The sequence below is a fragment of the Flagellimonas algicola genome (genome assembly GCF_005937185.1).
Taxonomy (GTDB): Bacteria; Bacteroidota; Bacteroidia; order Flavobacteriales; family Flavobacteriaceae; genus Flagellimonas; species Flagellimonas algicola.
This window is the reverse complement of sequence record NZ_VCNI01000001.1, coordinates 1,383,746-1,845,118: the sequence shown is the minus strand read 5'-3', so window position 1 is coordinate 1,845,118 and position 461,373 is coordinate 1,383,746. Positions and strand designations below refer to the sequence as shown.

Annotated in this window: 406 protein-coding genes, 3 tRNA genes and 2 other RNA genes (2 of these 411 only partly in view); 198 read left to right on the top strand and 213 right to left on the bottom strand. The window is 40.8% G+C overall.

What is annotated here, in order from left to right:
- The 9 genes from FGG15_RS08040 to FGG15_RS08000 all read right to left on the bottom strand — a co-directional run.
- A protein-coding gene (locus FGG15_RS08040; protein ID WP_138835019.1) for an FAD-binding protein crosses the window boundary here: on the bottom strand, nt 1–1,010 show its 5' portion. Its footprint begins 562 nt before the window's first position; the window shows 1,010 of its 1,572 coding nt (coding positions 1–1,010); its start codon is at nt 1,008–1,010; its stop codon lies off the left edge, out of view.
- Between the two features lie 11 nt (nt 1,011–1,021).
- The gene (locus tag FGG15_RS08035) at nt 1,022–1,378 is read right to left on the bottom strand and encodes a hypothetical protein (RefSeq protein WP_138835017.1); all 357 of its coding nucleotides are present in this window, start codon (nt 1,376–1,378) and stop codon (nt 1,022–1,024) included.
- A 139-nt stretch (nt 1,379–1,517) separates the two neighbouring features.
- Nucleotides 1,518–1,832 (bottom strand): hypothetical protein, encoded by a 315-nt coding sequence (locus tag FGG15_RS08030; protein WP_138835015.1) that lies wholly within the window; start codon nt 1,830–1,832, stop codon nt 1,518–1,520.
- A 156-nt stretch (nt 1,833–1,988) separates the two neighbouring features.
- Nucleotides 1,989–2,273 carry a DUF2188 domain-containing protein gene (locus FGG15_RS08025; RefSeq protein ID WP_138835013.1) on the bottom strand — a complete coding sequence of 95 codons (285 nt, stop codon included), beginning with the start codon at nt 2,271–2,273 and terminating at the stop codon, nt 1,989–1,991.
- An 86-nt stretch (nt 2,274–2,359) separates the two neighbouring features.
- Nucleotides 2,360–2,599: a GIY-YIG nuclease family protein gene (locus FGG15_RS08020; RefSeq protein ID WP_138835011.1), complete on the bottom strand. Its 240-nt coding sequence runs from the start codon at nt 2,597–2,599 to the stop codon at nt 2,360–2,362.
- Nucleotides 2,600–2,864: 265 nt separating this feature from the next.
- Nucleotides 2,865–3,488, bottom strand: coding sequence for a hypothetical protein (locus FGG15_RS08015; protein WP_138835009.1), 624 nt, complete (start codon nt 3,486–3,488; stop codon nt 2,865–2,867).
- The gene (locus FGG15_RS08010; protein ID WP_138835007.1) at nt 3,485–3,736 is read right to left on the bottom strand and encodes a DUF2188 domain-containing protein; all 252 of its coding nucleotides are present in this window, start codon (nt 3,734–3,736) and stop codon (nt 3,485–3,487) included. Before FGG15_RS08010 ends, FGG15_RS08015 begins: the two co-directional genes overlap by 4 nt.
- Before the next feature lie 71 nt (nt 3,737–3,807).
- Nucleotides 3,808–5,679 carry a CHAT domain-containing protein gene (locus FGG15_RS08005; RefSeq protein WP_138835005.1) on the bottom strand — a complete coding sequence of 624 codons (1,872 nt, stop codon included), beginning with the start codon at nt 5,677–5,679 and terminating at the stop codon, nt 3,808–3,810.
- A gap of 5 nt (nt 5,680–5,684) precedes the next feature.
- Nucleotides 5,685–6,440 (bottom strand): hypothetical protein, encoded by a 756-nt coding sequence (locus tag FGG15_RS08000; RefSeq protein WP_138835003.1) that lies wholly within the window; start codon nt 6,438–6,440, stop codon nt 5,685–5,687.
- Between the two features lie 296 nt (nt 6,441–6,736).
- Here FGG15_RS08000 and FGG15_RS07995 point away from each other — a divergent pair, with 296 nt between their 5' ends.
- Genes FGG15_RS07995 through FGG15_RS07970 form a run of 6 tightly spaced genes read left to right on the top strand, consistent with a single transcriptional unit; the run spans nt 6,737 to nt 13,498 of the window.
- Nucleotides 6,737–7,405 (top strand): TIR domain-containing protein, encoded by a 669-nt coding sequence (locus FGG15_RS07995; protein WP_138835001.1) that lies wholly within the window; start codon nt 6,737–6,739, stop codon nt 7,403–7,405.
- Entirely contained in the window at nt 7,402–8,115 is a 714-nt protein-coding gene (locus FGG15_RS07990) for a pYEATS domain-containing protein (protein ID WP_138834999.1), read from the top strand. Before FGG15_RS07995 ends, FGG15_RS07990 begins: the two co-directional genes overlap by 4 nt.
- A 1-nt stretch (nt 8,116) precedes the next feature.
- Nucleotides 8,117–9,460 carry a TRAFs-binding domain-containing protein gene (locus tag FGG15_RS07985; RefSeq protein WP_138834997.1) on the top strand — a complete coding sequence of 448 codons (1,344 nt, stop codon included), beginning with the start codon at nt 8,117–8,119 and terminating at the stop codon, nt 9,458–9,460.
- 2 nt (nt 9,461–9,462) lie between these two features.
- Nucleotides 9,463–10,617, top strand: a complete 1,155-nt coding sequence (locus FGG15_RS07980; protein WP_138834995.1) for a patatin-like phospholipase family protein — start codon at nt 9,463–9,465, stop codon at nt 10,615–10,617.
- 40 nt (nt 10,618–10,657) lie between these two features.
- Nucleotides 10,658–12,514, top strand: a complete 1,857-nt coding sequence (locus FGG15_RS20440; protein ID WP_138834993.1) for a thrombospondin type 3 repeat-containing protein — start codon at nt 10,658–10,660, stop codon at nt 12,512–12,514.
- A 21-nt stretch (nt 12,515–12,535) separates the two neighbouring features.
- Nucleotides 12,536–13,498, top strand: coding sequence for a toll/interleukin-1 receptor domain-containing protein (locus FGG15_RS07970; protein ID WP_138834991.1), 963 nt, complete (start codon nt 12,536–12,538; stop codon nt 13,496–13,498).
- Nucleotides 13,499–13,534: 36 nt separating this feature from the next.
- On the opposite strand, the gene FGG15_RS07965 is transcribed toward FGG15_RS07970, so the two are convergent.
- From FGG15_RS07965 to FGG15_RS07915, 11 genes are all read right to left on the bottom strand, one after another.
- Nucleotides 13,535–13,915 (bottom strand): M15 family metallopeptidase, encoded by a 381-nt coding sequence (locus FGG15_RS07965; RefSeq protein WP_161991936.1) that lies wholly within the window; start codon nt 13,913–13,915, stop codon nt 13,535–13,537.
- A gap of 79 nt (nt 13,916–13,994) precedes the next feature.
- Nucleotides 13,995–14,612, bottom strand: coding sequence for a peptidoglycan-binding domain-containing protein (locus FGG15_RS07960; protein ID WP_138834987.1), 618 nt, complete (start codon nt 14,610–14,612; stop codon nt 13,995–13,997).
- 96 nt (nt 14,613–14,708) lie between these two features.
- Nucleotides 14,709–15,161 (bottom strand): hypothetical protein, encoded by a 453-nt coding sequence (locus FGG15_RS07955; RefSeq protein WP_138834985.1) that lies wholly within the window; start codon nt 15,159–15,161, stop codon nt 14,709–14,711.
- Nucleotides 15,162–15,395: 234 nt separating this feature from the next.
- Nucleotides 15,396–15,998 (bottom strand): hypothetical protein, encoded by a 603-nt coding sequence (locus FGG15_RS07950; RefSeq protein WP_138834983.1) that lies wholly within the window; start codon nt 15,996–15,998, stop codon nt 15,396–15,398.
- A gap of 2 nt (nt 15,999–16,000) precedes the next feature.
- Nucleotides 16,001–17,653: a hypothetical protein gene (locus FGG15_RS07945; RefSeq protein WP_138834981.1), complete on the bottom strand. Its 1,653-nt coding sequence runs from the start codon at nt 17,651–17,653 to the stop codon at nt 16,001–16,003.
- A 57-nt stretch (nt 17,654–17,710) separates the two neighbouring features.
- Entirely contained in the window at nt 17,711–19,291 is a 1,581-nt protein-coding gene (locus tag FGG15_RS07940) for an FAD-binding protein (RefSeq protein WP_138834979.1), read from the bottom strand.
- Nucleotides 19,292–19,303: 12 nt separating this feature from the next.
- Nucleotides 19,304–19,675: a hypothetical protein gene (locus FGG15_RS07935; RefSeq protein WP_138834976.1), complete on the bottom strand. Its 372-nt coding sequence runs from the start codon at nt 19,673–19,675 to the stop codon at nt 19,304–19,306.
- 231 nt (nt 19,676–19,906) lie between these two features.
- Nucleotides 19,907–24,484, bottom strand: a complete 4,578-nt coding sequence (locus tag FGG15_RS07930; RefSeq protein ID WP_138834974.1) for a hypothetical protein — start codon at nt 24,482–24,484, stop codon at nt 19,907–19,909.
- Nucleotides 24,471–25,415, bottom strand: a complete 945-nt coding sequence (locus tag FGG15_RS07925; RefSeq protein ID WP_138834972.1) for an AAA family ATPase — start codon at nt 25,413–25,415, stop codon at nt 24,471–24,473. The genes FGG15_RS07930 and FGG15_RS07925 overlap by 14 nt, the downstream gene beginning before the upstream one ends.
- 4 nt (nt 25,416–25,419) lie before the next feature.
- Nucleotides 25,420–26,685 carry a DUF4062 domain-containing protein gene (locus FGG15_RS07920; protein WP_138834970.1) on the bottom strand — a complete coding sequence of 422 codons (1,266 nt, stop codon included), beginning with the start codon at nt 26,683–26,685 and terminating at the stop codon, nt 25,420–25,422.
- Between the two features lie 152 nt (nt 26,686–26,837).
- Entirely contained in the window at nt 26,838–27,134 is a 297-nt protein-coding gene (locus FGG15_RS07915) for a hypothetical protein (RefSeq protein WP_138834968.1), read from the bottom strand.
- A 424-nt stretch (nt 27,135–27,558) separates the two neighbouring features.
- Here FGG15_RS07915 and FGG15_RS07910 point away from each other — a divergent pair, with 424 nt between their 5' ends.
- Nucleotides 27,559–30,459 carry a TIR domain-containing protein gene (locus FGG15_RS07910; protein WP_138834966.1) on the top strand — a complete coding sequence of 967 codons (2,901 nt, stop codon included), beginning with the start codon at nt 27,559–27,561 and terminating at the stop codon, nt 30,457–30,459.
- A 118-nt stretch (nt 30,460–30,577) separates the two neighbouring features.
- On the opposite strand, the gene FGG15_RS07905 is transcribed toward FGG15_RS07910, so the two are convergent.
- From FGG15_RS07905 to FGG15_RS07885, 5 genes are all read right to left on the bottom strand, one after another.
- Nucleotides 30,578–31,543, bottom strand: coding sequence for a HipA domain-containing protein (locus FGG15_RS07905; RefSeq protein WP_313790984.1), 966 nt, complete (start codon nt 31,541–31,543; stop codon nt 30,578–30,580).
- Nucleotides 31,530–31,865: a HipA N-terminal domain-containing protein gene (locus FGG15_RS07900; protein ID WP_138834964.1), complete on the bottom strand. Its 336-nt coding sequence runs from the start codon at nt 31,863–31,865 to the stop codon at nt 31,530–31,532. The genes FGG15_RS07905 and FGG15_RS07900 overlap by 14 nt, the downstream gene beginning before the upstream one ends.
- Nucleotides 31,862–32,089 (bottom strand): helix-turn-helix domain-containing protein, encoded by a 228-nt coding sequence (locus FGG15_RS07895; protein ID WP_138834962.1) that lies wholly within the window; start codon nt 32,087–32,089, stop codon nt 31,862–31,864. The genes FGG15_RS07900 and FGG15_RS07895 overlap by 4 nt, the downstream gene beginning before the upstream one ends.
- Before the next feature lie 801 nt (nt 32,090–32,890).
- The gene (locus FGG15_RS07890; protein ID WP_138834959.1) at nt 32,891–33,232 is read right to left on the bottom strand and encodes a hypothetical protein; all 342 of its coding nucleotides are present in this window, start codon (nt 33,230–33,232) and stop codon (nt 32,891–32,893) included.
- Nucleotides 33,233–33,251: 19 nt separating this feature from the next.
- The gene (locus FGG15_RS07885; RefSeq protein WP_138834957.1) at nt 33,252–34,457 is read right to left on the bottom strand and encodes a HEPN domain-containing protein; all 1,206 of its coding nucleotides are present in this window, start codon (nt 34,455–34,457) and stop codon (nt 33,252–33,254) included.
- Between the two features lie 144 nt (nt 34,458–34,601).
- Between FGG15_RS07885 and FGG15_RS07880 the strand changes: the two genes are divergently transcribed.
- The 3 genes from FGG15_RS07880 (at nt 34,602) to FGG15_RS07870 (ending at nt 37,825) form a co-directional block, all read left to right on the top strand.
- A complete protein-coding gene (locus FGG15_RS07880) occupies nt 34,602–35,000 on the top strand; it encodes a helix-turn-helix domain-containing protein (RefSeq protein ID WP_138834955.1) in 399 nt (132 codons plus the stop codon).
- 525 nt (nt 35,001–35,525) lie between these two features.
- On the top strand, nt 35,526–35,894 hold the full coding sequence (locus FGG15_RS07875) for a hypothetical protein (protein WP_138834953.1): 369 nt from the start codon (nt 35,526–35,528) through the stop codon (nt 35,892–35,894).
- A gap of 11 nt (nt 35,895–35,905) precedes the next feature.
- A complete protein-coding gene (locus FGG15_RS07870) occupies nt 35,906–37,825 on the top strand; it encodes a T9SS type A sorting domain-containing protein (protein WP_138834951.1) in 1,920 nt (639 codons plus the stop codon).
- A gap of 325 nt (nt 37,826–38,150) precedes the next feature.
- Here FGG15_RS07870 and FGG15_RS07865 read toward each other — a convergent pair whose 3' ends face one another.
- From FGG15_RS07865 to ssrA, 8 genes are all read right to left on the bottom strand, one after another.
- Entirely contained in the window at nt 38,151–39,146 is a 996-nt protein-coding gene (locus FGG15_RS07865) for an IS110 family RNA-guided transposase (RefSeq protein ID WP_138834949.1), read from the bottom strand.
- A gap of 651 nt (nt 39,147–39,797) precedes the next feature.
- The gene (locus FGG15_RS07860; RefSeq protein ID WP_138834947.1) at nt 39,798–41,090 is read right to left on the bottom strand and encodes a hypothetical protein; all 1,293 of its coding nucleotides are present in this window, start codon (nt 41,088–41,090) and stop codon (nt 39,798–39,800) included.
- Entirely contained in the window at nt 41,078–41,512 is a 435-nt protein-coding gene (locus FGG15_RS07855) for a hypothetical protein (protein ID WP_138834944.1), read from the bottom strand. The genes FGG15_RS07860 and FGG15_RS07855 overlap by 13 nt, the downstream gene beginning before the upstream one ends.
- 37 nt (nt 41,513–41,549) lie before the next feature.
- Nucleotides 41,550–43,487, bottom strand: coding sequence for a coiled-coil domain-containing protein (locus tag FGG15_RS07850; protein WP_138834942.1), 1,938 nt, complete (start codon nt 43,485–43,487; stop codon nt 41,550–41,552).
- A gap of 8 nt (nt 43,488–43,495) precedes the next feature.
- Nucleotides 43,496–44,041: a hypothetical protein gene (locus tag FGG15_RS07845; protein ID WP_138834940.1), complete on the bottom strand. Its 546-nt coding sequence runs from the start codon at nt 44,039–44,041 to the stop codon at nt 43,496–43,498.
- A complete protein-coding gene (locus tag FGG15_RS07840; RefSeq protein ID WP_138834938.1) occupies nt 44,034–45,263 on the bottom strand; it encodes a dsDNA nuclease domain-containing protein in 1,230 nt (409 codons plus the stop codon). Before FGG15_RS07840 ends, FGG15_RS07845 begins: the two co-directional genes overlap by 8 nt.
- A gap of 307 nt (nt 45,264–45,570) precedes the next feature.
- On the bottom strand, nt 45,571–46,821 hold the full coding sequence (locus FGG15_RS07835; protein WP_138834936.1) for a site-specific integrase: 1,251 nt from the start codon (nt 46,819–46,821) through the stop codon (nt 45,571–45,573).
- 234 nt (nt 46,822–47,055) lie between these two features.
- Nucleotides 47,056–47,454, bottom strand: a transfer-messenger RNA (tmRNA) gene (gene ssrA / locus FGG15_RS07830).
- Nucleotides 47,455–47,831: 377 nt separating this feature from the next.
- On the opposite strand from ssrA, the gene FGG15_RS07825 reads away from it, so the two are divergent.
- Nucleotides 47,832–49,037: an NAD(P)-dependent oxidoreductase gene (locus tag FGG15_RS07825; protein WP_138834934.1), complete on the top strand. Its 1,206-nt coding sequence runs from the start codon at nt 47,832–47,834 to the stop codon at nt 49,035–49,037.
- Nucleotides 49,038–49,120: 83 nt separating this feature from the next.
- Nucleotides 49,121–49,396, top strand: a complete 276-nt coding sequence (locus FGG15_RS07820; RefSeq protein WP_138834932.1) for a hypothetical protein — start codon at nt 49,121–49,123, stop codon at nt 49,394–49,396.
- Here FGG15_RS07820 and FGG15_RS07815 read toward each other — a convergent pair.
- The 5 genes from FGG15_RS07815 to FGG15_RS07795 all read right to left on the bottom strand — a co-directional run bounded on the left by FGG15_RS07815 (nt 49,393) and on the right by FGG15_RS07795 (nt 53,949).
- Nucleotides 49,393–50,508: an Sb-PDE family phosphodiesterase gene (locus FGG15_RS07815; protein ID WP_138834930.1), complete on the bottom strand. Its 1,116-nt coding sequence runs from the start codon at nt 50,506–50,508 to the stop codon at nt 49,393–49,395. The genes FGG15_RS07820 and FGG15_RS07815 overlap by 4 nt on opposite strands.
- A 142-nt stretch (nt 50,509–50,650) precedes the next feature.
- Nucleotides 50,651–52,000, bottom strand: a complete 1,350-nt coding sequence (gene creD, locus FGG15_RS07810) for a cell envelope integrity protein CreD (RefSeq protein ID WP_138834928.1) — start codon at nt 51,998–52,000, stop codon at nt 50,651–50,653.
- A gap of 49 nt (nt 52,001–52,049) precedes the next feature.
- A complete protein-coding gene (locus FGG15_RS07805) occupies nt 52,050–52,346 on the bottom strand; it encodes a winged helix-turn-helix domain-containing protein (protein ID WP_138834926.1) in 297 nt (98 codons plus the stop codon).
- Between the two features lies 1 nt (nt 52,347).
- On the bottom strand, nt 52,348–52,953 hold the full coding sequence (locus FGG15_RS07800; protein ID WP_138834924.1) for a hypothetical protein: 606 nt from the start codon (nt 52,951–52,953) through the stop codon (nt 52,348–52,350).
- 81 nt (nt 52,954–53,034) lie between these two features.
- Nucleotides 53,035–53,949, bottom strand: coding sequence for a transglutaminase domain-containing protein (locus tag FGG15_RS07795; protein WP_138834921.1), 915 nt, complete (start codon nt 53,947–53,949; stop codon nt 53,035–53,037).
- Between the two features lie 88 nt (nt 53,950–54,037).
- Between FGG15_RS07795 and FGG15_RS07790 the strand changes: the two genes are divergently transcribed.
- Complete coding sequence (locus FGG15_RS07790) at nt 54,038–54,409, top strand: DUF1801 domain-containing protein (protein ID WP_138835440.1); 372 nt, start codon at nt 54,038–54,040, stop codon at nt 54,407–54,409.
- Here FGG15_RS07790 and FGG15_RS07785 read toward each other — a convergent pair.
- Both FGG15_RS07785 and kdsA read right to left on the bottom strand, forming a co-directional pair.
- Nucleotides 54,406–56,379 carry a DUF3857 domain-containing protein gene (locus tag FGG15_RS07785; RefSeq protein WP_138834920.1) on the bottom strand — a complete coding sequence of 658 codons (1,974 nt, stop codon included), beginning with the start codon at nt 56,377–56,379 and terminating at the stop codon, nt 54,406–54,408. The genes FGG15_RS07790 and FGG15_RS07785 overlap by 4 nt on opposite strands.
- 12 nt (nt 56,380–56,391) lie before the next feature.
- A complete protein-coding gene (kdsA, locus tag FGG15_RS07780) occupies nt 56,392–57,210 on the bottom strand; it encodes a 3-deoxy-8-phosphooctulonate synthase (protein WP_138834918.1) in 819 nt (272 codons plus the stop codon).
- Nucleotides 57,211–57,280: 70 nt separating this feature from the next.
- On the opposite strand from kdsA, the gene FGG15_RS07775 reads away from it, so the two are divergent.
- From FGG15_RS07775 to typA, 3 genes are all read left to right on the top strand, one after another.
- Nucleotides 57,281–57,838 carry a hypothetical protein gene (locus tag FGG15_RS07775; RefSeq protein WP_138834916.1) on the top strand — a complete coding sequence of 186 codons (558 nt, stop codon included), beginning with the start codon at nt 57,281–57,283 and terminating at the stop codon, nt 57,836–57,838.
- A 118-nt stretch (nt 57,839–57,956) separates the two neighbouring features.
- On the top strand, nt 57,957–58,499 hold the full coding sequence (locus FGG15_RS07770; RefSeq protein WP_138834914.1) for a hypothetical protein: 543 nt from the start codon (nt 57,957–57,959) through the stop codon (nt 58,497–58,499).
- A gap of 96 nt (nt 58,500–58,595) precedes the next feature.
- A complete protein-coding gene (gene typA / locus FGG15_RS07765; protein ID WP_138834912.1) occupies nt 58,596–60,395 on the top strand; it encodes a translational GTPase TypA in 1,800 nt (599 codons plus the stop codon).
- A 76-nt stretch (nt 60,396–60,471) separates the two neighbouring features.
- On the opposite strand, the gene ppgK is transcribed toward typA, so the two are convergent.
- Together ppgK and FGG15_RS07755 are read right to left on the bottom strand one after the other, a co-directional pair.
- Nucleotides 60,472–61,245, bottom strand: a complete 774-nt coding sequence (gene ppgK, locus FGG15_RS07760; RefSeq protein ID WP_138834910.1) for a polyphosphate--glucose phosphotransferase — start codon at nt 61,243–61,245, stop codon at nt 60,472–60,474.
- Between the two features lie 207 nt (nt 61,246–61,452).
- Complete coding sequence (locus FGG15_RS07755; protein ID WP_138834908.1) at nt 61,453–62,136, bottom strand: cell division ATP-binding protein FtsE; 684 nt, start codon at nt 62,134–62,136, stop codon at nt 61,453–61,455.
- Between the two features lie 209 nt (nt 62,137–62,345).
- Here FGG15_RS07755 and FGG15_RS07750 point away from each other — a divergent pair, with 209 nt between their 5' ends.
- From FGG15_RS07750 to FGG15_RS07740, 3 genes are all read left to right on the top strand, one after another.
- Nucleotides 62,346–65,363, top strand: coding sequence for a tetratricopeptide repeat protein (locus FGG15_RS07750; protein ID WP_138834906.1), 3,018 nt, complete (start codon nt 62,346–62,348; stop codon nt 65,361–65,363).
- An 11-nt stretch (nt 65,364–65,374) separates the two neighbouring features.
- Nucleotides 65,375–67,126, top strand: coding sequence for a TonB-dependent receptor (locus tag FGG15_RS07745; RefSeq protein ID WP_138835438.1), 1,752 nt, complete (start codon nt 65,375–65,377; stop codon nt 67,124–67,126).
- 101 nt (nt 67,127–67,227) lie between these two features.
- Nucleotides 67,228–68,319 (top strand): OmpA family protein, encoded by a 1,092-nt coding sequence (locus tag FGG15_RS07740; RefSeq protein WP_138834904.1) that lies wholly within the window; start codon nt 67,228–67,230, stop codon nt 68,317–68,319.
- Nucleotides 68,320–68,347: 28 nt separating this feature from the next.
- Here FGG15_RS07740 and FGG15_RS07735 read toward each other — a convergent pair whose 3' ends face one another.
- Nucleotides 68,348–68,689 carry a carboxypeptidase-like regulatory domain-containing protein gene (locus tag FGG15_RS07735; RefSeq protein ID WP_161991935.1) on the bottom strand — a complete coding sequence of 114 codons (342 nt, stop codon included), beginning with the start codon at nt 68,687–68,689 and terminating at the stop codon, nt 68,348–68,350.
- Nucleotides 68,690–68,838: 149 nt separating this feature from the next.
- Here FGG15_RS07735 and FGG15_RS07730 point away from each other — a divergent pair, with 149 nt between their 5' ends.
- Together FGG15_RS07730 and FGG15_RS07725 are read left to right on the top strand one after the other, a co-directional pair.
- Nucleotides 68,839–69,927: an OmpA family protein gene (locus tag FGG15_RS07730; protein WP_138834900.1), complete on the top strand. Its 1,089-nt coding sequence runs from the start codon at nt 68,839–68,841 to the stop codon at nt 69,925–69,927.
- Between the two features lie 136 nt (nt 69,928–70,063).
- Nucleotides 70,064–71,686, top strand: a complete 1,623-nt coding sequence (locus FGG15_RS07725) for an amidohydrolase (protein ID WP_138834897.1) — start codon at nt 70,064–70,066, stop codon at nt 71,684–71,686.
- A gap of 49 nt (nt 71,687–71,735) precedes the next feature.
- Here FGG15_RS07725 and FGG15_RS07720 read toward each other — a convergent pair whose 3' ends face one another.
- Nucleotides 71,736–72,278 carry a DUF2911 domain-containing protein gene (locus tag FGG15_RS07720; protein WP_138834895.1) on the bottom strand — a complete coding sequence of 181 codons (543 nt, stop codon included), beginning with the start codon at nt 72,276–72,278 and terminating at the stop codon, nt 71,736–71,738.
- Between the two features lie 245 nt (nt 72,279–72,523).
- Between FGG15_RS07720 and asnB the strand changes: the two genes are divergently transcribed.
- Both asnB and gyrB read left to right on the top strand, forming a co-directional pair.
- The gene (gene asnB / locus FGG15_RS07715) at nt 72,524–74,194 is read left to right on the top strand and encodes an asparagine synthase B (RefSeq protein WP_138834893.1); all 1,671 of its coding nucleotides are present in this window, start codon (nt 72,524–72,526) and stop codon (nt 74,192–74,194) included.
- 238 nt (nt 74,195–74,432) lie between these two features.
- A complete protein-coding gene (gene gyrB / locus FGG15_RS07710; protein ID WP_138834891.1) occupies nt 74,433–76,373 on the top strand; it encodes a DNA topoisomerase (ATP-hydrolyzing) subunit B in 1,941 nt (646 codons plus the stop codon).
- A gap of 75 nt (nt 76,374–76,448) precedes the next feature.
- Here gyrB and FGG15_RS07705 read toward each other — a convergent pair whose 3' ends face one another.
- Nucleotides 76,449–79,025, bottom strand: coding sequence for a carboxylesterase family protein (locus FGG15_RS07705; RefSeq protein ID WP_138834889.1), 2,577 nt, complete (start codon nt 79,023–79,025; stop codon nt 76,449–76,451).
- Nucleotides 79,026–79,293: 268 nt separating this feature from the next.
- Between FGG15_RS07705 and FGG15_RS07700 the strand changes: the two genes are divergently transcribed.
- Nucleotides 79,294–80,304: a DUF6588 family protein gene (locus FGG15_RS07700; RefSeq protein ID WP_138834887.1), complete on the top strand. Its 1,011-nt coding sequence runs from the start codon at nt 79,294–79,296 to the stop codon at nt 80,302–80,304.
- An 83-nt stretch (nt 80,305–80,387) separates the two neighbouring features.
- On the opposite strand, the gene FGG15_RS07695 is transcribed toward FGG15_RS07700, so the two are convergent.
- Nucleotides 80,388–80,759: a hypothetical protein gene (locus tag FGG15_RS07695; RefSeq protein WP_138834885.1), complete on the bottom strand. Its 372-nt coding sequence runs from the start codon at nt 80,757–80,759 to the stop codon at nt 80,388–80,390.
- Nucleotides 80,760–81,006: 247 nt separating this feature from the next.
- Between FGG15_RS07695 and mdh the strand changes: the two genes are divergently transcribed.
- Together mdh and secDF are read left to right on the top strand one after the other, a co-directional pair.
- Nucleotides 81,007–81,933: a malate dehydrogenase gene (gene mdh / locus FGG15_RS07690; RefSeq protein WP_138834883.1), complete on the top strand. Its 927-nt coding sequence runs from the start codon at nt 81,007–81,009 to the stop codon at nt 81,931–81,933.
- A 215-nt stretch (nt 81,934–82,148) separates the two neighbouring features.
- Nucleotides 82,149–85,115 (top strand): protein translocase subunit SecDF, encoded by a 2,967-nt coding sequence (gene secDF / locus FGG15_RS07685; RefSeq protein ID WP_138834881.1) that lies wholly within the window; start codon nt 82,149–82,151, stop codon nt 85,113–85,115.
- A gap of 50 nt (nt 85,116–85,165) precedes the next feature.
- Here the strand turns inward: secDF and FGG15_RS07680 are convergent, their stop codons facing one another.
- From FGG15_RS07680 to folE, 10 genes are all read right to left on the bottom strand, one after another.
- Complete coding sequence (locus FGG15_RS07680) at nt 85,166–85,489, bottom strand: TfoX/Sxy family protein (protein WP_138834879.1); 324 nt, start codon at nt 85,487–85,489, stop codon at nt 85,166–85,168.
- Between the two features lie 10 nt (nt 85,490–85,499).
- Nucleotides 85,500–86,018 (bottom strand): GNAT family N-acetyltransferase, encoded by a 519-nt coding sequence (locus tag FGG15_RS07675; protein WP_138834877.1) that lies wholly within the window; start codon nt 86,016–86,018, stop codon nt 85,500–85,502.
- Nucleotides 86,015–86,554 carry a DinB family protein gene (locus FGG15_RS07670; RefSeq protein ID WP_138834875.1) on the bottom strand — a complete coding sequence of 180 codons (540 nt, stop codon included), beginning with the start codon at nt 86,552–86,554 and terminating at the stop codon, nt 86,015–86,017. Before FGG15_RS07670 ends, FGG15_RS07675 begins: the two co-directional genes overlap by 4 nt.
- A gap of 7 nt (nt 86,555–86,561) precedes the next feature.
- Entirely contained in the window at nt 86,562–87,806 is a 1,245-nt protein-coding gene (locus FGG15_RS07665) for an ATP-binding cassette domain-containing protein (RefSeq protein ID WP_138834873.1), read from the bottom strand.
- 29 nt (nt 87,807–87,835) lie between these two features.
- On the bottom strand, nt 87,836–88,360 hold the full coding sequence (locus tag FGG15_RS07660; RefSeq protein WP_138834871.1) for a GNAT family N-acetyltransferase: 525 nt from the start codon (nt 88,358–88,360) through the stop codon (nt 87,836–87,838).
- On the bottom strand, nt 88,361–88,852 hold the full coding sequence (locus tag FGG15_RS07655; protein WP_138834869.1) for a DUF192 domain-containing protein: 492 nt from the start codon (nt 88,850–88,852) through the stop codon (nt 88,361–88,363).
- Between the two features lie 8 nt (nt 88,853–88,860).
- Nucleotides 88,861–89,796 (bottom strand): prolipoprotein diacylglyceryl transferase, encoded by a 936-nt coding sequence (lgt, locus tag FGG15_RS07650; protein WP_138834867.1) that lies wholly within the window; start codon nt 89,794–89,796, stop codon nt 88,861–88,863.
- Between the two features lie 282 nt (nt 89,797–90,078).
- On the bottom strand, nt 90,079–90,306 hold the full coding sequence (gene yidD, locus FGG15_RS07645) for a membrane protein insertion efficiency factor YidD (protein ID WP_138834865.1): 228 nt from the start codon (nt 90,304–90,306) through the stop codon (nt 90,079–90,081).
- 19 nt (nt 90,307–90,325) lie between these two features.
- Nucleotides 90,326–91,807, bottom strand: a complete 1,482-nt coding sequence (gene cysS, locus FGG15_RS07640) for a cysteine--tRNA ligase (protein ID WP_138834863.1) — start codon at nt 91,805–91,807, stop codon at nt 90,326–90,328.
- Nucleotides 91,808–91,821: 14 nt separating this feature from the next.
- Nucleotides 91,822–92,502: a GTP cyclohydrolase I FolE gene (folE, locus tag FGG15_RS07635; protein WP_138835436.1), complete on the bottom strand. Its 681-nt coding sequence runs from the start codon at nt 92,500–92,502 to the stop codon at nt 91,822–91,824.
- Between the two features lie 132 nt (nt 92,503–92,634).
- Between folE and FGG15_RS07630 the strand changes: the two genes are divergently transcribed.
- Complete coding sequence (locus FGG15_RS07630) at nt 92,635–94,443, top strand: T9SS type B sorting domain-containing protein (RefSeq protein ID WP_138834861.1); 1,809 nt, start codon at nt 92,635–92,637, stop codon at nt 94,441–94,443.
- Between the two features lie 114 nt (nt 94,444–94,557).
- A complete protein-coding gene (locus FGG15_RS07625) occupies nt 94,558–96,009 on the top strand; it encodes a T9SS type B sorting domain-containing protein (protein ID WP_138834859.1) in 1,452 nt (483 codons plus the stop codon).
- Nucleotides 96,010–96,060: 51 nt separating this feature from the next.
- Here the strand turns inward: FGG15_RS07625 and FGG15_RS07620 are convergent, their stop codons facing one another.
- Both FGG15_RS07620 and FGG15_RS07615 read right to left on the bottom strand, forming a co-directional pair.
- Complete coding sequence (locus FGG15_RS07620) at nt 96,061–97,560, bottom strand: OmpP1/FadL family transporter (protein ID WP_138834857.1); 1,500 nt, start codon at nt 97,558–97,560, stop codon at nt 96,061–96,063.
- Nucleotides 97,561–97,598: 38 nt separating this feature from the next.
- Nucleotides 97,599–98,948, bottom strand: coding sequence for a hypothetical protein (locus FGG15_RS07615; RefSeq protein WP_237561772.1), 1,350 nt, complete (start codon nt 98,946–98,948; stop codon nt 97,599–97,601).
- Nucleotides 98,949–99,043: 95 nt separating this feature from the next.
- Here FGG15_RS07615 and proS point away from each other — a divergent pair, with 95 nt between their 5' ends.
- The 4 genes from proS to rpsT all read left to right on the top strand — a co-directional run bounded on the left by proS (nt 99,044) and on the right by rpsT (nt 101,207).
- Entirely contained in the window at nt 99,044–100,519 is a 1,476-nt protein-coding gene (gene proS / locus FGG15_RS07610) for a proline--tRNA ligase (RefSeq protein ID WP_138834855.1), read from the top strand.
- Nucleotides 100,520–100,638: 119 nt separating this feature from the next.
- Nucleotides 100,639–100,710: transfer RNA gene (locus FGG15_RS07605), tRNA-Glu, on the top strand.
- An 87-nt stretch (nt 100,711–100,797) separates the two neighbouring features.
- Nucleotides 100,798–100,869, top strand: a tRNA-Glu gene (locus tag FGG15_RS07600).
- An 86-nt stretch (nt 100,870–100,955) separates the two neighbouring features.
- Nucleotides 100,956–101,207, top strand: a complete 252-nt coding sequence (gene rpsT / locus FGG15_RS07595) for a 30S ribosomal protein S20 (protein WP_138834853.1) — start codon at nt 100,956–100,958, stop codon at nt 101,205–101,207.
- A gap of 56 nt (nt 101,208–101,263) precedes the next feature.
- On the opposite strand, the gene FGG15_RS07590 is transcribed toward rpsT, so the two are convergent.
- From FGG15_RS07590 to rho, 6 genes are all read right to left on the bottom strand, one after another.
- Nucleotides 101,264–103,183: an LruC domain-containing protein gene (locus FGG15_RS07590; protein WP_138834851.1), complete on the bottom strand. Its 1,920-nt coding sequence runs from the start codon at nt 103,181–103,183 to the stop codon at nt 101,264–101,266.
- A gap of 199 nt (nt 103,184–103,382) precedes the next feature.
- Nucleotides 103,383–105,434, bottom strand: a complete 2,052-nt coding sequence (locus tag FGG15_RS07585; RefSeq protein ID WP_138834848.1) for an LruC domain-containing protein — start codon at nt 105,432–105,434, stop codon at nt 103,383–103,385.
- Between the two features lie 235 nt (nt 105,435–105,669).
- On the bottom strand, nt 105,670–106,359 hold the full coding sequence (locus tag FGG15_RS07580; RefSeq protein WP_138834846.1) for a hypothetical protein: 690 nt from the start codon (nt 106,357–106,359) through the stop codon (nt 105,670–105,672).
- A 22-nt stretch (nt 106,360–106,381) separates the two neighbouring features.
- A complete protein-coding gene (locus tag FGG15_RS07575; RefSeq protein ID WP_138834844.1) occupies nt 106,382–107,071 on the bottom strand; it encodes a hypothetical protein in 690 nt (229 codons plus the stop codon).
- Between the two features lie 5 nt (nt 107,072–107,076).
- The gene (locus tag FGG15_RS07570; protein ID WP_138834841.1) at nt 107,077–107,751 is read right to left on the bottom strand and encodes a hypothetical protein; all 675 of its coding nucleotides are present in this window, start codon (nt 107,749–107,751) and stop codon (nt 107,077–107,079) included.
- Between the two features lie 142 nt (nt 107,752–107,893).
- Nucleotides 107,894–109,468, bottom strand: a complete 1,575-nt coding sequence (rho, locus tag FGG15_RS07565; RefSeq protein ID WP_138834839.1) for a transcription termination factor Rho — start codon at nt 109,466–109,468, stop codon at nt 107,894–107,896.
- 193 nt (nt 109,469–109,661) lie between these two features.
- Here rho and FGG15_RS07560 point away from each other — a divergent pair, with 193 nt between their 5' ends.
- Complete coding sequence (locus FGG15_RS07560) at nt 109,662–110,072, top strand: DUF4293 domain-containing protein (RefSeq protein WP_138834837.1); 411 nt, start codon at nt 109,662–109,664, stop codon at nt 110,070–110,072.
- Between the two features lie 82 nt (nt 110,073–110,154).
- Here FGG15_RS07560 and FGG15_RS07555 read toward each other — a convergent pair whose 3' ends face one another.
- From FGG15_RS07555 to FGG15_RS07545, 3 genes are all read right to left on the bottom strand, one after another.
- Entirely contained in the window at nt 110,155–111,012 is an 858-nt protein-coding gene (locus FGG15_RS07555) for a DUF6503 family protein (RefSeq protein WP_138834835.1), read from the bottom strand.
- Nucleotides 111,013–111,081: 69 nt separating this feature from the next.
- Entirely contained in the window at nt 111,082–112,020 is a 939-nt protein-coding gene (locus tag FGG15_RS07550) for an MBL fold metallo-hydrolase (protein ID WP_138834833.1), read from the bottom strand.
- Between the two features lie 2 nt (nt 112,021–112,022).
- Entirely contained in the window at nt 112,023–112,517 is a 495-nt protein-coding gene (locus tag FGG15_RS07545) for a metallophosphoesterase family protein (RefSeq protein WP_138834831.1), read from the bottom strand.
- A gap of 89 nt (nt 112,518–112,606) precedes the next feature.
- On the opposite strand from FGG15_RS07545, the gene truA reads away from it, so the two are divergent.
- Together truA and FGG15_RS07535 are read left to right on the top strand one after the other, a co-directional pair.
- Nucleotides 112,607–113,359, top strand: a complete 753-nt coding sequence (truA, locus tag FGG15_RS07540) for a tRNA pseudouridine(38-40) synthase TruA (RefSeq protein ID WP_138834829.1) — start codon at nt 112,607–112,609, stop codon at nt 113,357–113,359.
- A complete protein-coding gene (locus FGG15_RS07535) occupies nt 113,346–115,121 on the top strand; it encodes an ABC transporter ATP-binding protein (RefSeq protein ID WP_138834827.1) in 1,776 nt (591 codons plus the stop codon). The genes truA and FGG15_RS07535 overlap by 14 nt, the downstream gene beginning before the upstream one ends.
- On the opposite strand, the gene FGG15_RS07530 is transcribed toward FGG15_RS07535, so the two are convergent.
- From FGG15_RS07530 to folP, 3 genes are read right to left on the bottom strand one after another with little or no spacing between them, the layout of a single operon-like run.
- Nucleotides 115,118–115,855, bottom strand: a complete 738-nt coding sequence (locus FGG15_RS07530; protein ID WP_161991934.1) for a DUF3667 domain-containing protein — start codon at nt 115,853–115,855, stop codon at nt 115,118–115,120. The two genes, FGG15_RS07535 and FGG15_RS07530, sit on opposite strands and share 4 nt — an antisense overlap.
- Nucleotides 115,856–115,885: 30 nt before the next feature.
- Nucleotides 115,886–116,671 (bottom strand): diadenylate cyclase CdaA, encoded by a 786-nt coding sequence (cdaA, locus tag FGG15_RS07525; protein WP_138834822.1) that lies wholly within the window; start codon nt 116,669–116,671, stop codon nt 115,886–115,888.
- Between the two features lie 44 nt (nt 116,672–116,715).
- Nucleotides 116,716–117,549, bottom strand: coding sequence for a dihydropteroate synthase (gene folP / locus FGG15_RS07520; RefSeq protein ID WP_138834820.1), 834 nt, complete (start codon nt 117,547–117,549; stop codon nt 116,716–116,718).
- A gap of 94 nt (nt 117,550–117,643) precedes the next feature.
- Between folP and FGG15_RS07515 the strand changes: the two genes are divergently transcribed.
- From FGG15_RS07515 to FGG15_RS07490, 6 genes are all read left to right on the top strand, one after another.
- Nucleotides 117,644–118,189 carry a DUF1599 domain-containing protein gene (locus FGG15_RS07515; RefSeq protein ID WP_138834818.1) on the top strand — a complete coding sequence of 182 codons (546 nt, stop codon included), beginning with the start codon at nt 117,644–117,646 and terminating at the stop codon, nt 118,187–118,189.
- Between the two features lie 64 nt (nt 118,190–118,253).
- Nucleotides 118,254–119,351: a BT_3928 family protein gene (locus FGG15_RS07510; RefSeq protein WP_138834816.1), complete on the top strand. Its 1,098-nt coding sequence runs from the start codon at nt 118,254–118,256 to the stop codon at nt 119,349–119,351.
- 50 nt (nt 119,352–119,401) lie between these two features.
- Nucleotides 119,402–120,151 carry a triose-phosphate isomerase gene (gene tpiA / locus FGG15_RS07505; RefSeq protein ID WP_138834814.1) on the top strand — a complete coding sequence of 250 codons (750 nt, stop codon included), beginning with the start codon at nt 119,402–119,404 and terminating at the stop codon, nt 120,149–120,151.
- A gap of 9 nt (nt 120,152–120,160) precedes the next feature.
- Complete coding sequence (gene prmA / locus FGG15_RS07500) at nt 120,161–120,991, top strand: 50S ribosomal protein L11 methyltransferase (protein ID WP_138834812.1); 831 nt, start codon at nt 120,161–120,163, stop codon at nt 120,989–120,991.
- 20 nt (nt 120,992–121,011) lie between these two features.
- Nucleotides 121,012–121,287, top strand: a complete 276-nt coding sequence (locus FGG15_RS07495) for an ATP-dependent Clp protease adaptor ClpS (RefSeq protein ID WP_138834810.1) — start codon at nt 121,012–121,014, stop codon at nt 121,285–121,287.
- A 154-nt stretch (nt 121,288–121,441) separates the two neighbouring features.
- Nucleotides 121,442–122,047 (top strand): hypothetical protein, encoded by a 606-nt coding sequence (locus FGG15_RS07490; protein WP_138834808.1) that lies wholly within the window; start codon nt 121,442–121,444, stop codon nt 122,045–122,047.
- A 13-nt stretch (nt 122,048–122,060) separates the two neighbouring features.
- Here the strand turns inward: FGG15_RS07490 and FGG15_RS07485 are convergent, their stop codons facing one another.
- The gene (locus tag FGG15_RS07485) at nt 122,061–123,263 is read right to left on the bottom strand and encodes a serine hydrolase domain-containing protein (RefSeq protein ID WP_138834806.1); all 1,203 of its coding nucleotides are present in this window, start codon (nt 123,261–123,263) and stop codon (nt 122,061–122,063) included.
- Between the two features lie 141 nt (nt 123,264–123,404).
- Here FGG15_RS07485 and FGG15_RS07480 point away from each other — a divergent pair, with 141 nt between their 5' ends.
- Both FGG15_RS07480 and FGG15_RS07475 read left to right on the top strand, forming a co-directional pair.
- Entirely contained in the window at nt 123,405–123,950 is a 546-nt protein-coding gene (locus tag FGG15_RS07480) for a PepSY-associated TM helix domain-containing protein (RefSeq protein WP_138834804.1), read from the top strand.
- Nucleotides 123,951–124,084: 134 nt separating this feature from the next.
- Nucleotides 124,085–124,528, top strand: a complete 444-nt coding sequence (locus FGG15_RS07475; RefSeq protein ID WP_138834802.1) for a hypothetical protein — start codon at nt 124,085–124,087, stop codon at nt 124,526–124,528.
- Between the two features lie 115 nt (nt 124,529–124,643).
- Here FGG15_RS07475 and FGG15_RS07470 read toward each other — a convergent pair whose 3' ends face one another.
- On the bottom strand, nt 124,644–125,057 hold the full coding sequence (locus tag FGG15_RS07470) for a hypothetical protein (RefSeq protein WP_138834800.1): 414 nt from the start codon (nt 125,055–125,057) through the stop codon (nt 124,644–124,646).
- A 105-nt stretch (nt 125,058–125,162) separates the two neighbouring features.
- Between FGG15_RS07470 and FGG15_RS07465 the strand changes: the two genes are divergently transcribed.
- Entirely contained in the window at nt 125,163–125,390 is a 228-nt protein-coding gene (locus tag FGG15_RS07465; RefSeq protein WP_138834798.1) for a helix-turn-helix domain-containing protein, read from the top strand.
- 148 nt (nt 125,391–125,538) lie between these two features.
- On the opposite strand, the gene FGG15_RS07460 is transcribed toward FGG15_RS07465, so the two are convergent.
- On the bottom strand, nt 125,539–126,183 hold the full coding sequence (locus FGG15_RS07460) for an HAD-IA family hydrolase (protein WP_138834796.1): 645 nt from the start codon (nt 126,181–126,183) through the stop codon (nt 125,539–125,541).
- 111 nt (nt 126,184–126,294) lie between these two features.
- Between FGG15_RS07460 and FGG15_RS07455 the strand changes: the two genes are divergently transcribed.
- The 14 genes from FGG15_RS07455 (at nt 126,295) to FGG15_RS07390 (ending at nt 145,861) form a co-directional block, all read left to right on the top strand.
- Nucleotides 126,295–127,320 carry a LacI family DNA-binding transcriptional regulator gene (locus tag FGG15_RS07455; RefSeq protein WP_138834794.1) on the top strand — a complete coding sequence of 342 codons (1,026 nt, stop codon included), beginning with the start codon at nt 126,295–126,297 and terminating at the stop codon, nt 127,318–127,320.
- Between the two features lie 143 nt (nt 127,321–127,463).
- Nucleotides 127,464–128,417: a class II fructose-bisphosphate aldolase gene (locus FGG15_RS07450; RefSeq protein WP_138834791.1), complete on the top strand. Its 954-nt coding sequence runs from the start codon at nt 127,464–127,466 to the stop codon at nt 128,415–128,417.
- A complete protein-coding gene (gene iolB / locus FGG15_RS07445; protein WP_138834789.1) occupies nt 128,417–129,292 on the top strand; it encodes a 5-deoxy-glucuronate isomerase in 876 nt (291 codons plus the stop codon). The genes FGG15_RS07450 and iolB overlap by 1 nt, the downstream gene beginning before the upstream one ends.
- Before the next feature lie 4 nt (nt 129,293–129,296).
- Nucleotides 129,297–130,310 carry a 5-dehydro-2-deoxygluconokinase gene (iolC, locus tag FGG15_RS07440; RefSeq protein ID WP_138834787.1) on the top strand — a complete coding sequence of 338 codons (1,014 nt, stop codon included), beginning with the start codon at nt 129,297–129,299 and terminating at the stop codon, nt 130,308–130,310.
- Between the two features lie 10 nt (nt 130,311–130,320).
- On the top strand, nt 130,321–132,180 hold the full coding sequence (iolD, locus tag FGG15_RS07435) for a 3D-(3,5/4)-trihydroxycyclohexane-1,2-dione acylhydrolase (decyclizing) (RefSeq protein ID WP_138834786.1): 1,860 nt from the start codon (nt 130,321–130,323) through the stop codon (nt 132,178–132,180).
- A 21-nt stretch (nt 132,181–132,201) separates the two neighbouring features.
- Complete coding sequence (locus FGG15_RS07430) at nt 132,202–133,797, top strand: solute:sodium symporter family transporter (RefSeq protein ID WP_138834784.1); 1,596 nt, start codon at nt 132,202–132,204, stop codon at nt 133,795–133,797.
- Between the two features lie 44 nt (nt 133,798–133,841).
- On the top strand, nt 133,842–135,320 hold the full coding sequence (locus tag FGG15_RS07425; protein ID WP_138834782.1) for a CoA-acylating methylmalonate-semialdehyde dehydrogenase: 1,479 nt from the start codon (nt 133,842–133,844) through the stop codon (nt 135,318–135,320).
- Nucleotides 135,321–135,331: 11 nt separating this feature from the next.
- Entirely contained in the window at nt 135,332–136,237 is a 906-nt protein-coding gene (locus tag FGG15_RS07420) for a TIM barrel protein (protein ID WP_138834780.1), read from the top strand.
- A complete protein-coding gene (gene iolG / locus FGG15_RS07415; protein ID WP_138834778.1) occupies nt 136,237–137,241 on the top strand; it encodes an inositol 2-dehydrogenase in 1,005 nt (334 codons plus the stop codon). Before FGG15_RS07420 ends, iolG begins: the two co-directional genes overlap by 1 nt.
- A 241-nt stretch (nt 137,242–137,482) precedes the next feature.
- The gene (locus FGG15_RS07410; protein WP_161991933.1) at nt 137,483–138,082 is read left to right on the top strand and encodes an RNA polymerase sigma-70 factor; all 600 of its coding nucleotides are present in this window, start codon (nt 137,483–137,485) and stop codon (nt 138,080–138,082) included.
- Nucleotides 138,083–138,131: 49 nt separating this feature from the next.
- Nucleotides 138,132–139,280, top strand: coding sequence for a FecR family protein (locus FGG15_RS07405; RefSeq protein WP_138834774.1), 1,149 nt, complete (start codon nt 138,132–138,134; stop codon nt 139,278–139,280).
- Nucleotides 139,281–139,437: 157 nt separating this feature from the next.
- Nucleotides 139,438–142,773, top strand: a complete 3,336-nt coding sequence (locus FGG15_RS07400) for a SusC/RagA family TonB-linked outer membrane protein (RefSeq protein ID WP_237561771.1) — start codon at nt 139,438–139,440, stop codon at nt 142,771–142,773.
- Between the two features lie 18 nt (nt 142,774–142,791).
- Complete coding sequence (locus tag FGG15_RS07395; protein ID WP_138834772.1) at nt 142,792–144,546, top strand: RagB/SusD family nutrient uptake outer membrane protein; 1,755 nt, start codon at nt 142,792–142,794, stop codon at nt 144,544–144,546.
- A gap of 208 nt (nt 144,547–144,754) precedes the next feature.
- The gene (locus tag FGG15_RS07390; protein ID WP_138834770.1) at nt 144,755–145,861 is read left to right on the top strand and encodes an alkaline phosphatase; all 1,107 of its coding nucleotides are present in this window, start codon (nt 144,755–144,757) and stop codon (nt 145,859–145,861) included.
- Between the two features lie 174 nt (nt 145,862–146,035).
- Here FGG15_RS07390 and FGG15_RS07385 read toward each other — a convergent pair whose 3' ends face one another.
- The 5 genes from FGG15_RS07385 to FGG15_RS07365 form a co-directional block, all read right to left on the bottom strand.
- Nucleotides 146,036–146,671, bottom strand: a complete 636-nt coding sequence (locus tag FGG15_RS07385) for a CAP domain-containing protein (RefSeq protein WP_138834768.1) — start codon at nt 146,669–146,671, stop codon at nt 146,036–146,038.
- A 386-nt stretch (nt 146,672–147,057) separates the two neighbouring features.
- Nucleotides 147,058–147,390 carry a hypothetical protein gene (locus FGG15_RS07380; RefSeq protein ID WP_138834766.1) on the bottom strand — a complete coding sequence of 111 codons (333 nt, stop codon included), beginning with the start codon at nt 147,388–147,390 and terminating at the stop codon, nt 147,058–147,060.
- Between the two features lie 231 nt (nt 147,391–147,621).
- Complete coding sequence (locus tag FGG15_RS20285) at nt 147,622–148,080, bottom strand: hypothetical protein (protein ID WP_237561770.1); 459 nt, start codon at nt 148,078–148,080, stop codon at nt 147,622–147,624.
- 25 nt (nt 148,081–148,105) lie between these two features.
- Nucleotides 148,106–149,752: a serine hydrolase domain-containing protein gene (locus FGG15_RS07370; protein ID WP_138834761.1), complete on the bottom strand. Its 1,647-nt coding sequence runs from the start codon at nt 149,750–149,752 to the stop codon at nt 148,106–148,108.
- Nucleotides 149,753–149,834: 82 nt separating this feature from the next.
- On the bottom strand, nt 149,835–150,176 hold the full coding sequence (locus FGG15_RS07365; RefSeq protein WP_138834759.1) for a DUF6249 domain-containing protein: 342 nt from the start codon (nt 150,174–150,176) through the stop codon (nt 149,835–149,837).
- 107 nt (nt 150,177–150,283) lie between these two features.
- Between FGG15_RS07365 and FGG15_RS07360 the strand changes: the two genes are divergently transcribed.
- Nucleotides 150,284–150,871 (top strand): RNA polymerase sigma factor, encoded by a 588-nt coding sequence (locus FGG15_RS07360; protein WP_138834757.1) that lies wholly within the window; start codon nt 150,284–150,286, stop codon nt 150,869–150,871.
- Nucleotides 150,868–151,218, top strand: coding sequence for a hypothetical protein (locus FGG15_RS07355; RefSeq protein ID WP_138834755.1), 351 nt, complete (start codon nt 150,868–150,870; stop codon nt 151,216–151,218). Before FGG15_RS07360 ends, FGG15_RS07355 begins: the two co-directional genes overlap by 4 nt.
- 295 nt (nt 151,219–151,513) lie before the next feature.
- Here the strand turns inward: FGG15_RS07355 and FGG15_RS07350 are convergent, their stop codons facing one another.
- The gene (locus tag FGG15_RS07350; RefSeq protein ID WP_138834752.1) at nt 151,514–152,383 is read right to left on the bottom strand and encodes an AraC family transcriptional regulator; all 870 of its coding nucleotides are present in this window, start codon (nt 152,381–152,383) and stop codon (nt 151,514–151,516) included.
- Nucleotides 152,384–152,557: 174 nt separating this feature from the next.
- On the opposite strand from FGG15_RS07350, the gene FGG15_RS07345 reads away from it, so the two are divergent.
- From FGG15_RS07345 to FGG15_RS07240, 22 genes are all read left to right on the top strand, one after another.
- A complete protein-coding gene (locus FGG15_RS07345) occupies nt 152,558–155,803 on the top strand; it encodes a DUF1553 domain-containing protein (RefSeq protein ID WP_138834750.1) in 3,246 nt (1,081 codons plus the stop codon).
- 23 nt (nt 155,804–155,826) lie between these two features.
- Nucleotides 155,827–157,353 (top strand): DUF1501 domain-containing protein, encoded by a 1,527-nt coding sequence (locus FGG15_RS07340; protein ID WP_138834748.1) that lies wholly within the window; start codon nt 155,827–155,829, stop codon nt 157,351–157,353.
- A 31-nt stretch (nt 157,354–157,384) separates the two neighbouring features.
- Nucleotides 157,385–158,488 (top strand): twin-arginine translocation signal domain-containing protein, encoded by a 1,104-nt coding sequence (locus tag FGG15_RS07335; protein ID WP_138834746.1) that lies wholly within the window; start codon nt 157,385–157,387, stop codon nt 158,486–158,488.
- Nucleotides 158,489–158,578: 90 nt separating this feature from the next.
- A complete protein-coding gene (locus FGG15_RS07330) occupies nt 158,579–160,255 on the top strand; it encodes a sulfatase family protein (RefSeq protein ID WP_138834744.1) in 1,677 nt (558 codons plus the stop codon).
- 64 nt (nt 160,256–160,319) lie between these two features.
- Nucleotides 160,320–161,690: a c-type cytochrome domain-containing protein gene (locus tag FGG15_RS07325; RefSeq protein WP_138834741.1), complete on the top strand. Its 1,371-nt coding sequence runs from the start codon at nt 160,320–160,322 to the stop codon at nt 161,688–161,690.
- 3 nt (nt 161,691–161,693) lie between these two features.
- Nucleotides 161,694–162,686, top strand: a complete 993-nt coding sequence (locus FGG15_RS07320) for a TRAP transporter substrate-binding protein (protein WP_138834739.1) — start codon at nt 161,694–161,696, stop codon at nt 162,684–162,686.
- A 4-nt stretch (nt 162,687–162,690) separates the two neighbouring features.
- The gene (locus FGG15_RS07315) at nt 162,691–163,158 is read left to right on the top strand and encodes a TRAP transporter small permease (RefSeq protein WP_138834737.1); all 468 of its coding nucleotides are present in this window, start codon (nt 162,691–162,693) and stop codon (nt 163,156–163,158) included.
- A complete protein-coding gene (locus FGG15_RS07310; protein ID WP_138834735.1) occupies nt 163,155–164,429 on the top strand; it encodes a TRAP transporter large permease in 1,275 nt (424 codons plus the stop codon). Before FGG15_RS07315 ends, FGG15_RS07310 begins: the two co-directional genes overlap by 4 nt.
- 247 nt (nt 164,430–164,676) lie before the next feature.
- The gene (locus tag FGG15_RS07305) at nt 164,677–166,467 is read left to right on the top strand and encodes an FAD-dependent oxidoreductase (protein ID WP_138834732.1); all 1,791 of its coding nucleotides are present in this window, start codon (nt 164,677–164,679) and stop codon (nt 166,465–166,467) included.
- Nucleotides 166,464–167,579, top strand: a complete 1,116-nt coding sequence (locus tag FGG15_RS07300) for a hypothetical protein (RefSeq protein WP_138834730.1) — start codon at nt 166,464–166,466, stop codon at nt 167,577–167,579. Before FGG15_RS07305 ends, FGG15_RS07300 begins: the two co-directional genes overlap by 4 nt.
- 457 nt (nt 167,580–168,036) lie before the next feature.
- Entirely contained in the window at nt 168,037–169,902 is a 1,866-nt protein-coding gene (locus FGG15_RS07295) for a sulfatase-like hydrolase/transferase (RefSeq protein ID WP_237561769.1), read from the top strand.
- A 65-nt stretch (nt 169,903–169,967) separates the two neighbouring features.
- Nucleotides 169,968–171,848 (top strand): FAD-dependent oxidoreductase, encoded by a 1,881-nt coding sequence (locus FGG15_RS07290; protein ID WP_237561768.1) that lies wholly within the window; start codon nt 169,968–169,970, stop codon nt 171,846–171,848.
- Nucleotides 171,845–172,981, top strand: a complete 1,137-nt coding sequence (locus FGG15_RS07285) for a hypothetical protein (protein WP_138834726.1) — start codon at nt 171,845–171,847, stop codon at nt 172,979–172,981. The genes FGG15_RS07290 and FGG15_RS07285 overlap by 4 nt, the downstream gene beginning before the upstream one ends.
- A 113-nt stretch (nt 172,982–173,094) precedes the next feature.
- A complete protein-coding gene (locus FGG15_RS07280; protein ID WP_138834723.1) occupies nt 173,095–174,618 on the top strand; it encodes a Dabb family protein in 1,524 nt (507 codons plus the stop codon).
- A 341-nt stretch (nt 174,619–174,959) separates the two neighbouring features.
- Nucleotides 174,960–176,315, top strand: coding sequence for a Gfo/Idh/MocA family protein (locus FGG15_RS07275; protein WP_138834721.1), 1,356 nt, complete (start codon nt 174,960–174,962; stop codon nt 176,313–176,315).
- Between the two features lie 75 nt (nt 176,316–176,390).
- Nucleotides 176,391–179,222 (top strand): glycoside hydrolase family 2 protein, encoded by a 2,832-nt coding sequence (locus tag FGG15_RS07270; RefSeq protein WP_138834719.1) that lies wholly within the window; start codon nt 176,391–176,393, stop codon nt 179,220–179,222.
- Nucleotides 179,223–179,227: 5 nt separating this feature from the next.
- A complete protein-coding gene (locus FGG15_RS07265) occupies nt 179,228–180,523 on the top strand; it encodes a glycoside hydrolase family 117 protein (protein WP_138834717.1) in 1,296 nt (431 codons plus the stop codon).
- 319 nt (nt 180,524–180,842) lie between these two features.
- A complete protein-coding gene (locus tag FGG15_RS07260) occupies nt 180,843–182,258 on the top strand; it encodes a sulfatase (RefSeq protein WP_138834715.1) in 1,416 nt (471 codons plus the stop codon).
- A gap of 18 nt (nt 182,259–182,276) precedes the next feature.
- Nucleotides 182,277–184,358: a glycoside hydrolase family 127 protein gene (locus FGG15_RS07255; protein WP_313790983.1), complete on the top strand. Its 2,082-nt coding sequence runs from the start codon at nt 182,277–182,279 to the stop codon at nt 184,356–184,358.
- A gap of 51 nt (nt 184,359–184,409) precedes the next feature.
- Nucleotides 184,410–185,978: an MFS transporter gene (locus FGG15_RS07250; protein ID WP_138834713.1), complete on the top strand. Its 1,569-nt coding sequence runs from the start codon at nt 184,410–184,412 to the stop codon at nt 185,976–185,978.
- A gap of 61 nt (nt 185,979–186,039) precedes the next feature.
- Nucleotides 186,040–188,418 carry an alpha-amylase family protein gene (locus FGG15_RS07245; RefSeq protein WP_138834711.1) on the top strand — a complete coding sequence of 793 codons (2,379 nt, stop codon included), beginning with the start codon at nt 186,040–186,042 and terminating at the stop codon, nt 188,416–188,418.
- Nucleotides 188,419–188,645: 227 nt separating this feature from the next.
- Entirely contained in the window at nt 188,646–190,292 is a 1,647-nt protein-coding gene (locus FGG15_RS07240) for a sulfatase (RefSeq protein ID WP_138834709.1), read from the top strand.
- 98 nt (nt 190,293–190,390) lie between these two features.
- Here FGG15_RS07240 and FGG15_RS07235 read toward each other — a convergent pair whose 3' ends face one another.
- Nucleotides 190,391–191,230 (bottom strand): AraC family transcriptional regulator, encoded by an 840-nt coding sequence (locus tag FGG15_RS07235; RefSeq protein WP_138834706.1) that lies wholly within the window; start codon nt 191,228–191,230, stop codon nt 190,391–190,393.
- Between the two features lie 145 nt (nt 191,231–191,375).
- Between FGG15_RS07235 and FGG15_RS07230 the strand changes: the two genes are divergently transcribed.
- The 17 genes from FGG15_RS07230 (at nt 191,376) to FGG15_RS07150 (ending at nt 216,206) form a co-directional block, all read left to right on the top strand.
- A complete protein-coding gene (locus FGG15_RS07230) occupies nt 191,376–192,539 on the top strand; it encodes a cytochrome P450 (protein ID WP_138834704.1) in 1,164 nt (387 codons plus the stop codon).
- A 5-nt stretch (nt 192,540–192,544) separates the two neighbouring features.
- A complete protein-coding gene (locus FGG15_RS07225; RefSeq protein ID WP_138834702.1) occupies nt 192,545–192,853 on the top strand; it encodes a 2Fe-2S iron-sulfur cluster-binding protein in 309 nt (102 codons plus the stop codon).
- A gap of 5 nt (nt 192,854–192,858) precedes the next feature.
- Nucleotides 192,859–194,115, top strand: coding sequence for an NAD(P)/FAD-dependent oxidoreductase (locus FGG15_RS07220; protein WP_138834700.1), 1,257 nt, complete (start codon nt 192,859–192,861; stop codon nt 194,113–194,115).
- Between the two features lie 24 nt (nt 194,116–194,139).
- The gene (locus FGG15_RS07215) at nt 194,140–195,258 is read left to right on the top strand and encodes an alcohol dehydrogenase catalytic domain-containing protein (RefSeq protein ID WP_138834698.1); all 1,119 of its coding nucleotides are present in this window, start codon (nt 194,140–194,142) and stop codon (nt 195,256–195,258) included.
- A complete protein-coding gene (locus FGG15_RS07210) occupies nt 195,258–196,061 on the top strand; it encodes an alpha/beta hydrolase (RefSeq protein ID WP_138834696.1) in 804 nt (267 codons plus the stop codon). The genes FGG15_RS07215 and FGG15_RS07210 overlap by 1 nt, the downstream gene beginning before the upstream one ends.
- A 234-nt stretch (nt 196,062–196,295) precedes the next feature.
- Entirely contained in the window at nt 196,296–196,991 is a 696-nt protein-coding gene (locus FGG15_RS07205) for an AraC family transcriptional regulator (protein WP_237561767.1), read from the top strand.
- Between the two features lie 161 nt (nt 196,992–197,152).
- Entirely contained in the window at nt 197,153–198,292 is a 1,140-nt protein-coding gene (locus FGG15_RS07200) for a mandelate racemase/muconate lactonizing enzyme family protein (RefSeq protein ID WP_138834692.1), read from the top strand.
- Between the two features lie 17 nt (nt 198,293–198,309).
- Nucleotides 198,310–199,746, top strand: coding sequence for an NAD-dependent succinate-semialdehyde dehydrogenase (locus FGG15_RS07195; protein ID WP_138834690.1), 1,437 nt, complete (start codon nt 198,310–198,312; stop codon nt 199,744–199,746).
- 99 nt (nt 199,747–199,845) lie between these two features.
- Nucleotides 199,846–200,529: a bifunctional 4-hydroxy-2-oxoglutarate aldolase/2-dehydro-3-deoxy-phosphogluconate aldolase gene (locus FGG15_RS07190; protein ID WP_202619530.1), complete on the top strand. Its 684-nt coding sequence runs from the start codon at nt 199,846–199,848 to the stop codon at nt 200,527–200,529.
- A gap of 6 nt (nt 200,530–200,535) precedes the next feature.
- On the top strand, nt 200,536–201,624 hold the full coding sequence (locus tag FGG15_RS07185; protein ID WP_138834688.1) for a sugar kinase: 1,089 nt from the start codon (nt 200,536–200,538) through the stop codon (nt 201,622–201,624).
- A gap of 85 nt (nt 201,625–201,709) precedes the next feature.
- On the top strand, nt 201,710–203,302 hold the full coding sequence (locus tag FGG15_RS07180) for a sulfatase (RefSeq protein ID WP_138834686.1): 1,593 nt from the start codon (nt 201,710–201,712) through the stop codon (nt 203,300–203,302).
- Between the two features lie 79 nt (nt 203,303–203,381).
- Nucleotides 203,382–205,958: a family 78 glycoside hydrolase catalytic domain gene (locus FGG15_RS07175; RefSeq protein ID WP_138834684.1), complete on the top strand. Its 2,577-nt coding sequence runs from the start codon at nt 203,382–203,384 to the stop codon at nt 205,956–205,958.
- A gap of 12 nt (nt 205,959–205,970) precedes the next feature.
- A complete protein-coding gene (locus tag FGG15_RS07170) occupies nt 205,971–207,836 on the top strand; it encodes a sulfatase family protein (RefSeq protein WP_138834681.1) in 1,866 nt (621 codons plus the stop codon).
- A gap of 71 nt (nt 207,837–207,907) precedes the next feature.
- Nucleotides 207,908–209,203 (top strand): GntP family permease, encoded by a 1,296-nt coding sequence (locus FGG15_RS07165; protein WP_138834679.1) that lies wholly within the window; start codon nt 207,908–207,910, stop codon nt 209,201–209,203.
- Between the two features lie 583 nt (nt 209,204–209,786).
- Complete coding sequence (locus FGG15_RS07160) at nt 209,787–212,819, top strand: SusC/RagA family TonB-linked outer membrane protein (protein WP_138834677.1); 3,033 nt, start codon at nt 209,787–209,789, stop codon at nt 212,817–212,819.
- A gap of 39 nt (nt 212,820–212,858) precedes the next feature.
- Nucleotides 212,859–214,478 (top strand): RagB/SusD family nutrient uptake outer membrane protein, encoded by a 1,620-nt coding sequence (locus tag FGG15_RS07155; RefSeq protein WP_138834675.1) that lies wholly within the window; start codon nt 212,859–212,861, stop codon nt 214,476–214,478.
- A 252-nt stretch (nt 214,479–214,730) separates the two neighbouring features.
- Complete coding sequence (locus FGG15_RS07150) at nt 214,731–216,206, top strand: FG-GAP repeat domain-containing protein (protein WP_138834673.1); 1,476 nt, start codon at nt 214,731–214,733, stop codon at nt 216,204–216,206.
- A 5-nt stretch (nt 216,207–216,211) separates the two neighbouring features.
- Here the strand turns inward: FGG15_RS07150 and FGG15_RS07145 are convergent, their stop codons facing one another.
- Nucleotides 216,212–216,796 (bottom strand): transglycosylase domain-containing protein, encoded by a 585-nt coding sequence (locus FGG15_RS07145; protein ID WP_138834671.1) that lies wholly within the window; start codon nt 216,794–216,796, stop codon nt 216,212–216,214.
- 242 nt (nt 216,797–217,038) lie between these two features.
- Here FGG15_RS07145 and FGG15_RS07140 point away from each other — a divergent pair, with 242 nt between their 5' ends.
- The 13 genes from FGG15_RS07140 to FGG15_RS07080 all read left to right on the top strand — a co-directional run bounded on the left by FGG15_RS07140 (nt 217,039) and on the right by FGG15_RS07080 (nt 236,824).
- Nucleotides 217,039–220,311: a VCBS repeat-containing protein gene (locus tag FGG15_RS07140; protein WP_237561766.1), complete on the top strand. Its 3,273-nt coding sequence runs from the start codon at nt 217,039–217,041 to the stop codon at nt 220,309–220,311.
- Complete coding sequence (locus FGG15_RS07135; protein WP_138834667.1) at nt 220,308–221,960, top strand: tetratricopeptide repeat protein; 1,653 nt, start codon at nt 220,308–220,310, stop codon at nt 221,958–221,960. The genes FGG15_RS07140 and FGG15_RS07135 overlap by 4 nt, the downstream gene beginning before the upstream one ends.
- A gap of 210 nt (nt 221,961–222,170) precedes the next feature.
- Nucleotides 222,171–224,624 carry a glycoside hydrolase family 2 TIM barrel-domain containing protein gene (locus FGG15_RS07130; RefSeq protein ID WP_237561765.1) on the top strand — a complete coding sequence of 818 codons (2,454 nt, stop codon included), beginning with the start codon at nt 222,171–222,173 and terminating at the stop codon, nt 224,622–224,624.
- A 128-nt stretch (nt 224,625–224,752) separates the two neighbouring features.
- Nucleotides 224,753–225,862: a glycoside hydrolase family 117 protein gene (locus FGG15_RS07125; RefSeq protein ID WP_237561764.1), complete on the top strand. Its 1,110-nt coding sequence runs from the start codon at nt 224,753–224,755 to the stop codon at nt 225,860–225,862.
- 16 nt (nt 225,863–225,878) lie between these two features.
- The gene (locus FGG15_RS07120) at nt 225,879–226,895 is read left to right on the top strand and encodes a zinc-dependent alcohol dehydrogenase (protein WP_138834661.1); all 1,017 of its coding nucleotides are present in this window, start codon (nt 225,879–225,881) and stop codon (nt 226,893–226,895) included.
- A gap of 95 nt (nt 226,896–226,990) precedes the next feature.
- Complete coding sequence (locus tag FGG15_RS07115; RefSeq protein WP_138834659.1) at nt 226,991–227,761, top strand: SDR family NAD(P)-dependent oxidoreductase; 771 nt, start codon at nt 226,991–226,993, stop codon at nt 227,759–227,761.
- Between the two features lie 78 nt (nt 227,762–227,839).
- A complete protein-coding gene (gene aldA / locus FGG15_RS07110) occupies nt 227,840–229,294 on the top strand; it encodes an aldehyde dehydrogenase (RefSeq protein WP_138834657.1) in 1,455 nt (484 codons plus the stop codon).
- Entirely contained in the window at nt 229,295–230,386 is a 1,092-nt protein-coding gene (locus FGG15_RS07105; RefSeq protein WP_138834655.1) for a mandelate racemase/muconate lactonizing enzyme family protein, read from the top strand.
- Between the two features lie 9 nt (nt 230,387–230,395).
- The gene (locus FGG15_RS07100; RefSeq protein ID WP_138834653.1) at nt 230,396–231,439 is read left to right on the top strand and encodes an aldose epimerase family protein; all 1,044 of its coding nucleotides are present in this window, start codon (nt 230,396–230,398) and stop codon (nt 231,437–231,439) included.
- A 75-nt stretch (nt 231,440–231,514) separates the two neighbouring features.
- Nucleotides 231,515–232,537, top strand: a complete 1,023-nt coding sequence (locus FGG15_RS07095) for an L-rhamnose/proton symporter RhaT (protein WP_138834651.1) — start codon at nt 231,515–231,517, stop codon at nt 232,535–232,537.
- A gap of 18 nt (nt 232,538–232,555) precedes the next feature.
- Nucleotides 232,556–233,272, top strand: coding sequence for an SDR family NAD(P)-dependent oxidoreductase (locus FGG15_RS07090; protein ID WP_138834648.1), 717 nt, complete (start codon nt 232,556–232,558; stop codon nt 233,270–233,272).
- A gap of 36 nt (nt 233,273–233,308) precedes the next feature.
- Nucleotides 233,309–235,123 (top strand): DUF5060 domain-containing protein, encoded by a 1,815-nt coding sequence (locus FGG15_RS07085; protein ID WP_138834646.1) that lies wholly within the window; start codon nt 233,309–233,311, stop codon nt 235,121–235,123.
- 51 nt (nt 235,124–235,174) lie between these two features.
- On the top strand, nt 235,175–236,824 hold the full coding sequence (locus FGG15_RS07080) for a solute:sodium symporter family transporter (protein ID WP_138834644.1): 1,650 nt from the start codon (nt 235,175–235,177) through the stop codon (nt 236,822–236,824).
- A gap of 96 nt (nt 236,825–236,920) precedes the next feature.
- On the opposite strand, the gene FGG15_RS07075 is transcribed toward FGG15_RS07080, so the two are convergent.
- From FGG15_RS07075 to FGG15_RS07065, 3 genes are all read right to left on the bottom strand, one after another.
- Nucleotides 236,921–239,842: a glycoside hydrolase family 2 protein gene (locus FGG15_RS07075; RefSeq protein WP_138834642.1), complete on the bottom strand. Its 2,922-nt coding sequence runs from the start codon at nt 239,840–239,842 to the stop codon at nt 236,921–236,923.
- A 33-nt stretch (nt 239,843–239,875) separates the two neighbouring features.
- On the bottom strand, nt 239,876–240,652 hold the full coding sequence (locus FGG15_RS07070; RefSeq protein ID WP_138834640.1) for a carbohydrate-binding family 9-like protein: 777 nt from the start codon (nt 240,650–240,652) through the stop codon (nt 239,876–239,878).
- Nucleotides 240,653–240,799: 147 nt separating this feature from the next.
- Nucleotides 240,800–244,114: a DUF5107 domain-containing protein gene (locus FGG15_RS07065; RefSeq protein ID WP_161991932.1), complete on the bottom strand. Its 3,315-nt coding sequence runs from the start codon at nt 244,112–244,114 to the stop codon at nt 240,800–240,802.
- A 289-nt stretch (nt 244,115–244,403) separates the two neighbouring features.
- Between FGG15_RS07065 and FGG15_RS07060 the strand changes: the two genes are divergently transcribed.
- A complete protein-coding gene (locus FGG15_RS07060; protein WP_138834636.1) occupies nt 244,404–245,591 on the top strand; it encodes a hypothetical protein in 1,188 nt (395 codons plus the stop codon).
- Between the two features lie 18 nt (nt 245,592–245,609).
- On the opposite strand, the gene FGG15_RS07055 is transcribed toward FGG15_RS07060, so the two are convergent.
- From FGG15_RS07055 to FGG15_RS07045, 3 genes are all read right to left on the bottom strand, one after another.
- Nucleotides 245,610–247,379, bottom strand: coding sequence for an arylsulfatase (locus tag FGG15_RS07055; protein WP_138834634.1), 1,770 nt, complete (start codon nt 247,377–247,379; stop codon nt 245,610–245,612).
- Nucleotides 247,380–247,642: 263 nt separating this feature from the next.
- Nucleotides 247,643–249,358: a sulfatase-like hydrolase/transferase gene (locus FGG15_RS07050; RefSeq protein ID WP_237561763.1), complete on the bottom strand. Its 1,716-nt coding sequence runs from the start codon at nt 249,356–249,358 to the stop codon at nt 247,643–247,645.
- 3 nt (nt 249,359–249,361) lie between these two features.
- Nucleotides 249,362–250,759 (bottom strand): sulfatase-like hydrolase/transferase, encoded by a 1,398-nt coding sequence (locus tag FGG15_RS07045; protein WP_138834632.1) that lies wholly within the window; start codon nt 250,757–250,759, stop codon nt 249,362–249,364.
- 450 nt (nt 250,760–251,209) lie between these two features.
- Here FGG15_RS07045 and FGG15_RS07040 point away from each other — a divergent pair, with 450 nt between their 5' ends.
- The 5 genes from FGG15_RS07040 to FGG15_RS07020 all read left to right on the top strand — a co-directional run bounded on the left by FGG15_RS07040 (nt 251,210) and on the right by FGG15_RS07020 (nt 256,645).
- Nucleotides 251,210–252,757, top strand: a complete 1,548-nt coding sequence (locus FGG15_RS07040) for an alpha-L-fucosidase (protein ID WP_138834630.1) — start codon at nt 251,210–251,212, stop codon at nt 252,755–252,757.
- A gap of 92 nt (nt 252,758–252,849) precedes the next feature.
- Nucleotides 252,850–253,866 (top strand): zinc-binding alcohol dehydrogenase family protein, encoded by a 1,017-nt coding sequence (locus FGG15_RS07035; protein ID WP_138834628.1) that lies wholly within the window; start codon nt 252,850–252,852, stop codon nt 253,864–253,866.
- Nucleotides 253,867–254,156: 290 nt separating this feature from the next.
- On the top strand, nt 254,157–254,951 hold the full coding sequence (locus FGG15_RS07030) for an SDR family oxidoreductase (protein WP_138834626.1): 795 nt from the start codon (nt 254,157–254,159) through the stop codon (nt 254,949–254,951).
- A 19-nt stretch (nt 254,952–254,970) separates the two neighbouring features.
- Entirely contained in the window at nt 254,971–256,293 is a 1,323-nt protein-coding gene (gene fucP / locus FGG15_RS07025) for an L-fucose:H+ symporter permease (protein ID WP_138834624.1), read from the top strand.
- Between the two features lie 7 nt (nt 256,294–256,300).
- The gene (locus FGG15_RS07020) at nt 256,301–256,645 is read left to right on the top strand and encodes an L-rhamnose mutarotase (RefSeq protein ID WP_417936019.1); all 345 of its coding nucleotides are present in this window, start codon (nt 256,301–256,303) and stop codon (nt 256,643–256,645) included.
- Nucleotides 256,646–256,989: 344 nt separating this feature from the next.
- On the opposite strand, the gene FGG15_RS07015 is transcribed toward FGG15_RS07020, so the two are convergent.
- From FGG15_RS07015 to FGG15_RS07005, 3 genes are all read right to left on the bottom strand, one after another.
- Complete coding sequence (locus FGG15_RS07015; protein ID WP_138834622.1) at nt 256,990–258,804, bottom strand: arylsulfatase; 1,815 nt, start codon at nt 258,802–258,804, stop codon at nt 256,990–256,992.
- A gap of 11 nt (nt 258,805–258,815) precedes the next feature.
- Complete coding sequence (locus tag FGG15_RS07010; RefSeq protein WP_138834620.1) at nt 258,816–263,048, bottom strand: hybrid sensor histidine kinase/response regulator transcription factor; 4,233 nt, start codon at nt 263,046–263,048, stop codon at nt 258,816–258,818.
- A gap of 867 nt (nt 263,049–263,915) precedes the next feature.
- Nucleotides 263,916–263,989, bottom strand: a tRNA-Arg gene (locus FGG15_RS07005).
- Nucleotides 263,990–264,053: 64 nt separating this feature from the next.
- Between FGG15_RS07005 and FGG15_RS07000 the strand changes: the two genes are divergently transcribed.
- A complete protein-coding gene (locus FGG15_RS07000; RefSeq protein WP_138834618.1) occupies nt 264,054–264,566 on the top strand; it encodes an adenine phosphoribosyltransferase in 513 nt (170 codons plus the stop codon).
- On the opposite strand, the gene FGG15_RS06995 is transcribed toward FGG15_RS07000, so the two are convergent.
- Both FGG15_RS06995 and FGG15_RS06990 read right to left on the bottom strand, forming a co-directional pair.
- Nucleotides 264,563–264,706, bottom strand: coding sequence for an SsrA-binding protein (locus tag FGG15_RS06995; RefSeq protein ID WP_138834616.1), 144 nt, complete (start codon nt 264,704–264,706; stop codon nt 264,563–264,565). The two genes, FGG15_RS07000 and FGG15_RS06995, sit on opposite strands and share 4 nt — an antisense overlap.
- 103 nt (nt 264,707–264,809) lie before the next feature.
- The gene (locus FGG15_RS06990; protein ID WP_138834614.1) at nt 264,810–266,588 is read right to left on the bottom strand and encodes a DUF885 domain-containing protein; all 1,779 of its coding nucleotides are present in this window, start codon (nt 266,586–266,588) and stop codon (nt 264,810–264,812) included.
- Nucleotides 266,589–267,403: 815 nt separating this feature from the next.
- On the opposite strand from FGG15_RS06990, the gene FGG15_RS06985 reads away from it, so the two are divergent.
- On the top strand, nt 267,404–268,342 hold the full coding sequence (locus FGG15_RS06985; RefSeq protein WP_138834613.1) for a calcium/sodium antiporter: 939 nt from the start codon (nt 267,404–267,406) through the stop codon (nt 268,340–268,342).
- A 54-nt stretch (nt 268,343–268,396) separates the two neighbouring features.
- Here FGG15_RS06985 and FGG15_RS06980 read toward each other — a convergent pair whose 3' ends face one another.
- The gene (locus FGG15_RS06980; RefSeq protein ID WP_138834611.1) at nt 268,397–269,407 is read right to left on the bottom strand and encodes a glutamine synthetase beta-grasp domain-containing protein; all 1,011 of its coding nucleotides are present in this window, start codon (nt 269,405–269,407) and stop codon (nt 268,397–268,399) included.
- A gap of 212 nt (nt 269,408–269,619) precedes the next feature.
- Between FGG15_RS06980 and FGG15_RS06975 the strand changes: the two genes are divergently transcribed.
- The 10 genes from FGG15_RS06975 (at nt 269,620) to pyrF (ending at nt 279,555) form a co-directional block, all read left to right on the top strand.
- Nucleotides 269,620–271,806, top strand: a complete 2,187-nt coding sequence (locus tag FGG15_RS06975) for a glutamine synthetase III family protein (protein WP_138834609.1) — start codon at nt 269,620–269,622, stop codon at nt 271,804–271,806.
- Entirely contained in the window at nt 271,807–272,805 is a 999-nt protein-coding gene (locus FGG15_RS06970; protein ID WP_138834607.1) for a serine/threonine dehydratase, read from the top strand.
- 64 nt (nt 272,806–272,869) lie between these two features.
- Nucleotides 272,870–274,048 carry an AIR synthase related protein gene (locus FGG15_RS06965; RefSeq protein WP_138834605.1) on the top strand — a complete coding sequence of 393 codons (1,179 nt, stop codon included), beginning with the start codon at nt 272,870–272,872 and terminating at the stop codon, nt 274,046–274,048.
- 46 nt (nt 274,049–274,094) lie between these two features.
- The gene (locus FGG15_RS06960) at nt 274,095–274,550 is read left to right on the top strand and encodes a QcrA and Rieske domain-containing protein (RefSeq protein WP_138834603.1); all 456 of its coding nucleotides are present in this window, start codon (nt 274,095–274,097) and stop codon (nt 274,548–274,550) included.
- Between the two features lie 21 nt (nt 274,551–274,571).
- The gene (locus FGG15_RS06955) at nt 274,572–275,009 is read left to right on the top strand and encodes a thioredoxin family protein (protein WP_138834601.1); all 438 of its coding nucleotides are present in this window, start codon (nt 274,572–274,574) and stop codon (nt 275,007–275,009) included.
- Nucleotides 275,006–276,001, top strand: coding sequence for an FAD:protein FMN transferase (locus FGG15_RS06950; protein ID WP_138834599.1), 996 nt, complete (start codon nt 275,006–275,008; stop codon nt 275,999–276,001). Before FGG15_RS06955 ends, FGG15_RS06950 begins: the two co-directional genes overlap by 4 nt.
- A gap of 8 nt (nt 276,002–276,009) precedes the next feature.
- Entirely contained in the window at nt 276,010–276,219 is a 210-nt protein-coding gene (locus FGG15_RS06945; RefSeq protein ID WP_138834597.1) for a DUF4266 domain-containing protein, read from the top strand.
- Nucleotides 276,220–276,242: 23 nt separating this feature from the next.
- A complete protein-coding gene (locus FGG15_RS06940) occupies nt 276,243–277,559 on the top strand; it encodes a DUF3570 domain-containing protein (protein WP_138834595.1) in 1,317 nt (438 codons plus the stop codon).
- A gap of 67 nt (nt 277,560–277,626) precedes the next feature.
- Nucleotides 277,627–278,703: a peptide chain release factor 1 gene (gene prfA, locus FGG15_RS06935; protein ID WP_138834593.1), complete on the top strand. Its 1,077-nt coding sequence runs from the start codon at nt 277,627–277,629 to the stop codon at nt 278,701–278,703.
- A gap of 24 nt (nt 278,704–278,727) precedes the next feature.
- Entirely contained in the window at nt 278,728–279,555 is an 828-nt protein-coding gene (pyrF, locus tag FGG15_RS06930; protein ID WP_138834591.1) for an orotidine-5'-phosphate decarboxylase, read from the top strand.
- On the opposite strand, the gene FGG15_RS06925 is transcribed toward pyrF, so the two are convergent.
- Complete coding sequence (locus tag FGG15_RS06925) at nt 279,552–279,746, bottom strand: hypothetical protein (RefSeq protein ID WP_138834589.1); 195 nt, start codon at nt 279,744–279,746, stop codon at nt 279,552–279,554. The genes pyrF and FGG15_RS06925 overlap by 4 nt on opposite strands.
- A 196-nt stretch (nt 279,747–279,942) precedes the next feature.
- Here FGG15_RS06925 and FGG15_RS06920 point away from each other — a divergent pair, with 196 nt between their 5' ends.
- Nucleotides 279,943–280,452 (top strand): hypothetical protein, encoded by a 510-nt coding sequence (locus FGG15_RS06920; protein WP_237561762.1) that lies wholly within the window; start codon nt 279,943–279,945, stop codon nt 280,450–280,452.
- Between the two features lie 165 nt (nt 280,453–280,617).
- Here the strand turns inward: FGG15_RS06920 and FGG15_RS06915 are convergent, their stop codons facing one another.
- From FGG15_RS06915 to purU, 3 genes are all read right to left on the bottom strand, one after another.
- Entirely contained in the window at nt 280,618–282,141 is a 1,524-nt protein-coding gene (locus FGG15_RS06915; RefSeq protein ID WP_138834587.1) for a helix-turn-helix domain-containing protein, read from the bottom strand.
- A 365-nt stretch (nt 282,142–282,506) separates the two neighbouring features.
- Nucleotides 282,507–283,205, bottom strand: coding sequence for a DUF4197 domain-containing protein (locus FGG15_RS06910; RefSeq protein ID WP_138834585.1), 699 nt, complete (start codon nt 283,203–283,205; stop codon nt 282,507–282,509).
- 68 nt (nt 283,206–283,273) lie between these two features.
- Nucleotides 283,274–284,122, bottom strand: coding sequence for a formyltetrahydrofolate deformylase (purU, locus tag FGG15_RS06905; RefSeq protein WP_138834583.1), 849 nt, complete (start codon nt 284,120–284,122; stop codon nt 283,274–283,276).
- 142 nt (nt 284,123–284,264) lie between these two features.
- Here purU and FGG15_RS06900 point away from each other — a divergent pair, with 142 nt between their 5' ends.
- Nucleotides 284,265–287,723 (top strand): methylmalonyl-CoA mutase family protein, encoded by a 3,459-nt coding sequence (locus tag FGG15_RS06900; RefSeq protein WP_138834581.1) that lies wholly within the window; start codon nt 284,265–284,267, stop codon nt 287,721–287,723.
- 12 nt (nt 287,724–287,735) lie between these two features.
- Here the strand turns inward: FGG15_RS06900 and FGG15_RS06895 are convergent, their stop codons facing one another.
- Nucleotides 287,736–288,137 carry a hypothetical protein gene (locus FGG15_RS06895; protein ID WP_138834579.1) on the bottom strand — a complete coding sequence of 134 codons (402 nt, stop codon included), beginning with the start codon at nt 288,135–288,137 and terminating at the stop codon, nt 287,736–287,738.
- A 122-nt stretch (nt 288,138–288,259) separates the two neighbouring features.
- On the opposite strand from FGG15_RS06895, the gene FGG15_RS06890 reads away from it, so the two are divergent.
- Together FGG15_RS06890 and FGG15_RS06885 are read left to right on the top strand one after the other, a co-directional pair.
- A complete protein-coding gene (locus FGG15_RS06890; RefSeq protein ID WP_138834577.1) occupies nt 288,260–288,709 on the top strand; it encodes an Lrp/AsnC family transcriptional regulator in 450 nt (149 codons plus the stop codon).
- 70 nt (nt 288,710–288,779) lie between these two features.
- The gene (locus tag FGG15_RS06885; protein WP_138834575.1) at nt 288,780–290,195 is read left to right on the top strand and encodes an alpha/beta hydrolase; all 1,416 of its coding nucleotides are present in this window, start codon (nt 288,780–288,782) and stop codon (nt 290,193–290,195) included.
- Here FGG15_RS06885 and FGG15_RS06880 read toward each other — a convergent pair.
- The gene (locus FGG15_RS06880) at nt 290,182–290,919 is read right to left on the bottom strand and encodes a DJ-1/PfpI family protein (RefSeq protein WP_138834573.1); all 738 of its coding nucleotides are present in this window, start codon (nt 290,917–290,919) and stop codon (nt 290,182–290,184) included. The two genes, FGG15_RS06885 and FGG15_RS06880, sit on opposite strands and share 14 nt — an antisense overlap.
- An 83-nt stretch (nt 290,920–291,002) precedes the next feature.
- Between FGG15_RS06880 and FGG15_RS06875 the strand changes: the two genes are divergently transcribed.
- A complete protein-coding gene (locus FGG15_RS06875) occupies nt 291,003–291,638 on the top strand; it encodes a DUF1684 domain-containing protein (RefSeq protein ID WP_138834571.1) in 636 nt (211 codons plus the stop codon).
- A gap of 61 nt (nt 291,639–291,699) precedes the next feature.
- Here the strand turns inward: FGG15_RS06875 and FGG15_RS06870 are convergent, their stop codons facing one another.
- From FGG15_RS06870 to crcB, 4 genes are all read right to left on the bottom strand, one after another.
- On the bottom strand, nt 291,700–292,764 hold the full coding sequence (locus FGG15_RS06870) for an outer membrane beta-barrel protein (protein ID WP_138834569.1): 1,065 nt from the start codon (nt 292,762–292,764) through the stop codon (nt 291,700–291,702).
- 120 nt (nt 292,765–292,884) lie between these two features.
- A complete protein-coding gene (locus tag FGG15_RS06865; protein ID WP_138834567.1) occupies nt 292,885–294,141 on the bottom strand; it encodes an ammonium transporter in 1,257 nt (418 codons plus the stop codon).
- Between the two features lie 32 nt (nt 294,142–294,173).
- Nucleotides 294,174–294,512 (bottom strand): P-II family nitrogen regulator, encoded by a 339-nt coding sequence (locus FGG15_RS06860; protein ID WP_138834565.1) that lies wholly within the window; start codon nt 294,510–294,512, stop codon nt 294,174–294,176.
- A gap of 269 nt (nt 294,513–294,781) precedes the next feature.
- A complete protein-coding gene (gene crcB, locus FGG15_RS06855; protein WP_138834563.1) occupies nt 294,782–295,156 on the bottom strand; it encodes a fluoride efflux transporter CrcB in 375 nt (124 codons plus the stop codon).
- A 538-nt stretch (nt 295,157–295,694) separates the two neighbouring features.
- On the opposite strand from crcB, the gene FGG15_RS06840 reads away from it, so the two are divergent.
- The gene (locus FGG15_RS06840; protein ID WP_138834557.1) at nt 295,695–296,081 is read left to right on the top strand and encodes a pyrophosphohydrolase domain-containing protein; all 387 of its coding nucleotides are present in this window, start codon (nt 295,695–295,697) and stop codon (nt 296,079–296,081) included.
- A gap of 28 nt (nt 296,082–296,109) precedes the next feature.
- Here FGG15_RS06840 and FGG15_RS06835 read toward each other — a convergent pair whose 3' ends face one another.
- Nucleotides 296,110–297,168, bottom strand: coding sequence for a branched-chain amino acid aminotransferase (locus tag FGG15_RS06835; protein ID WP_138835420.1), 1,059 nt, complete (start codon nt 297,166–297,168; stop codon nt 296,110–296,112).
- Between the two features lie 202 nt (nt 297,169–297,370).
- Between FGG15_RS06835 and mnmC2 the strand changes: the two genes are divergently transcribed.
- The 9 genes from mnmC2 (at nt 297,371) to FGG15_RS06790 (ending at nt 306,352) form a co-directional block, all read left to right on the top strand.
- Entirely contained in the window at nt 297,371–298,036 is a 666-nt protein-coding gene (gene mnmC2, locus FGG15_RS06830) for a tRNA (5-methylaminomethyl-2-thiouridine)(34)-methyltransferase MnmC2 (protein WP_138834555.1), read from the top strand.
- Between the two features lie 110 nt (nt 298,037–298,146).
- Nucleotides 298,147–299,085: a TIGR01777 family oxidoreductase gene (locus tag FGG15_RS06825; protein ID WP_138834553.1), complete on the top strand. Its 939-nt coding sequence runs from the start codon at nt 298,147–298,149 to the stop codon at nt 299,083–299,085.
- Between the two features lie 150 nt (nt 299,086–299,235).
- Nucleotides 299,236–299,796 (top strand): nucleotide exchange factor GrpE, encoded by a 561-nt coding sequence (locus FGG15_RS06820; RefSeq protein WP_138834551.1) that lies wholly within the window; start codon nt 299,236–299,238, stop codon nt 299,794–299,796.
- Nucleotides 299,797–299,802: 6 nt separating this feature from the next.
- Nucleotides 299,803–300,918, top strand: a complete 1,116-nt coding sequence (gene dnaJ / locus FGG15_RS06815) for a molecular chaperone DnaJ (RefSeq protein ID WP_138834549.1) — start codon at nt 299,803–299,805, stop codon at nt 300,916–300,918.
- Nucleotides 300,919–301,107: 189 nt separating this feature from the next.
- Nucleotides 301,108–302,046 (top strand): ABC transporter ATP-binding protein, encoded by a 939-nt coding sequence (locus tag FGG15_RS06810; protein ID WP_138834547.1) that lies wholly within the window; start codon nt 301,108–301,110, stop codon nt 302,044–302,046.
- A complete protein-coding gene (locus FGG15_RS06805) occupies nt 302,036–303,379 on the top strand; it encodes an ABC transporter permease (RefSeq protein ID WP_138834545.1) in 1,344 nt (447 codons plus the stop codon). Before FGG15_RS06810 ends, FGG15_RS06805 begins: the two co-directional genes overlap by 11 nt.
- 6 nt (nt 303,380–303,385) lie before the next feature.
- Nucleotides 303,386–304,282, top strand: a complete 897-nt coding sequence (locus tag FGG15_RS06800; protein ID WP_138834542.1) for a mechanosensitive ion channel family protein — start codon at nt 303,386–303,388, stop codon at nt 304,280–304,282.
- A gap of 35 nt (nt 304,283–304,317) precedes the next feature.
- Nucleotides 304,318–305,178, top strand: a complete 861-nt coding sequence (locus tag FGG15_RS06795) for a DUF6268 family outer membrane beta-barrel protein (RefSeq protein WP_237561761.1) — start codon at nt 304,318–304,320, stop codon at nt 305,176–305,178.
- Between the two features lie 10 nt (nt 305,179–305,188).
- A complete protein-coding gene (locus FGG15_RS06790) occupies nt 305,189–306,352 on the top strand; it encodes a sigma-54-dependent transcriptional regulator (RefSeq protein WP_138834538.1) in 1,164 nt (387 codons plus the stop codon).
- A 5-nt stretch (nt 306,353–306,357) separates the two neighbouring features.
- Here the strand turns inward: FGG15_RS06790 and FGG15_RS06785 are convergent, their stop codons facing one another.
- A complete protein-coding gene (locus tag FGG15_RS06785) occupies nt 306,358–307,071 on the bottom strand; it encodes a hypothetical protein (protein ID WP_138834536.1) in 714 nt (237 codons plus the stop codon).
- Between the two features lie 178 nt (nt 307,072–307,249).
- Between FGG15_RS06785 and FGG15_RS06780 the strand changes: the two genes are divergently transcribed.
- Nucleotides 307,250–308,134 (top strand): PPK2 family polyphosphate kinase, encoded by an 885-nt coding sequence (locus FGG15_RS06780; protein WP_138834534.1) that lies wholly within the window; start codon nt 307,250–307,252, stop codon nt 308,132–308,134.
- Complete coding sequence (locus tag FGG15_RS06775) at nt 308,131–309,528, top strand: M20/M25/M40 family metallo-hydrolase (protein WP_138834532.1); 1,398 nt, start codon at nt 308,131–308,133, stop codon at nt 309,526–309,528. The genes FGG15_RS06780 and FGG15_RS06775 overlap by 4 nt, the downstream gene beginning before the upstream one ends.
- Before the next feature lie 49 nt (nt 309,529–309,577).
- Here the strand turns inward: FGG15_RS06775 and FGG15_RS06770 are convergent, their stop codons facing one another.
- Complete coding sequence (locus FGG15_RS06770; protein WP_138834530.1) at nt 309,578–310,006, bottom strand: GNAT family N-acetyltransferase; 429 nt, start codon at nt 310,004–310,006, stop codon at nt 309,578–309,580.
- A 137-nt stretch (nt 310,007–310,143) separates the two neighbouring features.
- Between FGG15_RS06770 and FGG15_RS06765 the strand changes: the two genes are divergently transcribed.
- Nucleotides 310,144–311,076, top strand: a complete 933-nt coding sequence (locus FGG15_RS06765; protein ID WP_138834527.1) for a peptidylprolyl isomerase — start codon at nt 310,144–310,146, stop codon at nt 311,074–311,076.
- A 458-nt stretch (nt 311,077–311,534) separates the two neighbouring features.
- Here the strand turns inward: FGG15_RS06765 and FGG15_RS06760 are convergent, their stop codons facing one another.
- Both FGG15_RS06760 and FGG15_RS06755 read right to left on the bottom strand, forming a co-directional pair.
- A complete protein-coding gene (locus FGG15_RS06760; protein ID WP_138834525.1) occupies nt 311,535–311,729 on the bottom strand; it encodes a cold-shock protein in 195 nt (64 codons plus the stop codon).
- A 91-nt stretch (nt 311,730–311,820) separates the two neighbouring features.
- A complete protein-coding gene (locus FGG15_RS06755; protein ID WP_138834523.1) occupies nt 311,821–312,459 on the bottom strand; it encodes a peroxiredoxin in 639 nt (212 codons plus the stop codon).
- A 164-nt stretch (nt 312,460–312,623) separates the two neighbouring features.
- On the opposite strand from FGG15_RS06755, the gene FGG15_RS06750 reads away from it, so the two are divergent.
- Entirely contained in the window at nt 312,624–313,166 is a 543-nt protein-coding gene (locus tag FGG15_RS06750) for a YfiT family bacillithiol transferase (RefSeq protein WP_138834521.1), read from the top strand.
- Here FGG15_RS06750 and FGG15_RS06745 read toward each other — a convergent pair whose 3' ends face one another.
- Genes FGG15_RS06745 through FGG15_RS06735 form a run of 3 tightly spaced genes read right to left on the bottom strand, consistent with a single transcriptional unit; the run spans nt 313,167 to nt 314,592 of the window.
- Nucleotides 313,167–313,688 (bottom strand): GNAT family N-acetyltransferase, encoded by a 522-nt coding sequence (locus FGG15_RS06745; protein WP_138834519.1) that lies wholly within the window; start codon nt 313,686–313,688, stop codon nt 313,167–313,169. It lies immediately after the preceding gene.
- Nucleotides 313,689–313,701: 13 nt separating this feature from the next.
- The gene (locus FGG15_RS06740) at nt 313,702–314,016 is read right to left on the bottom strand and encodes a cupin domain-containing protein (protein WP_138834517.1); all 315 of its coding nucleotides are present in this window, start codon (nt 314,014–314,016) and stop codon (nt 313,702–313,704) included.
- 9 nt (nt 314,017–314,025) lie between these two features.
- Nucleotides 314,026–314,592 carry a thioredoxin family protein gene (locus tag FGG15_RS06735; RefSeq protein ID WP_138834515.1) on the bottom strand — a complete coding sequence of 189 codons (567 nt, stop codon included), beginning with the start codon at nt 314,590–314,592 and terminating at the stop codon, nt 314,026–314,028.
- A gap of 87 nt (nt 314,593–314,679) precedes the next feature.
- On the opposite strand from FGG15_RS06735, the gene FGG15_RS06730 reads away from it, so the two are divergent.
- Together FGG15_RS06730 and FGG15_RS06725 are read left to right on the top strand one after the other, a co-directional pair.
- On the top strand, nt 314,680–315,597 hold the full coding sequence (locus tag FGG15_RS06730) for a bile acid:sodium symporter family protein (protein WP_138834513.1): 918 nt from the start codon (nt 314,680–314,682) through the stop codon (nt 315,595–315,597).
- Nucleotides 315,558–316,619: a lysophospholipid acyltransferase family protein gene (locus tag FGG15_RS06725; RefSeq protein ID WP_138834511.1), complete on the top strand. Its 1,062-nt coding sequence runs from the start codon at nt 315,558–315,560 to the stop codon at nt 316,617–316,619. Before FGG15_RS06730 ends, FGG15_RS06725 begins: the two co-directional genes overlap by 40 nt.
- A gap of 71 nt (nt 316,620–316,690) precedes the next feature.
- Here the strand turns inward: FGG15_RS06725 and FGG15_RS06720 are convergent, their stop codons facing one another.
- The 7 genes from FGG15_RS06720 to FGG15_RS06690 form a co-directional block, all read right to left on the bottom strand.
- The gene (locus FGG15_RS06720; RefSeq protein WP_138834509.1) at nt 316,691–317,668 is read right to left on the bottom strand and encodes a hypothetical protein; all 978 of its coding nucleotides are present in this window, start codon (nt 317,666–317,668) and stop codon (nt 316,691–316,693) included.
- A 179-nt stretch (nt 317,669–317,847) separates the two neighbouring features.
- A complete protein-coding gene (locus tag FGG15_RS06715; RefSeq protein ID WP_138834507.1) occupies nt 317,848–318,393 on the bottom strand; it encodes a dihydrofolate reductase family protein in 546 nt (181 codons plus the stop codon).
- Between the two features lie 96 nt (nt 318,394–318,489).
- Nucleotides 318,490–318,792: a type II toxin-antitoxin system RelE/ParE family toxin gene (locus FGG15_RS06710; protein ID WP_138834505.1), complete on the bottom strand. Its 303-nt coding sequence runs from the start codon at nt 318,790–318,792 to the stop codon at nt 318,490–318,492.
- Nucleotides 318,782–319,030 carry a type II toxin-antitoxin system ParD family antitoxin gene (locus FGG15_RS06705; RefSeq protein ID WP_138834503.1) on the bottom strand — a complete coding sequence of 83 codons (249 nt, stop codon included), beginning with the start codon at nt 319,028–319,030 and terminating at the stop codon, nt 318,782–318,784. The genes FGG15_RS06710 and FGG15_RS06705 overlap by 11 nt, the downstream gene beginning before the upstream one ends.
- A gap of 286 nt (nt 319,031–319,316) precedes the next feature.
- Nucleotides 319,317–321,836 carry a M14 family metallopeptidase gene (locus FGG15_RS06700; RefSeq protein WP_138834501.1) on the bottom strand — a complete coding sequence of 840 codons (2,520 nt, stop codon included), beginning with the start codon at nt 321,834–321,836 and terminating at the stop codon, nt 319,317–319,319.
- Between the two features lie 86 nt (nt 321,837–321,922).
- The gene (locus FGG15_RS06695) at nt 321,923–322,294 is read right to left on the bottom strand and encodes a PUR family DNA/RNA-binding protein (RefSeq protein WP_138834499.1); all 372 of its coding nucleotides are present in this window, start codon (nt 322,292–322,294) and stop codon (nt 321,923–321,925) included.
- 78 nt (nt 322,295–322,372) lie between these two features.
- Nucleotides 322,373–324,124 (bottom strand): ABC transporter ATP-binding protein, encoded by a 1,752-nt coding sequence (locus FGG15_RS06690; RefSeq protein WP_138834497.1) that lies wholly within the window; start codon nt 324,122–324,124, stop codon nt 322,373–322,375.
- A 168-nt stretch (nt 324,125–324,292) separates the two neighbouring features.
- Here FGG15_RS06690 and nusB point away from each other — a divergent pair, with 168 nt between their 5' ends.
- From nusB to FGG15_RS06670, 4 genes are all read left to right on the top strand, one after another.
- Entirely contained in the window at nt 324,293–325,240 is a 948-nt protein-coding gene (gene nusB, locus FGG15_RS06685; protein WP_138834495.1) for a transcription antitermination factor NusB, read from the top strand.
- Between the two features lie 38 nt (nt 325,241–325,278).
- Nucleotides 325,279–325,758, top strand: a complete 480-nt coding sequence (locus FGG15_RS06680; RefSeq protein WP_138834493.1) for a DUF1573 domain-containing protein — start codon at nt 325,279–325,281, stop codon at nt 325,756–325,758.
- A 15-nt stretch (nt 325,759–325,773) separates the two neighbouring features.
- Nucleotides 325,774–326,061 (top strand): preprotein translocase subunit YajC, encoded by a 288-nt coding sequence (gene yajC / locus FGG15_RS06675; protein WP_138834491.1) that lies wholly within the window; start codon nt 325,774–325,776, stop codon nt 326,059–326,061.
- A gap of 80 nt (nt 326,062–326,141) precedes the next feature.
- Nucleotides 326,142–327,488, top strand: a complete 1,347-nt coding sequence (locus FGG15_RS06670) for a Gfo/Idh/MocA family protein (RefSeq protein ID WP_138834489.1) — start codon at nt 326,142–326,144, stop codon at nt 327,486–327,488.
- 10 nt (nt 327,489–327,498) lie between these two features.
- Here the strand turns inward: FGG15_RS06670 and FGG15_RS06665 are convergent, their stop codons facing one another.
- On the bottom strand, nt 327,499–328,092 hold the full coding sequence (locus tag FGG15_RS06665) for a YdeI/OmpD-associated family protein (RefSeq protein ID WP_138834487.1): 594 nt from the start codon (nt 328,090–328,092) through the stop codon (nt 327,499–327,501).
- On the bottom strand, nt 328,070–329,323 hold the full coding sequence (gene pepT, locus FGG15_RS06660) for a peptidase T (RefSeq protein WP_138834485.1): 1,254 nt from the start codon (nt 329,321–329,323) through the stop codon (nt 328,070–328,072). Before pepT ends, FGG15_RS06665 begins: the two co-directional genes overlap by 23 nt.
- 96 nt (nt 329,324–329,419) lie before the next feature.
- Here pepT and FGG15_RS06655 point away from each other — a divergent pair, with 96 nt between their 5' ends.
- From FGG15_RS06655 to FGG15_RS06630, 6 genes are all read left to right on the top strand, one after another.
- Nucleotides 329,420–329,839, top strand: coding sequence for a hypothetical protein (locus FGG15_RS06655; RefSeq protein ID WP_138834483.1), 420 nt, complete (start codon nt 329,420–329,422; stop codon nt 329,837–329,839).
- A 54-nt stretch (nt 329,840–329,893) separates the two neighbouring features.
- The gene (locus FGG15_RS06650; RefSeq protein ID WP_138834481.1) at nt 329,894–330,934 is read left to right on the top strand and encodes a quinone-dependent dihydroorotate dehydrogenase; all 1,041 of its coding nucleotides are present in this window, start codon (nt 329,894–329,896) and stop codon (nt 330,932–330,934) included.
- A 119-nt stretch (nt 330,935–331,053) separates the two neighbouring features.
- On the top strand, nt 331,054–331,917 hold the full coding sequence (locus FGG15_RS06645) for a hydroxymethylglutaryl-CoA lyase (protein WP_138834480.1): 864 nt from the start codon (nt 331,054–331,056) through the stop codon (nt 331,915–331,917).
- 151 nt (nt 331,918–332,068) lie between these two features.
- On the top strand, nt 332,069–333,247 hold the full coding sequence (locus FGG15_RS06640) for a hypothetical protein (protein WP_138834478.1): 1,179 nt from the start codon (nt 332,069–332,071) through the stop codon (nt 333,245–333,247).
- A 72-nt stretch (nt 333,248–333,319) separates the two neighbouring features.
- Nucleotides 333,320–333,850: an FMN-binding protein gene (locus tag FGG15_RS06635; protein WP_202619529.1), complete on the top strand. Its 531-nt coding sequence runs from the start codon at nt 333,320–333,322 to the stop codon at nt 333,848–333,850.
- Nucleotides 333,850–334,344: a hypothetical protein gene (locus tag FGG15_RS06630; RefSeq protein WP_138834476.1), complete on the top strand. Its 495-nt coding sequence runs from the start codon at nt 333,850–333,852 to the stop codon at nt 334,342–334,344. The genes FGG15_RS06635 and FGG15_RS06630 overlap by 1 nt, the downstream gene beginning before the upstream one ends.
- A 36-nt stretch (nt 334,345–334,380) precedes the next feature.
- On the opposite strand, the gene FGG15_RS06625 is transcribed toward FGG15_RS06630, so the two are convergent.
- Entirely contained in the window at nt 334,381–334,731 is a 351-nt protein-coding gene (locus FGG15_RS06625; protein ID WP_138834474.1) for a DUF6686 family protein, read from the bottom strand.
- 141 nt (nt 334,732–334,872) lie between these two features.
- On the opposite strand from FGG15_RS06625, the gene guaB reads away from it, so the two are divergent.
- Nucleotides 334,873–336,345 (top strand): IMP dehydrogenase, encoded by a 1,473-nt coding sequence (guaB, locus tag FGG15_RS06620; RefSeq protein WP_138834472.1) that lies wholly within the window; start codon nt 334,873–334,875, stop codon nt 336,343–336,345.
- A 97-nt stretch (nt 336,346–336,442) separates the two neighbouring features.
- Nucleotides 336,443–338,119 (top strand): receptor L domain-containing protein, encoded by a 1,677-nt coding sequence (locus FGG15_RS06615; RefSeq protein WP_138834470.1) that lies wholly within the window; start codon nt 336,443–336,445, stop codon nt 338,117–338,119.
- A gap of 4 nt (nt 338,120–338,123) precedes the next feature.
- On the opposite strand, the gene FGG15_RS06610 is transcribed toward FGG15_RS06615, so the two are convergent.
- From FGG15_RS06610 to lysA, 3 genes are all read right to left on the bottom strand, one after another.
- Nucleotides 338,124–338,648: a thioredoxin family protein gene (locus tag FGG15_RS06610; RefSeq protein ID WP_138834468.1), complete on the bottom strand. Its 525-nt coding sequence runs from the start codon at nt 338,646–338,648 to the stop codon at nt 338,124–338,126.
- Between the two features lie 70 nt (nt 338,649–338,718).
- Entirely contained in the window at nt 338,719–339,132 is a 414-nt protein-coding gene (locus tag FGG15_RS06605) for a DUF3995 domain-containing protein (protein ID WP_161991929.1), read from the bottom strand.
- Between the two features lies 1 nt (nt 339,133).
- Nucleotides 339,134–340,372: a diaminopimelate decarboxylase gene (lysA, locus tag FGG15_RS06600; RefSeq protein WP_138834464.1), complete on the bottom strand. Its 1,239-nt coding sequence runs from the start codon at nt 340,370–340,372 to the stop codon at nt 339,134–339,136.
- 164 nt (nt 340,373–340,536) lie between these two features.
- Between lysA and FGG15_RS06595 the strand changes: the two genes are divergently transcribed.
- From FGG15_RS06595 to FGG15_RS06580, 4 genes are all read left to right on the top strand, one after another.
- Nucleotides 340,537–341,175: an LON peptidase substrate-binding domain-containing protein gene (locus FGG15_RS06595; protein WP_138834462.1), complete on the top strand. Its 639-nt coding sequence runs from the start codon at nt 340,537–340,539 to the stop codon at nt 341,173–341,175.
- A 345-nt stretch (nt 341,176–341,520) separates the two neighbouring features.
- Nucleotides 341,521–342,714, top strand: a complete 1,194-nt coding sequence (gene sucC, locus FGG15_RS06590; protein WP_138834460.1) for an ADP-forming succinate--CoA ligase subunit beta — start codon at nt 341,521–341,523, stop codon at nt 342,712–342,714.
- A 185-nt stretch (nt 342,715–342,899) separates the two neighbouring features.
- Nucleotides 342,900–343,301: a TerB family tellurite resistance protein gene (locus tag FGG15_RS06585; RefSeq protein ID WP_138834458.1), complete on the top strand. Its 402-nt coding sequence runs from the start codon at nt 342,900–342,902 to the stop codon at nt 343,299–343,301.
- A 116-nt stretch (nt 343,302–343,417) separates the two neighbouring features.
- Nucleotides 343,418–343,843, top strand: coding sequence for an Hsp20/alpha crystallin family protein (locus tag FGG15_RS06580; protein ID WP_138834456.1), 426 nt, complete (start codon nt 343,418–343,420; stop codon nt 343,841–343,843).
- A gap of 129 nt (nt 343,844–343,972) precedes the next feature.
- On the opposite strand, the gene uvrB is transcribed toward FGG15_RS06580, so the two are convergent.
- Genes uvrB through FGG15_RS06555 form a run of 5 tightly spaced genes read right to left on the bottom strand, consistent with a single transcriptional unit; the run spans nt 343,973 to nt 352,273 of the window.
- A complete protein-coding gene (gene uvrB, locus FGG15_RS06575; protein WP_138834454.1) occupies nt 343,973–345,961 on the bottom strand; it encodes an excinuclease ABC subunit UvrB in 1,989 nt (662 codons plus the stop codon).
- A gap of 45 nt (nt 345,962–346,006) precedes the next feature.
- On the bottom strand, nt 346,007–347,743 hold the full coding sequence (locus tag FGG15_RS06570) for a T9SS type B sorting domain-containing protein (RefSeq protein ID WP_138834452.1): 1,737 nt from the start codon (nt 347,741–347,743) through the stop codon (nt 346,007–346,009).
- A gap of 51 nt (nt 347,744–347,794) precedes the next feature.
- Nucleotides 347,795–350,479, bottom strand: coding sequence for a T9SS type B sorting domain-containing protein (locus FGG15_RS06565; RefSeq protein WP_237561760.1), 2,685 nt, complete (start codon nt 350,477–350,479; stop codon nt 347,795–347,797).
- 58 nt (nt 350,480–350,537) lie between these two features.
- Entirely contained in the window at nt 350,538–351,365 is an 828-nt protein-coding gene (locus FGG15_RS06560) for an ABC transporter permease (RefSeq protein ID WP_138834447.1), read from the bottom strand.
- An 11-nt stretch (nt 351,366–351,376) separates the two neighbouring features.
- The gene (locus tag FGG15_RS06555; protein WP_138834446.1) at nt 351,377–352,273 is read right to left on the bottom strand and encodes an ABC transporter ATP-binding protein; all 897 of its coding nucleotides are present in this window, start codon (nt 352,271–352,273) and stop codon (nt 351,377–351,379) included.
- A gap of 74 nt (nt 352,274–352,347) precedes the next feature.
- On the opposite strand from FGG15_RS06555, the gene FGG15_RS06550 reads away from it, so the two are divergent.
- Complete coding sequence (locus FGG15_RS06550; protein ID WP_138834444.1) at nt 352,348–353,418, top strand: hypothetical protein; 1,071 nt, start codon at nt 352,348–352,350, stop codon at nt 353,416–353,418.
- A 168-nt stretch (nt 353,419–353,586) separates the two neighbouring features.
- On the opposite strand, the gene FGG15_RS06545 is transcribed toward FGG15_RS06550, so the two are convergent.
- The 8 genes from FGG15_RS06545 to FGG15_RS06510 all read right to left on the bottom strand — a co-directional run bounded on the left by FGG15_RS06545 (nt 353,587) and on the right by FGG15_RS06510 (nt 361,376).
- Nucleotides 353,587–354,645 (bottom strand): nucleoid-associated protein, encoded by a 1,059-nt coding sequence (locus FGG15_RS06545; RefSeq protein ID WP_138834442.1) that lies wholly within the window; start codon nt 354,643–354,645, stop codon nt 353,587–353,589.
- Nucleotides 354,646–354,734: 89 nt separating this feature from the next.
- Nucleotides 354,735–355,229 carry an IS1096 element passenger TnpR family protein gene (locus tag FGG15_RS06540; protein WP_138834439.1) on the bottom strand — a complete coding sequence of 165 codons (495 nt, stop codon included), beginning with the start codon at nt 355,227–355,229 and terminating at the stop codon, nt 354,735–354,737.
- 43 nt (nt 355,230–355,272) lie between these two features.
- The gene (locus tag FGG15_RS06535) at nt 355,273–356,286 is read right to left on the bottom strand and encodes a COX15/CtaA family protein (protein WP_138834437.1); all 1,014 of its coding nucleotides are present in this window, start codon (nt 356,284–356,286) and stop codon (nt 355,273–355,275) included.
- Nucleotides 356,273–357,712: a CCA tRNA nucleotidyltransferase gene (locus FGG15_RS06530; RefSeq protein ID WP_138834435.1), complete on the bottom strand. Its 1,440-nt coding sequence runs from the start codon at nt 357,710–357,712 to the stop codon at nt 356,273–356,275. The genes FGG15_RS06535 and FGG15_RS06530 overlap by 14 nt, the downstream gene beginning before the upstream one ends.
- Before the next feature lies 1 nt (nt 357,713).
- Nucleotides 357,714–358,286 carry an L-threonylcarbamoyladenylate synthase gene (locus FGG15_RS06525; RefSeq protein ID WP_138834433.1) on the bottom strand — a complete coding sequence of 191 codons (573 nt, stop codon included), beginning with the start codon at nt 358,284–358,286 and terminating at the stop codon, nt 357,714–357,716.
- Entirely contained in the window at nt 358,287–359,156 is an 870-nt protein-coding gene (locus FGG15_RS06520; RefSeq protein ID WP_138834431.1) for an N-acetylneuraminate synthase family protein, read from the bottom strand.
- On the bottom strand, nt 359,146–360,318 hold the full coding sequence (locus tag FGG15_RS06515; protein ID WP_138834429.1) for an acylneuraminate cytidylyltransferase: 1,173 nt from the start codon (nt 360,316–360,318) through the stop codon (nt 359,146–359,148). The genes FGG15_RS06520 and FGG15_RS06515 overlap by 11 nt, the downstream gene beginning before the upstream one ends.
- Nucleotides 360,319–360,329: 11 nt before the next feature.
- Nucleotides 360,330–361,376 (bottom strand): polysialyltransferase family glycosyltransferase, encoded by a 1,047-nt coding sequence (locus FGG15_RS06510; RefSeq protein ID WP_138834427.1) that lies wholly within the window; start codon nt 361,374–361,376, stop codon nt 360,330–360,332.
- 74 nt (nt 361,377–361,450) lie between these two features.
- Here FGG15_RS06510 and FGG15_RS06505 point away from each other — a divergent pair, with 74 nt between their 5' ends.
- Nucleotides 361,451–362,263 (top strand): glycosyltransferase family 2 protein, encoded by an 813-nt coding sequence (locus FGG15_RS06505; protein WP_138834425.1) that lies wholly within the window; start codon nt 361,451–361,453, stop codon nt 362,261–362,263.
- On the opposite strand, the gene FGG15_RS06500 is transcribed toward FGG15_RS06505, so the two are convergent.
- Both FGG15_RS06500 and FGG15_RS06495 read right to left on the bottom strand, forming a co-directional pair.
- Entirely contained in the window at nt 362,245–363,048 is an 804-nt protein-coding gene (locus FGG15_RS06500) for a glycosyltransferase family 2 protein (RefSeq protein ID WP_138834423.1), read from the bottom strand. The two genes, FGG15_RS06505 and FGG15_RS06500, sit on opposite strands and share 19 nt — an antisense overlap.
- 276 nt (nt 363,049–363,324) lie before the next feature.
- Nucleotides 363,325–364,140, bottom strand: coding sequence for a 2,3,4,5-tetrahydropyridine-2,6-dicarboxylate N-succinyltransferase (locus FGG15_RS06495; protein WP_138834421.1), 816 nt, complete (start codon nt 364,138–364,140; stop codon nt 363,325–363,327).
- Nucleotides 364,141–364,239: 99 nt separating this feature from the next.
- Between FGG15_RS06495 and ruvX the strand changes: the two genes are divergently transcribed.
- Genes ruvX through FGG15_RS06480 form a run of 3 tightly spaced genes read left to right on the top strand, consistent with a single transcriptional unit; the run spans nt 364,240 to nt 365,731 of the window.
- Nucleotides 364,240–364,650 carry a Holliday junction resolvase RuvX gene (gene ruvX / locus FGG15_RS06490; protein ID WP_138834419.1) on the top strand — a complete coding sequence of 137 codons (411 nt, stop codon included), beginning with the start codon at nt 364,240–364,242 and terminating at the stop codon, nt 364,648–364,650.
- Between the two features lie 3 nt (nt 364,651–364,653).
- Nucleotides 364,654–365,244 carry a peptide deformylase gene (gene def, locus FGG15_RS06485; RefSeq protein WP_138834417.1) on the top strand — a complete coding sequence of 197 codons (591 nt, stop codon included), beginning with the start codon at nt 364,654–364,656 and terminating at the stop codon, nt 365,242–365,244.
- A 52-nt stretch (nt 365,245–365,296) separates the two neighbouring features.
- Nucleotides 365,297–365,731, top strand: coding sequence for a DUF5606 family protein (locus FGG15_RS06480; protein WP_138834415.1), 435 nt, complete (start codon nt 365,297–365,299; stop codon nt 365,729–365,731).
- Nucleotides 365,732–365,734: 3 nt separating this feature from the next.
- On the opposite strand, the gene FGG15_RS06475 is transcribed toward FGG15_RS06480, so the two are convergent.
- Both FGG15_RS06475 and FGG15_RS06470 read right to left on the bottom strand, forming a co-directional pair.
- Nucleotides 365,735–367,315 (bottom strand): family 20 glycosylhydrolase, encoded by a 1,581-nt coding sequence (locus tag FGG15_RS06475; protein ID WP_138834413.1) that lies wholly within the window; start codon nt 367,313–367,315, stop codon nt 365,735–365,737.
- 2 nt (nt 367,316–367,317) lie between these two features.
- Nucleotides 367,318–367,989 (bottom strand): GDSL-type esterase/lipase family protein, encoded by a 672-nt coding sequence (locus tag FGG15_RS06470; RefSeq protein WP_138834411.1) that lies wholly within the window; start codon nt 367,987–367,989, stop codon nt 367,318–367,320.
- Between the two features lie 103 nt (nt 367,990–368,092).
- On the opposite strand from FGG15_RS06470, the gene mazG reads away from it, so the two are divergent.
- From mazG to FGG15_RS06440, 6 genes are all read left to right on the top strand, one after another.
- Nucleotides 368,093–368,866: a nucleoside triphosphate pyrophosphohydrolase gene (gene mazG, locus FGG15_RS06465; protein WP_138834409.1), complete on the top strand. Its 774-nt coding sequence runs from the start codon at nt 368,093–368,095 to the stop codon at nt 368,864–368,866.
- Between the two features lie 68 nt (nt 368,867–368,934).
- Nucleotides 368,935–370,512 carry a sulfatase family protein gene (locus FGG15_RS06460; protein WP_138834407.1) on the top strand — a complete coding sequence of 526 codons (1,578 nt, stop codon included), beginning with the start codon at nt 368,935–368,937 and terminating at the stop codon, nt 370,510–370,512.
- 69 nt (nt 370,513–370,581) lie between these two features.
- A complete protein-coding gene (locus FGG15_RS06455; RefSeq protein ID WP_138834405.1) occupies nt 370,582–371,952 on the top strand; it encodes an MATE family efflux transporter in 1,371 nt (456 codons plus the stop codon).
- A 31-nt stretch (nt 371,953–371,983) separates the two neighbouring features.
- Entirely contained in the window at nt 371,984–372,211 is a 228-nt protein-coding gene (locus FGG15_RS06450) for a hypothetical protein (RefSeq protein ID WP_138834403.1), read from the top strand.
- 3 nt (nt 372,212–372,214) lie between these two features.
- Nucleotides 372,215–372,784 (top strand): phosphatase PAP2 family protein, encoded by a 570-nt coding sequence (locus tag FGG15_RS06445; RefSeq protein ID WP_138834401.1) that lies wholly within the window; start codon nt 372,215–372,217, stop codon nt 372,782–372,784.
- Nucleotides 372,781–374,439, top strand: coding sequence for an ArnT family glycosyltransferase (locus FGG15_RS06440; protein WP_138834398.1), 1,659 nt, complete (start codon nt 372,781–372,783; stop codon nt 374,437–374,439). Before FGG15_RS06445 ends, FGG15_RS06440 begins: the two co-directional genes overlap by 4 nt.
- On the opposite strand, the gene FGG15_RS06435 is transcribed toward FGG15_RS06440, so the two are convergent.
- The 3 genes from FGG15_RS06435 to meaB are packed head-to-tail and all read right to left on the bottom strand — an operon-like array spanning nt 374,436 to nt 377,377.
- Nucleotides 374,436–375,308 (bottom strand): lysylphosphatidylglycerol synthase transmembrane domain-containing protein, encoded by an 873-nt coding sequence (locus FGG15_RS06435; RefSeq protein ID WP_138834396.1) that lies wholly within the window; start codon nt 375,306–375,308, stop codon nt 374,436–374,438. The two genes, FGG15_RS06440 and FGG15_RS06435, sit on opposite strands and share 4 nt — an antisense overlap.
- Nucleotides 375,289–376,251: a glycosyltransferase family 2 protein gene (locus tag FGG15_RS06430; protein ID WP_138834394.1), complete on the bottom strand. Its 963-nt coding sequence runs from the start codon at nt 376,249–376,251 to the stop codon at nt 375,289–375,291. Before FGG15_RS06430 ends, FGG15_RS06435 begins: the two co-directional genes overlap by 20 nt.
- A gap of 34 nt (nt 376,252–376,285) precedes the next feature.
- Nucleotides 376,286–377,377, bottom strand: coding sequence for a methylmalonyl Co-A mutase-associated GTPase MeaB (gene meaB, locus FGG15_RS06425; protein WP_138834392.1), 1,092 nt, complete (start codon nt 377,375–377,377; stop codon nt 376,286–376,288).
- Nucleotides 377,378–377,503: 126 nt separating this feature from the next.
- On the opposite strand from meaB, the gene FGG15_RS06420 reads away from it, so the two are divergent.
- The 3 genes from FGG15_RS06420 to FGG15_RS06410 are packed head-to-tail and all read left to right on the top strand — an operon-like array spanning nt 377,504 to nt 380,073.
- The gene (locus FGG15_RS06420) at nt 377,504–378,046 is read left to right on the top strand and encodes an RNA polymerase sigma factor (protein WP_138834390.1); all 543 of its coding nucleotides are present in this window, start codon (nt 377,504–377,506) and stop codon (nt 378,044–378,046) included.
- A complete protein-coding gene (locus FGG15_RS06415; RefSeq protein ID WP_138834388.1) occupies nt 378,030–378,632 on the top strand; it encodes a hypothetical protein in 603 nt (200 codons plus the stop codon). The genes FGG15_RS06420 and FGG15_RS06415 overlap by 17 nt, the downstream gene beginning before the upstream one ends.
- A complete protein-coding gene (locus FGG15_RS06410; protein WP_138834386.1) occupies nt 378,604–380,073 on the top strand; it encodes a hypothetical protein in 1,470 nt (489 codons plus the stop codon). Before FGG15_RS06415 ends, FGG15_RS06410 begins: the two co-directional genes overlap by 29 nt.
- 210 nt (nt 380,074–380,283) lie before the next feature.
- Here the strand turns inward: FGG15_RS06410 and msrA are convergent, their stop codons facing one another.
- Together msrA and FGG15_RS06400 are read right to left on the bottom strand one after the other, a co-directional pair.
- Nucleotides 380,284–380,964 carry a peptide-methionine (S)-S-oxide reductase MsrA gene (gene msrA, locus FGG15_RS06405; RefSeq protein ID WP_138834384.1) on the bottom strand — a complete coding sequence of 227 codons (681 nt, stop codon included), beginning with the start codon at nt 380,962–380,964 and terminating at the stop codon, nt 380,284–380,286.
- Between the two features lie 74 nt (nt 380,965–381,038).
- Nucleotides 381,039–381,722, bottom strand: a complete 684-nt coding sequence (locus FGG15_RS06400) for a metal-dependent hydrolase (RefSeq protein WP_138834382.1) — start codon at nt 381,720–381,722, stop codon at nt 381,039–381,041.
- 327 nt (nt 381,723–382,049) lie between these two features.
- Between FGG15_RS06400 and FGG15_RS06395 the strand changes: the two genes are divergently transcribed.
- Nucleotides 382,050–382,286: a hypothetical protein gene (locus FGG15_RS06395; protein WP_138834380.1), complete on the top strand. Its 237-nt coding sequence runs from the start codon at nt 382,050–382,052 to the stop codon at nt 382,284–382,286.
- A 2-nt stretch (nt 382,287–382,288) separates the two neighbouring features.
- The gene (locus tag FGG15_RS20065; RefSeq protein ID WP_161991928.1) at nt 382,289–382,435 is read left to right on the top strand and encodes a hypothetical protein; all 147 of its coding nucleotides are present in this window, start codon (nt 382,289–382,291) and stop codon (nt 382,433–382,435) included.
- Nucleotides 382,436–382,497: 62 nt separating this feature from the next.
- On the opposite strand, the gene FGG15_RS06390 is transcribed toward FGG15_RS20065, so the two are convergent.
- From FGG15_RS06390 to FGG15_RS06350, 10 genes are all read right to left on the bottom strand, one after another.
- Nucleotides 382,498–384,075 (bottom strand): amidohydrolase family protein, encoded by a 1,578-nt coding sequence (locus FGG15_RS06390; RefSeq protein ID WP_138834378.1) that lies wholly within the window; start codon nt 384,073–384,075, stop codon nt 382,498–382,500.
- Nucleotides 384,076–384,081: 6 nt separating this feature from the next.
- Complete coding sequence (locus FGG15_RS06385; protein WP_138834376.1) at nt 384,082–386,595, bottom strand: M14 family zinc carboxypeptidase; 2,514 nt, start codon at nt 386,593–386,595, stop codon at nt 384,082–384,084.
- A 43-nt stretch (nt 386,596–386,638) separates the two neighbouring features.
- Complete coding sequence (locus FGG15_RS06380; RefSeq protein ID WP_237561759.1) at nt 386,639–387,862, bottom strand: sensor histidine kinase; 1,224 nt, start codon at nt 387,860–387,862, stop codon at nt 386,639–386,641.
- A 155-nt stretch (nt 387,863–388,017) separates the two neighbouring features.
- The gene (gene secA / locus FGG15_RS06375) at nt 388,018–391,380 is read right to left on the bottom strand and encodes a preprotein translocase subunit SecA (protein WP_138834374.1); all 3,363 of its coding nucleotides are present in this window, start codon (nt 391,378–391,380) and stop codon (nt 388,018–388,020) included.
- Between the two features lie 295 nt (nt 391,381–391,675).
- Nucleotides 391,676–391,900: a DUF2795 domain-containing protein gene (locus FGG15_RS06370; RefSeq protein WP_013551418.1), complete on the bottom strand. Its 225-nt coding sequence runs from the start codon at nt 391,898–391,900 to the stop codon at nt 391,676–391,678.
- A 120-nt stretch (nt 391,901–392,020) separates the two neighbouring features.
- Nucleotides 392,021–392,581, bottom strand: coding sequence for a cob(I)yrinic acid a,c-diamide adenosyltransferase (locus tag FGG15_RS06365; protein WP_138834372.1), 561 nt, complete (start codon nt 392,579–392,581; stop codon nt 392,021–392,023).
- Between the two features lie 117 nt (nt 392,582–392,698).
- A complete protein-coding gene (locus FGG15_RS20180) occupies nt 392,699–392,854 on the bottom strand; it encodes a hypothetical protein (RefSeq protein WP_202619528.1) in 156 nt (51 codons plus the stop codon).
- Between the two features lie 16 nt (nt 392,855–392,870).
- The gene (locus FGG15_RS06360; RefSeq protein WP_138834370.1) at nt 392,871–393,335 is read right to left on the bottom strand and encodes a hypothetical protein; all 465 of its coding nucleotides are present in this window, start codon (nt 393,333–393,335) and stop codon (nt 392,871–392,873) included.
- Nucleotides 393,336–393,372: 37 nt separating this feature from the next.
- Nucleotides 393,373–395,250: an ABC-F family ATP-binding cassette domain-containing protein gene (locus tag FGG15_RS06355; RefSeq protein ID WP_138834368.1), complete on the bottom strand. Its 1,878-nt coding sequence runs from the start codon at nt 395,248–395,250 to the stop codon at nt 393,373–393,375.
- Nucleotides 395,251–395,271: 21 nt separating this feature from the next.
- Nucleotides 395,272–396,441, bottom strand: coding sequence for a lipoprotein N-acyltransferase Lnb domain-containing protein (locus FGG15_RS06350; RefSeq protein ID WP_138834366.1), 1,170 nt, complete (start codon nt 396,439–396,441; stop codon nt 395,272–395,274).
- Between the two features lie 114 nt (nt 396,442–396,555).
- Here FGG15_RS06350 and FGG15_RS06345 point away from each other — a divergent pair, with 114 nt between their 5' ends.
- Together FGG15_RS06345 and FGG15_RS06340 are read left to right on the top strand one after the other, a co-directional pair.
- A complete protein-coding gene (locus FGG15_RS06345) occupies nt 396,556–397,290 on the top strand; it encodes a CDP-alcohol phosphatidyltransferase family protein (RefSeq protein WP_138834363.1) in 735 nt (244 codons plus the stop codon).
- A gap of 2 nt (nt 397,291–397,292) precedes the next feature.
- The gene (locus tag FGG15_RS06340; protein WP_138834361.1) at nt 397,293–397,721 is read left to right on the top strand and encodes a PH domain-containing protein; all 429 of its coding nucleotides are present in this window, start codon (nt 397,293–397,295) and stop codon (nt 397,719–397,721) included.
- 5 nt (nt 397,722–397,726) lie between these two features.
- Here FGG15_RS06340 and lptB read toward each other — a convergent pair whose 3' ends face one another.
- From lptB to FGG15_RS06320, 4 genes are read right to left on the bottom strand one after another with little or no spacing between them, the layout of a single operon-like run.
- Nucleotides 397,727–398,467: an LPS export ABC transporter ATP-binding protein gene (gene lptB, locus FGG15_RS06335; protein ID WP_138834359.1), complete on the bottom strand. Its 741-nt coding sequence runs from the start codon at nt 398,465–398,467 to the stop codon at nt 397,727–397,729.
- A gap of 57 nt (nt 398,468–398,524) precedes the next feature.
- Nucleotides 398,525–398,875, bottom strand: coding sequence for a carboxymuconolactone decarboxylase family protein (locus FGG15_RS06330; protein ID WP_138834357.1), 351 nt, complete (start codon nt 398,873–398,875; stop codon nt 398,525–398,527).
- Nucleotides 398,865–399,698 carry a twin-arginine translocase subunit TatC gene (gene tatC, locus FGG15_RS06325; RefSeq protein ID WP_138834354.1) on the bottom strand — a complete coding sequence of 278 codons (834 nt, stop codon included), beginning with the start codon at nt 399,696–399,698 and terminating at the stop codon, nt 398,865–398,867. Before tatC ends, FGG15_RS06330 begins: the two co-directional genes overlap by 11 nt.
- Complete coding sequence (locus FGG15_RS06320) at nt 399,698–400,663, bottom strand: KpsF/GutQ family sugar-phosphate isomerase (RefSeq protein WP_138834352.1); 966 nt, start codon at nt 400,661–400,663, stop codon at nt 399,698–399,700. Before FGG15_RS06320 ends, tatC begins: the two co-directional genes overlap by 1 nt.
- 189 nt (nt 400,664–400,852) lie before the next feature.
- Between FGG15_RS06320 and recQ the strand changes: the two genes are divergently transcribed.
- Entirely contained in the window at nt 400,853–403,051 is a 2,199-nt protein-coding gene (gene recQ, locus FGG15_RS06315) for a DNA helicase RecQ (RefSeq protein ID WP_138835414.1), read from the top strand.
- Here recQ and FGG15_RS06310 read toward each other — a convergent pair.
- From FGG15_RS06310 to FGG15_RS06300, 3 genes are read right to left on the bottom strand one after another with little or no spacing between them, the layout of a single operon-like run.
- A complete protein-coding gene (locus tag FGG15_RS06310) occupies nt 403,048–403,356 on the bottom strand; it encodes a CCC motif membrane protein (RefSeq protein ID WP_138834350.1) in 309 nt (102 codons plus the stop codon). The genes recQ and FGG15_RS06310 overlap by 4 nt on opposite strands.
- Nucleotides 403,357–403,368: 12 nt before the next feature.
- A complete protein-coding gene (locus FGG15_RS06305; protein ID WP_138834348.1) occupies nt 403,369–403,692 on the bottom strand; it encodes a CCC motif membrane protein in 324 nt (107 codons plus the stop codon).
- Between the two features lie 10 nt (nt 403,693–403,702).
- Nucleotides 403,703–404,017 (bottom strand): DUF2752 domain-containing protein, encoded by a 315-nt coding sequence (locus tag FGG15_RS06300; protein WP_237561758.1) that lies wholly within the window; start codon nt 404,015–404,017, stop codon nt 403,703–403,705.
- Nucleotides 404,018–404,095: 78 nt separating this feature from the next.
- On the opposite strand from FGG15_RS06300, the gene FGG15_RS06295 reads away from it, so the two are divergent.
- Nucleotides 404,096–404,638: a Smr/MutS family protein gene (locus FGG15_RS06295; protein WP_138834346.1), complete on the top strand. Its 543-nt coding sequence runs from the start codon at nt 404,096–404,098 to the stop codon at nt 404,636–404,638.
- Here the strand turns inward: FGG15_RS06295 and FGG15_RS06290 are convergent.
- A complete protein-coding gene (locus FGG15_RS06290) occupies nt 404,635–405,153 on the bottom strand; it encodes a hypothetical protein (RefSeq protein ID WP_138834344.1) in 519 nt (172 codons plus the stop codon). The genes FGG15_RS06295 and FGG15_RS06290 overlap by 4 nt on opposite strands.
- Nucleotides 405,154–405,264: 111 nt before the next feature.
- On the opposite strand from FGG15_RS06290, the gene FGG15_RS06285 reads away from it, so the two are divergent.
- Entirely contained in the window at nt 405,265–406,413 is a 1,149-nt protein-coding gene (locus FGG15_RS06285; protein ID WP_138834342.1) for a cysteine desulfurase family protein, read from the top strand.
- Here FGG15_RS06285 and FGG15_RS06280 read toward each other — a convergent pair.
- From FGG15_RS06280 to FGG15_RS06270, 3 genes are all read right to left on the bottom strand, one after another.
- Nucleotides 406,410–407,063, bottom strand: coding sequence for a hypothetical protein (locus FGG15_RS06280; protein WP_138834340.1), 654 nt, complete (start codon nt 407,061–407,063; stop codon nt 406,410–406,412). The genes FGG15_RS06285 and FGG15_RS06280 overlap by 4 nt on opposite strands.
- Before the next feature lie 9 nt (nt 407,064–407,072).
- Nucleotides 407,073–409,466: a TonB-dependent receptor gene (locus FGG15_RS06275; RefSeq protein WP_237561757.1), complete on the bottom strand. Its 2,394-nt coding sequence runs from the start codon at nt 409,464–409,466 to the stop codon at nt 407,073–407,075.
- A gap of 77 nt (nt 409,467–409,543) precedes the next feature.
- Nucleotides 409,544–411,235: a M23 family metallopeptidase gene (locus tag FGG15_RS06270; protein ID WP_138834336.1), complete on the bottom strand. Its 1,692-nt coding sequence runs from the start codon at nt 411,233–411,235 to the stop codon at nt 409,544–409,546.
- Between the two features lie 168 nt (nt 411,236–411,403).
- Here FGG15_RS06270 and FGG15_RS06265 point away from each other — a divergent pair, with 168 nt between their 5' ends.
- The 4 genes from FGG15_RS06265 (at nt 411,404) to rny (ending at nt 413,795) form a co-directional block, all read left to right on the top strand.
- Nucleotides 411,404–411,694, top strand: coding sequence for a hypothetical protein (locus tag FGG15_RS06265; protein ID WP_138834334.1), 291 nt, complete (start codon nt 411,404–411,406; stop codon nt 411,692–411,694).
- Between the two features lie 14 nt (nt 411,695–411,708).
- Nucleotides 411,709–412,002 carry a cell division protein ZapA gene (locus FGG15_RS06260; protein WP_138834332.1) on the top strand — a complete coding sequence of 98 codons (294 nt, stop codon included), beginning with the start codon at nt 411,709–411,711 and terminating at the stop codon, nt 412,000–412,002.
- A 60-nt stretch (nt 412,003–412,062) separates the two neighbouring features.
- Nucleotides 412,063–412,172: non-coding RNA, 6S RNA (gene ssrS, locus FGG15_RS06255), on the top strand.
- 51 nt (nt 412,173–412,223) lie between these two features.
- Nucleotides 412,224–413,795, top strand: coding sequence for a ribonuclease Y (rny, locus tag FGG15_RS06250; RefSeq protein ID WP_138834330.1), 1,572 nt, complete (start codon nt 412,224–412,226; stop codon nt 413,793–413,795).
- 14 nt (nt 413,796–413,809) lie between these two features.
- Here rny and FGG15_RS06245 read toward each other — a convergent pair whose 3' ends face one another.
- Nucleotides 413,810–415,285 (bottom strand): arylsulfatase, encoded by a 1,476-nt coding sequence (locus FGG15_RS06245; RefSeq protein ID WP_138834328.1) that lies wholly within the window; start codon nt 415,283–415,285, stop codon nt 413,810–413,812.
- 128 nt (nt 415,286–415,413) lie between these two features.
- Here FGG15_RS06245 and FGG15_RS06240 point away from each other — a divergent pair, with 128 nt between their 5' ends.
- The gene (locus tag FGG15_RS06240) at nt 415,414–415,833 is read left to right on the top strand and encodes a CBS domain-containing protein (RefSeq protein ID WP_138834319.1); all 420 of its coding nucleotides are present in this window, start codon (nt 415,414–415,416) and stop codon (nt 415,831–415,833) included.
- A gap of 15 nt (nt 415,834–415,848) precedes the next feature.
- Here FGG15_RS06240 and FGG15_RS06235 read toward each other — a convergent pair whose 3' ends face one another.
- From FGG15_RS06235 to FGG15_RS06205, 7 genes are all read right to left on the bottom strand, one after another.
- The gene (locus FGG15_RS06235; RefSeq protein ID WP_138834317.1) at nt 415,849–417,909 is read right to left on the bottom strand and encodes a DUF349 domain-containing protein; all 2,061 of its coding nucleotides are present in this window, start codon (nt 417,907–417,909) and stop codon (nt 415,849–415,851) included.
- A gap of 141 nt (nt 417,910–418,050) precedes the next feature.
- Nucleotides 418,051–418,803: a shikimate dehydrogenase family protein gene (locus tag FGG15_RS06230; RefSeq protein ID WP_138834316.1), complete on the bottom strand. Its 753-nt coding sequence runs from the start codon at nt 418,801–418,803 to the stop codon at nt 418,051–418,053.
- A complete protein-coding gene (locus FGG15_RS06225; protein WP_138834313.1) occupies nt 418,757–419,794 on the bottom strand; it encodes a DUF368 domain-containing protein in 1,038 nt (345 codons plus the stop codon). Before FGG15_RS06225 ends, FGG15_RS06230 begins: the two co-directional genes overlap by 47 nt.
- A 17-nt stretch (nt 419,795–419,811) precedes the next feature.
- Nucleotides 419,812–420,729 carry a DUF368 domain-containing protein gene (locus FGG15_RS06220; protein WP_138834311.1) on the bottom strand — a complete coding sequence of 306 codons (918 nt, stop codon included), beginning with the start codon at nt 420,727–420,729 and terminating at the stop codon, nt 419,812–419,814.
- 28 nt (nt 420,730–420,757) lie between these two features.
- Complete coding sequence (locus tag FGG15_RS06215) at nt 420,758–422,158, bottom strand: tetratricopeptide repeat protein (protein ID WP_138834309.1); 1,401 nt, start codon at nt 422,156–422,158, stop codon at nt 420,758–420,760.
- 86 nt (nt 422,159–422,244) lie between these two features.
- Entirely contained in the window at nt 422,245–423,438 is a 1,194-nt protein-coding gene (locus FGG15_RS06210; RefSeq protein WP_138834307.1) for an aspartate aminotransferase family protein, read from the bottom strand.
- Between the two features lie 55 nt (nt 423,439–423,493).
- Nucleotides 423,494–425,194, bottom strand: a complete 1,701-nt coding sequence (locus FGG15_RS06205; protein WP_138834305.1) for an OstA-like protein — start codon at nt 425,192–425,194, stop codon at nt 423,494–423,496.
- A gap of 233 nt (nt 425,195–425,427) precedes the next feature.
- Here FGG15_RS06205 and FGG15_RS06200 point away from each other — a divergent pair, with 233 nt between their 5' ends.
- On the top strand, nt 425,428–427,440 hold the full coding sequence (locus FGG15_RS06200) for a hypothetical protein (RefSeq protein ID WP_237561756.1): 2,013 nt from the start codon (nt 425,428–425,430) through the stop codon (nt 427,438–427,440).
- Here FGG15_RS06200 and FGG15_RS06195 read toward each other — a convergent pair whose 3' ends face one another.
- From FGG15_RS06195 to FGG15_RS06095, 21 genes are all read right to left on the bottom strand, one after another.
- Nucleotides 427,441–427,842 carry an OsmC family protein gene (locus tag FGG15_RS06195; RefSeq protein ID WP_138834301.1) on the bottom strand — a complete coding sequence of 134 codons (402 nt, stop codon included), beginning with the start codon at nt 427,840–427,842 and terminating at the stop codon, nt 427,441–427,443.
- Between the two features lie 24 nt (nt 427,843–427,866).
- The gene (locus FGG15_RS06190) at nt 427,867–428,361 is read right to left on the bottom strand and encodes a GNAT family N-acetyltransferase (protein WP_138834299.1); all 495 of its coding nucleotides are present in this window, start codon (nt 428,359–428,361) and stop codon (nt 427,867–427,869) included.
- Nucleotides 428,362–428,433: 72 nt separating this feature from the next.
- Complete coding sequence (locus FGG15_RS06185) at nt 428,434–429,939, bottom strand: sulfatase family protein (protein WP_202619527.1); 1,506 nt, start codon at nt 429,937–429,939, stop codon at nt 428,434–428,436.
- 64 nt (nt 429,940–430,003) lie between these two features.
- Nucleotides 430,004–431,452 carry a sulfatase gene (locus FGG15_RS06180; protein ID WP_138834296.1) on the bottom strand — a complete coding sequence of 483 codons (1,449 nt, stop codon included), beginning with the start codon at nt 431,450–431,452 and terminating at the stop codon, nt 430,004–430,006.
- A 9-nt stretch (nt 431,453–431,461) separates the two neighbouring features.
- Nucleotides 431,462–432,031: a class I SAM-dependent methyltransferase gene (locus FGG15_RS06175; RefSeq protein ID WP_138834294.1), complete on the bottom strand. Its 570-nt coding sequence runs from the start codon at nt 432,029–432,031 to the stop codon at nt 431,462–431,464.
- A 13-nt stretch (nt 432,032–432,044) separates the two neighbouring features.
- The gene (locus tag FGG15_RS06170; protein ID WP_138834293.1) at nt 432,045–432,911 is read right to left on the bottom strand and encodes a YihY/virulence factor BrkB family protein; all 867 of its coding nucleotides are present in this window, start codon (nt 432,909–432,911) and stop codon (nt 432,045–432,047) included.
- A 98-nt stretch (nt 432,912–433,009) separates the two neighbouring features.
- The gene (locus FGG15_RS06165) at nt 433,010–433,582 is read right to left on the bottom strand and encodes a sugar O-acetyltransferase (protein WP_138834290.1); all 573 of its coding nucleotides are present in this window, start codon (nt 433,580–433,582) and stop codon (nt 433,010–433,012) included.
- A 196-nt stretch (nt 433,583–433,778) separates the two neighbouring features.
- The gene (locus FGG15_RS06160) at nt 433,779–434,276 is read right to left on the bottom strand and encodes a VOC family protein (RefSeq protein ID WP_202619526.1); all 498 of its coding nucleotides are present in this window, start codon (nt 434,274–434,276) and stop codon (nt 433,779–433,781) included.
- Nucleotides 434,277–434,351: 75 nt separating this feature from the next.
- Nucleotides 434,352–435,167, bottom strand: coding sequence for an AraC family transcriptional regulator (locus FGG15_RS06155; RefSeq protein ID WP_138834287.1), 816 nt, complete (start codon nt 435,165–435,167; stop codon nt 434,352–434,354).
- A gap of 16 nt (nt 435,168–435,183) precedes the next feature.
- The gene (locus FGG15_RS06150; protein ID WP_138834285.1) at nt 435,184–435,735 is read right to left on the bottom strand and encodes a GNAT family N-acetyltransferase; all 552 of its coding nucleotides are present in this window, start codon (nt 435,733–435,735) and stop codon (nt 435,184–435,186) included.
- A 227-nt stretch (nt 435,736–435,962) separates the two neighbouring features.
- The gene (locus FGG15_RS06145) at nt 435,963–436,259 is read right to left on the bottom strand and encodes an antibiotic biosynthesis monooxygenase family protein (protein WP_138834283.1); all 297 of its coding nucleotides are present in this window, start codon (nt 436,257–436,259) and stop codon (nt 435,963–435,965) included.
- 367 nt (nt 436,260–436,626) lie between these two features.
- On the bottom strand, nt 436,627–437,070 hold the full coding sequence (locus FGG15_RS06140) for a VOC family protein (RefSeq protein ID WP_138834281.1): 444 nt from the start codon (nt 437,068–437,070) through the stop codon (nt 436,627–436,629).
- A 156-nt stretch (nt 437,071–437,226) separates the two neighbouring features.
- Nucleotides 437,227–437,850 carry an FMN-dependent NADH-azoreductase gene (locus FGG15_RS06135; protein WP_138834279.1) on the bottom strand — a complete coding sequence of 208 codons (624 nt, stop codon included), beginning with the start codon at nt 437,848–437,850 and terminating at the stop codon, nt 437,227–437,229.
- Nucleotides 437,851–437,913: 63 nt separating this feature from the next.
- Nucleotides 437,914–438,495: a Crp/Fnr family transcriptional regulator gene (locus tag FGG15_RS06130; RefSeq protein WP_138834277.1), complete on the bottom strand. Its 582-nt coding sequence runs from the start codon at nt 438,493–438,495 to the stop codon at nt 437,914–437,916.
- 85 nt (nt 438,496–438,580) lie between these two features.
- Nucleotides 438,581–438,931 (bottom strand): nuclear transport factor 2 family protein, encoded by a 351-nt coding sequence (locus tag FGG15_RS06125; RefSeq protein ID WP_138834275.1) that lies wholly within the window; start codon nt 438,929–438,931, stop codon nt 438,581–438,583.
- A gap of 126 nt (nt 438,932–439,057) precedes the next feature.
- Nucleotides 439,058–439,429 carry a nuclear transport factor 2 family protein gene (locus tag FGG15_RS06120; protein ID WP_138834273.1) on the bottom strand — a complete coding sequence of 124 codons (372 nt, stop codon included), beginning with the start codon at nt 439,427–439,429 and terminating at the stop codon, nt 439,058–439,060.
- Between the two features lie 114 nt (nt 439,430–439,543).
- Nucleotides 439,544–440,725, bottom strand: a complete 1,182-nt coding sequence (locus FGG15_RS06115; protein ID WP_138834270.1) for a porin family protein — start codon at nt 440,723–440,725, stop codon at nt 439,544–439,546.
- Between the two features lie 185 nt (nt 440,726–440,910).
- A complete protein-coding gene (locus tag FGG15_RS06110) occupies nt 440,911–441,375 on the bottom strand; it encodes a hypothetical protein (RefSeq protein WP_138834268.1) in 465 nt (154 codons plus the stop codon).
- A gap of 157 nt (nt 441,376–441,532) precedes the next feature.
- Nucleotides 441,533–442,294, bottom strand: a complete 762-nt coding sequence (locus FGG15_RS06105; RefSeq protein ID WP_138834266.1) for a hypothetical protein — start codon at nt 442,292–442,294, stop codon at nt 441,533–441,535.
- Between the two features lie 71 nt (nt 442,295–442,365).
- On the bottom strand, nt 442,366–443,073 hold the full coding sequence (locus tag FGG15_RS06100; protein WP_138834263.1) for a hypothetical protein: 708 nt from the start codon (nt 443,071–443,073) through the stop codon (nt 442,366–442,368).
- Nucleotides 443,074–443,202: 129 nt separating this feature from the next.
- Nucleotides 443,203–443,763 carry a hypothetical protein gene (locus tag FGG15_RS06095; RefSeq protein WP_138834261.1) on the bottom strand — a complete coding sequence of 187 codons (561 nt, stop codon included), beginning with the start codon at nt 443,761–443,763 and terminating at the stop codon, nt 443,203–443,205.
- 202 nt (nt 443,764–443,965) lie between these two features.
- On the opposite strand from FGG15_RS06095, the gene FGG15_RS20175 reads away from it, so the two are divergent.
- Nucleotides 443,966–444,193 (top strand): hypothetical protein, encoded by a 228-nt coding sequence (locus FGG15_RS20175; protein ID WP_138834259.1) that lies wholly within the window; start codon nt 443,966–443,968, stop codon nt 444,191–444,193.
- A gap of 221 nt (nt 444,194–444,414) precedes the next feature.
- Here FGG15_RS20175 and FGG15_RS06085 read toward each other — a convergent pair whose 3' ends face one another.
- The 9 genes from FGG15_RS06085 to FGG15_RS06045 form a co-directional block, all read right to left on the bottom strand.
- Complete coding sequence (locus FGG15_RS06085; protein ID WP_138834258.1) at nt 444,415–445,113, bottom strand: DUF4386 domain-containing protein; 699 nt, start codon at nt 445,111–445,113, stop codon at nt 444,415–444,417.
- A 113-nt stretch (nt 445,114–445,226) separates the two neighbouring features.
- Complete coding sequence (locus FGG15_RS06080; RefSeq protein ID WP_138834256.1) at nt 445,227–445,676, bottom strand: cupin domain-containing protein; 450 nt, start codon at nt 445,674–445,676, stop codon at nt 445,227–445,229.
- 85 nt (nt 445,677–445,761) lie between these two features.
- Nucleotides 445,762–447,063: a type II toxin-antitoxin system HipA family toxin gene (locus tag FGG15_RS06075; RefSeq protein ID WP_138834254.1), complete on the bottom strand. Its 1,302-nt coding sequence runs from the start codon at nt 447,061–447,063 to the stop codon at nt 445,762–445,764.
- Complete coding sequence (locus tag FGG15_RS06070) at nt 447,057–447,410, bottom strand: helix-turn-helix domain-containing protein (protein ID WP_138834252.1); 354 nt, start codon at nt 447,408–447,410, stop codon at nt 447,057–447,059. Before FGG15_RS06070 ends, FGG15_RS06075 begins: the two co-directional genes overlap by 7 nt.
- Nucleotides 447,411–447,598: 188 nt before the next feature.
- Entirely contained in the window at nt 447,599–448,867 is a 1,269-nt protein-coding gene (locus tag FGG15_RS06065; protein WP_138834250.1) for an adenylosuccinate synthase, read from the bottom strand.
- Nucleotides 448,868–448,879: 12 nt separating this feature from the next.
- Complete coding sequence (locus FGG15_RS06060) at nt 448,880–449,335, bottom strand: Fur family transcriptional regulator (protein ID WP_138834248.1); 456 nt, start codon at nt 449,333–449,335, stop codon at nt 448,880–448,882.
- A gap of 41 nt (nt 449,336–449,376) precedes the next feature.
- Nucleotides 449,377–451,581, bottom strand: coding sequence for a RelA/SpoT family protein (locus tag FGG15_RS06055; protein WP_138834245.1), 2,205 nt, complete (start codon nt 451,579–451,581; stop codon nt 449,377–449,379).
- A 44-nt stretch (nt 451,582–451,625) separates the two neighbouring features.
- Complete coding sequence (locus tag FGG15_RS06050) at nt 451,626–452,858, bottom strand: M48 family metallopeptidase (protein WP_138834243.1); 1,233 nt, start codon at nt 452,856–452,858, stop codon at nt 451,626–451,628.
- 3 nt (nt 452,859–452,861) lie between these two features.
- Entirely contained in the window at nt 452,862–453,680 is an 819-nt protein-coding gene (locus FGG15_RS06045) for a TrmH family RNA methyltransferase (RefSeq protein ID WP_138834241.1), read from the bottom strand.
- A gap of 59 nt (nt 453,681–453,739) precedes the next feature.
- Here FGG15_RS06045 and FGG15_RS06040 point away from each other — a divergent pair, with 59 nt between their 5' ends.
- The gene (locus FGG15_RS06040; RefSeq protein WP_138834239.1) at nt 453,740–454,546 is read left to right on the top strand and encodes a DUF6503 family protein; all 807 of its coding nucleotides are present in this window, start codon (nt 453,740–453,742) and stop codon (nt 454,544–454,546) included.
- 27 nt (nt 454,547–454,573) lie between these two features.
- On the opposite strand, the gene FGG15_RS06035 is transcribed toward FGG15_RS06040, so the two are convergent.
- From FGG15_RS06035 to FGG15_RS06020, 4 genes are all read right to left on the bottom strand, one after another.
- Complete coding sequence (locus tag FGG15_RS06035) at nt 454,574–455,641, bottom strand: DUF3810 domain-containing protein (RefSeq protein WP_138834237.1); 1,068 nt, start codon at nt 455,639–455,641, stop codon at nt 454,574–454,576.
- A gap of 145 nt (nt 455,642–455,786) precedes the next feature.
- A complete protein-coding gene (locus FGG15_RS06030; protein WP_138834235.1) occupies nt 455,787–456,896 on the bottom strand; it encodes a peptidylprolyl isomerase in 1,110 nt (369 codons plus the stop codon).
- A gap of 4 nt (nt 456,897–456,900) precedes the next feature.
- The gene (gene gldI, locus FGG15_RS06025; RefSeq protein WP_138834233.1) at nt 456,901–457,458 is read right to left on the bottom strand and encodes a gliding motility-associated peptidyl-prolyl isomerase GldI; all 558 of its coding nucleotides are present in this window, start codon (nt 457,456–457,458) and stop codon (nt 456,901–456,903) included.
- Nucleotides 457,455–458,471, bottom strand: a complete 1,017-nt coding sequence (locus FGG15_RS06020; protein ID WP_138834231.1) for a DHH family phosphoesterase — start codon at nt 458,469–458,471, stop codon at nt 457,455–457,457. Before FGG15_RS06020 ends, gldI begins: the two co-directional genes overlap by 4 nt.
- A 75-nt stretch (nt 458,472–458,546) precedes the next feature.
- On the opposite strand from FGG15_RS06020, the gene FGG15_RS06015 reads away from it, so the two are divergent.
- Together FGG15_RS06015 and FGG15_RS06010 are read left to right on the top strand one after the other, a co-directional pair.
- Nucleotides 458,547–459,590: an alkaline phosphatase D family protein gene (locus FGG15_RS06015; protein WP_237561754.1), complete on the top strand. Its 1,044-nt coding sequence runs from the start codon at nt 458,547–458,549 to the stop codon at nt 459,588–459,590.
- 49 nt (nt 459,591–459,639) lie between these two features.
- Nucleotides 459,640–460,059, top strand: a complete 420-nt coding sequence (locus tag FGG15_RS06010; RefSeq protein WP_138834229.1) for a nucleoside-diphosphate kinase — start codon at nt 459,640–459,642, stop codon at nt 460,057–460,059.
- Nucleotides 460,060–460,107: 48 nt separating this feature from the next.
- On the opposite strand, the gene FGG15_RS06005 is transcribed toward FGG15_RS06010, so the two are convergent.
- The 4 genes in view from FGG15_RS06005 to recF are tightly spaced (at most 21 nt apart) and all read right to left on the bottom strand, a layout consistent with a single transcriptional unit that may run on beyond the window.
- Nucleotides 460,108–460,614 (bottom strand): GNAT family N-acetyltransferase, encoded by a 507-nt coding sequence (locus FGG15_RS06005; RefSeq protein WP_138834227.1) that lies wholly within the window; start codon nt 460,612–460,614, stop codon nt 460,108–460,110.
- A gap of 21 nt (nt 460,615–460,635) precedes the next feature.
- Nucleotides 460,636–460,932 (bottom strand): DciA family protein, encoded by a 297-nt coding sequence (locus FGG15_RS06000; protein ID WP_138834225.1) that lies wholly within the window; start codon nt 460,930–460,932, stop codon nt 460,636–460,638.
- Entirely contained in the window at nt 460,932–461,354 is a 423-nt protein-coding gene (locus FGG15_RS05995; RefSeq protein ID WP_138834223.1) for a hypothetical protein, read from the bottom strand. The genes FGG15_RS06000 and FGG15_RS05995 overlap by 1 nt, the downstream gene beginning before the upstream one ends.
- 1 nt (nt 461,355) lies before the next feature.
- A protein-coding gene (gene recF / locus FGG15_RS05990) for a DNA replication/repair protein RecF (RefSeq protein ID WP_138834221.1) crosses the window boundary here: on the bottom strand, nt 461,356–461,373 show its 3' portion. The gene runs 1,062 nt beyond the window's last position; the window shows 18 of its 1,080 coding nt (coding positions 1,063–1,080); its start codon lies beyond the right edge, outside the window; it ends in the stop codon at nt 461,356–461,358.

Below are 461,373 nucleotides of genomic sequence, written 5' to 3'. Positions count from 1 at the left end.
GGCAGTCTGTCCAAAACAGTAGAGATTAGGCCCAAAAGATCATCCCCATAAGTGAAATTGTTGTCCCGTAACAGGGGAGGGTGTGGTACTACAGGTTTTTTGAACATATATTTTAAAAAGGCTCCTTTTGCAGGATTGTTGGCTTCAAATTTGTGCAGGTTAAAGAGGACTTCAAAATGGTATAAATCGCCGTTTTGTCCAGTTCCGACCAAGTTGAGGTCGGAAAAATCCAGTTGGGTCATGGCCTTCTTCAATTTTGCGTCAAAGGGAACCTGGGCCACCCTATGCTCTGTGAGCAAAAATTGAGGTTCAGTTTCAATCATTATCCCATGGATAAATCCAAAACTCCCAAAAGATACCAAGGCGGCATCAAAAAGTTCATCATCCCGCACCAAAGTGGCATCTAGCCAATCCACAAATTCTTGGGATGCAACTGGATAAGAGGCCCGTTCTAACCATACATGCGAGTTTGGCCCCGTAACCACGTGAAGTCCAACCACAAAATCGGGGATGGCTCCAACGGTAAATGCAGCGCCATGGGTACCCGTGGAAAGGGCGCCGGCAACCGTTTGTCCATTACTGGCGCCTGAAGCCTTGATGGATCTCGGCGGAAGTTTTCGGTCCAATCGGGTGTTGATTTCATTGATAATGGTTCCGCATTGGATGAAATAAAGGTCTTCCGGTTGGTTGGGGTAATTGGCATCCACATATTTGTTGGTCAGTGGAAAAGAAAAATTAAGTGAGGCGGTATCAATGAGTCCGCCTTCCGTTACGCCCACCTTGGTAAAAGACCACCCACTTCCCATGGCCCGAAGTCTTATGTTATTGTTTAAAGCATGTTGTATGAGCCATTGGAAGTTTTGGGTGGTTTTCCGGTAGCGTTCTTTATGGGATTGGCCTGCCGGATTTCTTAATTTGAAGGAAGCATTCTGTATCAAATTATGCGTAAAGTTCTCGTGCTTGTTGGTCCACTGTTGAATGGGTAACTGGGTAATTCCGTCTGGTAGCATGGCAAGTTTTTTTATTGATCTAGATTGCCTTCGCCTCCCTGGGGTCTGGCGCATCCGTAAATGGCGGTTCTATGGTTTACAATTCCGAGAGTTACAAGACTCAGTAAAAAATCTGTAAATGAGGTTTTTACCACGGTCCAGGACATGGCCCTTTCCGCACAAGGGCAAACAGTATTTGCAATATCCGGATTGGCACTTACCATTTTGGTACTTCCGGGGGCTACGCCCCACCAATAGATCCAACTGGATTTGCGCTGGCACTCCAAATTTTCAACACTATCTTGATAGGGACTGGCTTCAATACGCGTGCTTACACAAGAGGATGTGAAAAGCACGGTAATCAATACAAAAAGGATGCTTTTATTCATGATTTCAAGGTTTGGCTAAATGAAAGCGTGTTCTTTAAATTAAGACTAAAAGCCTTGAAATACAGTAAGATATGTGTGAATTGTAGGTTTTAGTGTATAATCTTACAGGAATATTCTTTAACTGTAAAAACTACTGGATTTATTCTGGAATACGCTGCTTCATAACGTCCAAAAACTCCCCTTCTTCAAAAGGAATCAGTTGGGCGGCCATCTCCAAAACCGACTTAATGTGCGTGTCCGGTTCCAAGATATGTTCATGATTGCTCGAGTTGGGATTGTCCAAGGCCAAAATACAGACATTAAGGAGCGACTCCAACTTAAAAAGTAGCTCTATATAGCTCCTAACTTGCAGATTGGGGATGCTAAAACCCTTTTTTTGGGATTGTAGGGTACCAAAGTAGGCTTCAATGGGGAGGTCAAGATTGTCCAGATTGAGTTTTTTCTTGTTTTTCATGGAAAATGATTTGGGATTGAATTCAAAAGAAAAGAAAAAATTGGAGAATTCCGCGGACGATAGTCCGCGTTAAGCTAGTTTTTACGTTTAATTTAAAAATATTGATTCTGATCAAAGACCATGCTTGGGTCAAGATTTATAATAACCTAATCAATATTAGTCGTCATAACTAATTCGCTCTCGAATACCTCCACTTGCTCTATGGATAATAACATCTGCCTTGTATTTTTTGGCCAGACTTTTGGCTTTACGAATCGCCGTACTTTGTTTTCTGTGTTTGCTTGTTACGCGTTTGTTGCCCTCACGACGCACGGCCCAGCCTTTTTCAAAGGGCACCACATGTTGATGCCACGTACGGCCTCTTTTGTTGCTCGCCTTACTGTTGATAAAAACCTCAATGAGGTCGATTAGGATTCGTAACCAAGATTTTCCTTTGGACATGGGAGTAATTGATAATCTCGAAGATAATGGTAATCAGTCACTTTCTAATAAACCCCGCCTTTGCTTCGCTCAAGCTTCGGAGCGAATCAAATTAAACGTTTATTCCGAAAAGCAATGCCGGAACCGGATTTGAGATATTGTTCAAAGGCAATAGCCTTGTATTTATCTGTAAAAACTATGTAGGTGGTCAATTTAAAGGGTAATCGCTGTTTTGTAGATTTTACTTTGCCCGCGTTGTGTTCGGTGAGCCTTCGGCTTAAGTTGTTGGTAAAGCCTGTATAGAACTTTCCATCAATGCATTTAAGAATGTAAACCGTCCATTTCATACCAAAAAAGTTGGGTCAGGTTACGGTGGACGGGTCCACCGAAGCCCGAGTATTCAGAATTAAAAAGGAGGTTGAAAAAGTAAAAAAGAGCCCTCCGAAGCTTTGAGCGCAGCGAAAAGCGAAGGAGGGCGAAGGTGGAGCCGGGGAGACCAGAACCTATCTTTCAAAACCCTAATAAACAAAGGCTTCTCAAACCTTCAAGAGTTTATGCTCACCGAATAGGTGGCTTTTTATAAAATTTATGGACAGAAAAATTAAATATTATTTAATTTTTGGGTCTATCCGTTAACCATTCTTGAATATATTTGATATAGTCCGAATATGGCATTTCTTTAATTTCACCTTGACTATACCCTCTTTTGTTTATTAAGATATCATATGAGTCACCAGTAAACTCTGTATAAACTTGCCAAATTCTATTGGCGCTAGAAATTATCTTTTCATTACGAGATGCCACCCAATTTCTTAGTCTTCTCAAAGCAATTTCAGGATTATTTTCATGTGGCTCTACATCATATCCAGATAGATCTGAAATTGCCTTTTTATATCTATGCCGTTCGGAATCAAGAATCAAGAAATTTTTTTCTTTGAGTTTACCAATTCCAAATATTAGACTACCAAAATCCAAACCTAGTTCAAATGGCATATTAAACCTAGCTAATTTATTAGGCTCCAAAAACTCCATTTTTGAAATATCATGAATGCTATATTTAGAATTCCGCATCAACTTTTCTATTCTGAACATGCGCGGAATATTTCCATTTTCTGTTTCAGCAATCATAGGCTTATATCCGAAAAAAACACTGCCAAAAATTAGAACCCTCAATATAGGCTTATAATCATCAGAAAAAGGACAGTTGATGAAAATATTTGAGTCAAAGTTACTCAAACAGTAATAAAGTTTTCTATGGAGCCATCAGGTTGGTGAATTACCAAGGCCTCAGATTTATGAAGATCAAATAGTGCTTTTGCTTTTGTAATGGCAGCCGCTTTAGAATCATGAATTGATGATGCTCTTGAAGCTCCTTCTTTGAGAAGTACCCACCTGCCACTTCTGTGAAATACATGAAGCTTGTTACCTGTTGGGCCAGCATTCCTAAAATCTTTTTCTATTGCTTTTACAGTAGCTCTTGTCATAATTCTAAAATAACCTTTTTTTCGAAATAGTACAATAATTATTCCAATTTCTTTTTGTTTAGTAATTTCATCTAGTAAACCAAAAAACTAAGTATTTTTTTGATAAAGTCCTGTTCATTGGCTAAAATATTCTCGGGAATTCTAAAATTACTGTTATTCCACCAGTTACTATAACGCTCAATTTGTAAATAAGTTGAATTTACATGCTCTTTTTTGCCCAATTTTTTTGCGTTTTTAGTAAGTTCTAAGGCAAACTCCAGAATTTCATCCCTGTGTGAATCGGTCACTGTATTAGGGTTCAATACATAAAGTTCAATCAAAGTTCCATAGGGCCATGTGGCATTAGGAGTGATTTCATTTTTTGCCGCTCCTCGTGCTGCATACCAAAAATCTAAATCATCTTCATTTAAATGCCCCTCTAAAACGGTCTTTAAGCTTAGATACTGAACAATACTCCAATGATGGGAACGGTTTTTCTCTGCAGCCTTTTTATACCATTCTTTTGCCTCGTTTAAATACTCCAGTTGGTTGTTGCTAGTATCACTATCCAGAATATTTCCCTCTTTCAACTCAACTTCGGTAAGACGTTTGTAAGCACTTCCTAACAAGCCTGCATATTCTAAGAATTCTTTTTCTTTTACCTTTTTTTCTTGTATCTCAGTAACTTCTTTATTTAAAACTTTTATTGATTCCCTTATCTGATATTTTACCCTCTTAAAATCATTATTGTTCTCAAATATGGTTTCTTTATTTGCACTATCCCTAATATTATTTAGAATAGCTAATTGGCATTTGGTTTTATGATTTAAGAGCTCATATTCATATGCCGATGATAAATTCATATAGCTCAATAGGCTGATCCAATCATGACTATCCTTATGGGGTTTTTTATTGTATAAATCTGTTCGTATATCCAGCAAGATTTGCCTAATATCATCACCTCGAAACAATCGCTTGTAAAGAGACTTTGTAACCATAGTGGAGCCCTCCATTGAAAGTGGAAACTGAGAGCCTATCACAATCGGCACACCCAAATTGAAGGTAACTTGTAGCGGGTTTCTGTCTGGGAGAGCCCCGTTTGTAAAATTGGCACCATCGCATATCATATAGTTAACCAGATAGGGTAGGTCTTTTGAACTCAACCCTTCAAAAATGGATTTAATTTCTTCGGCAGAAGTGGATTTATAGTTTTTGGGATCCACTTTTTCCGTGTTGAATGCTACTCCATATTCGAACTCACTAGGATGATCTTTATCCAGTCGTAAAAGCCCATGAGCCAACAAATGGATATGGGTATACTGGTCTTTTTCGGCAGCTGCCTGTAAAATAGTACTCTTAAATTGATCAAAAGTTGGATTTTCCAAAACTTTCAATCTTTCCTCTCCTCCTCGATTTTTTAAAGCGGATTTAATTGCTGTCTTGTGAAACTTATATGGTACCTCCTTGAATAAAACATCAGTTTTATTATAGGGGGGAGTTACATAGGCAAAAAGCACTCTAGGAGTTTCCGGTATGTTCTTATTTAGGTCTTTTGCGTTCCTATCATTCCGAGTCAAAAGTTGTCCACCATTTCTTTTTGAGATAAATCTTGGAGTATCGTTTTCATCAAGCAATAATTCAAAAGGAATTAATGCCAGTTCCGAAGGATTTAAGAAAACTTCCAGGTGATTTATATCTTCTGTAATGTCAACCGAATCAATAAAAAATGATTTTAGTGAATCACTTATTTCCTTGATGACTGAAAGCTTTTGAGATTCTATTACACCTTTCTTGTAAGTCAGGGTGTCCCTAAGCTTTCTTGATAATGCCTTGTGATCTTCTGATGTTCTTACCTCTCTGAGGGCGTTTTTGTCCCCCACTGTAAGGAGGTAAGGCTTATTTTCTATCAGAATTCCGGTTTCTAATTTGTCATAGCGGAAGTATTCTATCTTTTTGGTTATCATTGACTTTAGAAATCGTCTTCTAAATCTTCTTCTGAATCGATACCCAAATTATCTTCAAAAAGTATATTGTTTTCGGTTACCTGATCCGCTGCCAGTACATTGATTTCACCGCTGAGCCAATTCAATTTGAAAAGTTTGATACCTATTACCCCGGATTTACCAATTGCATCAAAGGTGCTGTTGTTAGAGGAGGTATAGCTAAAACCACCTTCCACCTTGCCTCCATCAATTTGCTCTAGAATTTCTGCGCTGGCATTCAGAATAAATTCTGAACCCGCTTCTCTAGCACATATGACCAAACATTGATTGCCAATATAAGTGCCAAAAACAACTTTATACTTTTTTTTCCAGTCCGATTTTGTAGCCAGGGCAAGGGCGACTTCTCTTGCATTCTCAATTTGGGTGAGTGAAATTTCGTCCGCCTTTAAAACAATAGAATTCTTTTTGCTAAACTCAAATTTTAAAGAAGCATCAGCGTCTCCCAAATCGGCAAAAGAAGCAACCAACTCTCCGTCGATATTAAATTTAAGTGATTTGGTTCCTTCAGAAGAAAAATTTAGATTCTTCAACTCCGGACTGGTTTTGATATCTAGCGGTATATCGGGATAATCCTTTTTAATATTTCCTACAGGTTCAAATACTCCCCCTCTAAAAAAACCATAGCTGCCTATTTCGATAATATTCGTTACAGGCCACCATGCTCCATGTGCTCTTAATTCTTTTCTTAAGACCTTTTCATAACTTTTGGCTATACCACTCATTTTTTAAATTTTTAGATTAAAAATTAATGCTTAGTCTTTAAGGAATTAAATCCCAAAAAAACTGGAATCCTAATACGAAAATTGGGGGAAGAAACTTATGTCAGTTAAAATAAGAAAATTACTAATAAAAAAGGTGTTTTTAACTAAAAACATATTGGAATTATACGAAAATTAATGTACTTTGATACTTATTCCAAGGAGGCTTTGGCGTAACTTGGTAGTTATTTGATCTTCCCCCATTTGTAACTAGCATATAGCAAGTGTTGGTTTCGTAATTGCAATTTTTAAGAAGCACTATGGAAAGTATTTTTCTTTCGCACCACTTCGACAATGAGGTTGAACCCGTGGTAGAAAGTTTCACCCGCCTGATAAAGAGTCATGATTTAGAAGTAATCGATGGCAAAAGACTGCAAGGTGAGCTTGTAGAAACGAAAGTCAGGGAACTTATAGCGGACTCAGATGCCGTTGTGGTTTTTTTGTCCAAAAGAGAAGAGGGAAAAACCAATGATTGGGTTAAACATGAACGTTCAGTTGCTCAAACATTAGGCAAGCCTGTGGTTGCGATTATTGAAACTGGAGTTTTGAATCCACCTCAATTTAGCGGTTATGAGACCATGGAATATGACCCAAAGAACTTAGTTAAGACCGTACTTGAATTGTCGGAAAACATATACGGTTGGAAAGAGGGCTTTGGCAGAAGAATTAAGGCTTCATTAGAGCCTAATGAAATTGTCAATACCGTAATGGAAAATTATGGAAGAGAAGAATTGGTACAATATCGGTTTTATCGAAAGGGCTCTTGGAGTGCTTGGAAGGAGGCAACAATATTAAGGATGCCAGCGGGTCCAATTTTAGAAATGAATGGAATGACGGAAGACGCGTTGGTGGAAATCCAGATAAAAACACATAATCAAGTATGGACATCGGAAACTGTAAATTCTAACTTGAGAATAAAGGTATTATGAAGTATTCAGAAGAATTTAAAATTGGTCAAAGCTCAGATAAAAACCCTAAAATTAAAGACTACTATAAGTGGGCTATTTGGATTGAGCCAGGCACTAATGAACTTTCTGAAATTGAATCTGTTGAATATTTGTTGCACCCAACATTTAAGCAACGAATTCATATTATTACAGATCCGGGCACAAATTTTCGATTGGAATCCCATGGTTGGGGCGAATTTTTAATTGAAATTATGATAGTAAAAAAGAATGAGGAAAAAATTGAATTGACCCATTGGTTAACTCTGGGTGAAAACTATACCACAGTTCAGGAAGAGGATGAAAATGCAGATTTGGAAGGGAAGAAGGTGTATATATCCTATTCCAAAATAGATAGCAAAATGGCGAAAGCCTTAGAGTCGTTATTAACCGATTTGGGCATGTTGGTTACTACCGGATCAAATTATCAGGCAGGAGTACCTATTGAAGATTATATAGAAAACGCCATTTCCTTAGCAGATTTGGTCATTAATATAAATTCTGACAGGCCCACAGCTTGGCACCAATCGGAGCTAAAATTTGCACAGGAAAAATCAAAAGAAGTTATTTCAGTTGGAAATATTTTAAATACCGAAGAGATAAAGTCTTCGATTAGTACCAGAAATTTTTCAGAACACACTTATGGTACAAAGCTAAAAACTGTGGGCAAAAATCTTAAAAACTTGAAATTTTAAAATGAAACCACTCTGTTTTGTACTTATGCCCTTTGGTATAAAAGTCGACAAAAAAGGTCGCAGTATTGACTTCAATCAGGTGTATGAGCTATTGATAAAACCTGCCATTGAGGTTTGTAATTTAGAACCCATACGTGCTGATGAAGAACTATTGGGAGGTACCATTCATACTCCAATGTTTGAGCGTTTGATTCTTTGTGATTATGCCATTGCAGATTTAACTTCCTTAAATGCCAATGTTTTTTATGAGTTGGGACTTCGACATGCTATTAAGGCGCACACGACCATTCCCATATTTGCATTTGATACAGACCTTCCATTTGATTTAAAGATGCAACGGACATTACCTTATAATTTGATCGATAATGGTGAATTGTCAGAAACAGAGGATGACAGGAATAAACTCGTCGAACACCTAAAGTATTGTATAGCGAATAAACATACGGATAGTCCCGTTTTTCAATTGATTGATGGGTGGCAGGTTTCACACAACTTATCCCGTGAAAAAACCGATGTGTTTCGAGAACAGGCAGTCTACGACAACGACCTAAAAGAAAAACTTTCTAATGCCAGAATTACTGGAAATGATGCTGTACTCAACATGGTGGAAGAACTCAAGCCCATAAATGAAAAATCTGTGGGGGTGGTCATTGATTTGTTTTTGTCTTTAAGGGGAATATCAGCATGGGATTCGATGATAGAATGCTACGAAGACATGGACAAACCGTTACAAAAAACGAAGTTGGTACAAGAGCAGCTAGGTCTAGCACTAAATAGAAGCGGGGCATCAGAAAAAGCTCAAATAGTATTGGAAAAGGTTTTGGAAGAATATGGGGCCGACCCCGAAACAAATGGCATTTTGGGTCGTGTGTTCAAGGATTTACATAAAAAAGCAAAGAATGAGGGAAATCGCTTAAAGTCAAACGCCTATTTGACCAAAGCCATTAAAAGTTATAAGGAAGGTTTTGATGCTGATTGGCGTGATGCCTACCCCGGAGTTAACCTGGTAACCTTGTTAGAGCAAAAAGGGGATGAAGAGGAATTAAAACACTATTTACCCATAGTACAATTTGCCAATAAACGAAAGATGGAATCAAGCAAGCCCGATTATTGGGACCTTGCTACGGAAAGTGAGCTTTATGTACTGGGGAATCAATATGATGAGGCTTTTGAGGTGATATCTGAGGCGATTGCGTTAATTCCGCCAAATGAAGGATGGATGCTCGAAACAACCCTAAATAATTTTAGAATAATTCTGGACTCAAGAAAAGAACGGGGTAAAGAAGATCAACAATTGGAATCCTTGATTTTGGAAATTGAGAATTCTGACAATCCTAAACCTTAGTTATGAAAAAGACCCTCACAGAGCATTTAGACCCTTCCAATGGTACTAAACGAATTTTGTCCCTTGATGGTGGTGGCATAAGGGGTGCCCTGACCCTAGGCTACCTAAAGAAAATGGAAACTATTCTGCGGAAAAAGTATGATGATGATTCTCTGCGCTTGTGTGATTATTTTGATTTAATAGGGGGAACTTCAACTGGTTCCATTATTGCTTCGGGGTTGGCCATTGGGATGGAAGTGGATGATATTGTTACGCTTTATATGGATCTTGGAGGCAAGATTTTTGGCAAAAAACATAACTGGTGGAAACCATGGGAGACTTTCAAATATCTAAAGGCCGAATACGATTACTCAGAGCTTGCCAAAAGCCTTTTAGCCACTTTCAAGAATGAGGTCACTGGCGCACCAATATTGATGGGCGGACCGGAATTAAAAACCGGTTTATGCATTATCGCCAAACGGGCCGATACCAACAGTACTTGGCATATAATGAACCATCCCAAAGGAAGATTTTACAATTCGGAGATTGGGGTAAACAAGGATATTCCCTTATGGCAAGCAGTAAGGGCTAGTAGTGCAGCACCAACTTATTTTGTCCCCCAAATGATTGAAGTAGGGAATGGCGAAACCGCGGCCTTTGTGGATGGTGGGGTGAGTATGGCCAACAACCCATCTTTGGCCTTGTTGATGGTGGCCACATTGAAAGGATTTCCATTTCAATGGGAAATGGGTGAGGATAAATTAGAGGTGGTCTCCGTAGGCACAGGCTACAGCGTTTTTTCTAAAAAAACGGATGATATTGAAGATAATTGGATTCTTAGTTGGGCAAAAAGTGTACCTGATATGTTGATGCAGGATGCTAGTTGGCAAAACCAAATACTGATGCAGTGGTTGTCCAACTCCCCAACGGCGTATGAAATTGATTTACAAACCGGTAAAATGGAGGGCGACTATGTTGGGGGTAGACCTTTGATCAAATATTTACGCTACAACTTTCCCTTGACAGTTGCCGATTTGCAAGCTTTGGGCATAGAAAAGAACTATACAGAAGAGGATGTGGAAAGCCTTATTGAAATGAGCAATGCAGAGAACCGTTTTGAACTTTTTAATATTGGAGAAAAAGCGGCGAAGGATGTTTTGGAAGAACATTTTCAATAAGTTAAATTCTTATTTTTACTGATAACAAACCAAGCACAAATTGAAAAAACTTACAACTAGGGGTACATTAATTTTTATCATACTTCTTTTTGCCATTTTATTGGTGGCATTTTTTATTTATTTCTTGTCATTATATCAAGATAAGAAGCTGACAACTGCAAGCTTAAAACAAGAGAAGAATCTAGTGATTGAGGATTTAAATAGCTTGAAGTCAGAGTATGACAAGGCAATCTTAGAAAGCAATGCAACGAACGAAGAGTTGGTTGCTGCACGTGATAACTTAGCAAAGTATATCGATTCGGTTCAGACCATGAAAGCCGATATTGCCTCATTATCACGATATAGAAGACAAGTTAGCGTTCTTAAGGCCGAAAGGGAAGAATTGTTACGGAAAGTTGATTCTTTGACTACATCAAATACGCTTCTTAGTATGCAACGGGATAGCACTTTTGTGGAACTTGAGAAGCAAACGGTTTTCAACGACTCTTTGGTTGTTCAAAACACCCAATTGGCCGATGCTATCGAAAGAGGGTCAGCTTTAAACCTTTCGACATTCACTATTGATGCAGTTAGAGAGAGAAACAGCGGAAGATTGGTTTCTACCTCAAGGGCTGGAACTACAGAGAAGCTAAAAGTTTGCTTTACAGTAGCAGATAACGTTATTGCCGAAGCTGGAGACCGGGAATTTTTTATTGAGCTATTAGATCCCCAAGGCAATGTTTTGGGAGAAAGCTATACAAAAACAGATGAAGACGGCGCCTCAATAGCATACAGCAAGGGCACTTTCTTCTACTACGAAAATAGTTCTTTGGATGTCTGCGATTACGTTAATAGACCAGTTGGCGGTTTTCAAGGTGGAAAATACATGGTCAATGTTTACGATGATGGATTACGCCTTTTGGGGTCTTCAAAATTCACACTAAAGGGAACACAAAGTGTTTCCAATAGGCAGGATACAGATGGCGATGGCATATATGATAAAGATGATCCCTGTCCAGAAATAGCTGGGCTTGAAGGTTTAAATGGATGTCCAGATTTTGATGGTGATGGGGTTGTTGATGGTTATGATGCTTGCCCAAATGAAGCTGGCCCTTCTGAGAACAACGGTTGTCCTTGGGCCGATAGTGATGGCGATGGGATTGATGATAGCATTGACTGGTGCCCTAACATAGCTGGTTCATTAGGGAATAATGGATGTCCAGAATCAAACATGAACTCAAATAAGAGCATTCTTAATGCTCCTCTTAGCAGTCTTTCACCTGAAACAAGGAGCTTAAAACAATTTCCATGGCCACCACCGCAATATTCCAAGCGTATTGTTTTACATTCAAGCTATACACCACTAGAAGATGTAAATGAATGTGATAATCTTGGTTGCGTCACTAAAATAGTTACTAATGCTCTTGATAAAAATGATTATGAGCATAGTTTTTATCTGATATCAAAAGATGGTAAATTTAAAGGTTACGCGATTGCTGCCTTATGGGAAGAGTTTGACAAAGAGGATGGTAGTTTAATTAGGGAGGCTGAAACCGGGAAATCTATTTTCACTTTGATAAAGGAAACCAAAGAATGGAAGAACCTGATGTCATTAGTTATGGGAAGAGAAGGATACTTTAGGGTTATAGTTTTTGCCATAACAAATTTGAATGATTATACTCGAGGCAAAACTATGTCTGCTGACAAAGTTGAGGGTCTTCCTGGAGGTGGTAGCCCAGCAATTTCAGCCGAAATAGAGTCAGAACCTTTTTCAAATAGGTATAGGATAATCGCATATGTTTATGCATATAAAATTAAAGAGCCATCTTTTAAACCTGAAGATGAAGAATTGTATAAGAATTTGTCGGCTAGGAAACACTTAAAAGGGGCCCAGTTAGAATTACTATTGCCAGATTAGTGTTTATCACAAACTTATGACATGACTACAAAAAGAAGATGCGGCATTATTTTGATTTTGGGATTTTCTCTTTTATTCCTTTTCCTGACGGGCATTTCTTTTGGTTCCGCAACAAATCATATCTACTGGGCTTGGTTATGGTTCATAATCATCTATATTCCATTATTAACAGTTCTTTTTCGTTCAAAACAAAAGAAGATAAGTAGAAAAGATAAACTCCTAGAAATACTCTCCTCAATACTAGTGTTGTCCACTTTTTTTGTGATTTGGGCAATGCTTCAACTTTATGATGATAATAATCCAAGTACATTTAGAAAACCCTTTATTATTTCTAGCTTTATTTTGTTTCCTTTTTCATGGATTTTGACCTTTCTGATGAAGAAAAATGAAACTGATTCTTCAAGTATAGAAAATGATGTTGAACATAAGAATCAAAGAGTCTTTATTTCCTATAATCATAAGGACAAAACTGATGCCCTAAAAATATATGCTAGATTAAAGCTTGAGGGTATAGAATTGATAATGGACGAATTCGATATGGAAGTTGGAGAAGACATTAACGAGTTTATCAAAGATTCAATAAGTAATTCCGGGATTACCTTATCTGTTATATCAAAAAATAGTTTAAGCTCGTCCTGGGTCGGCAAAGAAACCAAAGACACACTTTTTTTATTGGAGTATACCGGAGACAGGAAGTTGATTGGCTGCTATACCGATAATGAATTCCTAGATCCCGAATTTGTAAAAGATGCTGTTAAGGAGATTGATGAGAAGATAGAAAAGTTGCAAAATTTAGTCGATGCCCAACGAGATTTAAAGGTGGATTCGACAAACCTGAACGTTGAAATCACAAGATTGACCAAATTAAGAAATAACCTTCCTGATATTATCGGATACTTAAAAAGTGTTCTATGTCTTGATATAAGGGGATATAAATTTGAAGAGTCAATGCAGCAAATTGTTAAGTCGGTGAAGGAACAATAATTCTATTAATCACATTGGGTCTGACGAGGCAAAACCTTACTCCCCCAACTGCACAGCCCTTTGCATGGCTTGGTATCGTTCTTCCCATTTATCTCGATCTTTATTTAAATGGTCGTCGATATGCACCACATCCTTAATTCTAAACTTACCGCCCCAACGAAGCTTTGGGTCGGCTATGATTGAATCAATAAACTTTTTAACTGGTGCCGGAACTGCGGGATATTTATTGAGCACCTTTGAATTGGCCCATTGGTCATTACCGTAAATAACGTTCATGTCAATGCCATGACCCGCCATATGGTTGGAACGTTTTGCTGGCGTTACGATGGCCCCATTCACATTGGAACTTGTGCGAAAAGAACTTGTTACATAAACGTAGACATCTGCTTTCTCAGCATAATCATTGACCTTTTCCAAAGAGGGAATAAATTGTACGTCCGCCCGGCAAGGTTTGCCACGAAATCGTGATCCTTCAAAATATACCAGTGGTGAATTTTTATTGGGTAAGTTTTGCAATGCCAAATCCCCCCCACTTTTTACCATAATACGGATTAATTTTTTTAATCAATAGGTTCACCAAAGGGCGGGTCAATAAGTCCCCATCAGAAGTGATTCCATGGTCGTTGGCAAATTTTATCATGGCATTTTTGGTGCTTTGCCCATAAAGACCGTCAGCACCGTATTTTGGAAAATTCAGTTCCTTGCCATAACCCAATTCATTGAGCAATACCTGAATCGCGGTAATACTCATGGGCGTGCCTTTTGAAATGTATTTTCTTGTTCTAAGGTCAGATTTGTAGATGGACCATAAAATATACATATCGGGCAAAAAATCATGCCGTTGCAATAGCAGTTCCGCTAGTTTGTTTGAAACACTTAAACCATCACTTTGGTACTTGTTCTTCTTTGCAAATGCAGCAACTGCATTGACGGTCGCATTGCCATAGTCTCCATCCGCTTGATAATTGTCCCATTTCAATTCCGTTCTAAATCCAAGTTCGAACAGTACCAGTTGTAAATCGGTAATGCTGTTTTTTGATGGGGATCCCTTAAACAAGGATTGAGAAATATCTCCCTTATTTAATTCTGCTTCAATAATATTAGAACACTCCATAATAGTTGGTTTTTCGATGAATGAATCATTAATTTTGAAAGGGAACTAGATTCTTAATTTACGGAATTTCAAGTTCAAAACCTACATGGATTTGGACTAGTTTGGGAGCTCTATTCCTGAAGTCAATTCATTGAAGAAGGACCTCAGGTCTTCTTGCACGGCTTGCGTTTCTTTCTTTTCAAAAATTTCTTGTCGGTTCTTTCCGAAAAGCCTGTTTTTGGTATGGCCAAAGGATAAATAGTGTTTCATGGTGTCTATTTGAAAACCTTCTTTGTAATAGGGCCTGTCATAGTTGTAGGATATCCTTCTGGCAAATACAATCGTATTTGATGTGTCGGTCCAGTAGGTATAGTGTAGTTTCCCCATTTCCCCATATAACCAAAAGTCAAAAACGCAATAGTCTTTTTTGTCTGATGTAAATATAATCAACTCACCACCCTCGGTTGAAAAATCATCCAATGGTAATGTGTCTTTCTTGAAAATTATTTTGTCTGCTTCTAAATCACTGATTAAATCAAATACATCTGATTCCAACTTTTGAATTGACATTTCTTTTTTAAGAGAATTATTTTCTTTATAGATACATGATGATAAGGTAAGAGCGAAAACAAATATGTTTAGGAGATGTATTTTTGTTTTACGTATCATTTCACTTTTGGATAACTTGGTCAAATTCCAAACAAATATTTTCGAAGGACTGACCCGTCATTGAAATATTCAATTTTAAAAAGTTGTCCAAATAAATTAGAATCTTTCATTGTACTAAAGAAGTCTACGCATTTGTTATTTTTTCTGGGATAATTTATGTAGCTCTATTTTTTTGAGTTGATTGGAAAAGTGAAATAATAGATTTTCAGTGTTTTTATAAGATGTGTAATAGTGCCCTATTGAACCTAACCTTTCTTTAAATAACTCGGCGCTTTTAAAATATTTATCTGCAGATTCCAGTTTTGATGATATTTCCCTTGAGTAGACGAAAATTAATGGTTTCCCTTTTTTCTTGAAATTTGAAAAAGCGACTTCGAACTCCTCTAAAGTATATTCTCCAACTTTTGTAGAAAATAACATTACAAAAATATCACACTTACGAATGGCTTTATTGTATTCTTTTTGTAATCCGCCCAGAGCGACCGTGTCCAAGAATTTCTCCCATATTACTAATTCTATATAAATATGCTGTTTAATAAAATCATCATTTAACCTTGCCAAAATGGTTTCAAAGGCCCTTCTGTCTTCCTCAAGTTCCTTTGATGAGGCCAAAAAAACCTTAATTCTATGGTCTATGCTATCTGGATTAACTCCATATAGCTTTTTGACATTTTTGATTGTCATTTTTTTTACTACGTAATTCTTACCTATGGTATTTGCCTTAATATCTACTTTCATAGTCATTTTTTTGAAGAATCAGTCGACTTCTCACTTCTTTTTTTCTCAACAGACTTAATCGTTATTTTTTCGCCAACAATCAATTTTTCTATTTTGTCGGCATTGATGGAATAATTACCCTCCCCATCTTTATAGTCCGAAATATCATATCCCATACCATCAAAGGAATCCAACACGCTACGCGATATTTGGTCATAAAGAGTTTTTGCGGAGGCAATAGCCTCTGGTTGCCCAAAATAATCTGAGGTAAAGGTAAAGGAGTTTTCTTCCCTAAGATTTATTGGATAATAATAGATGCCCGGCCAGTTAACATTTTCTTCGATTATTTTTTTGTATTCCTTTTTGTAAACTGCGTGCTTTCTTACTTTCGAGAAAAGTGGATTTAACTTAGATATTTTCCTGATATTGGGGGACTTGCTGAATATTATTTTGTCTTTTCCAATTAAACCTTGGTGTTTTAACTCAAGGAAAGGAAGGGTATTTGTCAAATCATTGATCGAAAAAGTGAATAGACTCTTTACTGCAACTATAAACCCACCACTTTTCTTAACTCTTTTTTTCTCCGATTTGTATTTTGCAAGTCTTTTTAGCAAATACGCCTCATCAAATATTGGTGGCCCCAGAGTTGCTAATGAAATTTGGCAAGCTACAGCATTTTCAGCCATATAAGGTCTAATAAAAAAAGAAGCGGCGGTCATATGTCCAGGCAAAAGAACTTGAACCACAAAAAAGAGGCGACTTGACCCGTCCTTTTCTAGTTCTTTATTATTAGAGTTCTTTTCCAGTTCAAAATACAGTTTGGGAATTTTTTCTTCATTTAACCATTTACTTTCCATTCTCAATGAATCCCCATGAATTGAAATTACCCTCCCTGTTTTATAGTTCTGTAGGCCATAAACATCAATGTCCTCCTTGATTTTGGAAGCTATTGTTTCAAATAAACTTGAATTACTGGAGATTTCTTTTTTTTCTTTATCCTTTGGTCGGCATACAAACAGATTGTCCATTTGTAGTTTTCCGTACCCAGGAAATGGGTGTTGGTCGTCAAAAATGATTAAAATGGGTACGTTAGTATTCGAAATATCACCAGTTCCAATTTTACTTTTTATAGATTCTAAGGTCTCATTACTCTTTCCATCAATTGGATTTCCACGCCACGTATCATTGAGAAGATTTCTAATCATCTGGGCTCGAAATTCAGCATATTTCTGTCCTTTTCTATTTCGAATTATATTCCTGGATATGAAAAAACAAAATAATGATGACAGAAATGAAAATCCCAGGGGATAGCCGAAGAAAATCTCTATAGCTAAAAAAAGAAATAACACGAGAAAGGATAAAACCCATGGACCTATTATTGTCCAAGTGTTTATTGATTTTTTCATGTATTTTGTGGTGTCATAAATGATTCTTAAAAACCTCTCATAGTCAAACAAGTAATATTGTCCAAAATTGTTATATGGTGTGGGGTGGAATCGAGGAAGGGTATGCAATTCCGGAAAATCTGGATTCGCAATAAAAGCTGCAGCAATCAAATTAGTGGTCTTTTGCGTAATTAACCATTCTGATTCCCCATAGGACCCAACTTCAAACTCCGTTTCTATATCTTCGTTTTCAGAATTGGTTTTCATACCTTCATTTAATGGCCTTATCATGTTTCTTTGTTTGTATTGGAATATAACTTTTGTATGGCAAATATTCTTTCTTATTAGTTATACAATCGCCCCAAGAACTTTATGCAGCCCACAATTCGTAATAAACTTATTGTTGAATACTGCCAGAACGGAAGGTGAAAGTAATTGGTTACGAGCATCAATCCATGATTGTACCGCAGCGGCCCCATACATGTTCTTCACCCTATTTTCGTTAAGGTTAAAATTGATTTTGCCCCAATGCAAAGTGTATGCAATCCCCTCTTGTTCAAATGTATTCCAAACCGCCTCATAAAACTCACGGGCCTTTCCGCCATCAACACCATCCATTTCCAAAACACAGGTTTTTGGGAATTTGGTAAAGCCAAGGGTTGCTTTGGTACCATGAACGTAGCGCAAGGAAAGTCCGCCGGGAAAAGGTTTTTGCTTATTTACTTCAACAATGGTTTCCAGGGCCTTTGGGGAGTCTTCGATGGCAATGCCAATGGCTGCGCTGGCCACCTTGCCCCGAAATTTGGTATAGTTAAAAATTTCTTTCACCGTGCCTTGGATCGGAGGTTTAGGTTCGAATGCCAAACCGAACATGGCGTTGACCATCGCCGGGATTAGCAACCCTGAGCCCGGAAGTTTGTCTAATACAGTTGAAATAATTCCCAAAAGGTCGTCCCCATACGTAAACTCATTACTTCGAGACAATGGGGTATGTGGATTTGATGGGTCAATAGGTTTCTTAAACATATACTTTAAGAAGGCTCCTTTATCTGGGTCATTGGGTTCAAATTTGTGGATATTAAAAAGTACCTCAAAATGGTATAATTCCCCATTTTGACCCGTTCCAGGAAGTTGCAATCCACTAAAGTCCAAGGTGGTCATTGCACTTTTCAAGACATGATCGTAAGGAATATTACCAACACGATGTTCCGTAAGCAAAAATTGCGGTTCGGTTTCCACCATAACGCCATGGATAAAACCAAAACTTCCAAAAGAAACCAAAGCGGCATTGAACAAATCATCATTTTGAACCAAATCGGCATCCAACCAAGCTACAAACTCTGGTGATGTAACGGGATAAGAAGCGCGTTCCAACCAGATATGAGTGTCAGGACCGGTAACAATATGCAGTCCCACGACAAATTCAGGAATGGCACCCACGTTGATGGCCGCCCCATGGGTGCCGGTGGATAGGGCACCTGCAATGGTTTGACCATTACTTGCTCCTGATGCTTTGATGGAACGTGGAGGGTTCTTGGCATTCAGACGATTATTTACCTCATAAACAATGGTGCCACATTGTAGAAAATACAAATCTTCTGGCTGGAGAGCATATTGATCACTTACATATTTTTGAGTCAGGGGGAAGGAAAAGTTTAACGAAGCTGTGTCTATCAGTCCTCCTTCGGTTACCCCAACTTTTGTAAACGACCAACCACTGCCCATGGCGCGCAGTTTGAGATTGTTGTCCAGGGCATGTTGAATGAGCCATTGGAAGTTTTTAGTTGTTTGATGGTATCGTTCCCGTCGCTTTCCTTCTCTGGGATTACGTAGCTTGAATGAAGCATTTTCTACCAAATCATGGGTAAAATTTTCATGCTTATTGGTCCATTTTTTAATGGGCAAACGTGTTATTCCTTTGGGTAGCATGGGTATATTTTTTTAGTTGTCCAAATCTCCTTCGCCACCCTGGGGTCGAGCGCAGCCATAAATGGCGGTTCTATGGTTCACAATACCTAAGGTCACCAGACTTAATGCAAAATCAGTAAAAGAGGTTTTAACCACGGCCCAAGACATCGCATTTTCTTCACATGGGCAAACAGTGCCTTCAATTTCCGGGTTGGCACTGACAACTTTGATACTACCTGGGGCAACCCCCCACCAGTAACTCCAACTGGATTTTCGTTGGCACTCCAAATTTTCGACGGTGTCTTGATAGGGGCTGGCCTCTATACGGGTGCTCACACAAGAAGTGGCCAGTAAATTTGCCAGAACCAAAACCAAACAAGACGTTATGTGTTTTTTAAGTTTCATAGGATGAAAGAGGATAGGTTTTTAGTTGTAAGAAATTACGCAATTATAATTTGAAATAAAATACAATTTGTATAACCTGTAACAAATACATTGTAGATGGCTACATTAGCTCACAAGAGCTGCCATTAAAGGTTTAAGTCATACTAGGAATTACAGTGCAAAAATTTTTACTATTACATTATTGATGCCTCTAACTGTTCCTAATACAATTAATATTTTACCGTAAAGTAATTAGTTTTTAGAGTCTAATTTGGACCTTAAATCATTTAAAAATGATTCTGTTTTCACTTTAAGTAGTTCAATTGAAAATTGAAGATCTCCCGTCCATTTCCTTGTCTTTTGTATGATTTCTTCACGAAGTCTTTTTTTTACCTTTTTTGATTTTTCCAACCTATATCTATCGATTTCCATTCGGACTTGATCAAGTTTCAGAATATTTCTTTCATGGACATCGTAAATTATAGATTCGATAATTTCATTTAAAACTTGGGTTTGTGCTTTATCCCAATTTGTAGAAAAATCGCTTATTATCTTATCCCGGTTATTGTGAATACGTTCAAAAATTTCATTGTAGGCTTCTATTTGATTTGAAAATTCAACCGGATAGGAGGGCGCATCCAGCATAAAGCTGATATCACCATATGATCTCCAAACCTCTTCGACCCTCAGCAGATAGGTGTAGAGCAAATTGGAAATAGATTCCAATTCTTTTTGTTGCGTCTCTTTAATTTCTCTTTCATGTAATTGTAGAATTAATTTCCGTATCGATTCTTCTCTTGTGGTATTATCGGATATCAAGCCACGCCTAATAAAGATACTACTCTTCCTACTAATTTCCCCATTCAATTTTTGAAAGATTACTGTCAAGTTATATTCTCCACTATTGACATTTTCCTTTAATTCACCAAAAACTACGATTTCCGCTTTATTTACTTCAAGATTATCAATCGAACTATTTGTCAAATTCTTTATATCGGATGCTTCTTCTTCTATTTTTTGAACAGATACCAACCTGCTATAATTTCTTCTATCTAGAATCCTGTAGCGGTCTAAATTGATAAGCTCGGTCTCAAAATCGCTAGTTAACTCTGACGCAACATTCTTTAGTTCGGGAATTTCCGTTGAAAAATCCCACACATAAAGTGCTGGTCTCTCTGATCCGGAGTTCGTATGGTTTAGTTCTCCCGGTAGATTTGAAATGGTGGTCTGGGGTATCATTTTTTCTTCAGTATTTGGCAGGTTGTCGTTTATTCCGTCCTTTTCTTTTGATTTTCTTATGACAGCATCTTTTTCAATTGAGCCTTGAATGGGCTCACTTTTGATAGTGTCCCTCTCCACAGGGTTTATCGTTATTCTTGTATTTCGTCCGCCAAAAGCAATTTCAGCCCAAATGGAATTAGGTAGAACATTTTCCAAACGCAATAGTTTTACAATGTCTCCAGTTCGAATCACACCAGTTCTACGAATAATTTTTCTTGTTTTCCCGATTGCTCCATCGCGAATTGTTTGATCTCTTTTTGAAAAATAAAATTGCCCAATGTTGGGGATATCATGATATTTCTCGAACAATTCGTTTCCATTGGTCTCTTGAAATTGTACAAAGCCACGATTAGATAATAGCGAGTCCAGGATATTGACGGCCTCTCTATACGATTCGTGATTCGGATTAGAGTTTTTTAGGTAATCAAGGTAGGCTTTTGTTGTATTCTGGTTTTTAACGGCATTCCAATAAACCTGGTCAAATTCAGGACATCCCTTGTTTGTTCTTGAAAAAACGTCTGGACATTCGTCTTCATTATCCGGGAAATCATCTCCGTCCCTATCCACATCAAAGGAAATATTGTAGGAATTGGAATCAAAACGCACCTCTTCTGAATAAATAATGGAATCGTTTCTTACCAAGGTCATGGGGTACGATTTAAATTCACTGGAAGTGGAGTCAAGTACTACCAAACTTTTAAGGGTAAAGGCGACTTCCCGGTCGTTTTGGGGTTGATAATTAATGGAATTCTTTAGGTCATAGATGGTGGAGTCGTTCAATCGCAATTCTAGTTTACGGGTCGCTGAATCGTTTAAAATACTGTCCTTATAGAAAAGGGAAATATCACGCCTCGTTTGCTGTTCTCGAAGCATGAGCAGATTATTGTCAAAGCGTTTGCTATTGTTTGCAAAAGACAAGAAAAGCAGACCTGCGGTTGCAATGCACACTATGATGCTTGCAGCGCGAACCCAAATGCCATACAACTTAGAGCGCTTTTCTTTTAGTGTGTCTTCCAGATCGAGATAATTACTAAGCGACACGGTTTTTGTGCTTGAGGTGGTACCTTCCAGTATGGGATTCCCATTAATTAGAGTAGGCCAGGCCACTTTGGGGTTTTCCAAATAGGCTTTGGTTAAACCATCGGTAACATGATCATCTTTCAATAGCAATTCAAACAAGGCTCTGGAGTCTTTGTATTGTGAGTAGGATATCGGATCATGGGCATACAGGGTGAATTCATTCATCAATCGCTGGGTTTCCTTCTCTTCATAGGCAAAGTGGGTACTGTTCAATTCAGCTTCAGGAATCTCCTTCAAAACTTTTAAAATGGTCTCCCGAGCTACAATTTCGTTTTCCTTGGTCAAATGTTTGAGAAGCTCAAATCTTGTGAAGTCTGGAAATTCCCCCAATTTTATCCAATCCACACGGGCCAGCAATAGTAGCGAGGTAAAATTCAAGTGATGACCAAGTCCATGATGTTCCAGTACTGCTTTCCCAATACTCAATAGAAGTTCCCAACGAATTTTGGGGTAAACCGCCAGGGCTGCTATCCATTGAAACAGCACATTCCCATATTGGCCTCGATCTTTTGATTTTGCCCAATCTACATTTTCGCAATAGGTATATAATTCATCAAGATCTTCAAAATCTATAGGTGCCACTTTATAAAACTGATCCGTATATTGGGATAATAGTGTATCGATATTTGTGCCCTCCCTAAATAGTTTGGGCATCAGCAACAAGAGCCCAGGAATATCTACTGGGAAAATGGGAAGATGAGGTTTCAATACCGTATGTTCTTTGTTTCCCCAGTCCATAAAAGATGCAGGAGTGATGACTGCCTTGAACCGCCATCTTTCGAAAAGCTGAACGAAGTCCTTTTTTATATTGGGATAATCCGGATAGATCAATTGATAGCCATTACCGAACAGGAGTAGAATATGTTCTGGATATTTTTCACTGAGTGTTTCAAGGTTTATGGGCTGATTTTCCTTTTCACTGTAACACAATGAAGGGTCGATCTTGAAATAAAATTTGTTGATCAAAACGTTTCTTTTTCGCAGTAGATCAATCAAAAAATCGAATAATTTAGCTTGTTGGTCGTTGGTGTAATTACGATCAATGAGCACCAAAAACTCACTTTGTTGTGTTCGAGAGACCAGAACTGGGTTAAAAAAACCAGCATGTTGAATGGCCTTTGTAATGGTTTTTTGAACATGCAAATAAGTGCCTTTATCACTGATTCTAGAACGCATTTGCGTGGCAATACCGTTCATTTCAGCCTCAGGATAGGGCAAATAGTTCTTCTCAATGAATGGAATGTCAACGGCTCCCTTCTTTCCTTTAAAGGATTGGGTCAAACGGCCATATTCCGTTTTGTTTTCCTCCGTTTTTTCGGTTTCCGCTTTCTTGAGTTTCCATCTTTTTTCAAAAAAGTAGACCATGCCAATGGTGGACAAGGCGAGCAGTCCGAACAGCACATTGAACCACTTTTGCCGAACCATATAATTTGGTCTTAATTCAATAGCACCATCACTAGGATAGATATGGGCAGTAAATGGATTGGACCTATCTGTAGTTGGATTGTACGGATTCGGGTCGTAGGCAATAAGGGTAATATCCTCACCGACGTTACAAGATTCCTGATTGTAATTGGCTAAAAATTCAAAATTATGATTTCCTACTTCGGTGATGCGAGACCGCATCGTTACGGTTTGTCTTCTTTGTTGATTTTCGGTATTTGGTTCAATTGATTCATTAGCTATGATTTCAATATCCGAACCTACCCAAGTGGTTTGTTCAGGTTTCTTATTTCCGATCAAGGTAGCGGATAATTCAAAATCACGATTTATGGCAATGGAATCTCCCTCAAAAGAACGGGTGAGAATTAAGCTACTTTGTGCAATGCAAATACGTTGGGCTTTGGTAATGGTATCGTAATAGGCCACACCCTCATCTGAAAATTGAACATAAGCGGTAATGTTGTAAATTCCATCTTCACGATAATCATGTTTTAGAAGATTGTCCTTTGACGTACCATCACCCCAATCCACTGAATGGTCCAATTGAATGTGTTCCGAACCCTGCTCTAAAGAGAATGTTATTTCTACCCTTTCAGCGAGTGGGTCCACACTTGAGGTAATGGTCTCTAAATAGATTTGATGTTCCTTTGGCGGTGGGGGGTCTGGATAAAAATACAACAGTGCCAATGTTGCCAACAGCAGGGGAACTATCAAGAGAAATACCCATGAAGGGGTCGTTCTACTGGGTTCAACAGAGGGCTCTTTTTGGGCATAGTACTCCTCAAAAAGTTCAATAAACTGGTGTTGCTCTTCTTGGCTTTTGGCAAAAATGGGAACTAAATAGTTACAAAGCTCCATTTCGCTTTTAACCTTGTCAGCATATTTTTTAATAACCTGGTTTGCTTCGGTAATTTGCTGAGGGGTCACCAGAAAATTATGCTGTTTAAGAACAAGAAAAAAGTCATAAAGAGGCAAATGGACTTTGCCCATTGTCGCATTGGCGATATGCCCACTATTTTCGGTCAATCTCTTTTTTTAGTGATTCAAAATCCGACTTGTTCTTTGTGATCACCCCGAGCGTATCGATGATTTTTTTGCGATAACTGGAATCTGCATCCTGCCATTTCCTAAGATTGTCATTTAATAGCTCTTTATGCTGTAGACAGCTGACCCAATCAATCAGTTCAGAAGTAGCAGGTGGTTTACTGATGCTTTTATTATTCCGGAGCTCCATAAATAGTGTGATAGCATCGGAGTATACAGGGTTTTTAGACTCAAGTGCTGTTTCAACAATGTTGAACAACATGGTATCATCCGGAAAATTGATGTGATGGAAGACGCAACGTCGTAAAAAGGCATCAGGCAATCCTTTTTCACTATTGCTGGTAATAATGACCACAATAGGTTTTGTGGTGTCCTGTACCACTTGAAATCCATCCAATTCCTTAATCGCGAATTTGAAGGGTGGTTTTTCGAGTTCGGCCAGTAAGTCGTTTGGAAAATCCCTAGGGGCTTTATCAATTTCATCGATCAGCAGCACCGATCCGAAACCTACGTTGGGCAATACATCAGTGGTATAGTTACGAAATACATTCCAGTCCTTGTTGGCTGCTTTTGTGGCCAACAAAGCGGTGCCCATTTCATTAAAATGAATAAAAGACTCCTTCGGTTTGTTTTTCTTATCACCGAAATGGCCCACGGCATCATATTGGTAAAACAGATCGGTAGATTGTGAAACTGACTTGGTATTGAACCGGAGTGCTGTAGCTGCCTTGAATTTTTTGGGAAAACTATGGTGCAATTGTCGAGCAATAAAATCAGCACATTGCGTCTTGCCTGTTCCCGGTTCACCGGAAAGCAACAGTGGTCGTTCCAGAAATAGTGCAGTATTAATGGCTGCCATTAGTTCTGGATTAGGTTTGTAATGGTCTTTGGCAAGTTTCTCTAGCTGTAACATGGTGTCAGTTTTTATTTTGTAGTTCTTCCTCTAAATAATCTTTGATATCCTTTTTGACCTTTTTCATTGTAAAGGGGCCCCACGGATTTTCCAATTCATCCGCACCCAATAATTCATCCATTTCCACATCATCTATCCTTTTGAATTTGACAAACTCTTTCAACCAACTTGCGGTATCGTCACGGGATACTTCTTTGAGCTCATCAATTTCAGTAAGACACGTATTGTCTCCAATTGCTTTGGCTATTTTTGCGATAAAGGTTTCGAACTGCTTCACTTCACTTTCTGTTTTGTCCAAATAGGTGTAGTACATGATGAAAAGGTGGTTTCTGCTTTGTTCCGGTTTTGTTATCAAATAATGTGGTAAAAAAGCAATGAGAAAATGGTACAGGCAGTCCATTTTTTTTTCACATTTAAAATCAAATACATTGACCTCAATGCTCAAGAACAATTTTTCCGAATTGTCAAATTGGTAGCCATTGGTAAATTCGTTCACTCCTTTTGACCAACCATCAATGAATTTATCATTCAACTCTTTTCTGAATTTTTCATGTTCTATGGAGATGGTTGTCAAACTGGTATGGCATTTGTTGAAATCGTCACCCATTTCCATGCGGTGTATTCTTTCTACGAAGTCTTTTGGTGAGTTGGCATTTCTTGATGTAAAATGAAATGAACTTACATTTTCAAGTAGCATCCTCGAGAAATCATTGGTTTGAGGCACTCGATCGATCAGGATCATGGCATTTTCGTAGTCGGAATAATTGGAGAGTTTTTTAAAGTTATGTACAAAGGTCAATAATAACTGTTTGCACAGATTGTCGGGGGTGCTAAACGGATGAATGAATGCTGAATTCTCGTTGAGTGCCTTGTCGTAAAATTTTTGAAGGTTGTCATTTTCGAGATCCTTTAACTCGACAAAATCGTTTTCCTCACTGTCTTCATTGCTGTAAAAAACGAATATCTTATAGTTTGGATTGTTTTCGGCTTTCTTCTTCGCGGCGTCATATTCCATTTCGGTGTAAGAAAGTCCTGTTTCTTTAACCATCGAACCATATCGTTTGGCCAGTATCAATACATAAACATCGGCTGACTCCACATCATCAATACAAACCTGTATAGCCTTTTTGCCCACTTCAGGTAAATAGCCTTCCATCGCAATGAGACTATACTCATCTTGCAAGGCCTTATTTTGGAACATATCGATTATGGATTTTCGATATGAAACTAAATCCTTATAAGTAGATGAAATATAAACCTTTTTGCGCATGTAATGGTATTCAGATTAAATATAAGAATTTTATTACTCCTTGATTGCTGAATACTTCATGAATCATACAATGACATGAGATTTGAAGGCATGAGGGTGTTGAGCATGCTTGAAGCAGATTTGATGATTTGGTCGCCTGCAATCAAATAAGACTATAATGCTCCCAAAATGGTTATGCCACCCGCCGCACGCAATGAATTGGAAACCGTATTGAACGCTTTTTCCGGAAATCTGTCCGCCTTGATTTCCACAGTAATTCTCAACAATTCTGAATCAAACGCTTTAGAATAATAAAGTATTGGGGTTGCTTCATTTAATGATGATGGGGATAGTGTTTCCCGTTTATCCTTTCTTCTATAGATTTGGTGGATGGCTCTGGGTGCCGCATCAAAAGTGACATCATCTTTTATCGCCGAAGTGACCAATATATCTTGGTTGCTATTAAACATCCTTTCTTTAAATCACCCAGATAAACAGAGTCAAATCGTATGACCAAGGGTTTTCCGATACCGATAGGCTTAAAGGGATTGGTATCCGCCTCTAATTCGGCTCCCCTAAATAGTGTTTTTGATGTATTTTTCTGTGGATAGAGAAGTGGAAATGCCCATTTCATCCAATGTCATGATTTTCATATTATTCGAATCTTTAAAACACACCTTAAGTTTTAAAAACATGAAAATTATTGGTAAGTGTAATACTCTTTTTTTGTCAGTTTACTTTGAAATGACCAATGTTTAAAGTATTTTGAAATTTAACTAGTGTCACTTTACCATGCGTCCAGTAAATTCCCCTTTATTTAGCAGTATAAAGATTCGCTCATATTTTATGATATTATTATTGAGTTCATTCAACAATAAGTCAATTTAATAGTCGATGGAAAAAAAAATTTTTGTTTCTCATAGTAGTGTTGATGACAAAATTGTTGATAATCTTCTTTTAAGGTTTAAAAATTATGGTCTGTCAAACGATTTTTTCTTTGTGGACGGAAATGATCTGCGAACTGGTGATAATATTGTAAGAAAAATAGATAAAGCTCTTGAAGAATCGGAAATAACATTGATTGTTTATACTCAGGCTTTCTTGGAATCCCAATGGACAAGATCTGAAAAAGAGATTTCTATCAAACACTTAATTGAGGGTAAGAAGAAAAAGATTTATGTTCTAAAATTTGAGGATTTGCCTATTAAAGACCAATTTTTAGATGTGCAGTTAAGTCGAGATTTATACAATAACTCCCTATATGAAAAAAACATTTCACTTTTGGCCGAAGAACTCGGTCAAGACCTGGAAATTAAGAAATATTCTTTTCCTAAAATTATAAATGATGAATCACTTTTAGATTACCTAAAGTATATCTTTCTTAATAATAGACTTTCTTTGGAAAAAATCGATTCTTCTAGAATTGGACATTACACAAAGTTTTTCAACGGCATAGTTGAAATAGAAGGAAGTTTTAGAAAGAATGCTTCTAATGGAATATTTGAGGATATTTTGGGGTATGTGAAAAATGCCAATTCCGAAATACCGTTGCTAATTTCTGGTCATCCAGGATCTGGGAAATCAACTTTTTTGTCGATTTTATTTTACTACTTCTGGAACAAATATTCAGAGAGTCTGTTTGAGTATACACCGATATTTGTTGATGTAGATATTTACAACTCATATCTAGAGATAGAACAAGCAAGGAAAGCTTTTGTTAGAGATATTGAACCCATTCGAGATTATATTGTTGAAAATAAAAAAAAACCATTAATTATAGTTGATGGTTTGGATAACTATCTTAAGTCAGCAATAGACTTGAATAATACAATATTAGAGTTTTTAAAAGTCGGATTTGAAAGGAAGGTCATCATAGGTTTAAGCACCACAGAGCACTTTGATAATAGAAATGTCTTGCAGAATGTAAATTCTGAATCAGTTGTTAAACTTCAAAAAATTGATAAGAAAACATTGGATGTGAAAGCTTTTATAGAAACTTTTTCTACCATTTATAATCTTTCAAATTTCAATATTGATTCATCCAAAAAGATAAACGTTTTTTTGAATCGTCTTAATCAGGAAAGTCTTGATTTTTTTCTAATAAGACTGTTTTGTGAGAACATTAACCTAAATGAAAAACAGATAAGGTCAATTTCAGATTTAATAAGGACTTATATCAAGAACAAAACTGATGGACAGGAATCAACTTTAAGAAACTGTTCTGAAATTGCTTTCAATTTTTATGTTAATTCCGAAACAAATAATGAGTTCATTAAAAATCATTATAACCTTTGGAGATTGATACATAGTCATAACTTAATACGAGACTATCTTATAGCCTATAAAATTACAGAAAATTTAGTCCAGTTCAAAGGTAAGAAAGGAAATTTCTCAGAACAGGATTTGGAAATTTTAAAAAGGGTGTATCCACATTCCATTAACAATTTTTGTAAGGAAATAATAAATAGCACTTTTAACAGTCAAAAAGAAGTGCTTGATTCAATTCAAGTGCTTTTTGATAAAGTAGAGTTAACAGGTAAATCTCATTTTTGCTACTTATTAGGTAGATTAAGTCACAATTCCTTAAAGTCAAAATCAAAACAGTTTTTAAACGAAAAATTAAAAGTTGCTATTCAAGAAATAAATGGTATTAATGTATTTCAGGACCCAAAAACGATGCTATTTATAAGAACTATCTATATTTCATTAGCCTATCTTGGCGATAGAAAAAGCTCTGAAGAGTATTTGGATAAAATGATTTTTGATACGGAGTATGATAATATTAATAGAGGTTTTCATCTTGAGTACTATGGCGATATTGCTTATGATTTGTCGGACAGCATGTCTTTAACTTCTCATGACGACATTTTTCACCCTATCGCCCGGACCTTTGAAAAATTATATGGAAGGCTTAATGATTCAATTAAAAATGGAAAGATGCACACTTTGTTTTCCATAGAACTGTACACTCTTTGCTCATTGATTCAGCATAGACATTTAAAATTGGATTTGGATAAAACTCAAATCGATTTACTTACCAAGTTAATAAAAAATGTCACTGAAAAACCAAATTTTCTTTTGCCCGAAAATTTGGTTAAGTATCTTACTTTTTTTCTTGAAATAGTAGAAAACCCTAATTTGAGGAGTAGTTTTGATCTGTTTTTACCTGTTTATTCCATTAAAGAAAAAATTAGATCTGGTTGGATTTCATCAGAAAGAGGCCGAAATGTAAATGGTAATATCGAAACCATAGCGTCCCATACATATGCATGCGTTTTATTGGCCAAATTTTATCTTCAAGATAAACTACCCAAAGAAAAAAAAGAGACCTATCCGTTTTATAATAAAAGCAAAATTATTGAAATTCTGTTGTTTCATGATTTGCCAGAATTTAGAAACGGGGATATTCCAGATTTCTCAAAAACTGCTACTGTTATAGAAAAGGAAAGTGAGGCTGCTCAGTATATATCCATGCTCTCGTCTTATAATAATTTTGGAAATCTCAGTGACATCGAAACTAATTGGAAGAGGTATGAAGGGAGAATTGATTCGGCAAATAAACAATATATTAACTATGCAATTGCGAGGGACATTGACAAAATAGAAAATCTAATACAATTATTGGTTTATTACTTTGATAAGAAGCAACAAATTAATGATTTTGAAGAGTGGTTTTTAGATTTGGTTAGAAGAACGACTACTGAATTTGGCATCGAAATAGTTAGGGAAATATGTAAAACATATGACCATCAATTGTGCAATTTTTCCAAGATTGCTTCCTCCATTGATTTTTGAAATGGATTTTGTGTAAAGACTAAAACCTAATCTTCAAATTGACAATACTAAAGGCTTTGTCAGGGTTTAAGTTTTTATGCTCACCGAATAGGTGACTTTTGTATTATAAAAACAATGGTCAGTTGTCTAAAGCTGATGAAGTGTTGTAAATCCTTTCATAACGTTCTAGTAGTAAAGCAGTATATTTTTCTTTCATTTCTACAGATAGAAAAGAAGCATTTATCCCATTCATAGCATCGTCCTTCTTTTTGTAAAAACGATTGAACACTCCTTGAATTTGCTTGTCGGTTAAACCCAACCCGTTCCCCAATGATTCAAAATGATTTCGTTTCAGCTTACTTTTTTTTCCTCCCAAGGTAAGGGCTAGCTCTTCTTCATCTTTGGGATTCACAATAGCCACATTCAATAAATCATAGGCTGGTGCCAATAACCAACCGGAGGTAGACTTAATCATGGAGAAATTTTTTAGATGCATATCATTGTTTCCAGTGAGGAAACTAAATAAGGTCAATTCGAAAAAGAAGATTTTGTCCAAGAGGGTGTTATCTGAATAGGTATGTAAAGCCTTTCCAATTTTCTCCATGGAGCTTTTGTATTTGTCAAAAGCTTCCGTAATCTGGAACATATCGAGCATATGGATTTTTTGACCATCTTCAGTTCTATCAATTCGTTTGGTAATATAGGATAGCTCACCGGATTGCAATCGAATTAAACTTGATGGTACAGTTTGAATCCCAAAAGATTCAGCAATACGCATAGTTGCATGTTCGTTTTGAGGCATTTCGGGATAATCCAATGATGGAGGTTTAAAAATGTAATTACCACCTAGAGCACCAACAACAGTTAGTCTAAAATTACCTGCCCCCTGAACTTCGTTTATAAGCGACATGGATAACTTGGGTTGTACCCCCGGAACAGATACACTTCTTTCCACGATATCTTTTGCCAGTTCTGACATCTGTTCTAACGAATACTCCAATTTTGGGGGTTCCTTGGTTCCAAAAAATTCTAGACTACAGGACTCATGGAAATCCTTCTCTCCCTCCAAATCGTCATAACAGTATAAACATTTATGCTTCATCATTGGCTTTTATGGGTTGCACGCTAACAGCACCTATGCAATTTTGGCAACAGGCCAATAATAGTCCCATGCGGTCATTTGGGTTTAGCTTCCAGTTTTTGGTGGCAATGTTCAATAACCAACCTTCTGGAATAAGACCTTCAAAAAAAGGAAACAACCTATTTTCTGTGTAAGCTTCTTTTCTTACGGGCATGGAGAAGGTTATAAACTGTTTGGGATAGTTCTTTATATAGTCGGTGTTGTATTGGAATATGTAATCACCGTCGTCGGTCTCAATAAGTTCTCCGGCCTTAATGTCATTATATACTATAGTTGCCTTTCTCATTGGACGGTATTATTTCTATTCCTAAACTCCTTAGTGCTGACTGCTGCAAGGGTATGCCCAAACATACTTAATACTAGGTTGACTTTATCCATATTCAAGTTGGTTTTACCTTGCTCTATTTTACGAACAACGGTAAGCGCTACACCTGCACGTTCCGCAAACTCTTTTTGGGTAAGATTAACCTCTTTACGACGAACTTTTACAAATTCGGACAACTCTTTCATTATATGCTTTTAAATATAAAATATGGTAAATATACAAAAATATATGTAAAAGCATATAAAATAGATTATACGCATATAATTATATGTTTTTACATATATAAGTGATTTATTTCAATTAGCTATTCTGCATAAACTAAACTCCACCCATTGCCCTCCATTCCATTTTGGACAAAGCGTATCGTTTAAAAAGTCTTGAACACCATACATTTTAAGAAATAATAAAATGAATGAAGTTCGCCTCACCATTAGGCAAAGATGAATTTTACCAACAAATCCATCATATTTAAGGTTAATTGTTTTAATATGTTATTTCAAAAAAGAAAATATGAACTGAATATAAAAGGTAAATAGGGCTTAATTTTTATTGCTTTGATTTGGTATAGTTTACAGGCGGACAGCGTTTACATTTTTTGTCCTGCCAGCAGGACGAAGAATGTAAAGCAAGAGGGTAGCGCGCAAGCGCGGCGCTACTAATTCATTTTCCTTCGGAAAAGACTATTTTTCAAGGGTTTTTCCAAAATATTCATTGTTGGTGATTCTAAGGTTTTTGTCGCAAAAGTGCTCTCAGCCCAGTAAAATCAATAAGTTTTTGTCACAAAAATGGCTTTTTGGAAAACAAGAGGAGAGTTTCTCTTTGCTAAATTTTTTAGTAGGTTGTGAATTCTGAAAATAATTCATTTTTCACGGAAAAAGGCTTTCAGCCCAATAAAACTGGGGCATTTTTAATGGAAAAATCGGAAAATATTAATCTCTAAAGGTAAATTGATACTCTATGTATCGATAAAATTATCCTCTGATTTCCTATTCATGTCCGTTCTTTTCTTCCCTGTAGAATCTGTTCAAGTGATCCATCAGGGCCTCTTCACCATTTGGCATCAAACGGTTGGCAACAATCAATGCCTGATGGATGAATTCCTCTTCGTTCCTTTCCATAACTTCGTCCGGACCCAACTCGGGGTTTATTGCCCTCATGGAAAGGTATATCAGTGCGCGAACGGTCAACAATAGATCGGCATGGCCGTCAACATAGAAAAATGTGGGCTGGAACTTGTCCTTGAACCATGGATGGGGAACCAAGGTCGGGGTATGGTCGTTGGCGTGGTGTCTCAAATCCTTTATAAGCTTTTCTTCGTTAGGGTTCATGGGAGCATTTTTTATTGGTTCAATTAGTGACCGTTGATGCAGATAGCAGTTTACCGATCTTATCGAGGAATTCCATTTCTTCATGCGGCACCAAGTCCAATATGTACCCCAGTACCTCCCGAACATTGTGTTCGGGCTGTGGAACTGTTCGACTTGGAAAGTTTTCCACCTCCAGTGCCGTGATACAGACCTTGATCAGGTTGGAGATCATGAACGAGGTTTCCAGATAGCCCTCGGTCAACAGTTCTATACCATAAAGTCCCTTTTCTGGACCATAGGGTCTCAATGTGCAAAAGTGTTCTTCTTCCAAACCTTTCAGTTTTTCAAACAGCGTCCCTTCACCTCTGTTCTTTTCATTGTCCTGTTCAGGTGTTGTCTCTTCAGGGGAAACTGGATGCTTCCCTTCGATTCGTTCCCTACAATGGGCGAGGTGCCGCTTGAAAATGGATTCCACTTCTTGGATGAACTCCTTTAGTTCCGATTGGATTTTCTTCACCTGTTCTTTGCCAATCTCAAATTCATTCCCGTAACGTGCCACACTGTAGGCATGCTCCAAAAGGATCAACAGTTCGTTGTTCTCCATTTCTGAGGTCTCCGAAAATGGACATAGTGTGGGAAAGAATGGTCTGCAATAGTTGATATGGCTGATGATGCTATGGGTCACCTTGCTCCTTCCGATGCACATCTGTTCGATGAACCGGAACGCAAGCTCAAAGGCTTGGTGCATGTTGAAAGTGGCTATGGAAAGGTCACCTTCCTTGATCAAGATATCCGCAGTGTGGGCAAAGGCACCCACCTTCTTCATTTCCGATGTATAATAACGAGTGGCCCTATTGATCAGGGTCTTGTGTGCCATTTCAGAGTAGTCCATGATGTTCTCGCCCTCTGGATGGGCAAAGATGGTCTCCCCAAGACAACAATGTTCCAAGAAATAGAGTGCTCCCCTTTCAAGGCCTATCTCGGATTGGTTCTTCGTATAGATCCTCACCCTGAAATCGGGATGCTCCTTACCGATTTTTGAAATCAATGAGCGTATTTCAGTGGGAATCGGGTCGTTGTTGACATCGACAAATAAGGTAAGGATATGGTATTTGGCATTGCCCTCCTTTTGCTGTGCGGATAGAAATGCCGCATCAATGGTTATGGTGTTCAGGATGCTGTCCACCAAATTGGACAGCTCCCCTGCCTTTTCAAAGTTTTCCGGTATGTTTGTGCAGTGTGTCATGGGATTGTGCTTTTATGGGTTCGGGAATCACTGCCCATATTAAGATTACGTTCCCTCGTATCCCACTATAAGAAGTTGTACTTTATCGGGGTCGTTTTGTATTTTACAATCGGAAAATTGTGGGAAACACCCTATATTTGAGCTATGCAGACAAAGACCAAGAACAACCATATAGGTAGAAAGATCGGCAGGATCAGGGAACTCCGTGGAATGAAGCAGGAGACCTTGGCCGAGGAACTGGGCATCAGCCAACAGGCCATTTCCAATATTGAGAACAGTGAAAAGGTGGATGAAGCGAAACTGGAGGAGATTGCCAAGGCTCTGGGGGTCACCAAAGAGGGAATTCAACAGTTCAATGAAGAATCAATCTTCAATTACTTCAATAGCTTTCATGACAGTAGCGCATTCAATACCCATTGCACGTTTAATCCTTTGGATAAACTAATGGAGGCACACGATGAAAATAAGAAACTCTATGAGCGTTTATTGGAGGCCGAAAAGGAGAAGGTCGCTTATTTGGAAAAACTATTTGACAAGAAATAATCCCATAGGGATAACTCTACCTCCTTTATGGAAAAGTTTTAAATAAGGTTGCTTACCTCACATCTTGAAACAATCAAGATTTCCATTTCATATACTAGATGGCCCTTCTCATAAGACATAGCTTTCGAATCAATCAACACTGGATATGCATACCCCTTACGGGATTCCTGTCATTTTGGAATAATTTTGAAATTACCACAATCAACAAATATGATCAGAAGGGGGATAAATGCTCCACGGCTATGGAAATCGGATTTTTTTCATAAAATGATGTAGTAACAAGAGATCAACCGACTTTCTAATCTCGATTGCCTCAGTAACCCGCCCTTGGTTAACCTTGACATACCATTCAAATTTTATTGGACGAACAAATTGGCTGCCCCGGACAAAAGCAACCCAACTGTATTTCTTGCGTCTTAATTGTAGGTACATTATGACATTGTTAAGCTTTTTAAAATTTAATATAATCTTTTTCTTACTTTTCAGAAATTTATCTATCTTCAATTTATGGAACCGCAAAACATCATGAAATTAACCGTTCTGATATTCATCTTCAACCTGACAGCTTTTACTTCGGGATGCTCCAGTGATGACAATGACCCTGAGCCGAGTTGTTTCCAAGATGAGGGCAGAAGAATAGTCGCAACCATTACGGATGCAGAAGGAACCATCAGGGCTCCTGGTATTTTTTGTCCCAATGATTTCACGATTGGGCCGGATGACCAGACGGATGACCGACCACTGGGTTCTTTTTTTCCATGCAATCTGGACGACGGCCTTCAGATTGAGGATGCTAGGGTAATATTCAGCGGTTATGTCTACGAATCCTTTGACACAGAGGATATTTGTGCCGATTTCTTTGAGATTACATCGATACGACTTATTAACCAATAAACTTACGCTACATGAGAAAAATTACTCTCGCACTACTTTTTGTAGTGCTACAGTCCCCTTTTGCCCATTCCCAAATGGAGATAGTCTCGAACAGAACCACTATTTCTTCCTCGCAAAGACAAATGTTGGATACATCCCTAGAGGAATATCAGTTGGTCCAAATGGACATAGCCGGGTTTAAGAGGGGCATTGCAGCTTCAAAGGAAACCGATGTTCTCTGGAGATTGGGGGGTGGACAAATCTTGGAGATGACCTTGTATCCCCATGAGATCCGATCTCCCAACTTTGAGGCATTTATAATCACAGAAAAGGGAAAGACCAAGCGAGAGGAGGTTGAGACCATTACCTATAAGGGGTATTTAAAAAACGGCAGGCCCGTTAGGCTCACCATCGACGATGCCTTCATATATGGGGGCTTTGAGACCGAAAAGGGCGTTATGTATGTTCAGCAACTTAGGGACTTCATAGGGGACAGAACCATATCAGATGATAAGTTGGTCCTGTACATGTCCGACAAGCTAAAATATCTGGAAGGCACATGTGGCACGGAGGACGTACCTGAGGACAAAGCTTTCAGCACTTTACAGAGCAATAGAAGTACTTCGGCCGGATGCAGCATTATAGAACTACAGTTGCACTGTGATCCGCAATATGCGGCCGCTCGCGCCAATTCATTTGCACAGATGTTGGGGGAAATCAATTTGATCCAAGATGTTTGGGATGATGACCTTGATGCGGTATTGACCGTAACCTCGCATATTGAATTTCAAGCAGGGGGATATACCTCGTTCGATCCCGTGACGATCATAAATGAAATCAGGAACCAGTGGAACGTCTCCAGTACCCCAAAGGATTTGATCCATCTCTTCACGGGCAAAGACTTGGGAGGAAATCTGGGAAGGGCTTCGGGCATAGGCGATGCTTGCAATGACACAAGACCTGTCTGTTATTCAGTAGACCGTGCCGATGTCCATGAGACGGTTTCCCATGAGATAGGCCACCTATTCGATGGAAGGCATGGTGATGGGGCAAACTGCGGAATCCCGGGAACCCGGACCATGATGTGTCCGGGATTTGACAAGGATTTGAATTTTTCGGCCGCTTCCATAACCAGAATCACCAATTTTTTGGACAATGAAAATTGCTTCAATGTAAATACTACCTCTATTTCTGGGACTTCCAACATTTGTGTGAACAACACGCATACATACAGTCTTACAAATTTCCGGCAAACGGCTGGCACGACCGTTACATGGAGCCTCAACAATTCAAGGGCGACCATTGTCTCTGGTCAGGGAACATCTTCCGTTTCCGTCAGGGGAGTCTCCAATGGTGGTGTAACGCTGACAGCCGTGATCAACTACCCGGGAAATGACTGCGGATCTGTTACCGAGACCAAGTCAATCACTGTCGGTGCACCAAACTTGACAATTTCGATAATGGGACCGGATTACCATGGATGGATAATCGCACAGGCATCGGGAGGGTCCGGTACACATACTTGGACTTTGAACGGCAGCACAACATGGACATCCACCTCAAATACAACGAGCCGTTATGTGGGCTGTAACGGGGGCTATCTCACAGTTCAGGCGTCCGGTTCCTGTGGTTTGGCAACAGGTGGGACCGGCATTCCATACGGATGTAGTGGAGGGGGGTTTCCTCTGATCGTCTATCCAAATCCCGCCGACAATGAGCTCAATGTTCAATTGGACAACAATTTAAATACGATAAGTAATGAAAGTCTTTTACCGGAAGGGCCCATTGACCTTACCATATTCGATATGGGTGGGCAAGTTGTCAAATCGGTCAAAATGGATGGAGGTACCAAGACCCTGTCCATAGAGGTAAGCGATTTGAAAAAGGGGAACTATTTTATCAGAATCAGAGGGGGAGGAATCGAGCAGACCCATCAAGTGGTCATTGAATAGATGTCGGATACTATACCCCATATAAAATAGGGCAGGGCCAAAACTCTGTCCTGTCCATTGTATATTTATTGGAAAATAGTTCATAAGTATCATTTGATAACAGAATCCTGCAATACTCTTAGCGATGCCAAGTGCCATAGTTTCAAGTGCACTTGAAAGCTTTCAAAACAACTTTCTTTTCAAAAATTGAACTATTCTGCCTCGCTCAATAAATTAGTATTCTATGAGTTTTCCAAATAAAAGCTGAATGTTTTTGTGGATTATTTTCCCCTATCAATATACCCCGTCAATTTGCGGGGGGTGATATTGAAGGAAAAAATAATGGTTATGAGGCTTGTCTGTAAACGTTAATGTATGGGGTTCCCCGATTGACCACCGCGAAAACACGCGCTATCAGTTTGTTTCTAATCACATTCAATGTACTCATTTTGTTTTTCCCTTCTTCTGTCCTTCTCTCATAGTAGCGTTTCATTTCTGGATTGTACTGTATTGCGGAGGCTGCACACATGTTCAGTATGGCCTTAAGTTCCTTGTTGGCAAAATGCGATACCTTGGAACGTCCCTTGATACTTGTTCCCGATTGATGTGGAAATGGGGCCACTCCACAATAGGATGCGAACTTTCTCCAGGTGTGGAACTTTGTGAACCTATTGGTGTAAATGATCACCAACATTGCGGTCATTGGTCCAACACCCTTGACGCTGGTAACCAATTTGAACAGGTCACTGAGCCCTTTGTCCCCTTTGATGATCTCCATCATCATCTGCTCCAGTTTATGAATCTCACCTGTAAGGGTGTCCACCATATTGTTCTGTATTTCGAAGATTATGTTGTAGTCCTTGCCACTAAGGATTCCTTTCTGCTCCTTTAGTGTCGTCTTGTAGCCGGCCCTTTGCTTGATCAGTTTTGACCGCAATGAGAACATGGTCCTTAATTTTCTGATCTGCACATCGGCGACCTTTGAAGGTTGGATTTCCTCTCTCAGGCGATATGCATAGAGAGCAATCCGCCTTGCATCGACTTGGTCGTTCTTCCCTCGGGCAATCCCTAAAGAGCGTTTGATTTCCAACCCTGCAGCTATGTGACAGGGCAGTTTCCTTTCCCCAAAAAAAAGGGAAAGGCCACGGGAATATAACCCGGTATGCTCAAAAATGAACAGGACATTCTCTTTCGGGAACAGACTCCTCTTATACGCCCACGCCACCAATTTCTTAAATCCATTGGTGTTGTTTTCAAATCGATCCCTATCACCTGAGGAATGGATGTGGGCATCCAATGTCAATTTGCTGACATCGATGCCAATGGTTTCTTTGATTTCCATAACTTTATAGTGTTTTGAATGGTTACGTTGACTAAAACCTTTAACAGGAGGTTCCTAAAATTCTATATGGTCCTTGTAACCGTGTTAAGAGAGAATGGGGACTAATACTAATCAAGGCCCTAATGGACTAGTTCGGCAAAAAGTTCACCCCATTCTCTTTTTGATTACTACCAAAGTTATCCACAAAAAAGGAAGTTATGAGTCTCCCCCGGACCCCCTCTTTACAACATCATAAACAATGGTATTTAATAAAAAACTAATCTAAAGGTTTTGGTAAGATTTGGGCTTGCAGCACTCAGCTATGCTTCGTTCGCTTTTCACAATATCTATTTAAAGGAAAATCTAGTTTTGCGAGATAGTTTAGAAGGGAGAAAAACTATTTCATTGAAAGAACCGTTATGATTTCATTCTATAGTTTCGTTAATTCACTTTTTACGGTGCCAATTTTCAACTCTTTGCATTAAGCGAATTTTGTACAGAATTCTGCTCTTACGAAGTATAGTTAACGGAGTTCAACTACCATTCTAAAATATGACTGATGGATGAAATGTAAAGAGTTTGGAAAAAGCATTTGCATTAAAGCTTTTTTACATCACAATTTCGAAACCTTGCCCTAGGTTGAGCAGAAAAAAGAATTTAGTGGTCATTTTTTCAAAATGGAAAATTAATATCATCATATAAGCTTTCGTCTGTATCTTCAAAATAACTACCCCTCGGTGTTCTTTTCGACTTTTCATTCCGAAATTGAATCCCAATAGTTTTGTTTTCTTGCTCTAAAAAGTAATCTTGATTAAAAGAATAAATATCTATGGATTCATCAAGAATGACATGAAGATGATTTTCATAATTCATTGACCTTGGATATGCTCTCCATCTTGTAATTGGCCCGGGAATTGTTATTATTTGATTATCACTTAAAATTACAATGAGAGCATTTTCACACTCAACTATATTACCGAAGTAAGCAGTGCCTCCGTTAGTAACTTTTCCTTTCCAGGCCTGTAAATTGAACGAAGTTAATTTTTGAAACTTTTCTTCTCCTTTTTCCTTGTCCGCATAATTATTGAATTTAATAATTTCGAACCCACCATTTTTCGCTTTATAAATTTTATCAGCAATACCCCAACTGACAAAATGTTGCTTTGATTTTGTTTTGAACAAAGTTTTATCTGTAAGTTTTGCATCATAATTCCTTGCAACATCCAATTGGCCTGTTAATTCAAGTTTAGCATCCCATTTAAAAGTTGCTAAAAAAGATTCTTTGACAAGAGATGTATTGTAGATGTTGAGATAAGAATAATTAGAAAAAGAAGAGTGCTCCTTACTAACTTGATAAATAGGTTTTTTGCTCTCGACTTTTTTTAAATTCTCAGGCTGTGCTATTGAAGTATTTAATTCGTACAATCCTTCATCGCCTCCTGATAAAGCGAGTTGGGGATACTTGTTTGCTTTTATTGATAATAAATTACAATCCCAAATTTTTACAGGTCTTGAACTTACAAGATACTTTTCGGTTTTACTTCGATGCGCCGAGCTTGAGAAAAGTCCTTTTTCGTGAATAAAATACAACTGGTTACTGTAAATTTCTGTGTCTGTAGGTAGAATTCCAGTCGGTGTTTCTTGCTCTCCAAGAAGGAATTTTGCTAACTTTTTTTGTGTTATTTGGAAAGTTTTACTCTCTACACGCTTGAATTTTTTAAGTAAAAGACGTTTGAAATCTTTGTCTTTAAAAAGTTCAATTAAAGAGGCCTTATAAAGATAATTACCATCTAAAAAACTGAATGTTAACGCTATTTTATCTGTTTCATATTTGATTAGACTTTTGACGATAGAAGTCCAATCGTAGACTTTTAGTCCACCATTAAAATCCCATAGGTATAACCTACCTCGATATATTTGGCAGTCATAATAATCCCCTTTAATGCTTATTTTTAAAGGCTGCACGATTGTCCCCTTCTTATTTTGTTCATTTTAGCTTTTGTTAAATATCCAAGTTCTACCCAATTTTTAAGCACGAATGTTGGTGGTCTATCCTGCGACCTTCTCAAATAATCAGCTGGATATCCGTGCCAAATGTCATTTTCATTTCCATCAACAAATTTTGCTAATTTAAGTCTTTCATTCTCAAAGTTGTGTCCGATATATTGTACTATGGAATTAATTATTTTTATTCCCCAACCATAATTGTCCTCAATCCATTCGGAAGTCTTTGATAATTTAAAGCACCCAACTTCATCGTCAAAGTCAACCGTCCAAACTGTTTTATTGGGATTTCCAGTTGCTCTATGCTGTGAAGAAATTATGTAAGTGGTAGTCAATTCCTCTTCTAACTCTATTTCTATTTCTGTGTCAGTGGTATATGGCATTCTCGATGTTTCTTTAAATCGTTGGAAGCATTTTTATTTAAGGGCCTTCATAATAAGTTATCAGTGGTGGATTCTCAGGATCATCCGGTGTCATATATCTCTCGGACATATCAACTTCAAATTCAGGCAGTACAAAATCTTTGTCAATAATAATAAACTGAGTGTCCTTTAATTCGTCGAGAGAAATATCATAAAGAAATTTATAAAAATTGTCAAATATCGCCTGGTTTACATCTTCACCGATATTCTTCATTGGAGTATCTATTATTACAAAATTCGGTAATGGAAGGTCATTATTGCTTGCCACAATATGTAAGGACAGCAAATATGCCACATTAAACAAAGTTTTCTTTCCGCCACTTCCTGCATTTTCATAGCTCCATTTTAGTGCATCTTGTCCCTTTGGTAATACATAGACGTTCCAAGTTGAAGTATTGATACTAACCTTGTCTTTTTCGTTTATACCAGGAAAACCAATTATCTCCAACGTATCTTTAAATTGAGCTTCTAGTTCTCTGACCATTTTCTTGGCGGTTGTCAACTTGCTTCTCTCCAAGGATATTTTTTCTTTGGCTTTTTGCTCTCTCAATTCTATCTTTAAGAATTTCTTCTCAATGGATTCTATTTCATCAGGTATTGCTTTAAGTCTCAAATAACCTTTAATGCGCTCTTCCATTGTGGCTATTTTTCTGTCAATCTCACGAAATAGACTTAGATACCTTGAATCGTAGTTCTTTAGTTCCTGATCAATTCTCGAGTCAATATTACGTCTGAAGTTCTCTTGTTTTTTGATTAACCTTTTCTGACGTGCCAACTCCTTTTTATGAATACTAATGGAATTTTCTAATTCCAGAATTCTCGAATCAAGATCGATTTTTAGATTTTCTACATTAGTCCTATCATTCATGTCACTACTAATGTCGGAACAGCACAAATAACAAGTTTCAGGTTCAATTCTTCTGCCTTCGATATTGGATCCACAAGAAGGACATAAGTCAAACTTAACATTGTCCAAAACATTAGCTACCGACAGGGATCGTGCTAATTTAAACTTTGAACTCAACAGTTCATTTTTCAGAGATACCTGTTCGGATATCCGCTGTTCCAAATCGTACAAGGCATTTTTGCTGTTTTCGAGATTTCGGGAATTTTTTCTGGCTCCTACTCTCAGTTCATCCACTATATGTGTCTCTGACGAATAAGTAGATTCCAGTCTCTCCTTCCTTAACTTTAAATCAGTTAGAGATTCCCTAGCAGCATTAATATCGCTTTCAATTTCATCCGCAGTTTCAAAGTTAAATTTGGTTAGTAGATTTTTTAAGCTTTTTATATTGCTGATAGCATTATTTTTTTCCTCTTTCGCGTTCAGCAGATCCCTCTCCAGCAGTGTAAGAGTATCTGAATGAAAACCCAGTACATATTTCATTACGTCTCTGGATTTATTTCTTTTGAAAGTATCCTCCAATCGAAAGAACGATGAGTCCAAATGATCTTGATCCAAATAGCAATACCACATAAAATCACGAAGACCTACCCTTATCTGGGTAGTATCTTCGTTAATCTTACTTTTTAGGGCCATAGGAGTATTCATACCTAAAAGGTAAAATACAAGATCATTAAAATTAAAAACATTATCGTTCCATATAGCTGCGTCCGCCAGTCTTAAAGGAGCTGAAACTGTCGCCCTTTCTTTGGCTTCGTTTTCCCAAGTAACTTGTATACTACTTGAATCCAATTTTCTTTCTAAGATAACATCGTTATTTCCGATTCTTAGATTCATTGTGCTGGAAACAAGTTCCTGTTGTATGGCTGGGGTAAACTCCAAGTTACCACCAATCATAAAATCGATTAACCTCACAATTGAAGATTTCCCAGAGCCTATTTGACCATGAAAAAATGATATCTGATGAGAAAGATCTATCATTATTCTTTCTTTCCTGGCCTGAAGCACTAATGATTCAAATTTGAAGTACATAATTTTGACTAAATTTTAGTTCCATATTTAAGAGAGCCAATTTCTGGAAAGGTTGCATAAATGAACTTCATGAGGTTTGTACCCGATTTATTGAAGTTGGAATTTATAATTTTAGCTCTTGAAATTATATCGTCATGCCAAGGGTCGTTTTGTAGGGCTTCGAAGATCTTTCTTCCATTGTCTGTAACACCTAAATAGATTGACCTTCCTTCAGGTCTGATGTAGACTAGGCCTCTTCCCACAAGCTCGTTGATGAATCTTCTATATCTAAAATCCCAAGGGCCATATTTAAATCTTACCATCTTGGACTCTACATTCTTTTTTTCATACTCCTTTATCTTTACACGCTCAGGGTTCTGGTGTACTTTCTTCATAGCTCTTTCTAAATAAACAGGATATCTAAGTAAAAAATCAAGTTTTGCCAACTTGGTTAGACCCTTTATTTCCTTCTTACCTTCAATTCCTGCAAAAACATTCAACAAGACAAGTATTCGACCTAGATGACTATCGTCTTCTTTCTCTAATTCCAAAAGATATTCAAAAACACTAATCATTTATTTCGAATTTTTTACTCCACCATACTTTGCACTCCTCCGTAAGGATGCCGACCATTCCCAACAAGTGCTCATATCTTGCATTGAACACGCTCTCTTGATCTTTCTTCGAAATTAGCCTAAGCCTGGAACGGATATTCTTTAGCATCTGTTGGCCAAACACTAGATTCTTATCCTCAAACTCATCAAATGCCTCTTGACATTCCGTATTAACGATCAACTTAATTTGATTATATTTTTTGTCAGCAATTTCGGGGCCTTCCTTGTACATTAGGGAAAGTAGATGGTTTGTCATGGAATATTTATAATCGCGGCTCAGGTCTATGTTCTCCGAACTTATACGGCCCGCATCCATCTTTACAGTCATTAGTTCATCGGAATTAGAGATACCTGATATTTGAGGGCTATCTTTCAAATACAACGTTACAGGATTCTCAATTTCACTTTTAATAACCGTCTCTAAATCCTTTTTCGTAATTCTTTTTGCTTCGAGTACTTCTTTGATTTTTTCCTCTTCAGAAGTACCTTTGCTAATATAGCAATCCAAACCATTGCTAACGCCTTGAAGTGAACTGGCCTTAAAATGAAAAGAGAACAATTTCTCTACAACAGATTCAATCACGCCAGGATTTAAATTTGGAACTACTCCGCTTTTTTTGAGTTTATCTTGAACGAATAGATGTAAGTTCTTTATGTCCGCATATTCTGACTGAAGCTCAACTTTTTTTAAGGTATCTATAACTGCGCTTTTGTCGCATTTTAGTTTGATAGCAACCTTATTTATCAAAGAGTTTGAAGAAGATCGTGGCTTGAGCAGTTCTGTTTGATTATTACCCTTAGCAAACTTTATACAGACATTCAAACTTTTGTTGTTCGGAGCAAAAGCCGTATTAGAGACAAGTATGAATTTTCTAAACTTCGAAGGAAACTTTAAATCTAACTCAACAAACCTTGTTAACGACTTTATTACCGCAGCGTCTGTTGTTTTGAAAGGCCCCAGTTGTAAAGCTCTTGTTTTTACTTGAATGCCTAAAAATCTGCCATCCTTTTCTTTGGCAAGAATATCTTCAAACTGCTCGCAGTAAATCTCTTTTGTAGTTCTTTCGGAATCAAGGATCGACAATGAAACCAAGACAGAATAGTAAATTTGATAAGAAAATCTGCTCAACACATCATCCCCTGGATCATTTGTATCAAGAATTGAATCGGGGTTCGAAATCATATTACGAAATAGTATTGGTAGCTACTTTGACATAATATAAGCCAAAACATGTAAGAGTAGGGCTTTAAAAATAGAAGAATTTTCTTTTTAATCATAATTGTTTCTTTATGAACGAGCCAATTCTTAGGACAGTATTTCAAGTTATACAACTGGTCAATATTTTGAAATACAATCTAAAGTAGGAAAGAGATTTGGCCGGGATATAGGCAGATAACTTCCAAACTCTTAACAGAACGCACCTTTTGTAAAGAGTTTATAGTGCAGAGGGGTTTTTAATGTCTTCCTAAAAGGTTCAAATAAAGAATGTTTATTTTCTCAATTTCTTACTTCGTTCCTTGTCCTCTATTCTCACCAACTTCCCCTTCAAAACCGCCATATCATCCCCCACCTTTTTATTGATGATTTTGGCATAATGTTGTGTAGTCCGTAAATCTTTATGCCCAAGCATTTTACCAACGGTTTCGATGGGCACACCGTTGGAGAGTGTTACTGTGGTGGCAAAGGTATGCCGTGCCAAATGGGTTGTCAGATTCTTTTTAATGCCACAGAGGTCTGCAATCTCTTTCAGATAGGCATTGGACTTCTGATTGCTCAAAACAGGCAGCACACATTCGCCATTGACTACCTTGGGGTGGTCTTCGTACTTTTCTAAGATGGCAAGGGCTGCAGGGAGTAAGGGCATGCTAAATTTTGCATTGGTTTTGGTGCGTTTCGCTTCGATCCATAACTCTCCATCGATATTCCGGACCAAATTATCTCTATTCAACTTCTTTACATCAATATAGGCGAGACCCGTATAGCAGCAGAATACAAACGTATCCCTGACCACAGCAATTCGCGGCCAGTTGATCTCTAGGTCGACCAAGCGTTGCAGTTCTTCAGCAGACAGAAATTCGCGATCGACCCATTTGAATTTTACTTTGTAATTATAAAAAGGATCTCTCTCGATCCAACCATTGGCAACTGCCAGGCGAACGATCTTTTTAAAATTGTTAATGTATTTCAGTGCACTATTATGGTTGCAATCTTTAACCGATTTCATAAAGTATTCAAAACGGGTAATGAACTTTAGGTCTACATCTTGTACCGGAAGGTCTTCCCGTTTGTATTCATGACAAATAAATTCGGCAATATGGTTTTTGGTAGTAAAATACCGCTTCCAGGTGCTTATGGAAAACTCCTTATCCACCAGACTTTTCATTTGGCGGTTGTGCTCATCAAATACCTCCAAAAGCATTTTTACCTCCCTGTCCTTACCCTGATAAATATTCTTTATGTCTAGAGCCGTAAATGGATTTCCTTCCTCGACCAATTGAAACTGTATTTTGTTTACCTTGGCCCGGATCATATCGAGGTATTGATTTAATTGTGTCGCTTCCATACCGGAACCCCGCATTCTTCCCGTCCGAGCATTCCATTTTTCAGGGTCAACTTTACGAGAAATGCTCAATTCACTTCGTTTGCTATTTACTGTCAAACGCAAGTATATTGGGACTTTTACATGTTTTTCGAAGTGTTTTCCTTTTAGATAAAATAGCTGAGCAAAAGATGTATTCATTTTCCGTTCTTATTTGGACGTGAACTAAGATACAAAAAATAAAAATATCTATTTTGTAATTAACATAAAATCAGTAAATTACAAGGAAATCGGTGAGTATTTTATTTTTGATAAGTACTCACCGAATAGGTGTAGTAAAATTTGATATTATTTGAGTATATTTGAATATAATTAAAATTAAAAAATCCTGTAAATCAACGATTTACAGGATTTTAATCAAATTTAGTACTCTAAAAGTGGAGCCGGGGAGAATCGAACTCCCGTCCAAACAAGCAAAGTCAATGCTTTCTACATGCTTAGTCCTTGTTCAGTTTTCGATGCACAACCGACCAAAGACCGCCTATTGTACACTTAGCTTCTTAAAGTTTTAGTGGTACCGCCAAAGCAAACTGTACCCTTATGTTGACTTTTATGGTGCTCCAAAACGAATCGCCGTCAACAAGGGCTATCCAGGAACATCTCGCTTTCCGACCTTGTCGGAACGAGGCAAATCTTACTATAATTCAGATTATGCGGCAAGAGCGTAATTATTATCGCCAATTAAAAGTGTGGAAAATGAGATTAACGAGCTATATCCCAGCGCTCGGCATGCTTACATTGCCAATGGTCTCGCTGTCAAAACCAGTCGGCCCCGTAATGAGTTAGGTAAGCTTCGCTTACCGTAAACGAATTACGTCCCGAACTAGCTTCGGGACAAAATCCTCTCATTTTTTTATCAAAGAACTATCGTCACTTCGAGTGTCCCGAACGTGTTCGGGATGTATCGAGAAGTGGGCGTTTACTCTTTCGCTAAAGCTTCAGAGCACCGGGCTATTGGCTGTACGCGCCTTTGGCGGGTACCTGCCGCTATCCCTAACGCAAAATGGAACAAATTCCGTACGTTTGCTATGCCTTTAAAATAAGGCAGGGCCTGCAAAGGTACCCCAAAAAGCATTCCAAAAAAAGTTTTGAAATCCTACCGCCAAAATGTTATGTTTGCAACATTGGTCAACCAAAAAGTTATATAATTAATGAAATTCGGCCTAATCCAAGAGCGAAAGAATCCACCAGACCGCAGGGTGGTGCTATCCCCAACCGAATGTAAAAGTGTGTTATCCAGTTTTCCACAGGCAGAAATCCAGGTGGAAACTTCACCCATCAGGGTTTTTTCGGATAGCGAATATGAAGAAATGGATCTCCCTGTTGTTAAAGATGTTAGCAATTGCGACGTACTTCTTGGTGTAAAGGAGGTTCCCATTGAATCCTTAATACCCAATAAAAAGTACTTTTTCTTTTCCCATACCATCAAAAAACAGCCTTATAACCGAAAACTGTTGCAGGCTATCTTGGATAAAAATATCGAACTCTACGATCATGAGGTCATCACCAATTCCAAAGGGCAACGTTTGGTGGCTTTTGGGAGATACGCGGGCATTGTGGGGGCCTACAACGGCATTAGGGCCTATGGACTCAAATACAATAGCTTCAATTTGCCCAAGGCCGAAACCTTAAAAGACCAGCAGGCGTTGATTGATGAGCTGAACAAAATAAAACTGCCCAATATCAAAATCTTGCTTACAGGCAGGGGCCGAGTAGGCAATGGGTCTCGCGAAATGCTGGACGCAATGGGACTTAAAAGAGTCAATGTGGCCGAATACCTTAAAGATGAATTTGATGAACCGGTGTATTGCCAGATAGATGCATCGGAATACAACAAACGAAAAGACGGGGTGCGTGGAAACAAGGCCGACTTTTTTGCCAACCCAGAAGAATATAGATCCAACTTTTTCCGATTTGCTGAGGTGACCGACTTCTATATTGCCGGACATTTTTATGGGGACGGGGCGCCCTATCTCTATACTAGAGAAGATGCGAAAAACCCTAGTTTTAAGATTAGGGTAGTGGCGGACATTAGCTGCGATATTGACGGGCCAGTCGCTAGTACAATTAGACCTTCTGAAGTGGCAGACCCCATTTATGGGTATGACCCGGCATCCGAAACCGAGGTGGATTATAAAAACCCGGAAGCAATTGCCGTAATGGCGGTGGACAATCTTCCGTGCGAACTTCCGCGTGATGCCAGCACCGGGTTTGGGGAAGCCTTTTCCAAATATGTGATTCCAGCCTTTTTCAATGGCGATGAGGATGGAGTTTTGGACCGTTCCCGTATGACCCAAAATGGAAAGCTTACCAAACGTTACGCCTACTTACAGGATTACGTGGATGGTCTGGAATAATCGCAGCTTGGTCGAACAGTAGTATTGCAATGGGATCTAGTTGAAACTTTTTACTATCTTGTTCGTTCCTTTAAGATTAAGTAGTGAAATTCAACTGGCTAATATCTGGAACCCCTGATCCAGCAACAAAGAAGGTCTGTATTGATTTGGAATATAGACTAAGACCAAGAATCACCAAGTTTCTTCTGTCCCAGTTTGATGGAGACCACCTGTTGGATTTTTCCAAATTCCATTTTGATGTTGACCTGAAAAATGAGTGGGTTTGGATTTCAGAGGATACCCCATATGACATTATAGAAAAAATCAAAGCTGATTTTGACCGAGATATCAATGGCTCGGCTTTGTTTTCAGTCGCTTAGTTTTCCACATTTATTTCCCATTCAATGGTGGGATGCTGTTTGGGAGCAATATAGGCTCCAACAGCTTCCAAAGAAAGTATGATTTGCTCCTTTTGCTCCAGTGTTTTTATCTGTAAAGTAATGGAACCTTGGGCTGGAAGCGTAAACAGGGGCGGGTTGGAATAGAAATTATAGGGCATTTTGTTTTGCAGCAATAGATCACTGCTAGAGTTATTCTTCAATTCCAATCTAACAATGGAAGTGTTGCTGATATAACTGGCCTTGCCTATTTCAATGCATGACTTTATCAGAGGTTTCAAGTTTTCTTCCTTTCCTACCAATAATTCATTGAATACGGCTACCGTACGTCCAGCAAATAGGGCCTCCTTTAGGGAAGCAGGTGTTTTCTCCTTGGCAAAAACCAAGGTAATAGGGCGGGCATGTCCGTTTTCCTTAAACCGCCAATCCACCAATCCATGGATATCGCTTGTTCCCATAATGGTCAGATTGTTCTCCAAGGCCATGGCCAAGGATTCCTCTGTATAATCCGCGTCATTAATAACCTCCATTCCATGCAGTTCCCCATTTTTGATTCGATTTTTCTGGAAATCACTGAGGTTTGGATTTCCAGTTGGATTTTGTGGATGCCAAGCGGGATGGTTCCAAAACACAAAGGCTCCTTGTTTTTTGGCCGCTGCAAAAGCGTCTTCGGCCTTATCGACAAGCAGCTTATTCGCATCCGAAATGAATATGGCATTGCTATGGCCCATAGGTGCCTTCCTGGTAATTTCAGAGCCCGCAATCACCATCAAATCATGATCTTTAGCTTCCTGCAAGGCTATTTCATAGGCCCTGTTTCTATCTGGATGTGGAATGTCTGCGGAATGGGGCTGATATTCCAAATGTTCGGTCAAAGAAACCGCATCCAAATTATCGCGGAGAGCTTCCATTATCCGAATGGTGGGCCAAACATTTCCATCGGAAAAAACGGTATGTTGGTGAAAATCCGTTTTTAAGGTAACGTACCCAGGAACATCGGGATACGTTAATGCCCCTGAGCTTTTATGGGAGTGTTCTTGGGCAAATAGTGTTGCGGATACCAGAAGGGTGAAAAATAGTGCTTGGGCTTTCATAAGGTTGGTTTTTACCAAAGGTATAAAACCATAGAATCCAATGATTTGAAAAAAGGAGTTTTCTTGGTTAAAAAATGGTTATCTGCACAAAAAAGCATACCGTCCTGAAATTTTCAGGACGGTTTTGCTAAAGCTTTGCAGACTACTGAGCTCCGGACCAATCAATTTTTCTGGAAGTGAACATGATGGTTCCCAAAATAACGAAGAGTCCAATACTGCCTACCAACAAGGCGTAGTCCTCCAGTTGGATAATCACAAAAATGAAGGTGTACAAACTGAACATGGAACCCAAAACCAACAAAGTAAATTTGGAATTTTTGAGAATGGAACGGGAGTAGGTGGTGATCAATGCCACCACGGCTGCTCCTGATATTAAATAGGCGAACAAATAATTTTGGTGCTCTGAAATGGAAATCAACAAGGTGTAGAACATGACCAAGGCCAAACCGATCATGAGGTATTGAAACGGATGGATTGCAATTTTACTACTGATCTGTATCAATAAAAAGACTAGCAGGGTCAAGCCTATGATCATAAGTCCATATTTGCTGGTGCGTTCCGTTTTTTGGTAATCGTCCACAGGCACCATGAATTCCGTTCCGAAGGAAAAGTCGGAAAGGTTGGGTAGATTGTCAAAGAAGTACTGTCCAAACCTTCGGTTGGTTTCCAATACCTTCCACTGGGCCTCAAATCCAGAAGGCCCAATTTTTTTACCTTCGGTTTCCGGTAAAAAGTTACCGTTAAAGCTGGGCGAATGCCAATTCGATTTCATAAATACTCTGGTTTCTTTTCCAATGGGAATAAATTGGAGGGAACTGCTCCCATTAATGTCAATGGTGGATGAAAATGAAAGAGGTCCATTTTGAATGGACTGAATTTCATTAAGAAATCCAGATTCCAATGTGTTCATATAGGTATTATCAAATTTGGGTTTCAAAGCGTATTCTTCCTTCCCAATTTTCACTTTTACTGTGTTCCTTATGCCTTTTAAATTACTGGTTTTGAATACTACTGTTGCTTTGTCCCAAAGAATGTTCTCGTCCGCAATTTCTTTTACTGAAAAGTTAAGTTTCGCGAATTCACCTTTGATTTGGGTCTTGGCATTATAGACCACGGATTCATAAATACCCCGTTCCAGAGGCTGCGTTTTAACGTTGGAATTTATATCGAGCTCCCAAGGAAAAAAATAAGCAGCATGTCTTTGTGGTTTTTGGGAGGTCAAAAAAGTTTTGGTCTTTTCGTCGAACACTTTTTCCTCAACATAGACATGATAGGGGACTTTTAAGATGGGGCCATTGAGCACTACCTGGTTTCCCCATTTGGTGTTTATTTCCTCAATAACCTCAGTTTGTCTAAAGCCTCTTTCCCTAATCAGGTCTTTAACAAATCCCAAAGGGATCAAAAGTATAAGGATGAGAAATCCCACCATCAACATTTTGGCCGAAATAGAGTTTCTGAACCAATTTCCAATTTTCTGTTTTTGTGTTGTCATTTTAAAGGTTTAAAAGTACTTTGAATTACAAAGTAAATAGTTAAAAAAATTATGTTTGCTTTCTAATAAGCTGTTCCAGCGCTCCAATATGTTTTTTGAACGCCATTTTGCCTAAGGACGTGGCAGAATATCTTGTGTTTGGTTTTTTTCCAATAAAGGACTTTTGAATTTTTATATACTCTGCTTTTTCCAAGGTTTTTGTATGGCTGGCCAAGTTACCGTCCGTTACATCCAATAATTCCTTAAGACGGTTGAAGTCCACCTCCTCATTAACCATAAGAATGGACATGATACCCAACCGTATTCGATGGTCAAAGAGTTTGTTTATGTTATCAATTAGCCCCATGTTAAGCTTTTTCTTCCTTGAAGTAGATCAGGCTGCCATAAATGATATGGAGCAGGCCAAAACCAATGACCCAAAACCAAAATCCATAGCCGGGTAGGGCGGCACAAATTAATCCAAGGATGATTTGAAGATAGCCCAAATATCTAACGTTACCAATGGTGTATTTGGCTGCGTTGACAAGGGCAAGGCCATAAAAGATGAGCATTAGGGAGGCCGTTAATCCGTAATGTTGACTGTTCAATTTGATCAAGATATAGATACCACCTGTAGCTAAGGGAACCAGAAAATTGATGAGGAGTCTTTTGGTGGTTTCGTCCCATACCTTTTCATTGTTTTTTTTAGCCTTTTTGGATGTCAGCAGATAAGCGGTTACCGAACTCAACACGGCCACAGCAATCAAAATTCCAGCAATCATTTTAAAGTTCCAGCTGTGTAAAACAACGTAATCGCCCTTGGGCAAAAAGAACATGTAGCCTATAAATGCGCCGGTTATAGCATAGAGACCCGCCAATATTCCGGATAGGCCACTAAGCGAAATAAAGCGGGAGGAGCGATTCATCAAATCCTTGATCTGGGAGATGTCTTCCAAGTATTTTTTTGATTCCATTATAAAGTACTTTGAAATTCAAAGTTAATGGAATTTATCAATCTGAAAAGTTATTTTTCTTTTTTTTATGATAATGGATGTTTACTGATCCACCCGGAAGGCGATAATGGGCCTTTTGCCCAGGTATAAAATAAGTTGTTGACCATTCAGGAGCTCTTTATCCAGTCGTAGTGTAGAGATGAAGAGATTTTCTCCAAGCTTTCTAATGTCCAAGTTTCTGATTTTTCTTCTTTCTTGACTGGAATGAATACTGTATTTCAACCGATTTCTTGTTGGTAATTTCTCGAATGCAAATTCCAACTCTAAATTTTCTGTCTGTTTGATCAGTCCATCGGTCAGCGGGGATAGCTCCACTTCATTTTCAAAATAGGCGGGCAAAAAAATGGGAGCCGAGAAAAAGGAATTGAGCGTAATGGGTTGTTTCAACAATTGCCATCGTTTTTTTTCCGGAAAATGTTCCTTGATAAACGCCTTGGGATCTGTATCAAAATAATGATCGTTAAATCTGCGTACGAAAACCTGTTTTACCTCGTCTACAAAACCGGCTGCCCAGGTGGGATCCATCAATTTCCATTTGTTGTTCAATTTCACGGCATTCCAAGAGTGGTTCTTATAAACTGTTTCTCCATTTAAGTCCTTAATTTCTTCTTTGGCAATTCCTGGAATCAACTTTGATTCAATCCCCAACAGATCATATAATTGTTTTAACATCATGGAATAATCAAAGCATACGCCCCTTCTATTTTTAAAAGCTTGTTTTACTTTCTTTTTCCAAACTTTTTCAAGTAATCTTTCTTTGCCCCGCTCCGAATAGTAAATGATTTTTGTTCTCGGAACAAAGAGCTCATCCATGGTTTTTCCATAGGTAATGTTGTTGGTCACCCACACAAAGGCCGCTCGTATTTTGTCAATATCATAAACAAAATCAGTTTTAATTTGATAGGCCAATTCGTCTATACTGTCAAAATGAGGATATTCCAAAACAATTTTGTCCACTTAATCGTAGTTTTGAGCAAGACAAAACACAGGAATAAACAGAAATATGTAAAGTACTATTTTGCGCATAGGTGTGTATATCAAAGATATGAATCCTTCTGAAAGCTACATTTTAGACCAAAAAGAACCGTTCAAATCCATATTGCTTCAATTGCAAGTTCTTATAGAGACCACGATTCCGGAATTGGAACTGAAATTCAAATACAGGATTCCATTTTACTATTTGGATGGAAAACCCTTTTGTTATCTCAATGTTCCAAAAAAGAAAGCTTATGTCGATGTTGGGTTTTGGAGTTCCGCCCATTTAACCGTCCATCAGGACAAAATGGTTACCGAAGGAAGAAAGGTGATGAAATCCTTAAGATACCCAAGTTTGGATCATTTGGATTCCGAGGTATTGATTGAAGTGCTCCAGAATGCGCTGGAAGTCAATCATAAGGGGTTTTGGAAAAACAATTAGTTTTTGGTCAACTTTATCATAGTGTTTTTTTGAATGTCCACCGCATTTCTGAAAAGCTCCTTAAGTGCATTGTAATGCTCTGATTTGTAATAAGAGTGGTCTATTTTTAGGTTAAACAGTACTGTGACAAAACTTCCGGCATTTGAACATTGGAGTTTTAAATACCCTGAATTCTCTGGTAAAGCAAAAGCTTTGTTTTCAGGTAGGTTTACTAAGCTATAGCCCTCTGGAATTTGGATGGTGACTTGATAGGTAAATATTCTGGGATGGCCAAAATCTATTGGATAGTTGCGCTCTTCCAAAACGAATGGATTTTGCACAAAAAACCTAATGAAAAAGGGATTAATATAAAGAACCTCCCTGTTCAACTCTTGTTCCCATTCCAATTTAAATTTTTCGACCACTTTGCTCTTGCTGTTCACCTTGTTCAAATTGGTATACTCGGATATAATTCCTTCATTTTCAGAACTAAATTTCTTTTCAAGCGCAATCAAATAATCATCTTCGGACAGTGATTGGATTGTTTTTTGTTTGGACACTCCAAAATAACCCGTTTCAGAGGTTTTGAAGTCTCCTGTTATCCGGTTATTTTCCATATCTAACAACACGCGTCCTCTCACTATCCTAGTGTTATCCTTTACTGGATTAATGGTTAACCAATAACTGCCATTCTTGAAATCCATTACCCGCCCATAGTAGTTTAAGCACCTAAATGGTAGCATTCCAAAAGGAATGTATTTATCCGTTGCATCCAATACATAACTTGTCCCACCTATATCAGCTATTGCAATGAGATAGTTGAAATCCGACATGACAGGGTGTGTTCTTTTGGGCAAGCCATTTTTTCTGGTTGACATAAGGACAATATCTGTTTTCAAGCCTGCCAATTGAAGCAGATTGATTAATGTAAGATTGATTTCACCTACACTTCCCATTTGCTTCTCAAATGCGGATTTTACGCGACTGCCCTTATGGATACTATATTTGTTGTTCCACGTAAAGTGATTCTGGACAAAGTCATAGATTCCCATGGCTCTTTTTAGAGAATCAGGTTCTTCAAAAAGCATCTGAGGTACATTTTTTCCAAAAAATGATTGCTTGGTCAACTGCCGCCCTATGTCCTTATCTGTTCTAAACTCACGATCCACATCCTTCCAGCTTTTGGTATAGTTTTCCACATTGCCGTTTACGGATGTATGTTGGGACATTTCAAAATCGATTCTGGAAATATAATTGGAAGCTGCCAGCATGTAATCCTCATCTTCCTTGAAGGCAGGGATGTCTTTTATGGCATAGCGGATTACCTCACAATCTGCGGCGACAGCGTAACCTGGAACTTTAAAGCAGCTCTTTTTTATTGTGGATTCATTTACATCCAAATTTAATGTGCCTACGAAGGATCGGTTGTAAACATAGTTTCCAGGAATTTCGGCATAAAATTCACTCCTAACTTTTGGAATATCACCTTGAAAGGACCAGCCGGTCAAGTTAAAGAGATATGGAGAAACCAATTCGTATTCATATTCCAGGATGCTACCCTCTTTCACATTGGGAAATGTAAATCTCATTTCAGACCAATTTTCGGTAAGGTCTGTAACGTAAATATTATCTTTTTTAAGCCAAAACTTGGTAACGCCATTGTGAGTGATTGCCCTAATATCCCGAACTTTTTCTCTAGCTTGATCAGTATGGTAGTATCGAATGGAAATATCTGCTTGATCAAAACCGTGCTGATCCAGAATTTTGATTTTGACATGGTACTTTTTAACCAGTTGTATGCGCTTATTTATAACTGCAAATCGATCTTCCCCCCTTTCATGCAGAACAATAGCATGGGCTGTTGTATCCTGTGGATATTCGGTGAAGTTTATTTCAAATTTATTTAGCTGACCAAATTCATGCTTGTCTTGTCCAAATAGGGCGATACTATAGCACCATATTAGCCCTAGAGCCAGTTTTTTAAGATTCATAAAAATTAGGAATTATAGGGAATTGACGGCTTTTCTAAGTGTTACCAGATCGGTAAGCAACTTTTCCAGCAAACTAAGATCCAACATGTTGGCGCCATCACTTTTGGCATTGGCGGGGTCAAAATGGGTTTCCATAAAAAGTCCGTCCACACCAGCTGCTATTCCAGCACGGGCCATGGTGCCAATCAAGGCAGGTCTACCACCGGTAACTCCTGAAGATTGATTGGGTTGTTGTAGACTGTGGGTCACATCCAGAACCACGGGAGCATATTGTTTCATGGTGGGTATGCCCCTAAAGTCAACCACCATATCTTGATAACCGAACATGGTGCCCCGATCGGTAATCCAGGCTTTGTCACTGCCAGAATCTGAAACTTTTCTAACCGCATGCTGCATGCTTTCCGGACTCATAAATTGCCCTTTTTTTAGGTTGACCACTTTTCCTGTTTTGGCGGCCGCTACCACTAAATCGGTTTGACGTACCAAAAAGGCAGGGATTTGAAGCACGTCCACATATTCAGCCGCTTTGGAGGCATCAGAAACTTCATGAATATCTGTTACCGTTGGTACTTTAAATGTTTCCGAAACTCTTCTCAGGATTTTAAGTGCTTTTTCATCCCCAATTCCGGTAAAGGAATCAATCCTACTTCGGTTGGCTTTTTTAAAACTCCCTTTAAACACATAGGGTATTTCCAGCTTGTCTGTGATTTCCACTACTCGCTCCGCAATGCGAAGGGCCATATCTTCACCTTCAATGGCACAAGGACCGGCCAAAAGGAAAAAATTATCACTTTTTGTATGTTTTATCTGGGGAATTACGTCTAACTGCATGCACAAAGAGTTTGTGCAAAAATACTATTTTGAACAAGGAATAGTTTTAATAGTGCCAAATTAACCTACAATGTTTAGAATTCAACTGATTGCAGCGCTGTTCTGCTCCATTTTGGGGTATGGTCAGTATGGGAAAAATTGTGAGGTAAGGCAGTTCAAGCTCAACATTGCCAATCCCGGTTTAGAGTACGAAATGGGATTGGGGGTCAACAGTACGTTGGACGTTCGCATTGCCTGGCAGGCGGCCTTGGAACCAGCTAGCTCCGAACCCTTGGAAAACTATGATTTTTTTCCGGCTATAACCGTCCAAAACAGACATTACCACAATTTTAATGGGAGGCAAAGACGAGGACGGGATATCTATGGAAATTCCGGAAATTATTTAGCGCCAACAATTGCTCTGTTTTCTCCAGACGCCCGCGTTGTTGAGGGTAGAGTTGTGGATGGAGTGCATGGCTATGGTGGTCTGGTATATGGGATTCAACGAAGTTTTAATGCCGGCCTTAGCTTTTCCATTGATGCTGGAGCGGGATATTATTTAGGACCCTTTGCTGGCGGTGTTCACCCTGTAGTAAATCTGAGTGTTGGATGGATCATTAGTGAGAAACGTTGGTGTGTTGGAAGATAGGGAATTCCCTCTTGTATTTGTTTCCTTCATTTTTTCCTTACTACAATAGAATCAATACGAATGTGATTTTTGGTTCGGTCTTTGATTAAAAAAACCGCATAACCAAAAATTAAACAAAATGAAGATTTCCAACTTTTTCGCTTTTCTCTTTTTTCTTCCTGTATTGCTTTGCGCCCAAACGAATAAAAATGTTGAAGACCACCAATTTACGGTCAATGTATTGTTACCGGGAGTGGTGTATGAGTACGGAATTTCGCAGAATTCAACCTTAACCGCTGAAGCTACCATGAGTTTCGCCTACAGGAATTCCGATTTTTTCGGCTCTGGTTTTGGGGTTTATCCCATTGGAAAATTGCAATATAGACACTACTACAATTTTCAGCGACGTTTGGATTTGGATAAGAAAATATCCGAAAACACTGCAAATTATATCGCGCCAACTATAGGATTACAAGGTGGGAATGCCATCTTGGGAGATTTGGATTATTCGTCGGATTTCTTTGCGGTTGCAGGCGCAGTGTACGGACTGCAGCGTGTCGGAGAAAAGGGGCTGAGCTTCCGATTTGAGGTGGGGCCAGCCTATTTCTTTGACGAATTCGATGATGATTTTGGATTGTTCGTAGCCATTAAATTGGGTTGGGTAGTTCGCAAAAATAGATAGGCGCAAACTTCCTCATAATCAATAAGATAAAAATAACAATACTTAATGTGCACAAGTAAAAAATAGCAGTATCTTTGCGGGCTTAAAATTCAGCTTATGTCCAAGATCAAGAACATTGCAATCATAGCGCACGTAGACCATGGTAAAACTACCTTGGTGGACAAGATTATGTACCACTGCCGTTTGTTTAGGGATAACGAAAACAAAGGTGACCTGATTCTGGACAACAACGATTTGGAACGCGAACGTGGGATTACGATTGTTTCCAAGAATGTTTCCGTAGTATATAAAGACACTAAAATCAACATTATTGACACTCCTGGTCACGCGGATTTTGGGGGAGAAGTGGAAAGGGTATTGAACATGGCCGATGGGGTTTTGTTGCTGGTAGATGCTTTTGAAGGACCCATGCCCCAAACGCGTTTTGTGTTGCAAAAGGCCATTGATTTAGGCTTAAAACCTTGCGTGGTGATCAACAAGGTAGACAAGGAAAACTGTACTCCGGAGGAAGTACACGAAAAGGTCTTTGATCTCATGTTTGAGCTTGGAGCGGAAGAGTGGCAGCTGGATTTTCCAACCGTGTATGGTTCTGCAAAGCAAAACTGGATGAGTGAGGATTGGCAGAAACCCACAGACAACATAGAACCACTTTTGGATATGGTCATTGACCATGTGCCAGAGTTTAAACCGGAAGAAGGTTCAACCCAAATGCTGATTACCTCCTTGGATTTCTCCTCCTTTACAGGTCGAATTGCCATTGGCCGCTTGCAACGCGGTACCCTAAAAGAGGGACAGCAGATTTCTTTGGTCAAAAGAGATGGAAGTATTGTGAAGACCAAGGTCAAGGAGCTATTCACTTTTGAAGGATTGGGACGCCAAAAGGTTTCAGAAGTTGTTGCTGGTGATATTTGCGCCATTGTAGGTGTTGAAGGTTTTGAGATTGGTGATACAGTAGCGGATTTTGAAAACCCAGAAAAGTTGAAGACCATCGCTATTGATGAACCTACCATGAGTATGCTGTTCACAATTAATGATAGTCCATTTTTTGGTAAGGATGGTAAGTTTGTGACTTCCAGACATATCAAGGAACGTTTGGAGAAAGAATTGGAGAAAAACCTGGCCCTTAGGGTTGAGGAGACCGATAGTGCGGATAAGTTCATGGTTTTTGGAAGAGGTGTCTTGCATCTTTCGGTTTTAATTGAGACCATGCGTAGGGAAGGCTACGAACTTCAAATTGGGCAGCCCCAAGTAATTATCAAGGAAATTGATGGCCAAAAGTGCGAACCTGTTGAGCATTTGACCATAGATCTTCCTGAAGAAGTTTCTGGAAAAGCTGTGGAGATGGTTTCCATCCGAAAAGGGGAGATGACCAGTATGGAGGCCAAAGGGTCCCGTATGCTTTGTGAATTTATTATCCCATCCCGTGGGATTATTGGACTTAGAAACCAGTTGTTAACGGCAACCGCAGGCGAAGCAATCATGACACACAGATTCTTGGAGTACCAACCTTTAAAAGGAGAGATTGCCCAGCGCATTAATGGATCATTGGTTTCCATGGAAAACGGTACCGCCATTCCATATTCTATAGACAAACTTCAAGAACGTGGTAAGTTCTTTATTGATCCGGGAGAGGATATATATGAGGGACAGGTCATTGGGGAAAATTCAAGAGGGGATGATATGACGATTAACGTGACCAAGACCAAAAAACTTTCCAATGTACGCTCGGCCGGTGCCGATGATAAGGCTAAAATAGTTCCTGCTATCAAATTTTCTTTGGAAGAGGCGCTGGAGTACATCCAGAAAGACGAATACGTTGAAGTAACCCCTAATCATCTTCGTCTTAGAAAAATCTATCTAAAGGAAGTGGATAGGAAAAGAAATAAGATTGATTAGGTAGGTTGATGGATTCCTGCTTTGCGCTACCGCTAAAGCTTTTGGCTGCACACGGTCGCAGGAATGACATTCTTGATTACCCGTTCGTACTAAGATTCAAGTGCCCGTGGTGTTGTTCCCGTAAGCAGGCGACGGCAGGACCGATGATTCCGGCATGATTCATTAATTCCGCTTTGACCACCTCGGTTTCAATAGTGATCAAATGACTGAATTCCTTCCATTTTTTAGAGGTGCCACCACCCACAATAATTAAATCTGGTGCGGTGATCAATTCCACATAATGAAGGAATTTGTTGAAGCGCTTACCCCATTTTTCATAGCTTAAGTTTTCCCGTTCCTTGGCCGAAGCGGCTGCCCATTGCTCAATTTTCTTGTACTTTTTATACGGAATTTGGCCCAATTCAAAATTGGGAAGTAGAATACCGTTGTAAAACGCACCACTACCCAAGCCAGTACCGATGGTTATCATAAGAACCAGGCCTTTTTTACCTTTGCCCACCCCGTAGTTCATAGAAGCGTAGCCCGCAGCATCTGCGTCGTTGAGTACGGTAAATTCATGGCCGGTTGCCTGGGTAAAAAGTTCATCAATGTTGACACCTACCCAGCTTGCATCTAGATTTCCTGCAGAGGTACAAACCCCATTTTTGACAATGGTCGGGAATCCGCAGCCCACTGGGCCTTCATAGTCGAAATGGTCCACAATTTGCTTGACAACTTCTGCCATATCATTGGGTTTACGTCCCTCAGGTGTAGGAATTCGAAACCTTTCAGATACCATTTCGCCAGTTTCTGCGTTCACCAGGGCACCCTTAATGCCTGATCCGCCAATATCAATACCAAGAATTTCCATGAATGGAGTGTAGATTTAATTTTGACAAAGAAACAAAAATCTTTTTGCCATCAAAGTGTTGATTTGTTGGATTTTCCAATTGTTATCAACGACGAAAACATGATGGAATGAACGAAGATTTTCCATCCAATTTGGTTTGTTTTTAAACTTAGTTAAGTGGAAGAGGCGACCCGACAATTGCCTAAGTCTTAATCCTTGCGCAAATATTTAAACAGCTTTTTGAATCACCTCAAAAACTTTACTGCCATCGCATTTGAGTGTTTTGTGCGGATATTTCAATATCAAGGCATAGTCATGGGTAGCCATGATAATCGTCCTTCCGGTTTGATTGATATCCTGCAAAACCTTCATGACCTCTACGCTCGTCTGCGGGTCAAGGTTCCCGGTAGGTTCATCTGCCAAAATAATTTCGGGGTCGTTCAAGAGTGCCCTCGCTATGGCAATACGTTGTTGCTCTCCCCCTGAAAGTTCATGGGGATATTTAAAACCTTTGGTTTTCATTCCTACCTTGTCCAAAACTTCCTCAATTTTAGCATCCATTTTGGAATCATCCGTCCATCCGGTTGCTTTGAGTACAAACCTCAGGTTGTTGTTTACATTGCGATCAGGCAGCAACTTAAAATCTTGAAATACAATTCCAAGTTTCCGCCGTAAATAAGGAATTTCCTTCTCCTCTAGATTTTTCAGGTCAAAATCCACAATGGTGCCTGTTCCTTGCTTCAAGGGTAAATCGGCATAAAGTGTTTTCATGAAACTGCTCTTTCCACTTCCGGTTTTACCAATTACGTAAACGAATTCCCCTTTTTTTACTTGGAGGGTAATATGGTTTAGGATAAGATTTTCGCTTTGAAAGACAGCGACATCCTGTAATTTTAAAATCGTTTCGGACATTTAAGGCAAAGGTTTATAAGGTTAAGCATTTGTTTTGCTCCTTGGGAACCAAGATTTTAACTCAAAAAAATGATCAAAACCTATTTCAAAGTTACCATGTTTAAAATTAATTTGAATAGTGTGATTGCTCTTTTCGATGTATTAAAAATATACTTTGGCTTGAATTTTGACGTTATGGTAACAGTCAATCGAGAACAGCGTAGAACACTATGAGTCGAAAAAGCTTCCTTTTAGTTCCCATTTTTCTGGGAACTGTTTCAATTCTTTTTGCCCAAGAGACCCAGGTATTTTCCCATGAAGACAAGGCTTTTCAAGATGCTTTGGCCTTGTACAACAATCAGCAATACCAAGCCGCCCAGACTATTTTTGAAAAGGTAAAGACCACCGCTTCGGATGGAGAGACCGAGGCCAATAGTGCTTACTATGCGGCCAATGCAGCTATTAGGTTGAACCAACGCGGAGCGGATAAAATGATGGAGGATTTTGTGGAGCGCTATCCTACATCCACCAAGCGAAATTCGGCTTTTTTGGATGTCGCCGACTATTATTTTGAGACAGGAAAATATCCCTATTCCCTCAAATGGTATAAAAAGGTGGATCAATCTGCCATGTCCAATGCGGACAAGGAACGCTTCAATTTTAACAACGGCTATGCACTGTACGCTTCTAGAAGACCCAAGGAAGCTGAACGCTATTTGAGCAGGGTGAGCACTTCCCAAAAATATGGCTCCCAAGCCAAATACTATCTTGGATACATTGCCTATGAACAAGACGATTACGATGAGGCCAGCGCCCGTTTTGATCAAATTACAGACCCGGAGTTACTTAACGAGAAGCTCTCTTACTATCAAGCAGACCTCAATTTCAAATTGGGCAATTTTGAGGAGGCTATTGCGATGGCCAAAAAGCAGCTTCCCAAATCCGATCGTAAAGAAATCTCGGAACTGAACAAGATTATTGGCGAGAGCTATTTCAATCTAAAAAAGTACAATGAAGCTCTTCCCTATTTAAAAAAATACAGGGGCAGAAGGGGGAAATTGAGCAATACGGACTACTACTTAATGGGCTATAGCCATTATATGCAAGGTGATTTTGAAGGGGCCATTCAGCAGTTCAACAAGATTATTGGTGGTACCAACAGTGTTTCGCAAAACGCCTATTATCATCTAGCGGAATGTTATCTCAAGCTCGATAAAAAGTCGGAAGCTTTAAATGCTTTCAGAAATGCTTCCCAAATGGATTTTAGTCCGGAAATTGAAAAGGATGCACTGCTGAACTATGCGAGATTGAGCTATGAAATTGGAAATGCTTACGAGCCAGTTCCCCAAGTGATGACTGCCTATTTGGAAAAATATCCGAGGGATGAACACCAACAAGAAATACAAGAACTTTTGGTGGATTCCTACATCACTTCCAAGAATTTTGAAGGAGCCATGGAGCTTTTGGAGAAAAACAAGGGATATGCCAGCAAGGAGACCTATCAGAAAGTGGCATTCTATCGGGGGGTCGAATTGTTTTTGGATGGCGATTATGAAGCTGCCGTTGAGCGTTTTTCCAAGTCCATCAAGAGTGCAGAAAACCCAACATTTGAGGCCAGGGCCCTATACTGGATGGCCGAGAGCAACTACAGGTTAAATCGCTTTGAGGAAGCGTTATCTGATTTTGGAAAGTTTCAAGGTAACCCTGCTGCAAGGAATTTGGAAGAGTATCCGGATTTGGATTACAATCTAGGGTATTGTCATTTTAAATTGAAGGATTACAATAGAGCCATTTCGCATTTCAATAAAGTGACAACATCGAGCGGAACAGATGAAAAAACCAACGATAGTTATGTGCGCCTAGGGGATAGTTACTTTGTGACTAGCAAGTACAATTCAGCCTTGTCTGCGTACAATGAGGCTTCAAAAATGAATGGTCCCGAAAGAGATTATGCGGCTTTTCAAAAGACGCTTTGCCATGGATTTTTGGGTAAGAATTCCACTAAAATTGAAGGTCTCAACCAATTTTTGACCCGCTATCCCAAGTCTTCGTTACGGGATGATGCCATGTTCGAATTGGGAAATTCCTATATCAAATCCGACAATGAAAGTTTGGGATTGCAGAGTTATGATCGATTAATCGCTGAGTTCTCAAAAAGTAAGTTTGCACCCCGTGCCATGTTACGCCAGGGATTGGTGCACTACAATGCCAATAGAAATGGTCAAGCATTGACCAAACTGAAAGCAGTGGTTCAAAAATACCCGAATACCCAAGAGGCCAAACAGGCCGTGGCTACGGCTAAATTGGTGTATGTAGATGAGGGCAGGGTTAGCGAATATGCCGCTTGGGTTAGAAACCTTGATTTTGTTGAGGTAACCGATGCCGAATTGGACAATGCCAGTTTTGAGGCGGCCGATAGAAAATATGCGGAGCGAAAAACCGATGCCGCTATACGCGCTTTTGAAGATTATCTGAAGGAATTTCCAGCCGGAATCCACTCCCTACAGGCCAATTTTAACCTGGCTCAACTGTATTTTGGGAAGGAGATGAAAAACCAAGCATTGGATAAGTATTTGGTAGTGGCCAATAGCGGAAGCGGAGAATACACGGAACAGGCACTAACAAGGGTGTGTGAGATTTATGTGGGAAAACAGGATTACCAAAAGGCCATTCCTTATTTGGAGCAATTGGAAAACACTGCGGAAATAGCCCAAAACAGAACTTTTGCCCAGTCCAATTTGATGAAAGGTTATTACGGGCAAGACAATTATACCAAGACCATTGCGTATGCAGAAAAGGTGTTGAAAGCCCCCAAAATTGACAACCGCATTAAAAGTGATGCCCAGATCATGATTGCGCGATCAGCGATAGCTACTGAGGATGAAGCCTTGGCGGAAACAGCTTATAGCGAAGTCAAAAAAATTGCCACTGGGGAGTTGGCAGCCGAAGCTTGGTACTATGATGCCTTCTTTAAGCACAAAAACCAGGATTTTGAGGGTTCCAATACCGCCGTGCAAAAATTGGCCAAGGATTATTCAGCCTATAAAGAATGGGGCGGTAAAGGGCTGATCATAATGGCCAAGAATTTTTATGCGTTGCAGGATGCCTTCCAAGCCACCTATATTTTGGAAAGCGTGATTTCCAATTTTGCCGAGTATGATGATATTGTGGCGGAAGCCAAAGGTGAATTGGCATTAATCAAATCAAGGGAGGCCCAAAGTAATTCATCCGTAGATCCAGGCAACTAAAACGAGACATGATGCAAAGGAAAAACTATATATTTTCTATACTATTTTTGAGCCTTTGGGGAGCAGTTTTTGCTCAGGAAACCGATGACATAGGTACAGAAACGGTTACGGTTGTAAAACCGTATTCCCCCACCGTTTCGGATGCCTTTAAAATTAAGTCGGCACCCAATCTGAACGATTCCATTGTACTCCAAAAAAAGAATATTGACTATAGTATCTTCTCCGTGCCGGTTGCTTCTACATTCACCCCGGCAAAAGGAAAGGCCTCCAAGGTGAAACGCACTCCTCCACCCACCTTATATAATTCCTATGCCTCTGTAGGTCTTGGGAATTACAATAATGCTCTGGTGGAATTGTATACCAGTCGCGAATTTAATCGTGGGGAGGACCTTTTGGATTTTGGACTAAATCATCATTCCTCTAGAGGAGCTATTGAAACTACTCCTTTGGATGCGGATTTCTACAGTACCAAGTTTGATGCTTCCTATGCCAAAAAGGACAGGGATATGGATTGGGGAGCCAGCGTAGGTCTTCAACATCAATTATATAATTGGTATGGTTTGGAAAATGGGGCATTTGACGAAGTCACGGTGGCTGGAATTGACGAGACGCAGAACTATTTCAATGCCCAAGCCAAAGCACATTTGAATTTGGAGGATTCCTATTTTAAAAGCGGTAAGGTCTTATTGCGCAGGTTCTGGGATACCACAAAGTCAGGGGAGAACAGAGTGGTTTTGGAGCCTTCTATAGAATTGCCCATTACCGAAGAATTGGTGACCATCAATGCCAAATTGGATTTTGTGAATGGGAATTTTAAAAATGCCTCCTTGAACAATACCCTTAACGATGGGGAAATCAACTATAGTCAGTTTCAGGTCGGGGTCAATCCCAGCTTACTGGTATTGCGTGATGATTTGACCCTGAATTTGGGAGCCAATTTTGTTTATGGTCTGGATACGGAAAACAGCGATTCCAACTTCTATATTTACCCGGCAATTACCGCTTCCTACCGATTGGTGGATGAAACTGTAATAGCATACGGAGGAATTGAAGGGCAACTGGAACAAAATTCCTATTACGACTTTGTTCAAGACAATCCTTATGTATCCCCAACTTTGGACATCCAGCCCACTGACAAACAATACGAGGGCCATGTCGGTATAAAAGGGCAGTTGATGTCCAATGTGGGGTACAATATCAAAGGTTCATATACCGCGGAAAACAGAAAACCTTTGTTCTTTTTAAACCCACAGAATTTATTCCGTACCGATGATAAGGGCTACTACTATGGGAATTCCTTTCAAGTGTTTTATGATGATGTAAAGACTCTGGGCATTTTTGGGGAACTGAACATTGATGTAAACAGAAACTTCACCTTAGGCATCAATGCGGAGTTCTTTGATTATGACACCGAAACGGATAATCCGGCATGGAACCTACCCAGTATCAAAGGTTCTGTATTCATGGATTATCAAATCAACAAGCAATGGTACTTGGGTGCCAATTTGTTCTTTGTTGGAGAACGGGAGGATTTGATGGCACAGGCCATTCAGAATGCAACTCCATCAGAATTTCCTGCTGCTATAGTGACCTTGGACAGCTTTTTTGATGCCAATGCCCATGCCGGTTATCGATTTAACGAGCAACTATCCATTTTTGTAAAAGCCTCTAATATTGCCAACAATAACTACCAACACTGGGCCAATTTTAGGGTGCAGGGCTTTCAGGCCTTGGCCGGGGTATCCTATAAGTTTGACTTCTGATTTGTAGGAAAAACACAATATAGTGTTAAGAAAATCGTTATTACATGCACGTCTATTCGTTCAGTACGTTCAGATAGGTGACCCCATATGGATTGGAAATCATGCGATTACGATTCAGCAACATATTGACCAACCTCACTCTAGCCCTGTTTTTTTCAGGTGTTATGGCCCAAAACCTCGTCCACAATGGTGGATTTGAGGATTTTGTGAATTGTCCTGTTAAGATGAGCAATCTCAACGGAGATACCGAGTATTGGAGCGCCCCAACCTTGGGTACCACGGATTATTTTAACAAGTGTAGCAAGACCAAGTTGGGAATTCCCATGAATTTTAAAGGAAAGCAAGAAGCATACGAAGGAAATGCCTATGCTGGTTTGTACCTCTTTGCGCCTAAGGACTACCGGGAGTATATTCAAGTGGAACTAACGGAAACCTTGAAAAAAGGGCATAGGTACCGACTAAGCCTTTCTTTGAGTCTTTCTGAAAAATCAGATGGAGCAGTAATGGATTTAGGTGCCGTTTTTGCCCAGAAACCGCTGTCCATACATACCAAAAGACAACTTTCCAACGCAGTTTTGGCCTCGAGCCAGACCCGAACCACCCATGCCAAGCAATTTTCGGCAACAGGCTTTTACGATGATAAAAAGGAATGGATGCAGGTGAGTTTGGATATTGTTGCCAAAGGATTTGAAAGGCATTTGGTATTGGGCAATTTTAAAAGCAATGGCGGAACGCATTACTTGGATTTTGGTAAAAGAACTGCTGGAGCAGAGGGTTACTCGTATTACTATCTGGACGATATTTCCTTGATATACTTGGGGCCGGATTATCAACCCGATCAAAGCTATGTGCTCAATCATGTCAATTTTGATTTCGACCGATTTGAGTTGGAGCCAAAGGCCAAGCAGAGCTTAAAGGATGTTTATGATTATTTGAAAAAGCACCCTCAACTCAAGGTTTCCATCAGCGGCCATACGGACGATCAAGGTTCCGATGATTATAATGATGTACTCTCCAAACAAAGAGCTGCTACTGTTGCCAGATATTTGATGAGATTGGGACTAAAACCACATCGAATTTCTTCTAAAGGTTATGGCAATAAACTGCCTTTGGATAGCGCTCTTACTGATAAAGCCAGACGTAAAAACCGTCGTGTGGAGTTTGTGATGACGGAGTTTGTGGAGGACGAGTAATCCGCCTATTATTCTTTTTATTATGGGTTTAGTGCTGCGTACTGGAAGTGCCACTGAGGAGTTCCTTCATTTCAGCATCATACTCCAATACAATACTCTCCGTACTTCCCCCATCCAAAACAAAGAATGATTCAGGTTGGTACCCCTTGGATTTGATATTGATTTTCCAATGAAAAGCCTTTTCGCTAGCAAGAACAAAGGAACCATCGTAGTCCGTGTAAGCGACACTATCGGTACCACTTATTTCAACGGAAGCCCGGTATATGGGAAAGCCAAGCTCGTCTACAATTTTGCCCGTTATCTGATTTTGACCAAAACCAAAACAAGGCACAAGGGACATCATTAGCATAAAGGTCACTATGCGCATCATAGTAAGATTTGGACTATAGTAACGTATTTTATTGAAAGTTAGTATCATATGCCGTGCTAAACTGAGGCAACAAAATTGAAAAGTTAGACAATACCGGCCTAAATCCAACGTTTATATAGGCGGTACGAGAACCTAAAAACATAATTACTATGATTTATAAGGTTACTCGTATTTTTTTTATACCATTATTTGGCTTCTTATTGGGACCTGCACTTATTGGGCAAAACCTGATACTGAACCCCAGCTTTGAAAAGCACAATTCCTGTCCCGTTAATATTACGGCGTTTGACTCTTTGCTTGAAGATATTTCAATTCCTTCATCAAGTTCTGGGGACTATTTCCATGAATGTGGCTCCAACGATTTTGGCGTACCGGCCAATTTTAAAGGCAGTCAGAAGGCAACGGATGGTTCTGGCTACGTAGGACTGTATTTCTATGCCCTCAATGATTATCGGGAGTATGTTCAGCTGAATACCCGTAAAACCCTTCGGGAAAAACATCCCTATAAACTGTCGTTGCAAGTAAGTCTTGCCGAAGCTTCAAGTTTGGCGTTAAAAAATATTTCGGTGATGCTGGTCAACAAAAAGATTAAATTGCCCAATAGCTCGGCGCTTACCACTTCCCGTCTGGATTTTCAGGAAGACGTTGTATTCCAAGAAGTAAAGCTAAAGCCCAATAAATCCCTGGCAAATACGGAGGATTGGGTAACCCTTACTGCAGAATTTGAAGCCAAGGGTTTTGAAAATCATATCATCGTAGGAAATTTTACCAGCAATACGAATACAGTGCTTTTGGATAAAACCACTCCGGTTTTATCAAGTGACTTCTCGTATTACTATGTAGACAATTTTGCCCTGGAAGAATTGCCAAGGGTCAATTATGAAAAAGATAAAATCTACGTGTTGGAGCGCAATCCTTTTGAGCCCAAAGGGTATGAGTTGGACGCTGAGGCCATGGCCAATGTCAAGAAAATATTCAAGTTCCTTAAGGAAAATGCAGAAGTGCAGATGAAAATTACTGGACATTCTGACAACGCTGGAAAACCTGGATACGACAAGTTCATTTCTTCCCTAAGGGCTAGGGCGGTTGCACTTTATCTCAAGAAATTAGGTATTGATGACAGCCGTATTGTCTGGGAAGGCGTTGGTAGTACAAGGCCACTGGGCAATGGAAAACTCAAGGATGATCATTTGGCCAATAGACGAGTTGAATTTGTAATGACCGAGGTAAAGGATTAAAAGTACATAGTAACCAACTGCAACTGTTTACTTGAAATCACCTCTTTGGAGGTGATTTTTTTTGCTCCAAGGATAAATAAGTAGATTTCAACTTTACTGCTACATTTTTCTATTTTTGAAGGAAACCTTCAAATTCATGAAAACATATCAAATAGGTCTTCTATTGATGCTTTTCCTAGCTGCATGTGCTCCAAAGGAAGAAGTTGATTTATTAGTTTACAACGCCAACATCTATACGGTTGATGCTGAATTTTCCAAAGGTAGTGTCTTGGTGGTCAAGGACGGACTTATCGTGGCTGTGGGTAGTTCTGAAGAATTACAACAAAAGTATAACGCCAAGGAGAATCTTGACGCCCAGGCAAAGACCATTGTTCCGGGTTTAATTGATGCGCATTGCCATTTTTATAACCTGGGATTGGATCAACAGATAGTGGATCTGGTTGGGACGAAAAGTTTTGATGAAGTCATCGAGAAGGTTATCGCCTTTCAAAAAGAACGTCCTTCCAATTTTATTCAAGGTAGGGGATGGGATCAAAATGACTGGGAGGTCAAGGAATTCCCAACCAAGAAACAACTGGATCGACTGTTTCCAGATATCCCTGTGGTTTTACAACGTGTGGATGGCCATGCCTATTTGGTGAATCAGAAAGCACTGGATTTGGCAGGAATTGACGGGCATACCCAAATGGATGGGGGAGAGGTAATTCTGGAGGGAGGTAAACCAAGCGGGGTATTGGTGGACAATCCCATGGTTTTAATCGATAATATAATTCCAAAGCCTCAAAGGGCTGAACAAATTCAGGCGCTGAAGGATGCTGAAAGCCTGTGCTTCAATTACGGGTTAACTACGGTGAACGATGCGGGACTCCATAAATCTACCATTGAACTTATAGATAGCCTGCACCAAACGGGGGACCTATCTATGAGGGTGTATGCCATGATCAGCAACACTCGAGAAAATTTGGATCACTATTTACAGGCAGGGATTTTGAAGACCGATAAACTCAATGTGCGATCGGTTAAAGTATATGGTGACGGTGCCCTGGGTTCCAGGGGAGCAGCACTTAAAAAATCATATTCGGACCAAGATGGACATTTCGGCGCCATGGTCACTCCTGTAGATCAAATTGAGGCCTTGGCAGGGCGGATAGCGGCTTCGGAATATCAAATGAATACGCATGCCATTGGTGATTCTGCCAACATTGTTGTCCTAAGAGCCTATAAAAAGTCGCTTGAGGGTACCAAGGATAGAAGATGGAAAGTGGAACACGCCCAGGTTATTTCGGAGGAAGACTTTGAATATTTTACGGAAGACATAATACCTTCCATACAGCCTACACATGCCACAAGTGATATGTACTGGGCAGAGGACCGATTGGGGCCGAGGCGGGTAGAAGGTGCTTATGCCTTCAAAAAATTATTGGATAAAGCGGGAATTGTGGCCTTAGGTACTGACTTTCCTGTGGAGAGGGTGAGTCCTTTCCTGACTTTCTATGCAGCGGTAGCCCGTCAAGATTTAGACCAGTATCCCGAAGGAGGGTTTCAAATGAAGGATGCCCTATCCCGTGAAGAAACACTTAGGGGAATGACCATCTGGGCGGCATATTCCAATTTTGAAGAAAACGAAAAAGGAAGTTTGGAACCGGGAAAATTTGCTGATTTTGTCATCCTAAGTAATGATATCATGACCATTACGGTAAATAAGATTCCAAACTTGAAAGCGGAACAGGTGTTTTTGGGAGGAAAACGCGTAAAATAAAAGCCCCGATTTATCGGGGCCTTGTGTGATATTATATCCTTATAATGGTTTAGAGGCTTATGTCCAGTGAAACCCTAGTGTTTCCCCAACCCATGACTAGATCTCCATCGTCTGCAAAAGCAATGGAAAAAATGTCCAAGGACTCGTTGGCCGTGCTTGTTCTGGCGGAAACCCGTATCACGTCGGCGGCACTATCGTAAGAATAAGCGCCCCATTGGTTAAGGTTGCTGTTCAATATGATGGTCCACTCGTCTTCCCCAGGAATAGTAAATAGGGAATAGCTTCCAGCCTTCACTGCTTTTCCGCCAACAGTAGCATCCTTGTAAAAAGTAATTTCGCTGGCTTCGTTGGCACCGGTTCTCCATACCTTGCCTACCGGAGCCAAATCAGCAAGATCCCTATTAACACCATCTTTTTTCAGTTTGGGTCGGCTATAGACCACCTTTATGGCTTTGTCCGATACCCTGTAACTGGAAGGATATGTGGCAATATCCGCAGGGCTTATATCCAGGCCGCTAAACTTTTGGGCGGCTAGCTCAGTAGAAAAAGTAAGTGTTAACATTAAAATGGTAAGTGAGAGAAATTTTTTCATGATGATGATTTTAGTTGTTCCCAAAACTAGGGTGTTAATGAATGATGATTTTATAAAAAGACGTTAAAATTTAACAAGACTTACAAAGTGATAGGGAATCATTAAATAATACCCGATAACCTAACATTATTTTCAATAAAACCTAATCGAATTACAAATATGTAAGCAAAAAGTTCAATAATGTTTTATAATTGACGTTATTCTATAATATTTGTATCAGAAATTGTTACTAATTTATTAGAGATATGTGCGGAATAGTATGCGCGTTTGACGTGAAGGAAAGTACAGAGAGCCTTAGGCCCCAATTGTTGGAAATGTCCAAGAAGGTGAGACATAGAGGCCCAGATTGGAGTGGAATTTATTCAAATGATAAAGCCATTTTGGCCCATGAACGATTGGCAATTGTGGATCCGGTATCGGGGAAACAACCCTTGTTCAGTGAAGATGGGAAATTAGTGTTGGCAGCCAATGGCGAAATATACAACCACAAGGAGCTTAGAGCTCAATTTGAAGGAAAATATCAGTTCAGGACGCAATCGGACTGCGAAGTAATTCTTGCTCTTTACAAAGAAAAGGGGGTAGATTTCGTAGATGAGCTAAATGGGATTTTTGGTTTTGCTATCTACGATAGTGAAAAGGATGAGTATTTCATTGCCAGAGATCATATGGGAATCATTCCACTATACATAGGATGGGATAAACAAGGAACTTTTTATGTGGCCTCTGAGCTTAAAGCCTTAGAGGGTACGTGCTCAAAAATCGAATTGTTCCCTCCAGGTCACTATTTGCATAGTTCGGACGGCGAATTCAAGAGATGGTATAATAGAGATTGGATGGAATATGAAGCGGTAAAAGAAAATGAGACCAGCATTGCCGAGTTAAAAGATGCATTGGAAGCTGCGGTTCACCGTCAACTGATGTCCGATGTACCTTATGGTGTGCTACTTTCTGGTGGATTGGACTCTTCAGTTACATCCGCTGTTGCTAAAAAGTATTCCCAAATGCGGGTAGAGTCTGGCGACACCAAAGAAGCTTGGTGGCCCCAATTGCACTCTTTCTCTGTAGGTCTGGAAGGCTCGCCTGATTTGGCCGCTGCACAAAAGGTGGCAGATCATATCGGGACCATCCATCACGAAATCAAATTTACTATCCAAGAAGGATTGGATGCCATCAAGGATGTGATTTACAACCTTGAAACCTATGATATCACAACAATTAGAGCTTCAACTCCAATGTATCTTATGGCAAGGGTAATCAAATCTATGGGGATAAAAATGGTGTTGTCTGGAGAAGGTGCGGACGAGCTTTTTGGCGGCTACTTATATTTCCACAAGGCGCCAAGTGCCAAGGATTTTCATGAAGAAACCGTAAGAAAATTGGATAAGCTTCACATGTACGACTGTCTTAGAGCCAATAAATCCTTGGCTGCATGGGGAATTGAAGGCCGTGTACCTTTCTTGGATAAAGAATTTATGGATGTCGCCATGCGAATTAACCCCAAGGATAAAATGATCAACGGGGAACGTATGGAAAAATGGGTGATCAGAAAGGCATTTGAATCCTATTTGCCGGAAAGTGTAGCCTGGAGACAAAAAGAACAATTCTCTGACGGAGTTGGATATAGTTGGATAGACACTTTGAAAGCGTTGGTGGAAGAAGAGGTAACGGACCAGCAATTGGCAAATGCCCACTTCAAGTTCCCCATCCAAACGCCAACCACCAAAGAGGAATATTATTATCGTTCCATTTTTGAAGGGCATTTCCCTTCTGATGCAGCTGCATCGAGTGTTCCACAGGAACCATCTGTTGCTTGTAGCACCAAGATTGCCTTGGAGTGGGACGAGGCCTTCAAGAACATGAACGACCCTTCTGGAAGGGCTGTAGCCAATGTTCATGAAGATGCATACGTAAAATAGCCGACCCATTATATTTTATGTAGTAGGAAGATGCTGTTTTGTTTCATTTTCAATTAGTCAGAAAAGCCCCTTTTTTAAGGGGCTTTTTGATTGAAAAATCCCTAGAAAATCCGCTCCGCTTTTTCCACAATTATTTGTTGATAACTTGAGGGGTCAAATTGACCGGAAACACCTATTTACATAGGGTATTCGTTATATTTGTAAGATTTGAAATTTTCAAGGCAAATAAAGCAGATGTATGAGCGAAGAAGCTAAAAAAAATCAATATTCCGCGGATAGTATCCAGGCCCTTGAAGGCATGGAGCATGTACGCATGCGACCCTCCATGTATATTGGAGATGTTGGGACAAGAGGGTTACATCATTTGGTATATGAAGTAGTGGATAATTCCATTGATGAAGCTATGGGTGGTCATTGCGACACCATAGATGTCATCATCAATGAAGACAATTCGATTACTACAAAAGATAATGGTAGGGGTATTCCCGTAGGCTTGCATAAAAAAGAAGGTGTTTCCGCTCTGGAAGTGGTAATGACTAAGATTGGAGCCGGAGGTAAATTCGATAAGGATTCCTATAAGGTTTCCGGAGGCTTGCACGGTGTTGGTGTTTCCTGTGTAAATGCCCTGTCAAGCCATCTTAAGGCGGTGGTACATCGTGAAGGTAAAGTATGGGAGCAAGAATACGAAAGAGGTAAAACCTTGTACCCTGTTAAGAGTACTGGGACCACGAAGGAAACGGGAACCATAGTAACTTTTGTTCCGGATGATACCATTTTTACCCAGACCACGGAATACAGCTATGACACCTTGGCCAATAGAATGCGCGAGTTGGCCTATTTGAACAAAGGGGTGACCATTACCCTTACAGATAAGAGAAACAAGGACGAAAAAGGTGAATTTATTTCAGAGACCTTCTATTCTGAGGAAGGATTGAAGGAATTCATCAAGTTTTTGGACGAAACCCGGGAGCCTTTGATTCAAAGTGTGATTTCCATGGAGGGGGAGAAGAATGGAATTCCTGTGGAAGTGGCCATGATCTACAATAGTGGTTTTTCAGAAAACCTGCATTCCTATGTAAACAATATCAATACCCATGAAGGGGGTACCCATTTATCTGGATTTAGAAGGGGTTTGACCACTACCTTAAAAAAATATGCGGACAACTCCGGATTGCTGGACAAAGTAAAGTTTGAAATTTCCGGGGACGATTTCAGGGAAGGTTTGACTGCCATTGTTTCGGTAAAAGTTGCCGAACCACAATTTGAAGGGCAAACCAAGACCAAATTGGGCAATAGGGAGGTTACTAGTGCTGTGAGCCAGGCAGTTTCAGAAATGCTCACGGACTATCTAGAGGAACATCCAGATGATGCCAAGCAAATCGTGGAAAAGGTAAAATTAGCGGCCCAGGCACGCCACGCAGCTGCTAAGGCACGTGAAATGGTCCAACGTAAAAACCCTATGAGTGTTGGAGGGCTTCCTGGAAAACTTTCAGATTGCTCCGAGCAAGATCCTACCAAGTGTGAAGTATTCTTAGTTGAGGGAGATTCTGCAGGAGGAACCGCCAAACAAGGTAGGGATAGAAATTTCCAGGCCATTTTGCCACTACGGGGTAAAATTTTGAACGTGGAGAAAGCCATGCAGCACAAGGTTTTTGAAAACGAGGAAATTAAAAACATTTATACCGCCCTTGGGGTTACCATCGGTACCGAAGAGGACAGCAAAGCGCTTAACCTTGAAAAACTTCGATACCACAAAGTGGTTATCATGTGTGATGCCGATGTGGACGGTAGCCATATTGAGACTTTGATTCTTACTTTCTTCTTCCGATATATGCGGGAATTGATAGAGAATGGACATGTCTATATTGCCACCCCACCACTGTATTTGGTCAAAAAAGGTTCCAAGAAGCGATATGCCTGGGACGACAAGGAACGGGATGAAATCGTGGAATCCATGAAAGGAGGAGCGGGAATCCAACGCTATAAAGGTCTTGGGGAAATGAATGCGGAACAATTGTGGGATACCACTATGAACCCCGATTTTAGAACATTGCGTCAAGTAACAATAGAAAATGCTACGGAAACAGACCGAATCTTTTCCATGTTGATGGGAGATGAGGTTCCTCCAAGACGAGAATTCATTGAGAAAAATGCGGTTTATGCGAACATAGACGCATAAAATAGTGTGCAATCGATAAAACAAAAAATCCCAGGTTGCCCTGGGATTTTTTTATGGTTGGATATTTGTTGTTGGTTAGTTCCACGTAAACTCACCTCGCTCAAAAGACCAGTCGTTACCAAAAAATCCAGCGCATTTTACGGCATCGGTACCATAATCCATGATTCCATCGCTAAATAAGAGTAAATCGGGGTAAGAGGTTCCGTTCAATAGATAGTGGTTGCTGTAAATAGCCTTCATACCATTTGTTCCGGTTGCACTGATCACCCCAACACTTGCCGTATTACTATCTTGTCTTGGTGCAATAAAATAGAGTCCCCATTGATTTCCCTTTACTTCCTTACCATCAAGCGAAACATGATTGTTTTTGACTTGAACCGGAAAGTGCTTTAAAAGTTTGTTCCATGCAGAATTGTTGTCACTGTTTCCATAGATGATAATGTTTCTATTCGGATACGCTTTAGGGCTAAAATCCACATCCGCTACCAATTCCACAGATCCATTGGCTCTATAGTAAAATGTTTCCGCATCCAGGCGCGCCTTATTGAAATACCATTCATTTTCCTGAGTTGTTCCTTTTGTCGCATAAACAAAGACCATTTCATTTCTAAAGGCATCCTTGAACCCACCATTTCTATGGGGTCCCTTTTCCTTGGATGATGGCTTATTTCCTGTACTCCATGATCCATTGGTGTTATGCAGATAGATTTTACCGGTTGACGAAATTTCCAAGGTGTCGGTATCAATTTGAAGGTCCTTGGAATTCGTTCGCATGGCATCCAAATCCAGCTCTAGGACGGAGATATTCTCCGTATCGATTTTGACCCCGTCTTCTTTGTTGAAATCAATGGAACTTATTTCCAATGGGTTTTGCTGTTGGATTATGGTTGCAAAATGGGAAGTAGCTGAAACTCCTGGTGAAGCTGTATAAAACTCCATTTTTTGGATGGTGGAATCTACTGGAATACTTCGCTGTTTGAACAAATCAAAAATAGGTGGCCAATCCATGCTGTGATCACCATACCAGTGGGTTCCTCCAGGATATTCATAATAGGTAAAATCGGAATGGAATTTACCCAATACTTCCCGCATTTCCCGGGCAATAAAAGTGGGGACTACATTGTCCTTTTCCCCATGCAATACATAAATACCCTGCTGTAGGTAGTTTCGTTTCAACTTTAAGGTCCTGCTTGGGTTTCCTGCACGTAAAATCATGTGGTCCATATCCGTGAGCAGCGGTTTCTTTTGCATTTCCTCCAACATTTTGGGAGTAATGCCCCAGCGTTTCAGCTCTTCCTCGCTGGCACTTAAAGCCCTTTTCACAAAACTGTCCCGATAACCCAATAGATCAGGGTAGCCTGCGCAAGGTGCAATGGCCGCAAATTTGTCCGGATATGTGGCTCCCAGGTACCAGGTACCATGACCTCCCATGGAGTGCCCTGTCAAATATATTTTTTGCGGGTTTGGCTGGTAGATTCTCTTGCCCTCTTTTAAAACCTCCAGGGCATCCAAACGCCCCCAATCTTCCCAGGCAAAACCGAAAGGTCTTCTATTGGTCGGAGCTACCACATGGCCCCAATCCTTTTGTTTATAGGCATTGGCTTGATTTACTGCCTCTACGGATGCACCGTGGACCGAAAGGAACAAAGCTCCATCTTCCAAATCATGGGTAGACGAAGGTGCTACACTAAAATATTGTATACTATTGTCAATTTTGCTAACAAATGTGCGTTTGTGTTTGTCGTTTTTTGATTTGATGTTTATTGCTATCTGCTGTTTGTCCAATGGCCAGTCCTTTGCACCAACAAGTTGAAGTTGCATGGTGGACTTTTGGGGCGTTGCGTCAGCTCCTACAGTTGGTATTTCAAACGCTACCTTTCGTACACTCATTGGTGGTATGGCGGGAATTTCTGACACAGAAACCTGCCCTGAATGTTGTGCTTTAATCGTATAATTCTTGAACCATGTAGGGGAAGCATTGATGACTCTAATGGCTCCCTTATAATTAATGTTCTCGCCAATCAAAAGATCGGGTAAAGTCATGTCCCGTTGCGTCAAAAGTACCGGTGACTTTGGTTTGATCAATCTCGCACGAACCCGGGGAAATCGCCCGGACTTTAACACAAACACATTAATACCTTTTTTCAATTGGACAGGGATTAAGCTATAACCAAAATCATAATAATCCCCCTCATGCGGGAACCCATTGATAATGGCTTGGGTATGTCCGGAAGCCTCAAAAAGGACAATGTCCTCCTTATTGGACTTGTAGCTGAGGTAAACGTAAGACCCCCGAAGCACGCGACTATTGAAGGTGCTGCTGCTATCCACTTTAATTTTGGTCCATCGCTGAGTAGTCCCTGAATGGTCCACCAGCCCAATCTCACCTTCAGAAACCGTTTTATGGGTCATCAAAAAATTCTTGAAGACCTTGTCCGTTGGAAACGAAATGGAATTGAGTGCGTTCCGCTTCGTAGGAAGATAGACTGCCTCCTTGAACACATGGGTTACCATGCCCTCTTTGACTTCGTTTACTTTTTCCTTGCCAAAATATTCAACAATGTTGCCTTGTCTTTTTTGTGCTTGCGACAGTGAACCACAAACAAAACAGACAACAAACAATAGCAATCTAGAATTCCAGAATTTTAACATGAAGTGATTTTTAATGAAAAAGTAAAGATTTGACCCAAGGCCTACAAAAAGAATAGATTACCCATAGAGCAGGGGCGACAGACAACATAAATAAGGCAACCAACTGATTTTTTAGGTGTTCAAGAGCCATCAAAACAAGCGCAATTTCGACGTGGTTTTATCGGATTGCCATCACGGTAATACCTCTAAATATATAGATAAGAGCATTTCACAACAAAAAGTCGGCATCCCAAGCCCAGTTTCATAGTTTTGGGAAAAACCTCACAAGATGAAAAAGATAGTTCTTTTACTTACTTTGTCCAGTGCTACCTTCGGAATGGCGCAATCCAATCTCAATGATATTTTGGCTGCTGGACTTAATGATGCGGAGCGGTTTACCACAGCTTGGATGGCTCCGGTTACCGAAGCGGGTGTTTACAGTATCTCCAATGGGTGGTACAACTCTGCTGACGCCAAACCTCTAGGCGGATTTGAAATTTCCATCATAGGTAATATTACTGGCTTCAAAAACAAAGACGATAAAAAATCCTTTACCTTAAATACTGCAGATTACGAAAATCTAACGTTCGTTGATGGTAGTACTTCCAAGGAAGTGGCTACTGCCTTAGGCGATATTGAAGGTGTGGATGTGGCTATTAATGCATTGGTGCAGGGGCAGCCTGTGAGTGCAACTTTTGAACTGCCTTCGGGTTTGTCCTCAGAAGATTTGAATTTTGTGCCTTCCGGATATATTCAGGCCAGTGTTGGATTGATTAAGGGAACCGAGGTAAAAGCTAGGTTCTTGCCCAAAATCAATACCGATGATGTTAAAATAGGATTATACGGTTTTGGCGTTCAACACGATTTTACCAAACACCTTCCTGCAGACAAATTGTTGCCTGTGGCTATTTCTGCCGTTATCGGATATACAAACCTCAGTGGGGAGTACGATTTTACCAATACGGACGTAATCAACGGTGAAAACCAGCGAATTGATGCGAAATTCAGTTCCTGGAATTTTAGTGCCGTGGTATCAACCCGCTTGCCCGTAATCAACTTTTATGGTGGATTGAACTACATCACTGGAAAAGCGGACACCAACATATTGGGTAGGTATGAAATTGAAACCGTTGCCCAGCCTATTGTTTATAATGATCCTTTTAATATTAGTAATAAAGTAAGTGGCGTGTCTGGAAACATAGGAACCAAATTAAAACTAGGGTTCTTTAGGCTCAATGCCGATTATAACATTGCGGAATTCAGCACCTTTACTTTTGGTATCAATTTCGGATTTAGATAGAAAAATAAACTAATCTAGCTCAAAACATAAAGAAAGCCCCAACATTTGTTGGGGCTTCCTATTTTCATATGGTGTGCCTTCCATTATTCCCTGGTGGCGAAGACAGAACCATTCTCCAAGGCTAATATTTCTGGGTCACTGGTCTCTTCCAGACTAACAATAACATCCGTGACATGCTCATCTGAATAGGTTATGGTGTAAACACCATTTTCCTCGGACCATTTAAAATCGGTATAATACGTTAGGCTTGAGTTGGAGTAGCTTTGGTAACGACCTAGGTACACATCGTTAAAAATCCACTCCTCTCGAGAAGTACTTCCATTTTTGTTTTCGTCTCCATAGGCATCGTTTCTTACCCAAATCCCTAGAATGGGATCATTGTTTTCAGGAATACTGGTACAGTTGCTGATAGCAATAATGGATGCAATGGCCAACAATGAAAAGAGCTTTTTCATAGTTTAAGTAGGTTAAATGTAATTTGGGACTAATACAACGGTGTTTTTGACCCAAGTATTGTTGGAAAATCGATGTATGGTATGGGTCTTTGTCATTTCTTCGGTGAACTACACAATTTGTTAACATTGTACATACTTTACCTACATTTTGTTGGAGGATTCCAATCCAACTTAAATTGGTAAAATGTCAGGTTTTATCTGCCGTAAATGCCTTATTTTTGAACGTTTAAATTAAAATCACAAAAAAATGAAAGTTACCGTAGTTGGAGCAGGTGCAGTTGGGGCTAGTTGTGCCGAATATATTGCAATGAAAAATTTTGCCGCAGAAGTGGTTTTGTTGGATATCAAAGAGGGCTATGCCGAAGGGAAAGCCATGGATTTGATGCAAACAGCCTCTTTAAATGGTTTTGATACCAAAATTACCGGGACCACAGGTGATTATTCCAAAACTGCAGGTAGCGATATTGCGGTAATAACCTCCGGAATTCCACGTAAACCTGGAATGACCCGCGAAGAATTGATTGGAATCAATGCTGGCATTGTAAAATCTGTGGCTTCCAGTTTGCTGGAGCATTCACCCAATACCATCATTATTGTGGTGAGTAACCCTATGGATACCATGACCTATTTGGTGCATAAAACAACTGATCTACCCAAAAACAAAATTATTGGAATGGGTGGGGCTTTGGATAGCGCCCGTTTCAAATATCGCTTAGCGGAAGCGTTGGAAGCGCCCATCTCTGATGTGGACGGAATGGTTATCGGCGGACATAGTGATAAAGGGATGGTGCCACTTATTGGGCATGCTACAAGAAATAGCGTTAAAGTTTCCGAATTTCTTGCGGCCGATAAAATGCAATGGGTGGTTGAAGAAACCAAAGTTGGTGGAGCCACATTGACCAAATTATTGGGTACCAGTGCTTGGTATGCTCCCGGAGCTGCTGTTTCCGGATTGGTACAGGCCATCGCGTGTGATCAAAAGAAAATGTTCCCTTGCTCCGCATTGTTGGAAGGGGAATACGGATTAAATGATTTGAGCATTGGAGTGCCTGTTATTTTGGGCAAAAATGGTATAGAGAAAATTGTGGAAATTGATTTGAGCGATGCAGAAAAAGCCAAGATGCAGGAAAGTGCCGAAGGAGTGAAAAAAACCAACGGATTACTTCAGTTGTAAACTGCATTTCTACACCATAAAAATGTCATTTCGAGCGTGAGTGAGAAATCTGTCTGTTGCAGATGGATTTTGGTCAGTGTCGAAATGACATTTTTGATTTAACAGTATTCCCGCCAGTTGCTTATTGCAATTCCCATAATTTCTATTGGCAAATCTTATGGGAAATGATATATTTGCACGCTGTTTAGCAAAACATCATAAAAATTTAATAATCAATGCAAAATAAAGGACTTATAAAGCTTTTCGCACTCCTTTTTGGTTTGGTGAGCGTTTATCAGCTTTCCTATACTTTCATTACAAGTAAGTTGGAAGGGGATGCTGAAACCTACGCTATTAGCCAGATTTCGGAAGATGAAGAAGGTTATGTGGCAAAGCGTGAAGCTTTAGAGGCATCATATCTGGATTCCATTGGAACCAACCCTATTTTGGGCTTTACCAGTTATGATGATGCCAAAAAGAAGGAACTTAATAAAGGATTGGACCTTAAGGGAGGGATTAACGTAACCCTCCAGATTTCCGTTAGGGATATCTTGCAAGGTTTGGCAAATAATTCCAAAAACCCTGTTTTCAATAAAGCTTTGGATGATGCGGATACCGCATCCAAGAATAGCCCAGATACCTATTTGGAACTGTTTTTTGATGCTTTTGATGCTATCAAGGGGGATACCAAATTGGCGTCTCCTGATATTTTCGCCAATAAGGGGTTAAGCGACGTGGTCAACTTCCAGATGACGGATGATCAAGTGAAGCCCATTATCCGAACCAAAATTGACGAAGCCATTGTTTCTGCATTTGAGGTATTGCGTGAGCGTATCGATGGTTTTGGGGTAACGCAGCCCAACATCCAAAGGGAAGGAAATTCTGGACGTATTTTGGTTGAATTACCAGGAGCTAGGGACATTGCCAGAGCGCAGGAACTACTTTCCAGTACGGCGCAATTGGAATTCTGGGAAACCTATCAGCAAAGCAATCAAAGTTTGGGCGCGTTTTTTGTGAACGCCAACGAACGCTTAAAAGAGATTTTAGAACCGGTTGAGGAGGAGGAAGTAGAGGCCACTCCAGAATCGGAAATTGATTCATTACTATCCGATGTGGCCCAAGATTCCTTGGACTTGACTCCTCAGGTAAACCCATTATTGGGCAAACTGATACCAGGTAATCCAGGCAGTCATGCCATTGCAAGAGCATTGGTTTCTGATACTGCTGAGATTGGTGGATATCTTAGAATGAGAGAAATTAGAAGGTTGTTACCTGCTGATGTCCAGTTTACCAAATTCTTATGGGAACGTCCGGCTAAGGATTCTGAGATTGCCGAGTTATACGCACTTAAATCCAACCGGGACAATGTTCCTAGAATTAGTGGAGACGTAGTATCGGATGCACAGGATACTTTTGACCAATACAACAAACCTGCGGTAAGCATGACCATGAATACCAAAGGAGCCAAGGATTGGGAAAAGTTAACAGGGGATGCCTATAACAACCAAACAGGGATTGCCATTGTATTGGACGGTAAAGTATACACGGCACCGGGAGTTACCAACGGACCCATTTCTGGTGGACGTTCGGAAATCACGGGAACATTCACGGTCAACGAGACCAAGGATATTGCCAACGTATTGAGAGCTGGGAAACTTCCAGCACAAGCAGAAATCATCCAATCCGAAGTAGTTGGGCCATCTTTGGGTCAAGAGGCTATCGATAGCGGGTTCATGTCTTTCTTGATTGCCATGGCCTTTGTGCTGCTATGGATGATTTTCTATTATGGTAAAGCAGGAATCTTTGCTGACATCGCATTGATTTTAAACATAGTCCTAATTTTTGGTGTGTTGACCAGCCTTGGTGCGGTACTTACACTTCCAGGAATTGCAGGTATTGTATTGACCATTGGTATGTCCGTTGATGCGAACGTATTGATATTTGAACGGATTAAGGAAGAATTGGCGCGTGGCAAAGGCAAGGGTCAAGCAGTTGCAGATGGTTTTAGCAATGCATTGTCTTCCATCTTGGATGCCAACATTACAACAGGTTTAACCGCGATTATCCTTTTTATTTTCGGTTCAGGTCCTATTAAAGGATTTGCAACAACTCTTTTGATCGGTATTGTAACTTCTTTGTTCACCGCTATCTTTATCACCAGATTGATGGTAGATACCTATATCGCCAAAAAGGGAAGAAGCTTGGAGTTTTCTACCCCAATGACCAAGGGCTTGTTCACCAATATGAAGATCAACTTCTTGGGCAAACGTAAAATTGCCTATATAGTTTCTGTGATATTGGTTGGTATAGGAGCGTTCTCTTTGTTTACCACCGGCTTGCAGCAAGGTGTGGACTTTGTAGGGGGACGATCATATCAAGTTCGTTTTGAAAAAGCAGTAAATCCATCTGAAATTGCATCTGAATTGAACGATGTATTTGGAAGTGGTACCAATGTAAAAACTTTTGGAGAGGCTAATCAGATAATGATTACCACTCCTTATAAAGTAGATGTTGAGGGGATTGAAGTGGATAATGAGATTCAGGATAAACTATATACCTCACTTCAAAAGTACTTGCCGGATGGCACTTCGTATGATGAGTTTACCCTGAGTGCTGCATCGGACCAAGCACTTGGAATTGTCCAGTCAAAAAAAGTAGGGCCAACCATAGCGGATGATATCAAGAACAATGCGTTCTTGGCCATTATCGGTTCTTTGGCAGTAGTGTTCCTCTACATTCTTTTACGATTTAGAAAATGGCAATTCTCTTTGGGTGCGGTAATCGCCGTATTCCATGATGTGATGATTGTATTGGGGATATTCTCATTGACCGGTAAGATTATGCCGTTCAACATGGAGATTGATCAAGCTTTTATTGCTGCCATCCTAACCGTAATTGGGTACTCCCTGAACGATACGGTGGTAGTATTCGACCGTATCAGGGAAATTGTGAATCTCAAAGGATGGAACAATGGGCAGAATATCAACCAAGCCCTGAACAGTACATTGAGCCGTACCTTGAATACCTCCCTTACCACTTTGATCGTGCTTTTGGCTATCTTTGTTTTTGGTGGAGAGAGTTTGAGAGGATTCATGTTCGCTATGATTGTGGGGGTATTGGTAGGTACCTATTCCTCTGTGTTCATCGCAACACCGATTATGTTCGATGCCTTGAAAAAGAAAATTGGCTCAGCTAGAGAGTAGTTGAGAATTTATATTTGGTCGAAAAAGCCGTCTGTTTTCAGATGGCTTTTTCATTTTGGGGGTAGGGAACAAACATACTCGTAGCCTTTTTGAATGTAAGCTCCGAGTTGGGTCTTGTCTTTCAATAACGATTCAGGGATCAAAACATATTCCCGCATGGTGGCTCCGTGGGACTTGAACGGATGCGCTCCATACGTTTGATCAAAGCTCTGAATATCCACTTTGGAAAGTCTAACACCCAATTCCCCATCTTTGTTCAGTAGCGAAAACATGTATCCGTTGGCGGAGGTATAGGGCATGGTTTTGCCTTTTCGCTCAAAATTGGGATTGGCGGCTACCACTTCGTCATAAATTTTTAGGACCTCTTCTCGCATAGTATCAAATTTAAGATAAATCCTTGGCCATGACTTGAAATTCAAAATCTTCCTGGCCAATGCTGAAATCATGGTCACCAAAGGTGTCAAAGCCATTTTTGGCATAAAATCGAATAGCTCTTTCGTTTGCTTTTAGCACCGAAAGCCAGATTTTTTGAAAACCTTCTTCTTGTGCTTTTTTCAGGAGGATCTCTTGGAGTGCCAACCCAACTTTTTGGGATAAAAAATCCCTCAATACATAGATTTTCTGAAGTTGACAAACCGCATCTGAGTTCAAAAAAGGGGAATGGGAATGCAGTTTTAGCTTGGCATATCCAACAGGGAGCTCATCCACGTAAGCCAGCCAAAACACATTGTTGGGTTTGGACAGGCTGCTTCTCAATTTGGAAACCCCAAAGGTTTGGATTAGATAATGATCCAAATCGGCTGCGTCCCTAAAGTAATGCCCAAAAGTTTCGGTAAAGGTTACCCTGGCCAACAAGGCAATAACTGCAGCATCCTTTGTATGGGCTTCCTTCAATTCAATCATTCTGGGTATTTTTCTAGATTTTCCAGTATTTGACGGTCATGATGGGTCACATGGTAGATGGTAAAGTATAACATTTCCCGAAGCGTTAATTTTCCCATGGCCGGGTGAACAATCCTATGGGAATCCAAAACCGCTTCGTCAAATAGCTGAAGTCCGCGATTTAAAGATGCTATTGCAGCTAGCAGTTCTGAAAGTGTTTGCTTCCGATTTTCAATGGTGATTCTTGTGGGCACAAATCGTTCAGGTAACACAAAGTCCCTTAAGCTTTCCAGAATTTTCAAATAATCATCCACTAATGTATTATAGCTGCGACTTGGGTTTTGCGCCAATCCAAATTTCTCCTCCAGAACCTTGGGAGGGGTATTGAAAATTTTTGCGGTGGGGACTACGGATTTCAGAATGTGGTCCAACTGCTGTCCTGCGGTCCATTTAGGGCCAGGAATTCGGGTAAAATCCTCATTTCCTAGACTTTCCAATTTTTTTGCAAAAGCTAGATGGTTCTGGTTTAATTGTTGAATGATTTCGTCCTTTTTCATTCGTGGCTTATTTGACGGTTCCTTTGGAACCGGATTCACCCATTTCTAAAATGTAATCAAATTGGGGTTCCAATCCAACCTCCTTTCTATGGGACACAAAAACTATGGTGGTGTTGCTCTCATTGGAAATCTTGTTCACCAAGGCTATGAATAGGGCTGCATTGGCGTCGTCCAACCCAGCAGTTGGTTCGTCCAAAATGAGCAACGGAGGATGTTTTACCATGGCGCGGGCCGTCATCACCAATCGTTTTTGGCCTTGGGTCAATTCCAAAAACTGAATGTCTTTTTTATGTTCCAGCTCCAAAAGTTTCAACCATTCCTTGGCCACTCGCTTTTCATGGTCAGACGGTCTAATGTACAATCCCACTGAATCATGAAATCCTGAAACCAGCATATTTTCCACGCTGTGGTATCCATTGAACTTGTCGGTCATGGCTGGGGTGAAATAACCAATCTTGCTTTTAAGGTCCCAAACACTTTCCCCACTTCCCTTTTTTTGCCCAAACAAGGTTAAATCTTTGCCATACCCTTTATGACTGTCTCCGGTGACCATGGACAGCAATGTAGTTTTGCCACTACCGTTGGGGCCAATAAGTTGCCAAAATTCCCCTTGCTTTATGGTCCAACTTATGTTGTTCAATACTTGCCGTCCATCAAAACTAACGGATACGTTTTTGAATACCACCAAGGCATCGGACTCTACATCAATGTCCTGGATGGGAGGGGGAATGGGTAGTTGGAAACCTAAGGTTGTAGTTTGGTTGGCTTTAAAAAATGAGTCTGAATCAGGATAACTTTTTAAACTGCCATTTTCCAGTTTGAAATAGTTGGAGGTAATGGGTAGGATATCCTCCAGTCTGCTTACCACCTGTACCAACACCGTAGTCTTTGATATGGTGAGGAGCTGCTCTTTAAGGTTTGCTTGAGTGGCAACATCCAAATTGTCAAAAGGGTTCACCAGGACCAAAAAATCTGGACTTTGGGAGAGCAAATGGCGGAGCAAAGCTTTCTTTTGCTCCCCGCTGCTCATTGTCTTTAAGGATTGTTGGGTGTCCTGAGTAATGATTTTTACATCATGCCGTTCTTCCTCATTCATAAAGCGGTGGATTTCCGAACGTGAAAAAAGCAAGCCCACTTTATTTTCCAATGCTTCAAACCTTTGGGGTAATGGTCCACTTAATAGGCTGTGGACCAAATTCTTGGTCTTTGAGGTGTTGTTGGTAAGTACGGCGTAGTTTTTAGGTTGGTCCATCCCTCAGATAAAGGATTTTAAGTTAGAAATTATCCTTGATTTACCCTAAAAATGTGTACGGGATTATCTTTGTAGGTAGTGGTCTTGTCCAGAACCATCCCATTTTTTAAGGCTACTTTCTGTGAGGGGACATTGTCCACATGGATAATGGAAATCAAAGTATTGGTCAACTGGTTTTGAAAAGCATATTGCTTGCACTTCTCGGCGGCTTCAAAAGCGAAGCCTTGGAGCCAAAATTCCGGTAAAACTGAGTATCCTATTTCCAACTCTTCAATTCCATCAACAGTCTGAACCAAAAGACCACAAATACCTACCAATTGCTGGGTGGATTTTAGCACGAGTGCATTCATACCTCCTAGCCCGTGTTCGTATCGTTCAAAAATACGGTCAAATTGCTGTTGGCACGCTTGGACAGGATCAGTTGGCAATCCGTCCCAAAATTCTGTGGATTTTGGATTGTCGTAAAATGGTAACCAAGCATCAAAATCTGAGAGCTGAATCTTTCTAAAAAACAGCCGCTCACTACTTTGGTTTTCAAGGAGCCGTTTATCCATCTAGTTTCGGGAATAAGCGACGGTGTCGCCCACTTCAAGACCCCATTGGTCCGACAGGCCTGCATTGATTTCCAATACAAATTTCACGGGTCCTTCCGAAGGAAGTCCACTTTCGTCCAAGGGCTGGGCATTTTTTTGAAAACTGTCAATTTTCAGGTTTTCATCGATAAAGATGATATCCAAAGGAATTTGGGTATTCTTCATATAGAAGGAATGATGCGTCACATCTGGGAAAATAAACAACATTCCTTGTTTTTGCTCCATGGATTCCCGATACATCAACCCGGTCTGGGTCTCATAATCCGTTTCCGCAATTTCGATATCCAAACTAGCGATTATGGAATCCGTTTCGGATTTGGAAATGGTCAATTCCCCTTCCTTGGTAAATGTAATGGTATTGGTTTTGATCTCTTTTTTGGGTTCCGTCTTACATGCACTGAAGAACAGCATGGAACCTACCAACACAAAAAGTACCTTACGCCAATTGTTCATTCTAATGATTATTGTTTAGTTGAATTGGGTCTAAACATGAAATACAATCCTATTAAAATCATAGGGATACTCAACCATTGTCCGGTAGATAAAAGCCCAAGGGTTTCCTCAATTCCACCTTGTTCCCTTTTGAATTTCTCCACAATAAATCGAACCGTCCAAAGGCAAACCATAAACACCCCAAAGAGATATCCAGGCTTGTCTTTTTTATCTGTTTTCCAATACAAAAGATATAAGAGCACAAAAATGAATGCATAACCAATGGCTTCATACAATTGAGCAGGATGTCTAAAGGGGATGGATTCTAGAATGCTGGCAAATTGGGGGTCGTTTTCAATGGCCTTATAGGCGGCATTGGCGGTTTTTTCCCCAGTGACCCGCATAGCCTCACTTTCTGGCATATCTTGACTGTCCCGAATAAATCGGGTGGCCATAATAGAGGAGCCATCTGTTTCCTTGCCGTTGATTTCCGAATTGAAAAAATTCCCCATCCGAACAAAACAGGCCCCTATGGCGGATACGACTGCCATCCTATCCAGCAACCATAACATCTTAATGTCCTTCCATTTGCGGGTATACAACCACATACCTATAATGGCCGCAATAGTGGCTCCATGGCTGGCCAAACCTGCAAAACCGGTAAATCGAAACTCGGGAACTGTGCTAATAGGCAATAAAATGGACAAGGGGTCTTTGGTAAACAAATCGCTCTGGTAAAAAATTACGTGTCCCAGACGCGCACCCAGCATTATGGAGACAATTCCATAAATAAATAGGGAATCCAATTTCTCCATGGATTTGTTTTCATTTTGGAAGATGCGTTTCATTAGAAACCATCCTGCTACAAAGGCCGCTATCCAAAGTAGGTTGTAGTACTTGATCTGAACAAAACCCAGTTGAAACAAAGTGCCATCCGGATTCCAGTTAAAGCCTAAAAAGTACATAAGGTAAAATTTTGGACTAATATACTTAAAGAAGTTAGACTGCTGCGTTTTTAGATGTTAGAATTGAGATAAATCATGGATGGTGTTTTTTGGTGAATAGCAGACAGCTTAATTTGAAATTTGGACGCTACAATTTGAGAACGTTCGAATTGGGTGACTACTTGTTGGGTTTAAGGGTAAAGGGTAAAGGGTAAAGGGTGAAAGGTGAAGGTGTTTACTACTGTCCACTGTTCCCTGAACTTGAAATTTGACCTTGAACTTGGCGTTTGAGCTTGAACTTGTTTACGGAACCGGGTCGTGTCCTTTTCCTCCCCAAGGATGGCAACTGAAAATGCGCTTTACCGAGAGCCACCCACCTTTGAAAAGACCGTGCTTTTTTAATGCTTCCAAAGTGTAGCCCGAACAAGTGGGGGTATACCTGCAAGTAGCCGGGGTCAACGGAGAGATTAGCAATTGGTAAAGTCGTACCAAAAGCACAAAGGGAGCAATAAGTATTTTCTTTAAAGACATTCCCCAAATGGGTATGCAGTTATTTTAGACTAAATGTGGTACCATCCTTGCCATCTTTTAATTGGATGCCCAAGGCAATAAGTTCGTCCCTGATTTTATCCGAAGTGGCAAAATCCTTATTGGACCGGGCTTCGTTCCGCAGACCAATTAACAGTTCTACCACTCCTGACAAGGTTTGAGAATTGTCTTCCGCTGCAGCTTGGTTCTCAATACCCAAAATTTCATGGACAAAGGTGGTCATGGTGTTTTGGAGCAAAGTTTTATCCGCTTCGGTTATGCTTTCCTTTCCTTCCTTGATCAGATTGATGTGTTTTACGGCTTCGAACAATTGTGAGATCAAAATGGGAGTATTGAAATCATCGTTCATGGCATCATAACATTTCTGCAGCCAAGATTTCACGTCAAAATCAGAGGACGCTCCAGTGTTCAATTTTGAAACATTGTCCATGCCATCCATCAAACGGTAATATCCTTTTTCAGAAGCCAATAAGGCCTCATCACTTAAATCCAAAATACTGGTGTAATGGGCTTGCATCATAAAAAATCGGACGACGGAAGCGGAGTAGGCCTTGCTTAAAATATCGTTCTCCCCGGTGATAATCTCAGAAGGATAGATGTTGTTGCCCGTGGATTTGGACATTTTTTTCCCGTTAAGGGTAAGCATGTTGGCATGCAACCAATACTTCACAGGGGATTTTCCACTACTGGCTTCAGACTGTGCTATTTCACATTCATGATGTGGAAACTTCAAATCCATTCCGCCTCCATGAATATCGAAGGTTTCACCTAAGTATTTGGTACTCATAGCAGTACATTCCAAATGCCAGCCAGGAAAGCCATCGCCCCATGGGGAAGGCCATCGCATGATGTGCTGCGGTTCGGCTTTTTTCCAAAGGGCAAAATCCTGGGGATTTCTTTTTTCACTTTGTGCGGTCAGCTCACGGGTATTAGCAATCATATCTTCCAGCTTTCTTCCGCTGAGCTTACCATAATCATTGGTTTCATTGAATTTGATAACATCAAAATAAACAGACCCATTGATTTCATATGCAAATCCGTTGTCTATGATCTCCTTGATGATCTCTATCTGCTCAATAATATGCCCTGTGGCTGTTGGTTCTATGCTCGGGGGCAAAAAATTGAACTGTTGCAAGGTGTTGTGAAAATCCACAGTATACCGTTGCACCACTTCCATGGGCTCAATTTGCTCCAGCTTTGCTTTTTTGGCGATTTTATCCTCTCCCTCATCCGCATCGTTCTCCAAATGCCCAGCATCCGTAATATTTCGGACATAACGAACTTTATAGCCCAAATGCTTGAAATACCGGAAAATCATGTCAAAGGACATGAAGGTGCGGCAGTTCCCTAAATGTACATTGCTATACACCGTTGGCCCACAAACATACATGCCGATATGACCCTCGTTGATAGGTTCAAACGGTTCTTTTTTTCCCGAAAGTGAATTGTGGACTTTGAGTTGCTGGTTTTTGTAAAGCTGCATGAATGAGATAAGAGTTAAAAGTCGGTATCTAGGTTGATGTAGTCCAAAAATTCCCTTCTAACCGCTTCGTCCTTGAATTTTCCCCCGTATTCTGCTGTAACGGTACTGCTTTCGATGTCACGAATACCCCTGGAATTAACGCAAAGGTGTTTGGCGTCGATTACGCAGGCCACATCCTCAGTTCCCAAAACCCTTTGGAGTTCCTTCACAATTTGGATATTCATTCGTTCCTGAACCTGTGGACGTTTGGCGTAGTAATCCACAATACGGTTCATTTTGGAGAGTCCCACCACTGTTCCGTTGGAAACATAGGCAATATGGGCCCTACCAATAATGGGTAACAAATGGTGTTCGCAGGTGGAATACACCACAATATTCTTCTCCACCAACATCTCTCCATATTTATACTTGTTTTTAAAGGTGGAGGATTTTGGCTTTCTTTTGGGATGAAGTCCGCTAAAAATCTCTTTTACGAACATTTTGGCCACCCTTTTTGGGGTGCCGTTCAAGCTGTCATCATCCAAGTCTAAACCTAGTGTCAGCATGATTTCCCGAACGCTCTTTTGAATGCGCTCAATCTTTTCATCATCGCTCAATACAAAAGCATCGTCCCTGATCGGGGTTTCCGTTGATGAGCCAACATGATCGTTGCCTCTTTCTTCATATTGCTCTTCCAAAGCCTGCTCTAGTTTCATTTGCTCTTTCTTCAAGAAAGCAAAGATATACATTAATGCCCTATTTAACATCTGCTAGCCTTGGTTTGACAACATAAATTATTGTTAAGGGAAAAGCCCAATTATTTTTATAGTGCCCAAAATCTATGGCAAATGATATTGAAATCGGCGATGACGCTCATAGCTGTTGCGATTTTCAGTCAAATGACTTACACCCAGGTCATTCCCGACTGCGGGAATGCTGTGCCTATATGTAGCAACACTCCTGTGAATGGGGGTACCAACGGTTATGGAATTGACGATTTTAGTGGGGTTGCTGTCAGCGGATGTTTGGAACAGACCACTTCGGGCAGTATTGAGTCCAATTCCGCATGGTATCGGTTTAGAACCAATGCATCTGGTCAATTGGGATTTAATATAGGGCACGACAGCAGTGAGGATTGGGATTTCGCTTTGTATAGGACTAGTGACTGCAACAATCTAGGAGACCCAATTCGCTGTAATTTCTTTGATAACAGTGAATCCAAAAGTTTTATAGGAGTAGGAGAGGACCCTACCGGAGACCCCAACTCTGTGCATTATGAAGATTGGTTGCAGGTTATGCCTGGGGAAGACTATATGCTGTTCATCAATAATTTTAGCAATTCCAATTCCGGTTTTTCCGTTCAATTTACTGGAGATATATGGACTACCAACCCAACAGATGCCCTGGACTGCTCCATTATCAACAATCTACTAGGGTCTCCAATCGCGGCTTGTGAAGGAGATACCGTTACTTTGGATGCTACCACTGTGGGCGCCCTAAGTTACACTTGGAACTATGATACAGGAAGCGGATATACACCAATAGCCGGAGAGACTAACCCAACCTTGATGGTATCAACATCAGCGATGTATTGGGTGGTTGTTGCCACTTCTTCAGGTTCCATTATTAGTGATGTCCAGGCCTTTTTTAGTGCTATTCCTGTTGCCCAGCCAGTCATGGACGAAGGTTTTTGCCATACCCAAGATATGGTTTTTGATTTGCAAACAAAGGATTTGGAAGTGCTGGGAACGCAAAATCCGAATGAGTATATCGTAAGTTATCATGCTAGTGCAGGGGATGCAGCTTCAGGTGCAAATCCGTTGAGCAAACAGTATGCTAAGGCTCCTGGATTGGAAATTATTTATGTGCGCTTGACGTCCAGTACCAACCCTGACTGTTACGATGATTCACAGCATTTTATCCTTAACGCGGTGGAAACCCCAGAACCCACATTTCCTACAGAAGCTACGCTTTGTGATGGTTCGCCAGGGATTGTTATTGGGGAAACCCTTCCCAACCCCAGTTATAGCTATTTATGGAGCACGGGAGAGACTACACCCAATATTACGGTTTCCCAAGCCGGGGATTATACGGTTACGATTACCCATTCCCAAGGGGGAGTGGACTGTATAACAGACAGAACGGTAAGTACAGCTATTTCCAATACGCCTATCATTTCGGTAGCTATTGATTTTGAAGACATAAAGCCCAGCAACACGGTGACCATCCAGAATGATGCAGAAGGTAGTTTTGAATACAGATTGGATGATGGTCCTTACCAAACCAGTCCTATTTTTGATGAAGTATTACCTGGAGCCCATACGGTAACAGCCAGGGATATTCATGGTTGTTCCGAGGTGACTGAAAACTTTGTGTTGGTTGGCTTTTCACCTAGTTTTTCACCCAATGGCGATGTGCTCAATGAAACTTGGCAAATTGAAGGCCTTTCGATGCTGGATTCACCAGTGGTCACTATTTATGATCGATATGGAAAACTACTTTGGGAAATGACCGAATTTAGCCCTGGATGGGACGGAAGTTTCCAAGGAATGCCCCTGCCTTCAACAGATTATTGGTTTAAATTATCCTATCTGGATACCGACGGCAATCGTATATATGCCAAGCATTTACAAAGCCATTTTTCATTGAGGAGATAATCACGGTTGCATTTTATCGATTAACTGTACAATTTTTCCGTTGAAGCATACTAAAACATGCTTTTTTGGAGTTATAGAGGTTATTATAGAATAACCCTATAGCCCCAAAATTCTATGAGAGCCCTATTTTGCGCTATTTGTTGTTTTCTCTTAGGCTTCAACATAGCAACCTCCCAAAATTCTCCGGATTGTAGAACTGCGATTCCCGTTTGTGCTGATATGCCTATCAATTCAGCTACGGATGGCAGCGGCGATATCGATGATTTTGACCCCATGGTTATCACCCAATCGGGTTGTTTAGAGAAGGGGAGTGTGGCTTCTGCCAACATAGAAAATAACACTTCTTGGTATGTTTTTAGAGCCGGGACCGATGGGCAAATTGGGTTTGATATAGAGGCTTTACCCGCTTCGGGAACAATTGTTACTTCCGAATTGGATTTTGCGCTATACGGTCCTTTTGATCAGACCACCGGCCAGAATTTTTGCTCTTTGGTGGGAAATGGTTCCGCTCAGCCTATCCGCTGCAACTATGAAGTGAACGACACTAATTTTACAGGTATTGGGGTAAATCCCATAGACGGAAGGGTGGGAGCACCCTTTGTTGTAGGTAGTCAGAATACCTATGACGAATATATTGATGTAATTGCTGGAGAGGTTTATTATTTGTTCATCAACAATTACAATACCAACTTTAATGGAGATCCTGAACCTTTTCAGCTCACATTTACCGGAAGTTCGGTAGATGCCGATCAGAATACTGCTTTGGACTGTACCCTAAGGGATGAGTTTTTGGGTTTGGACATTATTGCCTGTGAAGGAGACCCAGACATCGTCTTAAGCGCTTTAAACTCGCCAGCGGGACCAAATATTGCCAATATTACATGGGAATTGGATGCGGATGATGATGGAACCTATGAAACCGTTTTGGCCACAGGTGCCGGACAAACAGAATGGACGGTAACCAGTCCAAATTCTGGACGCTATAGAGTGACCATTGAAACCACTTTTGCCACCGTGATTACGGACGATATTTTAATCACGTTTTATGCGACACCCGTTCCGGGTGATATAGATATTGTGGTATTGGACGATTTGGTCAATAGTGATCAAACCGATCCTTATAATGTCGAGTTTGTCCCAGTAGGCAATGGAAACTACGAATACTCCCTAAATGGAGGGGATTTTCAAACCGACCCAATCTTTCTGGATGTCCCTCCTGGATTGAATTCTGTAGTTATTAATGATGTGAATGGTTGTGGAACTTCCGAACCTATAGATTTTTTAGTTGTGGGTTATCCTAAGTTTTTTACTCCCAATGGTGATTCTTTCCACGACTTTTGGAATGTCCAAGGGGTTGATCAATTGGACAATCCAAGGATTTTTATTTTTGATCGATTTGGAAAACTGTTGAAGGAATTTCCAACGAATACTGCGGGTTGGGATGGTACTTTTAACGGAAGAGATATGCCATCTTCAGATTATTGGTTCCGATTGGATTATGATCGGGATGATAATGGAGTTGTGGTGGCACGTTCGGTAAGAAGACATTTCTCCCTCGTGCGGTAATAAAAAAGGCTGGATTTCTCCAGCCCTATTTGTGTTCTTCTATTCGTATGGTTAGAATTTAACCGTATAACCCAAGGTAACGTTGGTGTTTATTCTATTGACCATGGCAGAATTGTTGATACCGGCGTCGAAGAAGAATTCATTGACATCCTGCTCGGATCGGCTAAAGGCCAAATCCAATCTGCTTCCGCCAAAATTATATCCTATACCTCCAGAATATCCTGTTAAATCCCCGATAGTATCACCATTTTCATAAGGGCTTTGCTCAAATCGGTATCCAGCTCTTAGGCTCACCTGGTCTATACGATATTCCCCACCAACCCTATAAGTGTTGACTACACCCAGTTCACTCGTGATAACATCATTTTGGGAAGCAAAATTAGGGTCTGTTGTAGGTCTAAGCTCTGCTTGGGACATATCCTGATACCCGTAGTCAAAACTCAAGAGACCATCTTTACCAAAAATAACAGCAAGGCTTCCAGTTAGTTTGGAAGGTGTTTTAATGCGATATTCTTCGAAAGCGTTGATAATATTGAAATTGATAAAATCGATATCAGAAACAGCCAAAGAGGAATTGATACGTTGGGAAATGTCATCGGTCAGTTCATACCAAGTAGGAGACTGATAACTGCCACCAACCCTTATGTTCTCGTTCAATTTGGCAATGGCCCCAACGCTAAAGGAAAACCCATATCCCTCTGTATGTAGAAAATTATCGAATGTAGTAAACTGAACAGGCGAATCTTGATCATATCCATTTTCATCCAATAGCGTTAACCTGTCATAAATGACATTGTGAAAATTTAGCGCGGCCCCTAGATACAGATTTTCTTGGTACTGACCTGCAAAATTTAAAGTGAATTTACTGTTGTACCCTGTGGTACTCTGCAGATACTCTTGGTTTACGCTGTTGTATTGGGCGTTGGAAAAGTAAGACGTATTGGCGTCATCATCCTCAGTGGGTTCAATAAGACCCGCCTGAAAGCCCAAAAACGCTTGCTGTGCGCCGTACCCCAAACTGGAACCAATGTCTAAATAGGCATCTTCTATAAATTCGCCTTCCTGCACTCTTAACGGACCCAAGGCTTGTCCTTGCGCAAACTCCAAAAAGTAGTTGTCAATACCTTGTGCAGTATTTCCTGCCGCAAAAAATTCGTTGTCAAAATTCTGAACCATGTCATAGTTGACAGCAAAGGCGATTTTTTTCCAAGGACTATCGGAGGACTTGAAGATAAAGACCCCACCGACCTGGTTCAACTCTACAGAATTAATATCCCTGATTTGAACACTACTGCCAAAAAAGGCATCGTTGTTTCTGTTGTAATTAGATCCACTGACCGAGAATTGGCTGTAGTTGAATACTGCGGAACCAGCTGGGTTCACATTAAGTGCGGATAGATCTCCGCCCAAGGCGCCGAAAGCACCTCCCATAGCTTGAAATCTTGCAGTTCCAAGCGTATTTTCCGTACTATAACGAACTACATCGTCAATAATTTGACCACTGGCAACAAAGCATGCCAATACCATGATGAAAGTTAAGAATCGTTTCATTTCTTTGATTTAGTTATTACAATAAATGCAATGGGATTTTAGTGTCTTCCGCCACTTCTACCTCTTCCTCCGGACGAGCGTGCTGCACCTGAGGATCTACTGCCTCCAGAACTTCTGTAGCTTCCAGAGCTTCTGGAACTACCTGAGCTTCGGTAGCTTCCGCTACTTCTAGAGCTTCTACTCGGCGAACTGCTTCTATAGCTGCCAGAACTTCTTCTGGTGCTGGAAGACCTGCTATAATTGCTAGACCTTGGAGCCGTTCTACCAGATGATTGATAACTTCGGGTGCTTCTACCTTGGGTTCTGTAACCAGATGATCCTCTGTTTACATTTCCACTCCTATAGGTGCCACTTCTATTTGCCCCACTCCGGGTAGCTCCACTTCTGTAGGTCCCACTACTTCTGGTGGAGGGTGATGTACCATAAGAACGGTAGGTTCTGGAACTTCTATAATTTGGTGTAGTACGTGTACTTCGGCTTGTTCTATAGCTTCGGTTCCTTGCAACCGCATCTGTTCCAACCGATCTTCGTGCTGTGGTTCCACTTCTATAGGTTCTGGAGCTTCTTCCGGTTGCCGCACTTCTGCTCACATTGGAACGTCCGGCACTCGATCTATATCTTGATGCATAACCGCTTCGCCTTGCCGAAAGATTGGATCTACCGCGTAAGGTGGTACCGGGAATTGCAGAGTTGACATATCCCCTTCTACTTCTGTTATAGGCGTAACCGTATCCGCGGTTATAACCTCTATTGTAATATGGTCTTCCGTAGCCGTAATAACCACCCCAGCCGTAGCCAGCATATCCCCATCTAGGATATCCCCAGCCCCAGGCGTAGCCGCCCCAGCCCCAACGGTTCCATCTCCAAGGGTTGTTCCAGCCCCAGCCCCAGCCGTAACCTCCCCAGCCCAAGCCATTCCAGAGCCATGGGTCGTTCCAGCCCCAACCCCAACCAAGGCCACCCCAGGCCCAGCTGTTGTCATAAACGTTGATGGATACGCTGGTCGGGTTATCTCCCCAGCCAGGATTTCCATTATAGGTGTTGTTATTGGCAAAATAACTGGTTTGCTCTCCCAAAGGGATGCTGTCATTACTAATTTGACTGCTATAACTGTCTATATCTGTGAAGATTTCATCCTCAAGGATTTCATCGTACTCTTGCACCTTTTGCCCAAAATAATCCCCATAAATATCACTTTCCTGCTTTTCCAACCGGACGGCTTCCGCATTTTTCTTTTCAACCCCTACAACACGGTTGTTGTTGGAATAAATACCATCATCCTCATAATAGGAAGATTGCTGATAAGTTCCACAGGAGATTAAAAAAAGTGCGGCCAACAGGGATGTGGCGAGGATTTGAATTTTGGGTCGGGGTAAAGACTTTTTCATCGTACAATTTTTATTGTTGAACATACTAAAAATAGTTAGTTTTACCGAACTAATTTTGAAGATTAAGTCACAAGTTTTGTGCCAAACTACTGTAGATGGGTAAAAAATTAACGAGTCGGAGCGAGGATTATTCCAAATGGTATAATGAACTTGTTGTAAAAGCGGATTTAGCTGAAAATTCTGGTGTTAGGGGATGTATGGTCATTAAACCCTATGGGTTTGCCATTTGGGAGAAAATGCAGGCCCAACTGGATAAAATGTTTAAGGAAACTGGGCATGAGAATGCCTACTTCCCGCTATTTATTCCAAAATCTTACTTGAGTAAAGAAGCCAGCCATGTTGAGGGCTTTGCCAAGGAATGTGCGGTGGTAACCCATTACCGATTGAAAAATGCCGAAGATGGAAGTGGGATTATCGTGGATGAAGATGCTAAGTTGGAAGAGGAGCTTATTGTAAGGCCCACTTCGGAAACCATTATTTGGGATACCTACAGAAAATGGATACAATCGTATCGTGACCTACCCATCTTGGTAAACCAATGGGCCAACGTAGTACGCTGGGAAATGCGAACACGATTGTTTCTTCGTACCGCAGAATTCTTGTGGCAAGAAGGACATACCGCGCATGCCACCCGACAAGAAGCCCTTGATGAAGCAGAGCAAATGATGCACGTTTATGCGGATTTTGTGGAGAATTATATGGGTGTTCCCGTGATCAAAGGAACCAAATCGGAGAGTGAACGGTTTGCAGGAGCGGAAGAAACATATTGCATAGAGGCACTTATGCAGGATGGCAAAGCTTTGCAAGCTGGAACTTCGCATTTTTTGGGACAAAATTTTGCTAAAGCGTTCGATGTGAAATTTGCGAATAAGGAAGGCAAACAAGAATATGTCTGGGCTACGTCATGGGGTGTTTCCACCCGACTTATGGGAGCATTGGTTATGACCCACAGTGATGACAATGGATTGGTGTTACCTCCAAATTTGGCACCCATTCAAGTGGTTATCGTACCTATATATAAAGGATTGGAACAATTGGATGCCATTTCAGAAAAAGTGGAGCCTTTGGTGAAAGAACTAAGGGCAAAGGGTATTTCCGTTAAGTATGATAAAAGGGACACGCATAAACCAGGTTTCAAGTTCAATGAATATGAATTGAAGGGAGTACCTGTTCGTATAGCTGTTGGACAACGTGATTTGGAAAACGGAACCTTTGAAGTAGCGCGTAGGGATACACTGCAAAAAGAAACTGTACAGGCAGATGCCGTGATCCAAACGATTGTATCCTTGATGACGGAAATCCAAGAGAATATCTTTAAGAAAGCCTTGGATTTTAGGGAAGAACGTATCACAGTTGTGGATTCCTATGAGGATTTTAAGAAAGTAATTGAGGAAAAAGGTGGTTTTGTGTCCGCTCATTGGGATGGAACAACTGCCACGGAGGACAAGATCAAAGAAGAGACGAAAGCTACCATACGATGTATTCCTTTGAACCCAGAGCAGGAAGATGGTAAGTGCATGGTAACCGGCAAGCCATCAACGCAGAGAGTGTTATTTGCCAAGGCCTATTAGAAGCAGTAAAAAATTAAAAAATTACTGTTGCAAGAGTTAAAAATAGTTGTATTTTTGCACCCGCCTGAGTGACATTTGGTTACAAATTTCATCACGGCAAACGATCCTAATAATAGTTTGGCCCGTTCGTCTAGGGGTTAGGACGCCAGGTTTTCATCCTGGTAACAGGGGTTCGATTCCCCTACGGGCTACAAGTTCTATGGAAAATTGAAAATGATGAATTATGAATCTTATAGGATTCAAATAAGAATTTATCATTTTTGGTTGGAAATTAAAATGGCCCGTTCGTCTAGGGGTTAGGACGCCAGGTTTTCATCCTGGTAACAGGGGTTCGATTCCCCTACGGGCTACTAAGGAAAATTGTAAATTATAAATGGAAAATGAAAAACGGGCATGCCAATTTTCAATTTTTCATTATTCATTTTAAATTAAAATAATGGCAAACCATAAGTCAGCATTAAAGAGAATCAGAAGAAACGAAGCAGTTCGCGTGCGTAACAGATACCAACACAAAACGGTTCGTAACGCAATCAAAAAGCTGAGAAATGAAGAGGACAAAAAAGCAGCTGAAACACTTCTTCCAACTGTAGTTGGTATGATTGATAAGTTGGCAAAACGCAACATTATCCATAACAACAAGGCAGCAAACTTGAAGAGTAAATTGATGAGTAGGGTTGCAGCAATGTAAGCTAACTTTTCACTGAGATATAGTAACGCTCCTTTTCAGGGGCGTTTTTTTATGGATTAATTCTGCTTTAACTTGGATTCATTCCTATAGCCAGGAAGGTTTTTGTACCAATCCTTTCTACTTTGTCCGCCAGAAATTCCCCATTCTTCAAAAAATAGATACCCTTCATTAATTGGCTCCTTTTCCTGTAGAAGAGGGAAAGACTCCACCACATTGATGGCCCAAGGAAGGCCATTATCTGTAGCATAGTTGCCATCTGTATCTGCATTGTTCCCTTCTACTGGAGGTTGATTGTCCCCTAGCAAGGTTGGTTCGTGATTGGAAAGATGAATTTCTTTGTCCCGTTCCCCGTTGGCCACTAAAAATGGATTGAATGGTGCAGGATCCAACGTTGATTCCGATACAGGATCAATGAGCGTAATACTAACCTTGTTTTCCTGGTTCACAATAATGGAATGGTCATCAAAAAGCGGGATTACAGCATGGGTCTGTCCCAGTTCTGTTCCATTGTTGTCCAAACTAAACACATCACGGTCTAAAAGTTGGCCGGTAATGGAAGTGATATTAGTGGGGTTGAGACCCTTTATCTCAAATGCCAAACTATTTACAAAACCAGCTCCATCCGAAGTAACACTATAGTCAATGTCTATAGCAACAACTTGATTGCTGGCATTGAATATTCTGGTAATGGAATAATCAATGGAGGTGTCATTAAAATCCCAATCCCCTCTAAACGGCCATAAGTCCTCAAAAACCAAAGAAGCTTTGGAACTTGCAGAGGGATAGGTTACCGTATAGGCTTTGGAGGTATCATTTGGAAATTCATCCACAGAATCCACAACACCATCCCCATCCTGATCATTGCATAATTCTACTTCTGTAAAGGTAAACCAGTTGGAATCGTTTTGGGTATTGGTGCCAGGATCGTCCGTTCTTCGCCAAACAATTTTATCAAAGGAACCAGAGGTCGCGGAGATAAGAATCGTTCCATAGCCATCACGATAGTAGTGTGACCGAGACCCTGGGTTGTTGTCCCTTAAAATTCGCTCAGCTTCGTCATAAACCAGCTCACTTCCTCCAGATAAAAGCGTCTCTGTATGCTGGGTACCAACAAATTCATATCTAGAGGCATCCACACTCCTAACATGCATTAATACATGCTGGATGGGAGTATCAAAGTCCATTTCAAACTCCACATAACCGTCAGGATCGTTATTGGTGTCAATTTTGGAGCTAATCCAAAAGTTGAAACCGTAAAAAGTAAAAATCGGTGTTGAAAATCCACCTCCAGCCAAGGAAAACCTGTTTTTGAACTCCACCCCATCAAAATCCGTTGCCGTGATGATGGCCGTAGCATTGTTTTTTGGAAACTGGATGTTGGATAATGTATGTAATCCAGAACCATTGGTATCTACCGAGTTCCCAAGGTCAACATAGAATTTTTGGCCATAAACATTCGAGCAGTCCGTGTTCATTTTGGATGGGTTGGCCTGGGACTTGGATTTTCTATTTTTTCCTATAATGCCATTAAAAGTGAAAGACGCTGAGTTTTCGATAATCTGGATGGTTATGTCATCTACAGAACTATTGGATTTTCTAACCAAAAACAATTCATCTACATAGGAAGGTACAGTAAGGTTTTCTATAATAGTACCATTAAAAGGTTCCTTTTCCAACAGCTTTTGGGGTAAGGGGCCAGTGATACTATCCAGACTCTCTGTTAATTCGTCACTTAAGGGATAAACTTCATAAACCACATTAGGTGTGTTGTCCGAAATACTTACGGCCACTACCTTTTCTGTCTTAAAATCGAAGTTGTCCGGAAACTTTAGCTCAACCAATACGGGATCTTCTACCAAAGTAGAATCCCCAGCCAGGGATTCCAGGTATTTGTCGTATTTCTGCTTTAGACAGCTTTGGTTAAGCAGAACAATCAACGAGATGGTGATTATATTGAGAAATCTAGGTCTTTTCATCCATCATAACATTCCTTAAATGAACGAAAAAACCTACAAAAACATTGATTTAATCGATGAATGACAGCGTGAAGTTGTAAAACCCGTTAAAGCTGTGGTGTAGCCAATTTCTTGCTCCAAATTTAAAAGTGAGGAATGGAAGATATGGCATTAAAAAACGCCCAAAAAGGACGTTTCTACTTTGTTTTTAATTTGGGAATCAATCCTGTAATTGCGATTCATTTCGGTACCCAGTGGAATCTTTATACCAATCTTGATAGAGTGTTCCGCCGGAACTTGCCCATTGATTGAAGAAATTATAGGCCTGATTCACGGCTACATTTTCCTTTGGAGGTTTAAAGTTGTGCACAATGTTAATGGCCCAAGGCAAACCTGATTCCGTTTTATAGTTCCCGTCCAAATCAAGATTTACACCTTCCACAGTGGTATCATTAATCCCCAAACTGGTTCTAAATCTGTTGGGCAAATGGATTTCCTGGCCTCGGTTCTTATCCACAATTAAGAAGGGATTGAACGGTGCAATGCCCAATTGATTGGTGGTTATGGGAGTTGTAAAATCGATGGTTACCTTGGAGGGGATATTCAGCATAGTTTCATGATTGTCAAAAAGGATAACAACGGCTCTGTCCTGTCCTTGTTCCAAGCCATTTGCAGCTGTATTGATGAAACCTTCGGTCAAAACCGTTCCGGTAACAGATTCAACCAGGCTTGGTGGAATACTTTCAAACTCTATCCCAAAGGCATTGGTCAAACCAGCTCCATCTGAACTCACCTCAAAATGGATGTCCAGCTGTACCACCATATTATCCGAATTCAGAACGGCTACAAATCTGTAGTTTACTGCAGTGTCGTTGAAATCATAATCCCCTAGATAAGGCCACAGGTCTTCAAACGCTACTGTACCCCATCCATACTTACTTGGTGTAAATTGCTCAAAGGCTTTTTCCGCATCCTCCGGAAAATCATCATTGCTATCTGTTATTCCATCACCGTCCGTATCAGGATCTATGGCGACTTCATCAAATATTCTAAAAGTTGTTAGGTCATTGATTGTACGGCCTAAACTGACACCCGAGGTGGAAGCAGGGCCATATCGGTATTCCCATCCTCCCGTTTGGGTATCCATTACAATAAGGTTACTACTGCCACCATTGTCGGCCAGCCATAATTCGTTATTGGAATCAAAAGTCATGGAAGTTGGAGAAAATGGAAGATCTTCTCCGCTAATGCGAATTGCATCGTAATTTCCATTTCCGTTTTCGTCCAGTCTATAAAGTCCAGAAAAAGAGCATAAGAAAATGGTGCCATCTGCAGCAAAAGCAAGATCGCCACCATTTTTCTTGTGAAGGCCCACGATATCCCAATTGGATAGGATATTGGCATTTTGAGGGTCGACAGTGTATAGCTTATCACGAGTGGAAAAATACAATAGGCCATCGTTTTTGTTGTAGTCGAGTCGCGGCCCACCCAAGCCTAAGTCGCCCACCGTTGTCCAAGTATCGGCTGCAATGTCATATTTCATTAATGGATAGGGTTTACTGCGACCAATGGAATATACAAGTTGGTTTTCTTGATCTATGGCAGCGGTCCAACTCCCCATGGGCATATCTGAGATAAATGTATAGGCTCCTGTCAGGGGATCCACTTGAAACATTTCTCCACCTCCATTAACACAGTATAGATAATCCTCAACCATGGCCTTGTTGGCCGATGCTCCTTTACCCGTATCCGGAATATAGTTATGCGTTAAGGAGTTACCCGTAATATTTATAATGGCCGAAGAAAATTTAAAGCCTTCCTTTCGTTTAAGGTAGAGTTTTTCATAATAGGCGGGAATCACAAAAGTCTGCTCCAAGCTTCCTCCGGACGGAATGCCGCTAAAAATCAAATGATTTAAATTATCCACAGACACCTCTACACCCGTTTCTTCCTCTTCTTCTTCATTTAGGAATATAAATTCTTCTCCTAAAACCACTTGATCATTGTACGCATATACATAGTATTTTGCATTTGGAGTGTTGTCGTTTATAGTCAATGTTACTTCTTCTTCCGTATTGAAGTCAAAATTGGCAGGAATCTTAAGTTCTGTAATTTCAAGCTCATCTACGGGAACTTCAACTTCGGGAGTTGGAGGTGTTCCTTCAGGAGTTGGATCGGTAGGATTGTCCAAGCTATCCTTAACACAAGAAGATAAGCTCAAAGCCAATAGAAGAATACATGCAGCAGACAAAATAATTCGGGACACTCTCATCTTATTTTTATTTGGTGGATTTTCAGTCCAATTATCGTAAAACTAATTTTTGATAAACCATCTTGTGGATGGTCTTAGGCTTCCAGCGATTATGTGTCGACCAACGGTGTACTGATATCGATGAATCGCGGAAAGCATTTTTTGAACGAAAAAACTTACAAAATCATATAAAAAAATCGATAAACGGGAACTTGAAGTTGTGAAAACCGTTTAAAACAGTGGGAAATTCTGAATCTTACCTAAAGGCTTTTCGCTCTCCAATCAAGAATCCCACCATAAAAAGGAAGTACATTGTGGCGATTAAGATCAGTAAGAGTTGATGCAGGTGAAATTCAAAGTAAAGCTCAGGCATCTCGTAAGCTGCAATAAATATTAGAGGAAAGAAAATATGGAAAACAACTAGTCCCAAACTTACCCAATACAACAAGCTTCGATACAAAGGATAGGAGCTTTCCTCGCTTCGTTTTTCCTTAAAGTACATCCACACACAGAGAATTAGAACGATGGATGCTATGAGGTCTGCATAATAGAGATTGGAGTGCAGCGGATCTTGAAAAAAAAGACTGATCAAATATCCCAATAAACTAACACAGGCCCCTTTTTTGACTACGCTCCTGTGTTTTGGTTGCTTAAGAACGGTCCAATAGATATAGTAGAAAAATGCAAAAGAGATAACGGAATATATGTTGTAAATAATTACGTTGTGCCATGAATATTCCGGTTCAGAAAAAAATTGATATTCTTCATGGTATTTGATAAAATACCCAAGAAGTTCTGTCAGAAAGGTATACATGATGAAGATGGGAAAAAATCGCATCACCGTATCAAAATATCTACGATACCTATACATGGCCACAATCCAAGTAGCCAGATATATTGGAATGAAATAGCTTTCCGCAAGAAAGTTTTGAATTTCTTCAATCATCTACCTTCTAAGTTAGGAAGATTTATCTGAAAGCTTTTCGCTTAGCTAAAAGCAGCCCTATGTTGAAGCAAGCATACATCAGTATGATACATGTCAGCAGGATGTTTCTGTAGTAGAATTGGGTGTAAATATCGAATTTGGTATGACTTATAATAAGGATTACCGGGAATAGCACATAAAAACCAACTAGTCCCAAACTGACCCAAAACATAAGGTTTCTCCATTTGGGGTATGGATTTTCCACTTCAGCTTTTTGCCTAAAATAAGCCACAATGACCGCGATCAAAATCGAGGATCCAATAACATGGCCGAAAGCCAGTTGATTATGCAATGGGTTTTTAAATATGGAATTGCCAATATAGGCCAATATGCATGCATAACTGCCATACTTGATCCAAGTTCTAATTTGGTTGCTGATAATTACTTTGGAATAGACTTTAAAGAAAAACAGAAAAAAAATGAGTTGATAAACATTATAAATAATCACATTGTGCCATGCGTATCGAGATTCGGAAAAAAACTGAAATTGATAGTTCTCTTTAATGAGAAAACCTAAAAGCTCGGTAAAAAAGGTATATGCTATCAGTATGGGAAGGTACTTCAATGCTGTATCAAAGTACCTTCTATATGCATATACCGATATCAACCATGTTAGCAGATATAATGGAATATAAAAATGTTCCGAAAGAAAATTCAATAAAGCTTGGGGCATGGGACCTAAAAATCGTTGTTGGGCGGTGGGCCAGAACTTCCATGATTCATGTTAAGACTTCCCCCTCTTTGAAAAACGGGTTTTGGAGCACTGGGGACAAAACCGGCATAGGCTTTATCTTCCTTGACTTCATTGGAACCCATGCCCTTGTTACTGCCAACAGCATCCTTGATAAGTTTGGCCTTCCCATCCTCACCGATATAAAATCCATAGTCTTCACCATCAACCTTCATTGTGGGAACTAGAAAAATAGAATTCTGCCTAGGATGGACGACTTTCTTACCATCCGGAAATTTTTCCTCGTTTGGGTAGTTGGCAAAATAAAACCTAATGGAGGCGATGTCCACTTTAGCACCTTTGGCTTCCTGTTCTATATAGGCCATATACTGTTTGATGGTCGCATAGTCAAATGAGGTATACCGGGCGGGGTCGAATTTTTCCTCAGGACTTCTTTGCGCTTCAAATTCTTGAATTAACGCTATCCTATTCTTGGAATAATTGTCATACAGGGATTTTGATTCTTCCAGGGAAATTATTCCTTCCGGAGGTTTTACGGGCTCTGTCTCCTCTTGATGCGTTTCTTCGGGAGTCTCCGATTGTTTGGTTTGTTGCTTGCAGGATGCCATAAATAGGAAAATCGCTGCCAAAAGTACATGGCCTACTTTTCTTGTGTTTTTCATTTGTAAGGATTTTTAGTATTCATAGTATGGGGAAACTGTACTAAAGATATGTCTTTTCTTTAAAATGCATTAACAAAAAAACCTTTGGGAGTGCCCCAAAGGTTTTTTATATGATTTTGAAATATGCTATATGGAACGAACCTTACTCGTTCATGGTCAACAAAAATTCCTCGTTGTTTTTGGTCTGTTTAATACGTTGCTCCATGAATTCCATGGCTTCTACCGGATTCATATCCGCAAGGTACTTACGCATGATCCACATACGCTGAATGGTGGTTTCATCCAACAAAAGATCATCACGACGGGTTGAGGAAGTTACCAAATCAATGGCAGGGAATATTCTACGGTTGGATATTCTTCTATCCAACTGAAGCTCCATGTTACCAGTACCCTTAAACTCCTCAAAGATAACCTCGTCCATTTTAGAACCTGTTTCCGTCAATGCGGTGGCAATGATGGAAAGGGAACCTCCATTTTCAATGTTTCTCGCAGCACCAAAGAACCTTTTGGGTTTGTGCAGGGCGTTGGCGTCAACACCACCACTCAATACCTTACCTGAAGCAGGTTGCACGGTGTTATAGGCTCTAGCCAATCGTGTAATGGAATCCAATAAGATAACCACATCATGGCCGCATTCTACCAAACGCTTTGCTTTTTCAAGTACAATATTGGCAACACGAACGTGTTCGGTGGCCTCTTTGTCAAACGTTGATGCTACCACTTCCCCGCGAACATTACGTTGCATATCCGTAACCTCTTCTGGACGTTCATCAATCAAAAGAATGATTTGGTACACCTCCGGGTGGTTGGCGGCAATGGCATTGGCAATATCCTTCAGCAACATGGTCTTTCCCGTTTTGGGTTGGGAAACAATCATTCCTCTTTGCCCTTTTCCAATAGGAGAGAACAAATCCATGATCCGAGTGGACAAAGTGCTTTGTCTCTCGGCCAACTTAAATTTTTCCTTGGGGAACAAAGGGGTCAAGTGTTCAAAAGAAACGCGATCCCGCACCACTTGCGGATCTAGCCCGTTGATTTTGGTCACTTTGATCAAAGGGAAATATTTTTCACCCTCTTTTGGAGGTCTAACATTTCCAAGGACGGTATCCCCTGTTTTTAACCCAAATAATCTAATCTGGGATTGGGATACATAAATATCGTCAGGGGAAGAAAGGTAGTTGTAATCTGAAGAGCGCAAGAAACCATATCCATCCTGCATAATGTCCAGGACACCTTCGCTTTCAATGATGCTGTCAAATTCAAATTCGGGCTCTTTGTACCTGTTCTTTAAATCCTTATCAAAGTTGCTGCTCTTTTTCTCCTGCCCATTTCTATGGTGCTGGTTATGCTTTTTATTGTGCTGGTTTTTTTGGTGTGGGTGTTGCTTCTGTTGATCCTTTTTCTGAGCGGGGTTTTCTGTTTTTTCCACCGCTTCTTTGGCGTTGTTTTCAACAGTAGTTTCTTTAGTGGCAACCGCTACATCCTTTTGATCTTTTTGAGGTCGTGGTAATCTGGACCTTTTAGGTTTTTGGGGCTTATTTTCTTTGGTTTCAGCAGTGTTTTCTTGAACTGCTTTAGGGTTGGATGCCTGAACATCCAATATCTGGTAGACCAAGTCCAGCTTTTTTAAGGTCTTAAATTTAGGAACACTAAGTCCCTTTGCAATTTCTTGCAATTCAGGAAGCTTTTTAGCCTTTAGATCTGAAATCTCGAACATTAAATAATGAATAAATTAAACTTGTCTAACGTAAATAATCTCGAAGTAAAAGTTATTGGGGTACTACGATAGGAAAGAATCCTGAGGTGAGTGCTTTGCTAATAACGTCACAATAATACAAATTATTTTTCAACATTACAGGGTCATTTAACGAAAAGACACCTATTTTTGCCTTCCAAAATCAATTTTGGCAATGATTCAAAGAATTCAAACAATTTTCTTAGCCTTGGTGGCACTAATTGCGGGAGCTCTACCGTTTATAGTACATCTATGGACCGATGAAACCGGCGCTGAGATTTTTGCCAAGGATTCCATGGGATTTAGCCTGGCCTTTTACGCTTCGGCGCTGTTGGCATTGATTGCAATTTTTATGTTTAAAAACCGGCAAAATCAATTTGTGTTGAACAGATTGAATATGATATTGAACCTTTTTTTACTAGGATTTTTCGTTTACCGGTCGCTAAGTTTATCCGGAGAAACTTCGGTTTCTGAGAAGGGTATTGGGATGCTGATTCCTGTATTTTCTATCGTTTTTCTGGTTCTGGCCAACAGAGCCATCAAAAAGGATGAAGATCTTGTAAAATCTGTTGATCGCTTACGTTAAACCTAACATCTTAGTAGTATTAGTGCGAGAAAACCCCGGCCTTGGCCGGGGTTTTTGTTTTATGCTGGAAAACTGTCAAGCTCTATTGCCTTAGATTTTCCTTCGTAAATCCGTTATTGAACTTCACATTGGTCAATGTCTGAACAACTCCTGGCTCCTCAGCATAGTTGCCATCGGGGCCTGGCATAAAGTATGTACGTTTTGTGGACACCAGTTGACCATCAATATCCTCGTACTCATAATTGGCAACAATTACTGGTTCTTCAACACCAAAAAAGGGTAGAGAAAAATAGAAACGATCCACCAATTTCGTTTCTGGGTTCACCAATACGATGTACACATCGTTTTGCTCTTTTCCGGTCATCTCCGCATTATAGGAAACTTCAATTTTATCGTAGGTGGTTCCATTGTATTCTTCTGTCCCCAAATACTTGGCGGTTACAGCCTTGTCATTGATCTTGTAGGGCATGGCAAACCAATAATAATTGGTTCTTCTTAAAAAATCGGCCATGGCCAAATGCTCCGCATCCTCAACTATGTCACCATTCAGTTCCAGAACGGTTTTGTCCCCGTCAAAATACTGGGTCAACTCCCCTTCCGCATTGGGCATATTGTTGATTTCATGTTTGCTGTATTTTCCATAGGATTCCTCAGAACCAAAAATGTAGCGTTCCAAGGAGAGGTCTGTTTTTCCTGTTGAAGGATAATGGTAGGTATAGGTGTACTCAACATCCCCTTTTTTCCAAAGATCGTTCCAACCGCCATGCGCATTGGCTACCGCAGTCAGAATGGTTTTGGGGTTATTGGTGTCATATACAGGCTCGGAAACCTCCTTAACATAGGTTTCAATTTCTGCTTTTTGCTGTTTTGTTTTTTCTCCACAGGAAAGTAAAAAAGCAAGTCCACCAAGTGCAACAAGCTTCCAAATAGGTATTTTCATTTTCTTTATCGTCTAATGGTTTGCTGCTTTAGACGAAGGTTCATGAGAATACTTACCTAGCCGATTAGATTATAAACCTATTTTTTGGTGAAATCGGGCCACTTTATAACCTGCATCGCGAACAGATTGGCTGGCTTCACTGCTTTCATCCAAAAGAGGGTTGGTGTGATTGAAATGGATAAAATGGATTTTTTCTTTTTCTGAAGCAGGTAGCGAAGCAAAAAGTTCCATGCTCTCAATTACAAAAGGATGAGGGATTTCTGCAATGTCCCTATTATTAATTTCCTTACTGTCAAAAAATGAAGCATCTAAAAACGCCAAATCCACGTTGCGTATTTGTTCCGTGATGCTTTCATCCCATTTCTTCCATTTATCGATGTCCGGAATGAAAAGGACACTTTTGGTTGGGCCAATAATTTTAAAGCCCACTGTTTCGGAAAATTCATCTCGGTGCGGAACCGTGAATGGAATCACCGTCAAATGGGAAGTAAGTTCCACACTTCGCTTGTCTATCATCTCTTCCAAGCCAATGTTTCCCAAAGCTACCAACTGGTTCCAGGGACCGTTGTTTTCTAAAAAAGCTTTCATTTTGGGCATGGCATAGATAGGTACTTGCTTAGCACCCAAGGCTTCCCGGCCTAAATACATAAGTCCTGTATAATGTCCAATATGGGCATGGGTCAAGAAAATCCCAGTGGGTGTTTCCGCGTCCAGACCTGCATATGTTTTTAAAACTTTGAGTTGGGTAGACATGTCTGGTGTTGCTTCGAACAAATAGGTTTTCTGGTTTTCATGATCAACAAGGCCCAAGGAAACCACCTTGCGTTCAGGGTCGGGATTTTGAAACAATTCTGCACAACAATCCCGTTTACAACCAATATGGGGGCTACCACCATCTTGTACAGTGCCAAGCACAATTAACGAAACTGGACTTTGAATCTCATGTTGTTGTGCTTGGGTTTTACAAGACAATAAAAAAAGTGCCACTAGGGCCAACCAATACTTCATGCCTATCTTTTTCCTAGTTCAATTACTTCCAAATCCGATATTTTATCACCATCTATTACAAACCGTAGCATCGTTCGGATTTGATGGAGTCCATATTTTCCACAAGCACCCGGATTCATATGTAACAAATTCAGTTTTTTATCATGCATAACCTTCAGAATATGGGAATGCCCACAGATAAAAAGTTTGGGAGGATTCAATTTGATTTCTTCTTTAATCCGGCGATCATATCTATTGGGATATCCCCCAATATGCGTAATCCACACATCTACCTGTTCGCAAAGAAACCGTTCGTGTTCCAGAAATTCCTTTTGAATCACATGATTGTCAATATTGCCATGTACGGCCCTTAAGGGTTTCAATTTTTGAATGCTATCTGTGACGGATAAACTGCCAATATCACCAGCATGCCAAACTTCATCTGCTTGCGCAACATACTTTAAAATGGAGTCATCTATATGTCCATGGGTGTCCGAGAGCAACAGGATTTTGGTCATAACGCTAAAAATATGCTAAAAAAATAAACGCGGAATTTCTATTGGATGGGATTCAAGTATCTTTAACATTTTAAAAGTAGGGAATCCAATTGAGATATTTTATCCGATTTGCTTATTTCGGAAAGGCCTACCATGGCTGGCAAAACCAACCCAATGCCATTACCGTCCAAGAGGTTTTGGAGAAGGCACTTTCCACCCTTTTGCGCCAATCCATTGAGGTAGTGGGAGCTGGCAGGACAGACTCAGGGGTGCACGCCAAGGAAATGTATGCCCACTTTGATACGGAAACCATCAAGGATACGGAAGCGTTGGTCTATAGGTTGAATGCATTTCTTCCCGAAGCAATTTCCGTTCAAGAAATAATTCCAGTAAAAGCCGAAGCACATGCCCGGTTTGATGCTACGGAACGCAGCTATGAATACTGGTTGGCACAGGTTAAAAACCCATTTTATTCTGATTTTGCACATTGCATTCTTCAGCCTTTGGATATAATGGCAATGAACAAGGCCGCAAACTACCTATTATCTCATACTGATTTTGAGTGCTTTTCCAAATCCAATTCAGATGTCAAGACTTTTAATTGTGATGTCCGCAAAGCGGTTTGGGAAAAGAAAGGGGATAAGTTGGTTTTCTCCATCGTTGCAGATCGTTTTCTTCGGAATATGGTCCGGGCGATAGCTGGAACTTTACTGGACGTGGGACTTGGTAAAATGGAACCCGAAAAAATTAATGATATTATCGAGAGTAGGAACCGGAGTAAAGCTGGGGTTTCCGTACCCGCAAAAGGACTATATTTGACAGCCATCTCCTACCCAAAACATATTTTTGATGAGCAAAACTGAGGAAATAGGAAAAGCATTTGATTTTGGCTTGTTCAAGCGCGTTTTTGGACACACCAAACCCTACAGGGGTATCTTTTGGTTGGTGGCCATAATGGCTGTTTTGTCAGCAGCTTTTGCCGTGCTCGTACCTATTTTGGTAAAGTTGATCATAGATGAGCCATTGACCAATAAAGATAGCGAGCAGTTGCTGTTTGTTGTCTTAATCATGCTGGGAACCTTGATTGCCCAGGTAATCAGTCAACTTTTGTTCAACTATTATGCTAACCTTTTGGGTGAATCCGTGATTAAGGATATCCGCGTAAAGCTTTTCCAAAAAATGGTGGGCTTTAAGATGACCTATTTTGACAACTCCTCTATTGGGGTTTTGGTTACTAGGGCGGTAGCGGATATGCAGCGGATCGGTGAGATTTTTAGTCAAGGCTTTTTTGTGATTGTGGCCGATACCCTGAAAATGCTTTGTGCCGCTTGCGTGATGCTCATAATGAATTGGAGACTGGCATTGATCGTGTTTGCAATCTTGCCCATAATCTTAATTGCCACACGCCTTTTTCAACAGGCAATGAAAGTCGCCTTTATAGATGTTAGGGCCCAAGTGGCCAATTTGAATTCATTTGTGCAAGAGCGGATTGCTGGAATGAAGATTGTACAGCTATTTAATAGGGAACAGATTGAAAAGGAAAAATTCAGAAAAATCAATGAAAAGCATCAAAATGCATGGTTAAGGACCGTGTGGTACAACTCCATCTTTTTCCCGATAGCCGAAATCTCCAATTCTGTTGGGGTTGGTTTGGTCGTTTATTTTGGGATCATCCAAAACATTGATAGTGTTAATTTGGATAACAAAGGTTCTATCATTGCCTTCTTTTTCCTAATGGACTTATTGTTCAGGCCACTTCGACAGATTGCGGACAAGTTCAATACCCTGCAAATGGGAATGGTGGCGGCAAACAGGGTCTTTGGAATTCTGGATACGGACAGCCGTATTGCCGATAATGGTAGTTTGGAGAAAGCGGATGTCAAGGGTAATATCCAATTTTCCAATGTACATTTTGGATATCTGGAAAATGAAGAGGTCTTGCATGGCATTTCCTTTGAGGTTGAAGCCGGGGAGACCGTTGCCATTGTGGGCGCCACTGGGGCTGGAAAATCTACGATCATCAACCTGCTCAATCGTTTTTATGAAATCAATTCAGGGGAAATCTTGGTCGATGGTCACAACATTAGGGACTATACCCTAAAATCCTTACGCTCCCATATTGCCATTGTACTTCAGGATGTATTTCTGTTTGCGGATTCCATAGCCAATAACATTTCCCTGCGGGAAGAATCGGTTACCTTGGAACAGATTGAAAACGCCGCGAAGCAAATTGGGGTGCATGAGTTTATTTCCAGTCTTCCGGAAGGCTATTTGTACAATGTGAAGGAACGCGGAACCATGTTGTCCAGTGGACAACGCCAACTCATAGCGTTTTTAAGGGCTTATGTAAGTAACCCCAGCATTTTGATTTTGGATGAGGCTACATCTTCCGTGGATACCTATTCCGAGCAGTTGATCCAGAGAGCAACAGATAAGATTACCGAAGGTAGAACCTCCATAATCATTGCCCACCGATTGGCCACCATCAAAAAAGCAGATAAGATCATTGTGATGGATGCCGGTCAAATTGTGGAAATTGGGAACCATCAGGAATTGTTGAAAAAAGGCGGTTACTACAGCGATTTATATGAGGCCCAGTTTATGGCCGAAGAGGAGGTAGCTTAAGATTTAGGCGCAAAATCTTCCAAATTTACCATTCCCGTCGATAAACTGATCAGGAAAATGACGACTCCTATTCCCATCATGACTATAATCAATAGGAAAAAATAGATCAAGGCCCTCCAAAATGTACTCCAAAAACCTAAGTGGTGCAATCTTCCCAAGGCATAGAACTGGTAAACTACTATAACAATTAGGAATGCAAAATTGAATATGTCAAATTTGATGGGGAAAAGGCCCAAAAAGAATATATAGGTAAAGACCTGGACATAAGATGTTTGACCAATAATGTAGGCGTTCGCTACCAAATGCTCTGTATAATTGAATTTCTTGGTGGCACTAAAGAGCATCCAAGTCATTAGGGCATAAAGGGGCATGCTCAGATAGGCCAGAAGCGCTTGGAAATCGAACACATAATTCAGTTGTGGTGCTGTTTCATCATTAAAGCTGCTTTGGGTGAGATTTAGGTCGTAGATATCCCGGAGTACAAAAAACATCAGTCCAGAAAGCGTAATTGCGATAGCAAAATAGCTGATGGGGTTCATATATCTTTTGCGTGTTCCGGCAATGTAGGTGGCAACTACCACCTCCGGTTTTGTAAAAAGTTCCCTAAAAGTTCTGAGAAAGGTATTGTCCAGGTTAAAAACTTGCTGGCCAAGATCATGCCATACATTTTTAAGGGTAAGCCTGTTTTGGATCACCTTGGCACCACAATTACGGCAGTAGTGATCCTCTGGCACAAGGGCGTGATTGCAGTTTTTACAAACCATTTATTCCAAATCCTTTTTGATCATGGCAATCAACGCATCCAGACCTTTGAACGGAACAAATTCTCCATTTTTAATATAGGAAATGGAACCGGTTTCTTCACTCACCACCAGACAGACCGCATCTGTTTTTTCCGTGATTCCCACGGCAGCTCTATGTCGCAATCCAAATCGTAGTGGAATGTTCCTGTCATTGGAAACCGGAAGTATAACGCGTGTGGCGGTTATATAGTTATCTTGAATAATAGCAGCACCATCATGGAGCGGGCTGTTTTTGAAAAAGATACTTTCCAAAATGGGTTGGGTGATTTCAATATTCATGGAATCTCCCGAGGACTTAAAAAAGTCGAGTGAATTGGTACGCTCCATCACTAAAATAGCACCGGTTTTGGACATCCCCATTTTTTCACAGGCACCCACAACGGCATCAACATTGGTATCCGTGGGCAGGGCCTCTTGCTTCAAGAACTTGAAATGCCGGGTGAAATTTCTTTTGGAAGCAAAATTGGTAGACCCGATCATCAACAAAAACTTTCGTATTTCTTGTTGAAACACAATGATCAAGGCAATCAGTCCAATGTTCATAAAACCACCTACCATACTACTGATCATTTTCATTTGTAACAGCTCCGTAAGCTTCCAAAGCGCCCAAACAATCACAATCCCGATAAAAATGTTGATGGCCACCGTTCCCTTGACCAATTTGTAAATATAGTAGAGTAGTGCGGCTACTAGCACGATGTCTATGACATCGGTAATCTTAAATTCAATAAAATTTAGAAAATCCAACCGCAGTGTTTTTGTAAAATTAGCAAAAATCGCAGAACATCAAATTAGTGCGAATTGGCTTTGAGTTCCTCAATCAGGGTAACGGATTCCAACGCCTCTTTCACATCGTGGACACGTAGAATATTGGCACCCTTTAGTAAAGCCACCGTATGCAGCACGGTAGTTCCGTTCAAAGCCTCTTTGGAAGAAGATTCTAGAACTTTATAGATCATGGATTTTCGGCTAAGTCCAATCAAAAGAGGTAAACCAAAAGTTTGAAACAGATTCAAATGATTGAGCAAAGTGAAGTTTTGTGATGTTGTCTTGGCAAATCCAAAACCGGGATCAATTATGATGTCGTTGATTTTTAAGCTTGTCGCGGTTTTGATTTTTTGGGCAAAATACAGCTTCAAATCCTTGATCAAATCATCATACGTGGCCAATTTTTGCATGGATTGCGGTGTGCCCTTCAAATGCATCATAACATATGGCACCTGGTATTCGGCTACAGTTTGGAACATCCTATCATCCAAATTTCCTGCAGAAATGTCATTGATTATAGCGGCTCCTGACTCAATGCAGTGTTTGGCAACCTTACTGCTAAAGGTGTCTATGGAAATGAAAGTTTCAGGGTAGTGTTTCAGAATCAGGTCCAAAATGGGGAGCATTCTTTGAAGCTCCTGGTCTTCGGGGACATGTTCAGCTCCTGGTCGCGAACTATAAGCTCCCATGTCGATAAAGGTCGCCCCGTTCGCCAACATTTGTTCTACTTGAAGTAAAATGGTTTTTTCATCCTTGTATTTCCCTCCGTCATAAAATGAGTCGGGGGTAAGGTTCAGAATTCCCATGACCTTGGGTTGGCTTAGATCAATAAGCTCTCCCTTGCAGTTTATCGTCATAAAAAATAGGTGCTTTGTTGGGTTTGATTATCTTTGGCAAGGCTTCATGAGAGCCCAAAGTTTGGACGAAATTTACGCAAATTAGCAAGAATAGATGCAGCAGACTTCCCAACAATTCGATGCGGTAATCACCACCTGTCGTGACCTCTTCTTAAAAAAGACCAAAGATTACGGAACAGCATGGCGCATATTGCGTCTCCCATCGCTTACTGATCAAATATTTATCAAGGCACAGCGTATCCGCAGTTTACAGCAAAATGAGGTGCGAAAAGTGGATGAGGGAGAGCAATCTGAATTTGTGGGAATCATCAACTATGCCATTATGGCCCTAATACAGCTGAAAAAGGGCGTGGCCGAACAGCCGGATTTGGATAAAGATTCGGCCGTCGCTTTATATGATGAAGAGGTGTTGATTACAAAATCCTTAATGGAAAACAAAAATCATGATTATGGGGAGGCCTGGCGCGATATGCGGGTGAGTTCCCTAACAGATTTGATTTTGCAAAAACTGCTTCGAGTCAAGCAAATAGAGAATAATCAAGGAGAGACCTTGGTCAGTGAAGGGATTGATGCCAATTATCAGGATATAATCAACTATGCTGTTTTTGCATTGATACACTTAAATCAAAATTCCAAATAACCAATAGTCATTTGAACTTGAAGTTGAGCTTGAACTTGTATTTGGATTTTTATTTTAAAGAAATATGAAATATTTGGTTTGGATTTCCCGGATTGTTGTTGGGGTCTTATTTATAATAAGCGGACTCATTAAGCTGAACGACCCTGTCGGTTTTTCCTTTAAACTGGAAGAATATTTTAGCCAAGGGGTGTTGGATCTACCTTTTTTAATGCCTTTGGCATTGGCAATTTCAATTTTTGTGGTGATTGTTGAGGTGCTCCTTGGAATTCTCTTGTTGATCGGTTTCAAACCAAAGTTTACCATTTGGAGCCTGCTGTTGATGATTGTGTTTTTTACATTTCTGACCTTCTATTCGGCCTATTTCAACAAAGTGACGGATTGCGGTTGCTTTGGGGATGCCATCAAACTAACCCCGTGGGAATCGTTTACCAAAGACTTAATTTTATTGGTATTTATTCTGATATTGTTCATTGGCAGAAACTTTATTAAACCCTTGTTCAATTCCAAAGTAAATTGGATTTTAGGCGGAGTATCACTGATTGCTTGTGCGCTGTTCGCAAATCACGTGCTGAATCATCTCCCATCGGTTGATTTCAGACCTTATAAAATTGGGGCCAATATTCAGGATGGAATGTCGGTTCCTGAAGATGCTCCCAAACCGCTTTATGAATATGCATGGAGGTTTAAGGTGAACGGTGAGGATAAAATTATAATGACCAATGGGGAGTACCCTTCTGTTGATGGAGAATTTGTGGATGTGGAAACCACGGAAATCCAAAAAGGCTATGAACCTCCCATACACGATTTCACCATTGAACAACAAGGGACAGACTTTGCGGCGGAACTCTTGGAAGAGGACAAATTGGTCATGGTCATTGCCTATGATTTGGCCAAAAGCAACATAGATTATTTTGAAAAGGTTGCGGAGGTCGCTGTCGAAGCAATGTCCAAAGGATATAAAGTAATTGGAATGTCGGCCTCAAGTGATACCCAAACCAAGGCACTTAAATCCAAATTTGAACTTAACTTTGACTTTTATTTTACAGACGAAACGACCTTAAAAACTATAGTACGATCCAATCCGGCCATATTGGTATTAAATCGAGGCACCATAGTCCAAAAAGTACATTACAACGACTTTGATGAGCTGGAATACAATTAAAACAACTACTGACAACCAACAATAAATTAAAACCAACAAACGAAAACACGATGAGAAAGAAAATAGTAGCAGGCAACTGGAAAATGAACAATAATCTGGAGCAAACCGAAGCTTTACTGTCAGAACTCTCCGCTAAATTACCTGACACCCATGCTGAGGTGGTAGTGGCCCCTACCTTTGTTAATTTGACCACGGCACAAAGAAATTTGCAGTCCTCGGCCATAAAAGTTGCAGCTCAGAACATGCACTTTGCTGAAAGTGGAGCATATACAGGCGAAATCTCGGCCGATATGTTAATGAACATCCATGTGGACACGGTCATCTTGGGACATTCTGAAAGACGTGCCTACTTTGGAGAGGATGATGCACTGTTGTCCAAAAAAGTGCAGGCCGCCTTGGAAAAGGACATGACCATAATTTTTTGCTTTGGGGAAGAATTGGAAGAGCGTAAATCAGGTAACCATTTTTCCGTAGTGGAAAGTCAACTGAAAAATGCTTTGTTTGATTTGGATGCCACGGCCTGGAAGAATATTGTTTTGGCATACGAACCGGTTTGGGCCATCGGAACTGGAGAAACTGCTAGCCCAGAACAGGCCCAAGAGATGCACGCGTTTATCCGAAAAACCATTACAGATTCCTATGGTGCTGACATTTCGGATGAGGTATCCATTCTTTATGGAGGAAGTGTAAAACCTGGAAATGCTGGGGATATTTTTGGAAAACCCGACGTGGACGGTGGACTTATCGGCGGTGCCTCCTTAAAGGCGGACGATTTCATCGCCATTATCAAGGCTATTTAATTCCGCAAAGTGTCTTCGATATATATCGAATATCAGTTTAAGATCCAGCCGGCAACCCCTTGGACCGAGATTTTGATCGCGGAATTGGGTGAGGTGGGTTTTGAAAGTTTTGTGGAGGAGGACGAGCTTTTGTTGGCCTATATCCTTAAAAACGATTGGAGGGAAAGTATTTTGGATGCTATTTCCACCCTAAATAATGATGAGGTAAACATTTCCTGTAAATCCAAGGAGATAGCACAACAAAACTGGAATGCTGAATGGGAAAGGAACTTTCATCCCATCAATGTGGGGGACCAATGCATGATTCGGGCACCTTTCCATCCATCCGAAAATGTGGAGTTTGATATTGTTATTGAGCCCAAAATGAGCTTTGGGACAGGGCATCATGAAACTACTCACATGATGCTACAACATATTTTGGAGAACCCGATTAAGGGGAAATCCGTTCTTGATATGGGCTGTGGGACAGGGGTCTTGGCTATTCTGGCTAAAATGAAAGGCGCTACCCAAGTGGATGCTATTGATATTGACGAGTGGTGTTTTTTGAACTCAAAGGAAAATGTGGAACGCAACAACTGTAAAATTGAAGTCTATCAAGGCGATAGTTCCATTTTATCAGGCAAGAAATACGATATAATCCTAGCCAACATCAACAGAAACATACTTTTGTCCGATATTCCCATTTACCATGAATGTTTGAATAAGGATGGAGAACTTTACTTAAGTGGCTTTTATAGGGAGGATTTGGATGTAATATCCTCAAAATGTGATAGCTATGGATTGGAATTCGTTAAAAATTTAGAAAAGAACAACTGGGTTTCAGCAAAATATGTAAATTAGGTTTTGGTAATACTAAACCCATGGGGATCAAGGAAAAAGTTTCGGAGGAACTGCTTCTGGAAGAAGAAGTGGTCAAGCAGAGTGAGATTGTCCTGTTCAATGATGATGTGAACACTTTTGATCATGTCATTGAAACCTTAATTGCCGTGTGTGACCATACTCCGGAACAAGCCGAACAATGTTCCTTGATCGTGCATTACAATGGTAAGTGTACCGTCAAAACTGGAGAATACAACGACCTTAAACCGAGATGTACCCGATTGCTTCAAGCGGGTTTAAGTGCTGAAATCGTTTAGTTTTTCCTTATTAATCTAGCGAGTATCCTACTTTGGTGTTGTAAAGGATAAAATATTACCTATTCTTTACATTATTACTATTGTCCACCATTGGGCTAAGCCTTAAATTTACTCCAAGGATTAATTCACCAAACCTTTAACCCCTGTACCGGAAATGGGCGAATTTTTCAAAGCCGAATTAAAAGACCGTTTTTTGGAGTATGCCCTGAAGCGAAGGGATTACTTTGAGGTTCAGGTGCTTTACGATGAGTTCCTTCGTCCCAACTATAGCCTGGATTTTGTTCAAAAGCTGATCAAGGAAATCCAAGAATACGACAACGGATTATTGGATATCATGGCAGGAAATGGAGTAGCCATGTTTATGCTGGCCTCCACTTCCAAAACCCAGCACTTCCTTGACGAGGGCGGATTTATGGATATGCACGTGGTGGAAGAGGAAAAATGGGACACTTTTTTGACCCAGTTATCCCGAGATGAAAAAAGTTCCAAGGGGGAAAAACTTCTTGGAAAAGAAAAATCGCCGGTTTTGAAAAAGGAGAAAACCCTGTTAATAGTACTTATTTCTGCAGTGGTGGTGAGTTTTTTGTTCACCTTGTTCAGTCTGGTCAACAATGCTTTTTTGAAACCAGACTATGTTCCTGTTGACGAATTTGAGCGTAAAATGGAAGCGCTTCGCTCCCATTACCAAGAAGAAAACCAACAGTTGGAGCAGGCCTTGGAAAAAGCCCAAAAGACAATTGATTCCTTAGCAGGTAAATAAAAGTGCAGTCCAATTAAATGTTGAAATGGGCAAAGACCTCTTCCAATAGCTCATTCACCAACTCATATCTCAACAATGGCCCATCATCAGATCGGCTTTGGTTATTTAGCATAGCTATACTGACTTTGCTAATGGGGTCAAAAAACATGTAGGCTCCATAACCGCGCATTCCACCGGTATGTCCGTAGGTAGATCGGCCATGGAATACCACCTCGCGGGTTCCCAGGCCATAACTTACAAAGATAGCATCAGGAATGGCGTAATGGTCTGTCATCATATTGGTTCTGGAAGCTTCGGAAACAGCATCTCCATTGTACAAATGTTGTGCCCATTGCGATAGGTCGGAAGCGGTGGAGAACACATCGGCAGCGCAATAGAAAATGCTATGAAAAGCAGGACCAAAGTCAGCTTCAATATCTTCCAAAACGCCATCGTCATCACCATCCCGCCACGGAGTGGCCCATGTACCCTCTATGGGTTCGTTTGTTCCAAAATAGATGGCATTTAGGTTGAGGGGAGTCCAAAACTTCTCGCGCATTACCTCTCCAACGGTCTTTCCCGTTGCTGCTTCAATAATCAACCCCAAAATAAGGTAATTGGAATTGGAATAATCGTGACCAACCCCGGGTTCAGCATCTGGAGGGCCAATAAACCCAAAAAGTGTAGCCTGTGGGATGGGGGTTTCCAAATCAGCTTCTGCCATGGCCCAAAGATCATTGTACATATAGCCGGTCAAACCAGAAGAGTGGGTAAGCAGCTGATAAATGGTTATGGAACTATCCACATTATCTGAAGTGAGTGTCAACCAATCTTCAATAGTGTCTTCCAACGTCAGCAAGCCTTCATCCACAAGCTTCATTACGGTGGCCGCTACCACGGTTTTGGTTATACTACCCACACCAAATCGCATATCTTCCGTAACAGGAACCCCTAGTTTGGAAATTCCTCCTGTTAAGCTTAAATGTTCTTGGTCGCTAATTCTGATGGAAACCGAGACTCCTACAAGTTTGTCAGCATCCGTACCCACTTTTTCATCAATAATGGCCTGCAGCTTTTCCTCAATCGTCAATTCCGGAGTTGGATTGGGGTTGGGATTCGGGTCTGGATTGGAATTCGGGTCGGGAGAGGTATCATCCCCTCCAGAGGAACAAGAAATTATCCCCAAAAACAATATAAAAGTAGACCAACGAATTAATCTTTTAACCGTCAATAACATAGGATATGGGTTTTAATGAAAATCGATGCGTTTCAATATACAGAATATTAAACAATTGTGGTATCGGGATTTATTTGGGAAGTTTTCTTTGCTGGTTTATTGTTTACTTTGCGTTCGATTCAAATTAAAAGACAATAGTTCATGTACAAGATTACCAATAGAAATTTACATCGGGATTTTGCCTACTTCTATGTGGGGTTGATTATAGCATTTTCCTTCTCAGGCATCATATTGAATCACAGACAGGATTGGTATCCCATGGATTACACCTACGAAAGTGAAGAAGTAGCCATTGCTTTGGATGCCAGCACAACGGATATATCCCAAGAATATATTGAAGCTTTTTCCAAGGAATGGGATGTGGAATACGACGGGCATCGAGTGCGGGATAATACACTCCGTGTGTACTATAAAGACAATGTGATTTTGGATGTGGACATGAAAACGGGCAATGGGCTTTTGGAGTATAAGCGAAAGGTCCCTTTTATTGGACATACCATGTTCCTCCACAAATCGACCAATTCCTTTTGGATTTGGTATTCAGATATTTTTGGAGCTGCAATGTTGCTGATCGCCATTACCGGAATGTTGATTCCCAATGGCAAAAATGGCTTTAAAAGTAGAGGCTGGAAATTTGCAGTTGCCGGAATTTTATTTCCATTGTTGTTTTTGATTTTATACGCATAGTTTGCTTTGAAAGCTTTTAGGATACTTGGGTTTTTGGACTAGGCTTGATTGTCGATGAAAGGATTACGTCAAGATATAGTCCTACAAAAAGTTAGGTGAATATGTTTACTTTGGATTTTAGTACATAGAAAAAGATGGAAAAAGTGAAAAATTACAAATTGCTTTTATTCTTGATTCTAATATTGGGAAGTTGCAGAACAGATAAAAGAAAAACTGACGTTGTTTACCCCTTCAGGAATTTGGTGCTTGAGAATATAATAATAGAAAAAGGTGTGGGCATCAAAGACACGCTTAAACTGTCCAACAAATTAAGACTTAAAAGTATTGAAAAACGTTTAGGTGAAATTGATTCAAGTGATTTGCTCAAAGGTAAAAGAATACATGGAGCGTCTACATTATGCAATGCTTTTATGTATACCAATGAAAAAAAATACCTGTTGAATATATCGAAACATCCAACAGAAGGGATAATTGCAAATTTTTTAGAGCAAAAACAAGGCAGTGAATTTCAGTCATATCTAGGTGCCTACCTTAATGCTGATGAGATCTATGAATTATTGGTTAAAGAAAGTGAATGATTACTTATTGAAATTAGCATTCAATCTTAAGTTTTCAAATGGTGACAGAAAACAAAAGACATTTTCGAGCCAGCTCTATTTTAGAAATGGTTTTTACTTTGTTCAATCCAAAACTTTAATTTACTGAAAGTAATTGACTATACTCATGCTGCACTCTGAGTCCAGCGTGTGGCTCTGGGCCATCAACAGTAAACTGTATGGTCAGCTTTGTTGCATTTGCTTCCAAGATTCCCTGGCTTAAGGGTTCGGGCATATCCGTTACTTCATTGATGTAATAATCCGCAGTGGTTGGAGGTGCAAACCGAAACCAAAATTGGAACACCAAATCATCCTTTACACTCATTTTGGCCATGGGTTTACTGGGCGTCTTGTAAATGACCAAACGGCTGTTTTGTTTTATTATGGAATGCAAAGTACTGGGATTGTTCAACAAACGAATCTCGGTGTGGGCAAATACGAGTTTTAGGCTTTTCTCGGAGCTATGCTCCAAAAAATGTTTAATGGTTTGCAGGATATCTTGTTTTGGCATAAAGTAGGTATTGGTTCATTGAAAGATTGAATGGGGATATTCAAATTTAATAAAAACAACTGTACAGTTGTTATACAGTTTGAATTTTGACCTCAACTTGTCTAAATGAAATATCCGGAAAAGGAAGAATTACTTAGAAACTTGGCGCTACGCGTTAAGGAATTGCGAAAAATCAAGGACGTTACCCAAGAGGAAGCCCTTCACGACACAGGAATCCAGTTTTCCAGAATCGAGCAAGGTAAGCGAGACGTTCAACTTTCTACTATCTTAAAACTTTGCCACTATTTTGAGATTTCCATGGCGGAGTTTTTTGATGACACTTTTGAAAACTAATGTTGAATTCCTGGTGTAGGCACTCACAATTTAAAATTCAATATTCAGCATTGATATCATCCCCTTTACCCTTAACCTTTAGATTCGAAGAGAAAAGAACCAAGAATCAAGATAAAAATCGATCAATCCATCAATCGAACCATCCAACTTAATTTTCATTCGACCATAAAGGTAGCAGCTGATTCATATGCGTGAAGGGTGTTACTTTGGTATGGTTAGCGAAGTCATCGCTGCTATTATGCGAATACCTAAAAACATCAAATCCTCCGGCCAAGGCAGCTTGCACTCCCACGGAACTGTCCTCTACAACCACACATTCACTCGTTTTAAACCCCATGGTTTTGGCAGCATGTAAAAAGATGTCAGGCTCCGGTTTCCAACTGTTTATCTCATAACAACTGAACATCCGATTGGTGAATTTATCCGCCAACTGGGTAATGGTCAAATTGGTCTTTATCTTGTTTAATGGCCCGCTGGAAGCTACGCAAAATGGAACATCAAGTTGTGCAATTAAGTCCTGCACCCCTTCAATAGGCTGTAATTCCTCTTCAAATTTGGTAAAGGTTCTTGCTCGGTAATCTCTTTCAAAATTTGGGGGCAGAGGAACATCAAGTTGGGTATCCAGATATTCCATAATGTGTTTCAATGACTTTCCCATGAAGTTTTTTACGGTAAAGTCCAAGTTGATATCAAGACCTAATTCCCCAGCCATGGAGACCAGTACTTTACAGGTAATGATTTCACTGTCAACCAGCACCCCATCACAATCAAAAATGACACATTTGTATTTCATGAAACAGAATCGTTGGTCAAAACTAGGGAATTGTAGGAGACCTACATGGGCATTTGGAGATTGTCACAATTCTATGGTATCTTGTATTTTGGTCAGGGATTTTAAACCATCATGAAAAAAAGTAGGGTTACATTAACCGATATTGCAAAAGCGCTCAACATCTCCGCGTCTACGGTATCCAGGGCCTTGAAGGATCATCCGGCCATAAACAAAGAGACCAAACGAGCTGTGGTTAAACTGGCCAAAAAGCTAAAGTACCAACCCAACTTGCTGGCCTTGGGGCTTTTGCAAAAGAAAACGTACACCGTAGGGGTCATTGTTCCAGAGATTACAGGGCATTTTTTTTCCACTGTTATAACAGGAATTCGGGATGTGCTTTCTCCTGCAGGCTACAATATTGCCATATGTCTCTCCAACGAGTCTTTTCAAGAAGAAATAGCGATAACCGAGAAAATGGCAAAGACACAGATAGATGGGGTGTTGGTATCCCCGGCCTCCTCTACCAAAACATACAAGCACTTTAAGGCGCTTCAAAAAAATGGCATTCCCTTGGTGGTTTTTGACCGGGATTGCCCAGGACTGGATGCCGATAAGGTCTTGGTTGATGATTATGATGGTGCCTTTCAGGCGGTGGAGTATCTAATCAATTCTGGTTGTAAAAACATTGCCCATCTGAGCGGGCCAATGAATCTGTCCATTACGGAGCACAGACTTCAAGGATATCTTGATGCTCTTGGGAAGCATAAATTCCCTGTTAAACAGGAAAATGTAATACATGTTTCTGGGTTTACACATGAAGATGGGATAAAACCAGCTCAAAAACTGCTAAAGTTAAAAAATAGGCCAGATGCCATTTTTGCCATGAACGACTGTATTGCCATTTCTGCAATGCATGTTGCCAAAAAAATGGGTTTGCAGATACCTGGGGATGTTTCCATAATCGGTTTTGATGATGAGCCTCATTCCAGTTACTTCACACCTGCACTATCTACAATTTGGCAACCGGTTTATAGCGTGGGTATGTTGTCGGCCCGAATATTACTAAGCAAACTTCAAGAAGGGGAAGAGGAACCTGAACTTAGACGAGAGGTATTTAAACCTGAGTTGATTATCAGAGCTTCTTCCAAAGCGGTTTAGGTAGTTTTTATCCTGTTAAAAAGGTGATTTTTATGCAAACCTTTGCATAGTATTTATCGGCTAAATCCTTCACATTGCCAATAATTTATTGTTGCTTTGAGTAAGACGACCACGGCTTTTCAGCTATCTAAATGCTTGATAACATGCTTGTTTCACCTAAGATATTCTACAAAAACTGTTATGGAAAATATGCCATTGCAGCCGTTAATGTCTTTACCATGGAACAGGTGCACGGCTTGTTCAGGGCAGGGGAAAAAGCAAATGCCCCATTCATTGTGCAAATGACTCCCGTAGCCCGAAATTATGCCCATCCGGAAATGCTATTGGCCATGATTTCGGCCGCAACCAAAATATATCCTAAGGCCACCTTTGCCATCCATCTGGATCACGGGACGGAGGCCCATGCCTTTGATGCTATCGCTTCAAACCAATTCAATTCGGTGATGATTGATGCCTCTCATGATCATTTTGAAACCAACGTACAAAGAACAAAGGCTGTGGTTGAAAAAGCCCATAAATACAATGTGGTTGTGGAGGCCGAGTTGGGAGTGCTCAGTGGAGTGGAGGACGATATTTCCGTGGATGAACAACACGCCAAGTACACCCAACCTGAGGAGGTGGTGGAATTTGTGAATAGAACCCATTGCGATAGCCTGGCGGTTGCTGTAGGCACAAGCCATGGAGCCTATAAGTTTTCCGGAGGACAAGGAATCCAGTTTACTATATTGGAAGAAATCCAGAACAGGATTCCCAATTTTCCCATAGTGCTTCACGGCGGATCAGCCGTTAATGTTACAGAAATAGATAGGATTAACAAGAGTGGGGGACAACTTATGGCGGGTGCGGCCGGTGTTGATCCAAATGAAATAGTGAAATCCATAGAATATGGAGTGTGCAAAATAAACATTGCCACGGATACACGTCTACTGTGGACCCGCGTGCACCGGGAGTTTTTTAAAGATTCGCCAGACCTCTTTGATCCCATCATCCCTGGCCAGACCTATATTGAGGAGCAGGAAAAATTCATACTGGAGAAGTTTGATCTATTTGGCGCTACGGGGAAGGCAAGTCAAATCAAATCATTAAAAATCATATAATGAGTACAACATCACCCTTATTGGTAAAACCGAGAACAGATTCGGAAGTATACCACCATATCACCCCGGAAACGGCTCAATGGGAATACCTGAGTTTTGAAGCTAGACAAATGAAGCTGGGCGACACATGGGAATGGGACACTGCTAATAATGAACTTGTGATTGTATTATTGAGCGGAAATTTTAAGGTGAGCAGCAACAAGGGAACCTGGGAAACCGTCAACGGCCGCAAAGATGTTTTTAGCGGGGTGGCCCATACGCTTTACCTACCGAGAAACACCCAATTTACCTTGGAAGCCACCAGTGACAATCTGGATATCGGTTATGGTTGGTGCGCTGTTGAGGAGGATTTCCCACCCAAATTCGTAACTCCGGAAGATACCCCAGTGGTCATTTTTGGCGGGGACAATGCTACCAGACAGTTCAATGATTTGGTGCCACCAGGGTTTGGATGCAGCAAGATTGTGGTGAGGGAAGTCTATACACCTTCGGGCAACTGGAGTTCTTTTCCGGCACATAAGCACGATGAACGGATTTTGGATGATGAAGGGAATGTGTTGGAGCCCATTCAAGAGGAGACCTATTTCTATAAATTTCAAAAACCAGAAGCCTATGCCATACAACAGGTGTATACGCAAGACAGGTCTTTGGATGAGATTGTAAGACCAAGGCACAATAATGTGGTGATGATTCCCAAAGGATTCCATCCGGTGGTCGCAGAGCATGGTTTTCACTGCTATTATCTGAATTTCTTGGCAGGAACAGACCAATGTTTGGCAAATACCACCGACCCCGATCATGAATGGATCTATGATTCCTGGTCAGGAAAAGATAAAAGATTACCCTTGGTAACCGCAGAAATGAACAAACATTAATCCCATGTCCAATAAAAAACTTGATGTAATCACATTTGGCCGATCATCCATTGATCTGTACTCCCAAAATATTGGTACCCCGTTCAATGATATTCAGGGTTTTGACGCTTTTGTGGGTGGATCTCCCTTGAATATTGCTGTGGCTTGCGCAAGACTAGGGGTCAATGCCAGTTTGCTCACCGCCGTGGGAAATGATAAAGTAGGGGAATTTATTCTGGATTTTTTAAAGCGGGAAAAGGTGAACACTGAGTGCATTCCTGTCAAAAACGGAACCCGAAGTAGTGCAGTAGTTCTGGGGATAGAGCCACCGGATAAATTCCCATTGGTGTATTATCGGGACAATGCGGCGGATAGCCAAGTGGATATTGATGACGTGCAAAAGGCCAATATTCCAGATTACCGAATCCTGTTGATCAATGGTACAGCTTTAAATATTGAGCCCAGTAGAAGTGCAACCTTTTTTGCCACAGAAATTGCGAATAAAAACCATGTGGATGTGGTTTTGGACTTGGATTTTAGGGCAGACCAGTGGCACGATTACCGAGCTTTTGGATTAACGGTAAGGGCCATTCTTCCCAGAGTGAAGATTGCCATTGGAACCGAAGAGGAAATATTGGCCGCAACCATGGATGATGCTTCGCAAGTGACCATTAAAGACCAGCAAATATCAGCCCCGGAGATTAAAGGTGATATCGATGTTTCCATCAATCGTCTGTTGGCTTCCGGAATTGAAACCCTCATTGTTAAAAGAGGGGAAGTGGGTGCCAGTATTTATAGTATGGATGGAAATAGAACCGATGTCCCCGGGTTTCCCGTGGAGGTCTTAAATGTGCTTGGTGCCGGTGATGCTTTTGCCGGAGGGTTCTTGTACGGAATCTTACAGGGATGGGATCTGTACAAGGCTTGTCGAATGGGTAACGCCAGTGGAGCCCAAGTGGTAACCAAAAATGGCTGCGCCAATTTTATGCCCACTTTGGAGGAATCCCTAAAGTTTATTGAGGAAAAAGGAGGGTTTTAATATGGAAAGTATGAAAACTAAAAGGCTTACGGTAGCCCAAGCTACCATCGAATATCTGAAGAACCAATATGTGGAAAGGGATGGAGTGCAAAATAAATTTTTTGCAGGCTGTCTGGGCATCTTTGGCCATGGAAACGTTGCTGGAATGGGACAGGCATTGCACCAAAATCTGGATTTCCCCTTTTATGTGGCTCGAAATGAGCAGGCCATGGTGCATACCGCTGCGGCCTATGCCAAAGTCAAAAATCGGCTTCAAACCTTAGTCTGCACCACCTCAATTGGTCCTGGAGCCACCAATATGTTGACGGCAGCCGCAGGTGCAACCATCAATAGAATTCCCGTTTTACTGATTCCAGGAGATATTTTTGCAACCAGACAAGTAGCTCCGGTGCTACAGCAATTGGAATCCTCGCAAACCCAGGACATTTCGGTAAACGATTGTTTTAAGCCCATTTCCAAATATTGGGACCGCATCAGTAGACCGGAACAATTGATTACTGCCCTTCCGGAGGTTATGCGTGTACTTACTTCACCTGCGGAAACAGGAACAGTGACACTATGTATTCCGCAAGATGTGCAGGCAGAGGCCTTCGATTTTCCAGAGGTTATGTTTGAGAAAAAGGTGTGGCATATTGGTAGACCCATGCCGGATACTTCACTATTAAAGAAGGCCATACAATACATTCGCGAAAGCAAGCGCCCTATGATCATAGCAGGAGGAGGCACTATTTATAGTGGCGCAACTACAGCACTAAAAAGTTTTGTAAACCGAACCGGAATCCCGGTGGCAGAAACCTATGGAGGAAAGGGTTCTTTGACTTATGATGAGCCTCAAAATTTGGGAGCTATGGGAGTTACAGGAACCCCAGGAGCCAATGAAATTGCAAAAGAAGCCGATGTAGTTATCGGAATAGGAACCAGATATAGTGATTTTACCACTATTTCAAAATCGGCATTTCAAAATCCCAATGTTCAGTTTATCAATATCAATATAACCGAGTTTGATTCCTTCAAGCATGGAGCCATTCCGCTGACGGGAGATGCAAAGTCCGTGTTGGAAGCTTTGGATAAGGCGCTTTCTGATTTTAAAGTGGATTCTGCTTATGCCAATAAGGTGGAAAAATTCAATAAAAGTTGGGATGATTTTGTTGCGGAAATTTATACAGAGAAAAATGAATCCCCTGCCTTTCAAGGAGAAGTCATAGGGGCAGTAAATGATGTGGCCACGGATAAAGATATAGTCCTATGTGCGGCCGGAAGCTTACCGGGCGACTTGCATAAGTTATGGAGGACATCACACCCGAAAGGTTTTCATCTGGAATACGGTTATTCCTGCATGGGCTATGAAATTGCTGGAGGTTTGGGTGCTAAAATGGCCAATCCTGATGGAGAAGTCTATATCATGGTAGGGGATGGTAGCTATCTGATGATGGCCCAGGAAATAGTGACCGCTGTCCAGGAAAAGCAAAAACTGACCATTGTAATGCTGAACAACGATGGCTATTCTAGCATAGGAGGCTTGTCCAACTCCGTTGGCAGCGAAGGTTTTGGTACCTATTACCGATATCGAAACGAACAAACCCAACAACTGGATGGCGATGTGTTACCTGTGGACTACCCAGCAAATGCCGCCAGTATGGGAGCCCATGTTATCACAGTCGCAAATGTAAGTGAGTTAAGGGCAGCTCTGGAAGAAGCCAAGACCATAGAACGAACCACCTTCATCTATATTGAAGTGGACCGTAAAAAGGCCGTTCCTGGATTTGCATGGTGGGATGTGCCTATTGCACAGGTGTCGGAAAAGCAGGCGGTCAAAGAGTCTTTAAAGACCTATGGGGAAAATCAAAAGACGCAAAAGTATTACCTCTAATAACCACCAACAACCAACCCTATGGATGCCAATCTAGCCATTACGCTTCTTTCCTTCCTGCTTTTTACAGGAGGAGTTGCCTTTTTTACTTGGTACAATCTTAGAAAGACCAATTTAAACTCCTCAACAGGGTATTTTCTGGGAGGAAGAAGCTTAACTGGCGTGGTCATCGCGGGATCCATGTTGTTGACCAACATTTCATCTGAACATCTAATTGGGATGAACGGGAATTCCTATGTCAATGGTTTCATTGTTATTGCCTGGGAAGTGACGTCCTCCATAGCCTTGGTCATAGCGGCGGTGATTTTTATCCCCAAATATCTAAAAATGGGTTTGACCACAATCCCCCAGTTTTTGGAAAATCGCTTTGATGGTACCACACGAACCTTGGTGGCATTGATCCTGATCCTGTCCATGGTGGTGACCCTGTTGCCCATTGTGTTGTACTCAGGTGCTATCGGGATTGAAAGTCTGTTTGGAATTTCGGATGTTCTTGGAGTTACCAAAACCAAAGGATTATGGATTACGGTAGTTGCGATAGGGGCTATAGGTTCCATTTATGCCATTTTTGGCGGATTGAAAGCAGTAGCGTATTCGGACACCATCAACGGAATTGGATTATTGGTAGGAGGCATGTTGATTCCCATTTTTGCCCTTTGGGCCATAGGGGATAGCAATATTGTGGATGGATTGGTGAAGGTATACGAATTTGCACCAGAAAAGTTCAATGTGATCGGAGAGGCAGATTCCGTAATGCCTTTTGAAGTGCTTTTTACGGGATTGATCATCAACCAGCTGTATTTCTGGGGAATGAACCAGACCATTATCCAACGTGCCTTGGGGGCCAAAAACTTGAAAGAAGCCCAAAAAGGACTGTTATTAACTGGACTTTTTAAAATATTGATTCCGCTGGTGATTATTCTTCCGGGGGTCATTTGCTACTATTATTTCCAGGATTCCTTCTTTGATAATCAAGATGCGGTATACCCAGAATTGGTAAAAAAAGTGCTTCCGGTATGGATGATCGGGTTCTTTGCTGCAGTGATCATGGGAGCAGTATTGAGCACCTTCAATTCGGTGTTGAACTCTATTGCCACCCTGTTCAGTGTTGGAATCTATAAAAGACATATCGATAAAAAAGCCTCGGATACCAACATGGTTCGGGTAGGAAAGATAACATCCGCCGTTTTGGCCATTGCAGCCATTTTTACTGCCCCTATGGTGGCCAATGCCTCGGATGGACTTTACCAATTGTTGCAGCAACTGAATGGGATTTTCTTTATCCCAATCGCTTCCATTTTATTGGCAGGTTTCTTTATGAAAAAGGTATCCGCTTTGGGGGCCAAGGTAGCGCTGATTTTTGGCCTGTTCTTTTACATTTTCATGTCTTGGGGATACACCTCCCATGGCATTCACTTTATACATCTCTGGGGAATTGAATTTGTGTTGAATGTGATTATCATGTATGCCATTTCCTATTACAGTCCCCGAAAGAATATGTACGAAGTAACCGATGTAGGTGCCGTGGATCTGGCTACTTGGAAATACACCAAACCCATGTCCATTGCTTTATGTGCCGTAACCGTGTTGATTTATATCCTACTTGGCAACAGTTGATTCAAAAAAATGACAATTAAAACAAATCGTATTTAAGTTTTACAATGAACACTTTAAAAAATTATATAGACGGCGTTTGGACCGAAAGCGTATCAAAACAGACCATTGATGTGTTGAATCCTGCCAATCAGGAAGTCCTGGCAACCGTACCTTTTGGTAAGGATACTGCCCAAGACATGCAAAATGCCATAGAAAAGGCGCACCAAGCTTATTTGGAATGGAAGGAGGTCCCAACCATGAAGAGGGTACAACCGCTTTTCAAACTAAAGACCCTTTTGGAAGACCATAGTGAGGAAATTGCCAAATTGATTACCAAGGAATGTGGAAAGACCTATGCGGAATCTTTGGGGGAATTGCAACGGGCCATTGAAAATGTGGAGGTTGCTTGTGGAACCTATGTGATGGCACAATCCGAGTTTTCGGAAAACATCGCCAACGGTATTGATGAATTTATGATCAGACAGCCATTGGGAGTTTGTGGTTGTATTACGCCCTTCAACTTTCCGGGGATGATTCCTTTCTGGTTTTTACCCTATGCCATAGCTACTGGAAATGCCTTTGTCATCAAACCTTCCGAAAAGGTGCCGATGACCATGCAATATGTCTTTGAGCTCATCGATGAAAAATTGGATTTGCCCAAGGGATTATTAAGCTTGGTGCATGGCGGTAAAGATGCCGTGGATGCCATGTTACAGCATCCCAAGGTCAAGGCTATAAGCTTTGTGGGGTCTACAAACGTGGCCAAATACATCTATTCCGAAGGAACCAAATACGGCAAGCGGGTGCAAGCTCAAGGCGGGGCTAAAAATCCAGTGGTGATCATGCCAGATGCCGATGTGGATATGACCACGCAAATCATCATTGATTCGGTATATGGATGTGCGGGTCAGCGCTGTTTGGCAGCCTCCGTGATCATTCCAACGGGGGATAACAAAAGACAATTTACCGAAGCTTTGGTAGAGGCGGCCAAATCAAGAAATGTGGGCTATGGATTGGAGTCAGGAGTAGAAATGGGCCCTGTAATTACTCCGGAGAGCAAACAAAGGATTGAAGGTTTGATTCAAAAGGGAAAGGATGAAGGAGGGAACCTTTTGTTGGATGGCAGGAATGCCAAGATATCAGGATATGAAAAAGGGAATTTCGTAGCTCCAACCATCTTGGAAGGGGTGCCTTTGCAAGGAGAGATAATAAATACAGAAATATTTGGTCCCGTAATGAGCTTGGTGAATTTTAATGAGCTGGACCAAACCATTGATTTTATTAACCAAGGTCGGTATGGAAATATGGCCTGTATTTTCACCAGGGATGGACTTGCGGCTCGAAAATTTAGGAGCGAAGTGATGGCTGGGAATGTTGGCGTCAACATTGGCGTTGCCGCCCCGGTAGCACAATTCCCATTTTCTGGGTGGAAGGAATCTTTCTTTGGAGACCTGCACGGACAGGGTAGACATGCCATTGAGTTCTTTACACAGACCAAGGTGGTCATAGAACGCTGGCCGAAGAACTGGAGTCGTAAATTTTAAAACCGTTAAGAATGATCAAGATTGCAAATGCTCCGTGCTCATGGGGCGCCTTGGAATTCGATTTGGAAGAAAAATCCGAAGAGATTGGTTTTGAACAGGTTTTGGATGAAATCAAGGAGACCGGTTATGTAGGAACCGAACTGGGGGATTGGGGCTATATGCCAACCACCCCAAGTTTGTTGCGACAAGAAGTGGACAAGCGTGGATTGCAATTGTTGGGTGCTTTTGTACCCGTGGCTTTGGCGGATCCAACCAGACATGAGCAAGGGATAACAACGGCCTTAAAAACTGCCGAACTCATGTATCAGGCGGGTTATAAAAATGCGTTCATCGTTTTATCGGATGACAATGGAACCGTACCTGAGCGCACTAAAAATGCGGGAAGAATCTCCCCGCAAATGGGGCTTACGGAGGAACAATGGGAACACTATGCCCAAGGAGCCAATAATATTGCCAAAATAGTGAAGGATACTTTTGGGATACGTACCGTTTTCCATCATCATTGTGCAGGCTATATAGAAACTCCGGAAGAAATAGATATACTCATGGCCATGACGGATCCTGAACTGTTGGGTCTATGTCTGGACATGGGACATTACGCTTTTGGCGGTGGAAACCCCATGGAAGCGTTGAAGAAGTACGCCAACCGAATCTGGCATGTACATTTCAAGGATTTTAATCCCGAAATAGCCCAATTATCAAGGGAAAGACAAGGGGATTATTTCGATGCCATAAAAAGGGGAGTTTTCTGTAAGCTTGGCGATGGAGCGGTTGATTTTAAGGAGATAGTAGATCATTTAAATGAAATAGGGTATTCCGATTGGATTGTTGTGGAGCAGGATATCCTTCCCGGAATGGGACATCCAAAAGCCTGTGCGCAGGCCAATAGGGATTATATAAAAACATTGGGTTTATAATGGAGAAATTGAGATTTGCAGTCGCTGGACTGGGTCGTATCGGTAAGATACATTTGGACAACTTGCTGCACATGGATAATGTGAAGGTTGTTGCGGTTACGGATCCGCAACAAAAATCGATGCAATATGCCAAAGATTTAGGCATTCCAACGGTAGCTACTTATGAAGATTTGTTGGGGTACCCAGAAGTGGATGCCATCATCATATGCACCCCCACCGATACCCATGCAGATTATGTGGAGAAGGCCGCTATTGCTGGGAAACATGTTTTTTGTGAAAAACCTTTGGATTTGAACCTGAAGCGTGTTGTGGAGGTCTTGGAAATTGTGGAAAAGACGAAGATTAACCTTATGATTGGATTTAACCGAAGGTTTGATCCAGAATTTACAAAAGTGAAGGACGCTGTCAAGAGCGGTCAGGTGGGAGAACCACATTTGGTTAAAATAACGAGCCGCGATCCCGGGGCTCCCCCGGTATCCTATATAGAGCAATCTGGAGGACTTTTTTTGGATATGACCATTCACGATTTTGATATGGCTCGCTTTGTTGTAGGAAAAGAAGTGAATGAGGTTTACGCTAAGGGAGCTGTACTGGTGGATGAAGCCATTGGAAAAGCAGGAGACATTGACACCGCTATTGTGACGCTTACCTACGTGGATGGTACCATGGCGGTCATTGACAACAGCAGGGAAGCGGCATATGGCTATGACCAACGAGTGGAAGTTTTTGGTTCTGAAGGAATGGTACAGGGCAACAATAATTTACTGAACAACCATAGGTTGTACAACAAGGATGGGATTCACGGCGCATTGCCCCTACATTTTTTCTTGGAGCGCTACGCGCAAGCCTATAAAACGGAAATGCAAAGTTTTGTGGATACCCTTACTGGCGATTGCGATATCCCCGTTGGGGGAGAGGACGGATTATTATCCTTGAAGATTGGTCTGGCAGCTAAAAAGTCGTTGCAAGAAAATAGACCTGTGAAACTGGAAGAAATAAAATAATATAGTTGTTTTTAGGGAGGCAATGTAAAAAGAGATAGTGCAGTAAAAGTTCAATGATATGAAAATGGAACTTTGATAAGATGTAATTGATGGTATAGTAATATTAAGTCCGAACAGATAACTTTTTGGTTACTTAAAGTAGTAATTGGAAAGGTAGTTTTACAGCTCAATCAGGCTAAATCAGAGACTGGTTTAACAACTGATTTGTTGAAACAATATAGAACTGGAACAAACTGGTTTTTTGGAAAGTCGCAGCATAAATATCAATGCAAATTCTTTTATCCTTCTTCTAAGGAAGGGGGACAATAGGGCTTTTGAAACTTTGTTTCGGTTATACTACGACAAGCTCTTTCACATTGCCAAGGGGTACTTGGATAGTCATGAGGATGCTGAGGGAGTGGTCCAAAATACTTTTCTGAAGATTTGGGAGTATAGATTAAAGCTGGAAGTGTCCACCAACTTGAACGGGTATCTTTATGCGATGACCAAAAATGCCTGCTTGGATCATTTGAAACATCAAAAAATCAAGAACAATTATATTGACTTGCGTCAGCATAAAAAAAGAATGATCCAATACCAGTTTTTGAAGGATGAAGCAGCATCCCTACTCTTGAAAAATGAATTGGAGCGAAAAATAATCCAAGGGTTGGATTTACTTCCCGAAAAATGTAAAAAAGTCTTCGTAAAAAGTAGAATGGAAGGCTTAAAACACCACGAGATAGCCAAATTGATGGGCATTTCGAAACGAACCGTGGACAATCACATTGCCAATGCCTTAAGGCATATGAGGCTTCATTTAAGGGAATTTTTGTCCCTTATTTTCATAATTCTTCTCAAATAGACTAGGTATGCTTCACGGTTGAATCGTCTTTAATATATAGGCGATTTTTATGAGCACCGAAGAAATTCTAAAATACATCAAGGGAGATGCTTCAACTGAAGAAGCCAAGCAAGTTGAAGATTGGATAATTTCCTCCGATCTGAATGCAAAAAAGTACAACCTGCTCAAATCCCAATTTATAGCGGCTACTTTTAATCAAACCACTGATACGGTTGAGGTTGGGAGAGAATACGAAGCATTCAGCAAAAAGGCTCAACAGATTAAAAGGATTCAAGGACTGAGATCATTATTGAAATATGCAGCTTCCATCATTTTGGTGTTCGGGACCGGCTATATTTTGTACACCGCCAACTTGGATGACCAAGAACCCGTTCCGATTCCCGAGAATGCAATAACACTCCAAACAGCGGATGACAAAATCATGGTCATTTCCGAAAATGGGACGGCACAAGTCCTGGACAAACAAGGAAATATAGTGGGCGCACAGTCTGGATCCAAGCTAGTATACGACAACGCTCCTGTATTGGAAGAGCTGGTTTACAATACACTTACCGTTCCCTATGGAAAGACCTTTGACTTGCAACTTTCTGACGGAACCAAGGTCACGTTGAATGCAGGGAGCTCCATAAAATACCCAGTCAAATTCCTTAAAGATATTCACAGGGAGGTTTTTTTGATCGGGGAAGCTTTTTTTGATGTAGCCCATGACGTAGAGCATCAATTTGTGGTGAATGCGGACCAGATGGATATTACGGTCCTAGGTACCAAATTCAATGTTTCATCTTATCCAGAAGATGCGATGGTCAATACGGTTTTGGTAGAAGGTTCCGTTCAAATTTCACCTACGGATGAAGACCAAGATATGAAGACCAATACCCGGTTGGAACCAGGTTTCAAGGCTTCGTTGGAAAAAAGCAATGGGCAGGTTACGATTGATGAGGCCGACATTTCGCTGCACACGGCCTGGATCAATGGCAAAATAGTTTTTCGTCATACTCCATTTAAAAACATTGTCAAAAAATTGGAACGCCATTACGATGTGGAAATCATAAATAACAATCAGCTGTTGGACAATGAAGTGTTTACTGCCAGTTTTGACATTGAAACCATAGAAGAAGTACTGGCAACGTTCAGCAAGACATATCCGATACATTATCAATACAACGAAATCAAACAACTAGTAATCAACTCAAACTAAACGCCTATGAATTAAACCACCGGTAGAACGAACAACACAATACCAAACAAGTTAACCCTAATCACACTTATAAAAACAAAAAACCGGGAAATGGGCCAGCATTCCCCGATTGGAAAGGTGATTAAATTAATTAACCACACAATACATTGATAAAAATATGAAAAAACGAATCAAGCTAGGGAACGCGCTTCCCTATAGACTAAAATTCGACCTCAAAATGAAACTCACTACTTTTTTATTGATAGTTGCTTTGTTTCAAATCCACGCCAATGAATCCTATGCGCAAAAGACCAGGATTTCATTAAATGTGGAAAGTATTAGTCTGGAAAAAGCATTGGACAGAATAGAATCCATGACGGAATTTAAATTTCTGTATAACGTCAGAGAGGTGAACTATACCAAATTGGTCAGTGTCAAGGCCAATAAAAGAAAGGTTTCCACAATTTTGGAAAGACTTTTGAAAGATACGGACGTAATTTTTGAAGTATACGGGAAGCAAATCGTATTAAGAAAAAAGGATGTCGAAGAAACTATCCAACCGGAGGAGAAAGTACCGGTTCCTGTTGAAGAAAAGACCATACAATTTGCGGTTAGCGGACAAGTAGTGGACGAAACGGGACAACCTTTACCTGGAGCCAATATTTTGGAGAAGGGAACCACTAATGGAGTACAATCCGATTTTGATGGGAATTTTTCTATTGAAGTTGCGGAAGATGCAGTTCTTCAAATTTCTTATATCGGATATGCCACCAAGGATATTGCTGTTCAAGGGCAATCCACCCTTAGGATACAGTTGGCACCGGACGCCACCCAATTGGATGACATTGTCGTGGTAGGTTACGGGGTTCAACGAAAGTCGGACATTACGGGCGCCATTGCCTCAGTTAAAAGCGAGAACTTCAATAAGGGAGTTGTAGCCAATCCAGGGCAGTTGTTACAAGGAAAAATGGCCGGTGTAAATGTAACTAGCGTTAGTGGGGAGCCAGGAGCAGCACAGAACATAATAATTAGAGGTGTTGGGAGTTTGAGATCCGGTACGACACCTTTGTTTGTTGTTGATGGCTTTATCATTGACAATTCTGGAATTGGGGTGGCCGCGGGTGCCAATCCCCTAAACTTTATCAACCCACAGGATATCGAGTCTATTGATGTCTTGAAAGATGCCTCTGCTGCAGCTATCTACGGAGCAAGGGCTGCCAATGGGGTGATTGTTATTACCACCAAAAAAGGGGAAGGCGGCAAATCAGAAATCAATCTTTCAGTCTCAACTGCCATGTCCACTATCGCAAACCCTATGGACGTTTTCAGTGCCAATCAATTTAGGGAGCAGGTTGTTGCCGTTGGGGGTATCTTGGATGATCAAGGAGCCAATACGGATTGGCAAGATGAGTTGACACGGACAGGGATTTCCAAAAACATCAACCTGTCGATGAGCGGGGGGGTAGCTGACAAGTCTTCCTACTTTGTATCCGCAGGGGTGGATGATCAAGAAGGTACTTTGAACAACAGTTCTTTAACAAGATACTCAGGGAGGGTAAACCTCACCCAAAAATCCCTGGATGGACGTTTTAATGTAGGTTTCAACCTAACCGCCTCAAGGACGGTAAACGACCGCCCAGATGATAGGGCAATTGTTAGGGACATGTTGGAATTGAACCCTACAATTCCGGTTATTACCAATGGAGAACCCACTTTTCTGGATGAACGCTTAAACCCTATTCTACGTAATCGAATTTTTACGGATCGAGCTAACAGTAACCGAATTTTGGCCAATATCGCCCCGTCTTACGAAATTATTAAGGGGTTGACCTACAAACTGAATCTCGGGGTGGATTATTCGTCTACCAATCGGGATGTGCAGCAGACCCCTTTTGTTTTGTTGGAAGGTTCGGAGAATGGTTTTCTTACAACCTCGGCAACCATTAACACCAATACCTTGATAGAGAATACATTGACCTATAACTACAACAATGATAAGCACAATGTTACCGTATTGGCAGCTCACTCCTATCAAGAAACCAAATTGGAACAAAAGAGCTTCGGATTGGAAGGTTTTGCGGATAATGGTATAGAACCAAGGTATCAGGATCAAATCAGCACAGACATTTTTCCAACAACGCTGAATTCGGTAGCCTTTAAGGCCGAGTTGCAGTCCTTCTTTGTTCGATTGAATTATACCTATGCGGATAAGTATTTGTTGACAGCGACTATGCGTGCGGATGGATCTTCAAGATTTGGTGAGAACAATAAGTACGGGTATTTTCCTTCCGTAGCACTGGGGTGGAATATTACCCGTGAGGATTTTATGGAGGGTAATGGTGTTTTCAATAATCTGAAACTCCGGGCCAGTTGGGGGCAAACCGGAAATCAGGATGGGATTCCCAGTAATGTGAGTTTGGCAAGTTTTGTGGACTCCAGGACGGAAAACGACACCTATCCATTGGATGGCGACGAAGTTACCCTGGATGACTATCCTTTTGGAACCGTACCTGTTCGTACGGCATTCCCAGACCTTAAATGGGAAGTCTCTACCCAAACCAACATTGGTTTAGACTTTGGACTTTTCGGAAATAAGGTTACCGGTACCTTGGATTACTTTAACAAGGTAGTAACTGATGTGGTACTTTTTGCAAACCGTACCGATCCCATTCAACCTACCGAAAAGATCTGGACCAATATTCCAGAGATGGAAATAATCAACAATGGTATTGAACTTTCCCTAGATTACAGGGGCAGTTTCACCGAGGATTTCACCTATAATGTTGGAGGTAACATTTCGTATACCAACAACAAAGTGGAAAACTCTCCATTTGAAGTGTTGACCACGGGTGGGGCTGTAGGAGCCGGCCAAACCGGGGCTACCATCAATGGTTATATCAATGGTGAACCTGTAGGAACCTTCTATATGAAGGACTTTATTGGAATTGGAGCTGATGGGCTAAACCAGTTTAGGGACATTAACGGGGATGGCGTATCATTGGATAATGATAGATTGGCTGTTGGAAGTGCATTGCCAGATATTATCTATGCATTTTATCTCAATTTTAATTATAAAAACTTTGATCTAGGGTTCAACTTTAATGGCGTATCGGGTAACAAGATTTACAACCATACTGCCATGACCATCTTTTCTAGCAGCCAGCTAAGTAGAAATTTGAATACAACAGCCTTTGCTGTTGAGTTTCCCAATGAGGATCTTAGCAATTCCAACGAAGTTTCCACTAGATATTTGGAAGATGGAAGTTTCCTAAGATTGAACAACGCCACATTGGGTTACAACTTGGCCCCTGAAAAACTGGGGCTTGATGAACTGGTAAAGGATATACGCTTTACGTTAACGGGCCAAAATCTCTTCGTTATTACGGATTATTCCGGTTTTGATCCAGAACTTAATTCAGGGAATACGTTGGACGGGATTCAAACCTTTGGAATAGATCGGTTTACCTACCCTTCACCCAGAACGTTGCTGTTAGGTTTAAATGTGTCATTTTAATAAAAAATTGTTGAGAAGATGAAAAATAGAATATTATATATAGCTATTACGTTAAGCGCCCTGCTAAATTGGAACTGTACCGATTTGGAAGAAGAAAGACTTGATGAGTCTGAATTTGGAGGTCAAGCGGAAATAGTAAGTGGTGCTATTGCGCCGGCTTACGGATATGTTTCCTGGACTTGGAGGCACACCAATTATTATGGACTTCAATTAATTGCTTCTGATGAGGCCGTTTTACCTTTTCGAGGAGGAACGGATTGGTTTGATGGAGGCAAGTTCATAGCCACCCATACCCATGCCATCACGCCAACCAACGATTTGGTTGGGGATAGTTGGAATGAGCTGACAACCAACATTTCCAGAACACTGGCGGCCATTGAGGTTTTAAGGCCTTTGGCAGAAAATGGCGACTCCGAAGCCCAAGGGGCATTATATGAAATGATTGCCTTGAGAGGTTATCTTAATATGTTGCTACTGGATAGCTGGGGCTTGGTGCTCCGGAAAGAATCTTCCGCGGAATTGTCAGAGGTACTTAGGGGCCAAGAAGCCGTGGATTACATTGAAGGGGAACTTATGTCCGTTGTGGATCTCATTAACACCAATAGAGGTCCGGGTAGAATTACACAATCCGCCGTTTGGGGCTTTTTGGCAAGGTTGCATCTGAACGCTGCAGTGTACCGCGACCCGTATGGTACTCCAAATTTCACTACGGAAGACATGAATGCTGTTATTACCTATACTGACAACATCATTAATTCGGGAGGATTTAGCTTATCTCCAGAGTATTTTGATTTGTTCAATGATGATAACAATAGCAATAATGAGCTGATATTTGCTTTGGACCAAAGAGGGCAGTTAAGAAGAGAGCATAGCCGTTGGGCCTATTGGTCCATTGCCGGATCCATGTTCCCAAGACCCGAGTTCCCAAGTGCCGATGGTACGGACGGACCGGCAATAACAGTGGATTTTTACCAAACTTGGGTGGATGCTTACGGGGCTGTTGATCCCGCTGAAGCCGATGCTAGGTTCTACCAGCGAAACAATATGGTGCCTGATGCCCAACTGCTGGATTTGGAAGGAAGAGAACCCTTATTGGCCACGGAAACGGACAATAGTTACTACTGCATCGATCCCAATGCATTTGAAATGGATCGGGGTATTTTAAGGGGAATCCAGTGGGGACCTAGAAAAGGAGATGACGGTTCTTTCTTGACCTGTGACACCGGTGTAAGGATTGGTCCTATCCAACAAAGAAAAGGAAATGGTCCTGATAGGGATGTGGGCTATGTAGACCATGTCTTGGATGTAAATTTCACCACGGAGGGATCTTTGCACAATACGGGATACCGCGTTTCCAAGTACCAATTTAGCCGTACCTCACCCAATGGAAATAATTTTAGCAGTGTGGATCTTGTCCTCATGCGTTTGGCCGAAATCTATTTAATGCGGGCCGAAGCCAAACTTAGAAATGGCGATTCCGCTGGTGCCCTGGCCGATGTAAATACAGTAAGAACTTCAAGAACCGCCCGTCCAGATCAGACACCCGAGGCATTGGGTTCGTTGGACGCAGATATGCTCCTTAGGGAACGTGGTTTTGAATTGTACTGGGAAGGTTTTAGGAGAGGCGACCAAATTCGTTTTGGAAAATATGAAGATCCATGGACAGATAAAACGGATAACGATGCCAACAAAAGACTATTCCCAATACCACAAAGCGCCATTGATGCTGCTTCAGGAATAGAAGGGTTCTTGGAGCAAAACCAAGGGTATTGATATACACAAGTTGAGTTTGAGTTAGTTTGAGTTAATTGTGGAAAAGGTGGCCTTGGTTTTGGCCACCTTTTGTTACATATCCTTTGTTTTGTGGAATTATTGAATTCCTGATGGTCATAACAGCAACACCAAATCAAATTCAACTACTTTTAAGTGCTTTAAAAACAATAATAAATAGTTAATTACCTTTTTTGAAAAACGAAACACAATGATTGGAAAAAATATCCAAAAAATAATACGGGCTTCTGGTTTTGGGATAGCGCTGGCACTGGTTATGTTACTCACATCTCTGGGATTAAAAGCACAAGAACAACAAGGTCCAAACAAGGTTATTATGGTAATAGGGGACGGCATGGGGCTTACCCAAATTACCTCTTTATATGAGTTGGGCAGGCAAGATCAGTCCAATTTTGAACGTTTTGACCACATAGGTTTACTTAGAAACAATGCCAGCGGTCATCGTATTACCGATTCGGCCGCAGGGGCAACAGCCTATGCATGTGGGGTTAAAACGTATAATGGTTCCATTGGGATGGATAGTGATACCCTTATCGTTAAAAATATAGTTGAAGTATTACCAGATGAAAATTGGAACGCAGGATTGGTGGCGACAAGCTCTATAACACATGCAACCCCAGCTTCCTACTTTTCACACGTTAAATGGCGCAATCAAGAAGACGATATTGCCAGCTGGATGCACCAGTCCAAAATAGATTTTTTTGCTGGGGGCGGAAAACGGTTTTTCGAAGAAAGACCAGATGGACTAAACTATAGTGACAGCTTGCGCACAAGCGGATTTGAGGTTTCCTACAACTTGGATGAATCCAAGCGTTCGGATAAAAAGTTGGCTTATCTTTTGGCAAAGGAAGGAATGCCTAAAATGTCCGAGGGGCGAGGCGATTTTTTACCCAACGCCAGCAAAATGGCCATGGATTACCTTTCAAAAGATGGGAAGAATTTCTTTTTGATGGTTGAAGGGTCACAGATTGATTGGGGAGGGCATGCCAATGATGCAAATTACATTATAACGGAAATGCAGGATTTTGATAAGGCTTTGGGAGTTATTCTTGACTATGCGGAAAAGGATGGAAATACCCTTGTAGTGGTAACGGCAGATCATGAAACTGGAGGATTTGCTTTGTCATCTGATAAAAACAACTACGATCAAGTGGTGGGAACCTTTTCAACTGGGGGGCATACCTCTACAATGATACCCATTTTTGCATATGGCCCAGGAAGTGAGCAATTCAATGGGATTTATTCAAATTTTGAAGTTTTTCATAAAATACTGGGTTTGCTGAAAGTGGACAAGTAAGCTACAAGTTTAATGCTTAGGCCAAGAGCCGACGAAAAACAAGAAACCTTGCAAATCATGGATTTTGCAAGGTTTTTTTTATTTGTTTGAGGTTGCTTATTTACACCCAATTAGAGTTCAGGCTTGGCATATGCAACCCTTTTCTTTGCAAGCTTATCTTTGACTTTGTCAAAATTAATCATAGTAGTTGACCACAACACCATGTCTATCTCTGTCAATAGCAAAGTAGCCAATAGCGACCCGTCTGCTTCTATTTTCCATCATGGCTTTGTAATGTCCTCCCTCAGGACCTTCTTGGTAAAACAATTTTGGAACCCACCAGATTGATTTTTCCACCGTACCTTCAGAATCATCACCTCCTCTGCCGCCACCTGCCGCGCCTTGGGATCTCCAATCACAACCATCACTCCAATGAAAGGTGTCATTTTGTGCTGCCAATCGAGCCTCTCGGGCTGCACATAATTCGTATTCAATACCTCTAACATAGGGCGGTAATCCATGCTTGGCTCTATATTCGTTGATTTGGTTTACCGCATATTCACCAACATCAACATATCCGCAGTATGGGTCATCAGACATCAATTGCATTTCGCCATTGCCACATAGATTTTCCGGATTGCCATCACCATCAGGAGATTCACCAACGAGTGAGGTAGTGAGCCGTGACTCAACCTCGGCATCGTCCATTCCCAAGTCAATTAAAGGGTTATGCGGTTCTTCCTCGGATTTTGAACAGGCCAAGTTGAATAAAAGCAAACAAATTATAAATGGAAGGGTAAGGGTACCAATTTGAGGAAGTAGCTTTTTCATTTTAGTGCAATAAGTAGGTTCTAAATAAAAAAACGTTTCCTTTTATTATTTAGTGTTTTAAAGCTGGACTTTTCTCCTTTGGCCAAGAGGATGACCTTATGTCAATGCTGCACCCGTAAAAATTTGCGTTGATCGCGGCAGGATTGTCTCACTTCCAGACAATGATCCGCATTGAAATATAGTCAGGGTTATAGAAGCTTTAGAAACTCTAGGTTTTGTACATTTTGGAACGACTTTACAAATTCTATTGACTGTTGATTTGATAGCAAATAGTATCATTTGACATCCGTTGCAAAAAAGCACCTCAGATTATAGATTGAGCAATCGATTAGATGGGTAAAATCCATTAAGCATGTTTTTTTGATCATTTAGCTCTGAATTTAAAACTACCTATTAAGCTTACTTGCCTTTTTCTTCGTCTGGGGCAGCAGTTCGAAACCGGTTACAACACCATCGTTTTTAACAAATCTTAGGCCAATAAAGGAACTTTTTTCAAAAGAGAAGACAGTATTCGATTCTGCAAGCATTTTACGTGTTCGCCCATTACCCAGAGATACTTGGAGATGTTCATTTTCCATCGATATGGTCAAGGTATCTCCGTCCATTAGGTACTTTCCACGGTACTCTTCCAGAATGCTCCTTTTTGGTTGAATGTATTTGGGGAGATTATTTTTTCTGTTTTGTCCTAGCATCCATGCGTACCATTCATCGTTGGTCAACGTCTTGCCCCAAATTTCCTCTAGGTTGTGGCCTATTTCAGGATAAATGGAGAATTTCGGATTCCCGCCATTACTTTTTAGGAACTTAATGGCTTCATAACTACAATTTACATCGATAGTTTTGTCTTTTGCCCCATGGATGATCCATATCGGAATATTTCTTATCTGCCATGCATGCTCTAAATCTGTTTTGTCGGCACAACCTGCTATTGGTGATATGGCAGCAAATTTTTATGGATCATTGAACACCCAGTCCCAGGTGCCGTACCCGCCCATGCTGTAACCCGTAAGATATATTCGGTCCTCATCAACTGAAAAGTCATCCAGAATATCATCTAGCATTTTGTTCAATATGTCAATATTCCATCCCCCTCTTTTTTTATTGCAAATGGGATTTGCAATCAACATGGGAAAGTCTTTCCCAGAAGCTATAAGATTGGGGAGAAAGGCACTTCGTAAAGTTTCTATGGTAACATTCGCGTCTGAGCCGTGTAAGTTTATCATCAACGGCCATTTTTTATCAATTTTGCTATCGTAACCTGGAGGTGTATAAATTAAATAATCCGTTTTAACAATTGATTGCTTGGCAATTTGTTGTGCGGTACAGGGCTGCAAGTTTATGAAATACCCTAAAAGTAATATCAGTGATAGGAATTGAATGTTTTTGGAAAGTTTGAAATAGGGAAACATATAGTTCTATTTTTTGTGTGAGGGCTTATTTTATTTTAAGGGCTTTACGTGGTTTACCTTGGACAATGGTCAGCCCTTTTACGGTATCTTCTTCATCAAAATCAAAAAGTAATAGGGCATCGATGTTTTTTGCAAAGAAACGCTCACGGTTTAACGGTATTATTTCTTCCCTGTTTCCGCCCATCTGACCAAATAGTTTTTTGCCTTCCATTACCACTTTGAATATTCTTCCTTTAGAAAGACGATACTCACCTAAATATCTGTCCAGGACATCGAGAGGTAATGAAATACTTTCAAAACTCGTTATCCTGTCATTGGTTTTGAGCCAGTTTGTAGGGCTGTTCAAACTTTTCATAACGAAACCTTGTGCCTTTCCACTTGGTCCTTTTTCAAATTCAAGGCGGATAAGACTTTCGTTAAGTTGAAACTTGTTTTTTTCCAAAGGTTGGAGCTGGGACTTTTGCCCTCCCTTATTAAAATGCAACAACCTTCCGTCCTCATAGCGTATTGTGCGTTCTTCTCCGTTTTCCGAACGGTATATCCCTTGAAAAGCTCTTAATCTCTTTGGTGACATTTTAATTTTCTTAAAATTATATGGACTACCCATTACCGTTGCGGCCATTTTCGAGGCCAAAACATTAAGACTTTGGGTACAATCGCAGTTTGAGAGGACCACAACGAATATTTGCTCATCCGGAAGATATGTGGCGTAGGAGGTAAAACCGTTGACCAACCCACCATGGTTTATAGATGGCTTTCCCTGTACATTGCCCAATCTCCAACCGAGACCATAATCAACTTTATTTCCGCTTTTTAACATATAAGCAGAATGTGCCATATACCTACTCTCCTTGCTCAATAAGAGGTCGTTCATCACTGCTTTGTTCCAGATGAACAGATCTTCCGTTGTGGACAAAAGAGAACCGGCCGCATAGGGTAGTGTCATGCTTAAATAATCCGAATTTTCATAACCCCCCCTCCTGTATTGATATCCCGGTATCCTGTTGTTGACCAATTTGGGAGTGAGGTCATAGGATGTGTTTTGCATGTTTAAAGGTTCGAAAAATTTTTCCCTTAAATATTCAGCATATCCCATTCCCGAGACTTGTTCAATTACATACCCCAATAAAATATATCCGGAATTACTGTATTGATGTTTTTCCCCAGGAACAAAATCCATTGGCTCATCCTTAAAGAAATCGATTAGTTCTTTTGGACTTAAATCTTTTCTACGTGCATTACCGTCAAATTTTGGCAGATTGGTGTAATTCGTTATCCCTGATGTATGGGTAAGTAAGTGTTCTAAGGTAATAGTGTGGCCATGGACCGGATAATCGCTTATGTATTTTGAAATCTCGTCCTGTAGGGACAATCTCCCTTCTTCGGCCAATTTTAATATGGCGAAAGCTGTAAATTGTTTGGAAATGGAACCTATCCGGAACACAAAATCAGTTTCCATATTAATGTCCAACTCTAGGTTGGCTTTGCCAGTGGCTTTTTTATATATGATATTCCCATTTTTAGCAACTAGCACAACTTTTCCTGGGCCTGTAGGGTCTTGTTCGCTAAGGAATATGGTATCAAGAGCTGCTATATGGTCTTGACCTAAGGTCAAAAGGGACATAAGGCCTATAATAGGTATGCATATGCGCATTTTGGATGTAATCTTCATTTGGTTTGATTTTGATTGATGAATATTGATTCGAAGAGGATTCGATATGATTCTTATAGATACCCGAAATCCCCAGGGTTGGTTAATTTTCTTTTTGCATGGTTTTAAGGACCTTATAGGAGATCAATAAACCGATTCCCATACATAGGAAAATAGAAAAAGGAAACATCAGATATCCTATGCCTTTAATTTCCAAAGAACTCAAAAACCCACCTGCCAGAACACCTAGGGCAATCGCAATGCTTACAATGCCCAAAGTCAATAGTAAAGGTAGGTAAGTGGTACTGCCTTTAAAGTAATCTTTTGGCAATCCTTTTTCCAACAAGGCCATACGTTCTCTGTTTCGAGTAGTGAAATAATAATAGCATATTCCAAAGACTACCAGGCCCAGGGAAATGAACAATGCGGCAGAAGTAACTTCCATAATTCTTGATCTAATTTATTTTATCGACTTTCTAGATTAGACTTAAAATAGTCCTTGGTGGTCACAATTTGTGACCATTTATTAAAAAAGATAGTCTAACTTGAGGAATGGCAGCTGGTCAAGAAAACAATAAGGAGGACAAGTATTTGGAGCAGGCCGCTCGTGGAGATAGAGAGGGACTTGAGTATCTGGTAAACGCCTATAAGGATTTGGCCTATGCGATTGCGATTAAGGTTCTACAGAATAAAGAAGACGCGGAAGAAGTTGTTCAAGATTCTTTTATAAGGGCTTTTGCTTCTTTGAAAAAGTTCAAAAAATCCTCGAAGTTTTCCACTTGGCTTTATCGTATCGTCTATAATAACGCTTTGACTAAAATTGAGAAAAGAAAGAGAGAATTGAGTTATACTGAAAACCATTACAAAGACGAAATACATTTTGAAACGTTGAATAAGGGTTGGGAGGAATTGTTACAAGCAGAAAAACTCAGATATTTAGATTTAGCAATGAATAAACTTTCTAGGGAGGACCACTTGATTTTTTTTCTACATTATACGGAGGGAAAGACAATCACTGAAATTAAGGGAATACTTGGCTTAAAAAAATCAGCCATCAAGATGCGTCTTTCTAGGGGGCGAAAACTCCTCAAGGAGCAATTGAAGCTATTATTGGGCAATGAAACAAAGGAACTGTTATGAAGAAAACAAATATTGATGAGACGGAATTGACTGAGCTTTTAAAAGAACTAAAACCGGAAAAAGCTGATAAGGGATTTTCCAAAAGGATGACTGAGGTTATTTTAGATGCGTACTCAAATAATGTTGTGAAAAGCAGTTTGTTTGAAAAATACTTTGGCAAGTTTGTTCTATTCATCCTTGTGTGTTTCAATATGCTCCTCTTTTACGATTTGATTGCCTCTTCAACCAATACTTTATTGCTTGTTTGTGCCATTGCATTTGTAGTGGGCGTATGGATTTTGATTGTTTTTTTGAAAAGATTTGGGAATCCATCTCTTCTGAGTATGGATTTTGGACACGACGTATGATGATGCTTATTAAATTATAGGATGGCCTTGAAAGGGTAGTATATGTCTTTCTAACAAACAGAGCTCCATTTTGAAATTAGCTCAAACTAAAAAACGCTCAAGCAAGCTTGGCGTTTTTTCTTGTCGAACTATTTATTCGCGACCTCGGCAGGATTCTAGCAACTGTTAGAAACCCGAAGTTTTATTTGCTTTGGAACGATTTTACAAAATCTGTTGACCGATTTGTTGACAGTCAATTTGATAGCAAATGGGGTTATTTGACTTTCCTTTCAAAGTTAAGAAGTGCGATTTTTTTTCAAAAATCAAAACGGCCTTTTCTGAAAGTGTTTGGATTTTTACCCGTAATCTTTTTAAAGGCCCGGCTGAAATAGGCCAGGCTTTGATACCCAGTTTTTTCGGCCACCTGCGAAACAGTGTCTGAAGTGGTTAAAAGCAACATTTGCGCACGCTCAATCCTTCTTTCCTGTATGTAACGGTTGGGTCTCACCCCGATCATTTTGGTAAAAGTCCGTGAAAAGTGATCGCTACTCATGTTAAAATTTCTTGCCATTTTAGCAATGGAAATGTGTCTGTCAAGGTTTTCGGCGATGTAGATTTGAATTTTTCGAAGATCATGTAGATCTCGATAGTCTTCCTGCAAAATCCCGGAATCTATAAATCTTGATAATAAAATTGTCAATATGCCATTTGTTTCGAGATATCGGTGAGGGTACATTCGAGCATATTGTTCATTTGCACTAAGGTGCCCGGCTAATTTGGCACTGTAGGCCGAGGGTTCACTATCGTAAATTACCCTATCAGGGTGAAGCTCCAAAAGCCGCTTGAACAAATATCTGTCATTCGGCTCTTCAGCCACTTGGTATTTGAATTTTTTAAGATCATAAATAGATGGCCCAGTTTCGGAACCTACAATAAAGCTCACATAATATTGCTTATGATACGACTCGCATGTATATCGATTGTAGACATAGCTCGGAATTAGATAAATGAACCCCGGTTCTAGTTCATAAGAGTGGTTGGAATGATACAGCATTGCAGCACCTTTCGTCACCAAAAACATACGTGTAAATGGACTTATAACATTGTCATAGTTCCACCGATGGTCCAGCTCGGCGTGGCCCGCGTGAAGCAATTCAAAATGTAAGGATTGTCCAACTCTTTGCATAGAAGTAGTAGTTTTATAACAAGTTAATTGCCAATTAATTTCTAAAACAAATTATTCAATATTGGAGATTATAAATAAACAAGATGTCGGAAAAGTACAAAAACATGTCTTATTTATACAAATAACCTTTGTGCGAAACAAAATATCTTTAGTGAAATAAAATCAAGTCGCTTGATGTATAATTTAAATTCCATTTTTACAGTGCTGGGTTTTACGGTGCTGTTGGTTTCCTGTGGGGGACCTAATTTACCGGAAGACGTTGAACTTGCCTATGAAAAGCTTCCAGAAAAAATAGATTTCAACCAGCATGTTAAGCCCATTTTATCAGATAAATGTTTTATTTGCCATGGGCCAGACAAGGCAAAGGTGAAGGCCAACCTTCAATTGCACCTACCCGAACTTGCCTACGCCGAGTCTGATAACACGCCTGGAGTCTATTCCATAGACCCGGGAAATGCTGGAAACAGTGAACTGGTCAACCGAATTCTTAGTAATGACCCTGAAATTATAATGCCAGAACCCTCTTCACATTTGACGCTATCTACGCATGAAAAGGCCATGTTGATAAAGTGGATTGAAGACGGTGCAGAGTATAAGGATCATTGGGCTTTTTTACCCCCTCAAGAACAGAAACCACCCCAGGTGGCATTACAAGGAAAAGTGGTTAACCCTATCGATAATTTTATACTCGCAAGGCTCGAACAAGAAAACATACAACCAAGCCCACCTGCCGACAAGGAACTTTTATTGAGACGTTTAAGTTTTGATTTGACCGGATTGCCTCCAACTTTGGAAGAAATCGATGCTTTTGTAAATGATGGCTCGCCTGATGCGTATGAAAAACAAGTTGACCGCTTGATGGCTTCCCCTCATTTTGCTGAGCAAATGACCTTGGATTGGATGGATCTATCACGCTATGCCGATACCCATGGTTACACGGTGGACCGTTATCGGGATGTTTCTCCTTATCGAGATTGGGTCATCAAAGCATTTGATGAGAATATGCCGTATGATGAATTCATTCGTTGGCAATTAGCGGGTGATTTGATGCCAAACGCATCCAAAGAGCAGATTTTGGCAACTACTTTTAACCGTTTACATCCCCAGAATCTTGAAGGGGGTATTATAGATGAGGAGTTCCGATCTGAATATGTCGCCGATCGGACCAATGTTGTTGGTGAAGCATTTTTAGGGTTGACCATGGCCTGCGCAAAATGTCATGATCATAAATACGATCCCATTTCACAAAAGAACTACTATGAAATGTACAGTTTCTTTAATAATGTGAATGAATCGGGACAAATTCCTTGGGATTGGTCCATGCCAGTGCCCAACATGCAGCTTCCCACCAAAGAACAGGAGAATTTTTTGGCTTATATCGATAACCTAATCGGAAAGAAGGAACTTGCAGTCGCTAAAGTGGAGCAATCTGAAAGCGAAAAATTTACGGATTGGATAGATTCCGAGGGTTATAAGAAAATTAATCCAAGACGTACTCCAAATAATCTTGTTGCCAGAATAGATTTTAGAAACGGTAGCCTTAGCAATGCTTTAAACCCATCCCAAAAAGGAAAAATGGACCGCCAATTTGCGCCTAAACAATTCGCCAAGATTGTTGAAGGCTTTTCCGGTAAGGGCTTAGAATTCGATGGCGATGCTTGGTTAGATTTGAAACCTATCGGGATTTTTCGCCGCAATGAGCCATTTAGCATTGGAATCCGCATAAAGATTCCCAAGGAATTAGAAACAGGGGTTATATTCCATAAAAATTATGGGACACGACTTCATAGTTATCGGGGGTACCATCTGGCCCTAACAGAGAACAAGCTGGAGATTATGTTGGCCCATGTCTGGCCTGATAATGCCATAGTAGAGGTGACAGAAAAAGAAGTTCCAAAAAACCAATGGATCCAGCTTACAATGACCTATGATGGTTCCAGTAAAGCTTCCGGATTTAAAATTTACATGGATGGAGAAGAGCTGGAAACGACTGTTGATGTTGACAATCTCTATAAAGACATTATTTTCAACTCTTATGAAGATTTCATCTATAAACAGCCTATTGAACCAGGGTTACAGATTGGCGCTCGTTGGCGTGGAAAAGGTATAGGAGGTGCTCTAGTGGATGATATTCTGGTCTTTGACAAAGAATTAAATCCTCTGGAAATCGGTCAAGTATTAGGCTCAACGAAGATACAGTCCCTTGTAGCCAAGAATAGTAAAGAACTGAAGGATGAAGACAAAAGTCTGCTAAAAACGCATTTTTTGACAAATAGGTCCAAATCCTATCAGAACTCATTGTTTGAGCTGGAAAAGGTGCGTAGAATTCAGGTAGATAGCGCAGAAAGAGTGCAAGAAATAATGGTCATGAAAGAAATGGACCGACCAAGGGAAACTTTTGTTTTGGAACGTGGGCTCTATGACCAATATGGCGAGCAGGTATACCCCAATACTCCGGATAAGATATTTGCATTTCCTGATAATTATGAAAAAAATAGATTGGGATTGGCCAAATGGGTTACCAGTAAGGAAAACCCCCTAACTGCGCGCGTTGCAGTAAACCGATACTGGAAGAATATTTTTGGAACAGGTATCGTGCGCACAGTGGAAGATTTTGGAAATCAAGGTGAATTACCTAGTCACCCTGCACTATTAGATTGGTTAGCGATTCAGTTTATGAAGTCTGGATGGGATGTAAAAGCATTACATAAAATCATGGTCATGTCAAACACCTATCGACAGTCCTCTGTAACAACGCAAGAACTACTTGAAAAGGACAAAGCAAACCGGCTTCTGGCCAGAGGACCTTCCAGTAGATTGACCGGTGAAATGCTAAGGAACAATGTTTTGGTCGCTTCCAAACTTCTAAATCGCAAGATTGGAGGCAAGAGTGTAAAACCCTATCAACCGCAAGGGCTTTGGAAAATAAATGGTGCAGCGTATGAAGAAGATAAAGGAGAAAAATTATATCGAAAGAGTATTTATACCATTTGGAAGCGTTCTGTGCCGCACCCTACCATTGCCACTTTTGATACTCCTGAAAGGTCGTTTTGCTCGGTACGCCGTCAAGAAACCAATACACCGCTGCAGGCTTTGGTTTTGATGAACGACCCTACTTATGTCGAAGCGTCACGGGTATTGGGTTATACCATGTTACAATATTCCGACCCCAAGGCGGGTATCTCTGACACCTTTAAAAAATTGACGGGGAGAACCATTAAAAATGAAGAATTACAGCTTTTGGCAGATTTACGGCTTATAGAATATGAAAAGTTCAAGACGAATAAAATGAAAACCGAAGGATGGATTAATACCGGCGAATTCCGTATTTCCAATGACAATGATGAAGCTCTGGTAGCCGCAAATGCGGTAGTAGCCAGTACAATCATCAATTCTGATGCGGTAATAACAAAAAGATAGTCAATAGTTTAAACTGATAATACATGTGTCACAATCATCATAATATTTTAAGATCAACCAATAAAGACCTACAAGAAGTAGAGCGCGCAATGGATCGGCGTAATTTCTTGACAAAAACTTCGATGGGACTGGGGGCAATTGCATTAGGTTCTCTTCTTAGCGCTGATAAGTCTTTTGCTGCGTTAAATAATGGCAGCATGGATGCTAGGGATGCAGAGAATTTATTAAAATCATACAATAGGAATCGTTTAGGTCTTCCTCATCATCTACCTAAGGCCAAACGCATCGTTTATCTATTTCAAAGTGGTGGACCCTCGCAGCTCGAAATGTGGGACTATAAACCGAAGCTTAAAAATATGTTCGGGCAAGATTTACCTGATTCAGTTCGTCAAGGACAGCGTTTAACGGCCATGAGTGCAGAGCAGACAACTTTTCCCATGGCACCTTCGCTTTTTGATTTTAAACAATATGGGGATTCGGGAACTTGGGCAAGTGATTTACTGCCCTACACCTCTGAAGTTGTGGATGACCTTTGTTTTATAAAATCTATGCAAACGGACCAAATTAACCATGACCCTGCAATTACCTTTATGCAGACTGGGAATCAATTGCCGGGCAGACCTTCAATCGGTGCATGGTTGAGTTATGGATTGGGCTCCGACAATGAGAATCTTCCAACTTTTATAACCCTCATCACAAAAAATATGGGGGGACAACCATTATATTCCCGTCTCTGGGGGAATGGTTTTTTACCCACTGAGCATCAGGGAGTTCAATTCCGTTCTGGGAAAGACCCAGTGCTTTATCTGAGCGATCCAGAAAATTATGATGGCAACGATAGAAGACAGATGTTGGACTATCTCGGTAAACTTAACGAAGTGCAGCATGACGCCTATGGAGATCCAGAGATTAATGCCCGTATGGCACAGTATGAAATGGCATTTCGAATGCAAACCTCGGTTCCCGAAGTGACCGACATGTCAGATGAGCCGGACTATATTTTTGATATGTATGGGGAAGACAGTCGAGACCCCGGAACGTATGCCGCAAATTGCCTTATGGCAAGAAAGTTATTGGAGAAAGGTGTAAAGTTTGTTCAATTATATCATCAAGGTTGGGATCAACACAGTTTTTGCCCGGGGGGTGTTAAATCACAATGTAAGAAAACCGACCAAGGTAATGCTGCTTTGATAAAGGATTTAAAACAGCGGGGAATGCTTGAAGACACCTTAGTAGTTTGGGGTGGCGAATTCGGACGAACCGTGTACTCCCAAGGTCAATTAACGCCGGAGAATTATGGTCGAGATCACCATCCCAAAGCATTCACTATGTGGATGGCGGGAGCTGGCGTAAAACCAGGGATGAGTTACGGCAAAACCGACGATTTTAGTTATAATGTGATTGAGAACCCAGTGCATGTGCACGATTTTCATGCCACCTTGCTCCATCTTTTCGGCATTGACCACGAACGACTGACCTTTAAACATCAGGGCAGAAGATTCCGATTGACAGATGTTCATGGACACGTAGTAAAAGACATTTTGAGCTAAGATCAATGCAGTAAATAAAAATTACCAACCAATGAAAAACAGAAGAAACTTTATTAAGAATACTGCTTTGGCAACTGCTGCCATTACAACTGCTCCCAGTTTTGGATTTCATCTGATGAAAAAACCAGTTCTTGAGGAGGAAATCATCGGTCACGGAGATTACCAATACAAAATCAATAGAAACTGGGCACAAATTGGAACATCCCGCCCTCTCTTAAACTGCCATGAGATGGAAATGGACAGTAAAGGTCGCCTGATCATGATTGGAGACCATCCGGAGAATAACATTTTAATATTCGATAAATCAGGATCCTTGTTGGACTATTGGGGTACTTCCTACCCAGGTGGTCACGGCCTTACTATTTCTGATGAAGGGGGGGAAGATTTTTTATACCTCACCGATTCGGGATGGTACATGGATAAAAGCGGAAAATGGATACCGCATAATGGGCGTGTTAGCAAAACAACAACAGACGGAAAGGTTTTGTTTGATATTGGACACCCTCAAACTATAGGTATATACAAACCTGGAGATCCATTCAGACCAACTGAAGTTGCCATTGGTCCAAACGGTGATATTTATGTTGCTGACGGTTATGGAATGGACTTTATTATTCAATACTCTTCCACCGGAGAATATATTAGACATTGGGGAGGTAAGGACAACACGGATACAAATTACAATCTTTCCAATGCACATGGGGTGGCTATAGATTATCGTGACAAGGATAACCCGATGGTGGTGTGTACCTCTAGAAACGAACAATCCTTCAAATTTTTTAGTTTGGATGGTAGATTTATAAAGACACTTCATTTACCAAATATGCAAGTATGTAGACCCGTTTTTGATGATACTAACTTGTATGCTGGGGTTTGTTGGTCACAACCGAAGATCGGCAAGACCGATTGGAGGGACCATACTGGTTTTGTAACCATTTTGGATGGCGATAAGGTGATTTCAAACCCAGGGGGTACTGAACCCTCATACATTAATGGAGTGCTACAAAAATCTTATCAACTGGAGCATAAACCAATCTTGCACGGACATGATGTTTGTGTCGATGAAGATAAAAACCTGTACATCTGTCAATGGAATGCTAACAGAACCCCGCCAATAAAGTTACAGCGGGTGTAGGTATAAGTGAAATCGATTCGAAAACGTATAAAATAATTTTTTATCTAAAAAATCCGGTATTTCCAAGCTTAAGCAACCAAAACAATACTTATGACCACTTATTTGAAAATCATCGCGCCTTTATTTGTTTCTTTTACATTGCTTTCTTGTATTCAGGAAGACAAAGGGGTTGCCCAAAAGCCTAACATCATCTACATTATGTCTGATGATCATACCACCCAAGCTTTCGGAATTTATGGAAGTCGATTGGCAGGTCTTAACCCAACGCCAAACCTTGATAAATTGGCCAATGAGGGGATGATATTTGACAATGCATTTGTGAACAATTCAATATGTGTGCCCAGTCGTGCAGCAATTATTACGGGGCAGCGTGCCCAGACTAACGGGGTGCTTGACCTGGAAGGGGCAATTGCTCCTGAAAAGCAGTTTCTTCCCATAGAAATGCAAAAGCTTGGATACCAAACGGCAATTGTTGGCAAATGGCATTTACATGAGGAACCAGCGGCGTTTGATTACTATACGGTACTTCCGGCACAGGGCAAGTACTTTGACCCCGAATTTAGAGTGAGGGGTGAAAAATCCTGGCCAAACAATATCATAAAGACAGAAGGTCATTCCTCTGATAAAATCATGGACATTACCCTTGATTATCTAAAAAATAAAAGAGACCCTGAAAAACCCTTTTTCTTGATGCATCATTTCAAAGCGCCCCATGATGATTTTGAATATGCTCCGCGTTATGAAGATTATCTGGCAAACACATTTATTCCAGAACCTGAAAGCCTTTATGAAATAGGTCAACATGGCTCAGAGGCGACCAGGGGTAAAAACGATTCTTTGACCAGAACAATTGGTTCTTCGGTTTCCCATAGAAATTTGATTCGTAATCAAGCCATGAATATTTATTGGAATGATAGTACAATCTATAAGAAGTACAGAAATGCAAGGGATATAGATCCAAAGGAATATGTAAAATGGGAAATGGATTCCATCGAAAGGGAATATACCAGCAAAGTATATCAGGATTATCTTAAAAAATACTTGCGGTGCGTCAAAGGTGTCGATGACAATGTCAAAAGGTTAGTTGATTATTTGGAAACCGAGGGATTGCTCGAAAACACAATTATAATGTATACCGGGGATCAGGGTTTTATGTTGGGCGAGCATGATTATATTGATAAAAGATGGATGTACGATGAGTCGATGCGCATGCCTTTTTTTGTTCGCTATCCTGAAAAGATAAAAGCGAAAAGCCGAACGAATGCCATAATCAACAATACGGATTTTGCCCCTACCATGATAGAACTGGCAGGTGGTAAAACCCCTGACTATATGCAGGGAAAAAGTTTTAAGACCATTCTTGAAACAGGAATAGAACCCGATAATTGGCAAAACGCCACCTATTATCGTTATTGGATGCATTTAGCGCACAGACATCAAAATCCTGCACATTTTGGTATCCGTACAAAAGAGCATAAGCTGATATTTTATTACGGAAAGTATTGGGTTGATACTGATGATCCAAATGCAACATGGAACAAGGAAAGTTGGGGCAATGACTTTGCAAATCATACTCCACCAGCATGGGAATTCTATGATTTAACAAAAGACCCAAAGGAAATGAACAACGCTTATAAAGACCCGAAGTATCAGGAAACTATTGCTGATTTAAAAAATCAATTGGTTCAAATGCGAGAAAGTTTAAATGAGACTGATAAGAATTACCCACACATTCAAAAAGTTATTGACGAACACTGGGATGATTGATATTCTTTGTTTCAATTAAGACTTACCTATTTTAATGGAGAACAACCACTAATAACCACCAAAAATGATTGCACTGGAATTTTCAACCTTTGTTGGACGTTTTCATCCGCTTTTCGTACATATGCCCATAGGGTTTCTATTTTTAGCCATTGCATTGGAATGGTACGAAAGCTTTAAAAAGACCAAAAACAAAAGCAAACTAATACCGGTTGCTTGGTTTTTGGGAGCTCTAAGTGCGGTTGGGGCCGCTTTTTCTGGTTGGTGGCTCGGCGCTACCGGTTTATATGATGAGGAGATGCTTTTCTCACATCGGTGGTTGGGCGTTGCCCTGGTAGTGATTGCTTTTATAGGATGGTGGATTAAAAGAAAACCTGAGAATTATTCAAACTTGATTCAAAATGGTTTTAACCTCTTACTGTTGGGTATGTTGTTTGTTGAAGGACACAAAGGAGGAAATTTAACCCATGGTGAATCCTATTTAACCGAATATGCCCCGGAACCCATTCGAAAATTGTTGGGACCTACGACAAAAATGGATTCTATAACCCAGTTTTCAAACCCGGATTCTGTTCTTGTTTACACACATTTGATACAACCAATTTTCCAATCAAAATGCGTAGCATGCCATAATGATGAAATCAAACGCGGGGGATTGAACATGAGTCACTCAGATTCTTTAATGCTGGGAGGGAATAGTGAAGATATTCTGGTTGCAGGAAATGTTGGGGAAAGTGAGCTTTTTAGACGGATTACCCTACCGCAAAAAAATATAAAATTTATGCCTCCTACCAAAGATGTGCTAACTTATGACGAAATCAAAACCATAGAATGGTGGATTGAGCAAGGTGTATCTTTCGATGGTACAGTGACATCCGTGGAGGTTACCGATAACATAAAACCTGTTCTATTAAGAAAGTACGGAATTGATACAGAACCAAAAGCGTGGTATGAGACCGTTCAGCTGAAACCTTTGGATAGTGTGCAGCTATTGCATCTGGAAAAAAATGGCTTTACCGTCAAATCGCTTGGTGTTAAAAACCCGTTGCTGGATGTGACATACTCGGGTACCGACCTAACCCAAGAGCAACTAATGGAATTGGAAAAAGTAAAAAATCATATCACCTGGCTGTCTTTGGCCCAGACCAATGTGCAAGACCAATGGTTGGCCGTTGTCGGAAAATTGCCAAACCTCACAAGACTTGAGTTACAGCAAACGGACATTTCTGACAAGGGAATTCTCCAACTTTCCGGTCTTAAACATCTGGAGGCCTTAAATTTATACGGAACCAAGGTAGGTGATGCCTGCCTACCTGAAATCCAAAAAATGGAAAGTTTAAAACGCCTCTATCTTTGGCAAACCAAGGTGAATTTGAAAACTGTAAAAGCCATGGAGGAACATAACAAATCACTTAAAGTAATTTTCGGAGAAGATTAGCCCATGTTAAATACCAGAAGATTCATTTTACGATATAGTTTCTTGACTATCGTGTTTTTAGTTTTGGTTCAATGCAAAACGGTATCCGAACCAGAGTTTTTATTCCGTGCAGCTTTGCTTCCCAGTGAGGACCACACATGGACAAAAGCCTTTGTGTATTTTGGTGAAATTCTGGAAGAACGTTCCAATGGTAGAATGAAGGTTGAGGTGTATCCTTCAGAACAACTCGCCAAGGAAATGGAAGCAATTCGGCTTATAAAAACCGAAGTTATTGATATGACAACTACCGGTTCTACGCTGAGCAACTGGAGCGAAATCTTGGTTTTTTGCGAATTACCATTTTTGTTCAAGGATAGTACGGAAATGAAACAGGTAGTCAACGGGCCTATCGGAGAAAGAATCACAAAAGAAATGATCCAAAAAGAAGGACTAAGACCATTGGGATATTTTCTTAGGGGCAACAGACATTTAACATCAAACCGCCCCATAAAACACCCTGATGATTTAAATGGTCTGGTTACTCGTGTGCCTAACGTGCCATCTTTTGTGACCGCTTGGAGAATCTTGGGGGCCAAACCAACGCCTATGGCTTTATCGGAAGTTTTCACATCTCTCCAACAGGGAACCATAGAGGCTCAGGAAAATCCCTTAGCCATGATTAAAAACATGGGATTTGCAGAAGTGCAAAAATATTTGAACCTTACAGGCCATGTGGTAAGTTGGGTGTACCCAGTAATCGGAGAAAAGCAATTTCAAAAATTACCTCCTGATCTTAAAGAAGTTTTCTTGGAAGCCTCCACAGACATGATTCATTATGAACATCAGTTGTTTTTAGAGAATGAAAAAAGAGTTCAAGAAGAACTAAAAGCTACGGGAATGGAGTTTATTGAGGTAAACAAAAAGGCCTTTCTTCAAAAATCCGAAAAAGGTATTTACAATAGTCTAACCCCTGAAATGCAAGAGGTCTATCATCAAATCCGAGCCCAATTAAATTAAAAAGATGAAATTGCACATAGCTATTGGAAGGGTTCTGAAAATAGGTACGATATTGGCGACCTTTGGTTTTTTAAGTGCCGTTCTATTACAGATTTTTGCTCGATTTTTTTTAGAGAGTGCTCCTTCATGGACGGAAGAGGCATCACGTCTGTTTTTTGTTTATGCCATTTCTTTTGCTTCCGGTTTGGCTTTAAAAAGCAACTATTTTGTTTCCCTTGATACTTTTTATGATAAGTTCAATTCAAAAATTAAGAACCTTTTGAACCTGTTAATTCCGATATGCACATTTTTAATGTTCATTATAGTTTTGATTTACACGATCCCACTCATATGGCTGGGTGTGGGAGAAAAATCACCTAGTTTGAAATTTCCCATGTCCTTTGCATTTTTAAGCATAGCAATTATGTCAATTTCTCTTTGTTATTATTCCTTTAAACAGTTGCAGTCAGTTCTAAAAAATAGAAGAACATGATCTGGGTATTGGTGGTAATATTCGTTGTTGGTCTGTTTTTGCGATATCCCATAGCCTTTTCACTGGGGCTTTCTTGCCTGGTATATCTAATTATAAAAGGAACACCATTAATTGTAATACCCTCAAAAATGTATTCTGGAATTGATGTTTTCGTTCTGTTGAGCATTCCAGGTTTTATTCTTGCAGGTAATCTGATGAACCAAGGAGGACTTACGGCAAAAATAATTCTATTTTGCAATCACCTTATGGGACATATTCGAGGAGGTCTTTCGTTGGTAAACATAGGGGCTTCAATGCTCTTTGCCGGGATATCGGGAACCGCAATCTCAGATACTGCAAGTATGGGATCTATTATGATTCCTGCAATGAAAAAGGAAGGGTATGATGCCGAATTTTCATGCGCCATTACGGCCGCCTCATCAACAGTTGGGCCAATAATCCCTCCAAGTGTACCTATGATTATTGCAGCCACCTTGAGTGGACTGTCGGTAGGGAAGTTATTTCTGGCCGGGGCCATACCGGGTTTATTGTTAGGGGTAGGGCTTATGTTGGTTGCTTATGTTATAGCTAGGAAAAAAAACTATCCAAAACACGCAAGAAGTAGCCTTTCCCAAGTCGCTCGTGGGTTTGTTGATACTTTTTGGTCACTACTCATGACCTTTATTATTCTTTTTGGGATTATCGCTGGAATATTCACCCCCACTGAGGCATCGGTAATTGCGGTCATTTACGCTCTTGTCATTGGAAGATTTGTATACGGGAAATTGAACTTTAAAAATGTACAGGTGGTTCTGATTGATTCCATCAAGACTTCGTCCTCTTTAATGATTCTGGTGGGTTTCGCAAATCTATTTGGGTGGATATTGATTACGGAACAAATCCCCCAGACCATTTCAAGTGAGATTTTAGGTTTTAGTTCCAATAAATATGTTGTATTGCTCCTTATCAATCTTTTACTCATTGTAGTAGGAACATTTATGGAGACGATTGCAGCGCTACTAATTCTTTTTCCTATACTTTTAAAGGTAGCCTTGGCGGTAGATGTGGATCCAATTCATTTTGCAGTAATCGCCGTTCTAAACTTGATTATAGGTCTGACAACACCACCAGTAGGTGTCTGTCTATTTGTAGCATCCAGCATAGGAAAGGTATCTATTGGCAAGGTCAGCAAGGCCGGATTCCCATTTTTATTGGTGAGTTTGTTGGTCTTGGTTTTGGTTACTCTATTTCCAGAATTGTCGCTTTTTCTACCCAATCTATTCATGGATTAGTTAAACAATCCCTTTTTCGCTCAATCTCTTTCCTCCATATTTCAATTTTGGCACTTGTCCCACAAAACAAGCATCTGATAATGAATCGCTTGTCAATGTAATGTCTAGTCCTAATTAATGGCATAGGGCCACACATTACTTATATTTAAGGTAATTTTAAAATAAAAGGGTTTACAATTTATCTGTTTTCGAAACCTTACGAGTCCAAGAGATTCGATGTAATCTTGAAGAGATTAAAAAAATTGGTATGAAACTTTTTACATCGGTTTTAATAGTATTTATAGGTACTTTTTCTGTGATTTCACAAGAAATTCTTATCGAAGCGGAAAGCTTTGATGACCCAGGTGGGTGGGTAGTAGATCCACAGTTTGAGCAACAAATGGGCTCACCTTATCTATTGGCCCATGGAATGGGCAATCCTGTTAAAAATGCCAGGACCATGGTCCGGTTCAATTCAAATGGAGAATATCACATTTGGGTTCGCACAAAGAATTGGGTGCCGGGAAAATGGGAGGCACCGGGAAGGTTTAAGTTAAAAATCAATGATCGATACCTTGATAAAACTCTTGGCCTCCGTTCGGGTTGGGGTTGGGAGTACGTTGATAAGATCTCAGTAAACAGCAAAAAAGTAAATTTAGAGTTGGTTGATTTAACGGGGTTCGATGGAAGATGCGACGCTATCTACTTTTCAACTACAAAGGAAGAACCCCCATCATCTTCCAAAAACTTGGCCGAATGGCGAAAAAAAGTAAAAGCCGAGCCCAATTCGCCGCCACAAACCAAGTCATATGATTTGGTTGTTGTTGGTGGAGGGCTCGCAGGTTGCGCCGCGTCCATTGCAGCTGCAGAACAAGGTCTAAATGTGGCTTTAATACATGATAGACCAGTTTTAGGTGGAAACGCCAGTGAAGAAATTAGAGTGCATACCTTAGGTATTTACGGAAATTTTGAACGGATTCTTAAAAAAATAGATACAGAACATTATCCGAACGGGAGTGCGGATGCAAAATTAGACCAGATAAAACGTGATGAGAATGTAAAAAGTTATGAGAATATCGATTTGTATCTAAATCATAGGGCGTATGATGCGAAGGCTGAGAACAACCAAATTCAATTTGTTGATGCCAGACATACATCAACAGGCAAACGTATTCGATTTACCGCACCGCGTTTTGTAGATTCCTCCGGAGACGGCTGGATTGGATACTGGGCGGGTGCCGAATTTTCATATGGACGCGAAAGTGTAGATACCTATGGGGAAGATTGGGAGGAACATGGTGAATTGTGGAGTCCCAAAGAAGCCGATAATGCGGTAATGGGCTCATCCGTCCTATGGGGGTCAAAAGAAACCGAATCGGCACAGACTTTTCCGGAGGTTCCGTGGGCAATGCCCGTTGCCAAATCACATTCAGAAATTAATGGGGAATGGCAATGGGAATTCAGTAGCCCTGATTACAATCAAATAGATGATGCCGAAGAAATTCGGGATCATATGTTACGAGCGATTTACGGTTCTTTTGCCAATGCAAAAAAAGACCCTAAAAATGCTAATCGAAAGTTGGAATGGGTTTCTTCCCTGGTTGGAAAGAGAGAATCCAGAAGATTGGTGGGTGATCACATTTTTACTTTTAAAGATGCCAAAGAAGGACGCAAATTTGAAGATGGAGTGGTAATCGAAATAAGGGAGATAGACGTTCACTACCAGATTGTTCTTGAAGATGAGAATAATCCGGATTTTCTGTCCGAGGCCCTATTTTATAAAACCCCCGAATATTATATTCCATATCGCAGTCTGTATTCCAAAAACATTACCAATCTTTTTATGGCGGGGAGAAATTTTAGTTGCTCACATGCTGGCTTGGGAGGACCAAGGGTAATGCGAACTACAGGTCAAATGGGAGCTGCTGTGGGTTTTGCGGCAGCACTTTGTAAAAAATATGATGTGAACCCTAGAGACATCTATAAAGGGTATCTAGATGAGTATTTGGCCTTGATTGAAGAACAGAAATACGAAAAAATTCCGGAGAACAAGAAATGAAATCTATTTTTCAAATCCCATTGATTGTGCTACTCCTTATTGGAAATCAAGAGGATGTAAAACGCATTTCTTCGTTTAAGACTACAAGAGTTGTAATGGACACAGCACCGGAATTCTTTGTCTTGGAATGGAAGGAGGGCATGCGATTAACCGAGAGGGAAACTGAATTCTTTATTCAGGTTGATTCTATGGGCAGACAAGAAGTGGTAGCCTTACTCGATGAAAAAGAAACCCCTTTTTTATATACCTCCGACATTAGTACACCGGTTTGTGCAGATGGGGACTGTAAATTGATGAACATCAAATTGTATTGGACATTGTTGGGTGAGTACGCTGGTTTTGACCGTTATCCTGGACTCCCGCTTACCAAACATGACCATGATGAATTTAAAATCGAGGATTATCAAAAACTGCATGCGTTGTTGACCGACGATAAATCAATCTTGGGAAGAAGGTCTGTAGATCAGTTGGTAGAAAAACCCAAGATGCGTAGCGTAAATGGTGTTGACGCCGTATCTGGAGCTACCATAGCCCGTGTTAAAGAATCTGTTGTATCAGGGGCATTGTATTCGTGCTATACTGCGTGGCATTTGGTCCACGGTGAGATACGCGAACAGTTAAAAGCATTTTCATTAACCGTTTTGAATGAAGCTATGACGATTAACATGCTCTACAGTGTCAATGATGATTACCAACTTTTTGCTCTTGGAAAAATAGGGTCGCCGAAATACAAACAACATTATAAGCAAATTGCCAAGGTTTTTGAGACGAGTACACCCCTTGTTCGAAGCATTATAGCAAAACGATTGGTTTCAAAATATAAGGATGCCCCAGATTTACAAAAACCTTTTTGGGATGCTTTTGACACCGTTGATTCGGGTAGTAGAAGTTTGATGATTAATTGTTTGGGAGATGCACCTGACTATGTACCTTATATTTTATCAAAAAAACTTTCTGCAATGAGTAAAAACCAGCTGAAGCGTTATTTGAAGCATCTAAATAGAAAGGAAGAAATGAACCCAAAAGTTAAAAACAATATTGCGGCGTTTGCAAATTTAGACTACCAAACCTACGCCTATCTGGCAAAGGAATTTTTAGATGGGAAGAAATAAAAAGACAATGATCTTTTTGTATCAATTTGACCTACATCACCTCCCTTACGCATTTGTCTATATTATGTCTAGTGGACATTTAGAAAATGTATGTTCTAAATGAATATCTTTTTTCGATTTTATTGGAGAATATCATATAGGAGCATTGGATTCCGGTCTTTTTCGTCCGGGCATAATTCATGATGCCGATCAAACAGATCACACGCGCATGTGGAACCCAATATATCGGTGATGTAATCTTTTGTAGGAGCTCATTGGTTTCAATATACAGATTCTCCATTTCAGGCCAGGCACACGATTGCGAAAACTATAATGTTGGTTTTGTAACTGGTACTGACATTGCATGTCCACATATGGTATAAGCCTCAAAAGAGCTTCATAAAGATCTAGATGCAAGAAGGCTTGGAGGTTTGAAAAAATAAATTCGTAGTTACACAGAATATAAAAATAAAACATTATGAATAAAATTAGAGCACAAGTTATATGGTGTATTACCAGTTACTTTTTTTGCTTGACTTTATATGCCCAAGAAAAACAACCCAATATTCTTTGGATTATCACCGATGATCAAAGGGCCGATGCCTTGGAATGCTACAATGAGGCTACCACTGGAAAAAGTGATAGTGGGTTGGGTTTCGTAATGTCTCCAAATATAAACAAGTTGGCCGCTGAAGGTACCATGTTCGTGAATGCTTATAATAATTCACCTATGTGTGCAATTTCAAGGGCATCCATGTTAACAGGGAGATATCCGTTCAGGTCGGGCCATTACAAGTTTTATTCACATCAAGAGGCCGATATATCAAAACCGTTGGTATCTCAAATTTTAAGGAACGAAGGCTATGGTACCGCAGCATTCGGTAAGACGCATTGGTCGATTGAAAAGTACCTTGATAAATCCAAGAATAGGCCGGATGACATGTTCGATTTGGTTGTGCATTTCAAAAGTGATCTACAAAATCAGGGCTACGGAGATATCTTTACAGGTAAGGCCAAAGTTGAATTCCCCGATGGAATATTCAAACTAATCAATAGGAAAGAGACGACCATTTATCCTGATGGCACTTTACTGGAATATATAACCAATGATATTGAGAAGGAGATTCCTGAAGCGGACCGTAAGATGCATGCCAAGGTCGATAAGGATTTTGATATTTTAAGATTATACACGCGGCCACATAACACACTGATCATTGGCGGTCAAAATCCAAATCCTGCGGGGGAGACCATAGACGGATTGATTGTAAAGGAAATGAAAAGTTACCTCAAAAATGCTGGGAAGTCATATAAGACCATTTCCGGTAGGGAGGTAGATGGTGCCGACAACGACAAGCCTGTATTTCTACATTTAGGTTTTACATGGCCCCATACCCCCGTAATTCCACCCAAAGAGTACCGAGATATTTTTAAGAACAAAAAATACAAAATTCCCGAGTTCAGCACCGATGAATTATCAAATTTCCCCCCTCAGTTGGTGCTACACTATAACGAATGCAAGGCAGATCGGTTAAAGGAAGAAGAAAAGCTTCAGGCCATACGGGATTACTATGCGTTTTGCGCCTATGGAGACGCCTTGATTGGTGATGCCGTTAAATCATTTAAGAAGTATTGCGAAGAAAAAAATGAAGAATATCTCATAGTGTACACCGTAGGCGATCATGGATGGCATCTAGGAGAACAGGGGGTGATGGCAAAATTTGGCCCATGGAAGCAGTCGGTTCATGATGCAGTCATTGTAGTTTCATCTGATAAGGAAAAGTTTCCGGCGGGCAAGGTGAACACGGACATTGTGGAGTATGTCGATTTCGCACCTACCTTTCTGTCAGCAGGTGGTGTGGATATTTCGAGCAAAGAGTATAATTATCTCGATGGTTACGATCTGCAGGAAGTCACTGCGAACAAAACCCCAAAGCGCGAATATGCCTTAGGGGAAATTAATGTGGTAAATGGTCACCGGGCATATATGCGAAATTTAGATTTTGCTTTTTCCATGAGAAGTAGGGACATGTGGGACGATGTACACAGTCCTAACCAAAACAAAGATGTCAGATGGGCCTTGACTTGTGAACGACCAAAAGCTGATATGGCTTTGTATGATCTGCGTATCGATCCACTTGAAAAAAACAATGTGGCCGATAAAAAGGAATACCGTGCATTGGCGGATTGGTATAGAAATAAATTGGGAAATATTGTTTTGGGAGATGGTCGGGTCGAATGCGATTGGACTTTACCAAACAGTTACAGCATCAGCAATTTTACTGGAGGGGCCGATGATAAAAAATTGGAGATTCCCGAAAATCTAATCCCAAAGATTCGACCATAAAATTTAGAATTATAAAAAGAAGAAATTTCATAAAAAAAGGAACAACGGGGGCTGTTTCAGCAACTATGATACCGTTGTCCATAAGTACGGTAGAATCTAACACTGATGGAGGTGAAAGAAGATCAGATAATTGGTATCAGGTCGGTACCGGTAAAAAAGGAAAGCCAACACGAAAAAAGGAGTTGCACGTAGATGTTCTGGTTGCTGGGGGTGGTGTGGCAGGATGTTGTGCTGCGGTAAGTTCTGCCAGAAATGGGGCCAAAACAATATTGGTGCAAGACCGCTCAGTTCTTGGTGGTAATGCATCAAGTGAGATTCGTGTCCACCTTAATGGTGTTACCCATTTGAGAGATGGCCATCCCGAAAGGGAAACCGGCATTGTTGAGGAAATTCTCCTGCACAACCGCTTTAATAATCCGCAGGGTGCCTATAATGTTTGGGACCATGTCATTTATGATTATGTAACGCAGGAACCTAACCTCAAGGTAATGATGAACACCCAGGCCATTGAGGCCAAAATGAAAGGAAAGAAGATAAAATCGGTGAAATGTTGGCAATTGACAACGGAAACAGAATATACCATCTACGCCAAACATTTTATAGATTGTTCAGGTGATGGATTAATGGCCGCAACTTCCGGAGCACTTTACCGAACAGGTAGGGAAGGGAAGGCGGAGTTTAATGAGAAATATGCTCCGGATGAGCCGGATAATTGGCAAATGGGCGCTTCCCTTATTCTTCATTCAAAAGATATGGGTAGACCGATGCCATACAAACCGCCTTCTTTTGCTATTCCCTATACCGAAGGGCACAAACCAAAAATGCACCGTTCCGTCCTTCCCTTTACCCATGGTTTTTGGTGGGTCGAAGTGGGAAGCGATAAAGATATCATTGGTGAAACCGAAGAAATTAGGCATCGACTAATGGGTCATTTATATGGTGTTTGGGATTATATAAAAAATTCGGGGAACCACCCCGAATCAGAAAATTTTGCTTTGGATTGGGTGGCTTCCATCCCCGGTAAAAGGGAATCTAGAAGATTTATGGGCGATCACATCCTTACCGAAGTTGACCTGATGAACCATCACCATTTTGAAGACGCAGTGGGATATGGTGGTTGGTCATTGGACGAACACAACCCTGGAGGAATTGAAAATCTAAGTGAACCCGCAAGTTATTTTCATTACCGATTTGACAAAGTTTACGAAATTCCATTTGCTTGCCTCTATTCCCAAAACGTTCCCAATCTGCTTTTTGCAGGGCGTAATGTAAGTGTTTCACATATTGCCCTGTCTTCAACAAGATTACAAGGTACCTGCGCCACCATGGGACAGGCTGTTGGAACCGCTGCAGCTTTGTGTGTTAAGAAGTCCATTAACCCCAGGGAACTCCGGGATTCACATATTAATGAGTTGCAGGAGCAACTTTTAAGGGATGATGCCTATATTCCTAACAGACCCTCAAAAGATAAAAACGATTTGGCTCCAAAAGCCACTGAAATTTTTGCATCCTCCACCAGTTCAGGAGATGTCAAACTTTTAACAAATGGTTACTCAAGAGACGTACAGGAAAGAGAGGAAATCAATCATTGGCAATCAGATGGTCTACCCGCCGAAGTAACCTTTGAATGGGAAAAGCCCATAACGCTTTCCAAAGTAGAAATTAAGTGCGATACCAATACACGTAAAAATTTAATGCTGCGAAGTGATTCCCGAGAAGATGACCAATTCACAACCACAATACCACCCGAGCTGCTGAAATCATTAAAATTAGAAATGAGGTCGCAGGGAAAATGGACCAAAATTGGTCAGAAGGAGGAAAACAATAGGCGCTTGATCAAATTTAATTTTGACACCATTAAGACCACCGCCATTCGTATCACTTTGGAGGAAACTTATGGAGCCCAGGTTGGCAGGTTATATGAGGTTAGATGTTATAAAAAATGAAAGTGTTCATCGATTACATATTCATCGCTTTCCTTTTATCGAGTTTCTTCTTTAACATTGGAGATGGTCAAGATGTTAAAAAACACTTGGTCACCATTGACCATCCGGCTTTTGAAGAAGGACAGTCCAACGAATTTTACCTTTGGGAGATAAGAGGAAAAAACGATGAAATTGATGGCTATTATCTTGACGTCGAATCTGTAATCTACGTTGATCATCGTTGTAAAATTGTTCCGATTAGAATGCATTGGGACGCTTTTGGAACCTATCGCAAATATGAACTGACGCATGGAAGAATTCTGGAAAAAAAAGAGGGCAAACCGTTTTTACCCGAAGATTATGAACAGCTGCACCGAATCTTAAAGGACAAAAGCTCTCCTTATGCCGATCTTTCTTACTATGAAATAACACACAAAAAAGTTCATGGCGAAAGTCAGGTGGATGCCGTCACCGGGGAAACGTCCATCGTTTTTGATGAAGAAAAAACCGTGTTGGGCGGAGCATGGACATGCTACACCTTATGGCATTGGGCCAATGGGGAAGCGGTAAGCGAAATTCAAAGAATAACCGGAAAATTGTCCGATAAAGAAGAGCTGCTTACCTACCTGAAGGCCCCTGACCGAATAACGCAAGAATTTGCTCTGCAGGAGTTCACCAAACGCAAACATTATGCTGATGCTGTACTTAAAGCGATAACGGAACAGGCGTCGAAATCGGAAATAGGGCAGCATTTTTTTAAAGAGGCGCTCAATTATCTCGAGGAAGCCCCCACGGCGCTCTATTTTGAGGCCGTTAAAAACTTGTTGGAAACAGAATCCAAAAAGAGAAGAACCATGTTATGGAATTCAATGCTGGGTTATGGAATTTCTCCTCCACCAGCTTATTTAAATGGGTTTTTGGCGAAGCTTACAGCTTCGAGAAATTATCAGGAAATCGATCTGTTTCTTACCATTCTTGAAAAGAAGAACGTCGCATCCGACGAAGCCATAAAAAAAATGATTCCCTTGCTTGAAGAAGATTATTCAATTTTAAACAGAAGAATCTATTGGTTTTTGAACAAACAAAAATTGTCAGAAGACCAAAAGCAGCTATTGCAATCCTATTTCAACAAATACTCGGATTACCTGCAATAAGAAAAATGGTGCTATTTGGGTGTTATGCGTTGTTGGAAGCGAAGAGGTTTAAGCCATAAAACAAGACTGGCATATTCTTGTTAGCGGTAAAACATCAATATAAATAAAAAACTATGAATGGTATAAAAGGTTACTTGCTCATTATTCTATCACTTCTACCGCACATTTGTTTGGCGCAAGCTTCCAACAAATTAATGCTGTATCGAAAAGACTTCAAAAATATATCTGGAAACAACACGGTTTCTGTAACAAGCTATGAAAAAGATGGTAATCATGTAGTTTACGCGGGGGGTGCTGGAAATATAGATGTTTACAGTTTAAACAAAAATGGCAAGCTAAACCCCATAAGCAGTCATGAACTATATAAAAACAAAGGACCGGCCCGAGGTATGGTCGCCGATAATATTAATGGTACGGATTTTCTATTTGTAGCCAACAAATTCGGAAATGTAATTGAGGTATTTACAATTTTGGACAATGGATCTCTTGAACGTGCTTATATGATTGAGGATACAGATGAAATGCACCTTGGAGTCGCAATTACTTTGCAAGTGGTGCATATGAAACAATCATCATACCTTTTTGTTGGTGGCTTGGAAGAGACACCCGGTCTGAGTTGTTTCAAAATACATAATGATGGGAAACTTACCCATGTGCAATCTGTTAAAGACAATGATAAAATCCATACTGATGGAATTATTGGCATGTTTACCCATAAAATCAATGGAAAGACCTTTTTATATACAGGAGGGTTTCAAGATAATGGCATAAGTAGTTTTAGAGTTTATGAAAATGGTAAATTCAAGAATATCAACAATATTTCAGACAATACAACGGACAGATACCTCACCGGAGCTTATCCCGTAACCGGTGTGAAATTGGGAGGAAATTATTATGTTATTGTAGGTCATAGGCATCATAAATATTATACCAGAAGCGGCTTTATTAAAAGACCTGACTTTGTTTACCATGGCGACGGTGTAAGTGTATTTAAAGTAAATAATAAAGGCGCTTTGGCACCTCATTCCATCTTGCTTGATGATGAAAGCACCAAACTATCAGGGCAAACAAGGATTGAAATTGTTCATGTGAAAAACAACGAAGCCGTGTTGGCCGTAGGCACAAGAGACGATACTAGCATTCAACTTTGTAGACTGGATGAAAATGGAATTCTTACTCCAATAAATTATTTAGAAACCGGATTTCCGATCTACTATGGTTTAAGGTCTCATAAAATTGCTGGTGAAGATTTTCTTATTGCCGGTTCTAACAGTTTTGATCTAAAAAAGTTGGTGACTTATAAGATCTCCCCTAAAATCAATAGAAATGGAAAAGTTTTAAGGCATATAGTAAATTTAAAATACAAAGCGGATGCCACGGAACAACAAATCAATGTTGCTATAAAAGCTTTTGAAAATCTCAAGAACGAAATTCCAGAGATTGCAAAAATGGAATGGGGACTGAATGATAGTGAAGAAGGACACAGCAACGGATTTACACATGGCTTTACCCTGACCTTTAGTGATGAGCACGCTAGAGAAGTTTATCTATTTCATAAAGCGCATTTAGATTTGGTAAGTAAAGTAGGGCCAATTATAGAGGATGTCTTTGTTATGGATTATTGGACCGATAATTAATGCGGGCGAGGAAGCAATTATGTGCTAGGAATTAATCGTAAAAAGGATGCTATTAGCTCATTACGATTTACTTTTTAAACGAAATATTTATGAAGACGGTGAGTCTTGTTTTTTTAACCCTAATCAATGTATTCATTGTTAGCAATGGATTCGCTCAACAATCCAATATTTCTAGGTTAACGAGAGAAGATAATAGTGCAGCTATATCGGAATGCTACAGCAATCCATATGCTGAAATACCTAGTGTAGACCATTTGGTAAAAAAGGGATTTCAATACATCATCACCTTTTTAAATACCCCTGATTAAAAAATTAATAAAACGCACTGAAAAACTTAAAATATGAAAACATCTCGTCGTTCTTTCGTCAAAAAAAGCTCTTCAGCTGCTGCTGCTGCATTCTTACTACCCAATTTTTCAATTGGGAAACCTGGCGTATCGGCAAATAGCAAGTTGAATATTGCCCTAATCGGTGCAGGCGGTATAGCTGCCCAAGCATACAAAGGATTCGAAAATGAAAATATTGTAGCCCTCTGCGATATAGATAGTCGCCAATTCCCGGCTCATATGGCAGGAACACCAGCCTTTAATGACTTCAGGGTCATGCTTGATAAAATGGGAAAGGATATTGATGCCGTTTGCGTGAACACTCCGGATCATACGCATTTTGTGGCAACCATGGACGCTATGCAACGGGGAAAGCACGTATTCACCCAAAAACCATTAACACATAATATTTGGCAGGCCCGTACCCTTAAAAAAGCCAAAGATAGATACAAAGTAGTGACCAACATGGGTAATCAAGGTCACACATATGACGGCATACGTGCTATGCGCGAATGGTACGAAGCCGATATGTTCGGACAAGTCAGGGAAGTGCATATGGGCCATCCAGGACCAAAATTTGAGAGTAAATATTTTGCTCGACCATCTCAAATTCCGCCTAAAAAACAGCGAGTTCCTAAAGAGGTGAACTGGAAACTATGGCTTGGACCAAATAAAAAGACAAATTATAACGAAATCTATCATCCACTTTCTTGGCGTGGGTTCTATGAATTTGGTTTGGGACAATTGGGGGATTGGTTTTGCCATATTGGGGATGGTCCGGTATGGATTTTGGACCTCTACGAGCCTACGGTTGTTGAATGTGTGGAACGTGGCCCTTCGATGGAAGGTATGTTACCGGATTACTCTGTTGTTCGATGGGATTTTCCCGTCCGTGGGAATAAAGCCCCTTGTTCGATGTACTGGTATGACGGTATTGCCAATGGAGGTCCAAGTCTTAAGCAACCTGAAGAATGGGATATGGAGGAACGCAAAAGTGGCTCTTTTTGGTATGGAGACAAACAAAATGCCTTTTTGGATGAACGTTCCAACAACCCTAGACTTGCTACCAGGAAATCTGATGAGATTTTCAAAGAAAATGTAATCATAAAAGAGAAATATCCTCGAGTCGAAATGGGACCCCATAAGGAATGGGTCAATGCCATCAAAAATGGTGGGCCCGAACCTGGTTCAAATTTCGATTACGCTGCCCCGATGACAGAAGTGGCACTTATCGGAGTCCTTGCACAGCGTTTTGGAGGTAAAATTGAATGGGATGCAAAGAATATGCGAATAACCAACCGTCCTGAGTTGAACGCCTACATCAAGGAGCCGGTTCGTAGGGGATGGGAATATGGTGAGGACCTGTGGTAGAGGTAAAAGATCCAATCCAAATTACTATGCATTTTGGGACATGGATCGTGAGATTCACAATTTGAAAATACAATTATGGGCAATAAATCGATACTATTTCTGCTTTTCGTGATTTCGTCACTTTACGCCACCATTAATGCACAATCGGTAGAAACTCAAAGACAATACCTTTCCGGTACGGACAAGGATAATATGGTCGAATGGGATTTTTACATTTCAGGAGGAATGAAAAGTGAAAAATGGACTAAAATCGGGGTGCCTTCTTGTTGGGAGTTACAGGGCTTTGGGAATTACAATTATGGTCACGATAAACGTTTTGGAAAAGAGGTATATAGTGAATATGGTCTTTATAAACATCAATTTAGGGCTCCACTAGAATGGAAGAATAAAGAAATAAAACTTGTGTTTGAAGGCGTAATGACCGATGCAGAGGTTAAAATAAATGGTAAACTGGCCGGGGAAATTCACCAAGGCGCTTTTTACGAATTTAAATATGCTATCACCGATCTGCTCAACTATGGTGAGGAAAATTTATTGGAGGTAAAAGTAAACAAGGTTTCTGCCAATGAATCGATCAACCATGCAGAGCGCAATGCTGATTTTTGGATTTTCGGCGGAATATTTAGACCTGTTTACCTACAAGTTCTCCCAAAAGAACATATAGAACGAGTTGCCGTGGATGCGAAAGCGGACGGACAAATCAATGCTGAAATTTTTACAACATCAAAAAAAGCAACCTCGGTGAATCTTTTCCTATCCGATGTAAATGGTACTAAAATCCAAGATTTGAAAATTGATGTTATTTCAAAGGCTAAAGGGAAGTGGAGCGTTTCAACCACCGCGGACAATGTGAAAACTTGGAATCCCGAAAAGCCGAATCTATACACGTTAAGTTTTGAAATTCTTAATAAAAAGAATGAAGTTTTACATAGAACAAATGAAAAAATTGGCTTCAGAACTGTTGAGGTTTTAGAAGGAGATGGAATTTATGTGAATGGTAAGCGGATTAAGTTTAAAGGTGTAAATCGTCATTCATTTTATCCATCATCTGGGCGTACAACATCAAAATCATTGAGCATTGCACATATTAAAATGATGAAGGACATGAATATGAATGCGGTTCGTATGTCACACTACCCGCCGGATGTTCACTTTTTAAACGCCTGCGATTCTTTAGGTTTATTTGTTATAAATGAAGTCTGTACGTGGCATTCTCCACATTTGGAAACCGAAGTTGGTGAAAAAATTGTGAAAGAAACGGTAGTGCGTGATGTAAATCACCCTTCTATTTTACTTTGGGCAAATGGCAATGAAACCGGCTGGAACACCGAATTGGACGATGATTATGCCCTTTGGGATATTCAAAATAGAGAAGTAATCCATCCTTGGAACATATTCAATAAAACCAACACAATGCATTACCCCAGTTACCACATTTTTGCCTATGATACCTATGCAAGGGACAAAATATATTTTCCAACAGAATTCTTGCACGGTTTATATGATGGGGGTCATGGAGCGGGGTTGGATGACTATTGGAAGCAAATGTGGAATATGCCTTTATCAGCAGGGGGGTTCTTATGGGATTTTGCCGATGAGGCCGTCGTGCGCACAGATAAAAACGGAATTCTTGATACCGATGGGAATCACGCAGCAGATGGAATTGTAGGTCCCTATGGTGAAAAAGAAGCTAGTTATTTTACAATTAAGGAAGTTTGGTCTCCCATTTATATTGAAGATCGTGTTATTAAGCCAAGTTTTAATGGAGTTTTCAGAGTAGAAAACAGATATCACTATACCAATTTGAATGAATGCAAACTGACCGCTAAATGGGTTCAATTTGATGGCCCCAAAGGAACCAATGCTGTCAAAATACTTTCAGAACATATAGTTGAATTACCAGCTTTGGAACCAAGTGAAAAAGGCACGTTTAAAATTGATAAACCTTCAAATTGGCAGGCAGCGGATGCGCTATATTTAAATGCGAAAGACCTGGGAGGGAATGAAATATTTACATGGAGTTATCCTGTGAAAACTCCCAAACAGATAAATAGTAGGTCGTTTAGAGATGTAGGAAGCAAGCAGATCATCACCAAAACCAAAGACGGTCTTTTTTTGGTTGAAACAAATGACATGTTATATGCATTTTCTACAACGTCAGGCTTGTTAAAAAAGGTAGCGAAAAAAGGCAAAGAAATTCCATTAAGTAACGGGCCCATAATTTTTGACCACAAGGATAAAATTGAATCGATTGATATTAAAACTTTGGATAATAAGGTGGAGATCATCACTGTATTTGAAATGACAGATAAGTCACCAAATTGGGCATCGCACAAGGAATTTAGTTCGGATATGATAAAATGGACGGTTTACCCTAATGGTTTGCTCGATTTACATGTAGAAATAAAAGGCAAGAAAATAGTTAAAGGCTTTAAGGGAATTACTTTTTCGTTTCCTGAGGAAGAAGTTGAAGGGATGAAATGGTTGGGCGATGGCCCGTATCGCGTATGGAGGAACCGAATGAAAGGAACGCAATTTAAGGTCTGGGAAAATGATTTCAACAATACCGTTACTGGAGAATCGGGGTTTGTATACCCTGAATTCAAGGGCTTTTACTCTAGCTTGTATTGGGTAAAAGTAAAAGGGAAAAGCAACAATGGATTTACGTTGTATTGCAATTCGGGGAATACCTTTTTACGAATGCTCACACCTCAACAGCCTAAAGAAGACCCTAATCACAGAGTTTCGGTAGATTTTCCGGAAGGTGATATTTCATTTGTAAAAAATATACCTCCAATTGGCACTAAGTTTCAGTTAGGGGATAAAATGGGGCCGCAAGGTAATTCCGAAAACTATTTTGGAAATGATGATGATCCTATCACAATCAACTTAACCTTCGAATTCTAAATTTGATGAAACCAATTAAAAAAATAATAATACTTGGTCTTGCGATAACATCAACCTTTGGTTGCGAAACAAAAAAGACCCTTGAAACAACATCACAAGAAGACTTTCCATTCTTGGCACCACAAGAAAAACCAAACCGATCTTTAAGCGCGGCCGTAGAAAGAAATTACGACGCCTATATGTCACTTCGCCCAGAACAAAATGAGCTCTACACACAATTTAAATATACCGAGCTTAGAGGTTTTGAATATAACAACGGGGATGGCACCTTAACACGTCGCGATCCGTCAAAAGTGATTTTTGAAAATGGAAAGTACTACGTGTGGTACACCTACCGCAATACACCTGTGAAAGCTGTGGGAATGCATAGAGCAAAGGAAGCCAACGATACGATTCCATCAGCCGATTGGGATTTAGCTGAAATTTGGTATGCTACCTCTGAAGATGGTTTTACATGGAAGGAACAAGGTGTGGCCGTTCCACGTCCGCCAAAGCCAGAACCGGGTTGGCGTTCAGTGACCACTACCGACATCTTGAAATGGAAAGGCAAATATTACTTATACTATCAAGCTTTTATGGAAGCTAGCGGTTTAAGGGGTGATTTCTGTCCAGTGGCAGTTTCCTATGCCGATTCACCCGATGGTCCATGGACATCGGCCAACAAGGTGGTAATTCCAAACGGCCCTGAGGGTTCTTGGGACCAGTATTCCATTCACGACCCCTATCCTTTGGTTCATGAAGGTAAAATCTACTTGTATTACAAAAGTGATTTTGACGAACGTCCTGAACTGAAACCTTCGAAAATCCGGATGCAGGGTTTGGCCATTGCAGAAAATCCATTGGGCCCTTTTGAGAAACACCCGCTCAATCCGATAATTAATTCGGGGCACGAAACCACGCTTTTCCCATTTAAAGAAGGTGTGGCGGCAATTGTACAGCGTGACGGTCAGGAGCATAACACCATTCAATATGCCAAAGACTGGGTAAATTTTGAGATTGCGTCCATTACCGAATTACTGCCCGTTGCTGGTGGGCCATTCGTTCCTGATGCATTTACCGATACCAAAGATGGCAGGGGCATTACTTGGGGGATTTCCCACTTTACAAATGCCGCTAATGATTGGAATAGAAATCATTCAATATTGACCCGCTTTGATTGCGACTTGAGCTTGGATATACATGATGACAAAATGAAGGAACATGGTTATAAATATAGTCCTGAGTTTCATTATACACATGGTTTAACCAGTGAACAAAAAGAACGGATTCTCAAACAGAACAGGAAATGGGAACAAAACTAATGTTCAAAAGGAAAACCTTCAAAACCAGTTTTAAGGTCGGGAATGGTGACATTCTTTTACAACGCATACGGATATGTGAGAGAAACACAATGGGAGCTCCATCAAGAAGCGCTAATCTTAAAATTGGGAGGAATTGAACGTGTTAGCCAACGTCTTTAGAATTGTGTTGGACTTCAGGGAACCGTTGAACTAACAGTCATATTGCCGAAGAAATAAGATTTTACGTCTTATAGGGTTAAAATAAAGCTAGTATGCGATAAATCGCGCTAATTGCAGCAATCCTTATAAAAGTAATTTTGAAACAGTAAACACATTGAAAATGAAAAAACTTTTGGTCTTAGCATTTGCGATGTACATTCCAATCGGTTGTGTAGCGCAGCAAAAAAAAGTTACCTCAGGTACCAAACAACCTAATATTGTTCTATTGTTTGCCGATGATGCCGGTTACGCAGATTTTGGTTTTCAGGGCAGCAAGGAAATGATTACACCGAATTTAGACAAGTTGGCGGCCCAAGGCGTGCGCTTTACCCAAGCCTATGTGACCCATCCTACGTGTGGCCCTTCCAGGGCAGGACTAATTACCGGTAAATCACAATACCGATTTGGTTATGAGGAGAATAATGTACCCACCTTTATGAGCGCCGTATCTGCCGCCGATGGTGACGAAATGGGGCTTCCGGTTGAAGAAATCACGATGGCTGATTATCTAAAACAACAAGGATATTCCACGGCCATTTTTGGGAAATGGCATTTAGGTGGAGCGGATCGTTTTCACCCAACTAAAAGAGGGTTTGATGAGTTCTATGGATTCCGTGGCGGTGCCCGTAGTTATTTTGAATATACCGAAGAACCTAAAGAACCACAGAATAAGTTGGAGCGTGGTTTTGGTAAATTTAAAGAGCATGATGGCTATTTAACTGATGTCTTGGCAGATGAGGCCATACTATTTATAGAGAAAAATGTAAAAGCTGACAAGCCCTTCTTTGCCTTTATTTCATTCAATGCCGTCCACACACCCATGGACGCTAAACCGGAAGATTTGGCACAGTTCCCCAACCTCACCGGTAACAGAAAAATTGTTGCCGCTATGGGCCTAGCATTGGATAGGGCCGTTGGCAACATTATGGATAAGCTAAAGGAACTTGATGTTGACGACAACACAATAGTTGTTTTTACGAATGATAATGGTGGACCGTCTGATAAGAACGGTTCGAGCAACTACCCGTTGAGCGGTATCAAATCGAACCATTTGGAAGGTGGCATTCGTGTCCCTTTCCTAATGAAGTATCCCGGCAAATTAAAATCTGGGATTATATATGACAAGCCCATAAGCACTTTTGATTTGCTGCCAACCTTTTATAAAGCTGCAGGCGGAAATCTTGAAGACTTGAAGGACATCGATGGTGTTGATTTACTGCCTTACATTAATGGAACCAACAATGAACGCCCTCATGAAACCCTCTTCTGGAAACGCGACGCAAGAGCGGCCATACGAAAGGGCGATTGGAAACTCATACGTTTTCCGGATAGGCCGACGCAGCTCTTTTACCTTCCGAATGACGAAAAGGAGATGAAAAATTTATCAGCAGTTGAACCTGAACGATTTCGAAATATGTACAAAGAACTTTTCGCTTGGGAAACCACCATTGAACGTCCTCGATGGTTGTTAAAAAAGCAATACGAAAAACAGGATATCGAACGTATGGATGCTCATTGGGACAAAAAAGAATTCTAATATGTATTAGTGAGAGCTATGAAAAAAATAGTTGCACTTATTTGTGGCCTGTCCATCATCGTGGCCTGCAACAAAAATGGGGACAAGTCCCAAGAAAAAAAATCAAAACTATCAGGCATGAAAATAGCTATGGTCAAGGAGAACGCACGCGGAATAATCAATAATACCAAAAGTCCACACGTAAAATTGAAAAGTATAGACATTGGCGATTGTCAATGGACAGAGGGCTTTTGGGCCGATAAATGGAAACGAGCCGAAGAGACAATGATTCCGTACATGGGCACTTTATTAAAAGGTGATATTGGCCATGGGTTGAACAATTTCAAAATTGCCGCAGGACTGAAAGAGGGTGAGCATCAAGGTTGGTGGTGGCATGATGGCGACTTCTATAAATGGATGGAAGCCAGCATATATATCTATGCCGTGAACAAAGACGAGAAAATTGTTCAGGAAATGGACGAAATTATCAACATAATTGGCAAGGCCCAACAAGAAAATGGCTATCTCTCAACACCCATTATTATTCGTGAAGACCTGGAACCTTTTTCCAACCGAAAGTATCATGAACTCTATAACAGTGGACATTTGTTAACAAGCGCCTGTATTCATCATCGTGTTACCGGCCGGACCAATTTCTTGGATATCGCCATTAAGCATGCCGACTATCTCTATGATCTTTTTGTACCCATTAAACCTGAATTGGAGCGTTTTGGTTTCAATCAAACCCAGATTATGGGTTTGGTAGAATTGTACCGCACAGTAAATGATGAACGTTATTTGGAATTGGCAGAGCAGTTCATCAATCTTCGCGGCACTTATGATATTAAAGATACCACTGCAACTGTGGGATATCCCATAGGCGATATGGTACAAGAACGGGTTCCGTTGCGAGATGAGACTGAGGCTGTCGGCCATGCGGTTTTGGCTTTATATTATTATGCCGGCGCCGCCGATGTCTATGCAGAAACAGGTGAGAAAGCATTAATTGATGCCCTGAATCGATTGTGGGACAATGTCACCAATAAAAAAATGTATGTTACCGGGGCGATAGGGCAGACCCACTATGGAAGGTCTTCTCGTTTAGATAAAATCGAGGAAGGATTTATCGATGAGTATATGATGCCCAATATGACAGCCTATAATGAAACCTGCGCAAACATTTGCAATTCGATGTTCAACTACCGCATGTTGACGCTGACAGGTGATTCAAAACATGGCGATATTATGGAATTGGTACTTCACAACAGCGCTCTTTCAGGTATCGGTATTGGAGGGAAAGATTATTACTATTCCAACCCTTTACGCAAAATTGAAGGCGCTTTGGATTACGATAAAATGAATGTAGAATTCCCAGAACGACAACCATATTTAGAGTGTTTCTGTTGTCCGCCCAACCTGGTGCGCACCATTGCAAAATCGCCGGCATGGGCATATAGTAAAACAGAAAACGGGATTGCCGTAAATCTTTATGGAGGGAATAGGTTAAAAACTACGCTAATGGACGGTTCCACGATAGCGCTTTCCCAGAAAAGTAATTATCCTTGGGATGGTGTCGTGGAAATTCATATTGAAGAAAGCAAATCAGAGCCTTTCGAAATATTGTTACGAATTCCTGCTTGGGCAGAAGGAAGCAAGGCCAAGGTAAATGATGAAATATTTGAAAATATAGCGGCGGGTAACTTCTTCAGATATGAACGCAGTTGGAAAACTGGGGATATCATTTATTTAAATATGCCGCTAGAGGCTAAACTTATTGAGGGTCATCCAAGAATTGAGGAAGTTCGTAACCAAGTAGCCGTTAAAAGAGGTCCGGTGGTGTATGCTTTGGAATCGCCCGACCTTCCCGAGGGAACCGATATTACCAGCGTTTATATCTCTAATAGCGAAAAGTTGAAACCGGTTCATAAACCAGATGTCTTGGGCGGTGTAACTACCCTGGAAACCGACTTGCTCATTAGAAAAGATCATCTTACAAACATGTATAACGAAGTGAATCGACCAAAACTGGAGACCTATTCAACACAACTCATTCCTTACTATACCTGGAGTAACAGAGGGCAAGGCGAAATGACTGTTTTCATGCCCATTATTTGGGATTAACTCTAAGGGCCAACAACCAAACAAGTATCAAATCAAACCAATAACATCACTATGAGTTCATTCAAAAAAAATGCATATACCTACGCCACAATCGTTGCCATGGGTGGTTTTGTTTTTGGTTTGGATGCTGCCTTGATTTCAGGCACAACCAATTACCTTACAGATGAATTCTCCTTAAATAAGCTAGAATTGGGTATAGCGGTGGGAGCACCTGCCTGGGGCGTTTTACTGGCTTTGATATTTGTGGGTTATGCGGTTGACAAAATTGGTCGAAAACGGGCACTGCAAATTTCCGCCTTGATTTATTTGATTTCTGCTTTTGGTTCTGCTTTAGCGCCAAATTATTGGGTTTTTTTCTGGGCAAGATTTTTAGGCGGTCTTGCTTTCAGTTCCATTTCAATGGCGTCAATGTATATAGGCGAAATTGCGCCACCTAAACTGCGTGGAAAATTGGTTACCATGATTCAGGTTAATATTGTTGTCGGATTGTCAGCTGCTTACTTCATGAATTATTTTATACAAAATTTAGCCAGTTCTGGTGCGGACTGGGTAAGCTCCCTGGGAATTGATACCAACACTTGGAGGTGGATGCTGGGTTCTGAAATATTGTTTGCCCTACTCTGGTTTACACTCCTGAGCTTTATTCCCAGAAGCCCCGCTTGGCTAATGCTAAAAGGACGGATTGAAGATGCAAAAAAAACCTTGCGGAAAGTGATTCCTGAAAACAGGATAACGACTCAGGTCTCCGAAATGGAGGAAAACATGAACGCTGGAGGAAGCGATCATTCTATCTGGACGCAATTAAAAGAGATTTTTAGTCCTCCCATGCGCATCACATTTATCATTGCCATGACCCTGGCAATTGTGCAGCAGTCAACGGGAATCAACGCCATACTATTTTACGCACCAACCGTATTCGAACAATTGGGTATGGGTACCAATGCCGCATTCGCTCAGGCCATCTGGATTGGATTGATCAGTGTGGTTTTTACATTTTTAGGCTTAATGGCGGTTGACAAAATAGGGCGTCGCCCCATGATTATTGGTGGTATGTTATGGATTGTCATCAGCTTGGGCATTTGTTTTTATGGGTTCAAAACAGCCAGTTATTCTTTAAAACAAGAACATATAACTGAACTTACAGAATTATCCGATTCCAATAGATTAAGTAAATTGGTTGGAATAGCTTTTGACAGTGATATCGAATTCAAAAAAGCAATCACTGAATCATTGGGCGAAGAAGATTCAAAAGCGTTTGCAGACTCCTTATTGAAACAAGCCGTAAGTATAAACGGACTCTTAGTTCTTATTGGAATTTTGAGTTTTGTGGCGGCCTTTCAATCCACTTTAGGTCCTGTAATGTGGGTACTTTTTTCTGAGATTTTTCCAATATCAAATAGAGGTATAGCCATACCCTTTTTTACGCTAGTGACCAGCTTAACCAGTTCATTGGTTCAAACTTTTTTCCCCTGGCAATTGGAAAATTTAGGTATAAGCTCAACCCTACTTTTTTATGCCAGTACCGTAGCTATTGGACTTGTCATTCTCTTTAAATATTTAAAGGAAACCAAGAATATGACCATTGAAGAAGTGCAATTGGCTTTGGCAGCAAGAAAGTAATAAACCTTTGGTAGAGAAATAAATTGGCTCTTTTGAATATTAACTACAAACTAGAATTAATATGAATTTTTCCTGTTCAAAATATGTAATTCCACTACTTCTGGTTTTGTTTATAGGTTCCTGTGAAAATGAGCATAAATCTGAACAGGAGCAAGAAGCATTGGAAAAAATAGCGGTGCTCGAAGAACTAATGGTTACCGCTCAATCAAAATCTCTTGATGTTACTAGAGAGGAAACCTTATTATGGTTTTCTAAAGAGTTCATAAAATTTGCCAATTGGGATGAAGCTAATAAAGAGGTGGTCGAGAAACTTTTTGGTTATGACAATCATTTCGCAAAGGATAAAGTCAGGTTAGCTAAAGAACTACCTGATTTGGAAAGAAGAAAGGTCTCGGAAATGCTTGACAAGGGAATCGATAACTTGAAAAAGGTAATTGCCGGCACCATTAAAAGACGGCCCGTGAACAAAATAGAATGGGGTAATATTGAAGTGGCAGATGGTGAGTTGAGAAGTAATGGGAAACCAGTTTTTCTATTTGATTATTTCTCTAAAACAGTCGGAGCAAAATTAACCGATGCTCGCGTCTATAATGATCATTTGGGCGCTATTTTTCATGGAGGTCAAAGACTTTATGAAGTCAACATGGACAGAGCTGTAAACCCCTTTATACTTAATGAAGACAGAACCTTTAACGAAAAGATTGAACTAATTACTGAAATTCCGGATACCAATGTTGGATTTCTTATTCTTTGGAATATGGGAATGCCACAATGGATTCATGACAAAGAACCCGAAGTTGCCAAGGGACGTTCGTTGTTTACTGGTTTTGACATTGACAACCCTTTAATGCGGGATGTTTGGAGCGATGTTATGAAAAAAACCGGTGAGTTAACTAGAGGTAAAAAGGTGACCCAATTAGGTTATATTCTATCTAATGAACCACATTGGTTTTCTGAAAAAGATCATTGGACTCAAGATTTCAAGGAAATGAATTCCATTTCATCATATACCCTACAGAAATTTAGAAACTGGTTATCAAATAAGTATAATAGCAAAATAGGGGAGTTAAATGAAAACTGGCATAGCTCTTATACCAATTTTGATTCAGTTGAGATTGAAATCCCGATGGACAAATCTTTAAGGGGGCAACCTATTTGGTATGACTGGTGCCGGTACAATATGGACAGAAGTATAGAATGGTTTACCTACTTGCAGGCCCAATTGCATGCGACTAATCCGGAGGCTGATACCCATATCAAGATTATGCCAAAAATGTTTAGGGATGATTATCGTTCGCACGGAATAGATTTGGAAGCCTTAACTGATGTCACCTCCATGATAGGGAACGATTCCAAAACTATGGGAGGAAGGAATTTGAGGGCTAAAGAGCCTGAAAAATGGGAAGAAAGATATGCCTACTGGTGGGATGAACTAAGTCTGCCCTATGACTTCTTGGAATCTGTTGCACCGGATAAAATCAATATTAATTCAGAAACGCATTTTTTGTCAGCTTCTGCTTGGAAAGATTTAAATACTTCACCTGACTACGTACGAAATGTGTTTTGGTTGGCCACACTTCAAGGTATGGATGCTGGAATTTCTTGGTTCTGGGCTCGAGACCCTGATGGCTCTCCAGAAGATAGATTGGAAGGCGATCTAAATTTCTTCGATCCGGCCTTGGCAGGTTCTTATGCAGGGTCGGCGAACATGCAACCACAAATGGTGAATGAAGTGGCACAGGTTTATATGGACATGAATAGCTTTTCGGAAGAAATTATGGCTTTACGCAAGCAAAAAAGACCTCTTAGGATATTTCATTCTGAAACTTCTGCAATAAATAAAAAACACTACATGACGGAGCAGTTCGAGCTATATGAATCTTTGTTTTTTGAAGGGTTTCCAATAGGATATGCCACTGAGAAAATCATTAAAAAACAGGAACATAGCAATTGGGATGTCGTTGTTGTCTATAAAACAGATCATGTCACGGATTCCGAGTTTGAAACCTTACAAGCGTATCTCGACAAGGGCGGAACCATTATCCTTGACAGCAATAGCAGTTTGACTAAAAATGAATATGGCGCGCTGCGAAACAAAACCTTAACCAAAGGAAAAGGAGGTCTAATTGTGATGGACAATGACAATTTGGAGGCATTAAAAGCTAAAGCTATGGATTTGGTTTACGATAATTTACATGAAGTTGTCCTAACTGAGAATAATGGCACAGAGCACAAAGGTTGCACATGGAGAGTAGTTGAAAACGAAGACGGTAACCATATTGTTAACATTCTGAATATTGGAAAAAATTTGGCAAAGCTTAAAGTCTCTTTTAAAGATGGGAAAAAAGCAAGTTGCACGGATATGTTGACTGGTAGAGATATAGGGGACGAATTCAATTTAAAATCCAATGGCGTGCTTTTACTTGAAGTAAAAAAATAGCCCCTAGTGAAAAACAGCATTAGTTTTTTGTTGTTTGCCCGTTAATTTGGGAGATTTTTCCAAGCATTGAAAACAACAATTCGAATAGTAACTTTAATGTAACCGGTAATAGTTCGCTCTAAATAACTGGGTAAAGTATGACTGGTTTTGGATAATATCTGAAAAAACTTCAGATCAATATTTATTTCTTTGTTTAAGACCTGTCGACAAACCTTAATATATCCAAAATGAAATACACTTGTTTATATCTGATAGCGTTTTTGATATTCGGTTGTTCCAACAAAGAAAAGCAAGGAAGAACCCAGGAAAAACCAAATATCCTTTTTATTGCCGTTGACGACCTTCGCCCAGAACTCGGTGCTTACGGTTCTGAAATCGCAATTACCCCTAATATGGATGCATTGGCAAGTGAAGGACTGCTGTTTGAAAATGCCTATTGCCAGCAGGCCATTTGTAGCCCGTCAAGAGCAAGTTTAATGACTGGTGCAAGGCCTGAAACAATTGGAGTCTTTGAAAATTACACTTATTTCCGTGATGAAAACCCTGATATTATCACTTTGCCCCAGCATTTCAAAAACAATGGGTATGAAACAGTATATACCGGAAAAATCTATCACGGTAAATTCACAGATTCCGCGCTATCTTGGAGTCGCCAACCAGCCTTTGACAAGGTCAAATTTGATAGGCCCAAACTTGAAGGAGGATATGCGCTTAAAAAAAACCAAGAAATTTATAAAAAAAATCAAGCCGAGGTTCGAGCTAAATATACTGGCAACAGCCATTATGCTCTGGGCAGGGGACCTGCCTATGAAAGTGCTGATGTTCCCGATCATGCATATACGGATGGATACCATACGGAATTGGCCATTGCTACGCTAAAAGATATGGTTTCTGAAAACGATAAGCCCTTCTTCTTGGGCTTAGGTTTTCGTCTTCCGCATTTGGATTGGCTTGCACCAAAGAAGTATTGGGATATGTACGACCGAGAGAAAATTCCCATGGCCGAACACATAAAAGCACCAGAAGACGGCGCAGCGATGGGGTTACATGCCTCATTTGAATTGAGGGTTCGACACGGAATTCCAAAAAGCGGACCCATTGAGGGAGAGCTTGCAAGAACATTAAAGCATGCCTATTTAGCTTCAGTAAGTTATGTGGATGCCCAAATTGGGAAAATGATTTCGGCTTTGGAAGAAACAGGCGTACGCGACAATACCATAATTATATTATGGAGTGACCACGGATGGCATTTAGGTGATATGGGCGTGTGGGGAAAAGCCACAAACTACGAAATTGCAACCCGCGTGCCCATGATGATTTGGACACCAGATATGCCGAAAAGTAGTCGTGGTATAAAAACGAATGCTCTGGTAGAACTTATCGATATGTATCCTACGCTCACCGAATTAGCGGGACTTGAACTTCCCAATCATTTGGAAGGCCAAAGTTTTGTGCCCTTACTAAGCAACCCTCAACAAGAATGGAAAAAAGCGGCTTTTAGCCAATATCCCAATCCTGCTTTGAGGGAATGGGCCGCAAATCCGCTAACTGCGGAAATGAGGGAGACTTATTTCGGACCATTGATAGAAGAGGTTGAAAGTCGTATTAAAAAACAGCAAGGGGACAAATGGAATCGTGACCTTTTCGAAAATAAGGTAATGGGCTATTCCATGCGAACTGATAGTTATCGATTGGTGGCCTGGAAAGATAGGACCAATCCAAGCACAAAACCGCTGTTCGTTGAATTGTTCGACCATATGGAAGATTCTGCAGAGACTGAAAATATTGCAAAGAAAAACCCTGAATTGGTAGATAAACTGATGGCACAACTTAACGAGGGCTGGCAAGGAAGTTTGGCAAAAGTCCAAAAGTAATTTACCTAACCAACGAAGAGTGGGAATTTTTAAGAAAGATTCTCAAGGAGCTATGGAGATAGGCGCGGTTACTCTTTTAGGCAATTCAAATAAGAAAACTAACTCTTCCTGAATCTTTTTTGATATACCAATGGCGAGCATCCATTAAATCTATTGAATTGTTTGTAAAAAAAAGGTAACGATTCATAACCACAGGCATACCCAATTTGTGAAACGGATTTATCGGTATCGAGCAACATACGAACGGCAATATTTATTCGGTATTCATTCAAAAAAACAAAAAATGAACGCCCCATAATCTTTGAAAAGAAACGAGAAAAAGATTGCTCAGACATGTGGACTAAATCTGCAATTTCTCTTAGATAGATTCTTCGGTTGAAATTTTTGGAAACAAAATCATGAACCGTTGACATACGGCTGCCATACTCAGTTGACAAATCTTCTACGAAATCAGCCTCAGAAAGCGTTTCATAGGAACAAATGGAAAGTTTGGTAAGCAGGTGTAATAATTGAACATATAGCTCATAATCTTGAAGATTGGGTAAATTTCGAATTTGCGGTAACAGTTCTGCCGATTGCTCCTTGTTAAAGAGAACACCTTTACTGGCTACCCTTAATAAATCAAAAACGACATTCAATTCTGGAACTTTGGGAAAAATATCTTTGTTCCACTGGATTACTATGGACTTTGATAAAACATTTTCTTGCCTAACATTTTTCCAACAGTGAGGGAGATTGGAACAAAGCAAAACCAATTCGCCGGGTTCATAGGGCCCCACAAAATCCCCAACTAATTTTGTGCCAACACTTTCTTCAATATAGGTGAGTTCATGTTGCGGATGAAAATGCCATGGCGTTTGGAAATCTATTGCCTCGTAACGAAATCCATGTATCGTTTTTTTTTGTCCCAAAGGGATTGGCTCCAAAACAGCTTTCATATACTATTCTATCGTTTACTGTTAAAAATAAACATAAATAGTACAGAATAGTTTATTTATTGGACAAAATCCACTACTTCTTATGGCTTTATTTTTCTAATTTTTGTATTGAAAGAAAAAGTATTCCTAAATAGATACAGGTATTATGCAAAAAAGTGAACTACCAGATCCTTTCGAAGAAATCCGATTAAAATCGGGAGTAGGCGAAATGAATGACCAAGATGATCCGGTAAAAATGGTGTTAAGGCATAAAGATGTTCGCAAAACCGCGCACAATTATAAAACCTTTACATCGGCCGCGGTACCAGGTAGGATTGTAGTGCCATCGGAGGTCAACATCCGCAAAACGCGCCAAATTCCCTTTGAGCTCGATCCACCGATACACGGTGTTTATCGCGCCATTGTTGAACCCTGGTTCAAACGGCCGCTGCAAGCTGATTATGCCGAAAAGTTAACCGCCCAAATCAATGCACTGGTAGAAGAAACACTTGAAAAAGATAAAGTTGAGGTAATAGAAGAGTTTGCACTAATACTGCAATCCCGGGCTCTGACTTTGTTGTTGAATATCCCCTATGAAGAAGCAAGTACTTGGATTTCTTGGGGCACGCATGTCTTCCGAAGTGAAGACACTGCTTTGGATGGCGATAAGGCAAATATTCTCTATGACTATATCGATAAACAAATCGAAAAGGCCATAAAGAATCCAGGGGAAGATTTGTATTCGATGCTTTTGGCATCAGAATTCGATGGAAAAAAATTAACTGGAGAAGAAGTAAAAGGTGTTATGGTACTAACCTTTGCCGGAGGTCGTGATACCATAATCAATGTGGTAACAAATGCTATAACCTATTTATCCGAGCATCAAGAATCGTTGGAACGTTTTCGAAAAGAACCGGAAATCATTGGAAAAGCAGTAGAAGAAATGATCCGCTATTTTTCTCCATTGACTCAAATGGGTCGTGTTGTGACCGAGGACACATTTGTATGTGAACATGCGGTAAAAGCAGACACGCGAGTTTCGCTTTGTTGGGCTTCCGCAAATCGGGATGCCGCAGTGTTCGAGAATCCCAATGAAATTGTAATTGACCGTAAGATCAATCCTCATGTCGGATTTGGTTTCAGTCATCACAATTGCTTGGGAGCTTCGCATGCACGACAAATCATGAAGGTATTATTGAGTGCCCTTGCCGAAAACGTAGCAAGTATCGAAGTGTTCGATTTTAAAGAAAATATCGAAGACCTTGGTGAGTTCAAACGCAAGGTCGGCTATGATTATATCAATGCAAAATTTAACCGATTAACAAAATAAGCAACATGGCAAAAATCACATTTATTACCAAAGAGGGGGAAACAATTGAATTGGAAGGTACCTCTGGTTCCGTTATGGAACTAGCTGTAGAGCATAACGTAAAAGGAATTGATGGCGATTGCGGTGGTGTATGTTCCTGTGCTACCTGTCATGTACATGTGAGATCGGAAGACGTCTCTAAAACCGGATCTGCGAGTGAGATCGAGACCGATATGTTGGAATTGGATGATTTCGCAAATGAATACAGCAGGTTGAGTTGTCAGCTTCAAATCAGTGATGCCCTTGACGGGGTAGTATTGACGATCGCCAATTAGGTTCCATGTCTGACAAAACGCTAAAAAAGCTCAGATGTTTGATTATTGGCGCAAGTCATGCAGGGGTAAATTTCGCCTTTGCTTTACGGCGAGAAGGTTGGGAAGGTCAAATCATACTTTATGATGCCGATCCGGAACTACCTTATCATAGACCTCCTTTATCGAAAACCTACTTGACCAATGAAGCAGGTATGTCAGTTACACCTTTAAAGTCCGCAGAAAGTTATGAACGAGGTGATATTCAATTGAATTTGGGTGTCAAAGTAGCTTCGATTGACTCCAAAACCAAAAAGATCTTATTGGAGGATGGTTCCTTTCAATCCTATGACAAATTAATACTTGCAACCGGTGCGCGACCCATTGTTCCTTCCATTCCCGGTTTAGATACCGCAAAAAAAGTTTTTCCAATTAGAACCGTTGCAGATGTAGAGGGAATTCGATATGCGTTGGAAGATAATCCAAAGAAAAAAATAGTGGTCATTGGGGGAGGATATATTGGATTGGAAATAGCAGCTTCCTTAAAAAAATTGGGTGTCCATGTTACCGTATTGGAACGTGAAGAACGCATTTTGGCCCGGGTTGCCTCCTCAGAAATGTCTGATTTCTTTTATAAACTGCATACTCAAAATGGGGTAGAGCTTTTAGCTGGCAAAAATGTAATTTCCATAGAGGGAGATAAAGAAAACAATGTAGTGGTTTGTTCGGACGGCACTAAATATCCAGCAGATATCATTATTCTAGGAGCCGGCATTCACGTTAACACAGAACTTGCAGAACATGCTGGACTGACCATCAAAAATGGAATCAAAGTGGACCAAACGTCCAAAACGAGCGATGAAGATATATATGCAATCGGAGATTGTACGCTTCATTATAATCCACATTATAAACGTTATGTACGGTTAGAGTCTGTTCAGAATGCAGTGGATCAGGCCAAGATTGCTGCCACCACAATTTGCGGAAAAGAGGCGGTCTACGATGCAATACCCTGGTTTTGGTCCGATCAATACGACATAAAATTACAGATTGTTGGACTTTTCGATGGGTACGATAATATGGTCATCAGAAAAGAAGAAAAGGACAAACCTTGTTTTTCTATTTGGTATTTTAGGGAAGATGAGCTATTGTCCGTTTATGCAATTAATAATGCTAAAGCATATGTTTTGGGCACAAAGTTCCTAAAGACGAACCAATTATTGCATAAAAGAAATCTGTCGGATGCGACTATAGAATTAAAGTCCGCAAGCCTAATGAGTACTTGATTATATAACTTTTAAACCTATTCGATGAGTTTACTTTCAGAAAGTGCAATTGCCAAAGGGGACGGAACTTTTGTTATCGATTATGTAACTGTCGCCGAACCTGAAGCCGATGAGGTTTTGGTCAAAATAAAAGCTGCAGGTCTTTGTCATACCGACCACGATTCGCTTAATTGGGGTAAACCTATTGTCATGGGTCATGAGGGTTCGGGGATTGTCGAGGCGGTAGGTTCCGATGTCAAAAATGTGGTTGTCGGGGATGCTGTAATCTTGAATTGGGCAACGCCCTGTAGAAAATGCTTTCAATGTGTGCGGGGCAACGAACATATCTGTGAAAACAACTCTCCGGTTGTGGCCGGCGCTAACGGCTATACCGAGGGTCATGCCCATTTAAAAGGTACAATCTACCAAGGAAAACCCATAGAACGTTCGTTTAATATCGGAACTTTATCGGAATATACGTTGGTCAAAGCCTCTGCAGTAGTCAAAAATACCTTAGCCGATATGTCTTTTGGGGCAGCGAGTATTATCAGTTGTGGAGTGATGACGGGGTACGGCTCAGTTGTGAATTCTGCAAAAGTGACCGAAGGAAGCTCTGTTGTGGTTTTGGGTACAGGAGGTGTGGGACTAAGTGTGATTCAAGGTGCAAAAGTGAGTAAAGCAGATAAAATAATTGCCATTGATATTAACGAAGATCGTTTGGAAATGGCAAAAACTTTCGGTGCTACCCATACCATTTTGGCCAATAAAAATGATAAAGGTTTACTTAAAGCGGCCCAAGAGGTAAAAAAACTAACCAACAACCGCGGGGCAGATTATGCTTTTGAATGCACAGCAGTACCCGAACTTGGTGCAGCTCCGTTGGCAATGGTTCGAAATGCAGGAACAGCAGTTCAAGTAAGCGGTATCGAACAAGAAATAGTTGTAGATATGAATTTGTTTGAATGGGATAAAGTGTACATTAACCCTCTTTACGGTGGATGCAATCCTGAAAAGGATTTCCCAAAAATTATTGAACATTATAAATCGGGAGCGTTAAAATTGGAAGAAATGATTACCCGAACATATCCCTTGGCTCAATTGGACCAAGCTTTTGAAGATATGCTTGCAGGAAAAAATGCAAAAGGCGTGATCGTATTCGACTGATGGAAGAAATGTTTAGAACCACGGAAATATCAGACCCTCAATTTGAAAGCGACAACTTGCGGTTTATCACTGTAAAAACAAATAACCTAAAAGGACGAGGAGATATATGTGTTTTCGTTCCACCCGTTGAAAATGTCGAAAATATTCCATTGGTTATCTTGCTTCATGGCGTGTACGGAAGTTCATGGGTTTGGGCACAAAAAGGTGGTGTACACAGAACTGCCTTGGAAATGATGCGAAAAGAAATCATAAAGCCTATGGTCATCGCCATGCCCTCAGATGGACTTTGGGGCGATGGGTCCGGTTATCTTCCACATAACAATAAAGACTATGAAAAATGGATCGTTGAAGATGTACCTTCGGCGGTTCATCAGAACATTGGCCAAGTAACCAATGAATCAGATTTGTTTATTTCTGGTTTATCAATGGGAGGTTTTGGGGCACTTCGTTTGGGTATAAAATATGCTAAGAAGTTTAAGGCTATTTCCGCTCATTCTGCAATCACCGATATTGCTCAAATGCCATTCTTCGGTGAAGAATCCCTCCAAAGTTATAAGCAAGAGGATAGTCGGGAAAATTCTGTCCAAGGTGTCCTTGAAAAGTATGGGGACACCATTCCAAGTCTTCGTTTTGATTGTGGACTGGAAGACGAGTTAATCGAATACAACCGAGAACTTCATTCAGCTATGAATGCTTCTGGCATTGAACATATTTATGAGGAATTTTCCGGTGCGCATGAATGGTCGTATTGGCAAAATCATGTTAAGGATACATTGCTTTTCTTTGATTCACATTATAGATGACCAATTTGGCGAAGTTTTAATTTTTTACTAGCTTCAAGCATCATGAAGTTGCAGTTCAAATCTTCTGAGCAAGGTTCATTAGGTTCCATATGTGCCAAAAGGATTTATCGCCCCCATGTAGGAGGTGATTGGCATTTTCATAAGGAATTTGAGATAATTTATTTTTTGAAGGGACATGGAATGCGGATTGTCGGAGACCATATATCCAATTTTCAAAAGGGTGAATTGGTACTTGTGGGTGAATGGCTTCCGCATCTGTGGCGCAACGATGAAGGCGGTCTTGAAGCTGTGGCTACCGATTTTATAGTAATAAAATTTACCAGAATGTTCGGTGGAGTCGATTTATTTTCCATACCAGAACTACTGCACATCAAAGCATTGCTAAAAGAAGCAGATCAAGGGTTGTTATTTTCTAAAAAAACCCGCAAATCAGTTCATGAAGACTTATTAAAACTGGCTGAAGCGGAATCCTCCGAAAAATTGATTCTTTTATTAAGTGTACTTCAGAAATTGGTGGTAAGTAAAGAATATCAGACCCTTTCGGGGCCCAACTTTAGCCTCCCAAAAGAAGTGGCAGGTGAAAATCGATTGCATAAGGTCATCAATCATATCTCAGCAAATTTCGCCCGGGATATTAAGTTGAATGATATTGCCGAGATTGCGGCAATGACACCTCCTGCTTTTTGCAGATTTTTCAAAACACGCACAAATAAGACCTTCTCTTTGTTTTTAAATGAGGTGCGAATTAGTAAAGCCTGTCAATTATTGATAAATGGGGAGGCTGCTATCAATCAAATTTGTTATGATGTAGGCTTCTCTTCCTTAACAAATTTCAACCGAACATTTAAAAGCTTTAAGGGGATTTCTCCCAGCAGTTACCGTGACAGCTATAGCAATTTTAGACAACACAATTTTAAAGAGGTTTCTTGAAAGTCTATTATTTCCATACTTTTTCACAAAACACTTGACTTTGATATGGATGAAAAGCTAAAGTTAAAATAGGGTCAGCACTAGGTAATTACTAATCAATTCCCTTAGGGTACTTGTTCTATTTTTAACTTCTAAGAAAATTTATCATTAATTCAGTAGCAATGAAAATTACCAAAGTAGAGACTTTTGTTTTGTCCAGTCAATTGAAAGAGGTTTTTTTCTTTTCTCAATGGGAATATAGTGAGCGACGCATTTGCATTGTAAAAATCACTACGGATGAAGGCATTTGTGGTTGGGGCGAGGGATATGGCCCTGCAGATGTTATTAAAGCAGGAATCACCTTGGTAACCCCGCTCCTAATAGGAGAGAATCCATTGGAAAATGAAACAATTTGGTACAAAATGTACCGAAAAACGTTGGATTTTGCCCGGCGCGGTGTTTTAGCTGCATCAATAAGTGCTGTTGATGTTGCGTTATGGGATTTAAAGGGAAAAGCTTTGAAACAACCGGTAAGTGTGCTCATGGGTGGCCAACATCAAAAAAGGGTGGTACCCTACGCAACGGGTCTATATTTTTCGAAAAGCGATGACCTTACTGCGAAATTGGTTGCAGAGGCGAAAACCTACGTTGAGCAGGGTTTTAAAGCGGTTAAAATGAAGGTTGGCCTTTCCATTCCTGAGGATATTTCTATGGTAAAAGCCGTGAGGAAAGCCATCGGAAATGATGTTAAGCTGATGATAGATTCAAACCATGCCTATTCCCTTCGGGAAGCTGTTGAACTTTCGCGGGCTGTTGAGGAGTATGATATTGGTTGGTTTGAAGAACCGGTTTCTCCTGAATATTACCATCAGTATAAGGAATTAAGAACCAAAACGACCATTCCGATTGCCGGAGGAGAATGTGAATATTTGAGATACGGATTTCAAACACTTCTCGAAAATAATTGTGTTGATATTCTTCAAATCGACATCTGTGGTGCAGGTGGACTTAGTGAGGCCAAACGTGTTTCTACCTTGGCCAACGTCCATGGCATTGAAATAATACCACATGTCTGGGGAACCGGTATCGCATTTCATGCAGCACTTCATTTCATTGCAAACTTGGAACCTGTTGCCGGGAGATTATATCCACCGGATATGTACATTGAATACGACCGAACCGAGAATGATATTAGAGAATCGCTTACTGCCCCTTCCATTGAAATGAAAAATGGGTACATCAACATTCCAAAACTTCCCGGTTTAGGGGTTGAAGTAGACGAAGAAGTTGTTAGACACTTTTCCTCGGAAATTCTCATATAAACAAAAGGAAGATTAGCATGAATTTTGGATATCACAAATTATATATTGGGGGGAAATTGGTTGATGCCGTTTCAGGAAAAAGACAACCCGTGATATGCCCAGCCGATAATGAGGAAGTAGCGGAAATTGCATGGGCAGGTTCTAAAGATGCAGGTTTGGCATTGGAAGCGGCACAGAAAGGATTCGAATACTGGTCTAAGTTATCCTTAGCGCAGCGTACCGAATGGATGACCAAACTGCGTTCAGCGATTTTAGATAAGGAAGACAAGTTGCGCAAGGCAATGGTTTACGAAATGGGCAAAACCTATACTGGCGCATGGGAAGATATCGAAGCAGTGATTAACGCCTTGGAATGGTATCCTTCAGCAATGAAGAACCTCAGGGATGAACAAATCCCTGATTATGAAAATACGCATACCCATAGAATGGTGCACCAACCGGCGGGGGTTGCAGTAGCCTATTTGGCATGGAATTTTCCCCTGCTGAACATAGGATTTAAATTGGGCCCAGCTTTAGCTTCCGGCTGCTCCCTAATTATTAAACCTTCGGAATACTCCCCGCTATCTGCATATCTAATTGGCGAAATCCTACACGATATAGATTTCCCTGCTGGAGTAGTAAATATTCTTTGTGGCCCGCCGGATGAGGTAGCCACAACAATGACTAAAAGTAGGATTCCTGCCGTACTAACAATGATAGGATCAACAGCCACAGGAAAAAAAGTAATTGCCGATAGCACTACATCCATCAAAAAATTAGGCATGGAATTGGGTGGGAATGCCCCTTTTATCGTTTTCGAAGATGCCGATATTGAAAAGGCCTTGGATTTGGGGATAGCTTTGAAATATGGAAATAACGGCCAAATTTGTGTTGCGGCCAATCGAATCTTTGTCCATAAAAATATCTACGCTAAGTTTTTGGGGGCGTACATTGAAAGAGCGTCAAAATTAAAACTGGGCCATGGCCCGGATGCAGATGCAGATATGGGACCTATGGTTTCCCGAAAGGACCGTGACCGAATGTTTGATCTTATAGAAGATGCAATTGGCAAGGGCGCAACATTGGAATATGGAGGAAATATTCCCGAGGGAAAAGAAAAAGGAAACTGGATGCAACCCACTGTACTTTCCGGGATGACTCCGGAAATGCATGTATTTCGAAAAGAGACCTTTGGCCCGATTGCCTCCTTAATGCCTTTTGAAACAGATGACGAAGTACTGAATCTGTCCAATGATACTGAGTATGGTTTGGCTTCCTATATTTTTACAAACGACCACAAGCGCATTGAGCGATTTTCAAGGGACTTACAATTTGGGGAAATTCAAATCAACGGTGTAAAATATTCGATTTACTTACCGCATGGTGGAATCAAAAATAGCGGTATTGGCCATGATTGCTCGCATTTGGCATTGGATGATTATTTGGTAAAAAAACGGATTTCGATGGCTTTGTAAGAATGTTTCAGAAATATATAGTTCAACCTCAGTTTTTACCTAGTACGGAACTATCATAGAAGTTGATTTCATATTATCTAAAAGTTATTATAACAGATTATGAGCACTAATACAACCTTGGCAATGTCTTCTGGGATTGCGGAAAAAATAGATGCTGCGGGTATTATAGCCGTACTTATTGTAGATGATGTAAAACACGCCATACCCTTGGCAAATTCCCTGTTGGAAGGCGGTGTAGATACCATTGAATTAACATTAAGAACACCGGCCGCTCTACAAGTTGCTAAAATCATTAAAAAAGAAGTTCCTGAAATAACCTTGGGTTTTGGAACGGTTTTAACAATTGAACAGGTTCAGGCTGTTGTAGATGTGGGAGCAGATTTTGCTGTATCCCCAGGCTGCAATCCAAAAATTATAGCAGAATCAACAAAAAGAGGCCTTCCCTTTGCTCCTGGCATTATGACACCAACTGATATTGAAATTGCAATTCAGGAAGGTTGCCGTATCCTCAAATTTTTCCCCGCGGAAACTTCAGGAGGCATTCGACATTTAGAAAGTATGTCTGCACCTTATAATTATCTGGGATTGAAATTTATTCCATTAGGTGGTTGCAATCTCGACAACGCCTCAAGCTATTTGCAGTCTAACTTGATTACTGCCATTGGTGGTACCTGGGTTGCAAAACGATCTTTGATACAATCCGAAGATTGGAGTACTATAACCAATAACGCCAAAGAAATTAGAAACCTAATAACAGAAATCAGGTCTAAGGGCCAAGTATAAACAACAATGAAAAAAGTAGTGACCTTTGGGGAAATTATGGGCAGACTAGCCTCCCCCGCAAATTTGCGTTTGAGACAAACAAGAGAATTTGAAGTAACCTATGCAGGTGCAGAAGCTAGTGTAGCGGCTTCGATTTGCAATTTTGGAGGCAAAGCGCGTTACGTTACGGCACTGCCTAAACATGCGCTGGCGGACGCCACAATGGATTCGGTTCGCGCTGTAGGGATCGATACCGATTTTATCTTAAGAACAGAAACAGGCCGATTGGGGTTGTATTTTCTTGAAACAGGTGCAAACCAAAGACCAAGCAATGTAATTTATGATCGAGCTGAATCGTCAGTTGCCATTACCCCGGCCAGTGCCTATGATTGGGAAGGCATTTTCAAGGATGCCCATTGGTTGCATTTGAGCGGAATAACCCCTGCACTTTCGAAGACGGCTGCAGAGGCCACTCTGGTTGCAGCCCAAAAAGCCAAGGAAGCTGGGGCTTCAGTGTCCATTGATCTTAATTTTCGGGGTAAGCTTTGGGGCTGGGATTCAGATTATTCTCCCAAGGAATTGGCCCAAAAGACCATGCGTGAAATTTTACCTTTTATTGACGTAGTTGTTGGCAACGAAGAAGACTGTCATGACGTATTGGGCATTCAAGCTGGTGATACCGATGTGCATTCGGGTACCTTGGATACATCAAGATACCCAGATGTAGCCCGTCAAGTGATAAAACAATTTCCGAATGTAAGTAAGGTTGCAATAACCCTTAGGGAAAGTCTTTCGGCAAGTCACAACAACTGGGGTGCAATGCTTTTTGATGCTTTGACCGATACTCCTTCTTTTGCTCCCTTGGATGAGAAGGGAGATTATACCCCATATCAAATCAGGAACATTGTGGATCGGGTTGGGGGCGGCGATTCTTTCGCAGGTGGATTGATTTTCGCATTGACCACTCCAGAGTTGAGAAAAACACAGACCGCGGTAAACTATGCGGTTGCTGCCTCATGTTTAAAACATTCCATCAAAGGGGATTTCAACTATTCAACAAGAGCGGAAGTTGAGCGGTTGATGGGCGGCAATGCTTCAGGGCGGGTAGTGCGCTAACGAGGCAAATAAAATTATGATGTTTTACAATTATGACCTCTGATAAACAAAAAATGCTAATAAATTCAATTAAATATGTGCCGTAATGAGATTTATTAAAGGCTCTTTTATTTGTATGCTGGCCATTGCATTTTTGGGATGTAATACTGGAAAAAAGAAGACCGTACCCGCCAAAAAACCAAATGTGCTTTTCATTTTGGTTGATGACCTCGGAGAAAGAGATTTGGGTTATACCGGTAGTGACTTTTACGAAACACCGAACATAGACCGATTGGCAAATGAAGCGACAATTTTTACGCAAGGATATGCTTCAAGCCGTGTTTGTAGCCCATCAAGGGCGAGTATTTTTACCGGTAGATTCACAGCAAGGCATGGTATAACGGATTGGATTGGTGCAAAACACGGAACTGCTTGGCGTTCTCACGGGAGACATGATAAATTATTACCGGCCAATTATATTCCAATGTTGCCCGAAGAAGATAATAGCTTGGCAGAAGTAATGAAGGAAGCTGGGTATAAAACGTTCTTTGCAGGAAAATGGCACTTGGGTGATAAAGGCTCCTATCCAGAGGACCACGGTTTTGACATTAACAAAGGGGGGTGGGATAAAGGTAGCCCGATAGGTGGGTATTTTTCCCCTTGGGAAAACCCAAAACTCAGCAATCAGCAAAAGAGTGAAAACCTCACTATGAGACTTGCAAAAGAGACTGTAAATTTTATTGAAAAACATCAAGATTCCACTTTTTTTGCATTCCTATCCTTTTATGCAGTCCACGGTCCTATTCAGACCACAGAAGCAAAATGGAATAAATACAGAAACAAAGCGGTAAACATGGGTCTGGCTGATAAAGGCTATAAAATGGAACGTGTTCTTCCCATTAGGCAGGTACAGGACAATCCAATTTACGGGGGTTTGGTCGAAAGTACCGATGATGCCGTCGGCCATGTTTTGGATGCTTTGAAAGATTTAGGTTTGGATAGCAACACCATTGTCATATTTACTTCAGACAATGGGGGTGTAGCTTCAGGAGATTCCTTTTCCACATCAAATTTACCGCTTCGGGGAGGAAAGGGATATCAATGGGAAGGAGGTATTCGAGTACCCTATCTAATCAAAGTTCCCTGGTTAAAGACGAAAAAGATTAGCAATTATCCTGTCACTGGAGCCGATTTCTTTCCAACCTTACTTGATTTTTCCGGGATTGATATGCTTCCACAACAACATATTGATGGTCTAAGTTTGAGATCATTGCTGGAAAATCAAACTGCCGACATGCCTGAAAGGCCATTATATTGGCATTATCCCCACTATGGTAATCAGGGTGGGGAGCCTTCTTCAATTATTAGGGTAAATAATTGGAAACTGATTCACTATTGGGAAGATGGCAGAAATGAACTTTACAATCTACGCAGTGACCCTGCTGAGCAAAACGATATAGGAAAAGAAAACATCGAACTGACCAAAAGACTAAGCGACCAACTTATTTCATGGTTAGCTCAGGTAAATGCCAAACTTCCTGAGAAGGATCTGGAATTTAATATGGTCGAGGCCAACAACAGGCGAGAAAAATTAGAGACAGAACTCTGGCCACGCCTGGAAGAAAGTAGAAAAGAAATGCTGTCGCCAGGGTTTATGCCAGATGAAAGCTGGTGGGGAAGCAAGGTTACCGTGGACTAATAAGAACACTGTAAAGCTGGATGTAAGATTAACGAGGTTAAATTCAATGATCAATTACCTAACCAAGAACTAGTATCAAATGAGGTATCTGCTTTGTCTTTTTTTGGTGTTTCATTCATTGTGGACTTTCTCACAAAAAGAGAAAACAACTGGATTATGGTATGGACCGAATGACGAAGTTCCGAATTACGAATGGCAAGCGCAATGGATTTGGATGAATGACTCTATTTCTTCAGACGTTATGTTGGCGAGAAAAATAGTTGACTTAACGACTTTACCGAATAGGGCCTTGATCAGAATTACCGCAACTTCTCAGTACCAACTTTATGTTAATGGGCTTTACATACATCGGGGACCAGCTCGATCGGCACCACACCATCAATCCTTTGATATTTTAGATATTTCCCAAAAGCTAAAGCTTGGCAAAAACGCAATAGCTGTTCGTGTTCATCGGCAGCGAAAAAAGTATTCTTATCACTTCGAACAACGTGGCGGCTTGTTGGCTCAATTGGATATGACTTTTAATGGTGAAGAAAGACAAGTTTTTACGAATTCGGATTGGAAAGTCTCGGCAGAACTTTCTTGGGACTCTTCTGCTCCAGAGATTAGCCGATTTCAACAGATTGTAAGTGACCGTGTTGATATGCGAAAACAACACACTGATTGGAAGACCATGGATTACGACCTTAGCCACTGGCATGGTGCAATACCGCTATTTCGAAACGTAGGATGGCCCGCAGTACAAAAAAATGATAAACCATCTGAGATTGCTACCCCATGGATAAGTTTAGTGCCTCGGGATGTACCTTACCTTATTGAGAATCAGATTCGAGCTGAAAATTTAATTCAAGCTATGGAACTGGAAACAAATACGGCATTGTCAAACCCTATTGCAATCCAGGGTCATCTAAACAAGAACATTGCAAACAGTCTTAAAAAATATATCACTAACAAGGGCCCCCTGAAATTGCCAAAAACGGACGAAGGAAAAGTCTGGTTTTTACTTTTTGATTTGGGAGAAGTAAGAAACGGCACGCCAACTTTGTCAATTCAAGGAGCTTCAGGAACGGAAATTGAAGTTGTTGGAGCACCTTTTTTGATCAATAACAATTTTACATATAACATATTGGATTCCGAATATCGAGATAAAATAATCCTTTCGGGACGACAAGATGTTTGGGAGGCCACCTATTTTAAACCTTTCCGTTACCTCGGTATTATAGTAAAAGGTTCAGAGGCTCCAGTAAATTTGTTTTCTGCTGGAACAAGATCTATCAACTATCCCTTTGTTAAGAAGGGTACAATGACCTCAAAAGAAGCACCCTGGGTTGCTGAATATATGGACGCCAGCGCCAAAACTATTGATGTTTGCACCACGGATGCCTATACCGATAATTATCGTGAACGTAGACAATACGCACAGACTGGATACTACGCTGCACTTGGGAATTATTATCTCTTCGGAGATACGGCATTGCAACGCCGTTATCTGGTGCAGACGGCCCAAGAACAACAAGCCAATGGAATTATGCCGGCCTATGCTCCAGCTGCTAGCGATGATTATATGGTAATTTTGGATTCCAATTGTCTTTGGATTCGAAGTTTGCACAACTATTTATTGTATTCAGGTGATTTGAAAACGGTCAAGGAACTACTGCCCGCCGCCAAAAAATTGATGCATCTTTTAGACAGTTTTACCAACAAAATGGGCATGATTGAAAATCCTCCCTACCCATATTGGCTGGACCACGCTCTTTTAGATAGGCGGGGCGCGAATTTTAATCTGAACGGACATTATTTAGGTGCACTGGATGATTTTGCCCAACTTTTAGAATGGTTGGATAATCCAGAAAAGGAAAGCTACAAATCAAAGGCTTCCTTACTCCGTGAATCACTTCAAAAGCAATTGTGGAATGATGAGAAACAACTTTTTGCTGATGCATTAATTGATGGAAAGCAATCGAAAATGTTCAGCGAACATACTAATGCAACTGCTTTAGCTTTACATATTGCAACCAAAGTGCAGGCTGATAAAATAGCAAAAAAGTTGCTCGTAAAGGACGACCATGACTATGTGAGGCGAAAATCCGGACTGATCATGGTAACACCTGCAATGTCATATTATCTGCATAAAGGCTTGGCCGATTACGGGTATATAGATGAATCATTCGAATTGCTACGTTCAAGATTTGACAAAATGTTGGCTCTAAATACCAATGGAACTTTATGGGAAGAGTGGCGGCTGGATGGTACCGGAAGATCGGGGGAGCTGGAAATCGGGCGAACTCGAAGCGATGCCCAAACCGAAAGTGCTTTTATGCCCGAATTGTTTGCGAAATACCTTTTGGGAGTTGTACCCACAAAACCAGGAATGAAAGAAATTAAAATTTATCGCCCTAAATCCAACATAAATCAATTGGAAGGTAGTGTACCTTCCCCACAAGGAAATTTGTGGGTTAAATGGGATATTGAAATGGATGGGGTAAAATCACTACGATTGGATATTCCAGGGCAAATGAAGTTAAAACTTGATTTGAAAAGCTTGGTAAGCGACGAATCAGCTTCCATTTTAGTCGATGGTGTAAAAATAAATCAGAATACAAAGGTAAATCCGTATTATATCCTTGAAAAAGGGAAACATGCGATTAAATTTTAGTTAAGAACAGCTATGTCCATTCAAAAAGTATTTGCCATATTAATCATACCAGTTTTCCTTTTCTCATGTAAGGAAACCCAGGTGGCAGCACCGGAAACTCCAAATATCTTATGGCTTGTCAGCGAAGATAACTCCAAGCACTTTTTAAAATTATATAATAAAAATGGCGCGTTCATGCCTAATATAGAGGCCTTGTCCGAAAAGGGAATTGTCTATAACAATGCCTTCTCAAATGCACCTGTTTGTTCAGTTGCCCGCAGTACAATTATTTCTGGCTGTTATGCCCCGAGAGTGGGAGCACAGTATCATCGTAGAATGGAATTTGCACCAATGCCGGAGGGTTTGAAAATGTTTCCGGAATACCTTAGAGAGGCAGGCTATTACACTACCAACAATGCAAAGGAGGATTATAATTTTATTAAGTCTGAAAATGTCTGGGACGAATCATCTAAAGATGCATCTTACAGAAACAGGGAAGAAGGCCAACCCTTTTTTCACGTTCAGAATTTCCACACTACACATGAAGGGCAATTGCATTTTACCCGAGCACAAATGGACAGTATTGAAACTGTAACCTCAGCGGAAGATGTGGCTGTATTTGCCTACCATCCGGATACCCCGATTTATCGTTATACAAATGCGTACTATCGTGATTTACATCAGAAAGTGGATAGTGAAATAGGGCAGTTTATCAATCAAGTTAAGGAGGATGGCCTAATGGAAAACACTATTATTTTTTATTACGGTGATCATGGTGGGGTACTTCCCAGGAGTAAGGGATATATCTATGAAAGCGGATTGAATGTTCCCATGGTGGTTTATTTTCCCAAAAAGTGGCAGCATTTGGCTCCAGTTAAGATGGGAAGCAGGACGGACGTATTTGTTCAATTTATTGATTTGGCTCCTACAGTTTTAAGTCTAGCGGGATTGGATATACCTGAACAAATTGATGGGAAACCTTTTCTTGGAAAGACTATTACCAAAGATATCCTTAAAGAGCGGAATACTGCCTTCGGTTATGCCGATCGGTTCGATGAAAAATACGATTTGGTAAGATCAATTAGAAAGGGAAGATTTAAATACATTAGGAACTACCAACCTTTCAACGTCGATGCACTTTTCAATTTTTATCGATATAAAATGCTGGCTTTTAAAGAATGGCAACAACTATTTGAGGATGGAAAATTAAATGTGGAGCAAGAACAGTTTTTCAAAGCACGTGCTCCAGAGGCTCTATATGACATTGAAACAGATCCCCATGAGTTGAACAATTTGGTCACAGATCCAACATATCGGTCCACTTTGAAAGAATTACGTTCAGACCTACGGCATCTGGTGAAGTCAATGCCAGATTTAAGTTTTTACCCTGAATCCTATTTTTTGGAAGCGGGCCTTTCTAATCCGTTGGTATTTGGGCAGCAAAGAAAATCTGAAATAGCAGAATTGGTAGATCTTGCAGATTTGTCTTTGAAATCATTTAAAGAGTCCAAAGTTAAAATAGAACTAGCCTTGAAATCGGACGACCCATGGAAAAGATATTGGGCTTTGATTGTTTGTAGCTCCTTTGGAAAAGAGGCAAATCATTTTTTCAGAACTGCACTTCAAATGTCCAAAGAAGACAAGGAGAATTTGGTGCGTTTTCGAGCCATCGAATTTTTGATGCTACATGAACAAAATGTACCGTCGGAATCAATTCTTGAAATTTTAGGAAATTCTAAATCTGAAACAGAGGCAAATTTAATTTTGAATAGTGTTGCCCTATTAAAAACCGTAAAGGCAAATTTTGAGATTCAGATTCCAAAAACGATGTTTCCTCCCGAATGGTATGATCAAGAAGGAGATTTGATAAATCGCAGGGTCAATTTTATCAATCAATGACCCAACCTTAGTTAAGCCAAAAGGATATAAGAGTTTAGAAGTCGAGTTACTTGAACTAAAACAGAAACCGAATGACCAGCCTCGCTATTTTAATTGGCTGTATCGTATTACTTATCGTTTCGATAACAATATTGAAGGTACATCCTATTCCGGCACTTCTGATAGCAGGTCTGATTTTGGGTTTGGTTTCTGGTGGCTCTGTAGAAGTAGTAACAGAAAGCTTGTTAAGTGGATTCGGAAATACCTTAAAATGGATTGGTCTTGTCATTCTCTTTGGAACCTTACTTGGAGAAATTCTAGCAGCAACCGGTGGTGCTGATGTTATCGCTGAAAGTGTAATAAAAGTTTTTGGAATTAGGCGTTTGCCTATGGCCATGGCTATTATTGGTTTTTTGGTGGGAATTCCAGTTTTTGTAGATGTCGCCTACCTTACTTTATTGCCCACTGTTATCGCATTGTCAAAAAAGTCTGGTCATTCCGTTTTGGTATTGGGACTTTCTTTAGCGAGTAGTTTAACCGTAGCACACGCTTTGATTCCGCCTACGCCTGGCCCTTTGGCAGTTGCAGCCATTCTTGAAACCGACATCAGTGGAATGATTCCTATCAATGTTACCGTGGGTTTATTTGCAGTTATCGGAGGTTTGATTTGGGTAAAATTCAATAAAAAGAATTTGACGATACCTTTAGTTGAGGAAGTAGTGCATATTAAAGACGGGAAAAACCCCATCCAAGGTTTCAAACGAGTTCTGCCGTTTATCTCCTTATTGGCACCATTGGTTTTAATGGGTTTGGGCAATTTGTTTTCTGGAGATAATCAGATAATTGCTTTTATCAAAAATCCGGTTTGGGCACTTTTAATCGGGGTAGTTTTTGCCTTACCGCTTTTAGAGCGAAAAGGTTTTTCAAAAAAAATAAACGAGTATTTCAAAACTTCTGGAGCAAAGTCGGCCACAGTAATACTGATTACGGGTACTGGCGGTGCTTTTGGCCAAGTTATTAAGGACACTGAAATTGTGAACTCGTTATTGCCCGATACAGGTGGACTTGAAACTATTGGAATAATGCTGCCTTTCTTGCTGAGTTTTATGTTTACCACGGTAACAGGTTCTATTACAGTTTCATTAATAACCACAGCATCGATAATGGCACCGATGGTCACAAATGGCAGCGTACCTCCTGAATTGACCGCCGCGGCAATCGGTGCGGGTTCGTTGGGAATTATACACGTTAACAGCAGTTTTTTTTGGCTGTTTAAGGAAGTTCATGGAATCGACACGCACAAACTTTTAAAAACCTTTAGTGTACTTACCGCAGTAATAGCTTTTTCTGGGGTACTAATGGCATTGCTGCTTTACTTTTTGATGTAATCTACCTAAACCTAGTACAATAATATCTTCCCTTTGGGCAATCTATCAGTTCTCATGTTAAAATAGTGCCAATAATGGTTAATAGTGGTTCATTTGAACTTAACCATACGCAATATTTTTATGTAATGGTCTTCAAGGACTTTCATTTTGATAAGTATGAAGGGATTGTAGGAGAGATTACCGAAAGAAGAATTACCAATAAATCATTTGTATTACTCTTTAAACCATTTGTTGACCAAGACAAATTTAAGATTTGATACTTTTCCCTAGTTAAATTAAGGATTTCCAAATGTTTAACAGGAAAAATTAAGTTTTCCATTATGGGATTTATTTTTTAACGAAGAAAGCGTATTCCTAATGTTAAATTTTTTTGGTAGTAGTAGATCATCAAGGGTTGTCTAGTTTAAATCTAGTGCAATTTTCAAAATGAGAAATGGCAATTATTAGTTTAGCCTTAACTAAATGTAAACTTAATGTTCTCTCCAAAAAGCAAAGGCTTTGGGAAATGACCAATTAGATAGGAGAACACAAAGCAATAACCACTTAATAAACTGGAACTATTTCAACTTTAAACTAAACGATTATGAAAAAACAACTTTTAAGAATTTTGAAGGGAAGTTTTCTTATGGGACTTTTTTTAACCCTTCTAGGCTTTCAACAAGTGCAAGCCCAACAGCAGGTGACCGGAACCGTGTCGGACGCGGAAGGACCCATTCCTGGAGCCAATATTGTTGTGCAGGGTACAACTAATGGAGTCACTACCGATTTTGATGGTAATTTTAGTATAGAAGTATCCCCTGAAGACGTATTGGTGATTTCTTATATTGGGTATTCTACCCAAAATGTGACCGTGGGCAACCAAACTACAATTAATATAATACTTGTGGAAGATGCCAGTCAATTGGATGAAGTCATAGTTATTGGATATGGTACTGCATTGAAAAAGGATCTTACGGGCGCTGTTTCACGTGTTTCCTCGGAGTCTTTTGAAAACCAACCTGTAACAAGGGTTGATGAGGCATTGCAGGGAAGGGCTGCCGGTGTTTCCGTAGCAAGAGAAAATGGAGCTCCCGGGGCAGGCATTAAAATCCGTATTAGGGGTGTTAACTCTATAACTGGTAATAATGATCCGCTAATAGTTATTGATGGTGTCTTAGGAGGAGATTTAAGTACACTTAATCCGAACGATATTGCTTCTATGGATGTATTGAAGGATGCTTCTGCAACCGCTATTTATGGGGTAAGGGGTTCTAATGGTGTAATCCTTGTAACAACGAAAAGGGGTTCAGGAAAAGGGCAAGTCAATGTTGATTTTTTTACAACGATATCCGAGGTTCCTGATTTTCTGCCAACTTTAGCTGATGACGTAGGAGAATTTGCTAGAATTGAAAATTTAAGAAAATTGAGTATTGGCCAAAACCCTACGTTTACCGATGCTGAGATTGCAGATTTGGTTGCTAACGGCGGGACTCACTATCAAGATGAGGTTTTAAGGACGGGTGTTAGCCAGAACTTGCAAATTTCCGCAAGCGGATCAGACACCGATGGAAAACTAAGATACTTTTTATCCGGAAACTATAGGGATGAAGAAGGTATTGTTATAAATACCGGATATCAGCAAATATCGCTTAGATCCAATTTGGAAGCACAAATTAGTGACAAATTGAAAGTAGGTCTTAATCTATTCGGTAGTAGGGGAGAAACAAAGAATAATTTCGAGAGATTTGGTAACGGACAAGGAAGTACAATAGCAAAAGCCTTGACCTGGGATCCAACAACCCCAATTTTTGATGACGCAGGAAACTATAACAGACGCTCTATAAAAGGTATTGGGTCATTGAACTTGAACCCCGTTTTAACATTAAACGAAACGGACGCAAAGGATGTTGATGAGCAATTTAGCGGCACATTGAATGTTAACTATCAAATTACGGATAATTTCAGTTATACAATGATTGCCGGTACTCGTGTAAACAACTTTAACCTTGAAAGGTTTACCGTTGAAAATAGTAATGATACACCTGCTGCCAACTTCAGTACAAATAAGTTTACAGCCTTTCAATTAAGTAACATTTTTACTTGGCAAAAAATATTTAAGGATAAGCACAATGTAAAATTAACCGGAGTACAGGAATATTCTAATAATAAAACGTCTTTCAATAGCTACAATGCTGATAATCTTGTATTGCCAAATGGATTCTTTTTTGCAGAAACAGGCACAGGTTTTTCAATAAGCAACAATGCTTCGGAAAGAGAGCTATCATCCTTTATGTTACGGGCAGAGTATATCTTTGATAACAATCTGTCTCTTACAGCAACCGGACGTTATGATGGTACATCCGTCTTTAGGCCTGGTAATAAATGGGGTTTCTTTCCATCTATTGCAGCGGGATATAGCCTCATTAACCCTGCCGAGAGTACTGGTTTTATCAGTAACTTAAAATTAAGAGCTGGCTGGGGTCAAGTAGGTAACCAAGCAATTGACACCTTTGGCACCTTTGCCAATTTAGATGGTAACATATATGCTTTCGATGGTGGGGCACCAGATCCAGGAACTTTCATTACCAGTTTTGCCAATGAAGGGCTTACCTGGGAGACTACTAGTCAAACCAACATAGGTGTAGATGTAGGATTTAATGAAGGCAGGGGTAACTTTAGTATCGATGGTTATAAAAAAATAACCTCGGATTTACTTTTAGAAGTGCCAGTTTCAGGAACTAATGGTGGTGGAACTGTTTTTCAAAATGTTGGTGAAACCGAGAATTTTGGTATTGATATTGCCGTGGGCTATGATATTATCCAAAACGAAAACCTTAACTGGAATGCAAATTTTGCGGGGTCTTTTGTTAAAAATGAAGTAACACAATTATTTGGTGGTCTTGAGCAAATTGAAGGTCTGGTTACTGTCCCGGGAGGACAAGCCAGAAGGGCTAACCTTATTGAATTGGGAGAACCATTAGGACAATTTCAAGGCGCAACCTTCTTAGGCACTTGGAAAAGTGCAGAAGCTGCGGAAGCAGCAACATTTGGCAAAGTACCCGGAGATGCCAAATATTTAAGGGATGCTGATGGTGAGATTGTTTTTGGTGCCATTGGAAATGGTCAGCCTACCTTTACTTGGGGTTTCAATAACACCATTACGTACAAAAAATTGGATATAAACATTTTCTTAAGCGGTTCCCACGGTTTTGATGTCTACAATTTAATGCAGGCACAGATTACTGGTGGAGCTGGGGATTCAAGAAGTTTTTTGGCATCAGATCAAGTAAATCAATGGACACCTGCCAACGAAACCGATGTCCCTGCAACGGTACAGCTTTTTAATTCTTCAAGATATGTTGAAAAAGGAGATTTCGTTAGGTTAAGTAACCTTACTATAGGATATACCTTAACAGATATAGCTTGGTTGGGAGAGGGTACTACCATTAAGATATACGGTGGTGGTCAGAATTTGTTCCTGATTACGGATTATAGCGGCTATGACCCGGAGGCAACCTCAAGAAGACCGGAAACTGGAGATAATTCCCAAGGGAATGCAGACGTTGCTCCAGGCATAAACGTAGGAGCTTATCCTATTCCAAGGACGTATACCTTAGGTCTTAAAGTTGGGTTCTAATATCAAAAAAATTGTTAAAACGAAAGTAAAAACGAAAATATGAAAACAAGAAATTTGTATAAATCATCTTTTTTTAAGGCACATCCGGCAATTTTAGCAGTTGTGGCCTTGGCCTTGACCTTTAATAGTTGTGAGCAGTTTGATCTTGATGAAGATCCTGCTTCTTCCCAGTTACAAGTTGTGACCTATAGTGATATGGCGCAGTTGGAGTTAGGGGTTACTGGTATCTATGGTAAACTAAATAAGGCAGCTTGGATGTCTACCTTTTATGTAAACGGTTGGTCAGGAGATGATATTACTACGCATGTTGCTAGTAATAAGGCCGATTTTAGGGAATATGACCAAAGATTTGTAACACCTGAAAATTCCAGAACGTTTACCAACTGGAGGGGAGTCTATGAGATGATTCGTGCTGCAAATACAGTATTCCAAAGTATAGAAGGAGTTACCCTGTCAGATCCCGATCCAAACAAACAAGAAAGATTACTTGGCGAAACCTATTTTTTAAGGGCTATTATGTTCAATCATTTAATGCGTATCCATGGTAGAATCCCACTTGTTTTGGAAGTTGATCCATTTCAACAACCATCGTTGGCTACCCAACTAGAGGTTTTTGAACAAATAGAGAGTGATCTTTTACAAGCGGAAGCAAGATTGCCGGAAAGTACAAATGTAGGTTCTACAAGACCTAGTAGAGGAACAGCCAGAGCCTTTTTGGCAAGATTATATATGGACTGGGCAGGATTTCCACTTAAGGACAACTCCAAGTATGCCGCCGCCGCTGCAATGGCTAAACAGGTTATGGACAATGCAGCTGGACATGGTTTTGGTTTGGAACCGGATTTGGCCAAATTATGGTCGCTCGCGGGAAGATTTAATCAAGAAGGCGTATTTACAATTGCTTATAGTAATTCTGCTGGTAACCTTACCAATCGTAAGATGGGAAAATTAGGATTACCATCTGATCCGGGCTTAAATGGTTGGCAAGAAACATTTGCAGAAATCCGGTTTTTTGAAGATATGCCTGATGGAGTAAGAAAGGATGCCACATATTATGCTGAATTGCCTGTGGCAGATGATGGGTCAATTGATACGGAGAACCCAACCAGCATGCTTCGTTGGGAAGAGTTCAAAGATCAGCAAAATCCTATTTTAAGAAAAATTGTAGGAGAATTGTCAGATGGTGATTGGGCGCAGTTTCAAACACTTAGAAGTGATTTGTTTATGAGATATGCAGAGGTGCTGCTAATTTATGCTGAAGCTTCCGGGGAAGCCAATACAGCAGGTGCAGAGGCTTGGGAGGCCTTGAATATGGTTCATAGAAGAGCTGAAGGATTAGATATAAATTCTGCGGCGGCCAGTGACTTGACGGCTGGTGATGGTACTATTCAAGATTTGGCCTTTACAGAAAGAAAATGGGAGTTTGCGGGTGAATTTATCCGCTGGAACGATTTAGTTCGCAAAGAAAAGGTTCAGGAAGCTTTGGGTAACAGAAATCCTCAGGTCTCTGTTGGTACTGAATTTGACGAAAATGGAGTAGGTACTCCCAGACCATTTACCAGTGCTCAAAACCCTATTTTAGGTTCTTTGGGAACGGATAATTATTATGCTCCAATACCGCTACAGGAAATAGAACAAAATCCAAATCTGGCAAATTAGAGATTATATTTTGAGTTAGTTTAGTTTGAGCAACGGTAAGATTTGTAGCGGATCTTACCGTTTTTGTGTGTGTATGGGTTTACCCAAACTGCTGTTAGTAATTCAGAAAGATAATCCTGGAACCAGACTAAAACTTCGTAAATTAGTCTATTGCCATAAGGGTACAATAATTAATAACTGTTTTCTGCCAGAACTTTATACACATCAGCCTATTTCTAGATATGCCAAAAGTACCGCTTCCGTTATTTAAATATGCTTAATCCAGTTAAATACAAAAAGGTCATTTCTATTTCCAAAATCGTTTTGGGTGTTGGAATTTTTTTGTTTTCTGTTGGTTGTTCCAATGAAAATAAACATGCTGAAGGGGAGCTTTTGGCTAAAACCTATTGTGCCTCATGCCATCTATTCACGCCTCCTTCCATATTACCTAGAAGAGTGTGGGGTGAAAAAATATTACCAAGTATGGGTTTAAAAATGGGAATGTCCCATGGGCCAATTTATACGTATGGTAACCCCGAATCCAATCCGGTCCTAAATCCTATAATGCCACAAGAAGATTGGGATAAAATAGTACATTATTATTTAAATCGATCAGAAAATAGTATCCCTAAGAACGTTATCCAAGATCAAGAATATAGCAACTTGTTTGAGCCGCATATTTATTCCGATGATTCTTTGGCAATAATTTCTATGACAACATATGATGAAAAAAGCGCACGTTTGTTTTTGGGAAATGTGGGTAATTCTTCATTGGTAACATTAGATAATAATGGCGGTATCCTTAATTCGGAAAAACTGGAAAGTCCCCCGGTTAAAATAATGTTTAAGGATTCCTCGGATTACCTATTGACAATTGGAGATATAAACCCTTCGGATGATGCTAAAGGGAGACTCAAGATTGGAGATAATTCTATTGAAGGATTAATGAGGCCAGTAGATTTTTTGGTTTACGATATGAATTTAGATGGATACGACGATGTATTTGTTTGCAATTATGGAAATAATGTAGGTGATTTTTCTTTGTTTGAAAATTTAAAGAACGGGACATACAAAAAGCGGATAATTCATCCCATGTCCGGAGCCATTAAGGTTGAAATGGCGAACATGGATACGGATGAGGAAAATGAGATTGTGGTCTTATTTGCGCAAGAACATGAGATGATCATGATTTGGGATTATGAAAATGATTCCTTTATTGGTGAAAAAGTAGTTCAATTTCAACCAGCCTTTGGATCAGTGGATTTTCAATTAAGGGATATGGATGGTGATGGCCTAAAGGATATTATTATTGGCAATGGAGATAATTCTGATCTATCAACAGTCCTTAAAAATTTCCATGGTGTTAGGGTGTTGTTGAACAGGGGCAATAAGAATTTCTCTGAAGACTATTTTTTACCAATCCATGGTGTAAGTAAAGTCTTGGCGGAGGATTTTGATCAAGATGGGGATACGGATATTTTAACGATATCCAATTTTGGGGATTTTACCGATCCAATGTTCAAAAGTGTAAATTTTTTATCCAATGAAGGAGAACTGGTATTTAAACCAAAGTACATTAATGGCCTTCCGGATTTTAGATGGCAAACCATGGATGTATCGGATTTTGATAAGGATGGGGATTTGGACGTATTTCTTGGAGCTTTTAATTTAAATATCGGACCGGAGGAATCAAATATATCCGACAGAAAAAATATTTCTTGGGTGAGATTGGAAAATAAGATCAATTGATTTTGTCAGTGAACATCTTCATGAGATCTATCAGGAACGTTGACTATACTGGGTTCTTTCATTAAAGCGATGATATCACTTAACTCCCGGTCGCTAAGTTCTGATACCCCTTTTCTGAAATAAAAATTGGAAACCTCATTTATTCCATGAATGAATAAATCAAATTTGTAGTTCTCCAAAACCCAATTTAGACATTCTTTTTGCGTTGTTTCTTCTTCCAGTTTCCAAGCTAAGGTGTAAGCCTTACGGTTTGAAATCTTTGTGCTGTCCAAATCTTGGCGACTGATTTCTGAAATCATGGCGGCCAAAAGACTAGGGCTCTTGGTAAAATCATTTGAGATCAAACCTTTTCCTATCTGCTGGTTTAAACTAGACGATAAAATATTGGGATGTTCCTGTTCATACAAATGGTAAAATCTATCGGGCAATTCATTTGCGAATTTTACCTTGGTAACGAATTCCGTTAACTCTTTTTCCGTCATAAAATCCCCCCAACTATTTTTCAAATAATAGTAGATAATAATGGAACTGAGAACACCAATAAGAAGCGTCCAAATCACAAATTTTAAAGCTCTCTTTTTTGATATCATTGTTTGGCAAATTTACTCTTGAAAACCCAATTGAAACAACATCCAAGCTAACAATTTTATTAGTATCGACAAACTAATATTATTGCCATTTAGGAAAATATGTTATTTTATTTATTCGTATTTTAGAATCTAGCATTTTATTGAAAATTATGGTTGGCAAAAGCCTTTTCAAGCACCAAGGACTATCACTTTTTATTACCTCATTTGTACTTATATTTTTTCAATCTTGTAAAAAATCAGGGGTGGATGAAAAAAAAGATGATATGCCCAAAAACCCCAAATTATTTACACAAGTTTCGCATAATGATTCGGGGATCGATTTTGTGAACAAATTGGAAGAGACCGTTGAATCCAACTACTACAAATACATGTACACCTACATAGGTGGAGGGGTCGTGGCCGGAGACCTTAACAATGATGGTTATGTAGATTTATACTTTACCTCAAACTCCTTTAAGGACAAGCTGTATTTGAACAAGGGCAATTTCAAATTTGTTGACATAACCCAACAAGCCGGTATTGACTTAAATGACGGTTTTAATACCGGAGTAACTATGGCAGATGTCAATAATGATGGTTTATTGGATATTTATGTTTGCAGAGGAGGTTGGCGGGATGAGGGCAATAAGTTTGCAAATCTGCTCTACATTAACAATGGCGATGAAACCTTTACAGAAAAGGCTGAAGAATTTGGTTTGGCAGATAATAACCGATCCATTCAGGCAGTTTTTTTTGACTATGACAAAGACAATGATCTTGACGTGTACGTTTCCAATACACCAGACATTACAGGCCGCACCCAAATATTGGATTTGGAAAAAATTCAGAAAGATCCGAAAACATTGCAATTAAAGGGAAGTGACCGGCTTTATAACAATGATGGGACCGGGCATTTTACGGATGTTTCCGAAAAGGCAGGTTTGCAATTTGATATAGGCTTTGGACTAAACCCACAAGTAGGGGATTTAAACAACGATGGGTGGCTTGATATTTATGTTTGCAATGATTTTAATGTTCCTGATTTGGCCTATATCAACAATGGCGATGGTACTTTTCTAGAATCACGCGACCAACTGTTCAAGCACATGTCATTCAATAGTATGGGAAGTGACATGGCAGACATCGATAATGATGGATTAATAGACTTGATGACTTTGGATATGAATCCTGAAGATTATATTCGGTCCAAAACTACAATGGCCATGACCTCCATTGCAGATTTTGAGCAAATGGTCAAAAAAGGATACCATCATCAGTATATGCATAACATGTTGCACATGAACAATGGTAACAGCACATTTAGCGAAATAAGTAAAATGGCCGGAATGGCAGATACCGACTGGAGTTGGTCCATTCTTTCGGCGGATTTCGATTTGGATGGCTTTAATGATATTTTCATCACCAACGGTGTATATAGAGATGTGATGGATCGTGACAAACTTGCTGAAACTCTTGATATCCTTCAAACCAATCAACGTAAAACTACGGATGAAGACTTTCTTCAATTTGCGAAAATGCTCCCTCAACAAAAATTGAACAATTATTTTTTCAGAAACAAAAGTGACAACACCTTCGAGGATACCTCGGATATTTGGACAGAAACCAAACCGACTTTTTCAAATGGCGCCTTGTATGCCGATCTCGACAATGATGGTGATTTGGACATTGTAGTGAACAATATTAACGACAAAGCAACAATGCTGCGCAATAATGCCCGAGCAGCGGATGGGAGAAATTTTTTGAGTCTCAAGTTCACTGGACCCAAAACCAATCCCTTCGGCATCGGTGTATCGGCAAGCCTATTTTTTAAAGACGGTACAAGACAGGTACGACAGTTGATCAATACGAGAGGATTTTTATCTGCTGTGCCTAACGATTTGCACTTTGGATTGGGTGATATTCTATCCATAAAAAAAATGGAGATTACATGGCCGGATGGAAAAACACAGATATTTGAAGAGGTAGATGCAAATCAGCAACTGCGAATAGATTATGGGTCGGCAAGTGATAAATCTCCAACAAAAGAGGAAAAAACCTTACCGCTTTTTGTGGATGTTAAATCAGATTTTGGCCATAGTGATCCATATTATAACGATTACGACCTTCAAATTTTACTCCCCCACAAACTCTCACAGACCGGACCAGCATTGGCTACGGGCGATGTAAACAATGATGGACTGGATGATATTTATCTGGGCGGTGGACACAACCAAAAAGGGCAATTGTTACTGGGCACAAAAAGCCAAGGGTTTAAAGAAATTCCAATCGCTGCTTTTACTGGAGATAGTGCCAGCGAAGATGTTGGAGCAACGTTTTTTGACGCAGATGGCGACGGTGACCAAGATCTTTATGTGGTTAGCGGTAGCTATGAATTTCAGGAAACCCCACGTTTATTGATTGATAGACTGTACATTAATGAAGGGGCTGGTCAATTCATAAAATCCGAGGGTTTGATACCTGAAATTGGTTTGGCAGGGTCGGTAGTGGTACCTTCGGATTACGACAAAGATGGGGATATTGACCTGTTTGTAGGAGGTAGAACCATTACGGGTAAGTACCCATATCCGGCAAGTAGTCTGTTGCTGATCAATGATAACGGAAAATTTTCCATTGCCAATCAAAAATTAGCTCCGGAACTTGATAGGGTAGGTTTGGTTACAGATGCTGTGTGGTCCGACATCAACGAAGATGGAAAAACAGATTTGGTGGTCACTGGTGAATGGATGGGAATCTTAGTGTTTATGAATGAAAATAACTACTTGTTTAAAAACAGTTCCTATACAAACTTGACCAATGCTGTAGGATGGTGGAATAAGCTTCTTGTGGAAGACATAGATAATGATGGCGACAAAGATATTATTGCTGGTAATTTAGGGCTCAACTACAAGTTTCATGCTTCTTCTGAAAAACCATTCGAAGTTTACACATCCGATTTCGATTCAAACGGTTCCGAGGATATTATCTTAACCAAGGAATATGCGGGTAAACAAGTACCCATTCGGGGTAAATCCTGTATGACCCAACAACTTCCGCATTTGGCCCAAACTATTCAGACTTATACCGATTTTGCCAACAAAGATTTGAAAGGCATCTTAGGAGAGGGTATAGAAGCGGCATTGCATTACCAAGCTACCGAATTCCGATCCGGTATATTTATAAACAATGGAGCTAATGATTTTTTCTTCAAACCTTTCGAAAACAGGGTCCAGCAATCGCCAATCAACAGCATACTTTTTGAAGATTTTGATGGAGATGGTAAAAAAGATCTCTTGATTGCAGGCAACAATTATCAATCCGAAGTAGAAACTACAAGGGCGGATGCAGGAATCGGTAATTTCTTGAAAGGGAATGGACAAGGGGAGTTCGAACATATTTCTCATCTATTATCAGGTTTTTTCGTAGACAAGGATGTTCGGAATATGAAGCAGCTAAATTCTGCAGACAGGAAATTTGTGATTGTTGTAAACAACGATGCTAAACACAATCTGTTCGAACTCAATACTTCATTAAAATGACGCGGGTAGATTTAGGAAATAATGTGTCAATTTGGTTCTTGGCAATGTTCACTATGTTCAATTGCCCAGGACTGCTCAATTCCCAAAATAGCGACTCTTCCCTTAATAAATTAAGCACAGACCAGATTTATGAAAAAGCCATAGAAATTCGATTTGAGAATCCAGATCAGGCTATAGAACTTCTGCAAAAAGCCCACGCAGACTTTCTAAAAAAAGGCGACACATTAAAAGCTATCAATATTTTGCTGGAAATGCCTTATCATTATGGTCAAAGAGTCGATTATGCAAAATCGTACGATAGTTTGTGGTTTGCTCTTCTGTTGGCAGATAATATAAAGGATGAAGCCTTAAAAGCCTCCGTTTATGACCGGTTGGGCAGGCTCTATAGCTTTTACAAAAAAGAAGGAAAAGCCTTTGAATACCTAAACACCTCTCTGGAGATCAAAAAAAAATTGGTTGAAGAAGGGGAATTGGATATCACATCCTTGGTGTCCAATTACTATTTGATTTGTGCTACCTACCGCGAATTGGGTAAGCCAGAAATAGGCAAAATCTATCTGGATAGTTGTTTTTTGAGATCTGGCAATGTCCCCAATCAAATTGAATTGCCTTATTTGCAGTTTGAAAAAGCGTTTATTCTTGCAAACGAACAAAAAAATGATGAAGCGCTAGGATTGTTGAGCGAAATTGAACCTTGGTTTTTAGAACACCGCCCATCATATCTCGTCCTAGTGTACACGTATTGGGGGGATATTTACAGAAATCTGTCCGATTTAAATAAAAGCGAGGAATACTATAAGAAAGCTTTAGAAGTTTCGGATAAATACAATAGTCATTTGGATTTTTCACCTTTGGTTCATGAGAAATTGGCAGACTTGTATGTTAATAGGAAAGATTTCGAAAATGCTTTTGAAAGTCTTCAAAACTCAAAAAATTTAGATGCTCAGTTCTTTGATAGCCGAAGTACGATTAATCGTCCATTATTGGAAATTAAAGACGAATTCAGACAAGAAAAGGAGCGCCAAGCAAGGATGATTCAGCAGCAGCGGTTAGACTATTTAGAACAACAAGACCAAATTTCCTTACTGCAACGTGTGATCTTGATAGGAACCATTGTATTCCTTTTAATTATTGGTTTCATCTATGTCAAGTATCTGCGTTCTAAACATAAGACAGAAAAACAACTTATACGTCGTAACAAGGAACTCGAAATACAAAAGGCCAAAGAACTTTTAGAACTCAAAAATAAAGAGTTGGCGGCATCCGCGCTGCAGCTAGTAGAGAAAGATGAATTTTTAAGGGATATGAAAAGTAAACTTAGAAAGACCACGGGAGACATCAAAAAATCTGAGATCAACAAGATTTTAAGGACAATACCCTCAAATAATACTAACCATTGGGAAGAGTTTAGGTTACGGTTTACTGCAGTGAATGAAAAATTCTATGATCAAGTAACTACGCAATTTCCTAATTTAAGCCAGTCAGACCAAAAGATTTGTGCGCTCATCAAACTAAATTTTTCAAGTAAAGAAATGGCAAGACTTCTGGGGATCTCTGTTGAGTCGGTACATACTACCCGTTATAGGCTTAGAAAAAAGCTGGGCCTTGAAAGAAGCGACAACCTTGAAGATTTTATTTCTTCGATTTAATAAGCAAAACAGTAGTAGGATGTCTAGTATTTATCTAGTAGTAATCCTTTCCATTTAACGGCCAATCGGTTAATTTTCCAGACGGTTTTTCTATTGGAATTAGAGATTTCCAGAGAAGAGACAGGATATTTTAACTGACCCATGGATAGATTTCGGATTTACTTTTTGGCAATTGCAGTTTTAGGTATTTCGTGTTTAGATAAGCGGGATATGAATCGCGATTCTTTGGTTCATGCCGATTTCAATTTCGATTGGCAGTTCAAGTTGGTCGATTCTTTAAATGCAGGCAATCGCTGGAAAGATGTTCGTCTTCCCCATGATTGGAGCGTGGAGGCTTCCTTTGATTCTATCAATGGCGAAGGGGCAACAGGATACCTTCCAGGAGGGACAGGAATCTACCGTAAAAAGTTTCCATTAGAACTTGATGAAACACAAACAGCCTATCTCCTGTTTGATGGGGTCTACAACAATGCAACAGTTTCATTGAATGGAAAGGAGCTGGGTTTTCATCCTTACGGCTATTCACCATTTTATTTTGATATTTCATCACAGCTTCAAGCCAAAAGAGATTCAAATCTGTTGGAGGTAAAGGTGGACAGAACCCGATACGCGGATAGTCGATGGTATACTGGATCGGGAATTTATCGAAATGTCGAGTTGTTGGTAAAGAATAAGCTGCACATTCCGGTTTGGGGTGTTTTTGTTACCACTCCGAAAATAGATGGGAATCAAGCAGAAGTTTCAGTCGAAATTGAGCTTAGAAACAATTTTTTAGAAGACAAAAATATTGAGGTGTTGGCGGAAATTTTTAATCCGGAAGGAAAAAAAGTAGCCTCTAAATCAATTGCTGCCACTATTTTGGCAAATAACTCAAACAAAATTCAACAAAATCTTACCCTAAGCAATCCGCTTTTATGGAGTGTGGATACTCCGTATTTGTATAAGATGACCACATCAATCATTGAAAAAGGAGAAACCATTGATCAAAATGAAACCATTTTTGGTATTCGAAGCATACGTTTTGATGTCGATGAAGGTTTTTTCCTTAATGATAAAAACCTAAAAATAAAGGGCGTTTGCCTTCATCATGACGCAGGCCTTGTGGGTGCAGCTGTCCCCAAAGGAGTTTGGAAAAGACGACTGAAAAAATTAAAAGAAGCAGGTTGCAACGCCATACGTATTTCCCATAATCCAGGTTCCCAAGAATTTTTGGATTTGTGTGATGAAATGGGCTTTCTGGTTCAGGATGAATTTTTTGATGAATGGGATAACCCCAAGGACAAGAGAAAAAATATGAATGAGCAAAGTGTGGACTATATTACAAGAGGGTACACAGAGCACTTTCAAGAATGGGCCGAAAACGACCTGAAGAATACTGTTTTGGCTCACCGCAACCATCCGTCCATCATTCAATGGAGCATTGGTAATGAAATCGAATGGACCTACCCTCGAAATGGTGATGCTACTGGGTTTTTTAATAATATGCATTGGAGCGGCAACTATTTCTGGTCACTTCCGCCGTACCCTCCCGAAAAAGTAAAAGAACAGTTGGCCAAACTGCCAAAAGGTAAATATGACATTGGTGAAACTGCCCAAAAATTAGCTGATTGGACACGAGAATTGGATAGTTCTCGCTACATAATTGCCAATTGCATCTTACCCACTGCCAGTCATGAATCGGGTTATACCGATGCTCTGGATATGGTTGGGTATAGCTATCGTAGGGTTTTGTACGATTATGGACATGAAAAATATCCGGACAAACCAATCATGGGCACTGAAAACTTGGGTCAATGGCACGAATGGAAGGCGGTTATGGAACGTCCGTTTATCTCTGGGACCTTCCTTTGGACAGGGATAGATTATATGGGTGAATCCAATGGCGCTTGGCCTAAAAAAGGAACCAGTTCAGGGCTTTTGGATCTGGCAGGATTTGAAAAACCTTCTTACCACATGTTCAAATCTCTCTGGAACGAGGAACCACATATATATTTGGCCACCCAAACAGCGGATAATTCCATTTATAAAATTGATGCTACGGGCAATCCCGTTGCTGAAAATCCCAAAGCTTGGGAACAGGCATTGTGGGGCTGGCACAGGGTCAACGAGCATTGGAAATATAAAGATAAAGAAATGGTAATCGTAGAGGTTTATTCCAACCTCCATGAAATAGAACTGTTTTTGAACGATTTATCTCTTGGTATTAAAAAATTAAGCGACTTTGATGACCGTATTTATAAATGGGCCGTTCCATTTGAAAGTGGCATTTTGTTGGCAAAAGGCAAGAAGAATGGTAAAACTTTCGAAACAAAATTGACAACAGCTTCCGAACCAATAGCCATAGAGCTTTCAATAGACAAAACCGAGCTTTCCGCAAATGGGTACGATGTCGCCCATGTTATTGCTCAATTGGTCGACGCTCATGGGAATAAGGTAACAACGGAAGACCAAAAATTATCTTTTTCAATTGAAGGAGAGATAAAGGTTTTAGGAGTAGATACTGGTTCCGCAAGTAATGTCCAAGATTACCAATCAAACAAAATTAAGACTGATAAAGGAAGGTGTTTGCTCCTGTTACAATCAACGAAGGAAGCATCGGAGATCACCATTGGCGCCTCTTCCGAAAATTTAGCGAGCAACACAATTTCAATCATATCCAAATAAACTACAAAATGAAGGTAAATAAGATAGTTCTATTGTTAGTAACTTTTGTGCTGGTATTTTCTTGTGATTCCCCATCGAGCTCATCCAGCCAAAAAGAAAAGCAAACCAAGTTATTAGATGAAAATAGTATGATTACAGAAGAACAAATGGACAAACTGGGCATCACCAATAGCGAATACCTCAGTGCAGCATCAAAGCGTGCCCTCAATTGGCCGGATATCGGCAATGAGTGGTTTATTGAGTTCAGCGGCCCAACGCCGTTAAAAGGTGATTTGGCCTACGAAAAAGGCGTGGTCAGGCGAGACCCTAGCGCCATGATTAAGGAAAATGGTAAGTACTACGTTTGGTACTCGAAGAGTACGGGCAAAACGGACGGTTTCGGTGGCGATATAGAAAACGACAAGGTTTTCCCATGGGATCGCTGTGATATCTGGTACGCCACTTCTGAAGATGGGGTTACTTGGAAGGAAGAAGGCTTGGCGGTACCCCGTGGCAAAAAGGGTGCATACGATGATCGTTCAGTCTTTACCGTAGAGATTATGAAATGGGCTGATAAATATTACCTATGCTACCAGACTGTAAAATCACCTTATAATGTACGTGTCAAGAACCAGATAGGGCTTGCCTGGGCCGATTCACCAGATGGACCATGGACAAAAAGTAAAGAACCTATATTGAGTCCTGCCGATAACGGTATTTGGAAGGGTGAAGAGCAGAACCGGTTTTTAGTTGAAAAGAAGGGCGATTTCGACAGCCACAAGGTTCACGATCCCTGTATAATTCCGTACAAAGGTAAATTCTATTTGTACTATAAGGGAGAGCAAATGGGGGAGGAAATCACCTTTGGTGGGAGACAAATTCGACATGGGGTGGCAATTGCCGATAATCCGTTGGGCCCCTATATAAAATCTCCTTACAACCCTATTAGTAACAGCGGTCACGAAATTTGTGTATGGAAGTACAATGGGGGAATTGCTTCTCTAATAACCACCGACGGCCCTGAAAAAAATACGATTCAATGGTCTCCTGACGGAATCAACTTTGAAATTATGGCATCAATAAAAGATGCGTCACATGCCATAGGCTTGAATAGAAGTGCTGACAACGAGAGGGAACCCACAGAAATTCTTCGATGGGGCCTTACGCACATCTACAATAATTATGACGAACAGAGCATTATGCGGTTTACTTCCAAAAGGAGAACTTCACATGTGGCCAAGGGTGAAAAAGCGAAATAATTTAAAGAATTAGATATTGAAAGCAACGATATACGAAGGAAACAGAACCTTTTCGGTAATTGAAAAGGAATTAGAAGAACCGATCAAAGGCGAAGTACGAATAAAAGTCGCTTATTCTGGTGTATGCGGAACAGATGTCCATATTTATCATGGAATGATGGATAAACGCGTAAATATACCGGTTACCATTGGTCATGAAATGTCGGGTGTCATAGATGCCCTGGGCAATGGGGTGTCTGGGTTTTCAATTGGGGAAAAGGTGGTGGTTAGGCCATTGGATGACCGAGGTGCAAAACCCTCCGACAAAGGATTTAACCATATTTGTGAAGATTTGAAATTTATTGGCATTGACAGTCCTGGTTCAATGCAACAATACTGGAATGTTCCTGCGTTCACCCTCCATAAACTAAAGCCGGAAACTGATTTAAAATTGGCCGCATTAATTGAACCTTTGGCAGTGGCTGTACATGATGTTCGTCTAAGCGAACTGAAGGCGGGTGAAACAGCTGTGGTTTTGGGCGGAGGCCCTATTGGACTTCTAGTGGCTATGGTAGCAAAAGAAACCGGGGCTCAAGTGATTGTTTCAGAAGTCAATGAGAATCGAGTAACAAAGGCCAAAGAATTGGGCTTAAACGCAGTTAATCCCGTCAATATTGATTTGGTAGAATATGTTAAGGCCCAAACCGAAGGTCGCCGTGCCGATGTAGTTTTCGAAGTAGCAGGTGTGCAACAGGCCTTGGATGTAATGACCGAGATAGCGGGCATTCGCGGACGCATATTGATGGTAGCCATTCACGGACAGAAAAAAGAGGTGGACCTGTTCAAATTCTTTTGGAAAGAACTTAAGTTGATTGGCGCTCGGGTGTACGAAAAGGAAGATTATGAAAAAGCTATAGACTTAATCACAAAAAATGAACTCCCTTTTGAACAAATGATAACCGAGGTGCAGCCCTTGAGTAATATTCAACAGGTTTTTGAGGGAATCGACAATAATCCGGATGGATTAAAAGTCTTGATGGATTGTCAAGCATAAACCTGAGGGAATCAATTAACGAAAAGGCTCAATACTCCAGTATTTGAACGATTTTGAGTTCACTATTATAAAACACATCAAAATAAAAGACTTGCATGAGCATAGTAGATCAATTTAATTTAAGTGGCAAAACGGCCTTGGTAACGGGTTGCAAGAGAGGAATTGGAAAAGCAATGGCCATTGGTTTAGCTGAAGCTGGCGCGGATATTATTGGGGTAAGCGCTACCTTGGAAGAGGACGGCAGTTCCGTAGAAAAAGAAGTTACAGGGCTTGGCCAAAAATTCAAGGCATATGCTTGCGATTTTAGCAATCGTAAAGCCTTATACGAGTTTATAAAGCAGGTTAAAGACGATTTTCCTAAAATCGACATTCTTGTAAACAATGCAGGAACAATTCTAAGAGCTCCGGCGGTAGAACATTCAGATGAATATTGGGATAAGGTTATTGAGGTCAACCAAACTGCACAGTTTGTTTTGACCCGGGAAATCGGAAAGGAAATGGTGAAAAGAGGTGAAGGTAAAATTGTATTTACAGCATCACTCCTAACTTTTCAAGGAGGTATAACCGTACCGGGTTATGCAGCTAGTAAAGGTGCTATTGGCCAGATGACAATGGCATTTGCGAACGAATGGGCCGGTAAAGGGGTCAATGTAAATGCTATTGCACCAGGTTACATCAGTACCGATAATACCGAAGCGCTCCGTAATAATACTGAACGTGCCGATTCTATTTTGGCTCGTATTCCAGCAGGTAGGTGGGGACAGCCTGAAGATTTTAAAGGCCCAATCGTTTTTCTATGTTCCAACGCTTCCAATTATATGCATGGCGGTACCATGTTGGTCGATGGCGGATGGATGGGAAGATGATTTCTAAATGCATTTTTCCCTCTCTGGGGATTTCGGCTTTACAAAAACAGGTGTAGTACAATTATAATAAGAACAATCATGTCAGAAATAAAAGAATACCAACTATTCATTGATGGAAAATGGATAACATCAACTTCCGGTGAAACCATCGATGTGGTCAATCCAGCTACGGAAGAGTTAGTTGCAAGAGTTCAGAATGGAACAACAGAAGAAGCCCAAATGGCTCTTGAAGCGGCAGAGCTTGCTCAAAAATCATGGAAAAAGCTACCAGCACGTGAACGCGCGGAAATGCTTTACAAATTGGTTGATGAGATTAAAGCCAATGCAGATGAGTTGGCCGAATTATTGGTAAAAGAACAAGGCAAGTTGCTAAAGGTGGCCAAAATGGAAGTTGCTGTTACTGCTTCTTTTATTGAATATGCGTGCGAGGGGGCAAGAAGAATTGAGGGCGATATTATTCCTTCCGATAATCCTAACGAGCAAATATGGATTCAGAAAATTCCTAGGGGAGTGGTTGTCGCCATAACAGCTTGGAACTTTCCTTTGGCATTGGCCGGTCGAAAAATAGGGCCAGCTTTGGTTGCTGGTAACACTGTAGTAATAAAGCCGACTTCAGAAACACCCTTGGCTACCTTGGAGCTCGGTAATCTGGCCAAGAAGGCAGGACTGCCGGACGGGGTGCTAAACATACTTACAGGCCCAGGTAGGGCAATGGGTAATGCGCTCGTAGAGAGTCCGATCACTAAAATGGTAACCATGACGGGTTCAACACCCGTAGGACAACGAATAGCCCGTAATGCAGCACAAAACCTAACTCATGTTCAGCTAGAACTGGGAGGAAAAGCTCCATTCATCGTATTTGAGGATGCGGATATTGAAGCTGCGGTCGATGCTGCGTTGCATTCCCGTTTTGACAATTGCGGACAAGTCTGCACCTGCAATGAAAGAATGTATGTCCATGAGGGTATTTATGACAGCTTCATGGAAAAATTTATTGCAAAAACAAAAGCTTTGAAAGTTGGCGATCCCATGTTGGATGAAACAGATATGGGGCCCAAAGTCAATGCCTCCGAACTGAAGCATATGGAGCATTTGGTTGAGGTGAGTTTGAAAGAAGGAGCCACTCTGGCTACAGGTGGTAAGCGCCCCGAGGGAAGTCAATTCGATAAGGGCTATTGGTTTGAACCAACTGTTCTTATCAATGTTACCCAAGATATGACTATTGTTCATGAAGAATCGTTCGGGCCCATTTTACCAGTTTTGAAATTCAAAACTTTCGATGAGGTTGTTGGGTATGCCAACGATTGCGAATATGGTTTGGCTGCCATGGTTTTCACCAATGACATGAACACTATAATGAAGTGTAACGACGAATTGGAATACGGTGAAATTTACGTTAATAGAGGCCATGGCGAACAACATCAAGGCTTTCACAATGGCTACAAGCTAAGCGGTTCCGGTGGTGAGGATGGTAAATATGGTTTCGAGCAATACCTAGAAAAGAAAACCTTCTACATCAGACATAAAGCCTAAATGAATACGCGAATAAAAACGGTTGTATGTGATTTGTTTCGGGTTCCACTGCCGGAGGTTATGAACGATGCCAAACATGGTGACCATACACATTTTGAGCTGGTGACCACGACGATAACATTAGAGGATGGCAGTCAAGGAACGGGCTACACGTACACCGGCGGCAAAGGTGGTAGGGCTATAAAGGCAATGGTTCACTATGATATTGCTCCTGCCCTAATAAGAAAAGATGGCCTCGATGTAGATGGGATATATGACTTTATGGAATGGCACATGCATTATGTTGGGCGAGGTGGAATCGTTTCATTTGCCGTTTCTACAATTGATATTGCACTTTGGGATATCAAATGCAAAAAAGCTGGACAGCCGCTTTGGAAAATGGCCGGTGGTGCGGGAAATACATGTAAGGCCTATTGCGGGGGAATCGATTTACAATTCCCTATTCCGAAGTTGTTGAAAAATATGGAGGGCTATTTGGCAGCTGGATTCAATGCTGTTAAAATCAAAATTGGTCGGGAAAAACTTGATGAAGATATCGACCGGATAAAGGCAGTACGTGAATTTATTGGCCCTGAAGTGACTTTTATGGTTGATGCGAATTACTCAATGACTGTCGAAAAGGCTATCGAGGCAATTGAGCGATTTAAACAATATGATATCACGTGGTTCGAGGAGCCGATTATTCCCGATAATTATAAAGGTTTTGCCGAAATTTCGGATGCAACAGGCTTTCCATTGGCCATGGGGGAAAATTTGCATACCATTCATGAGTTTGAATATGCTATCGAGCAGGCCAAATTATCATATGTGCAACCAGACGCGTCCAATTGTGGCGGAATCACAGGTTGGTTAAAAGTAGCAAGATTGGCCAATGAGAATGGCATTCCCGTTTGCTCCCATGGAATGCAGGAACTACATGTTAGCTTGGTTTCAGCGCAGCCCAATTCGGGCTGGCTCGAAGTGCATAGCTTTCCTATAGACACATATACAAAAAGACCCTTGGTAGTCGAAAATTATCGTGCGGTAGCTTCAAATACCCCCGGAATCGGAGTTGAATTTGATTGGGAAAAATTGATGCCATACAAACAATAAAAGCATAAAATGAAAACAGTTGAAACTGATTTTGGAGATCTTGAAGGCAAAAAAGTAAAGCACTACACTTTGGAGAATGACAACGGTATGCTTGTTAAAATCTGCAATTATGGCGCTACTATTACCTCAATAGAAATTCCTAATAGCAAAGGGGAATTCGAAGAAATCGTATGTGGTTTCAACACATTTGAAAGTTATTTTTCCGATGCCTATAGAGCTAATGCACCATATTTTGGTGGAACAGTTGGCCGCTATTGTTCACAAATCAAAGATTCGATCTTTACACTGAATAGTGAGGAATATCAGCTGGCAAAGATTGTGGGCGATAATAATCTTCATGGTGGAGAAATTGGTTTTGATAAGAAAATATGGGCTGTAAAGTCCTTTGATGAAAACGTTGCAGAAATTGAAATGACCATTAAAAGTCTTCATTTAGAAGAAGGCTTTCCGGGCAATGTGGACGTATCGGTGAAATTTACGTTAACAAATAAAAATGAAATACGAATTGATTATCATGCAGAGACAGATGCCGACACGCCATTTACGATAACCAATCATACCTACTTCAATCTTTCGGGATTTTTCGAAAATGTGGAAAATCATTTTGTTAGAATCCATTCTGATACCAAGCAGATTTGGGATGCTACGGGAGCAGCTACTGGTGAGAATGTTTCTGTTAGGGGTTCGGTTGATGATTTAAGAAATGGTAAACGAATTGGAGACGTTCATAAAGCGCTAGGTGATGGTTTTGAACACTTCTACCTATTCAAAGAAAAAGGATTTGAATTGAAAAAGGTTGCTGAGGTTCATGAACCTAAAAGTGGCCGGACATTGCAAGTTTCAACTACCGAACCGGGTATGCTATTCTACACCGGAAAGTATACTTCAGATGAATTGAAAAGGGAATCAGGCCAAAAATATGGTAAGTACCGTGGCTTTTGTTGTGAAACGCATCGGTATCCCAATGGACCCAACATTCCCGATTCCCCGAAAAGTATTCTCAAGAAGGGAGAAGCTTATGATAGCACGACCATTTTTGCATTCAAATGGTAAAAAATAGCTTCGCCTTTTTCGTAAGAATTGGATGGAGCAAAATTTTAAACGAAAAACCAACTAAAAAACAATGTTATGATTGAAGGAGTTTTATGGGCAGTTTTTGCCGGATTAATGTTAGGGCTTTATGCCTTACCGGAAAAATTCACCAAAGGTTTCAAATATGAAAATACCTGGAGCCTCTTTTTTTTATTGACCATGTTTGTGGTGCCCATTATCGCTTCTTTAATGTTGATACAGGGTTTTCAAGAAATTTTCACAAATATGCCCATTGACATATGGGTTAAAATGGGGCTGTCCAGTTTTCTTTGGGGTATTGGAGTAATGATGTGGAGCAAGGCAATTAATCATATAGGGCTTTCACTTGGTTTTTCAATATTTATCGGAACCATTATTTTAGTGGGTTCACTACTGCCATTTATAGTAGATGGGATTCCTCCATCAAATGTATTGACTTTTGTCCTACTGGGGATTCTGGTGGTTCTGTTGGGAGTCATCCTCAATGGTAAGGCGGGTTTGACGAGGGAAAAAGACGAAGCAAAACTTAATGCAGATCAGACTACCAACTCGGATAAAGGTTCCATGACCACGGGCATATTAATTGCCGTTGTTGGTGGTCTGCTAGCTACCGGTTTCAGTTATGCAAATGCAGTGGGCAGGCCCTATTTGGAAGAAGCCGTTGCTCTACAGGGCAATGCCGGTTGGGTAACCGCAATTGCTGTAATGTTTCCTATTTTTATTAGTGGTGGTATTGTCATGACCGCATATTTTTTATGGCAATTGAATGCTAAAAAAGCATGGGGTGATTTTAGAACCAGCTCATTTAGCAGAAATTTTATGCTCATCTTAATCATGGCCGTATTCCATTATGCAGCTTCCGCACTTTTTGCTTATGCAGCCTCTAAATTGGGTGCCTCAGGTAATACGGTTGGTTATGCAATATTCAATACGGCATCTGTAGCCACGGCCATAGTGAGTGGCATTATCACCTCTGAATGGGTAAGAGCCTCTTCTAAAGCCCGAAATATGCTTTATGCCGGGCTCGCTTGTATGATTATAGGTATTGTGGTCATTGCTTATGGCAATGCACAAGCCTAATATTGAAACTTATATGGCATGAAAGGTAAAAATGCCTTTTCGCAAAGTATTTTAATTACGGGAGCTAACCGTGGCATGGGCCTGGGATATGTTCGTCATTATTTGAAAGAAGGAAAATCAATAATTGCCGCTGTTAGAACTATTGAAAAGCAAACAGAATTGGACCGGTTGCGAGAACAACATGCTGATCGCTTGTTGATTCTAAGATTGGATGTAAGCAACGAAGCATCTTTGGTAGGATTTACCAAAGAATTGAAAATGGTGCAACCTTCATTTCGCATCGTCATAAACAATGCAGGAATTTCGATGGAAGAAAAATTTGAAGCATGGACGATGGCGACTTTCGAAAAACATTTTCGCATAAATACTATCGGCCCTGCACTTACCTCGCAGGCCATAGCCCCATTCATGGCTAAGGGAGGAAAGTTGATACAGATAAGCTCGGGCATGGGTTCATTAAGCTGGAATATTAATCCGCTAAATCATTTTGATGCTTATGCAGCCAGCAAATGTGCCTTGCATAGCATTACGATTCGATTGGCAGAGAAGTTAAAGGCGAAGGAAATAGGGGTTTTTGCGATTAATCCGGGTTGGGTCAGAACCGAAATGGGAGGTGATGATGCAACAACCAGCATTGAAGAAGCCGTAACAGACATTACATCGACCATAGCACAGCTCAAATTTCGCCAAACGGGTAGTTTTTTATCTGAAAAAGGAGAAATAATACCTTGGTGATTAGCGAATTAAGAATCAAATTTTATCAAAGAACACATGAAAATAAATAGGTTTTATATCGGACTATTGTTCCTTACATCAATTATTCTGAATAGGGTTGAAGCCCAAGAGGTAGAAGGGGAGCTTAAAAAGTGGCATAAAGTTACTTTGGTTTTTGAAGGACCTGAGACTTATGAACAGGCTGAAGAAAATCCTTTCCTTCAGTATCGTTTAAATGTCACGTTCACGCACACAGCAACTGGTGCGGAATTTTTGATTCCGGGTTACTTTGCTGCCGATGGTGATGCGGCTAATACAAGTGCTGAATCCGGTACCATTTGGAAAGCTCATTTTACACCAAACCAAGTTGGGGAATGGCAATACACGGTCGATTTTAAAAAAGGAAAATGGGCAGCTGTCCGAACTTCGGAAAAGTTGTCAAGTGCCGGGTTTATGGATGGGGTATCGGGTAAATTTATCATCGCAGAATCGGATAAATTCGGAAGGGATTTTAGAGGAAAAGGAATGCTCGAATATGTAGGGGAGCGGTACTTGAAATTTCAGAATGGAGAGTATTTTTTGAAATGCGGCCCAGACGCGCCTGAAAATTTGCTGGCATACGACCAATTTGATGGCACTTTTCATAAGGACGGACATAAGGATGAATTAGTAAAGACATGGGACGCACATCGGCAAGATTGGAAAAATGGTGATCCCACTTGGAAAGATGGGAAAGGTAAAGAACTTGTCGGGGCCATAAATTATTTGGCTTCAAAGGGAATGAATGCCTTTTCCTTTTTAACCATGAATATTGCTGGCGATGACCGGAATGTTTTTCCCTACGTTGATTACGATACATGGGATCGCTTTGATGTCTCGAAGCTGGCACAATGGGAAATTCTTTTTGAACATGCCAATAAGCTGGGCATGTTCCTGCATTTTAAAACCTTGGAACATGAAAATCAAGGTTTGTTGGATAATGGTGGAACAGGACTCTATACCAAACTCTACTACCGCGAGTTGGTGGCCCGTTTTGGTCATCATCTTGCATTAAATTGGAACCTTGCAGAAGAGACGGGCGACTGGACAGAAACCCCACCGACCTTTCCTCTTGATGTGGCCGAACGGATTCGGTTAGCAGAATATATTTCGGAAATTGACGCGTACAACCATCATATCGTAATTCATAATGGCCATTGGTTTGATGGTTTATATGGTCAGAATACCAAGTTTACAGGCGCCTCTTTGCAAACAAACAAAGAAGATTTTAGCAGGGTACATTCACAAATTCTTCGTGTTTTAGAAGAATCAAAAGCCGCTGGTAAGGTATGGGCTGTAGCCTGTGATGAGCCGGGCGATGCCCAACATTCCCTAATCACGGATACCGAAGATCCCGCACATGACAACGCCCGGAAAAATGGGCTTTGGGGTGCAATGATGGCAGGGGCGTGGGGCACCGAATGGTATTTTGGATATAAGCATCCACATTCAGACCTAAGTTGCCAAGATTTTCGTTCGCGAGATTTGTTTTGGGACCAAGGCAAAATCTGTTTGGATTTTTTCAATGACAATAAAATTCCTGTTTGGGAGATGGAATCGAACGATGCTCTTATCTCTTCGGAAGGAGATTATGTGCTGGCCAAGCCAGGGGAAAGTTATGTGGTGTTTTTAAAACAGGGAGGGGAAGCTACCTTGGATATGGGCAATGTAGAAGGGAAATATGAGGTTTCTTGGTATAATCCAAGAAAAGGTGGCCAACTACAACAAGGAAAAATAAAGTCTATTTCAGGCACAGGAAAGCAGTCTCTAGGATGGCCCCCTGTTAAAAAGGAGAAAGATCTGGATTGGGTAGTTCTGGTAAGAAAGAGATAATATTATGTCAGTGGAGTCAAAAAACGAGTTCGTCTATTCAATTCCAAAAATATGATAGCAATTATTTCTTTTATTGGATTTACCGCACTAGTTGCCATAATCGCCTATTTGGCAACAAGAAAGACAGATGAAAAGTCCTCAGACGGCTATTTTTTAGCAGGGAGAAGCCTTACTGCAGGTGTCATTGCGGGTTCCATTTTGCTTACTAATTTGTCTACAGAGCAGATTGTGGGCTTGAATGGCCAAGCCTATACTGAAGGTATTTTGGTAATGGCTTGGGAAACACTTGCAGCAATAGCAATGGTAATCACCGCACTTTTTTTATTGCCAAGATACCTTAAGCAGGGGCTTACAACTATTTCAGAGTTCTTGGCAGATAGATTCGATGTAGCTACCAAAACATTGACCTCGGGATTGTTCCTAACGGGATATGCCATTGTGCTTTTACCGGTCATATTATATTCAGGTTCCGTAGCCATTGTGGGGATGTTCGATATTCCTTTGCTTTTAAATATAACTGAAACCCAAGCTATATGGATCACGGTGTGGGGCATAGGAATTGTTGGTTCCGTTTATGCAATTTTTGGAGGACTCAAAGCTGTTGCAGTTTCCGATACCATCAATGCAATTGGCCTATTGACCGGTGGTCTTTTGATTCCAATATTCGGTTTGGTGGCGATCGGAAATGGAAGCTTAATCGAGGGCATATCGGCGCTAACGGAATCGAACCCCGAAAAATTTAAGTCGCTGGGCGACGAAACGGCATCAGTACCTTTTACAACGATATTTACCGGTCTGATGTTGGTTCAACTTTTTTATTGGGGAACCAATCAGCAAATTATTCAACGTGCTTTAGGCGCCAAAAATTTGGCCGAAGGACAGAAGGGTTTGATGTTGGCAGCTTTCATAAAGATTCTTGGCCCTCTCATTGTTGTACTGCCCGGTGTAATTGCCTATCATCTTTTTGAGGGAACACTGGATAATGCTGATCAGGCCTATCCCAGGTTGGTCAGGGAAGTACTCCCAAACTACTTTGTCGGTTTCTTCGCCGCGGTGCTTTTTGGGGCTATTTTAAGTTCTTTCAACAGTGTGCTTAATAGTTCCGTAACGTTGTTTGGAATAGACATCTACAAACAGCATATCAACAAATCGGCAGGTGAATCCTTAGTGGTCAAAAGAGGTAAAACCTTCGGAATTTTACTTGCCATATTTGCTATGTTCGTAGCGCCTTTCATTGCAAATGCAGGTAGTCTTTTTGCATATTTACAAGAAGTGAACGGCATTTACAGCATTCCAATTCTAACTGTATTTGTCATTGGTTATTTAACAAAACGAGTGCCGGCCATAGCTGGTAAAATTGGTATTATTTCGGGTTCCTTACTCTATATTTTCAGTCAATTTTTATTAAAACCCATTCTAGTAAACAATGCTTTGGAGAAAGCGAAAATTAACGGAATAACAGATGAAGCAAGTTTATTGCTGATCGAAGTGGAAGCCTATCCACATTTCTTACATATTTGTGCGATTCTCTTTTTGATGAATGCCGGTATCATGCTTCTAATCGGAAGAATTTGGCCATCACCTAAACCCTATGTCCAAGAGTATACCAAGAAAGTAGATATTGAACCTTGGCAATATGTCAAACCTGTGGGCTTAGTTATTTGTTTGGTGGTCGTTGCTATCTATGTCTACTTTGCATAACGGGCAGACTGCCTTTAAGATTTAGAATGTTGGAAAAGGAATTACTTGGCACAACCTGATAAGGCCAGCATCATTTTTGGATTATTTTATCTAAAATCAGTTTTTCCATTCACTCAATTCCAGGGCATTTAGCCACACCCCTTTATTTCCTTTGCCATTGAAATTAATTACCGTGGGCTCCTTGCCATCAGAAACAAAAGTGAAAACACCCTTGCCGGGCAGTTCCCACTGCATTTCTTTTCCTTCGGTAACTTCTACCTCTACTTGTTTGTCCCCTTCAAAAGCCTCGGAGCTAACAATAATCCTTTTTTCGTAGGGCAATTCATGGATTGTTAGGGATTTGAGTTTTTCTTTGTTTGGATCCATGGAGTCAGAATTACTTCTAGGCGCATGATGCCAAGTTGTAAGCTTGTAGGTTCCCTGGGGCAAGTTCTCCAATACGAGGTCGACCCCTTCTTTGTCTATTGAAATGATTCCATCACCATAGGCATACCCATATTTTCCAATGACGTTCATTTCTCCTAGCCACCGATGTACACCATCCGAAGATTCCCTAATTAACTTTAGGGTCGCTCCCTTGAAAGATTTGAGTCCGTATGAGTTGTCTTTTTCATCGGAGCCGTTCCAAGCATTCCATCCAAATTGAAGTAATTGGTCAGATGCTCCCAAATCTACCCTCTCCCTTTTAAAATCATATATGGGGAGAGCATTTTTTTGAATCTCATTGTTGCTATGGGCCACCGAGGTTATAGTCGCTTTGGCTGATTTTAATCCTTTGGATTTAGCAAATACAGTTATATTGCCAGGAGTTGTTCCCGCCCTTATCAATGCAGGTGCGACTCCATATTCGGTAAACATGGGGTTCGCATTGATATCTGAACCATCTCCAACTATCGTTGCGTCTCCGTTTATCGAAAACGAAATCAAATTCTCAGCGTCCTTAACCGGCGTACCATGCTTATCCACTACGGTGGCATAGGCCAAAATAATATCGCTGCCATCTGCTGTAAATTGACGTCCCTTTGAGTCGATGGTCAATAGTATGGTTTTTGGTTTTTCTGCAGTTTGTATTGAGGTTTCCCTTGAACCACCATTTTCGAAATAGGCTTTTGCAGTCAATTTCCCAGGAGAATACGCTAAATTTTTAAAATGAAAAGGAGGATGGTCAAGACCGTCGTAAATCGTATCCTTACCGGTCTTTTTTCTATCGACCAATTTTCCATTGATTGAAAGTTCTACCTCATTTCCATTACTGAATACGGTTACTTCATTGGTATCTTCATTCCAATCCTCTTTGATACGCACAAATGGTTTTTTGTTCATTTCGGCTTTATACCATTCTAAACTGGGTCTGGGATACCGAAAAATAGTCATCATGCCACTTCTGGTGCGATCCCTTTTATCATTGGCCTTGGAATGCGCAGGATGAAATGTATAATATGCATGCGCTGTCCAGGATATCAAGCCCACCATTAATGAATCCCTTTTATGCTCGGCAACGGCCTTTGGTCCACTCCGCCCTTCCATGGCGAACATAGGTTCGGATCTGTCCCAAATAAAAGGGCCGTAAAGCATATTTGCGTTGATATCTGTCAACCCTGAAGACTGCCAACCTGTCCATCGGGAACCTTGTGAAGCAGTTAGGCGAATGGGATCTTCTTGTTTTGTAGCATTGTGGACTCTTGGCACATAACCCCGATGATTCACTCCGGCCCCCCACATCACAATAGATGGATGGTTTCTGTGATTTCTAATCATTGTTCTAGCGGCTTGATCAAGATTGTTCCACCAAAGTTCATCTTGTGACATTGAAATCCAGGTCGGAGCTTCTTCATAAACCAGGATTCCAAGTTCGTCGCAGGCCTGTATTAACGCATCATCTTGAGGGTAATGCGCAGTACGCATTATATTGAAACCGTATTCTTTAAACTGCAACATGTCTTTGTAGTGCAGCGAATTTGGCACCGCATCTCCTATATATGGATACTGCTGATGCCTATTGGCACCTATTAGCTCAATCGGTTTATCGTTCAGCATAAAACCTCTTTTGGAATCCAGTTCGAACTTTCTCAACCCAATTTTGTTCTCGACAAAATCGACTTCTTTTCCGTCAACTTTGACCACGCTGTTCACTCGGTACAAATAGGGATTCTCGATATTCCAGAACTCGACATCATCTTCCAAACTACCAATTTGGTTAAATTGGTATTCTTGCCCAGGTAAAATTGGGGACTCATCAACCAGTTTCAAAACAACAATTCCTTCTTTGTCAATAACCCGGGTTACGAGCTCACTATTAATTTTCTTGTTTTCCTCGTTCTTTACGGAAGTTTTGATATCGATTGTGGCATTTTTATTTATGGGATCAATGGTAGGAGTAGTAATGTTGACTCCTGAGCTTAGTGATTCCCAATTGAAGGTCACGTGAACCGGGGCAGTCTCAACTAAATAAAGATCTCTGTATAGCCCACTAAATTTTACATAGTCGAAAGGGCCTGGATCTGGGGGGATTGTTTCGTTTCTTCTATTATCGACAAGTATGGTAACTTGATTTTCTTGACCTCTTTTTATTGCATCAGAGACATCAAAATGGAATGGGGTATACCCACCAACAGCATGTTGCCCAACGTGTATGCCATTAATCCATAAGTCGGTCACTTGGTGGGCCCCTTCAAACTCCAAAAAAACTTTTTTGTTTGAATCATCAACCCTGATGTTTTTTCGGTACCAACCCACGTTTCTATGAAACACCAATTGAGTCTTCTCATCATTTAAATCATCTAAGGTCAAGGAGGTCAGGGCTAGGGTATGGGGTATATTGACCGTCTCCCAATCTGAATCATCAACATCGATTTCGTAGTTGTTTTCATTTGGACCTCCTAAATGAAATTTCCATCCTTGATTTAAGCTTATTTTGGTGCGTTCGGTATCAGGAAAGCCAAAAGGCAGGTTTTGGCCGTAGGTTTGGTATCCGATACCCAGAATTAGGAGAAGGGCAACACATTTAAATCGATTCATTATTTCCAGTATTATGTTTTAAGCTTTTATAATCTATTCGATAAACTCAAGCAACCCAAAACGGTTCGCCTGATGCACATTTTTCGAAATATCATAAATAGGAAATATGGTCGAAGTGCTTCTTCGCGAACCCTCAGCATCATTCCTATCTTGACGAACGGCCAAAAAAGCCCATTGATTACCTGCGGCGACCGGAACAACCTTCCCTAACGAACCGAAGTTGGCAAGTGGTATAGCCAGTTCCATAGTCCAACCTATGTCAATATCAGAATTGTCGTTTATTGTTCCATTATAGGTCACTTCCGCTTCAAAAACAGGATTATATGGTCTAAAGGCCAAATCTTTTCCATCATGGAAATTATTAAAATAGATAAAGTCGTTTGATGCTTTGTTCAAATTCAACTCATATCCAAAATGTGTATCCAAACTATCAGGAGCGGTAATTAAAAATAGTTCTGCGCAGTCGTCTAAATAGGGTTCCCCATCGCGTTCGGTTTCACGAACAGTGAGGAATTTGTCTTTCATTTCAAAAAAAACATAAAGCTTTGTTGTATCCCAAAGCATTCTCAGCGTGGTCTGCTGACTATCATCCGGTTTTTCGGCACGGTAGAAATAATTCAATGTTCGCGCTTCGGTTTTTTTCCAAGCGGACTCTTCCATTTTCCCGTCGACCGCAATCGCTTCCGATGTTCGGCTGACATTAAAAACAGGTTGTTCACCCAAGACCAATTTTTTGTCTGATTGGGCCGTCACAAAAGTCCAGCTCAATAGCGCCAGTGAAAATAAACCGAACTGTATTGATCTTTTCATCTCTTAAAAATAGAGTTCCGATAACCTCATCTCAAATGGAACGACGGTCAAATTTCTTCCTGGGCCATATTTATGGACTCCAGTGTATGGATTCAGGTTTGAGAAGTGATGGTACCTCCCAGTGTTTTCCTATTCTTGTTACTTTCTTTAAAGACTCGCCATTTCCTTTGCCCATAAATTGTTCTTGTATGTTTTCATAGCTGTTTTAAACAAACTTTGAGCTTTGTTTTTATTTCCCAATCCCAGATTACCGAGTGCCTCTAGATAATAGGATTTGGAAATTGCCTTTTTATTGGTGGCGGATGCCTCTTCCACGGCAACCAAAGTATTGGTGTCGCTACCCGTTCGTTGTTGCTGTCCGCGCTTAATTAATTCATTGAACATACGGGCAGCATCATCTTTTTTGCCCAATTTTTCGTTGGCCATGGCTTGATAGAAGAGCAAGTCGTCCATACCGCGACCATTTTGTGCTGAGGCACTCTTTTGATAGCTTTCGTTTGCTTTTTTGGTATTTCCCAGTTGTTCGTATGCCGTGCCCATATAATAATAGATCATAGCACTTTTTTCATCATGGGTGGGTTTACCCACCTCAAGATTCTCCGGATATTCCAATGCGCGTTCCAAATGGGAAATGGCCTTTTCGTGCTTCTTGTCCAGAATCAATTCCTTAGCTTTTAAGGTATGCGCATCGACATAGTGCCAGTAAGTTTCGCGACCGCCTTCCCAAGTTCTAAAATGGTGTGTGTCCAAAAATTGGATGGCTTCATCATAAGCTCCATTCAGATTTAACAACTTTACAAGTGTTTTTGGTGCTGCCACATCTTCACGAACTACATCAATATTTTCTTGCAGTATTTTCAAGTTGTCGGCAAAATTTTCATCCGATTCATCGTAGTATTTGGACAACTCTGCAAACCATAGCGGATTGCTCCCATTTAGGGCAATCGCCTTGGTCATGTTTTCGATGGCTTCTTTTGGATTTTTATGATGATAGAACGAACCAAAAGCCATATTTCGCCACACCATTGCATCGGCATTTTCGGACGTACTTGCCCTTTGCCAAGCTGCTATGGCATCATCAGGTCTATTATCATATAGAAGATTACCCAAAAGGTAATTGGCCTGCGCATTGTTCTCATCCGTTGCGATAGCATAATTTAGAACAGTTTCAGTTTCCGAACGATAAGGAAATACATACGACAAAGAGGTATTTTTTGCGCTGTTCAGGTACTGACGTGCCTTATCTTTATCGCCATTCTGGTGATTAAACCATGCCAGGTAAAAATGCACCAATGGGTTTTTGGGGGCATCCAGACCGGCTAATAGTTGGATGCCTTCTTTCCAAAGCCCCGCGTTCATATAGGTGAGGGCAATTTCCAGGTAATTATTCTCAACATCTTGCATGTTTTTGTGCCAATCCACCAACGAAGGTTTATTGGCTAATAACTGCTGTTCGTAAAGCGCTGTAAAATTCAATGGGTCATAGGCCAGTTGTTCTTCAAGAAGTCTTTTTGCCTTATCTACATTCCCGTTTTTTCTTAATAGAGCAGCAAACAATGTAGTGATGCGACCATCTCTTGTATTGGTGGAATAGGCCTCATTAATGTACTCCAGAGCTTTTGTTACATTACCTTTTTTGCTTTCGAGCTGTGCAAGTTCAAAATTACTGGCGGAAAACCACTGATAATACCAGGTAGCCCTTGCCAAATCTTTATAGGCTTTGTCATGGTTACCCAGTGCTTTATGGGCCAAACCACGGAAGTAAAATAGTTCACCTTCTTTTGGTTGATAGTATTTTACTTTAAGCTTTTCGGCAGCGGCTTGCAGGTGTTCCAATGCTTCGGCATACCTCATTTGGTTTAGACGGCGCTGACCTAAAGCAATATTGGTACGATAGTCGTTTGGGGATTTTTTTAAAGCGGCCAGGTAATAATCATCAGCGTTCATACCAGGGCGATTAAATTGTTCTACGAACCTGCCTGTCAAGTACAAATCTTCAACAGTTTCGTAGGCCGCAGGTTCCTTTACCCTTTTTTGGGTTTCGGGCAACTCTGGCTTTTGAGGTTTGTAGGGCCGATATGAGATCAGTTCTTTGCCGGTGGCATCATACAATGCGACATGGAGTTGATATTCGTCTAAGGTTTTGCGATTTTTAAAGGTTTCCGTAAACGGATTGGCCGGGTCGATATCAATATTCTTTTCAACCAAAACAGAGGCTCCACTTTTCAAGATTACTTTAGCGTTTTTAAATGCTGAAGTTGTATTAAAACCGTAAAAAACCGACTTTGCATTCCGCATTTGTAAAGTAACCGAAGCATCAACGGTGGAGTTTTTAACCACTTCTAAGTCTCGAATCGGGTACCAATAGTTTTTCGCATCTTTTACAGAGTGTGGTAATATCCAACTATAATCGGGTTGGTTATTCGAAAAAGTACCCGTCATCAATTCTACATAAGCTTTACCATCATCGGTAAGTTTTCTTCTGGCATTCTGCCCTTGGAGCCCAGGTCCAAATTGCCATAATTTTGAGGCATTGTTTTCGTGCTTGTCGCCCACATGAACGGTACCTGCTTTTTGCCCGTAATCATAGCCGCCTATGAACCCTTCTTCAATATCCCACATAAAGAAAGAGACAGGATTGGGATGATTTTTCCACCACGTCAGGTCAACCCCTTCAGGATAGCTTGTTCTACCGTAATTGTCTGTTGCGTTGGACACAGGCCACTTAATAAAGCTACGGTTGTTGTGAAACACCCCAATTTCTTGACTAGGCGGCCAAAACGTTCGAAAGTCTTCGTTGGAAGTAATGGCCACATTGGCCCAAAAAAGAAACGTCTTGGTTAGGGTATTGGTGTTGGTTATGCGATAATCAACATCGATATATGATTTCCCCGGATGTAATGTCATACCAATAACCCCTCTCATGCCCATGGTTTTTTCTGTTTCGCCAATCCATATGGTAGCACTTCCATCGGCATTGTTCACCATCCGGTAATCACTGGGCAACATTGTGCTTGTCCGATGATGATGCGGAAAACACCATTCGATACCCCCGGAAACCCATGCACCCAAAGTTCCAATCAAATCCGGTTTAATAACGCTATTGGTATGAAATAATTCATGTCCGTTAGTTTTGTCAATTGCCGAAAATAGACGACCGCCAAACGCAGGTAGTACTTTGACCCGTATGTATTCATTTTCTAAGTAGACCATTTCATAAGTTATGTCTATTAAAGAGTCCCCTAGTTTGGTCTGTGATGGATAAGGATAAACCTTTCCCTGAGCACCTTGGACACTCCTGCCAGTATAAAAAATTGGACTTACTTCATCTGCTCCCCTTTTATAGGTGGGGATTACTTCGGTACCCTCATAAACTTTAACTTGGGCGGTAAGAATACCATTGCTAAGCACCAAAAAAAATAGGGCCATTGGCAGAAGACAAACAATTTGTGAACTTTTCATTTTCATTCTTTTAGGTTTGTTGCGGATTATCGTATTTTAATATGATGAAACTCAAGGTTTCTTAATTGAATTTTAAAATCAGGGATTTCATATTTTTAGTGTTACTATATTAGGAATAATCCTTGCTACAGCCAATAAAATCAATGTTCAGACCTTGTGCAGAGTTTTGAATACATTTTGAATAACTAGAATGAAGGACAACGAACGGTTGAAATATTGCTTAAACCAAATTGAGCAAAAACTAAATTGGGAAAAATCCGAATTTTGGCGAGAACCCCAATTTATTCGATTGTCTAAAATAATTTCTGAGGCTTCAAATATTTCGATTAGTCCACATACCCTAAAGCGACTTTTTGGAAAGATAGAGTACAGCAAATTTTATAATCCACAGCGTGCAACAAAAGATGCTTTGGCAAAATACTTGGGTTATACAGATTGGATGGCTTTTAGTGCTTTTTATAAGGAGAAAGTAGGAAGTGAAACCGAGCCTCAACCTAAAAATTATAAGATGTTGAAGTTGGCGGGACTATTGTCCTTGGGGCTAGTGCTGATTTGGGTGTTGGTACAAAGTTTTATCTCGAATAACCTGCAAGCTACCCTAGACGAAACATCGCCCTTTTCTTTTGAATTGAAAGATGGAGGTGGTTCCGTACCGTATACCGCTTCGGTAAGTTATAATATTGAAACACAGCGCAACGACAGTTCTTATATCGACTTTGATTTTAAACATCCGGTATATGGGCAACAAGTATTCAAATTGAATAAAGAACAATTTCTATACAACTACACTTATCAAATTCCTGGGTATTACAACATAAAACTTCTAAATAACAGGCGCATACTTGCAACACGAAGTATATTGGCAACCTCTGATAATTGGGACAGTTATTTAAATTACGAAGCTAAATTGAAGCTTTGGCTTGATAATGAATTGCCTCCCGCCAAAAAATTAGGTTATATGACCTACCCTTCGGACTCGTTAATTAAAAACGGTTACGATGTCAAATCAGTGTACTATACCACGCATCGCTTTTTTAATAGGTTTGGAGTTGATGGTGATAATTTCGAAATGGAAGTGAGATTCAAAAACTCAAAAGAGACCGGCGGAATTACTTGTTACGATTTCATTACTCGACTGTATGGAGAAGAAAATCTAGTTTATTTGAAGTTGATGGAAACAGGATGCTCCGGTTATTCTGGAATAAAAATAGGAGAAACCGAAGTGACCGGTGCTAAAGAAAACCTTGAAGGCTTAACTTTTCTTGATGAACGCTGGAATATTTTGAGACTAGAAGTGAAAAATCAAAAAGTCTATGTATTTATAAACGACCAATTAATTTATTCGGACATTTACGAAGGCAAAAATGGATCAATTGTAGGTATTGAACATGTGTTTAAAGGCTCAGGCATCTTAGATTACGTTCGATTAAAAGACGGTACAACGCAGCGTGAATTTTTTGATGATTTTGACGAGTAAGTTTCTACAGAAATATTTTTATTGCTCTCTTTTAACATAGGTGTAATACACCCCATAGCTATTATCATCCTCCAAAAAATCATTGATCAATAAGGTTTTCCCTTTATCGAGTTCAACATTAAAAATTACTTCCAAATCACCAGGTACTATCTCCTTTTCCAAGATTAGATTGGCAATTTGTATTCGTACTTTTTCCGGTGTAATAGCTTTATATGCAAAATCGTCCGATCTGGTTTGTAAAGGCAAACCTAAAATTGGCCCAGGGTGTTCTTTGGGCCACCTACGGCAGGAAATGATGTATGTACCTTTCTTGGCAATTTCGAGGGCATGGGTATTATTTTTATTTTTGATACCTGCTGCTACCTGCTCGGTTTTCCAAATACCACCATCTTCGCCTATGGCGTGCTGAATAGTAAATGTTAATTCCTGTTGAGCTTCGTGGCCAGCAATAGCCAAGGGCAATTCATAGTACTCGCTATTTTCTTTTGTTTCTTTTAAAAAAGCAGCATTTTCCTCTAGTAATTGGGACACTATTTCAGGATGGTCTTCAGAAAGGTCCTGTTGTTGTTTGGGGTCATTTTCAATATTGTACAACTGTTTTCCATGCAATAACCGCCATTTATCTTTTAGAATACAAGTTTCCATCACATCTTTAGGTGGTCGCCAGTCTTGTCTACTGTGCATAAAAACAGAACGCTCTATTAAGTTTTTATTCGCTTTAAACAATAGTGGTGAAAAATCAATGCCATCTGGGTGCATGGACTCCGGTATGTTGAGTTCACACAAGCCTGCTAATGTTGGTACAATGTCAACATGGGCCGTTAAGGCTTTCAGGTCTGTACCTCCATTTATTTTCCCTTCGGGCCAACGGATGAAAAAGGGAACTCTATGGCCACCTTCCAATTTATCTCCTTTTATTCCCTCAAAACCTTTGTTATATCCAAATTTACCATCAGGACTGTACCCAAAACGAGTACCATTATCAGTCATAAAAATGAGAATGGTGTTGTCTTCTAAATCCGAATCTTCTAAATACTCACGAAGCTTTCCAAAGTTTTCATCAATATTGGCAATCATTCCGTATAAGTTTGCACTTATGATTTCTTTACCTTCTAAATGTTGGTAGGGTTTTGCATATTCTTCAGCAACTATTAGCGGGTCGTGCGGGGCATTGGTGGATAGGTAAATAAAAAAAGGTTCGTCTTTGTTTTGGTCAATAAATTTTATTGTTTCATTAAACCAAACATCAGTGCAATATCCCTTAAATTGTTTGGGTTCGTTATTTACAAAATAGACATCGTCAAAATAACTGTTGCCCCAATAATCCGATAGTTCACCCACCCCACCAGCAAGGTGATGTACCGCTATCTCAAAGCCACTATCTGTGGGCCTGTTGGGGTAATTGTCACCCAAATGCCATTTGCCAAATAAGGCGGTTTTGTAGCCGTTCTGTTTAAACATATCTGCCATGGTGGTGGCGTTTGATAGAGCATCCCTCCCCTTAAAAGTGGCCCAAGCGCCATTATTAATTGGGTAGCGCCCAGTCATAATTGCAGCTCTGGTCGGGGTACACAGTGGACTTACATGAAAGTCGGTCATCCGAACAGATTCCTTATAAAACTTATCAATGTTTGGCGTTTTAATCCACGGATTGCCATGGGCACCCAAATCTCCAATACCTTGGTCATCGGTCAACACCAATATTACATTGGGCTGTTTTTGGGCCGTTATGTTTGAAACTGTACCGCTAATGGCAAAAAATAGCAGATAAATACCTAAAATTCTCATTTTTGAATTACAGATTACAATTTAGAGAGACCATCCCGCAGTGTTCAATTATAAGGGTCTTTTTGTTGCTTTAGTAAGGTTTTTTCATCCCCCAATCTCTGGAAGTTCTATTGCTGACCATGATAGCCTCGTAAGATCCTTGAATCTGGTTCTTGTATTGGTTGTTCATTCTTTTTTCTTTTTAGCAATCCAAAAATTGCTTGCTGATAAAATGCATCTTCAATTATTGCCAATCACCCCTAAAGCTTCATCTGCTGGCTGTTTCATTTTGGTTCGATAATTACTCCGCGTTCAGACTCACTGTCGGTGGTGTACCTTAGCACTTGTGGTGGTTCTGCACCCCGCGCATTATTAATTTCATTGACCCAAATTTTTCTCATTTTTTCCAATATGTCTTTGTGACCTGTTTCATTTGCTAGATTGGTAGTCTCTTGTGCATCATTTTTAAGGTCGAAAAGCTCTTCATAAACGGCGGCCTCTCCTTGCAAAGGGGCTTCTATAAAATGGCGATATAATGCAATGTCGGGATCATGGACTTTATAGAGCATGCTCGTCAAATTAATGCCCATCTCCTTGGCGGTTTTAATTTTTTTTGAAGCCGACAGATTCTCATTCTTATAATAGCGAATGTATTTCCAGTTTTTGTCTTGCACCGATTCACATCTTGGATTGCCAAACTGTGTGGACCACAGGTTTTCCGTATAAAGATAATGTCTTGGGTCGGCTATGGAACCTGAAAGTACTTCAGTAAGGGTTTTTCCTTGATAGGTGCTCGGAATTGGAATACCGGCCATAGTCAATATCGTTGGAGCAATATCGATACTTTGGACCAAGGCATCGGAAGTTTTGTTACGGGTCGACTTTTTTGAATACGGGTCGAAGATAATCATGGGTACACGGGTGGTGATTTCATAGCAGAACGCTTTTCCACCTAAGCCAAATTGACCCATAAAAAGGCCGTGATCAGCGGTGAAGATAATCACCGTGTTATTATCTAATTTTTGATTTTTTAAGGTTTGTCTAAGTTGGCCCACTAAACGATCAATGCCCGTCATGGCTTGTAGTTGTCTAATGTATCGTTCCTTTAGTGTTTCAGGCTCATTCACATAATCGTATCCCACTTGTCGGTCCTCAGTACGATGTATTTCTAAGGGAAGCTTAGGTGTTTTTATGTCCTTTTTTGCCACATAATTTTTGGGAAGCGGGATTTCCATGTCTCTATACCATGTTTTATACAAATCATCATCGGTGTCACGCATTTCCATTGTAGAGGTGCTAGCACCATGCGGAAGGTTAAAATTCACGGAAAGCATAAAAGGTTTATCCTTGGGACGCTGGTCTAAAAATTTGACGGCACCTTGCAATTTTTGTTCGTTCGAAAGAAAATCTTGAATGCCCTCACCAATTATTTCTGCCTGGGTGTCAGCGTTGGCATGGTTAAAAATGTGATGTATTTCTTTGGGATAGAACCGAAGATGTCCATGGCCTGCATACCAATAATCAAAACTTTTTTCCATAACACCGCTGGCGTAGCCACCTTGGCCAATGGGCACGTGGTTTTTGCCAATCCAACCCGTGTAGTAGCCATTTGTTCTCATGACCATCGGATACGTATTTTGCCAACCTTCTATAGACAAACTCGTTCCCGAATTAAAATTAATCCCGTGCTTACGTTCAAATTGGCTGGTTAAAATACTTGTTCGGCTGGGGGTACAAATAGCACTGGTTATATGGGCATTGGTAAACAACACACCATCTTTTGCAAGTTGGTCTAAATGGGGAGTCTGTACAATGTCATTGCCAGTGCAGCCCATCATACCGTAAGTTTGGTCATCTGTTAGAATAAAAATAAAGTTTGGTTGGCCTTGAGCCATCGCGTTTGCTAATGCGATTAAACAGAGTACAGTTGAAAGCACCAAATTCATAACCTTGGCATTAAAAAAATGTAGTTGCTTTCTATCAGATCCTAATATCTTCATATGTTATTTCTCTTCAGATTTCAATGATTTTGCCCTATCACTTTCCCATTTTTTCTCTTCTTTAAGCACATTTTCTTGGTGCGGGTCTAGCCATCCGGGAGATAGGTTTTTACTATCCCATTCCAAGTAGGCCTTTTCCAATTTAGCAATTACATTTGGATGCCTTTCTGCAATATCGGTACGTTCGTAGGGGTCATTCTTTAAATCAAAGAGCATTTTTTTACCCTTATAAGCACTTTTGTAAAGTTTGAAATTACCCTCCCGAACGGCATATTCAAAGCCGCCAACTGAACGCCAGAACAATTTTTCATGCGGGTTAGCTGTGTTTTCTCCAGATAAATAGGGTAGTAGACTAGTACCATCGAGCTGTTTCTCCGTTTTAGGATCGGTGCCGGCAGCTTCTAAAAAAGTTGGAAAAAGGTCAAGTGAACTAACTACACTCTCATATCGCATTGCTTTTTTCAGATGCTTGGGCCAGGTTATGAAGAACGGCACCTTAATTCCGCCTTCAAATAGCATGCCTTTATGCCCTCTATTGGGTCTATTGTCCGCATGTTCCATTCTTCCGCCATTATCGCTCAAGAAAACCAAAATCGTATTTTCTTTAATTCCGTTGGCAGTCAAGGTAGAATCAATTTTCCCAACACCTGCGTCAACGGCATTGACCATGGCAGCATATATACTTCTTCCTGCATATTCAATATGCTCGGTGTTTTTTAGGTATTGTTCAGTAGCATGGTCCGGTGCATGCGGTGCGTTGTAAGCGAGATAGATAAAAAAGGGTCTGTTGTCATTTTTATTTATAAAATCGATGGTCTCATTGGTAAAATCATCAGTGAGATAATGAAGTTTGTTTTGGGCTACGGGTGCTCCATTTCTAAAAACTGTCCGTAACGGACCATTGGGTTTTCCCCAATAGTTCATTCCACCACCGGGAAAACCAAACCAATGGTCAAAACCTTGTTTTGTTGGATGCAGGTCAGGGTGGTCACCTACATGCCATTTACCGATTGCGCCTGTTCGATACCCTTGTTCCTTTAAAGCCTCTGAAATCATTTTTTCGGAAAGTGGTGTACCAATGGTAGCATCATTTTCAGTATCATAGGGCATGTTGCAATCATGCCCAAAACGGGCTTGATACCGACCGGTTAACAATCCCGCCCTAGAAGGACTGCAATAAGGGTGGGATACATACCCGTTGGAAAATATAACACCCTCAGCAGCCAAACGATCTAAATTTGGCGTGGGAATATCTGTTGCTCCATTAAAACCAACATCGGCCCAGCCTTGATCATCGGTTAGAATTACAATGATATTTGGTTTTTCTACTTGTCCAGTTAATGGAAGGATGGTTAAAAAACCAATTATTTGCGCGACAAAATGGTTCAAGTTTGCTTTCATGCGGTATAGTCAATTACAAGAAAGGAAGTAAATTCTTCTGTACATTTTTATAATGAAAAAGTTGAATACGAATAAAAATGGGCTTAGTCACAACTCTTTTCACATACCAGTTAAAATTAAGAAATGATTGTTTTTATGGAAGCGGATAAAACATTACAGGTGCAGGTTTGATCATATGTGATAGTAAAAAGCAACGAACCGAATTCTTAACAAAATTCTGATCACATTTTTTTGCCTTGACCATTGGACAATACCTTTTCATGTTAAAGATGTCATGCGTTAAGATGAATCATTAAAAAGAATTAAAAAGCCTATTTCAGAGGAAAATAAAGCAAGGTAAAATGACCATTTGTTCTATACATTAGAACATCTTTGGTAGGCAAATGGGACGAAAAACGGGAATTTAGACTTCCGGCAAATAGTGCCTTAACCATTAATACATGCCATGTTATGACCATGAGAAATCCAATTTTTTTGCTTTTAGCAATTCTGTTCCTTTGCAACTGCAAGACAGACAAGAGAACAGGGAGTACCGTAGCAATTGCTACTGATACCATCCCAAAAATCCAACCCAATTGGGAATCTATAAAAGCAAACTACAAAGATCCGGAGTGGTTCAGCGATGATAAATTCGGCATTTTTATACACTGGGGGGCCTATTCGGTTCCAGCATTTGGTTCAGAGTGGTATCCGCGTCAAATGTATATGGATACAGCTACTTTTTCCGCTCAACTACAATTGGGCAAAGAAGGTCCTAATGATACCTATTTGCATCATAAAGAGAAGTGGGGCGACCAAAAGATTTTTGGCTACAAAGATTTCATACCGATGTTCAAGGCTGAAAAGTTCGAAGCCAAAGCGTGGGTTGACCTTTTCAAAAAATCCGGAGCACGATATGTTGTTCCTGTGGCGGATCACCATGACGGGTTCGCAATGTATAAGTCAAATACCACAAGATGGAATTCTTTTGATATGGGGCCCGGAAGAGATGTGTTAGGCGAACTTTTTGAAGAAGGCCGAAAGCAAGGACTTAAAATGGGAGCATCAACACATTTTGCATTTAACTGGTCCTTTTATAATAAAAAGGAAAAGTTTGATACGATGGATCCCGAATACGCAGATTTGTATTCAAGCAAGGGTAAAGATCTAACAGAGCCGGTATCGGAAAAATTCAAGAAACGCTGGTGGAACAGAACCATAGACCTAATAGATAACTACCAACCTGATATCTTATATTTTGATTTTTATGTTGATATCGATGATTTTGCCGATTTAAGACCTAAACTGGCGGCTTATTATTATAATAAAGGAGCAGAATGGGATAAGGAAGTAATCATCAACGATAAGAATTTTGGGCATGAAGCTTTCCCAGAAGGAACTGTAATTTATGATTTAGAACGAGGAAAACTACCAGGTATTCGAAAATTGCCCTGGCAGACTGATACTTCCATTGGCAAAAACTCTTGGTCGTATGTAACGGACTGGGACTCCAAAACGGCCAATCAACTAATAGATGATTTGGTGGATATTGTTTCTAAAAACGGGAATTTATTGCTGAATGTTGGCCCTAAGGCCGATGGTACCATACCGGAAGATCAGGCGAAAATTCTTTTACAGATAGGAGATTGGTTAGCCGTAAACGGCGAAGCAATATACGGTACACGGTACTGGAGAACATTTGGTGAAGGGCCCACTGAAGTTAAAAAAGGGCATCATTCTGAAAGCCAGAATACAGAATTTACAGGAGAGGACATTCGTTTTACTAAGAAAGGTAATAAGCTTTATGCCACCATGTTGGCCTGGCCAAAAAACAATAGGATAACCATCAAATCTTTGGGTAGCGATAGCGAATTTGCAAAAGACCTTACAATAAAAAGTATACGTCTTTTAGGTAGTGATGCTCCCATAGCTTTTGAGCAAACCGCTGCTGGGCTTTCCGTTAAAGGTCTAAGTGGCAAATCAGGAGATTATGCCCACGTATTGGAAATTTCCCTGTGATAATTAAAAAAACTAATTCGTTTAAGTAGGTGGTATCAAGGAGCAGGTATGCCTTAGTGGCTTATCTTTCTAAGAGTCTTTAATCAATTTTAATGAAATATATTGTTTGCGAAAGCCCTGGCCAGTTTATCCTCAAAGAAAAAAAAGAACCGACAAGAAGTTCGACTGAGGCCATTTTAGAAGTAAAAAAGGTCGGAATCTGTGGTACGGACCTACATGCCTATGCGGGGAATCAACCCTTTTTTACCTACCCAAGAATATTGGGTCATGAGTTAGCAACTCAGGTGGTAGAAATTGATAAAAACGAACAAGGGATAAAAACAGGTGATAATGTAATCGTAATGCCCTATGTAAATTGCGGTAATTGTAATGCCTGCCGAAATGGGAAAACCAATTGCTGCTCAAATTTACAAGTGCTGGGTGTGCATACCGATGGGGGCATGCAACAACGAATTGCTGTACCAGTGAGTTTATTGATACCTGCCCGTGATTTGACCAATGACCAAATGGCCATAGTTGAGCCATTGGCTATTGGAGCACACGCTATTCGTCGTTCAAACCTTAAACCCGGAGAAACGGTTGTGGTTGTTGGTTGTGGCCCTATTGGATTGGGTATTATGAAGTTAGCGCAAATAGCTGGAAGTAAGGTGATTGCAATCGATATGAATCAACAACGTTTAGATTATGCCCAGAATAACATAGGGGTGGAATATGTGGTTTTGGGAGGAAATCATGCCGCACAGCATGTCTTTGATATTACCGATGGGGATTTGGCAAATGTGGTATTTGATGCAACAGGCCATAAAGGAGCATTAGAATCCGGAATAGAATATATGGCACATGGTGGCAGGTATGTATTAGTTGGACTTTCTAAAGGTGAACTCGTGTATTCTCACCCAAAAATACACTCTAAAGAGACTAGTATTTTATGTAGTCGTAATGCAACGATTGAAGATTTTGAAAATGTAATTAGTGTTTTGGAGGAAGGTAAATTTCCGTTGGATTCTTTTATTACCCATAAAGCAACCTATACAGAAATGATTGCCAATTTTGATGGGTGGTTAGATCCAGCCAATGGGGTAATCAAGGCACTGGTTGATTTTGATTAATACTAAGGGAAAAACTAGACTTCGAAACAGTTTCTGCAAATGCGTCCACAAGACAATATTTTGTTGCGAAAGGGAATGCGAATTGTGAGTGGTTAGGCATGATTCCTAAAGCAAATTACGATACATGACCCCAGACCGCATCAGTAAATAATGTAGATTTTGAAAGATGTTATGGATAAAAATACAATGAACTTTTATTGTTTGTTGGTTTTTTTCCAAGTAATAAACCTTGATAATAATGAAAATTACATTTCATAACTGAAGATAACAGGGCATTAAAAGAATGGAATATGGATTTAAACTTAAGAGGCAAAATAGTCGTTATCAGCGGAGCAGCAGGAAAAGAAGGCAGCATAGGTGAGACCATTCTGCAACGCTTGGGAGAAGAAGGCGCAATACCAGCGGTCATTGATAGAAATAGTCGTGGTTTCGATTATGTGAAAAAACTTCAACAAAAGGGCGTTGACGCCGTTTTTTGCCAGACCGATGTTACCGACCCGGAGCAAATTGAGAAGGCACTAAATACCATATCAAAAAAATATGGACGAATTGATGTTGTAATCAATAATGTGGGCGTAAACGACGGAGTTGGCTTGGATGGTTCTTACGAAGAATTCATGAACTCACTGAAACTGAATATGGTGAGCTATTTTATGATCGTAAAATACGCACTTCCCTTCCTAATAACATCCAAAGGCAATATTTTAAACATCGGATCAAAAGTAGCTCTTACGGGACAAGGAAGAACTTCTGGCTACGCAGCATCTAAAGGCGGGGTTTTAGGGTTGACCAGGGAGTGGGCGGTAGATCTGATACATTACGGTATACGTTCCAATGCCATAATCATAGCCGAAAGCTGGACACCTTCATATGACACGTGGATTAGGACTTTGCCAAATGGTGAAGAAAAGTTAAAATCCATCATAGAAAAAATTCCGTTGGAGAATCGTATGACCAGCACTGACGAAATAGCAAATGCCTGTCTATTCACAATTTCGGACAGATCATCACACACTACAGGTCAATTTATTTTTGTGGACGGTGGCTATGTGCATTTGGATCGTTCGCTTTTAACGGACGAATAATGACCAAACAAACCATCCAATGGCAGAAAACAATAAAATACCCGTAGTTTCAAAAGCAGTACTTATTCCCTTCATATTAATTACCTCCCTGTTTGCATTGTGGGGACTGGCAAATGACATGACCAACCCAATGGTGAGAGGTTTCCAAAAAGTGCTGGAACTAAGTAATACCCAAGCCTCGCTAGTTCAGTTGGCATTTTATGGAGGCTATTTTACGATGGCCATACCAGCCGCCCTATTCGTGAATAAATTCTCATATAAAAAAGGGGTTTTATTAGGGTTGGCGCTGTATGCCACGGGTGCTTTGTTATTCTATCCTGCAGCAGCAAACGAAAGCTATGGATTCTTTTTGGCAGCCCTTTACATTCTAACATTTGGGTTAGCCTTTTTGGAGACCACTTCTAACCCATATATACTATCCATGGGTGCTGAAGAAACGGCAACACAGCGTTTAAATTTTGCTCAAATGTTTAATCCAATGGGTTCTATTTTAGGACTGCTAATTGCCCAGAATTTTGTCCTAGGTGCATTGCAATCAGATGATACTACCGCGGATGGTATCCCTATCTACGATTCGCTATCTGAAATGGCAAAAGGCGCAATTAGAACTTCTGACCTTGAAATCATTAGAAACCCATATGTTATTTTAGGCCTTGTTGTTTTGTTATTTTTTGTTTTGATTACTTTGGTAAAAATGCCGCAGAATAAGCATCAAGAGGCCACTGTGAATTTTTTAGACTCTGTCAAGAGATTATGGAGCAAACCTAAATTTGCGTTTGGTGTGGTAGCACAGGCATTTTATGTAGGAGCCCAAATTATGTGTTGGACGTATGTTTACCAATATGCCGAAACCTTAAGTATTGATGCAAAATCTGCGGTTTATTACGGTTTGGCCGGGTATATTGTTTTTTTGGTTGGAAGAACACTAGGTACCGCATTAATGACGAAAATACCCGCTGGGAAATTATTGATGCTTTTCGGTTTTGGAGGAATGTTAACCCTTTTGGGAGCTATTTTTTTACCGGGTATGTTAGGAATCTATTCGCTAATTGCTACATCACTTTTCATGTCGATAATGTTTCCAACCATTTACGGAATAGCGCTAGAAGGACAGGGGGAAGACGCAAAATTCGGCGCTGCCTTTTTGGTAATGGCCATAGTTGGAGGCGCACTTTTACCATACTTGCAGGGGTACATGCTGGATTTTGGAGGTGTAGGGTATCAAGATGTTGATTTTCTTGGAGTTTCTGAAATGAGATTCTCGTTTGTACTTTCCTTAATTTGTCTATTAGTGGTGGCGCTGTATGGAAAGAAAGTATACCAGGTCTATCAAAAGAAATAATTCCATTATGATTAAAACTATTCGACACTGTTTTTCTTGCGATCTGAAAGATGACCCAAAACTTATCGAGGAATACAAGAACTATCATGCTAAGGGTAATGCCAGACCAGAAATAACGCAAAGCATTAAAGATGCCGGTATTGTAGATATGCAGATTTATTTGACGGGTAATCGCATGTTTATGATTATGGATGTTGATGAAACCTTTGATCCACAGAAAAAGGCCGAAATGGATGCCGCTAATCCACATGTTCAAGAATGGGAAGCCTTAATGTGGAAGTATCAACAAGGTTTACCATGGGCCAAGGAAGGCGAGAAATGGATAGCATTGGAGAAAGTGTTTCAGCTATAATACTTCCTTCTCGGTTTACAACGTCGATTTCGAGCTCCAATGGGACGTTTCTTATTGAAGTTACTTTGGTTTTTAACCTTACCCTTGCAATTGGGGTCTTCTAACTAAAAGTTTATTGCCCCGGGATTTTCCCTCATTTCATTCAATAGAATTTGGTCAATATTGAGGTATGCAACAAGTTCATATCTGTCCTTGTGTTTTAAGCTTTGCACTTTGATATATCCATAACAAATTGCCTTGTAATAACTTAGCTGAGGTTGGACTTTAGGAGATCTTATTTTTGCCTGCATTACAGGTTAATAATGCAAAAGCTAATACAATACCTAATTTTTTCAAACTAGACGTCAGTCCAATTTTTCTATTTCTGTATAGTATGCAGGAATTTCTTGACCTTTTTCTACCAAGAAACTACTTGACAGTTCATGGCTACCTTTGGAAAGCTGGCCAACCAAAACGGCATAGCTTTGTTCTTCAGCTACCTTGGCTTGTAATAGTACCGACCCTACATTTACCTTAGCATGTGTTGGACTAATGCCTAAACCTTTGGGCAGGTTATCAACAAAGGCACTACCTGCTTTTTCTTTTGCCGAAGCATTCATTGGTAGTCCCGAATCAGGCGGGTAACGATATAGTTTAAATTGATAAGTGCCACCTTCGACAACATTGATGCTGTAAAACCCTTTTGGGGCAGCTTTCCCATTTCTAATTTGTACTTGATTCCACGGCAAGGGGTCTGTAGTATGTAAATCATGAATGGTCAATAATACAGGGTTGGCCTGATCGTGGCCTAATGGAATCTCAGCATAATTCATATCAGGCTCAATGCTTGTCCACCACGAATTGTAAAAGGCTTGCATATTGGAAACCATTTCTGGATGTTCTTTTGCAACGTCGTTTTGCTGACCTGGATCATCATGGATATTATAAAGTTCGGCGCCATCGATTAAACGCCAAGGCCCTTTCATTACGCAACTGTTTTTTCCCTTTACCGGCCATTGCCCTCTTTGGGTATCTACCACTAACATACGGTCTATAGTGCTTTGTTCGCCTTTAATAATTTTGGCAACACTAGTGCCATCTAAGGGTTTTTTAGGTTGATAAGTTATTCCTGTAAGTTCGGCAAGTGTGGGCAAAAGGTCTACATGGGCCACCAGTTCGTTATTCGAAGTTTCTTGGATAAGGTTACCCTTTGGCCAACTCATAAAAAAGGGAACTTTATGCCCGCCTTCGTAATGACTGCCTTTAACGCCTCGCAATCCCGCGTTATAACCCAAAACAGTACCATCTTTTTGTGTTTTTATGCCTCCGGCAGTTCCGTTATCGGTAGTAAATATGACAATTGTATTGTCAAAAAGATTCTTTCTTTTGAGATAGGAAATAAGCCTACCGAAATTGTCATCAATATTGGTAATCATACCATAAAACCTTTTCTGAATCTCGGTCAAGGGTGCTGAATTGTACATTTCTGCATACTCTTGAGGTACATTAAATGGGCCATGGGCTGCGTTAAGTGAGAGATACATTAAAAACGGAGAATCTCGTTTTTGATCTAAAAATTTTAATCCCTCCTTAAACCAAACATCCGTGCAATAACCCTCTGTTTTTTCGGCTTCCCCATTTCGAAAATAAGTGTCATTGAAGTAGTTGTTATTCCAGTAATCCGGGGTTTGATTTACCCCACCACCACCGTGATAAAACGAATATTTGAAACCGCGGTCAAATGGTCTGAAGGGGTAGTTGTCTCCAAGGTGCCACTTGCCGAACATAGCAGTCTCATACCCATTTTTAGCGAATACCTCGGGCATGGTTTCTTCATCTTGATTAAGTATGGAACAACCGGCGATGGTGTGCCAGGCATTGTTTCGATTGGCATTACGCCCGGTCATCAATCCTGCACGACTGGGAGTGCAAGTGGTACCAACATGAAAATTAGTTAATTCTAGGGATTGCTTGGCAAATGCATCCAGATTTGGTGTTTTTATCCATGGATTACCATGGTAGCCCAAATCGCCATAACCTTGATCATCTGTAAAAATTATGATAATGTTAGGTCGGGTGGCTGAACCCAGTTGCTGTTTGGGTTGCTCTGCACAACCAATAGTTGTCAAAAACAGGAGTATTCCTAGGATAGAGATCAATGTTTTTTTTGCTCGTTTCATTTCACGAATTTTTAGCGGGGCATTGGTTTGGTTTTGGGGCCTGTTTGCCGAACATATTCACTAGGTACTATCCCAAACTGTTTTTTGAAACATTTTGAGAAGTAAGAAGCTGTGTTAAACCCGGTCATATACATTATTTCTTTTACTGATAAATCACTGGTATCGAATAATTGTACTGCACGCTTTAACCGAACGTTTCTGATGAACCCACTCGAAGAAAGTCCCGTTAGTTCTTTGAATTTTAGATAAAGGTTACTTCTGCTAAGCCCCATTTCACGCACCAGCATTTCCACATTAAAATCGGTATTCATCATATTTTGTTCAACAATATCGATGGCCTGTCCCAAGAAACGTTCATCCATTGTTGTTACGGTAACTTCACTAGGAGTCAAAGCAATTTCCCTGTTGAATTTTTTTCTTAACTGCTCACGACGTTTAACAATATTTGAAAGTTTGAGTTCCAAGACTTCAAATCCAAAAGGTTTTCTGAGGTATTCGTCTACTCCCAATTGAAGACCCTGTAATTCGCTTTCTTGAGACGACTTGGCCGTTAGTATTATAATTGGAATGTGACTTGTTTCTGTACGTGACTTCATCTTTTGACAGAATTCAATACCATCCATAACAGGCATTAAAATATCGCAAATAACTACGTTGGGCACAATTTTGTTGGCGATATCGAGACCTTGCTTTCCATTTTCTGCCTCAAAGATGGTATAGCTCTTTGCTAAAACCTGTTTAATGAACGCACGAATGTCCGGGTTATCATCAACTAAAAGCAAGACAGGTAAGTTTGACCTTTCATTATGAAGGCTTTGATCTATTAAATCGTCGTTGAGACCAATTGCAAACGATTCAGTTTCAGAAGTTCGTACGAGAAAGTCATTATCTGAGACCTCCTTACAAGTAATTTCTTTTATATCCTGGTAGGCCCTCCTGTCTTTTGGAAGCTTTACCGTAAAAGTTGTGCCCTTATTGGGTTCGCTAATTACATCTATAGACCCCTGATGCAATTCTATCAAATTTTTTGTGAAAGCCAGCCCAATCCCCATACCTTCAGGATTCATTTTAGAATTGTCCTTTCCTGAATGAAATCTTTCGAAAATATTGGAAATTTTATTTTTCGGTATGCCCATTCCAGAGTCTTTGACTTTAACAACTACCAAATCACTCCCTTCCTCGGTCTTTTCAGAAATCTTTATCTTAATGGTATCTCCGGACTTGGTAAACTTAAAGGCATTGGACAATAAATTGTTTATGATTTTTTCTAAAGCTTGGTGGTCAAACCAAGCCATAAGGTTTTCATTAGAGGATTCTATTTTAAAGTCCAAAGATTGTTTACTAGCAATAAATTGAAAAGGCTCACCAACCTCTTTGATGAACGTACTTACATTACTGTTGCGCATGACCAATCTCATTTTACCTTGGTTCAACTTTCTAAAATCCAGTAATTGACCAACCAACCGTAATAAGTAAGAGGTGTTTTTTTGCATGATACCTAGCTGTTCCTTTAAGGACGCCTGATTCATGGTTCCCACATTTTTTTGTAGATACTCCAAAGGCCCCTTTATTAGGGTCAAGGGGGTGCGAAATTCATGCGATATATTAGTGAAAAATTCAAGTTTCATCTTCTGCAGTTGTTCCGACCTTTCTTTTTCAAGATGTTCCAATTCCAATTGGTGCTTTTCAGAAGTTCGAATGAAGGTATACCTCCAAAAAAGCCATAGAAGGCCAAGTAATAAAAGAACATAAATTATATAGGCCATTGTTGTGCGCCAAAAAGGAGGTATGATATTAACCTTAAGTTGGGTAGCTGTGTCGCTCCAAAGACCATCATTATTGGAGGCCTTTACCTTAAATGTATAGCTGCCCGGTTCTAGATTGGTGTAGGTGGCAAAGCGTTTTTTCGAAGAAGTTAAGGTCCAATCAGAATCAAATCCTTCTAACCGATACGCGAATTGGTTTTTAGAAGGGGCCGAATAATGCAATGCAGCAAATTCAAATGAAAAACTATTTTCTCTATACTTTAATTGTATTTCCTCAGTCTTGTTGATGTTCTTCTCTAATATTACCCTTCCTTTTATTTTCTCACCTATACCAACGGTTTTGTTCGATATCAATAAGTTGGTGATTACGGTCTGGGCCAGATACTCATTGTCACTAATTTCATTTGGATAAAAGGCATTAAAACCATTAATCCCTCCAAAAAGCATTTCACCATCCGCTCTTTTTACACAAGCAAGCTCTTGAAATTCATTATTTTGCAGTCCATCACTGGAACTATAGTTTTTGAATGTTTTCCTCTTAGGGTCAAATTTTGAAAGACCTTGGTTGGTTGATAACCATAAATTACCTGTTGCATCTTCTAAAATACCTTTGATCACATTGTTGGGCAACCCATCGCGCTCTGAATAGGAAACAAAAGTGTTTAAATTGTTGTCATTTGAAGATACTAGCTTGTTAAGGCCTCCTCCAAAAGTGCCTACCCATAAATCACCTGAAGTACTTTCATATAAAGACAGAATATAATTATGACTTAATGAGCCGGGATACTTGGGGTCATTCTTATAGACCAAAATTTTTGGTGCCTTTTTATAGCGTTCCTTTGCAGGTATCTTGCAAAGTCCATTGGCAGTACCCAGCCAAATGTTTCCCACACTATCTTCAAATATATTTCTGATAATGTTGCTGGGCACTGAATTGATGACGCCTGGATAAAATGCGAAGGTGTCTTTTATATATTGGTTGGGCATATCTGTCTTCATCCACCTATGTACCCCTGAACCATAGGTGCCAATCCAGATGTTTTCTTGAGTGTCGGTCAACAAACTAAAAACACTATGTCTTAGCTCTTCTGTAACCAACTCTTTTTCTGAAGTTTTTTTTGGATCCGTAATATCCAATTGAAACAAGCTGGGTGTGCCCTCGGTCCCGATAAACAACTTTTTTTTATCGCCTATTCTAACCTCCGTGAGGGCAAATATTCTCGAGATGGAACTAAAATGCTTAAAAGAGCTATATGAACCATTGTCGTCCTTTTGATCAAGCATATTCAAACCACCACCTTCGGTACCAATCCATAAGGTACCATTGCTGTCTTCGAACATAGCTCTTATTTTGTCATAACTAAGACTATTGGGGGCAGATGTATTTCTTATGTGTTTAAATTGCTTTCTATCAGGATCATAGGTGTTTATGCCACCCCCATTGGTTCCAATCCAAATAATACCGGTATCATCCTCATAAAGGGACCTCACAATATTTTTGCTAAGGCTGTTAGGATTTCGAGAATCATAAACAAACCGGTTTAAAAACTTAGGAAAAGTTGCTTGAGAAGTATTCTCAAACAAGTATAAACCATCATTTGATCCTGCCCATAAACGATTATTCTTATCAATCAACAGAACTGAGAAATATCCATCATACCACTTTTGCATGGTTTTCCCGCTGCCCTTAATATGACTATACAAACCAGTATTGGTAGCAACAAAAAGACGTCCAGTAGAGTCCTCTGCTATACCTCTAACATTCACGTCAGGTAAGCCAAGATTTTTGTTGATATTACCAAAGTAATCTTTACCATTGGTATCTTTATTAAGTTTGAACAGCCCGGATGTGCCACCTACCAGCAATTGGCCCTTTTTATCCTCATAAATTGTAAATATGGAAGTGCCGTCCCAACCAGAGACAAAAGGTTCCTGTTCGGAACTAAAATGTTGGAACTCCAATTTTTCAGAAGATGAACTAAGATCGAGCATATCAAGACCCTGTTGGGTTCCAATCCACAATCTTTTCTTACTATCTTTAAATATTACCGTGACATGGTTATTGACCAAGCTGGAGGGGTCCTCTTCATCGTGCACATAATGGGTGAATTTGCCAGTCGCCGCATTGAAAAAATTAATGCCTCTCCCCGTTGTAGCAATCCAAAGATTTCCATCATCATCTCCTACAATATCAAAAATCAAATTACTGTTGATACTGCTTTGTTTTTCATGATCGGGATTGTACACAGTAAATCCATATCCATCATACTTGTTGAGTCCATCATGGGTGCCAAACCACATAAACCCGAACTCATCCTGATAAATGGTATTGACGTCGCTTTGTGAAAGGCCATCTTTAGTGGAGATATGCTCAAAAGAGATTTGATTTTGGGCAAAGCCTTCATTCAGCATTGCCAACAAAAAAAACAATAGACAAGCATATTTTATTGAGAAGATATTTTCAATAAAAACTTTCATGTAATTTGAACAAACCAATGGTATCATTTTGAGTTTTTAGAAAAATCTCCATTGCGTATCATCTCAAAGATGCAAATCTTTTCTGACCAAAAGGAACTTTTTTAGATCTAATATCTTCTTTTGGTGTCGCATTGACAATTGATTTACCAATGCTCCCAAGCAACATTATTGTTCAATTGTGCGTCCAAAATATCAGCTGAAGCATCGGGCCGTCATATGGGTAGCCGTTAAGCCCAAAACCAATACAGCTCTGGTTCCATTATAGGAAACCTATGCTTTGTGGGACAGGTTTGTTCAATGAATTCACCATTAGCAAAGCACCATCTGCAAAGATAGGGGATGGATTATGTGCATCCTATGGCATTATGTGAATAGCAAAAGTTCGATAAAATGGTCAAAGCTTCTCAATTTGTAAGACATATATTACCAGGAGGATTTTTTGTGAATTCAGTACCTGATTAACATCTTGATAGTTACAGTGAAAAGGTAAATGAAAGTATTGATTTTGTTTGCACTTGGTTTAAGGGTCAGTTTAATGTGGCAAGTAATGGCCCCCTTGTAGATTGTGTACCTTGTCCAATATGGTGTACGATGGCGAATAGCGAGTTGAAAAAATTAGTTCATTCCAACTTTAGAACTAATTCCATCCGCAGAAAGTTGTGGTGAATAATCATAAAATATTCTTTATTCTTGCTTCTAAATTTGCTCATGTCTAAGGGATTTCGAAACCTAAAAACTGCTATGGTGAGTACATTTGGAATTTTCTCCTAGCGACCTCGGCAGGATTATCTGTAGTTTTCCTTAGCGCTACGCGCTGAAAATCAAAAAAGCAAGCTTTAAGATTTTGCTTGCTTTTCGATTTATTCGTGACCTCGGCAGGATTCAAACCTGCAACCTTCTGAGCCGTAATCAGATGCGCTATTCAGTTGCGCCACGAGGCCTTTTTAATGGGGTGCAAATATATTTCTTTTTAAATTTACGACAAAACCAAGTAATCAAAAATTTATGGATTTTGAATCCTATATCCGTGACGTTGAAGACTTTCCAAAACCCGGGGTTACCTTCAAAGACATCACACCACTTTTAAATAATCCCAAGGCGCTGAACAGAGCCTGCGAGTCCCTGCTGTCAATGCTTCAAGGCTTGCCCATTGATAAGGTGGTGGGTGTTGATAGTCGAGGGTTCATCTTTGCACCCATGCTGGCTTCCAAGCTCGGAGCAGGGTTTGTTCCGGTACGAAAGAAGGGTAAGTTGCCCCATAAAACCATTGGGGAGGCTTATTCCCTGGAATATGGCGAGGATGTGTTGGAAATCCATATGGATGCTATAAGTGAAGGTGAAAAAGTTCTAATTCATGATGATGTGCTGGCCACCGGAGGAACGGCAGAAGCAGTATGCAAGCTGGTAGAACAATTGGGTGGCGAAGTGGTTCAGTGCAATTTCTTAATTGAACTAAGTTTTTTAAATGGCTCGGAAAAACTGAACGGCTACCCGATTAAATCCTTGTTGAAATATTAATCCAGTGCCCTTGTGGTTACAAAATAGCGCCAACCAATGATGGCCAATTGTAGTTTGGAAGCTTTGGCCGGATCCAACCCTTTTTTGGTGTAAGACGGCAGTACAGCCTTGTTGATTTTTGCCAGAACTTTATAGAACATCGCTTCAAGTGTTGGTGGTGCAAATATAACCAACCTGAGCTAACGTTCAGAAAACAAAAGGAATGGGGCCGATTGCTCGACCCCCGGAAAACATATCTAACAATTAACTATTTTCCTTGATCCATGTATTGATTTTATCCTCAAGCAGGGCCAAAGGAACACATCCAGTTTCCAACACCTGATTATGGAATTGTCGGATATCAAATTTATCTCCTAGAGCATCCGATGCTTTTTTGCGCAACTCACGAATTTTTAGCTGCCCAATCTTATAAGAAAGGGCCTGACCTGGGTTGGCCATGTAACGCTCAATTTCTGAAGTAATGGAAGCTTCAGATTCTGCTTCGTTGTCCAAGGAATATTGGATGGCCTGCTCACGGGTCCACCCTTTGGAATGCAATCCAGTATCAACTACCAACCGAATAGCCCGGTGCATCTCGGCGCCTAACATACCAAAAAGTTGATAAGGGTCGGTATAAAGACCAAGTTCGGTTCCCAAAGATTCGCTGTATAGCGCCCAACCCTCACCATAACCACTGTACCACAATAGCTTTCTAAATTTGGGTAACACATCACTTTCCTGGGTCAATGAAATTTGATAATGGTGTCCGGGAATGGCCTCATGTAGGAACAGGGATTCATCGGAATACACATTATATTTAGTTACTTCAGGAATGGGAGTATAGAAAATTCCGGGTCGGGTACCATCCAAGGATCCTGGGTTGTACTCTGCACTGGCTGATTTTTCCCTAAAGGTTTCCGTGCGGCGCACCTCAAAGGGGGTCTTGGGTTTTACATCGAATAGTTTTTCTATTTGTGGCTTCATTCGATCATGAATGGCGTTGAAATTGTCAATCACCTGCTTTGGTTCCGTAAAGGGCATCAATTCTTTGTTGTTTCTCACATAGTCGAAAAAAGCCTTTAAATCTCCTTCAAAACCTACTTGTTCCTTAATCTTTTCCATTTCGGAACGAATCCTTGCCACCTCGTTCAATCCAAGTTCATGGATTTCATCTGCGGTCATATTGGTAGTAGTGTATTTTTTGATTTGATGGGCGTAGTAGGCATCACCATCCGGTTCTCCTTGAATACCGCTGGATTCACGACCGGCATCCATATATTCATTGGCCATAAAGGCATGGAGTTTTTCGTATGCTGGAATAATTTTATCCTTGATCATAGTCTGATAAGCCTCCACTAGTTTGGCCTTGTCTTCTTCGGAGAAACTTTCTGGGAAATTCTTGATAGGAGAGTAAAACAGATGTTGATCCAAATCCTGAACAGTTTGGGATTCCAGCTGTGGCAAAACCTTTTTGATCAATGATTTGGGAAGAACGTGACCCTTTTCCATTCCTTCGCGCATTTTGTCTTCTGCGCTGGATAACCATGCCAAGAATCCATCCACTCTTTTCATCCATTTTTCATAGTCCTCAACTGTATTGAACGGCTGCGCACTGGATCCGCTGGCCAGTTGTCCTATAAATAAATTGGGAGACCACATTTGGTCAATGGGAGTAAGGTTGGCATTGTGATTAAACTCATTCAGATTGATATCACATTCCCAAGCAAGAATGGCCTTGCTCATTTGCTCACTTTCCGTCAAGTTTTCAATTGGGAAATTGGCTAGCTTTACCTTGTAACCTTCAAAATGTGCTTTGGCTTTCGCTGTATACTCATCTGAAAGCGCATTGGCGAAAACATCGTTATACCGATGGTCACCAGCTGTGGTGGCGTTGATTGGGTTCAATTTCAGCCCATCTTCATAGTAGTTGTTCAGGACTTCGGCAAATTCTTCACTAAGATTGGGGGATTCTTCTTTTTTGGCTTCCTGCTTGCAGGATTGCAAGCCAACTAGGACAGCCAAAACAATTGTTATTTTTTTCATCAATTCATGTGTGATTTGTTATAAAAATGTAAAATAGACAAATCAGCCAAATTGAAGCCTAAGGCAATTGCTAAAGTTTTCTAAAAAAAGGTCCTGCATGCACGGGAACTAATCACAGGGGTATAATTAGCTCCAAGTTTATTCATCGTTTGCTTCGCCCAATCGGCGCCTATAAAAGATTCCAGTAAAGAATTATTGGATTGATTGGCAACCAGGATAGCAGTTCCAAAAGGTATGATCAGTATTCCAAATAATGTAAGCATATCGATTGGTTTTAAGGATTAGACAAAAATTACAGTGATAAGCTGGATGACCAGCATCACCAAAAACTTAACAATTGTGATCATTGTGTTGATTGATTTTAAGGGTTGAAAAATTGCTTTGAACCGGTTACGTTTTTTTAAGATAAAATGACAGGAATCATGTTTCCAAATTTTTGTAAGGAAATCAATATAATTGCGTACAGGATTGTAGGTTAAAAAATGAGATTGGCTTTAGAATTGATGTGACCCTCTACGTTGAAGTTTTAAATTGTAAGGTTAAATTGTGATTATGGTTTTGGATTATCGTAATTGTAGGGGTTTTTTTGACCCTTTTTTGAAAACCAAGGGAGGTTTTGCTTCAAAAAGTGGCTTTTTTTGTGTTTTCGTTTCTTGGAGCAATCGGGAGTTGTAGTTTTTGGAGTGGAAGGACGGGTTGTAAATTACCCACTTTTTTAGGTGGATTTAAGCTTTTGACTTGATTTACAAATAAATTTTGAACCCCAAAGCTTGGAGCTTTAAATCTTCATCTATATTTACGCAAAATTTTACCGCTTGGGAAATCTACTTTTGGTTGTTTTGGGGCTCGTCCTTCTTATCGTTGGGGGGAATTGGTTGTTGAAATCTGCCGTGGCCCTATCCCTAAGGTTGGCCATTCCAAAAATCGTAATTGGGATGACCATTGTTTCATTCGCTACCTCGGCTCCGGAATTAATTGTAAGCATTAAGGCTGCACTTGACGGATTCCCTGATCTGGCTTTGGGCAATGTGGTGGGTTCCAATATTGCCAATTTGGGATTGGTTTTGGCTATTACGGTTTTAATGGGCAGTATCAATGTTCGTAAGAGCTTTTACACCACGGATTGGCCTGTTATGATGGTGGCCTCCTTGCTATTTGTTGGGTTTATTTATTTCGATGGGATTCTTGAGCAATATGAGGGAATCATACTCGTGGTTTTCCTTTTTCTGTTTTTGGTTTATTTGTTGCGATTTCAAAAACCAGCAGTTGAAGATGAGATGCCGGAAGACGATATTCCTTTACCGTTGTATAAAACAGTGTTTTTTTTAGGGATTGGAGGAACAGCACTTTGGGGAGGTTCTGAGTTGTTGATCAATGGAGCTGTGGGAATGGCATCGTCCTTGGGAGTAAGTGACCGAATAATTGGAGTGACTGTGGTTTCAGTGGGGACGAGCATTCCTGAATTGGCCGCATCCGTAGTAGCGGTGTTGAAAAAGGAAAAAGCCATTTCGTTGGGTAACTTGATTGGCTCCAATATCTTTAACCTCTTGGCTGTGTTGGGTATCACATCCATTATCACCCCAATAAGGGTGGTGGATCAAGGTTTATTGGCCAGTGATATTTTCTGGATGCTTGGGATTTCTCTCTTGATTTTACCCTTAGTTTTCTTCCCAAAAGGATTGCGCTTAGGATGGCGGGATGGAATTATTCTTCTGGTTGTTTATACCGCCTTTGTCTATTTGACCATAAACTAAAAAAACCGCCCATAGGACGGTTTTTTAATCATTATCAACAATTAATTCATCGGTTTAAACTTCGGCCGACTTTACAGTCGTGATGATTCTGGCCGCAACTTTATATGGGTCTGCATTTGAGGCAGGTCTTCTGTCTTCCAACCATCCTTTCCAACCTTTTTCTACGGTAATGATTGGAATTCGAATAGATGCACCTCTATCAGATACGCCGTAGCTAAAGTCATTGATGGAGGCTGTTTCGTGAAGGCCGGTCAAACGCTGATCATTGAACTCTCCGTAAACCGCAATATGCTCTTTGGCAACAGGTCTGAACGCTTCACAGATTTTCTCATACGTTTCTTTGTTGCCAGCGGTTCTTAAGGTAGTGTTTGAGAAGTTGGCATGCATCCCGGAACCATTCCAATCTCCTTTGATAGGTTTTGGGTGGTACTCAATATAATAACCGTACTCTTCGGTTAATCTATCCAACAAGTAACGGGCAACCCAAATTTGATCTCCTGCACTTTTCGCTCCTTTGGCAAAAATCTGGAACTCCCACTGTCCAGCAGCTACCTCTTGGTTAATACCTTCAAAGTTCAATCCAGCCTCAATGCAAAGATCGGCATGTCTTTCAACCAATTCGCGGCCCCAAGTGTTTTTCCCGCCAACAGAGCAGTAATACAATCCCTGTGGACCAGGATAACCACCAATTGGGAAACCTAAAGGTAATAGGGTGTCTGTATCCATGATGAAATATTCTTGCTCAAATCCGAACCAGAAATCATCATTCTCATCGTCAATAGTGGCTCTTGAATTTGAAGCGTGGGCGGTGCCATCAGCATTCAATACCTCGGCCATTACCAAATAACCATTCTTTCTAGCGGGATCAGGGTAAATCGCTACAGGTTTCAATAAACAGTCAGAAGAACCTCCCTCAGCTTGAAGGGTAGAACTTCCGTCGAAAGACCAAATAGGACAATCTTCCAATTTTCCACTAAAATTCTCTTCAATTTTAGTTTTACTTCTCATATTGGCGGTGGGCACATAACCGTCCAACCAGATGTACTCTAATTTAGATTTGCTCATAATTGCGGTCGTTATTTTGTTCTCAAATTTTAAAGAGACAAAAGTATGTTTTTCAGTTGATAATATGCATTTTGAAGGGTTAAAATCGCAATCATGACATTATAATTTTCATAACCCCCATTTTTAGTGGGGTTAAATGAAAAAAAAGTAATTTTTGAAGCATATATTATTAAATTGTTAATTGTAATTTTGTGGCTTAAACAAGTTTATCTATGTCAAACACTAGATTTGGTGCCATTGCCGAGAGTGGAAAGCGAACCCACAGAAAGGTGGAGGAAACAGGGAAAAGATCCCAACTTTTTGGACAGCAAGTGTTCAACGAAGAGAAAATGCTTCAATTTTTGACCAAGGAAGCTTTGGAAAAGGTCAAATCGGCTATTTTTCAAGGAACCAAGATAGATCGCAAAATTGCCGATCAGGTGGCTGAAGGGATGAAAGCGTGGGCCCTGTCCATGGGAGCTACACACTATACCCACTGGTTTCAACCGTTAACCGGTTCCACAGCAGAAAAACACGATGCCTTTTTTGACATTTTGCCAGATGGAAGGGCTATGGAAAAGTTTGGGGGTGCCCAGCTTGTACAACAAGAACCGGACGCTTCGAGTTTTCCAAGCGGCGGAATAAGAAATACGTTTGAGGCTAGGGGCTACACGGCTTGGGACCCCACATCTCCAGCATTTATTTATAAAACAACGCTCTGCATTCCGACCATTTTTGTGGCGTATACAGGAGAGGCATTGGATAACAAAGCTCCTTTGTTACGGGCTTTGCATGCCATAGACGAAGCCGCAACCTCCGTAGCACAATATTTTGACAAAAATGTACGTAAGGTATATGCCACATTGGGTTGGGAACAGGAGTATTTCTTGATAGATAAGGCTTTGGCTAAATCTCGTTTGGATTTGGTCATGACTGGAAGAACCTTGGTAGGCAATGCCGCCGCCAAAGGACAACAATTGGATGATCATTACTTTGGGGTGATTCCCTCCCGGGCACTCAGCTTTATGAGCGATTTGGAAAAGCAATGCACCAAATTGGGAATTCCGGTAAAGACAAGGCATAATGAAGTTGCACCCAACCAATTTGAATTGGCGCCGGTTTTTGAGGAGGCCAACCTGTCTGTAGACCACAACCTATTGTTAATGGATGTAATGGAGGAAATTGCGGACCAACATAATTTCACGGTTTTATTTCATGAAAAGCCCTTTGCCGGGGTAAATGGTTCAGGAAAGCACAATAACTGGTCCTTGGCTACGGATACTGGAGTAAATCTGCTCAGTCCGGGTTCCACGCCCATGAAGAATTTGCAGTTCCTCACCTTTTTTGTGAACACGATCAAAGCGGTGGATACCTATGAAGAACTTTTGCGTTCGTCCATAGCTTCTGCAAGTAACGATTATCGGTTGGGGGCCAATGAGGCACCGCCGGCCATTCTGTCCATTTTTATTGGCAAACAACTAAGTGATGTATTGGATGAATTGGAAGGAGTTTCCCAAGGTAAACTATCGCCACAGGAAAAAACAGAATTGAAACTCAATGTGGTGGGGAAAATCCCCGAAATTTTACTGGATAACACGGATAGGAACAGAACCTCCCCTTTTGCCTTTACAGGGAACAAATTTGAAATGAGGGGTGTTGGTGCTAAAACCAACTGTGCCAAACCCATGACCATTTTGAACACCATTGTGGCCAAACAGCTCTCGGACTTTAAGAAGGAGGTGGATGTTTTGATTGACAAGAAAAACTTGAAAAAGGATGAGGCTGTGTTCAACGTGTTGCGGGAGTATATTAAAACCTCAAAACGTATTCGGTTTGATGGGGATGGCTACGGTATCGAATGGCAAGATGAGGCGCGCAAACGCAAACTGAGCAATAACAAAAATACGCCAGAGGCCCTTCAAGTACTGACTTCCAAGAACAGTATTGCCCTGTTTAAGGAAATGGATGTGTTGAGCGAAGTGGAACTAAAAGCGCATCAAGAAGTGGAATTGGATGCGTATATTCTTCATGTTCAGATAGAGGGGAGAGTGCTGAGCGAAATGGTGTACAATCACATAATTCCTGCCGCTGTAAACTATCAAAATTCCCTTTTGACCAACGTTCAGGGGCTTAAGGAGATTTATGGTGCGGTCTACAATAAGGTAGCTGAAGGCCAGCTCAATATTTTGGAACAAATTGGGGAGCACTTGGCAGAAATAAAGAAACAAACTGATGAAATGACCGCTGCTCGACGTCGTGCCAACGGACTCTCTACCATCAATAAAAAAGCCCAAGCCTATTGCAATGATGTACGGCCTTTTTTTGAAACGATTCGGGAACAGTCGGACAAGTTGGAAAAATTGGTCTCAGATGAGGTGTGGCCCTTTACCAAATATCGCGAACTTCTTTTTGCGAAGTAAATGAAGGGAATCTTGGATATTACCGATATAGAAAAAGCCCAAGCACGGATAATCAAGTTTGTTCATAATACTCCCATACTCACCTCTTCCTTATTAAATAAGTGGTTGGGACATGAAGTCTATTTTAAGGCAGAATGTTTGCAGAAAATTGGAGCTTTCAAAGCTAGAGGTGGCTGTAACGCCTTGGCCTGGTTGATTGAACAAGGTCGGCGTCCCAAACATATCGTGGCCAACAGTTCTGGAAACCATGCGCAGGCCGTGGCATATGCTGCCCATCAATTTGGAATTCCAGCAACCATTTTTATGCCGGAATACTCTTCCCAAGTGAAGATTCAAGCTACTAAATCTTATGGAGCCGAAGTGGTTTTGAGCAAAACCAGGGACATTACGGATGAGAAAGTAAGGCAAGCAGCAGCAGTTGAGGGTACATACTGGATTCCTCCATTTAATCATGAACAGGTTATTTGTGGACAGGGAACTTCGGCTTATGAAGCGCTCAGGGAATTGGATAAAATGGACGCAGTTTTCGCCCCCTGTGGGGGTGGTGGATTGCTCTCCGGAACTCTGTTGGCGAGTCGTGGGCTTTCCCCAAAGACCCATGTCATAGGGGTGGAACCCTTGAATGCCAATGACACAGCTGAATCTCTTCGTCAAGGAACAATTCAAAGATTGGCTGCAGTGCCAAACACTTTGGCAGATGGCGCAATGACTATGGCCGTGGGTGATATCACTTTTGAATATCTAAAACAACTGGATGCCTTTTATGAAGCGGAAGAAGAAAAAATGATTTACTGGACCCAATGGTTGACCCATCTGCTCAAATGCAGGATAGAACCAACCAGTGCCATGACTATGGCCGGAGTATGTGAGTGGTTGAAGGGAGCTTCGGCTAAGAAAAAGGTTTTGGTAATACTCTCCGGGGGAAATGTTGATCAGCTGACAACGCAAAAAATCTGGAAGAATGATTATTTGGGTCATCTACCTTCCCTTCTTCAATAAAATTGTGGACTGCAAATAATAGCGTAAGGGAATCAGTTTTGCTATTTTTGCGCAAAATCTATCTATGTCCTCAGATACCAGTAAAAGATATACCCAAAGAGGGGTTTCTGCTTCCAAGGAAGATGTGCACAATGCCATCAAGAATATTGACAAAGGACTCTTTCCCAAAGCGTTTTGCAAAATTGTACCGGATTATCTTACGGGCAGTGATGAACACTGTTTGGTGATGCACGCAGATGGAGCGGGAACAAAATCCTCTTTAGCCTATATGTACTGGAAAGAAACCGGGGATATTACCGTGTGGAAGGGTATTGCGCAGGACGCCCTAATCATGAACGTGGACGACCTAATTTGCGTGGGCGCAACGGATAATATCATGCTTTCTTCCACCATAGGTAGAAACAAAAACCTGATTCCCGGAGAGGTTATTTCGGCAATTATCAATGGCACGGAAGAGTTGATTTCCGATTTAAGACAACATGGTATCACGATTCATTCCACTGGAGGAGAGACCGCTGATGTTGGAGATTTGGTTCGAACCATTATTGTAGATTCCACGGTCACAGCCCGAATGAGGAGAGCAAAGGTAATCGACAATGCCAATATCAAATCTGACGATGTCATAGTAGGGTTGGCTTCCTACGGTCAGGCTAGCTACGAATCTGACTACAATGGTGGAATGGGAAGCAATGGGCTTACCTCTGCTCGTCATGACGTTTTTGCCAAATATCTGGTGGATAAATATCCGGAAAGCTTTGATGCTGCCGTTCCCGGTGAACTGGTATATTCTGGAAATACAAAACTAACCGATTCGGTTGCAAATGCTCCCTTGGATGCAGGAAAACTGGTCTTGTCCCCAACACGAACCTATGCGCCCATTGTTAAACAAATATTGGAGCGGTTCAGTTCAGAAGAAATACACGGCATGGTGCATTGCAGTGGAGGTGCCCAAACCAAAATTCTTCATTTTGTTGAGGACCTGCATATTATCAAGGATAACATGTTCCCTATTCCTCCCTTGTTTAAATTGATACAAGAGCAATCCGGGACAGATTGGAAGGAAATGTACCAAGTTTTCAATTGCGGTCACCGCTTGGAACTTTATGTGGATGAGCAGGTTGCAAGCGAGATTATAGCCATTTCCCAAAGTTTTAACGTTGATGCACAAATCATAGGAAGGGTAGAAAAGTCCAGCAGTAAAAAATTGACCATCCAAAGTGAGTTTGGCAAGTTTGAATATTAGCATACGAATCCACTTAAAATAGCGTTCTTTCTATAAACCCCACGCTATGGAAAGAAAAGATTTTCTAAGGAGTCTGGGCGCAGGTGCCGCATTTGCCCTTACTTTTCCCTGTTTAAACGGTTGTTCAACGGATTCTGAGGATTTGGAACAATTTCCAGAACCAAACGGAGTGGATTTTACCGTTGACCTCACTTCAACTGATGCAGCTCCCTTGGCCAACAACGGAGGGTTTATTTTGGTGAAATCAAGTCCAAGTTTAGGCTATACCGATATCGTGGTTGCACGCAACCTGGAAGGTAATTTAATTGCTGCGAGCCAAATCTGCAGTCACCAGCAAACCGAAGAAGTACGTTTTATCTCTGAAGATGGAGGTGTGTTCAGATGTTCTACCCACGGTTCCAGATTTGACCAAGATGGAACCCCGCTTAATTCAGTAACCAGCAACCCACTAAAGGTTTTCAATACAGAACTAAATGGCACTACCCTAAGGGTTTTCGAATAGTTCTGGTAAATCACTGCATTTATGAAACGATTATTGATCATAATGGCCTGTTTGTGGTTTGGTTCGCTCCAAGCCCAAGACTGGCAGGATAGTTTTGAAGATGCCCTGGCCTTGGCTAATGAGCAGAACAAGCCCGTCGTTTTAGTGTTTTCAGGCTCTGACTGGTGCGGTCCCTGTATCCGTTTGAAACGGGGTATTTTGGATTCTGAGGATTTCAGTGCTTATGCAAAGGATCACTATGTGCTATATAATGCTGATTTTCCCAGAAAGAAAAAGAATCAATTGCCAGAACATAAGTTAAATGAAAATAAATCCCTTTTCACGGAGTATAACCCCAAAGGATACTTTCCATTGGTAGTGGTTATGGATAAGGATCAAAAGGTCTTGGGCAAGACTGGTTTCAATAGAAAAGCTTCTCCACAGGATTATATTGCTTTGCTAGATGGGTTTGTCAAATGAAAAAGCCACTGCTCCTTTGTTGGGTATTGATGGGTTTTCTGTCCTTTGGACAGCAAAGCCAGGATGTTACCGTAAAGCAAGTTATGAAGCTGATGGGAACCCGGTTCGAGATTACCGTGGTGGCTCCGAATGAGGATATCGGTTATATCAACATAGATGAGGCCGTATCCGAAATCAAGCGTATAGAAAAAATCATTTCTTCTTGGGACGAAGCTTCTGAAACCTCCTTAATCAATAAAAATGCTGGTGTTAAGCCCGTTAAGGTGAGCTCTGAGCTCTTTGGACTTATAGAACGGGCCAAGAAAATATCAGAGATTACCGATGGAGCTTTTGATATATCCTATGCATCCATGGATAACATTTGGAAGTTTGATGGAACCATGGATCGGGTTCCTTCGGAAAAAGCTATTGCACTTTCTATTTCCAAAATAGGATACCAAAAGATAATCTTGGACCAGGATCAGCAAACGGTCTTCCTTTCTGAACCAGGTATGCGTATAGGTTTTGGTGCCATTGGAAAAGGCTATGCTGCTGACAGGGCCAAAGAGTTGCTTGTATCCAAACAGGTTAAAGGCGGAATCATCAACGCTTCGGGCGATCTTACCACCTGGGGAACCAAAACTACTGGAGAAAAATGGCTCGTGGGAATCGCCAATCCGTTGAGCAAGGAAAAGGTATTTAGTTGGTTGCCAGTGATTGAATCTTCAGTGGCTACATCCGGAAATTACGAGAAATACATAGTGCTCAACGGGAAAAAATACTCGCACATCATCGATCCCCGATCCGGTTACCCAACTTCGGGCATTCACAGTGTGTCCGTATTTGCCAAATATGCCGAACTCTGTGATGCCTTGGCCACTGCGGTTTTCATCATGGGCAAGGATAGTGGTATTCATCTGATCAATCAAATTGATGGGGTGGAAGTGGTCGTTGTGGATTCAGATAACAAGATCCATAAGAGTACCGGAATTTTGTTCAATAACAATCCTTAATTTTAGGTATGGGTAGACTTTTTTTATTGTTGATCGTTTTAAGCATGTTAAGCTCCTGTGTTGTGGTTAGGGAATATGACAAAGTATATCTTTCAGATGCAGAGATGGACCTGAGCTCAAGGCCTTGTGAACGTTTTGAAACCAATTTTCAATTCTATAGAGAGGCATCGGCAGGCGCAAATGGAGGTAAAACCGGAGGCGGTTGTGGCTGTAATTGAAATTGGAAAATGAAAAATTGAAAATGGCAGCAAATATTTCCTTTATCCAGCAATCCAAAAATCGGGTAATCCCTGTTTTTCTTTTATTTGGATTATTGTCTTCGATTGGTTGGTCCCAACAAACCAATACGTCCTATGCCAAAAAAGTCTTGGAAACCAGTGAAATTGATTTGCTCTTCAGTTATTATGAGCAAGATGGCAATAACGCTGCGGTTACAGGAGGAGAGGGAACCGAAGAACTAACCGATGCCACATCCAGCATTGTACTTCGAATGCCCATGAACGTTGATGATGTGCTTACTGTGGATGTGGGATTATCGGCCTACACTTCAGCCTCATCCAGCAATGTCAACCCCTTGGATGGGGGTAACGTCACCGCAACAGCATTTGATGCCTCTTCTGGAGAGTCCAGAAAGGATTTGTTGGCATACATTAATCCTAGCTATCAGCATAGCTCCAAAGACCGGAATACCATCTGGAGTGCCGACTTGTATTTCTCCACGGAGTACGATTATTTTTCCTTTGGCTTTGGAGGAAGTTATACGAGACTTTTCAATGAGAAGAATACAGAATTAACTGTGGGCGGACGAGTGTATTTGGATAAATGGAACGCTATTTATCCTATAGAACTTCGTTCTGGTTTTTTTGATGACCGCGTAACTGGAAACGGAACCTACAACCCCAATTTTTCTGAATTTGATAAGGAAACCAGGAATTCATATTCCCTTTCCCTTAGCTTTTCCCAAATCCTGACCAAAAAGATGCAGGGCGCTCTATTTGTGGATTTGGTGCGCCAGAATGGTTTGCTCAGCACTCCTTTTCAACGGGTGCATTTTGGAGATACGGAAGACTTTTTTATTGATGACTTTCAATTGGCGGATGACGTGGAGCGCTTACCGGATTCCCGTTTTAAACTTCCTGTTGGCGGGCGATTGAATTATTATCTGAACGACTTTTTGATATTACGTTCCTACTATCGTTATTATTGGGACGATTGGGGGATAACCTCACATACAGCCAGTTTGGAGGTGCCCGTAAAGTTGACGGATAAATTCACTTTGTATCCCACCTATCGATTTTACTCCCAATCCGCGGCTGACCATTTCTATCCCAAAGAAGGGGCATTGTCAACCTCTACCTTTTATACTTCGGATTATGATTTGTCCAAATATGATGCCCATCAATATGGTTTGGGAGTTCAATACAAGGACATTTTTGCCAACACCAAAGTGTTCACCTTCGGGCTGAAGACCATCGATTTAAGATTCAACCAATATGATCGTAGTGATGGACTTAATGCGTCCATTATTACTTTAGGCACCACATTCGTTGGCAATTGAGGGCGGTAATGGCCCTGAATCAATCCAATCAAATGTTGTAAATTCGCATCTTAACGCGGATTGATTTATGCTAGACAAACTCAATATAGTTAAACAACGTTTTGATGAGGTTTCCGACCTGATCATTCAACCTGATATCATTACGGATCAAAAGCGATATGTTAAGCTCAATAAGGAGTACAAAGACCTTAAGTTGTTAGTGGACAAGAGGGAAAAGTACATTGCTTTTACCAACAACATTTCGGAAGCTGAGGAGATTATTGCAGATGGAAGTGATGCGGAAATGGTGGAAATGGCCAAAATGCAATTGGATGAAGCCAAGGAAGGACTACCCAAATTGGAGGAAGAAATTAAATTCCTGTTAATTCCGAAGGATCCAGAGGATGAAAAGGACGTGGTGATGGAAATTAGGGCCGGAACCGGTGGCGATGAAGCCAGTATTTTCGCTGGGGATCTCTACCGTATGTATGCCAAATATTGTGAGTCAAAAGGATGGAAAACCAATATTATTGACCTGAATGAAGGAACCAGTGGAGGATACAAGGAAATCCACTTTGAAGTAAGTGGAGAGGATGTTTATGGTACCTTAAAGTTTGAAGCTGGGGTACACCGAGTACAGCGCGTGCCACAAACCGAAACCCAGGGAAGGGTACATACAAGCGCCGCAACTGTTATGGTAATTCCTGAAGCTGAAGATTTTGATGTCCAAATAGATCCAAAGGATGTTCGAATAGACTTTTTCTGTTCCTCTGGACCAGGAGGGCAATCAGTAAACACAACGTATTCGGCGGTCCGTTTAACGCACGTTCCAACCGGATTGGTTGCACAGTGCCAGGATCAAAAATCGCAGCACAAGAACAAGGAAAAGGCGTTTAAGGTACTTCGGTCCAGATTGTATGATTTGGAATTAGCCAAAAAGCAGGAAGAAGATGCCGCCAAACGTAATTCGCAGGTGAGTAGTGGGGATCGTTCGGCCAAGATTAGAACGTATAACTATCCGCAAGGGAGGGTAACCGATCATAGAATTGGCTTGACGCTGTACGATTTGCAGAACATCATTAACGGGGACGTTCAAAAGATTATAGACGAACTGATGTTGGTGGAGAATACGGAAAAGTTGAAGGAGGCTTCGGAGATTTTTTAGTGGCCAGTAGGCGATAGGCTTATTATGAAAATAGAACATTTAATTTCCCAAATCCATAAAAAGAACTCCTTCCTATGCGTAGGATTGGATACGGATCTGGATAAGATTCCAAAACATCTTCTGTCCCAAGAAGACCCAATCTTTGCTTTCAACAAGTCAATAATCGATGCTACCCATGAATACTGTGTAGCTTATAAACCCAACATTGCTTTTTATGAGGCCTATGGACTGGAAGGGTGGAAGTCCTTGGAACGCACAATGAAATATCTCAATGAGCACTATCCTGAAATGTTTACCATTGCTGATGCCAAGCGGGGTGATATTGGGAATACATCCACACGTTACGCCAAAGCTTTTTTTGAAACCCTGAACTTTGATTCCATTACCATAGCGCCCTATATGGGCAGGGATTCCGTGGAACCCTTTTTGGCATTTCAGGATAAGCATACCATTTTATTGGCATTGACCTCCAATCAAGGAGCTTATGATTTTCAAACCCAAAAAATTGAGGGTCAGGAGCTGTACAAGAAAGTTTTGGAGGTTTCCAAGGGGTATGCAAATGCCGAGAACTTAATGTATGTTGTGGGGGCCACTAAGGCAGAATTCCTAAAAGAAATTAGGGAGATAATTCCAGAGCAGTTTTTATTGGTGCCTGGTGTTGGGGCGCAAGGAGGTAGTCTGCAAGAAGTTTGTAAGTACGGAATGGCTTCCAATGTGGGGCTCTTGGTAAATTCCTCAAGGGGAATTTTATATGCGTCCCAAGATGAAGATTTTGCGGATAATGCCGCACTCCAAGCCAAGTCTATTCAACAAGATATGGAGGCTGAACTGCAAAAACTCAATGGTATCTAAGCCAATTGCTCAAGTACTTTTTTAATACTTTGTGCCTTGCGCTTAAAAAATTCACCCAAGTTGGTATTGATGTAGGCCGCATCGGCTGCCATTTCAATAAACTTCTGGTACCTAAATTCCAAAACTGTAATAGCTTGGGTTCCGCTTGTGATTGGGGTAACCGTCCCAACTCTGCAATACTGATTTTTCATTTTTAAGATTTGTTATAACAAAGATACGTTCAAAAACAGGCTTTAGATCATCAGATTAACAGGTATTCACCTATAAATCAGGCACTTTATCTAAAATTTAACATAGAGGTAAAGGAAGACCCGCTATTCGTATACTTCCTTGGCTAAATTTTAACGTATTTTGATCATGATATTTTAACAACTCAAACCATATAAGATGCGATTTAAAAACTATTTGATTGTGTTAGTTGTGATGGCTATTGGCTCTGTATCAGCACAAAATACAGATTCCTGCAACTGCTGCACTGAAAGTCACAAAGCCTTTGATTTTTGGATAGGGGATTGGGCAGTTTCCAATGCAACCAATGGAAATCCGGCCGGGAAGAGCAAGATTACCCAGGAAGAAGGGGGCTGCGTAATTCGCGAAAACTGGACTAGTGCTACTTCCGGTTATACGGGCACCAGCCTTAACTTTTACAATGGGGTAAAGGAAAGGTGGGAACAACTTTGGATAGATAACAGTGGAGCATCTCTAAAGCTTAAAGGGAAAAGAATTGGAAATCAGATGATTCTGTCTTCAGACCCTTTTGACAAGGACGGAAAAATGCTCACCAATCGAATCACTTGGACGGCCAACGAAGACGGAACAGTAAGACAACTATGGGAAATCCTGGAGGGTGAAAAAGTAGTAAATACAGCTTTTGATGGGATATACAAAAAAGAATAAACAGCCCAAAGCATGATTGATGACTAATTCAAATGTGTACCTAATGAGACCTTTTGGGAGGTTGTTTGCCAGGACTGTTTATTACTTTAAAGTTGGCAAACTGTAGTTCACTTTTGGCTAAATCTGATAAACCTTTACCTTCCCCGATTTAAGATTACTCGGTATTTAGATTCGCAAAATACTCTTCTGGTACTGGGAAGGTGTAAGTTGGGTATCTTTTTTGAATGCTTTGTTAAAGGTGACCTTGTTATTATAGCCCACTTCATAAGCTACATTGATAATATTGAGTCTTCGCGACTTGTCGTCCACCAAAAGTTGCTTTGCTTCCTTGATGCGATACATGTTTACAAACTCATGGAAGCTAACATTGAAGTGCTCATTAATAATTTGGGAGGTATTATGCCGGGTGGTATTGAGTTTTTGCGCCACCATGTCCAAACTAATATTGTTTTCCTTGTAAATTCTTTCCTGGCTAAACAAATAAATGAGGTTTTCCTTAAGTTCCAATGATAGGCCAGGGGTGAGTCCGGATTTTTCATATTTGGGGAACAGGCGGTTGGTGTAGTCGTACGCCCCGCTGAAAACATCCGGTTGAATGTTTGCTGAATAGCCTACATACAACACCATAAGAGCCATGGAAGCCGCAGAAATATCAAACAAAAGTCCAGAAGAAATTTCGTTGGCGATTAAAATACCATAAGCGGCATAGGTAATCACATAAAGTATATGGATGTGATACACATTTTTTTGCCAAATCTGATTTTTGGCTTGGAGCAGTTTCTCTCTTTTCCCACGCTTGTATACCTTTCCAATAAAGTAGCCGTATACCGTCAAGGAGACAATCTTTAAGGTTACCAGAAGTACAAGTTTACTGGAATCTTGCGGATTTAGACCATGTTGCACCCTTGAAAGCATCCATTGAATTTTGGTTTCACATGCATAGGAGTATACCGTATAACTCAAATATCCGATTAGAATAACTGTTGGTACTAAGTGCAGCAGGTCTCGGATTTTAAACCTATATTTTTGAATGGTGGACTTGAAATAAAGATACAACAGAGGGCCATATAAAAAAGAAGCCCATGTGGACATTAAATAGGTATGTGGGTACTGAAAATAGTAGTTAGACCGGTTTATGGCAATGTGTAGGATAAAGAATGAATGCAGAAAAATAAAGGTGCCTATCAGCAACCGTGACGGTTTGTGAATCTGTCGATTGAAACAAATTAAGAATACTACGTAAAAACCAACAAGGGCCACAAATAAGTACAGTAACGACCACGAAGTTACCTTCGGAATCACCTTTTCCGAAATATCCTTGAACTCCTCGGTTTTTCTAATGGGATCAAATCCTTCGTTCAGTAGAAAATTGGGATTGAATTCTACCTGAAGGTATTCATTGAGCGTATAAGTGGAAGCTTCCGGATGTTCCAAGGCAGCTTCACTAAGCGCAATCCTTTTTAGCACATGGGTTTTTTCTGCCGATGCATTCTCCAGATTCCTTTCATAAATGGATAAAGCCTTTTTATATCTATGGATGTTATAGTAGTAGTCTGCCCATTCCAAGGAGTCTTGCAGTGCAAGATGAAGCGGAGTTCTGGCTAAATTGGAGGTGCTGCTGTTCAGGTTCGCCAAGCATGAGGTGCATGACACAACAACCAGAAATGCAAAGAAGCCTAACCGTCCCATGAGTTGATTAGTGAATTAGCCTTCCTTGAAATTACCAAATAAGTACACTTGAAATGTTAAAAAAAAACTAAAAACCGTAAGTCCCGATAATAGTTTACCTTTTGTAATTGGATTTGAATAGCGTTTTAACCCTTAAAAATACCTTGGATTAATCGGTCTGCCCAAAATGAAAAAACCGGTGCATGCACCGGTTTAAACTAACTAACTCAAAAAAATGCTAACTCAGATAACTTGCTACAAAACTCTTTTTTAACCTTTGAACCTAGGTTAATTTAACATTAGGATTTTGTTAAAATTGTTTTGATAGTGTTGTTATAGTAACGATAAATCGCAAAACTTATTGCATTATTATGAAAATTTTAGCATTAATCCTGCAAAGCAAACACCTTTTTTAACAATTCAGTGGTCCTGGACGAAATATTTGTACGAATTTTCTTTTCTTCCACCGCGATCATGGTGTAAACTCCTTCCAATGCCTCCTTAGTGGTATAATCTGTTAAATCCGGATTAACATCGTTAGTTAAAGGTAGGCTGTTGTACTTGGAAATAATGTTCCTCCAGATATCATCCGCCCCAACCTTTTTAAAGGATTGTTCAATAACCGGTTTAAATTTGTTGTATAACTTGGTTGAGGTGGAGCTTTCTAAAAAGGTGGTTGCCGCATTATCAGCGCCCAATAAAATCTTGCGTGCATCTTCAAAACTAATCTGCTTTACCGCATCCACAAAGATGGGAATTGACTTATCCACGGCGTCTTCAGCAGCACGGTTTATGACACGTAAACCTTCATCTGCCAAATTTCCCAATCCGACATCCCTTAATGCTTTATCCACTTTTTTAAGCTCCTCTGGAAGTAGAATCTTTACCAGTTCATTTTTGAAAAAACCGTCCATGGAAGCCAATTTGTTGACCTGCTTTTCGATCCCTTGATTTAGGGCATCCTTTAAGGCCTGTGCTATCTCGGCATTACCAACAGTTCCTTGGGGGAGCTGGTTTACAACTTGTTGAAGTTCAGTACATCCAGCTAGTTGAAATAGCAGAATGCACAACAATAATCGTTTCATGTTTCAGTGTTTTATAGTTGAAGTTAAGTTACAGCTAAACTTCTATAAATCAAGTGGAATAAAATAAATTATGAAAAAATCACCGTCTTATTATTGTAGACAATGGTTTTTCGGGCTACATGTAGGTGGACCGCCCTGGAAAGCACAATCTTCTCAAGATCTCGGCCTTTGGCAATAAAATCTTTTATGGAATGTGAATGTGAAACTGTGGTAACATCCTGCTCAATAATAGGGCCTGCATCCAACTCTTCCGTAACATAGTGGCTTGTGGCGCCAATAATCTTTACACCTCTTTCAAATGCGGCATGGTATGGTTTGGCCCCAGCAAAAGCTGGTAAAAATGAATGGTGAATGTTAATAATTTTGTGCGGAAAAACGTCAATTACCTTGGTAGACACAATCTGCATGTAACGGGCAAGTACGATAAAATCAACATCATGCTGCTTTAAAAGTTGTAGTTGTTCTTCTTCCGCATTTTCCCTAATGTCTTTATTGAAGGGTACATGAAAAAATGGGATGTCAAACTGGGCTGCTATATAGGCCAAATCGGGATGATTGCTTAAAATAAAGGGGATGTCCACTTGAAGTTCACCAGAATTGTAACGGCTCAATAGATCATACAGACAATGGTTGTATTTAGAGACAAAAACGGCCATTTTCGGTTTTATCCCATCCGCATATATGCCCCATTCCATTTGATAGCTTTTGGCCAGTTCCCCATCAAAGTCGCTTTTAAACCCGGATAAATCAATGCCTTGCTCAAATTCACTTTCCAAACGCATAAAGAACACTCCTGCTTCCTTGTCCACATGTTGGTCCAAATAAATAATGTTGCCCTTTTTTTTATGGATGAACCGGGTTACGGAACTTATGATTCCCGGTTGATCGGCACAATGAATAAGTATGGTAAGCTTCATGCTGTTGAATTAACCCGATAAAATTATGATATTCAGAAAAAGCAAGCCTTATGTCGGTGAATTTTTATAAAATTCGAAACAAAACCGATTTTAGCCTGCATTTTCCGTAAATTGCAGGGCAAATTATGAGTCTTTATTGCCAATGAAACAATTGAAGCCATACACTCCTAAAAATAAAGTGAGAATTGTGACCGCAGCTTCGCTGTTCGATGGACATGATGCTGCAATCAATATTATGCGCAGGATTATTCAGTCCACGGGGGTTGAAGTCATCCATTTGGGACATGATAGAAGCGTAGCCGAAGTGGTGGATTGTGCTATCCAGGAAGATGCAAATGCCATTGCCATGACCTCCTACCAAGGAGGACACAATGAATATTTTAGGTATATGTTTGATTTGCTCAATGAACGAGGGGCATGGCACATCAAGATTTTTGGCGGTGGTGGCGGCGTAATCCTTCCATCAGAAATTGAAGCCTTAATGGCTTATGGCATTGAGCGGATTTATTCCCCGGATGATGGTAGGGAAATGGGTTTACAGGGCATGATCAATGATTTGGTGGAGCGATGTGATTCACCCGTACCAGATTTACAGATTCCCAAAGGAAAAAAGCTAGAAAAATTACTAACCGACAAGCAGGTGAATACCTTGGCGCGTTTAATTTCCTTGGCTGAAAATAGACACGACGAATTTGAAAAACACCAGCAAAAATTTACAAAATCCATCGCTAATGTGCCCGTGTTGGGAATCACAGGAACGGGTGGGGCTGGAAAATCGAGCTTGGTGGATGAGCTGGTCAGGCGGTTCCTAAATGATTTCGAGGACAAGCATATAGGAATCATTTCTGTGGATCCATCCAAACGAAAAACAGGAGGTGCTTTGCTCGGTGACCGCATACGGATGAATGCCATTAGTGACGAGCGGGTTTACATGCGATCCCTTGCCACAAGACAATCCAATCTTGCCTTGTCCAAACATGTAGCAGAGGCTGTACAGGTATTGAAGGCGGCCCAGTATGATCTGATTATTTTGGAAACTTCGGGAATTGGACAATCTGATACGGAGATCTTGGAGCATAGCGATGTTTCCCTTTATGTGATGACCCCGGAATTTGGGGCGGCTACCCAATTGGAAAAAATTGATATGCTCGATTTTGCTGATGTTGTTGCCATCAACAAGTTTGACAAAAGAGGGGCTCTGGATGCCCTCAGGGATGTCAAAAAACAATACATGCGTAACCACGGACTGTGGGATGCCAAAGAAGATGACCTTCCTATATATGGAACAATAGCTTCCCAATTTAATGACCCTGGGATGAATCAGTTGTACAAAGTGGTCATGGACACTTTGGTCAACAAAACCAATACCCCTCTAAAATCCAACTGGGCTATTTCAGATGAAATGTCGGAGAAGATTTTTGTAATACCCCCTGCCCGAACCCGATACTTGTCCGAAATTGCGGAGAATAACCGTTCTTATGATATTCGGGTGGCATCCCAAACGAAAATCGCACAAAAACTTTATGGCATTTTCTTGACTTTGACATCAATACTTGACTTGGATGAAAATGAGGCGCAGTCCAATTTGCTTTCTAAAAGAGGCTTGGATGAGGAGAAGGTTTATACCTTTCTGAAAAATGAAAATGAAAAGGATTTTATTGCCCTTATGATCAAAGAATTTGATAAAGTAAAAATGAACTTGGACCCGCATAACTGGGAAATTATACTGCAATGGAAAAAGAAGGTCAATCGATACAAATCTGAAACCTACTCTTTTGATGTAAGAGGTAGGGAAGTAAAGATTCAGACCCATACCACTTCCTTGTCCGCGAGTCAGATTCCAAAGGTGGCTTTGCCAAGGTACAAGGCTTGGGGCGACATTTTAAGCTGGAATCTGCAGGAGAATGTACCGGGGGAATTTCCTTTCACTGCTGGATTATATCCTTTTAAACGGGAAGGAGAGGACCCAACCCGAATGTTTGCCGGGGAAGGTGGCCCAGAGCGGACCAATCGCCGATTCCACTACGTGAGTTTGGATATGCCAGCCAAACGACTTTCAACCGCTTTTGATTCTGTGACCTTGTACGGAAGTGATCCGGATCACCGACCAGATATTTATGGAAAAATTGGGAATGCCGGAGTTTCCATATGTTGTTTGGATGATGCTAAGAAGTTATACTCTGGATTCGATTTATGTGACCCAATGACCTCGGTCAGTATGACCATCAACGGTCCAGCTCCCATGCTCTTGGCCTTTTTTATGAACGCCGCAATCGACCAAAATTGCGAGAAATTTATCAAGCAAAAAGGGTTGGATAAAGAGGTGGACCAAAAGCTTGAAAAAATCTTTGCAGAAAGGAAGATGGAAAGACCCCAATATATTGGGGAACTTCCAGAAGGTAACAATGGATTGGGGTTAATGTTGCTCGGTGTCACAGGAGAAGAAGTGCTGCCTAAAGATGTTTATGAGAAGATAAAATTGGAAACCTTGGGTCAGGTTAGGGGTACAGTGCAAGCTGATATCTTGAAGGAGGACCAGGCGCAAAATACCTGCATCTTTTCTACGGAATTTGCCCTGCGCCTTATGGGCGATGTCCAAGCGTATTTTATTGCCAACCAGGTGCGCAATTTTTATTCCGTATCCATTTCCGGATACCATATAGCCGAAGCTGGGGCCAACCCCATTACCCAGTTGGCATTTACATTGTCCAATGGCTTTACTTATGTGGAATACTATTTGAGTAGGGGAATGGACATCAACCAGTTTGGCCCTAACCTTTCTTTTTTCTTTTCAAACGGAGTAGATCCCGAATATGCAGTTATTGGCAGGGTAGCCCGCAGAATCTGGGCTAAGGCCATGAGAGAAAAATATGGGGCCAACCCCAGGGCACAGATGTTAAAATATCATATTCAAACTTCTGGAAGAAGCTTGCATGCCCAAGAAATCGATTTCAATGATATCCGGACTACGCTTCAAGCGCTTTATGCCATTTACGACAACTGCAATTCCTTGCACACCAACGCCTATGACGAAGCCATTACAACACCCACTGAGGAATCCGTTAGAAGGGCCATGGCCATTCAGTTGATCATCAACAAGGAATTGGGCTTGGCCAAAAACGAAAACCCTATGCAAGGTTCGTTCATTATTGAGGAACTGACCGATTTGGTAGAGGAAGCGGTACTACTGGAATTTGACCGAATCACCGAACGGGGCGGGGTACTGGGCGCTATGGAAACCATGTATCAACGTTCCAAAATTCAGGAGGAAAGTTTACATTATGAAACTTTGAAACATACGGGGGAATATCCTATTATTGGGGTCAATACCTTCCTGAGTTCCAAGGGTTCACCTACCATATTGCCAGCCGAGGTCATCAGGGCTACGGAAGCGGAAAAGCAAAATCAAATCAAAACCCTGGAAAATCTACACAATGGACATGCGAATAGGGCAAATCACTTGCTAAAAGAGCTGCAGCAAACCGCGATTAGGAATGAGAACATTTTTGAGCAATTGATGGAAGTGGCCAAAGCATGTTCCCTAGGCCAGATTACCAATGCCCTGTTCCAAGTTGGAGGTCAATATCGACGGAATATGTAAAGGAGAATTTTGTTAGTCGTTTCCGTTTTGGAAAGATTTTCGCCACTTTTTAAAGGAAACTCTAAAGATTTTAATTTCCCTGCGCAAAAGATTCAGGTATTCTTTTTCTTTGACACCATCCCGCTCCAAGCCATTGCAATAGGCCAAGATGTTTTTGGTCATCACATTGATGAAACTAAGGCTTCTCATACGTGAAGCGTAAGAGTTGCTAAGCGCAACATGTTCCACCTCCTTGGTGATTTGAACGGCATCGGTCATTAGGGATTGCATTACATCATCCCGGAAACTACCAATTTTCTTAAGTGATAACAAGTCTCTATTGTACGAAAAATAATAGGCAACGGCCTCACTCAAGTCGCGAAGGGCCAAAGATTTACGATATACTCCAAGAGAATTTAAAGAATTTTTCTCCATTTTTTCAAAAGCAATTTTGTCCTATAAAATTACATATGAAAAAGATAACCTAACTTTGGTATCAAAAGCAATATAATACATATGCTTTAAAATATTAAATTTTATTCGTTTTTACTTTATATATGAAGATAGATGAATTAAACTGGCAAATTCTAGCTTGTTTACAAGAAAATGCAAGGGAGACTTTTGCCAATATTGGTCGTAGAATTGGTCTTACACCACCTGCGGTGGCAGAGCGGGTAAAGAAGATGGAAGATCTTGGTGTTATTGAAGCGTATGAAACCAAAGTTTCTTACGCCTTGGCAGGGCATCAGCTTAAAGCAATCATTATGCTTCGGGCATTTATGGGAAAGCTAAAGCCTTTTTTAAATAAGGTGGATAACTTCCAAGAAGTGGTCAATTGTTATCGGATTACGGGAAATGAGAACATTATCATGGAAGTGGTGTTGAAAGACCAGTCTCATCTGGAAAAATTCATTGACCAGCTTATCGTTTATGGGGAATGCCGGACGCATATTGTATTGTCTGATGTAATTTCCAATGCCCCAATCAAAAACGGTAAGGTTTACTGATCATTTTCGATTATTTTTAGGAGACCTTATAATATTCCCGTTTTGGCGGGGTTTTTGTTGTGAAAGGAATATGAAAAAAAATCTCGCTTTACTTTTTCTTGCCACTTGTATTGCACAAGGTGTTTTTTCCCAACAAATGGTACTGAAAAAGGGAACCATCTTGGAAGCTCTTCCAGTAAACGATTCCATCTCTGAAACTTTTTCACTGTATTTGCCCACCTCATTTTCAACGGATAAGACATGGCCGCTGTTAGTGGTGTTCGATCTGGATGGAAAAGAGATACAGGCACTTTCCATGTTTGTACATGCCGCTGAAGATGAAGGTTACGTGTTGGCGGCACCTCAGGTAAGGGATACTGCTTCCTTGGCCGATAACATGGTAAAAACTACCCAAACCGTGCAAAAGGTAATGGACTTATTGCCCATTCAAAAATCTAGGATCTATACGGCAGGAGCGGGATCGGGAGGTAGGTATGCCAATTTGGTCCCCATTTTGTCCAAAGATGTGAGCGGGGCAATTTCCATTGGGGCCAGCATTACCAATACTGAGTTGTTGAGCATCAGACGTCCCTTTCATTTTATCGGAATAGTGAATAAAAAGGATTATAACTATCCGGGCCTACTGTCTGTGAAAAAGATTTTGGATCGGTATAGATTTCCCAATCAGGTATTGATTCATTCTGGAGATAAATTGTGGCCAGACCCATCCTACCTTAAAAGATCATTGCGCTTATTTACCCTGGCAGCAATGCGCAAGGGGTTAGTGGCTAAGGATTCTGCATATATTGATGGATCTTACAAAAGCGATGTGACCCAGGCGGGACGATTAAAAAATTCCCTAAAACTATTATTGGCGGAACAGTATTTGGGCGAGATGATGGGTGCCTATGGGGCATACAAAAATTTGGACTCCTTGAGAATGGTACAAAGAGACATTCGAAGGAACAAAATGTACAGGAGTATGAAAAGGTCTGAAAGTGCTGCCTTTTTAAAAGAATCCCTACTCAAAGAGGACTATCTTTATTATATGGATGAGGACTTGATAACCTACAATTTCAACAATTTGGGATGGTGGAATTTCCAACGAAGTGAAATCAGCAAATTTATCGAAGGTTCCAGTAAGGCTGAACGTGAAATGGGGCATCGGCTATTGGGATATATCAATGCCTTGGCAGAGGATAACATTGATATTGTACAGTCCGAGGACTTGATTGATGAAGATGCACTGGCCTTCCTGTTTATGCTGAAGACCATCTTGGAGCCGGATAATTTCGACTTCTATATGAAGATCATTTCCTTGAGTTCCAAAAACGAGGATTTTGGCACAGCTTTGTTCTACTTGGAAGAAGCACTTAAAAAGGGCTTTAATGACAAGGATAGATTATACGGCTTGGAACATACCGCCTTACTCCGCATCAACCCTAAATTTAATAAGTTGGTATCGGAATATTTAAAAGATGCCCGCTATAACATCAAGGAGCAATAAACCTTGGAACATCCTCCAATTTCCAGTCAATTACCAATCCTCCAGCTATAGATTCGGCAATTTCTTTCCCGTACAAATACTCACAGAGATAAAGGGCCGCTTCAAAACTTTTGGCTCCACCAGCAGATGTGATGTATTTACCGTCATGCACAAAAAGCACATTGTCCTTAACGTTTAAATGGGGAAACATGGTTTTGTATTTGGGAATATCACTGGGAAAAGTAGTGGATGCAACTTCGTCAAGAATACCTGCTTTTGCCAATACAAATGCACCATCGCAATGGGAGGTAACGAATTGGGCGTTCTTATTTATTTTCTTTACAAAATCAAGCATACGCGTATCTTCCAGGTCTGTGTCCAAATGGTGTTCGGCGCTGGGTACCACCAAAATGTCAATGTTCGGAATGGAATCTTGGGTATAATCAAAATCCGGTAAAATCCGAACCCCTTCAAAAGAGGTGATTGGCTCCAGGGTATTGGCCACGGTAAAAGTGTTCATGGCCTTGATATTTTTACGGTATTGGGTGTGCTGAAAAATATCAAATGGAGCGGTAAACTCAGTATTGTAGACCCCGTCCATAATCAAGAATGCAACATTGTACCGATTAGCCTCAAGTTTGGGGAAAACCCGGTTTGCTGGTTCTGCAGTTAATTTGGGTTCCTTTCTTTCCCCACAGGAAAAAAAGACAACGGAAAGGCAAAGTACCATGAGGATTCTGGTCATATCTGGATGCATTTTGAATTAGAAGGAATGCTAAGGTACTATTCAAATTGATTTCCGCTACTTTTACAGCAAAAAATAGGAGGATGAAATATTTGGTGCTTCTTGCCTGTTGTTTGGTTATGGCTTGCAAGTCGGATAAAAAATACCACAGGGAAGTCAAGCAAGTTAAAACGGAGTCCAACTTGGTTCAGGATATTCTAGAATTCCAGGATGGCTTAAATGCCTCTTTCAGAAATCCTGAGAGCTCACCTTTGCCCGATCGGTACCGTAAAGACTTTAATAGGTTGGATTTTTATGAACCGGACACGACCTATATCGTCAAAGCCAAATTGGAGCGCACACCAGAAGCCATTCCCTTTTTGATGAAGACCACAACCAATGACCATAGGAATGAAGTGGTGTATGGCATCGCGCATTTTGAACTCCATGGTACGCCATACCAGTTGGAAATTTATCAAAGTATGGACGAACCTGATGAGGGATTTGAAGATTACCTTTTCCTGCCATTTTTGGATAATACCAACGGAAATGAAACGTATGGAGGCGGACGTTACATCGATTTAACGATTCCCAAAGGAGATTTGATAGTTATCGACTTTAACAAGGCGTACAATCCCTATTGTGTGTATAATAAAAAGTACTCCTGCCCTCTAGTGCCAAGGCAAAATTATTTGAGAACTAATGTGAGAGCAGGAGTGAAAGACTTTGTCAAGGAATAAAAAAGCCCAACTTCCGGAGGAAGAAGGGCTTTAAATCAAAATAGTCAGAACTTATGGTTTTCTAGAAAGAGTAAATTGCGGCAAAAAGAACGGATGCCAAACTACCTGTGGCTTCCATATCATTGTCTATAAATGCATCTTCCGAAGTGCTGTCCAATCTGATTTCAGGCTTTAAAATCAAATCGCCAACAGTGGCACTTCCCGTCAAGGTAACGGCAAAAACACTTCCATCATCCGTGTCCCCAAAGGCACCAATACCAGCTACGTCGTCAAATCCGTCACTGGTTGTAAAATATTCACCTCTTAAGCCAATGGTGAAGTTGTCAGATGTGGCCAATTGCGGATAAAGAGCAACTCCAGTAAAGCTTCCGCCATTGTCTTCCTGGCTAAAGTGAGCTGCATTTACCCCCAAAAAGAAATCTTCAGATACATCAAACCCACCGGTAAAGTCAACCTCAAATCCGCCTTGGCTATACAGGAAGTTCAGGAACTGACCAGAGTATCCCAACTGGGCACCAACGGCATAGTCTCCTGTTCCGTTAAGCTCTGTCAAATCCGTAGGATTCATTACCGCCAACATTGCGCTCCAATCGTTCCCAAGATCAAAGTCCGCTTTTAAACCGGTATGGCTAAAAGGACCGTAAGAGAACAAATAGGAAGTGCTGTAGTTAAAGTTGGCTGCGGGTGAAATTACTTCGTATCCCAAGAAGGTGTTGAAGTTACCAAACGTAAGGGTTACATCTTCACTTACATTCCAGTATACGTACAATTGGTTAACAATATCGCCAGTAGCGGAGTACATGGGGGAGGCAAAGATAGCGTCCGTTCCCCTTGGGCCGAACACCAAATCTGCCACAAAACCCACCTTATCTCCTTCGTAGGCAGCTATAATATTGGCCATACCTAGTGAAAAGCCATCCAAATTGGCAAAAGAAGAGCCTGGGGCAATGGCGTCCTCTCCATTGGGTGCAGTCAAGTTGGTGCGATAATAGGCATCAACCGTTCCACTAAATTCAAATGTAGTTTTGGCTTCTTCTTCCTCTTGTGCGAAGGCCAATACTGGGATACTTGCTAGCGCTATAAAAGCTATTTTTTTTATGTATTTTGTGCTGATAATCGTTTTCATAATCTTAAATATTAAGGTGCCTCAATGCTGAAGCATTAATTGGTATTTAATTGAGATTTGTACAGTGAAAAAGGTTATTTAACGGAGCGTTCTGCCAAACGCTCCGTTTCCTTTTATTTTTTAATGTTGGTTCATTCTAAAGTCGGCATAAGCGTCCATCCCATGCTCGTGAATATCCAATCCTTGTAGCTCTTCTTTTTCGTCCACTCGGATACCAGATACCTTTTTAATGGTAAATAGAATGATAAATGCAGTTAGGGAGCAGAATGTTGCTGCAGCTCCTACACCGGCCAATTGTACCAAGAACTGGTCAAACCCGGCAAGGTCGCCAAAGATTCCAACGGCAAGCGTACCCCACATACCACAGATCAAGTGAACCGCAACGGCACCTACTGGGTCGTCCAATTTAAGCTTGTCGATCAATGCAACTCCTGCTACAATGACCACACCTGCTATAAGTCCGATGATTACCGCTTCGTTGGGGGACATTTGGTCCGCACCTGCTGTAATTCCAACCAATCCGCCCAAGATTCCGTTCAAGAACATGGTAAGATCGTAGTTTTTATAAGCGAACAAAGAAGTAAGGAAAGCGGATACCCCACCTGCTGCTGCTGCCAATGATGTGGTGACAAGCACTAGGGATGTCAATTCTGGATCTGCAGATAGTACGGAACCACCGTTGAATCCGAACCAGCCCAACCAAAGAATCAAAACACCAGCTGCTGCCAATGGAAGGTTGTGTCCTGGAATGGCCTTTGGCTTTCCATCTTCTCCAAATTTTCCGATTCTCGCACCCAATAGGTAAATTGCGATCAGTGCGCCCCATCCTCCAACAGAGTGTACCAAAGTGGAACCTGCAAAATCGTAGAAACCTTCTGCTTCACCAAAAGCAAGGGAAGAAAGGAATCCGCCACCCCATTGCCATGAACCTACAATTGGGTAAACCAAGCCAACATAAATGACCGTAAACAACATAAAGCTTTTAAGCTTCACTCTTTCAGCCACGGCTCCAGAAACAATGGTTGCTGCTGTTGCGGCAAACATACCTTGGAAGAGAAAATCGGTCCACCATGTATAGCCACCATCGGCATATTCAGGGGTCATTCCATTTTCTGGGGCTGCAATTCCAAATCCAGCAAACTTAAGGAAGCCTGCGTCGCCATCCTCAAATCCTGGATACATCAAGTTAAAACCACCTATATAATATAATAGGAGTCCAACACATATAATAAATACATTCTTAAATAGAATGTTCACGGTATTCTTCTGACGAGTAAGTCCAATCTCCAAGAAAGAGAATCCAAGGTGCATAAAGAACACCAAGGCGGTACAAATCATCATCCATACGTTATTCGCTGTAAATAATCCTGCGTCCATAATCTTTAAATATTGTAGTTAAGGTTAGTTGATTAGTTAATACCGGCACTGCCGCTTTCCTTTGTTCTGATCCTGTAAGCCTCAATCACATCGGATACGAAGATTTTACCATCCCCGACATTTCCTGTTGATGCTGATTCAAGAAGGGTGTTTACGGTACGTTCCAGAAAACTATCCGATACCACAATAACCAAGTACCTCCTTTGAATGTCCGAAGTACTGTAGGAAATACCACGATACACGTGGCCTTGTTTTTCATTTCCAACTCCTGTTACATCCCAGTAACTAAAGAAGTTGACCTCAATCCCATGAAGTGCTTTTTTCACCTCGTCGAATTTGGATTTTCTAATAATTGCCTCGACTTTTTTCATAATTAAGTAGTTAATTGATGAGCCAAATATATGTTAAAACATTACCAACCCCTCAAAATGACGGGGTATAACTATAATTTTTATAATTATTAAAAAAATACCCCTATAAAATTAGGGGTACTCAAATTTGAAGTGAGTTTTATTCAACTATTGATGACTTTTTATTAATACAAAGCCCAAAAACTTGGATATTTTATATGGAATAGGTGTTTTTCCGATAGAATTGTTCGGAATCCAACAAAAGTGATTGAAGTTTTAAAAGAATATAACTAATCCAAAAACTTGGATAGCCAAAGGCCCAAGGCAATGGCCAATATCCCCACAATTATGCTGCTGAGGGTGTACAATGAAAAATGAAAAAGCTCGCTGTTTTTTATTAAGGTATGCTTTTCAAAGGCAAAGGCGGAGAACGTGGTAAATCCGCCACAAAATCCTGTGGCTAGAAACAGTGTGTTGTTGGAGGTGAGTAAATTGTTCTTTGCAGAAAAACCTAAAATAATACCAATAAGTAGACAGCCAACAATGTTGACCAAGAAAGTCCCTAGGAAAAAATTATGAAATACAATATTAAGCGGCTTGGAAATCAAATAGCGCAATGCACTACCTAAACCACCGCCCAAAAAAACAAGAAGAACCTGTTTCATACCTTAAAGGTACAAACTAAACAGCTTTCTTTAAATCGGTCTCGGACTGTTCGCGGGGGAGCATTTTTCTGATCGAAGTTTCCGAAATCTTCTGAATTGGTTTTCTAAACCTTTCGCCAGCTCCATTTACGCTAAAAATCAAAAGAATTGCGTTTACTGCTAGCAAAATGAATAGGAGGCTGAAAAATGTTACCATTTGTCTTTACTAATCAGGTGCAATACAAAAGTACGTCTTTTCCTATAGGAGCGATGCTTTAGTCTGATTAAAGTTGTAAACAATGTCATTTTTGTTGTGAAAACAAAAAAGCTGTTAATTTTTAAGAAAGTACTTGATCAAAAACAGGATAATTATGAAGATTACAAAAGTGGCCAACACCCATTGAACCCCTTTATAGTTTTTTCGATGCCAAGACTTATCCTTTTTATATGTGAAGGCGATTACGAATACAAAAGCAATGAAAAAGAGTACGGCAAAAATTAATTGTCCGGTGCTTAACATATTGTTTATTTTTATGCAAAGCTAAATCAAAAGAAAGTAATGCAAAGCAAAATTAAAGCGGTGGAATTGTTCCATAATTCGTTCGGACTTGGAGTACAACAGCAACCCCAGGCCAATCTCGGAGCAGAAAAGAATAAACTGCGTTTCAACCTGATGGATGAGGAAAACAAAGAATATTTGGAAGCTGCCAACGATGGAGATTTGGTGGAAGTGGCCGATGCCTTGGGAGATATGCTCTATATTTTATGTGGAACCATTTTGGAACATGGAATGCAGCACAAGATCGAGGAAGTCTTTAACGAAATACAACGTAGCAATATGAGCAAATTGGGCGAGGATGGTAATCCTATTTACAGGGAAGATGGAAAAGTGCTGAAAGGACCCAACTACTTTAAACCCAATATAGAAGGGATATTGAACAATTAAAAAAAGCGCCGAAAGGCGCTTTTCTTTTTTAGTCTACTGGATATCTCCAGTCAAATTTGTCTTCAATCCGATTGTTTTGTATATCGGTGATATATTGTTTTAGTTGGGAAGCGTAACTCTGCTCCAACTCCGGTAGTTCATAATCAGTTCCTTGATAACCAAACGCAGCAATGGGAGATACTACCGCTGCCGTTCCTGCACCGAACATTTCCTTGAGGCTTCCATTTTTGGCAGCTTCCACTACCTCAGAAACCGTAATTTTCCGAACCTCGGTCGCTATACCTTGGTCCTCTGCTATTTGCAAGATGCTTTTACGGGTTATGCCATCCAAGATGCGATCGCTGGTAGGGCCAGTGATCAAGGTATCGTTAATACGGACAAAAATGTTCATGGCACCTGCTTCCTCAATATATTCATGGGTGTTGTCATCTGTCCATATCACCTGCTGGTACCCTTTTTCAACCGCCAGTTGGGTAGGATAGAACTGTCCGGCATAGTTACCTCCAGCCTTGGCATACCCAACACCACCATTGGCTGCACGCGAGTATTTTTCTTCTATCAAGACTTTTACCTTTCCAGAAAAATAGGCACCGGAAGGGGCACAGGCTATGATAAATTTGTATTCATCCGCAGGGGACGCATGGAACCCATTTCCAGAAGCTAGGATAAACGGTCTAACATATAGGGAGCTTCCGGGATTTTGCGGAATCCAATCTTTTTCAACTTGTAAAAGGGTGGTCAAGCCATCCATAAAATGGGATTCTGGTAATTCAGGAATAGCCAATCTTTTGGCCGACTTGTTGAACCGCTTAAAGTTCTCCAAAGGTCTAAACAACCAGGCTTTGCCATTTTCATCCTTATAAGCTTTCATGCCCTCAAAAATGGACTGACCGTAATGGAAAATCTTGGCAGAAGGATCCAGGCTAATAGGCTGATAAGGAATTACCTTAGGCGTTTGCCATGCTCCATCCACATAATCGCAGACTAGCATATGATCCGTATAGACGCTTCCGAAGGAAAGGTTGTCAAAATCCACATCATGGATTTTTGAAGTTTTGGACTTCTCTACCGTTACATTTTTAGTCATTGTTTCCATTTCAAATAATTTGAACCTATAAAATTAGACAATAAACCCTTGTATTGCTTACTTTTCAATTAAATTTACGCAGTTTGTTCCCGAAATCTCAAGATTTTCAAAATCAACTATGTATTTAACATTTTTGATGCAACTTATGCAATGGAATCCAAGATTAATTTGTTGATTTTCAGTAGTAATTCCATCCAATACATTGAAGCGGAAGATTATAACAACGGCCGACGGCTCTAAAACCATCCATCTTGAGGATTGGAACGAGCAATATCACTCCAAACACGGAGCCATCCAAGAGGCTTATCATGTTTTTATAGAACATGGTTTAAGGCATATGGTTTTGTCGGATATAAGAATCTTGGAGATTGGCTTTGGTACAGGTTTGAATGCCTTGATAACCCTGTTAGAAGCGGAGAAAAATGGACTTCAAATCAATTATGTAGGGGTTGAGGCCTATCCCGTTTCAATGGATGAAGTGGCAGCTTTGGACTATTGTTCCCAATTGCAAGTTGATGGACATCAGGGAGTTTTTGAAAATATGCACCGTTCGCCATGGGAAGCGGAGATTGCCATAGCAAAGAATTTCTGTTTACTAAAACAGCAAAAGGGTTTTATGCAAATTGAGGATGGTAACATGTATAATCTTATTTATTTTGATGCATTTGGAGCAAGGGTGCAACCGGAATTATGGACAGAGGCCATTTTTGCCAAAATGTTTAAAGCGCTCAAAAAAGGGGGAGTATTGGTGACATATGCGGCCAAAGGCAGTGTGCGAAGGGCAATGCAGGCTGTAGGACTTACTGTGGAACGACTTCCAGGGCCACCAGGAAAACGGGAAATGCTCAGGGCCACTAAAACGTTGTGAATCTTTGAAGTAGCCTTAAAAGTGAAATTCCTTCAAGAATTGTGTTAAAGCTAAACTAATGCCTGAAATTTCCGGGATTGAAACGACTAATTTTGCATTAAAATGAAAGTATGAAGGTGCTGATAACAGGTGCAACGGGTTTAGTTGGAAAGGAGATTGTTAGGGTTCTACACGATAAAAACGTCACTGTCCATTACCTGACCCGTAGTACAAGGAAAATTCATTCGGATTCAAACTATAAAGGGTTTTACTGGAATCCCTCAAAGGGGGAGCTGGATCCCAAAAGCTTGGAGGGGGTCCAGACCATAATCAACCTTGCCGGTGCTACCATAGCCAACAGATGGACCAAATCCTTCAAAAGAAAAATTATGGAGAGTAGGGTGGAGAGTTTAAAAACCCTAAAAAAAGCTTTGGACGGCAGCGACATTTCCGGAATACAATCGATTATTTCCGCTTCCGCGATAGGGATTTATCCCAATTCCCTTTCCAAATTTTATGATGAAAGCGAAAAAGAAGTGGATGATAGCTTTTTGGGAAGTGTGGTTCAACAGTGGGAAAATGCCGCCAATGAGTTTAAGGATTTGGGCTTGAAGGTGGCCAAGATTAGAATTGGGGTGGTTCTTTCGAAATCAGGAGGGGCCTTACCTAAAATGGCTCGTCCAGTGCAGTTATATTTAGGCGCAGCCTTTGGCTCCGGCGAGCAGTGGCAATCCTGGATACATATAGAGGATTTGGCGCAGCTGTTTGTCTACATTGTGGAAAACGGATTAAAGGGGACATTCAACGCGGTGGCACCCAATCCCGTTACTCAATCCAAAATGACCAAAATTCTGGGCAGGGTACTTAACAAGCCCATTTGGTTGCCCAATATACCTAAGTTTGCCATGCAGGGGCTTTTGGGGGAAATGTCTTATCTGTTGTTCGCCAGTCAGCGCGTGAGTAGCAAAAGAATTGAAAAGAAAGGCTTTGTTTTCCAGTACCCTAATCTGGAACCTGCCCTAATGAATCTTTATGGTCAGGAGAAGAAAGAGTCTTATATAGTTGAGTAAACGAGCCATTGAAATTGGCTATACCATGGCCACTATGTAAATTGATATCCGCCTTTGGCGGATTTTTTAGTGTTTTCTTGTGACATTTTGACATTTTTGGACAAATGGCAGTACTTTTGCCACTTCAAAAAAGAAAAAAACAAACCATATATGAGCAAGAAAAGTAAGGTTGAGGAAATGGAAGGGGAATTGAACGAATCCCAAATTGCAGAAAATCCTGAACTGAACGATGAAACCAAGGCAACTCTTGAAGAGGAACAGTCCGTGGAGGATCAATTGCGTGAGGAACTGACCAAGGAGAAGGATAAGTTTTTGCGGTTGTTTGCTGAGTTTGAAAACTTCAAGAAGCGTACTTCCAAGGAACGTATGGATCTTTTTAAGACCGCTGGTCAGGAAGTCATAGTCTCCATGTTGCCCATTTTGGATGATTTTGACCGGGCCTTGAAAGAACTTTCCAAATCTGAGGATAAGGAAATGTTCAAAGGCGTGGAGCTCATCAACAATAAATTTAGGGAAACCCTTAAAGCAAAAGGGCTGGAACAAATTGAAGTGGGAGAAGGAGATGTGTTTGATGCGGAAGTGCATGATGCCATTACCCAGATTCCTGCACCAAATAAAAAACTGAAAGGAAAAATAATCGATGTCGTTGAAAAAGGTTTCAAACTTGGAGAGCGCATCATCAGGCACCCCAAAGTGGTTGTAGGTAACTAATAAGGTATGAAGGAGGACTTTTACGACATATTAGGTGTTTCCAAGGGCGCTTCTGCGGCGGAAATCAAAAAGGCTTATAGAAAAAAGGCCATCGAATTCCATCCAGATAAGAATCCCGGGGATACCAAGGCTGAGGAGATGTTCAAAAAAGCAGCCGAAGCCTACGAGGTGCTTAGTGACCCGGATAAAAAAGCAAAGTACGACCAGTTTGGACATGCTGCATTTGAAGGAGGAGCTGGATTTGGCGGAGGCGGTATGAACATGGACGATATCTTCAGTCAGTTTGGGGATATCTTCGGAAGTGCCTTCGGTGGTGGATTTAGTGGGTTTGGTGGATTTGGCGGCGGACAACGCAGGGCCAAAGGCAGCAATCTTCGTATTCGTGTAAAATTAACCTTGGAAGAGGTGGCCAACGGCGTAGAGAAAAAAGTTAAAGTACGAAGAAAGGTCCAAGCTGAAGGGGTAACCTACAAAACCTGTGCTACCTGTAACGGAACTGGGCAGGTGACCAAAATCGCGAACACCATTTTAGGCCGAATGCAGACAGCGACCACATGTACTACCTGTGGTGGCGCAGGACAGTCCATAGACAAACGTCCAAGTGGAGCAGATGCACAAGGATTGGAAGTTGCCGAGGAAACTGTTTCTATCAAGATTCCACCGGGTGTGGAAGATGGTATGCAGCTAAAAGTCAGTGGCAAGGGGAATGAAGCTCCCGGCAATGGAATGCCCGGAGATTTATTGGTGGCCATTGAGACAGCGGAACATGATACCTTAAAAAGGGAAGGGGATAACCTTCATTACGATTTATACATCAGTTTTTCAGAAGCGGTATTGGGAAGCTCCAAGGAAATTGATGCCGTTGGTGGCAAGGTGCGCATTAAATTGGAGCCGGGCATCCAATCGGGAAAAATACTGAGATTAAGAGGAAAGGGAATCTCCAGTCTTAACGGTTATGGCAGTGGAGATTTGTTGGTTCACGTGAATGTTTGGACCCCCAAAGAGCTGAACAAAGAACAAAAAGAGTTCTTTGAGCGCATGCAAAGTGATGAAAATTTCACCCCTAAACCAGAGAAATCGGACAAGTCGTTCTTTGAAAAAGTTAAGGATATGTTCTCTTAAAGAACAGAATAAAAGTTTTCTGTTTAAATAAAAAACGTATATTTGGAACTGATGTTGGGAAACCGACATCTAATTTTCTTTTTCATAGCAATTTTTTTCCCATCCTTAGATTTTTTTAAGGGTGGGTTTTGTTTTTAGGGGCAATCCGGTCTTTTTGACCAATTATATATCTTTGAAAAAATAGTATAAATGGACCACATCCTTGTTGCCAAAGACGTCTCCAAGTCTTATGGGGAACACCCAGCCTTGAGCAACATTTCATTGAAAATTCCGGAAAATTGTATTTATGGTCTGTTGGGGCCAAACGGTGCCGGAAAAACCACTTTTATTCGAATTGTTAATCAGATTACCTACCAAGATACTGGTTCGGTTTTGTTTAAGGGAAAGCCACTGGCGCCCGAACACATTGCCCAGATAGGTTATTTGCCCGAGGAAAGAGGATTGTATAAAAGTATGAAGGTGGGAGACCAGGCCCTGTACTTGGCCCAACTAAAGGGATTATCCCGAAACGAAGCCAAAAAAAGACTTAAGTATTGGTTTGATCGTCTGGATATTGGCGATTGGTGGGGCAAGAAAATTCAGGAGCTCTCCAAGGGGATGGCCCAGAAAATACAATTTATAGTTACCATTTTGCATGAGCCCAAACTATTGATTTTTGATGAACCCTTCAGCGGTTTTGATCCCATAAACGCCAATATTATAAAAGATGAGATCCTTCAACTTAAGGAAAAGGGTACCTCTATCATCTTTTCAACACACCGGATGGAATCCGTGGAAGAACTTTGCGAATACATCGCTTTGATCCATAAATCAGAAAAAATACTGGATGGAAAATTATCGGATATCAAAAAATCGTATAAGAACAACATTTTTAACATAGGTCTTGAGCTTGACCGGAATGCTGATGATTTCCTCAAAATGATAAGAGATCAATTCCAAGTTTTGGATTCCCAATATGACCCAATGGAAAAACAGTTGGATTTCACCATACAGTTACCATCCAATAATACCACTGGGATTTTGTCCCAATTGTCACAACAGGCCAAGGTGAACCGTTTTGAGGAAACCGTACCATCTGCCAACGATATATTTATTCAGACTGTAAACAAGAGGGATAATGGCAAGTAAACTACAGTTGATCATTAAGAGGGAGTACTTGGCAAAGGTGAGGAACAAGTCTTTTATTGTGATGACCATTTTGAGCCCAATTTTAATTGTGGGCATGATAGTGTTGATCGCCTATCTCACAGAAGTAAACGATAGCGAGAAGCGGATTGTGGCCGTGTTGAATGAAAGTGACTTTCTTCACAGGGAATTTGCGACTTCGGAAAACATGTCCTTTGTGCAATTTCATGATATATCCTTAGAAAAGGCAAAGGATTCCACCAATAACATGGGGCTTTATGGACTGTTACATCTTCCCAAAGGTGAAAATTTGGAACAAGCTTCCAAGCAAGCTCATCTGTACACCAAGGATAATCCCAATACACACATAACGCAACAGTTGGAAGGGATTTTCCAGAAAAAACTACGTCAAAACCGCTTGGGGCACCTTGGGGTTTCTGCGGAGCAGTTTTCAACAATAGAAAAACCGTTTGAATTAAATCTTGCCACTTTTGAAGGTGAGAAAAGTGTAAAGGGAATTACCGAGATCAAAGCGTTCATTGGCGGTGGATTTGGTTATGCCATCATGATGTTCATCATTATATATGGGACATTTGTTATGCGGAGTGTGATTGAAGAAAAAACCAGCAGGATCATAGAGGTAATCATATCCTCCGTAAAACCGTTCCAATTGATGTTGGGCAAGATTATTGGCACTTCCTTGGCTGGAATCACCCAATTTGTGATCTGGCTGATTTCGGCGGGAATTCTGCTTTTTATGGTGGTATTGATTTCGGGAATAGATATGACAGCCTTAATGGCCGAGGTACAAAATACGCCTGGTGCCATGGGCGGAATGTCGCAATTTTCCACGCCCTTAAGCAATGACACCATATTATATGCCAGGGAAATCCTCAACATTCCATGGGTGCTTTTGATCACTTCATTTCTATTGTACTTTGTTTTGGGGTATCTTATTTACAGTTCCATTTACGCGGCCATAGGAGCAGCAGTGGACAATGAAACTGATACACAGCAGTTTGTTTTCCCTGTGATTTTACCCCTTATGTTGGCCATATATGTAGGCTTCTTTTCCGTTTTCAGCAACCCTCATGGCCCTATTGCCGTTGGTTTCTCCCTGTTTCCTTTGACCTCTCCCATTGTGATGTTAATGCGACTTCCAGCGGGGATTGGAGAAGGAGGTGTACCTTTGTGGCAACTTTTACTATCCATAGCGCTTTTAATAGGTGCTTTTTTGGCCATTGTTTCCTTGGCGGCCAAAATTTATCGGGTAGGGATTTTGATGTATGGTAAAAGGCCGACCTATAAGGAATTGGTAAAATGGTTACGTTATTAATTTGAAATGCAGGAAGAGACCAACGAGATAAAGGAAATCATTAAGGAAGATATCTGGGGATCTATTAAAGAGTTCCTTAACATGGGAATTCATTTGGGAGAGGGGGATAAATCCATTCATCTGACCATTGGTCTTTTGTTAATGTTGTGCGTTGCCTTTGTGGTCACAAAATTTCTTTTACGATGGATTAGATACCTACTGACCCGTAAAATGGAGACCGAGGACAAACAAAAGTTTACCAGTGTCTTCAAATTTACCAACTACTTTATTTATTTGGTGGTGGTATTGATCACCCTTAGCGCTGCTGGAATTGACATTACCTTGCTCATTACCGCTTCTGCCGCGCTTTTTGTTGGCTTGGGACTTGCGCTTCAAGAACTATTTCAGGACATTCTTGGTGGCATATTGATCATCGTGGACAAATCCCTTCAAGTAGGTGATATTGTTGAGGTAGATGGTAAGGTGGGTAAGGTCTTTGAAATAAAATTGAGAACCACTAGAGCCATTACAAGGGATGACAAAGTTGTGGTAATTCCCAATCACAAATTCATTAGCGACATTGTCTTTAATTACACCCAGAACCATAGAACCACCATGGAGAAAATAAAGGTTGGGGTGGCCTATGGCAGCAATGTGGAATTGGTAACCCAAATCTTGGAGCAGGTAGCAGCAGAACAGAAAATGGTACTTAAGAATCCCAAACCTTTTGTCCTATTTGATGACTTTGGAGACTCAGCACTGTTGTTCTCGCTAAACTTTTTTACCAATGATAGTTTCGCCGGCCCAAGAATAAAAAGTGCAATTCGGTTTAACATCAATACCAAATTCAAGGAAAACAACGTTACTATTCCGTTCCCGCAACGAGATGTACATATTGTACCGCAGCAAAAACCTCAAGAATAACAAAAAGTACAACATATCGAAATAACATCTGGACTTTGATTTTTGGTCTGGGATTGCTATTGCCCAACCTTGTCTTTGGCCAGAGCTCCGATGTACTCCGGATAGAATATCTCAATATTCCGGAAAATGATACCGGAATTAAGACCCAGCGCTATAAGTTCCTATTCAACGTGCCCATCAAAATCAACCCTAAAAAGGACTATTTGATCACTGGTTTGGAGTACAACAAGTTGGATATTGGCTATTCCCAAGACTTTGGATTTGATAAGAGTGACTTAAATCGTTTCCATGTGATTGACCTTAATCTGGGTTACATCACCAAATGGAATGAAAACTGGAACTTGGTGACCATACTTACCCCTAGAATTGCATCCAATTTTACCAATGGAACCTTGACAGATGACTTTTTTATGAATGCTACGGCCACGTTTTGGAAGGAAAATTCCAAGGCGCCGAAGCCTTATAGAATTGTATTGGGACTTTCGTACAATAGTACTACAGGATTGCCCATACCTTTACCCTTGGTCAGCTACTACCGAAAATTTCATCCCAAATGGTCTTTTACCCTGGGAATCCCCAAATCTGGCTTCAAACATTACTTGGGGAAGAAGCACACCTTGGAAACGGCATTGTTTTTGGATGGCTACTTTATAAATATCCAGGACAATATTGTTTTGCCAGACAATCAGATTGCATCTAAAATATCGCTTACCTCTTTAGTGTTTGCCTTGGGCTACGAATTTCGATTGACCAAACATATGCGATTTTATACCTTGGCAGGTCGCTCAATAGAACAGGAAGGCAAGCTAAGGAACGATGATAGGGGCGATGTTTTTTTGTTGAATGATGAAGCAAATTTTTATATTCGGACTGGTTTCAAGATTGGAATCTTTTAAATAGAAATGTATGTCTAAAATATTGGTAATTGAAGATGAAGCTGCCATCCGAAGGGTGTTGGTAAAGATATTGAGTGAAGAAAGCGATTCCTACGTGGTTCACGAGGCCGAGGATGGACTGAAAGGAATGGAAGCCATCAAAAAAGAAGATTTTGACCTGGCCCTTTGCGATATCAAAATGCCAAAAATGGATGGAGTGGAAGTATTGGAGGCAGCACGAAAAATAAAACCGGAAATCCCCTTTATCATGATTTCAGGTCATGGCGATTTGGACACTGCGGTAAACACCATGCGCATGGGGGCGTTTGACTACATCTCCAAACCCCCGGATTTGAATCGCTTGCTTACCACGGTACGAAATGCCTTGGACCGCAAAGAATTGGTGGTTGAAAACAAAATCTTAAAGAAAAAAGTCTCCAAGAATTACGAAATGATTGGAGAAAGCAAGGAAATAGGGGTAATCAAGGACATGATCGAAAAAGTGGCCCCTACCGATGCCCGGGTACTTATTACCGGGCCCAACGGAACGGGAAAGGAATTGGTGGCCCATTGGCTACACCAGAAAAGTCCAAGGTCCTCATCACCATTTATTGAAGTGAATTGTGCTGCGATTCCATCAGAATTGATAGAAAGTGAGCTTTTTGGACACGTTAAAGGTGCTTTTACCTCTGCGGTTAAGGATAGGGCCGGAAAATTCGAGGCGGCAAACAAGGGGACCATTTTCCTTGATGAGATTGGGGATATGAGCCTTTCTGCCCAGGCCAAAGTGCTTAGGGCACTTCAAGAAAACAAGATTTCACGTGTGGGTACGGATAAGGATATTAAAGTGGATGTACGCGTTTTGGCAGCAACCAACAAAGACCTTAAAAAGGAAATAGCAGATGGGAAATTTCGTGAAGACTTGTACCATAGATTGGCCGTGATTTTGATCAAGGTACCCGCTTTGAACGATAGAAGGGATGACATTCCGATTTTGGTGGAACATTTTGCCCAAAAAATTGCTTCAGAACAAGGTACTGGTGCCAAGGATTTTTCAAAAAAAGCCATGGAGCTGTTAAAGAGTTACGACTGGACTGGAAATGTGAGAGAATTGCGTAATGTGGTGGAGCGCTTGATTATCCTAGGAGGAAAGGAAATTTCTGAGGAAGATGTAAAGCTGTTTGCCAGTAAATAGGGAAATTACTCTTTAGAGCATTCTTCCAAACGCACTAGGGCGTCCTGGGTGATAACCTTAACACGATGATGGTATTGTTTTTTGTGTTCTGAGAGCTCTGTGTTTAGCAGGGTTTCATTGGCTTCCTCATGAATTTTGGATATAAACTGGTAAGCTTCATCGCATTCTACCCCGGTAACCACCTTATCCAGTGAGGATTCAAAGCCCAACAAACAGTTGTGTACCTGTTTTTTTATCGGATTTGCATCGCTCAAAACCACACCACCTTGCTGTTTTAGGGCTTCGGTAGTATTTAAGAACAACACATCATTGCCATAGGTGCTAATAGATTCTTCCTCGAAAACCTTTAAGACCTTACTTCCAATCTCCATATTCTCCAGAGCAGTGTGCAGCAATTTTTTAGAAGCAGTGAAGGAAGAGGCTTTGGTAGCGTCTTTCAGGTAAAAAAGCGCTGCTTCCAAACTTTCAATGGCGCCATCGCAACCACATTCAACAAAATTGGAGCGTGTTTTTTCAATACTGTTAAGCGCTTTGTAAGCCAAATATTTGGATTGCTCAAAGTTGTCCGCAATAATGGCGGCCTCCGTTTTGTCCTTAATGTAATCCAAATTTGAGTTGGCGTATTCGCACGCGTTACGTGAGATAAAGGAAGACAATATCAAAAGGCTGATAACGCCTAAGATAAAGACTATAAGTAGGATAATCTTTCTTGTTTTCATAACGCTCGATTTGGGACGGTGCGTCTTATGTTTCCTACGAATTTAGATGAAGAATCCGCCATCGGTAAAAAAAATCGATAAAACACGAACTTCTACTATAAGATGTAGTTTGGATCGGTAAGTTGCGCATTTTAGGCGATGGTTGAAGGACTGATCAAAAAAAACTATATTCATTCCCATGGAAAACAAGGATTTAGACCAGTATAGGGTGCAAGGGCCTGTTAAACTAGTCCAAAAAGCAACATTGGAAACTTTTGATAGCTCAGATAAGGCTCTCAAAAGAGAATTGGAGGAAATTCGCAAAGAACTTGGGAAATTTCAGGATAAACTGTACGCTCATGGGAAATATGGTGTTTTGGTTTGTTTACAGGGCATGGATACCGCTGGCAAGGATAGTTTGATCCGAGAAGTGTTCAAAGATTTCAATGTTCGGGGCGTTGAAGTACATAGTTTTAAGGTTCCCACGGATTTGGAATTGAAACATGATTATCTATGGCGTCATTATATTGCGCTCCCAGCAAGGGGTAAATTCAGTGTTTTTAATCGTACCCATTATGAAAATGTATTGGTGACCAAGGTACATCCAGGGTATATTTTAGGGGAAAATATCCCCGGAATTGACGCTGTAGAGGACATTGACCAAGCTTTTTGGGAGAATAGATACCGCCAAATCAATGATTTTGAACGACATATTGCTGAAAACGGCACCTTGATTTTTAAATTTTTCCTACATCTATCAAAAGAAGAGCAAAGACAACGTTTACTGCGTAGGATCCGACTCCGGGAGAAAAACTGGAAGTTTTCCCCGGGCGATCTTAAAGAACGCAAGTTGTGGGATGCCTATCAGATATGTTATGAGGAAGCTATCAACAAAACCTCTAAGGAGCAAGCACCTTGGTATATCATTCCAGCTGATAATAAACGAGCCGCAAGGGTTATTGTGGCTTCGATTTTATTGGAAGCGTTAAAAAAATATAAAGATATCCAAGAACCTGAGTTGGATGCCGAAATAAAAGCTAATTTAGAAACCTTCAAACAAGAATTGGAAAAAGAAAACGAATGAGAACATCCCTACTCCTACTTTTATTTTGTGCTAGTACCATAGTTTTTGCCCAATCCGAAGACGAGAAACAACTTAAGTCCATCTATGATTTGGCCCTCACCGAGGGTCAGGGTTATGATTGGCTCAATCATTTGTCCAATCAAATAGGGGGACGACTTTCGGGTTCCGTGCAGGCTGAACTTGCCGTAGATTATACCAAGGCCCAACTGGATTCCCTTGGATTGGATAGAGTATGGCTACAACCGGTAATGGTGCCCAAATGGGTGAGGGGAACCCCTGAATTTGCTTTTATCGAAACCAAACCTGGACTCACTACCAACGTACCTATTTGTGCCCTGGGAGGTTCGGTTGCTACCCCGGATGGTGGCATCAAGGCGAACATTGTGGAGGTTAAGGGCATTGAGGACTTGGAAAAATTAGGCCGTGAACAGATTGAGGGAAAGATTGTTTTTTACAACAGGCCCATGGAACCTACCCTAATTAGCACCTTTGAGTCCTATTCTGGATGTGTGGACCAACGTTATGCTGGGGCGGCGGAGGCTGGTAAATTTGGTGCTGCTGGCGTCATTGTGCGTTCCATGACCCTTAGATTGGACGATTACCCCCATACGGGATCTATGAGTTATGGAGATGTTGCCGTTGCCAATCGTATTCCGGCCGCAGCCATAAGCACCAATGGTGCGGAACTACTAAGTGCTACTTTAAAGTTGAATCCTGATATCAAGTTTTATTTTAAGCAGAACTGCAAGCAGTTTGATGACGTGCAATCGTATAATGTTATTGGGGAGATTAGAGGAACCACCCATCCCAATGAAATTATGGTTGTGGGTGGACATTTGGATTCCTGGGATTTAGGCGATGGTTCCCATGACGATGGAGCAGGATGTGTACAGAGTATGGAGGTGCTTCGGCTGCTAAAGGAAACAGGCTATAAGCCCAAGCGGACGCTTCGCGTTGTGCTATTTATGAATGAGGAAAATGGACTTAGGGGTGGAAACAAATACGCTGAGGTGGCCCGAAACAAAAATGAAAAGCATGTGTTTGCGTTGGAAAGCGATTCCGGTGGCTTTACACCCAGAGGGTTTTCCTTCAATTGTTCCGATGAAAATTTAAAGCACATTCAGCAATGGAAAGGACTTTTTGAGCCCTATCTCATCCACATGTTTGTAAAAGGCTATAGTGGTGCTGATATTCGGCCGCTTATGGATCAAGATTTGGTCTTGGCCGGGCTAAGACCCGACTCCCAACGTTATTTTGACCACCACCATGCTGAAAACGATACTTTTGAGCACGTAAACCAAAGAGAGTTGCAGCTTGGAGCTGCTACCATGGCCAGCTTGGTGTATTTGATTGATAAGTACGGGACTATACCCAATACAAAGATTAAAGGATAAATAACTTCAAGGACACTGTTTGTCTAATCTGAGGTTTTGTTAATAAGGACTAAGGATTCTTTATGAAATACAGTCCTGATTTTCGTAGTTTAAATCCTAAACTTTCGTACAGGGCCATGGCTGGTAAACGGTGATGCCCGGTAAATAGCAGTAGTTCAGCAAGTTCTTTTTCCTTAGATATTTCTAGGAGTTTTTCCATGAGTTTGCGGCCAATACCCTTTCCCCTGGCATTTTCATCCACCACCACGTCCTCAATCCAGCCTTTCTTTCCAGAAATCGCCTGATACTCGCATAGTGAGGCCATACCCAATATTTCATCTTCCTCCTTACAAAGTGCTATGGTAACCTGGTTTCCATCCCGCAACACTTGTTTCAAGTTCAAAGGCTTTAGATGTGGAGCCAATTGTTTAAACAATTGATTCACCCGCAGTTGGATTTCTGGTGTGAGGTCTTCTTTTTTGAGAATATCGATTTGCATTGCTGTGTTTATGGGTCATTGGCTTTTCAATAGCAAAATTCCTAAATTATTTCAAACCGCCAACCCATAAAAAACCTCTACCTTTGCAGCCTTAATTTTGAAGAATCGAGCAATCGAATAATCTAATATCCAAAGCAATGCAAGACGGAATCTACGCAAAATTCAATACCACCAAAGGAGAGGTTTTGGTAAAACTAACCCATGATAAAACCCCGGGAACCGTAGGGAACTTTGTGGCCCTGGCCGAAGGAAATATGGAAAACAGTGCCAAACCCCAAGGAAATCCTTACTATGATGGATTAAAGTTTCATAGGGTAATTGCCGACTTTATGATTCAAGGGGGCTGTCCGCAAGGAACCGGAACAGGGGACCCTGGATACAAATTTGATGATGAGTTCCATCCAGAACTTACGCATGAAGGCCCTGGAGTGCTTTCTATGGCCAATGCCGGCCCTGGAACCAACGGAAGTCAATTTTTTATCACCCATGTGGCCACACCATGGTTGGATAATAAGCATACAGTTTTTGGAAACGTGGAGCACGGACAGGAAGTGGTTGATGCCATTGCCCAAGGCGATTCAATAGGAAGTTTGGAAATTGTTAGGGTAGGCGCTGAAGCTGAATCCTGGAACGCTATTGAAGCTTTCAGAACTTTTGAGGGAGCTCGTGAAAAGCGAGTTGCAGAAGCCAAAGCTAAAGCAGAAGCTGAAATGGAAAAACTTGCTGCCGGATTTGACAAAACAGATAGTGGGCTGCGTTTCAAAATGATTCAAGAAGGAAGTGGAGCCAAGGCAGAAAAAGGGAAAACAGTTTCGGTACATTACGAAGGAAGTCTGACCAACGGACAGGTTTTTGACTCATCCTACAGCAGAAATCAACCCATAGATTTTACATTGGGCGTAGGACAGGTAATTCCTGGTTGGGACGAAGGCATAGGGCTATTAAAAGTGGGAGATAAGGCACGTTTTGTGATTCCTTCCAACTTGGCCTACGGAAGTGCCGGTGCCGGTGGGGTTATTCCTCCAGATGCAACCTTGATTTTTGATGTGGAATTGATGAATGTGAAGTAATCCAACTTCGAAATAGCATGTAGAAGAAAAGCTTCCAAAAGGAAGCTTTTTTTTATTTTGATCTGTTCACGCTCACCAGCAATAAGCAGAAGTTGAGCGCAAGTAATAAAAGCAGTACGGTAAAAAAGGTGCCCATAGTCAATGGATTTAGCTATTCAGTTCGTGTTTTGTTTCAGTTGAGTAACAATTGAACGAAGAAATACCCTACTATATTGTACTACTTTTTTGAACTATTAACACTAATGAGCAATAAAAGCAAGTTGATGGCCAACAAAACCGAGAGAATGGCAAAGAAGGTATTCATGTAATTTTTTGTTTAATGGTTATGGGGAACAATAGGTGTTTAGTCTTTAGATAAAAAAAGTTGGAGAGGTTGCGTAACTGTAAAAGAAAAATGTAAACAAAAAAACCCGAGCCATATAGCTCGGGTTTGCTTTATAAAAAAGTGTGCTGTTACCTTAATCTATAACTTGTACATTTACGGCGTTCAATCCTTTTTTACCTTGCTGTAGTTCGAATTCTACTGCGTCACCTTCTCTAATTTCATCGATTAAACCTGAAACGTGTACAAAGTGATCTGTGTTTGAACCATCTTCAGTGATAAAGCCGTAGCCTTTTGAATCGTTGAAGAATTTTACTGTTCCTTTACTCATTACTAAATGTTAAAAAATTAAATGAGCTGCGAAGGTACACTTTAATTTATTCGGATTTAAGGTTTTTTTATGTTTTTTCCTAAAGTTGATGTCAAACGGTCGGATCAGGCGTCAATCTTAGGTAAGGTTTTACCTCCTCAACGCCTTTGGTGAAAATTTCACGGGCCTCCCCTGTTGGAATCGCTGGACTTACAACTACTTTCTCCCCACTTTCCCAATTGGCAGGTGTCGCTACTTTGTGGTAGGCGGTTAACTGTAAGGAGTCAACTACACGTAACAGTTCATAAAAGTTTCGTCCGGTGGAAGCGGGATACGTCAAGGTTAACTTCACTTTTTTATCAGGACCGATGATAAATACAGAACGTACGGTTAAGGTGTCATCCGCATTGGGATGGATCATATCATATAAATCAGATACCTTTCGGTCCTCATCTGCTACAATGGGAAAGTTCACCACCGTATTTTGGGTCTCATTGATATCCTTGATCCATTCGGCGTGGGATGCCGCTCCATCAACACTCAATGCCATCATTTTTACATTGCGTTTTTCAAATTCCTGTTTAAATTTGGCTGCAGTGCCCAATTCCGTAGTGCACACTGGTGTAAAGTCTGCTGGATGCGAAAATAGAATTCCCCAGCCATCTCCTAGGTATTCATAAAAATTGAGTGTTCCCTGAGAAGTTTCAGCTGTAAAATCTGGGGCGGTATCGCCCAAACGTAAAGTTGCCATGTATTTTGTTTTTATTGATTGAAAATTGGTGAACCATAAAGTTAAGGCATAGTTTTTCCCTAGCTTCCTATCCAAGTTAAAAGTGTATTAAAGTTTTGGGTTTCAATCTAATTTTGGGCTGTTTTTTTTGATGGACTCCATCTCAAAGTTGCTATTTTTAAGCTATGGAAAAAGAAACACTTGAACAACTGCGTTACCCTATCGGAACTTATCATATTCCGGAAACGATTAGCCAGGAGCAACGGGAGGAATGGCTTTCCATTTTGGAGCATCTACCCAAAAGATTGGAGGACATGGTGACTCCCCTTTCGGAAGAACAATTGGAAACACCGTATAGACCGGAAGGTTGGACGGTAAGACAACTGGTTCACCATATTTCCGACAGTCATCACCACAGTTATATCCGCTTTAAATGGGCATTAACGGAGGATAACCCAGTAATTAAGCCCTATTTTGAAAAGGAGTGGTCCAAACTTTTTGATGCCCAGACAGCCCCGATTCAAATGTCCTTAGATCATTTAAAGGCGGTGCATGCCAAGTTGGTGTATTTGCTCAAAGGTCTTTCCAAGGAACAGTTGCAGCGAAAGTTTACCCATCCGGATGGGAATGAGGAAACCACCCTGGATGAAAATATTGGGCGGTATGCTTGGCATGGAAGCCACCATTTTGCCCATATTGAAAACTTGATCAAAAGGGAGGGTTGGTAATCAGAGTTGTTTGGTAAGTACCCACATGGGTTTTTCTGAAGGAATGGCCCCTGGAATTGTAAGCTCGCTCTCTTTTTTAATCTGGAATCCTTGCTTCAAATAAAACTTGATGGGTCCGCCTTTTTGCATGGTGTCCAACCACAGAATTTTTTTACCAAGCTTTTTGGCATATTGTTCAATAAGCACCAGCACTTTTTTGCCCAATCCTTTCCCTGAATAGGCTTGCAGTAAATAGATTTTTTGGGCTAATAAGGATACATCGGGTGTATGTTCATCCAATGGACTGTCCACCACCAATTTTACAATACCAGCAGTTTTAGCTTCAAATTTGACCAAGAAGTGCTTTAGATTGGGATTTTTGAAATCTACTGATACAACTTCCTCCGTGAAACTTCTACTGATATAGGGTGCTGGGTTGCTGTTCTCCCATAGGTGCAAATAGTGTTCATGATAGGACTGCTTGCCAATGCTAATATATTCGGCAAGCGTTTCTCGGGTCAGGGGTTCTAAATGGACTGTCATATTTGGCTTATGGTTACTCACCGCCTTCAGGTCCGTAAAACAGCACCCAGGTTGAGAAATCGTCGGTAAAATTCTCAAATCTATGTACTACCCCTGCAGGAACAAAAAGAAAATCTCCTGGGCCAAAAGTTGTACGTACCTCACCATTCAGAAATTCCCCGGTGCCGGAAATCACCACATATACTTCATCCCTGGTATGGGGTTGTTGCAGATCTACTTTTTCAGGCTTGTAGATTTCAACCTCCAAGGTTCCATGATTGAATAAGGTCTTGAAAGGCCCATCATGCTTGGTCAATTCATCCAGTGCTGTTTTGGTTGTAATTCGCATATCAACTAATTAATGCCGATTATTGATCCACTTAATATTACAACCAATACTAGGTTTTTGTTCATTGCTGATAGCCTTACCTTCCAGTAAAGCATCCATCGCTCCACGTAAATCAGCTCCGGTTAAGGGCAATCCGTTTCCAGGCCTTGAATCATCCAGCTGTCCTCGGTAAACAAGATCTAGACTCCCATCAAAAAGATAAAAATCAGGGGTACATGCTGCATCATAAGCTTTGGCCACTTCCTGGGTTTCATCATATAGGTAGGGGAAGGTATACCCTTCTTCGTCTGCTTTTTGTTTCATCAAGTGTGGGGCATCGTCGGGATAATTGATTACATCATTGCTGGAAATGGCAACAAACCCAATTCCTTTGGATTGGTATTCCTTACCTAACTTGGAAATTTCGGGATTCACGTGTACCACAAAAGGGCAGTGATTGCAAATAAACATGATTACCGTACCCTTTTCACCATTAACTTCGTTCAAAGACTTTTGGGTATCCGTTACCGTATCCATCAAATTAAAATCGGGGGCCTTGGTTCCCAAGGCTAACATATTACTAGGGGTTCTTGCCATGGTATACTTTGTTTTAAACCATGAATTTAGTGGACTTTATCCACAATTGAAAGAATCCTGTATATTGTATGGCAAACACTAAGGTTCTTGGAGCAGCTTATAGATAACGTTCACATCAATTTTGATAAAGAAGCCCTTTGGACACTTAATGTGGCCCTTGCCTTGGTCATGTTTGGCATAGCACTGGAAATTTCCATAAATGACTTCAGACGACTTTTAAAAACTCCTAAGTTGGTTTTGACAGGAGTTGCGAGCCAATTTTTATTGCTTCCGATCATAACTTTTGTTTTGATTTGGATTACGGAGCCTTTACCCAGTATCGCATTGGGCATGTTCATGGTTGCGGCTTGCCCCGGGGGCAATGTTTCCAATTTCTTTACTCATTTATCCAAGGGGAATGCGGCCCTATCTGTTACCTTAACGGCCATTGCAACCCTGTTGGCCATATTTATGACCCCATTTAATCTCAGTTTTTGGGGAGGCCTGTATGCTCCAACAGCATCCATATTACAGCAGGTTTCCATATCTCCATTGGAAATGGTTAAACTTGTGGCTCTCTTGTTGGGTATACCATTGATTTTGGGAATGTTGCTACACCATTATCGACCCAAGATCGCTCAAAAATTAGCCAAAGGATTTAAGATTGGATCACTGCTCTTCTTTGTATTTCTCGTCTTTGTCGCACTGTACAATAACAGGGATATTTTTATGGAATACGTGTTCTATGTTTTTTGGCTTGTGTTAATCCATAATCTAGTGGCCTTGCTCACTGGATTTTCAGTGGCCAAGCTGATGCGGTTCTCCCCAGAAAATGTTAGATGTCTCACCATAGAAACGGGTATCCAGAATTCGGGATTGGGCTTATTGTTGATTTTTACTTTTTTTGATGGCTTGGGAGGTATGGCATTATTAACTGCTTTTTGGGGCATTTGGCATTTGGTTTCGGGTCTGGCCATTGGCCTCTTATGGGGCGGGAGACCTGTAGAAAAAGAGGAGTTGGTTTGAAGCAATTGGGCTATTATTTCTTAAAACTCTGGATTAAACTGGCATTATTTTGCTACTATAAGAAAATCAAGGTGGCGGGGATGGAGAATATTCCCAAAGACAAACCAGTTTTGTTTCTTTCCAACCATCAAAATGCCCTGATGGATGTGCTGTTGATTGCAACCAGCGTAAAAAAAAGTCCTTGGTTTATTACTCGTGCCGATGTCTTTAGGGGAAAGGTCTTAAAATCCCTTTTTCAGTTTTTACAAATGATTCCCATTTATCGATTTAGAGATGGAAAGTCCAATCTGCATAAGAACATGGCGATTTTTCACCAATGTGGGGAATTACTTCAATCCAATGCTGCAATCGTATTGTTCCCAGAGGCCAATCACAGCCTTCAACGTAGGGTGAGGCCATTGAGCAAAGGTTTTACGCGAATCATTGCTAATGCCTTGGAAAAAGACCCTGATTTGGATTTACAATTGGTGCCCATTGGTCAAAACTATGCATATCCAACTCAAGTTGGGGATTCGGCCACACTCCGTTTTGGGGAGCCTATTTCTGTACGGGAGTGCAAGGGTTCTTTGGATTTAAAGCAAAAGGTTTTTGAAAATCTTACAAAGTTGACCACCCATATCCCGGAAGCGGAGTATGATGAAATCATCCAGAAAATGGGTGAGGAAGGTGAACATTATCTCCGTCCAAAGGAAACCAATGCAACGATTTCTCAAGGGGTTTCTCACCAAATGATGCCCAAGAAAGGGAACTTGGTCCCCAAAATTTTGAGATTGCTATTTCTTTTATGGAACCTACCTTTGGTCTTTTTATGGCGAATCGGGTTGAAGCCCAAGGTACCGGAACCCGAGTTTATGGCAACCTTTCGATTGGGGTTTGTACTATTTACGTACTCCTTATTTTATGCTGGGTTATTCATGGTACTTTGGACTGTTTACGATACCGATATGGCATTTATGGCCGTTCTATCGCATTCGGTATTTAATGTAGTACTCGTTAAAATGGGAATTGCATCCTCTCAGTAAAAAAAATGAGGTTTGATCAATTGGAAATCCTAAATCGTCCGATTTGGGATGCACGGTACTTCAGAAACCATTCAATTTTTGTACTTGCCTTGGGCATAAGATGCCACAATACTACTGTTTGGGCTTTTGCAGTTTTGTGGAAAGTCAAAGAAATAGATGCACTTGGGCAATCCGTTTTCAAAGGTTACCTGCACCCACCCTGCACTGCTTCCTGCAAATCCTTTATACCGATAGTTGGCCTTTAAATCCTTGGGTCTTCCTTGATTGTCTTTGGAATACACTTCTAAACCAGAAATGCTTCCGGGTACATACCTATTGAAAGCCCAAGTTTGTGAATGGTTTGCAACGAGATCATCTACCAGCCTTGACAAATTCTGTGGTCCTGTTGGGCCACCAGATACTTTCATAGCGGTGTACTTACTTGTACCTTTCATTCTGATGGATTCCTGGTTGGAGGCAAATCTTTTCAGGTTTTCCTCAAACCGCCTTACTCCAGGGTTATTGCACCGGTTTAAGCTGAATAGCTGTGCCATGTCGTTGCGCAATCCATTGGCTTTGTGAATCATATCTACAGAATTGCCAATTGCGTTGGGGTCGGCTGCCATGGCTATTGCATTGCGAAACACATCTTTGCTCATCAGACTCTCCAAGCTTAGTTTGGCTTTGTACAGATCAGGCCTTGCGAAGATTCCAGAGCCAACTGTGGTCCATTCAATACATGTCCTATCTGTTTCAATCCCATACCCGTTGGTGGTCACCTGTTCCGTAGCACAGACCCAATTCATGATTTCTACTTTGTTGGTTGGCAAAGAACTAGGGCATTGTTTACCAAAAGTTCGAAGGTACTGCTCAAAAATCATTAGAAACTGGGTGTCAGTGCGCGTGATTTTCACGCTTTCAAATTCACCTCTAAAAATGTAATCAAAGAGTTCCGCATTGAACAAACCATCGGTATTAAAAGAAAGGGATTCCTGATTTTGACCAGGGGTCAAGGTAGAGTTTTTATGGCTTGAAACAAATGATGATGTTAGGCCAATGGTCAGAACCATTAGTACAAGAACTGATTTTGTTGTTTTAATCCGCATTTCACTAATTGCTAAGAGGTTTTCAAATCTTTTAAATTGCGGGGGATAGTTAAAGATAGTGAAACAACAACAGGGAATGTTGCCAAAATTACAGCGTTGGTTTAAACTTTGTGATTTTAATTACCTCTTTACTAAGTTGGGTTTCAATCAATCCGTTTGCGTACATAATGCCGACTAGTCAACTGATTCAGATAAACTTTGGACCCCGCCAGCTCAAATTCCAACACTTTGGGAAGTTCCGCAAACAAGGGATATCCACCACCCAGTAAAATGGGAATGGTGGTAATGATCATCTCATCTATTAGATCTTCTTTTAAGAAATTTTGGATGGTTGTTCCTCCATCAATATAAAGGCGATGATACCCTTTTTGATGGATGTGTTCCAGTACTTCGGTCAAGGTGCCTTTTACCAAAAATGCCTTGCCTTCGTGACTCTTTGGAATGGTGTTTAAGGAATTGCTCAATACAAAAACAGGTTTAGTGTAGGGCCAATCCACATCAAATCCAAGAACAGTTTCAAAGGTGGTACGCCCCATAACCAGGGCATCAATGTTTTCGGTAAATTCAAAATACCCCAAACTTTCGTTATCGGGATTTGGAATCATATCCAGCCATTCCAATCCGCCATTTTTATCGGCTATATAGCCATCAAGACTGGCACCAATAAATACGCTGTTTTTGTTTTTCATTTTGTTAGTTGAAATGAAGTGTGAAATAACAATTTAAAATAATTATTCTTGTCAATTTTTGGCTCCTATTTGATGGATATTATTCCAAATCAGCTTTTACATCAGGTGTCTCAAAAAATCCATCCTCCCACCTAATACCCTGACAATGAAAATACCCTCTGAAATTGGATGATAGAATATTACATGGGCTTTGTATCGGTAACGCAGCAACATCTGATTTTTTACGGGAACATATCTTTTGCCTAAATCTGGATTATTGCTTAAATCTTGGAGCATGCGCTTTAGTCCCTGTGCGTATTTCAGGGATTGACTCCTGCCAAATTTTTCAATGGTGAACTTGGCAATTATTTTGAGATCTGCTTTTGCCTTTAAGCTAATTACATACTTGTCACTTGGCATTATGCTCCTTTATTGCCTCATCCCAAATACTTTCTATGGTTGCATCGGTGGGACCGCTCTCCATCCCTTCGACCAGCATATCATTTAAATCAATGATTTGCCTTCTATGCTCTTGATCTTTTCTAATGATGTCCCTAATGTACTCACTATCATTGGTATAAAACCCTTGTTCTATAAGGCTTTTGATATACGCATCCTGTTGTTGGGTAAAGGTGATCGATTTTCTAATTACCGCCATTTTGAACCAAAATTAATAATATTGGTTCAATTTACTGAAATATTTTGAATCAAAGCGTACCAATCTCCTTAATCTACTTTGCCACATGCTTTAACTGTTGTGGTTACTCAGATAGCTAATCAAGTTCGGATTCGATATTGGCATACCGGTCAATTTTGTGACGGGCGTCTATGCAGGCTTTTTTTAAGGAGTTCAAAATATGTACCTTTTCTCTGGCTCATTAATTAATGTTGAATGCTAAATTGGTGCAAACCCAACATTCAACCTTTAAAACTCATATTCGAACTTACATCATCTGCCCAAAGAAAATGGCATTCATCAACAGTTTGTTGGTGCCGTACCAAAAAGCCCTAAAGTTAGTATTGTCTGTAAACAAGATTACTCGACCCTTGCCCAGTCTTTTTACTTTAAAGGGCACACTGTTCTTTATCAACTCCGCATTTTCTTCCGAAATATAGCCGCTCAACAAAGGATCATTGGTGTACTGAATGGGGTTGTCATAACTGTTTTTTTCAGGCTTTAGATAGATATTGGTATTACGGAACAGAGCCAAACGGTCGTTCTTATATCCGTAATTGATGGGATGGGAGCGGTCCTGTTTGGCCTCAAAAATGGCTCCGCCCGTTACCTGGGCACCGGTAAAATCGTTTTTTTGGTCAAAGGGGACGTTCGTGGCCACCAAAGTGTCCTTTTTAGCATCTACCTTGATAAATTCATTCTTTTTAAACCAGTCCACAGCAGTTCGATATCCTATGACGGTTCCTCCACTTTTTACCCAGGCCTTGATTTTATCGGCTCCTTCTTTGTTAAGGAGATTGCTGCTCCAACCGCTAGGCAGGATAAGGTCGGTATATCGGTCCAAGTCTACGTCGTCAAAATCACGGGTATCCAATTTGGTGATTTTCATCTCATAGCGGGTATCGAACAGGTGCCAAACCTCGCCGGCATCGTAAGAGCGCACCCCATCACCCACCAAAATGGCGACTTTCTGTTTTTTAATCGGGTCAAAATCATTGCTGCCCAAATCGATACCCCGGGTAAGCCCAGTTGAAACCGCAGTTAGCTGTATTTGACTTTCTTGAGCAACTTTGTTTAAGAAATTGTACAGCTGGTCCGCATCCAACTTCTGGTTTTGAACCGGAACCATGATGGTACCATAATCATAGGTTTTGCCTTCCAAAGTGAATGGTGATTTGGCCACTTTAGCTCGTAATCCCTTGCTCGTAATCTGATTCAATGCCTTGGGGGTATAGTATTCATGCCATTCAAATAGATAGGCGTAATTGCTTTTCTGATTTACACCTCCTTTTGGAGCCTGAAAATCGGTAACCTCAGCGCCTGCATTGGACAGGGTGCTTAGATTAGCATAATCCACGTTGAATGCCAAGGGAAAGGTCCAAGCCGACACATCGTAGAACAAGCTATCCTTAAATGTGGTTCGTTTTTCAAACATGGCCTGAATCAATTTTGGGTTCTTTTGGTTCATCGGAACCACATAACTCGCTCCCTTTTTATATTGCTTTCCAGAGATGGTCACATCATTGGCCAATTCATGGAATTTGATTTGATGTCTGTTCAAAATCTCCGCCAAATGATGCGTTTTGGCTGCATCTTTACTGTCCCCAAATACAATGGCCTTGGTTCTGCTCCGTCCTACTTCGGTTTTCATATCCGCATAAAACTTTTGCTGGTAATCCAACAGTTTGGTGCGCATGTTTTTGGCCGCTTCTATGGTGGACAAAGCGGTGGTAAACTGGTTTCGAATGGTAAAGGGGAAGGTTAAAATTCCATTTTCACTCTCTTGGATATGTCCTCGAGAACTTCCCTGTTCAAACAAGATGCCTATACTTCCGTTCACATCTGGGAAGGTTGAACCTTTACCATAATAATAATCGTCATAGTTTTCTTCGGAATAATACAGCGAACCAATTTTATCCAAGGCCTTGGCATGGTATGTTCCTATTTCGCGTGTCAAATCCTGATTGATATGCGGAGTCAATGGGTTAACCCTAGAAGGTTCTCCGGGCTGAAAAAAGAAGGTGGAATTGGTGCCCATTTCGTGGTGGTCCGTAAGGATGTTGGGAAGCCATTGATGAAATGATGCAATCCTCGCCCTACTTTCTGGAAGTTGGACCGGAAGCCAGTCCCGGTTCATATCAAACCAATAGTGGTTGGTGCGCCCTCCAGGCCAAACTTCATGGTACTCCCTTTCGTTGGTATCAGGGTTTAGATTGATGCTCTTGTTGGTATTGGCCCAGTAAGCAAAACGCTGCAACCCATCTGGGTTAAAACTGGGATCCAATAAAATAACCATATCATTCAACATGGCTTCAAATTCCGGTCCTTGAGCAGCAGCCAAATAGTAAGCATAGGCCAACGCAGCATTGGAACCACTAGGCTCGTTGCCATGGATGGAAAATCCTTGGTAGACCACCACGGGCATTTCTGAATTATTTGTATTGCCGATACCATTGGACAACTCAAGGTGTTGCTCTCTTATGGATTCAATATTCTGATGGTTTTTAGGAGACGTAACGGTAAGTAGCAATATGGGACGGCCTTCAAAGGTCTTCCCACGATCTTCCAACGTAATTCTGTCACTGGCTGCTGCCAGTTGCTGCATGTAGAACACTAATTTATCATGGGTCACATGCCATTCGCCAACTTCGTGGCCAATCACATCGGCCGGTTTTGGGATGCTGGGATCGTAATTTAGGTTATCTGGCAAGTAGTAGTCCAGGGTTACATTTTGTGCGGTAAGGTTAAGGCCCAACAATATCAAAAGCAGGAAGTTGAAATGTTTCATAGGAACGTATTTGAATTAGTCGATGCTAAAAATAAAAAACGGCCTGCATTGTGCAGACCGTTTTAAGCTTTTTTTAAAAGAAAAGGTTAGATGTCATCAAAGTCGACATCTGTAAAGTTTTCTGCTGCTCCATTTTCACTGACCCCGTTTTCCTCTTCCTTCTTAAAATCTTTTTGATGTCGTTCCGAAATAACTTCTAGTCCTTTTTCGTCAATGATGTAATCCATCATTTCTTCCATAATTTCCCTGAATGCGGTAAAATCTTCCTTATACAGATAAATTTTGTGCTTTTTGTAATGGAAAGAACCATCATCATGCGTAAACTTTTTGCTTTCTGTAATGGTTAGATAATAATCCCCGGCCTTGGTGCTTCGTACGTCAAAGAAATAAGTTCTTCTGCCGGCTCTTAGGACTTTGGAATATATCTCTTCCTGATCCATAATATCTTTATCCCTCATGTGGTCAAATGTGTTTAGTGCAATAGTGAATAATTCTACCAAAAATGTAAAAAAAAAGCTAATCCAGCAACTTTTTTCCTATTCTTTCTCAGAGAGTTGGTTCAGATACAGTTCTTTATAGTAACCCTCAATATTGTTCAATTGGGCATGAGTACCTTCTTGAATTATGGAACCATTTTCCAATACAATGATCTTATCCGCATTCTTGGCAGAGGATACTCTGTGGCTCACAATTAAGGTGGTTTTATTTTGCGAGACCTGTTTCAAGTTGTTCAATATTTCCTCTTCGGTTTCGGTGTCAACAGCAGATAAGCAATCGTCAAAAAGGTAAATTTGAGGGTCTTTCAATAGGGCCCTTGCTATGGAAACCCGTTGTTTTTGTCCCCCGCTCAAGGTGATACCGCGTTCCCCAAGAATTGTATCGTATTTTTTGGTAAAGCCTTCAATGTTGTCATGCACCACGGCTTTTTTGGCAACGTTTACAATTTCGTCAAAGGAGGCATGTTCATCTCCGAACCGGATATTGTTTTCTATGGTGTCCGAGAATAGGAAAGCATCTTGTGGCACAGCTCCTATGCTACTTCTTAGGCTGTCCAGATTGAATTCCTTCACAGGCTTTCCGTCTACCAATATCTGACCGGAACTTGTATCATATAATCGAGCAACTAAATCCAAAATGGTGGATTTGCCCGAACCCGTTTTTCCCAAGAAGGCTACGGTCTCGCCTGGTTTGATGGTAAACGAAATGTTATTGAGGGCCGTAATGTTGGTGTCCTCATAGGTAAAGGTTACGTTTTTGAATTCGATACCTCCGGTAACGGGGGTAGGTTCCGTAACTTCATTCTTGATGGAGGGTTCTTCCAACAAAAATTCATTGATCCTTTTTTGAGAGGCTTCAGCTCTTTGAATGATGGAGGTAAGCCATCCCACAATGGCCACAGGCCAAGTAAGCATGTTTACATAGAGAATGAACTCCGCAATAATACCTATTGAGGCAATTTCGCCATCTATATATTGCTTCCCGCCAATGTAGATTACAAAAACATTGCTGATACCAATAAGCAAAATCATTAAAGGAAAGAACCAAGCATTGACCTTGGCAAGGTCCATACTGGTATTTTTTCCTTCCAAAGCAAGTGCCTCTAATTCAGTATTAATTTTAGGCTCCAAGCCATACGCTTTGATCACTGCAACGCCTGAAAAAGATTCCTGGGTAAAAGTGGATAGCGTGCTCAAAAATTCCTGCACCTTGGTGCTCCGTTTGTGAATGATTTTACTGATTTGATAAATCAATACGGACAAAATGGGCAGTGGTATCAAGGTGTAGGCCGCAAGGGTGGGCGCTTTGATAAACATGAGGGGAATAATGCACACAAACATGGTTAGGGTGTTCATTCCGTACATAATGGCCGGACCTACATACATACGAACCTGGTTGATATCCTCACTGATACGGTTCATGAGGTCCCCAATCCTATTTCTTTTGTAAAAACTTAAACTGAGCAGTTGGTAGTGGTCAAAAACTTCGTTTTTTAAATCGTATTCGATATAACGTGAGACATTAATGATGGTCTGCCGCATTAAGAACGTAAACAATCCCGATAGCAGGGCGGCCCCAATAATGATGAGGATGTACCCAAAAAGAATTTCTTTGGCCTCCCCTTTGGAAAGGGTATTCCCCACAAACGCTTCAACGGCCTGTATGGACTTGTTCACATAAGACGGCATTATCAGTGAAAACACCCGGGCTATTATGGTGATGATAATCCCAATGAGTAGCTTAAACCAATATTTTTTGAAGTATTTATTAAGGTGTTTGAGTTCCTTCATAGGAGGGATTGCGGTGGTTTATTTAATGACAATTCAGCAAATATAGCCGATAAGCCACAAAGTAAATGTTATAAAACTGATAAGAAAACAACTTTGGTAGGCTGGATGAAAATATAAGATTACTTTTGCGCAGTGAATGCCAACAAAACACTATAAAGTTCTTTAAAAATGCTGACCAGAAGGCACATCAGAGTTAAGGTAATGCAGTGCATATACGCATTGATCCAGTCCAAGGATGACTCCTTGGAGAAGCAGCAAAAATTTTTAAAAATAAGTATAGAGAACATGTATGTGCTCTATTTATTGGTATTGAGTCTGTTGGTAGAACTGCACCGCTTGGCCGAGAAACATGTGCAACACGCATCCAAGAAGTACCTGGCTTCTGAGGAGGACGGATATCCAAATCCGGAGAAGTTTATCAAGAATCAGTTGTTGGTCCAGATTGCTTCCAACAAACAGCTTCAGCAAGAACTATCAAATAGAAAATTGAATAATTGGTACCTCAATGAGGAGTATGTAAAAATCATCCATAAGGAAATTTTGGGCAGTGATATTTACAAAACCTATATGGCGGATACTGCCAATGGATATGAACAGGATAAGGAAGTCATTATTCAGTTGTTCAAGGAAATCATCGCACCAAACGAGAAAATCTATGAGTATTTTGAGGATGACAAACTCACCTGGGTAGATGACATTCCTATAGTGAATACATATCTGGTAAAAAAACTGAAAAAGGCCTCTGCCAATTCCAATGAGCGCTTCTTTTTACCCTCTTTGCTCAAGGACCAACAGGATATGATATATGCCAATGATCTTTTGACCAAGACCTTATTGAACGATGCCAAATGGGAAAAGGAGATTGAAGGCAAAACCCCAAATTGGGACAATGATAGAATTGCGGAAATAGATTCCATTATTCTGAAAATGGCCATTTGTGAACTGCTTAATTTTTCGTCGATACCGGAAAAAGTAACCTTAAATGAATATTTGGAGGTGGCCAAGGAATACTCCACGCCCAAGAGCAGCATTTTTATAAACGGGGTGCTGGACAAGCTGGCCAAGGAGTATAAATCCACGGGACAATTGCAAAAAATGGGTCGTGGACTTCAGTAAACAATATTTGATTAATTTTGGACAAATAAATTTTTAACATGAAAAAAGTAACAACAATTTTAAGCTTGATTTTGGCTGTTGGACTTGTAAGTGTTTCTTGCAAGGACAAGGCATCCAACAAAATAGTTGCTGATAATGTGGAGGACGCATCCAGTAGGGATGAGGCACAGAAGCAACTTCCTGTGATGAGTTTTGATAAGCAGGAGCATGATTTTGGCTCCATTACCCAAGGCACAGCGCAACAAACAACCTTTGCATTTACCAATACTGGGAACGCCCCTTTGATCATCACCGATGCTAAGAGTAGCTGTGGATGTACCGTTCCTGAATACCCAAAAAATACACCTATTGGCCCCGGTGAAACTGGAGAACTTTTGGTGAAGTTCAATGGATCAGGTCAAAATCAGGTAACAAAGACCGTTACCGTAACGGCCAATACTGAAAAGGGTACAGAGTTGTTGCGCATCAAGGCCTTTGTAAATCCAAAGAGCGCCGCACAAGCCGGGCCTGTAAACTAGAACCAAAAACTAACAATGGAAAACCTCGGACAGTTTTTACCTTTGATGCTCATCTTTGTGGTGGCTTATTTTTTTATGATTCGCCCCCAAATGAAGCGTCAAAAGGATGAGAAGAAATTTGCATCGGAATTGAAAAAAGGAGACCGCATTATTACCAAAAGTGGACTTCATGGAAAAGTTGTGGAGTTAAACGACAAGGATTATTCTTGTGTGATTGAAACCATGGCTGGTAGGCTTAAGTTTGATCGCTCTGCTATCTCCATGGAAATGAGCAAAAAATTAGCCGCTCCAGCTAAGAAGTAATTCCGGTAATTACAAAATAGAAAGCCCCTTGGATTAATTTTCAAGGGGCTTTTTGTATTTTAAGGTCAAAATCAACCATCATGGGCAATCGCAGACAATTTATCAAACAAGGCTCCCTACTAACCGCTGGAATGGGGGCGTCTTTACTATTTCCACCAGAACTATTGGCTACTATTCGAAAAAAGACCAGCCCAAACGATAGAATTCAAGTAGGATTGATAGGTTGCAACGGCATGGGCTTTGCCAATCTGCTGTCCATCTTAAAGAATAGCGAAGTGGAGGTTGTGGCCCTTTGTGATGTGGATAAGAATGTCCTAGCTGCCAAAACTGAAGCTCTAGAAAAAGCTGGGATTAAGAAACCCAAATGGTACGGGGATTACCGGAAAATGCTAGAAGACAGGGATGTGGATATCGTGATTATAGGGACACCAGACCATTGGCATTGCTTGCAATTGGTAGATGCTGTAGATGCCGGAAAGGATGTGTACTGCGAAAAACCCATTGCCAATTCCATAACAGAATGTGACGCTATGCTCAATAAGGTCAACTCAAGTGATCGTATGGTTCAAATTGGCCAATGGCAACGAAGCCAACCCCACTTTGTGGATGCCATTAACTATGTGCATTCAGGGAAGTTGGGTCAAATTCGTTTGGCAAAGGCCTGGGCCTATCAAGGTTGGATGCAATCCATCCCAGTGGTACCTGATGCACCCGTGCCAGATGGTGTGGATTACAAAATGTGGTTGGGCCCTGCGCCGGAACGCCCATTTAATAAAAACAGATTTCACTTCAATTTTAGATGGTTTTGGGACTATGCCGGGGGATTGATGACGGATTGGGGAGTACACCTGATAGATTATGCGCTATATGGAATGAAAGCTGCAAATCCAAAATCGGTTATGGCCATTGGCGGGAAATTTGCCTATCCAGATGATGCCGAAGAGACGCCAGATACACTTCAAACGGTCTACGAATTTGACGGTTTCTCATTACTGTGGGAACATGCCACCGGAATTGATGGGGGCAACTACGGTCGTGATCATGGGATTGCTTTTATCGGAAACAACGGAACCTTGGTTTTGAACCGGGGAGGTTGGGAGGTGATTCCTGAAAAGGACAGACCTAATTGGAACCAAAACAATGGCCCTAAGATAGAAGCTGTTCCTCTTCAAAAAGTGGAAGCCAATGGCCTGGATTTACATACCGCGAATTTTTTGGAAGCAGTAAAAAGCAGAAATACGGCAATTTTGACCGCTCCAATTCAAGTAGGGTATGATACGGCAAGGGTTTGCCATATGGGCAATATTGCATTCAAAACAGGCAAACGTTTGTTCTGGAATACGGAAGCGGCCAAGTTTGGCAGTGAAGAAGCAAACAACCACTTGGCTAAAGCATATCACAATGGGTGGAAATTACCAACCGGTTAATTCCATTTGTTTACCGATAGGCATCATTTAAACCCGTTCCTTTTTGGATCATGGGAAGGATTTTTTCCAAACGTCTCAACTTGGTCTTTTCCTGTTTGGCTTCGGAGATGTATTCACAGAACTCTCGTTGTTTATAGGCGGTAAAGGATTCGAATGCTTCTTTTAAGCTGGAACTGCTGGCCAATTTGGATTGAAGCAAAGCGGGAACTTCTGTGGTTCCGCTCTTCTTTTCTGGAGCTATTTTCAAACCCTTTTTTTCGTTGGCTATGGCCTCGTTCATATAGGCTATCACCGCACTTTGGTCAACTTTATCCAAAGTGTCAAAGTTCCAATGCCGCATGCCTTTTGTCTTTCCCTCTTGGGCATTTCGCAGTACTTTTTTAGGGTCGCTCAGAAAAGAACCGTTAAAGAACCAAACCCCAAAATGACTTTTGAACCTACAGATTCCGAACACATTTTTCCCATTTGCGGTATAGACTGGAATGCTCCATTTAAAGGTTTCTTCGCTATCCGTTTGAAGGGCTAGCGAACGCAGTAGCAAAATACCCTCCTTGAAGGGATGTTCCCTTTCGTAATAGGCCTCAAGATTTTTTTCTCTTTCCATTGGATTGAATTTGAACAGCGGTCAACTCACAGATTTTCACAATGACTTGAACGGCTTTTTGCATACTTTCCAATGGAATATATTCATATTTTCCGTGAAAATTATGTCCACCTGCAAAAATATTGGGACAGGGAAGGCCCATAAAACTGAGTTGGGAACCGTCAGTGCCTCCTCGAATGGGCTTTATTATGGGTTCTATACCCAAGGAAAGCATAGCTTCTTCAGCAATTTCAACAATATGGAACACGGGTTCCACTTTTTCCTTCATATTCTGATACTGCTCCTCTATTTTTAGATGAATGCAATCTCCGTGCTTCTTGTTCAGCTTACTGGCAATATCTTTTAAGAGCTCTTTCCGTGCTTCAAAGTGGCCACTATCATGGTCCCTGATGATGAGTTCAATCTCCGCAAGTTCTATTTCTCCCTTGAGCTTGTGTACATGAAAAAAACCTTCTCGTCCTGTTGTGTGTTCCGGAACTTCACGAGAGGGTAACAACCCTAAAAATTCGTTTGCAATACCAATCGCACTTACCATCTTTCCCTTGGCATAACCTGGATGCACACTTTTTCCCTCAATCTTGATTTTGACACTGGCCGCATTGAAATTCTCGTATTCCAATTCCCCAATTTGACTTCCGTCCATGGTATAGGCCCAATCAGCTCCAAATTTTTCCACATCGAATTTGTGGGCGCCTCTTCCAATTTCCTCATCAGGGGTAAAGGCAATTCGGATGGTTCCGTGTTTGATTTCGGGATGTTGTACCAAATATTCCATGGCAGTAATAATTTCTGTAATCCCCGCTTTATCATCGGCGCCCAACAGGGTAGTGCCATCGGTGGTGATCAAGGTCTGACCTTTATACTGCTCCAAGTCCTCAAAATAGCTGGGTGATAAAACAATGTTCTTTGCCTTGTTCAGGACAATATCTTCCCCATTATAATTTTCCACCACCTGGGGTTTTACCCTAGATCCACTAAAATCTGGTGAAGTGTCCATATGGGAAATAAAGCCGATAGTGGGCACGTCTTTTTCCATATTGCTGGGAAGCGTTGCCATGATATAGGCGTTTTCGTCTATGGAAACTTCTTGCATTCCTATCTGATGCAGTTCCAAGACCAGCTTCTTGGCCAAATTCCATTGTTTTTCCGTACTTGGGGTGCTTTTTGAGTAGGGGTCGCTTTGGGTGTCAATGGAAACATATTCCAGAAAACGGGCTAGTAATTTGTCCATAAAGTGCGTTTCATCAAAAATAACGTTTATTCAATCGTGATTTTGGTAAAAAAAGTGCCTTAAATCCTATCTTTTCCCTTCGCTAAAATCCAACTATTGAGAACATTATTACTTCTAATACTCCTGTGTTCCAGTTTTTTCGCCTATACCCAGCAAGATTGTTCTTTGGGCATAGGGGGGGACCATGATGAAGCCATCACCGACGTTTTTCAATTGAATGAATTCCAATTGGAGCAGTTTAAAAATTGGTCGGCGGAGCTTAGGGTTAGAAATGGGTACCTAAAGGACCAAGCCAAATACCTGTTGAAAAAGCACGCCCAGAGTTCTCCGGAAGATCTAATGGCCGTATCCTACAAATACAGAGACCTTTTAGATAGCATGAAACAGAACGTTCGCATGTTGGACAAGCGTTTGTTGTCCATTTTCAATGACAGGCAATACAATCTCTATTTGGATCTCTGTAACCAACTCACCTTACGTCCTATCTATATAGATAGGTCAGTCAACGAAAAATAACGGTTTTGTAAGATTGTGATGGGAGAGTTTTTATTTTTGTCCAAAATTTTCTGAATGTACAAGTTCCTCGTTCGCCCCCTTCTTTTTTTGCTCGATGCAGAAACTGCCCACCATTTTTCTTTTAAGGCGATACGAATTCTTTCCAAATTGGGATTTGGGCCGCTTTTCAGAAAATTGTATCTCATCAATGACCCTAGACTGGAACGGAAAGTTTTTGGACTGAAGTTTAAGAATCCTGTAGGCCTTGCTGCCGGATTTGACAAAGATGCTATCCTTTACAACGAGCTTTCCAATTTTGGTTTTGGATTTGTGGAAATTGGAACCTTGACTCCCAAACCACAGGAAGGAAATCCCAAAAAACGATTGTTTCGATTGTTGGAAGACGAGGCCATCATCAACCGAATGGGTTTTAACAACAAAGGGGTTTTTGAGGCAGCGGAGCAACTAAAAAAGAAGCATAAAGTCTTGATTGGGGGTAATATCGGCAAGAATAAAGTTACCGACAATGACGATGCGGTTAAGGACTATTTAATTTGTTTTGAGGCCCTCTTTGAGCACGTGGACTACTTTGTGGTAAACGTTAGTTCGCCAAATACCCCGGGACTTAGGGAATTACAGGACAAGGAACCCTTGACCAACTTACTTAAGAAACTCCGCAAGCAAAACGCCAAGTTTGCGAAAAAAATGGGATCCAAAGAAAAGCCCATCCTGCTTAAGATTGCGCCGGACCTTAGCAATGAACAGTTATTGGATATTGTGGATATTGTAAAAGTGACAGATATCAGCGGAATCATAGCCACCAATACAACAATCTCCAGAAAGGGGCTTAAATCCCATTTGATTCAGTCTGAGGAAAAAGGTGGTCTTAGTGGAAAACCTTTGACCAAAAGAAGCACAGAGGTCATCCGATTTTTGGCAGAAAAAAGCGGAAAAGCCTTCCCGATCATTGGAGTTGGAGGAATACATTCTGCGGAAGATGCCTTGGAAAAATTGGAGGCCGGCGCGGATTTGATCCAGCTGTACACTGGTTTTGTTTACAAAGGCCCAACCTTGGTCAAAAAAATCAACAAGGCCATCCTAAATCAAAAATCCTAGGAGGTATTGCCATTCGGGGCAGTCTAGGGTAACGGGAAAATGTTAGACATTTTTTCGTTTTTCCCCACCTATGTTTTCATCTGGTATCGGATAATAAGTGGTAATTTTATGCGCAGCCTATGTCCAATGTGAAACTCATAGAATGTCCTAGGGATGCCATGCAAGGCATTAAGACTTTCATTCCCACCCAAGAGAAGGTAAAATATATCCAATCCCTATTGGGTTGTGGTTTTGATACCTTGGATTTTGGCAGTTTTGTCTCTCCCAAAGCCATTCCCCAGATGGTTGATACGGCTGAGGTACTTGCCCAATTGGATTTAACCAAGACCCAAAGCAAACTCTTGGCCATTGTGGCCAATACCAGAGGTGCCAACAATGCCTGCCAGCATAAAGAGATACATTATTTGGGATATCCCTTTTCCATTTCCGAGAACTTTCAAATGCGGAATACCCATAAGACTATTGCCCAATCTGTGGAGACGCTCAAGGAGATTTTGGATGTTGCCCATGCCCACAACAAAGAGGTGGTCACCTATGTGTCCATGGGTTTTGGAAATCCCTATGGTGATCCCTGGAATGTGGAGATTGTGGGGGAGTGGACCGAAAAACTGGCAGCTATGGGAACCTCTATTTTGTCGTTGTCAGATACCATTGGAAGTTCTACCCCGGAGGTTATTGACTATCTTTTTTCCAACTTGATTCCCAAATATCCGCATATCGAGTTTGGAGCACATTTGCATACCACCCCGACCAAATGGCACGAAAAAGTGGAGGCGGCCTATATGGCAGGATGTAGACGTTTTGATGGAGCTGTACAAGGTTTTGGTGGCTGTCCCATGGCCAAAGATGAATTGACGGGCAACATGCCTACGGAGAAAATGCTATCCTATTTTACAGAACAAAAGGCAGATACGGGTGTGAATTGGATGGTCTTTGAAGCAGCTTATAACAAGGCCACGGAACTTTTCACGGCATACCATTAATAACTTTTCCAGCAGCACTTGCGATTCCTTTCTGTTAAATCTTAAATTTTATTTAAAATAAGTCTAAATAAATTTGGCTGGTTTAAAAGCTGGAAATATATTTGCGCCGCAATTTATTTGTATTCAATCTAAATAAAAACAAACACCTACAATGAGACAACTATTTCTCTTATCAGCCTTATTATTTTCAACCACATTTTTTGCACAGACCCGCACGGATTCGATTCAGTTTGATCCCCAAAAACAATTGAATGCAGCCCAACGTATCCTTTCTGGAAACTATGCTTCGGCGGTTACTTTGGGAGCTTATGGGGAGATGCTTTATAATCAACCAGAAGGACAAAATGGGGAAATAGACGTACAACGTTTGGTGGTGTTATTGGGATATCGTTTTGATGATCGTACCCAATTTGTTACGGAAATTGAGTTTGAACACGTAGAGGAAGTTTTTGTGGAGCAGGCCTTTGTTAACTACAACGCCGCTCCAAATTTTAACATACGTGGTGGATTAATGTTGGTGCCTATGGGAATTGTGAACGAATTCCACGAACCCACTACTTTCAATGGCACGGAAAGGCCAGCCATTGATAATGTGATTGTCCCAACCACCTGGAGAGAACTGGGAGTAGGGGTGACCGGTAGGTTCAATTCCATTTCCTTGGGATATCAGGCATATTTGTTCAACGGATTTAAATCAGCCGAAGCCGATGGTGAAGGTGGTGTCACCGGGATCTTAAGAGGTTCTAACGGTTTAAGAAGCGGAAGACAAAAAGGAATTCAGTCTACCATAGATCAGCCCAACCTATCCACTAAATTGGACTACTACGGTATTCGAGGACTTCGTTTGGGTTTCTCCACCTATTTTGGCCGTACACAAGCAGAGGATGATGTTGAGACTTTTGATGGATCGGATATCGGGATTTCCATGTTGGGGCTGGATGCTAGATATGCTTATAACCGTTTTACCGCAAGAGGTCAATTTATCTATGCTTCCCTATCTGATACCGAGGCTTACAACAATTTAACCGGAAGGGATTTGGGTAGTGCTTTGCAAGGATGGTATGTGGAAGGAGCGTACAACTTGTTGCCTACGGGACAGAGACAAAAACTATTTGCTTTTGCCCGTTATGAGGCGTTCAATACCCATGCCGATACCGATGGAACGTTAACCGCCAATGAAGCCTACGATAGAACGGATGTAACTACGGGTCTTACCTATCACATTGCGCCAGGGGTAGTGGTCAAAGGAGACTATCAATTTAGAAGCAATGCTTTGGACGACGGAGACGTTACAGACCGTTTAAACTTTGGAATAGGGGTGTGGTTTTAACCACACCTTTTTTTATTCATTTTCTTGCCCTTGCTTTTATTCATAATAAGTCTAAATTAATATATTTGCGATATGAAACCGATCAGTTCATGCGCGTTGATTTCCTTTGCCCTGATGCTCTTCGCATTTGGTGTTCCCAAAGCTGTACACAAAAAAGTGGTCAAGGAAGTTGAAAAGACGTTTGACGTGGAGGGGGTTTCATTTAGTCCAATTTCGGTTTCCGAAGAAGTCAATCAAGATCTTCCGGCAAAGATTACTGGAGAAAATCTTTACCAAGTTACCGTTCAAAACAAGCCCCTGGGTTATGCATTTGTTGACCAAGCACCCAGCAAAACTGCCAAATTTGATTATTTAGTAGTTTTTGATACTGAACTCATAGTGGTAAATTCCAAAGTGTTGGTGTATCGGGAAGAGTACGGGGGTGAGATAGGCAGTAAAAGGTGGTTGAAGCAATTTTTGGGAAAAACCGGAAACGATCGTGTAAGCAGCGAGACTAACATAGATGCAATTGCAGGTGCTACCATTTCGGTACGTTCGATGACCAAATCCATGGACAACCTATTGCAAACCATTGGGATTCTTCAGAAAAAAGGGAATTTATAATGGGTTACAACGGCCTTCTAGGTACATTTCCAAGAGAAATACGACTTTTTATTGCGGCTTTTGTCGTAGTACTTTCCATAGGTTTTTTTACTGGAATTCTATTCGTAAAACAGACCGAATCCACCACTCCGGCAGGGGTAGAAGAGAATTATCTGGGTAATGAAGAGGATGAAAGTGCCGAGGTCATGAAATTTAAAAAAGGAGAGCGGGAAATGTTGACCATAGTGCATACGCACATTCTTTCCATGTCGTTCATCTTTCTGCTGTTGGGCGGATTGGTCTGGATAACCCGATTTCCAAAAAACTGGAAACTCTTTTTAACCATTGAACCCTTCTTCTCCGCTCTGCTTACATTTGGTGGTATTTATTTCATGTGGATGGGCATCTCTTGGATGAAGTATCTGGTCATATTTTCGGGGATTTTGATGACACTGACCTTTAGCTTTTCCGCAGGTTTGGTATTGCTACAAGCCCTTAAGCTAGCAAGAAGCTAAACCGGGTTAAAGCGGAAATATTGACCGTCTTCCGCATTAATTTTCAATAAACCTATAGTTGATATCCTTGGCCGATAGGAACTCTACGGAGTTATGGGTGATTTTCAATAATCGTTTTAGTTCCAGAATCTCATTTTTATCCACCAAAATCACAAAACATTTGTTCCCTACCGAAATGGGAATTTTTCTTGAGGTAGGTGCAAAGGGCATCGCTTTTTCCCAATAATTTAGATCAAGAGACTTTAAGTGTTCGCCAAATGCTTCCAGTTCCCATTCGTAAAACTCAAAACACAAATTGTTGTACACCAATTGAAAAAGTTTGCTTTGGTTGCAGAACGTAAGAATCCCGTTTTTACTCTGGTTCAATATCTTGATAGAGGGGCACATAATGACAGATTTAGCACATCAAATATACACTTATTTAAAATGAATCTAAATAATAAAAACACAAAATTGTTAACGATTTGAGGAGGAGGAGCAATTGAATTAAAATATGGTATATTTGCACGCAATTAATCCGTAATTGCAATGGAAGCCCACCTTAACAAAATTGTAGGCGAAGGACTGACTTATGACGATGTCCTTTTAGTGCCTGGATACTCCGAAGTTCTACCAAGGGAAGTCAACATCCAAACCAAATTCACGCGTAACATCACTATTAATGTTCCTATTGTTTCAGCAGCAATGGATACTGTGACGGAATCCCAAATGGCTATAGCCATGGCACAGGAAGGGGGTATTGGAGTGCTCCATAAGAACATGACCATAGAGCAGCAGGCTATCAAAGTCCGAAAGGTGAAAAGGGCGGAAAGTGGAATGATCATGGATCCGGTTACCCTTCCTCTAAATTCTACCGTAAGGGATGCCAAGGCCAATATGAAGGAACACAGCATTGGAGGTATTCCCATTGTTGGGGATGACAAAAAGCTATTGGGTATTGTGACCAACCGGGATTTGCGTTTTGAGAAAAACGATGATCGCTCCATTACCGAGGTCATGACTTCTGAAAATTTAGTGACCGTAGGTGAGGGGACTTCTTTAACGGAAGCCGAAGTGATTCTTCAGGAAAACAAAATTGAGAAACTCCCTGTCGTGAATGGTAGCAACGAACTGGTTGGGTTGATCACCTTTAGGGACATTACAAAACTGACCCAGAAGCCCATGGCCAATAAAGATGAATATGGGCGTTTGAGGGTGGCCGCAGCCATTGGGGTAACTCCAGACGCAGTGGACAGGGCAGGAGCCTTGGTCAACGCGGGAGTGGATGCCATTGTAATTGACACAGCGCATGGACACACCAAAGGTGTTGTAGGGGTGCTGAAAGCTGTAAAAAAAGCCTTTCCTCAATTGGATGTAATTGTTGGGAACATTGCCACAGGAGAAGCTGCCAAATATTTGGTAGAATCTGGCGCAGATGCCGTTAAAGTTGGTATTGGCCCTGGTTCCATATGTACCACCCGAGTGGTTGCAGGGGTAGGATTCCCACAATTTTCTGCAGTTCTTGAGGTTGCTTCCGCGATCAAAGGTAGTGGAGTTCCGGTTATTGCTGATGGAGGAATCAGGTATACCGGTGATATTCCCAAAGCCATTGCCGCTGGTGCGGATACTGTAATGTTGGGATCCTTATTGGCCGGTACCATGGAATCTCCGGGTGAAACCATTATCTACGAGGGTCGAAAATTCAAATCCTATAGAGGAATGGGATCCGTTGAAGCCATGAAGGAAGGAAGCAAGGACCGTTACTTCCAAGATGTTGAGGATGATATCAAGAAGTTGGTTCCCGAAGGTATTGTAGGTCGAGTACCGTATAAAGGCGATCTTTATGAGAGCATGCACCAGTTCATCGGTGGACTCAGAGCCGGTATGGGCTATTGCGGTGCCAAGGATATTGAAACCTTAAAGGAGAACGGACGTTTTGTAAAGATTACCTTCAGTGGGATTAACGAAAGTCACCCCCATGATGTTACTATCACCAAAGAAAGTCCGAATTACAGTAGGTAATCGCTAATTTCATTTAGAGAATAACTCTCCATTTTATCTAATAATTTTTTGAGCTTGGAAGATATATAGTATCCTTGTATTACCAATTTTATCATTTATGTTTAGGCATGCATTTACCATCTTTTTTTTTCTAATCCTTTTAAGTTGTACCTCAGATTCTGATAGCCCTAATGAAATTGCTGAGATTGATTTTCCATCTGTGAATACGGGCGGTGCTACAAACATTACGGCTAATTCTGTTGAAATTACTGGAACAGTTACCAATGATGGAGGAGGGCAAGTAACAGCAAGAGGGTTTCTTTGGGACACAAGTTCGGCTCCGACATTAGATGACAACAAAACCACCAATGGTACAGGAGAGGGAGCATTTAGCGCCACAATATCCAATCTTGTGGGAAATACCAAATATTTTCTAAGAGCTTATGCGACAAATTCCAAAAGGACTATTTACGGTAATGAAGTCACTTTTAATACTTCCGATGATGCCCCTAAAATTTTTAATGGTGATGTTTATCTAATGTCGCAAGAGGAAGTAGAAAGTTTTGGCAACGATAATTACAAAGAAGTAACGGGAACTTTGACAATTGGTTCAAATATCTCTTGCTGTTCTAATATCAGTAACCTAAGTTTTTTATCTGATCTGGAAGTAATTGGGGGTGACCTGCTAATTGGTTATAACGACAGGTTAAAGAATTTGGATGGTTTAAATGGCCTTAGGGAAATCGGTGAAAATTTGATAATTAAGGATAATACTGATTTGGAAAATATTGATGGATTATCAAATGTGATTTTCTTTGGAAGTGGTATCTATTTAAGAAATAACAATTCTCTAGCAAGTATCTCTGGAGTTTCACACCTTCATGAGATAAATGGCGATTTGGAGATATACGAAAATGAAACCCTTAAAGATCTAGATGCTCTTGAGAACTTAAAAGTGATAAAAGGCATTTTGCAATTGTGGCGGACAGAGATACAGGATATTTCTGGACTAAATAATTTGGAATCTATAGGTGGGGATTTTTTTATCGCACAGATGAACGGGCTAACAGAAATAATCGGCTTTGACGGTCTAAGGTCAATCCAAGGAACTTTGTATTTAATGAGTAACACAAACTTGGAGAAGGTGCAAGGTTTTTCAAACTTAGATTATTTGGGAGGGGTATATCTTAGTGGAGGAGGTTTATTGGCTGAATTTATTGGTTTTGAGAGTCTAAATTCAATTGATGGGGATTTTTATCATTCTGGATATCATAATCTAGTTAATTTACAAGCATTTCAGAATGTATCACAAGTGAACGGGAATCTTAGCTTGAGAAGTACAAGCTACACAAATGTTGATTTCCTTTCTAACCTTGTTCATGTTGAAGGATATTTAGAATTTCATGAAAATTATGGATTGTCCACCGTAGTATTGGAAAACCTGCAAACAATAATGGGGTCCCTGACCATATCAGGTGGGAGTAATGAATTTAACTTGGATAGTAGCTGGGGGCTAACACGTATCGGTGGAGGATTGGTCATCAATGATGCCAATTCATCCAATATAATTAACGGAATACCAGTTGCCAATGGTTTGACAAACCTTAAAGCATTTGAAAATCTAGAACAAGTTGATGGCGATATAGTAATTAGTAGAAATGAAAATTTACTGGACTTTTGTGACCTACAATTGTTATTGTCCAACGGTTTTACCGGAACTCTAAGCATATTCGAGAACGCCTACAACCCTACCAATCAGGGCATAATCGATGGTAGTTGCAGTTTAGCACCATAGCCACTTATTTACCGGCATAGGCCTGCCAGTCCTTGTCTTTGTAAATATCATCTCCAAAGTAGCGGGCTATCTGCAGAAAAGGTTTTGCCTTTTGGTAGCCGGGAACAGGGGAGAGCATATTAAGCTTTTCATCCAAAAAGACCACCGTGGGGTAGCTCATTTTACCTTGAAGCAAGGCAGCTGCAAATTCATGGTATCCCCGTCTACCAGATGGAACAAATTTGAAGGTTTTACCCTGGAACTCTATCGGTTCTTTTCCTTCAGCATCCAACTTCACCATATAAAAGTTATTGGCCATATAGGCTGCAACTTCAGGATTTTGAAAGGTGTCTTTGTCCATTTTTTTACACCAACCGCACCAATCCGTGTAAACATCTATGAAAATTTTCTTGGGTTGGGCATCGGTTTGGGATAATTGAACTGCATCTTCCCAACTTATCCATTGTACGTTTTGGGCCTCGGCTTGAAATCCGACCAAAAGAAAAAGAAGTATAAAAATCCGGGTAAAGTAGGTAAAAACTGCGCGCATCGTTCCTTGTTTTATTGGGTTTAGTCCACTGACCAATACAAAACTAACGAAAATTATGCCAAAATAGTGCCTAGGCTAAAAGCTCCAAAATGAGGATAAGTAATCCCATGAGAAGACATAAAGGAGAATAATACTTGGTATCTAGGATTGAAAACTTACTGTTCTTGGCCGTTTTGAAAAACCCGACATACTTAAAGTCACCAAACGCCCTAATAATAAATACGAGAGCGATACCTATTGAAATATATCGTAACCATGGATGACTTATATAGCCGATTACCTTGTTGATAAAAACAAAAGCAAAGCCCAGCAAAATTACACCCACTAATGCTGCCATAATCTTGCCTGGGGTTTTTACTGTTTTGCTCTCAATATGTGTTGGAAGAACCGCAGCAGGATCTTTGATTCCAAAAATTGACCAATAAAAATGTAGTACCGCTAAGAAAATAAGAACAACGGACAACATTATGGCCAATACATCCATACTATTTAATGACTTCTGCTTTTGGGGTTTCAAACAAGTTTTTTACATCCACTTGGTTTCTCAGGATGTCGTCAAAAGTTTCACGCTCCCTAATCAAATGGGCTTTACCTTGATGCCAAAGCACCTCGGCGGGTCTAAAACGTGAATTGTAATTACTTGACATAGTAAAGCAATAGGCTCCGGCATTCTTAAAACACAGAATATCTCCTTCGGAGATTTCGTTGATCCTGCGGTTACTGCCAAAAGTGTCTGTCTCACAAATATAACCAACTACGGAATAATAACGTTCCCTGCCTTTTGGATTTGAAATGTTGCTGATCTCATGGGAAGATCCATATAGCATAGGTCTGATCAGGTGATTGAATCCAGAATCCACGCTGGCAAACACGGTAGAGGTTGTCTGTTTCACCACATTGACTTTGGCTAAGAAATATCCTGCCTCGCTCACCAAGAATTTCCCTGGTTCAAACGCCAAGGTCAATTCTTTTCCGTAATCTTCACAAAACTGGTTGAACCTTGTGGTGAGTTTTTTGCCCAATTCTTCAATATTGGTTTCAATGTCGCCTTTTTTATAGGGAACCTTAAAACCACTACCAAAATCGATAAATTCAAGATTTTTGAAGTTCTTGGCTGTTTCAAAAAGAATCTCCGAGGCGTATAGGAATACGTCAATATCCAAAATATCGCTACCCGTATGCATATGGATACCGTTGATGTTCATTTTGGTGAGATCAACAATGCGCAAAAGATGCGGAATCTGATGGATGCTGATACCAAACTTGGAATCGATATGCCCTACGGAAATTTTGGAGTTACCCCCGGCCATCACATGCGGATTGATTCGGATGCATACAGGGACGTCCGGATGCTTACTTCCAAATTGCTCAAGTACGGATAGGTTATCAATATTGATTTGCACGCCCAAAGCCGATGCTTCTTCGATTTCTTCCAAGGAAACACCATTAGGGGTGAAAATAATGGACTCGGGCTTAAACCCAGCCATTAAACCCAATTTAACCTCTTGTATGGAAACGGTATCGAGGCCACTGCCCAACTGGTTCATCAAGCGAAGAATGGAAATATTGGAAAGCGCTTTAGCTGCGTAATTAAGTCGAAGACTGCCCACACCTTGAAAGGCATTGGTCAATCTTTGGTATTGGGATGCAATTTTTTCGGCATCGTACACATATACAGGTGCGCCAAATTGCCTTGAAATCTTTAGTAAATTCTGGGAGTTCATGTTCAAATTAGTCTTTCAAACAAATCTATGTGTTGTAGGTTAGCAAAGCAAGAATATAATATCAAATCATATTAATATAACAATTTGTTTAAAATATAACAATGCAAGCAAATTGAACTTGCGGCTTTAAGGTTAGCATTGTACTTTTAATACAAATTCGCAGCATGAAATTACCCCTTTTTCCTTTGCAATCGGTCTTTTTTCCGGGTGAAACGGTCCCCTTGCACATTTTTGAGGACCGCTATAAGCAATTGATCAACGATTGCAGGCAGGAAGCTGTGACTTTTGGAATCCCTGTTTTTATTGATAATACCATTGCTTTTGGTACCGAAGTGCAATTGGTTGAAGTGGTAACCACCTACGAAAATGGAGAGATGGATGTGGTTTGCGTCGCACGGCAAGTTTTCCAGATTTTGAGTTTTGAACAGCAATTGGAGGACAAGTTATACGCTGGGGGAGAGGTGGAGTTTTTGGATATTGAATATAGCGCGGACGAAAGCTTGCGGCAAGAGGTGTTGGATAAATTGGAAACATTGTACGAACTAATGGATGTACCCTTCAGCCAGCCCCAACCCAAGCAGTTCAATAGTTTTTCGCTGGCGCACAAGATGGGACTTTCCTTTGAGCAAGAGTACGAACTGCTTCAAATTTCCAAGGAAACGAATCGTTTATTATTTATTAAACAGCACTTGGATTCCACCATTACTGTGCTAGAAGAAGTTAATAGAACCAAGACGTTGATTGAATTGAACGGACACTTTAAAAACTTTGACCCACTGGATTTCAAGAATTTCAAGACGTAGGATGCATTTTAGAACCAAGAACCAAGACAAGAAAGTTTTCTGGTTCTAAGCGTTGAATGCTAAATTTTAAATTCTGAATTCAATCTCAGCTCAACATGAAGACTTCACAATCCAAAATTGAACATTGTTCCTTGTTAACGGTTCATTGATAACTGTTCACTGATCTCGCCGGCATCTGATCAACAACTTTTTCGATTTTGAATTTCCCATTGATTTTGCTTCAAATTGAGCGCCAATCCTTGAATAATTGCCCACATTTCAATTATTACCCGCATTAATACGTTTTCCCTTCAATTTGTCAATGTGGTTTTCTATTTTTGTCCGCAAACAAAAGTCAATTCACAGATGAATCTTCACGAATATCAAGGGAAAGAAATTTTAGCCAGTTTCGGTGTCAGAATCCAAAGAGGAATCGTAGCTAGGAACGCAAAGCAAGCGGTAGATGCTGCCAAACAACTTACGCAAGAGACAGGAACGGGATGGCACGTTATAAAGGCACAGGTCCATGCCGGAGGAAGAGGAAAAGGCGGGGGTGTAAAGCTGGCCAAAAACTTGAAGGAAGTTGAAGAGTTGGCAGGCAATATCATTGGAATGAACTTGATAACCCCACAGACGTCTGCCGAGGGAAAAAAAGTACACCAGGTCTTAATTGCCGAAGACGTTTATTATCCAGGCGACAGTGAAACCAGTGAGTTCTATATGTCCGTTCTGTTGAACAGAGGCAGTGGTAGAAATATGATCATGTACTCCACGGAAGGGGGAATGGATATTGAGGAAGTTGCTGAAAAGACCCCACATTTGATTTTTACTGAGGAAATTGATCCTGCCGTAGGACTTATGCCATTCCAAGCTCGGAAAATAGCTTTTAATCTTGGCTTGTCTGGTGCTGCTTTTAAGGATATGGTGAAGTTTGTATCTGCACTTTACAGAGCGTATCAGGAAAGTGATGCCAGTTTGTTTGAAATCAACCCTGTACTTAAGACCTCGGATGATAAGATCATGGCTGTGGATGCAAAAGTGTCCATTGATGATAATGCGCTATATCGCAGAAAGAACTATGCAGAAATGCGCGACCTTCGTGAAGAAAACCCCATAGAGGTTGAAGCCAGGGAAGTTGGCTTGAACTACGTGGATTTGGATGGCAATGTAGGTTGCATGGTAAATGGAGCTGGTTTAGCCATGGCCACCATGGATTTGATCAAGATGGCAGGTGGTGAGCCAGCCAACTTTTTGGATGTAGGAGGTACGGCTGATGCCAAAAGAGTTGAGGAGGCCTTTAGAATAATCTTAAAAGATCCGAATGTAAAGGCAATATTGATCAATATTTTTGGCGGAATTGTCCGTTGTGATAGAGTGGCGCAAGGTGTTGTGGATGCCTATAAAAACATGGGAGATGCTATCAAAGTGCCAATTATAGTAAGACTACAGGGAACCAATGCGGAACTGGCCAAGGAAATTATAGATAATTCTGGATTGGCGGTACATTCTGCTGTTCAATTTCAGGAAGCTGCTGATAAGGTAAAAGAGGTATTGGGATAATATCCTGCACGAAATAAACTGAAAAGGCATCACCATGGGGTGATGCTTTTTTTTGTTTCGTAGGATTCAACTACTACCTCCAAAATACCTAAAACAAATTTTAACATAGTTAATTTCAACGAATTAGGCACTAAAACAGCTCTTTCAAGAGTTATCTATTGGAAACCAAACCGTAAACCACTACCATGGGGACCCATAAGGAGAAACTCAGCATCTTATCTGAAATGATTGCCTTTGCAAGGGTGGATCATTCCCTTAAGGACTCCGAATACCAATTTTTATTGAGTGTGGCCTCCCATTTGGGAATCAACAAGGAAACCTTTGATGGACTTCTCAATGAAAAATCTCCGAAGGTGGTTTTAAAATCCCAAGCAGAACGTATAGTGCAGTTCCATCGTCTCTTACTTTTGATGAACATTGATCAGGAACAGCATCAAAAGGAAATTAGGACACTTCATAACATTGGCCTCGCCATGGGGTTGCCACCTTCAGCAATTGGGCAGGTTTTGGAGGTAATGCACCAATATCCCAACAAGGTCGTTCCGGTCGATGTACTCATCAATATCTTCAAAGCACATTATAACTAAAGACAAAATGTCATTATTTTCTGTTAAAGAAATGTCAAAATGACATGGTTTTTGCATTGGTATAGGATTTGACTATAGCTAGGTGATTTACACATATATAATAAAATTGAATCACCATGAGTATAGTAAAAAGAAACAATCTGTTTTTTCCATCCCTAATGAATGACTTCCTTAGACCTGATTGGTTTGGTGGAACAGAAAACTGGAATAGCAACCTTCCTGCAGTCAATATTAAAGACAATACAGAAGGTTTTGAATTGGAACTAGCGGTTCCTGGAGGTAAAAAAGAGGATTTTAAAGTAGAAGTGGACAATGATGTGCTTACCATTTCCAACGAGGTAAAATCCGAAAGTAAGAAAGAGAATGATAATTATACCCGAAGGGAGTTTGCATATTCATCCTTCCAAAGAGCGTTTACCTTACCTGAAACTGTTGATGGTTCCAAGATAGACGCTAAATATGAGGACGGTATTCTACGCTTGACCTTACCTAAAAAGGAGGAAGCATTGCCTGCGCCAAAGCGTTTAATTTCCATCGGTTAAGAGTATAAAAAATTGGGAACACCAACTTAGGTGTTTTTCATGATGGCCTGCCGATTCTCGGCAGGGTTGGTTTAGTTGGTTAGTTTGTGAGCGCGTTTCTACACTTCTACGTAGGGACGCGCTTTCTTTTTATTCCTGTTCCTGAAGTGTTTTTATTTCATCCCGGAGTTTAGCCGCTTCCATAAAGTTGAGTTCCTTGGCTGCTTTTTCCATGGCCTTTCGCTTTTCTCGAATCAATTTTTCCTTTTGATCGGGTGTCAAATACTCCAAATCGGGTTCGGCAGCTCGTAGCTCCTCCTTTTGGAAATGGTAGGTGGACACCGAATTTTTGGCCAAAGCATTATCCAAGTTCTTGTTTAAGGCTTTGGGGGTAATATTATTCTCTGTGTTGTAGTTGATTTGTTTTTCTCTCCGATAGTTGGTCTCGTCTATCGTTTTCTGCATGCTCTCCGTAATGGTATCTGCATACATGATGGCTTTTCCATTAAGGTTACGGGCGGCCCTACCCACTGTTTGGGTCAGGGAACGGTTACTTCGTAAAAATCCTTCTTTGTCCGCATCCAAAATGGCAACCAGGGAAACCTCAGGCAAATCCAAGCCTTCCCGAAGTAGGTTAACACCTATTAATACATCAAAAAGCCCTTTGCGCAAATCCTGCATGATTTCCACCCGCTCCAAGGTATCCACATCACTGTGAATATACCTGCACCGAACATCGATTCTGGATAGGTATTTGGTCAATTCCTCTGCCATCCGCTTGGTCAAAGTGGTAACCAAGGTACGCTCATCCAGTTCCACCCGTTGCTGAATTTCTTCCACCAAATCATCAATCTGGTTTATACTGGGTTTTACCTCAATAATGGGATCCAACAAGCCTGTAGGCCTGATCACCTGCTCAACGTACACCCCTTGGCTTAATTGCAGTTCATAATCAGCTGGAGTGGCGCTCACATAGATGACCTGGTTTTGAAGGGTTTCAAACTCCTCAAATTTTAGTGGACGATTATCCAAGGCGGCAGGAAGTCGAAAACCGTAGTCCACTAAATTTTCTTTCCGTGAACGGTCACCGCCATACATAGCGTGCACTTGAGGAATGGTCACATGGCTTTCGTCAATCAACATAAGATAATCATCTGGAAAATAATCCAACAAGCAGAAAGGTCTTGTTCCCGGTTCCCGTCCATCCAGATATCTGGAGTAATTTTCGATACCGGAGCAATAGCCCAATTCCCTGATCATTTCCAAATCAAAATTGGTGCGTTCTTCCAAGCGTTTGGCCTCCAAGGGTCGTCCAATTTCTTTGAAATAGTCAATTTGCTTCACTAAGTCATCCTGAATCATGTGGATGGCGTTATGCAAAATATCCGGAGAGGTCACAAACATATTGGCCGGATAGATATTCAGCGAATCATAGATTTCAATGACCTTATTATTGAACGGATCCAAAGCCTCAATTTCCTCGATTTCATCTCCAAAAAAGTGAATTCTGAAAGCATGGTCCGCATAACCCGGAAAAACATCGACTACATCTCCTTTTACTCTGAAATTTCCATTTCTGAAATCAGCGGTGGTGCGGGAATATAGACTCTGAACCAGTTGTTTCAGGAATTTGGTCCTGGAAATGACCTGGTCACGGTGAATGGAAATCACATTCTTTTGAAATTCAATAGGGTTTCCAATACCATATAAACAAGAAACAGAAGCAACAACCAGAACATCCCTTCTTCCGGAGAGTAGCGAAGAAGTAGCACTTAAGCGCAGCTTTTCAATATCCTCATTGATGCTAAGGTCCTTTTCAATATATAGACCGCTGGTAGGGATATAGGCTTCAGGTTGATAATAATCGTAGTAGGACACAAAGTACTCCACCGCATTGTTGGGGAAAAATTGCTTGAATTCGGAATACAATTGGGCAGCCAACGTCTTATTATGGGCTAGTACCAAGGTAGGTCGTTGTACACGTTCCACCACATTGGCTACGGTAAAGGTTTTCCCGGAACCCGTTACCCCCAACAGGGTTTGATGGGGCTCACCTTCTTCAATTCCTGTAACCAATTGTTGAATGGCCTGCGGTTGATCACCGGTAGGATCAAACTCCGATACGACTTGAAACTTCATGCTATAAAAATACTAAAGGGATAGGGCATAGGGAAGCAAGGACCATTATCTTTTTAATGCAAAATGCCCTTGGACTTCGCGATTTTGATCATCAGTGGCAGAAAACCAATATTCACCCGCTGGAAGGGGTCTGCCTCCATAGTTGCCGTCCCATCCCGAAGAGTTTTCAGTGATAACGGATAGCAGCCTTCCATACCTGTCAAATATTCGAATATTCCTCGGTATCACAGCATTGCCCTCCTTGGGTAGGACAAATTGCCAGATATCATTGACATTGTCCCCATTTGGGGTGAAGAATTTAGGAAAACCTTCTACGGATAAATCCTGAATAAACTTTTCGCTAACCGTTCCACATCCATTTTTATCCCTCACATAGAAGGTATGCGAGCCCGGGATAACTCCGGAAAAGACATTGCTATCTTGATAAGGTCCATTGATGTCATCAACAGCAAATTCATAGTCTCCATTACCAGTTGCACTTATGGTAACCTCAAATCCCAGTGCTGTATCCACCGCAGATAGGCCATTAATGGTAGCTGTCTCGGACGAAACTACCTCAAACACCTGCGAGGTGGGGCATTCGACAATACCGCTCCCTTGGGAAACCACATTAAACGCCATATACCGGTAGCGTCCATTCTCACTCACTGTAACCTCATTGGAATTGGAGATCATCACCTCGTTGTCAAAATCATCTATCTGAAACCATCTGTAGCCATCAGCGAAATCAGGTGCGGTAATGGTCAAAGGTGCTTCGTTCTGACAAAAGGAAAGGGTTTCCGGAAAATCTATTTCAGGGCCAAAGGTTATAAATTCTCCCGTATTGGGATCCAAGTATGGCCCACAGCCCAATAAAGTGGAAAAACTTTCTTGTACACAACCAATGGCACTTCCAGCGGCATTGAAGGGTACAATGGTGATAAAGAAAGTTCGGTTGGGTTCAAAATTGAGGACAAGGGTGGAATTGCTAGAGAATGATGTATTGTTCAATATGTCTGTACCGTCAATAGTGGAACCAATGGTAACCCGATATCCTGTGGCACCCGGAACCGGCAACCATTCTATTAACGGGGTTAGCGGTACGTTGATCTCCCCATTGGCAGGTGTAACCAAGGACGTGCATCCAGGTAATGGGGCCAAAGTGGCGGTGGTAAAACTAATTTCTGAGCAATTGGGGGCGTTACCATTTTCATTATATGGGGTAACGGTAGCGTATAATTGTGTATTCGCGGGTAGTTGCCCGGGTGGGTTGAAGGATATTACATTGCCAACATCCGTTAGGGGAACTACATCATCTGTTCCGGGGGCAGTTCCTATTGAAACGTTATAGCCCGTTGCCGTTGGCGCATAAAACCAAGAAAGATTGGAAAAAACGCTGACATCTGTGGCTCCGTCCACTGGTGTCCTAAAGGTAGTGCATCCCGGCGCAGTGACCACGTCTTCAGTGGTGAAGGTTTGGCTGCTACAGATAATATCCTGACTCCCTTGAAACAAAAAATCCAGGATAATGGTGACGTAAATTTGGGTGTTTTCAGGTAATCCCAATGGGGGTGTATAGGTGGTTGCGCTTCCCACGGATTGTTCCAGTATTTCTGCTCCACCGTCTGTGGTGCCCAGTCGGATTCTGTAGCCTGGAATACCATCGGAAACGGCCCAGGTAATGGTAGCATCCACAGGAACATTGGTTGCACCGTTTACCGGACTAAGCAAATTGGGACATTCCTGGGCCATCCCAACCGCCGTTATACCAAGTACAACGATATGTAGCAGTTTTTTTAACATTCAATAGCAATCCTACCTAAAAGGTAGTCATTTTTATGATTCAACCAAGGTTTAACGTTTTAAACTAAAATGCCCTTTGAAAACCCTGCCATCTTCCAAATTCACTTTGAACCAATAATCTGATGCGGGCAATTCATTATTGTTGAAAGTGCCGTTCCATCCATTGGTTTGGGGACTAAGCAATGCCATGAGTTCCCCATAGCGATTATAAATGGAAATAAGACTATTGGCCTGATACACCTCGTCGACACCGATGAGTTGCCAGGTATCATTAACATTGTCTCCATTTGGCGTGAAAAACTTGGGATATCCAATTATCGCTATTTTTTGCTTGCTTATTCCACAGCCATTTTTGTCCTGAACGCTTACCGTTATAAAACCCGGATCAATATTTTCAAAAATCGGCGAATCTTGATAATTGAATCCGTCCAGTGAAAACTCGTAGTCCCCGTCTCCAGTAACCAATATTTCCACCAGGTTATCAGCTGATAAGTCCTCAATAAGCACATCTTGAATCAGAGCTTTGTTCGAGGGAACAATCTCGAAATCCGCGGTATTGAAACACTCAAAAACTCCTTCGTCCCTGACATACCGATAACCAACTTCCAGAGTATATCCGCCAACCGCTGCAATGGAAATATCCTGTAAATCGCCTACAAATTGGAGACTGGTTCCATTTCTCCTGTACCATTGGTAGCTATCATAACCGTCAGGGGCCATGACCACTAACGGTGGTCCATCCGTGCACCAGGAGATTTCTTCGGGAAATTTAATGGAAGGCGTAGGATTCACCACGAAATTTATGGCATCGATATCCTCACATTCATTGTTGCTTTCCAAACGGGCATATATTGTGGTGGATTCCGAAAGGTAATTTCCGGAAATGGGATTCAGTTCAAGGGTGGCATCTTCAACCGAAGCATAAAATGAAACATCGGAGTTTGGATATTCCAAGGCCCGGATTTGAGTCAAATTAAAGATACCCTCCAGGGCATCATCTTCGGTATCAATGTCACATTCATAAAAGGTTTTTGCGTCATCCGGATTTAAAAGTATAGACCTAACCTCAAGTTGGAGTTCCCCGGAATTGGAACAGCCGTTGCCATCCACGATTTGATAATAAATGGACTGGTTGAATGCAGAGGTATTGGTATAGCCAACGGGACTACTTATTTCGTTGCCAGTTCCCAAATCTGACAAGCTTTCGTAAAAAGAATAGCTGTACGCGGTGTCAAAAATGGCTTCTTCCAGATTGAATGCCGTAAAACCATCATCGTTCCCATCCAGGACTATGTCGCATTGGGCCAAAGTTAGAGGAGGTGCAATGGGTAACGGGTTCACCGAGATGAAAGCCTCCCCGATAACAGGACATTGACTAGGGTCGTTAGGAACTATCGATAGACTATATCTACCGGCATCAGAAGGGTCGGCATTGGTCACCGTCAATATATTTCCAGCATTGGATATGGCGGTGCCGTCCTTTTCCCAATTATAGGTTGCATTGGGAACAACATCAGCCTCAAAAGAAAAATCTTCACCTTCACAAATAGTACCAGAGGTGCTTTCCGATCCATCGTTATTTTTAATTAGGGCAACTCTGTCAAAGTAGGACTGAATAAAGGGTGGGAGCCCCTGCGTAGCCCTTCCGCTCCCTAAGTTTATAGCATTGTGTTTGTAATTGGCCGCGTTTCCCTGCTCATTGGGATTTTCAATAACCCCCAAGAATGAAGTGCCTCGGATATAATTTTCAGCAATAGTTCTGTAGATTTTTCCGTTTTGACCCAATTGTAACGCTCCGCGATAAATGGATCTTCGGTCTATTTCCATTTCGGATGCTGCCACATTGGTAGCGGTAAGGTCATACTGCAATAGCGAAGAAGAATGGCCCTCCTCTTCAAGCGCTGGGAGGTTGTTGGAGGTATGTACGTACAAAAAACGTTGATTGGGGGAGAACTCCAAACCATACGGAATCTTATTGGGAGCGGTTACGATAACCCTTTCCTGATTGTCCACTATACCAGTAGTCGTATTAAAATCATACAAATAAAGCCCAAAGGCCATATTGGCACTGGCCAATTTCTTTCCATCCGCCGAAAACTTTAGGTAACCACGCGGATCCTGAATTTCCAGACTGGGAAAGGTGGATTTTACAGCGGTGGTATTGACACCGGCCATGCTTACTTCGAAAGCATGGTAGGTATTGAAAGGCCCTTGGCTACCATCTTCGGAGCCTAGAGTTACCACCCAAATAGATTCATCTGAACAATCTTTGATTACCGCGGTAATTTTCTCCGAACAATCGGGAAGGAGGTTCACATTTTTTTGAATTACGACTCCATTTCCTCCATTGAGAGTCATGTCCACAACAGAATAGCTTAGTCCGCGATCCGGATCCTCCTCAAATGTTGAGGTATCTACCGTAAAGATGTACAGAATATTGGGATCTTGTGGTTTTTGTACCACAATTGCAGATTGAGTACTGGAAGGATCGCCATATAACCCACTCCCGCCTTGCATTATATTATGGGTGCGGTCATAAACGGTAATACCGTCTGTATAGAGCAAGAGATTGCCAATACCATCCGAAATGGAGGTGCAGCCTTCAAAGGTGTTAATGCGCCCACCAGATAACGGGGTAACGGTACCATCATTATTGAAGGTAATTCCAGCCCCATTTCCAAAATACCAATTGGAAGTCTCTCCCTGTCCAAAAAGGCCATGGACGGAGAAAAACATCAGGAAAAAACAAACGTATTTATATAGCATTCAACGGATAACAGTACCTGACAAGATACTATAAATCCCGCTTTTTCAACAATACGTATGATAAATAGATGAATAGACCTGTCCAACCGACAACAATTAGTACTTCATGCCAATGCACGGAGTAATCATATATCAAATCCTGTTTTTCAGGTACTGACATGGCAACAACTCTTTGAATAGGTTGATTTATCAAGGACCAAAGTGATGTAAAAGGAAAAAACTGCATTATTTGATCAGCAATTTGATCATTGAACCATTTCCATTTGAATAATGCATACAAAATCATCTCCACTATGAAGGAGATAAACAAAAATCCAAGAGCAAAAGCGGATCTTTTAATCAGTACGCCCAAAAAGAAGCACAAGCTGAAGAAACCAACTAGCTTAAAGAAATATGCAAGTACAAACTCACTTCCTCGAAACAGGAGGTTCATTTCAGTGTAACTTGAATGAAATAAGGCAATTATTAAAGTTATAAGAAATACAACAATTGAAGAAATCAATGAATAGGTAAGAATAAAATAAAACTTAGAAAGAATGAATTCTTTTTTTGATAAGCCATCAATTAAATTTTGCTTGATAGTTCGATTGCTATATTCGTTTCCAATCATTGAAACGACCACAATTGCAAAGAAAATTTTAAAGAACGCAATAAAAAAAGTACTGATATGCCAAATTATTGGAACATTGAAAATTCCAGTTTTACCCAGGTCGAGAGTGAAAAAGCCAAAGAAAGGAATCTTAATTGACGATAAAATTAATATGGAAAATGGGAAAATAAAGGAAGTAAGGATGAGTATTCTACTTGTTCTATTATTCCAAAGCTTGATGAATTCTATGTGTAGTAAGCGTACCATTCGTTTTCTGATTAGTTGTTTTTGGTCAAGGTCAAAAATTGCTCCTCAAGGCTTTCCTTCCGTTTTACCAGATGAGATAAAACCAAGCCTTTCTCATACAGAATCTTGTTCAGTTCTTCTGCCTGCATTTCTTCTTTAAGAAAAGCGGTAAGGGTGCCATTTTCCCGGGTGATTTTACCAAAACTGGCGTTCTTGTCCAGCAATTGCTCCAACTTGTCCATATCCGTTGTGCGAAGCTCAAAGAACCCATGACTGGCCAACATGCCATCCACAGGTCCCGAATACAACTTTTCACCCTTTCTTAGGATTACCACATGGGAACATACTTTTTCCACCTCGTCCAATAAGTGCGAAGCTAAAAGGATCGTGGTTCCTTGACCGGCAATTTTCTTGATGATTTGTCTGATTTGATGAATGCCCTGAGGGTCCAATCCGTTAGTAGGTTCATCCAGAATAAGAATTTCTGGGTCGTTTAACAAGGCAGAGGCAATGGCCAAGCGCTGTTTCATTCCCAACGAATAGGTTTTAAATTTACTATCCTTTCGCTCCCAAAGGCCTACCAGTTCCAATTTTTCCTGAATCTTGGTTTCTGAGACTTCCTTAATCTTACATACCAGCTTCAAGTTCTGAATCGCGGACATATACGGATAGAAGTTGGGCCGTTCAATAATGGCCCCCACCTTTTTTAAAGCTTCGTGGGTAGAGGTGTTACCGTTAAACCAGCTAAAGTCGCCAGCGGTACGGTTAACTACATTTAGAATAATGCCCAAGGTGGTGGATTTACCGCTACCGTTAGGCCCCAAAATGCCATAGACGTTGCCTTTTTCTATGGTGAAAGACAAGTCTTTGACAGCAGTAAGAAAACCAAATTTCTTGGTCAGATTTTGTACGGTCAGTATTGTTTCCAAGACGGAATCGTTTTTTGATTAGTTTATAGTAACTTGACGAGGTATAGCCAATTTTGTTACAAATTAGGGAAAGAATGTCCGAAGAAAAATTGATGTCGAAGAAAAAACCGGCTTATCCGGTCAACAAAAAACTGGATGGATATCTACACCGGTACAGCCGTAAAATAGAGATTCCCATTTTTTACGAAGATCTCTTGCGCTTTGCAGGTTCTGTAGTGGTTTATGATGCCGATGGGGAGGATACGCTTTGGGTACGGGTGTATTACTCCGATTTTGATCGCGAGGAAATCGACTTAAGTTTGAAAAAGGTGTATTCCATTTTACACTCGGATGGGGGAGACCGGATTTTGGATTACCTCAACGTGGATGCCGTGGATTACTGCACTTTTGGGAATTCAAAACCCTTCCGGATAAAGATTCGGAATATCCTTAACGACAATTACACCTATTTCTATGTCAAAAAAACAGATGCTTCCAGGGTATATGGATTGGAGCTGGAACATATGCTTTCGCCATACAACCTTAACTTTTTGGTATTTGGAGATACCCTGATTGAGGAGCACATTGCCGGGATTCCGGGTGATGTATTTATCGAGGACATGTTGCCCAAGTGTACCGAGGCGGAAAAAGCCCAATTGGCCAAGGAATTTGTAAAGTTCAATGAGCGATGTATGATCAGGCTGCTGGGGGATATGCGGTCGTACAACTACGTTATCGTTCCTGTGCATGATTTTGACCATGTGGTATACAAAATCAGGGCCATTGACTTTGATCAGCAGTGCTTTGAGGGGAAATTAAAAGTGTATCGTCCCCAGTTTTTCAAAGAGAATTTTCGGATGGTGGAGTTGGTACGTACCAAATTGCAGAAATATTCCGTAGATCAATACAAGATAGAGGAACGTTCCATTGTGGCCAAGCGGATACTAAGTTCTGGAGACAGAATCAAAAGATTGCTGGATGCATGTGTAATAGATGATATTTCCCTGGAGGATAACATCACTCGCTTGAAAATGGAAATCTACGAACTGGCCAAAGACATCAATTTCAAAAAATGCAATACCATGGGCGAGGTTTTGGCTCTAGCTCTTGATTTTGTGAAGCGGAATTACCAAGATGTTAATATGAGCAAGATTTTTGATAACTAGTTGCGGGATGCGGGATGCGGGATGCGGGATGCAGGATGTCAGTACTTAGTTATCCGGTTTTTTTTTGAATTTTTAACTTAACTCTTGACTCTTGACTCTTGACTCTTGACTCTTGACTCTTGACTCTTGACTCTTGACTCTTGAGTTTGAACTTGAACTTGCGTTTACTTAACTTTTCTGCTCCTTGTTAAAGTACACCAGATAGTAGTACATCTGTCGTTCTTCGTCCCAGCCCTTTTCAACAAATTTTTCTGCAGATTCCGGGTTAATAAAATCCATTTTAATCTGAATGTTAGTGTCCAGATTAATGACATTCTTTATTTTTTTCCTTGCATCGGAAACCGCCTTGTTGGCAATGTCAAAATTAGAAACATCCTCAATGCTGTATTTGGGACCTTTTTCAACCTTGTAGTGCTTAAACTCTGGAATAAGTTCAGGGTTTTCCATGACCTCATTCAAAAATGAAGTTTCTTCAAAGGCATCGTTCTTGGCAAAATGGTTTACCGCGCGATTCATAAAAAGCACTTCTTGTTGTTTGTCTTCTGCTGGTAAAACCACATCTTTGGCAAAATTTTGACAGAACTTTAGATAATTCTTGGTATAAAAGTTCTCATCAGTAAGTGCGGACAGGCCCAAAAAGTTTTCCAACCAATATTTAGCATCATAGCGATTGCTATCCACAGATAAAACCTTGTACCCATCTTCTTTGGCAACATTGAAAATGATACACCCCTTATCCAATTTATTAATGTTGATTCCCTGTTTGATAAGGATTTCCAAGTTTTGACCTTCTTCCTGGAACTGTAAAAAATCGTGTTTTAGCTCGCTTTTGAAAACTCCAACGGCCTCCACCTTTTGGTTGTCCAATACCATATCCGAAAAGTGAACCACATAGACCTCTCCACTTTTTATGTGAGGATGGTTGGATTGCTCAAAAAGATGGGTGGTTATTTTTTTTGAAACCGAATGGATTTGGGAAACGTCCTCAAAAATCTCCCCGATAAGCTTATAAATTTCATTGAACTCTACATCCACTTTGTTGTCGAATCGGAAATAATTCTCTTCTTTTTCTCGAAAAGGTCTAAAGAAATATTCTTTTAAAAGACCGGACATCTCATCATTTAAGTTGAAGGGCTGAGCGGACAAAAAGATGGATTCGTTCTTGCTTTTATTGCCAACGCGATGAAGGGACACGCTTTCAATCTGGGCAGGGTATAGGTTTAGCATTTTTGGGTAAAGGGTTTAATGGGTAAAAGGTTGCGGGTGTCTATTGAACTTGAACTTGAACTTGATTTTGAGCTTGAGTTTGTACTTTTTCAGTTCCAATTTTCGTCAAAATCCAAATCATCGTAACTGTCAAATGAATCGTCAAAATCAATTGAAGGTTTGGATTCGAATTTTTTCTCTGGTGGGGCATCAGGAAGTTCACCAAAACTGAACAATACATTGGGATATGAACGGCCATTTTCCTTTTCCACAATATCGGCCAACTCCACAAAAAATGTCCACATGCTCAAAAAATCATAGACATAAATCATTTTGGGACTTTGCTCGGTAAGCACGTCATCCAGAACGGTTTCGTTCATTAGACGCACATCAGAACCATTTTCGCTCATATCAAAGAGTGCGATTTCCTCATCTTGGTTCCAATCTTCGTCACATGTATAAAAAGAGGCCATTTCACTTCCCCCAAATCCAAAAGCTTGGGTAATGGAATTGTGAAACTCTTCCAAGGTATTGGAAGACTCTATTTCCAAATCCCGAAAAATATCCTCTTCCGCATCAAGAATTATCCTGATTTTGTATATCATTCAGCAAAAATTATAGTGGGTCAAAGTTACAATAAATAGTGGGTTATTTGGTGAACCTATGCAAGCTAAACGTCATTGCCGCCAAAAGGAAAAATGCACCAACCTGATGTAAAATCCCAAGCCACAAGGGTATGGCCAGAATCAAGGTTAAAACGCCAAGAAGAAACTGGACAAAAACAAGGATAATCAACAATTGTACACCTTTTTGCTGTGTTAAAGTCATCTTTATTTTCTTTGTTTTGTGCCAAATGACAAAAACAAAAGCCACTACCACATAGGCCAGATAGCGATGCACGAATTGAACACCGCTTTTACCCTCATACAGATTTTTGATAAAGGGTTGTTGCTCAATGTAGACAGTTTCATGAATCAATTTTCCGTCGCTCATCAGCGGCCAGTGGTTATGAATGAACCCAGCGTCCAATCCAGCTACAAAAGCCCCCCAAATAATCTGCATGATCAAGATTATCAGTGCAACCCGAATTAGGTTTCTGATGGATTTCTGAGCCTCCTTTTTGTTGGGATATATAAGATCAAGTGCTACCCAAAGGCTATAAGCAAAGGTCAAGAAAGCCGTAGTTAGATGGGCCGCTAATCGATAATGGGAAACATCGGGGCGATCCACCAATCCACTTTTGACCATATACCAGCCCAAAAAGCCCTGAAATCCTCCTAAAAAAAGTAAAACCAGCGATTTACGTATGGTGGGTCCATCTAGTTTTTTGGTAACCAAAAAGAACAGGAATGGTACAATAAACACTACACCTATGAACCTGCCAATTACCCTGTGCAACCATTCCCAGAAGTAGATGCTTTTAAAATCCTCCAGGGTAAAATGGTAGTTTAACTTTTGATACTCTGGATACTGCTGATAGAGTTCAAAGGCTTCTTCCCATTCTTGTTGATTCATGGGAGGCAAGGTTCCACTGATCAGCTTATAGTCCGATATGGAAAGTCCGGAATGCGTAAGTCTGGTGATTCCACCCACCACAACCATAATGAAAATAAGGACACATCCGGTCAGAAGCCAATAGATAACGTATTTATTTTTTTTCATCCGCAGCGGGTTCAAGATTCATTTGTTTCCCTTTTTCCAACATAAATTGATAGGCTGCTTCATATTCATTGGGGATTTCCCCTTCCAAAATGGCCTCTTTGATGGCATCCTTTAGGATTCCAATCTCCTTGGATGGTTTAAGATTGAAGACTTTCATGATTTCTTCCCCAGAAACAGGAGGTTGAAAATTTCGGATTTGGTCCCGCTCTTCTACTTCCACAATTTTTTGTCGTACAATCTTAAAGTTGTTCTTGTACTTTTTCTGTTTTTTGGGGTTTTTGGTGGTGATATCCGCCTCACATAAGGTCATTAGATCTTCTACGTGCTCTCCTGCGTCAAAGACCAACCGCCTAACTGCAGAATCCGTTACATGTTCTTCAGACAAAATAATGGGTCTGGAACTCATGAGCACCATTTTCTGCACGAACTTCATTTTTTCGTTCAGGGGCATCCTTAGGCGTTTAAAGAGTTTGTACACCATTTTGGAACCGACAAATTCGTGGCCGTGGAATGTCCAGCCAATTTTTTTGTGAAATTTTTTGGTAGGAGCTTTGCCAATATCGTGCAACAAAGCGGCCCATCGCAACCAAAGATTATCTGTGGTTTGGGCAATATTGTCCACTACTTCCAAGGTATGCCAAAAATTGTCTTTATGTCTTTGCCCTTCAATTTCCTCAATGCCCTGAAGTGCGGTCAATTCAGGTAAGATGTAGGGAAGAAGTCCGGTTTGATGCATTAATCCAAGACCGATTGAAGGTTTATTACTCGAAAGAATTTTATGCAGCTCACCCACAATGCGTTCCTTCGAAATAATTTTGATGCGGTCTTTGTTTTCAGAAATAGCCTGAAGAGAGCGTAGTTCAATGGTAAAATTCAACTGGGTCGCAAACCGAATGGCGCGCATCATTCTAAGCGGGTCATCGGAATACGTGGTGTCGGGTTCAAGCGGAGTTCTGATAATCTGTTGTTCCAAATCTTTTCTTCCATCAAAAGGATCCAAAAGAAGCCCAAAATTTTCAGGATTAAGGTCCAATGCCATGGCATTTATGGTAAAATCTCTCCTATTTTGGTCATCTTCCAAAGTCCCGTTTTCCACCACTGGTTTACGGCTATTTCTATAATAGCTTTCCTTGCGTGCTCCCACAAATTCAAGCTCAAAATCTTGGTGTTTGATCATGGCGGTCCCAAAATTCTTGAAAACTGAAATTTGAGGTTTACCCGGTAGCTTCAAAGCTACTTTTTCAGCCAATTTTATCCCGCTTCCCACGGCAACAATATCAATGTCTTTTGGAGCCCCTCTTTGAAGCAGGTAGTCCCTGACAAATCCACCAATAACATAGGAATCCAAGCCTAATTCTTTGGAAGCTTCACCAATGATCTTAAAAATTGGATTTTCTAGTACCTTTTTATGGAATTCCTGCGCCATGCTACTCCCGGATTACCTTGACCTGTCCATCGTTGCTAAGCTTAATAATGGAAGAAGGTGAAGGGTCTTTGTTTTCGTCCGGCAAATTTACCACATAGTCCACTCCTTTTAAAATTTCTGAAGCAATCTCCCCAAAATGTTTGGGAGACGGAAAGCCAGAGATGTTTGCGGAGGTGGATACGATGGGTTTTCCAAAATTATTGATGAGATATTGACAGAATTTATCAGATGCTACCCTAATGGCCAAAGTGTTATCTGAGGCTATCAGATTTTTTGCAACACCAGTGGGGTCGTCAAAGACAATGGTGGTTGGTTTCGTTGCGCAATCCATAATATCATAAGCCACATCTGGAACTTGCTTGACATGACGTTCCAACATGGCCTGACTGGAAACCAAACAAATCAGGGCTTTGCTGTCTTCACGCTGTTTAAGCTGATATACTTTTTTTACAGCTTCGGGGTTGGTGGCGTCGCAGCCAATACCCCAAATGGTATCCGTAGGGTAGAGAATGAGCCCGCCAGATTGCAAAGCTTCCTTTGCTTTGGCGAGTTCTGGACCAAAATCAGGCTTCATTTACTTTTTGTATTTCAGTTTTTCACGCTGTACGCTCTCAATATCCAGAATATCTTTTTGCTTGTACGTTAATGCCTGATGGGTTGCCCTCACATCCCGGCAGAGTTTGCGAAGTCCCATAGGTTCCAAGGAAGCAGCATGGTCTGTTCCTTTCCACGTTCTATCCAATGTAAAATGACGCTCAATGATATGGGCGCCCAGCGTATAGGCGGCGACATCAACAGCAATTCCCAAATGATGGCCTGAAAAACCGATGCTCTTTACATGGTTATCGTATTTTTCCTTGAGCTTCAGAATGTCCAACAGGCAGATATCCTCAAAAGGAACCGGATAGCCAGAGGTGCAATTGTAGACTACCAAATCTTTTCCCCTACCACGTTCTTCAAAAAAATCCACCAAGGTTGAAATCTCATCTTTTGTGGTCATTCCAGTGGAAATGTGCAGTTCACCTTTATAATTGTCGCATAACCATCCCAACATTTCATAGTGGTTGTTGCATGCTGATGGAATCTTGATGAATTCAGGATTGAGGCTGGCAATCTCCTTTGCTGAGGTGGTGTCCCAAACGGAAGTAGAATAGGTAATACCCACTTCATTGCAATAGGCCATCAATTCCTTGTGCTGCTCCACATCAAACTCTAAAAACTCCCGATGTTCCCCGTAGGTGCTTCCATAAGAATTGACGGGATTGGGGTGAGGTTCGTTGTACTGCTCCTCGGTCAACAATTCCTTGTTATTCCGTTTCTGAAATTTTACCGCATTGGCGTTGCCAAAAATCTTGGCCATGTAAATGAGCTCTTTCGCTATTTTCATGTCACCTTTATGGTTACAGCCAATTTCCGCAATAATATAGGGTTCTTTATAGGTCATTAAATCTTAGATTGTAGTTCATAATAAATTCGCAAGCCTCTCGGATGGCTCCATTGGCAGAAGCATTGTTTAAAACAACATCTGCCTGATATTTTATAGGTTTTGTGGCGTTGGACGGACAGAAAGACCAACCAACACGGAGCATATTGGCCATATCATTGACATCATCCCCGATGTATGCAATTTCCTGAGCCGTAAGCTGGCGTTCTTGTAAGATGTTTTCCAAGAAGGAATACTTGTCCTTTACGCCAAGAAAAACATCCTCTATTTGTAGTTTTTTCATCCGTTGTGCCACTGTTTCGGAATCTTCCGAGGTCATTACCATTACGTTGACGTTGTGTTGCCTAAGAATCTCCAATCCCATACCATCCCGCATGTCAAACGTTTTGGATAGTTCGCCGGTATTTCCATAGGTCACTCTGCCATCCGTAAATACGCCATCCACATCAAGGATAAGATGAGAGATGCGCTGTGGTGTTTTTTTGGTTTTAAAACTGGAAATTAGCAGTTGCTCAATGACCTGCCAGTCGGTTTCAGAATCTATCTCCACCAAAGTGTCCTCTGACATTTCCACCAATCCTATTTTGCCGCTAAGTCTGTTACCTGATTCCAGCAATTCTTTCTTTCCAGAAGTGTAAACGGCCCCATTTTCCATGAGCAAACCATCAAAATCCTGTCTTCTAGGCCGATTTGTGTAATCGTAGTTAAGGCTTTTGCCATCCTCGGACCAAATAAACCGATGCGTACGAACTACGCTGAGGGCAGAATCATAATTTCCGTTCAAAACCAGTTCTAACCCTTTATTGATGTCTGTTCTTTGTGTTAGCGGTGAGGTGGCCTGCAGGAGGCAGAATACATCATAATCGTGGTTGATAAGCTCGGAGAATTCCAACATTGCCGACTCTGTCGAGGCGGTGTCCGACGCATTTTCAGCCGAGCGTAAAAGCGGCTTAACCTTATGGGTCCAACCATAGTTTTTATCAATGTATGCTATGATTTCCTCATCATCAGTGAACACATATACCTCGTCCAAGTTGGAAAAAATGGCTTCGCTCAGCACCCAAGAAAACAAGGGTCTACCCAACAACTTTTTCTTGTTTTTGCCAGGGATGCCTTTGGAGTTCTTTCGTAAGGGGATAAAACCTATGGTCTTTTTTTGCATGCTTTGCATTTTTAGGAAGGGATTTCCATGTTTTGGATCAAGTCCCTGGTTGCGCCGACGGTAAATTTATCCAAATAATCCTTACCTAGGAAAAAGGGCTCTTTAACTATTTCCAAGTTTGAAAGCGCTGTTGAGAATAAGGTATACCCTTTTTCGAAATAAAAACCTTCTTTCAATCCCAGAATTTCTATAGGAAATAGAGCGGGCAACACCGTAATATTTTTAAAGTGTTCCTTGTAATTGGTAAGCTCTCTGGGATGTGTCTTTAGAATGATATTCATGTCTTGCGGTACTTTGGAGATAAGATCCTTGTACATCGCTATTTTGACTTCCTCATTGGCTACCACCTTATCTTCGGAAATGGGCTGGGTAAGGATTAGGGCATTGTTGTTGCTGGAAACCTCAAGGGTTTCATCTTGAATAAATAACTGAAAAACTTCTTGTTTTATACTTTCGGGCCATTGGGCCACCTCTTTTTTAATGTTGAGTTCCTTTGCCTTGTTTTGGATGCCTACGGGGAGTTTTTGCGGGAATTGGGCGTAAATAGTTGCAATTTCCTTATCAAATCCACCACCAATGGGTGTTTTGGTTATATAGGTCTTAATGAGTTGTTCAAATGAGGAATGTCTTTGTCGATATGTTCTAGCCCCATCTTCAATCATGTTAATGTCCCTTTTCTTTCCAAATTCATATAGAAAATAGCTTTTGGAAGAATCGGTATCGCACAAATACAAGTCAGCATTTTTGATAAACTCTTTTTCAATGGCCAGTTCCGGATGTTTAGCTTCTAAATATGGGATTAACTTGGATTTTCTTCGTAGCGAATAATTGAATTTCCCCAAGTCTTTCACATGATCCCTTCGTTCCGAGATAATATGGACTTCCCTAAAGAAGCGTTTTTTTAGGTTTGGAATTAAAGTTTCTATCATAGGGGTGCTTTCCACCAAAAACAAAAGATTGTTTCCACAATTATCCAAGGAGTATTCCGAATTTTTGATGATATGGATCAAGGAGAGATAAATGTGGTATATAGTAGAGCCTACGTAGGTTCGATGCATATAAATTGTGGGAATTATATTGGAGATGTACCTCAAAAAACTACATTTGCAAAAGTACTGAAAAACTCTAATTAATGCCTGCAGTCAGTGTAATCATAAGTACCTATAACAAACCGGACTGGTTGGAGAAAGTTCTTTGGGGATTCCATTGCCAAACCTATAAGGATTTTGAGGTTGTCATTGCTGATGATGGCTCTACCGAAGAAACCAAAAAAAGGATTGAGTCCTTAAGGCATGAACTTAGTTATCCTATAAAGCATGTTTGGCAGGAGGACGATGGCTTTCAAAAATGCAAGATTTTGAACAAGGCCATTGTGGCCACGGAAACGGATTATATCATTATGACCGACGGGGATTGTATTCCCAGAGAGGATTTTGTGCAAGTACATTACATCAATAAAGCGCCTTCTACTTTCATTTCTGGGGGCTACTATATGTTGCCCATGAATATTTCCTTGGCCATCACCAAAGAAGATATTTCGAAGCAAAACTGCTTCAACATCAATTGGCTCATGGAAAAAGGAATACCAAAGACTTTTAAAAACAACAAGTTGACGGCCAATGGATTTGTTTCCAAACTCTTAAATGCATTTACGCCCACCAACCCAAGTTGGAATGGTCACAACTCTTCTGCTTGGAAACAAGATATTCTAAATGTCAACGGGTTTGACGAACGTATGCAATATGGTGGGGAAGACCGTGAAATGGGGGAGCGGATGGTGAATTTTGGGATAAAAACCAAGCAATTGAGATATAGCGCAGTGTGTATTCATTTGGATCACGATAGGGGCTATGTCAATCCAGAAGCTTTGGCCAAAAACAAGGCCATTAGAAAAGGGGTAAAACAACAAAAAAGTGTTTGGACGCACTATGGCATCACCAAATAGTAGGTAAGCTGGTTTTTCTTTTCCAACCGTTTCAATTCCCGATATCTTTCAAGAACGCCAAGAGCATTCAGGTAGCTAATGATGATTCCTTTTTTGCCATCCAAAAAGCCTAATCGAATCACATAATGGTTGAAGAATTTCCAAAGGGGTCTAAAAACCAATGAAAAATAATTGAATTGTTTTTCTTTATAGAAAGCTTCCTTGGCCTTAAGCTGACCGTAACGGAGCATTTTACCCTTATAATCTTCGTAATTTTTGTAGCAGTAATGAGTCAAACGTTCCTTTAGGATGCAAGAATTGCCATCCACTTCCAAGGTCTCATGCACTAATTTTTTGTCCGTGTATTTGGCCTTACTTTTTCTAAAAAGGCGGTGGTTTTTATCGGTTTGCCACCCACTGAAATTCAGTCGAGTATCTTGAAACATAAAAATCCGGTAGAACCAATAGGCCTCACAGGCCTTTGGGTCATTTATCGTGGTAATGATTTCCTCCTGTAGTTTGGACCCCACAACTTCATCAGCATCCAAAAATAATACCCAGTCATTGGAAGCTTGCTTCAGTGCATGGGATTTTTGTGCCGTAAAATTCTGAAAAGGATGTTGGATTACTTTAACCTTAGGGTGGCTTTGAAGATATTCATAAGTGCCATCTGTACTGTAAGAATCAACCACAAGGATCTCATCAGCGAAGGTTACTGACTCAATGCATCGCTCAATATATCCTATTTCATTGTAGGTAATGACGAGTGCGGATAGCTTTTGTTTTGGGGTGCTAAATCCAGCCATATTTATTGGTACGCGGTTTGGTGATTACAAAACTATAACAAAATAATCAGGAGAAAATTGTTTTAAAGCGTAATTTTCTTACACCATTTCGATTTGCGAAATCTTTCATTTACTCCTTAAAATTTTAACAATGTAGGTGGTTTTGTATGGAATAGATGTGAAAAATAAAATAGGTTGCTTGGCACCATCAAAAAACACCGTTACCCCTTCATTTATCAATGGTGGTGAGTATTTATAGGGCTGTAAAGCTGTGTAGTTGGAATAATTTCGCAGTGCTTAAACGGCAACATCATGTTCTCTAAGTGCATTGTTCAGAGACGTCTTTTTGTCCGTACTTTCCTTTCTTTTTCCAATAATCAAGGCACAAGGGACTTGGTACTCGCCAGCAGCAAATTTTTTGGTATAACTGCCTGGAATAACCACAGAACGTGCAGGAACCCTACCTTTTAATTCGATGGGTTCATCACCTGTTACATCGATAATTTTTGTGGAAGCGGTCAACACCACATTGGCACCTAAAACGGCTTCTTTTTCAACCCTAACACCTTCCACAACAATGCAGCGCGAGCCGATAAAGGCATTATCCTCAATGATTACGGGGGAGGCTTGTAAGGGTTCCAATACACCGCCAATACCAACACCACCACTCAAATGGACATTTTTGCCAATTTGTGCGCAGCTACCCACCGTGGCCCAAGTGTCTACCATGGTTCCTTCATCCACATATGCACCAATGTTCACATAGCTGGGCATTAAAATGGTACCTGAAGAAATGTAGGCACCGTGCCTGGCCACAGCGTGAGGTACAACCCTAACGCCTTTTTCCTGATAGCCTCGCTTTAATGGGATTTTATCATGATATTCAAAGATGCCTGCCTCCAGAACTTCCATCTTCTGGATAGGAAAATACAATACCACAGCTTTCTTGACCCATTCATTGATTTGCCAACCATCGGCAGTGGGTTCAGCGCAACGCAATTGACCCAAATCAATCAGGTTGATTACCTCCCTAATCGCGTTTTGGGTTTCTTCTTCTTTTAACAGTTCCCTGTTCTCCCAAGCGTCTTCAATACGAGCCCTAAGCTGTGTCATATTTTTTAAATTTTGACAAAGATAGTCGGCTCAATAGAATATTCTACCTTATTTTAATGGCATAACATTTTTAGGGTTATTTTTGCCAAAAATTTAGACTTGGCGAGAATTTTGGCTTTGGATTATGGGAAGGTGAGGACAGGCATTGCGGTGACGGACGAGCTTCAACTCATTGCATCTGGACTTACCACGGTCGAAACCAAAGAATTACTAAGTTTTATTGGGGATTACTTAAAAAATGAGAAAGTGGAAAGATTCGTGGTGGGGTTGCCCAAACAAATGGACAATACACCATCGGAATCCGAGGCATTGATTCAACCTTTCTTGAAAAAGTTGACAGCTGCATTTCCGAAAATTCCTATTGAACGCCAGGATGAACGTTTCACCTCAAAAATGGCCGTTCAGTCCATGGTGCAAAGTGGAATGAAAAAGAAAAAACGTCAAGATAAAGCCCTGGTCGATGAGATAAGTGCAACCCTTATTTTGCAGGCCTACTTAAACAGATTTTAGTTTATGATTTTACCCATTGTAGCCTACGGGGATCCCGTTTTGCGTAAAGTAGCCAAGGAAATCAACGACGAGTATCCCAAATTATCGGAACTGATTGCCAATATGTGGGAGACCATGTATAACGCCCATGGAGTTGGACTGGCAGCCCCTCAAGTAGGCCTTCCTATTCGGATGTTTATGGTGGATACTACTCCCTTTTCGGATGATGAGGAACTGGGTCCAGAAGAACAGGAAGCGTTGAAAGGCTTTAAAAAAGTCTTTATCAATGCCAAAATTGAAGAGGAAATAGGCGATGAATGGGATTTTAATGAGGGCTGCCTGAGTATACCTGATATTAGAGAGGATGTAAAGCGTAAACCACAGCTTACCATCAGTTATGTTGATGAGAATTTCAACGCGCACATAGAAACTTATGATGGGCTATTGGCACGGGTGATTCAGCACGAGTATGATCACATACAAGGCGTGCTTTTCACGGATAAACTTTCTTCTTTAAAGAAAAGGCTCTTAAAAAGTAGATTGGACAAAATTTCCAAGGGAAAAATCAGCGTGGACTACAAAATGAGATTTCCAAATATCAAAAAAGGACGTTAAAAAAAAGGCTGTTTGCTATAAAAGCATAATTTTGCGCGCATAAAACTAAAATATGGCACTGGACAAAATTTTATCAATCGCTGGAAAACCTGGTCTTTACAAACTATTGACCCAAACCCGCACCGGATTTGTAGGCGAATCCCTTTTGGATGGAAAACGGGTAACTGTTGGTATGCGTAACAACGTGAGTGTATTGTCTGAGATTGCTATTTATACGCTGGAAGAAGAAGTGCCTTTAAGGGACGTTTTTTCCAAAATCAAAGAGAAGGAAAATGGCCAAAAGACAAGTGTGAGCCATAAAGCAGAGAAAATTGCTTTGGAGGAGTATTTCTTTGAGATATTGCCCAATTATGACGAGGATAGAGTGTATGCCAGCGACATTAAGAAAATAATCCAGTGGTACAACCTGCTTTTGGATAATAAAATCACGGATTTCACCGAAGCAAAGGAAGAAGAGGTTACGGCCGCATCATCCGAAGAGGAATAAATCTTATTCCGGCCAGTCCACCAGTTGGGTTGGGTAAAAATTCACCTCCATTCGAGATAAATAAGGTACCTGTTGGGCAAGCCTTAGCTTGTATTCGTCCCAATTTCTGTGTGTTGCAGGAGACCAACCCATTTCGGCAAAACCAATGGCCCTAGGGAAAGCCAAATACTCCAATTCGGTACTGTTGCTAATGGTCTCGGACCACAGCGGCGCTTCAATACCCAAAATGCTTTCTTGTGGCAGTTCCTCCAAAAAGGTGTTGGGGTCCCAATTGTAGGCAACATCAACGGGAATCATCCCAGCCCATGTTAGCCCATATTCGGAAATGGAATCGTATTTCATGTCCAAGTACATTTTCTCGGCGGATGAAACGATGATTTTGGAGCCGTTCTTGGCAGCTTTGACGGCATTGTGCGGTTCGTTCCACAATTGCAGGACACTTGAGGAACTGATATCCGCCTGGGCAATTTCGTTCCAGCCCACAGGAGTTTTGCCATGCTTCAGCACAATTTTTTCCACCTTCTCCACAAAGTGGATATAATCCTTCTTTTTGGTCACATGACTTTCATCCCCACCAATATGAAAATAAGGCCCAGGGGTAATGGCAGCAATTTCACGGATTACGTCATCCAAAAATGCATAGACGGTATCTTTTCGTGTATGAAAGGAGCTATAGCCCACCAACATATCTGTTCTCACTCTGGGTTTGTCTGCCTTGCCACCCGCATGAAGAATGGGGTAACTCAAGGAAGCTGCATTGGTGTGTCCTGGCATATCTATTTCAGGGATGATGGTAATATGTCTTTCCGCAGCATAAGCCACGATGTCCTTGTACTCCTCTTGGGTATAAAAGCCTCCTTCGCCACCTCCAACTTCACTGGCGCCACCCACTTCGGTAAGTTTGGGCCAGGATTTGATTTCAATTCGCCAGCCTTGATCATCCGAAAGATGTAAGTGAAGTGCGTTGTACTTGTAGTAAGCAAGAATATCCAAGTATTTTTTGACTTCATCAACAGTGAAGAAGTGCCGTGCTACATCTAACATGGAAGCTCTATAGGCATATCTGGGTTCGTCCAGAACTTTTCCGGTGGGAATCAACCAAAGTGAATGATCTACTAAAGTATCGTTCGTCTGTTCAGGAATGAGTTGGCGAAGTGTCTGAATCCCACGAAAAGCCCCAGCCGCAGTCTTTGCATTTAACAGAATGGAATCTTTTTTAATGTAGAGTTGATAAGATTCCGGAGTTTTCAAGTCCTCGCTATCCGATTGGTTGATGTACACCACCCGCTCCATGGGCAGTTCTTCGTTGGTTTGGTTTACACCAAGATTCAACCCGGTTTTAAGCTTTATTTTTTGGGACAGAAACTTGCCCACTGCTTCAAAGTTGGAGTCAGTTTGGGTGGTGAAAATTACAGTCCCGGCATCAAGGGCAAATGCGCTATGGGTGGCAATGGTTTTGACCGGCTTTGGAATCAAGGCAACTTCCGCTAAATCCGTTTTTGGAAAATTGATTTCCTTCTTTTTGGGTTGACAAGCCGCCAAACAAACAACGGCTACAAAAATCCATATCACTCTTAATTTCATAACTATAAAGTATGGTTTACGTAATTTTTAAGGACCTCGTGCCACAGGTCATAACCTTTGGCATTCATATGCAATCCGTCCTCAATAAAAAGATCTCTTTTAAGTTTTCTTTTGTTTAGCATCACATTCCAAACATCCGCAAATCGGACCCCTTGGGTTTGGGCTGCCAGTTTTCGAAGTCTTTTGTTAAAGCGCATATACTTCCGCTTTAAATGCCATCTGGAAATGCTGGGCTTGGCCGAAATCAATACAATATCCATCTCCGGCCTTCTGGTTTGAAGCACACCCAGGATATCTTCCAGGGTTCCAATAATGGCTCGAGGGCTTTTTTTGGCGCTGATATCGTTGTCACCCTCGTAGATAAATACTTGCGAAGGACTGTAATCCAAGATCAGCTCGTCCAGAAAATGCTCCAAATCCGAAGATTGCGAACCACCAAAGCCCGTATTCAAAATGTGGGCCTTAGGGAATCGTTCTTGCAGGTCCTCCCACATTCGAATACTGGAACTACCGGTAAATACGATGGTGTTTTTGGAGCTGTCCCAAATTTTCCGGGTATTTTCTTGAACTTCCTTTACCTCTCCTGAAAAGGGTAGCGACGCCTGACCCATAACAAAACTAGAGGCAAACAAAAATAGGGTAACGATAAAGAGCGACTTCATTCTAAACTTCATGACTGTAAGACTTGTTGATAAATAATTTGATGTTGTCCAAAATTAGCTAAAAACCAGTCTCCCTAAATGTATGGTCTTTGTACTTTTAGATAAAATTTTATAGATGAATGAAAGATCTGGGCAGCTAAAGGCCATTGACCGGCTGCTTACCATCATGGATGAATTAAGGGCTGGATGCCCCTGGGACAAAAAACAGACCATGCAGACCCTTAGACATTTGACCATTGAGGAAACCTACGAATTGGGAGATGCTATTTTGGACAATGATCTGGAAGAGGTTAAAAAGGAGCTGGGCGACCTTTTACTTCATATCATATTCTATGCGAAAATTGGTTCGGAAACCCAGGACTTTGACATTGGCGATGTGGCGAATGGTATTGCTGAAAAGTTGATCAACAGGCATCCGCATATCTATGGAGATGTAAAGGTGCAGGATGAGGAAGAAGTAAAACAAAATTGGGAAAACATTAAACTGAAGGAAGGAAAGAAAAGCGTACTTCAAGGTGTCCCCAACAGTTTACCTGCCTTGGTCAAAGCCAATAGAATACAGGAAAAAGTAGCTGGAGTGGGCTTTGATTGGGAGCAACCCGAACAGGTTTTTGAAAAGGTACAGGAAGAGCTATCAGAACTGCAAGAAGAATTGAAACAAGGCAATGCCGATCGTTTGGAAATGGAATTTGGGGATGTCCTATTTTCCATGGTCAATTATGCTCGTTTTCTGGATATCAATCCCGAAAATGCCCTGGAACGAACCAATAAAAAGTTCATCAAAAGATTTCAGTATTTGGAACAGAAAGCCAAGGATTCAGGTAAAACGCTCAAGGAAATGACCCTGGATGAAATGAATGTTTTTTGGGAAGAGGCCAAAAAAGTCTAACAAATCACACAGGGAAATAGTCGACAATTTTCAATAGTTTTACGGCGCGTCAAAATAAAACCTTGAAAATGACACCCATAGCCAAAGCCAAAATTCTCCCATTCATTTTTGGGTTAGTAGTTCTTGTATCCTGCAAAACAAAAGTAGAACCAGAGCCACCATCCCAACCCAATATTTTATTTATCCTGTCTGATGACCATACCTCACAAGCTTGGGGATTATATGGTGGAATACTCCAGGATTATGTACAAAACGAAAACTTGGAACGCCTGGCTAGGGAAGGGGCGGTTTTGAACAATGCTTTTTGTACGAACTCCATTTGTACTCCAAGCAGAGGAGCCATTTTAACAGGACAGTACAGTCATGTAAATCAAGTATATACACTTAGCGAACCTTTACCAAAGGGACACCCAAATATTGCCAAGACCTTATCGGCAAATGGATATCAAACCGCTATCATTGGAAAATGGCATCTGGTGGGTAAGCCTGAAGGGTTCGATTATTTCAATGTGTTACCTGGTCAAGGGTTGTATTGGAATCCCATTATGAAAACTGATGAAGATTGGGTAGATGGGTACGACAGTACCAAAGGTACCGTCCACGAAGGTTTTTCAACAGACGTGATCACCGATTTGACCATTTCGCACTTGGAACAAAGAGATACGGAAAAGCCATTTTTGATGTTTTGCAATTTTAAGGCTACCCACGAGCCTTTTGAATACCCCAAGCGATTTGCGCATTTGTATGAAAATGAGGAGATTCCCGAGCCGGAATCTTTACTTGACTTTGGAAAGGAGACCACTGGAAGAACTTTTGGAGGACAGATTTTGGAGCGTTTAGCGGACCGATGGGAGGGAGCGACCAAGAACCCTGACGTATTCTGGACCCAATACCCTGGATTACCATACCCACTGGAAGGTCTTGACAGTGTTCAGAAACGGAAAAAAATCTATCAAAAATTGGTAAAGGATTTTATGCGCTGCGGAGCCGCCATTGATGATAACATTGGCAAACTATTGGACTGGCTGGAAGAGGAAGGAATCGCAGACAATACTGTAGTGGTGTATACCGCAGATCAAGGTTATTTTCTAGGTGAACATGGCTTTTTTGACAAGCGACTCATTTATGAAGAATCCCTTCGGATGCCCTTTGTAATTCGATATCCAAAGAAAATTAAAGGAGGGCAGCGCATAGACGACATTATTCTTAATATTGATTTTGCTCCATTGCTAGCCGATTACGCTGGAATTGAAAAACCTGCTTACATGCAAGGCGAAAGTTTTCGTCCCATCCTGGAAGGCGAGCCTCAAGAAGATTGGAGAAAGCAAATGTATTATCGCTACTGGTTGCACAATCCTGTAAGACCTGCCCATTATGGAATCAGAAATGATCGGTACAAATTGGCGCTTTTCTACGGTCAGGACCTGGGCAAAAAAGGAACTACGCCTGAAAGTACAGAGCCCCGGTGGGAATTCTATGATTTGCAAGAAGATCCAAGGGAAGTCCGAAATGCGATTGCCGACGAGAAGTATACGAGCATTATTTCGGAGATGAAGGAACAACTGCTAAGAGAGCGGGCAAAATACGGGGATTTGGATGAAGACTATCCTGTAATGCAGGAAATTCTGACCACGGCCTTTGAATAATTTTTATCCGTAAAATGGTTCGGTTAAGGTTTGGGGAAGCAGTATATTTGGCTGCCTAAACCCATTCAATTGCTCTCTAACTACACCAAAGAGTTTGCGTACAATCTCAGATTGGCCTATCCCGTTATTTTGGGAATGTTGGGCCATACTTTCGTTGCCTTTGCCGACAACATTATGGTAGGGCAATTGGGTACCGCGGAGCTAGCCGCTGTTTCCTTGGGCAATAGTTTTGTGTTTATCGCCATGTCCTTGGGCATAGGTTTTTCCACAGCTATAACACCTTTGGTGGCAGAGGCAGATGGAGCAGGGGACAAGGTTGCAGGGAAAAGTGCGCTGAAACATGGATTGGTATTGTGCACCCTACTCGGAATTTCCCTTTTTGGAATTATCCTGCTTTGCAAACCCTTTTTGCATTACATGAAGCAACCCGCAGAAGTTGTGGAACTGGCCATCCCTTACTTGGAGTTGGTAGCCTTTTCGTTGGTGCCCTTGATCATGTTTCAAGCGTTCAAGCAGTTTTCTGAGGGCCTTTCCCAAACCAAATACCCTATGTATGCCACGGTATTGGCCAATGTGATCAATATTGTAATCAACTACCTATTGATATTTGGCTCCTTTGGGTTTCCCAAACTGGGAATAGTCGGAGCCGCAATTGGTACGTTGGCATCCCGATTTATCATGGTGGGTTACATCTGGTTTTTGTTGAAGCGCAAGGAAAAGTTCCAGTTCTATGTGACCGGCTTCAATTTTAAGGCCATAGAAAAAAGGATAATAGACAAGATTATAAGTCTTGGTTTCCCATCTGCTTTACAGATGTTTTTTGAAGTGGCCATATTTACCGCAGCTATTTGGTTAAGTGGGGTCTTGGGCAAGAATGCGCAAGCTGCCAACCAAATCGCATTAAACTTAAGCAGTATGACCTTTATGGTTGGGATGGGACTCAGTGTTGCGGCCATGGTTCGGGTAGGCAATCAAAAGGGGCTTAGAAAGTTTGGGGAACTACGAAGGATCGCCCAGTCCATTTTCTTTCTCACTCTGTTGTTGGAAGTTGTTTTTGCTGCCCTCTTCTTGATTGGTAGACATTGGTTGCCCACCATTTATTTGGATGTTGACGATGTCATCAACCAAATGGACAATACTGAGGTAATAATAATCGCAGCCAAATTATTGTTGGTGGCAGCATTTTTTCAAATTTCAGATGGAATTCAGGTAGTTGTTCTTGGAGCGCTTCGGGGGTTGCAGGATGTCAAAATACCAACCTTTATCACTTTTGTGGCCTATTGGTTGATTGGATTTCCGGTTTCATATTACTTTGGCTTGTATTCGGAATTAAAAAGTACGGGCATTTGGTTGGGACTTTTGTTGGGGCTGACGGCATCAGCTGTAATGTTGTATATTCGATTTAACTATCTGACCAAAAAGTTGATAAGAACCCATTGAGACTTTAATACCTGACATTCAAAACAAACGCATGGAATTACCTAAATTTTTGTTGGGAGATAATACAGATCATCCTAATTCCATTTTTATCGTTCATACCGAATACCCAAGATTCATAATCAATCTGGAAAATGATGAAGTGGAGTGGCTAGAGGAATTCTCCAAAGAAGATGAGGCAGAATTGGCCGCGGAAGCAGAAAATTTGGTGGAAGCTGCAACCGCTTTTTACGACCGGGAAGTATCCAGATACAACGATTAATAGATGCTTGAACAACTTCTACAGCTGGACCAAGAGCTTTTTTTATATCTCAACGGACTTGGAACCGAGACTTGGGATGGGTTTTGGATGTTCATGACCAGAACTAGAAACTCTTTTCCGCTATATGTGTTGTTACTTTATTTGGTGTACAAAAACTTTGGAACCAAAAGAACGCTCATTGTTTTGGTTTCCGTTGCTTTGTTGATTACTTGCACAGACCAGCTTTCCAACTTTTTTAAGTACGGGATAGGTAGATTGAGACCCTGTCACGACCCTGAAATAAATGATGTTATGCGTTTGGTGAAGAGCTATTGCGGTGGCAAATTTGGATATTTCTCTGCACATGCTGCCAACTCTTTTGCACCGGCCACATTTTTTGTGCTGTTGTTCAAGTATAAGGTTAAGTTCATAGGTTGGATACTAATCCTATGGGCGATAATTGTAGCCTACAGTAGAATTTACATTGGAGTCCATTTTCCTTTGGACGTAATTACGGGTGCTGCCATTGGGGCTTTATTCGGTTGGGTATTTTACAAGTTGGCTATATTTGCCTTCCAAAAATTGGGTACATGATATCTTCCGTAAGGTATTGGTTTTTAATCGCATTGATTCTGGTGGTGTACATTGCCGGTCTCTTTGTTACCCTTTTTGAAAATGATTCGGCCCAATTTGCTGTAATGGCTATGCGAATGGTACAGGAAAATGACTTTTTCACCCTGATCAAGGGCACAGAGGAATATCTGGACAAACCCCATATGCATTACTGGCTTGCGGCCTTTTCCTATAAGTTGTTCGGCATTCATGATTGGGCGTACAGAATCCCTGGTATGCTGGCGATCTTTTTGGGAGCTTACAGTTGTTTTGGCCTTGGGAAGCTGTTGTATAATACAGATGTTGGCAAGATAGCGGCACTAATTTTCTTGACAGCGCAAACCATAGTTCTGTCCGGAATTGACGTTCGTACCGATGCGGTCTTGACTGGGTTTACCATTTTCTCAATTTGGCAACTTGCCCTCTACGTTGAAAAAAACACTTTGCGCAATGTACTGTTTGGTGCCTTTGGGGCAGGGCTGGCCTTCTCTACCAAAGGACAAATTGCATTGGTTGTGATTGGGGTTGCCATTCTTTGCCATTTGGCGTACACTAGAAAATGGAATCGAATATTAAATTGGAAGGTTTTCTTGGCCCTACTGGTCTTTGGGATTGCCATTGCTCCGATGCTGTACGCTTACTATTTACAATTCGATTTACATCCAGAAAAAGTGATTCGCGGTAGGGATCATAGAAGCGGCGTCTTTTTTATTCTTTGGGAGCAGAGTTTTGAGCGTATGAGTGGTCAAGGAGTAGGAAAAAACAGCAGCGATTTCTTTTTCTTTTTCCATACCTTCCTTTGGGTTTTCTTGCCTTGGACCGTTCTGGCACTAATGGCCTATTGGAGTAGGGCCAAGGTTTTTATAAAAATGCGATTTACATACCATCGTCAATTTGAATTCCTGACTTTGGGTGGGATTACCATCTTGTTTTTCCTGATAAGCCTGGCTCAATTTAAGCTGCCGCATTACATCAATATTTTGATTCCATTGTACGCCATCTTATCCGCCTCCTATCTTTACAAGCTCTATAAATTCCAGAAACGTAAAGTGATCAAAACCTTGCTGGGGATTCAGTATTTTATCTTGAGTTTGGTTTTTATAACCACATTGCTCATTTGCTTTTATGCGTTTCGATTTGAAAAAACCTATTGCTATTTTCTTTTGATAGCCCTTTTGGGGATTATCACCTATTTCTGCTTAAAGCGTGAAGTTTATTTTCTACGAATTATTACTATTTCCGTTTGCAGTTCCATGCTTTTAAATGCAGTGTTGAACATGCATTTTTATCCCAATTTATTGACCTATCAGGCCGGCTCCACCATGGCCGGAATTGTTGAAAAGGAAAAGATACCGGTTGATGAAATTTATAAGATTTCTGAAAGACATACTTGGGCTTTGGATTTCTATAACCAGTATCCGGTAAAAGTCGTTCCGATCGCGGATTTGGAAAACAGGAATGGAATCTGGATTTATGCCTCGGACAATGAACTGGAGCAGATGGTCAATTCAGGGTATCACTGGCATGAGCAAATAACAGTAGACCAATTCCGAATCACACGCTTACAGTTGAAATTTCTTAACCCAAACACCCGGCCAAAGAAATTGAACAAAATGCATTTGGTTCAGCTGGACTAGGAAACCGTTTCTAGTTGAGGTTTCTTAAAGTGGTAGAAAATCCCGAAAAAGGAAATCAGGGCAGTGATCAAGAAAAAAACAAAACTAATACCTATGGATGTGTTGGCATCCAATTCCAGCCACTTTGCACCATAAAGAAAAGTGACTTCCCGACTTCCAATACCTCCTATGGTCAAAGGGATCACCGAAACTATGGATGAGACCAGAAAAACAAAGAGGTATTCCACAATATCCCAGCTAATGGACAAGGATTTTAGAATACAAAGAATGCAAATCAATTGGGTGCCTTGAACCAAGGACGAATATCCCAGGGATTTCCAAAATACGGGCAAACTATAACTGAAAAACTTTTTGTTGAGCAACCAAAATGTGAACAGGGACAGCGGGATACAGAAGGCAACCAGCCATTTGATATCTTGAAATATGGGTTGCTGGAGCAGCATTGCCAAAATGCAGATATAAATAAAAATAAGGAGCATACCACTTAAGCGATCCAACAACAGTACACCCACTACTTTTTTGGTGCCAGATTGGTATTTCTTATGGATCACATAGCCCTTGTAGGCATCTCCACCAATACCTCCCGGAAGGAAAAGGTTATAGAACATTCCCAACAAGTACAATTTTTGGTTACTAAATTGGGTAATCCGCACATCGATTTGGTGAAAATAAAGATTCAACCTAAAGGCCGCCAAAATTTTGGACAGTATAAATAGGATAACGCCAAGAAAAAGATATATGGGATTGCTATCCTTTAAGGTGCTTACAACATCCTTCAGGTTTATTTTGGTGAAAATAAAATAGATCAGGGCGGCACTGACAACTATTTTCAGTACGGTGATGAGTCTTTTACGCAGCTTTTCCGTCACCTATGCTTATTTTTTTGATGCGGTACGGTCTTTTTTGTTGGGACTCATAGTAAGTGCGGATCAACAGCTCCATCACAATACCGATGGTAAACAATTGAATGCCCCCAAGAATGAACATCATCCCAAAAATCAAAAGAGGTCTGGTGCCAATGTCCTCACCAAATCCAAGTTTTACGATCAAGAGATAGATATTGATGAACATTCCCAAAATGATCAGCAATACCCCAAAAATTCCAAATAGGTGGATGGGCCGCTGGAAGTATTTCCGTATAAAGAGTAACAACATCATATCTGCCACTACTTTGAAAACGCGTTCAAGACCATATTTGGAAACCCCGGCATGCCGTGCATGATGCTTCACGGGAACCTGCTTGATCTGTCCGCCTTCCAAATGCGCCAACAGTGTAATAAAACGGTGCATTTCGCCATAAAGATTCAATCCTTTGGCAATGTCCTTAGTAAAAACTTTTAAGGCGCAACCGTTGTCCTTAATGTCCAGTTTTGTAACCCTGCGGACTAGGAAATTGGCAATTTTGGAAGGGATTTTTTTGACCAAGGAATCCTTTCGTTTTTGTCGGATACCGGTAATCACGTCATAATCGCCTGAAATGGCTTCCCCCAACATTTTAGGAATATCTGAAGGGTCGTTCTGAAGGTCGCCATCCATGGTGATGATATATTCCCCTTCCGCATAATCAATACCGGCCGCCAAGGCTAAGCTTTGACCGTAATTTTTTTTCAGTTCTATAAGGTGTACCTGGGAATCATCCATTCCTTTGACCACTTTACGGGTCTTGTCCTTGGAAAAATCGTCTACATAAATAATTTGATAATGGTACCCGTCAAGGCTTTCGTGAATTTTCTCCGTCAAAAGAACCACATTGTCTTCTTCATTGTACAAAGGAACCACAATGGACAGAAAGGAATCGGTAACAGTGCTCATGAATTGACTTATAGACGGAGCAAATTTACTTCTTTTATTTAAGTTCTTGGGTCAGGCTTGCCAACAAGGTTTTTGCGGCGTAAAAGGGTGAGATTTTGTTGGATTCAATATCCTTGAGCAAGCTATCCCTTTGGGATTTAAATGATTTTTTCCGATGAAAAAACTGCTTCATTTCCTCATCCACGGTTTGTAGGAACCAATTTTTGTTTTGGGTCTTTCTGTTTTTGCCAAAATGCCCATTTTGGGTTGATTGGCCGGCAAATTCCTGAATCATGTCCCAAATTTCCACAATTCCAGTATTTTCCATAGCTGAGCAACGCAGTACTTTGGGAATCCAGCCATTTTCCTTTGGAGGATACAAATGTAGAGCCCTGGTAAACTCGGTTTCTGCCAATTTGGCCTTTTGTAGATTATGTCCATCCGCTTTATTGATTGCAATGGCATCCGCCATTTCCATAATGCCCCGTTTTATACCCTGAAGTTCATCCCCAGCACCGGATAGTTTCAGTAACAAAAAGAAATCCACCATGCTGTGCACTACCGTTTCGCTCTGTCCTACACCTACGGTCTCTACAAGAATAACATCAAATCCGGCGGCCTCACAAAGAATTATGCTTTCTCTGGTTTTTCGTGCCACCCCACCCAAGGATTCACCTGAAGGTGAAGGTCGGATAAAGGCATCTGCATCTTTGGCAAGTGTCTGCATGCGGGTCTTATCTCCAAGAATACTTCCCTTGCTCAGGGAACTTGTTGGATCCACGGCCAAAACGGCTACCTTTTTTCCAAGTCCGGTAAGGGTTTTGCCCAAGACTTCAATAAACGAGCTTTTACCTACCCCCGGGACACCTGTTATACCAATTCGGATGCTTTGGTTTGGCTGGGCAAGACATTTTTCCACTACGGCATTGGCCTTTGCAAAATGATCCGGATTGGAACTTTCCAGTAAGGTAATGGCCTTGGAAAGCATGGTTTTATTTCCTTCCAAAATCCCATCTATCATTTTTTCTACCGGGATTTCCTGCCTACGGAGTTGTTTTATTTTGGAAACAGTATTTTCAGGTATGCTTTTTTCGCTTTCCAAGGGCAGAATACTTAGGTTTTGTACGAAGGTATAAAGTTTTCCCATGGCAACCGAATCATGGGATTTTCCATTTTTTGTTAAAAAAGATGTAAAACGACACTATTTTGCAACGGGGCCAAATTTGTATCGTCCTTAATGCAAACAACTAAAACACCAAACCTTTAACTCTCCATGTTTCAAATTGAACTGGTAGAACAATGTAAGGCTAACGACCGCAAAGCGCAGATGCAATTGTACAAGCAATATTGCGAGGGTATGTATGCAGTAGCCGTACGATTTGTTAAAGATGCGGATGATGCAGAAGACATGGTACAGGAAGCCTTCATCAAGGCGTTTCAACGCATTCATCAGTTTAAGGGCGAGGTCACTTTTGGGGCATGGTTGAAACGAATCGTGGTAAATCGGTGCATCGACTTTTTAAAATCGAAACACCAGCAAAAAGTGGAGCTCAATGAGGGGCATTTGCATGTAAGTGATGATGAAGATTGGAGCGTGGATGACGGGGTGACACTGCAAAAGGTAAAAAAAGCGATGGATGGCTTGCCCGAAAAATATAGGTACGTGGTACAACTGTTTTTGGTAGAGGGATACGACCACAGTGAAATAGCAGAGATTTTGGGAATTTCCGATACCGCTTCGCGCACCCGATTGCTAAGGGGAAAGGCACAATTAAAAGAGAAACTTAAAGATGTAGCTTATGGCACAGGATCTTAGAAAAATGTTCGAGAAGGAAAGGGAGCAGAAGACCTATTCCATGAAGAAAGGCCACGAAGACCGGTTTTTGTCCAAATTGGAACAAGAAATCCCGGAGGAGGAAGTCGGGAGAAAGTCCCGTGGGATGTTCTGGCTTAAAAGAGCCGCCTCCGTTGTGGTGCTATTTGCCCTTGGAGCCTACTTTTTAGGGAGCGACGGCCAAGTGGATTCGGATCCCAATGGACAAGTGGTAGGGAACAATCCGGATGAAACACAAATTCAGACCATCTCGTTGGGAGATCTTTCCCCGGATTTACAGAAAATTGAAAGTTATTACCTAACCAACATTAATCTAGAATTGTCCGAATTGGAGTTTTCTGAGGAAAACAAAGCTATTATTCACAGTTTTATGGATCAGTTGGTTCAATTGGACGAAGAATACAAGGCATTAAATAAAGAGTTGAATAGTGTTGGCCCCAATGACCAAACCATCAATGCCTTGATCAAAAACCTGCAAATACGTTTGCAGTTATTGCAAAAGTTAAAATCAAAGTTAAATCAATTAAAATCATCAAAAAATGAACAGAAACAATCCAATATTATTTAGTGTTTTCCTCCTGTTTCTGGCCAGTTTTATAGGCCAGGCACAGGAAAAAACCAAAACCTACAAAGAGACTTTTAATGTGGGCAATGAAACGGTGTTGAACATTGATACCAAGCATGCCGACATTGAGTTTGAAACTTGGGATAAGGCAGCAGTGGAAATTACAGCGGTGGTGGAACTGGATGGAGCTTCGGATGAGGAAGCTGAGAATTACTTTAAAAAGGATGCTGTAAAAATTATGGGGAACAGCAAGGAGATTCAGATTAAGACCAGCGGGAGTGATTATAGTGTATTTACCTCAGGAAATATGGATTTGGGAGATTTTGACATTGTGATTCCGGATGCCCCAATGGTGGAGCCCATTTTTGAACAGCTTGAAATTCCTGAATTGCCAGAAGTGTTCGTGTTGCCGGAATTACCACCATTGCCCCCCGTACCTTTTACAGACTTCGATTATGATGCCTATAAAAAGGATGGAGACAAGTATTTGAAGGAATGGAAAAAATCGTTTGACAAGAGTTTCAACAAAGACTACCAAAAGAAATTGGAGGAATGGAGTGAACGGGTAAAGGAGATGTCAGAGGAGCGGGAGCAAAAGCGGGAGGCTCTCATGGAGCAGCGCGAAGCCCTTATGGAACAACGCAAAGCCTTGCGGGAAGAAGCTAGAGCGGTACGCGATGAGGCACGGGAAGCCCAGGAAGAAGCTAGGGCAAAACAAAGGGAGCATCGACATAAGCAGAGGGAACAGATCATAGAGAGTAGAACCTTTACCATTCGAGGAGACGATGATTCCAACATCTTTTACTTTTCTTCGGATGACGGGGAGCATAGAGAGTACAAGGTGAAAAAACGCATCAAAATTAAAATGCCAAAGTCGGTGAAGTTAAAAATGAACGTTAGGCATGGGGAGGTAAAACTTTCCGCCAATACCAAAAACATTAAAGCAAGCTTGTCCCATGCAAGCTTGCTTGCTTCCACCATTGATGGTGACCGAACAGATATTAGGGCATCCTATACGCCTGTTGTGGTTCAAAAATGGAATTATGGTCAGTTAAAGACGGATTTTTCGGAAAAAGTGGACCTTAAGGAAGTAAAGGAACTGAGATTGAATGCCGTTTCGTCCCGAGTTTCCATTGATAAATTAGTGAACAAGATCTTCGTTACCAATAATTTAGGTTCGGTACATATTGAGTCCGTGGCGGATTCCTTCTCTAATATTGATATCACAGTTGAAAACGGAGAAGTGGATTTCGGATTGCCAAGTGTACCTTTCGCTATCTATGTGAATGAGACCTTGTCCGATTTTGAGTTTCCTGAAAGTTTACAAATGAACAGTTCCAAGAATTACGATACCGTGGTGCACAAAGGTTACCACATCAACAATAAAGGTGATAAAACCATCAACATTAATTCCAAATACAGTGAAGTAGTGCTAGATCAATAGACGAATGTGACGACCACAATCAAAAGTCAAAAGTCGAAAGTCGAAAAGTTCAAATCCCAAATCCCAAGTATCAACTCCCATTAGGCAACTAGCCAACCGTTTTCAATTTTCCCTTCCTCCCAAATCTAAAGTCTCAACGGGGAAATGAATCAATTTTCATTTTCAATTCTCCATTCCTTAGAAGCAGCACTGGTTTAGTCAAGCAATAGGTTAGTGGCTTTCTTCCTTTAAGTATGATTTGAAATTCTCTTTGAATCTGTTCAACCTAGGGATGGACACATTCCTGATATAGGAGTTGTTCGGGTTCCTTTTCTCATAATCCTGGTGATAATCCTCAGCTTTGTAGAATTTGTTGAATTTGACCACCTGGGTCACAATGGGTCTCCCATATACCTTAGAGGCTTCCAAGGTTTCTATATATTTCTTAATAATGTTTTTCTGCTCCTTGTCTTTATAAAATGCAACGGAACGGTACTGGGCGCCCCTGTCCGGTCCCTGTCTATTTAGTGAGGTTGGATCATGTGAGCCAAAAAATACCTGCACCAATTCGGTAAAACTGATTATTTCAGGGTCGTAGTAAACTTCAACCGCTTCGGCATGATGGGTTCTTCCATAGGCTACCTCCTCGTAGGTCGGGTTTTTCTCAAAACCTCCAGAATACCCTGAATATACCTCCTCAACACCTTTGACACTTTCAAAAATGGCCTCAACACACCAAAAACAACCACTGGCAAAATATGCTGTTTCATAATTTTGAAGATCCTTCTGAATCACCACTGGCGTTGTATCAACTTTTTCTTGCGTAACGGCAACGGACTTGTCCTGTTGTATAGTTTTGGGCTTACAACCCGTGGATGCGATGAAAAGCATCGCAAAGAGAATTACTTTCATTATCGTAAACTTAAATTTTCTTTTTGGTCGGGCAGAAAGTGTGCGCATTACTATAGTTCAAGGTTAATTAAAAACTAAATCTCTATGCTTTCCCCAATTTCTGGAAGCAATAATTGCTTGCCTTTGGACTCAAAATAAGATTTGGAGGCTTTTTTATCCAATGCAATGGGCGGGAAAGTATCATAATGGCAGCCCAAAACGGTATTGCATTCCACAAAATCACTAGCAATTGCAGCATCTTCATAGCCCATGGTAAAATTATCGCCAATGGGCATTATACACAAATCTAGGGGAGGGGAGGACAGGGGAATCAATTTCATATCCATGGTAAGGGCTGTATCTCCAGCAATATAGATGGTTTTGGAACCGGAGTTTACTACAAATCCTCCAGGGTTTCCTCCGTAAGTACCATCGGGTAGTACACTGGAATGAATGGCATTCACATATTTTAGGGTTCCAAATTCCAAACTGTGCTTTCCTCCGTGGTTCATGGGATGACCATTGATTCCTTTTTCGGCAAACCATTGTACAATTTCAAAATTGGAAATAAGCAGGGCATCTGGATTGTTCTTTGCAATAGCTTCTACATCCAATACATGGTCCTGATGGCCATGGGTCAATAATATGTAGTCCACTTCAATTGCATCCACATTAATGTGGGAGGCAGGCGCATTTCCACTTATAAATGGATCAACAATGATTTTTGAGTCGCCAATCTCAATATGGATTGTGGCATGTCCGAGAAAAGTAATTTTCATAATGGAAGATTCTAGAAATGAGGAATAGGGTTTACGAATTGCACCTGAAATTATGAAATAAACGCTATTGACACAAAACTTTCATCCGATGATTTCACCAAAAAACCAGATAAAGTGCATGGTCTGTACCGATGGCTATTACTGGGAAAATCGATGAAATGCACAAGCTATCGGCAGCCTGTTTTTTTGCATGAAATCTTTCATCGAGGATAAAATACACTTCAGCCGAAAAAAGTTCCCACACCGAAAAAAAAGGAGGGTTAAGCGATGAAAATCTGAGCCGGATAGACCCCAAGGTAACTTTACCATGTAAAAATAACCCAAGTCATGAAAGCAATTTTAACCATCATCGCAATCGTCTTCTTCGGAACTGTAGCAATGGCTCAAAACGTTTCTAAAGAGGTAAAAGTAGAAACTACTACTGTAGGTGTTGAATTGAATGTTGAGATTCAGGAAGAGACTGAAAAGGATGCTGAAGTAGCTAGACTTTATATGTTCAAGAACTCCAGAATCAAGAAAGCGCTTTCTTTCAGAACTAAAAGAAACAAGTCTAAATTGGCTTAATCATGATATTGGAAATCGCAATACCTTTTACCTTATTTCTTAGCACAGCCTTTGTGGTGGCGTCCATTTTGTTCTCTTTACGCAAAAGAAGACCAAAATCCAATACCGATACTCTTAATCGGATTAAATCGCAACAGACCGATTATTAAACCACTGCCCTTTATATTCACTTACTTTAGTAAAATCTAATCAACACCCCACGTTATGGATATCATTCTAATCCCGGTTGCTTTATTTTGTAGTTTAGTTTTTGTTTCTGCTGCTGTACTATTTTCTTTACGTCTTGCAAAAGCCCCTTCGCATCGTAAATAATCCCATCTTTGATGGTATAGGTAACCCCACCTACACGAACAACTTTGTTATCTTCCGTGAGTTTCACGGCTCCTGTACCATATAGTAATTTCAAGTTTTTTAGTGGATTTTCAGCGACTACCACAAAATCTGCCAATTTCCCAACTTCTACGGTACCTATTTGGTCAGACATACCCAATGCTTCTGCACCGTTTAAGGTAGCAGAGCGAATAATCTCCAATGGATGGAACCCTGCCTCCCGCAATAATTCCATTTCCCGTACATAGGCAAAACCATACAGCTGGAAGATAAATCCAGAATCGGAACCTGTGGTGACCCTACCTCCCCTGTTTTTGTATTCATTGACAAAGGTCATCCACAATTTGTAGTTGTTTCTCCAAGCTACTTCCTGCTCTGTACCCCAATCATGCCAATAAGAGCCATGGCTTATTTTACTGGGTTGATAGAAATCCCAAAGGGATGGCAAGGTATAATCTTCATGCCATTCTGCCCTTCTGGCCCTATGGAGGTCCCTGCTGGCTTCATAAATATTGAAAGTGGGGTCTAGCGTAAAGTCCAAAGCAATCAATTCGTCCATGACTTTGTTCCAATGCTCCGAATAGGGTTTGGCCGCCTGTTCCCATAGTTTTCCCGCTTCCTCAAACCGATGTTGTTCGTTTTGGTAATTGTATTCCAAAGGGTAATCTTGCACGGTTCTATCCTCGAATAAGGCTTCTGGTAGTCCATACCAATGTTCCATACTGGTAAGCCCAGCCCTTGCCGAGTGGAGTACATTCCATCGAGCCACATCCAATTGGGCATGGTGGCAAGCGGAGCGAAGCCCTAATTTTTTGTTTTCATCCAAGGCCGCAGCCATGATTTCCGGAGATGCCCCAAAAAACTTGATGCCGTCAGCACCCCTTTGGGCATTGGCCCGCACCCATTTCCTGGCTTGCTCCGCGGTGCTTATTGGAGCGTCGTTCAAGGGATTAAAGCCATTGGAGGTTTGCCCAAATGCTGTGTAAGCTTGGATTCTTGGTGCTATGATTTCATTTTTTTCACTTTTCTGCTTAAGGTCAAGGGTCCAATCTATACCTCTTCCGGCGGGTTCTCTTACTGTGGTAATACCATGGGCCATCCAAAGTTTGAATACATAATCGGAATCCGCACCTTGCGCTACTCCCCCAATATGACCATGCATATCTACAAACCCTGGTAAAAGGTACATGCCCTCACAGTCCAGCTCCTTGCCGCCTGCCTTAAGTTGGGGTCTTTTACTTTCATCAATCTTGACACCCGGATAACCCACAACTTGGATATCCACAATTTTGTTGTTTTCTACTACAATATCGATGGGTCCCCTTGGTGGTGCTCCGTTACCATTGATTAAGGTGACTCCACGAATTATAAGTTGCGAAAAGGGTCCTTCGCTGAGATTGTCCTGCCCCAAAACCAAGAAACCGTTACAGAGAAGCAAAAGGAATAGCAGTTTTTTCATGTTATCTTATTCTGGAATTTCAATTTTATCGCCTAAAAACAGGGCGTTTAAGAAAAGTCGATTGGTACCATACCAAGATCCCCTAAAATTCGGATTGTCCGCAAAGAGAACTACTCTTCCACTTCCAACTTTACTTACAATCAAGGAAGCCGAGGGTTTTAGAAAGTCTTCCATATTTTTCTTGGTAATGAAACCGTCAATATGCGGATTTTTGGCGTACTTGGCCACAGTGGCATATTCATTTTTACTTGGGGCCAACCAAACCGAATTGTTCTTGTATACCGGAATAGAGGTGTCGTGATATCCAAAAGCTAGAGGATGGGTAATATCCAAATCTACCTTGAAGATTCCTCCGCCAACGCTCTCTTTGCCCAAATGTTCAGGGGCATCCACATAGGGTTTTCTAACTACTAATTTGGTAGAATCCTTTTCCTTCTCCGTCAATCGTTCCTTGACAAGCTTCTTTTCGATGGCCCATTTGGAAGCTGTTCCAATTGTGATCAAGGTATTCCCTTTACTAACCCAATTTTTGATTTTTTCCTGCTGTTTTTTGGATAAATCATAGTTCCCAGACACCATGACCAAGGTGTTGTACTTGTCCAAATTAGCCCCTCCAAAGTTGCGCATTGGAATTTTTGTGATGGGCATGTGCACTCGGGTATCCAAAAGATGCCAGACTTCCCCTGCATCATAAGAGCGGACACCATCTCCAATGAGCAATGCAGCTTTGGGTTTGGTAACTGGCTCCACATATCTGCTCCCCAGGTCGATTCCCGCAGCATTGTAACCCGTAGCTGCTGCAAAAATGGGGACTTGAAATTTCTGTTGCGCTTGCTGAACTAGTTTATATACTTCATCGGAATCCTTTTTTTGAAGACTAACTGCCACAACCAAAGCACCATAATTAAATCGTTGATTGCCAGTTGTGGTTTTGGCCGTAAAGGGTTTAAAAGATGAGGATACTACCAACCCCTTGGACTGTAAGTAATGCAATGCGGCAACAGCGTTGTAGTCATCGTAATCCATGATGTAGGCATAATCTGTCTTTGACACTGCATTGGGATTTACCAAATTATCCAAGGAGGTAATTTGCTCTCCCAGGTTTAAGTTGGAAACCGTGTTGTACTTCATGTTGTAGAAGTTGGCCACAGACCAAGCCGAGGCATCGTAATATACACTGTCCCGGTACTTTTCATAGGTCTCGAACATGGTCTGAACCATACGATATTGAGGCTGCCTGGTAGGTACCACAAATTGGTTTCCGGTACGGTACACATCCACTTTATGTAGAAGTAGTTTATCCACGAATGCCTTAACCCTATTGGGATCGTGATCATCTCTAAACGTATAGCCTTTTATTCTGCTTTTTGAAGCATTGGTCAACGCACTTTTGAAGAAATCCTGCTGATATTTTCTTAATTGCGCCTTGTTTTCAACGGCAGCTTTTACAGTAGCTATGCTTGAAACGTATTGGTTTCTTATGGTGAATGGAAAGGTAATTTCCCCAAACGCCGTGGTTTGTTTATGACCTCTTGAACTGGCTTGCTCAAACAACAAAGCCAATCCCCCCTGTAAATCGGGGTAGGAGGAGCCATATCCCGGATACGTGCCATCAAATACCTCTTTGGTAAAGTAAAACGAACCAATACTGTCCAGGGCTTTGGCGAAGTAATCCCCAAATAGGTTGTTGAGGTCGATATAATTTTCCTTGGGCATTATGGGATCCCAGGAAGCATTATCTTTCATCGGCTCAAAGAAATACGAGCTTTGGGTGCCCATTTCATGAAAATCCGTAACCACATTGGGATACCATTGATGGTACCAGGTCAGCTTACCACGACTTTCAGGGTTTATACCCAAAAGCCAATCCCGGTTAAGGTCAAACCAATAGTGATTGGTTCGTCCCCTTGGCCAGTATTCGTTATGTTCTGCATCTTGGGGATCAGCTACCAAAGGACTGCCTTGGTACATATTGGCCCATTGGGTATGCCTGTCCCTTCCATCGGGATTGATGGTGGGGTCAATAAAAATCACCCCATTATTGATATAGTTGAGTATCTCCGGATGGTTGGATGCAGTTAGGGTATATGCTGCCAGCATGGCCGCTTCAGAACTGGAAGGTTCATTACCATGTACATTATATCCCAAATTGACAAAAATGGGCACATCATTGTAGTTGGTTGGACTTTGTTTTGGATCCACAAACTGCAAATGCTGACTTTTGATTTGATCCAGATTCTTCAGATTGCTCGGTGATGTTACGGTTAAGATGACCAATTTTCTGCCTTCATGGGTTTTTCCATATTCATGGATACTAGCTCTATCAGAAGTTTCTGCTAGCTTGGTCAGATATGCCACAATTAGATCGTGTCTGGTGTGGTGCTGACCAATGGTGTAGCCGAGGAATTCCTCTGGAGAGGGAATATCAGAATTAAAAGGATGGTATTTTTTGAAGAAATAGTCTTGTGCTGAAACTGTAGTACCTATAAAAAGTACTGCCAAGAGTAGTTTTTTCAACATGTTTGGAAAGATTAAGTTAATCTTCTAAAGATAGAAAAAGGATTTAATCAATGGCCTTGATTTCCTCTATAATTTCCTCGAATTCCAAACGATAATATGTGCCTTGTTTTTCGGGGTCTCGCTCAATGGTACCCCTAAGTTGTCGGGCAAGGTTGTAAATAAGCTTAAGACCTAAGGACTTTGAAGTTTCTGGCGTGATATTATTGGCATAGCCCACACCATTGTCGCCCAGATGCATCTCATAACGCTTTTCAGACAACTGGCGCAAGGAAATCAGGATTTCCCCTGCATCATCGCCCTTTATTCCATATTTGAGCGCATTGGTGATGGTTTCGTTGATGATCAATCCCAGCGGAATTACTGTATCAATGCTGAGTTTGTAATCATCCACATGAAGGTTGACCTTTATTTTGTTGGTATTTCCCTTTACGGACCGTACTAGATAATTGCAAAGCTCCTCCACATAGGGCCGTAGCTCTATCTTGGACAGATAGTCGTCGCGTTTGTACAACATCTCATGAACCATGGCCATGGAGACCACCCGGTTTTGACTACTCTTGATAATGCTGCTTATTTTCTCATCGGAAACAGCCCTGGATTGCAAACTCAATAAACTGGAGACAGTCTGTAGGTTGTTTTTAACTCTATGATGCACTTCTTTGAGCAGGGTTTCTTTTTCCTCAATCCGCTCTTGTACTTCTTTTCTGGACTTATATAAATTGTGATGGGCACGTAGCAAGTTCCTTCCAAAAACTCCTCCCAATAGATACACGGCAAAGACTACGCTTAAAAAAGCAAACCATCTTCTAGAACCCTCTGGAACCATGTTTGCCGTAAGATTCAAATCAGCAAGATCATACACAAATATGGCTGCAACCAGGACCAGATTTACAATAAGGTAGAACTGCCCATACATCTTAGTGGTCACATAACCCGCAAAGACCACAATGGCCAGCACCAAAATAAAGGGACTCTGAATTCCCCCACTATGGATGGTGATCAATATTCCACCTGCCATAGCCAATAAAGAGGCAATATTGTAGGTTACGGTAAGGTTTTTATGCTTGTTGTACAGATACGTATTCAGAAAATTTATAGCTGCATAACCAAAGAATACGTAAGGAATAATGCCCTTTATATCCAGGAGAAAAATGCAAACAAGCCCAAAAATTATGGAGGTCAAGATGGAATTGTGGTTGACTTTAAGGATCAACTGGATTTTATCCTGCAAACGACGATTTTCCTCGTTGGGCATGTTCATGGTCATGGTATGGTTATTACTTTTTACTACAGATGGTTGAAAAGCAGTAGTAAAAGTAGCTATGTGGGGGTGTTTGGGATGTAAAACTAACTATGTTTTTGTTATAAACAAAAGCGGCAGCCTTAAATGACCGCCGCTTTTTAAATTTTATGTATTTCCGATTATTCCTCAACCAAGACCCATTCACCCTTATCTATCAGAGGTTCAGCTTGTTTGTACTTTACAACCTTGCTTTCTCCGGACATCACATTTTTTATGGTCACCCGTTCGTTTCTTCCAATTTTGGGCCTTTCCCGTACCACAGTTTCAGTGACCTGTGGTCTTCTGCCCTGGGTTTGACCGGCAGCTCTATTTTGGGCCGCAAGTTCATCACTGTTCGGGATTTCCTCCTTGGAAGTTTTTAGATTTTCCTTGGGTCTCCTTACGTTTCTGGCCTCTTGGATTTGATTGCTATTCTCCGATGGAAGCTCTCCTTTGAACAAAAAGGATATTACTTCCTTGTTTACTTTGTCAATCATGTCCTTGAAGAGCTCAAAGGCCTCAAACTTATAGATCAACAGGGGATCTTTTTGTTCGTGCACCGCCAATTGAACGGATTGTTTTAACTCGTCCATTTTACGCAGATGCGTTTTCCAGGAATCATCTATGATGGCCAGTGAGATGTTCTTTTCGAAATCCGTGATCAATTGCTTACCATCACTGCTATAGGCCTCTTCCAGGTTGGTTACCACATTCAAGGTTTTGATGCCATCCGTAAATGGAACCACAATACGCTCAAACTTGTTGGTCTGGTCCTCGTACACTTTTTTGATCACCTGAAAAGCCACTGTGGCACTACGTTCCATCTTTTGCTGATAGAAATCATATGCCTGTTTGTAAACCTGATTGGCAATTTCCTGGAAACTCAGTTTGCTGAATTCCTCCTCCGTAACCGGAGAGGTAATGGAAAAGTATTTGATCAACTCAAACTCGAAGTTTTTGTAATCTTCGGCTAATTTGTTGGTATCTGCTATAACCTCGCAGGTGTCGTAGATCATATTTGCAATGTCCACCTTCAAACGTTCACCTTGCAAAGCGTGTCTCCTACGTTTGTAGACCACTTCACGCTGGGCGTTCATTACGTCATCGTACTCCAAAAGACGCTTACGAATTCCGAAGTTGTTCTCCTCCACCTTTTTCTGGGCCCGCTCAATAGACTTGGTCATCATGGAATGCTGTATCACTTCACCTTCTTCCAGTCCCATACGGTCCATCATTTTGGCTACACGGTCCGAGCCAAACAAGCGCATAAGGTTATCTTCCAGCGACACATAGAATTGGGAACTACCCACATCTCCTTGACGTCCGGAACGTCCTCGTAGCTGTCTATCCACTCGACGGGAATCGTGCCTTTCTGTACCCACAATAGCCAGTCCGCCAGCCGATTTGACTTGATCACTCAATTTAATATCCGTACCACGACCTGCCATGTTTGTGGCAATGGTTACTACGCCAGCGTTACCTGCTTCGGCAACAATATCGGCTTCTTTTTTATGCAATTTGGCGTTAAGAACGTTGTGTGGAACCTTTCGAACGCTCAAAAGTTTGGATAGCAACTCAGAAATCTCAACGGAGGTAGTACCAATAAGAACAGGTCGTCCAGCCTTTGATAGCTCTGTTACCTCTTCAATAATGGCATTATATTTTTCTCGCTTGGTTTTATAGATCAAATCGTGGCGATCATCCCTGGCGATTGGTCTATTTGTTGGGATTTCCATCACATCCAACTTGTAGATTTCCCAGAATTCCCCTGCTTCAGTAACTGCCGTACCGGTCATCCCAGCTAGCTTATTGTACATCCTGAAGTAATTCTGCAAGGTAATGGTGGCGAAAGTTTGGGTCATGGCCTCAATCTTCACATTCTCCTTGGCTTCAATAGCTTGGTGCAGCCCATCGGAATAACGTCTTCCGTCCATAATACGGCCGGTCTGCTCGTCCACGATCATCACCTTGTTGTCCATCACCACATACTCCACATCTTTTTCAAAGAGGGTGTAGGCCTTGAGCAATTGGCTCATGGTGTGGATACGTTCACTTTTTACCGCAAAATCCTTAAAAAGGTCTTCCTTAAGTTCTGCTTCTTTTTCAATTTCCAGTTCTTGCTCCTCAATTTTGGCAATTTCACCACCAATGTCTGGCATCACAAAGAAATCCTTGTCTTGGTCTCCAGAGATGTAATCGACCCCTTTATCGGTCAATTCAATCTGGTTGTTTTTTTCATCGATGGTAAACAACAGGTCGGCATCCACTTTGGGCATTTCCCTGTTGTTATCCTGCATGTAGAAGTTTTCCGTTTTTTGAAGCAGTTGTTTTACCCCTTCTTCGCTCAAAAACTTAATAAGTGCCTTGTTCTTTGGAAGACCTCGGTACACACGTAGCAATAGGAATCCACCTTCTTTGCTATCCCCTTCCTTGATGAGCTTCTTGGCCTCAGCCAAAACCCCTGTCAAATGTTGCCGTTGTTTTTGAACGATATCTGAAACCTTGGGTTTTAGCTCATTAAATTCATGGCGATCTCCTTCGGGAACTGGGCCGGATATAATTAAAGGGGTACGGGCATCATCGATTAAAACGGAATCCACCTCATCCACAATGGCATAATGATGCGGAGGTTGTACCAAATCTCCAGGAGTATGGGCCATATTGTCCCTTAGATAATCAAAACCAAATTCGTTGTTGGTACCATAGGTGATATCGGAATTATAGGCGGCCCTTCTTCCGTCAGAATTGGGTTGGTGTTTGTCTATACAATCCACGGAAAGGCCATGGAACTCAAAAATAGGAGCCATCCATGCGCTATCCCGTTTTGCCAAATAATCATTTACGGTTACCAAGTGAGCTCCTTTCCCAGAAAGTGCGTTGAGATAGAGTGGGAGGGTGGCGACCAAAGTCTTTCCTTCTCCAGTCTGCATTTCTGCAATCTTACCCTGATGCAAGGAAATTCCACCAATGAGCTGAACATCATAATGAATCATGTCCCAGGTCACTTCCTTGCCTGCGGCATCCCACGAATTTTTCCAAATGGCGTCGTCTCCATCCAACGTAACATAGTCTTTGGAACCGGACAGGGCGCGATCAAATTCCGTGGCAGTTACAGTCAAGGTTTCATTGTTGGTAAAACGTTTGGCGGTTTCTTTAACCACAGCAAATGCTTCGGGCAAAATGGAATTCAAAGTATTCTCTGAAATTTTGTAGGCCTCTTCATTGAGCTTATCTATCTCGGAGTAAATTTCCTCGTTGCGATCAATATCGGTGGAGTTTTGAACTTCTTCTTTGAGTGCAGCGATTTGGTCATTGATTTCCTTACAATCCTCTGCTATCTGCGATTTAAACGCAGTTGTTTTTTGACGGAGTTGATCATGTGACAATCCTTCCAACGCTTGTTCAAAGGATCTGATCTCTTTTACCAAAGGCTGTAGTGCTTTTACATCTTTCTCGGATTTATCCCCAACAAAAACCTTTAGTACGGAATTAATAAAGCTCATGAATAAATTTTCTTTTGAATTGCAAAAGTTGTTCCATTGTCCAGAACGGCTTGGAATGCCCTTGCAAGGCTGTCAAAATTACAGAGAACTCCTTATAAACGCATTAAAATTGATTATAAAATTAACCTTGGCACCCACATTTTAAGGTTACTGGCCCAAGTTTCGTGGTAAGATTGCCTCTAAATTCCTGGCATCCAATGAAAGTGCAATGAACCTTCTTAGTTGTCAACCTTTCAGGAAAGGCATAAAAAAAGCCTCGAATGAGGCTTTTTAGTTTGATTTCTTTTTTAGAAGTTTAATACTCATCCTCGTTCCAGAGGTAATCTTCCTCGGTGGGATAATCGGGCCAGATTTCCTCAATGGACTCGTATATTTCGCCACCTTCCTCTTCCATGGACTGCAGGTTTTCCACAACTTCCAACGGAGCTCCGGTTCGGATGGCGTAATCTATTAATTCGTCTTTGGTGGCTGGCCAAGGCGCATCACTTAAATATGAAGCTAATTCTAATGTCCAGTACATAGTAACGGTTTGATTTTTATTTTTTGCAAAAATAATTTTTAAACCCAATTTGTCAAGTAAAATCGGCATTATTTAAAAAATATTTTTAGCGTGTTAATCTGAAACGCAGAAAATTAGGAATTATTCTTTCAATTTTTCGGGAATCCACTTGACCTCTTCTGCTTGCAGTTCTTTTGACAACTTTCGTGCCAATACAAAAAGGTAGTCGGAAAGACGATTGATATATGACAACAGACTTTCTGGGACGGGGTCATTTTCATGAAGGTAGGAGATCATCCGTTCTGCTCTTCTGCAAACAGTTCTGGCAATATGACAGTATGACACGGTGGTGTGGCCACCAGGAAGAATAAAATGGGACATTTCCGGAAGCTCTTCGTTCATTTGATCCATTTCTTTCTCCAATAAATGAATATCCGCCTCAGAAATTCTAGGGATTTTTAATCGGTTTTCCTTGGTGGGTTCCGTGGCTAAGATGGCGCCAACCGTGAACAACTTGTTCTGGACAAGGGATAGCACAGCTTTAGTGTGTTCGTCCATCTCCAGATCTCGTAGCAAGCCCAAAAAAGAGTTCAGCTCATCTATGGTTCCGTAACTCTCTATACGAATATGGTGCTTGGGGACGCGCTTGCCAGTAAATAGCGCAGTAGTTCCCTTATCGCCTGTTTTGGTGTAAATTTTCATGTATTCAATTATCAATGAACAATTATCAATTAGCAATTATCAATGGGCGAGTTTAAGAAGCGGCTCCAATACATTCCAATTGCAAATTGTTTACTGTTAATTGCAAATTGTTTATTGTTAGTTGGACTTATTATGACGTCTTTTACCGTCCATGAATCGTCTTGATTTTCTGCGTCTTTTGCCTCTTCTGTTGCTGAAAAGGATAATCAGATAAATAAGAAAGAGGATTCCAAGTACGTACCAAATGGTGTAATCTGTTGTTGCACTTTCCATACCTAAAATTACTTTTTTAAATCCGGATGGTGAAATGTTCCTTTTCTTGCTCCCTTCGGATGAAAACAGCTCCCAAATGATACATATCCATACTTACCGTGATTTTTGGAGAAGTAATCAATGACAGCCATTGTTCTTGTTTTTGTGGATTTCGATGTATTCCATCAAATAAAATCACACTATCGTTATGAAGTTTTCCTTCGTAAATCAATTGATTGAAATGGAACAGATCAAACTGACTGGCAAAGACCGCATCAAATTGAGGTTGATCATATTCTAAATCTGGAGAGGACTTCATTATGGTTTGAGCGGCTAGTAAATGATCTAAAATGGCCACTTTTTTAACATCAAAATAGGGGATGCACTTCAAAAGGATATTTATGCTTTTGCTTTTATGAACTTTGCCCTTACTGTACAAGCACTGGGTCACAAACTGGAAAACAAAGGGAGAATGTACCCCATGCTCGTTGGTGGATTTCAAAAGAAAATTTAGATAAGAAGTGATTCTGAAATACATGTTAACCTTCCAAAATTGCCGAAAGTTCGAACCAACGTTCCGTTTTGGTTTCTATTTGATCCGTTATTTGGTTTAACTCTACAGATAATTTAGCGATGGCATCGCCGCTTAGTTCAGGATCAAGGAATTGGTTTTGTAAACTTGCCTTTTGTTCTTCAAGCTTTTGGATTTCCTTTTCCAGTTGCTTGTGTTCCTTTTGTTCCAGATAGGACAGTTTTCTGGAAGCATCCTTTTCCTTCCAAGAGATTTTTTCAGTTTTATCGGAACTATTGCTCTTGGCCTCTCTTTCTGCCAGTACCCTGCTGTTTTCGTAAGCTCTAAAGTCCGAATAATTGCCAGGGAAATCTTCAATAAGGCCGTTGCCTTTAAAAACAAAAAGGTGATCCACAATTTTATCCATAAAATAGCGGTCGTGGGATACCACGATCAAACAACCGGGAAAATCCAGAAGAAAACTCTCCAGAACGTTCAGGGTTACGATATCCAAATCATTGGTGGGCTCGTCCAGAATCAAAAAGTTTGGATTTTGGATCAAAACCGTACACAAATAGAGCCGTTTGCGTTCCCCACCGCTTAATTTTTCCACAAAATCGTACTGCTTTTTGCGATCAAACAGAAAACGTTCCAAGAGTTGCTGGGCAGAGATTTGCTTCCCTTTCTTTAGGGGAATATAATCACCGAACTCCCTGATCACATCAATGACCTTTTGTCCTTCCTTGACGGGGATTCCTTTTTGGGTGTAGTAACCAAACTTTAGGGTGTCACCAACCACGATCTTGCCACCATCTGGTTTTTCGCTTTGGGTAATCAAGTTCAAAAAAGTGGATTTCCCGGTTCCATTTTGACCAATGATTCCCACCCGTTCTCCTTTGTTGAAGTTGTAATCGAACTTATTGAGAATCGTTTTTTCATCAAAAGCCTTGGAAACATTATGAAGTTCCAAAATTTTACTGCCCAAACGTTCCATGTTCAATTCGAGTTGAACTTGATGATCTTGTCTTCTTTGGTGCGCTTTTTTCTTGATTTCAGTGAAATCGTCAATTCTTGATTTGGATTTAGTGGTTCGTGCTTTGGGTTGTCTTCGCATCCAATCCAATTCCTTTTTAAATAGCAGTTTGGTCTTGTGTTGCTCAACGGCTTCCCTTTCCTCCCTGGCTTCTTTTTCCCTGAGATAATAGGAGTAATTTCCTTTGTAACTATACAGTTGGTTGTTATCTAGCTCAATGATTTCATTGCAAACCCGTTCCAAGAAGTACCGATCGTGGGTCACCATGAACAGGGTGATGTTCTCCTTGGAAAAGTAAGCTTCCAACCACTCGATCATTTTTAGGTCCAGATGGTTTGTTGGCTCGTCCAGGATGAGTAGGTCGGGCTTATTCAAGAGGGCATTGGCCAAGGCCAATCGTTTTTTCTGCCCCCCGGATAAGGTATTAACCTTGGCATCCAATTGGTTCAGATGCAGTTTATATAGAATTTGTTTGTATTGCGTCTCAAAATCCCAGGCGCTGTGCTGCTCCATGGCATCAAATGCCTGTTGGTAACGGTCGGTATCATCAGGATTTAGTACAGCCTTTTCATAGTTGGCAATGACTTTTAGAATTTCATTGTCCGTAGTAAAAATGGTTTCCTCTATAGTCAAATTGGGATTCAGATTGGGTTCTTGCTCCAAAAAAGAAATTTTTATCCCCTTTCTGGATACTACCTGACCGGTTTCCGACACATCTTGCCCCGACATGATGTTGAGAATGGAGGTCTTGCCACTCCCGTTCTTGGCAATCAAGGCTATTTTTTGGTCTTTGTTGATTCCGAAAGAAATATTGGAAAACAAGACCAGTTCGCCATAAGATTTAGATATGTTTTCTACTGTCAATAAGTTCATGGAAAGTTATTTAGACCGTGGCTAGCTCTTGGTGAATTTGAGGAGATAACCATATCGTATGGCCAAGGTCAAAAGTAATGGAATCAGAACCGGAGAAAAAATCTGGACGTTAAATACCCAAAGAATGATCATGAGCGCCAAAAAGCTAATGGCTGTCCAAAGATACTTTGCAAACCAGGCAGGCAAATGTTGTGGAAACACAAAAACGTAGGCCGTGCCCAAATTGGCAGGTAATGCCCACAGTATATTATAGTTCCAAGGTGTCGAGGTATGATCGGTGGCCAACCAAAGAATCAAAAGGAAGGTGCCTATGAGCCCCGTCAATAGGAATAGGGTAAAATCCAGCCACCTACTTCGGGTACCGTGTTTGTGATCAAGATAGGTTACAATTGCGGTAAACAAGAGTAATAGAGCAAACCAAAATAAGGGGGAAAGTGGGAAAAAGCCAGACGGGGTAATTTCTGCATAGTCTAAGATGGTACGCTCCCTTTTGAGCAAAGGTTTGCCATCTTTGGTGGTGTTCCTGATTTGTTGCATGGCATAATAAGGAAGAAACATGTGTTCCTGTACCGTTGCCTTTCGGTCCACTACGGAGCCAAAGGCCACATCTATGCCAAAGCTTGCCCATGAATTTAAATCCATGTTTTGTCTCACCAATTGCCTAAAGGTGTATTGTTGGTCCAAATGAGAGCCATCAAAGACCAGGGCATCTCCAAATTGGTCCTTTAAAATGTTCCCAGTGATACTGGAGCAATTGTTCAATAAGGGATCGTAGAGGTAATCCCGGTTTTCAGGAAGGTAATTGGTCTCAAAAAAATTAAGGAGCTGGTTCTTTTCCTCCAAGCTTAGATCTAGGATTTGTTCCCTTACCCATCGTTTCTCAAGCTCATACTCAAATAAAAAACGATCAAAGCTTCTTCGGGACAAGGAATAGATCAATCGGCCCTTTACAAAATTTGAATAGAAGTTGGGGCGGTTAAAATCGAAAGTGCCATAATTGTATACTACATCGATACCCAACACAGAATCTTGAACCCGAAATGCGGTATGACCAAACATGGAATAAAGTTCATCCCCTGCTGCACAGGTTAATAAACTTATTTGGGAGTTTTCAGATAGCGAAGGGGTCTGGGAAAGTAATCGTCCTCCTGACAACAGAAAGAACATCAAAAGCAAAACTGATAGTCTCATTTGCGACATAGTCCCGCAAATATCAGAATAATTAGAACATGGTGCATCTCTAGCGGAAGCGAATACTAAAACCGGTTCATTTTTTAGCTTATTTTTACGAAAACCAGAAAACGTATGAGATCCTATATCCCGAATTTTTTAACGCTACTGAATCTTTTCAGCGGATGTGTAGCTACGGTGTTTGCAGTACTTAACCAATTGGAAATGGCTGCCATTTTTGTTTTTATCGGGATTTTCTTTGATTTTTTTGATGGTTTGGCCGCAAGGGCGCTCAATGTCCAAAGCGAGATAGGGGTTCAACTGGATTCCTTGGCCGATATGGTCACTAGTGGGGTGGTTCCTGGTATAGTGATGTTTCAATTGCTGGATATGTCGCAGGCATCTGGCTGGAGTGAAGGACAATTAGGTGGTATTCCATGGTTGGGAGCAGATGTGGCACCCATTTCCTTTTTTGGTTTTATCATCACTTTGGCATCTGCCTATCGTTTGGCCAAGTTTAATGTGGACGAAAACCAGGTTTCATCCTTTATTGGCCTGCCCACTCCTGCCAATACGCTTTTGATTTTGTCCCTGCCCTTAATTTTATTGTACCATCACAATGATGCGCTCAACAACATCATTTTGAATCAGTGGTTTTTGTTGGGATTGACTTTGGTGAGTGCTTATTTGCTCAATTCCAGGATTGAACTTTTCGCTTTGAAATTTGGCAATTGGAGTTTTAAGGACAATGCCGTACGCTATTTGTTTTTAGTTGCCAGTTTAGTGCTCTTGATTACTCTTAGGTTTTTGGCGATTCCGGTAATTGTGATATTGTATATTCTGTTATCCATAATCAATAAAAATACGTGAAGATGGGTGCTGAAACTGTCAGATACAGATCAAAAGTGGACCTTTGGTTGTTTCTATTGCTACTGCTGAATTTTCTTCTGGTAATTTATTTCCTGAGCGCGGAATGGAGCTGGGTGGGGGCAATGGTTAATGTTGGGGTATTTGGATCTGTTCTTTATTTGCTTTTCTATATTTCCTATGACATAAAGGGCGAAGATTTATTGGTTAACTACGCGGCATTTTATCAAAAGAGGATTAAAATTTCTACTATTAATCGCATTAAGGAAACCCGAAATCCATTAGGCGCGCCTGCCGCTTCCTTGGACCGTTTGGAAATTAGTTATGGTCACGGACATATTTTGGTGTCTCCCAAGAAAAAGACGGAGTTCATGGATCACCTAAAATCTATAAATCCAAAGATTGAAACTCAATTGAGAAAGCGGGGCAAATAGTCGGACTAAAAATCCAGCTTCTTTTTTCGAAGCTCAAAGTTTTGACCTAGGTACACCTTTCGTACCATTTCATCAACCGCAAGTTCTTCCGGTATACCTGCTTTTAAGATACCACCTTCAAACATTAGGTAAGAACGCTCGGTGATGGCCAAAGTTTCCTGAACATTGTGGTCGGTAATCAAAATTCCAATGTTCTTATTTTTTAGTTGGGCCACAATACGCTGGATATCTTCCACGGCCACGGGATCTACACCGGCAAATGGTTCATCCAACAAAATAAATTTGGGATCGGTGGCCAGGGCTCGGGCTATTTCCGTACGCCTGCGCTCCCCACCGGATAACAGGTCTCCACGGTTTTTGCGGATGTGTCCCAATCCAAATTCATCAATAAGCGACTCCATTTTCATGTGTTGCTCTTTTTTGGACAAATTGGTCAATTGGAGGACACTTAGAATGTTCTTCTCAATACTTAACTTCCTAAATACCGAGGCTTCTTGGGCCAGATAACCGATTCCATGTTGGGCTCTTTTGTACATAGGAAAGGTGGTAATCTCCATATCATCCAAAAAGATTTGCCCCCCATTGGGTTTGATCAAACCAACAATCATGTAAAAGGAGGTGGTCTTTCCCGCACCATTGGGTCCTAGCAGACCTACAATTTCTCCTTGGTTCACCTCTAGGGAAATACCTTTTACAACCTTACGGCCTCGATAGGCCTTCATGATATTTTCAGCACGTAGCTTCATAAGAATTCGCCAAAACTAAACATATTCTCTTTGGGGATCATGGACTTTGGGAATTTTTTAAGCCTCAATGGATTCCAGTTCTTCCCAATACTCATAAGCACGTCTAAGATGGGGAATCACTATAGTTCCTCCAATAAGGGTAGCAATGCTTAGGGTTTCCATGACCTCTTCTTTATTCGCCCCTGTTTTTTTAGAGCTTTCCAAATGATATTTGACGCAATCATCACAACGCATCACGGCAGAGGCCACCAAACCTAACAATTCCTTGGTCTTCACATCTAAGGCACCTTCCATAAAGGCATTGGTGTCCAAATTAAAGATACGCTTGATTACTTTGTTGTTTTCTGCCAGGAGCTTATCGTTCATCTTAGCCCGATACGCATTGAATTCTTCTACTTTATTTGGCATTTTGTTTTTCTTTTTTAGCTTCTCTTTTTACTACGATACTGGAGATATAAATACTGGCTTGGTATAGCAACAATACTGGAATGGCCACAATTATCTGGCTTGTAACATCAGGTGGGGTAATTACGGCACAAAGAATTAACACGACTACCAATGCTATTTTCCTGTATTTTTTAAGAATTTCTGGTGTGACCAATCCAACTTTGGTCAAAAAGAAGATGATAATGGGTAATTCAAACATCACCCCACAAGCAATAACTGAAGATCTAACATTGGCGATGAAGGAGCTAATGTCGATTTCGTTGGTTACTTCCTTGCTCACTTGATAGGTTCCCAAAAAGTTGATTGAGAGAGGCGCCACTACATAATATCCAAACAAAACTCCCAAAAAGAATAAGGATGAAGCCACTAATATAAATCCACGCGAGTGTTTGCGTTCGTTGGAATGGAGCCCCGGACTTATAAAACGCCATACTTCCCATAGCACATACGGAAAGGCAATGATAAAACCAGCCCAAATGGAAGTCCAGATATGTGCTGAGAACTGCCCGGCCATAGTTCGGTTTTGGATTGTGAATGGCAGGGAGTCACTACAAAATTCAGATTCCATACCGAAAAAATTGGCAATCTTGCAAAAGAATTGATAGGTAGGAAAGTCCATTTTTTTTGGACCAAATATGATGGTGTCAAAAATAAAATCCTTCATGATAAAGGCACCACAGGCTACAATGACGATGGCAGCTACGGATCGGATCAAATGCCATCTCAATTCTTCCAAATGGTCCAAAAAGGACATTTCGTCGGGGTTGTTCTGTTTTTTTGCCATTAAAGGATGCCTTCGTTTATGAGGTTATGTAAATGAACCACGCCTGAATAAGTCCCATTGTCAAATGCCAATAATTGCGAAATGCCGTTGTCCTGCAGCATTTTCAATGCTTTTACGGCTAAGGTGTCCACATCCACGGATTTAGGGTTTTGGGTCATAATATCCTTGGCAGTAAGCTCTCCAATATTGTCATATTTGCTTAGCATACGTCTGATATCCCCATCAGTAACCACTCCAACAACTTTATTGTTGTCCATAACCGCAGTGACCCCAAGCATTTTTTCGGAAATCTCCACAATTACTTCCTTGACGCTGGAATTTATGTCCACTAGTGGTTTTTGATTATTCACAACGATATCCGCCACCCTTAGGTATAGTTTTTTGCCTAAAGCTCCCCCTGGATGATATTTGGCAAAATCCGAGCTGCTAAAGCCTCTGAGTTCCAAAAGACAGATGGCAAGGGCATCACCCATGGCCAATTGCGCCGAGGTGCTGGTGGTGGGAGCAAGGTTATTGGGACAGGCTTCTTTTTCCACATAGGCCCCAAGTACAAAATCGGCTTGTTTGGATAGAACGGAATCCATATTTCCCGTTATGCCAATGAGTTTGTTGCTGCCATTTTTAATCAGGGGCAGCAATGCCTTGATCTCTGCGGTGTTCCCGCTTTTGGACAGGCAGACCACCACATCATTTTTCTGGATGGTTCCCAGGTCGCCATGGATGGCATCTGCGGCATGCATAAAAATAGCCGGGGTTCCGGTAGAATTGAGTGTGGCCACAATTTTAGAAGCGATAATGGCACTTTTTCCAACGCCGGTCACAACCACCCTGCCCTGGGATTTTAGTATGTGTTGAACGGCCTGGGCAAACTGCTCATCCAATTGATTTATCAAATTATGGATGGCTTTGCTTTCTGTTTCCAGCGTCCTTTTTGCAATAGATAGAATAGATTGGGTTTCGTCCAAGGTAATTAACTGATTATCTAATTGTATTCCTAAAAGAATGTCTTATATTTAAGTTTACAAAACTAAACAAACTATCGCTTACAGACCATTTAGGAAAGATAGATTGCTTCTTCTTTTAAATTGATATTTAAAATTAGAATATGAACCACCTCCAGATTAGGTTGCTTGATATTAAAAGAACGCATGGGAATGGGGCTTACCAATACTGATTTATATACCTCGCTTAAAAAATACTTCGGATTTTCACAGTTTAAAGGTCTTCAAGAGAAGGTTATTCAAAATATATTGGATAACAATGACACCTTTGTTATCATGCCCACAGGTGGTGGCAAATCCCTCTGTTACCAGCTTCCGGCCATAATGAAAGCGGGGACCTCCATTGTTGTTTCCCCACTTATCGCCTTGATGAAAAATCAAGTGGATGCTATACGTGGAGTTTCTGAAAACCATGGAATTGCACATGTACTTAATTCTTCTTTGACCAAAACAGAGGTGAAGCAGGTCAAAGAGGATATTACCAATGGCGTTACCAAGTTGTTGTATGTAGCACCAGAATCATTGACCAAAGAAGAGAATATTGAATTTTTGAAAGGTGTTCCCCTCTCCTTTGTGGCGGTGGATGAAGCACATTGTATTTCGGAATGGGGTCATGATTTTAGGCCGGAATACCGAAATTTGAAGAGTATCATAAGCCGGTTAGGTGACGATATACCCATCATCGGTCTTACTGCAACGGCAACGCCCAAGGTTCAGGAAGACATCATCAAGAATTTGGGCATGACCGATGCCAAAGTATTTAAAGCTTCCTTCAATAGGCCCAACCTTTTTTACGAAGTACGACCCAAGACCCAAAACGTGGATGCGGATATTATCCGATATGTGAAACAAAACCAAGGTAAATCTGGGATTGTCTACTGTCTAAGCCGAAAACGAGTAGAGGAATTAGCTCAGGTACTTCAGGTTAATGGCGTAAGTGCAGTACCCTATCATGCCGGTTTTGATGCCAAAACACGGTCCAAATATCAAGACATGTTCTTGATGGAGGAGGTTGATGTGGTGGTGGCTACCATCGCTTTCGGGATGGGAATTGATAAGCCCGATGTTCGCTTTGTAATCCATCACGATATCCCAAAAAGCATTGAGAGTTACTATCAGGAAACCGGACGAGCGGGTAGAGACGGGGGTGAAGGCCATTGTTTGGCGTTTTATGCCTACAAAGACGTGGAAAAACTGGAAAAATTCATGTCGGGCAAACCCGTGGCGGAACAGGAAATAGGCAACGCACTGTTACAGGAAATTGTGGCCTATGCCGAAACTTCCATGTCACGACGAAAATTTATACTGCATTATTTTGGGGAGGAGTTTGACGAAGTAAATGGCGACGGGGCCGAAATGGATGACAATACCCGGAATCCCAAGCCCAAGGAAGAGGCCATGAACGAAGTGGCCAAACTCTTAAGTGTGGTTAGGGATACCAAGGAAAAATTCAAGACCAAGGAAATTGTCAAGGTTTTGGTAGGCAAGGTAAACGCCATGATTTCATCCCACAAAACGGATGAAAAGGAGTTTTTTGGCATAGGGAAAGAAAGGGACGAACCTTACTGGATGGCCTTGGTTAGACAAGTGCTGGTTGCTGGATTGCTCAAAAAGGAAATAGAGCAGTACGGTATTTTACATTTGACCCCAGATGGAGAATGCTTCTTGCAGGAACCCAGGTCATTTCAGATGACCAAGGACCACCAATATAGCGAGAAGAATAACGAAGCGATAGTGGCAGCGGCCAGATCAGGAGGTGGCGCGGACAACAATTTGCTTAAAATTCTAAAAGACCTCAGAAAAAAAGAAGCACAAAAGCTGGAAGTTCCACCGTTTGTGGTTTTTCAGGATCCTTCTTTGGAGGATATGGCCTTAAAATACCCCATTACAATACCAGAACTATTAAACGTTCATGGAGTTGGTGAGGGGAAAGCCAAGAAATATGGGAAACCTTTTGTAGAGTTGATTGCCAGCTATGTTGACGAAAACGATGTGGTCAGACCCGATGATTTAGTAGTCAAAAGTACCGGGGCAAATTCAGGTTTGAAACTGTATATTATTCAAAATGTGGATAGAAAATTACCTCTTGATGATATAGCGTCGGCCAAAGGTTTGGAACTGCCCAATCTGATTAAGGAAATGGAGCAGATTGTCTTTAGTGGAACTAAGTTGAATATTGGTTACTGGATAGACGAAATTTTGGATGAGGATCAGCAAGAGGAAATCCACGAGTATTTTCTGGAAGCCGACTCCGACTCCATATCCGAAGCTGTAGAGGAGTTTGAAGGAGATTATGAGGATGAAGAGTTACGGCTCTACCGCCTCAAATTTATCAGTGAAGTGGCCAACTAGTAGCCGCCCCATTCTTCTGCTCCAATTACGGCCAATATAAATCCGAAGTAAATTATTCCCAGAACCAAATATACCAAGGCAAGTGCCAGGCCAATATAGGCTAGGATTTTACCAGTCTTTACATTGCTGTAATCAGTATAGGCTTCAGGGTTCTGCAGGTACAATTGACTGGCTGTTTTGGCTTTCAGTAGCGCAATTATGCTAAAGATGGCTCCAAAAGGACCACAACAGAAAAAGGTGCCAACAATGGAGATAATCCCCATTGTTAGCACTGTACTTGCTCCTGGTAAAGGTTGTTGACTCATATCTTTTCGGGATTATCCGCCGTATTGCTCCATGAGTTCCCTTTGCATCTCCTGAATGCCATCCATTCCAATGGTGCTAAACAAGAATATGGTATAACCCAAATAAAGAACGTTCAATATAATACCAATGATGGCCAATATTTTTCCAGTTTTCACATTACTGAAACCTTCGTAGTTCTCAGGGTTTTCCATGTAAAGTTTTGTGGCTTTATTGGCAAGTACCAAGGCAATGATGCCGAAAATCAGTCCTAGAACACCATAGCAACAACAGGTTACTATGGAAACGATTCCGAAAACCAGAATCAGCGTTGAATTTGGGAGTTTTTGTTTTTCCATAATTTGAAATTTAATTGAATAAACTATTCATTTTTAATATATAACTAACTATAATGGTCCCAGCAGTAACCAACATCAAAAAGAATTTTACTTGATGTGCATATTTCAATTTTAAAAAGAGGTTGGTAATCAAAAAAAGTAACAGTAGTGCAATAGGATATACTGCCGGATACATTTTAAATGCCCCTACAAAATCGCCATGTAAAAGTAGGTCTGCCGACCTTTGCATACCACAACCGGGACAATCAATTCCAAAAAGCTTTTTATTGAGACAAGGCAACATATAGTCCTTGGCGCTGAGAAGAATGGTTAGTTGTGAAAACATGGTCTTGGTTACTGCCAAGTAAATTACTATTATTTTTGATATTGCTGTTGAAATTTCAAAATATTTTTGACACAAACAATGACTGGATTTCAGATAGGAGATAAGGTAGAAGTTTTGGACGAGGACATTTCCGGCTTGGTGAAATCGGTTGATGGGGATATGGTCACACTCATCACGGAAGATGGTTTTCCATTGCAATATCATTACAGGGAACTGCTGCTCAAAAAAGAGGGTATCAGGGTGACTAATTTTGAGGTTTCGCAGGTAAAAAAAGAAAAGGAAATTCCAAAGAGAAATCCATCCGAAGCGGATAAGCCCAAATTGCGGAATGCCCCAAGGATGGAAGTGGACCTACACATCCATCAATTGGTAAAAAACACCAAGGGTCTAAGCAATTTCGATATGATGAATTTGCAGCTGGAGACCGCCAGGCGTCAACTGGAATTCGCCATTCGGAAACGTATCCAAAAAGTAGTGTTTATCCATGGTGTGGGAGAGGGTATTCTGAAAGAAGAACTCCAATACCTCTTTAAAAAATATGAAGGGGTGAAATGGTACGATGCGGACTATCAAAAATATGGACTGGGGGCTACTGAGGTGTATATTACCCAAAAGGCCTAATTGGTAATTTCTGTGCTTACCGTTCCAAATTCATCAATGGTTAAATTGGTGATTCGTTCCCCGTTCTCGGTAACAAAAGAAACGCCGCTTAGGAGAATTACATGGTCGAAACCCGTTTCATCTGCATTGGCCACCGTTTCAATGGTAACTGTGCCATCTTCTGCTTCTACTTCTTGGGAAACCGTCGGCGTAGCGGGTGGAATATCGGAACAGAAATAGGTGGAGCTCACTGTCCCTGAAAAGTTGCGGTACGTCAACTGTGATTGACCAGGAACGGTACTCTCCGTAGTAATCGTTTCTCCAATGACCCCATTATTTAAAACTCCACTTTGTAGATTTAAAATGAGTGCTTCACTATCATTGATTTTAAAAAGGATGTTGCTAGTGTTCGCAACAGGATCATCACAAAATTGAACAACTTGATCATTAAAGTCAATGGTCTCGATCTGTAGGTCGCCATCGCTGCAAGAAAACAACATGAGCACAAGCAGCATTGGGAAGCATAATTTTCTCATGGGCCAAATTTAAAGGAATTCCAATTTAATACCCTAAGGAAGGCATAATCTTTAAAAGAAATTAACTTTATTTCGCCTATTTTTGATGATTCGAAAATTGATAGCTAACCCATGCAAAAAGTTTATCTGGATAATGCCGCCACAACGCAGGTAAGACCTGAGGTAATTGCAAAAATGCAAGTGGCACTTTCTGATTTTTACGGGAACCCATCTTCTACCCATAGTTATGGAAGATCGGCCAAAACTGCAGTTGAGCAGGCCCGTAAAACCATTGCAAAGACGCTGAATGCCAAACCGGCCGAAATTATATTCACTTCAGGTGGAACAGAGGCGGATAATATGATTCTTCGTTGTGCAGTCCGTGACTTGGGGGTAAAGACTATTATCACCTCCAAAATTGAACACCATGCGGTGCTTCATACCGCTGAGGAGTTGGAAAAAGAATATGGTATCTCGCTACGATTTGTGGATTTGGACACTTATGGTAATCCCGTAATGGACCACCTAAAATCACTTTTAGTGCAAGACGATAGTAAAAAATTGGTCAGTTTAATGCATGTGAACAATGAAATTGGAAACATCGTGGATATTCATGCGATTGGAACTCTTTGTAGAGCGCATGATGCACTTTTTCACTCGGATACTGTACAATCTGTTGGACATTATCCTTGGGATGTTGAAAATACCCCAGTTGACTTCTTCACTGCGGCAGCCCATAAATTTCATGGTCCAAAAGGTGTTGGATTCGCATTTATCCGGAAAAACTCGGGCTTAAAACCCATGATTTTTGGAGGTTCCCAAGAACGGGGTTATAGGGCGGGAACCGAGCCTTTCCATAATATCGTGGGTCTGGAAGAGGCTTTTGTGCAGTCCTATGATAACTTGGAGGATGAAATCCAATATGTAAAAGGGTTAAAAAAATATTTTGTGGAGCAGATCAAGGAGGCCATCCCAGAAGTTGAATTTAACGGATATTCCGGGGACCTGGATAAAAGCACCTACACCTTGGCCAATGTGCGTTTGCCCTTTGATAAACAAAAAGCATTGATGCTTCTGTTTCATTTGGATATAAAAGGCATTGCCTGTTCCAAGGGGAGTGCGTGTCAGTCAGGCAGTAATATGGGGTCCCATGTGCTTAATCAAATCCTGGCTCCAGAGGAATTGGAAAAACCCTCTTTGCGGTTTTCATTTTCCAAATACAACACCAAGGAAGAATTGGATTACACCATAGGAGTGCTTAAGGAATTTGCGCAGAGCTAATTCTTGTTCTTGCGTTGCTTCTTTTCCTTGTCGTATGGAAATTTACGGGAAGCCAACTTCATCATGCGATCAATAAGCTCGGTGGTGTTCTTTCCCGTTTTTTTGGTGATGGCTTTTTCGTATTTCCAGAGGAGTTTACCAGAGCCGCCATCACTCACTTTTACGCCAATCCTGCCGTAATTGGCATCCCCGCTAAAATAGTCCAGCAGGCTAAAGTTTGTGGGAACACCTTTGGAGAGCAGTATATTAAGGCTGAGGTTGCCGCTTATTATACCATCAACTTCCAAAATTTTGCAAAGTTGTTTGATGGTATGTATGTCCAAATTTTCATAGGTAATACCATTTTGTGCTAAAATAGCGTTGGTGTCTTCAATATTCTGAAAGTCAACATTGAATTTTTTCCGTTTCTTCCGTTTGGAAAAGTAGGTTTCCAAGGCATTTTGTACGGCATACCCCTCCTTTTTGGCCAAGTCCAGCAATTCATTTCGATCTACGTTGCGCTTTAAATCCAAATTGGCAATAAAGGGGATGATAGCCAAGGTCTCGTGGTGTTCACTTAACTCATCAAACCTTCTGTTCTCGTAAATATTCTTTTGCGCACTACCAACGGCTACCATCAAAAACGACAAAAGAAGAATAAATTTTTTCATTCATGTACTTTAAAAGCGCATCCCAAATTTTAAATTTAGAATACGGCCGGTAAGAAAATTGGGAACCGCAAACTGCTGTTGCGTGTCCACATCCCTAACCCATGTATTTGTTATGGAATTCTGGTTGTTGAACATATTGAAAATTTCAAATCCAACGTTGAACTCCTTAAATTTATGTAACCAATGTCCTTCCGGGTACTGGTTTTTTCTGTCCGCAAAAATATACGAAATTCCCATATCGGCCCTTCTGTAATCTCTTAATCTATTCTGAAAATCGTAAGGATCGGCATTGTTGGGAGAACCTCCGGGCACTCCTGTGTTGTAAACCAGATTGAGATAAAGTTTGAGATTCGGAATGTTGGGGATATAATCTTGAAAGAGCACTGCAAACTTAAAACGCTGGTCGGTTGGTCTGGAAATATAACCTCTTTGATTGGAGTTTTCTTCGGTTTGAAGGTATCCAAGACTCACCCAGGATTGGGTTCCTGGAACAAAAGCCCCAGTGAGTCTAAAATCAAATCCATAGGCGTAGGCATCCGCATTGTTGTTGGCTACATAGCGCACCCTAACGTCTTCCACGGTATAGGTATTGACGTTGGTTAGATCTTTATAATACGCCTCACTGATCAAGGTAAAAGGGCGGTTCCATAAATTAAAGCTGAGTTCACTTCCCAAAACATAATGAATGGATTTTTGCGCTTCCACCTCGGGATTTATATTGCCGGCAACATCCCTGAGTTCCCTATAAAACGGTGGTTGCTGGTAACCGCCCACAGAAAATCGGAACAACATATCCTTTTCCCAATCCGGTTTTATGGAGAATTGTGCCCTGGGGCTTATCAAACTCTGGGAATTGGTTTCAAACCCTTCTCCGCTCAACCTCCAATATTGCGCCCTTAAGCCAAGGTTGAAATACACATCATGCGCTCCCAGTTTTGAGTGCTCACTATATTGTGCATAGCCTGAAATTCTGTTCGTTTTCACAAAGTTGGTGGCCTGCACACTTTCATAGGCTATAAGATCGCCGGTGAACGGCTCTTCCGGTTGATTGTTAACGAATGCCGGTTCAAAAGGTCGGATGAAGAATCCTGCGGAGTCTATAAATTCGGATTCCCGTAACTGATCCCGAATATCTTCATGGGTAAACTTGGCACCCCACTCCAAAGAAGCATTACCTTTTTTATAGGCTCCTTTATGGGCAAAATTGAAGATTAAGGCATCTAATTGATTGCGAGCCCTGTTCAGCTGTGAGCCAACACCTCTGGAATTGACCACCTCTCCCAAATTTTCACTACCTAGATTGGTGTCCAAGTCACCTAATTCATAAGAAGCTATGATATCTGAGAATTCCTCTTCCTGCGTGTGATAAACTGATGCAGTCACGGACACTTTTGTGTTATCGTTTATTAACAGGTCCGATTTGAGTGCAGCAAGTCCGCTTTCATAGCTGCTATTTTCGCGACCTTCATAGAAAATCAACAAAGCCCTTGGGTCGTTCAGGGTCCCAAAGTTGGTCTGCCGGGTCAAGGGTTCATTTTTGTAATCGTTGACGGAATAAGTTCCCAAGAAATTAAGATGGAATCTATCTGAAAAACGATAGGTAAGAAGACTTTGAACATCCACAAAAGTGGGATTGAAATTGCTTTCGGTCTGTTGGCTATTGACCAATAGGCTGTTGTTCCGATAACGCAGACCTGTAATACTACTAAACTTATTGTTTTTTGAAATGGATTCTACTGTGGCCGATGCACCCAAAAAGCTGCCCTCTAGTTTCAAACCAAATTCAATGGGTGTCTTGTAAGTGATGTCAAGTACTGAGGACAGCTTGTCTCCGTATTTTGCCTGAAAGCCTCCAGATGAGAATTCCAAGGAAGTAATCATGTCACTGTTCACAAAACTTAACCCCTCTTGCTGGGCCGAGCGTACCAAAAATGGGCGATACACCTGAATTCCATTGACATAAACAAGATTTTCGTCAAAATTGCCACCACGGACGTTGTATTGGGTACTAAGCTCATTGTTGAAGGAAACACCGGGGAGTAATTTCAATATATTTTCTACCCCTGCATTTGCTCCCGGAATCTTACGAACAATCTCCGGGTCTACTGTAGTAATGCCTTCAACGCTTTTTTCTCCTGTGGGAGAAACTTCTACCCCAGCCACTTGGGTTATTTTGGTGTTCATTACAGGGTTGAACTCAAAGGTTTCGTTTGTGGACAATATCAGGTCTTCCAAAACCACATCTTCATGACTCAGGTGCGAGAAAGTAAGAGTGAGCTTGGTTTCTGCAATCAGCAACAAAAGATAATACCCGTTGGAATCTGTAGTGGTACCTTCCGTCCCAACTGAAATATTGACATTGGGAATGGGTTGGTTGTTCTCATCCAAGACTGTTCCCGCCACTGTTGCGGTTTGACCATGAATGGTCAAAGTCCAAAAAATGAACAACAGGAATGGAAGGGCTTTGGCTTGGGGTAACACTATTTTCTAAAAAAAGTACTCTCAAAAGTACTGGAGTTGCCTACATTATCTGTAACGACCACCTTGAGGTCGCATTGTGTTTTGTCCAAGATTTTATCGTCAAAATTGTAGGTCAGCGTTTTGGTCTTGGGTTCATATTCCATTAAAATCCACTCCCCGTTCAGTGTTGCATTGTAAGAGTTAACACCGCTGAGGTCATCTGATATTTTAAGGCTCAAATAGCTATAATTGCTCAGCCATTGCTTTTCTTTAAAGTTTCGCGCTTTGATTTCCGGGGCTATGGTATCCCTTGCCAAAGTATAGGTTCCCAAGGTACGGGTTCGGGTGGTAAATGAACCATCTCGCTTAAAGGTTTTTGAATACCGGGGTTTTTGGCTGTCATCGAGTCGGGCAATGAACAATTGTTTTTTGTCCAGTCCGGAATACTTGGAAGCATCAAAGCTGATGGTGAAGTTTCTGTGGGCTGCCACTTGCTCATTGTGGATGGCAACCGTATCCTGCCCCTTTTCCAATTCAATATAAAAATCCTTATAAAAGGTATTCGCGGGAAAATACACTTTGGCCGCTCCAAGATCAAAATTGTTGGGTTTATTGGCTATGATGAAATTCTCCGTTTTTGAATCACCTTTAGGGATTTTGGGTGCTTCACTTTTTCCTTCTACTGGAATAATAACCTTGGTTTGGTTGCCATGGATGTCGGAAATATGGAGCTCCACGGTATAGGACATCCCTTCCTTTACGGTTATTTCGCCATTGTTGTGCAGTGTCTTGTAGATACCAAGTCGGTTATGGGATTCCTTAAAACACTTTTGTATGCGTTGCCTGAATTTACCATAATGTGCATAATCAATGAGGGTATTGATATAGCGGGTTTCTCCAAAGGAAAAGGTTTCAAAGTTATATTCAGAATACACTTTTCCATTGACGGTCTGTTTTACGGCGTAAACCCCGTTTTTGTTTGCCGCCATATCTTGGCGATCAAACCCGTTAAAACCGAAACCAATATTTCCAATAGCGGAAATCTTATCCGCTAAGAAAGAGCCATCTGTTTGTTTGGTAAAGTTCAACTGAATTTTCCGAGCGCTTTGGTTGATTACCGCATCTTCTGATAATGGATAACCATAAAGACCCAATAGCGTAGGATTGGTGGCATCCCTTACCTCATAACCATAGAGTAAGGGATTGGTAGGTTTTTCAGTGACACTGCTTCGAATTTCAAAATGGAGATGTGGCCCGGAAGATCCCCCGGTGTTGCCCGAATAGGCAATGGTACTGCCTTTGGTAACCTTCAGTTCGCCATAATCGGGAAATACTTCAACTTCAAAGGACTGTTTCTTGTATTGAATGTCTTTAATATAGGACTCAATTTCTGGGCCGAATTTCTGAAGATGGGCATACACCGAGGTATACCCGTTAGGGTGAGCCACGTATAAGGCTTTGCCATAACCCCATAAGGAGACTTTGATTCGAGTAACCGTACCGTCAGCAATGGCGAGTACGGGGAGCCCCTGTCTGCGTTGGGTCTTGATGTCAATTCCAGAGTGAAAATGGTTGGAACGCAATTCGCCAAAAGTGCCAGCTAAAACCAATGGAATATCCAGGGGAGATTGAAAGGTATCTTGAGGGTATTTTTCCTGAGCCGGAAGAAAGGGGGATAAAAGCAAAAGTATTCCCAGAAAGTAAAACCGCATAATGTAATTTATAATTACATACGAATGTAACCCATATTTTGGTTAGGTAAAAGGCTTTCCCTTTGGTTTAGGGGCTTGTAGGGCATTCCTTAAAGAATAATACCAAAAAGTATTGTGCGGTTTGGCTAGGTTGGTTAACTTTGTGTGATACGCATTTGATGTTTGCATATGGGCGAACTTGTTGAAATTGTGGATTCTTTGGAAAACAAGGTGAGCAAATTGTTGCACAAAATGGAATTGTTGCACAAGGCCAATGCCAAGTTGAAAAAAGAACTCGACCTCGCAAAAGAAGAGACCAAAGCTCAACAGGAAGCCGTTAATGATTGGGAAGAAAAGTACAATTCCCTAAAAATGGCAAACTCGATGCTGGGTAGTAATACGAATAAAACAGAAGCCAAGCTCAAGATAAATACATTGATACGCGAACTGGACGTTTGCATAGCCAAGCTTGCAGATTAGTTTGTACCAATATTATGGAGGAGAAGCTCAAAATAAAGCTTTCCATTGCAGATAGGGTGTATCCATTGACCATAGACCCTAAACAAGAGGAAGGATTACGGAAAGCGGCCAAGAACATTGAAAGTTTGGCCAAAAAATTTGAGCAGAATTATGCAGTACGCGACAAGCAGGATGTTCTTGCCATGTGCGCCCTGCAATTTGCCTCCAAAATAGAGCAAGGGGGAATAGATAGTTCGGAAAGCACCAAAGCGGCTTATGAGCGACTAAAAGCACTGGACGATTTGGTACATTCTAAACTTGGTGAATAAAATAAGTTCTTTTAAATAAAATATTTGTTACTGCCCACATTGGTAATTAATTTTTGACAAACTCAACACTATTATAATTAAAAAGGGTGAGTTTAAGTTGTAAAAGCAGGCCCTACCTGTATAGGGATCCTTGAGCAGCTTGTTAGCCCTAAACCTGTAATTTGGAGTTTGTACAAGACTTCGCCCAATGTGGGCTTTTTTTATAACCAAACATAAACAACATGGATAACACTATAATTTTGGTTGTAGCCGCAGTAGTAGGATTGGTCATAGGATTTGCCATTGCCAAAATGCTGGAGAAGGGAAAAGCGGCCAAAACCATTTCTGGAGCTAAAAGGGAAGCTGCCGATATTGTCAAGGAAGCCAAAAAAGAGGGCGAAAACATAAAAAAGGATAAAATATTCCAAGCCAAGGAAAAGTTCCTGGAACTCAAGGCCGAGCATGAGAAGGTCATTATAAATAAGGATAAGAAAATTGCTGAAGCAGAGAAAAGAACCCGCGACAAGGAATCCCAGATCAGTAATGAGCTTTCGAAGAACAAGAAGTTAAACGAAAAGCTGGAGACCAGAATCAAAGAGGTCACTTACAAAAGTGAGATTTTGGACAAGAAACAGTCCGAAGCTGATAAATTGCACAAAAGCCAAGTACAGCAATTGGAGGTCATTTCCGGACTTTCCGCGGAAGATGCAAAGAGCCAGTTATTGGAATCCTTAAAAGAAACTGCAAAGACAGATGCCATGGCCTATCTTCAGGGAACCTTGGAAGAAGCCAAACTTACTGCGCAACAGGAAGCTCGAAAAATCGTAATCAATACTATTCAACGTATTGGAACGGAGGAAGCGGTGGAAAACTGTGTTTCCGTTTTCAATCTTGAATCTGACGACGTCAAAGGACGCATTATTGGCCGTGAAGGGAGAAACATTCGCGCGCTTGAGTCCGCTACTGGAGTTGAGATTATTGTGGATGATACCCCAGAGGCCATCATTCTTTCCTGTTTCGATTCAGTACGGAGGGAAGTGGCACGTCTTTCCTTACATCGCTTGGTCACCGACGGAAGAATTCACCCAGCCCGAATTGAGGAAATCGTAAAGAAGACCGAGAAGCAAATCAATGAGGAGATTGCAGAGATTGGTAAGCGAACCGTAATCGACCTTGGCATCCATGGCCTTCATCCGGAATTGATCAAAGCTGTTGGTAGAATGAAATACCGTTCCTCTTACGGACAAAACTTGTTACAACACTCCAGGGAAGTGGCCAAACTTTGTGGGGTAATGGCTGCGGAGTTAGGATTGAATCCCAAAATTGCCAAAAGAGCTGGATTATTACATGATATTGGCAAAGTTCCCAATACCGAGGTTGAGGTAGAAACCCCTCATGCAATTTTAGGTATGCAATGGGCCCAGAAATATGGGGAGAAGAAGGAGGTTTGCAACGCTATTGGTGCCCACCACGATGAAATTGAAATGAACACCTTGATTTCTCCCATAGTACAGGTTTGTGATGCCATAAGTGGTGCACGTCCTGGGGCTAGAAGACAAGTTCTGGATTCTTACATTCAGCGATTGAAGGACTTGGAGGATATTGCCTTCGGATTTAATGGAGTACAAAAGGCCTATGCTATCCAGGCGGGTAGGGAACTGCGGGTGATTGTGGAAAGCGAAAAGGTTAGCGATGACAAAGCTGCTGAGCTATCTTTTGAAATCTCACAGAAAATCCAAACCGATATGACCTATCCGGGTCAAGTAAAAGTTACGGTTATTCGGGAGACGCGGTCCGTGAACGTGGCCAAATAGGAAATCAATCCTATTTATTCTTCTGCCGACTTTTCATATTCAAAAGGAAAGACCCTGGATTGGCTGTGTTCCTCTTTCATGATTTCCACTATCTTTTGAACAATTTCAGGATGTTCTGCTGATACATCTTGGGTTTCACCTTTGTCCGTTGTCAGATTGTATAACTCCACTGGTGCATCTGGGTTTTGGCTCATATTGTAGCGTACACCTTTCCATTGGTCAAGACGAACCGCCTGCCTTCCCCCTTTTTCAAGAAATTCCCAATACAGGTGATCATGCTTGTCCTGTTTCTCCCCCAGAAGTTCTGGAAGAAATGAAATACCATCCGTATGTTCCGGAGGATCTAGTTGCAACAGATCATGTACTGTTGGCAGAAAATCCCAGAAGGCAGAAATATGGGTTGAAGTGGAACCTGCTTTAATTTTATCAGGCCAATAAGCAATCATTGGTACACGAATCCCTCCTTCGTACAAATCCCTTTTATAGCCTTTTAAATGTGCGTTGCTGTCAAAAAAATCTGGATCGGCACCACCTTCCATATGAGGGCCATTATCCGAAGTGAATATGATAATGGTATTTTCCGCTATGCCCAAGGTTTGCAATTTTTCCCGGATTTCCCCCACCTGGTCATCCAATAGGCTTACCATTGCGGCAAATGCGGCATGAGGTTCCTTTTGTGAACCATACCCTCCATTTTTATAATGTTCCCCGTCATCTATCCCTTTGTATTCCTTTTCTGGCGCAAATTTTTCCCGGAACTTGGTCATATAAGATTCAGGAGCTGCAAGTTCTGCGTGAGGAATAACAGAAGGATAATACATAAAGAATTTTCGGTCTTTGTTTGCTTCCAAAAATGCCAAGGCCTTTTCATGTATAATATCAGGACCATACGCATTGGTCTCTGAATTTTTGTTTCCATCCAGCAACTGCTTTTCCTGGTTGTGCCACATGTGGTACGGATAATAGTTATGTCCGATTCGTTGGCAGTTGTAGCCGTAGAATTCATCAAAACCTTGATTATTGGGGTCGCCTTCAGAACCGGGATAACCCAATCCCCATTTGCCAAAGGCTCCCGTAGCGTAACCTTGTTGCTGTAACAATTCTGCCACGGTAATAGCCTCTGATTCCAACGGATGTTGCCCCTCTGGCCTTACCTCTTTGTTTCCACGGATGAAGGTATGGCCTGTATGTTGCCCGGTCATAAGCGCTGAACGGGAAGGGGCACATACTGTAGACCCCGAATAGTGTTGTGTAAAAAACATGCCATCCCGAGCCAATTTATCAATATTAGGGGTGTCAAAGTGCTGTTGTCCGGTACAACTAAGGTCTCCATAACCCAAATCATCGGCCAAAATGTAGATAATGTTGGGCGCATTGACGGTTTCTCGGATTTCCTCATTTTTTTTGGATGGCTTACAGTCTACAACTATTAGGGATAATGCTATAAGAGTGCAGATTAGCGGAAAATGGGAGAGATGTTTACTGGACATGGCTGATTAATATATAGTGTGGTTACTAAAGTAAAGATTTATACAAGAAGGTAAAACAGCTCCTGATATTTATCATGCTTTGGCAGGGGAATTCGAGCTAAATTCATGATAAATAAACATCAGATATCATGAAAAAGAGAGTCCCTGTTTCCGAAATAATGACCCGAAATTTGGTTACTGTAACCACGAATAGCGATTTGGTAAGCGCCGAAGAACTTTTTAAGAAAAACCGTATACGGCATATTCCCGTAGTTTCTGGAAAGGAAATTGTAGGAATGCTCAGCTATACGGACTTATTACGAATTAGTTTTGCAGATGCTGTGGATGAACACGAAGAAAGTGTAGACACCATGGTGTACAACATGTTTACCATTTCACAAGTAATGGTGAGGGACGTGGTGAGTGTTTCTTCCGAAACTACAATTAAGGAGGTAGCTCAGTTTTTGGCTTCCAAAGAATTTCATGCCTTACCCGTGGTGGATGATGGAAAACTAGTGGGTATTGTAACAACCACAGACCTTATCAACTATCTGTTGGAGCAGTATTGATTTGGGGTTGGGGAGCTATTCCTCCTCGCTTGAACTCTCGGCGTCAGCTGCTTCAGCCTCTTTATTGCGGTTGTGCTTTAGAATATTCAGTTTTTTGAGCTTGGCTTGCCAGGTTTCCAAAGCCGCTTTGTGTTGGTCTATATTCTTTATAACATCCTTTACCAATGGGCTGTCCTCTGAGGCATTGGAGAAAAATTGAAGATTGTTTTCCAACTGCCGGATTTCCGACTTGCTTTCGTCAATTTTTCTTCGGATAAACGTTCGTTCATTGCTTATGGCCCTATCATCATCAGATTTGACCAATTCCTGCATCTTGTCCCCATATCTCAATAATTCCGACTCGTGTTTGCTTACCCCCAACTTTCTAAACAACGCATCCACAATTTTATTGAACTTGCCGTTGATGTGCTTTTTGTTATACGGAATTCGGCCATGCGATTTCCATTCAGCAATAAAAGCCTTGAGTGTTTCGAGGTCCTTTTCGTTGTCACCGGTTAATTGGAAGGCTTTAAGACGATCCAAGCAGGCATTTTTCTTGTTGTAGTTCTCGAATTCCTCCTTTTGGGATTCGTTTTTCTCGGCATGCAAGCGGTTAAAATAATGGTTGCAAGCATCCTTGAACTCATTCCAAATCTTATCCGAGTACTTTCGCGGAACATGCCCAATTTTTTTCCATTCACTTTGAATGCGCTTCATTTCTGGAGTGGCCATTTCCCGGTCATCACTATCCTTTAAAGCTAGGGCCAGACCCAACAACGCTCTTTTCTTTTCCAAGTTTTCCAGCTGTTCTTTTTTCTGACTCTTATAAAAGGCATTTTTATTTCGGTTGAAAGTCCTTACCGCTTCCTTAAAGGCACTCCAGGTTTGTTCGTTCACCTTTTGGGGAACTTTTCCAGCCTTGAAAAAGGAATCCCTTAATGCCTCAATTTCCTTTATTTGCTGTTGAAGTGCACGATGGTTATGGGTTACATTATTGGCTATTTCCGTTATGGATGCAATAATTTCCTGTTTCTTCTCCAGGTTCTTTTCATAAACTTTTTCCAACTCACCATAGTGCTCTTGCCTTCTTTGATGCATGGCCTTGGTGGCTTGACTGAAACGTCCCCAGACCTCTTCTCGCTGTTCCTTGGCCACAGGACCAATATCTTCTTTCCAAATTTTGTGAAGGGTTTGAAGCTCTCGGAATGCTTTGCCCAAATCAGGTTCGTTAGCCAGTGCTTCCGCTTTTTCCACCAACTTGAGCTTTTCCTCTAAATTATGTTTAAAGTCAAGATCCCTTAACTCCCGGTTGAGGTGCAAAAAGTCGTAGAAAATCTCCATGTGATGGTGATAGGTCCGCCACACATCATTATAGCTGTTTCTGGGAACTGGCCCTGCATTTCGCCAGTTTTCCTGTAAGTCCTTAAAATTCTTGTAAGTGGTATTGATGTCTTCCTCAACGTTTACAAGGCTTTTAAGTTCTTCAATGATTTCAAGTCTTCTTTGGAGGTTGCTTTTTAAGGTTTGCTCCAGATTCTTGTAGTACTGATCGCGTTTTTCCCTGAATTCGGAAAAAACCTCATTGAACTGCCTTTTCGCTACAGAGTTATATCTAAAATCGATTTCATTGCCGCCATTGGCTACAAATTCCTCCTTTTTTTGCTCTATAAATTCCTGGAATTTTTGGTCAAACTCGTATTTGATGGAGCTAACATGCTTACTTATAGCCTGTACCTTCTCGTTCTTTACCAAACGTTGTAGTTCGCCCACCAAGTTTTCCATAGACATGGAATGGTAGTCCAGAAAGGGAATATGATGTCGCTTTTCGTTCTCCACATCTTCAGCATCTTCAGCGTTCGATTCTTCGATTTCCTCAATGACCTTATCGTCTTCTTCAGATTTGGATGTAACGGGTTCTTCCTTGGCTTCGCTATCTGGCGTAACCTTGGTTTCTTCTTCATCCTTGTCTTGTACTGCAGTGTCGGATGCACTTGGCTCAGAAATGGGGGATTCCTCTATAGTTGTTTTTTCAGTATCCGCACTTTGTTCAGTACCACCACCTTCAGTTTCCTGAAGTTCTTGTTCGTTGTCCTGCATTCGTAGTTTGTTTTCCTTTTTGGATCGATGATAATTATAGCCAAGTTAACAACTATATTACCCAATAACAAAAGTAGTGATTCTTCTTTTGTTCAGGTTTTTAGCCTTCTTTGAAGAAAACTACGGGTGAGAAATTACCATTTATGGTGTGTTCCAAATCTCCCAAGCTTTTTCCGCCTGAAATTCCAACATTTGCTGCCCATTGCAAATAGCCGCACCTTGGGCCTCTCCTGAAGCAAGAAAAGCCGTTTTTGAAGGATTATAGATCAAATCAAACAGAAGGTGTTTTTCTGAGATTAAGGAATAGGGTATATCCGGTTTTTCACTAAGGTTTGGATATGTACCCAGCGGTGTACAGTTTATGATTACTGTATGGTCTTCCATAATTTCCCTATTCAATTCCTCGTAGGTGAATTGGTTCTCTTTTTTGCTGCGGGAAACAAACTGGTGCGCAAATCCCAATTCGTTCAATACAAAACGAATCGCTTTTGATGCACCTCCTGTGCCCAAAATCAGGGCTTTGGTATGATGCGCTTGTAAAAATGGCTCCAAGGATTTCTGGAAGCCATAAAAGTCGGTGTTGAATCCTGTTAAGCCCTGTGGGCCAAACTTTATCACGTTGACCGCTCCAATTGCGCTGGCGGTATCATCCAACTTGGAGAGAAAGGGAATCACCTGTTCCTTATAGGGAATGGTGACATTCATTCCTCTTAGGGATTTTTGTGTGACCAAGGTTTCAAAGTCCGAAATCTGGGGAATGTCAAAATTTTCATAACTATGGTCATCCAATCCCAATTCTTGAAACTTCTTTGTGAAATATCCTTGGGAAAAGGAATAGCTGATGTTCTTACCGAGCAGCCCGAACCTGCTTTCTTTCTTTTCTGTTTTTTCCATACCAATCCAGTGCTAATAAAACCAAAATTCCCAAGATTACAAATACGACGGCCCACCAGGTTTCCATATTAGCCAAATCAGGAAGGTAACGTTCGTAATTGTGAATCACTTTATCCCCGTTGCTATCCAATAAGGGATTTCCGAGGGCGTCCATTTTGAACATGGTACGTTTCCAAGGCCATAGAACCCCTAAAGAACCTGTGATAAAGCCCAAAATAACCGCTGTTGACATTTTCTTATAATGTTTCAGAACGTAACTCAGCAAATGGGAAAAAGTGACCAATCCGGTGGCTGATCCCAAGGTGAACACGGCCAAAATCTTTAAGGTCTGCATTCTTTTGGCATCCTGCATGAAACCAAAATCGCCGCTAAACATTTCTGAAATGGTATCGTAAAGGGCATTGACGGAATCCACAAGCAGCAACACATAATTTCCCAGCAGGATAAGAATGAACGAGCCGGAAAGTCCAGGTAGGGTCATTCCGGAAACACTGATAATCCCACAGAAGAAAATAAAAATCAGATTGTCGTTTTGCGTTGCTGGACTTAAAAAACTGATGGAAATCCCCACAATTAGCCCAATAATGCCGGAGGTAACAGTACGTTTGTTCCAATGATCAAAATCTTTCCCTATATAATAAATAGAACCTAAGATCATTCCGAAAAAACCAGCCCAAACATAGAGTTCTTTTTGTTCCAAAAAGTAATCCAATACACGGGATATGCTAAAATAACTGATAAGCATTCCAGCAATCAACAACAGTAAAAACTGACCGTTTGTATAGCGGTAAAAACTCTTGAAACGTCCGTTGACCAAGAGTTTAAAAGCTTTGCCATTGACTTTTTGAAGGGAATAGATAAACTCCTCATAAAAACCGCCCACAAAGGCCACAATGCCGCCAGAAACACCTGGAACCTTGTTGGCTGCACCCATACAGAGGCCTTTTATGACCAAAAAGAAATTGTCAAGAAATGTTCTTGGCTGATGCATATGGGAAGGTGTTTATCTTATTTTTTGGAAGCTGTTCTTTCCAGGATAAAAATAAGCGAAAAACCAACAATGGCTAGGATAATGGCAGGTAATAGCTGGCTATTCCCTTCAAAGGCTGATGGCCAAACATTTACGTCGTCCACAACAACAGTTTTATCGCCGAAGGTCTTGGTCTCCAATACCTTTTTCCAAGGCCACACCTGGTTTATGGAACCAACAATTAAACCCGTAAGCACGGCAAATGTCTGGAATTTGTACTTGCTCAACAACCACTTTAGGACTTTGGAGAAACTAAGGAGCCCAATTACCGCCCCTGAAACAAAAACCAACAACTTCTTAACATCCACATCGGCAATGGCGGTACTTAAGGTGGTGTAAGCGCCCAAAAGGATTAATATAAAAGTCCCTGAAATACCTGGCAAGATCATGGCACATATGGCTATAGCGGCGCAAACAAAAAAGTAGACTTGGTTGTCATTCACCTCTGCACTGGGCAATGTGGTCAGGTAATATCCCAAGCCAATTCCCAAAATTAGAAATAGGATCATTGCCAAATTCCATTTGGGAATCTGTTTGCCCAAATACCAAATACTTGCCACTATTAATCCTAAGAAAAATGACCAAATTAAGATGGGATGGTGCTCCAGAAGATATTTGGCCAATTTCATAAAGGAAACGTAACTGATCAATACGCCGGCTCCCAACGCCAATATAAAATTCCCGTTGGCTTTTGACCAGAACTCTTTGAATTTTCCTTGAAACAATAGTTTGATCAATCCAAGATTGATGTTACCAATGGTTTGCACTAGCTCTTCGTAAATTCCAGAGACCAGAGCAATGGTTCCACCAGAAACTCCAGGAACCGCATCAGCGGCACCCATGGCCATACCCTTTAGTGTAATCAACACATAATCAATTAATTTGCGTGCTTTCATGAAATGATGAAGTAGGGAATGCCCTAATTTAGGTGGATGTTTTTTTAATCTCGGAAACTAGGTTGCGCAGCCAGGCCACTTTCTGGAATTCAGGGAATTCCTCTTCAAAAAGTTGCAATTTTTCAATATCCATATGCATGGCTTGGGCCAGTTTTTCCTTGGCGTTCAACACCTCGTTGTTCTTTAAGTACACGCCTGCCAGTTTATAAACCAATTCGGCATTTTCAGGATAAAATTCCAAACCTTGCACGAGTACCTGGATGGATGATCCAAAATCCCCAACTTTTCTGAGCACTTCTGCCCAATTTAACCAAGTGTCCAACTCGTAATTTCCCAAATCAACAGCTTGTTTATAAGCAAAATCGGCTTCATCAAAGTTGTTGAGTGCTAGATAAATCTTTGCGCTTTTTTTCCAATAAATCGGGTTTTCCCCATCAATATTGATGGCCTTGTTGATGTAGTACAATGCCCGTTCATAGTTTTCCAGTTTGCTATGAAAGTCCGTGATGGCCAACCAGCCCTTATCCAACAAGGGATCCTCATGTACGGTGTTGTAATAATAATATTTGGCCAAATCGTTGTTTCCCAATTTTTCATGGCAACGCCCAATACGTAAGTACGCATGGGAAGTTGGGTCTTCTATAGAAATAGTGGTTTCGTAATTTTCAATGGCCTCGTTGTATCTGCCCAACTTTTCCAGCACCTTGGCTTTTTCAAAATAAGCGCCAATAAAAGAATCATCAGAAATAATGGCAAAGTCAAAGGAGGTCAAGGCCTCGTTATACATTTCCTTGCTGAAGTAGATTTTTCCCAGCTGGTGCCAGGCGACTTCACTATAGGGATTGCGCTCCAAATACTGGTTGAGAAAATGAATGGCCCCATCAAAATCTTCCAAAAACTCATAGCAGTAAACCACGTTATACAGCGATGAATAATCGGCGTCATCAAACTCCACGCATTTCATAAAACTTCGCTTGGCCTTCTCATAATCGTCCATAAAAAGGTATTCCATGCCTAAAAGGGAATGGATGTCAAAGTTCTCGTCGGTAAGGTGCAGGGCTTCCAAAAGCAGATTTACAGCTTCTTGGTGATTGTCCTGTTTGGATTGAATATTGGCCCTTTGAATAAAGATTTCTTCGTTATGGGCATCTATGGTCTGAAGTTCGTCCAACAAACGTTCCGCTACTTCGTATTTGTCCTCAAAAACCAATACCTCTACCCGAAGCAATTTAAGCTCCAAGGAGTTGGGATGCTGCTCCAAACCAATTTGGATAGCCTTTTTTCCTAGGGAGATTTTGCCGTTGTTCAGGTAATGGTGAATGATTTCCTCGAAGTCCTCTGCATCAAAAAAATACACATCATCTGTTTTGAGCATGGACTCAAATTTACTGATGGATTTTTCCGGAAATTCGTTAGAATCTAACGCCATAGTAACGTATTTGGTTTAACTATGGACTTAAAATTAGCCCTTTGGAGCTATCAAAAAGTCCGATTTTGGGGGATGTTATCAACAAATTAGTTAACAGCAGTAGGCTTAAAAGCGTCTAAAATGCTAATGATTTGGTCGCATCCTTCAACAATTTCTTCTTCCGAAATGGTTAGTGGTGGAGATATCCTGACCGCTTTGGGCTCAAAGAGCAGCCAAAACAGGATCAATCTCTGTTTGGCCGCAGTCAGCACCAGATAATTAGCAATTTCCTTGTTTTTTAGTACCAGGGCGAGCATTAAACCCTTCCCCCGTATTTCATTAATCAAAGGATGTACCAAACGGGATCGAAGGATCTTTTCTTTTACTAGGGTTTGTTCAATAAGCTGATTTTCAGTGATTTCCTTTAAGGTTGCCAAGCTGGCAGCCGCTATGACCGGATTTCCGCCAAAAGTGGTGATATGCCCCAATTTTGGACGCTCTTGCAGGGAATCCATAATCTTTTTGGAGGAAACAAAGGCGCCCACGGGGAGACCAGATGCCATTCCCTTGCCAACGACCAAAATATCCGGGACACAGTTAAAATGCTCAAATGCAAAGAGTTTTCCTGTTCTTCCAAATCCCGGTTGAATCTCGTCCAAAATCAACAAGGCACCAACTTCGTTGCATCGCTTCCGAACCTTGGACAAATAATCGTTTTGTGGCATGATGAAACCTGCTCCTCCTTGAATGGTTTCCAATACTACCGCAGCGGTTTTATTGGTGATTTTTTCCAAATCTTGGATGGCATTGAATTGGATAAAGGAAACATCGGGAATCAGGGGTCTAAATGCACTTTTTCGTTCTTCGTAACCCATCAAACTCAAACTGCCCATGGTGTTGCCATGGTAGGCCTTATTGGCCGAGATAATCTGGGTTCTTCCCGTGAACCTTCGCGCCAATTTAATGGCTCCTTCGATGGCTTCTGTTCCCGAATTTACCAGATATGTAGATTCTAAGTTTTTGGGTAAATGAGAGGCTAAAAGTTTAGTGTAATCAACGGCTGGCTGTTGCACATATTCCCCGTAGACCATCACATGCATGTATTTTTCAGACTGGTTTTTTACCGCGTCCACCACTTTTGGGTGGCAATGCCCTAAACTACAAGCTGAAACCCCGGCCACAAAATCTAAATGAGGCAAACCTTCCTGATCATAGATATAACTGCCTTTGGCATGGGAAACCTGCAATCCTAACGGATGGGGAGTGGTCTGCGCCTGATATTTTAAAAAGTCTTCTTTCACCTTAGTTCAATGAACAATTATCAGTGGGTAATTAACAATTGACAATGAGCAATTATCAATTACTGTTGGTGACTTTGGTCTTTTTGGGCTTGGTTGCGGTTGCATTGGGTTTTTGGTCGGTGTCCAGAGGTAGGTTTCCGCTCCGTTCTTGTTCCTCGGTATCAATGTCCACTGGATTGTCAATGCCTCGTATTTTAACCAATTCAACATTGTTATCGTCTTCGTCAAAAATGTCATCCTTGGAAAGAATGCGTTCATCCCCCCGCCAAACAAAACCTTTTAATTTTCTGCTTTCTTCTGGTAAATCGGTTTCCGGAAAGATATCCCCGTCAGGGTTTACGAAAAACGTAATGTCCTCAATATCGCTATTGGCCATAAGCAACCTGATCTTGCTGCAGATGGTCTTGTCAATTCCGATGAGTTCGTCGTCATCATTGTACATGTAATAGATGACTTCGGTGTTTTGTATCAAGTCGATAATTTTGAGCTCATTTTCTATGAACTTGCCAAGGAGGTTTTTGCCTTTTGCCTGATTGTACCCTTTTTTTCCTATGGTGTCCGCAGAAATGATAAAGGCATTTTCAAGCACTTTGAGCGAATCCAGTTTCTCTGTTTCCAAATCAGAAATTAGGTGGATGCTGTCTCCAGTAATTTGATTCTCCAGGTTCCAAAGAATGGGATTGGTGATCAACTGGGTAATACCTGTTTTTTCCTCGGAATGGATGGAATCGCATTTTCCGCTTAAATCCGTTTTGTAGAATTTCGCATTTCTAAATGCTCTCACAATGCGGGACTCTGGCTTCCCGGTTACCATGAGGGTGTCGCCATGAATATATAATGAGTCTTGCTGAACCAAATTAATAGCCACCGCACGCTTGGTGGCAAAGACGGAGTCTTTTTCCTTGAATACTTCGGCATAATGGGCTTTTATGACCCCATTGTTTACCGTGTCTGTCACCTTGATATTGTTCGTGGCGGAAGCAAAGGAGCTGGTTTTGTCAAAATAGACACTATCACCTTCAATGATACGGTCGTTGTAATCTATCCTCGTATTTTTTACGCCGTAACCCCGCTCTATTGTGGTATCATAAAATCCTCGCTCACAGTAGATTTTGTACTCTTCGCCAACTATAGTGGAGGGGCCGTACATATAAGCGTTTTTGGAAAGGCGGTAGTAATCCAGTTGTTCGGAATCAATAATGTATTCTGGATTGTCTATATGCACATTTTTCCGAAACTGCACTTTCTTGAGTTTCATGAAGTAATTTCCGATGATACTAGTGAGCACATTTGCCGAATCCACTACCTTACCACCAGAGCGATAGTAGGAGAGCTGGTTTTCCCTATCAAAATAAAGTGTGTCTGTGGTCAGGGTCATTTTACCATCGGTAAGATCCACATTTTCCCAGGCCTTGGCGAGTTTGGTATTGCCATCATAGTCCATTTTTCCACTATTCATTTCAATGGAATCCCCTTGTTGTAAACGGATGTTTCCAATGGCTTTTAGGCGGTTCTCTTGGTTGTAAAAAATGGCTACATCACACCATAGGTCGGCACCTTGGTGCTCAAACTGTACCTGTCTTTCATCATCTTTGCTAAAAATGGACGCTCCGGGGAAATTTTCCTCGTCCTTGGTGAAATTGGCTCCGTAAACAATATTGATTTGCCTTCCTTCTGCCTGTTCAGGTTGCTCCTGACCCAAAACAGGGAATGCCATCAGGATCAAAATGAAAAAAACTAGTTGCCTCAATACCATAAATTTTGTCCAAAAGTAGGCTTTTTAGGAAAAGTAAGGGATAGGATTTAGAAAGCTTTGGGATAATTTAAGTCCAATGCCATAAACCCCTGGAGGGAGAAGTTGGAACCCGGAACGGTTAGGTGTATACCGGAGCATTAATCCGTTCAGGGATGCCCTCCGTCGATTTTTGCAGGTAGAATTATTTTGAATTTAATTTCTTGTTGATCCAAATACAGAATCCTATGCATTTTATGATCAGACTCACCATTTTGGTGGGAAGTGCGATTTGTTTAATTGCTTGTGCTGATAACAGCCCCAAGCTTCCGGAATATATTCAAGAACATCCCTTGGAAATTTCTGTTTTGAATGAGGAAGGAGCTGAAACTGAAATCTATGTGGAAGACAGGGGAGAGGCTTCCAAGCAGGATATTACGGTAATTAAAAAAGTAACTCCAACTTTAGACGGTGGTTTGTTATATGCATATACCATAAGTGCCGAAAAAGATTTGGATATCAACCTTCATAAAACTTGGTCCGTAACCAATAGTTCTTTCCAGAAGGCTGAGTTTTTATTGCCCGGCTTTTGGTACAAACGGAACATGCGATCCCCGGAGACTGCCCCTTCCTTTAAAACCGCTGACTATTGGTCCTTTAGGGAGGACCGCATGAGTACTCCGGCTGCAATTGCATTCAATCCAGAGCTGCAACAATGGATTAAATTGGAACGTATGGATGATTTGGTGAGGGAAGAAACACCAGATTCTACAGGAGGAAAAATTAGCATTAGAACGGATATTGGGAGTCTGGGAATTGGCAAAATGGGAGAAGATCATATGCAATTGGCCGCCAATTTCCCATTTACTGAAGTACCAAAATCCTATCAATCTAAATTGAAATTGAATCCCCAGTGGAAGGCTTTTTATTCTTTGGAAAAAGGGGAAACCCTTACGGTAAGTTGGAAGGTGAGCCATGGAAACGCAGCAGATTTTACGGCCTTGGTGACCCAAACGTGGGAACAAGCGTATGACAGACACCTTCCGCGTCCTGTGGCACATAAGAAGACGGATGCTGAAATCAAGGAAATCCTTAGCAATTACTTTTATGAAAGCTATGCGGAAACCAAAGATTTGAAAGGATTTGCGGGACTTTGGTTTGATACACAAACTTGCGAGAACACAGGAGTACTCTCCGTAGGTTTTTGCGGCAAGACATTTGCTAATGCCTACAATTTATTGGAATATGGTTATGAGCAAAACAATGATGAGCACAAAGCTTTGGCCCGAAAAGTCTTGGACTCCTACTACGCCAATGGTTTTACGGATACTGGCTTGATTCGGGAGTTGGTATATGGCGAAAATGCAGAGGATGTATATACGCTTAGAAAGCAGAGTGAGGGGCTTAAAAATATATTGTTTTTGCTGGATTTTGACAAGCAACATGGCATGGAGCATCCCAAACTTGAGGAAACCATAGAGAATCTTATGCACCAATTTGCAAAATTGCAGGATGATGAAGGAGGTTTTCCAAGAAAATTTGATACCTCTTTTGCCGTATTGGATGATTCCAGGGGTAGTACACAGAGTATTATTACACCTATGATCATGGCAGCTCGATACTTTAAGGAGCCTAAATTTTTAGAAGTAGCGGTAAAAGCAGGGAACTATTCTGAAAAATATATTATAGATCAAGCCGACTACTTTTCTTCTACCTTGGATGCTAACTGCGAGGATAAGGAAGCTGCGGCCATTGCGGCTGTATCATTTTACCATTTGGCATTGACCGCACAGGAGGATATGCGCAAAAAGTATGTGGCTTTAGCGCAAAAAGCCGCGTATTTTGGATTGAGTTGGTATTACCTTTACGACGTTCCTTTTGCGGAGGGCAGTCTGCTTAAGGAAGCGGAGCTTAAAACACGAGGATGGGGAAATGTGTCCACTGAAAATAACCATATCGATGTTTGGGCCTTTGACTTTCCACATGTACTAAATTGGCTGTCCGAAGAAACCCAGGAAAAGCGGTTTGCTGAAATGTCTGAAGTAATTACTTCCTCCATCAAGGACCAAATGTTGCCTTATGAAGGACATATGGTAGGTGTTGGTAAAAAGGGATACATGCCTGAGATTATCCAACACACGGTCTGGGACTATGGAGCCAATGGCAAGGGATATCTCAATGCACATATGTCTGTTGGATGGACGGTGGCTTCCATTTGGGAAGTGCTGACACCAGGCCGATTCCAAGGTTTTATGGATAGAAACCCCTAACTATTTTGAAGTCAGAGTAACGGAAACCCCCTTGCGCAATGTGTTGTGTATTTCGGCAACCTTATCCGTGTGGGCTATAAGGGTGTCCAGAACAGATTTGGGAGCATCTCCTTCAATAGCGACTTCGTAGGTAAGATTAAAGCCAGGTTCCCCCTCGGCGGTAAACTCGCCAGATGCTTCTACTTCTACTTTGCTTAGCGTGATGTCTTTTTTTGCGGCTTCACGATAAAGGTCGTTGCAGAAACAGGTAGCGAGTGATAGAAACAAAAGTTCACCTCCATTTGCTGATGACCCAAAACCGGTTGGACGACTAGGAATATTAAGCTGGGATACTGTGCCGTTTGTATCCAACCACACTTCGTGATGATTCAAACTATTTGAAACTTTAGCCGAAATTTTCATGACAAATGGTATTAAATTACTTTATTAATCTAGCTTCCGTTCCAAAACATAATCATCCATGATAAAACCATTGCCAATATCTTGGACAATGGAATCAATATTGACAAAACCTATTTTTTCATAGGCTGCAATGGAATTACTATTGTACTTGTTAACGGTCAATCGTATTTTGTTCTTTCCCAATTTATTGGCTTGATCCTCAATAAATTCGATCGCCTTTCTACCAATCCCCTTACCCCGTTCAGAACTCAAAACATATAATTTGCTTAAGAATAGGAAGGTATCTTTTTGATTGAAGGAAAAGTAGCCCACCGGGGTATTTTCATGCTGCAACAGATAGTAGTTATATCCGTCTTTTACTTGATCTTCCATGGCTTGTGCGGACTGAAATGTATCCAACATATAACTGACCTGTTGTTCCCCAATTATTGGAGTATAATGTTCGGTCCAAATGATATGGGCCAAATGGGCAATAGTGTTGAAATCTTGTTTTGATGTAGCGGGAAGAACCTCAGTCATATTCTTGAAAGCTTGGCAAGTTTATGGCAATGTATCAAACATGGTTTGTACAATCAAATAAAGGACTTTGTTTTATTTTGATTTAGTTGGTTTTTTACCACCACCTCCGCCCAAATAGGGATAATGGTCAAAGCCATCAAAATTGGGGTTTTTAGCCCTTGGGTCATTAAGGGAAGTCAATTTTTCTTGAAGTTTCAACCTCATTTGGTTTAAAACATCGGCATATTCTACTTTAGCAGCAATATTGTTAACCTGATCAGGGTCTTTTTTCAGATCATAAAGTTCTTCTTCAGACCTTTTGGCAAAACAAAGCTCGTATGCCTTTTGATGTGTTTCATCCTTATCCTTGTTTTCAATAATGTAATCTTTGGTGGGGCCGCCATCACAATCTGCATACCATTGGTTGGGTAGGTTGGTGTTTCCCAATTCTCCGGTTCCCGCAGGCCACCAATCTTTTTGGTAATTGCGAATGTACAGGAATCGATCATTTTTGTACCCGCGGGAGGGATAACCACCCATATTTAGTTTTTCTTGGGCTGGAACATGTCTCTCACGACCAAAAACAATATCAGTCCGGTTGGGAGCATCAATGGTTCCTGACTTTGTGGACTTCAAGAGATTCACAAAGCTTTCACCTGTCATTTCCTTGGGAATGTCCACATCGGCAATTTCAAGTAGGGTAGGTGCTATATCTGCAAAGGAAACAAAATCGTCAACCCGTCTTTTGGCTTTGATTTCTTTCCCCCAGCGCACTGCAAAGGGAACGCGAACCCCTGAGTCGTAAAGATTACCCTTGCATCGAGGGAAAGGCATTCCGTGGTCGCCGGTCATGATGATAATGGTGTTTTCCAATAGATCTTGTTCTTCCAGTTGGCTTATGACAGAACCTACTAGGCTATCCCATCGCTGAACTTCAAAATAGTAGTCAGCTACATCGTTGCGCACCACATCCGATTTGGGATAATGCTCAAAGAGATGAACTTTTGAAACATCAATACCACTTTCCTTCCCTGAACCTTTCTTATAGTTTCTGTGGGGGTCAGAAGTTCCTAGCCAAAAGAAGAATGAGGCTCCTTTTGAGGTAGTTTCCAGAAAGTCCCCAAAAGTTTCATAGGCCTGGTTGGCTGGATGGGATTTATGATGTGAAATCCATTCCTCCAGATTTCCGGGTCCCCAAGTTTTCGCCTTGGTTCGCCCTGTGGTATACCCTTTGCTGGCCAACAAATGAATAAAACTTTGGTGTTCTGTTGGTAGTGTGCTCCAGAGATTTGCCCCCGGTCCAAGTTCCCAATGATACTTTCCGGTTATGAAAGCATTCCTACTTGGGGTGCAGGAAGGGCTGGTAACATACACATTGTTGAAAAGAATCCCTTCCTGAGCAATCCTATCAAAATTTGGTGTTTTAACCGCTTGATCGCCATAGGCTCCTGCATGCGGCCATCCCCAATCATCAGCAAGGCAAAATACAATATTTGGGGGTTGGTTTTGTTTCTCCTGACTTTGCGAAAGATTTGGAACAAAGCAAAGTACCATGCTCAATAGCAATTGCGCAACTAGTATTTTTCTAAAGTGCATCATATGAATCCGTTTTCCAGGGATGTACCGACCAATTGCTAGAATTTAAATCTTAGATATCCCTTGTTCATTGTACGATTTTATGTTTTTCTGGAAGCCTGGCTTCCAAGGTTTTTTTCAGTTCATCCACAAGGCCAGGATTTTCCATTGCCCTATTTTGGGATTCAGCGGCTTTGGTAGTATGATCATACAGTTCGGTATAACCATCATTATGCAGGGTGAAGCGGTGGGTATTGGTCCTAAGAGTCATGGCATTGTTGGTATATGCAACAGCCGGGTGCCCTGGTGTCCTAGAATCTTCCAAAATTGGTTTTAAGGAGGTTCCCTGTACAAATGAGGGCGTTTCAACGCCGGTTAATTCGCAAAGTGTGGGAAAAATGTCGATGGTCTCAACTATGGCCTTTGTATTGGCATTGGCGTTGTCCATTCCCGGATAATGAACGATCAAAGGGGCGCGTAACGATTCTTCAAACAAGCTGTGTTTTCCCCAGATGGCATGTTCACCCAAATGCCAACCGTGATCTCCCCAAAGCACCACGATGGTATTTTTGTCCGCTCCAGTCTTCTTTAGTTCTTGTAGCACTTTACCAATTTGTGCATCCACATAGCTGATACAAGCCGCATAATGTCTTCGTACTTCCTCAGCAAAGGTTTGATCCTCGTTTGGATCTTTATCCCAGCGGTTATACTTCATGAACTCGCCGGAACCATGCCATGTGGTTTTCCCTGCAGGTTTTTGCGAATGTTCCGGGCGTGGGATTTTGATGCTAACATAGGGCTCTAAATAAGATTTTGGTGCTCCAAACGGGAGATGGGGCTTCAGAAAACCGACAGCAAGAAAAAAAGGCTTCTCATTGGTGTTGGAAAGTTCTCGCAATTGTTTCAAAGCTTCATTGGCTATGGCACCATCAGGGTAGATTTCATCATTGCCCTCTCCACTTTGAAATACATCCATCTCTGTGGCATTTTTTCGGATTTCCCCATAAGCCAAGCCATGCATGGCACCTCTGGGATGTATCCATTCGGAAGCAGGCATCAAATGTTTGTCCCATGCATTTGGTATTTCCACTTTGGAAGAATCGTTCCAATCTTTTCCGCCCCTTCCACCAGGATGATGGGAAACTTTGCCGACAGAAACCGTTGTATAGCCGTTAATCCTAAACCATTCTGGCATACTGGGAGAAACACTTTCCTTGTCTATTGCCCAATTTTCCGCTCGATGAAAAAGCGCATAATTGTCCGCTCTTCCATATTGACCGGTTAAGAGGGTATATCGGGATGGTCCGCAACTTGGGGCGTTGACGTAATGCCTATAAAAAGACATTCCGCTACGTGCCAATTGATCTATATTAGGGGAAATGATGTGTTCTGCTCCAAAGCTTTTAAGGTCAGGTCGAAGATCATCAACACAAATCAAAAGGATGTTGGGTTTTTTTGGGTGCTGTTCTTTGGAACTGCAAGCAGTAATTAAAAGAACTGCTAAAGAAGCCCACGTCAATAGTTCCAAATTTTTCATCCTGCTATTCTATTTTTTCTTGCCAATGAGCAAAAAGGAATCCCCTTCCTCAAATTCCTTGTACGTTTCCAACAATAAAATCTCAAAATGGGGTCGGAATAGTTGCTCAAGGGCTACTTTGGTATGATAATTTACAAAAAGCCCTTTGAAAATTTCCGAACCTTCCCCTTTCCAAAATGAATGGCAGATTATACCCTTGGAATTCAAAATGGCATGTTGTCGATTTATGGACTCTGACAATGCATCATCCTTCAAATGATGCAACACTTTGTTGGAGTAGATACCATCAAACTTTTGGTTTGTTTTTAAAGTTTTGGCGTCCAAATCCAGAAACTCTCCGGTGGGATTTTCAGCTTTAAGGTGTTTTAGAAACTGGTCTGAGTTATCTGAACCTGTGATTTGATAGGATTCATTCAAAATTCTCCAATCTAATCCTGGTCCCGAACCGATTTCCAGTATTTTCGAATTTAAAGGTAGTACATTACTAAGCTTTTCAATCAATGACCTACCATTGACATCTTTGGCTAAGCGAATGTATTCTTGAACGGATTCTTGGGTTTGATAATAATTGTTCATCATTAAATTTTAACAGCTAGTCAGCAACTTCCACATGTTCTACCCTTACAGCGTTGGCATTTGGCAAGATTTCGTATCCCAATCGATTGCTGATGATTTTAACAAAACTAGCCCCAAGAAAGATAAGTTGCGATGTATAATATACCCAAAGCATCAATAAGGCCAAAACACTTGCAGAACCAAAGGTTGATGACACATGGCTGTGACCTATATACATTCCAATGCCTATTTTTCCGAAAATAAAAAGTAAAGCGGTAAATGCCCCGCCAAATACTGCTGCTTTCCAATGGATCTGGGCATCTCCCAAAAATTTGAACATTATGGCAAAAACCAAAGTGAGTACCACAAAGGAGGCTATATGCTCATAGAGGTATGTAAATCGGTAATCACTGGGCAAGTTATTCCCGTGTTTTACCAAAAAACTATTGATGGCCGTGCTGGTCAAAATAAGAAAGAACATTACAATCAAAATAAGAAAGGAAACAGTATGCTTGGACAAATAGTTAATAACACTGCTTTTAGGCTTTGCCTTAATATTCCATAGACTATTGAAAGCGTTGTGGATTTGGCTAAACATTCCCGAAGCGCTTAAGCCCAAGGTGACAAACCCGATAATAGAGGTTACAATACCATTGTGTTGAGTGTGATGATTTTTAATGATGTCCTCAATTTGCGTTGAAGCCTCTGCGCCCAAAATGCCGTTGAGTTGCCCATATATTTCTCCTGAAACAGCTTGTTTGCCAAACAAAAGTCCCAAAATGGAAATAATGATCATAATCATGGGCAACATGGAAAAAACTGCATAATAGGCCAAAGCAGCTCCTTTTTGAAAGGTGTTGCCACTAAAAAAATGATTGAAAACTTCCTTGGTAAATTTTATCATGAAGAGGTGAATGGATTAGAAATTTGCATCATAAAGTCAACGAGTTGTGTTGTAATCCCAATAGCATGGACTTGGAAACAGATTGTACCTCAAAGCCATTAGAGTTCTTTCTTTATTTCGCATGGATTCCCAAACGCTAAAACGTTATCTGGAACGTTTTTGGTCACCACACTCCCTGCACCAATGGTCACGTTATTACCGATGGTAATCCCGGGAAAAATTATCGTGTTGCCCCCGATCCAAACATTATCCCCAATGGTCACAGGTTGGGTGGAAGTCAGGTAACGTGATGATTGTCCATCTTGCAGAATGCGATCCGAAGCTTTTAAGGGGTGATTGGCGGTATAGATTTGCACAAAGGGCGCTATCAACCCGTTTTTGCCAATTGTAATCTTATTGTTGTCCAAAAACATACAATTGGTATTCACAAAGGTGTTTTCTCCAATGGAAATGTTTTCTCCATAATCACAAAAAAATGGTGCTTCGATCCAAACACCACTTCCTTTGAATCCAAACAGCTCACCTAAAATTCGCTCTCTTTCTTCAATTAATTCTGAATCGAGGTTATTGTATTTCTTTAGCAATCTTCTGGCCCTGTGATACATTTGAATCAATTCCGAATCCCTGGAATTGTAGTAATCTCCAGCCAGCATTTTCTCTTTTTCGGTCATGAAATAGTCTTTATGTGCACTTTGGCAATATTGTTTGTAATGGCATACCACTGCTTTAGACAATGGGTGCAAACCATTACAGGGAAAATCGGGCACTTTTACATAGCAATATACCTCTTTAAATACAAAAAAGGTTCGAGTTTAACCCCGAACCCTTATGGTTTAGATACGCAATTGCGAAAGTGCTTTTCAAGACCTAGTTTGGAGAATGTAACCCCATTTTATTGCCTTCCGAGTCAAGGAACAAAGCGAAAAATCCCATCTCATCTGCATGTGGTGTTTTGGGAACCAGGATCTGGCCCCCGCTTTCCTGAACTTTGTTAAGAATGGGTTGGAGGTTATCACCCCCGTTGAGGTAGATAGTTGTCCCATCCGCTGATGGTTGAAATCCTTCTCCTTTGGTAATGACCCCGGTGACCAGTTGCTCCTCATAGGGTAAAATGCCCATTTCCATATCTGGCATCTCGAATTTTTCAATTTTTATATTCAGAATATTTTCATAGAAATTGATGGCCCGGGAAATGTCTGTGGCCGGAATCTCAAAAATTGAAACATAACTTTTCATATCGTTTACATTTTTGCTTTGTGTTGCATCTGTTTGTTGTTTTTCCAATTCTGGTTTTGTTTTGCCATTGCAGGAGTAAATGACCATTGCCAATGTTATCATGGAGAGCTTAAGAATTGTTCTTTTCATGTTGTAGGATTCTTTTGTTTGGACTAAACTAAATCCCTTAGAAAAGAGGAAATTGTAAAAATGCGACAGCCAGATTTATTTGTAGAAAAGAGTGGAAAGGGCCATGTTCTCGTTCCCTAAGAATGCCGAAGGATTAATTCCCGTGAACTCTTTAAAATCTTTGATAAAATGAGCTTGGTCAAAGTATTCATTTGCGTAAGCAATGGTGGTCAAATTGTCTTCCTCCTTATTCAACAACATGTTCAGGGCACTTTGCAACCGAATTACCTTACCCAGTTGTTTGGGAGAGATACCTATTTGTTTTGCGAATTTCCTTTCCAATTGCCTTCGTTTGGATAGATCGTCTTTTAGGATTCTGCCTATGGAAGGACTTCCCTTAGATGCTAAAAGAACATCTATGGTTGTTCTTACAATTTGATCTATTGTAGATGGATTGCTAAGTTTCTTTAAAAGAAACGCTTCAATAATGGCTATCCTTTGTTGTGTATTCGTAGCTTGAACCATTTTTTCTTCCAATTCCTTAGCGGGTTTTTGTCCAAAAAGAGATTCCAGTGGGGTTTCCTTGTCCACCAAACTTTTAAGGGGAGTGTTCACAAAGTTTGCAAAACCATAGGGATAGAAACAGATGGCAAAAGTGTCAACATCACCTACGGGTTCAATGTAGTAGGATTTGGTTCTTTGTCCCATGACCATGGCGCGAGGGTGTAGGACAAATTCGCTATCGGAGATGTATCGTTTGATAGGATTTCCAAAATTGAATGTCATTTCGATAAAACCATCGGGAATTATTTTTTGCTTTTGGTTCTTGGCATCAAAGGGGACTTCCAAGGTCCAATAAAAGTTGATCAAGGCCTCCAATTCAGGGCGCGGCTGATAAGTCTGATAATTCATTGTTCAGCTGTATTTCCTAGTGTTTGGTTTTAAAATCGGTTGCCAAAATGGCAAAATGAAAATTATCGGACCAGCCCTGTTTTAAGGGTAACACCTGTCGTTTTCTACCCTCCCTGGTCATTCCAACTTTTTCCAGCACCCGAATACTTCCCAGGTTCTCAACGGCACATCCGGCCTCAATTCGATGCAATTGAAGTTCGTTAAATCCAAATTCCAAAAGTCTGTGCAAGGACTCCGTGGCATAACCCTGCTTCCAGAAATCGGAATGTAATTTATACCATACTTCTGCAATTCTAAATTTCGGAGGGCCTAAGTTTATGGCTATCAAACCTATGAATTCCCTGTTTGCCACCGATTCTATTTTAAGCGTGAAATGTTTGCTTTCCGCAATGTTGTTTTTTGCAATCCAATCCTTTACGATTTGCTCGGTTCCCTCTATGTTTTCTGGAATTCCCAGCGTGTTGAACTTGTCCGTTTCAGCTAGGGAATGCAATTCGTGGATTTTCCCTAAATCCGCTAGGGAAATAGGGGATATCAACAATCTTTCCGTTTCAAGTTTAACTTTCACAAGATGTCGTTATAAGGGACAGATACGGGATTATGTTTCATTACAGAATAATCGATTTCCATAGATAAAGGGCAAAAACAGCAAAGTCAAAGTAGCCCAAATCCAGCCTGCCGAATTACCCATGCTCTAATATAGTCCAAATGCAAAACAACGCCAAGGTCTCTGAAATGTAGACATAACTGAATTTAAATGACCGTTGTATCCAGCATTATTAATTTGTCCATTGGTTACCTTGTAAAGTCGTCCACTTCCTTAAAAATTTCCACGGAGATCCGTTCGCCCAAATCATGCATGGATTGCATTTGTGTTGGCTTGCTTTCGTTCCAAAACTGCTGCCAATCCTCCAGCGAATCCCATTTGGCAATGGTTTTTATTTGGCTGCTGTCCGCTTCTCCTTGAAGCATAAAGCTACCTTGCGCTCCTTTAACCTCCTCATGAATTTTGTTCGTGGTTCTTTTCCAGGTTTTTATAAAAGATTCCATGTGTTCTGGTGCAACTTTCCAGCTGTAGATGATTCGTATCATTTAATGTTGATTAAGTAGTACTAATATGGGATTATTGCTTAATTCGAACAAAATATTTTGTACGAATTGGTGCCAAATAGCCATCAGCTGCTTTATAAACCTACGCCAAATACATAGTAGGTCACCTCAAACCCTTCAAGCGCTTTTTTTAGATCATCAGATGGACTACCACATAAATCAGGTGAAATGGTGGACAGCGCACCCCCTCCCACAAGTGTCCCACATTTATCATATGCTGCAAAACTGCATTGGAATCTACGCAGCGTTCCCTAACCCTATAAGTTGACAAAAAATAAAAAATGTCAACTAGTGGGTTGACAAATTGAAATTAAAGCAAACGGTTTGGCTAAACTGCGTTTTATGCAGTTTAGGTGTTGTTGTGTGTAGTTTTAATTTCTGGATCATAACAAACAAATTCAACAATATTCGATTCTGGATCTTTGATAAATATGGATTTCCATTTAACCCATTCAAATATCTCAGTTACATACGCTATGTTACTTTTTTTACATAAAATCAGCATTTCCTCATAGTCTAATTTTTCAATTTCGAGAGCGAAATGATGTAATGTAGTATTCTTTTGTTGTATAGCTTTTAACTCTTCTCCAAAGGCAGTTGTGTTATTCTTTGCAAATAATGCCAAGGTTTGGGTATGGCCACCAACACCATCTGCAATTTTGAAAAAAGTATAGTTATCGGATTCATACATTAATTCAAATCCAATAGTTTTACTATAGAAATTTTTCATGGATTCCATATCATTTACTCGCAGAACTATTTCTCCTAAGCCTTTAATTTTATTTCCAATCATTTCTATTTTTATATGGCATACAACGGTTTAGTATATGAAAAGTAGCGGATTAAAAACGCTTACTTTTCGGAAAATAATATACTTATTTAAAAGCAAAAACGATTCAGATTAGTGCCTAAACCGCTATTTTTTATATACATTGTTGGCAACAGTATTTTAAATCTGTTCAATCCTTTGATAGATTTCTTTTTTAGAATTCTCAAATATTTCTCCACCAAACTCTTCATTGTCCAATGAAATTATAGAAATGTCTTTTATTCCCATAATCCCGAAAACGAATTTCAAGTATGTTGTTTGGAAATTCATATGTTCGTTTTTCTCGTTTTCCCGATAACCTGTGTCTCCACGACTTGACAGAATGAACATTTTTTTGTTTTCAAGAATTCCAACATAATCTCCATCTGGCTCGCCTGAACGGAATTTCCAAGTTTCGTTAATTCTCATAAGTTGGTCGATATAAGATTTTAGTCCACTGGGAATTGACCAATTGTACATTGGTGTTCCCAAAACATAAATATTATGTTCCTTGAATTCTTTAACTAATTCATTGCTAAACTCAACACCCGACTGGTTTTCTTTTGTTCTTTCACTTGGTTTGATGAATGCGCTTGCAATCCATTTTTCATTTATGGGCGGAATTTCCTCCAATCCAACTTCCCGATGAGTAAATTTGTCGTTAGGATTTTTCTTTTTCCAATTGTCCTCAAAAAGTTGCGTTAGTTTTCTACTGTGCGATTTTTCATTTCTTACACTTGCGTTGATGATTAATACTTTGTTCATATTCCTAAATTTTGATTATGAGACAAAGTTCTGAATTGGGAAAGTGAAAAAAATTGATGTAGTTTAAGACGCTTTGATTTTTTTACGTATTCTGCTCAAAAATTCGGCGGTAATTCCCAGATAAGATGCAATAAGATAATTTGGTACTTTCTCAGAAATTTTCGGGTAATTTTTCAAAAAATCCAAATACCGTTGTTCTGCATCAAGAATGTTATTTAAGATTATTCTCCTCTGTAAACTTCCAAGATAATTTTCGAGGATGATTCTAAAAAAGCGCTCAAGTTTTGGGATTTTCGCTAACATTTCTTGAAAAGAGTCGTAGCGGATTTGTAGCAATGTGGTCTTCTCAATCGCTTGAATATTATAAATCGAAGGCTTTTGTTTTTGAAAACTTTCAATATCTGTTGCCCACCAATTTTCAATTGCAAAGTATAGGATTTCTTCCTTTCCTGTTTCAGGGTTTATGTAAAAAGCTTTCAATGTTCCTTTAACAACAAAATTATCCGTTCTACAAGTTTCCCCGTTTCTCAATAGATAATCCCCTTTTTCAAGTATTTTTTCAGTCCAAAACGTTTCGATTAAATTTTCTTCTTCGGAACTTAATTTAATATACTTTGAAATTGATTTGATTAGTTGCTCTTTCATTCAAATTGCTGCCAACGGTCTCCACCACTTTTTCATTCCTTCATTTCCATTTGGGATGAACCACCGTCATTGTTAAGTTATATGTTTAATGATCACCTCTACCCAAGTATGCTCGGATTGATTTTATTTTTTGATGGGTATCAAAGGTTATGACATCGACCACATAAAGTTCTTCCGTAGTGTTGACGGTAATTTTAAGCTCGGCGGCCACGGTATCCTTATTTTCATAAACCGAAAGTACATCAATGGCTATGGAATCTGCCGCCCTGAAGTTTTTCCGAGTTTCATCGATTGCTTTCTCCTTTCCTTCAACCCGAATTTTCCAGTCTCTTAATACAATGTTTTCCGAAAACATCTCTTTGATACCATCCAAGTCCTTTTCCGCATATTTTTCCAGATGGTCCAGGCATAAAGCCTTGTTGGATTTTTGGGTCATAGGCTCATTTTTTTCTTTCAATATTTAATTCCATTTGCCAGAAGGTATAGCATGGGTGTCTGCTATGATTTTGCCCTTAGTCTTGGGATGAATTATGGCCATTGTTGCCTGTAGTTTTTATTAAATTCAATCCGATTTTTTGCCTAAATGTTCAGTCAACAACTTCCATTTGTCATCTTCATTTATTAAAACAGAAGTTCCAATCCCATTACCAGAAACAGATTTGTTGTTTACAATTCCAGTCCAAAAAAAGTCGAATAAAAAAACAGCAAAATTTTCTTCCCTACTCAACCATCTTACATTATCAATTTTATATTCTTCATTTTTTATTTTACTAAAATTGTTTTCAAATGCAGTCTTTACATTGTTTTTTCCAAAATGAACAGTTCCGTTCGAGAAAGTTACGCTTATAGATTTAGAAATTAGCGGTTCAATATTTTTCCAATTTTGGGTTCCTAAAGCGATTTCATAAGCTTTTATAAATTCTTCTGGTTTCATTTTACTGGAATTACTGGTAACGGTCTAGACTAACCGTACGTTACTGGTTTTAAATTACCGCTTTTTGGTTAAGCACAGACGTAAGCAATTATTACAATTGTTATCACATGTTTTTTAGAACAAGGAATATCCAAATATCATTGATATGGTATTGAAGTCAGAGTCGTAAAAAGCAAAACTGCCCAACAAATTTCTACTCGTATGGTATCTTAGCTCCAAACTATATTTGTCATTTTTCTTATACCCGAGTCCAAATCCCAAGTTGGTGGATTTTGTAATTTCCACATCAGCGCTTGAGTAGGAAATTTTGGAATCTAGAACGTTGTCCAAAATATATGAGCCATTAATAAAAAGCTTTGAACTTTCACTAAGAAAAAAATAATGCCTTATTCCCAAGGGTATTTCAATTGATTTATAGTCCACCATGCTATCGGGAGATTCTTGTTCAGCCTTGAATTGTTGGTAGGTAGGCTCAACAATAATGGACCATTTACTTTTATTAAAAGGCAGAAAAAATTCTCCCTCTACCCCAAACCTAAATCCTAATCTATTTCCAAAATCTACGTTTCTAAAAGTATTTACCTGGTTGGTAACATTTAACGAAGAAACATTCAATCCAGGCCGAACACTTAGACTGAATAAGGTTCTTTTCTGCATTTCTTGGTAATTAAACGACTCAGAACCCATACACTGGTTGTATTGAATAAATAGACGGATTAAATTTTCTTTGCTATACTTGGTTTTTTCAATACCCTTAGGTGTTATAGCAGTGCATTCCAAATTGTTTAATAACTGTTGTCTAAACGAATTGTTTTCTCCACGGATGTTATTGTCTTTTAGATAATATTTGAAAATGAGTTGTTCTATATTTTGTTGACCGTCCTTGCCGTAAAAATACCTGATTAGATTACCGTCTTCATAATAGTACAAATTGGAAGTTCCCTCAACTAGAATTTTTAAAAAGAGCGTTTCTTCTTTAAAAATGGGATTTCTAGTGGAGCTCAACTGATTTAAGTTACTGGAAGACCTATCAATTTTAACATTGGCACGTATATGTTTCGAATAATTTTGAATACTGAATTCTTTCACCGTTGTTATCCCTACTTTTATAGATTCCGAACTTTCGGATAACTTATATTTGAATTCAGTAGGATTATTTTTCCAATCAACATTTTCGATAAAACAATCAACTTTTTTTCCGCTGTTTTCAATGAAATATCCTCTTTCATAGGAAATTTGGGCATAGCAATTAAAGCTTAAAGCCAATGTTATAAAGAAGAATAGATGTTTATTCATTATTTAGTGGTTTTATTGAACTTGCCTCAGCTTCACCTCCTAAAACCTCTCCTGCTTTTTCCAAATATTTCCTCAGACGTTCATAGAGTGTTTTAGCCATATTTTTATTTTAATGAAACGGTCTCGGCTATGATTTCGTCCCGAGCCTTCAGGATGAATTATAGCTATTGTTATGCACTGGTTTTTTATTTTTCTGAATTCCACCAGAAGTAGAGAATACTCTCCTCGTTTTGGTCAGATATAGCAAAATCTCCATTCCCTTTTGGGATTCCTTTTATTGCGTTTTGTAATTCATTCAGTTTTTCTTTTCCGAACTGAATTTCAATTCCGTTATCAAGTTCTTTAATCAGCCAATGGTTTTCCAATTCAGACATTTTGCAGTTCAGAGTCAGATTCGGTTTAGATTTCCATTTAGCAGTGCCATTTTGGTTATTCGGCACATTCAGTTGCGCTTGAGTTGGTAATTCAGTTTTAATTTTCTTCTTAGTAGACCATTCACAACCAGACATTAAATCCAATAATTCTGAAAGACTTTCACTTGCTTTTAAGTCAACCGTAAAGTTCCAACCTGGAAAATTTCGGTTATTGTCTTTATAAGTCCAAGCGTATACTTTTCCGCTTACTTTATGTTTCTCAATTTTCGCTTTCATTCGGTTTACTCAACTTGTGCATAACGGTCTCGGCCATGATTTCGTTGTGGAGTCATCCGCAGGATTATTCCGCTGAAATCCAGCCGTTAGATTTATACTTTTGTTTTGGTGTGGTACAAAACCACAATGAATTATAGCCATTGTTGGGCATAGTATTTTACTCTGTTGAAAAATCTTCATCAAGAATATACTTATTCACCTTTTTTCCAATTTCAGTTAATTCATACATTCCTTTTCCGCTGTTAGAAATAATTTCATTGGATTCAAAATAACTCAAGAGTTTGGATGAAAGTTGTTCGTCTTTCGCAATTCCAGTATAGCCACCTTGGATATATTGATTTATTCTCTCCAAAGCAATTTTTAATTCAGAATTTTGGTTAATTCTTAAAGCGAGTTCTCTAAGTTCCTTTTGGTTAGTTTTAGTGGCTTTTGGTGCGTTTTTAAAGCGCTCATTTGATTCTCTTAAATCGTCAATTGTTAACTCCAATTGTTTTATTTCATCATTTTTTTCTGAAAGAAGATTATCAAATCTTTTTTCCATATCTGAAAATTGCTCTCTTAATTTAATAGATTGCTCTATAGACAATAGTTGTTTTTTCTCTATAATTTTCTTTTGGTCAATTTTCCATTGAGAAAATCTTAAGTTCAACCAATATGCACCATTTGAAATGAAAGGAATTATTGTAATTAGAATTACAGTCGAAATTAATGGATACCATACTAAAAATTCAACTTGGTTATAATTCTTTAATATGAAATCTACTTTGTTTAACTCAATTTTGTCAGAATCTACAAAAAATGTCAAGTAAACAATTCTCCAATTCCAAATCAGCCAAGAGACTATAAAAGTCCCAAAAAGAGGACTTGAAACTCTTTCATACAATATAGAATTAATCGATTTTTTAATTTCATATATCATATTCTGATATTATACCCAACGGTTAGTATAAAAAGCGTTTTAATGCTTTTTATACATTGTTGTAAGTAGTATTATTGTTTCGTTCCTATAACTATTTCCAATTTATCAGGATTGAAATTTTGACCCATTACTGGTTGAGAATAAACGGCTTGATTTACTCCGTTCACTGGGAAATTTTTTGATTCTAGAAAAGTTTTAATTTGAGTGGCATAGCTAAAAGCTTCTCCATCTCCCATTGTGCATGTGACGGTAACTGTTTGACCAGTTTTACCATTTAGTAATTGTAATAATTGACTCTGAGCTTCTTGAGTAAATTTCCTAGGTTGGGAGCTAACGTTTACAACTCCAGCCGTAATCCCACCTTGCTGATTATTGCTTGTAACATTAATCACCTGTTGAACTTCTTTTTCGGCTGTTATTTTCTTATTCAAATTATCTCTAATCCATTCTTCATGTTGAGTTTTCCAGTCATTAATTAATGAAGTTTCAAAATCAATACCATTGTTTTTATCTATCATATCAGCACAGCTGCTACAAAGAAAAATCCCATTGTTTATCGAGCTTCTTTCTTCAGAAGTTAAATCAGAATCATATCTTGGTCCGCCTTCAGAGGCAGCTGTTATATGTGCGGCTTTACCAATGTAAATAAATTTATTTTCATCTTCTTCTGAAGGAGAAATGGTCATAGCTCTGCAATTGGGGTTAGAACAAATAAAAGCAGCTCTCTTTTTTAATATTTCTATTGTTGCACCGGTAAAATCATCTCTATTACTACTCATATCATTCTTTTATTACTTACAACAGTCTCGGCTATGAGTAGTTGCACGGTTTAGCACTTAACTTTGCAAGTACACACCAAGCTGAAAATCCGTGAGGATTTTCAGAAGTAGGGGAGAACCAGCAATTATTTATAGCCATTGTTGTGTGGCGTTTTTATATCCATTTATTAATTCCCAATAATAATCCGAGTTTATTTCAATTCGGACAATTCCTTTTGATTTACTCCAATAAATTCCGTCAACGTGTCCGGAATGAGATTTTTCAGAATTTCTACCAATCCGAACCACATCATTTAGTTCAATTCCGTTTATTATTAGTTTTTCAAGGTCTAACTTGTTCAGAGTTTTTAATTCGGTGCCGTGATAATATCTTTTACCGTTCAAAATTATATCAAAACTGATTTTTGTTTCAGACGTGAAATTTTGTTTAGCAACTGTAATTATTTCATCACAATTTTTACAATCCTTGTCCGATTGTACTCTCAAAATTTCTGTGTTTTTTGCCCAAAACATATCGCCAAGATTCGGCGGATGCTCACGCACAGTTATTTCCGTAATTCGGATGGTATCTATTTCAGATTTATTTGATTTGAAAACTAAAACCTCATTTCCATTGTAAGGAATTGATTGTTTCTCTTGTTTGGTCAGCTTTTTTGTTCGAAATGGATTGGTAAATATATATCCTAACATAAATAAGATTAGGACTAGAAAATATGGAAGTAATTTAAGTCGGTTTCTCATTTTTGGTCAAATGCACTACAACTTGTTTATAGCTACAATTTACCCTTTTTTATACGCATAACCTCCCCTTTTGGAAAGATATAACCTACTTTTTGTCCCACTTGCCATATATTGCATTAAACGGTCTTGAGATTTCTTCTTTCTTTGGCTTATGAAATACAAACCATTGACTAAAACCCAAAAGATACAGCTCTCCCATTTTATTAAAGAAGGCTATGGCTCCCCGCAGGAGTTTGCCAAGGTGCTGGATCGTAACCTGGAAATGCTCTTTTATATAGAGGAAGAAGTATTTACCCCGCGAGAGGTGCAAAGCGTGGTCTCGGCGCTAAGGGGCATTGTTACAGTCCTTAGAATACGGGAAAGGAAAAAAAGCAAATGAAAAATTGAAAATGGAAAGTGGAAAATTGAAAATGCAAAATTGAACCTGAGTTTGAACTTGAACTTCAACAATCTTCATTGGAATTTGGGGCTTCCTGTTTAATGCTAAATCGTAAATCCCGACTTTCAACTTTCGACATTTGACTTTGAAACCTACCTATAAAAGTTGGTCGTTACCAAGGCACATTAGCACTGTGCTGCACCAAAAAGAGTAAGCGCGTTTTAAGCGGGAACGGGCTCTTTAAGTGTTCGCCCCTTGATCAACAGCCAGAACATAAACACCAATTCCCCAAAGAAGGTAAAGAACAAGAGATCCAAATTGGTTTCCGGGCTAACAAAAGCTCCAAGTGTGTGGATCACGTACCCTAGCCCGGCTATCAGCAATAGAAGCCCAAAGATTTTTGGTACGTAAGTGGCCTTAAAGACCAAGAGGCCCAATAACACCAAATACACCCCAAAAATGACCAGCCCAAAGGACCATTCCAATCTAAACGCATCCACATAAAACTGCATATTTTGAGCCACTTCTGTTCCCGTACCTGAAGTATACTGGTGTACAAGCGTCAATATTTTCACCAAATTGGTCAGGGCCACCAAGTACATGGCCGTATAGATCAACCGAAACCAGGCCACAAGCAGGGAAAAGTAGCGTTGCACGGGTTTTAAAAAAAGATAGAGCGCCCAGGCCACAACAATATCGCAGAGTAGGGTGATCAAATGCAGAAAAATGCTGGTGGTAAACAACAACTTTTCTTTGCTGATGTTTTCAGCTGTAGTCGCTGCATCATCCAAAATAAGCTTGGGAAAAATATAGAATTCAGCAAAGGGAACGGTAAGGGTCATGAGCAATAGCCCAAGACCGGCTATTAGGGCAGCTTTGCCCAAGGTAAAAGTCAATTTAGTGGTAGTTGTAGTGGTCATGTTGTCCAGTTTTTACCTAAGACTGATCAGCTGGGAATTTGTTACACCACCATTGGCGTTTTAAAAGCGTCATGCATTGTTTGGCCCTAGGGCATATCTACATCAAGGGTTTTTTAGTCTCCTTTTATGGCCTTATAAACTTCTTCAGAAACCGGCTCAAGCCAATTGGTTCGCTTATTGCCCGAAATGGCAAGATAGGTAACCCCGTTATCCGCGCTAGCCGCGTGCCAATGCTCTACCCCCGGCTGGCATTTAATGGCATCGCCCTTGTTCACTATTTGCACCTCCTTCCCCCGTTCTTGATAGTATCCGGTTCCCTCTATGATCAATAGCTGCTGTCCCGCGGGGTGTATATGCCAATCCAATCTAGCGCCTGCCGCAAAGGTGGCAACGGCTACATTATAATCAAAATCAGGGTCCGCAGCGCTTACATGGTATAACCAAACATCTCCGGTATGGTGAAGGTTGGGAGCCAATTCACCTCTTGGGAAAACTGTATTGTCTTGGCCAGCTGCTCCAAAACAGCAAATGGATACCAATACAAATGTCAGTAATGTTTTCATGGTCCTTGAAATTAAGACATTTTGGTCAAATTCCATAGATTGCCCAGACAGGAGCCTGGTCAAGTGCGTTCCAAAGAACCTTTAATTAAAGGACATTGAGGTTGTTGTGGATTCTTTCGGTCAAATCTTTTCGCACTTGGGCCTGTGCTGCATAACTTTTCCAGGATTTTACCACCGCATTGATTTCCTCTAAGATGCTTTTCCCTTTTTTAAGGTTGTTGTCCTTGGCAATGGTCAAGAGGTCTTCTTTGGTGATGTCCAAGCGCTTTCCGTTCACGCTCAAGGTCTGTTTGTTTACCCAGTGGTTGGTGGGGTCAAAGGAAAAGCAAAGGTCGTAGGCCGGGGCCAGTCGCCATTCCCCGTCCTTTTTTAGGATAAAGGAAAAATTCTTGGTGTGGTCGTCATAGTTGGTGGCCAAAACATTAAAGGCCATTCTTCGGAACATTTGCTCTGCTTCGGGGTAGGTCAACCGCAGTATGCGCATGGTTTGAAACAGCTGTTCATAGCTATAGCCGTACATATCGTTAAAATCGTAGTGCTGTATCCCGCAAAGCGATAGGATGTGGTGACGGGTGTTGCCCTCACGATCAAAACGCTGGGTCATAAAATGGGCCCTTCCGTGTTCTTCCAGCAGTTGGCATTCGCTCATTTCAATACCGCAATCTTGGGCCATAAGATAATAGGCGTATTCCACACGCCCCCAACCCGAGCTTTCACCAAACTGATCCCCGCTAACGCCATCCAGTTTAAGTAACCAATGTTCAAACCCTTTAGGCACATTGCCCTGCCCTGAGCGTACTTCCTTGGTCTTGGGATTATAGGCAATTACCGCCTTGGGACGCGCACCCCCGGCCGAGGTTCCTATTTTAAGGATATCCATCATGGCCTTTTCGTCATCCTTGTTCAATTGGGTCAAAAAGGTTTCGCGTTCGTTCAGCATTTTTTGGGCCACCTCCACTAGGCTATCCAGTTCCAGAGCATAGGTGTATGCTCCAGTTTTGATTCGAGTAGGCTCAAACTTCAACGCACCCATACCCCTTGTGCCTATAAAGCACAATTTTTCCACGGGGTTCATGCTGTTTTCAGGTCTACCTTGCTGGGCCAACCAGATATTGATCAGCTTGTTTCCGTATTTGTCCGGTAAGGTATCGGATAATAGACCGGGCAATCCCTTAAAGGCATCTTCGGTTTCACCACGGGCTTTCCGCAATTCTGGAAAACTGTGTATACGTCCACCTTGGTCCAAGGGCATTTTAATAGGGGATAGGTCCCAGCCTTTTTGGAGAAATTGGGGATCGTACTGGAAATACCCCAGTTGTTGGGACTCGTCCCAGCGAATGGCTCCTACCAGTTCGTCCCATATTTTTACCTCGGCCACATCTACCATCCCAAATCTTTTATATTGGGTTTGGGATTGGATTTACCACTGGCCCGTTGCTTTTGTTGTTTTTTAAGCTTGGCGTATGCCAAAGGGCTTATTTCTTCTGAAACTTGAAAAGTATCCAGAACATAGAGACTATTTAATGCCCTAAGAATTTGAATAAGGCTCATTAGGGTAACGGGCTCCCCATTCTCTATTTTACTGATGGTCCAGCGATTTAACCCTGCTTTTTCTGCCAATTGGGCCTGTGAGGTATCTTGTTGTAAACGTAAACGTCTTATATAACGTCCTAGCTGTTCTACTATAGCTGAATCTGTCATATGCGCCCACTCTATGTTGGTATTTCCCGTCATAATAGATTATTTACAACATAAATGTTGGTATTTACCAACAAATATAAGTATAAATATAAGATTTTCAAAACATGATGTAAGTAAATACCATCATTAATGCTAAAAAATGCATTTAATGCTAGTAAATACTAACAAAATATAACAATAAATATACAGTCTTAAAGTATCTTGAACGAAATAAAGAGTAACTATCGATGAATGGTCTGCACTCGGTCAGGTCCTACGGAAACAATTTTGATCGGAACGTTCAATTCTTTTTCCAGAAAGTCGATATACTCGTTTAGGGCAGGAGGAAGGTCTTCCGCTTGGGTCAACTGGGTCAAATCCTTGGCCCAACCTTTCATTTCGGAATATACCGGTGTTACGTTTTCGCTTTCAATATTGTAGGGAAGGTGCTGGATTTCTTCGCCATTATATTTATATGCCGTACAGACTTTTAGCGTTTTAAAACCGCTTAAAACATCCGCTTTCATCATCATCAACTCGGTAACCCCATTGATTTGGACCGCATATTTTAACGCCACCAAATCCAACCAACCGCAACGTCTGGCTCTGCCTGTGGTAGCACCAAATTCGTTACCTACGCGACCCATGGTCTCTCCGTCCTCATCAAAAAGCTCAGTAGGGAAGGGGCCACTGCCCACACGGGTGGTATAGGCCTTGAAAATGCCCAGTACGCGACCAATTTTATTGGGAGCTACGCCCAATCCGGTACAAGCTCCAGCAGCGGTAGTGTTACTAGAGGTTACAAAAGGATAGGTTCCAAAATCAATGTCCAAAAGGGAGCCTTGGGCACCCTCGGCCAATATTTTCTTGCCTTCGGCCTGGGCATTGAAGATAAACTCTTCGCTATCTATGAAAGTGAGTTTTTTAAGGGTTTCCACCGCTTCAAAAAACTCGGCTTCCAGTTCGTCCAAATCGTATTGGATATCCACATTATAAAAACCGATCATGGCCTCGTGCTTGTCAGCCAGAGTACGATATTTTTTCTTCCAGGCATCAAACTCCAAATCCCCAACACGCATCCCGTTACGTCCTGTTTTGTCCATATAGGTTGGACCAATACCCTTTAGAGTAGACCCAATCTTGGCCTTTCCTTTGGCCGTTTCTGAAGCAGCATCCAATAAACGGTGGGTGGGTAGGATCAAATGCGCCTTTCTGGAAATTAAAAGCTTGGCAACAAAGTCAATGTTGAACTTCTCCAGATTGTCCAGTTCTTTTTTAAAAATCACTGGGTCTATGACTACCCCGTTGCCCACAATGTTCAGGGCATTTTTATGGAAAATTCCGGATGGAATGGTGTGCAGTACATGTTTTATACCATCAAACTCCAAGGTGTGCCCTGCATTTGGACCGCCTTGAAAACGGGCTATAATATCATAATCCTTGGTAAGAACATCAACAATCTTTCCTTTTCCCTCGTCTCCCCATTGGAGTCCAAGCAATAAATCTACCATGAAATAGGTGGGTTAGTCAGTTAGGTTTTCTTCTTTGTTTCTGGTTCCGTAGAAATATAGAGAATGGTTGCTGATCTTGATATCAAAAACCTCCTCAATGGTTTTTTTGATGGATTGGATACGTGGGTCGCAAAATTCTACAACTTCTCCCGTATCTGTTAAAATAACATGGTCGTGCTGACGATCAAAATAGGACTTTTCGTATTGGGCCTGATTTTTCCCAAACTGATGCTTGCGCACCAATTTGCAGTCCAATAGCAATTCAATGGTGTTGTAAAGGGTGGCTCGGCTTACCCGGTAGTTTTTGGTCTTCATTTTAATATAAAGGGACTCTACATCAAAATGATCGTCACTATCATAGATTTCCTGAAGAATAGCGTAGCGTTCAGGAGTTTTGCGATGTCCTTTTTCTTCCAAAAAGGAAGTGAACACATTTTTTACAATTTCCTGGTTTTTGTTGTTGCCCATAGCGTCTCACCAATGCTAAAAGACAAAGGTACAGCTAAAAATTAAATTCTTGATACTTTGTCTATCCCCTCCACTTGTTTCAGGTGGTTAATCAATTTTTTAAGAATATTGTTGTTTTTTACCACCAAGGTAATCTGTCCGGTAAAGGTCCCACCGTCCGCACTAAAGTTCAGATTGCGCATGTTCACGTGCAAGTTGTCCGAGATGATGTTTGTAATCTCGTTCACCAATCCCAGATTATCAATTCCTGTTATACGGATATCTGCAGTAAACTCCTCTTGAGAGGAGTCTATCCATTTGGCCGACATAATTCTGTAGGCATAACTGGACTGTAATTGGATAGCATTGGGACAGCTTTTGGTATGTACCTTTATTCCTTCATTCACACTTAAAAACCCAAAAACATCATCCCCGGCAATAGGATTGCAACATTGTGACAATTTATAGGGAAGTTTTTCCTCTTCCTTGCCAAACACCAACATATCGTATTTGGTGGTGATCTCATCCTTGTTTACATCCTTTGGCGTTGGGTTCCTTCGGATTTTGTTCTTGAAGAAATTTAGGAAGGCATTGTGATAAGAGGATGCAAAGTCTTTGATGCGTTCATTGTCTATGACCCCAATTCCTACACGGTAAAATAGGTCAAGACTGGTTTTTAGCTTAAAATAGGTCACCAATTTGTTTATGGTATCCTCGTTCAAGTTGATTTTTTGGGATTTTAATTTTCGGCGAAGCACTTCCTTCCCATCTGCCGCAATGCTTTTCTTTTCTTCGCTAAGGGATGATTTGATCTTGGATCGGGCACGGGCGGTCTGGGCATAATCCAACCAACTTTGGTTGGGTTTGGCACTTTCTGAAGTAATGATTTCCACTTGATCCCCGCTTTGAAGTGTTGACCCCAGCGGAACCAATTTTCCATTGACCCGGGCACCTCGGGTTTTCATCCCAATTTCGGTGTGGATATGGAAGGCAAAATCCAATGGTGTGGATCCCTTGGGCATGGATTTTAAATCTCCTTGGGGGGTAAAAACAAATATCTCTTTGGAATACAGGTTAAGCTTAAATTCCTCTACAAAATCAACTGCATTTCCATTGGAGCCCTCCAAAGCTTCCTGTAGTCGGTTGAGCCAATCCTCAATACCTTGTTCCTTTTGTTCCCCATGCTTATACTTAAAGTGAGCCGCATACCCTTTTTCAGCGATCTCGTGCATGCGTTCACTTCTTATCTGAACCTCCACCCATTTTCCTTTAGGTCCCATCACCGTAATGTGCAGAGCTTCATATCCGGTGGATTTTGGCGAGGTGATCCAATCCCGCAAACGAATAGGGTTGGGTGTAAAGTGATCCGTAACAATGGAATAAATTTTCCAAGCTAGGAACTTTTCATTTTTTCGGTCCGATTTATAGATGATTCTAATGGCGAACTTGTCGTAAACCTCGTCAAAGGCAACGTTTTGAGCCTTCATTTTTCTCCGGATGGAAAAAATGGATTTCATCCGACCCTTGATATCGTAGTTGAGGCCTTCCTTATCCAATGAATTGCGTATTACATTGGAAAAATCCTCAATATACGCCAACTGTTCCTCCTCGGTATCCTCTATTTTGGCTTGAATGTCACTATAGACTTCTGGTTCCGTATACTTTAGACTTAAGTCCTCTAGATTACCCTTGATATTGTACAGCCCTATTCGATGGGCCAACGGGGCATAAATGTAAAGGGTTTCGGAGGCGATTTTCACCTGTTTATGCTCTGGCATGGCGTCCATGGTGAGCATGTTGTGGTAACGATCCGCAATTTTGATGATGATTACCCGGACATCGTCATGAAGAGTCAACAGCATCTTCCTAAAATTCTCAGCCTGCTGACTAATGTCCTTGTCCTTTTTTAAGTGGGCAATTTTAGTAAGCCCATCCACAATACGGGCCACAGTCTCCCCAAACATACGCTCAATATCATCAAGGGTGTACGGAGTGTCCTCCACCACGTCATGCAGCAGTGCAGAAGCAATGGAAACCGCATCAAGACCAATTTCAGAAGCTACAATTTTGGCGACGGCTATTGGATGGAAAATATAAGCCTCACCCGACTTTCTACGCTGATCCTTGTGGGCATCCACGGCAACGTCAAAAGCGGAGCGTATCAATTTCTTGTCCGCAGCGGTCAAGGTTTGATAACTGATACGAAGCAATTCCTTGTACTGCTTCGCGATCTCCTTGTTCTCTTTTTCTATAGCAGCCTCCGTCATATTAAATTAAAGTTAGCACAATCCTAATAGCTAACCAACAAAAATTATGCCTTTAAGTTTCTAATCCGTTCAATTAGAGGAGGGTGTGAATAGTGAACAAATACGTAGGCCGGATGGGGCGTGAGGTTGCTCAGATTGTTCTTGGAAAGCTTTTTTAAGGAGGTGACCAAAGGAGTGGCCGCAAATGTCATTTTGGCATAGTTATCTGCCTGAAACTCAAACTTTCGGGATAGGTAATTCATAGCCAATCCAGTAATTTCGGAAATTGGACTATAGAGCAACACAAAGCCTATCAACCCCGCATGAAAACTAGGGGTGGACACGCCTATGGCCAATGAGATTTGAGGATTATTGATGAAAATGGATAATATGAACAAGGTCAAGCCGGTCAATAGTAATGAAACCACCAAATTGAAAATAATGTGCTTGCGTTTGTAATGTCCAACCTCGTGGGCCAGCACGGCCACTATCTCTTCCTCGCTCAAATCATTGATCAAGGTATCAAACAAAGTAATCCGTTTTTCCCGTCCAAATCCAGAAAAATACGCATTGGCCTTGGTTGACCTCTTGGAACCATCGATCACAAAAATGTTTTGAAGCTCAAAACCCACATGTTTGGCATAGCGTTCAATGGATTCTTTTAGGCTTCCCTCCGAAAGGGGGGTTTGTTTGTTGAACAAAGGCACAATAAGCTTGCTGTAAAACAAGTTCATGAATAGGATAACAGCAGCAGCCATAATCCAAGTGTATAGCCAAAAATTGGGACCTGTCCATTGATAAAACAAAATGAAAAGGGATAGGATTCCACCTCCGAAAATAGCGGTAAGCACTCCAGCTTTAAGCTTATCCAGGAAAAAGAGTTTTTTGGTAGTCTTATTAAAACCATACTGCTCCTCTATCACAAAAGTTTGATAGTAGGAAAATGGGGCACTGAGAATACTGCTCCCCAAAACAATAAGGCCAAAGAATACTAGGGCCATAACAATAGGATTGTCCGATATGGAACGCGTAAGCTGGTCTAACCACTCAAATCCGTTCAATAATAAAAAAGCCAAGGTCACCAACAGGGAAACCCCATCAGATAAACTACCAAATCTGTAATTGGTTCGCTTATATTGTTGGGATTTTTGGTACTCCTCCCCATCAAAAACATCTTGGAGCTCTTCCGGAACATCGGATTCAAATCTCTTAGCGTTCAAATATTCCAAAAGTTGATGGATAAAATATTGCACCACCAAAATACCGATGATGACATAAAACAGCGTAGTTTTTTCCATAGGCTAGTATCCGCGTTGCCGCTTGGCTTCAAATATAAGTATTGCCGCGGACACGGACACGTTCATGGAGTCAATTTCACCCTGCATGGGAATAATAATATTTTGATCCGAATGCTGGAGCCATGTTTCGGACAAACCGCTTGCCTCGGTCCCAACCACAATGGCGGAACCACCTTGAAAATTGCATTCCACATAGTTTTTGGAGGCCGTAAGCGCTGCACAATAGATGGTGATGCTTTTATGTTTTAAATATTGAAGGATTTCTTCTGTACTACCCATACCAACGGGAGTAGTAAACACGCAGCCTACGCTAGACCTAATGATATTTGGATTATAAAGGTCGGAGCGGGGATTGGCAATCAATACGGCATCGATTGCCGCAGCATCTGCGGTACGGAGAAGGGCCCCAATATTACCTGGTTTTTCGGGAGCTTCAGCAACCAAAACCAAGGGATTCGGGTTTTTAAACTGAAGATTTTCCAGTGGATGCTCCTTACCCTCGACAAGCGCTAGAATCCCTTCGGTTGTTCCTCGGTGGGCCAGTTTTTCGTAAACCGATTTGGAAAGTTGGATGTATTCGATTGTTGGATTTTTGGATATCGGATTGCTGGAAAAACTGGAAGCGATTTCGGGGCTAAACAGCAGCGTTTTTATGGTATAACCACCTTTTTGGGCCAGCTCAATTTCGCGAACTCCTTCAACAACAAAAAGACCTGTTTTCTTCCGTTCCCGGGATTTTTCCTTTAGGAGCAGTATCTTCTTTATCAAAGGATTTTGGGTACTGCTGATGGATTTGACTTCCTTCACCCCACAAAAATACATATTCTTGTAATCTCATTGTATGCCTTCCGACCAAGCATGAAATTGACCAAAAATAGAAGATGAAAAGAATAGTTCTCTTGGCAATGATTCTAATTGTTGCCTCCTGTAAACCAGCTTCCAAAGAAGAAAAAAGTGTAGAAAAGGTGCAGGCCGAAACCGAAGTTGCTACTGCGAAATACCCTAAAATACTTGAGACTGTTTTTACCGCCCATGGTGGTTTGAAAGCATGGAAAGCCCAGCGCACATTGACCTTTGAAATGCCCAAAAGCGAATCAAAGGAAACCCATACGATAGATTTGTGGTCTCGCATGGATCGTGTGGATACCGATAAGTTGTCCATGGGTTCTGATGGAAGTCAAGTATGGCTCCTGGATTCGGATGAAAGCTATGAGGGCGATGCCGTTTTTTACCACAACCTCATGTTTTACTTCTATGCCATGCCTTTTGTTTTGGCGGATGACGGTATAGTTTACCATGAAACGGATGATTTGGTTTATGAACAAAAAAGTTATCCTGGAATCCGTATTGCGTATAATTCTGGTGTGGGTACTTCACCAAAGGATGAATATTTTATCCATATAGATGCTGAAACTGGTCAAATGGCCTGGTTGGGGTATACGGTGACTTATAGAACGGGAGAAGTGTCGGAGATTGTTAAATGGATTCGGTATGATGATTTGCAGGAGATAGAAGGTCTGGTACTTCCTAAATCCATTACATGGTACAACTATGAGGGGCCAAAAATTCTCGATGCCCGAAGTACGGTTAATTTTGAAAACGTGAGCTTGGCCAAAGAGGCAAAACCCAACGACTTTTATGCCAAACCCGGGCAGGCCGTTACGGTGGAACCCAAAAAGTATGACTAGGTTCACTGGAATCTTAAGTTGCTGGCTTTAAAATCCGTATTTATTGTGGTAGCTGATCAGTAATCCAACGACAGAATTGTAACTCTCAATTCCTTCTTCTTGATTATTGACTTTGAGAAACGTATTGAAAATCGATTTGAAGACAGGTTCCAACGGATTTTCATAGCGCTCCCAAAAATCACGGACTTCTTTGTAATTTTTTTTGACCCCGGGGTTTAGGCCCTCTACCAACTGCTTGAAGGTGTCCTCATCTTTTTGGGCCAAATCGGATAGGCAATACCCCAAGGCATGGGAATAAGCAGTATACTTAAAATAAGGATCTTGGTTTTTGGCTGAAACCAGAAACCCGATAAAATTGGTGGCATCTTCGGCCGAATATCCCAATTGATGACCAACCTCGTGTCCGCTTACTGTTGGCATGCGATAAATGGGTGTAATACCATTCACTTGGGCTTCGTTGGAAAAAGGATTAAGGTAGCCCCCATAGCCCATATAACTTAGTGGAATACTGAACAAGGATGACTTAATACTTTGGCTCTTATACTCTAGATAGGGGTAAGTATCTTTGAGTTGGGCATATCCAGTCTTGGTCTTTTGGAATACCTCCTTGCGGCTATACGGAACCTGGACCGGTTCAATACTATCCCCGGCAATCTGTTCCTGAAAATGGTTGGATTGGTCAATCAGATACTGTGTGAATTCTACCAATTGTTGTTGAGTATATTCCCTTTCAATGCCTAGTTTCCAAGTAATGGGTTGTCTGTAGTAGTTCATTCCCCAGAGCAGATGAAATGCAAAATATACCAAGGATAGAACTACTACAATATCCTTTAAGAAAAGCAATGGCTTTTGCCTTATGCTCTTCCAGTTTCGGTAGAGATATCTTAGGGCCAGAACTATGAGGGTTAGATAAAGCAGATCGCCAAAAGAAAAAGGAATCCAGCCAAATAGTAAGCGCAGGAATCTGGAAATAGGCGGATAAATGCCCTCACTATAATAACGCTCAACCCAATTGGGATAACTGCCAATCCACTTGACCAAAATAATTTGGAGGGGTAGGGCAAGGGCAATTAGAGTTTTGACTTTGGGTCGCATAGATTATATATACGGGAAACAAAGCCTCTAAACTACTTCTAAATTTTTAGAATGTATATTGAGGGATGGAGTCTTAACAAAGCTTTGTGCAAAAAGGAAAAAAGCCGAACATAGGTTCGGCTTGGTTCTAATAATTTTAAGGATTTTATTCTTGGATTCCGGTAATCTCCAAATCGAAAATCAAATCGGAATTAGGTGGGATGGGACCACCACCTTGGGCTCCATATCCTAAATGTGGCGGGATAAACACACGTATTTTATCACCCACTTTCATAGTTTGTAATCCTTCTTTGAATCCTGGAATTAACCTAGCTTCAGGACTATAATCCATAGGAGTTGGGAAATAACCGCCACCTTGCTTCCTTCTTAAATCAAACTTGTTGAATTTGGTGGCTATCTCCTCGTAGTTACTGTCAAAAAGAAGTCCGTCGGGAAGCCATCCAGCGTACATCACCAAAACCTTTTGTCCAACTTTGGGCTTTTCTCCGTCTCCTTGGGTTAAGGATAGAATTTTAAGTCCGGAGGGCAGTTCCTCGGCCTGTGCTTTTTGACTTTCAAATTCAGCCGCATAATCGGCTTTCATTTTTTCAAAAGCGGCTACCGCAGCTTCTTCTTCGGCAAAATAATCCGTCATGATTTGAATCGCATCGAAGTTTTTGGCTTCCTTGCCATTACGTACAATTTCTACCTTGTTCATGACAACATCTTCATCAGGTGTATTGCTTTGGGCTGCAACGGCTACATTGGCAATAGTATCCACTACTTCCAATCCGCTCACCACTTCACCAAAAACAGTATGTCTTCCGTTTAACCAGGGTGTTTCTTTATGGGTGATGAAAAACTGGCTCCCGTTGGTTTTTGGACCCGAGTTGGCCATGGACAAAATACCCTTTTTGGAGTGTGTCAGGGAGTCATTGAATTCATCTTTGAACTTATATCCTGGATTGCCTCTTCCGGTTCCCATTGGGTCACCACCCTGAATCATAAAATCCTTCATGACCCTGTGAAAAATGAGGCCATCATAGAATTTTTTGTTCTTAAGGCTATCGGACACAAAAGGACTATTGCCTTCTGCCAGCGATACAAAACTGGCCACGGTAACCGGGGTTTTCTCATGTTCCAATTTTACAATGATATCTCCTTTATTGGTTTGGATATCAGCAAAAATGCCATCTCCCAAATCGGTATACTTGCTGGATTTACAGGCAAGTAAGACCATGGAGAATAGCGTAATTAAAACTAGGGATCGTTTCATGGTATTATGGTTTTAGATTTAGACTATCTTGATTAACAATGATGGTATGTAATTCTATGGTCGACTTCAGCGGAGTTCTGGGACCTATTCTGTCGCCATCCCCATGATAGCCATAGGCCTGCAAGGATGGAAATAGGAAGGTCGCCTTTTCATTGATTTTAAGCAGTTTTACTGCATTTTGAAGTCCGGTGAACAATTGTTCTTTGTCAACTACGTATGAGGTAGGGCCAATTTCCTCGGCCGTATAGATGGTATCGTTGTCCAAATTGCGCAAATTATACGAAAAGAGGATTTGGTCGTTGGTTCTGGGCAAATATCGTGAGCTGTCATTTTTGACGTCAAAATAATACCAAAATCCACTGGGGCTGGCGGTATACTCATGCAGCGTATCCCTTTCAATGATTTCCTGTATGATGCTTTCTTCTTGCGCCAAAAGCGCCTTGTTCCGTTCCACGGATTCCTTAAAAAAACTACCGGACTTTACTTTTATGGGCCTACGCGGTTCTGGGCCTCCACAACTCATTAAAAATAAAATCAATATGGACGACCAAATCGCTTTCATGGGTTTAGTTCTTTTTGGTATGTCTTAAGGGTCAAATTGAATTTATCAATAGTTTCTTCCATGCTGAGTTCGCTGCGCCCTCCGGCTGCGTTGTCATGGCCGCCACCATGAAAATGCGCTCTGGCAAACTGGTTCACGGAGAAGTCCCCAATAGATCGGAAAGAGATTTTGATGATACCTTCCTCTTTGTTTTCAATAAAGATGGCGGCAAAATTAATGTCTTCAAGTGTTAAACCGTAGTTAACAAATCCTTCGGTATCCCCTTTTTTAAAATCGTAATGATCCAATTCTTCTTGGCTAAGTGTAATATACGCGGTTTTCAATTCGGGAAGAATGACCATATTGCGCAAGGCTGCACCTAACAAATGTAAGCGGGATGGGGAGTTGGTATCAAAAACCTGCTGATGAATTTCCACGTTGGATGCCCCTTTGTCCATAAGATCTGCAACTACCCGATGCGTTCTACTGGAGGTTGAGCGATATTTGAAAGAACCCGTGTCCGTCATGATTCCGGTATACAGATTAGTAGCAATTTCTGGCGTAATGCTATCCAAAGCTCCCAAAAATTCTATAAAATTATACACCATCTCACAAGTGGAACTCATGCTCACATCGGAATACGTAACCCTGGCGTAATCATGGGGCTGTTGATGATGATCGATCATAATAAAATCCGCCTCTTTTTCCTTTAAAGGAGTTTCCAACTGCCCAGTGCGGGATAAATCATTAAAGTCCAAAGTAAAGACAACCGTGGCTTCTTCCAGAACCTTTTTGGCCTGACTGTTTTCCCTTTCATAATTTAAAATGCTGCTGCTGCCAGGCATCCATTTTAGGAATTTAGGAAAATCGTTGGGTGCAACTACAGAAGCCTTATGACCCTGCCCTTTCAGAAAAAAACTTAGGGCCAAACAGGAGCCAATGGCATCTCCATCAGGATTTTTATGCGGTATAATTGCGATGTTTTGGGGCTGGGAAAGAATCGACTTAACTGTCGTGATATCCTCTAAATTCATGCGCCCAAAGATACAATAATATAATATAGAGGTATGCTTGGATGCTTTATTTTTGTCCAAGCTCAAATTCACGGTATGACACGTTTCCTTTCATTTTTTTTGTGTGTAATGGCCCTCATCACATGCAAATCAAAGCAAGAATCTTCACCAATCCAGGAAAGTGCTGGTGAAAATTCCAATCCCATTTTTAACATTGCTTTTGGTTCCTGTAACAAACAAGATATGGAGAACCCTTTTTGGAACGATATCTTGGAAATGGACCCCCACCTTTGGATTTGGGGTGGAGATAATATTTATGCGGATACGGATGATATGGAGCTTTTGAAATCGATGTATGATAAACAAAACAAGGTTGAGGGATATGCTTTGTTGAAGTCCAAAATTCCTGTCATAGGAACCTGGGATGATCATGATTATGGTCTAAATGATGGAGGGGAGGAGTTCACCATGAAAGATGGAAGTCAACAACAGTTTTTAGATTTTATGGGAGTGGCTCCGGAAAGTGAAAGACGGGCAAGGAAGGGAATCTATGCTGCACATACGTATGAGATTCCAGCTGGTAAAATAAAGGTATTGGTTTTGGACACCCGCTATTTTCGAAGCAGGCTGGAGAAAGACGAAAATCCCGGAAGAAGATACAAACCAAATGCAGCGGCTGATGCAACAATTCTGGGAGAAGCCCAGTGGGAATGGCTTCAAAATGAATTGCAATCATCAGATGCCAATTTCAATTTGATTGTGACCAGTATTCAATTTTTGTCCAGGGAACATGGATTTGAGAGTTGGGGCAATTTTCCAAAGGAAATTGAAAGAATGAACCAACTGATTTCCAACTCCAAAGCCAAAGGAATTATGATTTTATCTGGTGACCGACATATTTCTGAGTTTTCCATAACCCAGTTGGAAAGCATGTCGTATCCCTTAATTGATTTTACTAGTAGCGGTCTTACCCATTCTTACTCCAATTTTGAGGCAGAGCCCAACCCCTATCGCGTGGGTTCGGTAACTTCTGTGACCAGTTTTGGTCTTATTGAGTTAAACCTTGAGACCCGGGAGGCCAAGCTTAAAATCATGGGTGAAAATGGTTTGGTGCATCAAGAAATAAAACAGCAGTATTAACCCTTGTCCGTTGGTGGAAAAAGCGTAAGTTTGCGCAAAATTTTAGAAAATAATGGGAAATAGAACGTTTACCATGATCAAGCCAGATGCCGTTGAAAATGGGCATATTGGCGCTATATTGGAAAAGATTACAGGGGCTGGCTTCAAAATTGTGGCCATGAAATATACCCAATTGAGCAAAAGAGATGCGCAAGAATTTTACGCAATTCATAAAGAGCGACCTTTCTTTGGAGAATTGGTGGAATTTATGACTCGTGGGCCAATTATTGCCGCAATTTTGGAAAAGGATAATGCTGTGGATGATTTTCGTGCGTTGATCGGGGCGACCAATCCAGCAGAAGCTGCAGAGGGAACCATCCGTAAATTATATGCAACCAGTATTGGTGAAAATGCCGTTCATGGTTCAGACAGTGATGAAAATGCCACCATTGAAGGTGCTTTTCACTTTTCAGGAAGAGAAGTATTCTAAAGAGAATATAAAGTATACATGGAAAGCCACTCTTTTTGGGTGGCTTTTTTAGTTGGAAAAAAGAAGAAGTTCCTCTTTCTTACCTGGAGGAATTACCGTACCCGCTTCCACAAGTCCAATTTTGGTAAGAAGATTTCGTGATTTAAGATTGGATGGGGTGGTAATACCCAGGATGGATTTTAGCTGTAAGCTTTGCTTGGCATGTCCCATTAGGGCTGAACAAGCTTCAAAAGTGTACCCAAACCCTTCAAAGGATGGAAGGGTGGCAAACCCAATATCCGGATGGTCCAGATAATCCCGTTGTAGGAATCCGCAGAGCCCTATTGGGGTTATGGATTCTTGCAAAATCACCACATAAAGACCAAAACCATGATTGCTGTAGGAGTGTCGTAAACTGGTTTCTATATAGGTCAAGGCCTGTTTTTCAGTCTTTACACCTCTGTCTCCTATAAATTCCAGCCAGTTAGGGCTGTTGAGCAGTTCAAGGATAAATTCGGAATCTTTGGGTCCTGCTTCCCGAATCAGCAATCTTTCCGATGCTACAATTGTTTTCATTGGACTAGGGATGATTATTTTTTAGCGCAGCACCAATTTTTTGACCAATTCTTTGCCCAACTCCTCATTGAGCATTGTAATGATTTTACTTTTTCCCAAGCTAAGTTCTTCCCGCAATACTGAGGAGGATAAGGAAACGTAAAGGGTTTCGTTTTTAAGCTCCACAGCAGTAGTATAATTATTCACCCCATTTCCCATGAGCTTTACCCAGGCGTCCCTTGCGTCTACTTTGTCCATGCCTTTTTGAAGCTTGTTTTCCTTGATAAACTCGCTCAGCGCATCCCGAAGTGGTAAACCTGAATTTTGTCTTTTGGCCATTATTTGGGAATGGATATAGGTTGAAATCGCTTATATATATATTGTACACCCTCCTCGTCACGGATGATAAAGGAAAGCGAATCCAATTGGATCAGAGTTTCCTGTCTATCATCCAGATTATGTTTATAGGTTAGAACAAAATACTCCTGACTTTGGATGACTTCAAAAGCTTCCGATTGATTGGATGTTTGATAACTACCATCAAACTTGGGCTGCATTTTTTTTCGATAACCTTGGCTACCCTCCAAATGAATAAAATCAATGGCGGGGTTAATTCCATAATCCTTCTGCTCTCCATCTGGAAACATCACATTGCTGATTTCCCAATAACCATTCAAATGCCGAAGTTCTTCCTTGGAAATGGACGATTCAGCACATCCAAAAAAGATTAATCCCAATAAAAAAAGGATTGTCCACCTCATGTTACAAGGTAAAGATTTT

Bases quoted from the DNA above. Each gene is read 5' to 3' on its own strand.
- FGG15_RS07170 (WP_138834681.1), top strand. From the start codon at position 205,971: ATGTCCATTCAAAAAGTATTTGCCATATTAATCATACCAGTTTTCCTT.
- FGG15_RS07260 (WP_138834715.1), top strand. From the start codon at position 180,843: ATGAAAAAACTTTTGGTCTTAGCATTTGCGATGTACATTCCAATCGGT.
- FGG15_RS06695 (WP_138834499.1), bottom strand. From the start codon at position 322,294: ATGAGGGATAAAGATATTATGGATCAGGAAGAGATATATTCCAAAGTC.
- iolC (WP_138834787.1), top strand. From the start codon at position 129,297: ATGTCCAATAAAAAACTTGATGTAATCACATTTGGCCGATCATCCATT.
- FGG15_RS06065 (WP_138834250.1), bottom strand. From the start codon at position 448,867: ATGGTAGATTTATTGCTTGGACTCCAATGGGGAGACGAGGGAAAAGGA.
- FGG15_RS07225 (WP_138834702.1), top strand. From the start codon at position 192,545: ATGGCAAAAATCACATTTATTACCAAAGAGGGGGAAACAATTGAATTG.
- FGG15_RS07875 (WP_138834953.1), top strand. From the start codon at position 35,526: ATGAAATTAACCGTTCTGATATTCATCTTCAACCTGACAGCTTTTACT.
- FGG15_RS06770 (WP_138834530.1), bottom strand. From the start codon at position 310,006: ATGCAAATCGATATTCTCAAAAAAGAAGACCTCACACCAGAAATCCAA.
- FGG15_RS06135 (WP_138834279.1), bottom strand. From the start codon at position 437,850: ATGAACAAAGTATTAATCATCAACGCAAGTGTAAGAAATGAAAAATCG.
- FGG15_RS07390 (WP_138834770.1), top strand. From the start codon at position 144,755: ATGATTGGAAAAAATATCCAAAAAATAATACGGGCTTCTGGTTTTGGG.
- FGG15_RS07575 (WP_138834844.1), bottom strand. From the start codon at position 107,071: ATGCCCCAAGCTTTATTGAATTTTCTTTCGGAACATTTTTATATTCCA.
- FGG15_RS07885 (WP_138834957.1), bottom strand. From the start codon at position 34,457: ATGACACACTGCACAAACATACCGGAAAACTTTGAAAAGGCAGGGGAG.
- FGG15_RS07960 (WP_138834987.1), bottom strand. From the start codon at position 14,612: ATGGAGTGTTCTAATATTATTGAAGCAGAATTAAATAAGGGAGATATT.
- FGG15_RS07295 (WP_237561769.1), top strand. From the start codon at position 168,037: ATGAATAAAATTAGAGCACAAGTTATATGGTGTATTACCAGTTACTTT.
- rho (WP_138834839.1), bottom strand. From the start codon at position 109,468: ATGTTCGAGATTTCAGATCTAAAGGCTAAAAAGCTTCCTGAATTGCAA.
- FGG15_RS07190 (WP_202619530.1), top strand. From the start codon at position 199,846: ATGAGCACTAATACAACCTTGGCAATGTCTTCTGGGATTGCGGAAAAA.
- FGG15_RS07020 (WP_417936019.1), top strand. From the start codon at position 256,301: ATGATTAAAACTATTCGACACTGTTTTTCTTGCGATCTGAAAGATGAC.
- FGG15_RS07035 (WP_138834628.1), top strand. From the start codon at position 252,850: ATGAAATATATTGTTTGCGAAAGCCCTGGCCAGTTTATCCTCAAAGAA.
- FGG15_RS06725 (WP_138834511.1), top strand. From the start codon at position 315,558: ATGGGGCGGGAGACCTGTAGAAAAAGAGGAGTTGGTTTGAAGCAATTG.
- FGG15_RS07730 (WP_138834900.1), top strand. From the start codon at position 68,839: ATGATTTATAAGGTTACTCGTATTTTTTTTATACCATTATTTGGCTTC.
- FGG15_RS07915 (WP_138834968.1), bottom strand. From the start codon at position 27,134: ATGTTTAATAGCAACCAAGATATATTGGTCACTTCGGCGATAAAAGAT.
- FGG15_RS20285 (WP_237561770.1), bottom strand. From the start codon at position 148,080: ATGTTTCCCTATTTCAAACTTTCCAAAAACATTCAATTCCTATCACTG.
- iolG (WP_138834778.1), top strand. From the start codon at position 136,237: ATGGAGAAATTGAGATTTGCAGTCGCTGGACTGGGTCGTATCGGTAAG.
- FGG15_RS07905 (WP_313790984.1), bottom strand. From the start codon at position 31,543: ATGATGAAGCATAAATGTTTATACTGTTATGACGATTTGGAGGGAGAG.
- FGG15_RS07185 (WP_138834688.1), top strand. From the start codon at position 200,536: ATGAAAAAAGTAGTGACCTTTGGGGAAATTATGGGCAGACTAGCCTCC.
- FGG15_RS07290 (WP_237561768.1), top strand. From the start codon at position 169,968: ATGATACCGTTGTCCATAAGTACGGTAGAATCTAACACTGATGGAGGT.
- FGG15_RS07870 (WP_138834951.1), top strand. From the start codon at position 35,906: ATGAGAAAAATTACTCTCGCACTACTTTTTGTAGTGCTACAGTCCCCT.
- FGG15_RS06475 (WP_138834413.1), bottom strand. From the start codon at position 367,315: ATGAAATTAAGAGTGATATGGATTTTTGTAGCCGTTGTTTGTTTGGCG.
- FGG15_RS07130 (WP_237561765.1), top strand. From the start codon at position 222,171: ATGAATCGCGATTCTTTGGTTCATGCCGATTTCAATTTCGATTGGCAG.
- FGG15_RS07880 (WP_138834955.1), top strand. From the start codon at position 34,602: ATGCAGACAAAGACCAAGAACAACCATATAGGTAGAAAGATCGGCAGG.
- FGG15_RS06165 (WP_138834290.1), bottom strand. From the start codon at position 433,582: ATGACCGAAAAAGAGAAAATGCTGGCTGGAGATTACTACAATTCCAGG.
- FGG15_RS06380 (WP_237561759.1), bottom strand. From the start codon at position 387,862: ATGACCATGAACATGCCCAACGAGGAAAATCGTCGTTTGCAGGATAAA.
- FGG15_RS07700 (WP_138834887.1), top strand. From the start codon at position 79,294: ATGAAAAAGATAGTTCTTTTACTTACTTTGTCCAGTGCTACCTTCGGA.
- FGG15_RS06710 (WP_138834505.1), bottom strand. From the start codon at position 318,792: ATGCCAAGTGACAAGTATGTAATTAGCTTAAAGGCAAAAGCAGATCTC.
- FGG15_RS06215 (WP_138834309.1), bottom strand. From the start codon at position 422,158: ATGGCGTTAGATTCTAACGAATTTCCGGAAAAATCCATCAGTAAATTT.
- FGG15_RS06820 (WP_138834551.1), top strand. From the start codon at position 299,236: ATGAGCAAGAAAAGTAAGGTTGAGGAAATGGAAGGGGAATTGAACGAA.
- FGG15_RS06690 (WP_138834497.1), bottom strand. From the start codon at position 324,124: ATGAAGGAACTCAAACACCTTAATAAATACTTCAAAAAATATTGGTTT.
- FGG15_RS06510 (WP_138834427.1), bottom strand. From the start codon at position 361,376: ATGCATCGAACCTACGTAGGCTCTACTATATACCACATTTATCTCTCC.
- tpiA (WP_138834814.1), top strand. From the start codon at position 119,402: ATGAGAAAGAAAATAGTAGCAGGCAACTGGAAAATGAACAATAATCTG.
- FGG15_RS07675 (WP_138834877.1), bottom strand. From the start codon at position 86,018: ATGATTGAATTGAAGGAAGCCCATACAAAGGATGCTGCAGTTATTGCC.
- FGG15_RS06565 (WP_237561760.1), bottom strand. From the start codon at position 350,479: ATGTTTTTCTCCGTCCATGGCCTTTTTGGACAGGGAGAGACTTCCAAT.
- FGG15_RS06050 (WP_138834243.1), bottom strand. From the start codon at position 452,858: ATGGAAAAAACTACGCTGTTTTATGTCATCATCGGTATTTTGGTGGTG.
- FGG15_RS06755 (WP_138834523.1), bottom strand. From the start codon at position 312,459: ATGGCAACTTTACGTTTGGGCGATACCGCCCCAGATTTTACAGCTGAA.
- secA (WP_138834374.1), bottom strand. From the start codon at position 391,380: ATGAGCTTTATTAATTCCGTACTAAAGGTTTTTGTTGGGGATAAATCC.
- FGG15_RS08030 (WP_138835015.1), bottom strand. From the start codon at position 1,832: ATGAAAAACAAGAAAAAACTCAATCTGGACAATCTTGACCTCCCCATT.
- FGG15_RS07080 (WP_138834644.1), top strand. From the start codon at position 235,175: ATGATAGCAATTATTTCTTTTATTGGATTTACCGCACTAGTTGCCATA.
- FGG15_RS07985 (WP_138834997.1), top strand. From the start codon at position 8,117: ATGAAACCACTCTGTTTTGTACTTATGCCCTTTGGTATAAAAGTCGAC.
- FGG15_RS06955 (WP_138834601.1), top strand. From the start codon at position 274,572: ATGAAACGATTATTGATCATAATGGCCTGTTTGTGGTTTGGTTCGCTC.
- FGG15_RS07580 (WP_138834846.1), bottom strand. From the start codon at position 106,359: ATGATTGAAGAAATTCAAAACTTTCTTGCGGAAAGCTATTTCATTCCA.
- FGG15_RS07100 (WP_138834653.1), top strand. From the start codon at position 230,396: ATGAAAACAGTTGAAACTGATTTTGGAGATCTTGAAGGCAAAAAAGTA.
- FGG15_RS07955 (WP_138834985.1), bottom strand. From the start codon at position 15,161: ATGTCAATTCAAAAGTTGGAATCAGATGTATTTGATTTAATCAGTGAT.
- FGG15_RS06605 (WP_161991929.1), bottom strand. From the start codon at position 339,132: ATGGATGTATTGGCCATAATGTTGTCCGTTGTTCTTATTTTCTTAGCG.
- FGG15_RS06870 (WP_138834569.1), bottom strand. From the start codon at position 292,764: ATGAAAACGATTATCAGCACAAAATACATAAAAAAAATAGCTTTTATA.
- purU (WP_138834583.1), bottom strand. From the start codon at position 284,122: ATGAAGCTTACCATACTTATTCATTGTGCCGATCAACCGGGAATCATA.
- FGG15_RS06580 (WP_138834456.1), top strand. From the start codon at position 343,418: ATGAGTATAGTAAAAAGAAACAATCTGTTTTTTCCATCCCTAATGAAT.
- FGG15_RS07805 (WP_138834926.1), bottom strand. From the start codon at position 52,346: ATGGGGCTAATTGATAACATAAACAAACTCTTTGACCATCGAATACGG.
- FGG15_RS06570 (WP_138834452.1), bottom strand. From the start codon at position 347,743: ATGTTAAAAAAACTGCTACATATCGTTGTACTTGGTATAACGGCGGTT.
- FGG15_RS07550 (WP_138834833.1), bottom strand. From the start codon at position 112,020: ATGAAGTATTGGTTGGCCCTAGTGGCACTTTTTTTATTGTCTTGTAAA.
- FGG15_RS06340 (WP_138834361.1), top strand. From the start codon at position 397,293: ATGGGTGCTGAAACTGTCAGATACAGATCAAAAGTGGACCTTTGGTTG.
- FGG15_RS07335 (WP_138834746.1), top strand. From the start codon at position 157,385: ATGAAAAACAGAAGAAACTTTATTAAGAATACTGCTTTGGCAACTGCT.
- FGG15_RS07755 (WP_138834908.1), bottom strand. From the start codon at position 62,136: ATGTCCGAAACGATTTTAAAATTACAGGATGTCGCTGTCTTTCAAAGC.
- FGG15_RS07680 (WP_138834879.1), bottom strand. From the start codon at position 85,489: ATGCGAGAAGAGGTCCTAAAAATTTATGACGAAGTGGTAGCCGCCAAT.
- FGG15_RS06125 (WP_138834275.1), bottom strand. From the start codon at position 438,931: ATGACCCAAAAATCCAACAAGGCTTTATGCCTGGACCATCTGGAAAAA.
- FGG15_RS07175 (WP_138834684.1), top strand. From the start codon at position 203,382: ATGAGGTATCTGCTTTGTCTTTTTTTGGTGTTTCATTCATTGTGGACT.
- FGG15_RS07750 (WP_138834906.1), top strand. From the start codon at position 62,346: ATGAGTCGAAAAAGCTTCCTTTTAGTTCCCATTTTTCTGGGAACTGTT.
- FGG15_RS07075 (WP_138834642.1), bottom strand. From the start codon at position 239,842: ATGAATCGATTTAAATGTGTTGCCCTTCTCCTAATTCTGGGTATCGGA.
- FGG15_RS07210 (WP_138834696.1), top strand. From the start codon at position 195,258: ATGGAAGAAATGTTTAGAACCACGGAAATATCAGACCCTCAATTTGAA.
- FGG15_RS07460 (WP_138834796.1), bottom strand. From the start codon at position 126,183: ATGAAATACAAATGTGTCATTTTTGATTGTGATGGGGTGCTGGTTGAC.
- FGG15_RS07155 (WP_138834675.1), top strand. From the start codon at position 212,859: ATGAAAACAAGAAATTTGTATAAATCATCTTTTTTTAAGGCACATCCG.
- FGG15_RS07935 (WP_138834976.1), bottom strand. From the start codon at position 19,675: ATGAAACTTAAAAAACACATAACGTCTTGTTTGGTTTTGGTTCTGGCA.
- FGG15_RS06440 (WP_138834398.1), top strand. From the start codon at position 372,781: ATGATATCTTCCGTAAGGTATTGGTTTTTAATCGCATTGATTCTGGTG.
- FGG15_RS07320 (WP_138834739.1), top strand. From the start codon at position 161,694: ATGTTAAATACCAGAAGATTCATTTTACGATATAGTTTCTTGACTATC.
- FGG15_RS08000 (WP_138835003.1), bottom strand. From the start codon at position 6,440: ATGAGTGGTATAGCCAAAAGTTATGAAAAGGTCTTAAGAAAAGAATTA.
- FGG15_RS07720 (WP_138834895.1), bottom strand. From the start codon at position 72,278: ATGAAAAAATTTCTCTCACTTACCATTTTAATGTTAACACTTACTTTT.
- FGG15_RS07705 (WP_138834889.1), bottom strand. From the start codon at position 79,025: ATGTTAAAATTCTGGAATTCTAGATTGCTATTGTTTGTTGTCTGTTTT.
- FGG15_RS06310 (WP_138834350.1), bottom strand. From the start codon at position 403,356: ATGAGTCAACAACCTTTACCAGGAGCAAGTACAGTGCTAACAATGGGG.
- FGG15_RS06995 (WP_138834616.1), bottom strand. From the start codon at position 264,706: ATGTTCTATAAAGTTCTGGCAAAAATCAACAAGGCTGTACTGCCGTCT.
- FGG15_RS06790 (WP_138834538.1), top strand. From the start codon at position 305,189: ATGTCTAAAATATTGGTAATTGAAGATGAAGCTGCCATCCGAAGGGTG.
- FGG15_RS06200 (WP_237561756.1), top strand. From the start codon at position 425,428: ATGATCAGACTCACCATTTTGGTGGGAAGTGCGATTTGTTTAATTGCT.
- FGG15_RS06115 (WP_138834270.1), bottom strand. From the start codon at position 440,725: ATGAATAAACATCTATTCTTCTTTATAACATTGGCTTTAAGCTTTAAT.
- fucP (WP_138834624.1), top strand. From the start codon at position 254,971: ATGGCAGAAAACAATAAAATACCCGTAGTTTCAAAAGCAGTACTTATT.
- FGG15_RS06245 (WP_138834328.1), bottom strand. From the start codon at position 415,285: ATGTCCAGTAAACATCTCTCCCATTTTCCGCTAATCTGCACTCTTATA.
- FGG15_RS06865 (WP_138834567.1), bottom strand. From the start codon at position 294,141: ATGGACGCAGGATTATTTACAGCGAATAACGTATGGATGATGATTTGT.
- FGG15_RS06545 (WP_138834442.1), bottom strand. From the start codon at position 354,645: ATGCTAAACCTATACCCTGCCCAGATTGAAAGCGTGTCCCTTCATCGC.
- FGG15_RS08005 (WP_138835005.1), bottom strand. From the start codon at position 5,679: ATGATAACCAAAAAGATAGAATACTTCCGCTATGACAAATTAGAAACC.
- FGG15_RS06190 (WP_138834299.1), bottom strand. From the start codon at position 428,361: ATGACTGAGGTTCTTCCCGCTACATCAAAACAAGATTTCAACACTATT.
- FGG15_RS06295 (WP_138834346.1), top strand. From the start codon at position 404,096: ATGACTGGATTTCAGATAGGAGATAAGGTAGAAGTTTTGGACGAGGAC.
- FGG15_RS07135 (WP_138834667.1), top strand. From the start codon at position 220,308: ATGACGCGGGTAGATTTAGGAAATAATGTGTCAATTTGGTTCTTGGCA.
- aldA (WP_138834657.1), top strand. From the start codon at position 227,840: ATGTCAGAAATAAAAGAATACCAACTATTCATTGATGGAAAATGGATA.
- FGG15_RS07980 (WP_138834995.1), top strand. From the start codon at position 9,463: ATGAAAAAGACCCTCACAGAGCATTTAGACCCTTCCAATGGTACTAAA.
- FGG15_RS07740 (WP_138834904.1), top strand. From the start codon at position 67,228: ATGCGATTACGATTCAGCAACATATTGACCAACCTCACTCTAGCCCTG.
- FGG15_RS06640 (WP_138834478.1), top strand. From the start codon at position 332,069: ATGAGACAACTATTTCTCTTATCAGCCTTATTATTTTCAACCACATTT.
- FGG15_RS07180 (WP_138834686.1), top strand. From the start codon at position 201,710: ATGAGATTTATTAAAGGCTCTTTTATTTGTATGCTGGCCATTGCATTT.
- FGG15_RS06840 (WP_138834557.1), top strand. From the start codon at position 295,695: ATGCAAAGCAAAATTAAAGCGGTGGAATTGTTCCATAATTCGTTCGGA.
- FGG15_RS06625 (WP_138834474.1), bottom strand. From the start codon at position 334,731: ATGTGCCCCTCTATCAAGATATTGAACCAGAGTAAAAACGGGATTCTT.
- gyrB (WP_138834891.1), top strand. From the start codon at position 74,433: ATGAGCGAAGAAGCTAAAAAAAATCAATATTCCGCGGATAGTATCCAG.
- FGG15_RS07370 (WP_138834761.1), bottom strand. From the start codon at position 149,752: ATGAAGATTACATCCAAAATGCGCATATGCATACCTATTATAGGCCTT.
- FGG15_RS08020 (WP_138835011.1), bottom strand. From the start codon at position 2,599: ATGAAATGGACGGTTTACATTCTTAAATGCATTGATGGAAAGTTCTAT.
- FGG15_RS07920 (WP_138834970.1), bottom strand. From the start codon at position 26,685: ATGCGCAAAAAGGTTTATATTTCATCTACTTATAAGGATTTAGTTTCA.
- FGG15_RS06550 (WP_138834444.1), top strand. From the start codon at position 352,348: ATGTCCGAAGAAAAATTGATGTCGAAGAAAAAACCGGCTTATCCGGTC.
- FGG15_RS07150 (WP_138834673.1), top strand. From the start codon at position 214,731: ATGCTTAATCCAGTTAAATACAAAAAGGTCATTTCTATTTCCAAAATC.
- FGG15_RS07250 (WP_138834713.1), top strand. From the start codon at position 184,410: ATGAGTTCATTCAAAAAAAATGCATATACCTACGCCACAATCGTTGCC.
- FGG15_RS07940 (WP_138834979.1), bottom strand. From the start codon at position 19,291: ATGCTACCCAAAGGAATAACACGTTTGCCCATTAAAAAATGGACCAAT.
- FGG15_RS07800 (WP_138834924.1), bottom strand. From the start codon at position 52,953: ATGGAATCAAAAAAATACTTGGAAGACATCTCCCAGATCAAGGATTTG.
- FGG15_RS07515 (WP_138834818.1), top strand. From the start codon at position 117,644: ATGCAGCAGACTTCCCAACAATTCGATGCGGTAATCACCACCTGTCGT.
- FGG15_RS06800 (WP_138834542.1), top strand. From the start codon at position 303,386: ATGCAGGAAGAGACCAACGAGATAAAGGAAATCATTAAGGAAGATATC.
- FGG15_RS07105 (WP_138834655.1), top strand. From the start codon at position 229,295: ATGAATACGCGAATAAAAACGGTTGTATGTGATTTGTTTCGGGTTCCA.
- FGG15_RS06170 (WP_138834293.1), bottom strand. From the start codon at position 432,911: ATGATAAAATTTACCAAGGAAGTTTTCAATCATTTTTTTAGTGGCAAC.
- FGG15_RS06330 (WP_138834357.1), bottom strand. From the start codon at position 398,875: ATGCCAAATAAAGTAGAAGAATTCAATGCGTATCGGGCTAAGATGAAC.
- FGG15_RS06780 (WP_138834534.1), top strand. From the start codon at position 307,250: ATGGAAAACAAGGATTTAGACCAGTATAGGGTGCAAGGGCCTGTTAAA.
- FGG15_RS06965 (WP_138834605.1), top strand. From the start codon at position 272,870: ATGTCCTCAGATACCAGTAAAAGATATACCCAAAGAGGGGTTTCTGCT.
- FGG15_RS06920 (WP_237561762.1), top strand. From the start codon at position 279,943: ATGCGATTTAAAAACTATTTGATTGTGTTAGTTGTGATGGCTATTGGC.
- FGG15_RS06280 (WP_138834340.1), bottom strand. From the start codon at position 407,063: ATGAAAAAATTTATTCTTCTTTTGTCGTTTTTGATGGTAGCCGTTGGT.
- FGG15_RS07055 (WP_138834634.1), bottom strand. From the start codon at position 247,379: ATGAGAATTTTAGGTATTTATCTGCTATTTTTTGCCATTAGCGGTACA.
- cysS (WP_138834863.1), bottom strand. From the start codon at position 91,807: ATGCAGCTTTACAAAAACCAGCAACTCAAAGTCCACAATTCACTTTCG.
- FGG15_RS07085 (WP_138834646.1), top strand. From the start codon at position 233,309: ATGAAAATAAATAGGTTTTATATCGGACTATTGTTCCTTACATCAATT.
- FGG15_RS06060 (WP_138834248.1), bottom strand. From the start codon at position 449,335: ATGGGCAACAACAAAAACCAGGAAATTGTAAAAAATGTGTTCACTTCC.
- iolD (WP_138834786.1), top strand. From the start codon at position 130,321: ATGAAAACTAAAAGGCTTACGGTAGCCCAAGCTACCATCGAATATCTG.
- FGG15_RS06230 (WP_138834316.1), bottom strand. From the start codon at position 418,803: ATGGAAAAAACAGAAAAGAAAGAAAGCAGGTTCGGGCTGCTCGGTAAG.
- FGG15_RS07040 (WP_138834630.1), top strand. From the start codon at position 251,210: ATGACCATGAGAAATCCAATTTTTTTGCTTTTAGCAATTCTGTTCCTT.
- FGG15_RS06180 (WP_138834296.1), bottom strand. From the start codon at position 431,452: ATGAAAAATTTGGAACTATTGACGTGGGCTTCTTTAGCAGTTCTTTTA.
- FGG15_RS06990 (WP_138834614.1), bottom strand. From the start codon at position 266,588: ATGAAAAAAATAACAATTGTTTTGGCTGTCCTAGTTGGCTTGCAATCC.
- FGG15_RS07050 (WP_237561763.1), bottom strand. From the start codon at position 249,358: ATGAAGATATTAGGATCTGATAGAAAGCAACTACATTTTTTTAATGCC.
- FGG15_RS06040 (WP_138834239.1), top strand. From the start codon at position 453,740: ATGAAAAGAATAGTTCTCTTGGCAATGATTCTAATTGTTGCCTCCTGT.
- FGG15_RS07315 (WP_138834737.1), top strand. From the start codon at position 162,691: ATGAAATTGCACATAGCTATTGGAAGGGTTCTGAAAATAGGTACGATA.
- FGG15_RS07235 (WP_138834706.1), bottom strand. From the start codon at position 191,230: ATGAAAGCTGTTTTGGAGCCAATCCCTTTGGGACAAAAAAAAACGATA.
- FGG15_RS07010 (WP_138834620.1), bottom strand. From the start codon at position 263,048: ATGAAAGTTTTTATTGAAAATATCTTCTCAATAAAATATGCTTGTCTA.
- FGG15_RS06805 (WP_138834545.1), top strand. From the start codon at position 302,036: ATGGCAAGTAAACTACAGTTGATCATTAAGAGGGAGTACTTGGCAAAG.
- FGG15_RS06525 (WP_138834433.1), bottom strand. From the start codon at position 358,286: ATGAAGCCTGATTTTGGTCCAGAACTCGCCAAAGCAAAGGAAGCTTTG.
- FGG15_RS06400 (WP_138834382.1), bottom strand. From the start codon at position 381,722: ATGAAAATTACTTTTCTCGGACATGCCACAATCCATATTGAGATTGGC.
- FGG15_RS06505 (WP_138834425.1), top strand. From the start codon at position 361,451: ATGCCTGCAGTCAGTGTAATCATAAGTACCTATAACAAACCGGACTGG.
- FGG15_RS07735 (WP_161991935.1), bottom strand. From the start codon at position 68,689: ATGATGCGCATAGTGACCTTTATGCTAATGATGTCCCTTGTGCCTTGT.
- FGG15_RS06140 (WP_138834281.1), bottom strand. From the start codon at position 437,070: ATGATTGGAAATAAAATTAAAGGCTTAGGAGAAATAGTTCTGCGAGTA.
- iolB (WP_138834789.1), top strand. From the start codon at position 128,417: ATGAGTACAACATCACCCTTATTGGTAAAACCGAGAACAGATTCGGAA.
- FGG15_RS07265 (WP_138834717.1), top strand. From the start codon at position 179,228: ATGAAACCAATTAAAAAAATAATAATACTTGGTCTTGCGATAACATCA.
- FGG15_RS20065 (WP_161991928.1), top strand. From the start codon at position 382,289: ATGATATTGGAAATCGCAATACCTTTTACCTTATTTCTTAGCACAGCC.
- FGG15_RS06105 (WP_138834266.1), bottom strand. From the start codon at position 442,294: ATGATATATGAAATTAAAAAATCGATTAATTCTATATTGTATGAAAGA.
- FGG15_RS06745 (WP_138834519.1), bottom strand. From the start codon at position 313,688: ATGACAGTCCATTTAGAACCCCTGACCCGAGAAACGCTTGCCGAATAT.
- FGG15_RS07030 (WP_138834626.1), top strand. From the start codon at position 254,157: ATGGATTTAAACTTAAGAGGCAAAATAGTCGTTATCAGCGGAGCAGCA.
- FGG15_RS07095 (WP_138834651.1), top strand. From the start codon at position 231,515: ATGATTGAAGGAGTTTTATGGGCAGTTTTTGCCGGATTAATGTTAGGG.
- FGG15_RS06075 (WP_138834254.1), bottom strand. From the start codon at position 447,063: ATGGTAGATGTGGCCGAGGTAAAAATATGGGACGAACTGGTAGGAGCC.
- creD (WP_138834928.1), bottom strand. From the start codon at position 52,000: ATGACAACACAAAAACAGAAAATTGGAAATTGGTTCAGAAACTCTATT.
- prfA (WP_138834593.1), top strand. From the start codon at position 277,627: ATGCTAGACAAACTCAATATAGTTAAACAACGTTTTGATGAGGTTTCC.
- FGG15_RS07480 (WP_138834804.1), top strand. From the start codon at position 123,405: ATGTACAAGATTACCAATAGAAATTTACATCGGGATTTTGCCTACTTC.
- FGG15_RS08025 (WP_138835013.1), bottom strand. From the start codon at position 2,273: ATGTCCAAAGGAAAATCTTGGTTACGAATCCTAATCGACCTCATTGAG.
- FGG15_RS06085 (WP_138834258.1), bottom strand. From the start codon at position 445,113: ATGACCACTACAACTACCACTAAATTGACTTTTACCTTGGGCAAAGCT.
- FGG15_RS06035 (WP_138834237.1), bottom strand. From the start codon at position 455,641: ATGCGACCCAAAGTCAAAACTCTAATTGCCCTTGCCCTACCCCTCCAA.
- FGG15_RS07900 (WP_138834964.1), bottom strand. From the start codon at position 31,865: ATGAGAAAGGCAACTATAGTATATAATGACATTAAGGCCGGAGAACTT.
- dnaJ (WP_138834549.1), top strand. From the start codon at position 299,803: ATGAAGGAGGACTTTTACGACATATTAGGTGTTTCCAAGGGCGCTTCT.
- FGG15_RS06535 (WP_138834437.1), bottom strand. From the start codon at position 356,286: ATGAAAAAAAATAAATACGTTATCTATTGGCTTCTGACCGGATGTGTC.
- uvrB (WP_138834454.1), bottom strand. From the start codon at position 345,961: ATGAAGTTTCAAGTCGTATCGGAGTTTGATCCTACCGGTGATCAACCG.
- FGG15_RS06370 (WP_013551418.1), bottom strand. From the start codon at position 391,900: ATGTACTGGACATTAGAATTAGCTTCATATTTAAGTGATGCGCCTTGG.
- FGG15_RS07275 (WP_138834721.1), top strand. From the start codon at position 174,960: ATGAAAACATCTCGTCGTTCTTTCGTCAAAAAAAGCTCTTCAGCTGCT.
- FGG15_RS06630 (WP_138834476.1), top strand. From the start codon at position 333,850: ATGGGTTACAACGGCCTTCTAGGTACATTTCCAAGAGAAATACGACTT.
- FGG15_RS06810 (WP_138834547.1), top strand. From the start codon at position 301,108: ATGGACCACATCCTTGTTGCCAAAGACGTCTCCAAGTCTTATGGGGAA.
- sucC (WP_138834460.1), top strand. From the start codon at position 341,521: ATGAATCTTCACGAATATCAAGGGAAAGAAATTTTAGCCAGTTTCGGT.
- FGG15_RS06925 (WP_138834589.1), bottom strand. From the start codon at position 279,746: ATGAAAAATCAGTATTGCAGAGTTGGGACGGTTACCCCAATCACAAGC.
- FGG15_RS06390 (WP_138834378.1), bottom strand. From the start codon at position 384,075: ATGAAAAAACTGCTATTCCTTTTGCTTCTCTGTAACGGTTTCTTGGTT.
- FGG15_RS06120 (WP_138834273.1), bottom strand. From the start codon at position 439,429: ATGAAACCAGAAGAATTTATAAAAGCTTATGAAATCGCTTTAGGAACC.
- FGG15_RS06130 (WP_138834277.1), bottom strand. From the start codon at position 438,495: ATGAAAGAGCAACTAATCAAATCAATTTCAAAGTATATTAAATTAAGT.
- FGG15_RS06595 (WP_138834462.1), top strand. From the start codon at position 340,537: ATGAAATTACCCCTTTTTCCTTTGCAATCGGTCTTTTTTCCGGGTGAA.
- FGG15_RS06220 (WP_138834311.1), bottom strand. From the start codon at position 420,729: ATGAAAGCACGCAAATTAATTGATTATGTGTTGATTACACTAAAGGGT.
- FGG15_RS07405 (WP_138834774.1), top strand. From the start codon at position 138,132: ATGAGCACCGAAGAAATTCTAAAATACATCAAGGGAGATGCTTCAACT.
- FGG15_RS07990 (WP_138834999.1), top strand. From the start codon at position 7,402: ATGAAGTATTCAGAAGAATTTAAAATTGGTCAAAGCTCAGATAAAAAC.
- FGG15_RS06155 (WP_138834287.1), bottom strand. From the start codon at position 435,167: ATGAATTATCAGACTTATCAGCCGCGCCCTGAATTGGAGGCCTTGATC.
- guaB (WP_138834472.1), top strand. From the start codon at position 334,873: ATGGAAGCCCACCTTAACAAAATTGTAGGCGAAGGACTGACTTATGAC.
- FGG15_RS06355 (WP_138834368.1), bottom strand. From the start codon at position 395,250: ATGAACTTATTGACAGTAGAAAACATATCTAAATCTTATGGCGAACTG.
- FGG15_RS06145 (WP_138834283.1), bottom strand. From the start codon at position 436,259: ATGATACGAATCATCTACAGCTGGAAAGTTGCACCAGAACACATGGAA.
- FGG15_RS06205 (WP_138834305.1), bottom strand. From the start codon at position 425,194: ATGGTATTGAGGCAACTAGTTTTTTTCATTTTGATCCTGATGGCATTC.
- lysA (WP_138834464.1), bottom strand. From the start codon at position 340,372: ATGAACTCCCAGAATTTACTAAAGATTTCAAGGCAATTTGGCGCACCT.
- FGG15_RS07725 (WP_138834897.1), top strand. From the start codon at position 70,064: ATGAAAACATATCAAATAGGTCTTCTATTGATGCTTTTCCTAGCTGCA.
- proS (WP_138834855.1), top strand. From the start codon at position 99,044: ATGGGTAAAAAATTAACGAGTCGGAGCGAGGATTATTCCAAATGGTAT.
- tatC (WP_138834354.1), bottom strand. From the start codon at position 399,698: ATGGCAAAAAAACAGAACAACCCCGACGAAATGTCCTTTTTGGACCAT.
- FGG15_RS07495 (WP_138834810.1), top strand. From the start codon at position 121,012: ATGGGGATCAAGGAAAAAGTTTCGGAGGAACTGCTTCTGGAAGAAGAA.
- FGG15_RS07475 (WP_138834802.1), top strand. From the start codon at position 124,085: ATGGAAAAAGTGAAAAATTACAAATTGCTTTTATTCTTGATTCTAATA.
- FGG15_RS07145 (WP_138834671.1), bottom strand. From the start codon at position 216,796: ATGATATCAAAAAAGAGAGCTTTAAAATTTGTGATTTGGACGCTTCTT.
- FGG15_RS07255 (WP_313790983.1), top strand. From the start codon at position 182,277: ATGAAAAAAATAGTTGCACTTATTTGTGGCCTGTCCATCATCGTGGCC.
- FGG15_RS06495 (WP_138834421.1), bottom strand. From the start codon at position 364,140: ATGACACAGCTTAGGGCTCGTATTGAAGACGCTTGGGAGAACAGGGAA.
- FGG15_RS07245 (WP_138834711.1), top strand. From the start codon at position 186,040: ATGAATTTTTCCTGTTCAAAATATGTAATTCCACTACTTCTGGTTTTG.
- FGG15_RS06235 (WP_138834317.1), bottom strand. From the start codon at position 417,909: ATGCAGGACAACGAACAAGAACTTCAGGAAACTGAAGGTGGTGGTACT.
- FGG15_RS07825 (WP_138834934.1), top strand. From the start codon at position 47,832: ATGAAATTCGGCCTAATCCAAGAGCGAAAGAATCCACCAGACCGCAGG.
- FGG15_RS07570 (WP_138834841.1), bottom strand. From the start codon at position 107,751: ATGAAAAACACAAGAAAAGTAGGCCATGTACTTTTGGCAGCGATTTTC.
- FGG15_RS07355 (WP_138834755.1), top strand. From the start codon at position 150,868: ATGAAGAAAACAAATATTGATGAGACGGAATTGACTGAGCTTTTAAAA.
- FGG15_RS06300 (WP_237561758.1), bottom strand. From the start codon at position 404,017: ATGTTTTCACAACTAACCATTCTTCTCAGCGCCAAGGACTATATGTTG.
- FGG15_RS07890 (WP_138834959.1), bottom strand. From the start codon at position 33,232: ATGAACCCTAACGAAGAAAAGCTTATAAAGGATTTGAGACACCACGCC.
- FGG15_RS07365 (WP_138834759.1), bottom strand. From the start codon at position 150,176: ATGGAAGTTACTTCTGCCGCATTGTTCATTTCCCTGGGCCTGGTAGTC.
- FGG15_RS06900 (WP_138834581.1), top strand. From the start codon at position 284,265: ATGAAACAATTGAAGCCATACACTCCTAAAAATAAAGTGAGAATTGTG.
- FGG15_RS06265 (WP_138834334.1), top strand. From the start codon at position 411,404: ATGGGCGAACTTGTTGAAATTGTGGATTCTTTGGAAAACAAGGTGAGC.
- FGG15_RS07430 (WP_138834784.1), top strand. From the start codon at position 132,202: ATGGATGCCAATCTAGCCATTACGCTTCTTTCCTTCCTGCTTTTTACA.
- FGG15_RS06940 (WP_138834595.1), top strand. From the start codon at position 276,243: ATGGCAGCAAATATTTCCTTTATCCAGCAATCCAAAAATCGGGTAATC.
- FGG15_RS07455 (WP_138834794.1), top strand. From the start codon at position 126,295: ATGAAAAAAAGTAGGGTTACATTAACCGATATTGCAAAAGCGCTCAAC.
- FGG15_RS07015 (WP_138834622.1), bottom strand. From the start codon at position 258,804: ATGAAACGAGCAAAAAAAACATTGATCTCTATCCTAGGAATACTCCTG.
- FGG15_RS06395 (WP_138834380.1), top strand. From the start codon at position 382,050: ATGAAAGCAATTTTAACCATCATCGCAATCGTCTTCTTCGGAACTGTA.
- FGG15_RS06975 (WP_138834609.1), top strand. From the start codon at position 269,620: ATGTCAAACACTAGATTTGGTGCCATTGCCGAGAGTGGAAAGCGAACC.
- FGG15_RS07925 (WP_138834972.1), bottom strand. From the start codon at position 25,415: ATGTTACAGCTAGAGAAACTTGCCAAAGACCATTACAAACCTAATCCA.
- FGG15_RS07625 (WP_138834859.1), top strand. From the start codon at position 94,558: ATGAGAGCCCTATTTTGCGCTATTTGTTGTTTTCTCTTAGGCTTCAAC.
- FGG15_RS06185 (WP_202619527.1), bottom strand. From the start codon at position 429,939: ATGATGCACTTTAGAAAAATACTAGTTGCGCAATTGCTATTGAGCATG.
- FGG15_RS07425 (WP_138834782.1), top strand. From the start codon at position 133,842: ATGAACACTTTAAAAAATTATATAGACGGCGTTTGGACCGAAAGCGTA.
- meaB (WP_138834392.1), bottom strand. From the start codon at position 377,377: ATGGGAAAACTTTATACCTTCGTACAAAACCTAAGTATTCTGCCCTTG.
- FGG15_RS06530 (WP_138834435.1), bottom strand. From the start codon at position 357,712: ATGGCGCAGGAATTCCATAAAAAGGTACTAGAAAATCCAATTTTTAAG.
- FGG15_RS07670 (WP_138834875.1), bottom strand. From the start codon at position 86,554: ATGAAAAAGGACGAAATCATTCAACAATTAAACCAGAACCATCTAGCT.
- FGG15_RS07950 (WP_138834983.1), bottom strand. From the start codon at position 15,998: ATGAAAGTAGATATTAAGGCAAATACCATAGGTAAGAATTACGTAGTA.
- FGG15_RS06610 (WP_138834468.1), bottom strand. From the start codon at position 338,648: ATGCGCGCAGTTTTTACCTACTTTACCCGGATTTTTATACTTCTTTTT.
- FGG15_RS06470 (WP_138834411.1), bottom strand. From the start codon at position 367,989: ATGAAGTTTAGAATGAAGTCGCTCTTTATCGTTACCCTATTTTTGTTT.
- FGG15_RS06735 (WP_138834515.1), bottom strand. From the start codon at position 314,592: ATGGCAAGAACCCCTAGTAATATGTTAGCCTTGGGAACCAAGGCCCCC.
- FGG15_RS06410 (WP_138834386.1), top strand. From the start codon at position 378,604: ATGAACAGAAACAATCCAATATTATTTAGTGTTTTCCTCCTGTTTCTG.
- FGG15_RS06415 (WP_138834388.1), top strand. From the start codon at position 378,030: ATGGCACAGGATCTTAGAAAAATGTTCGAGAAGGAAAGGGAGCAGAAG.
- FGG15_RS07585 (WP_138834848.1), bottom strand. From the start codon at position 105,434: ATGAGAGTGTCCCGAATTATTTTGTCTGCTGCATGTATTCTTCTATTG.
- FGG15_RS20175 (WP_138834259.1), top strand. From the start codon at position 443,966: ATGAAATACAAACCATTGACTAAAACCCAAAAGATACAGCTCTCCCAT.
- FGG15_RS06350 (WP_138834366.1), bottom strand. From the start codon at position 396,441: ATGAGACTATCAGTTTTGCTTTTGATGTTCTTTCTGTTGTCAGGAGGA.
- FGG15_RS06750 (WP_138834521.1), top strand. From the start codon at position 312,624: ATGGAAAAAGAAACACTTGAACAACTGCGTTACCCTATCGGAACTTAT.
- FGG15_RS07945 (WP_138834981.1), bottom strand. From the start codon at position 17,653: ATGATAAGGCCATTAAATGAAGGTATGAAAACCAATTCTGAAAACGAA.
- FGG15_RS06825 (WP_138834553.1), top strand. From the start codon at position 298,147: ATGAAGGTGCTGATAACAGGTGCAACGGGTTTAGTTGGAAAGGAGATT.
- def (WP_138834417.1), top strand. From the start codon at position 364,654: ATGATTTTACCCATTGTAGCCTACGGGGATCCCGTTTTGCGTAAAGTA.
- FGG15_RS07590 (WP_138834851.1), bottom strand. From the start codon at position 103,183: ATGAAAAGACCTAGATTTCTCAATATAATCACCATCTCGTTGATTGTT.
- FGG15_RS06980 (WP_138834611.1), bottom strand. From the start codon at position 269,407: ATGAGCAAATCTAAATTAGAGTACATCTGGTTGGACGGTTATGTGCCC.
- FGG15_RS06110 (WP_138834268.1), bottom strand. From the start codon at position 441,375: ATGAAAGCGAAAATTGAGAAACATAAAGTAAGCGGAAAAGTATACGCT.
- lgt (WP_138834867.1), bottom strand. From the start codon at position 89,796: ATGTACTTTTTAGGCTTTAACTGGAATCCGGATGGCACTTTGTTTCAA.
- FGG15_RS06615 (WP_138834470.1), top strand. From the start codon at position 336,443: ATGTTTAGGCATGCATTTACCATCTTTTTTTTTCTAATCCTTTTAAGT.
- folP (WP_138834820.1), bottom strand. From the start codon at position 117,549: ATGACGATAAACTGCAAGGGAGAGCTTATTGATCTAAGCCAACCCAAG.
- folE (WP_138835436.1), bottom strand. From the start codon at position 92,502: ATGAAACTAGAGCAGGCTTTGGAAGAGCAATATGAAGAAAGAGGCAAC.
- FGG15_RS07535 (WP_138834827.1), top strand. From the start codon at position 113,346: ATGAGCAAAACTGAGGAAATAGGAAAAGCATTTGATTTTGGCTTGTTC.
- FGG15_RS07615 (WP_237561772.1), bottom strand. From the start codon at position 98,948: ATGAAAAAGTCTTTACCCCGACCCAAAATTCAAATCCTCGCCACATCC.
- FGG15_RS07865 (WP_138834949.1), bottom strand. From the start codon at position 39,146: ATGGAAATCAAAGAAACCATTGGCATCGATGTCAGCAAATTGACATTG.
- FGG15_RS07855 (WP_138834944.1), bottom strand. From the start codon at position 41,512: ATGCCATATACCACTGACACAGAAATAGAAATAGAGTTAGAAGAGGAA.
- FGG15_RS06950 (WP_138834599.1), top strand. From the start codon at position 275,006: ATGAAAAAGCCACTGCTCCTTTGTTGGGTATTGATGGGTTTTCTGTCC.
- mazG (WP_138834409.1), top strand. From the start codon at position 368,093: ATGAATGAAAGATCTGGGCAGCTAAAGGCCATTGACCGGCTGCTTACC.
- typA (WP_138834912.1), top strand. From the start codon at position 58,596: ATGTCCAAGATCAAGAACATTGCAATCATAGCGCACGTAGACCATGGT.
- crcB (WP_138834563.1), bottom strand. From the start codon at position 295,156: ATGAAACAGGTTCTTCTTGTTTTTTTGGGCGGTGGTTTAGGTAGTGCA.
- FGG15_RS06070 (WP_138834252.1), bottom strand. From the start codon at position 447,410: ATGACGGGAAATACCAACATAGAGTGGGCGCATATGACAGATTCAGCT.
- FGG15_RS06970 (WP_138834607.1), top strand. From the start codon at position 271,807: ATGAAGGGAATCTTGGATATTACCGATATAGAAAAAGCCCAAGCACGG.
- FGG15_RS06880 (WP_138834573.1), bottom strand. From the start codon at position 290,919: ATGACCAGAATCCTCATGGTACTTTGCCTTTCCGTTGTCTTTTTTTCC.
- FGG15_RS07970 (WP_138834991.1), top strand. From the start codon at position 12,536: ATGACTACAAAAAGAAGATGCGGCATTATTTTGATTTTGGGATTTTCT.
- FGG15_RS06015 (WP_237561754.1), top strand. From the start codon at position 458,547: ATGACACGTTTCCTTTCATTTTTTTTGTGTGTAATGGCCCTCATCACA.
- FGG15_RS07660 (WP_138834871.1), bottom strand. From the start codon at position 88,360: ATGGATAAACGGCTCCTTGAAAACCAAAGTAGTGAGCGGCTGTTTTTT.
- FGG15_RS06540 (WP_138834439.1), bottom strand. From the start codon at position 355,229: ATGATATACAAAATCAGGATAATTCTTGATGCGGAAGAGGATATTTTT.
- FGG15_RS06895 (WP_138834579.1), bottom strand. From the start codon at position 288,137: ATGGAGAAAAATTCTTTAAATTCTCTTGGAGTATATCGTAAATCTTTG.
- FGG15_RS06665 (WP_138834487.1), bottom strand. From the start codon at position 328,092: ATGGAAAGAGAAAAAAATCTTGAGGCCTATTACGAAAGGGAACATCCC.
- FGG15_RS07125 (WP_237561764.1), top strand. From the start codon at position 224,753: ATGATTACAGAAGAACAAATGGACAAACTGGGCATCACCAATAGCGAA.
- FGG15_RS07045 (WP_138834632.1), bottom strand. From the start codon at position 250,759: ATGAAAGCAAACTTGAACCATTTTGTCGCGCAAATAATTGGTTTTTTA.
- FGG15_RS07165 (WP_138834679.1), top strand. From the start codon at position 207,908: ATGACCAGCCTCGCTATTTTAATTGGCTGTATCGTATTACTTATCGTT.
- msrA (WP_138834384.1), bottom strand. From the start codon at position 380,964: ATGAAAGTAATTCTCTTTGCGATGCTTTTCATCGCATCCACGGGTTGT.
- FGG15_RS07910 (WP_138834966.1), top strand. From the start codon at position 27,559: ATGGAAAAAAAAATTTTTGTTTCTCATAGTAGTGTTGATGACAAAATT.
- FGG15_RS06960 (WP_138834603.1), top strand. From the start codon at position 274,095: ATGGAAAGAAAAGATTTTCTAAGGAGTCTGGGCGCAGGTGCCGCATTT.
- FGG15_RS07240 (WP_138834709.1), top strand. From the start codon at position 188,646: ATGAAATACACTTGTTTATATCTGATAGCGTTTTTGATATTCGGTTGT.
- FGG15_RS07000 (WP_138834618.1), top strand. From the start codon at position 264,054: ATGGATTTTGAATCCTATATCCGTGACGTTGAAGACTTTCCAAAACCC.
- yajC (WP_138834491.1), top strand. From the start codon at position 325,774: ATGGAAAACCTCGGACAGTTTTTACCTTTGATGCTCATCTTTGTGGTG.
- FGG15_RS07470 (WP_138834800.1), bottom strand. From the start codon at position 125,057: ATGCCAAAACAAGATATCCTGCAAACCATTAAACATTTTTTGGAGCAT.
- FGG15_RS06885 (WP_138834575.1), top strand. From the start codon at position 288,780: ATGAAAAAAAATCTCGCTTTACTTTTTCTTGCCACTTGTATTGCACAA.
- rny (WP_138834330.1), top strand. From the start codon at position 412,224: ATGGATAACACTATAATTTTGGTTGTAGCCGCAGTAGTAGGATTGGTC.
- FGG15_RS06430 (WP_138834394.1), bottom strand. From the start codon at position 376,251: ATGAGCACTGTTACCGATTCCTTTCTGTCCATTGTGGTTCCTTTGTAC.
- FGG15_RS07835 (WP_138834936.1), bottom strand. From the start codon at position 46,821: ATGAATACATCTTTTGCTCAGCTATTTTATCTAAAAGGAAAACACTTC.
- FGG15_RS06785 (WP_138834536.1), bottom strand. From the start codon at position 307,071: ATGAAAACAAGAAAGATTATCCTACTTATAGTCTTTATCTTAGGCGTT.
- FGG15_RS07840 (WP_138834938.1), bottom strand. From the start codon at position 45,263: ATGATTTCGAACCCCGATTCAATTCTTGATACAAATGATCCAGGGGAT.
- FGG15_RS06680 (WP_138834493.1), top strand. From the start codon at position 325,279: ATGAAAAAAGTAACAACAATTTTAAGCTTGATTTTGGCTGTTGGACTT.
- FGG15_RS06055 (WP_138834245.1), bottom strand. From the start codon at position 451,581: ATGACGGAGGCTGCTATAGAAAAAGAGAACAAGGAGATCGCGAAGCAG.
- FGG15_RS07070 (WP_138834640.1), bottom strand. From the start codon at position 240,652: ATGAAAAGATCAATACAGTTCGGTTTATTTTCACTGGCGCTATTGAGC.
- FGG15_RS07270 (WP_138834719.1), top strand. From the start codon at position 176,391: ATGGGCAATAAATCGATACTATTTCTGCTTTTCGTGATTTCGTCACTT.
- FGG15_RS07350 (WP_138834752.1), bottom strand. From the start codon at position 152,383: ATGCAAAGAGTTGGACAATCCTTACATTTTGAATTGCTTCACGCGGGC.
- FGG15_RS08035 (WP_138835017.1), bottom strand. From the start codon at position 1,378: ATGAATAAAAGCATCCTTTTTGTATTGATTACCGTGCTTTTCACATCC.
- FGG15_RS06080 (WP_138834256.1), bottom strand. From the start codon at position 445,676: ATGAAAACATTACTGACATTTGTATTGGTATCCATTTGCTGTTTTGGA.
- FGG15_RS06720 (WP_138834509.1), bottom strand. From the start codon at position 317,668: ATGGTTCTGACCATTGGCCTAACATCATCATTTGTTTCAAGCCATAAA.
- FGG15_RS06240 (WP_138834319.1), top strand. From the start codon at position 415,414: ATGAAAAAGAGAGTCCCTGTTTCCGAAATAATGACCCGAAATTTGGTT.
- FGG15_RS07995 (WP_138835001.1), top strand. From the start codon at position 6,737: ATGGAAAGTATTTTTCTTTCGCACCACTTCGACAATGAGGTTGAACCC.
- FGG15_RS06650 (WP_138834481.1), top strand. From the start codon at position 329,894: ATGTACAAGTTCCTCGTTCGCCCCCTTCTTTTTTTGCTCGATGCAGAA.
- FGG15_RS07420 (WP_138834780.1), top strand. From the start codon at position 135,332: ATGATCAAGATTGCAAATGCTCCGTGCTCATGGGGCGCCTTGGAATTC.
- FGG15_RS06705 (WP_138834503.1), bottom strand. From the start codon at position 319,030: ATGGCGGTAATTAGAAAATCGATCACCTTTACCCAACAACAGGATGCG.
- FGG15_RS07465 (WP_138834798.1), top strand. From the start codon at position 125,163: ATGAAATATCCGGAAAAGGAAGAATTACTTAGAAACTTGGCGCTACGC.
- ppgK (WP_138834910.1), bottom strand. From the start codon at position 61,245: ATGGAAATTCTTGGTATTGATATTGGCGGATCAGGCATTAAGGGTGCC.
- FGG15_RS07895 (WP_138834962.1), bottom strand. From the start codon at position 32,089: ATGAAAGAGTTGTCCGAATTTGTAAAAGTTCGTCGTAAAGAGGTTAAT.
- FGG15_RS07655 (WP_138834869.1), bottom strand. From the start codon at position 88,852: ATGAACAATTGGCGTAAGGTACTTTTTGTGTTGGTAGGTTCCATGCTG.
- FGG15_RS06195 (WP_138834301.1), bottom strand. From the start codon at position 427,842: ATGAAAATTTCGGCTAAAGTTTCAAATAGTTTGAATCATCACGAAGTG.
- FGG15_RS06635 (WP_202619529.1), top strand. From the start codon at position 333,320: ATGAAACCGATCAGTTCATGCGCGTTGATTTCCTTTGCCCTGATGCTC.
- FGG15_RS06915 (WP_138834587.1), bottom strand. From the start codon at position 282,141: ATGGGACGGTTAGGCTTCTTTGCATTTCTGGTTGTTGTGTCATGCACC.
- FGG15_RS06585 (WP_138834458.1), top strand. From the start codon at position 342,900: ATGGGGACCCATAAGGAGAAACTCAGCATCTTATCTGAAATGATTGCC.
- FGG15_RS07305 (WP_138834732.1), top strand. From the start codon at position 164,677: ATGAAACTTTTTACATCGGTTTTAATAGTATTTATAGGTACTTTTTCT.
- lptB (WP_138834359.1), bottom strand. From the start codon at position 398,467: ATGAAGCTACGTGCTGAAAATATCATGAAGGCCTATCGAGGCCGTAAG.
- FGG15_RS06560 (WP_138834447.1), bottom strand. From the start codon at position 351,365: ATGGTACGCTTACTACACATAGAATTCATCAAGCTTTGGAATAATAGA.
- FGG15_RS07090 (WP_138834648.1), top strand. From the start codon at position 232,556: ATGAAAGGTAAAAATGCCTTTTCGCAAAGTATTTTAATTACGGGAGCT.
- FGG15_RS06175 (WP_138834294.1), bottom strand. From the start codon at position 432,031: ATGATGAACAATTATTATCAAACCCAAGAATCCGTTCAAGAATACATT.
- FGG15_RS07280 (WP_138834723.1), top strand. From the start codon at position 173,095: ATGAATGGTATAAAAGGTTACTTGCTCATTATTCTATCACTTCTACCG.
- FGG15_RS20180 (WP_202619528.1), bottom strand. From the start codon at position 392,854: ATGGAAAGTGCAACAACAGATTACACCATTTGGTACGTACTTGGAATC.
- FGG15_RS07490 (WP_138834808.1), top strand. From the start codon at position 121,442: ATGGGCGAATTTTTCAAAGCCGAATTAAAAGACCGTTTTTTGGAGTAT.
- FGG15_RS07300 (WP_138834730.1), top strand. From the start codon at position 166,464: ATGAAATCTATTTTTCAAATCCCATTGATTGTGCTACTCCTTATTGGA.
- recQ (WP_138835414.1), top strand. From the start codon at position 400,853: ATGGGGCTTACCAATACTGATTTATATACCTCGCTTAAAAAATACTTC.
- FGG15_RS07325 (WP_138834741.1), top strand. From the start codon at position 160,320: ATGATTGCACTGGAATTTTCAACCTTTGTTGGACGTTTTCATCCGCTT.
- FGG15_RS06385 (WP_138834376.1), bottom strand. From the start codon at position 386,595: ATGTTGAAAAAACTACTCTTGGCAGTACTTTTTATAGGTACTACAGTT.
- FGG15_RS07560 (WP_138834837.1), top strand. From the start codon at position 109,662: ATGATTCAAAGAATTCAAACAATTTTCTTAGCCTTGGTGGCACTAATT.
- FGG15_RS07340 (WP_138834748.1), top strand. From the start codon at position 155,827: ATGTGTCACAATCATCATAATATTTTAAGATCAACCAATAAAGACCTA.
- FGG15_RS06000 (WP_138834225.1), bottom strand. From the start codon at position 460,932: ATGGCCAAAAGACAAAATTCAGGTTTACCACTTCGGGATGCGCTGAGC.
- FGG15_RS07065 (WP_161991932.1), bottom strand. From the start codon at position 244,114: ATGAAAAGTTCACAAATTGTTTGTCTTCTGCCAATGGCCCTATTTTTT.
- FGG15_RS06290 (WP_138834344.1), bottom strand. From the start codon at position 405,153: ATGAGAAAATTATGCTTCCCAATGCTGCTTGTGCTCATGTTGTTTTCT.
- FGG15_RS06715 (WP_138834507.1), bottom strand. From the start codon at position 318,393: ATGAAAAACAAAAACAGCGTATTTATTGGTGCCAGTCTTGATGGCTAT.
- FGG15_RS06095 (WP_138834261.1), bottom strand. From the start codon at position 443,763: ATGTTAGGATATATATTTACCAATCCATTTCGAACAAAAAAGCTGACC.
- FGG15_RS07775 (WP_138834916.1), top strand. From the start codon at position 57,281: ATGTTTAGAATTCAACTGATTGCAGCGCTGTTCTGCTCCATTTTGGGG.
- pepT (WP_138834485.1), bottom strand. From the start codon at position 329,323: ATGGACAAATTACTAGCCCGTTTTCTGGAATATGTTTCCATTGACACC.
- FGG15_RS07400 (WP_237561771.1), top strand. From the start codon at position 139,438: ATGAAAAAACGAATCAAGCTAGGGAACGCGCTTCCCTATAGACTAAAA.
- FGG15_RS07360 (WP_138834757.1), top strand. From the start codon at position 150,284: ATGGCAGCTGGTCAAGAAAACAATAAGGAGGACAAGTATTTGGAGCAG.
- FGG15_RS07545 (WP_138834831.1), bottom strand. From the start codon at position 112,517: ATGACCAAAATCCTGTTGCTCTCGGACACCCATGGACATATAGATGAC.
- FGG15_RS06020 (WP_138834231.1), bottom strand. From the start codon at position 458,471: ATGAATTTAGAGGATATCACGACAGTTAAGTCGATTCTTTCCCAGCCC.
- FGG15_RS07220 (WP_138834700.1), top strand. From the start codon at position 192,859: ATGTCTGACAAAACGCTAAAAAAGCTCAGATGTTTGATTATTGGCGCA.
- FGG15_RS07385 (WP_138834768.1), bottom strand. From the start codon at position 146,671: ATGAAAAAGCTACTTCCTCAAATTGGTACCCTTACCCTTCCATTTATA.
- FGG15_RS06645 (WP_138834480.1), top strand. From the start codon at position 331,054: ATGTCCAATGTGAAACTCATAGAATGTCCTAGGGATGCCATGCAAGGC.
- FGG15_RS06700 (WP_138834501.1), bottom strand. From the start codon at position 321,836: ATGAAACATTTCAACTTCCTGCTTTTGATATTGTTGGGCCTTAACCTT.
- FGG15_RS06030 (WP_138834235.1), bottom strand. From the start codon at position 456,896: ATGAAACGATCCCTAGTTTTAATTACGCTATTCTCCATGGTCTTACTT.
- FGG15_RS06305 (WP_138834348.1), bottom strand. From the start codon at position 403,692: ATGGAAAAACAAAAACTCCCAAATTCAACGCTGATTCTGGTTTTCGGA.
- FGG15_RS07770 (WP_138834914.1), top strand. From the start codon at position 57,957: ATGAAGATTTCCAACTTTTTCGCTTTTCTCTTTTTTCTTCCTGTATTG.
- FGG15_RS07285 (WP_138834726.1), top strand. From the start codon at position 171,845: ATGAAAGTGTTCATCGATTACATATTCATCGCTTTCCTTTTATCGAGT.
- FGG15_RS07695 (WP_138834885.1), bottom strand. From the start codon at position 80,759: ATGAAAAAGCTCTTTTCATTGTTGGCCATTGCATCCATTATTGCTATC.
- FGG15_RS07620 (WP_138834857.1), bottom strand. From the start codon at position 97,560: ATGAAACGATTCTTAACTTTCATCATGGTATTGGCATGCTTTGTTGCC.
- FGG15_RS08010 (WP_138835007.1), bottom strand. From the start codon at position 3,736: ATGACAAGAGCTACTGTAAAAGCAATAGAAAAAGATTTTAGGAATGCT.
- FGG15_RS06515 (WP_138834429.1), bottom strand. From the start codon at position 360,318: ATGCAAAAAAAGACCATAGGTTTTATCCCCTTACGAAAGAACTCCAAA.
- FGG15_RS06160 (WP_202619526.1), bottom strand. From the start codon at position 434,276: ATGAAAAGAACAATTCTTAAGCTCTCCATGATAACATTGGCAATGGTC.
- FGG15_RS06270 (WP_138834336.1), bottom strand. From the start codon at position 411,235: ATGCGGTTTTACTTTCTGGGAATACTTTTGCTTTTATCCCCCTTTCTT.
- FGG15_RS06100 (WP_138834263.1), bottom strand. From the start codon at position 443,073: ATGAGTAGTAATAGAGATGATTTTACCGGTGCAACAATAGAAATATTA.
- FGG15_RS06520 (WP_138834431.1), bottom strand. From the start codon at position 359,156: ATGACCTATAAAGAACCCTATATTATTGCGGAAATTGGCTGTAACCAT.
- FGG15_RS07510 (WP_138834816.1), top strand. From the start codon at position 118,254: ATGAAATATTTGGTTTGGATTTCCCGGATTGTTGTTGGGGTCTTATTT.
- FGG15_RS06670 (WP_138834489.1), top strand. From the start codon at position 326,142: ATGGGCAATCGCAGACAATTTATCAAACAAGGCTCCCTACTAACCGCT.
- FGG15_RS07195 (WP_138834690.1), top strand. From the start codon at position 198,310: ATGAATTTTGGATATCACAAATTATATATTGGGGGGAAATTGGTTGAT.
- FGG15_RS06835 (WP_138835420.1), bottom strand. From the start codon at position 297,168: ATGACTAAAAATGTAACGGTAGAGAAGTCCAAAACTTCAAAAATCCAT.
- FGG15_RS06875 (WP_138834571.1), top strand. From the start codon at position 291,003: ATGAAATATTTGGTGCTTCTTGCCTGTTGTTTGGTTATGGCTTGCAAG.
- secDF (WP_138834881.1), top strand. From the start codon at position 82,149: ATGCAAAATAAAGGACTTATAAAGCTTTTCGCACTCCTTTTTGGTTTG.
- FGG15_RS07630 (WP_138834861.1), top strand. From the start codon at position 92,635: ATGATATTGAAATCGGCGATGACGCTCATAGCTGTTGCGATTTTCAGT.
- FGG15_RS06225 (WP_138834313.1), bottom strand. From the start codon at position 419,794: ATGCATCAGCCAAGAACATTTCTTGACAATTTCTTTTTGGTCATAAAA.
- asnB (WP_138834893.1), top strand. From the start codon at position 72,524: ATGTGCGGAATAGTATGCGCGTTTGACGTGAAGGAAAGTACAGAGAGC.
- FGG15_RS06500 (WP_138834423.1), bottom strand. From the start codon at position 363,048: ATGGCTGGATTTAGCACCCCAAAACAAAAGCTATCCGCACTCGTCATT.
- FGG15_RS06365 (WP_138834372.1), bottom strand. From the start codon at position 392,581: ATGAAAATTTACACCAAAACAGGCGATAAGGGAACTACTGCGCTATTT.
- FGG15_RS07785 (WP_138834920.1), bottom strand. From the start codon at position 56,379: ATGAATCTTAAAAAACTGGCTCTAGGGCTAATATGGTGCTATAGTATC.
- FGG15_RS07815 (WP_138834930.1), bottom strand. From the start codon at position 50,508: ATGAAAGCCCAAGCACTATTTTTCACCCTTCTGGTATCCGCAACACTA.
- kdsA (WP_138834918.1), bottom strand. From the start codon at position 57,210: ATGCAGTTAGACGTAATTCCCCAGATAAAACATACAAAAAGTGATAAT.
- pyrF (WP_138834591.1), top strand. From the start codon at position 278,728: ATGAAAATAGAACATTTAATTTCCCAAATCCATAAAAAGAACTCCTTC.
- rpsT (WP_138834853.1), top strand. From the start codon at position 100,956: ATGGCAAACCATAAGTCAGCATTAAAGAGAATCAGAAGAAACGAAGCA.
- FGG15_RS06740 (WP_138834517.1), bottom strand. From the start codon at position 314,016: ATGCGAATTACAACCAAAACAGCACTGGATGAATTGACCAAGCATGAT.
- FGG15_RS07230 (WP_138834704.1), top strand. From the start codon at position 191,376: ATGCAAAAAAGTGAACTACCAGATCCTTTCGAAGAAATCCGATTAAAA.
- FGG15_RS06260 (WP_138834332.1), top strand. From the start codon at position 411,709: ATGGAGGAGAAGCTCAAAATAAAGCTTTCCATTGCAGATAGGGTGTAT.
- FGG15_RS07790 (WP_138835440.1), top strand. From the start codon at position 54,038: ATGAATCCTTCTGAAAGCTACATTTTAGACCAAAAAGAACCGTTCAAA.
- FGG15_RS07330 (WP_138834744.1), top strand. From the start codon at position 158,579: ATGACCACTTATTTGAAAATCATCGCGCCTTTATTTGTTTCTTTTACA.
- FGG15_RS06420 (WP_138834390.1), top strand. From the start codon at position 377,504: ATGTTTCAAATTGAACTGGTAGAACAATGTAAGGCTAACGACCGCAAA.
- mdh (WP_138834883.1), top strand. From the start codon at position 81,007: ATGAAAGTTACCGTAGTTGGAGCAGGTGCAGTTGGGGCTAGTTGTGCC.
- FGG15_RS06945 (WP_138834597.1), top strand. From the start codon at position 276,010: ATGGGTAGACTTTTTTTATTGTTGATCGTTTTAAGCATGTTAAGCTCC.
- FGG15_RS07200 (WP_138834692.1), top strand. From the start codon at position 197,153: ATGAAAATTACCAAAGTAGAGACTTTTGTTTTGTCCAGTCAATTGAAA.
- FGG15_RS07160 (WP_138834677.1), top strand. From the start codon at position 209,787: ATGAAAAAACAACTTTTAAGAATTTTGAAGGGAAGTTTTCTTATGGGA.
- FGG15_RS07555 (WP_138834835.1), bottom strand. From the start codon at position 111,012: ATGAAAATACCTATTTGGAAGCTTGTTGCACTTGGTGGACTTGCTTTT.
- FGG15_RS06910 (WP_138834585.1), bottom strand. From the start codon at position 283,205: ATGAAACGATTATTGTTGTGCATTCTGCTATTTCAACTAGCTGGATGT.
- FGG15_RS06045 (WP_138834241.1), bottom strand. From the start codon at position 453,680: ATGTATTTTTGTGGGGTGAAGGAAGTCAAATCCATCAGCAGTACCCAA.
- FGG15_RS06005 (WP_138834227.1), bottom strand. From the start codon at position 460,614: ATGAAAACAATTGTAGCATCGGAAAGATTGCTGATTCGGGAAGCAGGA.
- FGG15_RS07665 (WP_138834873.1), bottom strand. From the start codon at position 87,806: ATGGACCAACCTAAAAACTACGCCGTACTTACCAACAACACCTCAAAG.
- FGG15_RS07310 (WP_138834735.1), top strand. From the start codon at position 163,155: ATGATCTGGGTATTGGTGGTAATATTCGTTGTTGGTCTGTTTTTGCGA.
- FGG15_RS07485 (WP_138834806.1), bottom strand. From the start codon at position 123,263: ATGTTATTGACGGTTAAAAGATTAATTCGTTGGTCTACTTTTATATTG.
- FGG15_RS07215 (WP_138834698.1), top strand. From the start codon at position 194,140: ATGAGTTTACTTTCAGAAAGTGCAATTGCCAAAGGGGACGGAACTTTT.
- FGG15_RS05995 (WP_138834223.1), bottom strand. From the start codon at position 461,354: ATGAGGTGGACAATCCTTTTTTTATTGGGATTAATCTTTTTTGGATGT.
- FGG15_RS07395 (WP_138834772.1), top strand. From the start codon at position 142,792: ATGAAAAATAGAATATTATATATAGCTATTACGTTAAGCGCCCTGCTA.
- FGG15_RS06765 (WP_138834527.1), top strand. From the start codon at position 310,144: ATGCAAGACGGAATCTACGCAAAATTCAATACCACCAAAGGAGAGGTT.
- FGG15_RS06480 (WP_138834415.1), top strand. From the start codon at position 365,297: ATGGCACTGGACAAAATTTTATCAATCGCTGGAAAACCTGGTCTTTAC.
- FGG15_RS06460 (WP_138834407.1), top strand. From the start codon at position 368,935: ATGACACCCATAGCCAAAGCCAAAATTCTCCCATTCATTTTTGGGTTA.
- FGG15_RS06775 (WP_138834532.1), top strand. From the start codon at position 308,131: ATGAGAACATCCCTACTCCTACTTTTATTTTGTGCTAGTACCATAGTT.
- FGG15_RS06860 (WP_138834565.1), bottom strand. From the start codon at position 294,512: ATGAAAAAAGTCGAGGCAATTATTAGAAAATCCAAATTCGACGAGGTG.
- FGG15_RS06450 (WP_138834403.1), top strand. From the start codon at position 371,984: ATGGAATTACCTAAATTTTTGTTGGGAGATAATACAGATCATCCTAAT.
- FGG15_RS07745 (WP_138835438.1), top strand. From the start codon at position 65,375: ATGCAAAGGAAAAACTATATATTTTCTATACTATTTTTGAGCCTTTGG.
- FGG15_RS06345 (WP_138834363.1), top strand. From the start codon at position 396,556: ATGAGATCCTATATCCCGAATTTTTTAACGCTACTGAATCTTTTCAGC.
- FGG15_RS06760 (WP_138834525.1), bottom strand. From the start codon at position 311,729: ATGAGTAAAGGAACAGTAAAATTCTTCAACGATTCAAAAGGCTACGGC.
- FGG15_RS07450 (WP_138834791.1), top strand. From the start codon at position 127,464: ATGCTTGTTTCACCTAAGATATTCTACAAAAACTGTTATGGAAAATAT.
- FGG15_RS06890 (WP_138834577.1), top strand. From the start codon at position 288,260: ATGAAGATAGATGAATTAAACTGGCAAATTCTAGCTTGTTTACAAGAA.
- FGG15_RS06445 (WP_138834401.1), top strand. From the start codon at position 372,215: ATGCTTGAACAACTTCTACAGCTGGACCAAGAGCTTTTTTTATATCTC.
- yidD (WP_138834865.1), bottom strand. From the start codon at position 90,306: ATGTCTTTAAAGAAAATACTTATTGCTCCCTTTGTGCTTTTGGTACGA.
- FGG15_RS07345 (WP_138834750.1), top strand. From the start codon at position 152,558: ATGTATAATTTAAATTCCATTTTTACAGTGCTGGGTTTTACGGTGCTG.
- FGG15_RS07850 (WP_138834942.1), bottom strand. From the start codon at position 43,487: ATGTACTTCAAATTTGAATCATTAGTGCTTCAGGCCAGGAAAGAAAGA.
- FGG15_RS07115 (WP_138834659.1), top strand. From the start codon at position 226,991: ATGAGCATAGTAGATCAATTTAATTTAAGTGGCAAAACGGCCTTGGTA.
- gldI (WP_138834233.1), bottom strand. From the start codon at position 457,458: ATGAAAGCGATTTGGTCGTCCATATTGATTTTATTTTTAATGAGTTGT.
- FGG15_RS06285 (WP_138834342.1), top strand. From the start codon at position 405,265: ATGCAAAAAGTTTATCTGGATAATGCCGCCACAACGCAGGTAAGACCT.
- nusB (WP_138834495.1), top strand. From the start codon at position 324,293: ATGCTGACCAGAAGGCACATCAGAGTTAAGGTAATGCAGTGCATATAC.
- FGG15_RS07845 (WP_138834940.1), bottom strand. From the start codon at position 44,041: ATGATTAGTGTTTTTGAATATCTTTTGGAATTAGAGAAAGAAGACGAT.